The sequence below is a fragment of the Streptomyces sp. NBC_00510 genome (assembly GCA_036013505.1).
GTDB lineage: Bacteria > Actinomycetota > Actinomycetes > Streptomycetales > Streptomycetaceae > Actinacidiphila.
The window spans coordinates 5,484,015-5,910,000 of the sequence record CP107851.1 but is presented as its reverse complement, the minus strand read 5'-3'; the positions used below and the strand labels follow the sequence as shown (position 1 = coordinate 5,910,000).

The following is a 425,986-nucleotide window of genomic DNA, read 5'->3' as shown; positions in this document are numbered from 1 at the left end:
CCACGTGTTACTCACCCGTTCGCCACTGATCCACCCCGAAGGGCTTCACCGTTCGACTTGCATGTGTTAAGCACGCCGCCAGCGTTCGTCCTGAGCCAGGATCAAACTCTCCGTGAATGTCTTCACGAGAGCGGCACCATCGGGAGGAATAATCCCGACGTGCCCAGCGTCCTCGCTGTGTTTTTACAAAGGAACCTCGTCCGAGATGGACGGGGTATCAACATATCTGGCGTTGACTTTTGGCACGCTGTTGAGTTCTCAAGGAACGGAAGCTTCCTTCGAGACCGTTTCACCGGCCCCTCCGGGCTTTCCCTTCGTTGTCTCCAACCTTACCAGATCCGTTTCGCGTTTCCGCTCTTCGTTTCCGGCCCCCTATTGGAGCGGGGTTCGTCTTCCGGCTTTCGCCTTTCGACGTCTCCGACTTTATCAGACTCTTTCGCGTCCGATTACCGCCGGGGTTTTGCTTCGATGAATAGCGACACAAAAGACCACTCAGAAAGTTCTTTCTGAGAGGTGCGATGCGATCGATAGTCTTTCGAAGCGGGCTAGATATTAGCCGCTGGGCCTCGAACGTGTCCAGTTCGTGCCAACTGCTCAAATCTACCTCCCCGTGCCACCCGTGTCAACAGGTGTCTTGGGGCGAAGACGAGACTAGCAGGTCAGCAACGCCGGATGCACATCGTCGGTGTCGGCCGTCCGGGTCACGCCGCGGTGGGCAGGACGTCGCCGCGGTCGCCCCGTTCCAAGTCGCCCGTCTCGCCGGCGAGGGCCGCGCGGCGCCCGATGACGAAGACGTAGACGAGGAAGAGCAGCTCGGCGGTGACGCCGATGCCGATGCGGGCCCAGGTGGGCAGGCCGGAGGGGGTGACGAAGGCTTCGAGGGCGCCGGAGACGAAGAGGACCGCGGCGAGGCCGATGGCCATGCCGATGGCGGCCCGGCCTTCTTCGGCGAGGGCCGTACGGCGGGGGCGCGGGCCGGGGTCGATGACGGTCCAGCCGAGGCGGAGTCCTGTGCCGGCGGCGACGAAGACGGCGGTCAGTTCGAGGAGGCCGTGCGGGAGGAGCAGCCCGAGGAAGGTGTCGAGGCGGCCCGCGGAGCCCATGAGGCCGAGCCCGAGACCCAGGTTGAGCATGTTCTCGAACAGTACGTAGAGGACGGGGAGTCCGAGGAAGACGCCGAGGACCAGGCAGTAGCCGGCGGCCATGGCGTTGTTCGTCCAGACCTGGGCCGCGAAGGAGGCGGCGGGGTGGCTGGAGTAGTACGCCTCGTACTCGCCGTCGGGGCGGGTCAGGGCGCGCAGTTCTTCGGGGGCGGCGATGGCGGACTGGACCTCGGGGTGGGTGGCGACCCACCAGCCGATGAGTGCGGCGACCGCGGTGGAGACGAGCGCGGTGGGGACCCACCAGTGGCGCGAGCGGTACATCGCGGCGGGGAAGGCGCGGGTGAAGAAGAGGACCGCGTCGCGCCAGCCGGGGGTGCGGGCTCCGGTGACGGCGCTGCGGGCGCGGGCGACGAGGGTGGTGAGCCGTCCGACGAGTGCGGGGTCGGGGGCGCTGGACTGGACGAGGGAGAGATGGGTTGCGGCGCGTTGGTAGAGGGTGACGAGTTCGTCGGCTTCCTCCCCGGAGAGGCGCCGACGCCGGCGCAGCAGCGTGTCGAGCCGGTCCCACTCGTGGCGGTGGGCGGCTGCGAAGACGTCGAGGTCCATGGGCGCTGCTCCTGGCTGGCCGGGGAGGTCCCAGCTTGGCAGACGGGGCAGACTGGTCGCTCCGGGTCCGGGGTGGGCAGGAGGAGGGTTCCCGCATGAGTGAGGCGAGCGCGGCGGGCGGTGCCGGCCGGCTGGTGACGGGTGAGGCGGTCGAACTGGGGTTGCACCCGGCGAAGCTGCCGAGCCGGGCGCTGGCGGCGGCGCTGGACGGCGTCGTGTACATCGGCGGTTATCTGGTCGTGTCGATCGTGCTGATGGTGGCGACGGCGTCGATGGACGAGGCGGCGGTGGCAGCGGTGTACGTGACCTCGCTGGTGCTGGTGCTGTTCGGGGTGCCGATCGCGGTGGAGACGCTGACCCGGGGGCGGTCGCTGGGGAAGCTGGCCTGCGGGTTGCGGGTGGTGCGGGACGACGGCGGGCCGATCCGGTTCCGGCACGCGCTGGTGCGCGGGGCGGTCGGGGTGGTCGAGATCCAGATGTTCCTCGGGGTGATCGCCTGCATCGCCTCGCTGGTGTCGGCGCGCGGTCGGCGGATCGGGGACGTCTTCGCGGGGACGCTGGTGGTGCGGGAACGGATTCCGGTGCCGCGGTCGCCGCGGCCGATGCCACCCGCGCCGCCGTGGCTGGCGGGGCAGTTGGCGGGGGTGGACCTGTCGGCGGTGCCGGAGGGGCTGTGGCTGGCGGTGCGGCAGTACCTGTCGCGGATGCATCAGCTGGATCCGCAGGTGGGCTGGTCGATGGCGGAACGGCTCGCGGGGGACGTCGTGGCGTGCACGGGTGCCACGGTGCCGGAGGGGACGCCGCCGGCGGGGTTCCTGGCGGCGGTGGTGGCGGAGCGGCAGGCGCGGGACGCGCGCCGGGTCTTCGGCGCTCCGGTCGGTACTCCGGTCGGTGCTCCGGTCGACGGGGTCGCCGAGCCGGGGGGCTTCGGGGTTGCGGAGCCGGGGAAGGGCCGGGCGCCGGTGCCGCCTGCGGTGGGCTGGGTGGCGCCCGGTACGGACGGCGGGGTGCGGGGGGACGCGGTGCCGCCGGTGCGTGGGGGGCAGGCCCCGCAGGAGCCGGTGCCTCCGTCCTCGACGTCGCCCTCCTCCTCGTCCTCGTCGACGGGCTTCGCGCCTCCGGCGTGAGGGGTCGCCGCCGCGTCGGCGGGGTCAGTCCGTCGCGGGGAACCGGGACGGGGGTGACTCGAGGTCCTCGAGTTCGATGCCCGGGGCGGACAGGACGACGTCGCCGGCGATGTGGACGGTGTGCTGTTCACCGGTCTGCAGGTCGTTGACCTGGTATTCGTCCACGAGCAGGGGGGCGTTGTCGGTGGTGTGTGCTTCGCTCTTGATCAGGGCCCACGACTGGTCGAGGGTGCGGGGTGCGAGCACGGGGGGTTGGAATGCGACGAGGCGTACGCGGGTGGCCGGGGAGCCGGGCCGCAGGCGGAGCAGCCGCGCGGTGGCGACGTAGAACGCGGGTGACGCGCCGGTGAAGGCGTGGGCGGGGACGTTGCCCTCCTGAGCGTGTTCGCCGGAGGGGTCGGTACGGACCCAGGTGAGGCCGTCGAGGGCGGCGCCGCGGACCTGCCAGCTCGCGGCGTGCAGTTCCAGGCGGATGGTGCGGCCGAGTTCGTCGATGGTGAGGTCGACGGAGCCGGCGTGGCCGCCGTCGGGGTGGGTGGTCTGTGCGGTGTAGCGCCAGCCGGTGGGGCCGGTGGCGCAGTGGAAGTGTTCTTCGCCGAGGGGGGTGTGGTCGTGGGTGTCGTGGAACGAGTAGCGGCCGCGGGGCATGGTTCGACCTTACAAAGCGGGCGGGGGCCCGACGGGGCAGGCCCCCGCCGGGGGCGGGGGCCTGCGGGGTGGCTCCTGTGGTGCCGTCGGGGCCGGTGGCGCGCTGTCGTGCGGGCGGCCCGGGCGGCGTCAGTAGCGGTAGTGGTCCGGCTTGTAGGGGCCGTCGACCGGGACGCCGATGTAGGCGGCCTGCTCGGGGCGCAGGGTGGTGAGCTTGACGCCGAGGGCGTCGAGGTGGAGCCGGGCGACCTTCTCGTCGAGGTGCTTGGGCAGGACGTAGACGCCGATCGGGTACTCCTCGGGCTTGGTGAACAGCTCGATCTGGGCCAGGGTCTGGTCCGAGAAGGAGTTGGACATCACGAACGAGGGGTGGCCGGTGGCGTTGCCCAGGTTGAGCAGGCGGCCCTCGGACAGCACGATGAGGACCTTGCCGTCGGAGAAGGTCCAGGTGTGGACCTGGGGCTTGACCTCGTCCTTGACGATGCCGGGGATCTTGGCGAGGCCGGCCATGTCGATCTCGTTGTCGAAGTGGCCGATGTTGCCGACGATCGCCTGGTGCTTCATGCGCTGCATGTGCTCGGCGAGGATGATGTCGCGGTTGCCGGTGGTGGTGACGAAGATGTCGGCGGTCTCGACGACGTCCTCGAGCGTGGTGACCTGGTAGCCGTCCATCGCGGCCTGGAGGGCGTTGATGGGGTCGATCTCGGTGATGATGACGCGGGCGCCCTGGCCGCGCAGCGACTCGGCGCAGCCCTTGCCGACGTCGCCGTAGCCACAGACGACGGCGACCTTGCCGCCGATGAGGACGTCGGTGGCGCGGTTGATGCCGTCGATGAGGGAGTGGCGGCAGCCGTACTTGTTGTCGAACTTCGACTTGGTGACGGCGTCGTTGACGTTGATCGCCGGGAACAGCAGGGTGCCGTCGCGCTGCATCTCGTACAGGCGGTGGACGCCGGTGGTGGTCTCCTCGGTGACGCCGCGGATCTCGGAGGAGAGCTGGGTCCACTTCTGGGGGTTCTCGCCGAGGGTGCGGTTGAGGAGCAGCAGGATCTGCTCGTACTCCTCGCTGTCGGCGGTGGAGGGGTCGGGGGCCTGGCCGGCCTTCTCGAACTCGACGCCCTTGTGGACGAGCAGGGTGGCGTCGCCGCCGTCGTCGAGGATCATGTTCGGGCCGCCGGTGGGCGAGTCCGGCCAGGTGAGGGCCTGCTCGGTGCACCACCAGTACTCGGCGAGGGTCTCGCCCTTCCAGGCGAAGACGGGGATGCCCTGCGGGTTCTCGGGGGTGCCGTTCGGGCCGACGGCGATGGCCGCGGCGGCGTGGTCCTGCGTGGAGAAGATGTTGCAGGAGGCCCAGCGGACCTGGGCGCCGAGGGCGGCGAGGGTCTCGATGAGGACGGCGGTCTGCACGGTCATGTGCAGGGAGCCGGTGATGCGGGCGCCGGCCAGCGGCTGGGAGGCCGCGAACTCCTCGCGGATGGCCATCAGGCCGGGCATCTCGTGCTCGGCGAGGGTGATCTCCTTGCGGCCGAAGGCGGCCAGGGAGAGGTCGGCGACCTTGAAGTCGTTGGTGACGGGGGACATGCAGTCTCCTCGTGGGGTGCTTCCAGAACGGACATCGGCTTTCCGCTGCGGGGCGGGGGGAGGCATGCGGACATACGTCTCCCTCGACCGCAGCTCAGCCCGTCGGAGGCCCTCTCTCCCTCGGCCGGTCCGTGTCCGGACCGCCCGACCGCCATCAGCAGCGACGTCTGGCTAGGGACGAATCTACACCGAGTGGCCGGGCGCGTCCGGAAGGTGCGTGGAGGTCGTGTGGAGGGGGTCAGTCCGCCGTGGGGGCGGTGGGGGCGGCCGACTGCTCGCGGTAGATGTCCGGTTCGAGGTAGATGACGCGGGCGATGGGCTCGGCCTCGCGGATGCGGGCCTCGGCGGCGTCGATGGCGCGGGCGACCTCGGTGGCGGTGTCGTCGTGCTGGACGGCGATCTTGGCGGCGACGAGGAGCTCGTCGGGGCCGAGGTGGAGCGTGCGCATGTGGATCAAGCGGGTGACGGTGTCGCCGTCGACGACGGCCGCGCGGATGCGGGCGACGACCTCGGGTCCCGCGGCCTCGCCGAGGAGCAGCGACTTGGTCTCGGAGGCGAGGACGAGCGCGATGGCGACGAGGAGGACGCCGATGCAGAGGGTGCCGATGCCGTCCCAGATGCCGTCGCCGGTGAGCAGGGACAGGCCGACGCCGCCGAGGGCGAGCACGAGGCCGACGAGCGCGCCGAAGTCCTCGAGGAGGACGACGGGGAGCTCGGGGGCCTTGGCGGTGCGGATGAACTGGCTCCAGGTCTGCTTGCCGCGCACCATGTTGGATTCCTTGATGGCGGTGCGGAAGGAGAAGCCCTCGGCGACGATCGCGAAGACCAGGACGCCGATGGGCCAGTACCAGTGCTCGATCTCGTGGGGGTGCTGGACCTTCTCGTAGCCCTCGTAGAGGGCGAAGACGCCACCGATGGTGAACAGCACGATGGAGACGAGGAAGCCGTAGATGTACCGCTCACGGCCGTAGCCGAAGGGGTGTTCCTCGGTGGCCTTCTTCTGGGCCTTCTTGCCGCCGAGCAGGAGCAGCGCCTGGTTGCCCGAGTCGGCCACCGAGTGCACGCCTTCGGCGAGCATGGACGAGGAGCCGCTGAAGGCGAACGCCACGAACTTGCTCACCGCGATGGCGAGGTTGGCGCCCAATGCGGCGACGATCGCCTTGGTTCCGCCTGACGCGCTCATAGGTGCTGGTGGTCCCTTCCGTCGGCCCTGGTCTTTGCCCGGTCTTTACGGCGTTACGGCGGGACATTCTTGCAGGCCGTGCTTCGCGTGGTGCGTCAGGCCACCACGGTGGCCCGGAAGACGGTCCCCTCGCCGGTGAGTTCGACCTGTTCGCCTGCGGGAACGTAGGCGGACTGGCCGCGGCCGAGGGTGAGTTCCGGGGCCGCCGGGTCGCCGGGCGTGCGCAGGGTGGCGGTGCCTTCGGTGCAGAGCAGGATCTGGGCGGTGCGGTCGTGGGGGGTGCGGGGGGCGGCGCCGGCGGCGAGCGAGTAGCGGGAGAGCCGGAACTCGTCGATGGGGGTGCCGTAGAGCTCCTCGCCGTCGGGGGACGCCTCGGGGCGCAGGACACCGGCGTCACCCGCGTGGAAGCGGACGATGCGCAGCAGTTCGGGGATGTCGACGTGCTTGGGGGTGAGGCCGCAGCGCAGGACGTTGTCGGAGTTGGCCATGATCTCGACGCCGAGGCCGCTGAGGTAGGCGTGGGGTATGCCGGCGCCGAGGAAGAGCGCCTCGCCGGGCTGGAGTCGGACGTGGTTGAGCAGCATGGCGGCGATGACGCCGGGGTCACCGGGGTAGGCGTGGGCGATGGCCGCGTAGGCGGCGTAGGCGTCGGCGTTCGGTCCGCCCTCGGTGGCGAGCCGGCCGGCGGCTTCGGCGGCTTCGTCCACGGTGCCGGCCATGGCGTCGCGTTCGGCTCCGAGCACGGCGGTGAGGACCTCGCGGAGGGCGGCCTCCTCGGGGTGGGCGCGCAGCAGGTCGACGTACGGCTTGAGGGGGTCGACGCCGAGGCCGGAGAGGAGGGCCGCGGTCTCCTCGGGGTGGCGGAAGCCGCACAGTCCCTCGAAGGGGGTGAGCGCGACGATCATCTCCGGCTTGTGGTTGGCGTCCTTGTAGTTGCGGTGCGGGGCGTCGACGGGGACGCCGCGGGCCTCCTCGTCGGCGAAGCCGGCGGCGGCCTGGGCGAGGTCGGGATGCACCTGCAGGGAGAGGGGGGAGCCGGCGGCGAGGAGCTTGAGCAGGAACGGCAGCCGGGGGCCGAAGCGTTCGACGGCGGGGGCGCCGAGTTCACCGTCCGGGTCGGCGGTGATGACCTGGTCGAGCGGGACCGGACCGTCGCCGCGGTCGATGCGGGAGGGGGCGCCGGGGTGGGCGCCCATCCACAGTTCGGCCTGCGGCTCGCCCGTGGGGGTGGTGCCGAGCAGTTCGGGGATCGCGCTGGTGGAACCCCAGGCGTACGGGCGGATGGTGTTGGTCAGGCGGTCCATGCGGTCATGCTCTCCCGGTGGAAGTGATGGCGAGGTAAACGGAGGCGAAATCCGTGACGGCGAGGAGTTCGACGGCGGATTCCAGGTCGCCTCCCTCGGCGGGGGCGAGCTCGCTCAGCGGGGTGTCGTGGGTCGTGGCGAGCTCGCGGGCGAGCGGGGCGGAGCTCGAGGCGGCGTTGCCGGGGCGGTGCAGGAGCACGACGCGCAGGCGCAGGTCCTCGGGCTCGTCGACGCGGTCGCGGAAGAAGTCCTCGGGGTCGAGGGCGCCGGCCAGGGAGCCGGCGAGCAGCGCGCCGTGGGTGTCGAGTGCCTCGGGGAGTTCGCCGTGCAGGGCGGGGCGTCCGGCGCGGGCGGCGATGGCCGCGGCGAAGCGCCGGGCGGCGACGGAGGCGACCGGTCCCTCGCTCCACATCACCGGCAGGGATTCGGCGAGTTCGGAGGCGAGGGCCTTGGCGGGGTTGCTGTAGGTGGCGGTGGCGGGGCCGCAGCGGGCGGCGACCTCGTCGAGGCGGTCGGCGACGCGCTCGATGGTGTCGGGCGGGGCGGCGAGCAGGCCGATGCGGTCGCCGAGGGCGAGCAGCGGGGTGAGCAGCGCCCAGAAGGCGCCGAGGTCCTCGGCGGGGTCGGCGGCCTCGCCGAGGACCCCCGCGACGGACGCCGGGTCGGGCGCGGGGGCGTACGGCAGGACCATGCCCCGCACCTGCTGGATCGCCTCGGCGATGGGTGAGCCGGCGGGGACGACGGCGGCGGCGGTGCAACCGCGGCGGTAGGCCTGCTCGATGAGGTCGGCCAGTCCCGCCTCGGTGCCGGCGGGGCTGGCGATGAGCAGCAGGTCCAGGGGGCCGGCCCAGCCGGGGAGGGCCCACCGCAGGTCGTACGGGGCGGGGCCGGTGGGGTGCAGGGGCAGTACGGGCCCGCTGCCGTTGCCGAGGGCGGCCAGCAGTTCGGCGACGGCGGCGACGGCGACAGCGCCGGGGCCGGCGACCAGGACGCTGCGGGGGCGGCCGTCGGGCTTGAGTTCGCCGACGCCTGCCTCCTGGGCGAGGCGGGCGGCGGTGCGGACGCGGGCGCCGGCGGCGGCAACGCCGAGGAGGAGGCCGCGGGTGTCGGCGCGGGCGAGGGCGTCGGGGTCGTCGAGCAGCGTCTCGTCCAGCATCGGGGGTGACCTCCGGTCCGGTCCGGTTGTGTCGGGTGTCGCGGGGCGCCGTGCGGTGCGGGTGCCCGTGCCGGCGGTGCGTACGGCGCGGGCTGCCGGGCGGGCGTGCGGTGCCGGGCGGCCGGGTCGCGTTACGCGGGGCGGCGGGCCTCGTCGACGAGGAGGACGGGGATGTCGTCGCGCACGGGGTAGGCCAGGCCGCAGTCGGCGGAGGTGCAGGTGAGCTCGGTGGCCTCGACGTCCTCGCGCAGCGGCGCGTGGCAGGCGGGGCAGGCGAGGATCTCCAGGAGGCTGGCTTCGACGAGCGGCATGGGTGGCTTCTCCCGTGTGGTCGTGTCGTGGTCGTGGTTTCCGGGCGTCCGCCGTGTGCGGGCGTACGCGTCCGGACCGGCCGATTCAGCCTATCGCCGGGGGGCCGGGCCCGCGTGACCGTGTCGGGGCCCCGGTCCCCCGCCGGAGGAGGTGGTGCGGTGCGGTGCCTCCTCCGGCGGGGCGGCCGTCAGGCGCGGACGATGGAGAGGACCTCGTCGCGGACGCCGGCCATGAGCTCGGTGTCGCGCGCCTCCACGTTGAGGCGCAGCAGCGGCTCGGTGTTGGAGGGGCGGAGGTTGAACCACCAGCCGTCGCCGGTGACCGTGAGGCCGTCGAGCTCGTCGAGGCCGGTGCCCGGGCGGTCGGCGAAGGCCGCGCGGACGGCGGCGGTGCGGCCGGCCTGGTCGTCGACGGCGGTGTTGATCTCGCCGGAGGCGGCGTAGCGGTCGTACTCGGCGACGAGCCCGGACAGCGGGCCGTCCTGGCCGCCGAGGGCGGCGAGGACGTGGAGCGCGGCGAGCATGCCGGTGTCGGCGTTCCAGAAGTCGCGGAAGTAGTAGTGCGCGGAGTGCTCGCCGCCGAAGACGGCACCGGTGCGGGCCATCTCCTGCTTGATGAAGGAGTGGCCGACGCGGGTGCGGACGGGCGTCCCGCCGTGCTCCTTGACGACCTCGGGCACGGACCAGGAGGTGATCAGGTTGTGGATGACGGTGGAGCCGGGGTGCTTGGCCAGTTCGCGGGCGGCGACCAGGGCGGTGATCGCGGACGGGGAGACGGGCTCGCCGCGCTCGTCGACGACGAAGCAGCGGTCGGCGTCGCCGTCGAAGGCGATGCCGATGTCGGCGCCGGTCTCGCGCACCTTCTCCTGCAGGTCGACGATGTTCTTGGGGTCCAGGGGGTTGGCCTCGTGGTTGGGGAAGGTGCCGTCGAGCTCGAAGTACATCGGGACGAGGTCGACGGGCAGGCCGTCGAAGACGGTGGGGACGGTGTGGCCGCCCATGCCGTTGCCGGCGTCGACGACGACCTTGAGGTGCCGGATGGAGCTCAGGTCGACCAGGGTGCGCAGGTGGGCGGCGTAGTCGGCGAGCATGTCCCGCTGGGTGACCTCGCCGGGGGTGGCGTCGCTCGCCGGGAGGCCGGTTCCGGACCACTGCTCGACGAGCTCGCGGATCTCGGTGAGGCCGGTGTCCTGGCCGACGGGGGCGGCGCCGGCGCGGCACATCTTGATGCCGTTGTACTGAGCCGGGTTGTGGCTGGCGGTGAACATGGCGCCGGGCAGGCCCAGCTTGCCGCTGGCGAAGTACAGCTGGTCGGTGGAGCAGAGGCCGATCTCGGTGACCTTCGCGCCGCGCGAGGACGCGCCGCGGGCGAAGGCCCGGGACAGGCCGGGCGAGGAGGGCCGCATGTCGTGGCCCGTCACGATCGCGTCGGCACCGGTCACGGTGACGAAGGCCGCGCCGAAGAGTTCGGCGAGCGGCTCGCCCCATTGGTCGGGGACGACTCCGCGGACGTCGTACGCCTTCACGAGCTGGGAGAGGTCGGTCACCGTATGTGCTCCGCTCTGGAAACCGGTTGCCGGTGGATGGATCGTGGCAAGAGCCAACCTACCGGGCGGATCCGAACGGGCCGATGAGGAGCCCGGGTGCACGTGCGGACCGGGGGCGGGGTATGGCGGGGGGTGCCGGTTCAGGAGTCGGGCGAGCGCAGGACGCGCAGGTGCCCGCGCCGGGTGATCTCCATGGGGTCGCCGCCGCGGCCGTTGGTGCCGTTGCCCTCGCGTTCCTGGGGGCGGGCGGCTTCGCGCACGGCGTTGGCGAGCGCTTCGAGGTCGTCACCGCTGGGGCGGGTGGGGCCGGTGTCCGTGGCGAGCCGTACGACTTCCCAGCCGCGGGGGGCGGTGAGGCGCTCGGAGTGCTCCGAGCACAGGTCGTAACAGTGGGGCTCGGCGTAGGTGGCGAGCGGTCCGAGGACGGCGGTGGAGTCCGCGTAGACGTACGTCAGCGTCGCGACGGCGGGACGGCCACACGCGGTGCGCGAACAGCGACGTACAAGGCTCACGACGTTGGACGGTACCGCACTCTTGAGCGGGCCGCGACGACTCCCCAGGAGCTCACCCCGTCGTGTCGTCCGGGTTGGCCGGGAAGGTCCGACCTGGGGTCAACACACCTGACCTGCAAAGGGCCGGAAATGTACGGGTGCCCCTCCGAGGACACCGATCACCAAACGCTGCAAATGATGCCAATTGCGATCGGTAAAGCGGTCAGGGCAGGGGAATCGCGTGGGCGCCAGGGGCGAGCGACCGTACATTCTGCGACATCAACGGGGATGTCCGGTCCTCGTCCCCCGTGGTGGTGGCAGCGGTCACGGAGCCGCATAACCGGGGCTCCCGACGGCTACTCTCAGAGGTGATGGACACCCCTTCGCCCGCACCGCGCCAGCGCCACCGCGACCGACACGGCCGCGGCATGCGCGGCCCCATCGCGCCCCCGCAGGTGCCCCTGGCACGCACCCGCGCCGACGCCTTCGACGACCTGGTGCGCGACGCGGCGGACCGGCTCGAGCGGCGCTGGCCGCAGCTGGCGGAGGTGGAGTTCGCGGTGCAGGAGGTGCCCTGGCCGGTGGACGGTGCCGACGGCGCCGCGGCCGACGGCCGGTTCGACGACGGGGTGCCGCTGGGGCGGCTCCTCGGCGGGCAGAAGGGCAACCCGCACCGCATCGTGGTGTACCGGCGGCCGGTGGAGATCCGGGCCAAGAGCCGCGAGGAACGGGCCCTGCTGGTGCACGACGTGGTGGTGGAGCAGGTGGCCGAACTGCTCGGTCTGTCACCGGAGAACGTCGACCCCCGGTACGGGGAGGGCTGATCCCGGTACCGGCGCGGGCCCGCAGGCCCGCGCCGGTCGGGGATCGTCAGCGGTTGAGGATGGACAGGTCCTCTTCCGACTTCGGCACGGCGACCAGACCCCGGTCGTCCGGCATGGTCTGGATGGTGAACATCGGGACGCCGCCCTCCGGCAGGGCGAGCATCCGGGAGGCGTAGACGGGGCCGCCCGAGGCGGGTTCCACCGTGACGGCGAAGGCGCCCTTGCCCGCGGAGGGGGCGGGCGGTGACAGGACGACCGTCGTGCCGCGCTTGACCGGGACGTTCTTGGTGACGGGTTCGCCGCCCTTGGTCGAGGCGGAGGTGACGACCCGCACGGTGGCGTCGCCCTCCGGCGCGGTCAGGGCGAGCGTCGAGCCCTTGGTGCGGTTGTCGGCGGCGCTGGCGCGGTCGCCGATAGGGGCGGTGGCGGGCAGGAAGGCGGTCTCCTGGTTGGCGCCCTTGCCGCGGGTGATCCGCAGGGCGGCGACCACGGGGGCCTCGTCGGAGGGGTCGGTGGGGCTGAGGATCAGCGAGCCGGCCTCGCCCTTGGTGACGTCGCCGAGGTCGACGGCGGTGGTCATGCCGCTCTTGACGTGCACGGTCTCGTGCCCGGCGGGGGTGATCTCGCCGCCCGAGGAGGCGAGCCGCAGCTTGAGGTCGGCGTCGCTGTCGCCGGTCGCGAAGACCACCAGGCGCACATCGGAGGCGTCCCCGGGGATGCCGGGCATGACGGCCTCGGCGGCGGGGTCGGTGGAGGCGGGCAGCCAGTCGCCGCCGGCCTTGGCGTCCTCGGCCTCCACGGTGGCGCCGACCCGGCCGCTGCGGGCGCTGACGTGCAGGGTGAGGGCGTCGGACTTCTCCGTGGTGAGCGTGGAGAGCAGGACGGGGACCGTCGCGCCCGGCGGCACCGTGATGCCGTCGGTCGTGCTGGTCTTGACCTCGCCCTTGTCGCCGTACAGCGCGAGGTCGATGACGGCGGAGGTGTCGTCCGGGTTGGTCAGGTGGACGTAGTCCTGCCGGCCGGCGCCGGTGCTGACCCCGGGGAACCAGAACTCGCTGTCCGGCACGGCACAGGAGGCGCCGAGCACCGCCCGGGCCGGGCCGGCGTCGACGACCGTGGTCTGCTGCACGGTCCAGCCGGGGGCGAGCGCCCCGTCGGCGGTGCCGATGAGCGCGGGGGCGTCGGAGGCCTCGGTGACCGCGGTGACCGGCTTGCCGGCCTCCTTCAGCGGTGCGACCGGCTTGCGCTTGGCCGCGGCCTTGCCGTCCTGGTCGGCGGCGGCCAGCAGGGCGGCGGCGCCGCCCGAGCCGGCGGAGTCGCCCTTGGGCGTGAAGGCGGTGTACGTGGTCGTGGCGAAGTCCGAGTCCGACGGGGCCGGGCAGGCCAGCGTGGACCGCTCGACGGGCAGCCGCGCCGCGCTCACGGCGGGCGCCGCGTCCGGGGTGCCCGCGCCGGAGACGGTGGCGACGCCGGCGACCGCGGCCAGGGCGGCGGTGACGCCGATCAGGGAGAGGGTGCTGCGGTTCACTGCTGGTTGCCCCCGTCGCGGCGGTAGCCGTCCGTGTCGTACGCGTCCGTGTCATAGGTGCCGTAGGGGGCGTACGAGGCGTCGTAGCCCTGCTGCTGGGGCTGCTCCTCGTACCCCTGCGGCTGCTGGGACTGCTGCTCGTAGCCCCGCCGGTCGTAGCCGGGCTGCTGGGACTCCTGGCCGTAGCCGTACGGGTCGTAGACCGGCTCCTGCGGCTGGGCGGGCTGCTCGTAGCCGTAGGTGCTGGTGTACTCCGCGGCCCATTGCTCCTGGCCGTACGGGTCGTCCTGCCGGGGGCCGGCGGCGTAGGGGTCGTACTCGGCGTACTGCGCGTACTCGGCCTGCTCCTGGTGCGCAGGCCCGGCGGCCTCGGACTCCGCGGGGGCGTCGTCCGCCTCCCCCTCCCCCTCGGCCTCGGCGGCGGCGCGCAGCCGGCGGGCGCGACGGCCGTCGCCGCCGCCCTGCGCCGGGATGCCGGCGGCCGCGGCTGCGGCCACGGGCACGGCCTCCGCCTCGGGCAGGTCGTCGTCGACCTCGCGGCGCCGGCCCGGCAGGGCCATGACCACGAGCACCAGACCGAGGAAGCCCTGGACCCACACCCACACGGTGTGCGTGAACGGGTCGTCGTAGACGAGGTCGAGCCGGCCGCCGCTGCTGGGGAGCCGGAAGCCCTGGGCCCAGCCGTCGACGGTGGTGGCGGTGAGCTCCTTGCCGTCCAGGGTGGCGGTCCAGCCGGGGGCGGCGCGGTCGGCGATGCGCAGGACGCGGCCGTCGACGCCGGCCGGGACGGTGGTGTGGGCCTCGACCTTGCCGGAGGCGACGGTGACGACGGCGGGGGCGTCGGCGTCCTCACCGGAGCCGGTGCCGTCCGCGCCGCCGGAGCCGCTGTCGTCGCCGCTGCCGGAGGGCTCGACGATCGTGATGCGGGCGACGTCGTCGTCCACCCGCCACAGGGCGCTGCCGTCGGCCTGGCTGAGCCGGGACAGGCCCGGGGTGCTGTCGAGGGTGCGGCTCATCTCGCGCGGGGCGCCGCTCTGGACGAGGACGTAGCGCACGGCGTAGCCACCGAGCTGGCTGGCCTGGTCGGCGCCGGAGCCGGCCACGAGATTTCCGACGATCTTGGCGAGCCGGGCGTCGCCGCCGGCCGCGGCGGCGATCTCGGCGTCGCCGAGGCGGGCGCCGGCACCCCGGACGAGGGCGTACGAGACGTGGGCCGGCGTGCCCGAAAGGACGAGGGTGCGGGCCTGGTCGCGGGTGGTGCTCTCCTCGGCGACGAAGGCGGGTACCTGGGTCGGGTCGCGGCGCTCCAGCGGGCCGTCGGCGCCGCCGGCCATCCAGCCGACGGCGGCGGACAGCGGGGCGAGCACGGCGGCCAGGGCGACGAGCGCGGCGACGGGCTGGCGCCAGCCGAAGCCGGAGGCGGCGAGCCGTTCCTTGGCGCCCTCGGCGCCCACCGCGGCGGCGGCGAGCAGGGCGAGGCCGTACACCAGCGTGGCGGGACCGGCCCAGGCGGTGCTGTTGGCGAGGACGGCGAAGACCAGGCCGGTCAGGGCGCCCGCCCAGGCGGTGACGATGGCCGAGCGGCGCTCGCCGCGCACCAGTGCGGCCAGCGCGGCCAGGACGATGCCCGCGAGCAGGTAGCCGCCGGCGGCGCCGGGGCCGCCGGGGTTGATCAGGAGGAGGTCGGTGGCGGTGGCGGACTTCGCGCCGAACGGCAGACCGGCCTCGTCCAGGAAGCGCTTGGGGTGCGTGAGCAGCCCGATCGACCAAGGCGCGAGCACCACCACGGGGGCGCCGAGGACGGCCACGGCGCGCATGGCCAGCGGGACGAGGAGCCGGCCCTGCCCGCGCACGACGCGCGTGGCGATGGCGACGCCGGCGAGCACCAGGGTGACGAGCCAGGTGATGGGGGTGAACGCGGTGGTGATCGTCAGCAGCAGCGCGACGGCCCAGGCGGCGCGCCAGCCGGGCCGCAGTCCCCGCTCGACGGCGTCGGCGGACATCCGCAGGCCCGCCGCGGAGACGGCGGCGCGGGCCATGAGCGGCAGCAGGATGGCCAGGACGGCGGTGCCGAGCCGGCCGCCGGCGAGGGCGCCGGTGGCGGCGGGCAGGAAGGCGTACGCGACGGCGCCCCAGGCACGCAGCAGCCGGGACTCGACGAGCGGCCGCGACACGAAGTAGGCGCTGAGGCCCGCGAGCGGTACCGAGGCGACGAGGAGCACGGTCAGGGCGAGGCCGGTGCTGCCGAGCAGGGCGCTCGCCAGGGTGGCCACGATCGCCAGGTAGGGCGGCGCGGTCTCGGTGCTGCCGGCGCCCAGGGCGTGCCAGGCGCCGAGGTAGGAGCCCCACAGGTCGGAGGCGTCGGCGGGGGCGGGCAGCAGTGCGCCGCCGGACAGGGCGCCGCCGCCCAGGAGCGCGCGGCAGGCGATGAGGGAGAAGAGCAGCAGGACGGCGAAGAGCATCGGGGCGGGTTGCCGCGCGACGCGCTTCAGCAGCGCGAACTGCTCGACCTCCAGGTACTCGCCGTCGTCGTCGCCGCCGCTGGGCCCGGAGTCCAGCCCGCCGTGGCGTCCGGCGGAGGAGGCGTCGGCGGCCGCGCGGCCGGAGACGTTGCTGACGACCTGCTCGACGGTGGCCCGTACGGTCGCGCCGGGCGGCGGGAAGAGCGTCCGCAGTTCGGAGGCCGGGACGGCCGGCCGGGAGCGCCGGTGGCGGGCTCCGAGGAGGCGGCCGGGACGCAGCAGGACCGACAGCAGGCCGGTGATCTCGTCGACGGCCTGCCCGGGGACCTTGCCGACGAGGTAGGCGAGGGTGCGCAGCACCGTGCCGAGCACGATGCGCGCGAAGACGTACGGGAGGAGGGCGCCGCGGGTGTTGGCCAGCAGCGTGTAGACGGCGCCCGCCTTGTCGACGCGGTGCGGGTTGACGACGGAGCGGCCGGCGCAGTCGACGGGGCGGCGCTCGCGGGAGGCCGCCTCGGCGTGCCGCAGGACGGCGTCGGGGGCGACGAGGACGGTGTGGCCGGCGGACTGGGCGCGCCAGCAGAAGTCGACGTCGTCGCGCATGAGCGGCAGCCTGCGGTCGAACCCGCCGAGGTCCTCCCACACGTCGCGGCGCACCAGCATGCCCGCGCTGGAGACCGAGAGCACCTGGCGGACCTGGTCGTGCTGGCCCTGGTCCTGCTCGCGGCGCTCCAGGCCGGTCCAGCGGCGGCCGCTGCGGGCGATGGAGACGCCGACCTCCAGCAGCTGGCGCCGGTCGTACCAGCTGCGCAGCTTGGGGCCGATGATCGCGGCGGACGGCGAGGCGTCGGCGACCCTCAGGAGGTGGAGGAGGGCGTCCGGGGCGGGCTCGCAGTCGTCGTGCAGGAGCCACAGCCACTGCACGGGTTCGCCGTGCGGCTCCTCGGGCTCGTCGTAGGCGTCGTCGTTCCAGGTGCGGGAGACCGGGTCCCAGCTGCTGGGCCGCCCCAGGTAGGGCAGTTGCTCCGTGGTCAGGGGCTCGGCGGCGCGCACGCACTCGTCGACGGCGGCGCCGAAGCCGCTGCGCCGTGCGAGGTGCAGGACGCGGTGGTCGCCGAGGCTCTCGGCGAGCAGGCGGGCGGAGTCGTCGGCGCTGCCGGTGTCGGCGGCGATGACGTCCTGGACCGGGCGGTCCTGGGAGACCAGACCCGAGAGCGCGTTGGGCAGCCAGCGGGCACCGTCGTGGGCGACGAGCACGGCGGTGACGACGTGGCGCGGGAACTCCGGTGCCTGGGCGGCGTATTGAGTCCCGGCTGAACTGTTCACGGACATCGAGGTTCGGGCCCCGGTTCGCTGGACTTCGGACGACGCCTTGGGCGTCTCGGACGGGCCCCCACACTAACGGTTGCGGGAGCCGGCCCTTCCGGGTCCGGGGCACATATACGTACGAACCCCGATGTGCCGGGCGGGAGCCCGGGGAGGGCTCTAGACGACGCCCTTCTTCAGTCGCCGGCGCTCGCGCTCGGACAGGCCGCCCCAGATGCCGAAGCGCTCGTCGTTGGCGAGGGCGTAGTCGAGGCAGTCGGAACGGACCTCGCAGGCGAGGCAGACCTTCTTGGCCTCGCGGGTGGAGCCGCCCTTCTCGGGGAAGAAGGACTCGGGATCGGTCTGCGCGCACAGCGCGCGCTCCTGCCACCCGAGCTCTTCGTCGGCCTCTTCGGCCAGCAACAGCTGGAACAGCTCGGTCATGCGCGCCCCTCGTCTGTTTTCGCGTCCCCGTGATGTTGCCGTTACCTGCGACGGTCGAACGACACGAGTGAAATTACAAGTGTGCCGATACGGGCCAGTCAAGCCGAGATCTGCTATTGGGCCCGTTATTCACCCTGCGGAACCAAGGCCTGACAGAAAGTGTTCAAATCAGCCCAAACGTCCGCATACGTCAACCGCGGTCGACGCCCCTGAGGGGCGGCGATCACGATGCGATCACGAAAACACAACGACGTTTCACGAGGAGACGTTCCTGCGTAGCCGTGTGGTTGCGTCGGCACTTTTCCTGGGTCTTCAGCGCACAAACCTTTCGCCATGTCGAATAGCCGGATCAGGTGAAAGATTTACGACAAACCCGACATCAAGTTGACAGGCCGCCGGGGACCCGGTGTGCTAGGGCGCATGTCAGTGACCCACTCGCCTGCCCGGACCCGCCGCCTCGGCGAGTTCCGTCGTGCCGTGGAAGCTCACTGTCGCTGTTCCAGCTGTTGCCGCTGAAGGACTCTTCCCAGCCCGCACAGCCTCATGCGCATGCCTGACGCTCCTCACTTCCCGTAGGAACTCCCGCACCCATGAACAGCGACGTCTCGATCGCCGGCGACCCCCTCGCCATCCCCCACCTCCTCCCGCCCGCTCCCGCCTACCCCGTCACCGTCGCGGAATTCGCCGGGCTGGCCCGCAGGATCGCGGCCGACCGCGGCCGCTGGGCGCCGCGCGTCCGCTACGACGCCACCACCCGCTGGTACGACCGCCTGGAGACCGGACCCGGCTACGAGGTCTGGCTGCTCAGCTGGGTGCCCGGCCAGGGCAGCGGGCTGCACGACCACGGCCGGTCCTCGGGCGTGCTGACCGTCCTCGAGGGCGAACTGACCGAGCACGCCCTCGGCGGCAACGGCGGGACCCGCCGTTCACTCCTGCCGGGGCACCAGCGGGTGTTCGCCCCCGGCTACGTCCACGAGGTGGTCAACGACTCGCTGGACGGCGCGGTCAGCCTGCACGTCTACTTCCCGGGCCTGACGGAGATGACCCCGTACGCCTGCACCTCCGGGGAGCCGGCGACCGAGGGGACGTTCGCAGGCTGACGCGGCGGGCTGACAGACTGTCCGCATGCGAATCGTGGTACTGGCCGGCGGCATCGGGGGAGCCCGTTTCCTGCGCGGCCTGAAGGCGGCGGCGCCGGAGGCGGACATCACCGTCATCGGCAACACCGGCGACGACATCCACCTGTTCGGCCTCAAGGTCTGCCCCGACCTCGACACCGTCATGTACACCCTCGGTGGCGGGATCCACGAGGCACAGGGCTGGGGCCGCGCCGACGAGACGTTCACGGTCAAGGAGGAACTGGCCGCCTACGGCGTCGGGCCCGAGTGGTTCGGCCTCGGCGACCGCGACTTCGCGACCCACATCGTGCGCACCCAGATGATCGGCGCGGGCTATCCGCTCAGCGCGGTCACCGAGGCGCTGTGCGCGCGCTGGAAGCCGGGAGTGCGGCTGATCCCGATGACCGACGACCGGATCGAGACGCACGTCGTCGTCGACGACCCGGACGCGGGCCCCGGTGGCGGGCGCAAGGCGGTCCACTTCCAGGAGTACTGGGTGCGGCTGCGGGCCTCCGTCCCGGCGTACGCGGTGCTGCCGGTCGGCGCGGAGGGCGCCAAGCCCGCGCCCGGCGTGCTGGAGGCGATCGGCGAGGCGGACGTCATCCTCTTCCCGCCGTCCAACCCGGTGGTGTCGGTCGGCACGATCCTGGCCGTCCCCGGCATCCGCGAGGCCATCGCCGAGGCGGGCGTGCCGGTGGTGGGCCTCTCCCCCATCGTCGGGAACGCGCCGGTGCGGGGCATGGCCGACAAGGTGCTGGCGGCGGTCGGCGTGGAGTCCACGGCGGCGGCGGTCGCCGCGCACTACGGCTCCGGCCTCCTGGACGGCTGGCTGGTCGACACCGTCGACGCCGGGGCGGTGGACGAGGTCGAGGCCGCGGGCATCCGGTGCCGGGCCGTGCCGCTGATGATGACGGACCTGGACGCGACGGCCGCGATGGCCCGCGAGGCGCTGACGCTGGCCGGGGAGGTGCGGGCGTGATCGCCTCCTACCGCGTGTGGGCCGTCACGGGCATGCCCGAGGTCGAGCCCGGCGCCGACCTGGCCAAGCTCGTCGCGGCAAGCACGCCGGAACTGGCCGACGGCGACGTCCTCGTCGTCACCTCGAAGATCGTCAGCAAGGCCGAGGGGCGCGTGGTGCGCGCCACCGACCGCGAGGCCGCGATCGACGCCGAGACGGTGCGGCTCGTCGCACGGCGCGGGCCGACCCGGATCGTGGAGACCCGGCACGGCTTCGTCATGGCCGCGGCCGGCGTGGACGCCTCCAACACGGCCCCCGGAACGGTGCTGCTGCTGCCCGAGGACCCCGACGCCTCCGCCCGCGCCATCCGGGCGGGGCTGCGGGACGCGCTCGGCGTCAACGTCGGCGTGGTCGTCACCGACACCTTCGGGCGGCCCTGGCGCGAGGGCCTGACCGACGTGGCGATCGGCGCGGCCGGGCTGCACGTGCTGGACGACCTGCGGGGCGCCACGGACTCCCACGGCAACGAACTGGCGGTCACGGTCACGGCCTTGGCCGACGAGCTCGCCGCGGCCGGTGACCTGGTGAAGGGCAAGTCCACCGGGTCGCCCGTCGCCGTCGTCCGGGGTCTGGACCGCCTGGTGCTGCCCGCGGAGGAGGACGGCGAAGGCGGCCGCGCCCTCGTCCGGGTCGCCGCCAACGACATGTTCCGGCTGGGCACTTCGGAGGCCGTCCGCGAGGCGGTCTCCCTGCGGCGCACGATCCGGGAGTTCACCGACGAGCCCGTCGACGGGGCGGCCGTACGGCGCGCCGTGGGCCTCGCGGTCACCGCGCCGGCGCCGCACCACACGACGCCGTGGCGCTTCGTGCTGCTGGAGTCGGAACCGGCACGGGTCCGGCTGCTGGACGCCATGCGCGACGCGTGGATCGCGGACCTGCGCCGCGACGGCCGCAGCGAGGAGTCCGTCGCCAAGCGGGTGCGCCGCGGCGACGTCCTGCGCAAGGCGCCGTACCTGGTGGTGCCCTGCCTGGTCGCGGACGGGGCGCACGACTACCCGGACGCGCGGCGGTCGGCGGCGGAGCGCGAGATGTTCGTGGTCGCGATGGGCGCGGCCGTGGAGAACTTCCTGGTGGCGCTGGCCGGGGAGCAGTTGGGGTCGGCGTGGGTGTCCTCCACGATGTTCTGCCGCGACGTGGTGCGCGAGGTGCTGGACCTGCCGGAGGACTGGGACCCGATGGGTGCCGTCGCCGTCGGCCGCCCCGCCGCGCCCCCGAAGGAGCGGCCGGGGCGGAGCGCGGAGGCGTTCATCGAGGTGCGCTGAGCGCGGGGCGCAGACCGGTTCGCCGGCGGAAATGGGGCGGCCCCCTGCCCGCACGCCGTGATCTCATGTGCCCATGGCGGGTATGAGCATCACCGTGTGTCTGCCGGGGGCAGCGGCCGACCTGGTGGACGAGGCGATCGCCGACGCGATGGCACCGTTCGAGATGGACGGCACACGGGACTGGGAACTGGACATCTGGGACTCCTGGTACATCACCGGCGGCGAGGCGATGAGCGGCGGGTTCAACGTGCTGTCCGGCCATGAGCGGGATCCGAGGTTGATCCGGTCGCGCCGGTGGGACAGGAAGTCCGAAGGGCTTCCCAACGACTTCGGCTGGTGCGCGGGCGGGCCCCGTGAGCTCCTCGACTTCTCCGCGTCGCACGAGGAGGCACGCCGCCTGGCGGAGGCGGCCTGGCGGCGGTGGCACGAACTGGCGGCCGAACTCCCCCCGGCCAGCCCGTGGTTCGGAACGTACGACCGCGAGCAGGCCTCGGCGGACTACCGTGCCCAGCCGCTCGTGAAGGCCTTCGACGCCTATGTCGGGACGTTGCCGAAAGAGCGCTACCGGTACTGGTTCCTCACCTTCCTCGACCCGGTCGTCGATGTGGGGCGCACCGAGCGCGAGACGTTTGTCGGGCAACAGGTCTCCTCGTCCCTGCGCACACGCAACGTGCTCACGCTGAACGGCTGGTGGTACGAGGACGGCGGACCGGGGATCCACGGTGAGTGCAACGGCCCCGCGACCTGCCCGCGCAAGCCCGAGCTGCCGGCGGAGCAGGAGCGCGTCGACGGCTACCTGCGGGGCCTTCCCGGGGACACGCTCCTGGTCAACGTGAAGTGCCACGTGTGACACGGCGGACGCGGCGGGGAGACCCACGCGCGCCTCGCAGGCACCGTCACAGCGGCACGATGTTCCCCGGCGCCATGCGCGGGGCGCGGCGTGGGGGGCGGCGGCCGGTGAGGAGGATGATGCGGGCGGCGCGGTGGCGCTGGCCGGCGTAGGGCTCGAGGAGTTCGAGCATGGTGGCGTCGTCGCAGCGGTGGGCACCGGTGAGGGCGTAGCCGACGGTGTGCGGCAGGTGGAGGTCGCCGACCGTGATCGCGTCGGGGTCGCCGTTGCTGCGCTGCAGGGTCTCGGCCGCGGTCCAGGGGCCGATGCCGGGAACGGCCTGGAGGCGGGCGAGGGCGTCGGCGGGGGCGAGGGTGGTGGCCTGCTCCATGCGGGCGGCGGCGCGGGCGGCCCGGACCGCGGCGGCGGAGCGCTTGCCGTCGACGTTCGCGCGGTGCCACTCCCAGGAGGGGATCATGGCCCAGCCGCGGGCGTCGGGCATCACGCGCATGCGCAGTTCCTCACCGGGGCCGGGGGCGGGCTCGCCGAAGCGCCCCAGCAGGACCCGCCAGGAGCGGTAGGCCTCGTCGGAGGTGACCTTCTGCTCGAGGATCGCGGGGATGAGAGACTCCAGCACCAGGCCCGTACGGGTCAGCCGCAGGCCGGGGTTGCGGCGGTGGGCCTCGTGGACGACGCGGTGTCGGGCGGTGAAGGCGGCGGGGTCGTCGGCGTCGCCGAGCAGGCCGGGGAGGCGGTCCAGGAGCCAGTCGGCGCCGGGGCCCCAGGCCTCGGCCTCGACCTCGCCGCCGGAGGGGCGGGCGATGCGCAGGGTGCCGGGGCCCTCGGGGGTGCGCGAGGCCCGGTAGACCGCGCGGTCGGCGCCGACGCGGAACGCGGGGTCGCCGGGGCCGCGGCGCAGGGGGCCGAGCGTGAGGCCGAGGTCCAGGGGGCCGCGGGGGGTCCAGCGGCGGGTGCGGCCGGGTGTGCGGGGGCCGGGGACGCGGCCGGTCGCGGCGCGGAGGAGTCGGCTCTGCTCGGGGTGCACCCTCCGAGCGTACGGTGTGGGCCGTCCGGCTTCCGGGTTTCCGGCCGGTGGGCGGGGTGCGCCCACCGGCCGGGGCCCGCGGCGGTTACCGGCCGGCCACTGGCCGGCTACTGGTCGGAGGAGAAGCGGACCGCGCCGTCCGGGATGACCGCGCCGCACCAGATGCGCACCCCGTGCCGCAGTTCGTTGTCGGCGCCGATGTGCGCCGAGTCCCCGATGACGGAGCCGTGGACGACGGTGCGCTCGCCGATGACCGCCCCCGCGCCGATGAGGGAGTCGACGACGGTCGCGCCGGGGTGGACGACGGCGCCCGCCAGGACCAGGCTGCCGTCGAGGATCGCTCCGGAGCCGATGACGGCGCCCGTGGAGACGGCGCTGCCGCCGGTGAGCTTGGCGTCGTCGGCGACCCGGGCGCCCTCCAGGACGAGGCGTTCCCCGCAGCGGCCGGGGACGGCCGGGGAGGGCGCGTGGCCGAGGACGAGGTCGGCGGAGCCGCGGACGAAGGCGTGCGGGGTGCCGAGGTCGAGCCAGTAGGTGGAGTCGACCATGCCCTGCAGGTGGGCGCCGTCGGCCAGCAGGCCGGGGAAGGTCTCACGCTCGACGGAGACCGCGCGGCCGGTGGGGATGGAGTCGATGACGGAGCGGTCGAAGACGTAGGCACCCGCGTTGATCTGGTCGGTGACGATCTCCTCGGGCGTCTCCGGCTTCTCCAGGAACGCGGTGACGCGGCCGGTGGGGTCGGTCGGCACGAGCCCGAAGGCGCGCGGGTCCTCGACCCGGGTCAAGTGGAGGGAGACGTCGGCGCCGGAGTCGCGGTGGGTGGCGACCAGGCCGGCGATGTCGAGGCCGGTGAGGATGTCCCCGTTGAAGACGAGGACCGGGTCGCCGGGGGCGGAGTCCAGGCGGTCGGCGACGTTGCGGATGGCCCCGCCGGTGCCGAGCGGCTCGTCCTCGGTGACGTACTCCAGGCGCAGCCCGAGGGCGGACCCGTCGCCGAAGTGCGGCTCGAAGACCTCGGCGAGGTAGGAGGTCGCCAGGACGATGTGCTCGACACCCGCCGCGCGCGCCCGGGCCAGCTGGTGCGTGAGGAACGGGACACCGGCCGCGGGGACCATCGGCTTGGGCGTGTGCACCGTCAGGGGGCGCAGTCTGGTGCCCTTGCCGCCGACCAAGAGGATCGCTTCAGTCACCTGTTTTTGTCTCCGCTTCCTGGCGGGCCGAACGCATGAGCGGCCAATCTTATGCAGGGTGCGATCAGCGGCCCTGGAGCCCCGCCGCGGTGCGGCGGATGATGCCGAGATCGTCGTACAGCTCCGTTCCTGGGCATTGCGTGGCGAATCCGTCCCGGTGGCCCGAGATGACGTTCATGCGGACCCGCGTACCCTTCGGGTACTTGTTGCTCCCTCCGGACACCAGGTATGTCATGCCCTCCGGGTCACGGCCGTAAATTCCGAGTTTCCACGCGGCGAGCCGGGCGACGGCCGACAGGGCCTCGCGGGTGGGCTGCTCCTCGGAGTAGTCGCCGAGCACGGCGATGCCCATGGTGTGCTCGTTGAAACCGAGGGTGTGCGCGCCGAAGACGGCCTTGGAGACGCCGCCGCTGCGGCCTTCGTAGATGTTTCCGCACTTGTCGACGAGGAAGTTGTAGCCGATGTCGCGCCAGCCGCTGCTCTTGACGTGGTAGCGGTAGATACCGCGGATGACCGAGGGGGAGTCGGAGCACTCGTAGTCGTTGCCGGTGGCGGTGTGGTGGACGAAGATCGCGCTGACGTCGTCGGTGAGCTCCGAGTCCTCGCTGCGCAGTTGCTCGTCGGCGCCCCAGCCGAGCCGGGTGACGATGCGGGGGCGCGCGCCGGTGAAGCGCTGCCCGGTGAGCGCCTCGGTCTGGGACCGGCTGAGCGCGGGGACGAAGGGGGACTCGACCGGGGTGCCCGAGGTGTCGCTCGGGTCCGCGGCGGTGTCGGTGGTGGTGCCGTCCTGCGGGTGGCGGCCGCCGAGCGGGTAGCCCCCCTCACTGGGGCCGACGCCGTCGAGCGGGTCGCCCGCCTCGCTGGGGCCGACGCCGTCGAAGGGGTCGCCGCCGTCGTAGGGGTCTCCGCCGTCGTAGGGGCCGCCCGTGGTGCCACCGCCGTCCGGGCCACCGCCGTCCGGGCCGCCGCCCCCCGGACCGGCGGGCCCGGGGTCCAGCGCGGCGTCGGGGTCGAGGTAGCTGCCGCCCAGGCCGTCGCCGGGGCCGTCGCCGGACGCGTCACCCGGTTCGTCCCCGGGGTCGACCATCTCCAGTCGCAGTCCCTTGGGCAGGCCGGGCCGCACTCCGCGCCTGCCGGTGGGGGCCTCGGGCACGACCCGCACCTCGACCCCGTCGGAACGGCCGACCCACAGCGGGGCGGTCGCGCCGCGCACCGCGGAGGCCGAGCCTTCGGGCGAGCCGGCGTCGGGAAGGTCGTCGTTGTGCGCCTCGACGGTGCGCCAGCCGGACCAGATGCCGGTGCCGGTGGCGCGGGTCCGGACCTGGACGGTGCCCCGCAGGTCGGTGCCGACGTCGTCCCAGGTGATGCCGATCAGGGAGAACGGCCGCACGGCACGGGCGGGCAGCCCCTGGGCGAGCGGGGTGCCGATGGCACGGCCGGAGGTGGCGAGCGGGGCCAGCGGCAGGGTGTGGGTGTCGCCGGGGGGCGTGCCGGGGGCGGCCGCCCGCGCCGGCGCGTGGATGGTGGCGGTGGCACCGGAGGGGAAGGCGAGCGGCAGGGCGAGGGCAGCCATGCACGCCGCGGAGATCGACGTCGCAAGAAGTGCACGCATGGGAAGAACAGTTACATAAGCCCCCAGAACGCGCAGCCGGGATCTGACGGGCTGTCCTCTTCTGCCGGTCCATCAGAGGCACCCGGGACGCCGCCGCCTGACGTAGCCTGGGCCGCGTGACATCGACTGCCCGTACACCCGCCGACCTGCTGCGTTCCGCGCTCGCGGCGGACCCCGCCCGGCCCCTGGTCACCTTCTACGACGACGCCACCGGCGAACGCGTCGAACTGTCGGTGGCCACCTTCGGCAACTGGGTGGCCAAGACCGCCAACCTCATCCAGGACGAACTGGGCGCCCAGCCGGGTGACCGTGCGGCACTGCTGATGCCGGCGCACTGGCAGACCGCGGTATGGGTGCTCGCCTGCTTCTCCACCGGCGTGGTCGTGGTGCCGGGCGGCGACCCGGGCGAGGCCGACCTCGTGGTCTCCGGCCCGGACACCCTGGAGGAGGCCCGCGCCTGCTCCGGCGAGCGGGTCGCGCTGGCGCTGCGCCCGCTGGGCGGCCGCTTCCCGCAGCCGCCGGAGGGCTTCCTCGACTACGCGGTCGAGGTCCCCTCCCAGGGCGACCGCTTCGTCCCGTACGCGCCGGTGGACGCGGACGCGCCCGCGCTGGAGCTGCCGGGCGGGGAGGAGCTCACCGGCGCGCAGGTGGTCGAACGGGCCCGCGCGTCCGCCGCGGCCCTGGGACTGACGGCCGGGGCGCGGCTGCTCTCGGGCCGGCCGTACGGCGACTGGGACGGTCTGGCCGCCGGGCTGCTGGCACCGCTGGCGGCGGACGCCTCCGTGGTGCTCTGCCGCAACCTGGACCGGCTTCCCCCCGCCGACCTGGACAAACGCCGGGAGAGCGAGCGGGTGACCCACACGGCGTAACCCCGCACCGGCCCACCGTTCCCGAAGACCTCGGACGGAACTGAACAACTCCGCACAACCGAGGACGGGTTTGGACGGTCTCTATAGGTGACCTGATCATCAGCAGCACCTGTAAGGACGGGCCCGGACGTGACCACGCCAGCCGATTCGCCGGAAGCCGAGGACGCCCCTCCCGCCGACACCCCGACCGCCGACACCCCGCCGAGGAAGCGCCGCCGCACCTGGCTGCGCGTCCTCGCCGTCGTCGTCTCCCTGGTGCTGCTCGCGGGAGCCGGGGTCTCCTGGTACCTGTACAAGCAGCTCGACGGGAACATCCACACGGACACGGACACCGCCCACGAGCTGATGCGGGTGCAGTCCGAGCGGCCCAAGGTGCTGCCCGAGGCGACCACCGCCGAGAACATCCTGCTCCTGGGTTCGGACAACCGTGGCGACGGAAACGGCAAGTACGGCCAGGACACCGGCACCCAGCGGTCGGACACCGCGATACTGCTGCACCTGGCCGCGGACCGGAAGAGCGCGACGGCGGTCAGCCTGCCGCGCGACCTCATGGTCGACATCCCCTCCTGCCGGCGGTCCGACGGCAGCATGACCAATCCCCAGTTCGCCCAGTTCAACTGGGCGTTCGAGTTCGGCGGCGCCGCCTGCACGATCCGTACGGTGGAGAAGCTGACCGGGATCCGCGTCGACCACCACCTCGTGGTGGACTTCAACGGCTTCAAGAAGATGGTCGACGCGGTCGACGGCGTCGAGGTCTGCGTCCCGCACGCCGTGCACGACCAGGACGCGCACCTGGACCTGGAGGCCGGCCGCCAGGAGCTGCACGGCGAGCAGGCACTCGGCTACGTCCGGGCCCGCAAGGGCATCGGCGACGGCAGCGACACCCAGCGCATGGACCGCCAGCAGCAGTTCCTCGCCTCCCTGGTGCAGAAGGTCGACTCCACGGGCGTGTTGCTCAACCCCGCCAAGCTCTACCCGCTGCTGGACGCCGCGACCTCCTCGCTCACAGCGGACGAGGGTCTCGACTCGCTGGCCGAGCTGTACGAGCTGGCGCAGAGCCTGCGCAAGACGCCCACGGACCAGGTGCGTTTCCTGACCGTGCCGCGGCGTCCGTACACGGCGGACCGCAACCGTGACGAACTGGTGCAGCCCGCCGCGGACGAACTGTTCACGACCCTGCGCGAGGACGGGCAGGTGACCGTCGAGGGCGACGAGGGCACCGGCTCCGGCTCCGCCCGCCCGACGGCCGGCGGAACCTCCACCGCCTCTCCCGCCTCTCCTACACCGTCGGGGTCGGCGAGCGCCTCCCCCTCGTACCGCGGCACCACCGCCGACCGCGACGTGTGCAGCGGCAGTGGGGATTGAACAGTTTGTCCAGGTGTAGGAGAGCGGAATTTGTCAGCGACGGGCGTACACGCTGAACTGTGGGGTTAGTGTGAGCGATCCGGCCTGTTGCAGCGGCCGAGACGGAGGACTCGATCGACCGTGGACACGCAAGGCCGTAGGCAGCACGTCGACCCGGCGGATCAGTGGGTTTTCGATCCCGAGACGGGCAGCTACCAGTTGCGGCTGGACCCCCCGCAGCAGCCGGAACCCGGCGTCCCCGCACAGGGGACGGGCCGGCGGACACAGCGCGTCCAGCCGCAGGGCGGAAGCCGCGCACGGCAGGGCCGTTCCGGCGCCGAGGGCGAGGGCCGCGCCACGACGGGCGGCCGCTCCCCTGAGGGCGGCCGCGCGGCGGGCACCGGCAGGGCGGCGGGCGGCAGCCGGGCAGGCGGCACCAGGGGCGAGGGCGGCGGCCGGGCGGCCACGCGCACCAGCCGGCGCCGACCCAAGTCCCGGAAGTCCGCCAAGAGGCGGGCCCTGATCTGGACCGCCGGCACGCTCGGGGTCGTGGTCATCGCGGCGTGCGTGGGCGTCTACGCGCTGTACCAGCAGCTCAACGGCAACATCCACACGATCGACCCGGGCATCGGCTCCAAGAACGCCACGTCCACCGGACCGGTCAACATCCTGGTCATCGGCACCGACAGCCGGCAGGGCCTGAAGGGCAAGTACGGCGACGCGGCCAACGTCGGCCACGCCGACACCACGATCCTCTTCCACGTCTCCAAGGACCGCTCCAACGCGACGGCGCTGAGCATCCCCCGGGACATCATCACCGACATCCCGGACTGCCCGACGAAGCAGTCCGACGGCTCCACGAAGATCATCCCGGGTGAGAGCGAAGTCCGCTTCAACACCAGCCTGGGCCAGTACGGCCGCGACCCGGGCTGCACGATGCGCACCGTCAAGGCATTGACGGGCATCACCCCGGACCACTTCATGATGGCCAACTTCGACGCGGTGAAGGACCTGTCGACGGCGGTCGGGGGCGTCGAGGTGTGCCTGGCCAAGGACATCGACGACCCGGACTCGCACCTGAAGCTGGACAAGGGCCGGCACATCGTCGCGGGCGAGCAGGCGCTGGCCTTCGTCCGCACCCGGCACAGCGTCGGCTTCGGCGGCGACCTCAGCCGCATCCAGCTGCAGCAGCAGTTCCTCAGCTCGATGATGCGCACGATGAAGTCGGGCGACACGCTGACCAGTCCGACGAAGCTGCTCAAGCTGGCGAACACGGCGACGAAGGCGCTCACCGTCGACACCGGCATCGGCAGCGTGCCCAAGCTCAGCCAACTCGCCAAGGACCTGAGCCGGGTCGACACCAAGAACATCACCTTCGCGACGGTGCCGGTGATAGACAACCCGGCCGAGAAGGTGCACGCCACGGTGGTGCTGGACGAGACCAAGGCGCCGCAGCTGTTCACCATGGTGCGCAACGACGTCTCGCTCACCGAGGTGAAGAAGAAGCAGAAGGCGTCCGACGCGGCCAAGCTCAAGGGCCCCAAGGCCGACGCGATCAACGTGCGGGTCGAGGTGCTGAACGGCAGCGGGGTCTTCGGCGCCGCCCAGGACACCGTCAACTGGCTGCAGAACGACGAGGGCGTCAGCCGCTCCACCAACGGCGGCAACGCGCCCACCGAACTGCAGAAGACGACGCTGGAGTACGCCCCCAACCAGGCCGACCAGGCGCGCCGGCTGGCCGACATGATGGGGCTGCCGGCCTCCGCGCTCAAGCAGGGCACCGAGGACGCCGCCCCGCGCGCCAACATGACGCTCACCCTCGGCAAGGACTTCACGCAGGCGGGCACGCCGATCGCCCCGCCGACGAAGGCGCCCGAGGGCATCCAGAAGGTCGAGGCGGACGACAAGAGCGTGTGCGCCAAGTAGCCGCCCGGCACGGGCACCAGGGTCGACAGGGGTATCAGGGGTGGGAACCGGACGATGACGGACAGTCGTGTGCGCGATCTCGGCTGGGACGACAGCCTCTACGACGACCACCCGCGGGACGGGGCGCCGCAGCGGGGCACGGACGCGGCGCGGGCCCCGCACACGGACCCGGGGCGCGGCGGCGGACAGCCGGGCGGAAGGCCGGACGGACAGCCGGGCGCACGGCCGCCGCAGCGCCGCAGACGCCGGGTCGTCCGGTGGATCGCGGTCACCCTCGCGGTGCTCATACTCGGGACGGCGGGGGCCGGTTACGCGTACTACGAGCACCTCAGCCACAACCTCCGCAAGGGGAAGCGAAACAGCGGCGACAGCGACGTGGCCAAGGCGCCGACGAACGCGCTGAACATCCTGCTGCTGGGCGCCGACGGCCGTAACTCCGCGGAGAACCTCAAGCTCGGCGGCGCCAGGTACACCAAGGACGAACCGCCCCGCGCGGACGTGATCATGCTGCTGCACGTCTCCGCCGACCGCAGCAACATGTCCGTGGTGAGCATCCCGCGCGACACCCGGGTGCCGATCCCGAAGTGCACCGACCCCAAGACGGGCAAGAAGTTCGCCGCCACCACGCACGCGATCATCAACGAGAGCCTGGCGCGCGGCGGCCCCGGCTGCACGCTCGCCACCGTGCAGAACCTCACCAAGGTCTACATCGACCACTGGATGATGATCGACTTCGCGGGTGTGGTGAAGATGGCCGACGCGGTCGGCGGCGTCGAGGTCTGCGTGAAGCAGCCGGTGTGGGACCACCCGACCCCGCAGCAGCCGGGCGGCTCCGGGCTGAAGCTCAAGGCGGGCTCGCAGAAGATCACCGGCAAGAAGGCCCTGCAGTGGCTGCGCACCCGGCACGCCTTCGAGAGCGACCTCGGGCGCGCCAAAGCGCAGCACATGTACATGAACTCGATGGTGCGGGAGCTGCGCTCGCAGAACGTCTTCACCGACGGCGGGCGGCTGCGGGGCCTCGCCGAGGCCGCCACCAACGCGCTGCAGGTGTCGGAGGAGATCGGCACCCCGAAGAAGCTCTTCGACCTCGGCATGCAGCTCAAGAGCGTCCCGTCGAACCGGATCACGATGCTGACCATGCCGCCGGTCACGGACACCGAGAACGACCAGCACTACATGCCGGACCCGGTGGCCGCCCCCAAGGTGTGGTCGCGGCTCGTCCACGACCTCCCCTTCGACGACAAGGGGAAGAAGAAGGCGAAGAAGGAGCCCACCGGGCCGGCGGCGCGGCCCGCCGCGGACATCCCGGTCTCGGTCGTCAACGGCACCGCGGGCGACGCCACGGGCACTCCCGTGAACGGCAGGGCGCGCGCCCTGGCCACGGCGCTGACCCAAGGCGGGTTCGGGAAGGCGGCGGCGGCCACCGCACCGCAGCCGTCGGCGGCCACCGTGATCGAGTACCCGGCCTCCGGGGGCGCGCAGGGCCGCTCGGACGCGCTCGCCGTGGCGAAGGTGTTCAAGCTCCCCAGCGGTGTTGTGAAGGAATCCTCACATGTCGCCTCCGTCACACTCGTCGTGGGTGCGGACTGGCGGGAGGGGACGGTCTTCCAGGGTGCCGCCGACGACGACGGATCGCTGCCCACGAGCGCCGGGGCCCTGAACGGAGCGAATGATTCAGCCTGCATGGACGTGTACAGGCCATATCGCTGGGATCCCGGTTTGGGGTAATGCGCACGATCGTTTTACACAGGCGATAAGAAGCGAATGCCTTGACCCCGTCGCGGTTTATGTATCGTGACCTCCAACCATCCGCGAGCAGGGCTGTTCCGGTTCCACAGGACTTTGACAGTCGCACAGCTGAGAATCACCCACGATCCGCGCGCTGCGGCGCAACCGGTGACCGTAGTGACCAGCGCGTCATGGGAGGGCACACATGCGCCACGGCAGCATCCCCGGAGGGCGGAACGCCCCCTACGATCCTCACGAACCCGGATGGGACGACTCTCCGTACGGGAACGGTCACGGACAGCCGTACATCCCGCAGCAGCCCACCCCGCACCCGACGGTCCCGCAGCAGCCCCAGCGCGGCGGCTACCGCCCGGAGGAGCCGCAGCGCGGCGGGTACCCACCCCAGGAGCCGTACGCGCCCTACCAGCCGGCGGACTACGACGCCACGGGCTACGACACCGGGGGCTACGGCGACGACGGCCACCGGGCCGACTACGGCGCCTACGAGGACGACGGGGGCGACGGTGCGTCCACCGGCACCCTGACCGCGACGCAGGGCGACGGGGCGGACGACGACGGCCACGACGGCAGCGGCCGCCGCGGCAACCGCCGCCGCAAGAAGGGCAAGAGGCGCGCCCTGCGCTGGGTGGCGATCGTCACGTCGGTGGCGATACTCGGCTCGGCCGGCGCCGCCTACGCGTACTACCAGCACCTCAACGCGAACATCAAGAAGGACGCGCTGAACCTCGGCGACAGCCAGGCCGCCAAGAGCAAGGCCAACGCCGCCGGCCAGACCCCGCTGAACATCCTGCTGCTGGGCTCCGACAGCCGCGCGTCCAAGGCGAACCAGAAGCTCGGCGGCGCCAAGGCCGACGCCGACCGCAAGCCGCTCGCCGACGTCCAGATGCTGCTGCACGTCTCCGCGGACCGCAGCAACATGACCGTGGTCAGCATCCCTCGCGACACCCGGGTCACCATCCCCAAGTGCACCGACCCGGACGACGGGCAGGTCTATCCCGAGACCACGTCGGAGACGATCAACACGAGCCTCCAGCACGGCGGCCCCGGCTGCACCGTGGCCACCTGGGAGAAGCTCACCGACATATCCATCGACCACTTCATGATGATCGACTTCGCCGGCGTGGTGTCCATGGCCGACGCGGTCGGCGGCGTCCCGGTCTGCGTCAAGGGGAACGTCTGGGACAAGAAGTCCGGGCTCAAGCTCACCAAGGGCGACCACGTCATCAAGGGCAAGCAGGCCCTGCAGTGGCTCCGCACCCGGCACGGCTTCGAGGACGGCAGCGACATCGGCCGCACCCACGCCCAGCACATGTACATGAACGCGATGGTCCGCCAGCTGAAGTCCAGCGCGAAGCTCAACGACCCGGGCAAGCTGACGGGCCTGGCGGAGGCCGCCACCAAGGCGCTGACCGTCGACACCGGCCTCGGCACGGTCAAGAAGCTCTACGACCTGGGCAACGACCTCAAGGGCGTTCCCACCGACCGCATCACCATGACGACGATGCCCTGGGGCGCCGACCCGCAGAACCCGACCGCGCACGTCGTGCCGACCTCCGCGGCGACCAAGCTCTTCACGCTGCTCCGCAACGACCAGGCCGTGGACGGCAAGGCCGCGAAGAAGAAGAAGGCGGCCACGGCCACGGCCACCGCGAAGGCCTCGCCCAAGGGCGAGATCGCGGTGACGGTCCAGAACGGCACCGGCAGCACCTCGGTGCCCGCCACCCCCGGCCGGGCGGGCACGGTCACGGAGAAGCTGAAGACCCTGGGCTTCACCCAGGCCGAGTCCGACTCCACGCCGCAGTCGCAGTCCGGCAGCACGATCACCTACGCGAGCGACGACGAGCAGGCCGACGCCCTGGCCGTGGCGAAGGCGCTGAAGCTGCCCACGGGCGCGGTGAAGAAGTCCTCGTCCGCCGAGGGCATCACGCTGGTGATCGGCGCCGACTGGACCGCCGGGTCGACCTACCCGGCGGCCAGCAGCTCCGACACCAAGGAAGTGCTGGACAGCGCGAGCGCGCTCAACGCCTCCGACGACTCGGCGTGCATGAAGGTGAACCCCTACAACAGCTGGTAGGGGTCCACCCGCGGCATCACGCGTCGGCCGCCGCCCGCACCGCCGGGCGGCGGCTGGCGATGACCCGCCGGGCGAGCGAGCGCGGGCTGGTCAGGAAGCCGTAGCCCCACGCCATGTGCATCGTGGCGAGCGCCACCGGGATCTGCAGCCGTGCGCCGGCGGACAGGCCCCTGCCGGCCGGGAGCGAGCCCAGCGCGATGGCGGCGAGGTAGCCGCCGGGGACGACGAAGCCGAGCGGGGTGACCGCGGCGCCGACCACCACACCCGCCGCGATGGCCACGACGGCGGCCGGGGCGGCCAGGTAGCGCAGGTTGACCGAGCCCTGGTGGTAGCGGGTGACGACGCGGCGCCAGCGCCCGTAGTCCTTGTACTGCTTGGCCAGCGCGCGCACGCTGGGCCGCGGGCGGTACGAGACGCGCAGCTCGGGCGAGAACCAGATCAGGCCGCCGGCCTCGCGGATGCGGTAGTTCAGCTCCCAGTCCTGGGCGCGGATGAACTCCTCGTTGTAGCCGCCCTGCTGCTCCAGCACCTCACGGCGGAAGACCCCGAGGTAGACGGTGTCGGCGGGGGCGGCGGCGCCGCCGGTGTGGAAGGCCGCGTTGCCGACACCGATCTTCGAGGTCATGGCGGCGGCGACGGCGCGCTCCCAGTCGTTCTCGCCCTCGGCGTGCATGATGCCGCCGACGTTGGCGGCGCCGGTCTCCTCCAGCAGCCGCACCGCGGTCTCGATGTAGTCGGGCGAGAGCATGCCGTGGCCGTCGACCCGCACCACGACGGGGTGCCGGGAGGCCTTGATGGCGGCGTTCAGGGCGGCGGGGGTGCGGCCGGTGGGATTGGGCACCGTGTGGACGCGGGGGTCCTCCCGCACCAGCTCCGCCGCGATCTCGTCCGTGCGGTCGGTGGAGGGGCCGAGGGCGATGACGACCTCGAGCTCGCCCGCGTAGTCCTGTTCGAGGATGTGGCGGACGGAGTTGCGCAGGTGCCGCTCCTCGTCGAGCACCGGCATGATCACGGAGACGGCGGGCAGCACGTGGGGGGTCGCAGCGTTCACAGCCGGACACGTTACCGCGAACGGATGATACGAACACGTGCAGGCGGGCGGGCCTCATCCCGTACGACGGTATGACTCCTTAGCGTGACTCCATGACCGTCGCTCGTCGCCGTCAGCAGCCCATCGCAGCCGCCCGCCGGGCCCGGAAGCGGTCGCCCGTGCGCCGCGGGATGCGCGTCCTCGGCGCCGTCTCGCTGGGCATCCTGACCGCCAGCGGGATCGGGCACGCCGTCCTGGGGCACATGGACGACCGCCTGGCGCGGGTGGACGCCTTCGCCGGGATGAAGAACCGGCCCAACCCCACCAAGGGCACCAACTTCCTGCTGGTCGGCACCGACGTGCGCCGCGGGCTGACCGCGGCGCAGCGCACCGCGCTGCGCCTGGGCGGGGAGCCCTGCGACTGCACCGACACGATGATGCTGGCGCACCTGTCGCGGGACGGCAGGCGGGTCAGCGTGGTCGCCCTGCCGCGGGACTCGTACGCGGAGCTGCCCCGCCCCGGCAAGCTGAAGTGGGCCTGGGGGGTGGGCGGCCCTTCGCTCGCCGTCAGCACGGTCGAGAAGATGACCGGGATCAAGGTCGACCACTACGCCGAGTTCGACTTCGGCTCCTTCATGAAGACCGTCGACAGGATCGGCGGCGTCGACCTCTGCTTCGCCCAGCCGCTGCGGGACCCCCTGACCGGCCTCGACCTGCCCGCCGGAACGGTCCGCGCGGACGGCGGCACGGCGCTGCGGTACGTGCGCTCCGGCCACTTCCCCGGCAGCCCCGACCTCCCGCGGATGCAGAACCAGCAGCGGTTCCTGGCCGCCCTGGTCCGCCGGGTCACCGACATCGGGCTGCTGCAGAACCCCGTCAAGCTCGACCAGGTGGCCCGGGCCGCGCTGGGCTCGGTGCGCGCGGACCGGCAGACCAAGCCGGACGACCTGATCGCGCTCGCCACGGGGCTGCGGGGCGGCTTCGGGGCGCGCTCGGTGGAGTTCGCGTCGGTGCCGGTGGACGCCACGCCGTTCCGGGTGCAGGGGGTGGGCACGACCCTGCGCTGGGACGTGAAGGGCGCCGGGCGGATCTTCGACGCGCTGCGCGAGGACCGCCCGCTGACCGGCCCGGACGGCGGCCCCCTGGCCACGCCCAGCCCCTCGGCACCCGAGCCGGAGCAGGTCGACGTGCCGCCCAAGTCGATCCGCGTCCAGGTCAACAACGGGACGACGGTCAACGGACTGGGGGCGCGCGTGGACAAGGAACTGCGCCGCCTGGGCTTCCGCACCACCGGTGCGCCCGGCAACACCGTCCGGCACGACGCGGAGTACACGGTCATCCACTACGACCCGGGCTGGGACCGCTCCGCCAAGGCCCTGGGGACGGCCCTGCCGTACGCCGAGCTGCGAGCGGTCTCCGGGCTGGGGTCGACGCTGCGGATCACCGTGGGCGCGGACTACGACGGCGTGACCCCGGTGCGGGCCGGTGAGCCGGACCCGCCCGCGGCGCCGCCGGTGGAGCTCCCGCCCGCGCGCGGCGACCGCGTCGCGTGCGGCTGAGGTCCGGGGCCGGGGGCCGGAGCCCGTCAGTCCTCGAAGCCCTCGGCGGCGCGCTTCTCGCGCAGCTCCATGATCGCCCGGCGGCGGGCCAGCCGGTGCGTGCGGCGGATCTGCGCCTCCTGCAGACGGCGCCGGTCCCGGTCGGTCTCGGGCTCGATCTGGGGCACCGGACGCGGCGCGCCCTCGGCGTCCACGGCCACGAAGACCAGGTAGGCGCTGGCCACCTGGGTCGCCGGGCCGGACTCGTTCCAGCGTTCGGCCAGCACGCGCACGCCGACCTCCATGGAACTCCGCCCGGTCCAGTTGACCTGGGCCTGCACCTTGAGCAGGTCGCCGACCCGCACCGGCTCCAGGAAGGCCATCTCGTCCATGGCGCCGGTCACCGCGGGCCCCTCGGAGTGCCGTCCGGCGACGGCGCCCGCCGCGTCGTCCACGAGCTTCATGACCACGCCGCCGTGCACGGTGCCCAGCAGGTTCGTGTCGTGGTGGGTCATGATGTGCGCCAGCGTGATCCGCGAGGCGGACGTGGGCTTGAACGGGACAGGGTGCGGGGGTGGCTCCTCGAACATGGCTCCACCCTAAGCACTGCCGTGCCGTGCTCCTCGCCGGGCACACCTTGCCCGGCGGCGGGGGCGGGCGGATGCTGAGAAAGGGGCCGACGTCCCGAAGTCCAAGAGGTGATCCGCCATGGAGAAGACGTGGACGATCAAGCTGTCGCTGGAGGAGGACGGCAGCCGCACCGCCTGCACCGCCTCGCTCTCCGGGGACGGCGCCCCGGGCGTGGTGGGCCACGGCTATTCGCGGCGCAATCCGAACGACGAACCGGACATGCGCATAGGGGAGGACGTGGCCGCCTCCCGGGCCTGCTCCAACCTGGCACACGAACTGCTGGAACAGGCCGCCGGAATGATCGAGACCCACACCAACGCCCCGACGCACCTCACCGGCTGAGAGCGCCCGGACACAACCGGTCACCGCATCACCGCGGTCCTGTGACCTTTGCATCAGCTCTGCTTCAGAAGCGCCACGGAGGCACTGCCGGGCGGGGCGGCAGGGCACACTGCGGTACATGAACGCATGGCCCGACGGTTGGTCCGACGACAGGAACCAGCGGCAGCAGCAGGTGTCCGAGCCGCCGCTGCCCCCCGAGCTGTCCCCGCGCCGTGCGGCGGCGGCTCCCGGCAGCGTGCCGCGCCAGCAGGCGTACGGCAGCGGCGTCCCCGGTCACGCAGGCCCGCACGCGGGCCACGACGGCTACGGCGGCGGCTCGTACGGCCCGCCGTCCACCGGCGGCCGCACCTCACCGCCCGGCAGCCGCAAGCCGCGGGTGAAGACCATCCTGATCGGTCTGGTCGTCGTGGTCGCCGCCTGGTCGATCGGCACCTACTTCTGGGCGGACGGCAAGGTGCGCCGCGAGGTGGACCTCGGCACGGTCATAGACCGCCCGGAGACCGGCGAGGGCACCAACTACCTCATCGTCGGCTCCGACAGCCGTGAGGGCTTGTCCGGCGAGCAGAAGAAGCAGCTGCACACCGGCTCCGCCGAGGGCAAGCGGACCGACTCGATGATGATCCTGCACGTCGGTGACAACGGGAACTCGCTGATCTCGCTCCCCCGTGACTCCTACGTCACGATCCCCGAGTTCAAGGGTTCCGAGTCCGGCAAGACGTTCGCCTCGCGCGGCCAGAACAAGCTCAACGCCGCCTACTCGATAGACGGACCGACGCTGCTGGTGCGCACGGTCGAGTACAACACGGGCCTGCACATCGACCACTACGCGGAGATCGGCTTCGCCGGCTTCGCGGGCCTCGTCGACGCGGTCGGCGGTGTCGAGTTGGACATCCCCCGCGACATCGACGACAAGAACTCGGGCCTGCACATCAAGAAGGGCAAGCAGACCCTCAACGGCGACGAGGCCCTGGCCTTCGTCCGCCAGCGCTACCAGGAGGCCGAGGGCGACCTGGGCCGCACCAAGAACCAGCAGAAGTTCCTCGCCGCGCTCGCGGGCCAGACGGCCACGCCGAGCACGGTCCTCAACCCCTTCAAGCTCTACCCCACCATGGGCGCGGGCCTGGACACGCTGATCGTCGACAAGGACATGAGCCTGTGGGACCTGGTGTCGATGTTCTGGGCGATGAAGAGCGTCTCCGGCGGTGAGGGCATCTCGATGAACATGCCGACCTCGGGCTCCATCAGCACCAACGTGGGCAGCGCCCTCAAGTGGGACATGCCGAAGGTCAAGCAGCTCGTCTCGGAGCTGAAGAACGACGACAAGGTCACGGTCACGCCCGACTCCTGACCCCGTGGGACGGCCGAGGGGCCGGCCGGGGCGCGCACACCGCGCCCGGCCGGCCCCTCCGCTCTTCCCGCCGGCGTCCGCGGGGCTCACGGGGTGGAGGAGCCCAGGCGGTCGAGGGAGTGGTTCGCCACGTACTCGGACATGGTGTCGTTGCGCATGGCCTCCCACAGCCGCGCGGTGCCGCTCTCGTCGAGCAGCACCACCGACTGGCCCTTGATCATGTCGAGCCCGCCGACCGGGGCGTTCATGAAGACCATGTCGCCCTCGCGCACCCCGCGCATGCTCCACATCAGGTCGCGCAGGTCCCCGTCGGAGAGCCGGTCGTCGACGCTGACCACACCGGTGACCCGGTCCAGCAGCTCCTTCGCCTTCAGCGGGTTGCTCATGGAGTCCTTGGTCAGCGTCTTGGCGATCACCGCGCGCAGGAAGGCCTGCTGGCGGTGGGTGCGGTCCAGGTCACCGCGCGGCAGGTCGTAGCGCCAGCGGACATACGCCAGGGCCTCCTCGCCGTTCATGTGCTTCCCGTCCAGGTCCACGCCGCCGATGTCGTCGGTGAGGGTCTTGAAGCCGCTCCAGTCGATGACGGCGAGGTGGTCGACCTTCACGTCGGTGAGCCGCTGCACGGTGTCGATCAGCAGCGGCGGGCCGCCCCAGGAGAAGGCGGCGTTCAACTTGGCCTTGCCGTTCCCCGGGATCGTGACCCAGCTGTCACGGGGCAGCGAGACCACGTACGCGTGCTTGCGGTCGGCCGGCAGGTGCACCAGCATCATCGTGTCGCTGCGCTGGGCGCCGCGCTTCCACTCCGGCGCCTTGGCGTCCCGGCCGGTGGTCGGCAGCTCGGAGCGGGCGTCCACACCGACCAGGAGGAACGTTTCACCGCCCTTGGCGGCCGGCGGCTGCTCGCTCTCCGGCACCTTCGTCGGGAACACGTTGGGGATGCGGTCCACCTTGCCGGTGTAGTGGTCCACCGTCCACCACAGCGTCCCGGCCACCCCGAGCACCCCCACGGCCAGCAGGACCAGCGCGCCCAGCAGCACCCTCCGGGTGCGACTGCGCCTCCTGCGGGCCGGCTCCGCCGTCTTCCCCGGTGCCGCATCCCGCTCCGTTTCCGGGACCGCCGTCTCCTCGTGGCCCACCGGATCCGTCGTCGTCATGACCCACCCCCACCCTGTGCACCCGCTCCCCACGCGTGCGTAGGGGGCATTGTGGCGCCTGGGACGGTGCCGTGCCCATGCCCCGGCCTCCTTCGGTGCACGCGCCGGGGAAAGCCCGGTCACCGCCCGGGGCTATGCTCAACATCGCAATCAGGCCACGACCTGGGAGGGACCGTCCGCATGGCGCTCAAGCTCACCGTGATCGGCACCGGCTACCTCGGCGCCACGCACGCCGCGGCGATGGCCGAGCTGGGCTTCGAGGTGCTGGGCCTGGACATCGACCCCGCCAAGATCGAGACCCTCGCGGCGGGCCGCGTGCCCATGTACGAGCCGGGCCTGGAGGAACTGCTGCGCCGCCACGTCGCCGGCCTGCCGGACTCCAGCGGGCGGCTGCGCTTCACCACCTCCTGGGAGGAGGTCGCCGCCTTCGGCGACATCCACTTCGTCTGCGTGAACACCCCGCAGAAGCACGGCGAGTACGCCTGCGACATGAGCTACGTCGACAGCGCGTTCGAGCTGCTCGCCCCGCACCTGGAGCGGCCCGCACTGGTCGTCGGCAAGTCGACCGTCCCGGTCGGCAGCGCGGCACGGCTGGCGGCCCGCCTGGCCGAGCTCGCCCCCGCCGGGGACGGGGCGGAGCTGGCGTGGAACCCCGAGTTCCTGCGCGAGGGCTTCGCGGTCCAGGACACCCTCCACCCGGACCGGATCGTGGTCGGCGTCGCCTCCGGGCACGCCGAGAAGCTGCTGCGCGATGTCTACGCGGCCCCCATCGGCGAGGGCACCCCCTTCGTCGTCGCCGACTACCCGACCGCGGAACTGGTCAAGACGGCGGCCAACGCCTTCCTCGCCACCAAGATCTCCTTCATCAACGCCATGGCCGAGGTCAGCGAGGCGGCCGGCGGCGACGTGGTGAAGCTCGCCGAGGCCATCGGCCACGACGAGCGGATCGGCAACAAGTTCCTGCGCGCCGGCATCGGCTTCGGCGGCGGCTGCCTGCCCAAGGACATCCGCGCCTTCATGGCCCGCGCCGGCGAGCTCGGCGCCGACCAGGCGCTGACCTTCCTGCGCGAGGTCGACTCCATCAACATGCGCCGCCGCGGCCACATGGTCGAGCTCGCCCGCGAGGCCTGCGGCGGCAGCGGCTTCCTCGGCAAGCGGATCGCGGTGCTCGGCGCGGCCTTCAAGCCCGACTCCGACGACGTGCGGGACTCCCCCGCGCTCAACGTCGCCGGGCAGATCCACCTCCAGGGCGGCCAGGTCACCGTGTACGACCCCAAGGCCATGGACAACGCGCGGCGGCTCTTCCCGACGCTCGGGTACGCCGCGACTGCGCTGGAGGCGGTCCGCGGGGCCGACGTCGTGCTGCACCTCACGGAGTGGCGGGAGTTCCGCGAGCTCGACCCGGCGGTGCTCGGGGCGGTGGCCGGGCGCCGGCACGTCATCGACGGGCGGAACGCGCTGGAGCCGGCGGTGTGGCGTGCGGCGGGCTGGACGTTCCGGGCGATGGGCCGCCCCCACGCGTAGCCCTCCGGGGTGCGGTGTGGTGCGGTGCGGTTGCGGCCCGGGGTGCCCCTTGCGGCCCGTTGTCGTGTGCGGCTCCGTTGCGCCTGCGGCGGGCGGGGGATAAACCCCAACAGCAACCACAGCGGCGCCGCACAAAGACGCGCCGAGGGCCCGGAGCGGCATGCTCCGGGCCCTCGGCGCGTGCGCGGGGCACAGACGTCAGTGGACGTCGCCCATGAGCCGGATGACGCGCTTGCGGTACGCGATGAAGGCCGCGCCCGCGGCGAGCGCCACGAAGCCCTGGACCGCGAAGGAGGTCTCCGACAGGAAGCCGTCGCCGATGACCAGCTGGAGGATGGCCGCCACGCAGTCGCCCGCCGTCACGGCGAGGAACCACAGGCCCATCATCTGGCTGGCGTACTTGGCCGGGGCCAGCTTGGTGGTGACCGACAGGCCCACCGGGGACAGGCACAGCTCGGCGGTGGTCTGGATCAGGTAGACCACGGCCAGCCACAGCGGGGTGACCTTGGCGTCGCCCGAGGCGGCGGCCTGCGCCAGCATCATCACGACGAAGGAGGCGCCGATGCCGATGAGACCGAGGGCGAACTTCACGGTCGTGCTCGGGTTCTTCCGGCGCAGCCGCATCCACAGCGCGGCGAAGACCGGGGCCAGGGCCATCACGAACAGCGGGTTCAGCGACTGGAACCAGCTCTCGGGGAAGTCGAAGCCCCACAGCGTGGACGAGGTGTGCTCGGAGGCGAAGACCGTCAGGGTGGAACCGGACTGGTCGTAGATCATCCAGAACACGGCGGCCACGATGAAGAACCAGATGTAGCCGGTGACCTTGGTCTTCTCGTCCGAGGTGAGCTCCTGGTCACGACGGATGCGCGCGAAGTAGTACGTCGGCAGCGCCAGGCCCAGCAGGGAGAGCGGCCACAGCACCCAGTTGATCGTGAAGTGACCGGTGAAGGTGACCACGCCGTAGAAGACGACGGCGGCGACCAGCCACAGCAGGGCCTTCTTCATCAGGCCGGCGCGCTCGGCGGCGTCCAGCGGCGTGGGGACCACGCTGGAGACCGGCGCGAGGTTCCTGGTGCCGATGAGGAACTGGGCGAGGCCGAGCGCCATGCCGACACCGGCGAGGGCGAAGCCCAGGTGCCAGTTGACCTGCTGGCCGACGGTGCCGATGACCAGCGGGGCGAGGAAGGCACCGAGGTTGATGCCGATGTAGAAGATCGTGAAGCCGCCGTCGCGGCGCGGGTCGTTGCGGTCCGGGTAGAGCTGGCCGACCATCGTCGAGATGTTCGACTTCAGCAGGCCGGAGCCCACGGCGATGAAGACCAGGCCGACGAAGAACGACGCCTTCACCGGCACGGCCAGCAGGAAGTGGCCGATCATGATGATCGCGCCGCCGATGGCGACCGTACGGCGCGGGCCCCACAGGCGGTCGGCGAACCAGCCGCCCGGCATCGCCAGCAGGTACACCGTGGCGGTGTAGACGCTGTAGATCGCACCGGCGGTGGCGGCCTTCATGCCGAGGCCGCCGTCCGTGACCGAGGCCGTCAGGTAGAGGACGAGCAGCGCCCTCATGCCGTAGTAGCTGAAACGCTCCCACGTCTCGGTGAGGAAGAGAGTGGCCAGGCCGCGGGGGTGGCCGAGGAAGTTCCTGCCGCTGAATCCGGGGTTCGGCGCGGCAAGGCCCTCAGTCAGGCTGGACGCCATGGGCTTTCCTTGCTTCTCGGGACGCGCTGCGAGAGCGGTGCGCGCCCGGGTGGGGGGTGACCGGCACCGGGGCGCACGAAGGCGCACCGGGATCCACGGCCGACGCCTTCACAGGCGCGGCCCCGGCCTACAGGTCGTTGACTGAAATACTGGTGGGGACCAGTCCCGTCGCAGAAGGGTCCTTCGACGCGTGGGGCGCGCCAGAGGTCCCATGGGCTGTTACGGGCTTTTCGTTACCTTATGGCAGCGCAAGATGTGCTATATGGGATGACTTGAGATGTACCTCACAACAGTCACGGCCCGCCCGGCGTGCGGTTTCTCCGGGCGGACTACCATCAGCCCATGACCCGCGTACTGCTCGCCGAGGACGACGCATCCATCTCGGAACCGCTCGCACGCGCGCTGCGCCGCGAAGGGTACGAGGTCGAGGTGCGCGAGGACGGACCCGCGGCGCTCGAAGCCGCCCTGCTCGGCTCCTTCGATCTTCTGGTGCTCGACCTGGGGCTGCCCGGAATGGACGGGCTGGAGGTGTGCAGGAGGCTGCGCACCGAAGGCCATGGCTTCCCGGTGCTGGTGCTCACCGCCCGCGCCGACGAAGTGGACACGGTGGTCGGCCTGGACGCCGGCGCCGACGACTACGTGACCAAGCCCTTCCGGCTGGCCGAGCTGCTGGCCCGGGTGCGCGCGCTGCTGCGGCGCGGCACCGCCGAGGCCCAGCATCCCTCCACCCAGGGCGTGCGGATCGACGTCGAGTCGCACCGCGCGTGGATGGGCGACGAGGAACTGCAGCTCACCGCGAAGGAGTTCGACCTCCTACGGGTGCTGGTGCGCGACGCCGGCCGGGTGGTCACCCGGGAGCAGCTGATGCGCGAGGTCTGGGACACCACGTGGTGGTCCTCCACCAAGACCCTGGACATGCACATCTCGTGGCTGCGCAAGAAGCTCGGCGACGACGCGGCGGCCCCCCGCTACATCTCCACGGTGCGCGGTGTCGGCTTCCGGTTCGAGAAGAACTAGCACGCCCGGGGCCCTCGCGGTCTGAGACCCTTCACTCATGCGCCGCCGTCTCATCCAGTCCACGCTCGCCGTGGTGCTCGTCGTCATCGCCGTCTTCGGCGTCTCCCTCGTCCTGGTGGAGGCCCGGACGATCGAGAACAGCGCCAAGGAGAGCGTGGACTCGGAGGCGGTGCGGCTGGTCGGCATCGTCGAGAGCAGGATGATCGGCGAGGAGCGGATCAGCCGCGAGGTGCTGGCCCAGCAGATCGCCCCCGGGCGGTACGCGCTGGTGCAGATCCCGGGGGCGGACCCGATCACCATCGGCACCAGGCCCACGGGCCAGGTGATCTCCTCCCGGCAGACCGGCGAGCAGGGCGAGATCGTCACCGTCGAGGAGTCCCGCAGCAAGGTCAGCCAGGAGATCGGCCGCACCCTGCTGATCATCCTCGCGGTGGCGCTGCTGGCGGTGCTGGCCGCCGTCGTGCTCGCGGTGCGCCAGGCGCGCCGGCTCGGCAGCCCGCTGACCGACCTCGCCGAGACCGCGGAGCGCCTGGGCTCGGGCGACCCGAGACCGCGCCACCGGCGCTACGGGGTGCCGGAGCTGGACCGGGTCGCCGACGTGCTGGACCGCAGCGCCGAGCGGATCGCCCGGATGCTGACCGCCGAGCGGCGCCTGGCGGCCGACGCCTCCCACCAGCTGCGGACGCCGCTGACGGCACTGTCGATGAGGCTGGAGGAGATCATCGCCACGGCCGAGGACGAGGATGCCGTCAAGGAGGAGGCGACGATCGCACTCGGTCAGGTGGAACGGCTCACGGACGTCGTCCAGCGGCTGCTCACCAACGCGCGGGACCCGCGGACCGGCTCGGCGGTCGTCTTCGACATCGACGACGTGATCAAGCAGCAGGTGGAGGAGTGGCGCCCGGCGTACCGCAGCGCGGGCCGGGCCATCACCTCCGCGGGCAAGAAGCGGCTGCGCGCGGTCGGCACCCCCGGGGCGGTGGCCCAGGTGCTGGCGACGCTGATCGAGAACGGGCTGATGCACGGCTCGGGCACGGTCGCGATCTCCACCCGGGTCACCGGGACGCAGGTCGTGGTCGAGGTCACGGACGAGGGCCAGGGCGTGCCGCCGGAGCTGGGGGCCCGGGTCTTCGAGCGCACGGTCAGCGGGCGCAACTCCACCGGCATCGGCCTCGCGGTCGCGCGCGACCTGGCCGAGGCCGACGGCGGCCGGCTGGAGCTGCTGCAGCAGCGTCCTCCGGTCTTCGCGCTCTTCCTGGCAGGGGAGGACCGGGCCACCCGCGGGAGGGGCGCGGAGAAGCGCTAGGGCGCCTCAGCGCGCGGAGGACCGGGCGCCGTGGGTTCCGGTCCGTGCGCCGGGGGTCTCGGTCCCCTTGGCGACCAGGAACGATTCTGCTTCCTGCACCGTCTCGCGGACGGGCAGCGCCTTGAACACCCAGGAGCGGTAGGACCAGAAGCGGAACAGGGTCGCCACGCCGATGCCGATGAACTTGAAGACGTTGCTCTGCAGCGGGCTGTCCCAGCCGAAGGCGTAGGTCGCCGTGTAGAGCACCCCGTTCTCGATCACCAGGCCCACCGCGCTGAACGCCAGGAAGAGGGTCAGCTCGCGGGTACGGCCCGACTTGTCGCGGTCACGGTAGGTGAAGTAGCGGAAGCCCACGTAGTTGAAGACGATCGCGACGACGGTCGCGATGATGCTGGCCCGCACGACCTGGAGGTCGGTGACGTGCCGGACGAGGTTGAAGACCCCGATGTTGACCAGGACCCCCGCCCCGCCGACCGCCCCGAACTTGGCGATCTCGCGGGTCATCGCGGTCAGCCGGTTCCGCAGTCCTGCGCGGGTGCTGGACCCGGTCGCACCGTCCATGTGATCGTTCGGCCCCGTCTGTGTCTGGTCAGTGACCTTCATGCTATCCGGGCCCCCCGCGGGACGGCGGTCGGTGCGACATTCGTGCCCCGATATCCTGGTGACTGTGACATTCCCGGTAGTCGGCATGATCGGCGGCGGCCAGCTCGCCCGTATGACCCACGAGGCGGGCATCCCCCTCGGCATCAGGTTCAAGCTCCTCAGCGACACGCCCGTGGACTCCGCGGCCCTGGTCGCCGGGGAAGTCGTGGTGGGCGACTACCGCGACCTCGACACGTTGCGCGCGTTCGCCGCCGGCTGCGACGTGATCACCTTCGACCACGAGCACGTCCCCACCGAGCACCTGCGGGCGCTGGAGGCCGACGGCATCGCCGTCCGCCCCGGGCCCGACGCGCTGGTGCACGCCCAGGACAAGGGCGTGATGCGGGCGAAGCTCGACTCGATCGGCGTGCCCTGCCCGCGGCACCGCATCGTCTCCGACCCGGCGGACGTGACGCGCTTCGCCGAGGAGGGCGATGGATACCCCGTCGTGCTCAAGACGGTGCGCGGCGGCTACGACGGCAAGGGCGTGTGGGTCGTCCGCGACGAGGCCGGCGCCGCCGAGCCGTTCCGGGCGGGCGTGCCGGTGCTGGCCGAGGAGAAGGTCGACTTCGTACGGGAGCTGGCGGCCAACGTCGTGCGCTCCCCGCACGGGCAGGCGGTCGCCTACCCGGTGGTGGAGTCCATCCAGGTCGACGGCGTGTGCGACACGGTGATCGCGCCGGCGCCCGAGCTGCCGGAGGCCCTGTCGGCGCAGGCGCAGCAGCTCGCGCTGACCATCGCCAAGGAGCTGGGCGTGGTGGGTCACCTCGCGGTGGAGCTCTTCGAGACCCGGGACGGCCGGATCCTCGTCAACGAGCTGGCCATGCGTCCGCACAACAGCGGCCACTGGACCCAGGACGGCGCCATAACCTCGCAGTTCGCCAATCACCTGCGCGCGGTGCTGGACCTGCCGCTGGGCGATCCGCGCCCGCGCCAGCCGTGGACGGTGATGGCCAACGTGCTCGGCGGCGACTACCCCGACATGTACGCGGCGTACCTGCACTGCATGGCCCGGGACCCGCAGTTGAAGATCCACATGTACGGCAAGGACGTGAAGCCCGGCCGCAAGGTGGGCCATGTCAACACCTACGGCGACGACCTGGCCGAGGTGCGCGAACGCGCCCGGCACGCCGCCGACTACCTGCGAGGGACGATCCAAGAGTGAGCAATCCCGCTGGGCCGCTGGTCGGCATCGTGATGGGTTCCGACTCCGACTGGCCGGTCATGGAGGCCGCCGCCCAGGCGTTGGACGAGTTCGAGGTGCCGTACGAGGTCGACGTCGTCTCCGCGCACCGCATGCCGCGCGAGATGGTCGCGTACGGCGAGCAGGCCGCCGAGCGCGGCCTCAAGGCGATCATCGCGGGCGCCGGCGGCGCGGCGCACCTCCCCGGGATGCTGGCGTCGGTGACGCCGCTGCCGGTGATCGGCGTGCCCGTACCGCTGAAGTACCTGGACGGCATGGACTCGCTGCTGTCCATCGTGCAGATGCCCGCCGGTGTCCCGGTCGCCACGGTCTCGGTGGCCGGCGCGCGCAACGCGGGCCTGCTGGCGGTGCGCATGCTCGCCGCGCACGACGCCGAACTGCTGGAGCGCATGCGGCACTTCCAGGACGAGCTGAACCAGCAGGCCACCGAGAAGGGCAAGCGCCTGCGTGCCAAGGTGGAGGGGTCGGCCGGCTTCGGTTTCGGAGGGAAGAAGTAGTCCATGGACCTCCTCGCACGCGCACAGGAGCTGCTCACCGCCCACCCCGTGGTGGACGGCCACAACGACCTCCCGTGGCGGTTGCGCGAGCAGGTCCGCTACGACCTCGACCGGCGGGACATCGCCGGTGACCAGTCCGCCCACCTGCACACCGACATCCCCCGGCTGCGGGCGGGCGGCGTCGGGGCGCAGTTCTGGTCGGTGTACGTCCGCAGCGACCTCACCGGCGGCGACGCGGTCGTCGCCGTCCTGGAGCAGATCGACTGCGTGCTGCGGCTGGTCGACCGTCACCCGGACGCCCTGCGCCTCGCGGTGACCGCGGACGACATGGAGGCCGCCCGCGCCGAGGGCCGCATCGCCTCCCTGATGGGCGCCGAGGGCGGGCACAGCATCGCCAACTCCCTGGGTGTGCTGCGGATGCTGTACACGCTGGGCGTGCGCTACATGACGCTCACCCACAACGACACCATCGACTGGGCCGACTCGGCCACGGACGAGGCGCGGCACGACGGCCTGACCGCCTTCGGCGAGGAGGTCGTCCGCGAGATGAACCGCCTCGGCATGCTGGTCGACCTCTCCCACGTCTCCCCCGGCACGATGCGGGCGGCACTGCGGGTCAGCGAGGCCCCGGTGCTCTTCTCGCACTCCTCCTCGCGCGCCGTCTGCGACCACGTCCGCAACGTCCCGGACGACGTCCTGGAGCAACTGCCCCGCAACGGCGGCGTCGCGATGGCCACCTTCGTGCCGCAGTTCATCCTGCCGGCGGCCGCGGAGTGGATCGTCGGCGCGAACGAGAACATGAAGGCCCACGGTCTGCACCCGCTCGACCAGTCCACCGAGGCCCAGGCCGTCCAGGAGGCCTACGCGGCCGGCCACCCCCGGCCGGTCGCGGACATCGGCACCGTCGCCGACCACCTCGACCACATGCGCGAGGTCGCCGGTGTCGACCACCTCGGCCTCGGCGGCGACTACGACGGCGTCGTCCACCTCCCCGAGGGCCTCGGCGACGTCTCGGGCTACCCGCGGCTGTTCGCCGAACTCCTGCGCCGTGGCTGGTCCGAGGACGACCTCGCGAAGCTGGCGTGGCGCAACGCGGTCCGGGTGCTGCGCGACGCCGGGTCGGTGGCGGAGGGTCTGCGGGGCGAGCGCGGGCCGTCCAACGCCTCGATCGAGGAGCTGGACGGCCCCGCCGCGCGGTAGCCGGTGCGCGCCCCGGTCAGCGCCGCAGGCGGCTCCACGGGGTGAAGGTGAAGACCGCGCCGCCGAGGAGGAGCACGGTCCCCGCGACGAGGGCGAGGGCGTGCAGGGAGGCCCGGTCGGAGGAACCGGTGTCGGCGAGGCCGCCGGAGGTCCCGGTCGTGCCGCCCGACGTGCCGGACGACCCGCCGGAACCGCCGGTGATGCCGCCCTCCTGCCCGGTGACGTCCAGGGTCAGGGAGACTCCGGGGTCCTTGGTGGGGGTGCAGGTCGTGGTGGTGCCGAGGGCCTCGACGGTCAGCACGCCCGGGGTGAGGGTGGCCTGCCCGTCGTGGGCGGGTGTGTACCTGCCGGTGAGGTCGGGGATCTCGATGGGGTCGCCCGCCTTGATGGGGTCCTTGTTGGTGGGGCCCTCGACGGCGACCTCGCCCTGGTCCACGCCGCCGACCTCGACCTTCATGGAGGGTTTGACGGAGTCGGCCGGTATGTCGGCGGGGCTGTCCATCACGGACTCGCCGAAGTGGACGGTGAGGTCGTAGGCGCCGCCCTGCTCCTCGGCGTCGATCTGCACGGGCGAGACCGCGCTCTTGTCGCCGATCGGGGTCTTGCATGCGTAGGAGACGTCGACCTCCTTGCCGGTGTGGGAGGTTCCGCCGGTGGCGGTGCCGCTGGGCGTGGTGCTCGGCGTCGTCGTGGGGGTGGTGCTCGGCGTGGTGGTGGGGGTCGTGGTCGGGGTGGTCGTCGGGGTGCCGGTGCCGCCGCCGTCCGCGGTCACCTTGATCGTCGCGGCGACCGGGACGGTGCCGGTGGGCACGCACGTGGTGTCCGTGGAGAAGGCGTTGATGGCGTAGCCGCCGGGGGTGAGCGTCACGTCGCCGGGTGCGGTGAGCTTCAGCGTGCCCTTCATGTCGGAGAGCTTCATCTCGCTGTTCTTGGGGATCGCCGGGTTCTCGCGCGGTCCCTCGACGGCCAGGCTGCCGCTCTGGGCGCCGGCGACGGTGATCTCACCGGACGGCTTGACGCTGTTGGCGGGGAGGTCGATGAGGTCCGGGTTCTTGGAGGCGGCCTGGGTGAACTTCCAGACCACCTCGATCTCGTCGCCCACCGCGGCCGTGGCGGGCGCGCTGATGTCGGCCTTGGTGGTCCCGTTGACCTTGGGCAGGCCGGACGCCGCGGGCGGGGTGCACTCGGTGGCGTACGCGACTTCGGCGGCCGCGGCCGGGAGGGCCGCGGCGAGGACGCCCGCACCGCTGAGCATCAGGGCGAGGCCGACGGCGGTGGCGGCCCGGGATCGTCGGTGGGTCACGTGTGGTTCCTTTCGTGGCGGTGGGCGGTGCCGTCCGCACATGGAGTGCCCTCAGCGGTGCGGTGCTGCGGCTGGTGGTCGTGGCTGAACCACGGCAGGGCGGGCGCCGGGCCGGCCGGCGGGACGGGGGGCGGTCCCGCAGGTCCCGGGGCACGCGGGCGGACCCGGTTGACGACGGCCATGCAGAGCCGGAAGAGCGCGGCGGGCACGACGACGCAGAGCAGGAGCCAGAAGAGGGTCACGCCCCAGGGGCGCGGGACGTCCCAGGGCTCGGTGACCAGCACCTTGCCCTCGTGCTCCAGGGTCACGGTGTAGTCGCCGTGGGCGCCGGCCGCCAGCTCGACGGGCAGCTCGACCCGGGCCTTCCTGCCCGGCTGGACGGTGCCGCGCCAGGTGCGCTCCTCCCACTGGGGCCCGAAGAGCCCGTGGGAGGTGCCGACCCGGAAGACGGGATCCTTGGCCGGGCCCGTGCCGAGGTTGCCGACGGTGAGCACCAGGCGCCGGCCGGGCGGGGCGCCGAACCAGGTGAGCAGGCCGTTCGAGCCGTCGAGCCGGGCGCTGAGCACGGCGAGCCGGCCGTCGCCGGTGCGCTCGGGCAGCGGGGCGGTCGGGTGGCCGGCGACGACGAAGGGCGCGTCCACCACCGTGTGCTCACCGGTGACGGTGGCGACGTGGACGACGCACGGGCAGGGCTCGGGCGGCTCCGCGACCGGCATCGCGCGGCGGAAGGCGCCGTGGGCATCGGTGGTGACGGCCCGGCCGTACGCGTTGGCACAGGAGTTGGTGCCGCCGATCGCGTTCTGGCCGCAGATCAGCAGCGTGAGCAGGGTGTCCGGCCGCCAGCCGGTGCCCCGTACGGTGATGTCGCCGCCGGCGCCGGCCTGCTCGGGACTGACGGTCACGGCCGGGCCGGGAGCCGCCGCGGCGGGGGCGGGGGCGCTCAGGAGGAGCAGCGCGAGGAGGCAGAGGGCTGCCGCGGGGATCCGGTGGGTGCGCCGTCGCATGGGCCTCACGCCGTCCTGCCGCCGACGGTCGCGCCGGTGGCGCCGGTGGCGCCGGTGGCGCCGGTGGCGCCGGGGTCGTCGGGTCCGCCGCCCGCGCGGGCCGCGAGGTCGGTGCCGCCGGCCTCGTACGGCTCCTCCCCCGCCGCCGGGTCCGCCTGCGCCGCCCGGCGCCGCGCGCGGATCCGCACCAGCAGGACGGCCAGACCTCCGAGGAGGGCCAGGGCGAGGCCCACGGCCGCCCAGGGCACCGCGAGGAACGAGGCGCCGGCGGTCTCGTCGACGTCGGCGCGTACCGCGGTGACGCGCAACCGCACGCCGACCCGGTCGAACTGCGGGGCGCCCGCCCAGGGCTCGGTGAGCTCGACGCGCTGGCCGGGCAGCAGTTCCAGGGGCAGGGTGCGTGCCGGGCGGTCCAGCAGCGTGCGGCCGAACAGGCCCCGCGCGGTGACGGCGAGCCGCGGGGTGAGCGAGACGTTGCCCCGGTTCACGAGGGTGTAGCGGATGGTGGCGTGGCTGTCGCCGGTGCCGGGGAACAGCGGTCCGCCGTGGCCGACGGTGACGTGCTCCACGGACAGGGCGGCCAGGCCGGGTCCGGCGACGCGCAGGTAGACGCGGGCCCCGACGGCCCTGCGCACGCCCACCCGTACGTCGCCCGGGGCGGCGCCGACGCGGGTGTCGAGGGCGACGATCGCACCGGGGTGGTCGCCGGGCGAGGCGTCGGCGGGGACGGTGACGGTGAAGGGGATGTCGGCGCGGGTGCGGGCGGGGATGGTGATGCTGCTCCGGGCCAGCCGTACCCAGGAGCCGACGTCGGTGTTCTTCTCGTCGGCGCCCCGCACGGCGAAGCCGCCGTCGCGCGGGGTGTTGTAGGCGTCGGCGCCGTAGAGCCGGAAGGTCATCGGCTCGCCCGAGAGGTTGGAGACGGAGACCTTGTCCCGGAGCGTGGTGCCGGGGTCGGCCTCCAGGGTGAAGAAGGGCCGTTCCTGGACGGTGGGGCTGCGGTCCTTCGCCCCGGCGGCCGGAGCCGGGAAGACCGACCAGCGGCCGTTGTCCGCGGCGAGGGCGGCGGGAGCGGATGCCGCGCCGAGGCCGAGGAGACCGAGGAGGACGAAGAGGACGAGGAGGACGGTCGGGAGCGCGCCGGACGCCCTGGCTCCGGCCCTGGCTCCGGCCCTGGCTCTGGTCATGGCGGCGCTCCCTCGCGGTCCGGTGGTGGGCCGGTCGCGGCGGCCGGCCCACCCGAGCTATCTGACTGTGCGTCAGGTAAGCGTGAGGGTCAAGACTCCGGAGTAGCTTCCCGTGGCGGAGAACGCGGGCACGTCCAGCGACAGCCCCGCGTCCACGGTGAACTCGCCGCCGGTCAGGGTCCCGTCGGACGCCTGGGCCAGCGTCGCGCCCGCGCTGCCCACGGAGCCGGCGGAGCCCGCCGCACAGGTGCTGGGACTGCCGGACGCCGCGACGCACGCGGGCTGCCAGCTGAGCCGGTCGGCGCCGATGAGCGCGCCGCCGGGCCCCTTGAAGTCGGTGACCTTGCCGGTGAGCGACCAGCCCGCGCTCCCGCCGCGGAAGTCCTTGACGGTCACGGTCCGCAGTGCGCCCGTGGAGGGACCGCCCTCGCCGAAGTCGACGGGGGTCATCTCGACGGTGTCCCCGGCCTGGGTCATCGACAGGGTGCCCGCCTTCACCGAGGTGGTGAGCTTCTGACTGCCGGGCGGCGGCGGGGTGGTGTCGATGACGGTGTAGGCCACCGGCCCGGCGGCGGTCGCCGGGTCGTACCCGCCGCCCTCGAACGCGACGATGCCGGTGGTGTCGAGGTCGCCGACGGCCAGCGTCGCACTGAAGGCACCGGAGCCGTCGGCCGTGGCGGAGGTGAACTCACCGGTGGCGGTGGCACCCTGGACGCCCGCGACGGTCACGGCGGCGCCCGCGGTGAAGCCGGTGCCCGTGACCGTGACCTCCGCCCCGATCGGTCCCGAGGAGGAACCCAGCGCGATGTGGCGGCCGTTGGGCGCGGCCACGGTGATGGTCTCGGCGACGGGGGCGGGCGGGTTGAGCACGGTGCAGGGGGTGTCGGCCGAGATGCCGTAGTCGGAGTGGACGTTGTAGTCGCCCGGGGTGAGGGTGATCTGACCGGGCGCGGTGACCGTGAAGGTGCCGGTGATGGTGAAGTTCGGGAAGTCGGCACCGGCCGGGATGACCGGGTTCTCCTTGGGGCCGACGAGGGTGAGCTCCTGCGTCTGCGCGCCGCCGAGCCGCACCTTGACGGTCGGGGTGATCTGGTCCTCGGGGATGGGGAGGTTGAAGCTGCTGGTGTTGGCCATGGGGCCGTCCAGCACGTAGGTGACGGTGACCGTGTCGCCGACCTGTGGGGTCGTGTCGCTCACCGAGATGTCGGCGACGGTCGGCCCGTCGAACGGCGGGATGCCGGAGATGCCCGGCGGAATGCAGTGCACCTGGAAGGTGGAGGTCGCCGCGGCGACGGGCCCGGCAAGGAGGGTCCCGCCGCCCAGTGCGAGGGCGAACGCCCCGAGCACGGCGGCGGACCTCCGTCTCCATAAGGCGCCATTGCGAGGAAACGCGATCATTTTGCACCTCTTGATCACTTTTCTGGTACAGAGTCCCTTTCTGTACCGCCGACGGTCATTGACGTCCGGCGATCAAGAGAAGTCAATGCGAAAGCCTGACCGAATTTGACGGATCGTCAGATATGGTGCCCTGGACGGCGGGTCAGCCAGAGCACGCCGGCGGCGCCCAGGAGCAGGACGGTGCCACCGAGGGTGCCCAGGGCGACGGCACCGTCCTCGGGCCCGGTCTGCGGCAGGGACTCGCCGCCGGACCCGCCCGAACCACCGGAGGCGGAGCCGCCCTTGGACCCGGCCGCCGCGGTGACGTCGAGGGTCAGCGAGGGCCCCGGGCCGTTCCCCGGGGTGCAGGTCGTCGTCGTACCGAGGGCCTTGATGGTGAGCACCCCCGCGGTGAAGGTGACCTTGCCGCTCCCGCGCGGGACGTAGGTGCCCGACAAGTCGTTGATCTTGATCGGGGTGTTGGCGGGCACGGTCGCGGCGTTCGCGGGACCCGACACCTTGAGCGACCCGCTGTCGGCCCCGCCGAGGGTGATGAGGGCACTCGGATTCATGGCGCCCTTCCCCAGGTCGACGGGACTGGAGGAGACGCCCTTCCGGAACGACATCACGATCCTGTAGCCCGACCCCGACTTGGCGGCGGTGATGTCGATGGGCGAGACGGCGCTCTTGTCGCCGATCGGGGTCTTGCAGTCGTACTTGACGTCCACGACCTTCGCGTACGCGGCCGGGGCGCTGCCGAGGACGGCCGCCGCCGCCATGACGGCGCCGACGGTCGACACCGCGGCCGCCTTGCGCTTGGGGAGCGACACCGGATGTCTCCCTTCCCCCAGAAGTTACTGACGATCCATCAGATGTGGCGCGACAGTACGCCCGTGAGGGAGAGAGGGGAAGAGATCCGGCTCAGGCCGGGGCGGCGACCTCGGCCCAGACCGTCTTGCCCGGCCGGCCGTCGGCGTGGCGTACGACCCCCCAGTCCAGGCAGAGCCGCTGCACTATGAACATCCCGTGCCCGCCCGGCCGTCCGGCCCGGTGCGGGGTCCGCGGGGCGGGACTGCCTGAGCCGCCGTCGGCGACCTCCAGGCGCAGCGCCTTGGAGTGCCGGAACAGCCGCAGCTCCTCGGGACCGCCCGCGTGCAGGCAGGCGTTGGTGACCAGCTCGGACACCACCAGCAGGACGTCCTCGGCCGCCGCGCGGCGGTCCGCGGTCTCGGCCGGCAGCCAGCCCCAGTCGTAGAGGGCCTGGCGGGTGAAGTCGCGGGCGCTGGGCACCACGCCGGCCACGTCGGCAAGGGAAAGCCGCCGTGTCTCAGCGTCCTGGGCGCCCTGGCCGCGCGGCGGCAGTGCCGCATCGCCCGGATCCGGGTCGCGGTCGTCGGCCGTAGGGGGCCGGGTGGTGCTCATCAGCGCCTCCACTCACCGATGTCCGCCAGTGTCCGAAGTGATCCCGAGGTCTCTCCTGCCCGGGCCGCTCCGGTGAACACCTCCGGATGCGGACGAAACAGGGCGTGCCACAACGCCCCCCGTGGGGAGCCGCTGCGGAGGGTCACTCCTTGAGTGCGTCGTCCAGGGTGTCGTGGACGGTGAACACGGCCTCGGCCCCGGTGATCGCGAAGACCTTGGCCACGGCCGGCTTCATCCCGGCCAGATGGACCGCCCCGCCCGCGGCCTCGGCCTTCAGCCGGGTGCCGAGCAGGACGTTGAGTCCGGTGGAGTCGCAGAACTCCAGATGCGTGCAGTCCACCACGAGGGTGCCGAAGCCGTCCTCGATCAGTTTGTCGAGCGGCTCGCGCAGCAGGTCGGCGGTGTGGTGGTCGAGCTCACCGGCAGGTGCCACGACCGCCTTCGTGCCGTACCGCTGCACGGAAACATGCAGCCGGTCCCGTCCGGCCGTGTCGACCATCTCGCGGTCCATGCACACTCCTCCCGGACGACTCGGCGATCCGCATCTCGCACCCTACGCGCTTCCTGATCAGGGCGGTAGTCGCTCCGGCGGCGGCCCGGAGATCGACGACCGCCGGGTTGCAATATCCACGCCGAACGGGGTAGGCGTTGAGTGTGGGCTGAATTTCACGCTCCGCTTGCCCTGCCGCCGCACCGAGGAGGAGAGCATGGCATCCCGGCTCGACGCGCGCGACGCGTCGGCGACCACCGAGGCCAGCGTCCACGAGGAACACGGAACACCGGAGGGCCTGGAGGACCTCCCGGAGATCCCGCCCTTCGACGAGGTGGGTCCGGTCGACGCTCGGGCCCTGTCCAAGACGCTCTTCCAGCGGCTCGAGACGCTGGAGGAGGGCACCCCCGAGTACAGCTACGTACGCAACACCCTGGTCGAGCTCAACCTCGCCCTGGTGAAGTTCGCCGCCTCCCGGTTCCGCTCCCGCAGCGAACCCGTCGAGGACATCATCCAGGTGGGCACGATCGGGCTGATCAAGGCCATCGACCGCTTCGAGCTGAGTCGCGGGGTCGAGTTCCCCACCTTCGCCATGCCGACGATCATCGGCGAGATCAAGCGCTTCTTCCGTGACACCTCCTGGTCCGTGCGGGTCCCGCGCCGGCTCCAGGAACTGCGGCTGGACCTGGCCAAGGCCGGTGACGAGCTCGCGCAGCAGCTGGACCGCGCGCCGACCGTCGCCGAGCTGGCCGACCGGCTGCAGATCACCGAGTCCGAGGTCGTCGAGGGCATGAGCGCCAGCAACGCGTACACCGCGAGCTCGCTGGACGCCCAGCCCGAGGAGGACGACTCCGAGGGGGCGCTCGCCGACCGCATCGGCTACGAGGACCACGGTCTGGAGGGGATCGAGTACGTGGAGTCCCTCAAGCCGCTGATCGCCGAGCTCCCGGCGCGCGACCGGCAGATCCTCTCGTTGCGCTTCGTGGGCAACATGACACAGTCCGAGATCGGTGAGGAGCTGGGCATCTCCCAGATGCACGTCTCGCGGCTGCTCAGCCGCACCCTCGGGCGGCTGCGACGGGGGCTGCTCGTGGAGGAGTGACCCGCTCCCCCTCCCCGGCACGGCGCGGTGGGCCCGGTGAGAGTTCCCTCTCACCGGGCCCGGCCTGTTGTCAGCCCGGACGTCTGTCACCAGCACGGCCGCACGCACCACATGCGGCGCGGATCACGTCGCCGCGCGCACCCCGCGCCGCCACACGGCGGACACCAGCGGCACACCGGGCCGGTAGGCGAGGTGGACGTGCGACGGGGCGTCCAGCACCAGCGCGTCGGCCCGCGCGCCGGGCGCGAGCCGCCCGACGTCGTCCCGGCGCAGCGCCAGCGCCCCGCCCAGGGTCGCGGCCCGCACCGCCTCGTCCGGGGTCATCCGCATGTCCCGTACGGCGACGGCCACGCAGAAGGGCATGGAACTGGTGAAGGAGGAACCGGGGTTGCAGTCCGTGGACAGCGCGACGGTGGCGCCCGCGTCGATCAGCCGCCGCGCGTCGGGGTAGACGGCGCGGGTGGAGAACTCGGCGCCGGGCAGCAGCGTCGCGACCGTGCGGCTGTTGGCGAGCGCGTCGACGTCGGCGTCGGTGAGGTGCGTGCAGTGGTCGGCGGAGGCCGCGTCCAGCTCCACGGCGAGCTGCACGCCCGGGCCGTGGCCGAGCTGGTTGGCGTGCACCCGCGGGACCAGACCGCGGGCGGCACCGGCGGTGAGGACGGCGCGGGCCTGGTCGCCGTCGAAGGCGCCGCGCTCGCAGAAGACGTCGACCCAACGGGCGTACGGGGCGCACGCGTCGAGCATGGGGCCGGTGACCAGGTCGACGTAGCCGGCCGGGTCGTCGGCGTACTCGGGGGCGACGATGTGCGCGCCGAGGAAGGTGACCTCGTCGGCGTGGTCGCCGGCGATGCGCAGGGCGCGGGCCTCGTCGTGCGGGGTGAGGCCGTAGCCGGACTTGGTCTCGATGGTCGTGGTGCCCTGGCGCAGCGCCTCGGCGACGTAGCGGGCGACGTTGGCGTGCAGCTCCTCGTCGCTCGCGGCCCGGGTGGCGGCGACGGTGGTGCGGATGCCGCCCGCGGTGTACGCCTGGCCCGACATGCGGGCGTTGAACTCGCGGGTGCGGTCGCCGGCGAAGACCAGGTGCGAGTGGGAGTCGATGAAGCCGGGGATGACGGCCCGGCCGTCCGCGTCGTACGACTCGTCCGCGGCGGGCGCCGCCGCGGAGGGGCCGACCCAGGCCACGTGCTCGCCGTCGATGACGAGCGCCGCGTCCTCCAGCAGCCCCAGCGGGCCCTCGCCGAGCGCCGGGTCGTTGGTGACCAGGCTGCCGATGTTGGTGATGACGCTGCTGCTCATGACGGGCTTCCTTCGGCGGCGGATACGGCGGAGATCGCGGCGGCCAGGGCCGCGCCCACGTCGTGGACGAGCTGGTGCGCGCCGTCGCGGACGACGTGGCGGCCGCCGACCACCGTGTGGCGGACGTCGGCGCCGGTGGCCGCGAAGACGGCGGTCTCGGCGCCGAGCCGGGCCGGGGGGCCCGCGGTGCGCGCGCTGTCCAGCGCGATCGTGGTGAAGTCGGCGAGCGCCCCCGCCTCCAGTCGCCCGGCGTCGGCCCAGCCCAGGCCGGCGTGACCGTCCGCGGTGGCGGCGCGCAGCAGCTCGGCGGCGGTCCAGTGGCCGCGGGTGCGGGTGCGCAGCCGCTCGTCCAGCTCCATGGCCCGCGCCTCCTCGAACAGGTCGATCACGGCGTGGCTGTCGCTGCCGAGGCTGAGCGGGCTGCCCGCCTCCTGCAGCCGCCTGGCCGGGCCGATCCCGTCGGCGAGGTCCCGTTCGGTGGTGGGGCACATGCAGATCGTGGTGCCGGAGCCGCCGAGAAGCGCGATGTCCTCGTCGGTGAGGTGGGTGGCGTGCACGGCCGAGGTGCGCGGGCCGAGCACTCCGTGGTCGGCGAGGAGCCGGGTGGGGGTGACGCCGTGCGCGGCGAGGCAGGCCTCGTTCTCGGCGGGCTGTTCGGACAGGTGGACGTGGAGCGGCGCCTGGCGGTCCTCGGCCCACCGGACGACGGTGGCCAGTTGGTCGGCCGGGACCGCGCGCACCGAGTGCACGGCCGCGCCGATCCGCGCGTGGGGCCGGTCGGCGAGGGCGGACGCGCGCTCGGCCCAGCCCTCGGCGTCGCCGTCGCCGAAGCGCAGCTGGTGCGGTTCGGGGGCGGCGCCGAAGCCGGAGGAGAGGTAGACGGTGTCGAGGAGGGTGATGCGGATGCCCGCCTCCTCCGCGGCGGCGATCAGCGCCTCGCCCATGGCGTTGGGCTCGTCGTAGGGGCCGCCGCCGGGCCGGTGGTGCACGTAGTGGAACTCGCCGACGCAGGTGATGCCCGCCAGGGCCATCTCCGCGTACACGGCGCGGGCGAGGTCGAAGTAGGTGTCGGGGGTGAGCGCGGCCGCGACCCGGTACATGACCTCGCGCCAGGTCCAGAAGGTGCCGCTGCCCTGCTGCACCGTGCCGCGCAGGGCCCGGTGGAAGGCGTGGCTGTGGGCGTTGGCCAGCCCCGGCAGGGTGAGCCCGCGCAGCGTCACGGCGCCGACGGGCGGCGCGGCGGCCCCGGTGCGCAGGGCGGCGATCCGGCCGTCGGCGGCGGTGTCGACGACCACGCCCCGTTCGACGCGGCCGCCGGTCCACGCGTACTCGGCCCAGTAGCTCTGCGGCGTCAGCGACACGCCAGGCCCTCCAGTACGTCGGCGAGTGCGGTCACCCCGGCCATGCAGTCGTCCTCGGTGGCCGTCTCGGCCGGGGAGTGCGAGACCCCGGTGGGGTTCCGTACGAACAGCATGGCGGTCGGGACGGCCTCTGAGAGGATGCCGGCGTCGTGTCCCGCCCCGGTCGGCAGCACGGGCACTTCCCCCAGCAGCTTGACGAGCTCGTCGCGCAGGCCGTGCGCGAACTCCACGACCGGGGTGAAGGACTCCCGGGTGACCTCGACCCGGACGCCGTCGCGCTCGCCCCGCTCGACCGCCGCGCGCTCGATCTCGCCGACGACCTCGGCCAGGGTGGCCTCGTCGGCGGCGCGCGAGTCCAGCCAGCCGCGCACGAGGGAGGCGATGGCGTTGACGCCGTTGGGTTCGACGCCGACCTTGCCGAAGGTGGCCAGCGCGCCGGCGAGCCGGGCCTTCTTGCGGGCGGCGAGCACCGTGTTGGCGTACGTCAGCATCGGGTCGCGGCGGTCCTCCAGGCGGGTGGTGCCCGCGTGGTTGGCCTCGCCGTGGAAGTCGAACCGCCAGCGGCCGTGCGGCCAGATGGCGGAGGCGACGCCGACCGCGTGCGGGGTGTCGGCCAGGAAGCGGCCCTGCTCGACGTGGAGCTCGACGAACGCGCCGATACGGGCGAGGCGTGCGGGGTCCGGGCCGATCGCCTCGGGGTCGTGCCCGGCCCGCTCCATGGCCTGCGCCAGGGTGACTCCGTCGCCGTCGCGCAGCGCGTGGGCCTTCTCGGCGGTGAGCTGTCCCGCGGTCAGCCGGGAGCCGACGCAGGCCAGCCCGAAGCGGGCGCCCTCCTCGTCGCCGAAGTTGACGATCGCCAGCGGCTTGGCGGGCGCGGCGCCGCGGGCCCGCAGCTCGTCCAGCGCCGCGAAGGACGACACGACGCCCAGCGGCCCGTCGAAGGCACCGCCGTCCGGCACCGAGTCCAGGTGCGAGCCGGTCACCACGGCGTCCCCGGCGGCGGGATCACCCAGCCAGGCCCACTGGTTGCCGTTGCGGTCCAGCTCGTACGCCAGGCCCCGGCCCTCGGCCTGCGCCCGGAACCAGGCGCGGCAGTCGGTGTCCGCGCCGGTCCAGGCGTGGCGGCGGTAGCCGCCGGAGCCGGAGTCGCGGCCGATGGGCCGCAACTCCGCCCACATCTCGTGGAACGAGGAGGTCACGCCTCCCCGCCTTCGACGCCCTCGCCGCCCTCGCGCATGGGCACGCGCACACCGCGCTCGGCGGCGACCTCGTCGGCACGGTCGTACCCGGCGTCGACGTGCCGGATGACGCCCATGCCCGGGTCGTTGGTGAGCACGCGGCGGATCTTCTCGCCCGCCAGCTTGGTGCCGTCGGCGACGGTGACCTGGCCGGCGTGGATGGAGCGGCCGATGCCGACGCCGCCGCCGTGGTGGATGGAGACCCAGGAGGCGCCGGAGGCGACGTTGACCATGGCGTTGAGCAGCGGCCAGTCGGCGATCGCGTCGGAGCCGTCGAGCATGGCCTCGGTCTCGCGGTACGGGGAGGCGACGGAGCCCGCGTCGAGGTGGTCGCGGCCGATGACGACGGGCGCGGCCAGGGTGCCGTCGGCGACCATCTCGTTGAAGCGCTCGCCGGCCTTGTCCCGCTCGCCGTAGCCGAGCCAGCAGATGCGCGCGGGCAGGCCCTGGAAGTGGACCCGCTCACCGGCCATCTTGATCCAGCGGGCCAGCGACTCGTTCTCCGGGAAGAGCTCCAGGATCGCCTTGTCGGTCTTGGCGATGTCGGCCGGGTCGCCGGACAGCGCCGCCCAGCGGAAGGGGCCCTTGCCCTCGCAGAACAGCGGGCGGATGTAGGCCGGGACGAAGCCGGGGAAGGCGAACGCCCGGTCGTAGCCCGCGAGCTGGGCCTCGCCGCGGATGGAGTTGCCGTAGTCGAAGACCTCGGCGCCCGCGTCCATGAAGCCGACCATGGCCTCGACGTGCTGCGCCATCGCCTCGCGGGCGCGCTGGGTGAACTCGGCGGGCTTCTCGGCCGCGTACGAGGTCATGTCCTCGAAGTCGACGCCGATCGGCAGGTACGCCAGCGGGTCGTGGGCGGAGGTCTGGTCGGTGACGACGTCGATGGGCGCGTCCATGGCGAGCAGCTGCGGCACCAGCTCGGCCGCGTTGCCCAGGACGCCGATGCTGAGCGGCTTGCGCTGGTCGCGGGCCTCGGTGGCGAGGGCGAGCGCGTGCTCCAGGGAGTCGGCGCGCACGTCCAGGTAGCGGTGCTCGATGCGGCGCTCGATGGCGCGCGGGTCGCAGTCGATGCAGATGGCGACGCCGCCGTTCATGGTGACGGCGAGCGGCTGGGCGCCGCCCATGCCGCCGAGACCGGCGGTGAGGGTGATGGTGCCGGCCAGGCTGCCGCCGAACTTCTTCTCCGCGACGGCGGCGAAGGTCTCGTACGTGCCCTGCAGGATGCCCTGGGTGCCGATGTAGATCCACGAACCGGCCGTCATCTGGCCGTACATGGTCAGGCCCAGCGCCTCCAGGCGGCGGAACTCCTCCCAGGTGGCCCAGTCGCCGACGAGGTTGGAGTTGGCGATGAGCACCCGCGGCGCCCACTCGTGGGTCTGCATCACGCCGACCGGGCGGCCGGACTGGACGAGCATCGTCTCGTCCTGCTTGAGGCCCTGGAGGGTGCGCACCATCGCGTCGAAGGACCGCCAGTCACGGGCGGCCTTGCCGGTGCCGCCGTAGACCACCAGCTTCTCGGGGTGCTCGGCGACCTCGGGGTCGAGGTTGTTCTGCAGCATGCGCAGTGCGGCTTCCTGCTGCCAGCCCTGTGCGGTGAGCGCGCTGCCGCGCGGTGCGCGTACGGTCCTCGGTCCGGCGCCGGTTCCGGTCATGCCCCTGCCTCCTCGCGACTGGATTGAGTCATTCACATCCTTGCCTCCTGAATAGCACTAGTCAACCGGGTCGACGTGCCTCCGGCGCGTCCCGCGGGGACGTCTCCGGGTCACGTCCCCCACGGGCAGGTCGTACCCGCCGGGGGCCCGTCCGTCACGGGCCCGCCCCGGCGGCCTCGGCCTGACACGATGGCGGTATGACGGAGGAACCCGCGGCACGACGGGAACGGGCACTTCGCGCGGCGGTCGGGCAGGGCCTGATCGGCACCGACAGGCCGGTGGTGGGGCTGCTGGACCTGGACGGGGTCCGGGCGGCCGCCGCCGATCTGCGGGCGGCCTTCGCGACGCCCGGGGTGGAGGTCACGCACACCTTCGCGGTCAAGGCCGCGTCCCTGGTGCCGGTGCTGCGGCTGCTCTCCGAGGAGGGCATCGGCGCCGAGGTCGCCAGCCCCGGCGAACTCGCCCTGGCCAGGGCCGCGGGCGTACCCGCCGGAAGGATCGTGCTGGACTCCCCCGCCAAGACCCCGGACGAGCTGCGGGAGGCGCTGGCCCTCGGCATCGCCCTCAACGCCGACAACCCGCAGGAGCTGGCGCGCCTGGACCGGCTCGTGCCGCCCGGCACCACCGCCGCCCCGCTGGGCCTGCGGGTCAATCCCCAGGTCGGCGCGGGCAGCATCGGCGCGATGAGCACGGCCACCGCCACATCGAAGTTCGGCGTCGCCCTGCGCGACGAGGGCGCGGCGCAGTGGGTGGTCCGCGCCTACCTCGACCGTCCCTGGCTCACCCGGCTGCACACCCACACCGGTTCGCAGGGCGTGCCCCTGGAGCTGATGGCGGCCGGCGTCCGCGCGGCGTACGAGCTCGCCGAGCGGATCAACGCGGCGGCGGGGCGCCGGCAGGTCACGACGCTGGACATCGGCGGCGGCCTGCCGGTCAACTTCGCCTCCGACGAGGTCCGGCCGGGCTTCCGCGCCTACGCCGACGCGCTCCGCGCGGCCGTGCCCGGGCTCTTCGACGGGCGGTACGCGCTGGTCACCGAGTTCGGGCGGTCACTGGTGGCCAAGCAGGGGACGATCCTGGCGCGCGTGGAGTACGCCAAGACCGCCGGGGGCCGCGCGATCGCCGTGACGCACGCCGGCGCCCAGGTCGCCACGCGCACCGTCTTCGCGCCCGGCGCCTGGCCGCTGCGGGTCCTGGCGCTCGACCCGGAGGGACGCCCCAAGGACGGCGCCCCGGTCGTCCAGGACGTCGCCGGGCCGTGCTGCTTCGCGGGGGACCTGGTCGCCACGGCGCGCGAGCTGCCGCTGCTCGCGGAGGGCGACCTCGTGGCGCTGCCCGACACGGGCGCCTACTACTTCTCGACGCACTTCGCGTACAACTCGCTGCCCCGCCCCGCCGTCCACGGCTACTCCGGGCCCGGTCCGGACTTCCGCACCCTGCGGCGTGCCCAGACCCTCGAGGACCTCGTGCGGGAGAGCGGCGGCTGAGCCACGGCCGCGCGGCCGTGGCTCGTTCACCCGGACGGGTCAGCGGGCCGCCGCGGCGCGACGGCGGGCCGAGCCACCGGGGCCCGCGTCGCCGGCCACGGGTCCGGTGGCCTCGTAGCCGGGGACGGACGCCGCGGCGGGGCCGCGTCCCACGTACTCGGGCCGAACCCACAGCAACGTCTCGTGCGCCCGCTCCCAGCGCCCCAGGCGCACCGCCTTGGCCCACAGCCCCGCCCCGGCGCCCGCGAGCAGCATCCCCGCCGCGGCGGGCGCGGCCACGCCGGACGCGAGGGCCACCACGAACGCCGCGAGCAGCCACCACCGCCGGGCCCGGGTCCAGGCGCGCGCCGTGACCCGGCGGTCCTGCAGGAAGACGCCCCGGGGCGCGCGCTCGGCCGCCTCCGCGAGGGCCGTGTACCGCCGCCGGCGCACCAGGAAAGCCACCACCGCGGCGACCACGAAGAGTGCGGCGCCACCCAGCACCCCGATGCGGCGTCCGGTCAGTCCGGGCACGAAGACCCCGACACCCGCCGCCACGACCCCCAGCCACCACAGCCACCGCGCCGGCACCCGTACCAGGACCGCCACCCGCGCCAGCGCATACGCTCCGCGCACCACCGCTGTCTCCCTTCCTCCACGGCTCGTTCCGTCAGTGCTGGGGAGGGAGGTTACTCACGGAACATCAAAATTCCGTGAGAACGGCACCGCATGCGGGGCCGCGGAGGCGGTGCTACCACTGAGAGCGGGGGCCTTCGGGGCTGGAGTGGTGCGTATGAACATCGTGGTCGACCTCAATCGCTGCCAGGCCTACGCGCAGTGCGCGTTCCTCGCTCCCGAGGTCTTCGAGCTGCACGGCGAGGAGGCCCTGCTGTACGTCCCCGCCGTCCCGGAGGACCAGCAAGAGCGCGTCCACCGGGCCGCGGTGGCGTGCCCGGTGCAGGCCATCCTGGTGGGCGGGGCGGCGGGTGCCGATGTCCGGTGAACTGCGCGACGGGCGCATCGTGATCGTCGGCGCGTCCCTGGCCGGCCTGCGGGCCGCCGAGACGCTGCGCGACGAGGGTTTCGCGGGGTCGCTGACGCTGGTGGGCGACGAGCCGCACCCGCCGTACGACCGGCCGCCGCTGTCCAAGCAGGTACTGCTCGGGCGCGTGCCCGCCACGGCGACCGGGCTGCCGGCGCGCCGCCCGGTGGACGCGCAGTGGAAGCTCGGCGTCGCCGCCACGGGGGTCGACGGGATCGGCCGGCGCGTCTTCCTCGCGAACGGCGAGGAGCTGCCCTTCGACCGGTTGCTGATCGCCACCGGCACCCGCGCCCGGCCCTGGCCGAACCCGGCCGAGGCCGCCCTTGACGGTGTGTTCGCGCTGCGGACCAGCGACGACGCGGCCGGGCTCGCCGAACGGCTGGACGCCGGGCCCCGGCGGGTGCTGGTGATCGGCGCCGGTTTCACGGGCTCGGAGATCGCCTCCGCCTGCCGGGAGCGGGACATCCCCGTGACCGTGGTGGAGCGCGGCCCCGCGCCCCTGGTGGGCGCGCTCGGCGGGACGCTCGCCGCGGTCGCCGCCGAGATGCACCGCAGGCACGGGGTGGACCTCCGCTGCGGGGTACAGGTCACCTCCCTGGAGGGTGACGGTCGGCTGACCGGCGCCCGGCTCTCCGACGGGAGCACCGTCGAGGCGGACGTGGCGGTGGTCGCCCTCGGCGCGGTCCGCAACACCGAGTGGCTGGCCGAGTCCGGCCTGGCCGCCGGCCCGCGCGGCGTGACCTGCGACGCCGGCTGCCGTGCCTTCAACATGTACGGCATCGTCACCGACGACGTGTTCGTCGCCGGTGACGTGGCCCGCTTCCCGCACCCCCTGTTCGGCTACCAGCTGCTCGCCCTGGAGCACTGGGGCAACGCGGTCGCGCAGGCCGAGGTGGCGGCGCACAACATGGTCAGCGCGGGGCCGTTCCGGCGGCCGCACCTGGCCGTGCCGACCTTCTGGTCCAGCCAGTTCGGCCACAACATCAAGTCGGTGGGTGTGCCGACCTACTCCGACCAGGTCGTCGTCGCCCAGGGCTCGCTGCGCGAGGCCCGGCTGGTCGTCGTCTACGGCTACAAGGGCCGCATCACGGCGGCGGTGTCGGTGAACCGGGCCAAGTGGCTGGACTACTACCAGAACCTGATCGAGACGGCCGCGCCGTTCCCGCCCGAGCCCGGGGCCGCCGACCGGACCGCCCCGATGATCCCCCTGCCGTCCGACGTGCCCGACCCCGCGGTGCTCTCGCACGGCCCGACGGTCGCCCTCACCGGTCATCTGCCGGACCGGCGCCTGACCCTGGTGCGGCACGGCGGCTGAGGCCGCCGCCGACCGCGCCGCGGACGGGCCGTGGCAGGACGCCGCGGCCCACGACGACGAGGAGCCCCCGCGCATGGCTGCGGACACGCTTTTCCGAAGGATCACCGACTACGCCAGCCGGCCCGATCCCTACCCGCTCTACGCCGAACTCCGCGAGAGCAAGGTGGCGCCGCAGGACGACGGCAGCTACCTCGTCGGCACGTACCACGAGATCACGGCCCTGCTCCACGACCCACGCATCAGCTCCGACCGGCGCCACCGCAGCGACCCGCAGGAGGCCCGGCTGGCCGGGGAACTGGCGCCGTCCTTCATCGGCGTGGACGATCCCGAGCACGACCGGCTCCGCCGCACCGCCATGCGGCCCTTCGGCCCGCCGCACACCCCCGGCCGGGTCGACGCCATGCACGGTGAGATCGTCCGGATCGCCGACGGCCTCGTCGCCGGGCTCCGGGACAAGCAGCGCATCGACGTCGTCGACGACTTCGCCTACCCGCTCCCGGTCACCGTGATCTGCCGGCTGCTGGGCGTGCCCCAGGAGGACGAGCCGATGTTCCGCGGCTGGTCGGACGCGATCGTCGGCGGACTCGACCTCAACCCCGACGAGGACCCCACGCAGCGCACGCAGGCCGCCACCGAGGCCCGCAGGGCGATGGGGGTCTACCTGGGCGGGCTGGCCGAACAGCGGCGCGGCAAGCCCTCCGACGACCTGCTGTCGGCGTTCGTCAACGACCAGGACCCGGCCGGCGGGCTGAGCCAGATCGAGCTGATGGTGACCTCGGTGCTGCTGCTCGTCGCCGGGCACGAGACCACCGTCAACCTGATCACCAACGGCATGCTCACCCTGCTGCGCCGGCCCGACCAGCTGGACCTGCTGCGCCGCGAACCGGCCCTGATGCCGCAGGCGGTGGAGGAACTGCTGCGGTTCGAGCCGCCCGTGCAGATGCTGCCCCAGCGCACCCCGCTGGTGGACGTCGAGGTCGCGGGGGTCACCGTGCCCAAGGGGGCGCCCCTGGTCCTGGTGCTCGCCTCCGGCAGCCGCGATCCGCGGCGCTTCCGGGACCCCGACCGCTTCGACCCGCAGCGCACGGACAACCAGCACCTGGGCTTCGGCAGCGGCGTCCACAGCTGCTTCGGGGCGCCGCTCGCCCGGCTGGAGGCGCAGATCGCCCTCACCGCGCTGCTGCGCGACCTGGACGGCCTCCGGCTGGCCGAGGACCCGCCGCCGTACCGGCGAAGCCCGGTGCTGCGCGGTCCCCGCCATCTGGTCGTGGAGCACGACGGGCTGCGCGCCTGACCCGGCGTCCGACCCGCCGACTGACCCCGGGCCCGGCCCGGTCGCGGCGGGGGCCGCGGGGGCGGCTCACTCCACGAACAGGCCCTGCGCCGCGGCCTTGGCGTCGAACTCCTCCAGCCGCGCCTGCGCGTCCGGCAGCCCGTCGCACATCGCCTCCAGCAGCACCCGCCCGAGCAGCATCGGCGCGCACGCGGTGTCGAAGGCGAGCCCCGTGCCGACGGCCGCCGGGAGCAGGACGTCGGAGTGGGCGGCGACCGGCGCGAAGGCGCTGTCGGCGACGGTGACGACGGTCAGCCCGGCCGAGCGGGCGTACTCCAGGGCCTCGACCACCTCACGGGGATGCCGGGGCAGCGCGAAGCACAGCAGGGCGCTCGCCCCGGCCCGCACGGCCGCGTCGACGCGGTCGGCGAGCATGCTGCCGCCCTCGTCGAGGAGACGGACGTCGGGGTGCACCTTGGCCGCGAAGTAGCCGAAGCCGCGGGCCTGGGCGGCCGCGGCCCGCAGCCCCAGCACGGGCAGCGGCCGGGACGCGGCGAGCAGGGCGCCCGCGCGGGCGACCGGGGCGGGGTCGGCGAGCAGCGCGGCGAGGTGCCGCAGGTTCTCGATCTCGGCCTGCACGGCCTCCTGGTACTCGTTGTACCGGTCGCCGGCGGGCTGCCCCTGGGGCGCCGCGGCGGGGGCGACGTCGCGCAGGTGGCGGCGGAGCGCGGGGTAGCCGTCGAAGCCGAGCGCGACGGCGAAGCGGGTCACGGAGGGCTGGCTGACCCCGGCCAGTTCGGCGACCTCGACGCTGGACAGGAAGGGCGCGTCGGCGGCCCGCCGCACCAGGCAGTGCGCGATGCGGCGCTGGGTGGGCGTGAGCCGGTGCGCCTCGAACAGCTTCATCAGGCGCGCGGACGCGGTGTCGGTCCCGTCGGCTCCGGTGGCGTTCTCGGTGGCCATGACGCCCTCTCCGGTCGGCCATTCATGTGCCGATGACTCTGCATGATTCTATGCAGGAGGGCAAGGCGCTCCGGCTCACACGGGCGGCAGCAGCTTCTTCTGCGGCTTGCCCATCGCGTTGCGCGGCAGTTCGGTCAGGAAGCGGACCTTGCGCGGGCGCTTGTGCACCGACAGGTGACCGGCCACGAAGTCGATCAGCTCGCGCTCGCCCACCCCGTCCGCCACCACGTAGGCCACGATCTCCTGGCCGAGGTCGGTGTGCGGGACGCCCACCACGGCCGCCTCGCGCACCGCGGGGTGGTCCAGCAGGGCGTTCTCCACCTCGCCCGCGCCGATCCGGTAGCCACCGGACTTGATCAGGTCGGTGGAGGCCCGGCCGACGATACGGTGCATGCCGTCCGGCTCGATCGACGCGATGTCCCCGGTGCGGAACCAGCCGTCCTCGGTGTACGAGGCCGCGGTCGCCTCCGGCCGTCCCAGGTAGCCGTCGAAGAGGGTGGGACCGGTGAGCTGGAGCTCGCCGATCTCCGCACCCGGCTCGGCCGCGATCCGGGTGCGGATCCCCGGCAGCGGCAGCCCGACGGAGCCGGGGCGCCGCTCACCGGCCGCCCGGGTGCTGACCGTGATCAGGGTCTCCGTCATGCCGTAGCGCTCGACCGGCCGCTGCCCGGTCAGCGCCTCCAGCTCGCGGAAGACCGGTGCCGGCAGCGGCGCGCTGCCGGAGACCAGCAAGCGGGCGCCACGCAGCGCCCTGGCGGACTCCGGGTCCCCCGCGACCCGGCCCCAGACGGTCGGCACGCCGAAGTAGAGGCTGCCGCCCGCCGCCGCGTACGCCTGCGGGGTGGGGCGGCCGGTGTGGACCAGACGGCTCCCGGTGCGCAGCGCGCCGAGCACGCCGAGCACGAGACCGTGCACGTGGAACAGCGGCAGGCCGTGGACGAGGGTGTCCTCCGGCGTCCACTCCCAGGCACCGGCGAGGGCGTCGAGTCCGGCGGCGACCGCGCGGCGGGGGACCAGCACGCCCTTGGGCGCCCCGGTGGTGCCCGAGGTGTACAGGACGAGGGCCGCCGTGTCCGGGTCCGGCTCGGGGGCGTCCCAGGACCGGCGCTCGGTGAGCACGACCGGGGGCGCCTGCACGGCCCCGGAGTCGCGCAGGATGTGGTCGCGCTCGGCCGGTCCCGCGTCGGGCGGCACCGGGACGACCGGGACGCCCGCGAGGAGGCCGCCGACGACCGCCACGACCGTCTCCAGGGACGGCGCGGCGTGCACGGCGACCGCCGGGGCGCCCGCGACGCGCGCCGCGAAGGCGCCCGCGGCACCGAGCAGTTCCTCGCGCGAGCAGGTGCGTCCGTCGACGGTGACCGCGTCGGGGCGGTCGGACGGGGCGTGGTGGAGGGCGGTCAGCAGGCGCGGCGCGTGTCCGGTCACCCCACGACCCTACTGGGGCGACCTCCGGGAAGGTTCGGGGGTTTCCCCCAGTGCCACCGGGCCGACCGGTCCGTACGGTGGCGTCATGGACGCCCTTGACCCAGAGCTCAAGAAGGAATTCGCCGCCACCATCCAGGCGCGCAAGGACTTGGGGGAGGAGTACGAGTCGGCCCTCATCGACTCCTTCCTGGAGAAGATGGACCGGCGCATCGACTCCCAGGTCGAGCGGCGGGTACGCCGCGAACTGGCCGAGCACCAGACGGCGTTCGCCCGTGCCGGGCGCCGGGTCGGCCCGGAGGCGCGCGGCCATGGGGGCGGCCGTTTCGGCGCCCGCTACGGCTTCGGGGCGTTCTCCTTGATCATGGCGATCCCGCTGTCCGCCATCGCGGCCGACAAGGGCGACCTGCCCGGGCTCCTCGTCGCCTGGGTCGGCATCGTCGCCGTCAATGCCGCCCATTCACTGGGATGGCTGTTCAACGAGCGGGGCAGCGGCCACCGCCGCACGAAGGACGACGACGCCTGGGAGGACTGACGGGCCGCCGTCCCGACGGCGCCCGGCGGCCCTACGCCGTGAGCAGTGCCACGACGCGGCGGGCCGCGGTCTCGTCGCGTGCCGCGGCGAAGGGCAGCGGCCCGGCGGCCATGCGGAACGGCAGCCCGTCCGCGCCCAGCACCGTTCCGCCCGCCTCGGCGACCAGCAGGACGCCGGCGGAGTGGTCCCAGGGGTTGTCGTAGGCGTAGGTGGCCGCGTCGAGCCGCCCGAGCGCGACGTCGAGGTAGTCGCAGCCGGCGGAACCGCTCGCCCAGGGCTTGACGCCGTGCGCGGCCCCCAGCTCGTACAGCCTCCGGTGCTGGTCGGCGGTGAGGTGCGCGGGCCGGGCGCCGGCCACCAGCAGCACCTCGTCCGCGTCCTGGGCGCCGCCGGTGCCCAGCCGCAGCGGACGGCCGCCCACGTGCGCGCCCTCCCCGCGCCGGGCGGTGGCAAGGACCCCGTCGACGGGCCGGTACGTCCAGGAGGCGAGCAGCTCACCGCGCGCGGCGAGGGCGACCTGGGTGACGAACGAGGAGTCGCCGCGGACGAAGTTGGAGGTGCCGTCGACCGGGTCGACGATCCAGACGGGAGCCTCGCCCAGCAGCGCCCCGAGCAGCGCGGGGTCGGCGTGCACGGCCTCCTCGCCGATGACGGCGGAGCCCGGCAGCAGGCGGGTGAGCGTACCGGTGAGGCGTTCCTCGACCCGGCGGTCGGCGACCGTGACGAGGTCCAGCGGGCCCTTCTTCTCGTCGACGTCGCCCTCGGCGAGGCGGCCGAAGCGGGCGAGCGCCTCCTCGTCGGCCACGGTGCGTATGGACTCCTCGACGGCTGCGAACGTCTGTGCGCTGATCACGGCGGCCACTCAACCAGAAGAGCGGCCCGCGCGGGGACGCGGACCGCTCTTCCACAGATTGCGCGGGAACCGCCGCACCCCCGGTCACCCGGGGGGCGGGACGACGGCGGTCCCCGCGAGGGACGTGGGCCGGATCAGGGCCGGGCCACACGTCCTGGGGTCACCATGGAGGTCCGGGAGCCGCTCCGGAGGTCCTTGGCGCCACATCCGTGGTGTCGACCGGGCGACCGGTGTGCCGTCCGCCGACATCCACCAATGTGCCGGACCCGTGTTAAGCGCGTGCTGCGACCACGTGACGTGGGTGTACCACTTCCGCGAACCCGTGGCGGACCTGCCGGGGACGTCCCGGAGTCGTCCCGGGTGCCGCTACTTGGCCTCTTCCGCGAGGAAGGCGAGCAGGTCCTGGCGGCTGACCACGCCCGTCGGCTTGCCCTCGACCAGCACGATCGCCGCGTCGGCCGAGCCCAGCACGGCCATCAGGTCGCCGACCGGCTCGCCGGAGCCCACCTGCGGCAGCGGCGCGCTCATGTGCCGCTCCAGCGGGTCGTCCAGGGTGGCGCGCTTGGTGAACAGCGCGTCGAGCAGCTCCCGCTCCACGACGGAACCGATGACCTCGGCGGCCATGACGTCGGGGTGCCCGGCGCCCGGCTTCACGATCGGCATCTGCGAGACGCCGTACTCGCGCAGCACCTCGATGGCCTGGCCGACCGTCTCCTCGGGGTGCATGTGCACCAGCTGCGGGATGCCGCCGTCCTTGCGGTCCAGCACGTCGGAGACGCGGGCCTGGCCGGTGCCCTCCTCCAGGAAGCCGTAGTCGGCCATCCACTCGTCGTTGAAGATCTTCGAGAGGTAGCCGCGGCCGGAGTCCGGCAGCAGGACGACCACGACGTCGTCCGGGCCGAGCCGCTCGGCCACGCGGAGCGCCGCGACGACCGCCATGCCGCAGGAGCCGCCGACGAGCAGGCCCTCCTCCTTGGCCAGGCGGCGGGTCATCTGGAAGGAGTCCTTGTCCGAGACCGCGACGATCTCGTCCGCGACGGTGCGGTCGTAGGCGGTGGGCCAGAAGTCCTCACCGACGCCCTCGACGAGGTACGGCCGGCCGGAGCCGCCGCTGTAGACGGAGCCCTCCGGGTCGGCGCCGATGACCTTCACCCTGCCGTCCGAGGCGTCCTTCAGGTAGCGGCCGGTGCCGGAGATGGTGCCGCCGGTGCCGACGCCCGCCACGAAGTGCGTGATCTTCCCCTCGGTCTGCTCCCACAGCTCGGGGCCGGTGGAGTGGTAGTGCGAGGCCGGGTTGTTGGGGTTGCTGTACTGGTCGGGCTTCCAGGCGTTCGGGGTCTCGCGCACCAGCCGGTCGGAGACGTTGTAGTACGAGTCCGGGTGCTCGGGGTCCACGGCGGTGGGGCAGACCACGACCTCGGCGCCGTAGGCCCGCATAACGTTGATCTTGTCCGCGGAGACCTTGTCGGGGCAGACGAAGATGCAGTGGTAGCCCTTCTGCTGGGCCACGATCGCCAGGCCGACGCCCGTGTTGCCCGAGGTGGGCTCCACGATCGTGCCGCCGGGCTTGAGCTCGCCGCTCTTCTCCGCGGCCTCGATCATCCGCAGCGCGATGCGGTCCTTGACCGAACCGCCGGGGTTGAAGTACTCGACCTTGGCCAGGACGGTCGCCTGGATTCCTGCCGTCACGCTGTTGAGCCTCACCAGCGGGGTGTTGCCGACGAGGCTGATCATCGAGTCGTGGAACTGCACCATTGTCTCCGGGTTCTCCGTGATTGTGAGGCCAGGGTAAGCGGTTTTCCGGTGGGGGGTCGCCCACGCCGGCACCGGGGGCCGCATGCTTCACAGTTGGTGTTACGTACGCCCCGGAAGGTCCGGTTGTAGAGTCACACCGTGGCGCGATCACGACACGTCGCTGTTACGACACCGGGCTTATACAACCGGGGGGTGGGCAATGCCTGACCAGAAACACCCGGACACCACCGAAGCGGGCACGGGCAACACCGACTACGCCGCCGCCCTCAGCGGCCTGGCCGCCGTGGAGTCCGGCCTCGCCTCCGTGCGGGAACGGCTCACGGCGCTCGCCGCCGTGCGCCCGTCCCGGCCGGCCGAGCCGGTGATGCCGGGCGGGATCGCCGAGGTGATCCACGGCGAGACGGAGCAGCAGCACATGATCGAGCAGCTGCAGCGCGAGGCCCGCAAGGAGGTGCTGACCTTCGTGCGGCCGCCGTACGTCGCCGCGGCGGGCAACGTCGTGCAGAAGGAGCGGCTGACCGCCGGGGTCGAGTACCGCTCCCTGTACGAGACGACGGCCCTGGTGTACCCCGGGGCGGCCGACATGCCGGGCTTCGTCGAGCCGGGCGAACTGGCCCGGGCGGCGCCGACCGTGCCGATGAAGCTGATGATCGTCGACGCCGAGCGGGCGCTGCTGCCGCTGTCCGGCGGCCGCGACCGGTCCGTGGTCTCCTCCGCCGGCCTGCTGCTGCTCCACCCCTCGGTGCTGGTCGACGCGCTGCTGGAGCTCTTCGAGGACCGCTGGCTGCGCGGCACACCGCTGCGCATGCCCTCGCTCGGCGAGACCGAGGAGGACCCGGAGTTCCCCGGCTCCCCCGAGCTCGACGAGCAGCTGCTCTCGCTGCTGATGTCCGGGCTGCCCGACAAGGCGATCGCCTCCCAGCTGGGGATATCCCTGCGCACGCTGCAGCGCAGGATCCGGTCCCTGATGGAGTCCACCGGAACCGCCAACCGCACCCAGCTCGCCTGGTTCGTCGCACAGCAGCGGCTGACCTGAGTCCGGGCCGCCCAGCGGTTGCGGCGGGCATCGGACGGGGCAACAAATCGTTGTACGGGTCGGGCCACGAGGGTCCGCACACCCGGCGCGGGAGGTGGACGTTGTCCAGGGCAAGGGTGGCGCGGCGGATCGCGACGGCCGCCGCGTACGGAGGTGGCGGCATCGGGCTGCTGGGCGGCGCCGCGGTCGGCCTCGTGCTGACCGAGGCCGCGCTCGCCCGCAGGACCGTGGGCGGCTCCGACGCCGTCCCGCCCCGCGCGGACGGCGTCTACGGCGCCGCCTTCGCGCTGAGCACCGACGAGCGGCCGATCGTGCTGGCCCTCGTGGGCGACTCCACGGCGGCGGGGCAGGGGGTGCACCGGGCGAGCCAGACCCCCGGCGCGCTGCTGGCGTCCGGGGTGGCGGCGGTGGCGGAACGGCCGGTGCGGCTGGTCAACGTGGCCAATCCCGGCGCACAGTCCGACGACCTGGCCCGCCAGGTCGATCTTCTGCTGGGGCCCGCTCCCGGTACCGCGCCCGGTCTGTGCGTGATCATGATCGGGGCGAACGACGTGACCCGGCGGATGCCGCTGGCCGTCTCGGTGCGGATGCTGTCCGACGCGGTGCGGCGGCTGCGCGAGGCCGGCTGCGAGGTGATCGTCGGGACCTGCCCCGACCTGGGCACGATCGAGCCGGTCTACCAGCCGCTGCGCTGGATCGCGCGGCGGCTGAGCCGCCAGCTCGCGGCCGCGCAGACCATCGCGGTGGTCGGCCTCGGCGGCCGCACCGTGTCGCTGGGCGACCTGCTCGGGCCCGAGTTCGAGTCCCGCCCCCGCGAGATGTTCGGCCCGGACAACTACCACCCGTCGGCCGAGGGCTACGCGACCGCGGCCATGGCGATGCTGCCGACGCTGTGCTCCGCGGTCGGGCTGTGGCCCGAGGAGGACGAGCGCCCCGACGCCCGGCGCGGCGAGGGCTTCCTCCCGGTGGCCCAGGCCGCCGCGGAAGCCGCGGGCGAGGCCGGCACCGAGGTCACCGCGGCCGCCGGCACGGTCTCCGGCCCCCGCGGCCGCTGGGCCCTCCTCAAGCGCCGCCGCCGTCGCCGCCTCCCCGACGCGACGGAACCCGCCGCCACGGCGGCGGCCGAGGCCGCCCAGAACTAGCGCCTCCCGGCGTGGTGCGGACCCTCCGGGCGGCGGTACCCGCCGCCGCCGTCCGCGGGTCCGCTGCGCCTGCGGCGGGGCCGGTCTCCCACCCGCCCGAACCCCGGACCACGGGATCACGGACGCCGCAGGGGGTACGCGCCGTGCGGCAACCCGCCGCCGTCCGCGGGTCCGCTGCGCCCGCGGCGGGCCGTCTCCCACCCACCCGCCTGAACTTCGGGCCACCAGCCACCGGCAAGGGCACCGTCACGGAAGCCGCCCACCGCTTGCCGCAAGGGGCGGCGATACGCGCCGCACGGCAACCCCGCACCTTCGCCCGCCGCCGTCCGCGGAGCCTGCGGTGGGGCCGCTGTGCTGCGCGGAAAGCCCGGTCACAGGCGCCGCACCCGCGAGCGGCGACCAGCGGCCGGGCGCGCGCCCTCCGCTCCGGCGACCGTGACGCCCGGAACCGGCGCCTGCCGGCACCCGTGGACCGCCGGCGTCAGCCGGGCTTGCGCTGGTTGAAGCGGAGCAGGTTGCCGGAGGGGTCGCGGAAGGCGCAGTCACGGACGCCGTAGGGCTGGTCCATGGGCTCCTGGAGCACCTCGCCGCCCGCGTCGCGGATGCGCTCGAAGGTGGCGTCGACGTCACCGGTGGCGAAGATGACCCCGCGCAGCATGCCCTTGGCCAGCAGCTCGCTCATGGCCCGCTTGTCCGCGTCGGAGGCGCCCGGGTCCGCCAGGGGCGGTTCGAGCACGATCTCCACGCCCGGCTGGTCGGGCGAGCCGACCGTCACCCAGCGCATGCCCTCGAAGCCGACGTCGTTGCGGACCTCCAGGCCGAGGACGTCGCGGTAGAAGGGCAGCGCCTTGTCGTGGTCGTCGACGGCGATGAAGCACTGTGACAGCGTGATGTCCATGCGGACCACGCTAGGCCCGGGCCGCGGTCTTCGCTTCCCTGTTCCTGACCGGCCTGGTGTACCGCTTCGCGATGCACGCCGGGATCGGCGCGCCCGGCTCGTGGTCGCGGGCGCGGTAGGCGCTCGGGGTCTCGCCCACGAGTTCGGTGAAGCGCGAGCTGAAGGAGCCGAGCGAGGTGCAGCCGACCGCGAAGCAGACCTCCGTGACCGTGAGGTCGCCGCGTCGCAGCAGGGCCTTGGCGCGTTCGATCCGGCGCGTCATGAGGTAGCTGTACGGGGACTCGCCGAAGGCGGCCCGGAAGCTGCGCGAGAAGTGGCCGGGGGACATCAGCGCCGCGCGGGCCAGTGCGGTGACGTCGAGGGGCTCCGCGTAGTCGCGGTCCATCGCGTCACGGGCGCGCCGCAGCCGTACCAGGTCGTCCGGATTCACCACGTCAGCATCGCACGGGGGGCGCGTTCGCCACGAGGATGCGCCATCATGGACTAAGCAAGCGCTCAGAAAGAGGTCCGCGTCACAGCCCCCAGGCCGTGACTCCCTCCGCTACGTACAGGTAACTTCCCAGAGAGTCCCAGCCGTACCCCCGCCGCCTCGTCGAGGAGTCGCGATGCCCGAAGCCGTGATCGTCTCTGCCGCCCGCTCCCCCATCGGCCGGGCCGTCAAGGGGTCCCTGAAGGACCTGCGGCCCGACGACCTGACCGCCACGATCATCCAGGCGGCCCTCGCCAAGGTGCCGCAGCTCGACCCGCGCGAGATCGACGACCTGATGCTGGGCTGCGGCCTGCCCGGCGGCGAGCAGGGTCACAACCTGGGCCGGATCGTGGCCGTGCAGATGGGCATGGACCACCTCCCGGGCTGCACGGTCACGCGTTACTGCTCCTCCTCGCTGCAGACGACCCGGATGGCGCTGCACGCCATCAAGGCGGGCGAGGGCGACGTCTTCATCTCGGCCGGCGTCGAGACCGTGTCCCGCTTCGTCAACGGCAGCTCCGACGGCATGCCCGGCACCCACAACCCGCTCTTCGCCGAGGCCGAGGCCCGCACCGCGACCCGCGCCGCGCAGGGCGGGGGAGAGTGGCACGACCCGCGCGAGGACGGGCTGGTCCCGGACGCGTACATCGCGATGGGCCAGACCGCCGAGAACCTGGCGGCCCTCAAGGGCGTCACCCGCGCCGACCAGGACGAGTTCGGCGTCCGCTCGCAGAACCTGGCCGAGGAGGCCATCAAGAACGGCTTCTGGGAGCGCGAGATCACCCCGGTGACGCTGCCCGACGGCACGGTCGTCGCCAAGGACGACGGCCCGCGCGCCGGGGTCACCCTGGAGGCCGTGCAGGGCCTGAAGCCGGTCTTCCGCCCCGACGGCACCGTGACCGCCGGCAACTGCTGCCCGCTGAACGACGGCGCCGCGGCGCTGGTCGTCATGAGCGACACCAAGGCGCGCGAGCTCGGCATCACCCCGCTCGCCCGGGTGGTCTCCACCGGCGTCTCCGGCCTCTCCCCCGAGATCATGGGCCACGGCCCGGTCGAGGCGTCCCGCCAGGCGCTGAAGCGGGCCGGGCTGACCATCGACGACATCGACCTCGTCGAGATCAACGAGGCCTTCGCGGCGCAGGTCATCCCCTCCTACCGGGACCTGGGCGTCGACATCGACCGGCTCAACGTCAACGGCGGCGCGATCGCCGTCGGCCACCCCTTCGGCATGACGGGCGCCCGCATCACCACCACGCTGATCAACTCGCTCCAGTGGCACGACAAGCAGTTCGGCCTGGAGACCATGTGCGTCGGCGGCGGCCAGGGCATGGCCATGGTCATCGAGCGCCTGTCGTAACGGGCCCCGCCGGCCCTTCCCGGCACTCGGACGTACGTTCGAGACACAAGTCGCAATCGAACCGCCCCCTGGATGTGACCTAATCCCGGGGGCGGTCGTTTAGGCAGGTCAGAGGCGTGCCACCGGTACGGGGCGAGACTTTGGACCCTCCCATTTCGTGACGTTCCGCACTGCAGAGGCCATGGATTCCGGTGCAGAGTGGTGGTGTACAGGGGGCCAGGCTCGGGAAAGCACAGTCGGGAGTACGCCAGTGAGCGCCATGTTCCTCGTCCTGCTGACGGGCGCGGCAACCGCCGTGGCCGCCGGCTCCGCCGCGCTGTTCGCCACACGCGGCGTACGTCGTGACGTCGCGGCCCTGCGCGCGGACCTGGCCGAGGCCCGTGCCGGGCGGGCGGTCGGGGTTCCCGCCGCACGCACCACTCCGGACGCCGAGGCCATCCGCACCGCCGTCGCCGACGCGCTCGCCGACGAGCGCGAGCGCGAACTGGCCGAGGCACGCGCCTTCTGGGCCGCTCAGGAAGCCCCCCTCGGCTACGGGACGGGCGAGTCCGGCGAGGCCCTCGTGGACCCGCAGCTCGACGCCCAGCTCTTCGGCGGCCAGGGGGCCGGCCCGGTTCCGGGCGCCGCCGGCACCGACTACGAGGTGCTGCCGTACGGCCCGTTCCTGCCCCGCCAGGCCGACCTCGCGGGCCTGGAGCCCGGCGGCCCGGCGCCCTTCCGGCACCCCTCCGACCCCGACTTCGGCGTCCCGGCGCCGGTCGTGGCCAACCAGGAGCAGACCGCCGAGCGCCTGTCCGAACTCGCGGACCTGCGGATGCCGCTCGCCGACGTCCGTCCCGGCCCGCTCGGCACGCTCGACGTGTACGTCTTCGCCGACGGCACCACGCTCTGCATGACCCCGGGCGACCGGGACACCGCCGACCGCCTCTGCGACGCCCTGGACCAGGGCGAGTCCCCGATCCTGCTGGGCGGCTCCGCCGTCGCGGGCGGCTACGCGCTGACCTTCACCTACGGCGAGGAGTCCGTCTACGTGCTCGCCGACCGGGTGGTCGCCTCGCTGTAGCCGGTCCTACAGACCGCACCGCGCGGCCGTGTCCCCGATCCGGGACACGGCCGCGTCGCGTACGTGCGCCAGTTCCGGGTGCGGTTCCAGGGCGGCGGCCAGGTCGTGGGCGGCCACGGAGATCTGGTCGCCGATCACGAAGACCCCCTCGTCCGGCACCGGCAGCGGTTCCCGGCCGGGGAACTCGATCCGCTGCGCCAGGGCGGCCAGTTCACGGGCGAGTTCCAGTCCCGCCCGGGCCACCTCGCCACGGAGCCGGCTCTGCGGCAGGGAGCGGTAACGCGCCGCCAGGAGTCCGGCGGCGTCGCGGAGCGTCGTACAGTCCAGCACGGCGCGAGCCTACCGGTGCGTACACACAACCGAGTGCGTTGCACTGTTGCCAACGGTCGACGGCTCAGGCACGGTGGGGTGACCGGAACGCATACCGGAGGCGCCGATGTCACAGACCTTCTCGGAAGAGACCCACCGGAACCTGCTCTCCCACATCCCGCACTGCACCGGCCGCGAGATCGGCGAATGGCTTCGCACGGTCGACGACGGGCCCGCTTTCCTCCGCTTCGAAGAGAAAGTCAGCTGGCTCCGCAGCGAGCACGACCTGTCCTACGGACACGCCAAGGCCATCGTCCACGAATACGACCTGAGGCGGGCCGCGCGGAGGTTCGGCTGACGCGCCTCCCCTCCCGCACATGCGAACGGGCCCCGAAAGGCATCGCCTCCGGGGCCCGTTGAATGTCCCTCGCGGGTCAGCGCACTCAGTCGTCGCCGCGCAGGATCGCGATCAGCCGCAGCATCTCCAGGTAGATCCAGACCAGGGAGAGCGTGAGCCCGAAGGCCGCCAGCCAGGACTCCTTGCGCGGAGCGCCGTACTGGATGCCGTCCTCGATCTGCTTGAAGTCCAGCGACAGGAAGAACGCGCCCAGCGCGATCCCGATGATGCCGACCACGATGCCGAGCCCACCGCTGCGCAGGCCGAGGCCGTCACCGCCGCCGATCATCGCGGCGATCAGGTTGACGAACGTCAGGATGACGAAGCCGATGGCGATCGCCATGCCGATGCGGGTGTAGCGGGCGGTGACGCGGATCAGGCGGGTGCGGTACGCCACCAGCATGCCGACGAAGACCGCCATGGTCCCCAGCACGGCCTGCAGCGGGATGCCCGGCCACATGAAGTTGAGGATCTTGCTCCAGATGCCGAGGAAGACACCCTCGAAGACCGCGTAGCCGAGGATCAGCGCGGGCGAGGCCTCACGCTTGAACGACTGGATCAGGCCCAGGACCAGGGCCACGAGCGAGGCGCCGATCGCCAGGCCGTAGCTCTTCTCCGAGACCGGCAGCACGAACCACGCCACGAGCGCGCCGAGCACCACGGTGCCCAGGGTCATGGCGGTGCGCATGACGACGTCGTCCATCGTCATCCGGCCGGTCTGCACGGGGGCGCCCGGCGGGGCCTGGTACGTGGTGTCGTAGGGGTTGCTGCCCGCGTACGGGTTCGTGCCCGCGTAGGGGTTGCCGCCCGTCTGGGGGACGCCCTGCGTCTGCGGCTGACCGCCGAAGCCCGCGTAGCCCTCCCCGCGGGAGAACCCACGCCGCGAGAAGACCGGGTTGCTGCTCCTCATCTGTCACTCCTCCATGGCCGCGCGATACGGCTTCGCACCAAGAGTAATGGTATGGCAAAGCGGGTCGCCTACGCCTCAAGGAGGATCTTTTGCGGCCCGCGCACCATGCCTGCCACCACGGCTTTCCCCGTCCCAGCGGCGCCACACCGCCGGGGGAGGAACGGCGGGTGCCGGGGAGGGGCAGTCCCCTCCCCGGCACCCGCCGCAAGTGGATCCTCGCTCAGCGACGCGTCGCCAGGATCTCGCTCAGCACGTCGTGCACGTAGGTGTTGGCGTGCTTGCCGGTGAAGCGGTTCGCGAGCGGGCCGGCCGCGGTGACGGGAACGTCCACAGCGGTGTGACCGGAGGTGGTCCAGTCGATGTAGAACGACTTGTCGCTGCCGCGGATGCTGAACGGACCGTCCTCGGCGGAGATGCCGTCGCCGGACTCGTCGGCGGAGTCGGCCTCCTCCACGGCCAGGCCGCCGGTCTCGTGGTCACCGGTGACGACCAGCAGGGTGTCGGGGTGGGTCGCCACGTAGGCGCGGGCCACCGCGACGGCCTTCTCCAGCTCCTGCATGGACTGCAGGACGCGGGCGCCGTTGTTGGAGTGCGCGAACTCGTCGGTGCCCTCCTCCTCGACCATGAGGAAGAAGCCCTTCTTGTTCTTGTCCAGCGTGCTGAGGGCCTTGCTGGTCATGGTGGACAGGCCGACCACCGGGTTGTACACGTCGCCCTGGCCCTCGGGACGCTGCTGGAACATCTCCTCGTTGGCGAAGAGACCGAGGAGCTTGCCGCCCTTGGCGCGGTTGAGCTGGTCCGCGCTGGAGACGTAGGAGTAGCCGGCCTTCTGGGCCTTCTTGATCAGGTCACCCTTGGTGCCCTTGCTCGCCTCGGACGTGTCCTCGGCGGGCTTGTCCTGGAAGGCGCCGGGGCTGCCCGCGGGCAGCCACCAGTCCTCGCCACCGCCCAGGATGACGTCGGGCTTGCTGACCTCGATGTACTGGCGCGCGATCTCGTCCTGCGCCGACCGGTTGGCCGTGCTGGAGAAGAAGGCGGCCGGCGACGCGTCGGTGACCTGCGCGGTCGTGACCAGGCCGGTGGCCTTGCCGGCGGCCTTGGCCTGCTGGCCCAGGGTGGCCAGCGGGTTGCCGTCCACGTCGACGCTGATCGCGCCGTTGTAGGTCTTCTCACCGGTCGCCCACGCGGTCGCGGCCGCGGCGGAGTCGGTGACGACGGCCTTCGGGTCGTCCGGCTCGGTGGTCAGCTGACCCGAGTAGGGGAGCTTGTCCATCGCGAGCTGACCGTTCAGACCGGTCAGGTGCAGGCGCGCGGCCTGCCGGGCGGCGGCACCCATGCCGTCGCCGTTGATGAAGATGACGTTCTTCGCAGCCGGGGCCTTGCCCTTGCTTGCGGTCTGCGGGGCCGTGGCCGACGCACCCAGCGTCGGGCTGACCACCATGGTCACGACCGCGGCGGCGGCCGCAGCCGCCACGGGCGCGGCGTACCGCCGGGCCCTGCGAACACCCTCGGACACAACGACCTCCGTTGCTCACTGCTTGCCATTGCTTGGCTGTGAACTTAGGAGCCTTAGGGGGAAGGTTGACTAAGCGCAGATGTCCAGAACGCGACGGAACCTTCAGGTGACGGTAAAAGCCTAGGCCCGGACTTGTCCGTACAGGTGGCTGCGGCACCTTCGTCTGCGAACCGCCCCGCACCGCCGCTTCCGGCGCGTTCGTGCAGATCACCGCCGCCGCGGGGCCGTGTGATGCGCGCAGCGGGGAGGCCCGGGGGAAGCGCCCCGGCGCTCACGTACCGTTCGCGTACGGCAAAGGGACGGTGAAGTCGTCCTCGACCGGCGGGTCCAGTTCGTGCGCCAGCAGGCCGGTGGCGGCGAAGCACCGCACGCGCACGGCGGCCGGGCTGACGTCCAGCCGCAGGAAGCTCTTGAAGAACGGCGGGCTGTACGTCGCCGAGCCCGGGGAGAGCAGACGGGTGAGCACCCGGCGGACGGGCAGACGCAGCCGGCGCCTGCGGTCCGGCCGGCGCGGAGCACCCAGGACGCTCGCGACGAAGCGCGTCCGCCAGGTCACGCGGGCGCCGGTGGCCCGGGTGGCCGGGATGCCGAGACGCCGGGCGAGGACCGCGGAGGCCTCGTCCGGGGTCAGGTCGAACAGGCGGCGCAGGTGGAGCCGGCGGCCGTAGAGCCGGCTGTAGAAGGCGAGGGAGTCGCCGCGCATCGGGTAGCAGCGGAAGCGGTCCTCGGTGACGCCGCCGACCGCCACCCGGGGGATCGTGTGGGTGGCGTGCATGAAGGCGCCCCCGCCGCCGGAGACGACGTACTCGATCCTCCGGCCGTCCACGTCCACCGGATAGCGTTGGTAGTTGTGGATGTCCCCGCCGATCACGGCGACGAAGTTGTGCTCCGGGTCGCGGACGACCTCGTCGACCGTGCCGCCGCCCTCGATGGCGCAGGGGTGGTGCTCGCCGTCCACGTAGATCGGGGAACCGGTGACGAGGATCTTGGGGCGGGGCCCGCGGGAGACCCGGCGCAGCCATTCGCCCTGCTCCCTGTCGATGTCGCCGAGCAGCCCGGTGTCGATGCCTATGATCCGTATCGGCCCCGAGTCGATCGCCCAGTACGGGCCGGGCTGGGAGGCCGTCTGCGAGGGCGCGGAGCGCATCCGCCGGGCCTCGTCGAGCCGGGCGTCGTCCGGCACGTCGGGCCTCGCCCACAGCAGGGTGCGCCACCAGGCCCGGGTCAGCGGACGGGGGCGCGGCGCGGGCGGCAGGGCGGGGGCGCGGCAGAACACCCGCATGAAGCCGTTGAGCCCGTCGTACCAGTCGTGGTTCCCGGGGATGGCGTAGACGGGGGCGTCGTAGTCCCGGTAGGGCCGGAAGAACTTCGTGTCGTACTCGTTGGCGCTGCCGACGGGGTAGAGGACGTCGCTGCAGATCACGGCGTAGCGCGTGCCGGCGCCCGCCTTGAGCATCCCGGGGACGACGGCGTACTGCGGGTCGTCGCCCTCGCCGGTGTCGCCGAGGAGGAGGAAGGAGAAGGTGTCGGGGTCGTCCCGCTCGATCACCAGGTCCGCGCCGGACGCCCCGCGCTCCGTCTGGCCGTTGACCCAGCGCTGCCGGTCCCGGCCGGTCGGGTCGCCGAACAGCGAGGCGAGCGGGCCGTTGCGGGCCTTCCACAGGGTCACCGGGTCCAGCCACGACAGGTTGACCACCCGGGCCGGCATCAACTCCCGGTAGGCGCCGGGCTGCTGGCTCTCCCAACCGGCGCCGGCCAGGGATTCACGCGAGGAGTCGGACACGGGCGCACTGTAGCAACCGGGCCGGGCGCCGCCGGCGGCGCCCGGAGCCGCGCTCAGTCCTGCGCGTCCTGCGGGTACCAGCGCAGTTCGACCGTATTGCCGTCCGGGTCCTCGACGTAGGTCGACAGGGCGGAGCCGCGCGCGCCGAACCTCCGCACGTTGGCCTCCAGCACCGTGAACACCCCGGACGCGACGACCTCTTCCCAGTCCAGCGGTTCCACGGTGAGGCAGATGTGGTCGACGTTGGACTCGCCGCGGGGCCCGGCGACCAGGTCGATGATGGTCTCCCGGGTGACCCGCACCGACGGGAACGGGGCCTTCCCCGCGCGCCATTCGTCGACGCGCACCGGTTCCAGGCCGAGCGGTCCGGTGTAGAAGGCCAGGGACCGCTCGACGTCGGCGACGTTGAGGACCAGGTGGTCGAAGGCCTTCACGCGCAGCACGGTCATGTCTCCTCCAGATGTGGTGTGCCGTGGACGTCCTCCACGATCCGCCGGGGGGCCGCCGCCATCAAGGCATGATCGCCGTACGATCGTTGAGCGGAATTCAACGCCGAGGGGGAAGCGTGCTGGAGCGGGTGGAGATCGAGGCCTTCCTCACCCTCGCCGAGGAGCTGCACTTCGGCCGGACCGCAGAGCGCCTGGGCGTCACCACCGGGCGGGTCAGCCAGGTGGTGGGCAAGCTGGAACGCCGCATCGGCTGCCCGCTCTTCGAGCGGAACAGCCGCAGCGTCCGGATCACCCCGGTCGGCAGGCGGCTCGCCGACGATCTGCTCCCCCTCGTCACCGGGATGGAGGAGGCGCTGCGCAGGGCCGCCGACGCCGGCCGCGGCATCACCGGCGCACTGCGCGTGGCCTTCCTCGGCGAGGGCACGGCGCCCACGCTGCTGAGCGTGGTCCGGCTGTTCTCCGAGCGCCACCCCGACTGCCGGGTCGACGTGCGCGAGGTCCAGCTGGCCACCTCCCGGGCGAGCCTGCTGGACGGTTCCGTCGACGTCCTCCTCGCCTCCTTCCCCTTCGACGGGATGGCCCGCGGACCGGTGCTGCTCAGGGAGCGCCGGGTGCTCGCGGTGGCCGCGGGGCACCCGGCGGCCGGCCGGGAGTCGGTGTCGCTCGAGGTGCTCGCGGACCACCCCGTGGTGCAGTACCCGGAGGTGACCTCGGTGGCGTTCAAGCGGGACCGCACCCCGGAGCGCACCCCGTCGGGCCGTCCGGTCCCGAGGGGCCCGGCCGGCGGGTCGTTCTCCGAGATGCTCACCCTGGTGGCGCTGGGCCGGGGCGTCCTCCCCGTCGGGGAGCACGCCCGCCGCTACTACCCCCGGCCGGACCTCGCCTACGTCCCCCTCCACGACGCACCGCCCATCGAGCGCGGTCTGGTGTGGCGGCACGGCAACACCACGGCCCGGGTCCGCGCGTTCGCCCGTGCGGCGGCGGACGTCGCGGCCACCCGACCCGACCGGGCACGGGATGTCGGGTCCGGCGGGGTGCCCGACGCCTAGCGTGGGGTCGTGGAAGAGGAAGGGGACCGGGAGTGCTGGAACGTCTCAACCAGGCCCTGGAGCACATCGAGCACCATCTCGACGGGCAGGTCGACGTGGCCGCGCTGGCGCGTGTCGCGGGCACCTCGGAGTACCACCTGCGCCGGATGTTCTCCGCGCTCGCGGGCATGCCGCTCTCGGAGTACGTACGGCGCCGCCGGCTGACCGTCGCCGGCGCGGAGGTGCTCGCGGGGCCCGCGACGCTGCTGGAGGTCGCGGTGCGCTACGGGTACGGATCGGGCGAGGCCTTCGCGCGGGCGTTCCGCGCCGTGCACGGGGTCGGGCCGGGCGAGGCCCGGCGCACCGGCGCCGCGCTGGTCTCCCAGCCCCGGTTGGCCTTCCGCCTCACCGTCGAAGGGAGCAGCAGCATGCGTTACCGCGTCGTGGACAGGCCGGACTTCAGGGTCGTCGGCCTCAAGGCCCGGGTCCCCCTGGTGCACTCGGGGCCGAACCAGGCGATCGTCGACTTCGTCCGCGGGATCGACCCGCGGCTCATGGCACGTCTGGAGGAACTGTCGGACCAGGAACCGCGGGGGGTCGTCGCGGTCTGCGACGACCTGGACCCGAGCCGCGCCGAAGGCACGGAGCTCGACTACCACCAGGGGGTGATCACGACGGCGGCCGCACCCGACGGCACCACGGTCCTCCCCGTCCCCGCGGGCACCTGGGCGGTCTTCACCACCTCCGGGCCGGCGCCGCAGGCCATCCAGGAGCTGTGGCGGGACGTGTTCACCCAGTGGTTCCCCTCCAACCCGTACCGCAGCCGCCCCGGCCCCGAGATCCTGCGCGCCCGTCCGTCCGCGGACGGGACCGAGGCGGAGGCCGAACTGTGGCTCCCGGTGGAACGGGAACAGGGCTGAGAACGTGGCGGTGGTGTCACGCCGGTGAGGAAGTGAGTGCCCGGAACCGGATTTGAACCGGTACGCCCGCAAGGGGCAGCGAGGTTTAAGCTCGCCGTGTCTGCATTCCACCATCCGGGCGTGGCGGTGCGAGAGCGCAGTACGAGCCTATCCGGCGGGGCGGGTGGAACAGGGCCCAGGATTCGTCATGTTGTCTGATTTTAAGGCTGACTGACGGACCATCAGATTCGTTCCGCCCGGAGGAAAGCACAGGCCCGGGGCGGTCCGGACGGCGGACCGCACCCGCTGCATATGACGCGAAATCGCTTCCACCCGGGGGCGGGATGTCGGGGTCCCCGTCATCCCCAAGTAGGACGCGGGGGTCCGCGCGTACCTCTCGGGACTGCCTGCAGAACCACGATGTGGACGGATCCCGGCGACGTCTCCCGTCGGGACGATGGAGGGGTCCGATCGACTCCCCCCGTCCCGACAGGAGCAGCGTGCCGTCCACCACCACCGCACACCCCACCGCCACGGCCACGGCCGCCCGCGCCACCGATCTGAGCAAGGTCTACGGGGAGGGCGAGACCCGGGTCGTCGCGCTCGACGCGGTGACGGTCGAGTTCCGCGCCGGCGAGTACACCGCGATCATGGGCCCCTCGGGCTCGGGCAAGTCCACGTTGATGCACTGCATGGCGGGCCTGGACACCGTCTCGTCCGGCTCGGCGCGGATCGGCGACACCGAGCTGTCCTCGCTGAAGGACAAGCAGCTCACCAAGCTCCGCCGGGACAAGATCGGCTTCGTCTTCCAGGCGTTCAACCTGCTGCCGACGCTCACGGCCGCGGAGAACATCACGCTCCCGATGGACATCGCCGGCCGCAGGACCGACAAGCAGTGGCTGGACCGGGTCGTCGAGACGGTCGGACTGTCCGGGCGGCTGTCGCACCGGCCCTCCCAGCTGTCCGGCGGACAGCAGCAGCGGGTCGCCGTCGCCCGGGCACTGGCCAGCCGGCCCGAGATCATCTTCGCCGACGAGCCGACCGGCAACCTCGACTCCCGTTCCGGCGCGGAGATCCTCGGCTTCCTCCGCAACTCCGTGAAGGAGCTCGGCCAGACGGTCGTCATGGTCACCCACGACCCGGTCGCCGCCTCCTACGCCGACCGCGTGGTCTTCCTCGCCGACGGGCGGATCGTCGACGAGCTGCACGGCCCGACCGCGGACACGGTGCTGGAGCGCATGAAGCGCTTCGACGCCAAGGGCCGCACCAGCTGATCCGCGCCGCCGACCACGAGCCACGACCGAGAGACAAGCCCTGACATGTTCCGTACCGCCCTGCGCAATGTGCTCGCGCACAAGGCCAGACTGCTGATGACCGTGCTCGCCGTGATGCTCGGCGTCGCCTTCGTCTCCGGCACCCTGGTGTTCACCGACACCATCGGCAATGCCCTCCGCAAGGCCTCCGCGAGGAGCTACTCCGACGTCTCGGTCGCCGTCACCTACGGGGACGTCGACCATCCGCTCCCCCAGCGGCTGGTGGACGAGATCGGCCGCCTGCCCGGCGCCGGGTCCACCACCGCGACCGTCACCGGCTTCACCGCGATCGCCGGCAAGGACGGCCGGTTGGTCGGCGACGGCTGGTCCACCCGCGGCGGCAACTACGCCGGTGCGGACCGCTATCCGCTACGCGAGGGACGCGCCCCGCGGACCTCCTCCGAGATCGCGCTGGACTCCAAGACCGCGGAGCGGACGGGCTACGCCGTCGGCGACACCGTCCGGATGTCCATCGACGGCCCGGTGATGCGGCAGAAGGTGACCGGCGTCTTCTCCACCGACGACGGCAACGTCGCCGCGGGCGGCAGCCTGGTGCTCTTCGACACGGCCACGGCCCAGAAGCTCTTCGGCAAGCCGGGTACGTACGAGGAGATCGACGTCAAGGCGGCCCCGGGCACCGCGCAGGCAACGCTCAGGGCCGCGATCGAAAAGCTGCTACCGCGCCACGCCAAGGACGCCACCGCGACCACCGGGCAGCAGCTGGCGGACGACGAGGCCCGGCAGATCGCCTCCGACCTCAGCAGCTTCAACACCACCCTGCTCAGCTTCGCCGGCATCGCGCTCTTCGTCGGCATCTTCATCATCGCGAACACCTTCACCATGCTCGTCGCCCAGCGCACCAAGGAACTCGCGCTGCTGCGCGCGGTCGGCGCCAGCCGGCGGCAGGTGACGCGGTCGGTGCTGGGCGAGGCCCTCGTGGTGGGCGTGGTGGCCGGTGCCACCGGATTCCTGCTGGGCATCGGCATCGCGGCGGTGATGCGGGCGGTGCTCGGCTCGGCCGGGGCGGAACTGCCCGAGGGCGCCCTGGCCGTACAGCCCGGCACGGCCGGGGCGGCGCTCGCGGTCGGTGTGGGCGTCACCATGCTCGCCGCGTGGCTGCCGGCCCGCCGGGCCGCCAAGATCCCGCCGGTCGCGGCGATGAGCAGCGTGCACGCCCCGGCCACCGTCAAGGGCCTGCTCCTGCGCAACACGCTCGGCGCGCTGCTGTCGGCGGCCGGTGTCGTCCTGGTGCTGGCCGGCTCGGGGATGAAGGACGACGGCAACATGGTCCTGGGCGGCGGCGCCGGGCTGCTGCTGATCGGCGTCTTCGTCCTCACGCCGCTGCTGTCCCGGCCGGTGGTCGCCGCGGCCGCGCCGCTGCTGCGGCCCTTCGGGGTCACGGGCAAGCTCGCCCGGCAGAACTCGGTGCGCAACCCGCGGCGCACCGCCGCCACCGCGTCGGCCCTGATGATCGGCCTCACCCTGATCACCGCCCTCACGGTGGTGGCCATCTCGGTCAAGACCACCGTGGACGAAATGGCCGCCGCCCACCTGAAGGCCGACTACCAGATCACGATGGCCACCGGCCGGAACCTCTCCCCCGAGGTGGCCGAGCAGGTCGCCGGCACCGACGGCGTCAGCGGCTCCAGCGCGGTGCGCGACGCGCACACCGAACTGGGCGGCGAGGACGAGTGGGTCACCGGCGTCGACGCGCCGCAGATCGGGCGGCTGCTCACCCTGGACTTCACCCATGGCTCCCTGGCCGCGGTGCACGGCGACTCCATGGTCGTGGACTCCGACACCGCCGAGCGGCGCGGCTGGCACACCGGGCAGAGCCTGCCGGTGCGCTACGACGACGGCACCAAGGGGCGGTTGACTATCGGCGGCGTCTACGAGGGCGGCGACCTCATCAACGGCGTGATCGTGGACAACGCCACGGTCACCCCGCACACCCCCGAGGCAGGGGACATGCGGGTGCTGGTGCGGATGGCCGGCGGCGCCGACGAGGCCAACCAGGACGCGCTGGTGAAGGCGCTCGGCGAGAACCCGGTGATCAAGGTCCAGGACAAGGCGGCCATCTCCCGCGAGCTCAGTTCCACGATCGACCTGATGCTGAACATCCTCTACGGGCTGCTCGCGATGGCCGTGCTCGTCGCGGTGCTGGGTGTGATCAACACGCTGGCGATGTCGGTCTTCGAGCGCAAGCACGAGATCGGCATGCTGCGCGCGATCGGCCTGGACCGTGCCGCGGTCAAGCGGATGATCCGGCTGGAGTCCCTGGTGATCTCGCTGTTCGGCGCGGTGCTGGGCCTCGGGCTCGGGGTGTTCCTCGCCTGGGCCGTCGGCGGGCTGATCAAGCCCCAGCTGCCGAGCTACGCGATGACGCTGCCCTGGGACAGGATCGGGGTGTTCCTGGCGATCGCCGCCCTGGTGGGCGTCCTGGCCGCGCTGTGGCCGGCCCGGCGGGCGGCCCGGCTGAACATGCTCGAGGCCATCAAGGCCGAGTAGCGGGACGGCGGAACCGCCCGCGGGGCGGAGGCCGAGTCGGCCTCCGCCCCGCGGCGGGTCAGTCCTGCCGGCCCGGGCCCAGCCAGTCGGCCCGGGTACGGGGCATCCCGGAGCCGCCGTCCTTGGTCGGGCGGACGGCGAGCACCTGGTTGACGCCGATGCGGTTCTGCTCGAAGGAGAGCGCGGAGGCCGCCATGTACAGCCGCCAGACACGGGCGCGGCCGGCTCCGGCGAGGCGGACGGCCTCCGGCCAGTGCGCCTCCAGGTTGGCGACCCACTGCCGCAGGGTCAGGGCGTAGTGCTCGCGGATCGCCTCCACGTCCCGTACCTCGAGCCCGGCCTCCTCCAGCCGGGAGACGGTGGAGCCGACCGGGGCCAGCTCGCCGTCGGGGAAGACGTACCGGTCGATGAACTCGTCGACGTGGTAGGCCTCCTCGTCGGCCCAGGGGCGACGGCCGATCTGGTGGTTGAGCAGCCGCCCGCCGGGCCGCAGCAGCCCGTACAGCACCCCGGCGTACTGCCGGTAGCGCTCGCGGCCCACGTGCTCGGCCATGCCGATCGAGGAGATGGCGTCGTACGGCCCGTCGTCGACCGCCCGGTAGTCCTGCACGCGGATGTCGATCCGGTCGGCGAGGCCGGCGTCGGCGACCCGCTTGCGCGCGGAGGAGGCCTGCTCGGTGGAGAGCGTGACGCCGGTGGCGTGGACGCCGTAGTGCTCGGCGGCGTGCATCACCATGGAGCCCCAGCCGCAGCCGACGTCCAGCAGCCGTTGCCCGGGCTGCAGTTCCAGCTTGCGGCAGATGAGGTCCAGCTTGGCCCGCTGGGCGTCCTCCAGGGTCGCGTCGGGCCCCTCCCAGTAGGCGCACGAGTAGACCATGGACGGGCCGAGCACCAGCTCGTAGAAGTCGTTGCCGACGTCGTAGTGATGGCTGATCGCCTGCCGGTCGCGGACCGGGCTGTGCAGCACCCCGGAGCGCCGGCGGACCTCCTCCGGCGGCGGGGGCGGCGGCAGTCCGGGTCCGGCGAGGGCGAGGGCCTCCCGGCCCAGCCGGTAGGTCTCGGGATCGCGCACGAGACCGAGCAGACGGCGCGGTGACGCCCCGTCGTCCTCGGTGGGGCGATCCCAGACGAGCCCGGAGAGCCGGTCCAGCGCCTCGTACAGGTCGCCCTCGACGTCGAGTTCGCCGGCCACCCAGGCGCGGACCAGGCCGAGCTCGCCGGGCTTCCACAGCAGCCGGCGCAACGCCCGGCGGTGCCGCACGACCAGCGTCGGGGCGTCGGGCGGTCCGGTCTCGCTGCCGTCCCACGCGCGGATGCGCAGCGGGAGGGGAACGCCGAGCGCCTGCTCGGCGAGAGCGGTCAGTCGTCCGGCCGCATCGGCCATGGCGGGTACCTCCGTGCCTCCATGAAGACGGGTCCACTGGGCTGGGAAACGGATGCGGGATACACCGACATTCCCGCACTACCGCTTCTTTACCTCTACCCATCTCATGTCCTGTGCCCCGGGGCCAGGGACACGGGCACGGCGAAGGGCGCCCGCCCCACGGATGGCGGACGCCCTTCGGCCGGACTGCTACCTGCTCAGGCCTTGGCCTTGGCGGCCTCGGCGGGGACCGCCGCGGCCGGGACCGGCCTGGCGGCCTCGTAGAACTCCTCGCGCGGGTTCTCGATGGCGCCGAGCGAGACGACCTCGCGCTTGAGGAACATCGCCAGCGTCCAGTCCGCGAGGACCCGGATCTTGCGGTTGAAGGTCGGAACCGCCATGCCGTGGTAGCCACGGTGCATGTACCAGGCCAGGCGGCCCTTGAACTTCAGCTTGAGCTTGCCGAAGCGGATCAGGGCGACACCCTTGTGCAGGCCGAGGCCGGCCACCGCGCCCTTGTTGGCGTGCTTGTACTCCTTCTGCGGGAAGCCGCGCATGCCGGACACCACGTTGTCGCCGAGCACCTTGGCCTGGCGCAGCGCGTGCTGGGCGTTCGGCGGGCACCAGGCGCCGGGACCGGAGGCCAGGTCGGGGACCTGGGCGTTGTCACCGGCGGACCAGATGTAGTCGGTGCCCTGGACCTGGAGCGTCGGGGCGGTGTCCACGTGGCCGCGCGGGCCGAGCGGGAGGCCGTACCGGGCGAGCGCCGGGTTGGGCTTGACGCCCGCGGTCCACACGATGGTGGAGGCGTCGACCTCCAGGCCGTTGGCGAGCACCACGTGCTTGTCGACGCAGGAGCTCATGGAGGTGCCGAGGTAGACCTCGATGCCACGCTCGCGCAGGTGCTCCAGACCCCAGGTGCCCAGCTCCGGGCCGACCTCGGGGAGGATCTTGTCGGCGGCGTCGACGAGGATGAAGCGCATGTCCTCGCGCTTGACGTTGGTGTAGTACTTGGCCGCGTCGCGGGCCATGTCCTCGACCTCGCCGATCGTCTCGGCGCCGGCGAAGCCGCCGCCCACGAAGACGAAGGTGAGCGCCTTGCGGCGGACGTCCTCGTCGTTGGTGGAGTCGGCCTTGTCGAGCTGCTCCAGCACGTGGTTGCGCAGGCCGATGGCCTCCTCGACGCCCTTCATGCCGATGCCGTGCTCGGCGAGGCCGGGGATCGGGAAGGTGCGGGAGACGGCGCCGAGGGCGACCACCAGGTAGTCGAAGGGCAGTTCGTAGGTCTCGCCCACGAGCGGCTCGACGACCGCGACCTTGCGGTCCTGGTCGATGGTGGTGACCCGGCCGGTGAGGACCTCCGCCTTGGGGAGCACGCGGCGCAGCGGCACCACGACGTGGCGGGGGGAGATGCTGCCGGCGGCGGCCTCCGGCAGGAACGGCTGGTACGTCATGTACGAGCGCGGGTCGACGACGGTCACCGTCGCTTCCGCGTAACGCATCTTCTTGAGGATGCGCCGCGCCGCGTACAGGCCGACGTACCCTCCGCCTACTACGAGGATCCTGGGACGCTCCGTGGTGCTCATGCTTCGAGTATTCACCACGCCCCAGGGGGTACCTCGTGAGCCCCTTCACAAGGTTTGCGGTGCCCTCTGCTACACTGCGCCGCTTCGTGACCAGGGCCACAGCGCCCAGGGGGAACCCGGTGGGCGGCGCGGGCGTTGAGCGCCCCGTCCGACCAGCGGCGATCGGCATCCGGGGGCACCCCGCCACCGTCCCGCAACACCGCCGAAACACGGGCGCACCAAGGGTTTTGGAGGGTTCGCGGGGTCCCGGTCCCGGAAAGTTGGGCCGTCCGGCGGGAACTTTCATGTGAAGAAATTCACGAACTTTGTGGGGCGGGCGTGTCACGCCCGCCCCCAAGGCCCGCTCAGTTGGAAAAGGCCCTGCTCAGGCGATGCTCCAGGCGATCCCGTCGAGGATGTCGTGTTCGGAGACCACGACCTCCCGGGCACCCGTACGCTCCATGATCCGCAGCAGTACCAGGGCACCCGCGCCGATCACGTCGACCCGTCCCGGGTGCATCACCGGGATCGCGGCGCGTTCGGCGTGCGTGGCGGCCAGCAGGCGCGCGCTGATCTCCCGCACCGTCCCGACCGGGACGCGGGAGTGGTGGATGGCGGCCCAGTCGTACTCGGGCAGGTCCAGCGCGATCGCGGCGACCGTGGTGACGGACCCGGCCAGGCCGACGAGGGTGCGGGCCTCGCGCAGCGGGACGGTCCGTTCGGCGAGGTCGAGGGCGGCGTCGATGTCCCGCGTCATGGCGGCGATCTGCGCGGCGGTGGGCGGGTCGGTGACCACGCCGTCGCGGACCAGGTGACGCTCGGTCATCCGCACGCAGCCGACGTCGACCGAACGCGCGGCCGTGACGTGGCGGTCGCCGACGACGAACTCGGTGGAGCCGCCGCCGATGTCCACGACCAGGAAGGGCCGTTCCAGGTCCGTACGTCCGGCCAGCTCCGCGGTGGCGCCGGTGAAGGAGAACTCCGCCTCCTGGTCGCCGGTGATCACCTCGGGCTCCACGCCGAGGATGTCCACCACCCCGCGCACGAAGTCGTCCCGGTTGGAGGCGTCACGGGAGGCGGAGGTGGCCACGAAACGGACCTTGCGCGCCCCCAGTTCCTCGATCACGCCCGCGTACTCGCGGCAGGCCGCGAAGGTGCGCTCCAGGGCCTCGGGGGCGAGCCGGCCGGTGCGGTCCACGTCCTGGCCGAGCCGGACGATGGTCATCCGGCGGTCCAGGTCCTTGATCTCACCGGTCGCGGGGTCCGCGTCCGCGACGAGCAGGCGGATGGAGTTGGTACCGCAGTCGATGGCTGCCACCCGGGTCACCGGTCCTCGCCCTCCTCCTGCCCGGCGGCGCCGCACGGGCTCACGCACGGGCCCTTGCGCCACCACTCGGGCAGCATCGCGATCGTCTCGTCGCCCAGCGGGTTCACCCCGGGGCCGGCCGCGAGGGAGTGGCCCACCAGGACGTGCAGGCACTTCACCCGGTCCGGCATGCCGCCGGCGCTGGGGAAGCCCTGCAGGACCTCGATGGCGTCCCGGCGGGCGACGTAGTCCTCGTGCGCGGCGCGGTAGGCGGCGGCCAGCTCCTCGTCCTGCGCGAGGCGGGCCGTCATCTCCTTCATGACGCCCTCGGCCTCGAGGGTGCCGATCGCCGAGGCGGCGCGCGGGCAGGTCAGGTAGTACAGCGTCGGGAACGGCGTCCCGTCCTCCAGGCGCGGCGCCGTCTCCACCACGTCGGGGTTGCCGCAGGGGCAGCGGTGCGCGATGGCCCGCAGGCCGCGCGGCGGGCGGCCGAGCTGCTCCTTGAAGGCGGCGATGTCCGCCTCGGTGGGCGGGGCGTGCTCGGTCTGCGGCGGGGGCTTTTCCATGCCTGGGCGTGTCTCTCTCAGGGGCTTGCGTCAACGATGTGCTGCGGTGGCGGCGGCGTCCGCGTGGTCGACGCCGTCCCACAGGTTCGCGTACCAGGGGCGGCGGGCCGCGCTGTCGCTGCGGCGGGCGCCGGAGTCCTCGGGAGCCGCGGCCCCGGTGGGCTCCACCACCGTATACGCCGTCTCGCCCGGCAGTACGTAGTGCAGCCGGGCCCGGGCCTGCGCCTTGACGTACTCCGGGTCCTGCCAGCGGGCCTTCTCCTCCCGCAGCTCGTCCACCCGCTTGCGTGCCTGCTCGGCCTGCTTGCGCTGGTCGGCGATCTGCGAGCGCTGCGCCACGTACTGACGCATGGGGTAGGCGAGGGCGACGACCAGGGCGCAGACGACCAGCGCCAGCAGCGCGGCCCGGCCGGTCAGCCGGTTGCGGCCACGGGGCAGCGCGGGCCGCGGGCGGCCGGCCGCGCGATAGACGCGGGCCTGCGCCTGTGCCCCGAGGGCACGGATGCGTGTCGCGGTGGAGAAGCGATCCGGCACGTGCACCTCCGGTGGGTTCGGGTGGCCCTTGCTGGCGCACGGTGCCGCCCGCCGCGGACGCGGCGGGCGGCACCGGACGAGGTCAGCCCTTGAAGCGGGGGAACGCGGAGCGGCCGGCGTACACCGCGGCGTCGTCGAGGATCTCCTCGATGCGCAGCAGCTGGTTGTACTTGGCGACGCGCTCGCTGCGCGCGGGGGCGCCGGTCTTGATCTGGCCGCAGTTGGTGGCGACGGCGAGGTCGGCGATGGTGACGTCCTCGGTCTCGCCGGAGCGGTGCGACATCATGCACTTGTAGCCGTTGCGCTGGGCCAGCTCGACCGCGTCGAGGGTCTCGGTCAGCGAGCCGATCTGGTTGACCTTGACCAGGAGCGCGTTGGCGGTGTCGCTGTCGATGCCGCGCTGCAGACGCTCGGGGTTGGTGACGAACAGGTCGTCGCCGACCAGCTGGACCTTGTCACCGAGCTCCTCGGTGATGGTCTTCCAGCCGTCCCAGTCCTCCTCGTTCAGCGGGTCCTCGATGGAGACCAGCGGGTACGCCGCCACCAGCTCGGCGTAGTACGCGGTCATCTCGGCCGCCGACAGGGACTTGCCCTCGAAGGAGTAGCTGCCGTCCTTGTAGAACTCGGAGGCGGCCACGTCGAGCGCGAGCGCGATGTCCTGGCCGGGCTGGTAGCCGGCCTTCTTGATGGCCTCGACGATCAGGTCGAGGGCGTCGCGGTTGCTCGGCAGGTTCGGCGCGAAGCCGCCCTCGTCGCCGAGGCCGGTGGACAGGCCGCGCTCCTTCAGGACCCCCTTGAGGGTGTGGTAGACCTCGGCGCCCCAGCGCAGGGCCTCGGAGAAGGACTCCGCGCCCACGGGTGCGATCATGAACTCCTGGATGTCCACGTTGGAGTCGGCGTGCGAGCCGCCGTTCAGGATGTTCATCATCGGGACCGGCAGCACGTGGGCGTTCGGGCCGCCCAGGTAGCGGAAGAGCGGCAGGTCGGAGGCCTCGGAGGCGGCGTGGGCCACGGCCAGCGAGACGCCGAGGATGGCGTTGGCGCCCAGCGAGGACTTGTCCGGGGTGGCGTCCAGGTCGAACATCGCCTGGTCGATCAGCCGCTGCTCGGTCGCGTCGTAGCCGACCAGCTCCGGGCCGATCTGCTCGATGACGGCCAGCACGGCCTTCTCCACGCCCTTGCCCTGGTAACGGCTCTTGTCACCGTCGCGGAGCTCGAGGGCCTCGAACGCACCGGTGGACGCACCGGAGGGGACGGCTGCACGGCCCGTGCTGCCGTCGTCGAGGCCGACCTCGACCTCGACGGTGGGGTTGCCTCGCGAGTCGAGGATTTCCCGGGCTACGACGACGTCGATGGACGGCACGTGGGTCTCCTTCTGGATGTCTCTTCGTTTCGGCATGAGCCTAACCGACCCGAAAAGCCCCGGCCGGGCACGCTCGGGGGATGGACGCGCCCGTGCGCGGAACGGAGGAGAAAGTTCAGCCCGATGTCAGCCGGTGTCCGCCGGGCGGGGGTGGACTCCCGGCCCGGCGGCGCACGGGGGACTCAGCGGCCGAGGTCCAGGTACGAGCCGGGGCTGATCACGTTCGGGTCGTCGCCGATGACGTCGCGGTTCGCGTCGTACAGGCCGCGCCAGCCGCCGCCGACGTGCTGCTCCATGGCGATCTCGCAGAGCGAGTCGCCCTCCTGCACCAGGTAGCGGCTGCCGGTGGTGGTCTTGGCGCTGGTGCCGCTGTCCCGGCCGGTGTCGGCCTTCTTGGTCTCCGCGCGCGTGTCGGTGGTGAGCGGGACGACGCCCCAGGCGGCCTCCCCCTCCACGAAGTGGGCCGGCAGGCCGGCGGGGTCGCCGTTCGGGGTACCGGTCGAACCCGCGGTGTTCCCGGTGGCGGTGCCGTCGGTGGCGGTTCCGGCCTCCGGCTTGCGGTGCTTGCCGGTGCCCTTGCCCTCGCCCTTGTCGTCGGCGGAGGGGGTCGCGGAGACGCCGGGGCCCTCGGTCGCGTCGGCGTCCGGGGTGGCGGTGGTGTCCTCGTCGGTGCCCGGCGAGGTGGTGCCCGTGCTGTCGTCGCCGGAGGTGGCGCCGTCCCCGTCGGTGTCCTGGTCGCCGGAGCCGGTGGAGTCGCCCGTTCCCTGACCGTCCTGGTCCCGGCCGCCGTGCAGCAGGTCGTCGAGGGCGTCGGTGAGCCCGGAGGAGTCGGCGCAGCCGGACCACGCGTCCGGGCCGAGCTCCGCGAGCATCTTCTCGGCCACGGATATCTGCTCGTTGCGGCTGGCGAGGTCCGGACGCTCGGCGTACTGGGCGCCGCCGTACTGCTCCCAGGTCTCCTCGGTGATCTGCAGGCCGCCGAAGAACCCGTTGCCGGTGTTGGAGCTCCACAGACCGCCGCTCTCGCACATGGCGACCGCGTTCCAGGTGCTGTTGGCGTCGGCGGCGCTGGCGCCGCTCGCTGCGAAGAGGGGGAGCGTGAGGCCCGCCCCGGTCGCCGCGACCGCGACCATGGCGGTCGGGGCTTGACGCGGCTTGCGGTGTCGGCCGTTCCCGGACTTCAGCATTGCGGCATCGCCTTTCACATTCGAATACTGCGATGGCGCCCGACGGTAGTGGTCTTGGCCCATGCATCACAAGTCGGTGTCTCACGGATCACGCGAAGATCACGTTCTGACGTCCTGTCAGTCACGTTCCGGTGAGAAGGCGACCGGCAGGGTCCGCAAACCCCGCATGATCAGGCCGCCGCGCCACCTCAGGTCGGCCGGCTCGGCGGCCAGTCGCAGGTCCGGCAGCCGGGTCAGCAACGTCGCCAGGGCGGACTGCGCCTCCAGCCGCGCGAGGGGGGCGCCCAGGCAGTAGTGGATGCCGTGGCCGTACCCCAAGTGCTGGTTGTCGCGGCGCGACAGGTCCAGGGTGTCCGGGTCGGCGAAGCGCTCCGGATCGCGGTCGGCGGCCGCCAGCACGACCAGCACCGGATCGCCGGTGGCGACGGACTGCCCGCCGACCGTGAGGGGTTCGGTCGCGAACCGCCAGGTCGCCAGCTCCACCGGCCCGTCGTAGCGCAGCAGTTCCTCGACGGCGGTGGCGAGCGGCTCGCGCTCGCCGCGGGCGAGGGAGTCCTGGAGCCGCCGCCGCTGCTCCGGGTGGCGCAGCAGGGTGTAGGTGCCGTTGCCGATGAGGTTGACGGTCGTCTCGAAGCCCGCGAAGAGCAGGATGAAGGCCATCGCGGCGGCCTCGTTCTCGGTCAGGTGCTCGCCGTGGTCGCTCGCCCGGATCAGCCCGGAGATCAGGTCGTCGCCGAGCTCCGAGCGCTTGCGGTGGATCAGTTCCAGCAGGTAGGCCCGCATCTTCTTCACCGAGCGGGCCACACCCCCGCGCGGCCCGCCGCCGTGCCGGATCATCATGCCCGCCCAGTCGCGGAAGTCGTCCTGGTCCTCGGCGGGGACGCCCAGCAGGTCGCAGATGGCGTAGATCGGCAGCGGGAACGCGAACTCATGGATGAGATCCGCCTCGCCCTTGGCGGCGAAACCGTCGATCAGCCGGTCGGTGAGCTCCTGCACCCGCGGCGCGAACTCCGCCACCCGGCGCGGGGTGAAGGCCTTGGAGACCAGCCGCCGCAGCCGGGTGTGGTCGGGCGGATCGATGTTGAGCAGGTGCGTCATCAGGTCGGCGCTGCGCTCGCCCGGGATGCCCACCTTGCCCTTGGCGTGGGCGCGTTCGGAGTGGTGGACGGGGTTCTTGCTGAGCCGTACGTCGGCCAGCGCCTGCTTGGCGTCCGCGTACCGGGTGACCAGCCAGGCCTCCACCCCGCTGGGCAGGGTCGTGCGGTGCACCGGGGAGTGCTCGCGCAGCCAGGCGTACGCGGGGTACGGATCGGTCGCGAACTGCCAGGTGAACAGCTCGGGGGCGGCCGGGATGCCCGGGTCGGGGGTCACGCTCTCATGCACCCCATGACGTTAGCCGGTCGCGGCTGAGCCGGTCGGCGAGCCTGGTCGTCTCCGGGAGGCGGTAGGAGGGGGCCAGGGCGAGCACATGGCGGCAGGCGGTGTCCAGGTCGACACCGTGGCCGGTCGAGACGTAGACCGGCTTCACCCCGGCCTGGGTCCGCAGCACCCGTCCCACCGTCTCCCCCGCGTCCACCAGCGGCGCGGTCGATCCCCGGGCGTCACCGAGCGCGGCGGGGTCCCAGGTGCCGACGAAGGGCGTCTTCGCCACCCCCGCCGCCGGCAGGCCGGTGACCACGCCCAGGTGGCAGGCGAGCCCGAAGCGCCGCGGGTGCGCCAGCCCCTGGCCGTCGCAGAGCAGCAGGTCGGGCGTGACGGAGAGCTTCTCCAGCGCGTCGATCAGCACGGGCAGTTCGCGGAAGGCGAAGAGCCCGGGGACGTACGGGAACGTGGCCCGGGCGGTCGCCGTGACCTGCTCGACGGGGGCCAGCGTCGCGGTGTCGAGCACGACGACGGCGGCGGCGACGGTGTCGCCCTCGACACCGTGACCGCCGCCGTAGGCGACGTCCAGTCCGGCCACGTACCGCGGTCGCTGCGGGCCGGGCCCGCGGTGGTCCGCCAGCGGACGGAGCCGGTCCTGCAGGGCCCGGGCCTCCGCCTCGTCGCGCGGCCACGCGTGCCTTACGTCGATGCGCATGGCCGCCAGCCTAGAGCGGCCACGGCCGGGCCCGGTGGCCGCGGCTCAGTGCTCTTCCTTGCCGCCTTCCTCCTGTCCCGGACCGGAACGGGTCGGTGCGCCTCGGGGAGCGCCGCCCGGGGACCCGCCCGCGGTGCCCGCGGGACTGCGGGTGCCACCCTCGGGGCTACGGCTGCCCGCGGGGCCGCGGGTGGCGCCCTCGGGACCGGGCACGCCGTGGGAGCCCCAGTTGCCGAAACCCTTGAGGGAGTGCGGGAGGCGCCGGACGCCGTCCTGCGGCCATTCGTCCGGCTCCCGCCATTCGGTGAGCGTGTGCCGCTCACCGTCCTGGTGGCCGGGGCCGTGGTCGGCCGGGGTCTCCCGGCCGTACTCCTGGCGGGTGTGCCACGCCCCGCCACGAGGCTGCGGTTTCTGCTCGGGGGGCGGTTCCTTGCCCCGGGCCCACATCCCGATCGACACCGCGCCGACGAGGATCCCGACCAGGAAAATGCCCACTACCAGCGGCGCGATGCCGACGATGTAATCGTGCGGCACGGCCAGCTGGATCTGTTCCAGTGCTCGCATCATATGACCCATTTACCCGCTCTGTCCCAACTCACTCGGGACAGCGGGGAAGACCCGGAGCGGAGGGTCAGGCCTGCTTCTCGGCCTCCAGGATCGCGTCCCGGTAACGGCGTGCGGCGGCCCGCAAGGCGGACTCCGGGTCGATGCCGGCCTCCTGGGCGGCGAGCGCGAGCGCCAGCAGGCGCTCACCGGTGTCGGCGGCGTCCTGGCCGGGGACGGCCACGGACAGGCCCGCCTGGCGGGCCCGGGAGCCGAGCTTGGCGGCGAGGGCGAGCGCGGGCTGGCCGAGGGGGATGCCCTCGGTGACCGAGCCGCGCCGCTTCTCCTCCGCCTTGGTGCGCAGCCAGTGCTCGCGGACGTCCTCCGGCGTCTCGGCGACCTCGTCGCCGAAGACGTGCGGGTGCCGGTGGATCAGCTTCTCCACGATGGTGGCGGCGACGTCGTCGATCGAGAACGGCTCCTCCGGGTCGTCCTGGGCGATCCGCGCGTGGAAGACGACCTGCAGCAGCACGTCGCCGAGTTCCTCGCGCAGGGCCTCCCGGTCGCCCTCCTCGGCCGCCTCGGCGAGCTCGTAGACCTCCTCGATGCCGTACTTCACCAGTTCCCGGGTGGTACGGACGCTGCTCCAGGGGCACTCGCGGCGGATCCGGTCCATCACCTGCACCAGGTCGAGCAGCCGCGCGCCCGGCAGGTCGTAGGACCCGGGCAGCAGCTCCAGGTCCGGCATGCGGACCCGGCCGGAGCCGCCGAGCCGGGCGAGCTCGTCGGTGACGGCGCGGTCGCCCTCGCCGCCGGCCAGGTAGACCACGGTGCGGCCGCCCTCCGTGAGGTCGACCAGCTCCCGCCCGCTGGGCGCGGACGGCTCGACGGCGACCCCGGCCTCGCGCAGGTACGGCAGCTGCGGGTGCCCCGGGTCGGGGCAGACGACCAGGTCGGCGGCGCGCAGCAGCTCCCAGGCGGGCCAGGAGAGCAGGCCGGGGGCGACCCGGTGGGTGGTGGTCAGCAGTACCAGGCGGCCCGGGCGGGCGGAGTCATCGGAGTGGTCCACCCGACGAAACTACCTCGCCGCGCAACGGCGCCGGGGCCGGGTCCGAGGTCGGACCCGGCCCCGGTTCCGGTGCATCAGGCCTGGGCGGCGCGGCGGCTCACCTCGGTCAGCCACGGGTCCTTGGTGGCGTCCAGGTCGAGCTTGTCGGAGTTCCACTTGCCGTAGCGCGGGTTGACGTCGATGTTCAGCTTCTTCGACGTGTCGCGCAGCACCTTGATCAGCGCCGTCTGGCCCTCGGGGGTCTGCACGTCGGCGCCGTAGTGGGCGGCGACCTTCTGCATCAGCAGGTCGGTGCGGATGCTCTCGTCGATGTCGGCGGGCACCATCGCGTAGGTCTGCAGCAGCTGGGCCTCCAGCGCCGCCTTGCCGCCCGCCTGCTTCTCGGTGTCCCCGCGGGCTTCCTGGAGCTCGTTGCGGGTGACGGAGACGCCCACGTCCTGCGCCGCCTCCTCGATCACCTCGTTCTGCACCAGCCGGTGCACGACGTTGCGCTGGAGGTCGCTGCTGGCCTCGATGAGCTGGGCGGCCTGCGGGGTCTTCTCCTGCGCGGCGCGCACCGCGGCGACCTTCGCCTGGACCGTCTCCACGGTGATCTGCCGGCCGTCCACGACGGCCGCGGCACCCGCGTGCGGCGTGCCGCAGGAGGTCAGCAGTGGCGCTGCGAGCAGCACGGCTGCGGCGGCGGTGGCGGAGAGAGCAGTCCTGCGGCGGAGCATTTTTGCCTCCCGGCAAGGGATCGAGCGACGGTGCACGACCTGGCAGTGATGCAGTGATCGAGGATATTGAGCAGGGCACCGGGATATCCAGCGATCCGCACAACACAGTGCACAAACGATCCGCGGCACCTCAGGTGTCGCAGGCGACCCCGTCGCCGTCGCGGTCCAGCGCCCGGGAGTAGCCGGGGTCGCCGCGGTGCAGCGGGGCCGCGCCGGCGTCGCGGGCCGCGGCGCAGTTCGCGTACGAGGCACCCGGCGAGGGGGCGGTGCCCTCCTTCCCGTCGCCCGAACCGGAGCCGCCGCTGTCGCCGCCGTTCCCGCCGCCGGACGTCACCGGCCTGCCGGCGTCCGGCAGGGGCTCGTCGGGGCAGGTGTCCAGCACCTTCTCCATGGCGGCCTTCTCGGCCCCGGTGACCCACAGCCCGTACTTCTTCTTCACCGCCACCTGGCGGGCCACGTACGGGCAGCGGAAGGCCCTGTCCGGCGGCAGCCAGGTCGCGGCGTCGCCGTCGCCCTTCCCGCGGTTGGTCGGGCCGTCGACGGCGAGGAGGTTCAGCGGGTCGTTGGCGATCTGCTTGCGCTTGTCGCGGGACCAGTACTTGGCGCCCTTCTGCCAGGCGTCGCTGAGCGCCACGACGTGGTCGATGTCGACCGTGCTGCGGCCGCGCGTGAAGTCGATCCGCTTCCCGGTGTAGGGGTCGTCGAGGGTGCCCGAGGCGACGACGCAGTCCCCGCCCCGGTCGGCGCGGAAGGAGGTCCCGGTGAGGTCCCGGCGGAGTATGTCGTCGCGGGTGTCACAGCCGTTGTGGTCGGTGTCCACCCAGGCCGCGCCGAACTCGTCCCGCGCGTAGCCCGTCTTGGGCGCCCGGCCCTTCACCGCCAGGTCGCCGACCGCCTTGAGCGCGCCGCCCTTCGGCGCCCCGTCGCTCCCGGCCCCGCTGCCCGTGCCGCTGCCGAGGCCCTCGCCCGTGCACCCGGCCAGACCCACGCCGAGCAGCACGGCGACGGCTGCCGCTGCCGTTCCCGCCCTGGTTGTACGCACCTTGGCACTCTAGGGGGTGGGAGGTGGGGCCCGGCAGGGGGCGTACGGCGCCCGAACGGTCAGTGCACGACGGCGGTTCGGCGCAGCTCGTCCACAAGGGAGAGGAAGAGGAGGAAGTTCGGGATGTCCTTGACCTTCTTGGACGACCAGGACAGGGACTTGCCGGCCTTCTTCAGCACGAGCACGCCGTCGGCGACCCGGACGCCCTCGATCTCCTGCCAGGTGACGGCCCCGCGCCTCGGCGTCGCGACGCCGGAGCGGTTGACCGAGATGTCCCCGAAGGTCAGCGTCCGCCCCTCCGCCAGCATCCGCAGCATTCCCGGCAGCTGGAACCCGGCGACCTCCTGCTGGATGAACGGCCCCCACCGCTCCGGCTCCGCGTAGAAGTTGAGGATCTTGCGGACCGTGCCGTCCGGCTTGTGCAGCGTGTAGCGGTAACCGGTGGCGACGTGGACGCCGTTGACGTAGGACTCGGTGATCTCCTGCAGCACCGTCATCGAGTCCCAGCGGAAGGCGGCGGGGACGCCGGCGTGGTCGATCTCGACCAGCCCGAACTCGAAGAAGTGGAGGCGCCGGGCGGCGGCCTTGCGGGAGAAGTTGGGGGTGCGCAGGGCATGGTGGAGGAACCAGAGCCCGGGCAGCACGAAGCAGGCCAGCCCCACGAGGATCATGAACACGAAGTTGCACGTCATCAGGAAGCCGTGCCGTTTCGGCATGATCGTGAGGCGGTGCCGCCCGAGGCCCTCGGCCGCGGCGAGGGCGGCGATGTCGTCGGGTATCCGGTCTTCCATGGTGCGTTCCGCCGTTCTCGGGAAGGGGACGGCCCTGGCGCGGCGCGCGCCAGGGCCCGGGGATCGTAGCCGGTGGCTCAGCCGGCGAGCTTGTCGATGTCGACGGTGTCCTTGGCCGCCGGGGCGGTGATCGCGGCCGACTCGTCGAAGTCGGAGAAGAGCATCGTGCCGGGCTCCTTGCCGCCCTTGACGACCACCTTCAGCACGTACGGCTTGCCTTCGGTGGCCACGTAGGCGGTGGTCGTCTCGGCCCCGTCCTTGCTGGTGATCGGCACGGCGGGCGTGCCCGCCACGGTGGTGGGCTCGCCCTTCTTCCCGCCCAGCTCGCCGTCCGAGTCCTTCTCCACCTCGGCGAGGAACGCGTTCAGGTCGCAGGCCTCCACGAGGTCCTTGTTGTCCGGCGTGTCGGCCTTGGTCTTCATCCACCGGCCGGCGAGGAGGTCCTTCATCGCGGCGCCGTCGGAGCCCTGGGACTTCCAGAAGGCGTCGTCGCCCTTCATGTAGAGCGAGGGGCCCGCCTTGACGAGCTGGACGGTGCCGCCCTCGGCGGTGACCTCGCCCTTGCAGTCGCCGGTCCTGGTCATCGTCATGCGGAACTTCATCCGCTCGCCGTCGGAGATGCCGTCGAGGTCGACGGTCATCGCCGGGGCGGACTTCATGGCGGCCACGGCCTTCTTCTCGATGGTGGTGGCCGGCTGGTCGGCGAGGCCGGTGGACGCCGGTTCCGCCGCGCCACCGAGCGGGCCGCAGGCGGCCATCGTGAGGGCGGCGGTGCCGCAGCCGAGCGCGGTGAGCGCTCCGCGAGTGGTGGTCATGAGGGTCGTCCCCCTTGTTGGACAGCGTGTGGATGACGGTTGCGGGCCGGCGGAGCGCCCGGGCTTCGTGAACCGATGGGTCAATCACAGCATGAGCTGTGAACCGAGTCAACATAAAATCTCGATTCACATGAGTTCACGCGTGAAGGTCCGGATCTTTCGTTCACCGGTATGCTCGGGGCCACAACCGCACCCCCGCCGCGGGAAGGGAGCCAGCCAGGTGCCGGAGAACGCAAGCGAGGTGACCGCAGCCGGGATCGCACGGCTGGCCGGGGTGGGGCGGGCGGCCGTCAGCAACTGGCGCCGCAGGCACGCCGACTTCCCCAAGCCGGTGGGGGGCACCGACACCAGCCCGGCCTTCGCGCTGTCGGAGGTCGAGAGCTGGCTCCGCGCCCAGGGCAAACTCGCCGAGGTCCCGCTGCGTGAACGGGTCTGGCAGCGGGCCGAGTCCCATCCCTCGGGCACCGCGGCCGCGCTCCGGCAGGCCGGCGCCGTCTGCCTGCTGGTCCGTGAACACCCCGCCGACGGGCCCCGGATGGAGCGCGCCGAGGCCGAGGACGCCGTACGGGACCTCTTCGAGCGGCACTTCGGCGGACGGTTCGCCCTCGGTACCCCCGTCGACGCCGAACTGCTGCGCGGCGCCGCCGAGCTCGCCGCCGGGATGGGCCCGCGCCAGGCCTACGAGTTCCTGCTCGGACGCCACCTGGACGCCAACCCCCGGCAGTACACGCTGACCCCGGCCGCGCCCGCCGAGCTGATGGCCGCGCTCGCCGGTCCCGCCCGTACCGTGCTGGACCCCGCCTGCGGCACCGGCGCCCTGCTGCGTGCCGTCGAGGCCCCGCACGAGGTGTACGGCCAGGAGGCCGACCCGGACCTGGCCGCGCTGGCGGCGCTGCGGCTGGCGTTGCACGCCGACCCCGCCGCGGTGGTGCGGGTGGCCGGCGGCGACAGCCTGCGCGCCGACGCCTTCCCCGGGCTCGCCGCCGACGCGGTGCTGTGCCACCCGCCGTTCAACGAGCGCAACTGGGGCCACGAGGACCTCGCCTACGACCCCCGCTGGGAGTACGGCTTCCCGGCCCGCACCGAGTCCGAACTCGCCTGGGTGCAGCACTGCCTGGCCCGGGTCCGGGAGGGCGGGACCGTCGTGCTGCTGATGCCGCCCGCCGCCGCCTCGCGCCGCTCCGGCCGCCGGATCCGGGCCGACCTGCTGCGGCGCGGCGCCCTGCGCGCGGTGGTCGCGCTCCCGGCCGGCGCCGCGCCCCCGTACGGCATCCCGCTCCACCTGTGGGTGCTGCGCAGGCCGGGCGCCGGCACGGCGGCCTCCCCGCACCTGCTGCTGGTCGACACCGCGGGGTCGCAGGACGCCGCCCCCGGCGGCGAGAAGGTGCCCTGGCAGTCGGTGCGCGCCACCGTGCTGGACGCCTGGCACTCCTTCGACCGGCACGGCACCACGGAGGAGCGGCCCGGCGTGAGCCGCGCCCTGAAGGTCATCGACCTGCTCGACGACGACGTGGACCTGGCCCCCGCCCGCCACCTGCCGCCGCCCGCCGCGGGCGGCGGGGCGGCCGAACTCGCCGGGGTGCGCGACCGGTTGGCCGCCACCCTGCTGCGCACCTCCGAACTCACCCCCGCCCCCGCCGGGGCGGCCGAGCCCGCCCGCTGGCCGCTCACCACGGTCGGCGAACTGGCCCGTGCCGGGGCGCTGGTGCTGCGCGCGGGCGGCACCGGGAGCGCCCGCCCCGACGGCGGTCCCGCCGTGCTCACCGAGCACGACGTCCTCGGCGGTGGCGCGCCGAGCGGCAGCCTGCCCGAGGGGCCGCCCGGGGAGGAGCCGGTCCTGACGCGGGAGGGCGACGTGGTCGTCCCGGTGCTCGGCCGGGGTTCGGCCGCCCGCGTCGTCGACGCCGCCACCGCCGGGGCGGCCCTCGGCCGCAACCTCCACCTGCTGCGCCCCGACCCGGCCGCCCTGGACCCCTGGTTCCTCGCCGGCTTCCTGCGCGGCACCGCCAACAACCGCCAGGCCAGCAGCTACGCCTCCACCGCGACCCGGCTGGACGTCCGCCGGCTCCAGGTGCCGCGGCTGCCGCCGGCCGACCAGCGCCGGTACGGGGAACGCTTCCGCACCCTGGCCGCCTTCGAGGAGACCCTGCGGCTGGCGGGACAGCTGGGTGAGCAGTTGGTGCAGGGGCTCTACGACGGGCTGACCGACGGCACGGTGCGTCCCGAATAGTTACGGGATCGGGTGACAGCCCGTCGGCGACGGCGGATACTCTCGCGATACCACCCGCAGCTGTCCTCCGCACTGATGTCCAGGGAGTACGAGAGCAGTGATGAACGGCCCCGGCCCGGTCCCGCCGTACCCACCCGCTCAGTCCAAGGCCACGGCGATCACGCTCCGTGTCATCTTCCTCACGATCACCGCGATCAGCTGCGGCTTCCTGTCCGGCCTCCCGCTGCTGCACCTGGCCATCCAGCGGCGCCGGACCATGGACTGGGTGTTCTTCTGGATCTGCACCGCGGTGAGCATCGCCTCCTTCGCGACCGTCGGCACGCTGCCGGAGGAGAGCCCCTGGACCGACGTGGCGATGCTCACCGCCATCGCCCTCGTCCCCCTGGTCGGCGTCCACTACCTGGTGGCCGACCTGGCGCTGCACCGGGCGGCCGCGGTGCCCGGCTACCCGTCGTACGCCACGACCGTGCCGTACCCCCCGCCGCACCAGCAGGCGCCGCCGCAACCGCCGGTGGACTACAACCCCTACCGCACGACCCCGCCCCCGCCCGCCGCGCCGCAGGCCCCCGTGCCGCCGCAGTCGCCCGCGCCCCCGCACCCGCACCCGCCGCGGATCAACCAGGTGCGGGCCGAACTGGACGAGCTGAGCGACCTGCTGCGCAAGCAGGAGGGCGGTCAGTGAACGGACGGATCGTCGCCGGCCGTTACGAGCTGGCCACGGTCCTCGGTCAGGGCGGCATGGGCCAGGTGTGGACCGCGTACGACCGGCGGCTGGACCGGCGGGTGGCCGTGAAGCTGCTGCGCCCGGACAAGGTGGCCGGCGGCGCCGACGCCGAGGAGCTGCGCCGGCGCTTCGAGCGGGAGTGCCGGGTCACCGCCCAGGTCGACCATCCGGGGCTGGTCACCGTCCACGACGCGGGCAGCGACGCGGACGAGCTGTACTTCGTCATGCAGTACGTGGAGGGCGCCGACCTCGCCGACCACCTCGCCGAGCACGACCCCTACCCCTGGCCGTGGGCGGTCGCCGTGGCCGCGCAGTTGTGCGCCGTGCTGTCGGCGGTGCACGCGGTGCCGATCGTGCACCGCGACCTCAAGCCCCGCAACGTGATGGTGCGTCCGGACGGCACCATGGTCGTCCTCGACCTCGGCGTCGCCTCCGTGCTCGACACCGACACGACGCGGCTCACCCACACCGGCACACCCATCGGGACGCCCGCGTACATGGCGCCCGAGCAGGCGATGAGCGGCGCCGTCGGGCCCCGCACCGACTTGTACGCACTCGGGGTGCTGCTGCACGAACTGGTCAGCGGCACGGTCCCGTTCGCGGGCGCCACGGCGCTCGGCGTGCTGCACCGGCATCTGTACGAGCAGCCCGTGCCGCTGCGGCAGGTGCGCCCGGAGGTGCCGGAACCGCTGGAGGCGCTCGTGCTGCAACTGCTGGCGAAGGACCCGCAGCACCGCCCGGCCGACGCCCAGGAGACCTACCGCCGGCTGGCGCCGCTGCTGCCGGTGCCCGGCGTCGTCCACCGCTCCCTCGGGCCGATGGACCCCACCCGCCCCTTCCTCCGTCCGCTCGCGCCCTGGCCCGACCGGCCGGCCGCCCCTTCGCAGCCCACTCCCGCCCCGGGCGCGACCGGGGCCCCCGCCGGCCACGGCATCGCGGAGGCCGTCGACGAGGTGAAGCGGCTGCTCGACGCCGGACGCATCACGCAGGCGGTCGACATCCTGGGCGGCGTGCTGCCGGCCGCCGCGGAGAAGCACGGCGAGCAGTCACCGGTGGTGCGGATGCTGCGCAAGCAGTACGCGGCCACGCTGATGGAGGACGGCCAGTACCGCCGCGCCCTGCCGGAGCTGCGCCGGCTCGCGGACGAACCGGCCGCCGAGTCGGGGCCGCTGGGCCGCCAGTCGCTGCAGTACCGCTACGAGGCCGCGCAGTGCCTGGAGCAGTTGGGCGAGGCCCCGGCGGCGCTCGCCGAGTACCGGGCGCTGCTGCCCTCCTTCGAGCAGTACCGCGCCACCGACCCGGAGCTGCCGCTGGAGGTGCGGCGCCGCATCGGCCACCTGCTGCTGTCGGTGGGCGACCGCATGGCCGCCCACGACGTGCTGTCCCGCCTGCTGTACGACTCCGACCGGGTGCACGGCCCGCACCACCCCTTCTCGCTGGAGGTACGGCGGACGCTGACCTGGCTGGGGCAGGTCGGGCGTTAGCGGCTAACGGCGGGACCGGAGGCGGCGGGCCACGCGCGCCATGCGGCGCACGGTGGTGTTGCCGCGCAGCCGCTGGGCGGCGCTGAGCGGGCCGCCGCCGGGCAGCCCGAGCGAGGTGAGGCGGCGGCGCCGGAAGTAGTACTCGGTGTCCGGGCCGAGGTGGTCCCGCAGCCACGCCGCGGTCTCCTCGCGCAGCCCGGGGTGCATCCTGGGCTGCATGCAGAAGCCCACGGCCCGCACGAGCGGGGCGAGTTCCGCGGCGGCCCCGCCCTGGGCACCCGGGCCGGCGACGTCGGGCACGAGGTGGTCGACGATGGTCAGCGGGACGCGGTTGCTGTTCTGGTACGGCGTGAGCCGGTCCAGCACCAGACGGGTCCCGGCCCGCGCGATCGCGACGTCGTAGTAGGCGCTCGCGGTGAGCATCGCGGTGGAGAAGCAGCCGACGACCAGCTCCGGCCGGCAGACCTCGTACAGCGTCTCGGCCAGCAGCGGGCCGTCCAGGACGCGCAGCCGCGCGCCCTCGGCCGCCGCGGCCTCCTCCATCGCCTTGGAGTAGCCGGCCGGCGCCGTGGGGTGGGGCTTGAAGACGATCGAGCGGTGACCCGCGGCGATCGCGCCGCGCACCATGGTGACGTGGAGCTCCTCCTCCTCCTGCGGGGTGAGGATGCGCAGGGCGGCGAGGTACTGGCCGAGCAGCACCGCGGTCGGCGGGTCCTGGGCGAGGGCGGTGAGCCGGGGGTCGTCCGCCGCCTCGACGGCGATCTCCTTGAGCACGGCCCTGAAGGCGTCGTCGGGGACGAGTTCGGGCTCCGCGCCGGTCTCCGCCAGCAGCAGCGGACGCAGTCCGGGGACCAGGTCGAGGTGGAGGACCCGCTGGACGCGGTTGCCGAGGGGGCCCGGCAGCTTCTCACGGGTGGGCCCGTAGCTCATCAGGCCGTCCGCGTACACGTGGACGGCGCTCTCGGCGAAGATCGTGGCGAGCGCGCGTGCCGGGTTGACCTGGATGGACTCCACCACGAGCTCGACGGGGACGTCACCCAGGCCCCAGGAGTGCCGGAACAGCCGCTGCCAGATGGAGCTCTCGTCCTCCAACGGGGCCCACTTGGAGGGCCGGTGCGGGTGGATCACCTCGTTCCACGAGACGACCTCGTCGAAGCGGGTGACGATCCGCTGGTACCCGTGCATGTCTGAGAGCTGGACGACCGTCTCGGGGACCGGGGCGTTGTTGCTCACCAGCAGGATGCGCCGGGTCCCGGTACGGGGCCCGAAGGCGCCTGCGTCCAGGGCGGCGGCGAGGGTCGCGGCGCCGTAGAGGGTCGAGACCTCGAAGATCTGGGCCCGGTCGTGGTTCATGCTCTCCTCAGCCCGTTCGGCCGTCGGCAGGGTCATCGTCAGGCCGCCTTCCGCGCGTCGGCGCGCAGCCGCTGGAGCACGTGCGCGCGCTGGACGTCCATCTCGGCGAGGGTCCGGTCCAGCACTTCCTGCGGCATGCGGGCCAGGGCCACGGCGGACTGCCGCTTGAGCTGCCTGCCGGTCCCGGCGTCGTAGCGCCGCACGTTGGACATGTGGAAGGCGATCAGCGCGCAGTAGGTGCGGACGATCTTGGGCAGGAAGCGCTCGGCCTCGCGGTCGGCGAGCACGTCGTCGAGTATCGCGTCGTGGGCGGGTATGAAGTCCAGCTGCCGGCCGTCGCTGATCTGGGTGAGCGAGTCGCTGACCCCGCGCCGGTAGAAGACCCCGACCGGGCGGATCACCGCGAAGGACCGGGCCGTCAGGTGCAGCCGCCAGACCCACTCGCGGTCCTCCGCGGTCCGCAGGCTGGTGCTGTAGCGCATGCCGCCGTCCTCGAAGAGCCGGCGGTGGTAGATCCCGGCCCAGACGAAGGGGTAGTCGACCATGGTCGACACGTGCGAGGGCGTGATCGCGTCGCGCGGGTCGAGCACGGCGTCCCAGCGCCTGGCAGGGGGGCGGTGCACGACCCGCTCGGTGCCGGTGGTCTTGACGTGCCCGGTGCGCACGAAGTCGCAGTCCAGCCGCTCGATGCCGGCGACGAGCTCGTCGAGGTAGCCACGGGCGTACCAGTCGTCGCCGTCCAGGAAGGTCACGTACGTCCCGCCGGCCGCGTCCAGTCCGCTGTTGCGGGACTGGGCGACGCCCTTGTTCTGCTCGTGCCGGATCACCCTCATGCCCGGCAGCCGGCGCTCCCAGTGGGCCAGGATCTCCGGGGTGCCGTCCGTCGAGTGATCGTCGACGAGGATGAACTCGGTGTCCGCCCCCGCGTTGTTGGCCAGCCCGCACAACATGTCGTGCGCGTACGGCTGAATATTGCGGAAGGGGACGATTACCGAAAGTTTGGGCACCTGGGAATCCAGACGATCTCGACGCGGGCCACGGACTCCGGCCCCCCGGACGGTGCCGGAGGACAAGCGTATCGGACTAGATCCAGACGGGGCGTCGGGAATGCTTCGGCAAGGTGAACGCAAGGAATACGGACTACGAACTCCCGATTTTCCCCGTGCCGCCCGCGACGCCTCCCGACCGCCGCCTTCCCCGTTCGCATCCGCTTAGATCCTCGTTCACTTGAACGTCATATCCACTCCCTATGGTGATCTCCTCCGCCCCATGTGCCGTACGCGTGTCCATGTGCGTCGAGGTGCCCGGGCGGCGTCTGTTGATCCGCGCGGGAAACCCATGCAGTTCTCCCCAGCGGCCGTGTCATTGTTGGGAGCAGCATGGTCAAGTTCCGGGCTGGATGGCTCGAGAAAAGATTGGACAACTCCGCGGGCGCGGATATTCCGATCGCTTCGGTTTCCGTGGCCGAGTGCGTCCGGTCCTGTGCCGTCCACGGCGGCAAGCTCGCCAAGAACCTGGACTGGAAAAAGGGCCAGCTCGCCGAGGCGATCCGGGAACTGCTGGCCCGGTACGCCGCCGCGATGACCGATCCGGGTGACGCCGCCGCGCTCACCGGCGGGAAGAGCACCTGGCCGAAGTCGAACCCCGAGGTCTTCGACGCCCTGCTCGAGGTGGGCAACAAGGCCGTGGACGTGCGGGGCGCCGACGAGCTGCGGCTCGCGATGCGCATCACCGAGACGGTCCTCGGCGTCCGCAAGCAGTCCCGGGCCGGCTGGCGCCTGCGGGCGCGCCTGATGGACGCGATCGGCGACGACGCCGCCACCATCGCCGCGTACGAGCGCTTCCTGGCGCTGACCCCCAAGGACGACCTCAACGTCGCGGGCCGCATCACCAAGCTGCAGGAGAGCGGCGAGCGCCTCGCGCAGACGCTCCAGCTGCTCCAGAAGGAGTCCCCCGGCTCCCGTGAGTTCGCGGGCGTCCCGGAGACCGAGCTGTGGGCGGAGGGCCTGGCCCTCAAGGACGCCGGCGACTGGGAGCGCGCCGAGCCCCGGCTCGTGGCCGCGCTCGTCGGGATGAGCGAGCAGGACGATTCCGCCACCTCGGTGCGCGCGGCGCTGACCGACTACGTGAACCTCCGTCTGGAGCGGGACCGCGGCCGGCTGGCCGGCTCGACCCGGCTGCTCGAGCTGTACGCCGACGACCGCCGGCTGCGCGACCTGGACCCGATCCCGGACCCGGCGCTGACCGGTTCCGAGATGGTCGGCCTCAGCGACTTCCGCAACCTGATCGCGGGGAAGACGATCTGCCTGGTCGCCAACTCCCAGCGGGTGGGCTCCAGCACGATGGGTCAGGAGATCGACTCCTACGACCTCGTCGTCCGCTTCAACTCGTACCGGATCGAGGCGGCCGCCACCGGCACCAAGACCGACATCCACGCGACGATCCACCTGCACAACTTCAACTGGGACAAGAAGGTCCAGACGCGACTGGTCTTCAGCGGCAGCCACCACCAGTGGCGCAACTCGGTCCGCCGCCGTCTGGTCCCCGGGGCCCAGCGCTACGTCGGCGACCGCACGCTGCGCTGGCCGGTGCGCGAGATCGGCAGGATCGGCGAGGACGTGATGCCGTCCATCCCCACCAGCGGTTTCAACATGCTGTGGCTGCTGGACTTCCTGGACGTCAACCCGAAGATCGACCTCATCGGGTTCGACTTCTACGACAGCGGTGCCTACCGCCTGCAGGAAGCGATGAAGCTCCCGATCGCCACCGCGCACGGTTACGCGGACGAGAAGGACTGGGTCATGGCCCGCGCCCAGGACGTCACTGAAATGAGGATATCGCTCCGATGACCGCCTCTGTCCCGGTTCCGGCACCCCGGAGCGAAACGCTCACCGGCAAGCGCCGCGTCGCCTTCGCGTCGTACGTCGACGAGAACTACCTGCCCGGCTTCCTCGCCCTGCTGCGCAGCCTGGCCCTGACCAACCCCGGCCTCTGCGAGGACTTCGTCGTCCTCTACGACGACCTGCAGCCGGCCTCGGTCACCGAGATCCGCAAGCTGCACCCGCGCGTCGTCATGCGCCGTGTCGTCCCCGAGCGCTACGACGACTTCGTCAAGGGCGACCCGGAGAACTACCTGATCCGCAAGGCGTACTTCATCCTCGACGTCTTCCGGATCCGCGACTACGACACGGTCATCACGCTCGACACCGACATGGTCGTCCTCGGCGACCTGGGCGAGCTGCTGCGGATGCGGCACGGCGTCGGCGCGGTCCCGCAGTTCCTGCTGGACCAGTCGAAGCTCAACAGCGGTCTGCTGGTCATCCAGAAGGAGTACCTCACCGACGAGTTCTGCGCGCAGATCGACACCGTCGGCACCTCCGGCACGTACGAGCTCGACAAGCACGACCAGGGCATCCTCAACGCCCTGCTCGCGGGCAAGTTCGTCAAGATCGACCCGCGCTACAACTTCGTCAAGCGGCGGCTGTCCGGCGACCGTTCCCCCGACGAGGAAGACGTCGTCATCCTGCACTTCACCGGCCGTCACAAGCCGTGGAACGGCGGCGAGCACGGCTACTCGGGCGCCGAGGCCGCGTGGAAGAAGTACGACCTCACCCACGCGGACTTCGTCGAGCGCTTCCTGGCCCTGGGGGGCGAGAAGCACCCGGACCTGCTGATCCACTTCGGCCGCCACCTCGTGGCGAGCGAGGGCCGGCACGACGGCGTCCGCGAGGTCGCCGAGGCGTACCTGGCCAAGGGCCGGTACGAGGACGCGGTGGAGATCCTCGGCCGCTCCCCCATCCCCGCCGACGAGAGCCGTTCCCACGAGCTGCTCGGCCAGGCCCTGGCCGCGACCTCCCGCTATGAGGAGGCCACGGCGCACCTGCTGCTCTCCACCGCCCACGCCCCGGCCGCCGCCCGCCCCTTCGGCCGGCTGGCGAACATGGCGTGGATCCTGGGCGACAACACGGCCTCCCGCGAGTACGCCCTGGCCGGCCTCAACGCGGACGTCAGCGACCGCGCCTGCCGGATCTCGTACGAGCGCGCGGAGGCGATCGCCGCCCGCCCGGCCGAGACCGGCGCCCCCTCCGAGCAGCTGGCGCACGTGGCGTTCTACATGGAGCGCCAGGGCAACGCGGGCGACAAGATCCTGCCCGAGACGGTCCGGCTCTGCTTCGGCCCGGACACCGGTGACCGCGGCTGGCACTCCATCCACGCGCACAAGCTGTTCGACGAGGCGGCCCTGGAGCGGGTGAACTCCCGCCGCGGCCTGGTCATCGGCGGCGGCGGCCTGTTCATCCCGGACACCTCGCCGAACGGCAACAGCGCCTGGCAGTGGAACGTGCCGGACCGGCTGCTGGAGAAGATCGACGTCCCGCTGGCGGTCTTCGCGGTGGGCTACAACGCCTTCGACGGCCAGTCGTACACGCGCCGCCGTTTCGAGGAGAGCCTGCGGCTGCTGGTCTCCAAGTCGGCGTTCTTCGGTCTGCGCAACCACGGCTCGGTGGAGAAGGTCCGTGCGCTGCTCCCCGCGGAGCTGCAGGACCGGGTGCTCTTCCAGCCCTGCCCGACCACCGTCTCCCGCCAGCTGGTGCCCGGCTGGCAGGACCCGGTGGAGCGGGACGACACGGTGCTGATCAACTGCGCCTACGACCGCGCCGGGCTGCGCTTCGGCCACGACTACGACCACTTCCTCCGGGAGATGGCCACCGCGGTCCGTGCCATCGGCAAGCACGCCGAGGTGCGCTACGCCGCCCACGCGCTGGACGACGAGCGCTTCGTCTTCGACCTGAGGCGTGAGTACGGCATCTCGCTGCCGGTCGAGCCGATGTACGACTTCGACACCGACCAGCTGCGCACCGCCTTCGCGCGCACCAAGCTGGTGATCGGCATGCGCGGCCACGCGGGCATGATCCCGTTCGGCTGCGGCACGCCCATCATCAGCCTCATCTCCCACCCGAAGATGGCGTACTTCCTGTCCGACATCGAGCGCCCGGAGTGGGGCGTCTCGGTCCACGACCGGAACCTCGGCGCGATTCTCGCGGAGCGCTCCATCGGCATCCTGGACAACCTGTCGGCGACCGTCGCCGACGTCCACGGGCGCCAGGAGGCGCTGTGGAAGGTGACGCAGGACAACGTGGCGAAGCTGAAGACCGTCCTCGGCTGAGCCTCCCCGGGGAACCGGTCCTTCAGGAGGGGCGCCGTGTCAGCGACACGGCGCCCCTCCGTCATGTGCTCCGGTGCCCCCGGGGGTCAGCCCAGCCAGCGGTTGAGCCGCAGGAGCGTCCACAGCAGGCTGGCGGCGAAGGAGAGCACCACGGTCCCCGTCACGAGCAGCGTGATCATGAGGACGGCGCCCGGCCAGCCAGCGTCGGCGGAGACGAGGTGCGGGGCGAGCGCCCGCAGGAACATCAGGTGCACCAGGTAGGCGCCGAAGGCCGCACCGCCGAGCCGGGACACCAGCGGGCGCAAGCGCTCCGGGATGCTGATCCGGTTGAGGGCCATCACCAGCGCGCCCCCCAGGAACGGCACGGCGAGGCCCGCGTAGGGCGAGGGGTAGTGCACCCAGTGCTCGTACGCGACCACCGCCGCCCACGCGCAGACCCCTGCCGCCAGCCACCTCAGCCGCCGGCGGCGGCCGGTGGTGGCCGCGAGCGGCAGCGCGAGCAGCGCGGACCCGGCGGCGGCGTACGCGACCTGGTACGGGGACAGGTTCCACTCGAAGTCGGGCAGGTTCACGTGGAGGACCTTGCCGAGGTCGCCCATGAAGGTCGGCGCGACGGCCAGCAGGACGAGCAGCACGCCCAGGCCCCAGGGCCGCTTCCCCGCCTTGATCAGCGCGGCGAGCGAGAGCAGCAGGATCACCGGCACGTAGGCGTACAGGTACCAGAGGTGGTACGCGGGCTGGATCGAGCCGAACAGCGACTCGAAGGCCAGCCGCTGCGTGGGACGGGAGTTGGTGTCCCGGATCCAGTCCCAGGCGAGGTACGCGGCGGTCCACACGCCCATCGGCACCACGATGCGGGTCAGCCGTCCGCGGACCTGCGTGCCGTCCCGGGGGGTCGCGCCGACCAGCACGACCCAGCCGGCGATCGCGAAGAACAGCGGCACCGCGCACCGGGTCAGCCCGTCCGAGACGAGCCCGGTCCAGTAGACGGGCCGGCCGCCGGAGGGCTCGCGGCCCACGGCGTTGAGGAGCTGGCCGGCGGCGTGGCAGACGATGACACCGATGGAGCACAGGACGCGCAGCAGGTCGATGTCGTATCTGTGCTCACGCGGCCGGGCGGCGGGCGCGGTGGGCGCCTCGCCCGTCCCGGTCGCGTGACCGGTGGTGAGGGCGGGGGCGGCGGTGGTCGTCTGGGCGGAGATCGGCGGTCACTCCCGGGTGCGCTCGCGGAGCTCGGCCAGGGTCCGGTCGAGCTCCAGGATCGGATGGTTGCGGAGTACACGGGCACCGTAGGCGAGGGCGTCCGCGGTCCGGCCCGCGCCGGCCAGTTTCCTGACGTGCGCGAGGTGGGCGGCGGGGGTCCGGTCCGTCATCGCGGGCACGGTGGGCAGCGGATCACCGGGCGGGGCGGCCGGGCCGTCCGTGCCCGTCAGCCCCAACGCGAGGTCCATCCGCTCTCCGAACCGGGTGATGTCGAACAGTTCCTGGACCTCCGTGTACCCCGTTTCCTCGACTTCGTCGCCGAGCACGTCGGCGATCGCCGCGAGGGCCGATTCCGGCGTGTACTCGGGGAAACCGCGGTAGCCGCGCACGCCGGAGAGGATCTCGTGCGTGCCGATGCCGTGGTGGCTGACGACCCGCAGGCGCTGCTGCACGGCCTCGACGGCGGCGAGCGGCATGGGGTCGTCCTCGCTGGACAGGAAGAGCACGTCCGACTCGGCCAGCTCCTCGCGGATTCGCCGGCGCGGCAGGGCACCTCGCCAGTCGACGTGGGAGGACAGGAGCGTACGGTCCGACATCGCGCCCATGCGGTGGCCCAGCCAGCTGAAGCGCCAGGGCAGGCCCAGGAGCGCGGCGCGCTCGGCCACCCGTGAGAAGAGGTCGGCGCCCTTGCGGTCCTGCACGGTGCCGACCATGACGATGCGGGGCTCGGCGGACACCTCCGGGCGGGCACGGCGCACCCCGGGGTCGCGGGGGACGGTGTTGTAGACCACCACGGGGTCCACGGCGCCCTGCTTGCGGTAGTAGTCCGCCTGCGCCCGGGACACGCACAGCAGCCGCAGCCGCGGCAGCAGCTCCAGCAGTCCCTGGTGGCGCTCGGCGTGCTCGACGGCCTCCTTCTCGAAGATGTACTGCGTCACGTGGACGTAGACGGACACCTCCGTGCCGCTGTCGAGCAGCGCGCGGACCACCCGGTTGCCGAGCCAGTGCCGCCAGAAGAAGCCGAAGCTGTTGATCATGACCCGCTCGGCGCCCTTGAGGGCGTTCAGTATCTCGCCGACGTTGGCGAACGCCCCTATGTCGAGGTAGCGCACGTCGACCGGGCCGCGCGAGACCAGGTCCTGGGTGTAGGTCAGGACGGGCAGCGCCACTCCCGTGACGTAGCCGAAATCGGTGCCGAGGACGGCGAGGGAGCGCGGGCGCCACATGCGGGTCCTGATGTCCGCCAGCGCCCGGTCGGCGACGCTCTCCCGGCGGGGGGCGGGGATCGGCGCACCGCCCGCGCGCGCCTCCCGGGGCGCCACGGGCACGGCCTCCACCACGGCGCTCAGGACGCGCCCGGCCGAGTCGTCACCCAGGTAGAGGAAGTGCTCCACCGGCTCACCCGTGGGGTTGCCCGCGAAGACGCCGTCCACCTTCAGCCGCGTCGCGACCTGCAGGACCTCCTCGACGGAGGCGGTGTTCCGCACCAGGGGGTGCTTGACCGCGGGCAGCAGCCGGTTCTGCTCCCCGGGCATGTGGTGGACGAGCGCCACGCCGGCGCGCAGCACGGCCGGCCAGACGGGCTCGCGGGCGGCGACCACGAGGTCGTAGCCGGACAGCCGTCCGGGTTCCGGCAGCTCGGCGTACTCGTCGACCTCACCGTGGGAGCGCAGCGCCTCGGCAACGTCCGCCAGTCCGTCCAGGACCAGCATCCGCAAGGCCGATCCGGGGGCGCCGGCCCGGCGGCCCGCCTTCACGGTGTGCGCGACACGCAGCAGCTGGGGGTCGTCGCTCAACCCGGGGGCACCGGTGACCACGGCGGGGATGTCGTGCGCCCAGGTGCGGTGGACCAGGGCGCGGCGGGTGGCGGGACCGTGCACACAGACGGTGGACAGTCCGCTGTTCCCCCAGGCCAGCGCGGGCTCGCGGCGGGCCGCGGCCAGGTCGCGGTACCGGAAGTCCAGCGGGCGGTCCTGCACGAGGACGACGGGCAGACGGCCGCTCAGGGCGCGGACCACCTGGGCGCCGCCCGGCGTCCGGTCGTCCAGCAGCACGATCCGGTCGACGCCGCCCTCCTCCGCGAACCGCCGCATGCGCTCACCGGTCTCGTACGGCAGGTCGGCGGCTCCCACCGGCTCCCCGGCGCGGAACAGCCGGTGCGGCGGCGTGCCGCCGTCGGTGTCCGCCCATCCGGCCCGGCCGGCGCCCTCCGACAGGACGATGGTGACGAGGTGCTCCCCGGAGGAGTCGGCGCCGCGCAGCGCGGCGGCGAGGCCGGCGGCCGCGGGGGCCTCGGCGAAGACGGCGATGTGCATGGATCCATTCCGGTTGATGTCCGATATCACCTGCCCGGGCAGACTATGGGACACCGTGGGAGCCGGGGGGTGCGAACCGGATGAACATCGGCCACCTCGGGATGGCGTCCAGGTGAATCCGATGTGGAGGCGCGGTCGCGTCGCAGGTCACCGGGGGTGTCGTGGATCATGCACGACTCGTCCCGGCGGTGTCCGCCGCCCGGATGTAGTCGCCGACCAGTGCGCCGAGCAGGGCACCGGCGAGGAGGTCGTCCCGAAGGTGGTCGGCGGTGTAGAGCCGGGCGTGCACCACCTGGACCTGCATCCAGCGGTACTCGGCGGCGCGCCGCGGGGCCAGGGCGGTGAGGACGGCGACCGCCGCGGAGGAGAGGGCCGCGGGCGCCGCCGGGTAGGCGCAGGCGCAATCGGCGGCCGGGGTGGGCTTACGGGCCGGGCCCAAGGCGGGATCGAGGGCGGAGGGACGGGACCGCCGGTAGTGCCCGGCGAGCCGGCCGCTGATCGTGCCGGCCAGCTCCAGCGCCGCGTCCAGGCGGGCCCGGGCGGCCTCGCCCTCGGCGCGGGGCATCAGTTCGCGCCGGTCGTCCAGGTACAGGCGCCAGATGTCCCGCTCCCCGTGGACGGCGAGCCACGCGGCGGCCGTCCGGCCGGCGGCGGTGCGCGTACGGGCGAGACGGCGGACCTGCCCGAGTCCGGCGGCGCGTACGGCTTCGGCGGGCGGATCGGGCACCTGGTCCGCCGCCCAGCGGACGAACGCCGGGTCGTCGCGGGCGGTGCCATGCCCCGACCGCCACCGGGCGTAGAGCGCGTCGGCGGCCCGCTGCTGCGCGTCGAGCCGCGTGGTCCAGCCGCGCAGTTCGGCGTCCGGGAACAGCGGGGGCGGCGGGTCCTGCTCGATCCGCCGCACCGCGCCGCCCGCCCCGGGGTCCGCGGGGGCGGTGACGTGGGTGCCGATCAGGCCGAGGACCGCCGCGGCCACGGCGGCCACGGCGACGGCCGGGTACCGGCGGCCCGTACGGGGGGCCCGGGGGCGGGCGGGCGCCCTGCGGTGGGCCGTGCTCACCACGCGGGTCCGGCCGGGACGGGGACCCGGGCCGCCGGTTCGGCGCGCGCGGGGGCGTGGAAGCAGTGCCGCACCAGGCGGCGCACGTCGTTGCCGGGCAGGCCCGGGACGAGCAGGGCCTGTCCCACCACGTACTTGCTGAGCGGCAGCGGCCGTACCCCCAGGCCCATCAGCAGCCGGTCGGCGGTGCCCGGACGGGGACCGCCCTTGGTCTCGACGAGGACGAAGCCGTGGTTCAGCGCCGCCGTCGCCCGGCCGCGGTGGCAGGTGAGCCGGCCGTCGAAGGTGACCCGGCTACCGGCCGCCAGGTCGGCCAGGGCCGCGCGGACGTAGCGGATCTCCCCGGCGGGGGACAGCAGCCCGGAGCGGACCGGGACCCCGGCGGCGCCGAGCACCTCGTCGACGAAGGCGGCCGCCCCGGCGCCGATGAGGCCGTACTCCCGGGCGGCCAGGGTGCGGGCGTGCTTGACCGTGGCGCCGCGGCCGTCCTTGGTCTTGACCTCGACGCGGCACAGCCCGTCCTCGACGTAGAGCCGGGTGCGGACCTTCCAACGGCGCCTGCGCCCCTGCACATGCGCGTACCAGGCGCCGAGCCCGGCGGTGTCGAAGTACGTGCTGCGGTACCCGGTGGTGCGGCGGCCGCCGACGTCCAGCACGTGGTGCGTCGGCGCCAGGGCGGCGACCAGGCAGCGCGCGGACAGGGCCGGCAGCAGGTACTTGCGGTCGACCCGGTGCTGCAGTGCCGCGGCGGCGTCGACCTCGGCGAGGGTCGCCCCGCGCAGCCGGGCCAGTCCGAGCGCCTCGGCGAAGCCCTCCGGGCCGGTCACACGAGCCTGCTCTCGAGCAGGCTGTCCTGGCCGCCCCGTCCGGCGGCCGGCCCCGCAGCGTCGTCCGGCAGCCCCCAGCCCAGGGGCGAGTCGCCGCGGTAGCGGACCGAGACCCGGGTCGTCTCGCGCACGAAGTCGACCTCGTCCACGAGCACCGCCAGCGGTTCCTGGCCGAACCGCAGCACGACCTCCCGGTGGATCGCCGCGGGGTCCGCGTACAGGCGGTCCAGGGTGAGGCGCACCACCCGGGTCGGCCGGTGGGCGTGCGGGTCGTCGACGACCAGGACGGCCGCGAGCAGCAGCACGTCCAGCGCCACGACGAACCAGATCTCGCGCTGCGGCAGGCCCCCGCACAGGGCGATCACCAGCGCCGTGAAGGTGTACGCGACATCCCGGGCGGTGAAGGCGGTGCTGCGCAGCCGGACCAGGGAGAGCATCCCGAACAGCCCGAAGCCCACCCCGGCCGGGAACGAGCCCGCGCCCATCGCGCTCATCGCCGCGAACAGGCCGACGTTGAGGGCCGTCAGCACCAGCGGCATCTGCGGGGCCGGGCAGCCGCGCCGGTAGAGCAGGCCCACCAGCGCCATGAGGGACAGGACGTCCAGTCCCCCGCGGGCGAGCAGGTCCCAGGGTCCGTGCGTCATGCGCGGCGCCGGGCGGGCGGGTGTGGTCCGGGCACGTGTTCCTCCGGGGGCTGGGTGGTGAGCCCGGGTCCCGGGGATCCGTCCATGGAAAGGGGGATGGGACGGCGGATCCCCGGGCCCGGGAGTCATCGGCGCGCGGGACGGACACCCCGGCGTGGGCGGGCGCCCCGGCGCCGTCCATCCACGCCGGACAATCCGTCCAGCGATGCCGGACGCTAGCCCCGCGCCCCGCACCGGGCAAGCCGCCCTCCGGCACCTCCGGACGCCGGACCGGGAGGGAAACACCAGGCGGGACGAGGGGACCCGGCGTCACTCACGCGTTCCGGCCATCGGACAATGACACCCGAAGGGGTGAGGGAAAGCCCGCTCCGATGACGCCGGACGAACCCCCCACCACATCAGGGCGAATCACGGGTGAACGGGCATACCGCCGCGGCCACCGGGCCGCCCGCCGGACCGAGACCGTTCCGATACCGCCAGGACCCGGGGAGTTGGGCGACCGTTCGGTTCCACGACACCCCTGTGCCCGATCATCACGCGGTGTCGAATGAAACAGCCGTGCGACTGCCGTTGCAGCGCAGTTCCGCTTCCCCCGGACACTCCGCCGACGCGCGGGAACACCGCTACGACATCGACCTGATGCGGTTGCTGTGCTCCGCCACCGTCATGCTGGGGCACGTGGGCTCCCAGTTCATCCGCTCCACCGGGAACGACGCGTCGCACGGGGCCGCGACGTACTGGGCGGGGCACGTGGCCGAGGCGGTCAACCCCTTCGCGGTGCCCATGTACTTCGCCATCGCCGGATGGGCGGTGCTGGTCGGCGCCCCGCCGCGGGACAGCGCCCGGATGTGGCAGAGGATCGTCCGCAACACCGTCCCGCTCTTCGCGTGGACGGCGGTCTACCTGGTGTGGGCCTGGCTGCGGGACCGCAACGAGCGGCCCATGACCGAGCTCGCGAGGGACTCGCTCCTCGGCTCCGTGCAGCCCGCCTACCACCTGTGGTTCATGTACAACTACATCCCGATCATCGTGCTGCTCGCCTTCGCGATGCTGATCAAGGACGGCAAGCGGCCCTGGGGGCTGGGGGCGGCGCTGCTGGGCATCGCGGTCCTGCCGAGCGTCATCGCCCTGGTCTCGGACCTGACCCACACCGACCTGCCCCCCGTGGCCTGGGGCTTCGGCACCTACTCCCTGGTGTACGCGGTCGGCGGCGCCATGCTCTTCGCCCTGCCGGCCGGCGCCGTCCCGTGGCGCCGGTGGCTGGCCGTGCTGCTGCCGCTCACCATGGCCGCGTGCCTCTGGTACAACACGCGGGTCCACTACGTGATCCCCAACGCCCACCTGTTCGTGGCCGCGATGAGCGTCTGCGTCCTGCTGCTGGTCAGCCGGATCCGCGTCCCGGAGCGTTTCCGGCCGCGCCTGAAGCACCTGGCCGGCGCGGCGCTGGGCGCGTACATGGTGCACGTGCTCTTCGTCGAGGAACTCGTCCACCGCGTGGTCTCGCCGGACCTGAGCGGACCGGTGGCCGCGGTGCTGCTGGTCGGGCTGGTCCTGGCGGTCATGGTGCTGTCGTTCTCCACCAGCCTGCTGTGGGGCCGGCTGAACCTGCGGCGCCTGCTGGGCTGAGCCGCGGGAAGCCTCCGGGGCGACAGGGCCCCGTCCGCGCATCTCGACCTCGCGCGGACGGGGCCCTTTCGCGTCCCCCGAGGCTTCAGTTGTCCAGGACCGCGGTCAGCAACTCCGCCGTCCACGCGAGCAGTTCCCGGCCGACCACCGGCTTGCCGCCGATCCGCGCCGTGGTGGGGCGCGGCACCAGGATCTGCTTGGCCGCCTGCTTCACGACCGTGCGGGGGTAGAGGCGGTTCAGCCGCAGCTCCTGCGACTCGCGCAACTCGACCGGCGAGAAGCGCACGTTGTTGCCCTGCAGGGTGATGTCGCAGACCCCCAGACGGCGGGCCAGCAGCCGCAGCCCGGCGACCAGCAGCAGGTTCTCCACCGGCTCCGGGAGCTTGCCGTAGCGGTCGGTGAGCTCCTCGCGGACGGCCTTGATGTCCTCCTCGGAGTTCACCGCGGCGATCGACCGGTACGCCTGCAGACGCAGCCGCTCGCCGGGCGCGTAGTCATGCGGGACGTGCGCGTCGACCGGCAGCTCGACCTTCACCTCCAGCGGGGCCTCCTCGACCTCTCCGCCGCCCGCCTCCAGGCCGGCCCGGTAGTCGGCGACGGCCTCGCCGACCATGCGGATGTACAGGTCGAAGCCGACGCCCGCGATGTGCCCGGACTGCTCGCCGCCGAGCAGGTTGCCCGCGCCGCGGATCTCCAGGTCCTTCATGGCCACGTACATGCCGGCGCCCATCTCGGTGTGCTGGGCGATCGTCGCCAGCCGCTCGTGGGCGGTCTCGGTGAGCGGCTTCTCCGGCGGGTACAGGAAGTAGGCGTAACCGCGCTCGCGGCTGCGGCCGACCCGGCCCCGCAGCTGGTGCAGCTGGGAGAGGCCGAAGTTGTCGCCCCGCTCGACGATGAGGGTGTTGGCGTTGGAGATGTCGATGCCCGACTCGACGATCGTCGTGGAGACCAGCACGTCGAACTTCTTCTCCCAGAAGTCCACCACGACCTGCTCCAGCGCCGACTCGCCCATCTGCCCGTGCGCGGTGGCGATCCGCGCCTCGGGGACCAGGTCGCGCAGCCGCGCGGCGGCCTTGTCGATGCTCTCCACCCGGTTGTGGATGTAGAAGGCCTGGCCCTCGCGCAGCAGTTCGCGGCGGACCGCGGCGGCGATCTGCTTCTCCTCGTACGGGCCGACGAAGGTCAGCACCGGGTGCCGCTCCTCCGGCGGGGTGGTGATCGTCGACATCTCGCGGATGCCCGTGACCGCCATCTCCAGGGTGCGCGGGATGGGCGTGGCGGACATGGTCAGCACGTCGACGTTGGCGCGGAGCTTCTTCAGCTGCTCCTTGTGCTCCACGCCGAAGCGCTGCTCCTCGTCGACGATGACCAGGCCCAGGTCCTTGAACTTGGTCTCCGACGAGAACAGGCGGTGGGTGCCGATGACGACGTCCACGGACCCCTCGCGCAGGCCCTCCAGGACCGCCTTGGCCTCGCTGTCGCTCTGGAAGCGGGACAGCGCCTTCACCACGACCGGGAACTGCGAGTAGCGCTCGGAGAAGGTGCCGAAGTGCTGCTGCACCAGCAGCGTGGTGGGCACCAGGACGGCGACCTGCTTGCCGTCCTGCACCGCCTTGAAGGCCGCCCGCACCGCGATCTCGGTCTTGCCGTAGCCGACGTCGCCGCAGATCAGCCGGTCCATCGGGACCGACTTCTCCATGTCCTCCTTGACCTCGGCGATCGTGGTGAGCTGGTCCGGGGTCTCCGCGTACGGGAACGCGTCCTCCAGCTCCCGCTGCCAGGGGGTGTCCGGCGCGAAGGTGTGGCCGGGCGCCGCCATGCGGGCGGAGTACAGCCGGATCAGGTCCGCGGCGATCTCCTTGACCGCCTTCTTGGCGCGCGCCTTGGTCTTCGTCCAGTCCGCGCCGCCGAGGCGGTGCAGCGAGGGCGCCTCGCCGCCGACGTACTTGGTGATCTGCTCCAGCTGGTCGGTCGGCACGAACAGCCGGTCCCCCGGCTGGCCCTTCTTCGCCGGGGCGTACTCGACCACCAGGTACTCACGGGTGGCGCCCTGGACGGTGCGCTGCACCATCTCCACGTAGCGGCCGACGCCGTGCTGCTCGTGCACGATGAAGTCGCCCGCCTGCAGCGTCAACGGGTCGATGGTCTTGCGGCGCCGGGACGGCATGCGGCCCATGTCCTTGGTGGAGGACTTCTGGCCGGACAGGTCGGTCTCGGTGAGCACCGCGATCTTCAGGGCGGGGTCGACGAAGCCGCTCTCCAGCGAGCCGCAGGCCACATGGACCACGGAGGGCTCGACCGGCCCGTCGAGACCCGTGTCGAGGCGCGCGGCGATGCCCTCGTTGCCCAGCACCTCCACGATGCGGGCGGCGGGACCGTGGCCCTCGGTGACGTAGACCGCGCGCCAGCCTTCGGCGAGCCAGCCCTTGGTGTCGGCCAGCGCCCGGGCGGTGTCGCCCCGGTAGACCTCGGGGGCGTGCATGCCGAGCTTGAGGGTGTCCGCGTCCAGCTCGTCATCGGCCGCGAACGGGCTCACCGACCACCAGGGGACGCCCAGCTCACGGGCCCGGTCGCGCACGTCGGCGATGCTCCACAGCGAGGCCGCGCCCAGGTCGATCGGCGCCTCGCCGCCCCCTGCGGAGGCCGCCCAGGAGGCCTCCAGGAACTCCCGGCTGGTCGCCACGAGGTCGGCGGCCCGGGTACGGACCCGCTCCGGGTCGCAGACCACGGTCATCGACCCGGCCGGCAGCACGTCCAGCAGCAGCTCCATGTCGTCCACCAGCACCGGGGCGAGGGACTCCATGCCCTCCACGGCGATGCCCTGGGCGATCTTGTCCAGCAGTTCGCGCAGCTGCGGGTGCTCCTCGGCCAGCTCGGCGGCGCGCGCCCGCACCTCGTCGGTGAGCAGCAGCTCCCGGCAGGGCGGCGCCCACAGGCCGTGCTCGGCGACCTCCAGCGAGCGCTGGTCGGCCACCTTGAAGTAGCGGATCTCCTCGACGTCGTCGCCCCAGAACTCCACCCGGAGCGGATGCTCCTCGGTGGGCGGGAAGACGTCCAGGATCCCGCCGCGCACGGCGAACTCGCCGCGCTTCTCCACCAGCTCCACCCGGGCGTACGCGGCGGCCGCCAAGGCGTCCACGACGTCGTTCAGATCGGCGGTCGTCCCGGTGCGCAGGGCCACCGGGACCAGATCGCCCAGGCCCTTGACCTGCGGCTGCAGCACGGAGCGGATCGGCGCGACCACGACGCGTACCGGGCCGGCGGTCGGGTCGTCCTTGCTGGGGTGCGCCAGCCGGCGCAGCACGGCCAGGCGGCGGCCCACGGTGTCCGAGCGGGGCGACAGCCGCTCGTGCGGCAGCGTCTCCCAGGCCGGGTACTCCACGACGGAGTCCTCGGGCAGCAGCGACTGCAGGGCCGCGACCAGGTCCTCGGCCTCGCGGCCGGTCGCCGTCACCGCCAGCAGGGTGCGGCCGGCGCGGGCCGCGAGCGCGGCCAGGGCCAGCGGGCGGGCGGCGGGCGGACCCACCAGGTCGACGTGCGGGCGGTTGCCGTCCGCGGCACCGCGGACCGCCTCCGCGAGCGCGGGGTCGTCCACGACGACGTCGAGCAGACCGTTCAGGCTCATGTGGCTTTCCGTCCCAGAGGCAGACAGGCGGGGCAACGCGAACAGCCCGACGCGTCGAACGAGCCGGGGTGTCCCAGCGTACGACGCTCCGCGGACACCCGGCGCCGCAACCTGTGCGGGGTCGTTTGCGCGCGGCCCCCCGGGGTGGCCGTGGGGGGTGCTCCCACCCGGGGCGGTCAGTGCGAGTCTTCGCGCCTGCGGGTGGCCGCGCCGGGCTGCCCGGTGGTCGTGTGCGGGTCGTTCGCGCCTGCGGCGGGCATCCCCCACCGCAACAAACGCGGCGCCGCACACGACGGCGGCCCCGGGCACGCAAGGCGCGTACCCGGGGCCGCAGCGCGCTCCGCGCGCTACTCCGTCGCGATCGCGCCCAGCACGTTCATCCGCCCCGCCCGGAACGCGGGCACCAGCGCCGCGGCGAGTCCGACGAAGGCCGAGCCGATGAAGACGGTGATGATCGTCGGCCAGGGGATCTCCAGGATCCCGAGCCCCTGGAGCGCCAGCAGCTGCTGGGCCGAGGCGCCCCAGCCCATGCCGAGGCCGAGGCCGAGCACCGCGCCGAAGAGGGCGATGACGATCGACTCCAGGCGGATCATGCGCCGCAGCTGCCGCCGCGACATGCCGATCGCCCGCATGAGGCCGATCTCCCGGGTGCGCTCCACCACCGACAGGGCCAGGGTGTTCACGACGCCCAGGATCGCGACGATGATCGCCAGGGCCAGCAGGCCGTAGATCAGGTTGAGCAGCTGGCCGATCTGGTCCTTGAGCAGCTGCTTGTAGTCGGCCTGGTTGCGGACCTGGACCTGCGGGAAGTCGTGCAGCGCCTTCTTGAGCCCGGCGTACGCCGCGTCCTGCTGCCCGTCCTTGGCGGCGGCGAACATGATGTCGTTGATCGGCATCCGGTCGGCCGGCACGTAGCGCGCCGCGGTCGTGATGTTGGTGTACATCGCGCCCTGGTCGAAGACGGTGTCCGCGGAGGTGATGGCGGCGACCGTCAGCGTGGCGGTCTCGCCGTGCGCGAAGCGGACGGCGAGCTCGTCCCCGAGCTTGACCTTGTGCTTGTCGGCGAAGTTCTCGCCGACCGACATCGCGTTGGCGCCGTAGGCGGCCGACAGCTCGCCGGCGACCGTCTTGACCTGGAGGTCCTGGGCGTACGTCGGGTCCGCGGCGGACAGGGAGGTGTCGGACACCGACCCGTCGGGGGCGGTGAGCTTGACGTCGAGGGACTTGTAGTCGGTGACGTGGGCGAGGTGCGGCGCGGCCTTGATGGCCTGCTCGATCTGCGGGGTGATCGGCTGGCCGCTGTCGGAGGCGATGATGAAGTCCGCGCCCACCGACTTGTCGAGCTGGTCGGTCGCCGAGGCCACCATGGAGGAGCCGACCACCGACAGGCCGGCGACGAGCGCGAGGCCGATCATGAGGGCGGCGGCGGTGGCGCCGGTGCGCCGGGGGTTGCGCAGCGCGTTGCGCTCGGCGAGGCGGCCGACCGGGCCGAAGACCCGCAGGACGCCCGCGCTGATCACCCGGACGACGACGCCGGCGAGCAGCGGCCCGACGACCACGAAGCCGACCAGGGTGAGCAGGATGCCGAGGCCGAGGAACATCGAGCCGTCCGCGGCCTTGGTGGCCTGCACGGCGGCGACGAGGGCGGCGGCGCCCGCGAGGGTGAGGACGACGCCGATCGAGGCGCGCACCCTGCCGGCGCGGGCGTCGGCGGGGGTGCCGGCGTCGCGCAGCGCGGCCATCGGGGAGACCTTGCCGGCCCGCCGGGCGGGCAGGTAGGCGGCGAGGACGGTCACCACGACGCCGAGGACCAGCCCGATGACCGGGGTGGAGGCCTTGATCGTCAGGGAGGAGGTGTCGAGGTTCATGCCCGCGCTGCCCATGAGGTTCATGAGCAGGACGGCGAGCCCGACGCCGCCGCCGATGCCGAGCACGGAGCCCACCACGCCGAGCAGCAGCGCCTCGACCAGCACCGAGCGGTTGACCTGGCGGCGGCTGGCGCCGATGGCCCGCATCAGGCCGATCTCCCGGGTGCGCTGGGCGACCAGCATCGAGAAGGTGTTGACGATGAGGAAGACGCCGACGAGGACGGCGATCCCGGCGAAGCCGAGCATCGCGTACTTGATGACGTCGAGGAAGCCGGCGATGTCGTTCTGGTTCTCGGCGGTCCACTCGGCCTGGGTCTGCACCTTGTAGCCGGCGGTGGAGCCGAGGGCGGCGGTGACGTTCTTCTTCAGCTGCTCGTCACTGACCCCGGGCTTCGCGGTCAGCCCGACGCTGCTGAAGACGTCCTTGGCGCCGAGCAGCTTGGTCTGGGTGGTGGCGGTGTCGAAGTAGAAGATCGCCGCACCGGGGTTGGTGACCTTGAAGGTGGCGATGCCGCTGATCCGGGCCCGGAACTCGCCGGGGATGGCGATCACGCGCAGTTCGTCGCCCAGTTCGAGGTGCTTCTTGTCGGCGGTGTCGGCGTCGACCATCACCTCGGTGGGGCCGCGCGGGGCGTGGCCGGAGGTGACGTCGACCGAACGCAGCTCGGTGGAGTCCCAGTTGGTGCCGATGGTGGGAGCACCGGAGGTCGGGCCGAGGTTCTCCCCGGCGGCGTCGGTGACGGTCAGGGTCTGGCTGTTGGCCTCGCCCGACGCGGACTTGACGCCGTCGACCTCCTTCAGCCGCGCGACGGTGGCGGCGGGCACGGTGGCCGCCTTGGCGGTCATCTGCATCTCGTCGTTGCCGGGCGCGCCCTTGGGCGTGACCGTGACGTCCGAGGCGGTGGCGGCGAAGAGCTTGTCGAAGGTGGACGTCATGGTGTCGGTGAAGACGAGCGTGCCGCAGACGAAGCCCACCGACAGGAGGACGGCGATGGCGGACAGCGCCATGCGTCCCTTGTGCGCGACGAAGTTGCGCATCGAGGTCTTGACGACGGTCACGACGTCCTCCCGCGGGCGTCGAAGTCCTTCATGCGCTCCAGGACGGAGTCGGCGGTCGGGTCGCGCATCTCGTCGACGATCCGCCCGTCGGCGAGGTAGAGGACGCGGTCGGCGTACGAGGCGGCGACCGGGTCGTGCGTCACCATGACGATGGTCTGGCCGAGTTCGTCGACCGAGCGGCGCAGGAAGCCGAGGATCTCGGCGCCGGCGCGCGAGTCGAGGTTGCCGGTCGGCTCGTCACCGAAGATGATCTCCGGCCGGGCCGCGAGGGCACGGGCCACGGCGACGCGCTGCTGCTGACCGCCGGAGAGCTGGCCGGGCCGGTGCTTGAGGCGGCCGGCCAGGCCTACAGTCTCCACGACCCGCTGCAGCCACTGGGGGTCGGCCTTGCGGCCGGCGATGTCCATGGGCAGCGTGATGTTCTCGGCCGCGTTCAGGGTCGGCAGCAGGTTGAAGGCCTGGAAGATGAAGCCGATCTTGTCCCGCCGCAGCTGGGTGAGCTTCTTGTCCTTCAGCTTGGTGATCTCGGTCTCACCGACCCAGATCCGGCCGTCGGTCACGGTGTCGAGACCGGCGAGGCAGTGCATCAGGGTCGACTTGCCGGAGCCGGAGGGCCCCATGATCGCGGTGAAGCGGCCGCGGTCGATGTCGACGTCGACCGCGTCCAGGGCCACGACCCGGGTCTCGCCCGAGCCGTACGCCTTGGTGACCTGACGGGCCCGGGCGGCCACGGCCGTACGTTCTCCGCTGCCCCCGGACTTGGGAATCGATACTGCCGTTGTCACGTGGATGCTCCTGTTCGAGTGGTGCGCCGCCGTTTCCGGGCGTGCTGCGTCGCGTACCAAGACTGGCTTCGGGGAGGGGGCCGGAACGATGGTGCGGGTCTCCGTATCGGCCCGGGGGTTACCCCCACCAGAAGGCTAGGGAGCCCAGGAGGGCTCCCTCGTCCTCCGCCGGTACGAACCGGGGGTAGGAGAAAGTTCGGTGGGACCCCTAGGGGGACTGCACCTTTCGGCGGACCCGGCTCGGGGTCGAGCCTGCACCCTCCGGTCGCGGGAGGTTCAAGCCCCGCCGTCCGGCCTGCGGGAACCCCCTGTGCGCACGGGGGGCCGGCATGAAATCGTGTGTCGTACACACAACCAGGGGGTCCCGTGGAGCGCACCGAGCAGACCGCGACCGCAGCCGCCACCGCTTCCGGGAAGGCGCCGCAGCGGCGCGGCCCGGTGGTCGCCGCGCTGATGATGGCCATGGCGCTGGCGGCGATGGACTCCACGATCATCTCCACCGCGGTGCCGCAGATCGTCGGCGAGCTGGGCGGCTTCTCCGTCTTCTCCTGGCTCTTCTCCGGCTACCTGCTCGCGGTCACGGTGACCCTCCCGGTCTACGGCAAGCTCGCCGACACCTTCGGCCGCAAGCCCGTGCTGCTGACCGGCATCGGGATCTTCCTGCTCGGTTCCGTGCTGTGCGCCGGGGCGTGGAACATGGCCGGACTGATCGCCTTCCGCATCGTGCAGGGGCTCGGCGGCGGCGCCATCCAGGGGACCGTGCAGACGATCGCCGGCGACCTGTACCCGCTGAGGGAGCGCGGCCGCATCCAGGCGGCGATCTCCACGGTCTGGGCGGTCTCCGCCGTCCTCGGGCCGCTGTGCGGCGGGCTGTTCGCCGGGTACGCCAGCTGGCGCTGGATCTTCCTGATCAACCTGCCCGTCGGGGCGGTCGCGCTCCTGCTCATCTCCCGTCATCTGCGCGAGCGGGTCGGCGAGCGAACCCGGCACCGCGTCGACTGGCCCGGCGCGCTGCTGCTCTTCCTCTCCGGCGGGCTGCTGATCACCGGCCTCGTCCAGGGCGGGCCCGCCCGGTGGTGGCTGCTCGGCGGCAGCCTCGTCCTGGGCGCCCTCACCGTGTGGGCCGAGCGCCGGGCCGCCGAGCCGATCATCCCCGGCTGGGTCTGGCGGCGCCGGGTGATCGTCGCCGTCAACCTGGCCCTGGGCATGCTCGGCGTCCTCATGGTGGCGCCGACGGTCTTCCTCCCCACGTACGCCCAGACCGTGCTCGGGCTCGGGCCGATCGCGGCGGGCTTCGTGCTGTCGGTGATGACGCTCAGCTGGCCGCTGTCCGCCGCCCTCAGCAACCGCGTCTACCTGCGCATCGGCTTCCGCAACACCGCCGCCCTGGGCATGGCGGCCGCCACCGTCGTGCTCGTCGTCCTGGTGCTGCTCCCGTACGCCGGCCCCGCCTGGCAGCCCACCCTGGTGATGCTGCTGCTCGGTGCCGCCCTCGGGCTCTTCCAGCTCCCCCTGATCGTCGGCGTGCAGTCCACCGTCCCGTGGAGCGAACGGGCCACCGCCACCTCGTCGATCCTCTTCTGCCGCCAGGTCGGCCAGAGCGTCGGCGCGGCCGTCTTCGGCGCCGTCGCCAACGCCACCCTCGCCTCCCGCCTGCACGGCTCCGGCACCGACCTCGACTCCATCGCCGGCGCCGCGCACATCGACGACCACGTGCGCCGCGCCGTCGCGGCGGCGGTCAACCACGTCTACGCCGGCGCGGCCGTCGCGGCGGTCCTGTCCCTGGCCGCCGTCCTCCTGGTGGCCCCCCGCCGCTTCCCGGTCCTGGAGGAGGACCCGGCGGTACGGTGAGCCCATGGAGGCGAAGACCTACGCGCGCATGCGGGTCATCGCCGACGAGTTGAGGGAGCGCGAGGACACCTGGGCGGTGGAGATCGGCGAGGGCGTCATCACGTTGACGATGTCGCCCGTCAACCGGCATGAGCCGATCGCCCTGCGGCTGCGGCGGCACAGCGGGGAGCTCCCCGCCTACGACGGTTCCTGATCGTCCCCGGGTGAGGGGGAGGGCACGTCGGGGGAGGCGGGGCCCGGTTCCTCCTCGGCGTCGGGGGTCTCGCGGCCGGTGAGGGCGGCGAGGCTGCCGCGGACGTGGGCGAGGTGCTCGCGGATCTCCTCCCGGCGGACCTCGTGCTCGCGCAGTTCTCGTTCGGCGGCGAGACGGATGCGCTCCTCCCGCACCCGGGCCTGGGCGAGGAGTTCCGCGGCGGTGGCGTCGGCCTCCTCCTGGCGGCGCCGCGCGGCCTCCTCCGTCTCCGCCAGGGCCCGGCGGGCGTCGTCCACCATGGCCTCGGCGTAGGAGGTGAGTTCGGCGAGGCGCGAATCGACCCCGGCCTCGCCCTCCGCGAGTTCGTGCTCCTGGGTGTCGAAGCGCTCGCGGTGCTCCTTCTCCAGTTCGGCGAGCGCCTGTTCGCCCTCCCGCCGCGCGGCGTCGAGCTCCCGGGCGACCTCGTCCCGCAGCAGGCCGGTCTCCTCGCGGGCGTCGCCGAGCACGCGCCCGGCGTCGGCGCGGGCCTGCTCCAGCACCTGCTCGGCCTGCTCGTCGGCGGTGCCGCGGCGGGCGTGGGCGGCCGCGCGGGCCTCGTCCATGAGCGTGCGGCGGGCGGCCGCGGCCGCGTCGTGCGCGTGCCGGGCCTCCTCCTCGGCCTGCTCACGTACGGAGGTGGCCTCCTCCTCGACCAGCCGCAGCAGGTCCAGCGCGCCCTTCCCGAGGGATTCGTACGTGGGCGGCGAGAGCGTGGAGACCGCCTCGCGCAGCGCGGCGCACTCCGCGGTCATCTCGTTGGCCAGGACGGTGAGCCGCGCGGCACGCTCCCAGGCAGCGTCGCGGTCCTCGGACAGCTCCTCCAGGAAGCGGTCGACCTGTTCGGTGCGGTACCCGCGGCCACGGACGGTGGCGAAGCCGTGGCCGCCGCGGGGGTGTGCCGTGCTCATACCCCTATTCTCGGGGATTTGCCGGATTTACCCATAACGCGACACTCCGACCGGCCCGCAGACCGGCCGGAGCGACGCCGTACGGGGACCTAGAGCATCCCGTCCCACATCTGCTCGATCAGCACCGGCCACCAGTGCTCGGGCGACGCCACCGCCGCCGGGTCGAGCGCGGCCAGCTGGTTCTGGAAGTCGACCGTCCAGCGGCCCGCCTGCTCGGGTGTCAGGCCCAGCCGCCAGCGCCACATCTTCCCGAGCAGTGCCAGGCAGCGGACGAACTCCGGGAGGCTGGAGTTGACGAACTGCGGCACGGGAGCCGCACCGCCCGGCCCGGCCTCCAGCGGCACCGCGACGATGTGCGCCGTGCCGTACTGCACGCACAGCTGGCGGCCGAAGTCATTGCCCATCACCAGGTACGAGCCCGCGTCGGGGGCCGGCTGCACGCCGCGCTCGGCCGCCAGCTCCGCCAGGGTCGGCACCGGCCGCCCCGGCTGGGCCTGGGCCCAGAAGAACGGCCCGAAGTCCACCGGCAGCCCGGACCAGGTGAGCGTCTGCGCGACGAGGTCCGGCACGCCCTGGCGGGCGACCGCCCGCTGGTCGAAGCGGAACACGCCCTGCGGCCCGAAGGACTGCGCCAGTTCCTGCCCGATCGCGTCCAGCGGGATCGGGGGGACCCGCTGGACCTGGTGCGGCTCGGGCAGCGGCACCCGGTGCGGGTGCGCGTGCGCCGGGGCACTGGCCACCTGGTGCAGCTCGCCGAGGTGCGTCAGCAGGTGCTGCACGCCCGCGCGACGGCTCGCGTGGTCCTTGCCGTAGGGGGCGGTACTGCTGATCCGCACCTGGGGCCAGGTCTCGCGGATCATCCGGGCGCAGTAGCCGCCCGGCAGGTCGCACGACTCCAGCTCCGTGTGCAGCTCCAGCACCGCCTGCGGCGGCACGCCGAGGGCGCGCAGCTCGTGCAGGATCTGCCACTCCGGGTGCGGCGTGCCGGGTGCGGAGCGGCGCATCAGCTGCTGTTCCGAGCCGTCCTGCGCGCGGTAGCGGAGCACGGCCAGGTAGCCGGGGCCGACCGTGGGCACCCCGGTGGGCGGCTGTGGCTGGGCCTGCTGGGGGTAGCCGTACGCCGGGGGCTGCGGCGGCGCCGCGACGGGACCGGGCGGCGGAGGGGGCGGGGGCGGTGCCGACGCACCGGCGGGGCCGTCAGGACGGGACAGCATCGTCGCGGCCTGGTGCACGTCCCCGGCCGCCGGCTGCGGCGGTGCGGGCGGACCGGGCCGGTCGTTCGCGGGGAGCTGCTGCACCAGCTGCGTGGGCACGTACCCGGCGGCAGGGGTGCCGGGCACGCCCGGACCGGGCGGCGGCGCAGGCGGACCGGGCGGACCGGCCTTCGAGGTCTCGGCGGCGGACACGTCGGCGGCGCCGCGGCCGGGACCGGGCGGCGGCGGGGGCGGGGGAGGCGGGCCGTCCGGGCGGGACAGCATCGTCGCGGCGTGGTGCACGTCCCCGGGAGCGGGCCTGGCGGGGGTGGACGGCGCGGGCGGCGGCGGGGGCGGGCCCTGCTGGGCCACCGGCGGCGGGGGCGGCGGGGCCACGGCCGGACCGCCGAACGGGGAGGGCGGGGGCCCCGGCGGCGGGGGCGTGGACGAGCCGCCCGGGTAACCGTAGGCGCCGGGCCCGGGAGCCGGTGGGGGCGGCGGAGGCGGGGGCGGTGTGCCGCCTCCGGCGCCGGGGTAGCCGTAACCGCCCTGTGCCTGGGGCCGCGGCAGCGGCGTCCCGGCCTCCGCCACACCGGGCAGCCGCTCGGTGCTGGCGTCGGCGCTCGTCATCGGCGGCGGGGTGTGGGCGTCGTCCGAGTCGCTGATCGGCGGCGCGTAGACGGTCGCCGGCGGCGGCACGGACGCCCCCGCGCCCTGGCTGTCGTTGGCGTCCCGCCACGCCGCGGGCGGCGGGGTGGGCGCGCCGCCGTACGGCATCGGCATCGGCGGGGTCGGGGTCGGGACGTACGGCTGGGTGGGCGTGGCGGGACCGGGCGTGGTGACCGGGGCCGGGGCGCGCGGCGGTGTGGGGACGGTGTCGCCCAGGGCGCCGTCCGGAACGTCACGACGGTCGGGGATGCCGAGCCGGTCGGCCGCGTCCTGCAGCCACTGCGGCGGGCTCAGCAGGAAGGACGTCGCCTCCAGGTCGATCCGCCGGGGCCGCTCCGGCACGGCGTCCGCGACCGCGCCGGCCGCGGCGCCGTAGATCTCCTCCCAGCGGCGGATGATCTCGCCCACGGGCAGCGCGGGCCAGAGCGTGGCGTCGCCGCTGTCCCGGGCGATGACGATGCGGGTCTCCCCGTCGTCCGAGGTCGGACCGCCGTCCCTCGGCTCGGACCAGACCACGAAGCCCCGGTCGAACTCCCGCACCTGCACCTCACGCGCGAGGTAGGCCGGGACGTCGGCGTTGATCCACCGCTCGGCGCGTTCCTGCGCCTCCGCGAACGTGACCATGTGCTGCCTCACCCCTCCACCGGGACGGCGCGGGCGAAGCCGCCGTCCACCATCAGGTTCGCCACCGTCTCCAGCTCCGGCGGGTCGCCGGCGAGCGCGGCCAGGAAGGCGTCGAAGTCCTCGCCGCAGGGCAGCAGCAGCCCGGTGACCCGCTCCTCGGTGGAGCCGAAGGCGCCGTCGGCGTCCCGCACGTCGTCGTACGGGCACAGCCACATGGAACCCAGGTCGGCGCCGCGCGCCTTCACGGCGAGCACACCGCCCTGGACGTAGGAAATCGCCAGGTAGTCCTTGGTGAGGTGGTCCCGCAGGCACTTGTTGACGTAGCCGAGGTCGTTGGCCGCCGCCTCGTCCCGCACGGTGAAGAAGGGCTGGTCGACGAGGAGTCCCAGCATGGGCAGCAGGGCGACGCCGCGCGGTGCGCTGCCGCCCGCCGCCTTGAGGAAGGTGCGGTACGCGCCGGGCAGCCGGTAGCCGAGCTCCTCCTCGACGTCCCGGACCTGCTGCTCGGTGACGGCGACCCCGTCCTTGCGCACGCCGAAGTGGACCGGCCGGGTCTCCTGGAGCGGCCGGGTGCCGCGCTTGTCGTGGTCGGCGGAGGCGGTGGTGGCCAGGCCCCCGTGGTGCCGCAGCAACGACTTGACCTCGGCGGGGATCAGCTCCAGACGGCGGCTGCCGGCGACGTGGTGCCAGCTCCACCCGTGCGGCGTGGCGACGGGGGACAGGCTGCCCCACAGCTCGTGACCGGCGGCGTGCTGCGCGGCGTTGGCCGACACGTAGTCGGTCAGCCGGAGTTCGTCGATGCCGAAGCCGTCCGGCGGTTCGGCGATCTCGGCCGCCGCGCGGGCGTACGCCGAGAAGTCGGGGAAGCCGCGCTCGTCCACGCGTACGCCCTGCGGGTGGCGGGCGCGCCGTACCGGGTCCGGGAAGTGCACGATCTGACCGGCGTAAGCCGCGTTCGGTGGCGCGGCCCGATACCCGGGCCGACCTGTCGTCATTGCCGATGCCCCCATGCTGGATCCGGTGTTGGGCACAGCCTATGGGGTGTGGCAAGAGGCGCTTGAGCTGGTTCCGGTCACGGGTGTACGGCGGCCGCGGCGAGTTTCCCGTGCTGGGCGCGCGCGACGGCGAGGGGCGGTCCCCCGGGGTCTCCGGACGGCTTGACCGTGACGTAGGTGGCCGTGCTGCCCCCGGTGCGCACGACGGTGACGGTGGCGGTGCCCCTCGTGGCGTCGGCGGTGTCGGTCATCACGTAGGCGACCGCCTCGTCGCCCACCGCGGGGGCCCGCACGGGACGGACGGCGAAGTGCCGGGTGCGCCCCTCCCCGTCCGTCGTCCCGAAGGAACGGCACTGCCTCAGGGCGGCGGTGATGCCGCCGACGACCTCGCCCGCCTCGCCGGGCCGGTGGGCGGCGAGCAGCAGCAGGTCCAGCCCGCCGTCACCGCCGAGCGCCCCGCGCGTGGTGACGGCGGCCGTCACCTGGGCCGTGCGCGGCCGGGCGGGCCGGCTGCTCACGGGGTCGGACAGGGGTCGGCACCCGGGCCGGTCCGCGGTCAGCGACTCCTCGGGACCCGGCACGCCGCCCGCGCCGCCCGTCACCACGTAGCCGGGCACATCGGCGGAGGTGATCAACGCCGCCTCCAACCGGGCCGCGGTGAGCGTGCGTTGTGCCCCTCCCGTGGAGGCCGTGGTCGAATCCCGGCCGTTCTCCGTGGGCTTGGCCCCGCTCCCGTCCGACCCGGCGCTACTATCCGTACAACCACTGGCCAACGCAAGGAGCACCACTGCGGCAGCACACCGGACGACGATACGCATCTCCCCACAGTGCCGTGACATCCGGCACAAAGTAAACCTCTCACCTCACAACCGACTTCCGTAACGCCTTGTCCGTTTGGCAGTCTTACGCACATAGGGGGACGTCCTCGACGCGAGGACGGATCGGAGGGCCGTACGAAGATGCTGACGAGAGACGCCGCGGATCCGCGGCTCAACTGGGGAGCCGACGAAGCGCCCGCGCCACCGGCGCTGCGCCACCGGCGCGACGGGATCCTGCCGGCGGTCGCCGCCGCGCTGTCCGTCAGGGACGAGGTCCTCACCTGCACCGGCGTGAAGGCGGACCAGCCGCCCCCGCTCCACCCGCTCGTCCAGGACGTCCTCGACGCCCTCCCCGTCGCGCAGCGTGAGCGCTTCACCGGGCGATGTCCCGAGCCGGTGCTGCTGTCCCGCCACCTCACCACCGTCGACGGCGCCCGCAGCAAGCGCGCCGCGCGCAAGCCGCTCACGAACGGCGAGGCCCGCAAGGCCCTCAAGGGCGCCAAGCTCACCGCCCGCCGCATACGCGAGGACGGCGACCCCGCCCACGGCACCTACGCCCCGCCCTGCCGCTCCTGCGAGGCACTGCTCGCGCACTTCGGCGTCCGCGCCTTCGACCCGGGAGCCGACGCCGAATGAACTCGACCCGCTTCCCCGTCGGCGTCGACGTGGCCCTGCACGCCGCCGGCTGGCAGCCCGGCCGCTGGGACATCCGCCAGGCCGAGGTCTGGGCCGACACGCTCCGCGCCTACGTCTCCCCCGGCGGCCACCGCCACAGCGTCTTCCCCGCCGCCGTCGAAGCCTGGGCCGAGTTCGGCGGCCTCACCGTGCCGGCCGTCACCTCCCCCGGCCGCCACGTCGCACCCAGCACGGTCCGCGTCGACCCGCTCCACGGGCTGCACCTCGCGCGCACCCTCGGCGACCTCGGCAGCGCGCTCGACACGGAGGTCGCCCCGCTCGGGGAGGAGTCCGCGGGCCACGGGCAGCTCGCGATCGACGCCGAGGGACGCGTCTACTGCCTCGACCACACCGGCGACTACTATCTGGGCCCGACCATCGACGCGGCCCTGGGCGCCCTCACGACGGGCTCCCGCCCCCACCGCCTCACGACCTGACGGCGCCCGCCCTGTCCTTGCCGTTGGGGGTGCCCCTTGCGGCCTGTGGTTGTGTGCGGCGCCGTTGTGGTTGCGGTTGGGGGTTTCCCCGCCGCCCTCCCGATTGCCCGGCGCGGTCAGTGACCGCCTCGCTGCGTACGTTGGGGGTCGGTGCCGCGCCGGGGTACACCCCCAGCCTTCGGCCGGGGGGACCCCCACCTCGGCGCTCGCGGCGCTGCCCTACGTCATTCGGCGCCCCGTGCTCCGCTCGTCTCCCCCAGCCTTCGGCTGGGGGGACCCCCATGGGCACACCCCGCCACACCCCCTCCAGTCGTATAGGCGGCTGACGTCCGGACGGGGTTCAGAGAGCGGTCCGGGGTGGCCGCAGGTGCCCTACTCACCCCCCACCGGCCGTCATGCGCCCACACATCGGGAGGGGGTGTGGCGGGGTGCGCCCGGAAGCGACGAGCGGTGGACCCGGGCGCCGAACGATGTCGGGGTAAACCGCGAGCGCTGTGGGGGTCCCCCCGGCCGAAGGCTGGGGGAGTGCGCCGGCGCGGCCCCGACCCAGGCACACGGTGCGAGACCCGCACTGACCGCGCCGGGCAATCGGGAGGGCGGTGGGGGATGCCCGCCGCAGGCGCAAACAACCCGCACACAACCCACCGGGCAGCCCGACGCAGCCGCCCGCAGGCGCAACCAACCCGCACACGACAACCGGCCGCAACCACAACCCCGGGCACTCGCTACGCGGGAAGCATGGCGGAGACGCGGAACCCACCCTCGTGGGTCGTGCCGGCGGCGAACCCCCCGCCGAGCGCCGTGACGCGCTCCTTCATGCCGACCAGCCCGTTGCCCCCGCTGGGCAGCACCAGCGCGGGCGCTCCGTCGGAGGGCCCGTTCTGCACCAGGACCGCGACCTCCGCCTCGCGGTAGGCGAGGCGGATGCGGGCCCACGCGCCGGGCGCGTGCTTGTGGACGTTGGTGAGCGCCTCCTGCACGACGCGGTAGACCGTGGCCTCGACCCGCGCCGCCAGCGGACGCTCCTCCCCCTCCACCGTGAGCTCGACGTCCATCCCGGTGGCCCGCGACTCGTCGAGCAGCCGCCTGAGCTCGGCCAGGCACGGCCCCTGCTCGTCCTCCGTCTCGGCATCCCCGGCCGCGGCCGGAACCGGGGCGGGCGCAATCGTTTCCGCAGCGGCCACGACACGGACCGCCGCACCCGCCGACGCCGCCCGTGCCGCCGTCACCGGCTCCGCCCGCAGGACGCCCAGCATCTCGCGCAGTTCGTTGAGCGCCTGCCGTCCCATGTCCCCGAGGAGCTGCGCGCTGGCCGAGGCCTTCTCGGGGTCCTTGACGGCGATCGCCTGCAGCGCGGCCGCGTGCACGACCATGAGGCTCACCCGGTGTGCGACCACGTCGTGCATCTCGCGCGCGATGCGGGTGCGCTCCTCCATACGGGCACGCTCCGCGGAGCTCGTGGCCGTCTCGGCCAGCAGGGACAGCTCCCGCTCCAGGCCGTCCGCCCGTTCCCGCAGGCTCTCCACGAGCCGGCGACGTGCGCCGACGTACAGGCCCAGCAGCACCGGCGGCGCGGTGACGCCGACCGCCGCGAGCACGGAGGTGAGGACGACCACGGCCAGCGGCGCGTGGTACGCCGCGCCGCCGAGGTCACCGTGCATCTCCAGGAAGGTGACGATCAGCATGCCGAGCATGGTCATCCCCGACAGCACCGCGATGATCCGCCGCGGTACGTCGGAGGCGGCCAGGGTGTAGAGGCCCACGATGCTCAGCAGGATGCCCATCTGGGCCGGCGTGACGGCGATGGAGACCAGGACGACCAGGACCGGCCAGCGCCTGCGGAGCACCAGCACCGAGCCGACCAGCAGGCCGAACAGACCCGTGACGACCGGCGAGACCCCGGACTTCTCGGCGAAGGCCGCGCCTTCCAGGAGGCATTCCACGGCCGAGACGAAGGCCAGGGACACGTCGAGCACCATGCTGCGCCGCCTGGGCCACCACCACGGCCCGGCGACCACCCGGCTTCGTCCGCCGGCCCCGTCCGGTACGTACTCCCCCGTCGTACTCATACGGACCAGCCTAGACGCGACGGTGTCCGCCTGGCGGTCAGCCCCGGTCCGGGGGGCGGCCCCGACCTATCCTTGTGCCGTCGGACAGCGCGGTCCGGACAATGCCGCCGACCATTCCACTGCACGAGGAGCCGCACCTGTGAGCAGCGCCGACAACACCACCGGCAGCGCCCCCCTCCGCGCGGACATCCGCCGCCTGGGGGACCTCCTCGGCGGGACGCTCGTCCGGCAGGAGGGCCCGGAGCTCCTCGACCTCGTCGAGAGGGTGCGGGCGCTGACCCGCAGCGACGGCGAGGCCGCCGCCGCCCTGCTCGGCGAGACCGATCTGGAGACCGCGGCCAAGCTGGTACGGGCGTTCTCCACCTACTTCCACCTCGCCAACGTCACCGAGCAGGTGCACCGGGGCCGTGAGCTGCGTTCCCGCAGGGCGGCCGACGGCGGGCTGCTGGCCCGTACGGCCGACCTGCTCAAGGACGCCGACCCGGAGCACCTGCGCCAGACGGTCCGCAACCTCAACGTGCGTCCGGTCTTCACCGCCCACCCGACCGAGGCGGCCCGCCGCAGCGTGCTGAACAAGCTGCGGGTGATCGCCGCGCTGCTGGACGAGTCCGGTGAGGCGGGCGGGGACCGCCGCCGCAGCGACCTGCGTCTGGCGGAGAACATCGACCTGCTCTGGCAGACCGACGAACTGCGCGTCGTGCGCCCCGAGCCCGCCGACGAGGCGCGCAACGCCATCTACTACCTGGACGAGCTGCACGCGGGCGCGGTCGGCGACGTGCTGGAGGACCTGGCGGTCGAGCTGGAGCGGGTCGGTGTGCCGCTGCCCGCGGAGACCCGCCCGCTGACCTTCGGCACCTGGATCGGCGGCGACCGGGACGGCAACCCCAACGTCACCCCGCAGGTCACCTGGGACGTGCTGATCCTGCAGCACGAGCACGGCATCACCGACGCCCTGGAGCTGGTCGACGACCTGCGGGCGGCGCTGTCCAACTCGATCCGCAACTCGGGCGCCTCGCCCGAGCTGCTGGCCGACCTGGAGCAGGACCTGCAGCGCCTCCCGGAGATCAGCCCCCGCTACAAGCGGCTGAACGCGGAGGAGCCCTACCGCCTCAAGGCCACCTGCATCCGGCAGAAGCTGCTCAACACCCGGGAGCGGCTGGCCGGCGGCACGCCGCACGTGCCCGGCCGCGACTACCTCGGCACCGGCGGCCTCCTGGCCGACCTGCGTCTGGTGCAGGACTCGCTGCGCGCCAACCGCGGTGAGCTGATCGCGGACGGCCGTCTGGACCGCACCATCCGCACGCTGGCCGCCTTCGGCCTGCAGCTGGCCACGATGGACGTCCGCGAGCACGCCGACGCCCACCACCACGCCCTCGGCCAGCTCTTCGACCGGCTCGGCGAGGAGTCCTGGCGGTACGCGGACATGCCGCGGGACTACCGGCGCAGGCTGCTCGCCAAGGAGTTGCGCTCGCGGCGGCCGCTGGCGCCGTCCCCGGCGCCGCTCGACGCGGCGGGGGCGAAGACGCTGGGCGTCTTCGACACCGTGCGGGAGTCCTTCGAGCGGTTCGGGCCGGAGGTGATCGAGTCGTACATCATCTCGATGTGCCTGGGCTCCGACGACGTCTTCGCGGCGGCGGTGCTGGCCCGCGAGGCCGGGCTGATCGACCTGCACGCGGGGATCGCCAAGATCGGGATCGTGCCGCTGCTGGAGACCACCGACGAGCTGAAGGTCGCCGACAGGCTGCTCGACGAGATGCTCTCCGACCCCTCGTACCGCAAGCTCGTCTCGCTCCGCGGCGACGTGCAGGAGGTCATGCTCGGCTACAGCGACAGCTCCAAGTTCGGCGGCATCACCACCTCGCAGTGGGAGATCCACCGGGCGCAGCGGAGCCTGCGCGACGTGGCGCACCGCCACGGCGTGCGGCTGCGGCTCTTCCACGGCCGCGGCGGCACCGTCGGCCGGGGCGGCGGCCCGACGCACGACGCGATCCTGGCGCAGCCGTGGGGCACGCTGGAGGGCGAGATCAAGGTGACCGAGCAGGGCGAGGTCATCTCCGACAAGTACCTGATCCCGTCCCTGGCGAGGGAGAACCTGGAGCTGACGGTCGCGGCCACGCTGCAGGCCTCGGCGCTGCACACCGCGCCCCGCCAGTCCGAGGAGGCGCTGTCCCGCTGGGACGCGGCCATGGACGTGGTCTCCGACGCCGCGCACTCCGCCTACCGGCGGCTGGTGGAGGACCCGGACCTGCCCGCGTACTTCTTCGCCTCCACCCCCGTGGACCAGCTGGCCGAGCTGCACCTGGGCTCGCGCCCCTCGCGCCGCCCGGACAGCGGGGCGGGCCTGGACGGGCTGCGGGCCATCCCGTGGGTGTTCGGCTGGACGCAGTCGCGGCAGATCGTGCCGGGCTGGTTCGGCGTCGGCTCGGGCCTGAAGGCCGCCCGCGAGGCGGGCCGGGAGACGGACATCGCCGAGGCGTACGAGCAGTGGCACTTCTTCCGGAACTTCCTGTCCAACGTCGAGATGACGCTGGCCAAGACGGACCTGCGGATCGCCGAGCACTACGTCGGCACCCTGGTGCCCGGCGAACTCAAGCACGTCTTCGACGTCATCAAGGCCGAGCACGAGCTGACGGTCGCCGAGGTGCTGCGGATCACCGGTGAGGCGAAGCTGCTGGACGCGCAGCCGGTGCTCCAGCAGACCTTCCGGATCCGGGACGCCTACCTCGACCCGATCTCCTACCTCCAGGTGGCGCTGCTGCACCGGCAGCGCGAGGCCGCCGCCCGCGGCGAGGAGCCCGACCCGCTGCTCGCCCGCGCGCTGCTGCTGACGGTGAACGGCGTGGCGGCCGGCCTGCGCAACACCGGCTGACCACCCACCGCAGGACAGGACGAAGGGCGGTGCCTCCCCGCGGGGAGGCACCGCCCTTCGTCCTGTGCGTGCGGAGCGGGGCGCGGCGTCAGTTCTTGCGGTGGCCGATCAGCCGCGGCCGGGGTTCGAGCCCGGACAGGCCGTTCCAGGAGAGGTTCACCAGGTGCGCGGCGACCTCCGCCTTCTTGGGCTTCTGGGCGTCCAGCCACCACTGCCCGGTGAGCGCCACCATCCCGACCAGCGCCTGCGCGTAGAGCGGGGCGAGCTTGGCGTCGAAGCCGCGCTGCTTGAACTCCATGCCCAGGATGTCCTCCACCTGGGTGGCGATGTCGCTGATCAGTGAGGCGAAGGTGCCGGTGGACTGGGCGACGGGCGAGTCCCGCACGAGGATCCGGAAGCCGTCGGTGTACTGCTCGATGTAGTCCAGCAGCGCGAAGGCCGCCTGTTCCAGCAGTTCGCGCGGATGGCCACCGGTGAGGGCACCGGTGACCATGTCGAGCAGGCACCGCATCTCGCGGTCCACGACGACGGCGTAGAGGCCCTCCTTGCCGCCGAAGTGCTCGTACACGACGGGCTTGGAGACGCCCGCCTTGTGCGCGATCTCCTCGACGGAGGTGCCCTCGAAACCGCGTTCGGCGAAGAGCGTGCGCCCCACGTCGAGGAGTTGCTCGCGGCGCTCCTTGCCCGTCATGCGGACCCGCCGGGTACGCCGCGACGGCGTACCCTCGCTGCCCCTGCTGCTGCTTCTGCCGTCGCTCACCCGTCAATCATGCCGCTTCGCTGACGCTCTCCTTACGGCGGGCGGCGATCCGGTCAGCGGTCGGCCACCGTACGTCACTGGCCCACCCGAGCAGTTCGAACCAGCGGATGATGCGGGCGCTGGAGTCGATCTGGCCGCGAAGCACGCCGTGCCGGGCGGAGGTGGGGTCGGCGTGGTGGAGGTTGTGCCAGGACTCGCCGCAGGACAGCACGGCCAGCCACCAGACGTTGCCGGACTTGTCGCGGGAGCGGAAGGGCCGCTTGCCGACCGCGTGGCAGATCGAGTTGATCGACCAGGTGACGTGGTGCAGCAGGGCCACACGGACCAGGGAGCCCCAGAAGAAGGCGGTGGCGGCGCCGGTCCACGACATCGTCGCCAGGCCGCCGATCAGCGGCGGGAGCAGCAGCGAGACGGACGTCCAGAGCCAGAAGTCACGGCTGATCCGGCGGATCGCCGGGTCCTTGATCAGATCGGGGGCGTACTTGTGCTGGGGGGTCTGCTCCTCGTCGAACAACCAGCCCATGTGGGCCCACCACAGGCCCTTCATCAGGGCGGGGACGGTCTCGCCGTAGCGCCAGGGGCTGTGCGGGTCGCCGTCGGCGTCGGAGAACCTGTGGTGCTTGCGGTGGTCGGCGACCCACCGCACGACCGGTCCCTCGACGGCCATCGACCCGGCGATGGCCAGGGCGATCTTCAGCGGGCGGTTGGCCTTGAAGGAGCCGTGGGTGAAGTGGCGGTGGAAGCCGATGGTGATGCCGTGACAGCCGAGGTAGTACATCCCCACCATCAGGCCGAGGTCGAGCCAGCTCAGGCCCCATCCCCACGCGAGCGGGATCGCCGCGACGAGGGCGAGGAAGGGGATGCCGATGAAGAGTCCGAGGGTGATCTGCTCGAGTGACTGCTTCTTGTCACCACCGAGCGTGGCGCGGGGAAGCGGGGCCCCGGAGCCGGCCCCGGGTTCCGGGGACTCGGTGATCACGTCGGTCTGTGTGGTCATGGTGGTCCCTCAATGAAGGTCGGGGGCTACGCCACCGTAACTTACGGCTTCGTAAGTATGGCAGGGCTAAGTAAAGGCCGAACAGAGCACGCGTGTCGGCGGGAATACGGCTCTTGGCACATGTACCCATGTTTGGCGAGGGGAAGTACCGATCTTTCTCGTCGCATTGGAGGCGGTCGGTGCGGCATAGTGGTGGAGGCCAGACGGGCACCCTGACCGGATGTCCTGTTCGGCCGGGGTTTCCTTCCGCTGTGGTGTAACGGCAGCACTGAGGGTTTTGGTCCCTTAAGTCCGGGTTCGAATCCTGGCAGCGGAGCACTGACCGAGGGGTCGCGGCAACCGTCGCGACCCTTCCGCGTTCACCGCCCGAAACGCCCCGGTATCCTTCGGGTGACCTTCACCCGACGTCGAGGAGTCCGTTCCGTGAGCGCCCACCGCCCGGCCGCCGTCATCGTCCTTGCCGCGGGTGAGGGCACCCGTATGAAGTCGGCGACCCCCAAAGTCCTGCACACGATCAGCGGCCGCTCCCTGGTCGGACACGTCGTGGCCGCGGCCCGCGCCCTGGAGCCCGAGCACCTGCTGGTCGTGGTCGGCCACGCCCGCGAGCAGGTGACCGCCCACCTGGCCGGGACCGACGCCGCGGTCCGCACCGCCGTGCAGTACGAGCAGAACGGCACCGGCCACGCGGTCCGGGCGGGCCTGGCGGAACTCCCGGAGCTGACCGGCACGGTGGTCATCACCGCCGGCGACACCCCGCTGCTCACCCCGGACACCCTGCGCGCGCTGGTCGAGGCCCACGCCGCCGACGGCAACGCCGTCACCGTGCTGACCGCCGAGGTCCCCGACCCGACCGGCTACGGCCGCATCGTGCGCGACGCCGACGGCTCGGTGCTGGCGATCGTCGAGCAGAAGGACGCCACCGACGAGCAGCGGGCCATCCCCGAGATCAACTCCGGGGTGTTCGCCTTCGACGCGGCGCTGCTGACCGACGCGCTGGCCAAGGTGACCACCGACAACGCCCAGGGCGAGGAGTACCTCACCGACACCCTCGGCATCCTGCGCGAGGCCGGCCACCGCGTCGGCGCCTCGGTCGCCGAGGACCACCGCGAGATCGCCGGCATCAACAACCGCGTGCAGCTCGCCGAGGCCCGCCGCATCCTCAACGACCGCCTGCTGCACAGGGCGATGCTGGAGGGCGCGACGATCATGGACCCGGCGTCGACCTGGCTGGACGTCACGGTGGAGTTCGAGCCCGACACCCTGGTGCTGCCGAACACCCAGCTGTACGGCGCGACCCGGCTCGCCTCCGGCGCCCAGGTCGGCCCCAACTGCACGCTGACCGACACCCTGGTCGGACCAGGCGCCACGGTGAGCAACACCGTGGCCGTCAGCGCGGAGATCGGCGAGGCCGCCTCGGTCGGCCCGTACGCCTACCTGCGCCCGGGCGCCAAACTCGGCCCCAAGGCGAAGGCCGGCACCTACGTCGAGATGAAGAACGCCACCCTCGGCGAGGGCACCAAGGTGCCGCACCTGTCCTACGTCGGTGACGCGACGATCGGCGATTACACGAACATCGGCGCCGCCAGCGTCTTCGTCAACTACGACGGGCAGGCCAAGCACCACACCACGATCGGCTCCCACTGCCGCACCGGCTCCGACAACATGTTCGTGGCCCCCGTCACAGTCGGGGACGGCGCCTACACCGCCGCGGGCTCCGTGATCACCAAGGACGTGCCGGCCGGTTCGCTCGCCGTCGCGCGCGGCCAGCAGCGCAACATCGAGGGCTGGGTGGCCAGGAAGCGGCCCGGCAGTGCGGCGGCCCACGCCGCCGAACAGGCCCAGCAGGCCGCGCCGGAGGCCTGACCGGCGGGGGAGCGCGTGCGGGGTGGCCTTCCCCACGTGCGCGGTCGCGCCACGCAGCGCGTACCGTGTGAGGTGCACACAATTCCGCCAGCTCCCTCACCGAGGGCGAAGCTGCGTTGAACACCAAGGAGACGGTGCAGTGACCGGGATCAAGACGACCGGTGAGAAGAAGCTGATGCTCTTCTCCGGCCGCGCACACCCCGAGCTCGCGGAGGAGGTGGCACGTGAGCTGGGCGTCAACCTTGTGCCGACGAAGGCCTTCGACTTCGCGAACGGTGAGATCTACGTCCGCTTCGAGGAGTCGGCCCGCGGCTCGGACGCTTTCGTCATCCAGAGCCACACCGCTCCCATCAACAAGTGGATCATGGAGCAGCTGATCATGATCGACGCGCTGAAGCGGGCCTCCGCCAAGCGCATCACCGTGGTCGTGCCGTTCTACGGTTACGCCCGCCAGGACAAGAAGCACCGCGGCCGCGAGCCGATCTCGGCCCGCCTCGTGGCCGACCTGATGAAGACCGCGGGCGCCGACCGGATCCTCACGGTCGACCTGCACACCGACCAGATCCAGGGCTTCTTCGACGGCCCGGTCGACCACCTGTTCGCGCTGCCCATACTGGCGGACTACGTGGGCGCCAAGGTCGACCGCTCGAAGCTGACCGTCGTCTCCCCCGACGCCGGCCGGGTGCGCGTGGCCGACCGCTGGTGCGACCGCCTGGGCGCGCCGCTGGCCATCGTCCACAAGCGGCGCGACCCGGACGTCGCCAACCAGGTCACCGTGCACGAGGTGGTCGGTGACGTGCGCGGCCGCATCTGCGTCCTGGTGGACGACATGATCGACACCGGTGGCACCATCTGCGCCGCGGCGGACGCCCTGTTCGCCAACGGCGCGGAGGACGTCATCGTGACCGCCACCCACGGCGTCCTGTCCGGCCCGGCCGCGGACCGGCTGAAGAACTCCAAGGTGAGCGAGTTCGTCTTCACCGACACCCTGCCGACGCCGGGTGAACTGGACCTGGACAAGATCACGGTGCTGTCGATCGCGCCGACGATCGCCAACGCGGTCCGCGAGGTCTTCGAGGACGGCTCCGTGACGAGCCTCTTCGAGGACGCGCACTGATCACCGTCTGATCGATTTCCGGGGCGGCCTCCCCGCCGGGTAGACTCTGCGAGTTGCTCGGCGAGGGAGGCCGTTCCCGTTTCGACGGCGGACTCCGTTATCGACGCGCTCCTCGTAAGTGGAACGGCCCGTCGTGGGCTGGGCGACCGACCGAAGTCCCGTCGTCATCACGAGGAGTGTGATCCCCATGTCCGAGGTGAAGATCTCCGCGCAGCTGCGCACCGAGTTCGGCAAGGGCGCCGCCCGCCGCATCCGCCGCTCGCACCAGGTCCCCGGTGTCATCTACGGCCACGGCCAGGACCCCAAGCACGTCGCCCTGCCGGGCCACGACCTGCTGCTCGCCCTGCGCACCCCGAACGTCCTGATCAGCCTGGACATCGAGGGTGACGGCACCGAGCTGGTCATCCCCAAGGCCGTGCAGCGCGACCCGCTGAAGGGCTTCCTGGAGCACGTCGACCTCCTCTCGGTCAAGCGCGGCGAGAAGGTCACCGTCGAGATCGTGGTCAGCACCGAGGGCGAGCTCGCCCCCGGCGGCAACCTGCTGGAGCACGTGCTCAACGCGCTGCCGGTCGAGGCCGAGGCGACCCACATCCCCGACGGCGTCACCGTCTCCGTCGAGGGCCTGGAGGCCGGTACCTCCATCCTCGCCAAGGACATCCCGCTCCCCCAGGGCACCACCCTGGCCGTCGACGAGGACACCGTCGTCCTGCAGGTCGTCGCCGCCCAGGCCGAGGCTCCCGCCGAGGGCGAGGGTGAGGGCGCCGAGGGTGAGGGCGCCGAGGCCGCTGCCGAGTAAGTACGGCAGCACCCGCAGTTCCCCGGCCGCCGTCCCGCTCCGCAAGGAGCGGGACGGCGGTCCTGTTGAATGGACGACATGAGCATGAGCGCAGCGGAAAGCGCCCCCGAGGGGCCCTGGCTGGTGGCCGGTCTGGGCAACCCCGGACCGGAGTACGCCGGCAACCGGCACAACATCGGCTTCATGGTCGCCGACCTGCTCGCCGACCGGATCGGCGGGCGCTTCAAGACCCACAAGAGCCGGTCCCAGGTCGTCGAGGGGCGCATCGGCGGCCGCCGTGTCGTACTGGCCAAGCCGATGACGTACATGAACCTCTCCGGAGGCCCGGTGACGGCGCTGCGCGACTTCTACAAGGTGCCGCTCGGCAACCTCGTCGCGGTCCACGACGAGTTGGACATCGACTACGCCACCCTGCGTCTGAAGAAGGGCGGCGGCGACAACGGCCACAACGGCCTGAAGTCGATCACCAAGTCCCTCGGCCCCGACTACCTGCGGGTCCGCTGCGGCATCGGCCGCCCCCCGGGGCGGATGCAGGTCGCGGACTTCGTCCTGAAGGACTTCTCCTCCACCGAGCGCAAGGAGCTCGAGTGGTTCGTGGACCGGGCGGCCGACGCGGTCGAGTCGCTCGTCTGCGAGGGGCTGGAGAGGGCGCAGGGCACCTACAACGGTTGACCATCGAAAGGTTGACCGAGTGCCATGCAATGGCCAAGGATCGCCCGCATGGTCAAACGGAGTCTCGCCCGCCGCACCGCCGAGAGCGCCTGGGGGCTGCTGCTGGTCGGCCGCATCGTGCTGCTGAGCGCGCTGGTCCTGCTCATGCTGGCGGCCGGGGTGTGGACCTCGTGGAAGACCGCCCAGCACGTCATGCTCACCAAGGGCCGCGAGCAGGGCACGATGACGGTCTCCACCTGCGCCGCCGACACCTGCACCGGCCCCTTCGTGCCGGAGGGTCTCGGTTCACTCCGCGGGAAGGTGACGATCGACAAGGCGGTCACCCACCGCACCGGCGAGCGGATACCGGTCGCGGTCAAGCCCGGCACCGACGACGTGGTGCGCACCGGACTCGCCGGTGTGCTGCACGCCTGGGTCCCGCTGGGCGGCGCCCTGCTCCTCGCCTCCCTGGTCCTGGCCGGGGGGCTGCGCTGGCCCCGCACCGCCTGGACCGCCGCCCTGGCCGGCGCCGCACTCCTGGGAGCGGCCTTCCTCACGCTGTGACGGCTGTGCCGCCCGGAGGCGCCGGGCCCCGCGGAGGGGCGGCGCCGCCGGGGTGTCACACGGCGTCGACGGGCTCCAGGAACTCCAGACGGTTGCCGAACGGGTCGTCGGTGTGGAAACGGCGATGGCCCGGCAGGTCACCGTCCCAGACGACCGCGGCCCCGCGGGACTCCAGCCGGTCCGCGTAGGCCCCGATGCCGCTCACGCGTAAGCCCGGATGGGCCTTGCGGGCGGGGCGGAAGTCCTCCTCCACGCCGATGTGCAGCTCGACCGGGCCCGCGGCGAACCAGCAGCCGCCACGGGCGGCGAGCACCGGCGGCTTGGGGACCTCGCTCATCCCCAGGACCCCCGCGTAGAAGGCGCGCAGGATCTCCTCGGAGCCGGGCGGGGCGGCGAGCTGGACGTGGTCGAGGGCGGTGATCATCGGGATCACCCCGCTTTCCGTGCGACGGCGAAGATCCGCCGGAAGGGGAAGACGGTGCCGTGCGGCCCCGCCGGGTAGGCCTTGCGCAGCAGGTCGCGGTACTGGCCGAGGAACTCCCCGGTGGCCTCCGGGTCGTCCTCGAGGGCGGTCAGTACCGGGCGCAGCGCCGTTCCCTTCGTCCATTCGAGCACCGCGTCCTCGCCCTGCAGGAGCTGTACGTACGTGGTCTCCCAGACGTCGACGTCCACCTCGACGTCGGGGATCTCGATGAGGCGCTCCAGGTAGCCGGGGGGCTGGAGGATGTGGACGTAGCGGCGGCCGTGGCCCTCGCCGAGGCGGTCGCGCCAGGCCGGGGAGTCGCAGAGGTCGCCGAGCAGCGCGTGACTGGGCGAGGTGAAGTTGCCGGGGACCTGGAAGGCGAGGACGCCGCCGGGAGCGAGGTGCTCGACCCAGAGGGGGAACCGCTCGGCGTGGCCCTCGACCCACTGGAGGGCGGCGTTGGAGACGATCAGGTCGTAGGTGCCGTCGGGGACCCAGTGGCCGGCGTCGGCGGGGCGGAAGGTGAGGCTGCCGCCCCCGGCGGTGGGGCCCTCGTAGGCCCGGGCGGCCTCCAGCATCTCGGCGGAGCTGTCGAGACCGGTGATCCGGGCATCGGGCCAGCGCTGCGCGAGCAGGGCGGTCACGTTGCCGGGGCCGCAGCCGACGTCCGCGATCCGCGGGCTCGCGCCGGGCAGCTCCGGTATCCGGGCCAGCAGGTCGTGGAAGGGGCGGGTGCGGTGGGTGGAGTGGCGGAGATACTGCTGGGGATCCCAGGCTGCTGCGGGCATGTTTCGAACTCCCTGGCGAGAGATGGATCTCTTCCTGCCGCCGACCTTGCCCACAAGGTTCCAGAGCTAATCTCTTGATGTCAAGAGACTTCATGTCGACACAACCCTTACACTGATCTCCATGGAGGACGAGGTCGATCGGCTGGTCGCTGCGTGGCGCAGGGAGCGCCCTGACCTCGACGTCGAACCGCTCGAGGTGCTCAGCCGGGTCAGCCGGCTGGCGAGGCATCTGGACCGGGCCCGTCGGCTGGCGTTCTCCGAGCACGGTCTGGAGCCCTGGGAGTTCGACGTGCTGACCTCCCTGCGCCGCGCGGGCGCGCCCTACCAGCTCTCCCCCGGACAGCTGCTGACCCAGACGCTGGTCACCTCGGGGACGATGACCAACCGGATCGACCGGCTCACCACGAAGGGGCTCGTGGAGCGGCTGCCCGACCCCTCGGACCGGCGCGGCGTCCTCGTACGGCTCACCCCGGAGGGGCGGGACCGGGCGGACCAGGCCCTGGCGGGCCTGCTGGCCCAGGAGCGGGCCATCCTCGGCGAGCTCTCCGGCCGCCAGCGGGGGGAACTCGCGAACCTGCTCCGACAGTTGACCGCGCCCTTCGACAACGTCCCCGGTTGACGCTGATTACCCGGCGTAACCGCCAGGGAATGATCACAAACGGCCACGCTCCGCCACCGGTTGCGCACACAAAGTGGCGCACTTAGCGTGATGTCCGTGAACGCCGCTTAAAGGCTCAAATGGCCACTTTTGCGGCTGCCGGCGCACCACATTCCGACAACGTCAAGTGGAAGGCAGTCGGGGCGCGTCCGGCTTCCATTTCCCTGGACCCCGCCGGGTCCCGCTCCACCTTGGAGATGCAGATGACTCTGCACACCCGCGCAAGCAAGATAGCCGCAACCGCGGTGACCGGCGCCTTGGCCGGCACCCTCGCCATCGGCACCATGGGCACCGCCTTCGCCACCGACGGCCGGCCTGCCGCCGGGGTGCCTGCCGCTCCTGGACCGGACGGCCAAAGTGAACTCGTTTCCCCTTCGGAGCGCCTCCGGGACCTGTCCCGTGAAGTAGCGGTGAAGTCCGCACGCTCCCCCAACGCGGCCCTGTTCCAGGGCCGCGTCGTCGCCCGTACGGGTCTGCGCGTCCGCAGCGGACCGGGCGTCCAATTCGCCAGCGTCGGCGTCATCCCCTTCAACGCCCTGGTGGCCATCGTCTGCAAGTCCGTGGGCAGCCCCATCAGCGGCAACCCCCGCTGGTACCAGCTCAGCGGCAACCTCTGGGCCTGGTCCTCGGCCCGCTTCGTCGCCAACGTCGGCCCCGCGCCCGGCTGGTGCAGCGGCACCGGTGGGGTTGGCGGCGTCGGCGGGGTCGGCGGGGTCGGCGGCGTCGGTGGTATCGGCGGCGTCGGTGGTATCGGCGGCGTCGGCGGAGTCGGCGGAGTCGGCGGAGTCGGCGGAGTCGGCGGCATCGGCGTCCCCGGCTTCGTCGGTGGTATCGGCGGCATCGGCATCTGCCGCAACAACGGGCGCGGCGGCCGCGAGCACGGCCGCGGCGACGAGCGCTTCAACGGCGTGGACGACCCGTTCCGCGAGGACAGCCGCGCCGAGGAACCCCTGGACAGCGTCGCCCTCGCCAAGCGCAGCGACGGCCCCGGCGGTCGCGGCGGCCCCGGCTTCGTAGGCGGTGTCGGCGGAGTCGGCGGTATCGGCGGAGTCGGCGGAGTCGGCGGTGTTGGCGGAGTCGGCGGTGTTGGCGGAGTCGGTGGAGTCGGCGGCATCAGTGGCGTCGGCGGTCCGGGCTTCGTCGGCGGCCCCGGTGGTATCGGTGGTATCGGCGGAGTCGGTGGCGTTGGCGGAGTCGGCGGTATCGGCGGAGTCGGTGGCGTCGGCGGTATCGGTGGCGTCGGCGGGCCGGGCTTCGTCGGCGGAGTCGGCGGAGTCGGTGGAGTCGGTGGAGTCGGCGGTCCGGGCTTCGTCGGCGGAGTCGGCGGAGTCGGCGGAGTCGGCGGTATCGGCGGTATCGCCGGTCCCGGCTTCGTGGGCGGCCCCGGCTTCAACGGTGGCTTCAACTGCCGTGACAACGGCCGGGGCGGCAACCGTGGTGACAACGGCCGCGGGGACAACGGCCGCGGCGACAACCGCGGCGACAACGGCCGCGGCGGTAACGGTCGGGGCGACAACGGCCGGGGCGACAACCGCGGCGACAACAACCGCGACCCCTTCGACGACGCGGGTGACAACAACCGTGGCGACAACAACGGCCGCGACCCGTTCGACGGCCTCAATGACCGCGGTCAGGAGAACGGTCACCGCGACCGTGCCAACGACCGTGACACCAGCCGCTCGACGCCGACCACCGGCGTCGGCGGTGACCGCCCGGCGCCGACCACCGGCGTCGGCGGTGACCGCCCGGCGCCGACCACCGGCGTCGGCGGTGAATGACCGCGGGTATCCGCGGTGACCCGGCGGGTCGCTCTCCCCGGTCACGGGGAGGGCGATCCGCCGCGCTCCATGCCGTCAGACGTGCTGCACCGGGGCCGCGGAACCCACCCGGCCGCCCTCTCCGTCGGCCGGTGGCACCCCGGCCCGCCGGGCCAGCGCCACGGCGGCCAGCGTCGAATGCACGCCCAGCTTGCCCAGCACGTTCTGCATGTGGGTGCGGACGGTGTGCGGCGACAGGTACAGCCGCTCGGCGACCGCCTTGCGGCCCAGGCCGGCCACCATGCAGCGCAGCACCTCCTGCTCGCGCGGGGTGAGCGACTCCACCAGCCGCTCGCTCTCCGTCCGGTGCCGGCGCGCGGCGGTCAACTCCCGCAGCACGCCGGTGAGCAGGGCGGGCGGCAGATGCGTCTCGTCCCGCAGGACGCCGCGCATCACGGCCAGCAGCCGGGACAGCGAGCAGTCCTTGGCGACCCAGCCGGAGGCGCCGGCCTGCAGGGCCCGGGCGGCTCGGCGCGCGTCGTCCCGCTCGGCGAGCACGACCGTCCGGGTGGCGGGGTGTTCGGACCGTACGCGTTCCACCAGGGCGATGCCGTCGAGTCCGGTCTGGGCGCCGCCGTCGGCGGCGCCGAGCGGGGCGGCCCTGGGCGCGCCCATCACCCGGACCCCCACGGCGGACGTCGTCCCCAGGTCGGCGTCGACCAGCAGCACGTCGTAGCGGCGGCCGTCGGAGGCCGCGCGTTCCAGGCAGCGCTGGGCAGCCGCCCCGCTCCCGGCGGCCGAGACGTCGACATCGGGCTCGGCCGCGAGGGCGGCCGCGAGCGATTCGGCGAAGATGCGGTGGTCGTCGACGACGAGAACGCGGATTCGTCCCACGGGCCCCACTCCCGGCATTCGGCACTTCCCCCCACGGACGAGGTCGATGTGCACGGAGGCCCGGCACCTGGAGCGGACGCCGCACGCCGCCGGGCTAGCAGCCGTCCCCAACCAGGTGCCGAACCCTTGTGTCTCGCCCCCTGATGCCGCCGGCCCCCACCGGCGCTGCCAAAAAGCGTAGGGGCAGGAGCAGACAAAGGCGCCCGAATGGAAAAACTTGCGGGACGGAGTTCCCCCGGGACGTGCCGAACCGTGGCCCACGGTGCGGTTTTCCACAGCGGTGGACGGAGAAAGGCGTGCCGAGCCGCGGCAGCGCCGGTGGGGGCGTCCGGCACCGCCGATCACCCGTTGCTCGCGTCGATGCGCGGCACGGACGCGGACCGTGAACTCCCCGTCGTCGTCCACGCGGTGCCCGACCACCCGCCGGGCGTGACGGACTTCCTGCCGGCCAGGCGTCCCACGGCAGGGAGCCGGCCCTGAGGCCCGGGCCGGCTCCCTCCCTCCGCAACGGGTCAGACCAGCCGGCGGGCCCCCGCGGACGGCACCGCGGTGAAGACCCGCGGCTCGCGGTGGCCGGCCGTGGCGAAGGCCCCGACGATCGCCTCGGCGGTCTTCTCCGCGGCGGACTCCTCCACCAGCACGATCGCCGAACCGCCGAAGCCGCCGCCGGTCATGCGCGCGCCGAGGGCGCCCGCCTCCACACCGGCCGACACCACCAGGTCGAGTTCCGGGCAGGAGACCTTGAAGTCGTCGCGCAGCGAGGCGTGGCCCTCGGTCAGCACCGGCCCGATGGCACGGGCGTCGCCCGTCTCCAGCAGTTCGACGACCCGCTCGACCCGGCGGTCCTCGGTGACCACGTGCCGTACCAGCGGCCGCAGTTCGGGGTCCTCGACGCGGGCGAGGGCCTCGTCGAGCCCGTCGTACGGGATGTCCCGCAGCGCGTCCACGCCGAGCAGCGCCGCCGCCTCCTCGCAGCCCGCCCGTCGCTTGCCGTACTCGCCCTCGCTGTGGGCGTGGGTGACCCGGGTGTCGACGACGAGCAGCCGCAGGCCCTGGGAGGCCATGTCGAAGGGGATCTGGCGCTGCGACAGGTCACGGGTGTCGAGCCACAGGGCGTTCCCCTCGGTGCAGCACGCCGAGGCGGTCTGGTCCATGATCCCGGTGGGGGCGCCCACGTAGACGTTCTCCGCGCGCTGGCAGAGCCGGGCGATCCGCCACCGCTCCAGGCCCAGGCCGTAGAGGTCGCCCAGGGCGACGGCGGTGACGACCTCGAGGGCGGCCGAGGACGACAGGCCGGCGCCGGTCGGGACGGTGCTCTCGAAGTGGATGTCGGCGCCGGTGATCTCGTGCCCGGCGTCGCGCAGCGCCCAGATGACGCCCGCGGGGTAGTCGGCCCAGCCGGCACCGCCGCCGGGCGCGAGTTCGTCGACGTGCAGTTCGACGACGCCGGCGGGGACGTCCGGCGAGCCGCTGTGCAGCCGCAGCCGGCCGTCGGCGCGGCGGGCGACCGCGGCGACGGTGGTGTGCGGCAGCGCGAACGGCATCACGAAGCCGTCGTTGTAGTCGGTGTGCTCGCCGATCAGGTTCACCCGGCCGGGGGCGGCCCAGACCCCTTCGGGGCCGGTGCCGTACGTGGCGCGGAAGCCGTCCTCGCTCACTTGGCGCCCTCCCGGTCCCGCAGGTCCTGCGCGAAGGTCCAGGCGTCGCGGACGATCTCGGCGAGGTCGGTGCGCGAGGGACGCCAGCCCAGGCGCTCCATGGCCCGCTCGGCGGAGGCCACCAGGACGGCCGGGTCGCCGCCGCGGCGCGGGGCGACGACCTCGGGGACGGGGTGACCGGTGACCTGGCGGACGGTCTCGATGACCTCGCGCACGGAGAAGCCGTTGCCGTTGCCGAGGTTGCAGATCAGGTGCTCGCCGAAGGCGGGCGCGTCGACGGCGAGCAGATGCGCCTCGGCCAGGTCGGCGACGTGGATGTAGTCGCGGACGCAGGTGCCGTCGGGGGTCGGGTAGTCGTCGCCGTAGACCGAGATCGCCTCCCGGCGTCCCTGGGCGACCTGCAGCACGAGCGGGATGAGGTGCGACTCGGGGTCGTGGCGCTCGCCGGACACCCCGTAGGCGCCCGCGACGTTGAAGTAGCGCAGGGAGACCGCCGCCAGGCCGTGGGCGACGGCCTCGCTGGTGATCATGTGGTCGACGGCGAGCTTGGACGCGCCGTACGGGCTGGTCGGCAGCGTCGGGTCGTCCTCGGTGATCGGGACGGACTTCGGCTCGCCGTAGGTGGCGGCGGTGGAGGAGAAGACCAGCCGCCGGACCCCGGCGTCACGCATCGCCGTGAGCAGGTCCAGCGTGCCCACGACGTTGTTGCGCCAGTACTTCTCGGGGTGGACGACGGACTCGCCGACCTGGGAGCTGGCGGCGAAGTGCAGCACGGCGTCGTAGGTGGCGTCGAGCACCTTCGCCGCGTCCTGGACGCGCCCCTCGACGAAGTCGGCGCCCTCGGGGACGCCGTCCCGGAAGCCGGTGGACAGGTCGTCCAGGACGGTGACCCGGTGCCCCGCCTCCAGCAGATGGGCCGCCACGACGCTGCCGACGTAACCGGCGCCTCCGGTGACCAGAACCTTCTTCGTGCGAGGGTCGCTCACAGGGTCACAGCCTTTCTCGGGTTCGACTCGGGGCCACGGTAGCGGCGCCGGATGAACACGCGCCGGTAGGGGGCGGGGTGACGATCATGGGTGCGCCGCTCACGGGGAGGCGACCTCCCTCAGGCGGCTCGCGGCGGTCTCCGGCGGCACGTCGTTGATGAAGACGCTCATGCCGGACTCGGAGCCCGCGAGGTACTTGAGCTTCCCCTCGGTGCGGCGGATCGTGAACAGCTCCAGGTGGAGCGCGAACTCCTCGCGCTGCGCACTGCTGAACGGCGCCTGGTGCCAGCCGGAGATGTACGGGGTGGGCGGCGCCCCCTCGGGACCGAACAGCCGGTCGAAACGGCGGAGCAGTTCCAGGTAGAGCCCGGGGAACTCGGCGCGGGCCGCCTCGTCCAGGGCCGTGAGGTCCGGCACCCTGCGGCGGGGGTAGAGGTGCACCTCGTACGGCCAGTGCGCGGAGTACGGCACGAACGCCGTCCAGTGCTCGCCATCCAGGACGACACGGCTGCCGTCCTCGCGCTCGCGCGCCACGAGGTCGTCGAAGAGGTTGCGGCCGCCGGTGGCCTCGCGGTGCCGCTCCAGCGAACGCAGCATCAGCTCGGTGCGCGGGGTGGCGTACGGGTAGCCGTAGATCTGGCCGTGCGGGTGGCCGAGGGTGACGCCGATCTCCTCGCCGCGGTTCTCGAAGCAGTAGACCTGCTCGACGCCGGGCAGCCGGGAGAGTTCGGCCGTGCGGTCGGTCCAGGCGTCGAGGACCAGCCGCGCCTGCTCGGGGGTGAGGTCGGCGAAGGACTTGTCGTGCCGGTCGGTGAAGCAGACGACCTCACAACGGCCATGTTTTCCGCTGAGCGAGGGAAAGCGGTTCTCGAAGACGGCCACGTCGTAGTGGTCTTCCGGGATCTCGCTCAACCGGCCGTCCCGGGACGGGCACAGCGGGCACTCGTCCGCGGGCGGGTGGTAGGTGCGGGCCTGGCGGTGGGAGGCGATGGCGACGAAGTCACCGAGCAGCGGGTCGTGGCGGATCTCCGAAGCGCTGGTCACCGGGTCCAGCGGGCGGCGGTCGACGGCGTCGCGGGGCTCGTCGTCGCGCAGGTCGTAGTAGATCAGCTCGCGCCCGTCGGCGAGCCGGGTCGATGTCTTCTTCACCCTGCGGGCTCCTCACACCACACCAACAAACAGAACCAAACACAATGAACCACAACGCAACAGCAACGTCAACGGAGACCCCGTTGCGGGGAGTGATCACACCATGCAGAACCTGGCAGAAGGGCTACGGCTCCCCACGAACGCGCTCGACTACTCGATCCTCGCGATCTACTTCGCCGTCGTCCTCGGCATCGGTTTCGCCGCCCGCCGCGCCGTCCGGACCAGCCTCGACTTCTTCCTGTCCGGCCGGTCGCTGCCCGCCTGGGTCACGGGTCTGGCGTTCATCGCCGCCAACCTGGGCGCCACCGAGATCCTGGGGATGGCCGCCAACGGCGCACAGTACGGGGCGTACACGGTGCACTGGTACTGGATCGGCGCCATTCCGGCCATGGTCTTCCTCGGCCTGGTGATGATGCCGTTCTACTACGGCTCCAAGGTCCGCTCCGTGCCGGAGTTCCTGCTGCACCGCTTCGGGCCGGCCTCGCACCTGCTCAGCTCGATCATCTTCGCGGTGTCCGCACTGCTGATCGCGGGGGTCAACCTCTACGCGATGGCGATCGTGCTGGAGGCGCTGATCGGCTGGCCGCAGTGGGTGGCGATCGTCGTCTCCGGCTTCTTCGTGCTCTTCTACATCACCCTCGGCGGCCTGTCCTCGGCCATCTACAACGAGGTGCTGCAGTTCTTCGTGATCCTCGCGGCGCTGATCCCGCTCACCGTCGTCGGCCTGAAGCGGGTCGGCGGCTGGTCCGGACTGACGGACTCGCTCACCGACTCCCACGGCGCCGCGTTCCTCAGCGCCTGGGACGACACCGGCATCGGCTCGCCGAACCCGCTGGGGGCGAACTGGCTGACCATCGTGCTGGGCCTCGGTTTCGTCCTCAGCTTCGGCTACTGGACGACCAACTTCGCCGAGGTGCAGCGCGCCCTGTCCGCGAAGAACCTCTCGGCCGCCCAGCGCACCCCGCTCATCGCCGCGTACCCCAAGATCTTCATCCCGCTGATCGTGGTCCTGCCGGGACTGATCGCGCTCGTCATGGAGCCGGGCATCGGCAAGCCGGGCAGCGGGCTCCAGTACAACGACGCGATCCCGGTGCTCATGCGCGACCTGCTGCCCAACGGCGTCCTCGGCATCGCGATCACCGGGCTGCTCGCCGCCTTCATGGCCGGCATGGCGGCCAACGTCTCGTCCTTCAACACCGTCTTCACGTACGACATCTGGGGCGCCTACGTACGGCGCGACCGGCCCGACCGGTACTACGTCACCACCGGCCGCGTGGTGACCGCGATCGGCGTGCTGATCGGCATGGGCACGGCCTTCATCGCCTCGTCCTTCAGCAACATCATGAACTACCTGCAGACGCTGTTCTCGTTCTTCAACGTGCCGCTGTTCTGCGTCTTCATCCTCGGCATGTTCTGGAAGCGCTCCACCGCGGCGGCCGGCTTCTGGGGGCTGCTGAGCGGCACGGTCGCCGCGATGATCAACTACTTCGGGTTCTACAAGGGCGGCCTGATCTCGATCCCCAGCGACCAGGGCGCCAACTTCGTCTCCGCCATCGCCGCCTTCGTCGTCGGCGGGGTGGTGATGGTCCTCGTCTCGTGGTTCACCAAGCCCAAGCCCGTCGAATCACTGGCCGGACTCGTCTACGGGACCACCTCCCCCGGCATGGCAGAGCCGCCCGCCAAGGGCGACGACGCCTGGTACCGCAGGCCCGCACTGCTCGGCTGGGGCGCCGTCCTCCTGGCCGTGCTGTGCTACATCCCCTTCTCCCTGTGAGGTGACGCGTCGTGAGCGAGTACGGCAACGAGCCGGATTTCCAGCACCGCATCGAGGATCTGGAGCAGAAGTCGGCCTCGGCGGCACGCCTGTTCGACGTGCGCCGTGTCATCGGCGGCCTCTTCGTGGTCTACGGGGTGATCGTGACCATCGCCGGGATCACCGCGTCCGACGCGGACATCGCCAAGGCCCAGGGCATCAACATCAACCTCTGGACCGGGATCGGCATGCTGGTGCTGGGACTGCTCTTCCTCCTGTGGATGAAGCTCAGTCCCCCTCCTCCCACGCCCGCAGCGGAGGAGACGCCTGAGCCGGGATCGCACCGCCCGGGAGATGGTGACTGACCCGGTCCAGCAGCCCCGTGCGGGCCGCCAGGGCGGCGGCCTCCAGCCGGGAGCCCACCCCCAGCTTCATCAGCACCCGCTGCACGTGCGTACGGGCGGTGCTCGGCGCGATCCGCATGCCCGCAGCGATCAGCCGGGTGTCCTCGCCCTCCGCGACCCGCAGCAGCACCTCGACCTCGCGCGGGGTGAGCATCTGCAGCAGTCTGGTGCCCTCGTCGTCCGGCTCGGCCACCGGGTTGAGCAGCTCGGCGAACGCGCCCTGCAGCAGCGCGGGCGCCACGGCCACCTCGCCGGCACGCGCCTTGGCCATCGCCCGCTCGACGCCCTCGATCCGCTCGTCGTGCCGTACGTAGCCGGACGCGCCGGCGGCGAACGCGGCGGCTATCCCGCGCGGGTTGGGCACCGGCCCCAGGACCAGCACCGCGACCCCCGGCCGCTCCCGCTTGATGCGGACGACCGCGTCGAAGGCGCCCGGCTCGGCCGGCGCCGCCGTCCCGATCAGGCACACCTCGGGCGACCGGCTCAGTACGAGCTCCGCCGCGCCCGACGCGGGCGCGGCCGCCGCGAGCACCCGGTGCCCGCGCAGCTTCAGCGCCGAGGCGAGCGCCTCGGCCAGCAGACGATGGTCGTCGACGACGACGAGCCGTACGCCCATGGGCGTCCCCCTCATCCCCCCATGGACTGGTGCGGGCCTGCCCACCGAGTCCAAGCCGGTCCCCCTTCACATGCCGCGGCGAAGCCCCTCCGGCATACCGCCTGTGCCCCCGCGGCGGCCCCGGGCCATGCCCGGGAAGGTACACGCTTGTTCGACGCTTTGCGCCCCCTACTCGGCAGAAGCCTCCCTAAATCCGCATTATCTCCAAACATGGCCGACTTGCGACCGGGTGTGCTTGTTTGAGGGCCCCGCGCGCCGTCGCCCTCCCCCCTGGCCCGGTCAGCCGAAGGCGGCGATGGACCGGTCCGTCAGGTTGGCGGAGGCGGAGATGTGGTCGGAGGTCAGGAAGAAGTGGTCCTCGTACAGCCACCAGCCCGAATCGCTGTCCAGGAAGTCGTTCTCCAGGTCCTTGCCGCTCTCCGGCAGTTCCATGAAGACGGTGAACCCGCGGGTCGCGGGATCGAGCCGCAGCAGGCGGCCCGGCTTGTCGTAGGTGTTCTTCTGGTACGCGACGACCTTGCCGCCGCTGACGCCGACGATCTTGAGCTCGCGCTCCTGGTCGGGCTTGGCGAGCCACTTGGGCTTGCCGGTGGTGAGGTCGAGCGCGGCGATCTCGTTCGTCTGGGAGTAGGAGGTGCCGCTGCCCGAGTGGGTCTTGGTGGGCAGGTAGATGGTCGTGCCGTCGACGGCGACGTTGGTGCACCGGTTGTCCTCGCAGTGGATCCGGTACGTGGCGTCCGCGCCGCCCGCGCCGAGCGAGATGCGGCTCTTCATCTTGCCGCCGTCCAGGTACACGATGTCGGTCATCGACAGGCTGCCCGCCGACAGCCCCACGACCACCGGGTCCGTGGAGATGACGCTGTACACCTCACTGCCGCTCGGCACCTGCCAGGACCACTTCTTGGCGCCGCCCTCACCCAGGCCCTGCACGTACTCGTCACCGCCGAAGCCGCCGCACTCGACGACCGCGACCAGCGCGCTGCCGCCGTGGTAGCCCTTGTCGGCGCACTCCGAACCGGCCTTGGGCGTCCACAGCACGGCCCCGGTGCTGATCTTGTACGCGACCGAACCGCCGATCCAGGAGACGGCCGCCGTGTCGCCCGTGAGCGCGATCTGCGAGTAGCTGTGCGAGGTCCGGCCGTCCGGGTCGGGCAGCTTCTTCGCCCACAGCTTCTTGCCGTGGGCGATGTCGACGGCGATCACGCTGTCGCAGTCCGTGCCGTACTGCAGCACCAGGCGGTCGCCGGCCGCCGACTCCGGGCCCGGGCAGGACTCCCCCTCCAGCGGGATCGACCAGTTCTCCTTGCCGCTGTCGAGGTCGAAGGAACGCAGCGCGTCCGGCATCGTCTTCACGACGGCGTTGCCGGTGAACCAGGCTTCCGCCACCGGGGCGGTGATCTCGGACTTGGACGGCCGCACCGCCTTCTTGTCCCACAACGCGCGGGCCTTCAGCGGGCCGTCGCCGGCCGGACGGCTGCTGCCGCCGCCCTTCGCCGGGGTGTCCGAGGGCCCGTCGTCGTCGCCCGCGGCCAGGAAGACTCCCGTGCCGACGACCAGGACGGCCGCGATCGCCGCCGCCACGATCGCGGCCACCTTGCCGTTGCCGCGCTTCGGCGGCTGCGGGTACTGCGGGTACGGCTGGTAGCCGTACCCGGGGAGGGGCTGGGTCGGCGCCTGGGCGTACGGGTTGGGGCCGTACGGGCCCGGCGGCGGGGGCGGGGGCGGCGGCTGCTGTCCCTGAGGGTGGGTCGGCGGCTGGGCGTAGGGGTTGGGCTGCTGCGGCGGGTAACCGTACTGAGGCGGCTGCGGCCCGAATCCGGGCTGGTTGCCGGGGGGAGGCGGCGGCTGCGACATCGGAGGGCACCTTTCGGGCACAGGTGTGCGGAGGCGGACGGTGACCCTCTTTGTACCACCGGTGACGCACCGTTCCGCCCCCGCGCCGAAGGACCGTTACGGCACTGCTACACCTCGTCCGCCAGCTCCAGCCAGCGCATCTCCAGTTCCTCGCGCTCGGCGGCCAGCGACCGCAGCTCCATGTCGAGTTCGGCCACCTTCTCGAAGTCGGTGGCGTTCTCGGCGATGGCGGCGTGCAGCTTCGACTCCCTCTCGCCGATCTTGTCCAGCTGCCGCTCGATGCGCTGCAGTTCCTTCTTGGCCGCGCGGCTGTCACCGCCGCCCTTCGGCTTGGCCGGGGCGGGCGCGGGGGTGGCGGCCTCGACGGCCGCGCGGCGTCGCTCCAGGTACTCGTCGATGCCGCGCGGCAGCATGCGCAGCGTCGCGTCGCCGAGCAGGGCGAAGGTGCGGTCGGTGGTCCGCTCCAGGAAGTACCGGTCGTGGGAGATGACCACCATCGAACCGGGCCAGCCGTCGAGCAGGTCCTCCAGCTGGGTCAGGGTCTCGATGTCCAGGTCGTTGGTGGGCTCGTCGAGGAAGAGCACGTTGGGCTCGTCCATCAGCAGCCGCAGCAACTGCAGCCGGCGCCGCTCGCCACCGGACAGGTCACCGACCGGGGTCCACTGCTTCTCCTTGGTGAACCCGAACTTCTCGCAGAGCTGACCCGCCGTCAGCTCCCGCCCCTTGCCGAGGTCGACACGGCCGCGCACCGACTCCACCGCCTGCAGCACCCGCAGCGACGGCTCGAGTTCGGCGACCTCCTGCGACAGGTAGGCCAGCCGTACGGTCTTGCCGACCACCACCTTGCCGGCCACGGGCTGCTGCTCGCCCTCGCTGACGGCGGCGTCCGCGAGCGCCCGCAGCAGGGACGTCTTGCCCGCGCCGTTGACACCGACCAGGCCGACCCGGTCGCCGGGGCCCAGCTGCCAGGTCAGGTGCTTCAGCAGCACCTTGGGCCCGGCCTGCACGGTCACGTTCTCCAGGTCGAAGACCGTCCTGCCCAGCCGGGTCGTCGCGAACTTCATCAGCTCGGCGTTGTCACGCGGCGGCGGCACGTCGGCGATCAGCTCGTTGGCCGCCTCGATGCGGAAGCGCGGCTTGCTGGTGCGGGCGGGGGCACCGCGGCGCAGCCAGGCCAGCTCCTTGCGCATCAGGTTCTGCCGCTTGACCTCCTCGGTCGCGGCGATCCGCTCACGCTCGGCGCGGGCGAAGACGTAGTCGCTGTAACCGCCCTCGTACTCGTGGACGTCACCGCGCTGCACGTCCCACATGCGGGTGCAGACCTGGTCCAGGAACCAGCGGTCGTGGGTCACGCACACCAGGGCCGAGCGCCGTGCCCGCAGATGACCGGCCAGCCAGGAGATGCCCTCGACGTCGAGGTGGTTGGTGGGCTCGTCGAGCACGACCAGGTCCTGCTCGGCGATCAGCAGCTTCGCCAGCGCGATCCGGCGGCGTTCACCACCGGAGAGCGGCCCGATCACCGTGTCCAGCCCCTGCGGGAAGCCGGGCAGGTCCAGCCCGCCGAAGAGGCCGGTGAGCACGTCCCGGATCTTCGCGTCGCCCGCCCACTCGTGGTCCGCGCGGTCACCGACCACCTCGTGCCGGACGGTGGCCTGCGGGTCCAGGCTGTCGTGCTGCGTCAGCACGCCCAGCCGCAGGTCCGAGGTGTGCGTCACCCGCCCGGTGTCCGGCCCCTCCAGCTTCGCCAGCATCCGGATCAGGGTCGTCTTCCCGTCGCCGTTGCGGCCGACGACGCCGATGCGGTCGCCCTCCGATACGCCGAGCGAGATCCCGTCCAGCAGGGTGCGCGTTCCGTACACCTTGCTGACGGACTCGACGTTGACCAGGTTGACGGCCATGGGACTCCTGTCACTACGAAAGAACGACCTCCCAGGGTAGTGCGGCCCCCTCACCCCTCGGGTACGGCGACCGCCCCCCGGACACCCGTGCGGGTGGGCCCGCCCACCACAGGTGAATCGCCAACCGTACACAGCCGCAGGTCTGTACAGTTTTCCCATGGATATGTATCCGCTCGTGGAAGCGCGCAACCAGCTCGGGCAGCTCGTCGGCCGAGTCCGGCACGGGCATGAACACATCCTGATCAGCGAGTACGGGAAACCCGCCGCCGCGCTCATCCCGATAAGCGAACTCGAGGAACTGCAGCGGCTGCGTGATGCGGCGGACGCTGCCGAGGCGGCAGCCCGCGAATCGGCTCCCACCGGCCCCGCGATGACGCATGACGAGTTCATGGCCCGGTTGGAGGACGAGGACCGTCAGGCCGACGCCTCGTGACCCACACCGTCGTCTGGCAGCACCAGGCCATGGCCGAGTTCCGCCGCCTGCGCCTCCTCGACCCGGTGGGTGCGAAGGCGTGCGCGGCTGCCGTCCGGGATTTGGCCGGAGAACCGCACCCCCGGACGGCGCGCGCCCTGGGAGGTTCGGGGTACTGGCGGCTGTCCGTCGGCGACTGGCGTGTTCTGTACCGGCCCGACGCCGAGACCGTCACCGTGCTCGTCCTCAAGGTCGGCCGGGTGGGCTGACGCCCGGCTCAGCCCTGACGCGGCCCGCCCTTTCGACCAGGGCCCAGCCGGCGACGGCCATGAGGACGGCGGCCGGGGCCGTGACGCGGAAGGCGATCAGGGTGGCCGAGTGGCCGTCGAGGAGGCCGCCGAAGCCGACGGCGGACAGGCCGAGGACGCCCAGCAGCGCGAGGGCGACGCCGAACGCGGCACCGGGGCCGGAGAGCGGGCCCGGCGCCTGGGCGGGGCGCGGGGCCGGGGGGCGTTCGGCGCGGCGGAAGACGGCGACCAGGGCGGCGGTGAGGGCGGTCGCGGCCGCCACGCGCAGCGGCACCTGGGCCCACCAGGCGGCGGTGGCCGGGGCGGGCAGCGTGCGGCCCAGGGAGATCAGCGCGCCGTACACGGCGAGCATGGCCGTGAGGTGCCAGAGGAAGGCCGTCATCGCGATGCCGTTCGCGGCGACCACGCCGCGCCACACACGCGGGCGCGCCAGCAGGCGCGCGGCGGGGCGCCGCAGCAGTTCGACCGCGCCGACCAGCCACACGCCGTGGCAGAGCAGGGCGAGCGTGGGCGGCGCCATGTTCGAGATCCGCTCGCCGGGCATGCCCACCATGGACAGCGGGTACGGCCCGAGCGCCACCAGCGCGACCGCCCCCGCCAGCCCGCAGACGGCCGGCACCGCGGGGAGGCGCAGCCGGCCGTCCGCCCGCAGGAAGCCCAGCTGGTGCACAGCGAGCCAGACGAAGGCGAAGTTCAGGAACGGCACGTAGGGCACGTCGAGGGCGAAGCGCAGCACGTCCACCACGACCGCGCCGGCCGACAGCGCGGCGAAGGCGCCCCAGCCGTACCGCTCGTGCAGTCGCAGCAACGGCGGGGTGAAGGCCACCATGCCGAGGTAGATCCCGATGAACCACAGCGGCTGCGCCACCAGTCGCGCCGCCACGTCCGGCACGGGGAGCAGCAGCGCGCCCGCGGCCCACACCGCGACGAACAGCATCGTCGGCCCCAGCAGCCGGCGCAGCCGGGCCCGCAGGAAGGCCGCGTACCCGCCGCCGGAGCGTGCGACGGAGCGATAGGAGAGCGCATGCGAGAAGCCGCCGACGAAGAAGAACACCGGCATGATCTGCAGCACCCAGGTCAGCGGTTGCAGCGCCGGGCGCACCGCCAGCAGGTTGCCGACCTCGACGCCCCCGTCGGCCCCGGTGGTCACCGCCGCCATCAGCCAGTGCCCCAGCACGACCGTGGCCAGCGACGCCACCCGCAGGAAGTCGACGTAACGGTCCCGTGCCGCGGGCGTGGCCGCGGCGATCTCTCCGGCTGTCATCCCCATGACGGCACGATCCCGCGCCGGGGCGCCGCTCCGTCAGGCCCGCCCTACTCAACTCGCCCCGGAAGACGGTGAGTACGGGTACTCAGAGCAGGGTCGCACCCTGCGCGGGGCCGGTGGTGACCCGTACCGCGCGGCAGGTGCCGGAGGCGGCGAGGGCGCCGGCGACGGCCTGCGCGGACTCGGCGTCCTTGGCGAGGAAGGCGGTGGTGGGCCCGGAGCCGGAGACCAGGGTGGCCAGGGCGCCGGCCTCGGCGCCCGCGGCGAGGGTCGCGGCCAGCGAGGGGCGCAAGGAGAGCGCGGCCGGCTGGAGGTCGTTCGCCAGGGAGGCGGCGAGGGCCACGGCGTCACCGGTGCGCAGCGCGTCGAGCAGGGCCGGGGACGCCTCCGGCTCCGGCACGGCCACGTCGCCGCGCAGCCGGTCGCACTCGCGGTAGACCTCGGGCGTGGACAGGCCGCCGTCGGCGACGGCGAAGACCCAGTGGAAGGTGCCGCCGGTCTCCAGCGGCTCCAGCAGCTCGCCGCGGCCCCGGCCGAGGGCGGCGCCGCCCACCAGGCTGAACGGGACGTCGCTGCCGAGCCCGGCGCAGATCGCGAGCAGTTCCTCGCGGCTCGCGCCGGTGCCCCACAGCGTGTCGCAGGCGACCAGGGCGCCCGCCGCGTCGGCGCTGCCGCCGGCCATGCCGCCCGCGACGGGGATGTCCTTGGCGATGTGGATGTGGACGCGCGGCTCCAGCCCGTGCCGCGCCGCGAGCGCGATCGCGGCGCGGGCGGCGAGGTTGCTCGCGTCGGCCGGGACCTGGTCGGCGTCCGGTCCGGCGACCGTGATCCGCAGCTCTTCGGCGGGAGCGACGGTGACCTCGTCGTACAGGCCGACGGCGAGGAAGACGTTGGCCAGGTCGTGGAAGCCGTCGGGGCGCGGTCCGCCCACCGCGAGCTGGACGTTGACCTTGGCGGGGACGCGGACGGTCACGGACGCGGGTCGGCGGGTCACTTGCGCGGTTCTCCTCGGAGCGTGAGCGTGGGGCACTCGATGCGGGGCCTTCGGTGCGTGGGGCACGGCGGCGCCCCCATTGTGCCCTCTGTCACCGCAGTGAGCGGCCGCCACCGCCGTGCTCGGCGATCGCCGCGAACTGCTCCACGGTCAGCGCCTCCCCGCGCGCCTGCGGCGACACCCCCGCGGCCACCAGCGCCTCCTCGGCGGCGGCGGCCGAGCCCGCCCAGCCGGCCAGCGCGGCCCGCAGCGTCTTGCGGCGCTGCGCGAAGGCGGCGTCCACGACCGCGAAGACCTGCTCGCGGGTGGCGGTGGTGGCGAGCGGCTCCTTGCGGCGGACCAGCGAGACCAGCCCGGAGTCCACGTTCGGGGCGGGCCAGAAGACGTTGCGGCCGATGGCCCCGGCCCGCTTCACCTCGGCGTACCAGGCGGCCTTCACCGAGGGCACCCCGTACACCTTGGAGCCGGGCCCTGCGGCCAGCCGGTCGGCGACCTCGGACTGCACCATGACCAGGGAGCGCTCGATGCTCGGGAAGGTCGCGAGCATGTGCAGCAGCACCGGGACGGCCACGTTGTACGGCAGGTTGGCCACCAGCGCCGTGGGCGGCGGACCGGGCAGCTCCTCGACGCGCAGCGCGTCGCGGTGCACGAGCGCGAAGCGGCCGGCCCGGCCCGGCAGGCGGGCGGCGACGGTCGAGGGGAGGGCCTCGGCCAGCACGTCGTCGATCTCCACGGCGGTGACGTGCTCGGCCACCTCCAGCAGCGCCAGCGTGAGCGAGCCGAGCCCCGGGCCGACCTCGACGACCACGTCGTCGGGCCGGACGTCCGCGGTGCGCACGATGCGGCGCACCGTGTTCGCGTCGATGACGAAGTTCTGGCCGCGCTGCTTGGTGGGGCGGACGCCCAGCGCGGCGGCCAGCTCACGGATGTCGGCGGGGCCGAGCAGGGCGTCGTCGGCGGGACCGGAGTGGTCGGTGGTGCTCACCGCTCAAGGGTATCCGGGCCCGGCGGGACCTCCGGCGGGCCAGGGCCCGTCGTCAAGGTCCTGCCTGCCCCGCGGTGTCCGGCACGGCACTCCCCCAGCCTTCGGCCCGGGGGAGTTGTCGAATCGTCCGAGTAGCCCACTACGAGGACGACTCTCCGCCTTGCGATGCACCGCACCGGGGGCACCTCCCAGCGCAAGCTGGGGGAACCGCGGGGCCGCCCTCCGGGCGGCCGGCACCACTTTGACGACGGGCCCTAGGAGTAGAGCTTGCGGCCGCACACCGGCCAGGGGCTGGCACCGCGCTGGATGTACAGGCGCTTGGCGCGGTACGTCTGCTCCTTGGCGGAGGCGTCCTGGGGGCGGCCGTGGCCGCCCAGGTTGCGCCAGGTGCGCTGGTCGAACTGGTAGAGGCCGCCGTAGGTGCCGGAGGCGTCCACCGCGTTCGGCCGGCCGCCCGCCTCGCACCGGCCGAGGGCCTTCCAGTTGAGGTGGTCGGCGCCCTCGACGCTGTCGGGGAGCCGCTTGGTGCCGACGCGCACGACCTGCCGCACGGGCTCGCGCAGCACCTCCTCGGCGATGCGCCGCGGCTTGCGCCGGACCCCGTCGACCGTGCGGTACGCGTATGTGACGCGGCGCAGCCCGTTCCTGCCCCGGGTGTCGACGGCGGTGGTGCCCTCGAACAGCGAGGGGTCCTCCGTCCGCTCGACGGGGAAGGGCACCGGCTCCTCGTGGACCTCGTCGTGCCCCCGGATGCGCCGGACGGAGATCGTCTGGCCCTCGCGCGGGAAGCTGCCGGGGTCGGCGGAGGTGGTGTCGAGGCCGTGCAGGGCGATGCCGGCGTCACGCAGCGCCTCGCCGACGGTGGCGGCGTTGGTGCGGACCGGCCGATCGTGGCCGTCGACGAGGAAGGTCATCTGGCGTTCGGTGCGGACGTCCAGCTCCAGCCCGTGCCGCCCGATCGCCTCGCCGCGGGAGGCGGACAGGTACGCGCCGTCCGCGCGCACGCCCAGCTGGCGCAGGGCGCCGTCCACGGTGCCGGCCGTGGTCCAGATCCGCCGGGGCCGGCCGTCGAGGGTCAGCGCGACCGGGCGGCCGTAGCGGACGGCGACGGTGTCGCCGTCCTGCAGCGCCGCGTCGGGGTCGGGGGCGACGATGTCGTGGTCGCCGACCTCGATGCCCTGGCGCTGCAGCAGTTCCTCCACGCTCCCGGCGAAGGTGTGCAGGGTGCGCGGCCGGCCGTCCACGCTGAGCTGCACGGCCTTGCCGCCGGCGAGGTAGGCGGTGCTGCCGCCCGCCAGGCAGGCGACGACCAGGGCCTGGGGCAGCAGCCTGCTCAGCGCGTCCGGGCGCCGCGCGGCGCGCCTGCGCCGGGCGGCCGCGCGTCCGGGGCGCGGCTCGACGTCCTCGTCGACGGGGGCCGTGCCCGGTGTCCTGCGGTAGGGGCCGTCCGCGTAGGACCGCGTTCCGGCCCGCGTCGTGCCCGCCTTGCTCATGTTGCTCACGGCGTACCTCCGGCCCGGTCCGATCGGACCGAACCGGGACCATAGCGGAGGATTCGTCACTCTCCAAAGCCCGACGGTCACGCCGTGTCGCCGGACGAAGGGACCGCGACACCCTGCGTGACCGTGGTCGGCGCGCCCTGCGCCGCCCCCGGAGGCCCTCGGCGCGGCCGCCGGGCGTCCGGAATCGGACAACCGTGTTACGCCGACCGCGCGAACCGCGCGACGTGGTGTCAGTAGCCGAAGGCCCGGGCCGTGTTGGCCCCGACGGCCGCGGCGAGCTCGTCCTCCGCGGCGCCCCGGGCGGCGGCCATGGCCCGCACGGTGACCGGGATCAGGTACGGGGCGTTGGGGCGGCCGCGGTGCGGTACGGGGGTGAGGAAGGGCGCGTCGGTCTCGACCAGGAGGAGCTCGGCGGGGGCGACGGCGACCGCGTCGCGCAGGTCCTGGGCGGACTTGTAGGTGACATTGCCGGCGAAGGACATGTAGTAGCCCTTGTCGGCGCAGAGCTTGGCCATCTCCGCGTCGCCGGAGTAGCAGTGGAAGACGACGGTGCCGGGCGCCCCCTCCTCGTCGAGGATGCGCAGCACGTCGGCGTGGGCCTCGCGGTCATGGATGACCAGGGCCTTGCCGTGCCGTTTGGCGATGTCGATGTGGCGGCGGAAGGAGTACTGCTGGGCCTCGACGCCGTCGGGCCCGGTGCGGAAGTAGTCCAGCCCGGTCTCGCCGACGCCGCGCACCTGGGGCAGCGCGGCGAGGGCGTCGATCTCCGCCAGGGCGGCGTCCAGCGCGGGCGGCCCGCCCGCCTGCCGCGCCCCCTGCCGGCTCCAGCCGTCGGGGTCCCCGTGGACGATCCTGGGGGCCTCGTTGGGGTGCAGGGCGACCGCCGCCCACACCTGCTCGTACGCCCCGGCGGTGCGTGCCGCCCAGTGGGAGCCGTCGACGTCGCAGCCGACCTGGACCACGGTCGTCACGCCGACGGACGCCGCCTTCGCCAGCGCCTCCTCGACGCCGCCCTCCTGCATGTCGAGGTGGGTGTGCGAGTCCGCCACCGGGACCGCGAGCGGTTCGGGGAGGGGAGGGGCGGCGGACGCGTCCTTCTTCGGGCGCCGGCTCTGGCTCTGGTTCTGCTCGGGCATGCCCCAGATCCTAGGCGGGGGGCCGCGGCGGCTACCGGGCGTCCCTCCTGCGGTGCAGCAGGTTGCGGGGCGACCAGTGCCGTGCGCGGCGCTCGGCGTCCTCCACGGCGGGCGAGGCCGGCACCCGGCGCATGTCGGAGGCCGCCGGCAGGGGGCCGGCGGCCGCGGTGGCCGACCACGACCCGGCGACATCGGAGACCTGTCCGGCCCGCATGATGCGGACCTTGTGGCTCTCGCACTCCACGCACGTCGGCCGGGTCAGCGGGGACGGCACACGCTTGCCGTCCGCCATGTACCAGACGACCTCGCGACCCTGTGCGTCGACGTGGTGCTCGATCTCGTACGCCTGCTCCCATCCGCGTCCGCAGCTGATGCAGACGAAGGCGTACGCCTCACGAACCGTGCCATCGGTTCCGATGGTCTCGCTCATGGCAGCTCCTGTTGCCCTCCGGACGAGGCGTCCGGAGCGGGACTTCCCTCCATCAGCGAACGCCCGGGAAGGCGCCGGCGATAGCGGGGGTGCCCTTTCTTGAGCCAGTTTTGGGGAGTATGTGACACGGGGCCGAGCAGGCGGCCCAGGTTTTTCCCTCTCCTACGATAGGACTTTGCACCGCGCCGCGTTTAGCCGGTTGTGGGCTGGTTCGCGGCGTGCTTCGCGGACACCACGGCGTCGAAGACCTCCCGCTTGGGCAGCCCCGCCTCCGTCGCCACGGCCGCGATCGCCTCCTTGCGCCGCTCCCCCGCCTCCTCACGGACCCGGACCCGGCGCACCAGCTCGGCGGCGTCCAGTTCCTGCGGCCCGGTCTCCGGGGCGCCCTCGACGACGATCGTGATCTCCCCGCGCACCCCCTCGGCGGCCCAGGCCGCCAGTTCCTCCAGGGGACCGCGCCGCACCTCCTCGTAGGTCTTGGTCAGCTCGCGGCAGACGGCGGCCCGGCGCCCGGCGCCGAAAGCCTCGGCCATCGCCGCGAGGGTCTCGGCGAGGCGGTGCGGGGCCTCGAAGTACACCAGGGTGCGCCGCTCCCCCGCGGCCTCGCCCAGCCGGGCCCGCCGCTCGCCGGCCTTGCGGGGCGGGAAGCCCTCGAAGCAGAAGCGGTCCACGGGCAGGCCGCTGAGGGCGAGCGCGGTCAGCACGGCGGACGGTCCGGGGACGGCCGTCACCCGGATGTCGCGCTCGACGGCCGCCGCGACCAGCCGGTAGCCGGGGTCGGAGACCGAGGGCATCCCGGCGTCGGTGACGAGCAGCACCCGGGCGCCCTCCTCCAGCGCCGAGACCAGCTCCGGGGTGCGGGCCGTCTCGTTGCCCTCGAAGTAGGACACGACCCGGGCGGTGGTGGTCACGCCCAGGGACTGGGTGAGCCGGCGCAGCCGCCGGGTGTCCTCGGCGGCGATCACGTCGGCCCCGGCCAGCTCCGCGGAGAGCCGGGGCGGGGCGTCGGCGACGTCACCGATGGGGGTCCCTGCGAGCACGAGTACGCCTGCGGCCGGTCCTGCGGAGCTAGTCACCGCCCCAGTCTCCCACCCGCCGCACACCCGGCCGGGCCTGCCGCGGCACGGCGGCGTACCCCCGGTTGGCCCGGTCCTCAGCACATACACATGCGGCTTCCCTACGATGGCCCGGTGACGAGTGACACCGCGACGCATGCGCACCGGGTCGAGGACGCCCCCAAGGCCGCGGAGGAGCAGAGCCCCTGGCAGCGGCAGCTGCGCCGCTTCGGCTACGTGGACCGCCCGCGCCCCGACGTGCGCGAGCGCCTGGTCCCGCCGTTCCCCGAGCCGGGGACACGGGCGTGGGCGGCGCTCGGCGTGGGCCCGGCGACGGCGCGCCGGCTGGCCCGCTGGACGGGCTGGGGCGGGCCGCTGCTCGTGGCGTTCTTCGCGGGCCTGCTGCGGTTCTGGAACCTGGGCAGCCCGCACGCGGTGATATTCGACGAGACGTACTACGCGAAGGACGCCTGGTCGCTCCTGCAGTACGGCTACGAGGGCAGCTGGCCGGACAAGGCCAACGACCTGATCCTCGCCACCCCGCCCTCCATCCCGCTCTCCGACGCCCCCTCGTACGTGGTGCACCCGCCGGTCGGCAAGTGGGTGATCGCCTCCGGTGAGTGGATCTTCGGGCTGAACCCCTTCGGCTGGCGCTTCGCGATGGCGGTGCTCGGGACGCTGTCGGTGCTGATGCTCTGCCGGATCGGCCGCCGGTTGTTCCGCTCGACCGCGCTGGGCTGCCTCGCGGGCGGCCTGATGGCGGTCGACGGCCTGCACTTCGTGATGAGCCGCGTCGCCCTGCTCGACCTCGTCGTCATGTTCTTCGTGCTGGCCGCCTTCGGCTGCCTGCTGATCGACCGGGACCGCGCACGGGCCCGGCTCGCCGCCGCCCTGCCCGAGGGCCGCCCGGACGACCGCGTCGCCTCCTTCACGTGGCTGGGCGTCCGCCCGTGGCGGATCGCGGCCGGGCTCTGCCTGGGCCTGGCCATCGGCACCAAGTGGAACGGCCTGTACGTGCTGGCGCTGTTCGGCGTCCTCACCGTGCTGTGGGACGCCGGCGCCCGCCGCGTGGCGGGTGCCCGCTACCCCCGGCTGACGGCGTTCTGGCTGGACGGGCTGTGGGCGGGCCTGTCCATGGTCGGCGTCGCCGTCGTCACCTACCTGCTGTCCTGGCTCGGCTGGTTCACCACCGACAAGGGCTACGACCGTGACTGGGCCAAGGGCGACGGCGGTTTCCCCTCCCGGTCCTGGGCGGCGCTGCGCAGCCTGTGGCACTACGAAGCGCAGGTGTACGACTTCCACGTCAACCTGCACTCCCCGCACACCTACCAGTCCAACCCGTGGAGCTGGCTGGTCCTGGGCCGCCCGGTGTCGTACTTCTACGAGTCCCCCAAGCTCGGCGAGGACGGCTGCACCGCGGCCGGCGGCTGCGCCCGCGAGGTGCTCGCCATCGGCACCCCGCTGCTGTGGTGGGCCGGGTGCTTCGCCCTGCTGTACGTCCTGTACCGCTGGATCTTCCGCCGCGACTGGCGCGCCGGCGCGATCGCCTGCGGCATCGCGGCCGGGTACCTCCCGTGGTTCCTCTACCAGGACCGGACGATCTTCCTCTTCTACGCGGTCGTCTTCGTGCCCTTCCTCTGCCTCGCGGTCGCGATGATGCTCGGCGCGATCCTCGGACCCCCCGGCGCGAGCGAACGCCGCCGCATGTGGGGCGCGGTCGGCGCGGGCACGCTGGTGCTGCTGATCGTCTGGAACTTCATCTACTTCTTCCCGCTCTACACCGGGCAGACGATCCCCATGGACGCCTGGCGCGACCGGATGTGGCTGGACACCTGGATCTGACCCGCCCGGCCGCGGGGCCGCTGACCTGCTCGGTGACCGTTTGCAGGGGGACGACCACGGACCTAGCGTGAATCCCGAGGGAATGTCACGTATGTCCGCCCCCGATCGCAACGTGCCCGGTCAGGCGTCGGCGCTCGACAGCGTCGGCGCGGCTCTGGCGGTGGTCGACGCGGAGGGGGTCCTCGTCCGCTGGACCGAGGTCGCGCAGAGGCTGCTGGGGTACGCGGCGGCGGACGTCCTGGGCAGACCGGCCTCGATGCTGCTGGGCGGCCCGGAGGGCGGGCCGCGGGGGTTCACGTGGGAGTGGGCCGGTCCGGTCGCGTTGCGGCACCGCAACGGCGGGCGGCTGGACGTGGACCTGCGGGTGACCGGGTTGCCGGGGGCCTCGGGCACGACGGACTGGCTGGTCGCGACGGCCGGGGTGCCTGCGTCCGTGCTGGAGTCGGCCGCGGAGCTGTGCCCCTTCCCGATGGCGATCTGGGACAGCGACCTGCGCACCGCGTGGCTGAACGACGCCCTGGCCGAGGCGTTCGGCCTCTCCCGGGAGGAGCGCCTGGGCCGGCACCTGGACGAATCACCGCTCTACGCGAACACCGAGCAGGTCGAGGCCCTGTTGCGCGAGGTCCTGGAGAGCGGCGTCCCGGTGATCGACCGGGAGCTGAGCCAGCTGGACCGGCTGCGGCACCGCGCGTACGCGCTCTCCGTCTTCCGCATCGAGGACGTCCGCCACGGCCGGGCCGGAGTCTGCTCGGTCAACGTGGACGTCACCGAGAGCCGGCGGGCCAGGGACCGCATGACCGTGCTCGGCCGCGCGGCGACCAGCATCGGGACCAACCTGGACGTCCTGCAGACCGCGCAGGACCTCGCCGACCTGCTGGTGCCGCTGCTCGCCGACTACGCGACGATCGACCTCGCGGAATCGGTGCGGCTCGGTGACGCCCCGCTCACCCGGCTCGGCCCGCTGGAGGACGGCAACGTCCCCGTCTTCCACCGGGCGGGGATCGCCTCGGTCCACCACGACTTCCGGGAATCGCTCTACGCACGCGGCAGCCCCGTCTTCGTCCCCCCGCACTCGCCGTTCATCGAGGTGCTGAGCTCCGGCCGGACGTACATGGAGGCGGAGCTGGACACCGAGCCCGGCACGTGGCTGGAGGAGGACCCGCGGCGACTGGAGCGGGTCCTCGACCTCGGGATGCACAGCCTGCTGATCCTGCCGGTCGTCGCGCGGGACGAGATCCTCGGTGTCGCCGTGCTCGTCCGCAGCGAGAACCCCACGCCGTTCGACGAGAACGACCGGACGCTCGCGGAGGAGCTGGTCAGCCGGGCCGCCCTCAGCCTGGACAACGCCCGCCGCTACACGCGCGAGCACACCATGGCCCTGACGCTGCAGCGCAGCCTGCTCCCCCGCAAGCCGAGCGCCGGGTTCTCCCTGGAGACGATCTGGCGCTACCTCCCGGCGGACACACAGGACGGGGTGGGCGGCGACTGGTTCGACGTGATCCGGCTGTCCGGTGCCCGGGTGGCCCTGGTCGTCGGGGACGTCGTGGGGCACGGGCTCAACGCCGCCGCGGCCATGGGGCGGATCCGCACGGCGGTGAGCACCCTCGCCGGCCTGGACCTGCCCCCCGACCGGCTGCTGTCCGCGCTGGACGACCTCGTCGTCCGGCTGGGTTTCGAGGACTCCGACGAGCCCTCGCCCGCTGCCGGCATCCTCGGCGCCACCTGCCTGTACGCGGTCTACGACCCCACCGACGAGCGCCTGACCATCGCCCGGGCCGGGCATCCCCCGCCGGTGATCATCACCCCGGACGGCACGGCGGGCTTCCCGGAGATCCCCGCCGGCGCGCCGCTGGGCGTGGGACTGCGGTCCTTCCCGTCGGTCGACCTGGAGCTGCCCGCGGGGAGCGTGATCGCCCTGTACACCGACGGGCTCGTGGAGACCAGGGACGGTGACATCGACGACGGCCTGGAGCGCCTGCGGACCGCGCTCAGCCGGCCGCCGGGCACATCGCTGGAGGACCTGTGCACCGCGGTGGTCGACCTGCTGCCCAAGCGCGGACAGGACGACGACGTCGCCCTGCTGCTCGCCAAGACCTGCCGGCTGAGCCCCGACCGGGTGTTCAGCGTGGAGATGCCCGCCGATCCGGCCGCGGTCGGACGGGTGCGGGCCGAGGCGGCCCGGCAGCTGTCCGCCTGGGGGCTGGACCGGCTGCGGGCGGCCGCCGAGCAGATCGTCGCGGAGTTGCTGGCCAACGCCGTCCTGCACGGGGCGGGACCCGTACGGCTGCGGCTCATCCGGCACATGAAGCTGGCCTGCGAGGTCTTCGACGCCGGTCCGGGCCCGCCGCTGCCGCGCCGTCCCGACCCCACCGACGAGGGCGGCCGGGGCATGGTGATCGTCGCGGAGCTGTGCACGCGGTGGGGTGTCCGCAGGACCGCGGAAGGCAAGATCGTCTGGGCGGAGCTGGCCCTCACCGACGAGGAACGGCTGCCCCCCGGGCCGGAACGGTGACCCCGCCGCGCGACGGCCCCGACCGGCGGACTTTCCCGATCGATGGGAAGCGCGTGCCGAAGCTGTGACCCGGTCGACGGCCTCAGGCCCCTCTCCGTCCCGTAGAGTGCGCTTGCATTGCCTCAATTTTGAACATGTTCAGGGGGACCACGGGGAGGGTCGGTGCCATGCGCCGAGGTGTGAAGCTGGGGATCGTCGCCACGCTGACCGCGGGACTGGTGGGGACCGCGGGGTACGGGGCGTACAACATCTACAACGGGCTGGCCGGGGGCGGCGGTTTCTCCAAGGAGGCCGCCCCGGTGGAGACCGGGCCGCCGACCGCGGCGGAGGTGAAGAAGACCGCCGCGGACTTCCTGGCCGCGTGGGCCAAGGGGGACACCACCGCGGCGGGGGCCCTCACCAACGACGCGGCGGAGGCCTCCACGGACCTGTCCGCGTACCGGAAGCAGGCGCACGTCGCCCGCGTACGGCTGACGCCGGGCGCGGCCCAGGGGGCCGTGGTGCCGTTCAAGGTCGTGGCCTCGCTCTCCTACCAGGGCAAGTCCTCCACGTGGACGTACTCCTCGGCCCTCACCGTCTTCCGCGGCGAGACCACCCATCGCCCCCTGGTCGACTGGCAACCCGCGGTGCTGCACCCCAAACTGACGGCAGGTCAGTCGCTGGAGACCGGTGAGGCCGCCTCGCCGCCGGTGGTCGTCGTCGACCGCAACGGCAAGGAGCTGGACGCCGACGACTACCCGTCCCTGGCCTCGGTGCTGCCCCAGCTCCGCGAGCGCTACGGGGCCAAGCTCTCCGGCGGCAAGGCGGGCATCGAGACCTGGGTGAACGGCGCCGACGGCCCCGGGCAGACGCTGCACGTGATCACCAAGGGCACGGCCGCGAAGCTCCCCACCACCTTGGACGCCACGCTCCAGAAGGCCGCCGAGCAGGCGGTCAAGCGCAGCAGCCAGTCCTCGGTCGCGGCGGTCAGGACCGGCACGGGCGAGATCCTCGCCTTCGCCAACAACCCGGCGAGCGACAACAACAACGCCTTCAACGCGCAGGTCGCCCCCGGCTCCACCTTCAAGGTCGTCACCGCGACCGCCCTGCTGGAGAAGGGCGTGTCCCCGGGCACCCCGGCGCCGTGCCCGGCGACCGCGAACTTCGACAACGGCAAGATGTTCCACAACGTGGAGAGCTCCTCCGACCCGTCGGCCACCTTCCAGCGGGACTTCGCGATCTCCTGCAACACCGGCTTCATCAAGCTCGCCGGCCACCTCGACCAGTCCTCGGTCCCCTCGGTCGCCCAGCGCTACTACGGCTTCGGCCGGACCTGGAACGTCGGCGTCCCGGCCTGGGACGGCCGAGTCCCCGGCGGCCCGGGCGACGAGATGACGGAGGAGATGATCGGCCAGGGCCAGATACAGATGAGCCCGCTCAACATGGCCTCCGTCGCCGCCACCGTGCAGAACGGGGTGTTCCGCCAGCCCCGGCTGGTGGCCGCCGACCTGATCGAGGGTCCCCTCGCGAAGGCGGGCAGCGCCCTCCCGTCCGGCGTGCGGAGCAACCTCAAGTCGATGATGCGGCTGACCGCGTCGAGCGGCACCGCCGCCGGCGCGATGCGCGGGGTCTACGGCGACGTCGGCGCCAAGACCGGCTCCGCGGAGGTCGGCGGCCAGGAACAGCCCAATGGGTGGTTCCTCGCCTACCGCGGTGACGTCGCCGCCGCCGGGATGGTCCTGGAGGGCGGGCACGGCGGCGACTCCGCCGGGCCGATCGTGGCCTCGGTGCTGAAGGCCGCCTCGTGACCCGCCCGCAAATGGCTTGGCACCCCGGCCCCGCCGAGCGCTAGCGTGCCGGCCATGTCGACATCAGCTGCAGCCCATCCCCGGTTCGCGGAGGCACTCACCGCGCTGGGGCTCCAGGTACCCGTGCGCGCCTTCCCGGACGCGACCCGCACCGCGGCGCAGGCCGCCGCGGCGATCGGCTGCGAGCTCGGCCAGATCGTCAAGTCCCTGATCTTCGCGGCGGACGGCGTCCCGGTGCTGGTGCTGATGGACGGCGCGTCCCGGGTCGACGTGGAGCGGGTCCGCGCCGAACTCGGCGCGAGCGAGGTACGCCGGGCCGACGCGGACCTGGTGCGCGAGACCACGGGGTACGCCATCGGCGGCGTACCCCCCTTCGGTCACCGGACCCGCACCACCGTCCTCGCCGACCGGGGGCTGCTGGCGCACGGCACCGTGTGGGCGGCCGCCGGCACCCCGCACACCGTCTTCCCCATGGCACCCGCCGAACTGGTCGGGCACGCCGGGGCGACCCTCGCCGACGTCCGCGAACGCACCGCGTGACGCCCCTGATAGCGACGGCCGTCCTGCTCGCGGCGGTCACCCACGCGGCGTGGAACGCCATCGCCCACGGCATCAAGGACCAGCTCGTCGCGTTCACCCTCGTCGGGGGCGGCGGAGCGATCTGCGGCGCGGCGATCGCCGGGTTCGCCCCGCTGCCCGCGGGGGACGCCTGGCCCTACCTGATCGTGTCGGTGGGGATCCACATGGCGTACATGTACCTGCTGATGAAGTCCTTCACGCTGGGGGACTTCGGGCAGGTGTACCCCATCGCGCGCGGTGTCGCCCCCATGGTCGTGACACTGCTGGCGGCGGTCTTCGTGGGCGAGGTGCCGGACGCCCTGCAGACAGCGGGCGTCCTCGTCGCCTCCGCCGGGCTCGGCGGGGCCGCCCTGTGGGGCATGCGCGGCCGCGGCAAGGACTGGCCGGCGGTGGGCGCGGCCGTGGGCACCGGCCTGACCATCGCGGCGTACACCGTGGTCGACGGGGTCGGCGTCCGCGCGTCCGGCACCGCCCTGGGCTACGTCGCCTGGCTCCTGCTCATCCAGGGCGTCCTGCTCGTGTGCTGCGCCCTCGCGGTGCGCCGCGCCGCGCTCCCCGCGCAACTGCGCCCGGTCGCCGCCCGCGGGCTGCTCGGCGGGGCGCTGTCCATGTCCGCGTACGGCCTCGTCCTGTGGGCCCAGACGCGGGGCGCCCTCGCGCCGATCGCCGCCCTCCGGGAGACCTCCATCATCGCGGGGGCGGTCATCGGGGCGGTCTTCTTCAAGGAGCGGGTGGGGCGCCCGCGCATCGTCGCGGCGCTCGTGGTTGTGGCCGGGATCGGGCTCATGCTTCACGTGTGACCGCGCGTTCGTCTGCGGCCCGGTGGTTGTGTGCGGGTCCGTTGCGCCTGCGGCGGGCGGTTCTCCCGCCCTCCCGCCCGATTGCCCGGCGCGGTCAGTGACCGCCTCGCTGCGTACGTGTGGGGTCGGTGCCGCGCCGGCGCACTCCCCCAGCCTTCGGCCGAAGGACCCCCACAGCGCTCGCGGTTTGGCCCAACATCGTTCGGCGCCCGGGTCCGCCGCTCGTCTCCCCCAGCCTTCGGCCGGGGGGACCCCCATGGGCGCACCCCGCCACACCCCCTCCAGTGTGTTGGGGCGACTGACGGCCAGTGGGGGTCAGTGGGGCACTTGCGGCGACCCCGGACCGCGTTCTGAACCCCCTCCGGCCGTTGGTCGCCGGCGATAGGGAGGGGGCGGGGTCGTTGGGGGCACCCCCGGCCGAAGGCTGGGGGAGGGTGGGCGTTCTGGACGCTGACGTGTATTTGTTGTGCGGCACGGGCGGCACAACAAGTGCCGCCCGCCATGCACATAAATATGCGGTCCAGAATGCCCAGCCCCGCAGGCCCCGACCCCGGCTCACCATGCACGCGCGCAGGCCCGCACCAACCGGCCGCGGCCACGACCCCGGGCGTCAGTCCAACGCCGCGCGGAAGCCGGACCCGTTGACGAGGATGCCCCCGTCGACGGGGAGCGTGAGGCCCGTGATCCAGGACGCGTCCTGGGAGGCGAGGAACGCGACGGCCGCCGCGATGTCGTCGGGCTCGCCGACCCGCCCGAGGGGGTACACCCCGGCGAGGCGGTCGAGGGCCTCGTCGCGCCCCGCCCACGCGGGCGTCCGCACCGTGCCGGGGGCGACGAGGTTGACCCGGACGCCGCGCGGGGCGGCGTGCACGGCCAGCGTGCGGGTCAGCGAGGCGAGGCCCGCCTTGGCGGCGCTGTAGGCGTGGTTGCCGAAGTTCATGTGCCCGTTGACGGAGCCGATGCTGACGATCGCCCCGCGCCCGCCCGCCTCCGCCAGCAGCGGAAGCGCCGCGCGGGCGCAGCGCATGGCCCCGGTGAGGGTGACCTCAAGGTCCTCGTACCACTCCGCGTCGGGGATGTCCTCGAACCGCGGCGGGTCCACGTGGCAGGCGTAGGCGTTGTTGACGAGCACGTCGAGCCGCCCGAAGCGTTCGGCGGCGTACGCCATGGCGGCGTCCACCGCGGCCTGGTCGACGACGTCGCACGCCACCGCCGCGGCCCGGCCGCCGGTCTCCTTGCCGAGGGCCTCCGCCGTCGCGGCGGCACGCTCCCCGTCCAGGTCGGCCAGCAGGACGTCCGCGCCCTCGGACATCAGGCGCCGGGCGGTCGCCGCGCCGATGCCCTGGGCACCTCCGGTGACGACGGCAACGTGTCCCTCGAACCTGCGCATGGAGTCATCCCCCGCCGGCGAGCGATGTTGAGAGGCGCTGCCCTCTCGCCTCCTTACTCGCGCGTAGCGTAACGTGCCTGCACACCAAAGGGGAGCGGAAAGGCACACCATGGCGCTGGACGCGGACGTCATCGTCGTCGGAGCGGGGCTGGCGGGCCTGGTCGCGACGGCCGAGCTGGCCGACGCGGGCCGCAAGGTCCTCCTGCTCGACCAGGAGCCGGAGAGCAACCTCGGCGGCCAGGCGTTCTGGTCCTTCGGCGGGCTGTTCCTCGTCGACTCCCCCGAGCAGCGCCGGATGCGGATCAAGGACAGCCGCGAACTCGCCCTGCAGGACTGGATGGGGACCGCCGGCTTCGACCGTGCCGAGGACCACTGGCCGCGCAAGTGGGCCGAGGCGTACGTGGACTTCGCCGCCGGCGAGAAGCGGTCCTGGCTGCACGCGCAGGGGATACGGTTCTTCCCGGTGGTCGGCTGGGCGGAGCGCGGGGGCTACCTCGCCACCGGGCACGGCAACTCGGTGCCCCGCTTCCACATCACCTGGGGCACCGGGCCGGGCGTCGTGGCGCCGTTCGTCCGCCGGGTGCGGGAGGCGGTGGCCAAGGGCCTGGTGGAGCTGCGTTTCCGGCACCGCGTGACGGCGCTGACGACGACGGGCGACACGGTGGACGGCGTGGCGGGCGAGGTCCTGGTGGACAGCGACGCCGAGCGCGGCCAGGCGAGTTCGCGGGAGATCCGCGCGGAGTTCCAGCTCAGGGCGCAGGCGGTGGTCGTCACCTCGGGCGGCATCGGCGGCAACCACGACCTGGTGCGCAAGGCCTGGCCGGAGCGGCTGGGCACGCCACCGCGCAAGCTGCTGTCGGGCGTTCCGGCGCACGTGGACGGCCTGATGCTGGGGATCGCCGAGGCGGCCGGGGCGCACCTGATCAACGGCGACCGGATGTGGCACTACACCGAGGGCATCGAGAACTGGAACCCGATCTGGGCCAGGCACGGCATCCGCATCCTGCCGGGGCCGTCCTCCCTGTGGCTGGACGCGACCGGCAAGCGCCTGCCGGTGCCGCTCTTCCCGGGCTTCGACACACTGGGGACGCTGGAGCACATCATGCGCTCCGGGCACGAGTACACGTGGTTCGTCCTCACCCAGAAGATCATCGAGAAGGAGTTCGCGCTGTCGGGCTCCGAGCAGAACCCGGACCTGACCGGCAAGAGCGTGCGTGACGTGCTCAAGCGCGCGCTGCCGGGAGCCCCGGGCCCGGTCGAGGCGTTCAAGGAGCACGGCGTCGACTTCGTCGTCGAGGACGACCTGGCGGCGCTGGTGCGCGGCATGAATGCGATCACCAAGGACGACCTGATCGACGAGACCGCGCTGCGCCGCGAGATCGAGGCCCGCGACCGCGAGATCACCAACACCTTCACCAAGGACCTGCAGGTCACCGCGATCCGCGGGGCCCGCAACTACATCGGCGACAAGCTGATCCGCACCGCGGCGCCGCACCGGCTGCTGGACCCGAAGGCGGGCCCGCTGATCGCCGTGCGGCTGAACATCCTGACCCGCAAGTCGCTCGGCGGGATGGCGACCGACCTGGACGCGCGGGTGCTGCGCGCCGACGGCGAGCCGCTGCCCGGGCTGTACTCGGCGGGTGAGGCGGCCGGCTTCGGCGGCGGCGGGGTGCACGGCTACCGCTCGCTGGAGGGGACCTTCCTCGGCGGCTGCATCTTCTCCGGCCGTACGGCGGGCCGCGCGGCGGCGAAGGCGACCGCCTGACCGCTTCCCGGGACACCCCTTCGCGCTGCCGCGCCGTGCCGACCCCGGTCCGGACCGGTCGCGGGCGGGAGGCACCATGGGAGGAGCAACAACGGCGGCGCATGGTGGGAGCACGGGCTGTGGTGGACGTCCACGGGGCAGTGACGGAAGGCTTCGAGCCGGTCCGGGAGGCCTTCGTCCGGAACTTCGAGGAGCGGGGCGAGCGCGGCGCGGCCGTGGCGCTGTACCGGGACGGCCGCAAGGTCGTGGACCTGTGGGCGGGCTCCGCCGACGGGGACGGGGGCGCGCCCTGGGCGCAGGACACCGCGCAGGTGGTGCGCTCGGCGACGAAGGGCGTGGCCGCGGCGTGCCTGCTCCTGCTGCACCAACGGGGCCAGCTGGACCTGGACGCGCCCGTCGGCACGTACTGGCCCGAGTTCAAGACCGCCGGCAAGGAGCGGGTCACGTTCCGCGACGCCCTGGCGCACCGGGCCGGTGTGCCGGCGCTGGACACCCCGCTGAGCCCGGGCCAGGCGCAGGACGGCAGCAGCGGACCGCGGGCGCTCGCGGCCCAGGCCCCGTTCTGGGCGCCGGGGACGGACCACGGCTACCACGCGCAGACCTACAGCTGGCTGATCGGCGAGCTGGTGCAGCGGGCGAGCGGCGGCCGGTCCATAGGGCGCTACGTGGCGGAGGAGATCGCCCGCCCGCTCGGCCTGGACCTGTGGGTCGGGCTGCCCGCGGGCGAGGAGCGCCGCGTCGGGCGGATCGCCGCCGTGGAGACCCCGCCGCCGCCGGCCGCGGCCGGGCTGCGGGCGCGACCCAAGCGGAACGTGACCGAGGCGTACGAGGACCCGTCGTCGCTGACCCGGCGCGCGTTCGGCGCGATCGATCCGCTGCCGGACGAGAACGACCCCGCGTACCACGCGGCGCAGCTGCCGGCCTCCGGCGGGATCGCCACCGCGCGCTCGCTGGCCCGCTTCTACGCCGCGCTGATCGGGGAGGTCGAGGGCCCCGGGGCGCGGCTCTTCGCCCCGGCGACGCTCACCTCGGCACGCACCCCGGAGTCGGAGGGCCCGGACCGCGTGCTGGTGGTGAACACCCGCTTCGGCCTGGGCTTCATGCTGCACGGCCCGGCCGCCCCGCTCCTGTCCCCCGGCTCCTTCGGCCACCCCGGCCGCGGCGGGTCGCTGGGCTTCGCGGACCCCGGCGAGGGCGTGGCCTTCGGATACGTCACCAACGGCATGCAGAAGAACGTCACCGCCGATCCCCGTGCCCAGGCACTGGTCCGCGCGGTGCGGGAGTGCCTGGGCTGACGCGGACCGGAAAAGTTGCCCGGGCTCCGGGAGCCGCGAACGATGGATGAGTGAGCGACGCCGCATACCTCCGGTTTCCGCATGTTCACGGCGAGCGGCTCTGTTTCGTCGCCGAGGACGACATCTGGGTCGCGCCCCTGGACGAGGGGCGCGCGTGGCGGGTGACGGCCGACCGGATCCGGGTCGGGCATCCGCGCTTCTCGCCCGACGGCTCCGTGATCGCCTTCAACAGCTGGCGTTCCCTCGACCCCGAGGTGTACGTCGCGCCGGTCGAGGGCGGCCCGGCCCGCCGGCTGACCTACTGGGGCAGCACCGACACGCGCGTGCGCTCCTGGGCGCCGGACGGCCGGATCCTGGCGGTCTCGTCGCACGGCGAGCCGTTCTCGCACTACACGTGGGCCTACGCGATCCCCGACGAGGGCGGCCCGGGCAGCCGTCTGCCCTGGGGCCCGGTGTCGGACATCGCCGTGGACGACAGCGCCGAGGGCGAGCACCGGACGCTGCTGCTGACGGCGACCGCGCCGCACGAACCGGCCTCGTGGAAGCGGTACCGGGGCGGGGCGACGGGGCGGCTGTGGCTGCAGTGCCGGCGGCTGGTGCCGGAGGTCGACGGCCACCTGGAGTCGCCGATGTTCGTGGCGGGGCGCATCGCCTTCCTCTCCGACCACGAGGGCGTCGGCAACCTGTACTCCTGCCTGCCGGACGGCACGGACCTGCGGCGGCACACCGACCACGCCGACTTCTACGCCCGCAGCGCCGCGACCGACGGCACGCGCGTGGTCTACCAGTGCGCGGGTGAGGTGTGGCTGGTCGACGACCTCGGCCCGGAATCGGTGCCGCGCCGCGTCGCGGTCGACCTCGGCGGCCCGCGCGCCGGCCGGCGTCCGTACCAGGTCCCGGCCTCGGCGTACCTGGACGGGCTGGCCGTGGACCGCACCGGCCGCGCCAGCGCGGTGTGCGTGCGCGGCAGCCTGTACTGGCTCACCCACCGCGACGGGCCCGCGCGCACCATCTCCGACGTGCCCGGGTCGCGGGTCCGGCTGCCGGTCATGCTGGGCGACACCGGGCGGATCGCCTTCGTCACCGACGCCGAGGGCGAGGACGCCATCGAGATCGCCGCGCTGCCGGGCCGCCCCGCGGCGCTGGCCGCGGCCGACATCGCCGACGCCGACGACGCCGTCGCGCAGGCGTTGCGGGCCACGGAGGAGGCGGCGGAGGAGGAGGAAACGGCGGAGGACGCGGCGTCCGCCGAGGGGCAGACGCTGCCGCGGCCCCCGTGCCGCAGCGGCGGCACACGGCTGGCGTGCGGGCTGCTCGGCCGCGTCCACGAACTGGTGCCCTCGCCCGACGGCCAGATCCTCGCCGTCGCCTCCCACGACGGGCGGCTGCTCATGGTCGACGCGGAGTCGGGCGTCGTGGCCGAGCTCGTCCGCTCCACCAACGGACCCGTCCGTGACCTGGCCTTCTCCCCGGACTCCAACTGGATCGCCTGGTCCCACCCGGTCATCGGCCGTTCGCTGCGGAAGATCCGGATCGCCCGGCTCAGCCCCGATCCGGAGACCGGCAAGCACACCCTCATCGACGTCACCAACGGCCGTTTCGAGGACGAGCAGCCGGTCTTCACCCGTGACGGGCGCTACCTGGCCTTCCTGTCCTGGCGCGGCTTCGACCCGGTGTACGACGTGCACACCGGCGACCTGTCCTTCCCGCTGGGCTGCCGCCCGCACCTGGTACCGCTGCACTCGGCGACGCCCTCGCCCTTCGCGCTGCCCGTGGAGGGCCGCCCGCCGGGGGGCGGGCTGGACCCGACCGGCTTCGCCGAGGGGCCGCTGGCGGTGGAGGCGGCCGGGCTGCCGATGCGGGTGACGCCCTTCCCTGTGCCCGCCTCCAAGTACAGCTCGCTGGAGGCGGTCCGGGGCGGGCTGACCTGGCTGCGCTGGCCGATCTCCGGCGCGCTCGGCGAGACCTTCGTCAATCCGACCGACCCCTCCGCGCGCCCCACGCTGGAGTACTTCGGCCTGGCCAAGTCCAAGCGCGTCGAGCTGGTGCGGCACATGGACTGGTACCGGGTCAGCGGCGACGGGACGCAGCTGGTGGTCTTCGACGAGGGCGACCTGACGGTGGTCCCGGCGTACGAGCCGGGTGACCTGGACTCCACCGTCTACATCGACATGCGCCGGATCCTGCACGAGGCGAACCCGCCCGCCGAGTGGCGGCAGGCGTTCGACGAGGCCGGGCGGATCATCCGCGACTACTTCTGGGCGCCGGACATGTGCGGCATCGACTGGCCGGCGATCCTCGACCAGTACCGTCCGCTGGTCGAACGGGTCGCCACCCCGGACGAGTTCGCCGACCTGCAGCGCGAGGTCCTGGGCGAACTGGGCACCTCGCACGCGTACGTGGCGCCCGCCCGCCGCAGCGAGGGGCCGCCGCACTACCAGCGGCCGATCGGGCTGCTCGGGGTCAACTTCGTCCACACCAAGGACGGCCGGTGGGTGCTCGCACGCATCCTGCCCGGCGAGTCCTCGGACTCCAAGGCCCGTTCGCCGCTGGCCGGCACCGGCGTCCTGGAGGGCGCGACGCTCACCCACGTCGACGGCCGTGCCGTCGACCCGGTCGCCGGACCCGGTCCGCTGCTGTCGGCCGCGGGCGGCACCACGGTGGAGCTGACCTTCACCCCGCCCGACGGCGGACATCCGCGCCGGGTCGCGGTGGTGCCGCTGGTGGACGAACGGCCGCTGCGCTACCAGGACTGGGTGGCCAAACGACGCGCGGTCGTCCGGGCGTTGAGCGAGGGCAGGTGCGGCTACCTGCACATCCCCGACCTGGGGGGCTCGGGCTGGGCGCAGTTCAACCGCGACCTGCGCATCGAGATCGTGCATCCGGCGCTCATCGTCGACGTGCGCGGCAACGCCGGCGGCAACATCAGCGACCTGGTGGTGGAGAGCCTGACCCGCAAGATCCTCGGCTGGGACCACACCCGGCACGCGCAGCCGGTGAGTTACGCGGGCAACGCCCCGCGCGGGCCGATCGTGGCGTTGGCGGACGAGGCGACGGCCTCCGACGGCGACATGATCACCGCCACGTTCCGGCTGCTGGGCATCGGCCCGGTGGTGGGCCACCGCACCTGGGGCGGCGTGGTCGGCATGACCGGCCGGCACCGGCTGGGCGACGGCACGGTGATCACGGTGCCGATGAACGCCGCCTGGTTCGAGGCCTACGGCTGGTCGGTGGAGAACTACGGCGTGGAGCCGGACATCCCGATCATCCGCACCCCGCTGGACTGGGCGGAGGGCCGCCGCACCGACCTGGAGGTCGCCGTGCAGACGGCACTTGACCTGCTGGAGAAGCACCCGGCCTCCACACCGCCCGATCTGTCCGACCGCCCGGACCGGCGTCGGCCCCCGCTCCCGCCGCGTCCCTGAGCCCCTCCCCATCAGGGACGATGGAAGGGGCGCGCCCTGAACGGGCGCACCCCTCCACGCTCACGCCTGGACCACGCGGGTCAGCTGTCCCGGTCCTGCCGCTCGTCGATCTCCTCCAGCGAACGCTGGCGGTCGCCCTTGGGCATCGACTGCGGGGACGTCCTGGACGGCTGGCCGTGGCCGGGCTCGCGGTGCTGCTGCTTGCCCTGCTGGCGCATCGGCTCGCCTGCCGGGCCCTGAGCGCGCTCGCGGGTCTGGCCGATGCGCTCCTGGGCCTGGGGCTGAGCCTGCGGGCGGTTCTGCTGCCCGGCCTTGTTTCGCGTGGGGTCGTTCTTGCCCATGATCACTCCTTCGTGATGTATGGAATGGGCCTCGACCAGGCTGACACGGCCGGACACAGTACGCACTTCGGACGAACGCGTTCCGTGAACAGCGCTGGTCAGACGGGCCTTTCCGACCGGGCCCGCTCGTCGGCCGCGCCGCCGCGGCCGACGAGTCCGTGCCGGATGCCGCCCGCGGCGGCGATCCTCGGCTCCAGGCGGCGCATTTCGCGCCGCCCCAGGGCACCCCCGATCAGGCCCGGCAAGTACCCGCGCACGGACTGCATTCCGCGCAGCCACCACTGGGCGTAGACGTGCGGCGAGCGGCGGGCGATCCCGTCCGCGATGCGCCCGACCGCCGGCTCCAGCGGGTAGGTGCGGTTGGCCGGCCAGGGCAGCCGTGCGCGGGCCTCGCGCATCACGTCGTCCTCGTCGGCGCCCCGCACCATGTCGGTGTCGGTCCAGCTCAGGTACCCCACACCGACCTTGACGCCCTTGACGCCGACTTCCGCGCGCAGGCAGTGCGCGAAGGACTCCACCCCCGCCTTGCTCGCGCAGTACGCGGTCATCAGCGGCGCCGGGGTGATCGCGGCGAGCGAGGCGATCTGCAGCAGGTAGCCGCGCGAGGCGAGCAGGGCGGGCAGGAAGGCCCGGGCGGTGACCACGCTGCCCAGCAGGTTGACCTGGATGACGCGTTCGAAGTCGGCGGGGTCCACGTCCAGGAACGGACCGCCGGTCGCCACACCGGCGTTGGCGACCACGACGTCGACGCGTCCGTAGCGCTCCACGACCTCCCCGGCCACGCGGGCCATGGCCTCCCGGTCGGTGACGTCGGCCGTCCAGTACCCGGTGTCGGGGCCGATCTCCGCGGCGACGCGCTTGAGTTCATCCGGCTCCAGCCCCACCAGCGCCAACCGGGCGCCGCGCGCGGCGAGTTCGCGGGCCAGCAGCGCCCCCACCCCACGGGCGGCGCCGGTCACCACCGCGACCTGCCCGTTCAGCGACCTGCTCATGCCGTCTCCTCCTTGACCTGGGCCCCGGGCCGCAGGTGGTCCTCGACGAGGGTGCGTACGACGCCCGCCACCGCGGCCGGTGCCTCCAGCGGCGTCATGTGGCCGAGGCCCGGCAGTTCGGTGAGCCCGGCGAACCGGGAGAGCCGGGCGGCCATGCCGTGCGCGTGCGCCGGCGGGGTGAGCTTGTCGGCGCCGCCCACGAGCACGGCGGTGGGCGCGCGCAGCGCGGAGACGCCCGCGTCCAGGTCGAGCCCGGCCAGTACCCGGCCCCACGCCGCGCGCTGCCGGCGCCCGCAGGCGTGCACGATGCGGGCGGTGGCGGCCACCAGCTCCTTGCTCGACGCCGCGCCGAGGATCCCGTACTTGAGCGCGGCCCGGGTCACCGCGGACTGCGGGCCGAGCGGCGCCGAACTGACCAGCAGGAAGCGGTGGAAGGCGTCGCGCACCCGCTTGCTGCGCACCCGCGGGGGCAGCACCGCCGCCTCGGCGAGCAGCCGCCCGCTGCCGGTGCTGGCCAGCAGCACCGCGGCCGTGCGGGTCTGCACGGCGGCGCGGTCGCCGGCCGCCATCGCGGTCATCCCGCCCATGGAGTGGCCGACCAGCACCACCTTCTCGTCGCCCTCGACGACGGCCTCCAGGACCGCGGTGAGGTCGTCGGCGAGCGCGCCGGTGCCGTAGCCGCCGCGGCGCGGGGTCCCGCTGGCGCCGTGGCCGCGCTGGTCGTACGCCACGACCCGGTACTCCCCGGCGAGTTCGTGGATGAGCGGGGCCCAGAAGAGGGTCCTGCAGGTCCAGCCGTGGATCAGCACCACGGTGGGCGCGGTGCCGGTCTCGGGGCCGTACTCCTCCACGTGGATCGAGGTGCCGTCCGCGGACCGCACGGAGTGCGTGCGACGGGCGGCCGGGAGGTCGAAGACGGACGCGGTCACGAGGCCACCTCCACGCGCTCCGGGCGCTCCCCGGGGGCACCGGCGGGCACGATCTCGTACTCCTGGAGTTCCAGCCGGCGCGTGGCGCGCCGGAACTCCGCGGTCGTCCCGGGCCAGACGGTGGTGTTGCGGCCCTGGTCGTCCAGGTACCAGCTGACGCAGCCCCCGGTGTTCCAGACCGTGCGCGCCATGCGGCGCTGCAGTTCCTCGTTCCAGGACCGCACGGCCTCCGGGCGCGCGTCGAGCGCGGCGGCGCCGGTGGTGTCCAGGGCGCGCAGGTACGCGGCGACGTAGTTCAGCGAGGACTCGATCATCAGGATCATCGAGCTGTTCCCGAGGCCCGTGTTGGGTCCGATGACGAACAGCAGGTTGGGGAAACCGTCGACGGTGCAGCCGCGCAGCGCGGCCATGCCGTCCTTCCAGTGCTCGGTCAGCGAGCGGCCGTCGGCGCCGAACACCCGCTCGCCGATGGGCATGTCGGTGACGTGGAAGCCGGTGCCGAAGACGATGGCGTCGGCCTCGCGCTCGGTGCCGTCGGCCATGACGAGGGTCGAGCCGCGCACCTCCTTCAGCGCGGAGGCGACGACCTCGGTGTTGGGCCGCGCGAGCGCCGGGTAGTAGTCGTTGGACAGCAGGATGCGCTTGCAGCCGATCCGGTAGTCGGGGGTCAGCTTGGCGCGCAGCGCCGGGTCCTTGACGGCCTTGCGCAGGTGCGAGGCCGCCATGGCCTGGGCGCCGCGCATCATCGCCGGGCGCTTGGTGAACGCGCCGACCTGGAACTCGCGGATCAGCCAGAGCAGTCCGCGCCGCGCCCTGGCGGTGGCCGGCACCTTGCCGTGCAGCCACTGCTCGGCCCGGCTGATCCCGCGGTCCATGCGCGGCATCACCCACGGGGGCGTCCGCTGCACCACGGTCAGGCGCTCCACCTCGGGCTGGATCGCGGGCACGATCTGGATCGCCGAGGCCCCGGTGCCGACCATGGCGACCCGCTTGCCCTTGAGGTCGAAGTCGTGGTCCCACTGCGAGGAGTGGAAGACCTTCCCCGGGAAGGCGTCGAGACCGGGGACGTCCGGCAGCTTGGGGTCGGACAGCGGCCCGGTGGCCGAGACCATGACGTCGGCGGTGAGTTCGCCGCGGGAGGTGGTGATGCGCCAGTGCCGGGCGCCGGCCTCCCAGCGGGCCTCGGTGACCTCCGTGCCGAGGCGCAGGTGCGGGCGGAGGCCGAAGGTGTCCGCGACCCTTTCCAGGTAGGCCCGGATGTGCGGCTGGCCGGAGAAGGTGCGCGGCCACTGCGGGTTGGGCGCGAAGGAGAACGAGTACAGGTGCGAGGGCACGTCGCAGGCGCACCCCGGGTAGCTGTTGTCCCGCCACGTCCCGCCGACGGAGTCCCGACGCTCCAGGACGACGAAGTCGGTGATCCCCTCGCGTCGCAGCCGTACGGCGGCACCGAGCCCGCCGAACCCCGATCCGATCACCGCAACCCGCACGTGTTCGCTGTGTCCGGCCATACCGCCGCCTCTCGGTGCCGCCCCTGCCGAATCGCGCCAGTGTTCACTGGCACGGTCCGGAGCGTAGACCAGAAGGCGTTACCAGCGGTAGAGGGCGGGCCGCGCGATGTGACGTGCACACCGCATAGGCTGATCGGCGTGACGACGCACGAGCGCGAGTACCGGATGGACGAGTTGGCCGAAGCGGCCGGTGTCCCGGTGCGTACCGTCCGCTTCTACCGGGAGCGCAAGCTGCTCCCGGCGCCGCGCCGCGAGGGCCGGATCACCTGGTACAACGACCACCACCTGGCCCGGCTGCGGACCATCACGGCCCTGCTGGAGCGGGGCCACACCCTCGGCGGCATCGCCGAGCTGATGGACGCCTGGGAGAGCGGCCGCCGCGACGTCGGCGAACTGCTCGGCCTGGACCCGGGACTGCCCACCCGCTGGTCCGAGGAGGAGCCGCTGCGGCTCACCCCGGAGGGCCTCGCCGACCACTACGGCGACCAGGCCACCGCGGAGAACCTGGCCACCGCCCTGGACATCGGCTACCTCGCCGTGGACGGCGACGACGTCGTCCACGTCAGCCGCCGGCTGCTGGAGGCCTCGGCCGCACTGGTCCGGGAGGGCGTCCCGCTCGCCGAGGTGCTCGCCGCGGGCCGCGCCATGCGGGGCCGCATGGACCTGCTCGCCGAGCTCTTCGTCGAGCTGGCCCGCACCTACGTCCTGCCGGACGCGGAGGCCGACCTGCAGTCCGGCGACACCACCCGGCTGAGCGAGGCGATCGCCCGGCTGCGCCCCCTGGTCCAGGCCGTCGTCGAGGCGGAGCTCGCCCTGGCGATCGACCGCAGGCTGCGCGAGGAGCTCAAGCGGTAGCGGACGCCGACGCATAGCCCGTACGGGCGTGTGACCGGGCGGCACCGGCGGGCCCGCGCGAGGGTGGAGCCATGGCCGTCACCGTCCCCACCGCCGGCCGGCCGCCCGCCCTGAGCCGCCGCCAGACCAACGTCGTCTTCGTGACGATCGTGCTCGGCCTGCTGCTGGCGGCCCTGGACCAGACGATCGTCTCCACCGCGCTCCCGACGATCGTCGCGGACCTCGGCGGCGCCGGGCACATGGCCTGGGTGGTCACGGCCTACCTGCTGGCGGAGACCGTCTCCACCGTGCTGGTCGGCAAGTTCGGCGACCTGTTCGGCCGCAAGGTCGTCTTCCAGGTCAGCGCGGTCGTCTTCGTCGCCGGCTCGGTCTTCGCGGGCGCCGCCACCAGCATGCTCATGCTGATCGCCGCCCGCGCCGTCCAAGGGATCGGCGGCGGCGGGCTCATGGTCACGGCGATGGCCCTGATCGCCGACGTCATCCCGCTGCGCGAGCGCGGCAAGTACCAGGGCGCGCTGGGCGCGGTCTTCGGGGTCACGACGGTCGTCGGCCCGACCCTGGGCGGTCTGTTCACCGACCACGCCACCTGGCGCTGGTGCTTCTACGTCAACGTCCCCGTCGCGATCGTGATGGTCGTGATGGCCGCCCGTACCGTCCCCGTCGTCCGGGCCGCCGTCCGCCCCGTCGTCGACTACGCGGGCATCGCGCTGGTCGCCCTGGGCGCCTCGGGACTGGTGCTCGCCCTGGAGTGGGGCGGCAGCCAGTACGCCTGGGACTCCGCCGTCGTGGTCGGGCTGTTCGCCTCCTCGGCCGTACTGCTGACCGCGTTCGTCCTGGTCGAACTGCGCGCGAGGGAGCCGATGCTCCCCATGCACCTGTTCCGCAACCCGGTCTTCGTCGTGTGCTCGCTGCTCAGCTTCATCGTCGGCTTCGCGCTGCTGGGCGCGCTCACCTACCTGCCGACCTACCTCCAGTTCGTCGACGGGGTCTCCGCCACCGAGTCCGGGGTCCGCACCCTCCCGCTCGTCGCCGGACTGCTCGGCACGTCCGTGGCCTCCGGCACCGTCATCGGCCGCACCGGGCGCTACAAGGCCTTCCCCATCGCGGGCACCGCCGTCATGGCGCTCGGCCTGTACCTGATGTCCACCATGGACCGGGCCACCGGGCCGTGGCTGGAATCCCTGTACATGCTCGTCTTCGGCCTCGGCATCGGCCTGGCCATGCAGGTCCTGACGATCGCCGTCCAGAACACCGTCGCGTACGCGGAACTGGGCACCGCCACCTCCGGGGTGACCTTCTTCCGCACCCTCGGCAGCGCCTTCGGCACCGCTGTCTTCGGCACCCTGTACGGCAACCGGCTCGGCCCCGCCCTCTCCGCCGCCCTCGCCGAGGTGCCCGGCGTCCCGGCCGCCGCGGCGCAGGACCCGCAGGCCCTGCGGGCCCTCCCGCCCGACCGGGCCGCCCCGATCGTCGACGCCTACGCCGACACCATCCAGCACGTCTTCCTGTGGGTCGCCCCGGTGGCCCTGGCCGGTTTCGTCATCGCCTGGTTCCTCAAGGAGGTGCCGCTGCGCGACAGCGCCCGTGCCGGCGCCTCGGACATGGGCGAGGGCTTCTCCGCCCCCGACTCCCCCGACGCCGTCGTCCAGCTGGAGCGGGCGGTCGCGGGCGTCATGCGCCGCGAACACGCCGCGGAGCCCGCCGTCGCCCTCCGCATCCTGGACGACTCCGGCTCCCCGCTCACCCCGGGCGAGGCCTGGGCGCTCGGGCAGATCCACTGGCGCGACCGCTTCCAGGGCGGCGCCTCCCTGGACGCCATCGCCCGCGCCCACCACATGCCCGGCGAGGTCCTCGAACCCGCCTTCGCCAAGGTGGCCCGCGGCGGCTGGGCCCGCGTGGACGGCGACGTCCTCACGCTCACCGCGGCCGGCCGCGCCCAGCTCGACCTCCTCGCCGCGGCCTGGCGCCGCTGGCTGGACTCCCGACTCGACGACTGGACGATCGCCGACCCCGCCGACCGTGCCCTGATGGACCGCGCCGTCGACAGCCTCGCCCGCAAACTCCTGGAGGAGAGCGAGGCCGACCGCCACCCCGCGCCCGTGTAGGGGCCGGTCCGTGGGGCGAAGGAGTCGCCGCGCATCCGTAGGGTGGTCGTATGACGCTCGATCTCGATGCCTATCTCGCCCGCATCGGCTGGGCCGGGGAACGCCGCCCCACGGCGGAGGTGCTGCGGTCCGTGCACCGCGCCCACATGCTGGGCATCCCGTTCGAGAACCTCGACCCCGTCCTGGGCCGGGCGCCCTCGCTCGCGCTGCCCGACCTGGAGGCCAAGCTCGTCCACGGCCGGCGCGGCGGCTACTGCTACGAGCACAACACCCTTTTCGCCGCCGCGCTCACCGCCCTCGGGTTCCGGGTCACGCTGCTCACCGCACGCGTGCTGGTGGGGGCGAAGCCGGGGGACGTCCGCCCCCGTACGCACATGCTCATGCTCGCCGAGGTGCCCGGCGAGCCGGTGCCGTACGTGAGCGACGTCGGCTTCGGCAGCATCGGCGCCCTGCTGGAGCCGTTGCCGCTGGTGGCGGACGTGGAGCTGCACGACGCGCCGCGCCGCCACCGGCTGGTCCACGCGCCGCACGACGGGCCGCTGGAACTGTGGAAGCTCCAGGCGTACCCGCCCGGCGCCGGTGACGACGGCTGGGAGGACCAGTACGCCTTCACGGTGGAGCCCTTCCAGGCCCCCGACTACGAGGTCATCAACTGGCACGTGGCGACCAACCCGCGCTCCCCCTTCTCCCGCGGCGTCTACGCCCAGCGCACCACCGGCGAGGCGCACCTGTCCCTGACCGGACGCCGCCTGACGGAGACGACGGCCGACGGCACCCGCAAGGAACGGCAACTGGCGGACGCGGACGAGGTGCTGCGGGTCCTGGCGGACGACTTCGCCGTACGGCTCCCGGAGGGGACGCGGCTGCCGGAGTGACCGGGCGCTGCGACGCGTCCTTCCCCTCGGCGCGATGACAGCCGGCCCGCCGATTCCCCGCGTCAGGTGAATTTCACCGGTTCCCGGCGTGCCGCCGGCCGCCGCGTGCCTAGCGTGGCGCTGCGGGACGACGCCAGGGGAGCCGGACGGGGGTGGCCGCGTGACGGTCGAGGACAAGCGCTCGGTGAGCATGAGGATCTTCGGGGACCTGCTCAAGGCGCTGCGCGAGGGCCAGGGGCTCACCCTGGACGCGGTGGCGGCGCACACGGGCTACTCGAAGTCGCAGACCGTCAAGATCGAGTGCGGTGAGCGCATCGCCAGCACGGCGTTCATCGATAGGGCCGAGCAACTGCTGGGCTCACCCGGGGTGCTGAAGGCGGTGGCACCCCATCTGTCCCGGGAGAAGCTGCCCGTGGGGTACGGGGAGTACGCGGACGAGGAGGCCCGGGCGCTGAGCCTGGGCGCCTACGACTCCCACGTCGTCAACGGCCTGCTGCAGACCGAGGCCTACATGCGCGCGGTCTTCGGGGCCCGCTGTCCGGCCCTGGAGGAGGACGAGGCCGAGCGCTGGACCGAGGACCGGCTGGCCCGCCAGGCGCTGTTCACGCGCAAGCCGGTGTGCATGCTCTCCTTCGTCCTGGAGGAGTGGGTCCTGCGCCGCCCGACGGGCGGACCGGCCGTGATGGGGGAGCAGTTGCGGCACCTCGTCGAGGTGGGGCGGCGGCGCAACGTCCAGATCCAGGTGATGCCGGCGCGCTACGGGACCCACGCCGGCCTCGACGGCCCCTTCACCCTGCTGGAGAACCCCGAACGCCAACTGCTCGCCTACGCCGAGGGCCAGGCCGGGGGCCTGCTCACCGATGACCGGAAAAGGGCCGGTCTGCTCCACCAGCGCTATGGCATGATCCGGGCGCAGGCCCTCACGCCGGAGGACTCTGCCAAGGTGATCGAGCAGATTGCGGGTGAACTGTGAGCGCTCTCGTGTGGTTCACGTCCCGTCACAGCGGCAGTGACGGCGGTCAGTGCGTCGAGGTGGCGGTCGGCCCGGCCGCCGTCCACGTACGGGACTCCAAGGACAGGTCCGGCCCGGTTCTGGCCTTCGAGCCGGACGCGTGGACCGCGTTCGTGGCCTTCGCCGGCCAATTGTCCGAGCCCCAAGGATAGTTACCAACCGGTAATCCGAACGCCAGTTTCCGCTCACCCGCACCAGCGAACGTACGGTGCATGACAACCCTCAAAACCCTCACCTGGAGACGCGGCGCCGTCGTCGCGGCGATCATCGCCGCCGGGGTGTCCGGCATCGCGCTCCCCGCCGACGCGCACGCCGCCGAGCCCACCGGCGTCCCGGTGGCGGCGGCCACCACGGCCTCCGCCACCGCCGCCTCGGTCGACCACGAGACCTGGCTGCGGGACGTGCGCCCGGTGATCGACCAGGCGCACACCTACGTCCAGGACCGCACGGCCGCCCGCAAGCCCGGCGAGAAGCTGGCGATCGTGCTGGACATCGACAACACCGCGCTGGAGACCTACTTCGACTGGTGGTTCCCGCCGGCCGTGGCACCGACGCGTGACCTCGCCCGGTACGCGGACTCCCGTGGCGTGGACGTCTTCTTCGTCACCGCCCGGCCGGACTTCATCTACCCGGCCACGCATTACAACCTCGACCGCGAGGGCTACCCGGTCGCCGGGCTCTACGGCCGTTCGATCCCGGACCTCTTCGACGAGGTCGGCGCTTACAAGACGGCGCAGCGCGTCGCCATCGAGAAGCGCGGCTACACGATCGTCGCGAACATCGGCAACAACACCACCGACCTGGTGGGCGGCCACGCCGAGCGCACCTTCAAGCTCCCCGACTACGACGGCCTCCTGGACTGACACCGTCCGTGACCGGGCCGCGCCCGGGGGACGATCGTTCCCCGGGCGTTCACCATGCCCTCATGCGCGGGCTTCGTACGCGCTCGACCTGCGGCTTAGCGTCACGAGGTCCTGTTCGTCCGATGTAGACGAGGTGTAAATGTCCCTCCGGCACGCAATCGCAGCCCTGGCCGTCGTACCCGCGCTCGTGGTCCCCACCGCCGCCCAGGCGGCCACGGCCCACCACGGCCACGGCCACTCCCCCAAGGCCTCCTTCGACCTGCAGGCCCACCGCGGTGGCATCGGCATGACCACCGAGGAGTCCCTGGAGGGCTTCGGCAAGGCCCTGCGCCTCGGGGTGAGCACCCTGGAGCTGGACACCCACGTCACCAAGGACCAGAAGGTCGTGGTCAACCACGACCGCCAGATCAGCGCCCAGAAGTGCAAGGACACCGGCCCCGTGACGGCGGGCGACCCGATGTACCCGTACGTCGGCAAGTACATCAAGGACCTGACGCTGGCCCAGATCAAGACGATGGACTGCGGTTACCAGCAGCTGCCCGGCTTCCCCGAGCAGGAGCAGGTCAAGGGCCACCGCATGGTGGAGCTCAAGGACGTCCTGGGCCTGGTCAAGAGCTACAAGGCCAAGAAGGTCAAGCTCAACATCGAGACCAAGGTGGAGGCCGGCGCCCCCGAGCAGACCGCGCCGCGCGAACTGTTCGTGCGCCGGGTCTTCGAGGAGATCCACCGCTCGGGCATCGAGAAGCAGGTCACCATCCAGTCCTTCGACTGGGGCGCCCTGAACGAGATGCACAAGCTCGCGCCGAAGTACCCGCTGGTGGCGCTCACCAACTACGACTTCCTCCAGGTCGGCAAGCCCGGCGCCTCCCCGTGGCTCGGCGGCATCGACGCCGACGACTACGACGGCGACTTCGTCAAGGCCGCCGCCGCCATACCGGGCGTCAAGGCGCTCTCCCCGGTCTACGGCATGCCGCAGAACGGCACCATCGCCGACCCGAACTTCAGGTTCTACGTCACCGAGAAGATGGTGGACGACGCCCACAAGCGCGGCCTGAAGGTCATCCCGTGGACCTGTGACGACAACCCGACCATCGAGGCCCTGATGGACATGGGCATCGACGGCATCATCACCGACTACCCCAACCACGTCCGGCAGATCATGGCCGACCGCGGCATGCGCCTGCCCAAGGCGTACCCCGCCCCGCGCCACTGACGAGGCGCCCCGCACGCGCGGACGCCCCCTGGACCGGCTGCCGGTTCCGGGGGCGTCCGCGCGTGCGTTCACATGGTCGAGGCGGCGGGTTCCCCGGCCGGGCTGGCCAGGTGCTCCTCGGGGTGGACGCACTTGTACAGGCACTGGGTGCGGGACATCGCGAAGACGCCGTAACTGAGCACCGCGAACCCCGCCAGCGCGGGCAGCAGCCAGAAGCCGGTGCGCGGCTGCTCGCCGTAGAGCGTGACCCCCAGGCAGAAGCCGACGACGGCGTCGCCGAGCGTCAGGGCGGGCTGGGAGGCGATCAGCGGTCCCCCCTGCATCGCGGTCCCCAGCAGGAACAAGGAGAACCCGCCGGCCGCGGCGAAGGCGTAGGTCTGCCAGGACAGCAGCCAGGCCCCGACCCCCTGGTGCTCCAGGACGTCCATGGACGACTTGATCAGCGCGGCCGTGAGGGCGTTGCCGACCGCCGCCGCCCCACCGAGGCAGGCGGCACGCATCAGGCCGGTGGGCCGCCGCAGCCCGGCGAGCACCAGCACGGCGCCGAGCCCGCCGACGATCAGCAGCGTGGGCACCCACCAGATGCCCGGCACCTGGTCCCGCCCCCCGCTGGGTGCCATCGAGAAGAGGAACAGCGCCAGGCCCCCGGCGATGCACGCCACACTGACCCACGCCTTGTGGGACAGCTCCACGTGGAAGACCATGCCGCCGATCACCAGGGCCAGCGGCAGTTCCAGGATGAACACCGGCTGGACCGCGGCGAGCGAACCGGTGCCCAGCGCCAGGGCCTGGAAGATCGCGGCGAGGATGACGCCGAGGATGCCGGCGAGCCAGACCGGGGTGCGCAGCAGGTCCTTCATCAGGCCCAGGCGCAGGGATTTCGAGGCGGGGACGGTGAGCACCGCGCGCCTCTGCAGGACCGTCCCGAAGGCGTTGCTGCAGGCCGCGAGGACGGCGAAGAGGATGGAGATCATGACAACGGCACCACTCCCGCGTGCTCGGCCGCGGTCGTCCTCGTCCGGCTCGGCGCCGGACGAGGCTCGATGGGTTCGATGGCTTCGATGATTTCGGTGGTTTCGTCCGGTTTTCCGCGTAAAGGGAAAGTCTAACGTCGAACGTATGCGGAGGCCCGCCGCGGTCCGGCGGTCACCGTGCGGCCGTCACAGCGCGGCCCGGTCGCCGGTGTCCACCGGCTCCGTGGCGCGCGCCCCGCGCAGCGCGTCGGAGCGCACCTCGTCGGCGGTCAGTACGTAGCCCGTCGTGGAGTCGGTGGTGGAGCGGGCGAAGACCACCCCGTAGACACGTCCGGAGGTGTCCAGCAGCGGGCCGCCGGAGTTGCCGGGGCGCACCACGGACCGGACCTGGTAGATGTCGCGGGTGACCGTACCGTCGCCGTAGATGTCCTGGCCGGTGGCGCGGATGCGGCCGGCCACCGTCGCGGCGCGCAGGTCGAGGCCGCCGTCCTGCGGGTAGCCCGCCACGACCGCGCCGTCACCGCTCACGGCGTCGTCGGTGAAGCTCAGCGCGGGCGCGTCCAGCCCCGGGACGTCCAGGACAGCGACGTCCTTGCCGGGGTCGAAGAGCACCACGGTGGCCCGGTAGGCCCGCCCGAGGCCGCCGACCTGCACCGCGGGTTCGTCCACCCCGGCCACCACGTGGGCGTTGGTCATGACGTGCTCGTCGGCGAAGACGAAACCGGTGCCCTCCTGGCCCTGGCGGCGGCCGTCCACGGAGGCGACGCCCTCGATCTTGACGGTGCTGCGCGCGGCCGCGCCGGCCGCGGCGGTGGTGACGTTGTCCCCGGAGGGCGCGGGCACCCCGTTGACGGGCTCGGACTCGAAGGGGTTGAACACCTGCGGGAACCCGGCCTCGGCCAGTGCGCTGGTCGCCCTGCTGAACCAGGTGGGTGCCTGCCGGGGCATGGTGTCCTGGACCGCGCCGAGCACCTCGGACCCGCGGATCGACTGCGCCAGCACGCTGGAGGAGGACGTCACCAGCACGCTCGCGGCCACCCAGGCGACCAGCAGCACGGCCACGGCGTTCGCCACCGCGCCGCCCACCCCGTCGAGCCAGCGCAGCGGGCCCCAGTCCAGACCCGTCCGCACCTTCCAGGCGACCCCGGAGGCGAGGGCGTGCCCGCCGGCCGCGGGCACCAGGACGGTCAGCAGCGCGACCAGCGTCGCCCGTGGCGTGCCCGACTCGACGTACTGCAGCACGTACGGCAGCAGCCACACGCCGACCACCGCACCGCCGAGGAAGCCCGCGAGCGAGATGCAGCCCGCGACCAGTCCGCGCCGGAAGCCGGCGACTGCGTAGGCGACGGTCAGCACCAGCAGCAGGAGGTCGAGCAGGTTCAACCGAGGGGCCTTTCGACGAAACCCTATGGACCAGTGAAAACGCACATTAACTGACCATAGGTTCCCTTTTGCGGTGCACCGCACGCAGATTCCGTCACATCCGCCCCGGGCTCCCCGGATCACCGTGGAATCGCATGGGAAAGGCCCGGCACGGCTTCCGTGTGCAACCACGGACGCCGGCACCGGGCCCTCCGTCGCACCGCACCCCGTCCCCACGGGTCGGCGCGTGCGGGACCTTCCCACCGCTCAGGGGCGGCCCCGCAGCTCATCCCCCCTACATGTGGACGACCGGGGCGGCCTCAGCATTCCCGTCCTGAGCAGGAATTCCTCGCCGGTACAGCAGGAAGCTGATCACCAGGCCGGCGGCGAAGAAGGCCGCGGCCCACCAGTAGGCCGTCGCGTAGCCCTCCAGCGCGGCCTGCGCCTTCACCAGCGGATCGGTGCGGTGGGCCAGGGCGTAGTCGGTGGCGGCACCGGTGGCCAGGGTGTTCAGCAGCGCGGTGCCGATCGAGCCGCCGACCTGCTGCATGGCGTTGACGGCGGCGGAGGCGACGCCCGCGTCCTCGGTGCCGACACCGGTGGTGGCCAGGTTCATCGCGGGCGGGAAGATCAGGCCCATGCCCAGGCCGATCACCAGCAGCGGCGGCAGCACGTCGGCCGCGTAGCCGCTGTCCAGGCCGAGCCCGGTCAGCCAGGCCAGGCCCGCCGCCGCGAGGCCGAAACCGGCCGGCACCACGGGCTTCGGGCCCACCCGGGGCACCAGCACGGTGGTGGCGACCTGGGCGCCGACCATCAGGGCGCCGACCAGCGGGAGGAAGGCCAGGCCCGTCCTGACCGAGGAGTAGCCGAGGGTGAGCCGCAGGTAGTAGGTGAGGAAGAGGAAGACCGCGAACATGCCGGCGCTGGAGACCAGCGAGGCGGCGAAGGAGGCGCCCCGGTTGCGGTCCAGCAGCACGCGCAGCGGCAGCAGCGGGTGCCGCGCCCGGGTCTGCCACCTGACGAAGGCGGCCAGCAGCAGCGCTCCCACGGCCAGGTAGCCCCACACCTGCGGCGAGCTCCAGTCGTGGCTCTCGGCGTTGGAGAAGCCGAAGACGACGGCGAACAGCCCGGCGGAGACCAGCACGGTGCCGGGCAGGTCGATCGTCGCGCCGGGACGGCGGCTCGCCCGCCGCAGCAGGGCCGCGCCGCCGAGGAAGGCGGCCAGTGCGAAGGCCAGGTTGACGTAGAGGGTCCAGCGCCAGTTCAGGTACTCGGTCAGCACCCCGCCGAGCAGCAGGCCGACGGCCGCCCCGGAGCCGGCGATGGCGCCGTAGATGCCGAAGGCGCGGGCGCGTTCCCTGGCGTCGGTGAAGGTCGTGGTGAGCAGCGAGAGCGCGGCGGGCGCGAGGAGCGCTCCGAAGGCTCCCTGCAGGGCCCGGGCGGTCACCAGCATCTCGAAGCTGCCGGCGGCGCCGCCGAGCGCGGAGGCCCCGGCGAAGCCCGCGACGCCGATGAGGAAGGCGGTCTTGCGGCCGAAGAGGTCCGCGATCCGGCCGCCGAGCAGCAGCAGGCTGCCGAAGGCGAGGGCGTAGGCGGTGACGATCCACTGCCGGTTGCCGTCGGTGAAGCCCAGGTCGGCCTGGGCGGAGGGGAGGGCGATGTTCACGATGGTCGCGTCGAGCACGACCATCAGCTGCGCGATGCCGATGACGGCGAGGACCCACCAGCGCTGCGCCCCCGGGGCGTCGGGCGCCTTCGTCTCGGCCCCCACGGGGGGCGCGCCGGTGCCAGCCTTCGGGTCGGCGGTGCTCTGGGACATGCGGGACGCGCTCCAGTCGGTCACGGGGAGGGCAGGGAGGAGTCGGGACGCCGGGAACCCGACGAGATACGAAACCGTTTCGTACACGTCGAGACTAGGGCCCGTCTTATCGAAACGCAAGTGTTTCGATCGCAGGGGCGCAACCGGCTGCCTAGAGTGGGAGCCGAGGACCGAGGAGGTGCGGCCGTGGCCGAGCAGCACACGGGAGATCGCCCCGAGAGGGCGATCCTGGAACGGATCAGCGCGATGGTCTCCGACGAGAGGACCCTGCGCGAGCTCCTCAGCGAGGGACGGGTGGACAGCGGGACCGAGCAGGCCCGGCTCGACGAGCTGGAGCGCGAGCTCGACCAGTGCTGGGACCTGCTCCGCCAGCGCCGCGCCAAGACCGAGGCGGGCGGGGACCCGGGCGAGGCGAAGGTGCGCCCCTCGCACACCGTGGAGGGCTACCAGTCGTGAAGAGCGACGCGAAGGTGACGGACACCCCCGGCGCGCGCCGCTACGAGGCGCACGTCGGCGGCAGGCTGGCGGGCTTCGCCACGTACATCCGCACCCCCGAGATGATCGCCTTCCTGCACACCGAGGTGGACCCGGAGTTCGAGGGCCGGGGCGTGGGCTCCGCGCTCGCCCGCCACGCGCTGGACGAGGCGCGGGAGCACGGCCAGAGTGTGCTGGCGGCCTGCCCGTTCATCGCGGGCTGGATCGCGCACCACCCCGAGTACGAGGACCTGGAGTACCGGCCGCGCAGCACGGTCAGCGACTGACGCCTGCGGCGCGGCTGCGGTTTGGTTTTTCCCCGCCCGCCCTCCCCTGGGCCCCGGCCGGTCAGTGACCGCCTCGCATCGTGCGCCTGGGTCGGTGGCGCGCCGGCGCACTCCCCCGGCCAAAGCCTGGGGGAGGGGAGGGCGGGCGGGGGACAGCCCGCCGCAGGCGCAACGCACCCGCACACGACAACCGGCCGGAACGGGCGTCAGCGCCCGCGCCCCGGCCCGATGCCGAGCGCCGGCAGCACCACCGCGTCGATGTAGCGGTGCATGAAGGCGGCGTCGACCTCCACGTCCTCCAGCAGGCGGCGGGTGATCACGGCGCCGAGCATCATGTGCGGCATGAACTCGGCCGCGGGGACGGCGGCGTCGATCTCCCCCCGGTCGGCGGCCCGCCCCAGCAGCTGCCGCACCCCGGTGAGCTCGGGCTCGATCAGGTGCTGGCGCATCGCCTCGGCGAGGTCGGGGTTGGTGGCGGAGGCGTGGGCCAGGCCCCGGATCAGCGGGGTGTCCACGTCCGAGCCGTCGCCGATGCGGTCGGCGAGCTCGTGCAGGTCGCCGGGGAGCGAACCGGTATCCACGTTCTCCACGTGCACCGGCTTGGTGCACCTGAGCGCGGTCACGACCAGCTCCGGCTTGCTCTTCCACTGCCGGTAGAGGGTGGCCTTGCTGGACCGGGTGCGGGTGGCGACCGCGTCCATCGTCAGCGCGTCGTACCCGACCTCGCGCAGCAGGTCGATCACCGCGCCGTACAGCTCCTGCTCCCGCTCGGGCGTCAGCCGCGTGCGGCGCGCCGGTGCGCTCGCGTCGGTCGTCATGTTCCGTGCTCCGTCTCTCGTCCCCTGCGAAACGGTTTCGTATCCCAACGACAATATGGCACCGCCCACCGAAACCGAAACGTTTCGATGGGCGGTGCACACGGTCCGGCTCCGGGCCGGCGCAGGGCCGGCTCGCGGGCCGGCGCCGCGCGGCGTCAGGCCAGCGAGGCCGTGAGCGTGATCTCCGTGCCCGCGAGCGCCTTGCTCACCGGGCAGTTCGCCTTGGCGTCCTCGGCCGCCTTGACGAACTCCGCCTCGTCGATCCCGGGCACCTCGGCCTCGACGGTCAGGTGGATGCCGGTGATCCCGGTGCCCGGCTTGAAGGTGACGTCGGCCTGCGTGCGCAGCCGGGTCGGCGGGGTGCCCGCCTTGCCCAGGCCGGCCGACAGGGCCATCGAGAAGCAGCTGGAGTGGGCGGCGGCGATGAGCTCCTCGGGGCTGGTCTTCCCGCCCGGCTCCTGGGAACGGGCTACCCAGGTCACCGGGTACTCCCCGATGCCGGAGGAGTCGAGGGTCACGACCCCGCTGCCCTCCGTCAGACTGCCGTCCCAGACGGTGTGCGCGACCCGCGTGGTGGAGTGCGGCGTGGTGGACATGGTGGATCCTCCCAAGTACGGCGTACGGCTGCGGCGGGTCCAAGTCTTCACCACCGCGCGCCGCTTCGCGAAGCGATCTCCCCCGCCGTGACGGTCGTGTTGCACCCTGTCAAACGGGCCGTCACCCACAAGGGTGGCTGTAGGCAGGGATTTCACCGACCCGCCCCCCGTCGCCGTGCCGCCGCCCTACGTTCGGGACCTGGGACGCGGACGTCAAGGAGTGAGCCTGGTGGTCGAATCCGTGCGGGTACCCATCCTCGCTTCGTGGGAACGCTGTCAGACCGCCGGCCTCGACCCCGAACGGCTCGAGGTCCCGTACACCGACGACGTCGACCCCGCCGGGGCACTGGTCCGGGCCGCCGGTCCGGTCCTCGACCGGCTCGCCGGCACGCTCTCCGGCACCCGTACCGCCGTCCTGCTCACCGACGACCGGGGGCTGGTGATCGACCGCCGGGCCGCCGAGCCGCCGCTGCTGCCCGCCCTGGACCGGGTCCGGCTCGCCCCGGGCTTCAGCTACCACGAACTCGACGCCGGGACCAACGGCATCGGCACCGCCCTGGCCGCCCGGCACCCCGTCCGCGTCTCCGGCGAGGAGCACTTCTCCGCCGCCCTGCGCGGCTTCACCTGTTTCGGCGTGCCCGTCCGCCACCCCCTCAGCGGCCGGGTGGAGGGCGTGCTCGACCTCACCAGCCTGTACGGCGACGCGCACCCCCTCATGGCCGAACTCGCCCGCGGCTGCGCCCTCGCCATCGAGCAGCGGCTCCTGGAGGAGTGCGGCGAACGCGAACGCGCCCTGCTGCACGGCTACCTGACCGCCGAGCACCGCGACGCCACGGCCGCCCCCCCGCGGCTCGACGGCGTGGGGCACATCCCCGGCGTCGGCCCCCCGGCCGGGCTCACCGACGGGGACGAGTCGGCGCTCGCCGAGACCGCGGCCGGGCTGATCGCCACCGGACGGCGGGAGGCGCTCGAACTCCCCCTCTCCCACGGCCGCACGGCCCACCTGCTGTGCCGGCCCCTCGCGGGCGGCGCCGTCGTGGAGGTCAGCGTGCCCGGGGACGCCGGCTCGCGCGGCGACGCCCCCGGCGGGGCCGCACGCCGCCCGCTGCTGGTCGGCGAGCCGGGGGTCGGCCGCCTGGCCGTCGCCGCGCGCCGCCGCCTGGAACTGCTCAGCGACGCCGCCCTGCGGATCGGCACCACCCTCGACGTCGCCCGCACCGCCCGCGAGATTGTCGAGGCCGCCGTGCCCCGGTTCGCCGACCACGCGACCGTCGACCTGTACTGCCCCGTCCTGAACGGCACGGCCCCCGGTGACCCCGGAGCGGAGCTGCGCCGGGTGGCGGCGGACGGCACGGCCCGCGGCCACGGCCCGTACGCCAGAGGCGAACCGATTCACCTCCTCCCGGACAGCCCCCAGGCCAGAGCGCTGTACGGCGGCTCCGCGGTCCGCGACACCTCCCCGGGCCCGGACGGCGAGCCGTGCGCCGTCATCGCCGTCCCCCTGCGCGCCCGCGACACCCTGCTGGGCGTCGCCACCTTCCAACGCGCCGCGCGGACCGAACCGTTCGCCGAGGACGACCTCACCCTCGCCCGCGACCTCGCCGCCCGCGCCGCCATCTGCATCGACAACGCGCGGCTCTTCACCCGCGAGCACCACCTCGCCCTCGAACTCCAGCGCAGCCTGCTGCCCCGCGGCGTACCGGAGCAGCACGCCGTGGACGTCGCCCACCGCTACCTCCCTGCGGCGCGCGGCCGGGTCGGCGGCGACTGGTTCGACGTCATCCCGCTCTCCGGCGCGCGGGTGGCCCTGGTCGTCGGTGACGTCGTCGGGCACGGGATCCACGCCGCCGCCGCCATGGGCCGGCTGCGCACCGCCGTGCACAACTTCTCCGCCCTCGACCTGCCCCCGGACGAGCTGCTGGGCCGCCTGGACGACCTCGTCGTCCGCCTCGACGACGAGAGCGGCACCGGTCCCGGCCTCGCCGGCGCGACCTGCCTCTACGCGGTCTACGACCCGGTCGCACGGCGCTGCCAGCTGGCCCGGGCCGGTCATCCGCCGCCCGTACTGCTCGCCCCGGACGGCGAGGTGCGCTTCCCCGACCTGCCCGCCGGACCGCCCCTGGGCCTGGGCGGACTGCCCTTCGAGGCCGCCGAGTTCGCGGTCCCCGAGGGCAGCGGCCTCGTCCTGTACACCGACGGCCTCATCGAGGGCCGCCACCTCGACCCGGACACCGGGATGCGCCGGCTCGGCCGCGCCCTCACCGCCGTCCCGCGGGACTGCCCGCCGGAGGAGGTCTGCGCGGCGCTCGAGGCCGCGCTGCGCCCCGCCCCCTCCGCCGACGACGTCGTCCTGCTCGTCGCCCGCACCCGGTCCCTGGACGAGCGCCAGGTCGCCTGCTGGGACGTGCCCGACGACCCCGCGGCCGTCTCCGCGCTCCGCTCCGCGATCACCCGCCGGCTGCGGGCCTGGGGTCTCGACGAACTCACCTTCACCACCGAGCTGATCGCCAGCGAGCTGATCACCAACGCCATCCGCCACGGCGCGGGCCCCGTGCAGGCCAGGCTGCTGCGCGACCGGGCGCTGGTCTTCGAGGTCGCCGACGCCAGCGGCACCTCCCCCCGGCTGCGCCGCGCGGCCACCACCGACGAGGGCGGCCGCGGGATCTTCCTCGTCGCCCAGCTCTGCCGCCGCTGGGGCACCCGCTACACCGAACGGGGCAAGGTCATCTGGACGGAGCAGCAACTGCCCGCGTGAAGCGGGCCCGTCAGCGGCACAACATGCAGAGAATTCTCTGCAGAGATTCCTCTGCAACACTAGGCTGCCCGCGTGACCGACGAACCCGAACACGCCCCGCCGCCCCAACCCACCCGGTCCACCCGGCGACTCGACGCCCGGAGCCTGCGCGGGCTGGCCCATCCGCTCCGCATGGGCATCCTGGAAGTGCTCAACCTGCACGGCCCCGCGACCGCCACCGGCCTGTCCCGCCGGCTCGGCGAGAACACCGGGACCGTCAGCTGGCATCTGCGGCACCTGGCCGAACACGGCTACATCGAGGAGGAGACCGGCCGTGGCACCAAGCGCGAACGCTGGTGGCGCGCGGTCTCCGACGCGCACCTGCTGAACCCCGCCGAGTTCCACGGCGACCCCGGCACGCAGGACGCGCTCGCGGTCTACCTGCGCCAGCTGGCCCAGCAGTTCCTCACGCGCACCCTGACCTACCTCGACGGCGACTGGGACGCCGCATGGCGGCAGGCCGCCACCCTCTCCGACTGGCGGAACCTGCGCCTGGCCCCCGACGAACTCGCCCGGCTCAACCGGGACCTGATGGAGGTCGTCGCCCGGCACACCCCCGCCCCCGGCACCGAGCCGTCCCCCGGGGCGCTGCCGGTGATCGTCCAGGTCCAGTCCTTCCCGCGCGAGGACGACGCACGATGAGCGACCGCCGGCACGGAGGGCTGCTGCGGCACCATCACGACTTCCGGCTGCTGTGGTGCGGCGAGACCACCGGCAGGCTCGGCGCGTCGGTCACCGCGGTCGCCCTGCCGCTGGCCGCCGTGTCCACACTGCACGCCGGCACCTTCGAGGTCGGTCTGCTGAGCGCCTGCGCCTGGCTCCCCTGGCTCGTCATCGGCCTCCCGGCCGGCGTCCTCGTCGACCGCCTCCGCCGCAGACCGGTCATGCTGGCCGCCGCGGGGGCCTCGCTCGCGCTGTTCGCCGCCGTCCCGGTGGCCGCACGGCTGGGGGCGCTCACCATGGGACTGCTCCTGGTGGTCACCCTCCTGACCGGAACGGCCGCGGTGTTCTTCCAGACGGCCTACAGTGCCTACCTGCCCACCCTGCTCGCACCCGAGGACCAGGCCGAGGGCAACGCCAAACTGCAGGGCAGCGCCGCCGCGGCGCAGATCGCCGGCCGGGGCGCGGGCGGCCTCTTCGCCCAACTGGCCGGTGCGGTCGACGCGTTGTACGTGAACGCCGCGACCTTCCTGGTCTCCCTGCTCTGCCTGTCCGGGATCAGGCACCGCGAGCCCCGCCCCGCCCCCGCCGCCCCCGGCGCGCGCCGCACGAGGATGACCGGCGACATCGCCGCCGGGCTGCGCCTGGTCGCCGGAGACCCGTGGCTGCGGACGCTGACGCTGTTCGGTGCCGCCTCCAACCTCGCCCTGATGGCCTACCAGTCGATCCAGGTTCCGTTCCTGGTGCGTCACGTCGGCCTGAGCCCGGGCGCGGTCGGCGCGCTGGTCGCCGCCGCGAGCGCGGGCGGCGTCGCCGGGGCACTGCTCGTCCACCGGGTCGCGGCGCGGACCGGCACCGCCCGCGCCACGCTCCTGTTCGAGGCCGGGCTGGCCGTGCCCGCCCTGCTCATCCCGCTCACGACACGCGGAGCCGGGGTCCTGCTGTACGCGGCCGGGGGCTTCTGCGTCTCCGCGGGCGTGGTCGCGGGCAACGTCCTCAAGGCGGGCTTCCAGCAACGCCGCTGCCCGCCCCACCTCCTGGGGCGGATCACCGCCGGCACCACGTTCCTGAACTACGGCACGCTTCCCGTCGGCGCGCTGCTGGGCGGCACGCTCGGCACCGTCCTCGGCCTGCCCGCCGCCCTGTGGATCAGCACGGCGGGGGTGCCGCTGGCCGGCCTGGTGCTGCTGCTGTCCCCGCTCCGCACCGCCAGGGACCTGCCGACGGACCCGCTCCCCACCGGCGGCACCGCCCCCGCCAGGGCCGGCGCGGCCGGGTGAGGCCGTACGGGTGAAGCGGCGGGACACGCTGGTTCCGGCTGTGCGCGGACGCGGTGTTGCCTACGGTGGAACCATGACCACGGCGGCAGACAGCAGCACGAACGCGAGCACGGACACCTACGACGTCATCGTCATCGGCGCGGGCCCCACCGGGGAGAACCTCGCCGACCGCACCAGGCAGGCCGGACTGACCACCGTGGTGGTCGAGGCGGAACTGGTCGGCGGCGAGTGCTCCTACTGGGCGTGCATCCCCAGCAAGGCGCTGCTGCGCCCGCAGGCGGCCCTGGACGCCGCGCGGGCGGTCGCGGGGGCACGGGAGGCGGCCGGCGGGCGGCTCGACGCCGCCGCGGTGCTGGCCCGGCGCGACTGGTGGACCGGGAACTGGAAGGACGACGGGGCGGTGGGCTGGCTGGACTCGGCCGGCATCGACCTCGTCCGGGGGCGTGGCCGGCTCGACGGCCCGCGCCGGGTCGTGGTCGACACCCCGGACGGCGGCGAGCGCGTCCTGGTCGCCCGGCACGCCGTGGCGGTCTGCACCGGTACCCGCGCGCAACTGCCCGACCTGCCCGGCATCGCCGACGACCACGTGTGGACCAGCCGCGACGCCACCAGTTCCCCCGAGGTGCCGGGGCGGCTCGTGGTGGTCGGCGGAGGCGTCGTCTGCGTCGAGATGGCGACCGCCTGGCGGTCGCTCGGCTCCGAGGTGACCGTGCTGGTCCGCGGCTCCGGGCTGCTGCCCCGCTGGGAGCCGTTCGTGGGCGAGCTCGTCGCGGACGGGATGCGCGCCGCCGGGGTGGACATCCGCACCGGCGTGTCGGTCACCGAACTGCGGAGGGCCTCGGAGTCCGGGCCGATCACCCTGGCGCTCTCCGACGGGTCGGAACTCGTCACCGACGAGGTCCTGTTCGCCACCGGCCGCGTCCCGCACACCGATGCCCTGGGCCTGGAGACGGTCGGCCTCACCCCCGGATCGTGGCTGGAGGTCGACGACACCTGCCTGGTCAAGGGCGTCGAGGGCGTCTGGCTGTACTGCGCGGGCGACACCAACCACCGCGCCCTCCTCACCCACCAGGGCAAGTACCAGGGCCGTATCTCCGGCGCCGCCATCGCCGCCCGCGCCAAGGGGGAACCCCTGGACACCGTCCCCTGGGGCCGGCACGCGGCCACCGCCGACAACGTCGCCGTCCCCCAGGTCGTCTTCACCGAGCCCGAGGCCGCCGCCGTCGGCATCACCGCCGAGCAGGCCGAGCGGGAGGGCCGCCGCGTCAAGGTGGTGGACTACGACATCGGCAACGTCTCCGGAGCCGGGCTGTACGCAGACGGGTACAAGGGCAAGGCGCGTGCCGTCGTCGACCTGGACCGGGGTCACCTCGTCGGCGTCACCTTCGTCGGCCCGTCGGTCGGCGAACTGCTGCACTCCGCCACCATCGCCGTCGCCGGCGAGGTGCCGCTGGAACGGCTGTGGCACGCCGTACCGGCCTTCCCCACGATGAGCGAGGTGTGGCTGCGGCTGCTGGAGACCTACCGGGACGCGCCGGACGGCGAAGGCTGACGGAGACGGCGGCCCCGGGCGCCTGCCGATAGGATCGCGCCCTGCTCGTCGAGTCCAGGTCGAGGGGACAGTTGAGGTGGGGATTTTCCGGCGCGGGCCGAAGCGTGACCAGCGGGACGCACCCCGCGACCCCGAGTACGCCTTCTTCTCGGTGGACGAGGGTGCGCGCTTCCGCGCGATCGTGCGCGAGTCGTTCGCCGAACTCGGGCTGGAGGTCACGGTCTTCGCCGACATGGTGACCGACGACTCCGGCCGTCGCTTCGGGCTCGGCAACCTCGCCGCGCTGTGCCACAACGACCGGCGCGGCCCGCGCGTGTGGCCGCTGCTGGCGCGGGAGCACATCGGTGCGGTGCTGCGCACCCTCGACGGGCCCTCGCCGCTGGAGACCCTGCCCGCCGAGGAGATCCGCGAACGGCTCTACCCGCGTCTGGTCACCCCCGACGCGGTCGACCCGGAGACCTTCCGCTACGCCCGGGTCGCCGCGCCCGGGCTGCTGGAGGTACTCGCCCTGGACCTCCCGGAGAGCGTGATGACGCTCGCCGACCACGCCCTGGTCCCGCTCGGCGACGCCCGTGAGCTGCGCGGCCGCGCCCTGCTCAACCTGCGCGACCTGCCGGTGGAACGGCACGAGGTGGTCCGGCACGCCGACGTGCGCTTCGACGTCCTCGTGGGCGACTCCTTCTTCACCGCCGCCCGGGTGCTGGTCCTGGACGAGCTGGTGGAACGGGTCACCGGGGAGCCGCTGACCGCCGACGGGGCACTGGTGGCCATGCCGTTCCGGCACCAGCTGGCCTTCCACGCCATCCGTGACAGCGGCGTCATCCCGGCGCTCAACGGCATGGCGGGTTTCGCGGCGGCGGGTCACGAGGACGCGGTGGGCCCCATCAGCCCGTACGTCTACTGGTGGCGGGACGGCGTGCTGACCCAGCTCAGCCGGAAGGACGGCGACGGGCTGCTGATCACCGTCGGCGAGGAGTTCCAGGACGTCCTCGAACGCCTCGTGCCCGACCAGGCGGGCGAGGAGAGATGAACGACGGCCGGGCGGGCGGGACGACCGTCAGACCGCTGATAGGCGTGGGCCCCGAGGGGCCCGCGCCCGACTACGCCGAACTGTTCCCCGAGAAGCCGCACGGCACGGGCGATGGCCCCGGCGACCCGCAGGGGTCGCCGCCGCGGGTACCGCACCCGGCGGGCGGGCGCCGCGGGGCGCGCCGCGGGGCGGCCCGCTCCCGGCGGCGCTTGCGGGCCGTCGTCACGGTGGCCGGGGCGGTCGCCGGCGTCGGCGTCCTGGCCCTGCTCGGGCACCTCGTCACCGGTCCGGGCGAGGCCGACCGCGCGCTGCCCGATCCGAGCACCTCGCCGCCGCGGCTCGCGCTGCCCAGCCTGCCGGACTCCGACGGCACCACGCAGCCCTCGCGCGGCGCCTCGGCCCCGTCGGCACGTACGGGCACGGGCGACGCCTCCCCGGCAGCCTCCGGTTCCGCGTCCGGCACCCTGCCACGGGCCTCCGCCACGGGCACCGCGACCGCCACCACCCCGGGCGGGACCACCGGCACCGCGACCGCCGGTTCCGGCGCGGTGCTCAAGCCCGGCTCGCGCGGTCCCGAGGTCGTGGCGCTGCAGCAGCGGCTCGCCCAGGTCCAGCTCTACGACGGTCCGGCCGACGGCAAGTACGACGGCGGCGTCAAGTACGCCGTCCAGCGGTACCAGACGGGCTACGGCGTCACGGGCGACACCTCCGGGTTCTACGGCCCCGCCACGCGCCGTTCGCTGGAGTCGGTCACCACGGCGCCCTGAGGCCGCAGCGGGTTCGGCAGCGGCAGGTAGCGGGCGGCGGCGCCGTCCGCGCCGGTCCAGCGCAGCAGCAGGTTGGTCTTCGCGGGGACGTACGGGGCGGCGAGCAGCTCCCGGACGGGCGCCGGGTCCCCCTGCCCCGCCGCCCACTCCACGAGGAACGCCCGGGCCCGCGCCCACAGCACCGGCGTGAGCGCCGGGTGGCGTTCGGCGACCGCGCCCGCGATCTCCAGCAGGTTGTTGGTGACGAGGCAGTAGACCAGGCGTTCCCAGCCGTGGGCGGCGTCCACGCCGGGGCCGGGCGCGTCCGGACGTGCGTGGCGGCCGAGCAGCTCCCGGTGCCGCTCCTCGACCAGCTTGACGCCCTCGTGGTCACGGAAGAGCGCCTGGCCGGGCACGCCGTCGGCGTCCACGGCGACGAGCACGTTCTGCAGGTGGCACTCCAGCACCGCCCCGTGCCGGAGGTACGTGTGCAGCACAGGCGGCACGACCTGCCGCAGGTACGCCTCCCACCAGGCCAGTGCGCCGTCCGCGGTCAGGCCCGGCGCGGCGAGCGGGCTGCCCTCGTACCCCTCGGCGACGGCCGCCGCGAGCAGCGGGGTCAGCCCGGGGCGCAGGTGCTCCCCGAAGCCGTCGCGGACGAGCACGGCCAGCCCCTCGAAGGCGTCCCGGCCGCCCAGGCCGGCGGTCCGGTAGCCGCGGTCGGACAGGACGTCCGCCTCCGGGACCGCGCGCAGCACCTCGTCCACCGGCCCGAGCCAGCGCAGGTCGTGCCGCCACAGCCGGCGGATGTCGTTGGTGATCCGCACGTCGAGGCTGAACTTCAGGAAGAGGTCGGCGTCCGGCAGGTACACCGTCCGCAGGGACGCCGTCGGCACGGCCGGTACGGCGGTGTGCCCCAGGCGCAGCAGGCGCCCGTCCCGGAACGCGGGGAGGTCGCCCAGCAGGGCCAGCTGCCAGGGGTGCGCGGGCAGCACCCGGTAGCCCTCGGGGACGTCCGGGTACAGCCGGTCGAGCATCGAGGTGTCGCCCTCACCGGCCAGCAGGTCCGCGCGGACCGCGAGCAGCGTGAGCGGGAAGCTCGTGTGCGCCTCCGGCGCGTAGGGCAGCCAGCTCTCCGGCGGGCCGCCGCCGCGGGTCTTGGGGGCGGGGTGGTGGCGGTGACCGGCCACCAGGGCCTGCTCGGAGCGCAGGTACGGATCGGCGGGCGGCGGCGCGTGCTCACGGGCCTCCAGCAGGGCGGCGAGCACGTCGCGGCTGTCGCCGATCTCGGCGGGCAGCCCGGCACCCGCGACACCGGTGCGCGCGGTGAGCTCCGCGGCGGCGACGTCGACCAGCGCCTCCAGCGGGAGCGGCCGCCAGCCGTCCCCGGCGCGCAGCTCGGGCCCGGCGGGATGGCGCCCGGCCCGCACCCGCAGCAGCCGGCCGGTCGCGGGCAGCCGGTGGACCGGACGGCCCCCGTCCTCGCCCGCGGCCTCGGCGAGCTCGCGCAGCAGGCAGTTCAGCAGGGCCGTCGCGGAGAGCGCCTCGGCGCGGTCCCAGGCGTCACCCACGACGGCTCGTTCCCGCTGGTCGGTGCGCTGGTCGATGCACGGTCGGCCGCCTCCTGCGTAGGGTAGGGACCCATCATGTACCCGCACTCGGCGGCTGCGACGCGGCGCCCCCTGGAGACGGCGTTCGCCACCGAGCTGGCGACGCTCCGCCCCGACCTGCACGACGCTTACACCGCCGCGCTCCCCGGTGCCCGCGCCGCCGTCCTCGGCCGCCTGTGGCGGGCCCTGCTCCTGGAACCCCTGCCGGGCATCGCCTCGCGCGGCCCCGACCGCGTGCTGTTCCACGACGGCCGGGTGCTCACCGGGCCGCGGCGGCTGCCGCACGACCTGGGGTCGCCGAAGGACGAGCCCGCCCTGCTGCTGGACGGCCGGCCCCACGACCACCCGGCCGCCCTGGTGGAGGCCCTCGAACTGCCGGGATCGGGCCTGCTGCGCGACGAACTCGACGACAGCGTCGCCTCGTTGGCCCTGTCCCGGGCGGGCGCCGCGGGCATGGCGGGCCACGGCGGCTGGCCGCCGACGCTCGCCTCCTTCGAGCAGGGCGTCGTCGACGGCCATCCCTACCACCCGTGCTGCCGCAGCCGTCCCGGCTTCTCCGTGGCCGAGCAACTGGCCTACGGGCCCGAGCACCGGCCCGTCGTCGCCCTCGACCTCGTCTCCGTCCCGGCCGCCGGCTCCCTGGTCACGGGCGCCTGGCCGGACCGGTTCCGCGACGGCGACCGGCTCCTGCTGCCCGTCCACCCCTGGCAGACCCGGCACATCCTGCCCGCCCTGGGGCTGCGCCCGTACGCCGAGGCCGCGGTCCCCACCCGGCCGCTGATGTCGGTGCGCACCCTCGCCCCGCTCGACGGCGGGCCGCATCTGAAGACGGCGCTGAGCATGCGGATGACCTCGGCCGTCCGCGACATCTCGGCCCGCTCGGTGACCGACAGCGAGCAGCTGTCCGCGCTGCTGGACGAGCTGACCCGGCGGCTCGGCGGCGGCGCGCTGCGCGTCACCCGCAACCTCGCGGCGGCCGCCGCCGTCGTGGGCGGTGAGGCCAGCCCCGACCTCGCGGCGCTGCTGCGGGAGTCCCCGTCCGGTTTCGCCGACCCGGCGGCCGGAGAGAGCGTGCTGCCCGTCGCCGCGCTCACCGGGCGGCCCGCCGACGGCGGGCCGCCCCTGCTCCGCTCGCTGCTCACGGCCGCGGGACCGGGCGCCCCGCAGGACGGCACAGCCTGGCTGACCGCCTTCGCCCGGCTCGCGCTGCCGGCCGTGCTGCGGCTGCTGTCCCAGGGCGTCGCCCTGGAGGCGCACGGGCAGAACCTCCTGGTCGTCCTCGACCGGCACGCCCGGCCGCTGCGGCTGGTCTACCGCGACCTGGCCGACGTCCGGATCAGCCCGGCCCGCCTCGCCCGGTACGGCGTCACCGTGCCCCCGCTCGGCCGCGGCCTGAGCGACGACCCCGCGGTCCTGCACGCCAAGCTCTACGGCTCCCTGGTCGCCACCACGTTCGGCAGCCTCGTCTCCGCGCTCGGTGAGGCCCATCGCCCCACCGAGGCACGGCTGTGGGCCGCGGTGCGCACCGAGACCGCCCGCGCCTTCGACGCCCTTCCCGCCACGGCGGACACCCGCACCGACCGCGCGGCCCTGCTGTCCGGCCCCGAACTCCCCGTCAAGGCGCTCACCTTGATGCGGCTGGAGACCTCCGCGAGCGGCGACCACTGGACCGGCCTGCCCAATCCCCTCCTCTGACCGCCGGATCCGAGGGCGCGATCCGGGGGCCGGAGCTGGGAATCGGGCCGGAGTCAGGCCCTGGGCCGGAGGGACCCGTCGTCCAGGAGCCATTCGCGGTGCACGGCGCCGAGCGGGACGCGCTGCTCCATGAGCGGGGTGCCGAAGACGCCCAGGCGCAGTTGCAGCGCCGCGGTGAGGTCGACACCGCCGTACAGCCTCCAGGCCAGGGCCGCGGAGCCGGTGCTGCCCCGGGACGCGGCTCCGGCCGTGGCCTCGCCGCGCAGGTAGGGCGCGAGGTCGGCGGTGACGCCCACGGCCCCGTACAGGCCGACGCTCGCCTCGGCGCCGACCGTGGCCTTGACCCGGCCGGTGGCGGTCAGCGCGGCGCGGACCGGGGTGCTCGTCATGTCGGCCGCGGTGACCGGCCGCCAGCCCGCGGTCCGCTCGTAGTCGCCGCCGAGCCGGAAGCCGCCCTTGAGGTCCTGCCGTACGTCGACGCTCACCGTGCCGTCCGCCTCGACCTGGAGGTAGCAGGTCAGGTCGAGGTTGACGACCACCGGGACCGGCCCGACCTGGATGACCGGGTCCGCGTGCAGCCTGGCGAAGGGCACCCGCAGCGGCCGGCCGCCGTCCGCGGACGCGGTTGCGCGGCCACGCACCTCCCAGCCGGAGGTCCACCGTCCCGACAGGCCGAGGAACGCGGCGTCGGGCGAGAGCGCCGGACCGCCGTCGTAGGAGAACTCGACCTCAGGAGCGACCTCTACGTACCCGGACACCCGCAGGCCCGCTGCGGGCACCCCGGCCTCCGCGCCGACGTCCACGCGCAGGCTGCCCAGGGGCAACCGGGCACCGCCCGGGCCGGTCGTACGGCCGCCCGCCGTGGCCCGGGAGACCTCGACGTCCGCCACCAGGGGCTCGACGTCCACCTCCGCGGGGTCGACCGGCACGGTGCCCTCGGCCTTGTCCTGGCCGAGCAGGGCGCTCATCGTGGCGGGCGCCGTCTCGACCCGGGTCCGTGTGCCGTCGTCCTCCAGGACGCGGGTGACCTCGGCCAGCAGCCCGTCGGGGGCGCCCGGGGCAGGACCGCTGGCGATCACGTCGCCGGCCCGCGGCGCCTCGGCGGCGGAGATGACGGCCCGCCGGGTCGTGCCGTCGTACGAGGCGACCTTGAGCGCCGCCCGCCGGGCGCGCCCGTCGCCGCCGGCCCGGGCGACGGCGGTCGAGGTGTTCGTGGGCGCCGCCTTGACGGCGAGGTCATGGGACGGCGCGGCCTGGACGCCGGCCGCGGCCCGCGCGGTGGCGGACGGCGGTGCGGCCTGGGCGGGGGTGGCGGCCGGGGGGTCGGCGGCGGCCGAACACCCGGCGAGCAGGAGGGAGACGGCCGCGGCGGCGGCTAAGCGGACGTGCCTGGAGGCGGATGCGCGCATGGAGGGTCCTCGGAGCGTGTGGTGGGGGGTACGCACGGCAGAGAGGGCGACCCGCGACTTACCAGCGGGTAACAACCGCCCCGAGCATCCCATGCGGCCCGGGCGCCCCGCGGCGGATCCACCCCCGGCCCGGCCATGACCTCGGTCACACGGCACGCTCCCCGCCCCGGCCGCGGCCGTTGTCGGTCCCGCCCCCTACGGTGGCCGCCATGTCCGAACCGTCCGACGCCCCGCAGTCCTTCACGACGCTGTGGACCAACGACCTCTGCCGCCACCTGACGCGGGGCGGCTACGCCGGACGCCCGCTCCGCGTCCTGTTCGGCGGTCCGCACCAGTCCCTGCCCAGCTTCCGGCTCGCGGGCGTACGGCCCGGCGACCGCGTCTTCCCGCTGCGCGTGCACCGGACCAGGCTCCATGTGCTGGGCCGCCTGGAGGTGGCGCGGATCGTCCCGTACGAGGAGGCCGCGGACGAGCTGGCGAAGCTGCCCGACTGGTCGCCGCTGGAGGGCGGTTGCGTGTCCGAGGTGCTGGTCGGCCCGCCCGGCACCCCGCTCGACTTCGGCACCACCGTCCCCGGCGAGCTGCTGGAACGGCTCACCTACCGCTCGCGCCGCGCCGAACGCCGGCTGCGGTTCGTCGAGGACGGCCGTCTGATGCGGTCGGTCGGCCTCCAGGGCGTCTACCGGCTCGCACCCGGGTCGGCCGCCGAACTCGACCGCCTCGTGGACGCGGCCGCCGCACCCGCCGCCGGCCCCGCCGTCTGCCTGGCCGAGGTGACCGTCAGCCCCGGATGACGCCCGCCGCCCGCGCCGCCGCCAGCCACTGCGGGAACTCCTCCATCAGCGCCGCGTACAGCTCGGCGTCCGACGCCGCCGCGGGCTCCTCCCCGGCGGCGTGGAAACCGGCGTTGTCCACCACCCGCTTGGCGGGCACCGGGAGTTCGTCCAGCTTGCGCAGGAAGTCGAAGTCCTTGCCCGCCGGGTCCCCGAAGCCGACGAACTGCCAGAAGAGCGGCAACCCGGCCGCGGAGCAGAGCAGCCGCTCGGCGGCCGTGCGTGAGGAAGGGCCGCCGTCCGTCTGGAAGATGACGAACGCGGGCTGCGTCGCGCCGGACGCCCGGTAGTGGTCGATCACCGCCTGCATCGCCAGGTGGTAGTTGGTGCGGCCCATGTGGCCGTAGCTGTCGTGGAGCGCATTGATCCGCCCCTCGTAGCCGTCGAGGCCGATCTCGGCGACGCCGTCCACCTCGGTGGAGAAGAAGACCACCGGCACGACCCCGTCGTCGTCGAGGTTCGCCGCGAGCCCCAGGGCCTGCTCGGCCAGCCGCTGCACCGTGCCGTCCCGGTAGTGCCGCCGCATGCTGCCGGACCGGTCCAGCACCAGGTACACCGCGGCCCGTTCCCCCGCGACCCCGGCCTTCTCCAGCGACACCCGGGCACCCTTGTACAGGCTCACCAGCCCGGGCGCCGCCGCCTGCACCTTCTCCAGACTGATGGCCATCGTGCCCCGCCCCCTCACGCTCGCGCTCGCGCTTCCGCCCCGATCGTGCCACCTCCACCCGCCCGGGGTCACCGGTCAGGTGACGCTCCACAGCCGCCGGTAGAAGGCGGTCCGTTCCGGGTCGGGGGCGATGCCGTACGCGTCCAGGAGCGCGTCCTCCCAGCCGGGGCCGTAGTTCCACTCGGTGCTCCAGGTGGCGACGGCCAGATCGGCCCAGCGGTCGGCCACCCCGAGGGCGCCCATGTCGACGTGGCCCGACCAGGTGCCGTCGTCCCCCAGCAGCGTGTTGGGCGCGCAGGGGTCGCCGTGGCACACCACGAGCCGCTCGACGGGCGGCGCCGGCGGCAGGTCCCCCGGCACGTCCCTGCCCGACCGCCGGGCGCGTTCCAAGCGGGTGCCGACGGACCAGTCGTACGGGCAGCGGTCCACGGGCAGCCGCTCGTGCAACGCGCGCAGCCCGGCGCCCAGCGCGCGCACCGCGGTGGCGGGATCCGCCGTCCAGCGCGGGCTGACGGCACTCTCCCCGGGCAGCCCGCGCGTCACCAGCCAGGCCCCGTCCCCGTCCGCCCCGTGCTCCAGGACGGGCGGCACGGGCGTGAAACGGCCCGCCCACTCCAGGCGCTCCGCCTCGGCCCGCAGATCCAGCCCCGAGCCCGCCGGCGCCCACTTGGCGAACCGCCGGTCCTCCCCCGCCCCCAGCCGGAACGTCACCCCGCCCGCCTCGTTCCGCCACACGGGCAGCGGCGTCCGCTCCCCCGCCAGCGCCCCGATCGGCGCGGGCACCTCCACCTCGCCGTCCGGCGGCCCCGAAATCCTCACCGCCGCATGCTCCCCCCGAACCCCGCCGAAGGCCAGCCCATTTCCCGCGGCCGGGCATCCGGCAGGAGTGCCCTACGCGGCCCTGCGCGTGGTCGTGGGTCTCGACGAGGTGGCCAGTGCCGCCAGGCAGGCGGCCACCACCGGCACCGCGATGAGCAAGGCGGCCAGCAGCCCCCAGGGGACCACGATGAGCACGTGCTCGGTGATCCGGGGCGCGGTGCCCTCGTCGAGCTGCCGTTGGTGGAAGGCCAGCATGATGCGCCGGTCGACCAGGCGGAGGCCGATGGCCGGGACGATCCCGGTCACGGCGCCCAGCACCACGCCTGTGGCGGCCACGACGGCGCATTGGAAGGCGCTGAGCAGTCGGCGGATCCCGGGCGGCGCGCCGACCGCGGCGAGCGTGGCCAGGTCGGTCTCGGCGTCGGCGCGTGACAGGCCGGTCGCGGTTCCGGCGGCGCCGAGTGTGATGACCGCGGCGAAGATCCCCAGCGCCAGCGGCACGACGTCGGCCGGGTCGTCGGGGCCCTCCTCCAGATGGAACCGGACGTCGGCTCCGGTGTCGTCGAGGGCCTGCTGCGTCGTCTGCCGCTGCGTGTCGGTCGGCGGGTGCGTGGTGGTGAAGTAGGCGCCGAACGGCACCGTCCCGACGTGCGCCGACCTGGCCGCCGCCCGGGGTACGACCACGTCCACGCCGTAGTTGCGCGGGCTGCCGGGAACCTGGTGGACGGGGAATTCGACGACCCTGCCCGGCGGCTCCTTCCCCCGTGCTTCGGCGGCGTTCGCCGCCAGGTCGTCGGTGACCAGCCGGACGGCGACCCGGCCGTGGGCGTCGACGTTGCGGCGGTCGAGGGAGACGGCCCGCCCGTGCGCCAGGGCCGCCACCGCCCCGGGGTCGTCGACGCCGAGCACCGTCAGCAGTTTCGCGTCGCCGACCAGGACACCGCTGGGAGTCGTCATGCCCACCCGGTTGAACGTGCAGCGCCAGTCATAGGCCAGCGCCCTGAGCTGGGCACGGGGCAGGGAGGACAACGGGTTCGACGGGCCCATGTCGTACAGCGGGCACTCCTTGGCGGGAGGCCTCAGGACGTCCACGTGACCGCACATCCCGTCCTCGTCGCAGCCGGCACGGCCGGTGAACAACTGGTCCACGTCCGCCTCGACGCCGACGGGCAGGTGCCGGGCGACGGCGCTCCTGGCAGCCGGGGCGTCGCGGCCGCGGTCCTCGTCCACCGTCACCGAGACGGCTCCGGTGGGCAGCCATGCCTCGTACTCCGCGCGCTTCTGGGCGGCCGTGCTGCCGGTGTAGGCCGCGACGGTCACGGTGCCGGCGACGGCGGCGAGCACGGCCGCGACGGCGGGGGCGGTGCGCGCGCGATTGCGTGCGGCGTCCCGCAGCGCCAGGCGCGGCGACAGGCCCCACCGGCGCCCGAGCCGGCCGGCGACGCCCATGAACGTCGGGGTCATCGCGACGACGCCGGTCTCGGCGATGACACTGCCCACCGCGACGACGACCTTCCACTCGGTCTTCATCGCCCCGAACAGCGCGATCGCGGTCCCGAGCAGGAACGCGGCCAGTCCCGCGACGAGGAGCCGCCTTCCGGAGCGCCGTACCCCCTTGCGACCGGTGAGCGCGGCCAGGACCGGCTGCCGCGCCGCCGCGGCGGCGGGCACGGCCGCGGCCACCAGACCCGCGAGCACGGCCAGGAGCGCGATGCCGAGCAGGTCGAGCGGGCGCAGGTCGAGACCTCCGAACCGCGCGCCGCCCCACTCCTCCAGCACGGGGCGCAGGGCCGCGGCCAGGCCGAGACCGAGGACGCTTCCCCCCGCGGCCGCGACTACCCCGGCGACCAGACCGCCGCCGAGGACGACGGCCCTGATGTCCCTGGCCTCGCCGCCGCCCGCGCCGACGAGACCGAACTGCCGGCGTGAACGCTGGGCGCCGACGGCGAACGCGGCCCCGGTGAGCAGGCAGACCTCCGCGAGCGCCAGGGCGACGGCGGTCGCCGCCTGGGTGGCCCGCGGGGACACCGGCCGGGGCCTGGGCAGCTCCGGGTGCTCCCGGTACAGCGGCACGTCGGCGCGGGCCGGCGGATGCAGGGTGACGTCCCGCGAGAGCACCGTCACGCCCCGGGTGTTCGCCTCCTTCACCATGGCCCAGCCGTACCCGCCGGGCACCGCCACCAGGAGGGTCTCGGTCGGCGGTTCGAGCGGCGGCGTGCCGGCCGCCGCGAGCATCCGGCCGTAGGGCGCGAGCAGCGTTCCGGGCAGGGCGTTGACCTCGTCCGCGGTCAGGTCCCCGGGACGTTCGTAGGCGCCGACGATGCGGTAGGGGCGGGTGAGGTCCCGCACGGTGAGCCGTGAACCCACCCGCAGGCCGCTCACCTCCAGCAAGTGGGCGGTCACCGCGACCTCGTCGGGGCGGACCGGGTAGCGGCCCCGCTTGAGCGTGATGATGCCGCGGGTCATCGGGTCGGCGGTCCTGAGCTCGAGGACGTCCGCGTTCAACGTGCCGTGTCCCGTCCGCACCTTGGCGACGCCGGTGATCTCTTCGAGCGTCCGGGCGTGCGCCGGCACGGCCCGCGCGAGGACGGGCGCGGCGACGGCCGGGGACGGTGCGCCGGTCGGCTCGTCGGCCGCGCCGCCCGTCACCCCCTCGACGGGCGTGCGGTCCACAGCGACGTCGTCGGGGTCGGGCCCTTGGAGGACGGGGCCGAAGCGCGGGTAGCGGAGTTCGGCGTCCGCCTGGCCGAGGGTGCGGTCCAGTTGCTGCTCCGGCGAGAGCTGCGAGCTGCGCAGCGTCACGTCGGCGGCGGACGCCCCCAAGACGGGCACTGCGAGCATGACGACGACGAGCAGGGTGCGGCCCGGGGTCCGCCGGGCGTCCCGGCCGGCGATCCGCAGCGCCGCCCGCCAGGCGTGGACTCGGGCGGTCACCGGCCTGCCGTCCCCTCCGTGAGCAGCTCCTCCGCGTGCGTCCTCCTGGTCTCGTCGACGACGGTGCCGTCCCGCAGGAAGACCATCCGGTCCGCCCAGGCGGCGAGCCGCGGCTCGTGGGTCACCAGCACGCCGGCCGCTCCGGCGTCGCACCTCCTGCGGAGCAGGGCGAGCACGCAGTCGCCCGTCTCCGAGTCCAGCGCGCCCGTCGGCTCGTCGGCGAGCAGCAGACGGCGCTCCCCGACGAGCGCCCGGGCGATGGCGACGCGCTGCTGCTGGCCGCCGGACATCTCGTCCGGGAAGCGGTCCGCCAGGTGCTCCAGCCCGACGTCGCGCAGGGCGGCGACGGCCTCCTTGCGCGCCCGGCGCACCGGGACGCCGTCCAGTTCGCGGGGGAGGGCGATGTTCTCGGCGGCCGTGAGAGCGGGGATGAGGTTGTAGTCCTGGAAGACGTAGCCGATACGGCGTCGGCGCAGTGCCGCGAGCTCCCTGGGGCCCGCGGTGGTGAGCTCGGTGTCCTCCACCGTCACACTGCCGGACGTCGGTGCGTCCAGACCGCCCGCGATCGCGAGCAGGGTGGACTTGCCGGAGCCGGACGGTCCCATGACGGCGACGAGTTCGCCCGCGTGGACGTCGAGGTCGACTCCGCGCAGGGCGTGCACCTCGGTGGCTCCGCTGCCGTGCGTCCGTGTCAGGTCGCGTATGCGCAGGAGGGGTTGGGTGGCGAGCAGGGACAAGGCGGTCCTCTTCGAAGGGCGTACGGGTGCCTCGGTAGGCCGTGGGGGGGCACATCCGGGGCGCGGTGGTCGGCGGCGGGGCTAGGGACGCGATGCGCGGCGGCGGCCGCCCCGGGGGGTGCCGTCGTCCGCGGCCTCCCGCCCGGGATCCGCCTCCGCCTGCCGGGCCCGGGCGGCCGCCGCCACCCTGACCAGCCGCGCCTCGCAGTGGTCGAGCCAGCGCGCCTCGGCCTCGATCTGGAAGATGAGCTGCTCCAGGACGAGCGCCCAGGCCACTTCCTCCGGCCGGTCCGACGGCGGCTCCGGGGTCCGGGCCTTGAGCCGGGTGTAGTCCTGCATCGCCCGCAGGGTGTGGTGCCTCTGCAGCTGGATGACGTCCCGGACGTCGACCCCCGGCGCGCTCACCGCCATGGCGAGTTTGATCGCGAGTTCGTCGCGGGGCGGGTTGCTGCGGTCGACGGGGCTGCGGTACCAGGAGCCGAGCTCCGCGTGTCCCGCCTCGGTGATGCGGTAGAGCGCGTGGCCCGAGCCGTCCTCACCGTCCTGCGCGACCAGCCCGTCGCGCTCCAGCCGGTTCAGGGTCGTGTAGACCTGGCCGACGTTGAGGGACCAGGTCGCACCGGTGCGACTCTCGAACTCGGCGCGCAGCCGGGCCCCGTAGCGAGGCCCGTGCTCCAGCAGGGCGAGCAGCCCGTGACGGATCGACATACCGAGTATATATACCAAGTATGTCGGCCCCGCCAACACTCGCCGCGAGCGCCTGGCCCTGCGAAGGCGCGCTCCATGAACGCCCGTTCGGAACCCTCGGCTCGGGCTCCTCGCCGCCGGGGAGCACACGGCCCGCGAAGACACCTGCGCCGATGCAGGCGTATTCGCTGGCGGAGGCAGCGCATCATCGGGTAAGCAAGGAGCGGCGGCCCGGAATCGAGGGTCCGCCGGCGCGCCCTGGGCGCGCCGCAGCAGCAGCATGCGAAGGACGAACACCGTGGCATCTGGCGTCGTGAAGTGGTTCAACGCGGAGAAGGGCTTCGGCTTCATCGAACAGGACGGGGGAGGGCCGGACGTGTTCGCCCACTACTCGAACATCGCCGGCAACGGCTACCGCGAGCTCGCGGAGGGTGAGCACGTCACCTTCGACGTGACGCAGGGGCAGAAGGGCCCGCAGGCGGAGAACATCGTCCGCGGCTGACGGGCTCCCGCCCCGCGCACTGAGTCACGCCGCCCGCGGTGGTGCTGACGTCAGGCGCGGCGGCCCGGCAGACCGCGCGCGGTCTGCCGGGCCGTGTCCCGCGGCCGGGCGCCGCTGGTCGAGCGGGAAACCCCCACGCTGTCCGCGGCCCGAACGCCGAGATCCCGACCCGACGGTGACCGTCGGATCGGGATCTCGTGTGTTGTGGACCTGAGGGGATTCGAACCCCTGACCCCCTCGATGCGAACGAGGTGCGCTACCGGACTGCGCCACAGGCCCTTGCAACGAGGAAAACTCTAGCATCCCGGCGGGGGTGCTCCGCGCCCCCGGGCGCCGGGACGTCACTCGTTGGCGGCGCGGGGGCGGTCGCGGTCGGCGTGCTGGTCGAACAGGGGGGTGCGGGAGCGGTCGCGGGAGCGGCGCGGGGTGACCGGGGCGGTGGAGAAGGTCGGCCGCGGGGCCGGGACTTCCCAGGTGTCCTCGGTGGGGACGCGCTGCTGGTCGACCCACTCGGCATGGTCGGTCTGCTCCACGAGGGCGCGCCGGTCGGCCGTCGCGGGCTCCTCGGCGGGCGGTGCGGGCTCGACCACGTCGTGCGCCTCGAGGGGGGCGGGCTCGCGGGTCGTACGGGCCTCACGCAGCCGCTTGGCGGCGTCGGCGGCGCGGCGCTGGTCGAGCTTGACCACGAAGCGGCGGCGTTCCTGGGCGCGCAGGTAGGCGATGTAGAACGTGAGCAGCACGGCGGGCGCGGCCGGGGCCCAGAGGAAGGCGACGCCGCCGACGGCGGCGACGATCATGCACGCGGTGAAGCCCAGGAAGAGCAGCGTGATGGTGCGGCGGCGGGCGGCGAGCACCTTGGCCCGCGGATTGGGCTTCTTGGACTTCCCGGGCTTCGCCTGACCGCCCAGCTTCGCCTGCTTCCCCGACGCGCCCGCCTGCCCGCTCTGCCGGGACTTCGGCTTCACTTCCGTCGCGGGCACGGCAAGGGCCCGGACGTCGACCGCGGGCTCCGCCTCGGCCTCCGATTCCGGGTCCTCCGTCTTGGCGTACCTGCGCTCCAGTGCCGCACGTCCGGACAACAGCCGGATGGCGGTGCTGAAGCGTTCCGTCGGGCGCGCTTCGTTGAGCTCGTCCTGCCTACGGAGCCACATCGGCACCAAGTAGGCAGCCCAGGCCCCGACGATGACTGCGTAGATGAGGCCGCTGCTGCTCACGCATCACACGGTAGGGGGGTTCGCGACAGGGCATACGCAATTTGGCGCGGTGTGTCGCACGATCTGGCTGATACTCCGAAATTTTTTTCTGATTGCGTTCAAGTCGGAGTCGGATCTGGGGCTATTTTCGAACAGATATTTTATTTGTGAGCCGTGCCAGGTCGGGCCTGGTGCCAGCGGTGGAGCATTCCCTCCGGCACCTCCTCCGCCGTCAACGCGAAGACCAGATGGTCACGCCAGGCTCCGTCGATATGGAGATAGCGGGGGCGCAGTCCTTCCTCGCGGAAGCCGAGTTTCTCCACCACCCGCCGGCTCGGCATGTTCTCCGGCCGGATGCAGACCTCGACGCGGTGCAGTCCCACCGCCCGGAAGCAGTGGTCGACGGCGAGCGCGACCGCGGTGGGCATGACCCCGCGGCCGGCCACGGCCTCGTCGACCCAGTAGCCGACGTGGGCGCTGCACATGGAGCCCCAGGTGATGCCGGCGACGGTGAGCTGTCCGGCGAGCCGTCCCTGGTACTCGATGACGAACGGCATCATGCGGCCCGCGGCGGCCTCGTGGCGCAGATGGCGGACCATCTGCCGGTAGGTGGGCCGCTGGGTGAGGTGGCCGGGGGGCGCCGGGGGCACGGTGGCCTCCCATGGGCGCAGCCATTCGCGGTTGCGCCGGTTCACCTCGCGCCAGGCCCGCTGGTCGCGCATCCTTATCGGGCGGAGGAGGACGTCCCCGTCCGCCAGCTCGGCCGGCCAGGACCCGTTCAGCTCGGTCTCCCAGACGTAGGGTGGTCGCCGCCGTGGATCTGCTCGACGGCATGGACGAGGATCGGGGCCAGGACGGCCAGGCCGTCCTTGACGCCACCGGTCGACCCGGGGAGGTTCACCACCAGGGTGCGCCCGGCGACACCGCAGACGCCACGGGACAGGGCGGCGGTGGGCACCTTCTCGCGGCCCGCGGCCCGGATGGCCTCGGCGACGCCGGGGACCTCGTAGTCCAGGACGGCGCGGGTGACCTCCGGGGTGCGGTCGGTGGGCGAGATGCCGGTGCCGCCGGTGGTGACGACGACGTCGTACCCCCCGGCCACGGCTTCCCGCAGGGCGCTGCCGACCGGCTCGCCGTCCGGGACGACGCGCGGGCCGTCGACCGTGAAGCCCATGTCCCGCAGCGCGGCGACGATCAGCGGGCCGCCCCGGTCCTCGTAGACCCCGGCGGCCGCGCGGTTGGACGCGGTGATCGCGAGCGCCCTCATCGGCTGCGGCTCCAGTCCCCGGACTTGCCGCCGGTCTTCTCCTCGACCCGTACGTCCGTGATGACCGCGGCCTTGTCGACGGCCTTGACCATGTCGACGACCGTGAGCGCGGCGACGCTCACCGCCGTGAGGGCCTCCATCTCGACGCCCGTGCGGTCGGTCGTCCTCACGGTGGCCGTGATGTCCACGGAGGAGTCGCCCACGACCAGGTCGACCTTCACCCCGGAGACCGCCAGCGGGTGGCAGAGCGGGATGAGGTCGGGGGTGCGCTTGGCGCCCATGATCCCGGCGATGCGCGCGGTGGCGAGGGCGTCGCCCTTGGGCACCCCCTCGCCGCGCAGCAGCTCGATGACGCGAGGCGACACCAGGACCCGGCCGGTGGCGCGGGCGGTACGCGCGGTGACGTCCTTCTCCGAGACGTCGACCATGCGGGCCGCCCCCGCCTCGTCGATGTGCGTCAGATGCTGCTGTTCTGTCATCGGTACGGCACTCCCACTGCTCGCCGCGTGCTCGCGTGGGCAGTAACGGTACCCGCTCAGTCGAGCAGCACGACCTCGACCTCCGAGCCCGCCGCGACCTCCGTCGTGTCCTCGGGCACCACGATCAGCGCGTTCGCGTGGGCGAGCGCCTTGACCAGGTGCGATCCGGCCCCGCCCACAGGGGTGACCCGGCCGGTGGAGGGGTGGTAGCGGCCGCGCAGGAACTGCCGCCGTCCCTTGGGCGAGGAGGTCAGTCCGCCCTCGCAGACGGCCTGCACGGTCGTCCGGAAGACCGGCTCCACGCCCATGAGCGTGCGGATCGCGGGCCGGACGAACAGCTCGAAGGAGACGTAGGCGCTGACCGGGTTGCCGGGCAGGGCGAGCAGCGGGGTGCGCTCGGGCTCCGGCGGCGCGGCGTCCACGTCCCCACCGCCGCCCTCCGCCTCGCTGCGCGCGCCGACGTCGATGAAGCCGAAGCCCTGCGGCTTGCCGGGCTGCATCGCCAGCTTGCGGAACTCGATCTCCTCGCCGAGGGCCTCCTTCACCACGTCGTACGCGCCGACGCTGACGCCTCCGCTGGTGACCACGAGGTCCGCCCGGATCAGCTGGTCCTCGACGGTGGCCCGGAAGGTCTCGGCGTCGTCCGCGACCGCGCCCACCCGGTAGGACTGGGCGCCGGCCTCGCGGGCGGCGGCCGTGAGCATGTAGCTGTTGGAGTCGTGGATACGGCCCGGGCCCAGCTCCTCGCCGGGCGGGACCAGCTCACTGCCGGTGGAGACCACGACCACCCGCGGCCGGGGCCGCACCCGTACGGTGGCCCGGCCGACGGCGGCGAGCAGGGCGATCTGCGGCGGGCCCAGCACCGTGCCGGCGCTCAGCGCCAGCTCACCCGCGGCGACGTCGCTGCCCCGGGCACGGACGTGGTCGCCCGGCCCCACCGGCCGGTAGACCCTGACCTCGCCGCCCACGGCGTCGGGGCTCCGGCTCGCGGCCGGCATGCCGAGGACCGGGGCACCGCCGGTGCCGCCGTCGGTCCACTCGACGGGGACGACGGCCTCGGCACCGGGGGGCAGCGGGGCGCCGGTCATGATCCGGGCGGTCTGCCCGGGCCCCACGGTGGGCAGTTCGCCGCTGCCGGCCGCCACGTCACCGATGACGGTGAGCACGGCCGGATGGGATGCGTCGGCGCCCTGGGTGTCGGTGGTGCGGACCGCGTAGCCGTCCATCGAGCTGTTCGCGAAGGGCGGCAACGCGACCGGCACCATCACGTCCTCGACGAGGACGCACCCCTGCGCGTCGAGGAGTTGCAGCTCGATGGGTTCCAGCGGCTTCAGCTGCCGCAGGATGTTGTCGAGGTGCTCCGAGACGGACCAGACGCGGTCGGCCGTGCCACTGCTCAAGCTTGCATCTCCTCGCTGACATACGTGCGCAGCCAGGACCGGAAGTCCGGGCCCAGGTCATCACGTTCGCATGCCAGTCGGACAATCGCACGCAGGTAGTCGCCACGGTCTCCGGTGTCGTAGCGCCGGCCGGTGAAGATGACACCGTGCACGGGGCCGTCCGGGCCGTCCTGCTGGGCCAGTTCGCGCAGCGCGTCGGTCAGCTGGATCTCGCCGCCGCGGCCCGGCTGGGTCTTGCCGAGCACCGCGAAGACCGACGGGTCCAGCACGTAGCGCCCGATGACGGCGTAGGCGGAGGGGGCCTCGCCCGGCGCGGGCTTCTCGACGAGGTCGGTCACGCGGACCACGTCGTCGTCGGCGGTGGGGACTATGGCGGCGGAGCCGTAGAGGTGGATCTGGCTCGGGTCGACCTCCATCAGCGCGACGACGCTGCCGCCGTACTGCTCCTGCACCTCGATCATGCGGCCGAGCAGCGGGTCGCGGGGGTCGATCAGGTCGTCGCCGAGCAGCACCGCGAAGGGCTGGTCGCCGACGTGCGGCTCGGCGCAGAGCACGGCGTGGCCGAGGCCGCGCGGGTCACCCTGGCGGACGTAGTGCATGGTGGCGAGGTCGCTGGACTCCTGGACCCTCGCCAGGCGGGCCTCGTCGCCCTTGGCGGTCAGCGCCGACTCGAGCTCGTAGTTGCGGTCGAAGTGGTCCTCGAGCGGCCGCTTGTTCCGGCCTGTGATCATGAGGACGTCGGAGAGGTTCGCTGCGACGGCCTCCTCCACGACGTACTGGATGGCGGGCTTGTCGACCACCGGCAGCATTTCCTTGGGAGTCGCCTTCGTGGCGGGCAGGAAACGGGTGCCGAGGCCGGCGGCGGGGATCACAGCCTTGCTGATCCGGGTACGTGCGTGCGTCATGAGGCAACGATAACCGCTGTATATGAGGTGAAGATGAAGTTCCGGTTGCTTGATGGGGATAGGCGGCGGTTGCGCGTCAAATGAGTGACAAAAACGTTAGCAAGAGGGAGTTGCGGGAGCACCTCCTCCAGGTGAGGCGCAGGTTGACGGCTCATGACCGCGCGGTGGCCGAGCGGGCGATCGCGCAACACGCCCTGGATCTGCACGAATTGTCCGGTGCCCGGACGGTGGCGGCCTACGTGTCGATGGGCGGCGAGCCCGGCACCCGCGCGCTGCTCGACGTGCTGCGCGAGCGTGGGGAGCGGGTGCTGCTGCCGGTCCTGCTCCCGGACAACGACCTGGACTGGGCCCCGTACGAGGGCTCCGGCGGCCTGGTGCGGACCGCCCGCGGCCTGTACGAGCCCACCGGCCCCCGGCTCGGCCCGGCAGCGGTGACCGGGGCGGACGCGGTCCTGCTCCCGGGACTGGCCGTCGACGGCCGGGGCCTGCGGCTGGGCCGCGGCGGGGGCTCGTACGACCGGGTCCTGGCCCGGCTGGACACGGCGGGGGTGACGCCCGCTCTGGTGGTGCTGCTGTACGCGCACGAGGTGCTGGACCGGGTGCCCGACGAGCCGCACGACCGGCCGGTCGACGCGGTGGTCACCCCGGAGGGCGTACGGCGCTTCGGGGACGGTTGAGGGGGGCGGGCCCGCGGCCCGCCCCCCTCGTGCTTGTCGTCCGCACGCCGCCCGTGCGGGCTACGGGGTCAGCGCGAGGGTGTCCTCCGTGGCCCCGTCGACCGGCTGCTTGGTGAAGACCCACGGCAGCAGCTCGCCCTTGGCCCACTTGGTGGTCTGGTCGGTGTAGTGCGAGCTGTAGGCGTGGCCCGAGGCTCCGGTCAGGTTGATCCACCGGGACTTGTCGAAGTCGTCGAGCGAGACCACCATCCGCATCGACGGCACCCAGACGACCTCGTAGCCGCCGGCCGCGTTCCAGCCGGTCGCGTTGACCGCGGCCTCACCGCCGCCGAGCTGCCACGGGCCGCGGTTGAGCAGCCACCGGACGACCGCGGGACCGCCGGTGCCCAGGGTCTGGTTGCGCAGGTCCAGCGTGTGGAGGCGGCCCCAGCTCCAGGTGTCGATGTTCTTGCCGAGCTTCGCGGTCAGCTCGTAGCGGGCGTCCTTCATGGCCTGGGCGAGCAGCTCGTCGCGGGTGGTGCGGGTCCGGCCGCTGTCCTTGTCGTAGAAGGCCGTGGGGGAGGTCGTCCACCACGGGTTGTCCTCGTCGTCCACGATCGAGCGCACGACCTCGAACCAGCGGTCGCCGCCGTCCGGCTGCGCCTGGTCCGCGGCGCGCCGGCCGCACTCGCGCACCAGCTTGGACGTGCCGTCGAGGTCGTCGACCGGGCCGGAGCGGTCGGCGGCCGGGACGGTCAGGCACTGGCCCTCGGGGCGCAGCTCCTTGGGCAGCTTGTTGCCGAAGGCCAGCTTGAGGACGTTGCGCCAGACGGCGTTGAAGTAGGCCGCGGGGGCGGAGTCGGAGTCCTGGTTGTAGTCCCAGCCCTCCAGCAGCTTCTGGGCGTTGCGGACGTAGTCGTCCTTGTCGTCCTTGATGTCGATCTTCAGCAGGTACGGCACCAGGAGCTTGGCGATCTCGCTGCTGTTGTCGCCCTGCATCTCCTGCATGTCGTCCATGGAGACCAGGCCGCCGTCCTTGATCTTGGACTGGACCAGGTCGTTGATCCGCTGGCTGCGGGTGCCGTAGCCCCAGTCCTTGGTGAGCAGGTAGGGGTACTCGTCCTGGTCGACCACGGCCTGGTTGGCGGTGACGATGTAGCCGCGCTCCGGGTCGTGCTCGTACGGCATCGCGGAGAAGGGGATCCACTTCTTCCACTGGTACCGCGGGTCCCAGCCGGGGGCCGGGTAGGTCCCGTCGTAGCCGGCGGCGCGGACCGGGATCCGGCCGGGGGCCTGGTAGCCGATGTGGCCCTTGGCGCCCTTGTTGTCGGCGTAGATCAGGTTCTGGGACGGGACGGCGAAGTCGCGGGCGGCGGCCCGGAACTGGTCCCAGTCGGTCGCGGTGTCGAGCTCGAAGACGGCGTCCATGGTGTTGGACGGGTCCAGCGCCGTCCAGCGCAGGGAGACCGCGTAGCCCTCGCCGCGGTCGGGCGCGGAGTTCGGCACCGGTGCGCGGTTGCCGACGGTCCGCAGCTCGGCGCTGCGGTCGGAGATCACCGGGCCGTTCCTGGTGCTGCGCACCGTGATCGTGCGGTCGTCACCGCCGGCGACCTTGATGGTCTCCTTGCGGGTCGTGAAGGACTCCTGCTTGCCGTCGTAGAGGTACGTGTCGGCGGTGACCTTCTCCAGGTAGAGGTCGGTCACGTCGGCACCGAGGTTGGTCATGCCCCAGGCGATCGACTGGTTGTGGCCGATGATCACACCGGGCATGCCGGAGAACGTGTAGCCGGCCACGTCGAAGGGGCAGGCCTTACCGACGCTGTTGCAGTGCAGGCCCATCTGGTACCAGAGCGAGGGCATCTGCGGGGCCAGGTGCGGATCGTTGGCCAGCAGCGGCTTGCCGGTGGTGGTGTGGGCGCCGGAGACCACCCAGGAGTTGGAGCCGATGCCGTTGCCGTTGGGGCCCAGCAGCGCGGGGATCTGGTCGAGGGTGTCGGAGAGCGAGGCCAGCTGGGACGTGACGTTCTGCGTCGCGTCGGAGGTGGAGGCGGCGTCGGTGCCGGTGCCATCGCCCGAACCCGTGCCGTTGCCGGTGCCGGTGCCGGTTTCCGTACCGGTTCCGGAGTTCGCGCCCGATTCCGTGGTGGTTCCTGGCGGTTCGTACTCGTCCGTGAGGTCGTTGACCTTCCCACCCTCGACGATCGGGTGGTTCCGGTCGTACGGGTAGTCGGGGTAGAGCTGTTCGATCTGCTTGCGGCTCAGCCGGCTCGACAGCAGCGAGCGGTCGATCTCGTCCTGCATGTTGCCGCGCAGGTCCCAGGCCATCGCCTTGAGCCAGGCGACCGAGTCGACCGGGGTCCACTTCTGCGGCACGTAGTCGTTGCTGAACTCCAGCGCCGCGTACTCGACCGACAGGTCGGCGCCGGAGTGGCCGTCCAAGTAGGCGTTGACCCCGTCGGAGTACGCCTGGAGGTACGTCTTCGTGGTGGCCGACAGCTTCTTGTCGTACTCCTGCTGCGCGACCCGGCGCCAGCCGAGCGTGCGCAGGAAGGCGTCGGTCTCGACCTGGCCGCTGCCGAACATCTCCGACAGCCGGCCGGCGGTCAGGTGCCGGCGCACGTCCATCTCGTAGAAGCGGTCCTGGGCCTGGACGTAGCCCTGGGCGCGGAACAGGTCCTCGGCGGTGTCGGCGTAGATCTGCGGGATGCCGTTGCCGTCCCGCTTCACTTGGACGGCGCCGGTCAGGCCCTTGAGCTGCAGGGTTCCGGTGGTCTGCGGGAGGGAGGCGCGGACGGTCGCGACACTCCAGTACGACCCGTAGACGATGCCCGCCACGAGCACGAGCACGACCCCGATCACGATGAGGCGCGTGCGGCGGGACTTCTTCTTGGCGGGCATCGATGTCCTTCGAACGGCAGGGTGGACCGATTGCTAGGGGCCACCTTAGGCGTACCGGCCCGTAGCTCCCCAGGCGGTGTCCTTACCTGTGGACGGAGATCGCCACAACGCCAAGCACAGGTAAAATATTAGGTAAGGCAATGAACTTCGTTGGAAGGACCGGCTCCTGACTGTCGACCGCCTCAATGAACTCCTGCTGGTGTGCGCCCTCGTGCTGCTCATAGCGGTGGTCGCCGTGCGCCTCTCCTCGCGCAGCGGCCTGCCCAGCCTGCTCCTCTATCTGGGCATTGGGGTCGCAATAGGACAGGACGGACTGGGAGTCGCCTTCGACAACGCCGAATTGACGCAAGTGTTGGGATATGCCGCACTTGTGGTGATTCTGGCCGAGGGTGGTCTCGGCACCCAGTGGCGGGAGATCAAACCGGCGGTCCCGGCGGCGGCGGTCCTGGCGACCTTCGGCATCGCGGTCAGCGTCGGCATCACGGCCTCGGCGGGGCACTACCTCGTCGGGTTGGACTGGCGGCATGCGCTCCTGATCGGCGCGGTCGTCTCGTCCACCGACGCGGCGGCCGTCTTCTCGGTGCTGCGCAGGGTGCCGCTGCCGAGCCGGGTGACCGGTGTGCTCGAGGCCGAGTCCGGTTTCAACGACGCCCCGGTGGTCATCTTGGTGGTCGCCTTCTCCGAGCACTGGCCGGTGCACAACTGGGGGCTGCTGCTGGGCGAGATCGCCCTGGAACTGGCGATCGGCGCCGCGGTCGGCCTGGCCGTCGGCATGCTCGGCGCGTTCGCGATGCGCCACGTCGCGCTGCCCGCCTCCGGCCTCTACCCGATCGCGGTCCTGGCGATCGCCGTCCTCGCCTACGCGGGCGGGGCGCTCGCGCACGGCTCGGGCTTCCTCGCCGTGTACGTCGCCTCCGTCGTGCTGGGCAACGCCAAGCTCCCGCACCGCCCGGCCACCCGGGGCTTCGCGGAGGGGCTGGCCTGGCTGGCGCAGATCGGCCTGTTCGTGCTGCTGGGCCTGCTGGTGACCCCGCACGAACTCGGCGACGACATCGTGCCGGCGCTGGTGGTCGGCCTGGTCCTGACGGTGGTGGCGCGGCCGGTGTCGGTGACGGCGAGCCTGCTGCCGTTCCGCACGCCCTTCCGCGACCAGGTGCTGCTGTCCTGGGCTGGGCTGCGCGGGGCGGTGCCCATCGTCCTGGCGACGATCCCGATGGTGGCGGGCGTCCGGCAGAGCGAGCGCATCTTCAACATCGTCTTCGTCCTGGTGATCGTCTACACCCTCGTGCAGGGTCCGACCCTGCCGTGGGTCGCCCGCAGGCTCCGGCTCGGGGACCCGGGGGCCGCGGAGGACCTGGGGATCGAATCGGCGCCCCTGGAGCGGCTGCGCGGACACCTGCTGTCGGTGCGGATCCCGGAGCACTCGCGCATGCACGGCGTGGAGGTCAGCGAACTGCGGCTGCCCCCGGGCGCGGCGGTCACCCTGGTCGTCCGCGAGGACAGGAGCTTCGTCCCGCTGCCGACGACGGTGCTGCGGCATGGTGACGAACTTCTCGTCGTCGCCACCGACCCGGTGCGGGACAAGGCGGAGGCCCGGCTGCGGGCGGTGGGACGCGGCGGCAAGCTGGCCGGATGGCTGGAATCGGGCGGTGGGGCCGGCCGTTAACATGGCTGTCGACAGTCACCACCAACTCTGCCTGACGCAGAGCTGGCGCGACCGCCCGGCGGCCGGAGAGACCCGGTATCTACCTCGGTCATGCGCGAGAGGACAGCTCTCGGCGCACAGGAACGCGACCAGGCGTCCAGGGTGCGCTACCAGGCGGCGGAAAGGCCCGGCCGTGGCATCCACGGTCACTCGTACGTCCCGTTCGTCCCGATCGTCCCGTCCTTCGGGTTCCTCCCATCCGTCGGGCTCTTCCCGTCCTTCCCGTACCGCGGCGCGCCCGGGATACGGGCAGCTGCTGCGCACGCCGGGTGCGTGGGCCTTCCTGCTGCCCGGGTTCGCCGCGCGCCAGCCCTTCGCGATGCTCACCATCGGCATCGTGCTGCTGGTGCAGCACACCACCGGCTCCTACGGCACCGCCGGTGCCGTCTCGGCCGTCACCGGCGTCGCCATGGCGCTGTTCGCCCCGCTGAGCGGCAAGTTCTCCGACCGCTTCGGCCAGGGCGCCGTGCTGCTGCCCGGGGTGCTCGTCCACGCGGCGTCCGGGACGCTGCTCGCCGTGCTCGCGCTGGCGCACGCGCCGCTGTGGGCGCTGCTGGCGGTGGCGGTGCCCACCGGCGCCTCGGTGCCGCAGGTCGGGCCCATGGTGCGGGCCCGCTGGGCGGCCACGCTGCCGGCCGGGTCGCCGCTGCTGCAGACGGCGACGGCCTTCGAGTCGGTCACGGACGAGTTCACCTTCGTCATCGGGCCGGTGCTGGCCACGGCGCTGGCCACCGGGGTGCACCCGGCGGCCGGGCTGCTGTCCGAGGCCGTGCTGACGCTGGCCGGCGGACTGCTCTTCGCCGCGCAGCGGCGGACCGCGCCCGCACCGTCCCGGTCCGTCCCCGGGGCCCGGAAGCGGGAGGCCTCGGCGCTGACCGTGCCCGGTGTGCGGGTGCTGGCCGTGGCCTTCCTCGGGATCGGCGCCGTCTTCGGCGGCATGCAGGTCTCCATGACGGCTTTCACCGAGGAGATCGGGCGGCCCGGCATCAACGGCCTGCTCTACGGGACGTTCGCGGCCGGCAACATGCTCGCGGGCATCGCGTGCGGCGCCGTCGCCTGGAAGTCCGGACCCAAGCGGCGCATGGTGGCCGGCTACACGGCGCTGACCCTGGCCACCTCGATGCTGTGGGCGGCGCACGCCGTGCCGCTGCTGGGCGGGCTCGGGCTGCTGGTCGGGCTCACCATCGCCCCGGCCCTGATCACCGGCTACACCCTGGTCGACGCGCTGGTGCCGGCGGGGATCCGTACGGAGGCCTTCACCTGGCTGACCGGCGCGGTGGCGCTGGGCCAGGCGGCGGCTGCCACCGCCGCCGGACGGCTGGCCGACGGGCTCGGGGCGAGCGCCGGGTTCACCGTGCCGCTGGTGGGCACCGGCCTGGCACTCGTCACGCTGCTCGTGCTGCGTGACCGGCTCGCGCCGAGGCAGTCCGAAGTGGTCGCGGCACGCGGCGCCGGAACCGGCCACGGCAGTGGCATCGGTCACCGAGACCCGGTCACGGTGGACTGAGGCCGCGGAATGCTGCACTATTGACCGTCGTTAGCACTCAATGAGTCAGAGTGCCAGGAGGAGCAAGTGCCGACGTACCAGTACCAGTGCACCGCCTGCGGCGAGGGCCTCGAGGCGGTGCAGAAGTTCACCGACGACCCGCTGACCGAGTGCCCGGCTTGCAACGGTCGGCTGCGCAAGGTCTTCTCCGCGGTCGGCGTCGTCTTCAAGGGATCCGGCTTCTACCGGACCGACAGCCGCGGATCGTCGTCCAGCAGCACGCCGGCCGCCAAGAGCAGCGGCTCGGAGTCGAAGTCCTCTTCGGACTCCAAGAGCAGCGGCTCGGCCGGCTCCACCGGCTCTTCCAGCGGCTCCACCAGCTCGGCGAGCACCTCGGCCGCCTGAGCGGAGTCCACGGCACCCTCGCCTGGTGAAGGCCCCCGTCGCGGGCGACGGGGGCCTTCGGCGTGCCCGCACGAGCGCTTTCGTGCTGCAGCGCCGAGGCCTCCGGTCGCAGACTGGAGACATGCTGAGTGGTTGGGTCGTCGACCGGCCCGGGCCCATGGTCACGGAGCCGCTGGTACGCGTCGGACGCCCCAAGCCGGTGCCCGGGCCGCGTGAACTGCTGCTGCGCGTGGAGGCATGCGGCGTGTGCCGCACCGACCTGCACCTGGCGGAGGGGGACCTGCCGCCGCACCGCCGGGAGACCGTCCCCGGACACGAGGTGGTGGGGCGGGTCATCGGCACCGGCGAGTCGGCCGGCCGCTTCGCCGAGGGCGACCGGGTGGGTGTCGCCTGGCTCCGCGGCACGTGCGGGAACTGCGCCTACTGCCTGACCGGCCGCGAGAACCTGTGCCCGTACTCGCTCTACACCGGCTGGGACGCCGACGGCGGCTTCGCCGACTTCACCACCGTGCCCGAGGACTACGCCTACGCGCTGCCCGAGGACGCCGACGGCCGTGACGCCGTGCACCTGGCGCCCCTGTTGTGCGCGGGCATCATCGGCTACCGCGCCCTGCGCCGCAGCGACCTGCCCGCCGGCGGGCGGCTGGGCATCTACGGCTTCGGCGCGTCCGCGCACATCGCCGCCCAGGTCGCGCTGGCCGAGGGGGCGACCGTGCACGTACTGACCCGCTCGGAGCGGGCGCGGGAGCTCGCGCTGGAGCTCGGTGCCGCTTCCGCGGGGGCGGCGGCGGACCGGCCGCCGGAGCCGTTGGACGCGGCCATCCTCTTCGCCCCGGTCGGCGACCTGGTGCCGACCGCCCTGGAGGCCCTGGACCGGGGCGGCACGCTGGCGATCGCGGGCATCCACCTCAGCGACATCCCGGCACTGAACTACCAGCGCCATCTGTTCCAGGAACGCAGTCTGCGCAGCATCACCTCCAACACACGACAGGACGGACAGGAGTTCCTGGCCCTGGCCGCCAGGATCGGGATCCGGGTGACCGCCACCCCCTATCCCCTGGACCACGCGGACCGGGCGCTGTCCGACCTGGCCGCCGACCGCGTCAACGGTGCGGCGGTCCTGGTGCCGGGCTGAGACGTGGGCCGGCCCGTAGGCAGCGCCGTGGGCAGCGCCGAACGGGATGAGTGGGGGACGGGACGGGACGGGGTGGGGACGGAGCCGAGCGACAGCGAGAAGGAGGCACCGCCATGGACACCACCCACGGACCGGTCGTGGTCGGCACGGACGGCTCGCCCCGCGCCACCGCTGCGGTGATGTGGGCCGCCGGTGAGGCCGTGCTGCGCGATCGCCCGCTGCACATCCTGCACGCGGCCGGCATCGAGACCCGTTCCGGCAGGAACCTGTCCCCCGAGACCGCACAGCTGGTCCTCGACGGCGGCCGCGCCCTGCTGGACGAAGCGGCGGCTTCGGCCACCGGCCGCTATCCGGACCTGGCGGTCTCCACCTCACTCGGCAAGGGCAAGCCCGCCAACAGTCTGCTGGACCAGTCCCTGGTGGAGGGCCTGACCGTCGTCGGCTGCCGTGGACGCGGTGGCTTCCACGCACTGCTGCTGGGCTCGGTCGGGCTGCGGGTGGCGACCCAGGCGCGCGGGCCCGTGGTCGTCGTGCGGGGCAGCGAGCAGCCGTCCACCGGTGTCGTCCTGGTCGGGATCCGGGACTACACCGATCTGGCCACCGTGCGCTTCGCCGCCGACGAGGCCCGGCTACGGAAGGCCACCCTGCGCCTCCTGACCGCGTGGAGCCTGCTCGGGGCCGTGGGCGAGATGGTGCCGGGGCTGGACGACGCCACCTCGGTCGGTGACCGGGAGGCAGCGGCGGAGCAGCATGTCGCCGACACGATCCGCGAGGAGTATCCGGACCTCACCGTGACCGTGGACCTGGTCAAGGCCTCCTCCGCGAGCGGTGCCCTGGTGGATGCCTCGGCCCATGCCGATCTGCTCGTCGCGGGTGCCCGGCGGCATCAGCGCTCCAGCGGCCGGCTGGCCCATGTGACCCACGCCGTGCTGCACCACGCACACTGTCCCGTGGCCGTCTTCCACCACGCCTGACCCCGATCCCCCCGCGAGGCGAAGACCCTCGGCGCGCTACACGGTGCGTATGAGGCTGCCCGTGATGTGGGTGGGGACGATGCGTATCCACAGATCGTCCTCACCCCCGGACCACGGGCCGGGGTGGGCCTCCAGGACGCGAGCGTCCTCAGGATCGACGACGTGCTCGGCGACCCCGAGGACGAGCACGCTCCATCCCGCGCTGAGGCAGGCGTCGAGCTGATCGACCTCGAAGGCGACCTCGCTGCCCCGGGCGAGGGACGGGGGTGCGCCCGCGGCCGTGCGGTAGACGATGGCCCCGTCGACGACCGCGTAGTTCACCGGGACGACCGCGGGGTGGCCGCCGGTGGTGAGCGCGATCCTGCCGACGTCATGGCCGGACAGCCGGGTCCAGCACTCGTGCGACAGCAGTTCCTCCATCACCGGTGGGCCGGCGGCCTCGGTCTCCCCGGGGACGTGCTCGGCGTCGCCCCCCAGGAGGTGGCTGGCGGTGGTCCGCAGCGCCCCCGCGAGCCGGAGCAGGGCGTTGGTCCCGATGGTGTGATGGCACTGCTCCTCCACGTACCGCACGTAGCTCGGCGTCATGCCGGCCTTGGCGGCCACTTCCTCGCGGCTGAGCCCCAGTTGTTCCCGCCGCTGCGCGACGCGACGGCTGACGTCCCCCGGATGGGCTCTCGACCTCTCGGACGGGCCGTCGCGCAATGACTGCCTGGGCACGTCGACCACCTCCCGCTCTCGGGCTCGGACGCTTCGGTTCGTTACCAGCAAGCACACCACCGCGGGCGCCGCGCCGCCAGACCCGCCCGACCCATCCCCTCGAACGGGTGACCGAGTTATCCACAACCGGTCGGTACTCCACAGGCCGCCGGGGGGCCGCGCCGCGATGCGTCATGGTGGTCCTGCCAGGCCGGATGCGCCGGTGGACGAGGGCCCGATGACGGGGGTGGTCGAGATGGTGGACAGCGGTGGATGCGCGCTGTGGACGGACGGCGGTGACGTGCCGGTGCCGCCGGCGGGCGCGGGAGCGGGCGCGCCCGCCCCGTGCGTGGTTCCGTTGTTCGCACCGATCAGGGCGGGTGGCGGGCGGCACCGGTTGCGGCGTGCGCTGCGCCGACGGCGGCGGATGGTGGCCGCGGGCCTGGCGATGACCGCGGCCGCGCTGGCCGCCGCGGCGCCCCGTACGGATCCGCAGGACGGCCGGGCCGGGCGGGAGGGCCCCGCTCCGGCGCCCGCCGCGGCGGCACGGGACACGGTGCGGGCGCCGGTGCGCATCGCGGACGCGGCGGCGGCCGGGCTGGTGCGGCCCGGTGACCGGGTGGACATCCTCGCCGCCGCGCGCGTGGTGGCCCGCGGGGCGCCCGTGGTGGCCGTGCCCTCCCCCGCCGACGGCACCCCAGGTGGCGGGACGACCGGCGTGGACGGGGGCGGGTTCGGGGGCGGTGCGCTCATCGTGCTGTCGGTCCCGCGCCGGACGGCGGCCGCGCTGTCCGGCGCCGCGGCCACCTCGCCCCTGGCGGTGGCGCTGCGCTAGCCGCACTCCGTGAGAAAGGCAACCGGCGGGGAGGCCCGCGGCGCCACCCCTTACCCTCGGAGGCCGAACCGCTCACCCACCTCCGTCACCGCCGGCCCCCACGCCGGCGGCGCCCGGCGGACACCACCAGGCCCCACGGGTCCCCCGGGCCGAACTGCACGGTCGTTCTTCGAAAGGAAATCGTCCCTTGAAGGGCTTCAAAGCCTTCCTGCTGCGTGGCAACGTCGTCGAGCTCGCTGTGGCGGTCGTCGTCGGCGCCGCGTTCAGCAAGATCGTCGACGCGTTCGTGAAGGGCCTCATCAATCCGGTGATCGGTGCCATCGGCACCAAGAACCTCGACGGCTACACCCTCTGCATCGAGCCGCCCTGCACCGTCGTCAACGGCGAGCTCACGAAGGGCGTGGGCCTCCTCTGGGGCGCGGTCGCCGGCGCGGCGCTGACGTTCCTCATCACGGCCGCGGTCGTGTACTTCCTGCTGATCCTGCCGATGAACAAGCTCAACGAGCGGCGCAAGGAGGGCAAGGAAACGGCGGTGGCCGGCCCGACGGAGCTGGAGCTGCTGACCGAGATACGCGACCTGCTCGCCCGCCAGCAGCAGGGCCACGGCGGTGCTCCCGGCATCCCCTCCCCCTACGGCCACAGCGGTACCAACCGGACGCATCCGTAGCGGCCGTCCGCCTCAGATGTGGTGCGGGGGCTTCTCGTCGAGGAAGCGCGCGAGATCTCCCGCACCACCCTGGCCGGGGCGCTCGCCCCACCCGGTGTCGGTGTCGTCGGACGACTGCCGGTCCAGCGGGTCGTCGAAGACCAGCGCCGGCACGTGCTCGCGCGGCGCTTGCGGGGCCGGGGCGGGCCCCGTAGCGGGGTCGGAGGTGCTGCTCATGCCGTCCAGGGTACGGGGCCGTCCACACGCCCAGCCGCAACGAAGGCCCGGCCGTACGCACGCGGGCGACGCACGACCGGGCCGGCCGGGGAAAGGGTCGAGCCCCGGTACAGGGGGGTGGCACCGGGGCTCGAGTCTGTGGTGGCGCGGGCGCCTGCTGCGGCGCCCGCCTGACGTCAGGCCGCCTCGATGGACAGCCCGGTTGCGCGCGCCATGCGCTTGAGGTCCGCCAGCGCGTGCTTCTCGATCTGCCGGATCCGCTCACGCGTCAGCCCGTGCTGCTTGCCGACCTCCGTCAGCGTGCGCTCGCGGCCGTCCACGATCCCGTACCGCGCCCGGATGATGGACGCCGTCCGGTCGTCGAGCCGGTCGATCAGATCCTCCAGTTCCTCACGCCGCAGCATGACGAGTACGGAGTCCTCCGGCGAGGCCGCCGACGTGTCCTCGACGAGATCGCCGAACTGGGTCTCGCCCTCGTCATCCACCGACATGTTCAGGCTCACGGGGTCGCGCGCCCAGTCCAGGACGTCGGAGATCCGTTCCGGGGTGGAGCCGAGCTCGGCCGCGATCTCCGCGGGCTCCGGGTCGCGCCCGTGCTCGCGGTTGAACTCGCGCTGCACCCGGCGCACCCGCCCCAGCTCCTCCACCAGGTGGACGGGGAGCCGGATGGTGCGCGACTGGTCCGCGATGGACCGGGTGATCGCCTGACGGATCCACCACGTCGCGTACGTGGAGAACTTGAAGCCCTTGGTGTAGTCGAACTTCTCGACGGCGCGTACCAGGCCTGCGTTGCCCTCCTGGATGAGGTCGAGCAGCGGCAGGCCGCTGCGCGGATAGCGTCGCGCGACGGCGACGACCAGGCGCAGGTTGGAACGGATGAAGACGTCCTTGGCCCGCGCACCCGCGGCGGCTATCGTCTCCAGTTCCTCTCGGCCGGCGTCCGCTCCCTGACCCAGCTCCTCGCCCGCGAGGAGCTGCTCGGCGTAGACGCCGGCCTCGATCGCCCTGGAAAGCTCGACTTCCTGCGCGGCGTCGAGCAGCGGCGTGCGCGCGATCTCGTCGAGGTACATGCCGACGAGGTCGCGGTCGGCCATCTCGCCGTGGCCTGCGCGAGCGCTGCTTTTCCCGCCGGTGGTGCTGCGGGCGACGGCACGGGTTGCCATGCGTGCTCCCTTGCGAAGGTTCGGTCGGGTGTCGGATCGAGTGAGCTGCCCCTCCAGCAGCTTCACGCGTGCCTTTCGGCTGCCCACTCGAAAAGAGATAACGACTGGAATCCGGACACAATTCCCAAGCGCCGCCCCGTTTTTTACGATCTTGCAGTACCCTGTCCGGCCACAGCCGGAGGTGGATCATTGCCCGAGTCCGTCGAAGTGCAGGTCAGGCCGGGTGGGGAAGAGGACCTGCAGGCCCTCACCGACCTCTACAACCACTACGTCCGTGAGACACCGGTCACATTCGACCTGGAGCCTTTCTCCCCGGCACAGCGCCGCCCTTGGCTGCTCTCCCACCCGGAAGACGGACCGCACCGCCTTTTGGTTGCCCACGGGACGGAACAGGACGGCACGAACGGCCTGCTCGGATACGCCACGAGCAGCCCGTTCCGCCCGAAGGCCGCGTACTCCACCTCCGTGGAGACCTCCGTGTACTGCGCCCCGGAGGCCGGGGGCCGCGGCGTCGGCACCCTGCTCTACACGGCGCTCTTCGAGGCCCTGCGGGGCGAGGACCTGCACCGCGCGTACGCCGGGATCGCACAGCCCAACGAGGCGTCCGTCCGCCTGCACACCCGTTTCGGCTTCCGCCCGCTGGGCGTCTACCGCGAGGTCGGCCGGAAGTTCGGCCGCTACTGGGACGTCGCCTGGTACGAGAAGGACCTGACCTGAACCGGCGCGCGCTCAGCGCAGCCAGGGAAGGTCCACCGCTCCGTTCTGCGGCTGCAGCCCCTCGGCGATGACCCGGCAGATCTCGCCGAGCTGGCGCACCTGCTCCTCCGAGAGCCGGTCGAAGATCGCCCCGCGCACCGCCTCCACATGGCCGGGAGCGGCCGCGGCGAGCGCGGCGAAGCCCTCGTCGGTGAGGACCGCGAGCTGGCCCCGCCGGTCGGAGGGGCAGTTCTCGCGACGGACCCAGCCGTTCTCCTCCAGGCGGGAGATGGCATGGGAGAGCCGGCTGCGCGTAATCTTCGAGCGTTCGGCCAGCTCCGTCATGCGCATCCGGCGGTCGGGGGTCTCCGAGAGCCACACCAGCAGCGAGTAGTACGCGTGGGGCATCCGCGCGTCGCGCTGGAGCTGCCGGTCGAGTGCGTCCGAGATCAACTGGGTGGACGCCATGTACGCGCGCCAGGCGCGCTGCTCCTCCTCGCTCAACCAGCGGGGTTCGGGGGCTCTCGTCGTCATCCTCCCACTCTACGAATTCGACCTTGAACTTTCAAGCAATCGCCGGTACGTTCCCCTTGCCAGCTTGAAACTTCAAGGAACTCTTCAGGCGAGGGAGCCGTATGACGACCCCGACCGCACCGGACGCAGCCCCCGCCCCATCGCGCGCGGCCATCCGCACCCGGGTGCGGATCCCCCTGCGCTTCCCCGACGGCTGGACGACCCCGGCCGACGTCTTCACCTTCACCGGCCTCGCCGACGGCAAGGAGCACATCGCGCTCGGCCTCGGCCCTCACGAGGGCGCGACGTCGCCGCTGGTCCGCCCGCACTCCGAGTGCCTGACGGGCGACGTCTTCGGCTCGGCGCGCTGCGACTGCGGCCCCCAGCTGCGCGAGGCCGTGCAACGCATCGCCGAGACCGGCGGCTACCTGCTCTACCTGCGCCAGGAAGGCCGCGGCATCGGCCTGTACGCCAAGCTCGACGCGTACGCCCTCCAGGACGAGGGCCTGGACACCTACGCCGCCAACCGCGCCCTCGGACGCCTGGACGACGAGCGCGACTACACCGCCGCCGCCCAGATGCTCGGCGCCCTCGGCGTCGACGCCGTCCGCCTGCTCAGCAACAACCCCGACAAGGCGGCGCAGCTGTCCGCGCTGGGCGTCACGATCGCCGAGCGGGTGCCGACCGGGGTCCACCTGTCCGAGGACAACGTGCGCTACCTGCGCGCCAAGGCCGAGCACACCCACCACACCCTCGACCTCCCGGCCTGAGGAGGCCCCATGCGCATGCCCGCCCTCTACCTCTCGCACGGCGCCCCGCCGCTCGCCGACGACCCGGTGTGGCCCGGCGAACTGGCCGCCTGGTCCGCCGGGCTCCCCCGCCCCACGGCGGTCCTCATGGTCTCCGCGCACTGGGAGGAGGCCCCGCTCGCCCTGGGCGCCACCACCACGGTCCCGCTCGTGTACGACTTCGGGGGCTTCCCCCGCCACTACTACGAGGTGCGGTACGCGGCCCCGGGCGCGCCCGCGCTGGCCGGCTCCGTGCGCAAGCTGCTGCGCGGCGCGGGCACTCCCGTCCAGGACGTCCCGGACCGGGGCCTGGACCACGGGGCGTACGTCCCGCTCGTGGAGATGTACCCGGACGCCGACGTCCCCGTGCTGCAGGTCTCGATGCCCACGCTCGACCCGCAGGAGCTCATGGACATCGGGCGCAGACTCGCCCCGCTGCGCGACGAGGGCGTGCTGATCGTCGGCAGCGGCTTCTTCACCCACAACCTGGCCGCGCTGCGGCACGCCGGCGGAGTGCCGGGCTGGTCGGCGGAGTTCGACGACTGGGGGCACCGCGCGCTGGACGGGCAGGACGTGGACGCCCTGCTGGACTTCGAGCACAAGTCCCCCGCCGGGCGGCTCGCCCACCCCAGGACCGAGCACTTCGCGCCGCTCTTCGTCACGATGGGCGCGGCCGAGGACGACCTCGGCACCCAGCGCAGCGTCATCGACGGCTTCTGGATGGGCCTGGCCAAACGGTCCGTGCAGTTCGGCCGGTAGTCTCCGCAACGCGAAGGGCCCCGCTTCCTCCCATGAAGCGGGGCCCTTCGCCGTACTCGCCGTCTCCGGCGTGCCGTCGTCGTCGACGCGTCCGTCAGTGGGCGATCACCGGGACGGCGACCTCCTCGGCACCCTCGGCGTCCTTGGTGCCGGACGCCGCCACCACACCGCCGCCACCGCTGGTGGTGATGAAGGTGAAGGCGATGATCGCGGACAGGGCCAGGATGCCGACCGCCCACCAGATGGCGGTGGAGTAGCCGTGCACGGCCGCGGCGTTGACGAAGCCCTGCTTGCCGAGCGTACGGGCCTCGGCAGCGTGTGCGGCGACCCACGTGGTGGTGGCGCTGGCCGCGATGGTGTTCAGCAGCGCCGTGCCGATGGCACCACCGACCTGCTGCGAGGTGTTGACCATGGCGGAGGCGACACCCGCGTCACGCGGCTCGACACCGTGCGTGGCCAGGCTCATGGCCGGCATGAAGGCCGTACCCATGCCGAGGCCGAGCAGGATCTCGGCCGGCAGGACCAGGCCCGCGTACGAGCTGTCGACCGACAGCTGGGTCAGCAGCAGCATGCCCAGACCCGCGACCAGGAAGCCCGGGGTCATCAGCAGGCGCGGACGGACGCGGGTCATCAGACGCGCGCCGATCTGCGTGGAACCGGCGATCATGCCCGCGATCATCGGGAGGAAGGCGAAGCCGGTCTTCAGCGCGGAGTAGCCCTGGACGACCTGCAGGTAGTAGGTGAGGAAGAGGAACAGGCCGAACATCGCGATGATGGCCAGGCCCAGCGAGAGGTAGACACCACCGCGGTTGCGGTCGGTCACCACGCGCAGCGGCAGCAGCGGGGCCTTCACACGGGCCTCGACGACCACGAACGCGACCAGCAGCACGACCGAGGCCACGAACAGGCCGATCGTGGTGCCCTCGCTCCAGCCGTGGGTCTCGGCGCGGGTGAAGCCGTAGACCAGGGAGACCAGACCGGTGGTGGCCAGCACGACGCCGGGGATGTCCAGGCCGCTGCTGTTGCGGCTGCCGGCGGGCTCGTGGACGAAGCGCATGGCACCGAACGCGGCGACGGCGGCGAAGGGGATGTTGACGAAGAACGTCCAGCGCCAGTCCAGGTACTCGGTGAGCACACCACCGAGGATCAGACCGACGGCACCGCCACCACCGGCGATGGCACCGTAGATGCCGAACGCCTTGGCGCGCTCCTTGGCCTCGGTGAACATCACCGCGAGGAGCGACAGCGCGGCCGGCGCGAGCAGCGCGCCGAAGGCACCCTGCAGCGCGCGGGCGCCGAAGAGCACCCCCTCGTTGGCTGCGGCGCCGCCGATCGCGGAGGCCGCGGCGAAGCCGATCAGGCCGGTGACGAAGGTGCGGCGGCGGCCCCACAGGTCGGCGATGCGTCCGCCGAAGAGCAGCAGGCCGCCGAAGACCAGCGCGTAGGCCGTGATGACCCACTGCTTGTTGGCGTCGGAGATGCCCAGGTCGGTCTGGGCGGAGGGGAGGGCGATGTTCACGATGGTGCCGTCGAGGACGACCATCAGCTGGGCTATCGCGATGAAGGCCAGCGCCTTCCAGCGCTGGGCGTGTGCCAAATCAGGCATGGATGAACTCACTAACGGTACGAAGAGGTGACGACATTGAAGACGAAGAGGACATACAGTCGTAACGGAAATGTTGTGGGCGAGTGAATTACGCGGGGGCGCCCGTTCGGCAGGCGGAGCTCAGCGACATTGCCGAAGGTCCTCGAAAGTGGCGGAGTCACCCGGGAGTTCGGAGCGCGCCGGCGCCTCCAGGCCGTCCACGAACAACTGCAGATGACGGCGGATGAAGCGCTCCATGCTGCCGCAGTGCTTACCGGGCAGCGGCCGCGTCAGCTGGCTGACGGCCACCATCACGTCGCCGACGTCGATGTCGGCGCGGAGCCGTCCGGACCGCCGCCCGGCGGCCATCAGCTCCTCGATCGCGCGCTCCAAGCGTATGCGGCTCTCCTCGAGCCGCGGGTCCCCCTTGCCGAATCCGGTGGAGAGCATCGGGCACAGCGCGCCCACGCGCTCGTCGGCCGCCTCGTGCACGAAGCGGCGCAGCGCGTCGAAGGCGTCCGGCTCCTGCGCCAGTGCCTCCTCGGCCCGCTGGGTGATCCTGTCCGTCACCGACAGGGCCACCTGGAGCGCGAGCTCCTGGCGGTCGGCGAAGTGCCGGTAGACGGTGGCGTTGCCCACACCTGCCCGCTTGGCTATCTCGTCGAGCGGGGCGTCGGTACCGTGCTCGAGGAGCACCTCGCGGGCGGCGACGATGATCCGCTCGCGGTTGCGCGTGGCATCCGCGCGGAGCTTCGTGGCGACGACTGCCATGACGGGCACTCCTCTCTGTCTCTCGGTGGCGCTCGGTTCCGGGGAGCGAGTCCCCGTTTGTGCGACGTAGGTGTAAACGGGGAGCCGTTCCCCGGATATTTCAGGGCCGCTTGTGAGCTGAGTCACAATCAACGCGGCTGGCTCCGGCAGCGCTCGAGGGGCCTCCCGGACCGGCCCCGCACGCACGGGAAGGGCCCCGGACGCTACCGCGCGCCCAGGGCCCTTCCGCTTCTGCCGATGCCTGCTCCGCTTACTCCACGACGAGCTCGACCGGGATGTTGCCCCGGGTCGCCTTGGAGTAGGGGCAGACCTGGTGGGCCTGCTCGATCAGGGTGCGGCCGGTCTCGTTCTCCAGCTCCGACGGCAGCTCGGCGCGGAGCACGACCGCCAGACCGAAGCTCGTGTCGTCCTTGCCGATGGTCACCTCGGCGGTCACGGAGATCTCGCTGGTGTCCACCTTCGCCTGCCGCCCGACCAGGGCGAGGGCGCTGGCGAAGCACGCGGCGTAACCGGCGGCGAAGAGCTGCTCGGGGTTGGTGCCCTGTCCGTTGCCGCCGAGCGCCGGCGGCATGGCCAGCGCCAGGTCGAGCTGGCCGTCGGAGCTGACGGCGCGCCCGTCGCGGCCGTTGGCGGTGGCGACAGCGGTGTACAGCGCGTCCATGGAACGTCCTCTTTCGATCGGTTGCGATCCCGTTGACGACAAGTAGAGCACACAATTGAGTTGCACACAACTAAAACGTGGACGGTCGGGCTACCCTGGACCCATGACCGCCACCGCGCCCGCCCGTGCCGGGGACCACCTCCGGCTCGAGAACCAGATCTGCTTCTCCCTGCACGCCGCCTCGCGCGCCTTCGGCGGCGTCTACCGCGTCGTGCTCAAGGACCTCGGCCTCACCTACCCCCAGTACCTGGTGATGCTCGTGCTCTGGGAACACCGCGCCCTGCCGGTCAAGAAGATCGGCGAGCACCTGCGCCTCGACTCCGGCACCCTCTCCCCCCTCCTCAAGCGCCTCGAGGCCACCGGCCTCGTACGCCGCGAGCGCTCCACCGACGACGAGCGCTCCGTCACCGTCCACCTCACCGACGCCGGCACCGCGCTGCACGCCAAGGCCCTCCAGATCCCGCGCCGCATCTCCGCCGCCACCGGCCTCGGCCTGGAGGAGATCAACGACCTCCGCGCCCGCGTCGACCGCCTCACCGCCGCCCTCACCGCCGCCGACCTCGACGACGGCCCGCCCTGCGGCTGACGCCCCTCGCGCAGCGCCACACACCCCCGGCACCCGGCGCAATCGCCGGCACACCCCTGACCCTCATCCGCTAGGCTGTCCCACGCCTCCGCCTCAGTAGCTCAGGGGATAGAGCACCGCTCTCCTAAAGCGGGTGTCGCAGGTTCGAATCCTGCCTGGGGCACAAGGGAAAAGGCTCCGGACCGATCAAGGTCCGGGGCCTTTGACATCCACTTTCGACATCAACGGCAGCGGTCGACGGCAGCCATCGCGCTGGTCTGCCGCCTCCGGATGTGGTCTCTCCGCCTGCCGTGTCGGGCCCCATAACCGCTTGCGGCCGAGCGCTACTGACGTGACACGATGCCGGTCCGGCGTGGTCGACAAGGGGGTGCAGACGTGACCGAAGACGAGGCTGTCAGGCAGCTGAAGATGCTCGCGCGGTCGCGTGCGTTCGAACGGCCCGTAGGCTCTGATCGGCTCATTGCAGCGGCTCTCGACGCCCTCCTGGCCGACGTGGAAACGCCGTCGCTGCCACTGCTCGCCGGACTCGGGCGGCGCGAGGAACCCGAAGCGTCCGAGCTGTTCGATCAGGTGATGGAAGAGCTCGGATTCGTCTTCGAACCACAGGCGGATCCGACTGCGACCAAGCTGGCCTTGGCCTATTGGCTGGCCGAGCAAATCGCCGACGGGTCACTCGACCCCGCGACCGGCGCGGACATGATCTGGACCGAGGCAGCCATGGAACTCCGGTATCCACCCGTGTTGGAGCCCGTCGTCACGTGCGCCATCCAGCTCGACGACTGGAACGAGGACTGGACGATCTCCCGGGACGAGATCACCAGCAACGTCGTCCGCGCGGTTCACGAGCTGCTCCAGAAGCGTTCATCGTCAGCTCCAAGGGGCTGAGCTTGCACGGCAAGGAGACCCCGAACTGCGCCCGAAGAGGTCGCAGAGCGCATGTCCGGAGTCTTCGCGGTCCGACTCCTGGACGCTCTGGACGGTTCCGGCCCACAGGTGTGCAGCCACGACCGCAAGCGCCTGGCCTCACCTCAGTGAAGATCAATCACGGCCGGAGAATGAGCCGACGAGACGGCACCCATGGCGTACAAGCCCGTTGCCCTGAGGCCAAGTTCATCGACTAACGGCGCGCAACGAAGGCATGTCACCGTCCTCGGCGTCGCACCCACCAAGGTCGACGCCTCTGATTCATCCTGACCGACGCACGTCCCCCAGCGCCATGGACAGCCCAACGGCTCCAACTGTCAGCCGAGTCAGGACACAGACGATCACCCGGGGGCGCGGTAAGACTTTCTCCACCTCATCAAGACGCTCCCTCCGCGCAGAGCGCGGCAGCCCGCGGCCCGACGGCGAAGGGCTGGCTGAGGGGGAAACGCGCTGCGGCCGGGGCCGGTCAGGCAGGCCACCGGCCAAACCCGTTGCGCCGACGTCAGAAGCTGTTGTCCATCCGGTCTTGAGGGATGCGGTTCGAACGGGAGTCTCGGTCCGAAACGCGCGGCAAGGAAACCTGATGCGGGGCGCCGACGTCGAAGTTCGGAACACGAGAGCCTCACCACCTGCACGATCTCACTTCCGTGCTGAGCGATGGCAAGGTCACTCGGCAAAGAGGAGGCACTCCGCTTCTTTGCCGCATCTACTGAGGGGGACACGCATGAGCTGGACCGGGCGATCCGCTGGCTTGTTGGTGGCGACGGCCATGGTGATGTCAGTAGCCGCGTGCACGGCAGACAGCGATAGCGGTGGGGAGGAATCGGCTTCCTGCGTCAATCAGTACACCTACCAGGACCGATCGTATCGGGACGTGGCGAACGTGAAATTCACACTCGGGAAGAAGCTCGGCGCCGCCACCAAACCACCCTGCGAAGACACCGGCGGCCAGGACAAGGGCGAGGAGCCCGTTACGACGGATACTGCCTACGAAGTGGACGGCATCTCTCCCAAGGTCGCCATCGCCATTGGGGACACACCGAAGACAGCGACGTTCTTCGCCGTTTACTCCGGCTCAGAGCTCCCGCCCGAGGTACAGAAACTGATCGACGGCTCCTGATCTGAAACGCGGGGCTCGGTGTGGTTCCGAAACCGACGCCGCACCGAACCCCGCGCAGGTCACCGGCCCCTTCCCGAACCAGTCCCGTGTCCGAGCGGCGCAACCCCACCAGCCCACCGCGGCGCAGTGCGCGATGCAGATACATGGCAGGGAGGGGGAGTTCGGCTTCCGGAGCCCTGACGCGTCATCCTTCGCCGAGTGGCTGTGGCAACGCAACGGCCGTCGCAGCGCCCTGGGGTGGGCAGGAGAGATCGAGCACGAGGCGCAAGTCGAGGCGGCGCTCACCCTCGCCAGATGAGGAACTCGTGCGCTATCGCGACCAGGGCACGTGCTGCGGCACTGGGCGTGCGCCCGGACGGGGCGGCCAGGGAAAACGGCCAGTCCAGGTTGGCGTCGTCGATGGTCAGCGTGGCGACGTCCTCCGCCTTGGCGAGGGCGGGCCGTGGCAGTAGCGCCACGCCCAGGCCGTTGCGGACGTAGGCGACACCGGTGGGGAGGTCGGTGATCTCGAGGGCGACGCGGCGGGTCACGGAGGCGGCGGCGAAGGCCTGATCGGCAACGGTCCGGATGCCGTAGCTCACGGGGAAGTCGACGAAGTCCAGGCCGGCCAGTTCGGTGATCGGCACGGTGCGGCGTTCCGCGAGCGGATGGTCGGCCGGCACGACGAGGTCGAGCACCGAGGTGACGAGGTCGGTCAGCGTGATGCCGGTCGGGTGCGGTCCGGGCAGGGAGACGAAGGCGAGGTCGAGCCGCCGTTCGAGGAGGGCGTCGATCAGACCCTGGGAGCCGGATGCGGCGGCGCTGGTCTGCAGGAGCACGCCGGGATGGCGCCGGTGGAATTCACCGAGAAGCGCGGGAAGGTCGATGAGGCCCACCGTGGTCATCGTGCCCAGCCGCAGGGTGCCGCGCAGTCCTCCGCGGACCTCGGCCACCGCGTCCACCGCTTCCCGGGCGGCGTTGAGAGCGGCATGGGCGCGCGGGAGCAGGGCGGCACCGGCATCGGTGAGCAGCACGCGTTTGGAGGTGCGTTCCAGCAGCGGCGTGCCGAGTTCTCGCTCGAGGTTCTTGATCGTGGTCGAGACCGCGGACTGGACGACGTGCAGCCGTGCGGCGGCACGGGTGAAGTTCGCTTCCTCGGCGACGGTGACGAAGTGCTCGAGTTGGCGCAGTTCCACACTCCCAATATCCCACAGAGAGCCCCCGGGTATCTCTGAGCGAGATGGCTGCGGTCTCCGACTTTCGTTGGACAGCGACCATCGCGTCCGGCGACTCTGTTCATCAGAGGAACTGCTCGAAATAGGAGACGGCTCACCACGGGAGGTTTGGAGATGACTTACAAGACGCCACCGACATATCTGGGCAGCGGTGACCCGGTGCGGCAGCGCAAGGATTATTACCCTCCTTGGCTGGACAATCTCGCCGATGACGTGACGCTGGAGGCCGGGGTCTTCAACGGGACCGTCCACGGAGCCAAGGACGTTCTCGCGATACTTTCCTACGCGCGCACTCTGTACGAATTCCAGGACTTCATCTACATCGGTAAGTACGGAGAGAACGGCTTCGTCGAGGACTACGCGGCAACGGTGGACGGTAGGCCCATCGCCAATATCGCCGTCGTCTACATGAACGACGAGGGGAAGACGCAGCATCTTGTGATGAACCACCGTCCGCTGCCGATGCTCCGGTACTTCTCCCGGAAGCTGGGCGAGCACTTCGCCGGGACGGAGTACGCGAAGTACTGCGCCGACCCGCCGGATGCCGAGCGCGACTGAACCCGCCCGCACCATGGAGAATGAACACCGTCCGCTGTTCACCGTGCACGACGGACTGATCGCCGAGGCTCGGCTGTACGCGGACACCGCGAAGGGGCGTGAATCGATCGACGGCCTGCGGGTGTACCCGTCGAGGCCTGCCCGATTCATCGGGCAGGCTCCGGCAGGCGAGAAATTTACCGGGACACGATATGCCCGGTAATTCCTGCCCCCGTCAAGCGATGCCACCCTCGACCGAAGGAGAATCCCATGCCACGATCCATGTGCGCGCTCGTAGCCGGAAAGGTCGGCGAGCCGACCGATGTCCTGCGGCTGGAATCCCGGCCTGTTCCCACGCCTGGAGCCGGTCAGGCGTTGATCCGCGTGAAGGCGACTCCGATTCACGCCAGCGATCTGCACGTGCTGCGTGGCCGCTACGGTTTCTCACCCGAGTTTCCCACTGTCGGGGGTCACATGGAATGCGTGGGCCGTATTGAGGCCCTGGGCCCGGATGCCGCGGGGCTGAAAATCGGCGAGCGCGTGGTGACCGTTGCGGTCCCGGCGGTACCCGGGCCCCCCGTGGCCGGCACTTGGCAGGAATACCTTGTCGCCGATACGCGAAGGCTCCTGCCGGTCCCCGACCGGCTGAGCGACTCCGAGGCCTGTCAACTCGCCGTCAACCCCTTGACCGCGCTGCTCCTGGTGACCCGCGAACTCGACGTACGGCCGGGGGAATGGTTGTTGCAGACGGCCGCGGGCTCCACCGTCGGCCGGCTCGTCATTCAGCTGGCAAGGCATCTGGGCATGCGCACGATCAATGTCGTGCGGCGGCGCGATGCGGTTGAGGAGATCAAGGCGCTCGGCGGCGACGAGGTCATCTGCACGGAGGACGAGGACCTGGTGCGCCGGGTGGCCGAGATCGCGGGGCCGGATGGCGTGCGCAAGGCCATCGACTGTGTCGCGGGCCATGTGGGTGCCCAGGTGTCCCAGGCATTGGCTCCCGGAGGAGAGGTCGTGGTCTACGGCGCGCTCTCCACCCATCGGCAGACCGACCCGGCAGCGCTGACGATCCCGCTGTCGGCGCGTTCGGTCATCTACGAGACCAAAGCGGTCCGCGGCTTCTGGCTGAACCGCTGGTTCGGCAGTGCCTCACCTGAGGATGCGCTGCGCGCGCTGTCCCAGGTTCGCGACCTCGTCGCTGATGACGTGCTGAGCATCCCCGAAGGCCGGCCGTTCCCCCTTGAGCGTTTCGCTGAAGCGATCTCGCTCGCCGAAACACCCGCACGTGGTGCCAAACCGCTGTTCGTCTTCGAAGACGGCCGGGCCCAGCACGACGGGTAGGACGCCTTTGACCACGACTGGCCGGCGGCTCCTGACGGTGGAGGATGACGGCAACAGAGCGGCACGTGTGAGGACTTCGGCCGGAGCGGGCGGCCTGTCCCCGGCCCTGGTTCTGCCTGGGCCAAAAGGGAAAGGCCCCGGGCCTACCGGCCGGGGGTCGGGCCAGTGCCTCGTAGTACGTTTCCGCCGTGACAGCGTGGATCATGTTCGCTTGCGGGTGCCTCAGCGTGGTTGCGGGGGCGCTCACCCTGAAGGGCCGGCGCGCGGCGCAGTACCGGGATCCGCGCAAGGCGGGATGGGGTGGCGTGGCCATGGGCGGCGGGTTCGCGCTGGACGGGGGGTCGCGGTTGGCGGGCTGGTCCAGCGGGGTGCAGTGGGCCGTGAGCATCGTGGCACTCGGGCTCGTCCTGCTCGGCGCCGCCCTGCAAGTGCACGGCATAACGGACCTGAAGGCCCGTCCTCACGACAGCGAGGCCTGGCGGCAACGGCATCCTCGCTGATCGGGCGACGGCCACCCCGCGCCGGATGCGGCCCGTCAGCGGCGCACATACGCTGTAGGGGACGCTCCTCTCTTTGTCGAGGTGACACATTGTGCCGCTCTACATCGCGCTGTTGAGCTGGACCGACCAGGGGATCCGCGCCTACGCCGACACGGCCGACCGGGCCGATGCCTTCGGCGACGCCCTGCGGGGTGCCGGGGGGCGGCTCGTGGACATCTACTGGACCGTCGGGCCCTACGACCTCGTGGCGATTCTCGAGGCGCCCGACGACGAGACCGCCGCCGCGGCGCTGCTGCGGCTCGGCGCGATCGGCAACATCCGCAGCACGACCCTGCGGGCCTTCGGGCGGGATGAGGTCGAGGGCATCATCGCCAAGGCCTCCGCCTGAGGAACGAGGGCCTCGCCGCAGCGACTTCGGTTAGCGTGCCCGTATGAGCACGGCACGTCTGCGGCAACGGGTGGAAGCCGACTTCCCGGCCCCCGGGGCGGCTGCCGGTGTGCTCGCGCTCCTGGAGGGGTTCGTGGACGAACTCCGCGCCGGAGCCCGGGACGACGGCTGGGAGGACTGGGCGGAGCGCGTCCAGGCAGCGGTCGTACTGCTCGCCCGGGGCAGCGTCGGCCGACTGGGGGACGCGATGTCCTCCGGGCTCGTCGACTGGCGCGATCTGCTCGTGGCCTCAGAACTGGCCGACGGGGACTGGCCCGCGCGGCTCGACCTCGAGTTGGGACCGCGGCGGCCCGGGTGAGTGGGGTCAGCGGCCGTCGGCGGCCTGCTCGAAGAAGGAACCGCGCCTCAGCCGCTCGTAGGAGGGTTCCGCCCGCGCCATCCACGCGTCCACGTCGGCGGCCATGGACGGGAACCGCTCCTTGAGGGGTGCGGCCAGGGCGGCGACCTCCTCCCAGGAGTCGGCGAGATACGTCTCGTTCTCCAGGCCGATCGCCACGGCCGCGCAGAACGGATCGTCGGACCGCAGCCACCGCTTCGCCACCTGGACGATGCGGGCCACGTGCTCCGCGTCGATGATCCACGACATGGAGAGGAGCTGTTCGGAGACGTAGCCGGGGACGACGCTGGGGGCCCGGTGGTCGACGAGGAAGTCCATGACCTGCTCGACGTCCATGGATCAGCCCCTTGGCTCGGCCGGTTCCCTTGACCGGCGGGGTCACATGCTAGATGTGGCGGCCGGGGCCGGGCGGGAACTTTTCCTCGGGGGCCTGAGTCCGTAACCCCCGGGAGGGGTTGCGTGTGGAGGGTGGCAAGGGACGGGGACGGCGGCTCGGGGTGTCCCTGGGCGGTGCCGGGCTCGCGGCGGTGGCCGCAAGTGTCCTGTACTGGCAGGCCGTTCCGGGGGCGCCGGAGGTCGATCGCGGGCTGGAGCGGGCGGTGCTGCCCGTGGTGGACCGTTATCTGACGACGGACCCGGCGGGCCCGCTCGGCGAGACCGAACTGCGTGGGGAGGACGGTTCCGTGCCGCACGGCTTCTGCACCGAGCGGGTGATCGAGATCCGCCGTGCCGGTGGCGGGCTGCGGGTGGGTCTGGCGGCCTGGTGCGGGCACTACGTACGGAAGGGCGACGGCGTGACCGCGCTGGACGGGGTCGTCACCCTGGGCGTGGTGACGGTGTCGCCGGCCTCGGCGCCCGCCCGGGTGGGCGACGCCGCGTGGGAGCCGGACGGGGATGCCACCGGTTGGACCCGGGCGAACTTCTCCGCCGGGGGTGCCGCCGAGGCCCGACGCCTCATGTCCGACGGCGGGTCGCAGCTGACCGACCCCGAGGCGGAAGCGCGGGCGGCGTTCGGGCTGCCGGGCTGATCGGGCCGGTTGTCAGTGGCGTCTGCTCCACTGGTCGTGGTGGTACCAGGACACGGCAGGGGGGTGCGCGATGGGCGTGCGGTACGACTCCTTCCACACCACCGACCGCGGCACGGCGATCGACTGGGCGGTCGGGCCGGACCGGCGCGGGTATCCCTGGTGGCGGCTCGACGAGGCCGGGGCCGACTGGTTCGAGATGAAGGGCCTAGATCCTGTCGTCGTGCTCGGGCAACTGGTCGCCTACGCGCGGGGAGCCGGGTTCGAGGGCGGGGACGACGGACCGAGCCGGTGTGGCCCGAGCCGGCGCAGTGGCACGCGGAGCCGGGGCTGTTGATCGAGGAGATACCGGGGGCCTGGCGGGACACGCTCGCGGCCGTCGGCGACGAGGCCCTGCCGGGGATCGCCGCGCGCTGGGAGGGCATCGAGGAGGTCCGCTTCGGGGACCGCCGGGAGGCCGAGGAGTGCGCGCGGCTGTTCGTCGAACTGGCCCGGAGGGCGCCGGCGGCGGGCCACACGCTGTACTGCGTCGCCTGCCTCTGACCGGCTCCCGGAAGGGGGTGTGCGGATAGGGCGATTCCTCGCTTTCCGCTCCGCGGTGCGGTCCGCCTGACTTCGGGCGGCCTGAGGGTGTTGACCTGCGTTGCGGATCATCACAAGATGGCCGCGTACGGCTCTCTGCCAAGCTCGCCGGCCGGGCCGTCCTCGACCGCTTCGCCCGTCGGTACGGGCAGGCCGGTGTGCGGTCCGGCGCGTCCGGAATCCTGGAAGGTCACGCGTACATGCAGAGCTACGCCTCGGCGCAATTGGCATCACCTGGCACTTACTTCCAGACGGCGGCGTTCTGCTGCCTCGTGGCGATCGTGCTCATACGGGCGGGCCGCGTGTGGCGCCGCGCGGCGCGGGGCCTGCTCGCCCCCGACGAGCCGGTGCGCGTGGAATCCGCTCCGGCTGCGCCCGGTCAGGCGTCCTCGCCGGCGCGGGGCGACCGGACCGTGGGGCGGGTCTACCTCTGCTTCGGCTGGTTCCTGGTGCTGGGAACGGTCGTCAACCTGGTCAACGGCGTCCGCTCGGTGTGGGGCTGAGGATCCGTCGGGCCGGCCCGGTCAGCGGCGGCGGCCTCCCTCCGGGGTCTCCGAGCGGACCGGCGGAGCCGTGACCTCGGGGGCGCCGGTGAGCCGGGCGCAGTAGGCGGGAACGGCGGCGGCGTCGCCGGCCGCACGTTCCAGCCGGGCCAGGGTCGAGGCGTTGACGCTCTTGTGGTGCTCGGCGGCCTTGACGTACGTCTGGCACAGTCCCTTCAGCCCGGCGTCCGTAGGCGCGGCGAGCGGGGGCACCGAGGCGTGCGGGCCGCGTGACGGGACGGGCGGGGTCGTGAGCGGGGCCGTGGGCGCGGCGGTGGTGCCGCGCGGGGACGCGGTGCGCGTGCCGCCGCCCAGGCCCGCGGGAGCGGAGGACGGCGCGGGCGACACCGGCCGGGGTCCGGCCGTGACCGGGTGGAAGGGGCCGGGGAGCGAGCCGGTCTGCGCGGCCACGGCCACTCCGCCGAGGGCGAAGGCCGCCGCGAGCCCGCCGAGCGCCGCCCTGGTGCGCCGGGCGGACCGGCCGCGGCGGGCCCGCCTCCGGCCGTGCCCATCGCTCGTGGCGGATCGGGCCTCCCGGAAGGCCGCCAGCACGGCGCGCTCGCGTTCGGGGTCGCCCGGCAGCGGTGCCGCGGCGGCCGTGAGCAGGCGTGCGAGGGCGTCCGCAGGGTCGTCGCCGGCCGCGCTGCGGTCCGCGTCGAGGAGGCGCTCGGCCAGGGCCGCGTCCATCCGGTCGTCGTGTGCTCGGCTGTTCCTCATCCGTCAGTCCGTCACTTCTCCATGGCGCCGTCGAGGCGCTCCGCGAGGCGTTTCAGGCCCCGGTGGGCGGCGGTCCGCACCGCTCCCGGGCGCTTGCCGAGGACCTTGGCCGCGGCGGGGGCGTTGAGCCCGACCACGACCCGCAGCAGCACGGCCTCGGCCTGGTCCTGGGGCAGGGTCGCGATCAGTTCGAGCGCGCGCCGCGTGGACAGGTTCTCCAGGGCGGTGCCTCCGGCGTCCTCGAGGGTCGAGGGTTCGGCGGTGCGTTCCTCCAGGGGCGCGGTGCGCGGCCGGGCCCTGGTCCGGCGGAGGTGGTCAAGGGCCCGGTGCCGGGCGATGGTGGCGGCCCAGCCCCGGAAGGCCTGGCCGCCGCCGCGGAAGCCTCGCAGGTCCCGTACGACGTCGTGCCAGGTCTCGGAGGCCACGTCCTCGGCGTCGTCGCCGACCAGGCCGTGCAGGTAGCCCAGGAGCATCGGATGGACCTCCCGGTAGAGGGCGCCGAACGCGGTCTCGTCGCCGGCGCGGGCGCGCTGGACCGCGTCGCCCAGTTCCTCCTCGCCCATCCGGCCGCGCCGGCGGACCTCCGCCTTGCCCACTGCGTCCTCTTCGTGCTCGTCGACCCCGTGCCGCTGCCTGCCGCGCCGCGGCGCGGCGGGCGTCACCCCTCGGCCCGGCCCGCCACGGAGAGGCAGAAGAGGCGCAGGCTGTCCACCGGCCCGTTCTCGTAGCGCTTGACGGCCTTGCCCAGCGGGTTCCACACCCTTCCGTCGGGCGTCCGGATTCCGAACGGCTGGCCGAATGTATCCCGCTGTTCCTCGTCGAAGTCCACCCAGGTCGCTCCTGCGGTGCGGACCAGCACCTCGCCCGTGTAGGCGCCGAAGCCGCGGAGCGTGGGGGTGACGGCCTCGAGGGGCGGCTGCTCGCCGCGGATCGCCTCGATGACGCGGTCGACCAGGCCGAGGCTGGCCGGGGAGTAGTCGAGCCTGACACGGGAGCCCTCCCTGGCCATGGACACGACATCCGCGGCGAGACGAGGACCCAGAACCGTCGCCGGTGGATTGCTCACGCCCTGCTTCATCGTGCCCCTTCGCTCCGTCGTCCCCGTCCGCGTGTGACGCGTGTGGCTACTGAGTGGGGCGCGCCGCGCCGCGAAAGCGTTACACCGGGCGGCGGAGGCGACGGCGCCCCGTGGCGCGGACGCGCTTAGGCTGCGGGCATGGCGAACGCGACCGTACGCGAGTGGTACGAGGAAGAGGGCTGGGGCGTGCTGGACTGCCCCGAGACGCCCGGGGGGTGCTTCGCCCACTACAGCGACATCGAGATGAACGGCTTCCGCACCCTGTCCGCCGGCCAGTCGGTGGCCCTGGAGTGGGAGGCGCCCGGATTCGCGCAGGACGGCTACGACTACCGCGCCCTGCGCGTCGTCCCGAAGGGCTGACCGGGCCCGCGGGTCAGCCCACGTCCCACAGGAAGCGGTGGGTGTGGATGCCGAAGTACGGGAAGGTGTCCACCCCCGCGACTCCTTCGACGGCCCTGACGACGTCGTTGACGAAGTCCAGCAGGTCGGACGGGCCCGGGCAGACGACCTCGGCGAAGAGGGCGTAGGGCCCGGCGGTGAGGACCGCGTAGACGACCTCGTCCCGGGCGGCGAGCGTGTCCGCGACCGCACGCGGGTCGCCGTCCACGCGGACGCCGAGCAGCGCCATCGCCTGCCCGCCCATGGCCATGGGGTCGGTGACGCCCACGACCTGCACGACCTTGCCGTCGATGAGCCGCTGCAGTCGCTGGCGGGCGGCGGAAGGGGAGAGCCCGACCTTCGGGCCGAGGTCCGCGTAGGGGATGCGGCCGTCGGTCTGGAGTTCGCGGAGGATGGCGCGGTCGATGTCGTCCACGTGGTTCAGCCTGCCAGTTCGGCCAGCGCACCGGCGAAGAGGGCGGTGTGGGTGTCGACGTCGGCCTCGGTGGTGGCCGGGCACATCAGGGCCATGTTGTGGAACGGCGTCATGAGGATGCCGCGGTTGGCCAGCCACAGGTGCAGGAAGTCCTCCAGATCAGGGTCGGAGACGGCCGCCGACTCGGTACCGTCGCGCGGCGCGGGCGCGGCGAAGCGGTATTCCGTACGGGCGCCGAGGCGGCTGACGGACCAGGGCAGGCCGTGCGCGGCGACGGCGTCGGCGACGCCCCGCTCGAAGCGGGCGGCGAGGGCGGACATGCCGGTGAAGGCCTCGTCGGTGAGGACGTGTTCGAGGGTGGCGCGCATGGCGGCGACGGACAGGGCGTTGCCTGCGAGGGTGCCGCCGACGCCGCCCATGTCGACCAGGTCGAGGTCGCCGCGGGACAGGAGACGGTCGGCGAGGTCGGCGGAGAGGCCGTAGGCACCGGCCGGTACGCCGCCGGCGATGGCCTTGCCGATGGTCAGGATGTCGGGGTCGAGGTTCCAGGCGGCGGTGGCGCCGCCCGGCCCCGCGGAGAAGGTGTGGGTCTCGTCGTTGATCAGCAGGACGCCGTGCCGACGGGTGATCTCGCGGACGCCCTCCAGGTAGCCGGGCTCGGGCAGCACGATCCCGATGTTGGTGAGGGCGGGCTCCATCAGGACGGCGGCCACGTCCCCGTGGGCGAGCTCCCGTTCCAGGCCCTCCAGGTCGTTGAACTCCGCGACGCGGCTGGTCAGCGTGACGTCGCAGGGCGCTCCGACGTTGCCGGGGCGGCTCGCCCCGCCGCGGCCGCCGGGGCCGGTGACGATCAGGGACTCGTCGACGCTGCCGTGGTAGCAGTAGCTGTTGAAGAGGATCTTCTGCCGTCCGGTGACGGCCCGGGCGAGCCGGATCGCCCAGCGGTTGGCGTCGGTGGCCGTCAGCGAGTACGACCAGCGGGGCAGCCCGAAGCGGCGGGCCAGTTCGGCGCCGACCCACTCGGCGTCCTCGGTGGGCAGCATCGCCGTGGCGCCGCCCTGCTCGCGGTAGCGGCTCTCGATCGCCGCGGCGACGGGCTCCGGGGAGTGCCCGGCCATGGCGCCGGTGTCGCCGAGGCAGAAGTCGACGTACTCGTGGCCGTCGATGTCGGTCACACGGGCGCCGCGGGCACCGGCGAGGTAGCGGGGGAAGGCTCCCGCGTTCTTGTTCATCCAGGTCATCGGCACCCGGCCGAAGAGGTGGTCGGCCGCCTCGTACGCGGCCCGTGACTTCGGGTTGCGGGCGGCGGCCTCGGCGGTCTCCCGGGCGAGCAGTTCCTTCAGGCGGGTGCGGTCGACGGACATGGGGCCTCCTCGGCGACGGACGGCTCCGACCCTACGCGTGATTCCATCGCTGATCCATCCCCATACACGTGATTCGATCGTGCGAGCTATCGAATCCCCATCCGATGGCCAGTGCGAGGGCCATACAGACCTGCCGGGCGGAGCCGGCGGCCCGGCCGACGATCCGTCACGGCCGCAGCGGGTGCGCCCGCCGGGGACCGGTGCCAGGGTGGCTGGTGTCGGTCGGTGGACGGACGGCAGGGAAAGGCGGCGATGGCCATGGCGGGACACCCGCACGCCATGCTGGTCCACAAGGTGTACGCGGCGCTGACCCGGGGCGACATGGACGCGCTGGCCCGGCTGCTGGCCGGGGACGCGGCCCACCACTCGCCCGGCGACCATCCGCTCGCCGGTCACTACAAGGGCCGGGACGAGATCATCGGCTACTACCGCAGGCTCGCCGAGGAGACCGACGGCAGCATGCGGGTCCAGTTGCGGCAGGTGCTCGTCGACGGCCGGGGCCACGCGATGTCCCTCCACCACCTCACGGCCGAGCGCGGGGGCGGATACCTCGACCAGCCGGGCGGCATCGTGTTCCGGATCGTCGGCGACCGGATCACGGACCTGGACGAGTGCGTGGGCGACCTCGACGCCGCCAACCGCTTCTGGTCCTGAGCGGGCAGGCGCCCCGGGGCCCGGCCTCACGCCGTGACGGGGAAGACCTGCACGCCGTTGCCCACCATCGACCGCAGCGGCTCCAGCTCTCCGGGCGCGGTGGCGGCCCGCAGGCCCGGGAACCGTGAAGACAGCGCGGGCAGCGCGATCTCCGCCTCCAGGCGGACCGGCGCGGTGCCCAGGCAGTGGTGCGGCCCGTACCCGAAGGCGAGGTGGCGGCCGGCGGGGCGGGTGACGTCGAAGCGGCCGGCGTCGGGGCCGTGCCGCTCCGGATCGCGTCCGGCCGCGGCGTAGGAGGCGAGGAAGGCGTCGCTCCCGGGGGATGACGGTGTCCCCGACCGGGATGTCCTCGACGCTCGACGCGCGCGACCGGGCCGAGGGCGCGCAGGGCCGCGTTCTCCCCGTGCCGGTCACGGCCGAGCGGGTCAAGGCGCGGCGGCGCGGGCCGAGTTGTCATGGACGGCATCGTGGCGTGCGCCCGCGAGAAGGCGGAACCCCGCGCCACACCACCCCCCACTCCCCCACCCTCCCCTTCCCCGATACCCCTAGGGGGTATAGTTTGGTGGTGGGTGGACGGCACGGTGCCCGACGCCGTACACCGGAACACGCACAGAACGCACGAGGAGAACCCATGTCTGTCAGCTACAGCGTCTCCGGGATGAGCTGCGGTCACTGCGAGTCCGCGGTCAGCAAGGAGGTCTCGACCCTCCCCGGTGTGACCGGCATCACGGTGGACGCCAAGACCGGCCTGCTCACCATCGACTCCGACGCGCCCCTGGAGGAGGAGGCCGTCCGCGCGGCCGTCGACGAGGCGGGCTACGAACTGGTCGGGCCGGCATGACCCTCCCGGATCAGCAGCAGGCCACCCCGCGGATCGCCGCGCAGGCCGCCCCTGCGGGCGTCACCGAGCTCGAACTCGCGATCGGCGGGATGACCTGCGCCTCGTGCGCGGCCCGGATCGAGAAGAAGCTCAACCGGATGGACGGCGTCACGGCCACCGTCAACTACGCCACCGAGAAGGCCAAGGTGGCGTTCGGGGACGGGATCGGCGTCGGCGACGTGATCGCCATCGTCGAGGCCACCGGTTACACCGCCGCGGTCCCCGCCCCGCCGGTCACCGACGCGTCGCGGGAGGAGCCGGAGTCCGCGCCCGGCGAGCTCACGGCGCTGCGGCAGCGGCTGCTGACCGCCGTCGTGCTCGCCGTGCCCGTCATCGCGATGACCATGGTCCCGGCCCTGCAGTTCCGCAACTGGCAGTGGCTGTCGCTCACCCTGGCCGCGCCGGTCGTGGCGTACGCGGCATGGCCCTTCCACCGTGCGGCGTGGACCAACCTGCGGCACGGCGCCACCACCATGGACACGCTGATCTCCATGGGCACGCTGGCCTCCTTCGGCTGGTCGGTGTGGGCGCTCTTCTTCGGCGACGCGGGCGTGCCGGGCCTGACGCACCCCTTCGAGCTGACCGTCGCCCAGGGGCACGGCTCCGCCAACCTGTACCTGGAGGTCGCCTCCGGCGTCACCGCCTTCATCCTGGCCGGGCGCTACTTCGAGGCCCGTTCCAAGCGCCGGGCGGGCGCCGCGCTGCGCGCCCTGATGGAACTGGGCGCCAAGGACGTCGGCGTGCTGCGCGGCGGGCGCGAGGTACGCGTCCCCACGGCCGAACTGGCCGTCGGCGACCTGTTCGTGGTGCGGCCGGGCGAGAAGGTGGCCACCGACGGCGTCGTACGGGAGGGCACCTCGGCGGTCGACGCCTCGATGCTCACCGGCGAGTCCGTACCGGTCGAGGTGGGGCCGGGCCGGGCCGTCACCGGAGCCACGGTGAACGCGGGCGGCCGGCTGGTCGTGGAGGCCACCCGGGTCGGCGCCGACACCCAACTGGCCCGTATGGCCCGCCTGGTGGAGGACGCCCAGAACGGCAAGGCGGCGGCGCAGCGCCTCGCCGACCGGATCTCCGCGGTGTTCGTCCCCGTCGTCATCGGGCTCGCGCTCGCGACCCTCGGCTTCTGGCTCGGCAACGGCTCGGGCCCGACCGCCGCCTTCACCGCGGCCGTCGCCGTGCTGATCATCGCCTGCCCGTGCGCGCTCGGACTGGCCACGCCCACGGCGCTGATGGTCGGCACCGGACGGGGCGCGCAGCTCGGCATCCTCATCAAGGGGCCCGAGGTCCTGGAGACCACCCGGCGGGTCGACACCATCGTGCTGGACAAGACCGGCACGGTCACCACCGGCGCCATGACGCTGGCCGGCGTCCACCTGGCCGAGGGCGAGCGGGAAGACGCGGTGCTGCGCCTGGCCGGCGCCCTGGAGCACGCCGCCGAGCACCCCATCGCCCGCGCGGTCGCCCGGGCGGCGGAAGAGCGCACCGGCCCGCTGCCCGGCGTCACGGACTTCCGCGCGCTCCCCGGACTCGGCGTCCAGGGCACCGTCGACGGCCACGAGGTCACGGTGGGCCGCCAGGAACTGCCCGAGCCGCTCCCGGCGGGGCTCGCCCGCGCGAAGGCGGAGGCCGAGGCCCGCGGCAGCACGGTGGTCACGGCCGCCTGGGACGGCCGGGCCCGCGCCGTGCTCGTCGTCGCCGACGCCGTGAAGCCGACCAGCGCCGACGCCGTCCGCATGCTGCGCGGACTGGGCCTCACCCCGGTGCTGCTCACCGGCGACCACGAGGCGGTGGCCCGGGCCGTCGCCGCCGAGGTCGGCATCGACGCCGCCGATGTGATCGCGGACGTCATGCCGGAGGACAAGGTCGCCGTCGTGGCCCGGCTCCAGCGGGAGGGCAGGTCCGTCGCCATGGTCGGCGACGGGATCAACGACGCCGCCGCGCTGGCCCGCGCCGACCTCGGACTCGCCATGGGCACGGGCACGGACGCCGCCATCGAGGCGAGCGACCTGACCCTGGTCCGGGGCGACCTGCGGGTGGCCGCGGACGCCATCCGGCTGTCCCGGCGCACCCTGGGCACGATCAGGGGCAACCTCTTCTGGGCCTTCGGCTACAACGTGGCGGCCCTGCCGCTCGCCGCCGCCGGGCTGCTCAACCCGATGATCGCGGGCGCCGCGATGGCCTTCTCCTCGGTCTTCGTGGTCGGCAACTCGCTGCGCCTGCGCGGGTTCCAGCCGCTCGCGCGCTGACCCCCACGGGCCGCCCCCGGGCCGTGGGGGCGGCCGCCGGCCGTGGGGCGGTCACTCGCCGTCGGCGTCCAGCAAGGCGGCGATGACGGCGTCCATGTCCAGGTGGCGCAGTTCCTGCCCGGGCGGCACGGCCTCGTACACCCGGGCCAGGAAGCTCCGCAGACCGGAGGTGCGCACCTCCACGAGGGCGGTGCCCTCGTCGGTGCGGAACTCGATCGCGGTGTGCTCCGGCCCGTTCGGCCGGATGTGCACGTCGCCCTCCCCGGCGGGCTCGTACAGGCCCGTCGTGAGCAGCCCGCGGGCGAAGACCCAGGTCACCTCGGCGCCGTCGAGGGAGACCTCCGCGGGGAAGGTGATCCGGGCGGCGAGCGGGTCGTCGCGGCGGTAGCGCAGGGTCGCGGTGATCTCCCGGCCCCGGGGCCCCGAGCGCGGGGTGCGCAGACGGGCCCTGACGATGTGGTCGATGTCGGTCAGCATGGCCTTCCTCGGCAGGCGGGCGGTGCGCTCCGGATGCGTTCCGGTCCACCGGGAGAGCGCGGACGGCCGCTGTCCTTACGCGACTTCCGGCTCCGATTGTGTGATGTACGTCACAGATGGCCGGAGTCGCTGTCGGTGGGCCGTGCCACGATGAGCCATGGACGCACGACGGACGGTGGGAGCGGACGAGCGGCGGCGCCGCATGGCGGTGCGGCACCGGCTGACGCCGGAACGGCGGGCCGCGACCCCCGAGGAGGTCACCGAATCGCTGGTGGCGCTGCACGGCACGGACCCGGCGACGGTCTACGTGTCGGCCGCGGCCAGGATGCGCGAGCCCGGCGCCGCGGCCCTGGACCGGGCGCTGTACGAGGACCGGAGCCTGACCCGGCTGCTCGCGATGCGGCGGACGATGTTCGTGGTCACCACCGCCTCGGCGCCGGTGGTGCTCTCCGCGGCGGCCCTGGCGATCGCCGCGCAGGAGCGGCGGAAACTGCTCAAGCACCTGGCCGACGGCGGCGGCTGGGACGAGCGGTGGCTGGCCGAGCTGGAGGAGTCCGTGCTCGCCGCCCTGACCGGACGCGGCGAGGCGACGGCCGCGCAGCTCGCCTCCGACGTGCCCCGGCTGCGCGAACAGGTCGTGGTGGCACGCGGCAAGCCGTACGAGGCCACCCAGGCGGTGTCGACACGCGTCCTGCGGGTGCTGGCGGCGGAGGGCCGCATCGTCCGCAGACGGCCGGTGGGCGGCTGGACGAGCAGTCAGTACCGCTGGGCCCCGGGCACGGTGGCCCAGGCGCCTCCCACCCCGCAGGCACGCGTCGAGCTGGTGCGCCGCTGGCTGGCCGCGTACGGGCCGGGCACGGAGGCCGACCTGAAGTGGTGGACGGGCTGGACGCTGACCGAGGTCCGCAAGGCCCTGGCGGCGCTCGGCACGGAAGAGGTCCTGCTCGACGGGGAGACCGGCCACGTGCTGCCGGGCGACGGCGGCCCGGTCCCGCCGACGCCACCGTGGGCGGCGCTGCTGCCCGCGCTGGACCCGACGCCGATGGGCTGGCAGCGGCGCGACTGGTACCTGCCGCAGGACGAACGGGAGCGGGCGGCGCTCTTCGACCGCTCGGGCAACATCGGCCCGACCGTGTGGTGGAACGGGCAGGTCGTCGGCGGCTGGGCGCAGCGCGCCGACGGCGAGGTCGTCCACCGGCTCTTCACCGACCCGGGCCGCGAGGCCGTCGCCGCGATCGAGGCCGAGGCCGCGCGGCTGCGGGGGTGGCTGGACGGCGTCCGCGTCACGCCCCGCTTCCGCACCCCGCTGGAGCGCGAGTTGTCGGCCCAGGCCGCCTCGGCGTCCCAGGCGGCTTCACCGGCCTCGACGGCTTCACCGGCCTGAAACACCGTCACCACGGGTATGCCGCTCATGACGCCCGGTGACCGGCCGGGCGCGGACCGGGCGGAGGTGGACCGATGGAACAGGTGGCCGTGTTCTGCGGCAACTGCGACTGCGGCTGTCCCACGCTGTACGTGGACGAGACGGCGCCGGCCGACCAGCGGGTCGTGCTGACCGACGACTTCGGGCAGCGGGTGCGGATGAGCGCCGAGCAGTTCCGCTCGCTGGTCGAGGAGGCGAAGGCGGGCCGGCTGGACCACGTGTAGTGGTCCGGCCGGCCCGTCCTCCCGATCGCCCGCGCACCGCGGGCGGGGCCGACCCGGGTCAGGCGACCCGGGTCAGCTTCGAGCCGAAGGAGGGCTCGACGAGGGCCGACTCCAGCACGACCGGGACCCGGATCGTGCTGTCGCCCTTGCCGACGACGAGTTCACCGACCTGGTCACCTGCCTGCGCCGCGTGCGGCAGACCCCCCTTGCCGGTCTCCACCGAGATGTCGACCTTGAGGCCCGTCCAGCCGATCGCGGTGACGTCCTTCCCGGCCACCACCGGGGTACGGCCGCCGAGGCCGTCGTCGACGTAGCCGACGACGTCGCCCTTCTTGATGATCGCGGCCGAGGCGAGCGCGTCCCGCGTGCCGTCGATCAGGGTGCGGCTGCGGCTGAGGACCGTGTCGATGATCGGCGCCTTCTGCTGGTCGAGCATCGCGCCGACGATCAGCTGCTTGGTGCCGCCGATCGTGCGGTAGGCGGCGAAGAGCAGGTTGCCGCCGGCCTTGGTGCTGGTGCCGGTCTTGATGCCGACGATGTCGTGGTAGCCGGCCAGCTGGTTGTAGTTCTTCTGGTCGGCGCCGTTGATGTCCGTGTACTGGATCTTGGTGGCGATCTCCGCGAAGACCTCGTCCTGCATCGCCGCATGCCCCAGTTTGACCTGGTCGCTCGCGGTGCTGACGGTGGTCGCCTCCAGGCCGCTCGGGTCGGTGTACGTCGTGTCGTCCATCCCGAGTTCCTTGGCGGCGGCGTTCATCTTCTTCACGAACGCCTCCTCCGACCCCGCGTCCCAACGGGCCAGCAGGCGGGCGATGTTGTTGGCCGAGGGCAGCATGACGGCTTCCAGCGCCTCGTACTCGCTGAGCTTCTGCCCGGCGGTGACGGGGACGACGGACTCCGACTCCTGCATGCCGCTGTGGTACTGGTCCTCGGCCTTCTGGTCGACCTCGACGGTCTCGCCCTTGCCGCCCTTCTTGATCGGGTGGTCGCGCAGGATGACGTAGGTCGTCATCACCTTGGCGACGCTCGCGATCGGCGTCGGCACCTGCTCGCCGAACTCGCCCATACGGCCGAGGCCCTCGGCCTCGACGACGGCCTGGCCCTCGCTGGGCCACGGGAGCGCGAGTTCGTCGCCCCTGAAGGTGTACGAGGTCTCGGCGGTCAGGTCCAGTTCCGGCTCGGGCAGCGGGCGCAGCGCCTGCGCCACGCAGAAGGCCACGATCAGCAGCAGGACCAGCGGGGTCCAGATCTTGATCCGCCGCACGGTCGTGCGCAGCGGCGTCTGCGGCGGCGGCGGCGTGTTCGTCAGTTCCGCCAGCAGCCGCAACGGCTCGTCGGGGTCGGGCGGCAGCGGCATCTGCTTCGTCCGCGAACCGCCGCCGGGCTCCGTGGTCCGCGCGGTCTCCACGGGCGCCGGGGCCTGCGGGACCACGGCCGGGCGGTCGTCGGTCCGCAGCGGGACAAACGTTCCGCTCGGCCGGGAGGGCGCCTTGACGGGCGCGGACGCGGAGGGCGCGCGCAGGGTCAGGGTGCGGTCCCTGACCGGCGTGCCGCCGCCCTCGGTGCGGGGCGCGCGCAGCGTGAGCGTGCCCTCCCCGGCCCTGGGGCCGTCGTGTCCGCCCCCGGACGCCTCGCGCGCCCCGGGTCCGCCCTTGACGTCTCCGGGGCCCTGTGAGGGGCCCTCACCGCCGTCGTCCCCGCGGTCGTCCGACGGGGTGGCGTCCCGGGACTCCCCGGGAGCGTCCTCCGTGGAGTCGTCCGGGGTCTCCTCGCCCGCGTCGCCGACGCCGTCGTCCCCGGACTCCGCTTCGTCGTCCGCCCCGGTCCGCTCGTCCGTCCCCGCGGAAGGCTCCTCGCCGCGGCCGGTCTCCCCGGCGGCGGAAGGTTCCTCCACCTCGGCGCCGGAGTCCGCGGACTCCTCGGAGTCCTCCGGCTCCCCGGCGTCCTGGGGGTCCACGGCGTCCACCGCGTCCTCGGGCTCCCCCACGGGCGTCCCGCCGGCGGAGGGTTCCGCGGCGCCGTCCCCGGAGGCCTCGTCCTCGGTGCCGTCCTCCGCGGTGCGGTCCTGCGGGCCGTCCTCGGTGCCGGCTTCGGCCTCCGCCTCGTCCCCTGCCCCGTCCTCGTCCCCGTCCGTACCGGATTCCTCCGCGCCCGCCTCCTCGGCGACTGCGTCGTCGGTACGGGATTCCGCGTCGTCCCCCGCGCCGTCGGCCGGAGGGGCGTCCTCCGCGTCCGGCGTAGCGTCCTGCGGATCGCCGTCCACGTCCGCTCCGTCATCCGGCGTAGCCGAAGCACTCCGATCCGGCTCCGGCACGCCCTCCGCTTCGGGCGGCTCCGGCGCGAACTCCGGGTCCCCGGTGGCCGGTTCAGATGCGCCCCGGGGCGCTCCCACGACCCCGCGGAAGACCGACAGCCTCGGATCCACCGCCCCGCCTCCGGTCGCCTCCCCCGACAACTCCTGCTGCTCCGCCCTGCCGGGGGACTCGCCCGCCACCGGACCTCCTCCACACTTCGCGCGGTGCGCCGCCGCGGCGCCCCGCTCACCCTTACACCAGTTTCCAGGCCCCTGCCGTGAAGCCGCCGTGGGACCCGCCGTGGGACGCCGACGGCCCCCCGCGAGCCACCGCCGCCCTCGGTGCTAGACGAGAACGACATATGAGTCGGTTCCCGCACGAACGGGCTAGGCGCTCTCGACAGGCCGGTGTGAGAGGCGTCACCCTGTCATTCATCCACGCGGGGAGGCATGGATGGGCAGGAGCCGCAGAACACTTCCGGAGGAGCTACTGCTTCTCGCCTTGGACCCGGCCACGGGTACCACGGCGCAGCCGCAGTCGCTCGACCTCGGTCTTGCAGGGGCACAGCTAGTGGAGCTGGCCCTCGCAGGACGGATAGCCCCTGACGGGGATCGTATCGCCGTGGTGCACCCACGGCCGACAGGAGATCCGACCCTGGACTCCGCGCTCGAACTGCTGCGCCGTCGTGGCAGCCCCGTGCGCGCCGTCCACTGGATCGGCGGGCCCCGCCTGGGGCTGCGCCAGACGTATCTCACGCATCTGGAACGGTGCGGCATGGTGCACGCCGTGCCGGGGCAGATGTGCGGGGTGCTGCCGACCACGCGCTATCAGGCGACCGACAGCGAGGTCAGCCGGGAGATCAGGGCCCGGCTGGACAGTGCGATCCGCACCGGGGTGCCACCGGACCCGCGGACCGCCGCACTCGCCGCGATCGCCCATGCCGTGGGGCTCGGCAAGCACCTGTACCCGGGCAACGAAGGCCGGTCGTCCCGATCGCGGCTCCGTGACCTGATCAGGTACGACCCCATGGGCGGCCTCGTCGCGCACGCCGTGATGGACGTGCAGAACGGTGCCGCCGCGCAGCCGAAGCGCGCCCCCGCCCAGGGGCGTCCGGCGGCGGCCAGGGCGACGGGCCACGGCATGGTCCGCGCCGGCGTCCGCTGACCCGGGGTGTCCGGCGGCAGGGCCCGGACACCGTGACGACCGCGATCCCACCGCAACCGCCGCGCGCGGGGCGGCGACCGGCACCGGCCGGCCGCCGCCCCGCGCGCTGCCGTTTGTCCGCTCTTTCGACGAGCGCAGCATATGACCAATTCCCAGCGGTGGGATGACCGATAGTGGCACTCTGCTGACCAGCAGTACATATCTGCAGAGAACACGGACCAGTCCGGAATCCGGAGGTGCACATCCCGTGGCCGCCAACGTCAATCCCACCGTCAGGCGACGCCGACTCGGCTCGGAACTGCGCAAGCTGCGCGAGCAGAAGGGGATGACCGCGGAGGAGGTCGCCGCCCGGCTGCTGGTCTCCCAGTCGAAGATCAGCAGGCTGGAGAACGGGCGCCGGAGCATCAGCCAGCGCGACGTGCGCGACCTGTGCAGCGTGTACGGGGTCGAGGACAGCCGCCTCGTCGACTCCCTGATGAACATGGCGCGCGAGTCCCGGCAGCAGGGCTGGTGGCACGCCTTCGGCGACGTCCCCTACAGCGTCTACATCGGCCTGGAGACCGAGGCCGAGTCCCTGCGCGTCTACGACTCCCTGGTGGTGCCGGGGCTGCTGCAGACCCGCAACTACGCCTCGGCCGTCATCGAGGGGACGCTCCCCGAGGCCACGCCCGAGCAGATCGAGAAGCGGATCGAGATCCGGCTGCGGCGCCAGGAGCGCGTCACCGACCCGGACTCGCCGCTGCGCTTCTGGGTGGTGATGGACGAGTCCGCGCTGCGCCGTATCGTCGGCACCAAGGACGTGATGCGCGAACAGTTGGAGTACCTGGCCCAGATGAGCACCCAGGCGCACGTCACGGTCCAGGTCCTGCCGTACGACGCCGGGGCCCACCCCGGCATGTCCGGCAACTTCGCGATCCTGGAGTTCGCCGACGCCACCGACTCCAGCGTCGTCTACATCGAGGGCGTCACGAGCGACCTGTACCTGGAGAAGCCGACGGACGTACACGGCTACAGCGTGATGTACGAGCACCTGCGGGCCCAGGCGCTCAGCGCGGAGCAGAGTCGGCAGTTCATCGCGGACGCCGCGAAGGAGTACGCACGCTGACCCTCCGGCGGGAATCCCGCAGAGTACACCTGCGCCCCGTGAGGCGGAAGACCTCCTGGAATATGCCACCCGTTGGAGGTAATAGCCGCTGTGGGCAGTGATGTTGGCGAGTAGCTTCGATCACGTCAGAGCTGCACAAAAAGAAAGCTCGGAGCGATCATGGCTATTCAGCTCGGAAACACCAGGGCGTGGACCAAGTCCACCCGTTCCCAGGGAAATGGCGCCTGCGTCGAGGTGGCCTCCCGTACGACATCGGCCGTCGACGTCCGCGACTCCAAGGACCCCGACGGCCCGACGCTCGCCTTCTCCCCCGAGGCCTGGGCGGCGTTCGTCGCGGACGTCGGCCACGGGACGTACGACCTCGACTGAGCACCGCCGCAGTACCCGTACGGGCCCTCTCGACCGGCACGCCGTCCTGGCCGAGGGGGCTCACTGCCACCCCGGCGCCCTACCCCCGCAACCGGTCGACGTAGGTGTCGGTCCCGGGCACCGTGGGGACGAAGGGCGCGACGAGTTCGACCCGGCCCAGACCCGTGCCGGCCACCTCGGTGTCCAGCCCCGTGAAGTGCTCCTCCCACACCTCGCGCGGGTCCCGCTGCAGGAACCACAGCAGGGTGAGCCGGGTGCCGACGCCCTCGACCTGCTTCACGTACGACATCCGCTCCAGCGGCAGCGGTGTGGGACGGAAGACGGCCACCATCGCGGAGGGCGAGCCGGCCAGCCGCCGCGGCAGGTGGCGGTCGCGCAGCAGGCCGAACAGCGCGTCGCACTCCTGCGGGGTGTCGGTGTCGACCACCTCGACGACCAGCCCCGCGTAGGGGTGGTCGAGCGCGTGGAAGTCCCGGGGACCGGCCGGCCCGTCGCGGTAGACGGTGACGGCGTGGTCCTGGAAGGCGGTGAAGACGTGGGTGCGGTCGTGGTGGACGCGGGCGTCGCGGTTGAGGCGCCGGTTGATGGCGACGGTCCACTTCATGTGGTCCGCGTAGCGCCCGGCCGTGATCCAGTACACGGTGATGTAGCAGCCCTCGGTGACGGGCCGGGCCACCGCGGACTTCTCCGGGTAACGCAGTAACTGCAGGTCCCGGGTGGCCACCCAGCGGCGCCCGGCGTACATCCAGGGCATGGCCATGGCGCCGGCGATGAAGTGGTCGTCCTCGTACCAGCGGTTGTAGGCGTACTCGTGGCCGGGGTGCGGCTCGACCATGGTGATGAGCGCGTGGCCGAGGCCCGGGCCGTACGGGCCGACGGAGGCCAGTTCGGCGTAGACCTCGCTGCGGGTGTCTTCTTCGGTCATGCATACGGTGTAGCTGACCAAGTGTCAGATATGGAAGCCCGTGGCGGCGCCCGACCTATCTGTGTACGGTCCGCGAAATCGCCCGCCCACAGCGAAGGAGCCCGTCATGCGTGCCGCCGTCCCCGGCCTCGCCACCCGCGCCACCTCCGTCGGCGGCTCGCCGGTACGGGAGATCCTCGCGCTGACCGCACGCCCGGAGGTGATCTCCTTCGCCGGCGGGCTGCCCGCCCCCGAGCTCTTCGACGCCGCGGCGATACGCGCAGCGTACGACCGCGTCCTCGCCGAGGCGCCCGAGCGGGTGCTGCAGTACTCCACCACCGAGGGGGACCCGGCGCTGCGCACGGCGGTCGCTGGCCGGCTCAGCCGGGCGGGACTGCCCACCGGCTCCGACGACCTGCTCGTCACCGGCGGCTCCCAGCAGGCCCTCACCCTGATCTCCACCGCCCTGCTGGAACCCGGGGACGTCGTCCTCGTGGAGGACCCGGGCTACCTGGCGGCGCTGCAGTGCTTCGCCTTCGCGGGCGCCCGCGTGGTGCCCGTCCCCTCCGACGCGGACGGCATCGACCCGATGTCCCTGGAGCTGGCCGTGGTCCGGGAGAAGGCCAAGCTGCTCTACCTGGTGCCCACCTTCCAGAACCCCACGGGCCGCACGACGACCGCCGAGCGCCGGCAGGCGGTCGCCCTGATCGCCGAACGGCACGGGCTGTGGATCGCGGAGGACGACCCCTACGGCGAACTGCGCTACGACGGCGAGGCGGAGCCGTGGATCGCCTCCCACGAGGCGGCCGCCGACCGCACGGTCCTGCTCGGCAGCCTGTCCAAGATCATGGCCCCCGGGATGCGGCTCGGCTGGCTGCGCGCCCCGGCCGCCCTGCACCGGGCGTGCGTGGTCGCCAAGCAGTCCGCCGACCTGCACACCTCGACCGTGGACCAGGCCGCCGCCGCCCGCTACCTCGCCGACTCCGACCTGGACGCCCATCTGACCCGGGTCCGCGCCGCCTACCGGGAGCGGCGGGACGCCCTGCTGGCCGGACTGCCCGGCGCGCTGCCCGAGGGCAGCTCGTGGAACCGGCCCGAGGGCGGCATGTTCGTCTGGGCCCGGCTGCCCGCCGGTTACGACGCCTCCGAGCTGCTGCCCCAGGTGGTGGCCCACGACGTGGCCTACGTGCCGGGGGCACCCTTCTACGCGGGCGTGCCCGACCGTGCGGCGCTGCGGCTGTCCTTCGTGACGCACACCCCGGACGAGATCGGGGAGGGGCTGCGCAGGCTCGCCAAGGCCCTGGCCATCGCGGGCGGGTGAGCCTATCCTGACGGTCCGTCAGTTCATCCGTCCGGGTGGAGGTGGTGGGCCGTGCTGCTGCGCGACAAGACCGTGGTGGTGTCCGGGGTCGGAGCCGGCCTCGGACAGCGCGTCGCCCAGGCCGTCGTCCGCGACGGCGGGAACGCGGTGCTCGGCGCCCGCACCGAGGCGCACCTGGCCAAGGCGGCCGACGAGATCGACCCCGGGGGCGCCCACGTCGCCTGGCGCTCCACCGACATCAAGGACGCCGCGCAGTGTGAGGCGCTGGCCGCCCTCGCGCAGGAGCGCTTCGGCGGGATCGACGCGGTCGTCCACGTCGCCGCCATGGACGGCTACTTCGGCGGTCTGGCCGACGCCGACTTCGAGAGCTGGAAGACGGTGCTGGACGTCAACCTGCTCGGCACGCTGCGGATGACCCGGGCCTGCCTGCCCGGCCTGCGCGGGCGCGGCGGCGGCTCGGTGGTCTTCATCGGCACCCAGTCCGCCGTGGCCGCGCCGTCCCAGGTGCGCCAGGCGGCGTACGCGTCCTCCAAGGGCGCGCTGACCTCGGCGATGTACTCGCTCGCCCGCGAACTCGGCCCGGAGCGGATCCGGGTCAACACCGTGCTGCCGGGCTGGATGTGGGGCCCGCCGGTCCAGGCCTACGTCGGCTTCACCGCGCACACCGAGGGCGTGCCGGAGGACGAGGTGCTGCACCGGCTCGCGGACCGGATGGCGCTGCCGGAGCTGGCCACGGACGGCGACGTGGCCGAGGCCGCGGTCTTCCTCGCCTCCGACCGGGCGCGCGCGATCACCGGGCAGTCGCTGCTGGTGAACGCGGGCGAACTGATGCGCTGACAGGGACGGTCGGAGCCCGGGCGGGCTCCGGTCGACGTGCGGTCGTTCCGGCGAAGTACCCGCTCATCGTGGGGCGCCGAGCAGGTTCACAACAACGTGAAGTAAGGTCAAGAACAAGTAAAATCGTTCTACTCGCTGATCGGTGTTCATGTCCTTGAACGCCGATGGTCTTGACCAGCCCCTTTCCAGGCGGTTCAATCTGGGGCGCCGCCCCGCGACGGACGTACCGGCGAAGTGCGCTCCCGTTCACAAGGCGGACCCCTGGAAGGGGCAACAACGCATGAACAGTCTCGACTGGGCCGTACTCGTCGGCTACTTCGGCGTGATGGTCGCCATCGGCCTGTGGTCCCACAAACGCGTCGACGACGTCAGCGACTTCTTCACCGCGGGCGGTCGCATGCCCTGGTGGCTGTCCGGCATCTCGCACCACATGTCCGGCTACAGCGCGGTCATGTTCACCGGGTACGCCGGCATCGCTTACACCTACGGCGTCACCTCGTACGTCACCTGGTCCTTCCCCATCGCCATCGGCATCGCCATCGGCGCCAACCTCTTCGCGCCCCGGCTCAACCGGCTGCGCTCGCGGCTGCACGTGGCCTCGCCGCTGGAGTACCTGAAGACCCGCTACAACGTCCCGACCCAGCAGGCCCTCGCCGTCTCCGGCGTGCTGCTCAAGATCGTGGACGTGGGCGCCAAGTGGGCGGCGATCGCCACCCTCCTGTCGGTCTTCACCGGTGTCTCCCTCAACCAGGGCATCCTCATCACCGGCGCCGTCACGGCCGTCTACTGCACCGTCGGCGGCCTGTGGGCGGACGCCCTCACCGAGCTGGGCCAGTTCGTCATCCAGCTGCTGGCCGGCCTCGCCATGCTGGTCGCCGTGCTGGGCGAGATCGGCGGGATCAGCGGGCTGTGGACGGTCTGGGACAAGCTGCCGGACAACCACACCGCCCCGACCGCCGGGCCGTACACCCTGACCTTCCTGCTGGCGTACCTGTTCATCAAGACGTTCGAGTACAACGGCGGCATGTGGAACCAGGCCCAGCGCTACATGGCCACGAGCAACGCCCGCGAGGCCACGCGCTCCGCGCGGCTGTCGTCCGTGCTGTGGTTCGTCTGGCCGCTGATCCTGTTCTTCCCGATGTGGGTCGCCCCGCTGCTGGTGAAGGCGCAAAAGCCGGACGCCTCCGACTCGTACGCCCTGCTGACCGAGCAACTGCTGCCGCACGGCCTGCTGGGCCTGGTCGTCGTCGGCTTCTTCTCGCACACCATGGCCATGTGCTCCTCCGACGCCAACGCCATCGCCGCCGTCTTCACCCGGGACATCGCCCCGGTGCTGTCCAAGGCGGCGCGCGGCTGGAACGCACGGGCCGGACTGCTCGCGGCGCGGCTCACCACCGTGGCCTTCCTCGCCCTGTCGATGGCGGTGGCCACCCAGGTCAACTCGCCGACCTTCAAGGACATCATCACGGTCGTCATCAAGTGGGTGGCCGGCCTGATGGGCCCGATCGCGATCCCGTTCATGCTCGGCCTGCTGCGGACGTTCCGCAAGTCCGGCCCGACGGCGGCGCTGGTCTCCTGGGCGGCGGGCCTGTTCGCCTTCTGGCTCACCAACTACGGCCTGGACGGGGTGCAGCTGCAGATCCAGATCGTGACGCCGCTCGCGGTCAGCCTCGTGCTGTACGTGCTCATCGGCTTCGTCAAGCCGGAGGACACCCCGGAGCGCGACGCGGTCCTGGCGCGGATCAACTCCGACGGGGACGGGGACGACGTGGCCGCCGCGACCCTGCCCGAGGAGCCCGCGAAGGCCTGACGGCCGGTGTCCCGGGGCGGCCCTTCACCCGCCCCGGGACCCGCCCCGGCGCCCGTGCGTCGGCGGCTCGATTCGCCTCCGGAGCGCTCAAGACGGCGCCCTCACAGGACGTCGGCGAGCTCCTGCAGCAGCCGTCGCTTCGCCCGCGCCCCCACCAGGGACTTCACCGGCTCCCCCGACCGGAAGACCATCAGGGTCGGCATCGACAGGACGCCGTACGCCGACGTCACCCGCGGGTTGTGGTCCACGTCGAGCTGGACGACCTTCAGCCGGCCCGCCTCCTCGCGGGCGACCTCCGCCAGGACCGGGGCGATCTGGCGGCAGGGCGGGCACCAGTCGGCGGTGAACTCCACCAGCACCGGCTCCTCGGCCCCGAGCACCTCCTCGGCGAACGTCGCGTCGGTCACCTCGGTCAGGCCCTCGATGTGCGTCGTCATCGCGTACTCCCCTCGTTTGCCTCGCAGCTGAACTCACAGCGCGGTTCGGAGGTGCCCCCGGCCGAGGCCAGCTCCGCGCGGACGAGCTGCGAGCCGAGTCGCTCGCGGAGCTCCCCCAGGCGGTCGATGCACTCGTCGAGCTCGGCCAGCTTGCGCCGGTAGACGTCGATCGAGGCGGCGCAGGAGTCACCCTCCGGGTGGCCGGCCCGCAGGCAGTCCACGAACGGCCGGGTGTCCTCCAGTTCGAAGCCGAAGGCGCGCAGCGTCTGGATCTGCCGGAGCAGTCGCAGGTCCTGCTCGTCGTAGGCCCGGTAGCCGTTGCCCGTGCGCCGGGCCCGCAGCAGGCCGAGCGATTCGTAGTGGCGCAGGGCGCGGGTGGTGGTCCCGGCCCGTTCGGCGAGTTCTCCGATCCGCATGCCCCCGACGGTAGACCTTGACGCCGACGTCAAGGCCAGCCCGGATATTCCCCGTCGGGGCCCGGCGGCCCGGTGATCCTCCCGACACCGCCGACTGACGTACGCCGCACCTATCCTCGGAGGATGACCCACACTCCGCCCACCACCAACAGCATGCGCCGTGCCCTCAAGCGTGCCCGTGACGGCGTCGCGCTCGACACCGCGGAGGCCGCGGTGCTGCTCCAGGCGCGGGGGGCGGACCTCGCCGCCCTGACGGAGAGCGCGGCCCGGGTGCGGGACGCGGGCCTGGAGGCGGCGGGACGACCCGGGATCATCACCTACTCCAAGAGCGTCTTCATCCCGCTCACCCGCCTGTGCCGGGACAAATGCCACTACTGCACCTTCGTGACCGTCCCCGGCAAGCTGCGGCGGGCCGGGCACGGGATGTTCATGTCCCCGGACGAAGTGCTGGAGATCGCCCGGCGCGGTGCCGAACTGGGGTGCAAGGAAGCCCTGATCACCCTCGGGGACAAGCCGGAGGAGCGGTGGCCCGAGGCGCGGGAGTGGCTGGACGCCCACGGCTACGACGACACCATCGCGTACGTGCGGGCGATGTCCATCCGGATCCTGGAGGAGACGGGGCTGCTGCCGCACCTCAACCCCGGTGTCATGAGCTGGACGGACTTCCAGCGGCTGAAGCCGGTCGCGCCCTCGATGGGCATGATGCTGGAGACGACGGCGACCCGGCTGTGGAGCGAGCCCGGCGGCCCGCACTACGGCTCCCCCGACAAGGAACCGGCCGTACGGCTGCGGGTGCTGGAGGACGCGGGGCGCAGCTCCGTGCCGTTCACCAGCGGGCTGCTCATCGGCATCGGGGAGACGTACGAGGAGCGTGCCGAGTCGCTGTTCGCGCTGCGCCGCGTCGCCCGGTCGTACCACGGCATCCAGGAACTGATCATCCAGAACTTCCGCGCCAAGCCGGACACCGCGATGCGCGGCATGCCGGACGCGGAACTGGACGACCTGGTGGCCACGGTGGCGGTCGCCCGGCACATCATGGGGCCGTCGGCCTGCCTCCAGGCGCCGCCGAACCTGGTGGACGCGGAGTACGCCCGGCTGATCGGGGCCGGCATCGACGACTGGGGCGGGGTCTCGCCGCTGACCCCGGACCACGTCAACCCCGAGCGGCCCTGGCCGCAGATCGAGGAACTGGCGGCACGCTCGGCGGAGGTGGGCTTCAGCTTGCGCGAACGGCTCTGCGTCTACCCGGAGTTCGTCCGGCGCGGCGAGCCGTGGCTGGACCCGCGGCTGCTGCCGCACGTCGCCGCGCTGGCCGACCCGGCCACAGGTCTGGCGCGCGAGGACGCCGAGGTCACCGGCCGTCCGTGGCAGGAGCCGGAGGAGGTCTTCACCGCCGCGGGCCGCACCGACCTGCACCGCACCATCGACACCGAGGGACGCAGCGGTGACCGCCGGGACGACTTCGACGAGGTCTACGGGGACTGGGAGGCGCTGCGCGAACAGGCCGCCCCCGGCCTGGTCCCGGACCGCATCGAGGCCGATGTGCGCACCGCGCTGTCCGTGGCCGCTGACGACCCCACGAAGCTGACCGACGCCGAGGCGCTCGCGCTGCTGCACGCCGACGGGGCGGCGCTGGACGCGCTGTGCCGGATCGCCGACGACGTCCGCCGCGACGCGGTGGGCGACGAGGTCACCTACGTCGTCACACGGAACATCAACTTCACCAACGTCTGCTACACCGGCTGCCGGTTCTGCGCCTTCGCCCAGCGCCGCACCGACGCCGACGCCTACACCCTGTCCCTGTCCCAGGTCGCCGACCGGGCGGAACAGGCCTGGCAGCTCGGCGCCACCGAAGTCTGCATGCAAGGCGGCATCCACCCCGACCTGCCCGGCACCGCCTACTTCGACATCGCACGGGCGGTGAAGGAACGCGTACCCGGCATGCACGTGCACGCCTTCTCCCCCATGGAGGTCGTCAACGGCGCCACCCGCACCGGCCTGTCCCTCCGCGAATGGCTGACCGCCGCCAAGGAAGCCGGCCTGGACTCCGTCCCCGGCACCGCCGCCGAGATCCTCGACGACGAGGTCCGCTGGGTCCTGACCAAGGGCAAACTGCCCGCCGCCACCTGGGTCGAGGTCATCACGACCGCACACAAGCTGGGCCTGCCCTCCTCCTCCACCATGATGTACGGCCACGTCGACCAGCCCCACCACTGGCTCGCCCACCTGCGGCTGCTCGCCCGGATCCAGCAGGAGACCGGCGGCTTCACCGAGTTCGTGACGCTGCCGTTCATCCACACCAACGCGCCCGTCTACCTGGCCGGCATCGCCCGCCCGGGCCCCACCCTGCGCGACAACCGCGCGGTCACCGCCATGGCCCGCCTCCTGCTCCATCCCCACATCCGCAACATCCAGACCAGCTGGGTCAAGCTCGGCACCGAGGGCGCCGCCGAGATGCTGCGCTCCGGCGCCAACGACCTCGGCGGCACCCTGATGGAGGAGACCATCTCCCGCATGGCGGGCTCCGGTTACGGTTCCTACCGCTCCATCCGCGACCTGGTCGCCATCGCCGACGCCGCCGGCCGCCCGGCCCGGCAGCGCACCACGACCTACGGCGAGGTACCCGCCGAGCGCATCGCCGCAGGTCTGGCCTCCGACGGCCACCTGCCCGAACTGCTGCCCGTCCTCGAGGACTGAGCCGGGGCGCGGCCCCCGGCCGCGCCCCTCGGCAACCTGTGCAAAAGAGTCCGAGCAACTCTCCAAAAGCGTCACACAGGCTGCGCACCTCCTTCGGGAGGTGTCGTTAGCGTTGCTGGCCGTCCCGCCCTGCACGGTGAACGTGCGCGCGGACCTGCCGCCGACGTCCCCCGGCGGCGTCGTCAGCAGAGAAAGACTCGGACATGGACTACTGCTCCTCTTGCCGTCGGCATCTCAACGGGGCTCTCGTGTGTCCGGGGTGCGGCGCGTACGCACCCGACATCGCACCGCCCATGTGGCAGGGCCCGGACCCGACCGCCGAATGGGAGAGGCTCCGCGACACGGACTCCCCGGACGACCCCGACGGAACCGAACAGGACGACGCCGACCCGTCGCTGCAGGGTCGGGCGGCCCGGCGACGGCAGCTGGAACGCTGGAAGAAGAACCGGCGGCGTGCCGCGGCGGCCACGGCCGTGGCGCTCGTCGGCGGCGGCCTCACCGTCGCGGCGCTGCCGCACGGCGGCTCCAAGGGCCGGGCCGACACGGCGGCGGCCGCGGAGACCCTGGTCCCGGCCACCGCCCGCACCCTGCCGCTCTCCTCCATCCCCGCGCAGCCGGGCGGCGACGCCACGCACCGCCCCGGTCAGCGCGCACACCCCGCCACCACCGCGCCGCGCGGCGACGCACCCCACGCCGCACCGTCCGCCACGGGCACCACCGCGCCGGCGCACACCGCCCCGCAGGGCGACACCGGTCCCCGGGTCGGCACGGTCACGGCCGTCCCCGCGCCCGCGGACACCGCCCCGCACACCACCGCGCCCTCGTCCGCCCCCCACTCCCCCGCGGACGTCCCGGCCACACCCCCCACGACGACGGCGGCCCCCACGCCGCCGGCAACGAAGTCACCGATGCAGCTGTGCCTCCTGGTCCTCTGCGTCGGCTGACCGGAAAGGAACCTCACGTGTCAAGCAGCCACGCAGACCACGACCGCCGCCGCGTCCACGCCTGGCGGTTGTGGGGAGTCGGAGCCGCGACCGCGGTGCTCGCCGGCCTGCTGGCCAAGGCGGGCATCCTGGTCGCGCAGAGATTCCTGCTGCTGCCGCTCTTCGCCCCCCAGGGCTACGGGCTGTGGCGCGACGCCGCCGCCACCGCCTACGTCCTCGGGGCGGCGCTCGTCGCGCTCGCCGCGACGCTCCTGCTGCGCGTCCTCCTCACGACGACGCCCCGCGCCATGCTGTTCTTCGGCTGGATCATGGCCGGACTGACCCTCTTCGCCGTGGTGATCCCGCTGGCCCTGCACCGCTCCAACGAGATGCTCGCCACCTGCGTGGTGAACCTCTTCATCGGGCTGATCGTCACCTCCCTGCTCGCGGGCGCGGCCCGCTGGGCACTGACCCGCGGCATCCAGGCCCCCCGGCCCGCGTGGCAGGGCCGCAACTGGTAACCCGCGGGCCCCGGCCCCTCGAAGGCCCCCGTTGCCACGGCAGCGGGGGCCTTCGTCGATGCGTGACCGACCACATTCCGTTCGTGACCGGAAGCCGACCGATCTGGGTCGATTACAGTGCTTGGTCAGGTCGAGCAGAGAGGCGTTGGTCATGGTCGGGGCCATATGGGGGCGTGCCGAGCAGCAGGACTTCCGCAGCCGGGTGCGCGGTTGTCTGCTCGGTGGTGCGATCGGCGACGCCCTCGGCGCCGGCGTCGGGTTCGACTCCCTGGCCGCCCTGCGGAAGGCGCACGGCAAGGACGGGGTCACCGACTACGTCCCGGCGTACGGGCGGCGGGGGGCCGTCACCGACGGCACCCAGATGACGCTGTTCACCGCCGAGGGCCTGATACGCGCCCAGGTGCGCCGCGACGCCGGGGCCTGGCACCCGCCCACCGACGTTCACCGGGCCCACCTGCGCTGGGCGGCCACCCAGAACGACTGGGGGCCCGACGAGCGCCGCGAGGACGCCGGCTGGCTGGCCCGCGAGGAGTGGCTGTACGCGCGCCGCGGCCCCGGGAGGGCCTGCCTGACCGGACTCGGCGACGAGCGGATGGGCACCCTCGACAACCCCAAGAACCCGGACGCCAAGGGCTGCGGTGCGGTCGTACGGTCCGCGCCCTTCGGCCTGCTGGTCGGCTGGGAGCCGCAGCTGGTGTTCCAGCTCGCCGTCGAGTGCGCCGCGCAGACGCACGGCCATCCCACCGGTGTCCTGGCCGCCGGGGCCTTCTCCGTCATCGTCCACGGACTGGCCCGCGGCGAGGCCCTGGACGGCGCCGTCCAGCACACGCTGGCCCTGATCGCGGCGCGCCCCGGGCACGAGGAGACCTCCGTGGCACTGCAGGCCGCTCTCGGCGCCGTACGCCAGGGGCTGCCCGGCGCGGAGCGGGTGGAGTCCCTGGGCGCGGGCCGGACCGCCGAGGAGGCGCTCGCCATCGGCGTCTACTGCGCCCTGGTCGCCGAGGACGTCCGGCACGGACTGCTGCTCGCGGTCAACCACTCCGGGGACAGCGACTCCACCGGTTCGATCTGCGGCAACCTGCTGGGCGTGCAGCACGGCGAGACCGCCCTGCCCCCGGCGTGGACCGCGGAACTGGAGGGCCGGGGCACCATCCTCCAGCTCGCCGACGACTTCGCCATGGAGATGACGCAGGGCCCCGCGCTGCACGGTCCCGGCGGCGCTTCCGCGGCGTGGCTGGAGCGCTACCCCGGCACCTGAGGGCAGCCCGGAGCGGCAGCGGGCGCAGGCCGAGGTCAGAGGTACTGCGCGTAGTCGTCGAGCGTGCGCAGCACGTCCGCCGTTCCCGCGGACGGCAGTTGCAGCACGACCTCCTCCAGGCCCTGGTCCCGGTAGTACGCCAGCTTGCCCGGGTCGGGGCGCACCGCGTACGGCACGACCTGGAGCGCCTTGGCGTCCCGGCCGGCGTCCTCCCACACCCGGCGCAGCCGCGGCACGCTCTCCGCCAGCCCGCCCCCGCCGATCGGCATCCAGCCGTCGGCGTACGCGGCGATGTGCGCGAACAGCGTGGGGCCCCCGGCGCCGCCGCACAGGATGCGGGGCCGCCCGCCCGACGCGGGCTTGGGCCAGGCGTGACTGGCCGCGACCCGGCAGGACCCGCCCTCGTACGCGGTCGGTTCCGGCGCCCACAGGGCATGCATGAGGGCCATCCGCTCCCGCACCAGTTCCCGGCGGCGCGGCCAGTCGACCCCGTGGTCGGCGGCCTCCTCCACGTTCCAGCCGAAGCCGACGCCGAGGGTGAACCGGCCGCCGGAGAGGAAGTCCAGGCTGGCGACCTGTTTGGCCAGCACGATCGGATCGTGCTGCGCGACCAGCGTGATCCCGGTGCCGAGCCGCAGCCGGTGGGTGACGGCCGCGGCGGCGGACAGGCCCACGAAGGGGTCGAGCGTGCGGCCGTACTCCGGCGGCAGCGGGCCGCCCATCGGCGCGGGGGTGCGGCGGCTGACCGGGATGTGCGTGTGCTCCGGGAGGTAGAGGCCGTCGAAGCCGCGCTCCTCCAGTTCCCGGGCGAGCCGGACGGCGGGGACGGAGTGGTCGGTCAGGAAGATCGTCGTGGCGATCCGCATGGCGTCGTCGCACCTCCCGTGCTGTGGGCCAACGTTATGCCCGTGCCGCGCGGCGCGGACACCCGCGACACGGTGTCCCGCCACGGGGCGGCCCCGGGGTCACACGCCCGTGGGGACCGTGCGGGTGTCCCGTCCGGAACGCAGGACCCGGCCGGGGACGGCCCCGGTGATCCCGTCGTCGCGGATCGTCTCGACGCCGCCCACCCGCACGCTGACCACGCCCCGGGCCCTGGAGTCCAGGCGCGGGCTGTCGCCCGGCAGGTCGTGCACGAGGGTGGCGGTGCCCGCGTCGATCCGCTCGGGGTCGAACAGCACCAGGTCGGCGTGGTACCCCTCGGCGACCCGGCCGCGCCCGCGGAGCCCGAACAGCCGCGCGGGGTCGTCGGTGAGCATCCGCACCGCCTTCTCCAGCGGGACCAGGCGGCGGCCGCGCAGGCAGTCGCCGAGGAACCGGGTGGTGTACGGCGCCCCGCACATGCGGTCCAGGTGGGCACCCGCGTCGGAGCCGCCGAGCAGCACGTCCTCGTGCTCCCAGGTGTTCCGGCGCAGCTCCCAGCTGTCCGGGTCGTTGTCGGTGGGCATGGGCCACAGCACCGTCCGCAACTCGTCGGCCGCGCAGATCTCGACGAGGGTGCGGAAGGGGTCCTGGCCCCGTTCGGCGGCGATGTCCCGTACGACCCGGCCGCTGACGCCGGCCCGCCGGTTCTCCTCGGAGTACGTGTCCCCGATGACGTACCGCCCGAAGTCGGCGAGCCGGCGGAAGACACCCGCCTCGGGGCTGCCGGCACGGCGGAGCATCCCCGCGCGGACCTCGGGGTCGCGGAGCCGGGCGATGCGTTCGGGGACGGGCAGCGAGAGGATCTCGCCCCAGCCGGGGATGAGGTTGAGGGCGCAGAAGGTGCCGAGCGACATGTTCATCGGGGTCAGGATGGGCATCGTCAGCGCGACGACGCGGCCCCCGGCCTTGCGGGCCCGCTCGGAGGCCTGCAGCTGGCGGGGCACACGGTCCGGGACGGCGGCGTCGACGGTCAGCACGTTCCAGTTGAGCGGGCGGCCCGCGGCCACGGTCATGTCGACGAAGAGGTCGATCTCGTCGTCGGAGAAGGTGTCCAGGCAACCGGCGACGATCGCCTCGATCTGCGTGCCCTCGTGCTCCCCGACGGCCCGGGAGAGCGCGAGCAGTTCCGCGGGACGGGCGTGCCGCGAGGCCACCGGGCGGCCGTCGCCGTCGGAGTGGGTGGCGGACTGGGTCGTCGACAGGCCCCAGCCACCGGCCTCCATGGACTCGTGGAAGAGCCGCAGCATGCGGTCGAGCTGGTCCGGTGAGGGCTGCCCGCCGACGGCGTCGGGCCCCATGACGTAGCGGCGCAGCGCGCAGTGGCCCACCATGAAGCCGGCGTTGACGGCGATCCGGCCCTCCAGGGCGTCCAGGTAGTCGCCGAAGCCGTGCCAGTTCCAGTCGACCCCGGACTCCAGGGCCTTCAGCGACATGCCCTCGACCTTGGACATCATCCGGCGGGTGTAGTCGGCGTCCCGCGGCTTGAGCGGCGCCAGGGTGAAACCGCAGTTGCCGCCGGCGACGGTGGTGACCCCGTGGTTCATGGAGGGGGTCGCGAAGGGGTCCCAGAACAGCTGGGCGTCGTAGTGGGTGTGCGGGTCGACGAAGCCCGGGGTGAGGACCAGCCCGGACGCGTCCTCGGTGGTCCGTGCGGGCTCCTCGCTCCGGCCGGGCGGCGTGACCGCGACGACGCGGCCGTCCCGCAGGCCGACGTCGGCCGTGCGGGCCGGGGCACCGGTGCCGTCGACGAGCGTCGCGCCGCGGATCAGGTGGTCGAGCATGCGTGGTCCCTCCTCCTGCTGGGGCCGCGGGCGGGCGGCCCGCCGCGCGGGTGTGGCCCCCGGCCGTCCCCGGGCGCGGCGGGCCGCCGCCGCGGTGCCGGTCCGGACGGGGGCCGGGCGGCGGTCCGGGAAGGCGCCGCCCTGTCGGTGGCCCGCGGCGTCACGCCGCCCGGCGGAAGCGGGTGGTCCGGTGCACCGGGTCCGTGTCGATCTTGGGGATGACGTGCTCCCCCACCAGCTTGATCGTGCGCATCGTGTCCTCGAAGGGGACGCCCACCGGCAGCCCGAACGACAGCTGGTCGGCCCCCGCGGACTCCCAGCGCTTGCACTGCTTGAGCGCGTCGTCGGGGTCGCCGCAGATCATCAGCTCCTCGTCGAGGAGCATCTCGATGAGCTCCTCGGTGTACGTCGGCAGCAACTCGGGCCACTGCGGGATGTACTCCGGGCGCGGGAAGGTGTCGTGGTAGCGGAAGACCAGCGACTGCAGGTAGTTGAGGTTGCTGCTCGCGGCGACGCGGATCGCTTCCTTGCGGGTCTCGGCGACGATCGCGGTGGTCGTCACCATGACGTTGTCGTTGACGAAGTCCCCGATGGGCTCGGCGTCGCGCACCGCGGTCTTGTACTGCTCCAGCACCCACTCCATGTCGGAGACCTTCTGGACGCTGAAGCCCAGCACGCCCAGGCCCTTGCGGGCGGCCATGGCGTAGGAGGGCGGCGAGCCCGCGGCGTACCACATCGCCGGGTGCGACGTCCCGTACGGCTTGGGGAACACCTTGCGGGGCGGCAGGGACCAGTGCTTGCCCTGGAAGCCCGGGTACTCCTCGTTGAGCCACATCTTCGGGAACTCGCCGACGGTCTCCTCCCAGATCTCCTTGGTGGCGTTCATGTCCGTGACGCCGGGGAGGAAGCCGAGGATCTCGTGGCTGCCGGCGCCGCGCCCGGTGCCGAACTCGAAGCGCCCGTCGGAGAGGTGGTCGAGCATGGCGACCTTCTCCGCGACCTTCACCGGGTGGTTGACCTGCGGGAGGGGGTTGAAGATGCCCGACCCGAGGTGGATCCGCTGCGTGGCGTGGGTGAGGTAGCCGATGTAGACGTCGTTGGCGGACAGGTGCGAGTACTCCTCGAGGAAGTGGTGCTCGCTGAACCAGGCGTACTTGAAGCCCGACCGGTCCGCCTGGACGACGTACTCGGTCTCCTCCATCAGCGCGTGGTGCTCGGCCTGCGGGTCGACCTCCGAGCGGAACTTGGGCACATATCCCTGTACGAAGATCCCGAATTCCAAGGGGTTCACCGTCCCTAGCTTTTCTGACGGATCGTCAGATTCCCGCTCCGACTCTTCCACCGGCGACGGGGGAGGTCAATACCCGATCGCCGTCAGAAGAGCGAGACCCCGGCCAGCCAGCCGCCGTCGATGACGAACGGCTGCCCGGTGATGTACGAGGAGTCGTCACCGGTCAGGAAGAGCGCGAGCCGCGCGACCTCCTCCGGGCGCCCGATCCGCGCGAGCGGCACGAGCTTGCCGTACAGCTGGTCCAGGGCCTCCGCGGGCACGGTCTCCCCGGGGTTGGACATGGGCGTGTCGATCGCACCCGGGCACATCGCGTTGACCCGGATGCCCTTGGGCGCCAGCTCCACGGCGGCCACCCGCGTCATGCCGACGACGGCCGCCTTGGTCGCGGCGTACGAGGTCACCCCGGCCATGCCGGCCAGCGCCACGTAGGAGGCGGTGTTCACGATGGTGCCGCCGCCGGCCGCCGCGAGCAGCGGGGCCACGGTGCGCATCCCCAGGAAGGCGCCGACCTGGTTGACCAGGACGACCTCCTGGAACTCCGCGAGCGGGGTGTCGACGAGCTCGTTGAAGCGCAGGATGCCGGCGTTGTTGACCAGCCCGTCCAGCCGGCCGAAGGCCTCGGTCGCGACGTCCAGGGCCGCGGCCCAGTCCGCCTCGCTCGTCACGTCCAGGTGGACGTAGCGCGCCCGGTCCGCACCGATCCCCTCCGCCACGGCGGCGCCCCGCTCGTCCAGCACGTCCCCGAGGACGACTCGCGCCCCCTCCGCCGCGAAGAGCAGCGCCTCCTGCTCGCCCTGCCCGCGCGCCGCGCCGGTGATCAGCACGACCCGGTCGTCCAGCTTGCCCATGTCCGTCACTCCCTACGCGTCGAGGTGCGGCGCCACGCCGTCGGCGAACGCCTCCATCTGGTCGAGCAGTTCCGCCGCGCCCCGGGCGCGGAACCTCACCTGGATCTGGTCCACCCCCATCGCGCCGTACTCCCGCAGCGACTCGGCCAGCGCCTGCGGCTTCCCGGTCAGCGTGCGCCGCCCCACCGGCCATCCCGGCTCGCCGACGTACAGCGGCTCCGCGATCACCCCGACGGTGATCGGCGTCCCGCCGCGCAACTCCCGCAGCCGGGCGATCTGCCCGGGCATGGCCTTCCGGGAGTCCCCCTGGGGCAGCCAGCCGTCGCCCTTGAGCGCCGCGCGCCGCACCGCCGCGGGCGACGACCCCCCGACCCACACCGGGACCGGGCGCTGCACCGGCCACGGCTTCTGCTCCCCCGCCGCGAAGTGCGCCCGCACCGCGTCGATCGCCTCGTCCAGCAGCGGCCCGCGCCGCTCGAAGTCCACCCCGAGGGCCTCGAACTCCTCCCGGACGTGCCCGGCCCCGACCCCCAGGATCAGCCGGCCGCCGGAGAGGTGGTCCAGCGTCGCGTACTGCTTGGCGGTCAGCAGCGGATGCCGCAGTCCGATCACCGCGACGTGGCTCAGCAGCCGCACCCGCGTCGTCACCGCCGCCAGGAAGGCGAGCGTGGCGACCGGGTCGTACCAGGTGGGGCTCATCGCGGGGGCGAGCCGGGGCGGGATGGCCACGTGGTCGCAGCACCCGATGTACGCGAAGCCGAGCCGGTCCGCCGCCCGCGCGACGTCCACCAGGTCGCCCGGCGGCGCCGCGGCCTCCCACGGCTCCGCGTAGAGGGTGCTGAGCGATTGCACCGGCAACTGCATGCCGTACGCGGTCTTGGTCATGCCGCCATGGTCGGACCTGACGGTCCGTCAGACAAGGGGTCGGACCGGGCCGAAGGAGGTCAGCGCGCGGCGAAACCGCCGCAGGGCGCGCCGATGCCGGACACCGGCAGCCGCGGGCCGTCGACGTCCTCCCGGATGCCGGGCCCACCGGGCGGCCGCGCACCGTGTGCGGCGCGGCCGCCGGCAGCAGGCGGACTTCCTCAGCCGGCGGTCCCGCCCTGCCCGGGCCACAAACCGTCCGGGGTCAGCCCCAGCAGCTCGATCGCGTTGCCGCGCACGATCCGCTCGACGACGTCCGCGGCGAGGTGGCCCATCTGGGCCTCGCCGACCTCACGGGACTTGGGCCAGGTCGAGTCGGAGTGCGGGTAGTCGGTCTCGTACAGGACGTTGCCGACACCGATCGCGTCGATGTTGCGCAGGCCCACCGCGTCGTCGAAGAAGCACCCGTATATGTGCTCCCGGAACAGCTCCGAGGGCGGCCGCAGCACCTTGTCGGCCACGCCGCCCCAGCCCCGGTTCTCCTCCCAGACGACGTCGGCACGCTCCAGGATGTACGGGATCCAGCCGATCTGGCCCTCCGCATACATGATCCGCAAGGAGGGGAAGCGGTCGAAGATCCCCGACATCAGCCAGTCGACCATGGAGAAGCAGCAGTTGGCGAAGGTGATCGTGGAGCCGACCGCGGGCGGCGCGTCGGCGGAGGTGGACGGCATGCGCGAGGAGGAGCCGATGTGCATCGCGATGACGGTGCCGGTCTCGTCGCAGGCGCGCAGGAAGGGGTCCCACGCGTCGGTGTGGACGGACGGCAGCCCCAGGTGCGGCGGGATCTCGGAGAAGCAGACGGCCCGCACCCCGCGCTCGGCGTTGCGGCGCACCTCCGCGGCGGCCAGCTCCGCGTCCCACAACGGGATGAGGGTGAGCGGGATCAGCCGGCCCCCGGCCTGCGGGCCGCACCACTCCTCGACCATCCAGTCGTTGTAGGCGCGCACGCACAGCAACCCCAGTTCCCGGTCCTTCGCCTCGGTGAACGTCTGGCCGCAGAACCGCGGGAAGGTGGGGAAGCAGAGGGCGGACTGCACGTGGTTGACGTCCATGTCCGCCAGCCGCTCGGGGACGCTGTAGGAGCCGGGGCGCATCTGCTCGTAGGTGATGGCCTCCAGCCGCACCTCGTCCCTGCTGTACCCGACGGCGGTGTCCAGCCGGGTCAGGGGGCGTCGCAGGTCCTCGTAGACCCACCAGTCGGCGACGGGACCCTCGTCGCCGGGCTCGCCCATGCGCGGGGCGAACCTGCCACCGACGAAGGTCATCGACTTCAGGGGCGCGCGCACGATGCGCGGCGCGCTGTCCCGGTGCGCCGACGGGAGCCGGTCCCGCCAGACGCCGGGGGGCTCGACCGTGTGGTCGTCCACCGAAATGATCCTCGGGAAGGTCTCCATGGGCCCACGGTAGCGCGAATCTGACGGGGCGTCAGCAAGTGTGAGGGCGGCCCGTCCCCGTGTGCGGCGCCGCGGTGGTTGCTGTTGCGGTTTCTCCCCCGCCCTCCCGCCCGATTGCCCGGCGCGGTTGGTGCGGGCCTCGCGCGGTTCGTGGTGGGCCGGGGTCGGGGCCTCCGGGGCTGGGCATTCTGGACCGCATATTTATGTGCATGACGGGCGGCACTTGTTGTGCCGTCCGTGCCGCACAACAAATACACGTCAGCGTCCAGAACGCCCACCCTCCCCCAGCCTTCGGCCGGGGGTGCCCCCAACTCCCCCGCCCCCTCCGTATCGCCGGGCGACCAAAGGCCGGTGGGGGTCAGTAGAGCACTTGCGGCAACCCCGGACCGCTTTCTGACCCCCACCGGCCGTCATGCGCCCACACGACCGGAGGGGGTGTGGCGGGGTGCGCCCATCGGGGTCCCCCCGGCCGAAGGCTGGGGGAGACGAGCAGCGAACCCGGTACGCAACGATGTGGACGTAAACCGCGAGCGCTGTGGGGGTCCCCCCGGCCGAAGGCTGGGGGAGGGCGGGAGGGCGGGGGATGCCCGCCGCAGGCGCAACGCACCCGCACACAAACACCCGGCCGCAACGGGACCCGCGGTCACGCCACCCCGCCACCCGGCGCAAGCAGAAGCATGCGCCACACCGCGTCCTCCAACCCGTGCACGGAGGCGATCCACCCCAGGCTGTCCTCCGGGGTCCCCCGGCCCGCCGCGACCGCCAGCTCACCCACCGCGTCCGCGAGGTCGCCGTGCCGCAGCGCGGGCTCCATGCGGCCCCCGCCCAGCCCGTCGGCGACGTAACGCTCGTAGCCGGGCGCCGTGCGCAGGACGCCGACCGGACGCCACTGCTCCGCCAGCCGGTCGGCCGGCTCGCCGCCCACCCGGCGCCCGTCGGCCTCCAGGACCTGCGTGCGCGAGCGGTCCACCGAGAGCGCGGTCCACGCGTCGGCGCCGGTGAGCACCATCGCGGGGCGGCAGCGGTCGACGGCCTCCGCGACCGTCCCCGCCCCGTCCGGGCCGCCGCCGACCAGCGGCACCGCCGCCATCCCGGCGTACAGGCAGCCGTAGAACGCCCCGGCGAGGTCCGCGCCCTGCGGATAGGCGAGCAGCACCCGGCTGCCCGGCGGCACCAGCCGTCCCAGCCGCGCGGCGACCGCGCGGGCACGGCGGTCCAGCGCGGCGAAGTCGCAGTCGTACGGTGCGTACGGTCGCCCCTCCGGATGCCGGACGGCCCGGCGGCGCAACGCGGGACCGGGCAACCGGTACACCGACGGCGCCGGCGCACCGCCGCTGCGGCTCCGCGGTCCGCTCACGGCCTGCGGCACACAACGCGAGCACATGGGCGGCTCTCCACCTCCCCGGACGGAACACCCGTCAGACCGACGGCATATGCCCGCACTTCACATGAAACTGGACCGAACATTCCCCGCTACTCCCTGGAACGCCCCTCCCGAAAGCCACCCATAGGTGACCGCGTACAGGTTGAGGCGGCAAACTGGCACAAGCGGCGGAACCGATCGGGATGGTCCCGCCGTCCGTGAAGACTGTTCCGGCTCGTGATGAACGATCGATATACGCGCTCGTCGCGAAGGTACGGCGGCACCTGGGGGCAGGCATGGCAAGCGGTAAGGACCAAGGCGGAGCGCTGCGCTTCGCGGTCCTCGGCCCGGTGCGGGCCTGGCGCGGCACGGAGCCGATCTCCGCCGGGTCGCCACAGCAGAAGGCACTGCTCGGCGCGCTGCTGCTGCGCGGCGGCCGCACGGCCACCGCACAGGAACTGCTGGACGCCGTCTGGGGCGAGGACCCACCGCCCACCGCGCTCGCGGCGCTGCGCAGTTACGCCTTCCGCCTCCGCAAGGCCCTCGGCGCCGACGCCCTGGCCACCGTCGACGGCGGCTACGTGCTGCACCCGGGCGACGGCTTCGACCTGTTCCTCGCCGAACGGCACCAGGCCGCGGCCGAGAAGGCCCGCACGGCGGGCGACCTGGCCACCGCCCGCGAGGAACTGCGCGGCGCGCTGGCCCTCTTCGACGGCGAGCCCCTGGCCGGGCTCCCCGGCCCGTACGCCGAGACCCAGCGCACCCGCCTGCTGGAATGGCGGCTGCAGCTCACCGAGACCTGCCTCGACCTGGACCTGCAGGCCGGCTGCCACGCCGAGGTCGTCTCCGAACTCACCGTCCTGTCCGCGGAGCACCCGCTGCGCGAACGCCCGCGTGCCCTGCTGATGCTCGCCCTGTACCGCAGCGGGCGGCAGGCCGAGGCGCTGGGCGTCTACGCCGACACCCGCCGTCTCCTCGACGACGAGCTGGGCGTCGACCCGGGCGCGGAGCTCGCCGAGCTGCACCAGCGCGTGCTGGAGGCCGACCCGTCGCTGCTGCCGCCGCCCGTCCCGCAGGCCGAGGCCGTCGCGGAGCCGGTGCGTCCGGCCCAGCTGCCCGCCACCGTCGCCGACTTCACGGGCCGCGTCGCCTTCGTCCGCGAGCTCGGCGAGCGCCTGGCCGCGTCCTCGGCGGAGGGCGGCGTCATGTCGGTCTCCGCCGTCGCCGGCATCGGCGGAGTCGGCAAGACGACCCTCGCCGTCCACGTCGCCCACGCCGTCGCGGGCACCTTCCCCGACGGCCAGCTCTACGTCGACCTCCAGGGCACCGCCGCGCGGCCCGCCGAACCCGAGACGGTGCTCGCCTCCTTCCTGCGCTCCCTCGGTGTCACCGACTCCGCGATACCCGAGTCCCTCGCCGACCGCGCGGCGCTCTACCGCTCCACCCTCGCGGGCCGCCGGATCCTGGCCCTGCTGGACAACGCCCACGACGCCGCCCAGGTCCGTCATCTCCTGCCGGGCACGCCCGGCTGCGCCGCGCTGATCACCAGCCGGGTCCGCATGGTCGACCTGGCCGGGGCCCACCTGGTCGACCTCGACGTCATGAGCCCGGAAGAGGCCCTGCTGCTCTTCACCCGCATCGTCGGGGAGGAACGCGTCGCCGCCGAACGCCAGGCCGCCCTCGACGTCGTCGCCGCCTGCGGCTTCCTGCCGCTCGCCATCCGCATCGCCGCCTCCCGCCTGGCCACCCGCCGCACCTGGACGGTCTCCTTCCTCGCCCGCAAGCTCAGCGACGAACGGCGCCGCCTGGACGAACTCAAGGCCGGCGACCTCGCCGTCAAGGCCACCTTCGAACTCGGCTACGGCCAGCTCACCGCGCAGCAGGCCCGTGCCTTCCGCCTGCTGGCCCTCGCCGACGGCCCGGACATCTCGTTGGAGGCGGCGGCGGCCGTCCTCGACCTGGACGTCTACGACGCCGAGGAACTGCTCGAGACGCTGGTCGACATCAGCCTGATCGAGTCCGCCGCACCCGCCCGCTACCGCTACCACGACCTGGTCCGCCTGTACGCCCGCGACTGCGCCGAGCGCCACGAAGGGGACGACGCCCGCTGCGCGGCGGTGTCCCGGCTGCTGGACTTCTACCTCGCGTCGGCGATGTGCGCCTACGAGCTGGAGAACCCCGGCGACCGCCTGCTCGCGCACCTGGCCCCCGTGGGCCGCGCCGGAATGCCCTTCGGCTCCCGCGAGGAGGGCCTGGACTGGCTGTTCACCGAGGCGCCCAGTCTCCTCGCCGCCGTCCGGCAGGCTGCCGCCGGCGGTTGCGAGGGCCCGATGCGGCGGGCCGTCGACCTGCTGCTCGTGAGCCAGGACCTGATGGAGTCCGGGATCTACGCGCGCCAATACGAGCACGCGACGCGCTCCCTCGTCGCGACGGCCGACGCCTGCGGCGAGCCGCTCGTGGAGGGCCGGGCCCGCGTGCTGCTGGGCCAGCAGTACGTCCTGGCCGGACGACTGGAGGAGGCCGACCGGGAGGCCGAACGCAGCCTCGCGCTCGGGCGTGCCGTCGACGACCCTCTGACCAGCAGTTACGCCCCCAACCTGCGCGGGATGGTCGCCCTCGCGTCGCGGCGCTTCCAGGACTGCGCTGACCATCATTCCCAGGCCCTGGAGGCCTTCGTGGCCGACGGCAACCGCCATGGCGGCGCCGCCGCGCTGAGCAACCTGTCACGCGCCCAGATCGAACTCGGGGACGTCTCTGCCGCCGTGGCCTCGGCGGGGCAGGCCCTGTCGATCTACCGCGAGCTGCGGGCCGGGTTCCGTCTCGGCAACGGCCTGTACGCGTTCGCCATCGCGCTGACGGCGGCCGGTCGCCGCGAGGAGGCCCTGGCGTCGCTCTCCGAGGCGCTCCCCGTCTTCAGAGCGGCGCGACAGCAGTTCTGGGAGGCCATGTGCCTCTTCCGTATGGCGGAGGTGCATCTGTCCTCCGGTGCCCACCGTCAATCGGCCTCGCTGGCCGAGCAGTCGCTGAACGCGCTGCGCGATCTGGGGGGCGAGCTCTATCACGCAAAGGTGCTCACCGTCCTCGGGCGCGCGCTCGCCGAGGTGGGCCAGGTGGACCGTGCCCGCGCCTGCTGGCGGGACGCCCTGGCGTCCTTCGTCGCGCTGGGCTCCCCCGACGCCGCCGAGGTCCGGCTCCTGCTCCACGGTCCCGCCGCCCCGGCGATCGCCGTATAGCGGTTCCGCACCACGCAACACCGCTGATACAGGACATCAACAGTTCCGTTTATCGGTTGATTATCGAGGCCTGCCACGATTCCATCACTGCAAGAGCTGCCCGCCTGGTAGCGCACGGGGGTCGTTGCCAGGCGGGCTTCGTATCGGCCCAGTCCCACCACAAGGGGAGGCACCATGAGCGAGACGGCACCCGAGTCCGGCTCCACCGTCGAGGAAGAGCCGGAAGTCGTCGAGACCGAGGAGATCGAGGAGCCCAAGGTCAAGGGCGACGACACCACGGTCAAGCCTGACAACTGGCACTCGCCCTGACCGGTGCCTGATCGGCGGACGGCCGGCCCGAGGGGGCACGGGGGACAGCACCACCACGGGGGAAGCAGCGCGGCCTGAGGGCGCACCAGGGGGGAGCGCCTCAAGGAGCGGGGGACGGCACAAGGGATCCATGGACCGACTGCGGCGCGGAGGGGGCGCCGCAGTCGGTCTTTGTCATGCCCCGGATCGCGCCGAAGTCCACCGGCCGGGCTCCTCGCCGCCGCGCTCCCGGCCGCCGCCGCGGACGGCGCGGACAACCGGCACCAGACGATCGTCTCGCCCGACGACTTCCGCACCCCCTGACACCCGGCGCGCTCCTCATCGTCCCCGTCCCCGCAACTGCGTCTTGAGCACCTTCCCGCTCGCGTTGCGCGGCAGTTCCGCCAGGAACGCGACCTCGCGCGGGACCTTGTAGTTGGCCATCTCCCGCCGGGACCAGGCGATCAGGTCGTCCGCGGTGACCACGGCCCCGTCCCGCCGCACGACGTACGCGCGGCCGACCTCGCCGAGCCGCGGGTCGGGGACGCCCACCACCGCCGCCTCCACCACGTCCGGGTGGCGGGCGAGCGCCTGCTCGATCTCCGCGGGGTAGGCGTTGAACCCGCCGACGATGAACATGTCCTTGATGCGGTCGGTGATGCGCAGGTTGCCGTCGGCGTCCATCACGCCCACGTCCCCCGTGTGCAGCCAGCCGTCCGCGTCGACGGCCTCGGCCGTGGCCCCCGGGTCCTCCCAGTAGCCGGACATGACGTGGTAGCCGCGCACCAGGACCTCGCCGGGGCGGCCCGGCCCCTCGGAGAGCACCCGCACCTCCGTGTCGGGGATGGCCCGCCCGGAGGTCGCGGCCACCACCTCCGCGGGGTCGCCGCGCCGGCACATCGTCACGGTGCCGCTCGCCTCCGTCAGCCCGTAGGCGGTCAGCACCGTGGCGATCTTCAGCTCGCTGCGCAGCCGTTCCACCAGTTGCAGCGGGATCACGGACGCGCCCGTCACGACCAGCCGCAGCGAGCTCAGGTCGTGCTGGGCCCGTTCGGGGTGGTCGAGGACCGACTGGTGGAGGGTGGGCGGCCCCGGCAGCACGGTGACGCGTTCGGCGGCGATGTTGGCCAGGACGGTGCCCACGTCGAACACCGGCTGCGGGATCATCGTCGCGCCGCGCATCAGGCACGCGATGATCCCGGCCTTGTAGCCGAAGGTGTGGAAGAACGGGTTGACGATCAGGTAGCGGTCGCCCTCCTCCAGCCCGGCCAGGTCCGCCCAGACGTCGTAGACGCGCAGGGTCTGGGCGTGGGTGACCACCGCGCCCTTGGGGTGGCCGGTCGTCCCGGAGGTGAAGGTGATGTCCGAGGGCGCCGAGCCGTCGATCGCGTCGGAACGGGCCCGTACCGCCGCACCGGTGACGGGGTCGCCCGCGGCCAGGAAGTCCTTCCAGCGCCGGTAGCCGTGGCCTTCCGGCGCCGCGTCGGAGAGGACGACGACCTGTTCCAGGTCCGGCAGCGGATGCTCCTGCGTCGCGCGCCGCAGCGAGGCGACGTAGGAGGTGCCGAGGAAGGTGCCCGTGACGAAGAGCAGCCGGGCGCGGGTGCGGCGCAGCACGTAGGCCGCCTCCGCGCCCTTGGAGCGGGTGTTGAGCGGGACGAGCACCCCGCCGGCGGTGACCGAGCCCAGGGCGGCGGTGATCCAGTCGAGCGTGTTGGGCGCCCAGACGGCGACCCGGTCCCCCGGGGCGATCCCGGAGGCGACGGCCGCCGCGGCGGCGCGCTCGACCCGGGCACCGAGCTCCGCGTACGTGACGCGTGTCCGGCCGTCCACGACCGCCTCGCGCTCCCCCCAGCGCCGCGCGGCCTCCCGCACGAGCCGTGCAACGCTGCCCCACTCCAGGTCACCGCGCATGCGCCGAGCACCTCCCCATAAGCTGACTATCCGTCAGATTAGCGATAGCCTGACGGAATGTCAGCATTGAAGGACGCCACCGCGATCGTCGGCATAGGCGCGACTCCCTTCGCCAAGCACCTCCCCGAGTCGGAGAAGGCCCTCGCCTGCCGCGCCATCCTGGCGGCGCTCGACGACGCCGGGATCGAGCCGCGCGAGGTCGACGGCCTCGCGTCGTACACGATGGAGGAGACCGACGAGGTCGAGCTGGCGAAGGCCGTCGGCCTCGGCGACCTCACCTTCTTCTCCAAGGCCGGCTTCGGCGGCGGTGGTTCCTGCGCCACCGTCGCCCACCTCGCCGCCGCCGTCGCCACCGGGCAGGCCACCGTGGGCGTCGCCTGGCGGTCCCGCAAGCGCGGCAGCGGCCCGCGCCCGTGGACGAACACCACCGTCCAACTGCCCACCCCCGCCCAGTGGACCCGGCCCTTCGGCCTGCTGCGGCCCGCCGACGAGATCGGCATGCTGACCCGCCGCTACCTGCACGAGTACGGCGCCACCCGCGACCACCTCTTCAACGTCGCCCTGGCCTGCCGCAACCGCGCCAACCAGAACCCGGCCGCGATCATGTACGAACGCCCGCTGACCCGCGAGATGTACATGACCTCGCGCTGGATCAGCGAGCCGCTCTGCCTCTACGACAACTGCCTGGAGACCGACGGCGCCCTGGCCTGCGTCGTGGTCTCCGCCGACCGCGCCCGCGACGGCCGGCAGCGGCCCGTCTACGTCCACTCCGTCGCCCAGGGCCTGCCGGCCCAGCACCACGGCATGGTCAACTACTGGACCGACGACCCCCTGACGGGCCCCGCCTGGACCGCCGCCCGCCACCTGTGGAAGCACGCCGACCTCACCCCGCAGGACATCGACGTCGCCCAGATCTACGACGCGTTCACCGCCCTGGTCCCGCTCTCCCTGGAGGGCTACGGCTTCTGCGCCCGCGGGGAGGGGGGCGCCTTCACCGAGGGCGGCGCCCTGGAGATCGGCGGCCGGCTGCCGCTGAACACCTCCGGGGGCGGGCTGAGCGAGGCGTACGTCCACGGCTTCAACCTCATCACCGAGGGCGTGCGGCAGTTGCGCGGCACCTCCACCGCCCAGGTGCCCGGCGCGCGGACCTGCCTGGTCACGGCGGGCGAGGGCGTCCCGACCTCCGCCCTGATCCTGAGGAGCTGACATGCTGAGCCCCGTCACCGACGACGACGGCGCCCCCTTCTGGGAGTACGCCCGGGCCGGCGAACTGCGCGTCCAGGCCTGCGCGGACTGCGGACGGCTGCGCTTCCCGCCGCGCCCGTGCTGCCCGTACTGCCACTCCTTCGCCTGCGAGTGGCGGCCGGTGAGCGGCCGCGGACGCGTCTGGTCGTACGTCGTCCCCCATCCCCCGCTGCTGTCCGGCTACGCCGAGCAGGCCCCGTACAACGTGGTCCTCGTCGAACTCGCCGAGGACCCCCGGATCCGGCTGGTGGGCAACCTGGTCACGGCACCGGACGCCCGGCTGGACTCCTTCGACCCCGCCCGCATCCGCATCGGCGCCCCCGTGAAGGCGGTCTTCCATGACGGCATCCCCCGCTGGCTTGCGCTGTGAGACCAAGGACGGCGTCGCCGTCGTCACCCTCGACCGGCCGGAACGGCACAACGCGATCGACCTCGCCACGGCCGCGGGGCTGAGCGCGCTCTGGCGGGAGTTCCGCGCCGGCGACGAGGTCCGCGCCGTCGTCCTCACCGGAGCCGGCGACCGCGCCTTCTGCACCGGCCTGGACCGCGCGGTGCAGGTCCCGCAGCCGCCCTCGCCGTACGCCGTCGACGACCCACTGCTGACGGTCGGGCCCAAGGCCAACGACCTGTGGAAGCCGGTCATCGCCGCCGTCAACGGCATGGCCTGCGGCGGCGCCTTCTACCTGCTCGGCGAGTGCGAGTTCGTCATCGCCGCCGAGCACGCCACCTTCTTCGACCCGCACACCAGCTACGGCATGGTCAGCGCGTACGAGGCCATCGCCATGGCGCAGCGCATGCCCTACGGCGAGGTGATGCGCATGGCCCTGATGGGCACCGCGGAGCGGATCGGCGCCCGGCGGGCCCACGAGACCGGGCTGGTCTCGGAGGTCGTGCCCGGCCCGCTGCTGCTCGACGCGGCCCTGCGCGCGGCGGCGGTCCTGGCGGCCCACCCCACCGAGGCCGTGCAGGGCACCGTCCGCGCCGTCTGGTCGGCCCACGAGGCCGCGCGGGCCCAGGCCTTCGCGCACGCGCCGCACCTCATCGCCCTCGGCAACCTCCCGCCCGAGCACCAGGCCCGGCTGTTCGCGCACCGCACCCGGGAGCACCGCGTGCGGTGACGGTGTCCCGGGCCCGGGACCGGTTCGGCGGACGGCCGGTGACCTCGCGGTGCGGCCGGCCGTCGTCGCGCGGAGGGTGGAGCCCTCGTCACGGTGACGGCGGCCTTCCTGCCGCTTCCCGGGGTCGCCGCGGACCGTCGGAGGCGTCCGGGCGGGCCTCCTCGGGCGGCACGTGCCGCCCGACGTCGCGTCCCCGTGGCCGCCCTTGCTCCGGGACCCCGTCGGCGACACCGTCACGTCGGCGGGCACGGGGGCGGGTCGTGGCGCGCGGTGGAACCCGCGTCGACGCCGTGGCCGGAACACGGTGAACGAAGGTCACCCTGCCGCCGCTCGCGTGGCGCCCCGGCCCCCCGCCGCGTAAGTTGGCCGGCGGCGGCCGTCGTCAGCCCCTTCCGTGTGTGGCACGACGGCCGTCAGCCGGGTACGTCACGCGCGCCGGGTGGCCGCCTCGGTGCCCTTCACGGCGTTGAGGGCGTACACGCAGCGGTCCTTGCTGCTCGCGTAGACCACGCCTTCCGAGACGACCGGCGAACCGGTGATCTCCCCGCCGGTCTCCAGCTTCCAGCGCAACTGGCCGCCGCTCGCGTCGACCGTGTAGAGGCAGTGGTCCTTCGAGCCGAAGTGCACCCGCCCGTCGGCCACCACCGGGGAGCCGACGATCTCGCCCTGCGCGGCGAAGCGCCACTTCGGGGTGCCGGAGACCGCGTCGAGCGTGTACAGCGCGCCGCCCGCGCCCAGCATCACCGAGCCGCCCGCGACGAGCACCGGCTCCACGCTCTGCCGCTGCTCCGTCGCGACCCGCCAGCGGTCGCGCCCGTCCGCCGGGTCCAGGGCGTACACGGTGCCCAGGTAGTCGGCGACGTAGACGCCGCCGCCCGTGACACCCGGTCCCGGCACGTAGGCGGGCGGCGCGAACATCACCGCGGGGGCGTCGAAGCGCCACCGCTCGGCGCCGCTGCGGGCGTCCAGCGCCAGCACGCGGTTCCCCACGGTCACGTAGACCGCGCGGTCGGCGACGACCGGACGGGTCGGCATGGCGCCGCCCTCCCCGGTCGGGTACGACCAGTGCTCCGCGCCGCTCGTCGCGTCCAGGGCGTGCAGCCGGCCGCCGCCGTGGAAGTACACGACCCCGTCCACCACGCTCGGGCCCGACTCGGGCGTCTCGAACTCCGTCTGCGCCCCGCCGCGTTCCCAGCGCAGCCGTCCGGCCGCGGCGTCCCAGACCTGCACGCCGCCACCGCGGGTGCCGGTGACCACGGTCCCGGCGTCCGCGCGGAGCGAGTAGATCCAGCCGTCCACACCGGTGCGCCAGTGCTCGGAGCCGTCCGCGGCGTCCAGCGCGTACAGGCTCGGCCCGTCGGAGCCGTGGATCCGGCCGCCCGAGACCGCCATCGTCCACGCCACGTCACGGGTCTTGAACTGCCGCCGTCCGGTGGCCACGTCCAGCGCGTGCACCTCGAAGGAGGTCACGTAGAGCCGTCCCGAGGACACGACCGGCGTGCCCCACACGTCGTTCGACATGCGGAACCGCCACGGCCGCCATTCACCCGGCGGCACCGCCGGTGCCTGCGGGGCGCCCTGGGGCGAGCCCTGGGCGTTGCCCTGGCCGGGCACCGCCGCCGGCGGGCCCCCGGCCGCGCCGCCACGGCCGGCCCAGCCGAGCCCGTCCCCGGCGGTGGCCGCGGCCTGGTTCTTGCGCTCGGCGAGCCGCATCCCGGGCCCTATCGGTGCCGAACCGGCGAGCTGCACCGGTCCGCCCGGGCCCTCGGCGGCGGCCGGAGGGCGCGCCACGGGGGGCGCGGGAGGCTGTGCGGGCATCGGGGGCACCGGGGCACCCGCACCGCGGCCACCGGCCGCTCCGGCGCCCGCGCCACCGCCGGGGGCGCCCGGCCCCGCGCCGGGGCGCCCGCCACTGCGCCGTTCCTCTATCAGGCCCACCGCCGCGGGCGGCAGCCACGCGGAGGCCGTACCGGTGTCGTCACCCGCGGACGAGAACAGATGCGGCGCCAACTGCGCCTGCAGGTCCGCCGGACTCGGCCGGCGGTCCGCCTCCATGCGCATGCACGCCTCGATGAGCGGCCTCAGGTCCCCGGGCAGACCCGCCAGGTCCGGGCCCTCCCGGAGCAGCATGAAGACCGTCTCCACGGGGTTCGCCCCGTGGAAGGGCGCGTGCCCGGTCGCGGCGAACACCAGCGTCGAGCCCAGCGAGAACACGTCGCTGGAGCCGGTGACGCTGCGCGAGTCCTTGGCCTGCTCGGGCGACATGTACGCGGGCGTGCCGACGGCGACGTTCGTCATCGTCAGCCGCGTGTTGGACACCCCGCTCGCGATGCCGAAGTCGATCACCCGCGGGCCGTCCTCCACGACGAGCACGTTGGAGGGCTTCAGGTCCCGGTGGACCAGCCCCGCACCGTGGATCGACTGCAGCGCCTCCGCGACCCCGGCCGCCAGCCACCGCACGGCCTGCACGGGCAGCGGCCCGGACTCGTTGACGATCTCCTCGAGCGAGGGCGCCGGCACGAAGGCCGTCGCCAGCCAGGGCACGGCGGCCCTGGGATCGGCGTCGACGACCGCCGCCGTGTAGAAGCCGCTGACCGCGCGGGCCGCCTCCACCTCACGGGCGAAGCGCACGCGGAACAACTGGTCCTCGGCGAGCTCCGCCCGTACGGTCTTGATCGCCACGCGCCGGCCGGACGCCGAGCGGGCGAGATAGACCAGGCCCATACCGCCGGCGCCCAGCCTGCCCAGCACCTCGAAAGGGCCGATCCGTCTCGGATCGTGCTGCGTCAGCTGCTGCACCACTGCCCTGCCACCTCCCCGTGGGTTCCCCCCATCCCGGGGTCCGTCCCTGATTCTTCCTGGGATGAGTATCAGTTGCGAACCCGGGGCGGTGTCGACACGCGATTACCTTTGATTCGGTTGCGGATCCGCGCGCGTTCAGGACGGCTTCTCACCGACCGTGGTACCGGGATCGATCAGGGCGAAATGGGCACCCTGGTCGTCGCTCGCCAGGAGGAAACGGCCGAAAGGCGAATCCATCGGACCCATCGTGACCCGGCCCCCGAGCCGCGCGACCGCCTCCGCGGCGCGGTCGGCGTCGGAGACGGCGAAGTAGACGACGAAGTGGGCGGGCAGTTCCTGCGGGAAGCCCTCCCCCATCCGGAAGCGGCCGAGGACCGCCTTGTCGGGGGTGACCTCCTCGCCCTCGGGGACGAAGATCCGGAAGTCGATGGCCTCGTCCTCGATCCGCTTGCTGCCGAAACCGAAGACCTCCTCGTAGAAGGGGTCGGTCCGCTCGGTCTCGCGCGTGTAGACCTCGGTCCAGATGTAGGAGCCCGGGACGCCGGTCACCTCGAAGCCGCCGTGCGTGCCGGCCTGCCACACCCCGAACACCGCGCCGCCCGGGTCGGCCGCCATGAGCATCGTGCCGAAGGGCCCAACGGGCATGGGCTCCATGATGAGTTGACCGCCCGAGTCACGGATCCTGCCCGCGGTGGCCCGGATGTCGGAGGAGGCGAGGTAGAGGTTCCACACCGTCGGCATCCGGCCGTCCGGCTTGGGGGAGAGTGCCGCGACGTTCTTCCCGTCCGGGCCGTACGCCTGGGTGTACTGGCCGTACTGCTCCTCCCCCTGCCCGAAGGTCCAGCCGAGCAGTCCGCCGTAGAAGCGCTTGCCGGCCTCCAGGTCGTTGAGCATGGCGTCGGCCCAGCAGGGGGTGCCGTCGGGGTGCGCGGCCATCTCGTCCTCGATTCGTCCGGTGATGCGGCTGGCGATCCCGATTCACGTGGGGATTCGCGTGGATCGACGGAGTGTCTGACTTGACACGTTATCGGCGGATCCCCCGCCGCGCCCGAGGAGAAATCGAACACATGGCCTTCCCCATTTGCAGGCACCGAATCGCGCGCTGATCACCAGCCCGTAAACTGACGGCATGACAGGACAAGTTCGCACCGTCGACGGCCGTGTGGCAGGGCGCCGGGGACAGGCGACGCGGCAGAAGCTGCTCGACTGCCTCGGCGAAATGCTCAGCACGTCGCCGTACCGGGACGTCAAGGTCATCGACGTCGCCCGGATGGCGGGTACCTCCCCCGCAACGTTCTACCAATACTTCCCCGACGTCGAGGGCGCCGTCCTCGAGCTCGCCGAGGAGATGGCCAAGGAGGGGGCCGCGCTGACGGACCTCGTCGCCGGCCGCTCCTGGGCCGGCAAGTCCGGCGCCACGGCGGCGGAGGAACTGGTCGAGGGCTTCCTCTCCTTCTGGCGCAAGCACGACGCCATCCTGCGCGTCGTCGACCTGGGCGCGGCCGAAGGGGACAAGCGGTTCTACAAGATCCGCATGAAGATCCTCAACCCCCTCACCAACTCCCTTTCCGACTCGATCAAGGAGCTCCAGGGCAAGGGCCGCGTCGACAAGGATGTCAGCCCGGCAGCCGTCGCCGGATCCCTCGTGGCCATGCTCGCCGCGGTCGCCGCGCACCAGAAGGGCTTCCAGAGCTGGGGCGTCAAACAGGCCGAGCTGAAGCCGAACCTCTCGCTGCTGGTGCACCTCGGTGTGACGGGCAAGAAGCCGACGCGGTGACGCCGCGGCGCTGACGCCCGCCTCCGGCGGCATTGTTGATCTACGTTCACGTCGAAGTCCTGCCTGCAACGACGCGGGCGCCGACCGGTCCTCGGGGGAGGTTGCCGGCCCTGGCGCCCGCGTTGTCCTTTCCGGGGGCTCCGCCCTACGGCTCTACGGCTCCACGGCCCTGCCGCCGCCCGGCTCCCTGGGGACGAGCCGGAACAACCGGATCCGTCGCTCCACGCGCCGCGCGTAGGTCGCGTACGGCGGCCAGAACTCCAGCAGCGCCGCCCACACCGCCTCGCGCTCCCCGCCCGTCAGCAACTCCGCCCGGACCGCGATGTCCCGGCCGCGCCAGCTGACCTCCGCGTCGGGGTGCTTCAGCAGGTTCCCCGTCCACGCCGGGTGTTCCGTGCGCCCGAAGTTGCTGCCGACCAGCACGAAGGTCCCGCCCTCCTCGGGCATGCAGGCCAGCGGGGTGCGCCGGGGCAGCCCGCTGCGCGCGCCGGTGGCGGTGAGCACCAAACCGGGCAGCATCCGCGCGCTGAGCAGCACCCTGCCGCGGGTCGCCCGGTGCACGAACCGGTCCACCGCCGGGACGACATGCGGCCCGACCCTGGCGAACGCCCGGGTCGACGACACCTTCTGCACGGCGGTCCGCAGCACGCTCATGCCGCCGCCCTCCCCTTGGTCGTGGTAGCGGGCGTGGGTGTGAAGAGGCCCGCCCGCTCGGCCGCGTGGGCCCGCAGCGCGTGCACGGGGCCGAAGAGCAGCTCGTCGGAGGCGGCCCGCTTCACGTACAGGTGCGCGTGGTGCTCCCACGTGAAGCCGATGCCGCCGTGCAACTGGACCGCCTGGCCCGCGGTGGCGCGCAGCGCCTCCAGGCCCTGGGCGAGCGCGAGCGGCGCCGCCACCGCGGCGTCCGGCGCCTGCTCCGGGGGGCTCCCGACGGCCCAGGCGGCGTAGTAGGCGGCCGAGCGGGCGGCCTGGACCTGGACGTACAGGTCGGCGAGACGGTGCTTGACGGCCTGGAAGGAGCCCACGGGCCGCCCGAACTGCTCCCTGACCCCGACGTACTCCAAGGTCCCCGCGAGCGCCTGGGAGGCCGCCCCGACGGCTTCCGCGGCCAGTGCGGCGGCGGCCAGGACACCCGTACGGGCGAGCGCGGGGCGCGGATCGCCCGCCTCCTCCCCGCCCAGAGGCTCGGCGGGGACGTCGCGCAGCTCGACGCGGGCCTGCGGGCGGGTCTCGTCCAGGGCGGTCAGCCGCCTGCGGACCAGGCCCGGAGCGTCGCCGGGGACGAGGAAGAGCCGGATCCGGCTGCGGGCGTAGCCACCCGTATGGGCGGCCACCAGCAGCAGCCCGGCGCCGGGGCCCCCGAGCACCTGGTCCGCCTGCCCGTACAGCCGCCAGACCCCGTCCGCCCTGCGCGCCTGTACGCCCCCCGCGCGCCCGCCGCCCGCCCAGTCACCGGTGTTTGGGCCGGTGAGGCCGAGGGCGACCAGGGGTGCGGCAAGGGCCGCGGGCTCCCCGGAGGCGAGGCGCGGGAGCAGGGCGCGGCGCTGGACGTCGGTGCCGAGCGCCTCGACGAGGGGGGCGGTGAGCACGGTCGTGCCCAGCAGCGGTGAGGGCAGCAGCGCCCGGCCGGTCTCCTCGCAGGCCAGCACCAGTTCCGCCAGGCCGCAGCCGGCGCCCCCGTACGCGGCGGGCAGGGCGAGCCCGGGCAGCCCCAGCGACCGCGCCAGCAGCCGCCACAGGGCGCCGTCGCGGCCCTCGGGGGTGCGGGCGGCGGACTTCACCTCGTCCGGTCCGCAGCGTTTGCGGAGCAGTTCGCGCAGGGTGCGGCGGATCTCTTCCTGCTCCTCGGTGAAGGCGACGTCCACGGCGAGCTCTCCTCCCACCTCGGGGATCCGGCGGCGTCCGGAAACCCCGAATCTGATGTACCGTCAGATTCATGGCTCAGGGTCAGGGTACTCGCAACGGCCGTGAAGTCGCCGTCCTCGGCATCGCGTTGTCCGACTGCGGCAGGGTCGACGACGCCACCCCCTACACGCTCCACGCCCAGGCGGCGCGCCGCGCGCTCGCCGACAGCGGGCTGCCACGGTCGTCCGTCGACGGCTTCGCCTCGGCCGGGCTCGGCACGCTCGCGCCGGTCGAGGTCGCCGAGTACCTCGGACTGCGGCCGCGCTGGGTCGATTCGACCTCCGTCGGGGGCGCGACCTGGGAGGTCATGGCCGCGCACGCCGCCGACGCGATCGCCGCCGGGCACGCCGACGTCGTGCTCCTGGTCTACGGCTCCACCGCCCGTGCCGACCTCAAGGCCGGGCGGCGCACCGCCAACCTGTCCTTCGGGGCGCGCGGGCCCCTGCAGTTCGCGGCCCCGTACGGGCACACGCTGATCGCCAAGTACGCGATGGCCGCCCGCCGCCACATGCACCGGTACGGCACCACAGCCGAGCAGCTCGCCACCGTCGCCGTCCGGGCCCGGGCGAACGCGGCCCGCAACCCCGACGCGATGTACCGCACGCCGATCACCGTCGACGACGTCCTGTCCGGGCCGATGATCGCCGACCCGTTCACCAAACTGCACTGCTGCATCCGCTCCGACGGCGGCTGCGCGGTGCTCCTGGCCGCCGCGGAGTACGCGCGGGACGCGGCGCCGCCGCCGGTGTGGGTGCTCGGCTCCGGCACCGCCGTCTCGCACGCAACGATGTCGGAGTGGGACGACTTCACGGTCTCCCCCGCCGCGGTCTCGGGGCAGCTGGCCTTCTCCCGCGCGGGCGTCACCCCTGACGAGATGGACCTCGCCGAGATCTACGACGCCTTCACCTACATGACCCTGGTCACGCTGGAGGACCTCGGCTTCTGCGCCAAGGGCGAGGGCGGGCCCTTCGTCGTCGCGTCGCCCCTGCCGGTCAACACCGACGGCGGCGGGCTGTCCGCCTGCCATCCCGGCATGCGGGGGCTGTTCCTGCTCGTCGAGGCGGTACGGCAGCTGCGGGGGGAGGCGGGCGAGCGCCAGGTGCGCAGGCCCGGTGGGGCGCTGCCGGAGCTGGCCGTGGCCTCGGGGACGGGCGGCTGGTTCTGCTCCTCGGGGACGGTGGTGCTGGGGCGGGACTGAGGGTCACGGGCCCTTGCCCCGCCGCCCCTCCGCCCCGCCGGGGCTCCACCGCCCCCTTCGGGCGTCAGCCGGTGACGGCGACCGGGGCGTCCCAGTCGCTGCGGTCCACGGTGATGGTGTAACCGCCGCGGGTCTCCTTGCTGTTGACCATGTACTGGTGGCCGCGGCGGTGGCCGGTCCACAGCGACGTGGAGAACGGCCAGTCCGTGGTCGTGGTCTTGTGCTCGTCCCACAGCGCGTACCAGAGGACGTCCGGCAGGTCGGTGCGGTTGGCCGCCGTGGCGACGGCCTTCGCGCTGGAGCTGCGGAAGCCGTAGAAGCCGGCCCAGTAGCCCTTGGCGTGCACGGCCTTGTCCCACGCCCGGACGTACGCGAGCACCGCGTTGTTGCACGAGGTGTTGGTGACGTCGTACGACTCCATGTCCAGGTACACCGGGCTGCCGGCCTTCATCCCCAGCGCTGACGCCTTGGCCACCGCGTCCGCGCCGTCCGTCGCGCCCAGCGAGGTCGCGGTGGAGGCGGTCAGCTTCTCCGGGTTGCGGCTGGTCTGGCACGGCGGCTGCGCGCCCACGTAGAGCGGGATCAGCTTCCAGCCCGTGGCGCTGACCGACTTGACCCAGGACGCGGTCAGGTTCGGCTGCGCGCACCCCCGGTTCTTGCCGCCGACGTACACCGCCGCCGCACCGTAGAACCCGTTGTGCCACGCCTTCATCGCCGACGCGGAGGGCGCCGTGCAGGTGTCGAACGCCCGCCCCGTGTAGACCTTCGGCGCCGGGCGCGACACCGTGGTCGCCATCGAGGCACCCGCCGCGACACCACCGCCCACGAGCACCGCGGCCGCCGCCACCGCCCAGGCGATGTAGCGACGCTTCTTCGACATCCGGTGACCGGACATCCCCACCCCATTCACGACACGGGACGCACCGCACCGGGTGCGCCTGGCAGGACTGCTGAAGCCCCCGGCACGGCGCGCGCGTCCGGCACGGCGTGCGACACGCGTGCGGAGCGCGGATGCACCGGCGTACGGGTCCACGGCGCGCGAGGGGCGGATCGCACCCTAGCCAACCCGCACACCGTGATCGGGAAAGCACTTGTCCCGATCAGCACAAGATTCCCCCAAGGCACGGCAAATCTCCGCCCGGTCGCCGGGGTCAGGGGCGTGGATCGGTCGCCAGGCGGCTGTGCAGGTGGACGTCCCGAAGCGCGCCGGACAGGTCGACGACCGCCTCGCGCAGGACCCCTTCGAGGACGTAACCGCAGCGCCGCGCGACACCGCAGGAGGGCTCGTTGCCGACGGCGTGGCCCAGCTCCAGCCGGTGCAGGCCGAGATCGCGGAAGGCCCACCGGGTGACCGCCTCCAAGGCCCGGGAGGCGACGCCGCGCCCACGGGCCTCGGGGAGCATCCAGTAGCTGACGCGTGCGCCGCGCATGGCGTGGTCGATCATCCCTATCCCGGCCTGGCCGAGCACCACACCGGCCTCGGTGACCGCGAACGACGCGAGGTCGCCGGCCCCCCAGCCGTCGCGCCGGCGCCGCAGGAACGCCCGCACCCCGGCTTCGTCGGGCTCGGGGGCGTGCGCCGTGTTCCAGCGGCGGAAGTCCGGGTCCGCGAGGCCGCGCAGTGCCGCGTCGAGGTCGCCGGACGTCTCCTCCCAGGGCCTGAGCAGCAGTCCGTACGCTTCCAACTCCACCGGCCTCAGCACGCCCTCATTCAAGCAAAGGAGGCGGTGACCGCCCGGGCCGGACGGAAGACGGGGATCGCGATCTCCCCGCCCGCGGCCGCGGGGCGGAAGCAGACGCGGAGGTCCATCCCGACGCGCAGCGCGTCGTGGGCGCAGCCGACGACCTCCGTCATCATGCGCGGTCCCTCGGCGAGGTCGACGACGGCGGCGACGTAGGGGACCCGTCCGGCGAACGGCTGGAGGTCGTTGGCGTGCACCACGGACCAGGTGTAGAGGGTGGCGTGGCCCGCAGCCTGCTCCCAGACGACCTCCTCGCTCCAGCAGTGGGGGCAGAACTCCCGGGGGTAGTGGTGGGCGGCGCCGCAGCCCGCGGCCAGGCACCGGCGGATCAGCAGCCGGCCCTCGGCGGCGGCGCTCCAGTAGGTGCGCGTGAAGGCGTCGGGCTCGGGCAGACCGGTCACAGGAAGAGCTCCCAGACGCTGTCGAGGGACCATGTCTGCCAGCCCATGGCGAAGAGGAGGACGACGGAGGCGAGGATCATCATGGCGTTCTGCCCCTGCTCCGCCCAGTCGTGGATCATGAGGACGAGATAGAGCAGGTTGAGGACGATGCCGCCGGCCAGCGCGACCGGTGTCAGCAGCCCGGCGGTGAGACCGAGCCCGACGGCCAGTTCGGCGTAGACGACGACGTAGGCCATCACCTTGGGGCGGGGCGCGACGACCGCGGTGAATCCGCCCTGGACGAAGGTCCAGCGGTGCTTCGCGGCGACGTCGGCGGCCCAGGCGATGCCGGTGCCCCGCTCGAACCAGCCCTTCTTGTCCTTGTGCCGCCAGCTCTCCAGCCACCACAGGCCGAGGCCGATGCGCAGGACGGCGAGCCATTCGGCGCCGGTCAGCCAGATCGTCTGCATCGTGTGCCTCCCCGGGACAAGGGATCTGACGAACTGTCAGTTGACCGGATGCGGTCGCACCTCCGCAAGGTGGCGGGGCGAAAGCGCGCTACCTTCCGGAGTGACCCTCACCCTGCAGGCACGGGAGCAGCCATGACCGACACCTCGGCATCCGCCGGCACCTCCGCATCCGCCGCCACCCCCCTACCGAACACGGCGGCGCCGGACGCCATCGTCGTCGGCGCCGGTCCCGGCGGTCTCGCCGTCGCGGCGTCGCTGCGGCACCGGGGCGTGCGCACCCTGGTCGTCGAGCGGTCGGACGCGGTGGGCGCATCCTGGCGCGGCCATTACGACCGGCTGCGGCTGCACACGACCAGACGCCTGTCCGCGCTCCCGGGCCTCGGGATACCCCGGTCGTACGGCCGCTGGGTGGGTCGCGACGACGTCGTCCGCTACCTGGAGCAGTACGCCGAGTTCCACGGCCTGGACGTCGCCACCGGCATAGAGGTGGGGCGGATCGAGCCCGCCGGGGACCCGGCGGCGGGCTGGGTGCTCCCGGCCACCGGCGGGCGCCGGCTGACCGCGCGCAGCGTCGTCGTCGCCACCGGCTACAACCACTCGCCGCACCTTCCGGACTGGCCCGGGCGCGGCACCTTCGACGGAGAGCTGCTGCACGCCTCCCGCTACCGCAACGGCCGGCCCTACGAGGGCCGGGACGTCCTGGTCGTGGGCGTGGGCAACACCGGCGCCGAGATCGCCGTCGACCTCGCCGACTCCGGCGCGGCCCGCGTCCGGCTGGCGGTGCGGACGCCCCCGCACATCATGCGCCGCTCCACCGCCGGGTGGCCCGCGCAGCGCACCGGGATCATGGTCCGCCGCCTCCCCACGAAGCTGGTCGACAAGATCGCGCCCTACGTGGAGCGCGTCTCCGTACCGGACCTGTCGGCGTACGGGCTGCCCCGCCCGGACAACGGGCTCTACTCGCGGGTGCGGGAGGGCTCCATCCCCGTCCAGGACGTCGGCATCATCGACGCCGTCCGGTCGGGGAAGGTGGAGCCCGTCGCCGCCGTCGAGGGCTTCGACGGGCGCGAGGTGCTGCTCGCCGACGGCACGCGGATCGCCCCGGACGCGGTGGTCGCGGCCACCGGCTACCGGCGCGGCCTGGAACCGCTCGTCGGTCATCTCGACGTCCTGGACGAGCGGGGCCGGCCCGTGCGGCACGGCGGCCGCAGTCCGAAGAACGCTCCCGGTCTGTACTTCACCGGCTTCACCAATCCCATCAGCGGCATGTTCCGCGAAATGGCCATCGACGCGCGCCGGATCGCCAAAGCCGTGGCGCGGCGGTAGCGAACGCGCGCGGTGGGCATCGAGGGGGTACGGACGAGCACCCGCGACGCCACACGCACCGCCTCCGTACCACCCCTGCGCACCCCCGCACTGCCCCCGTACCACTCCCGCTCCACCCCGGTCCGGCGGACCGGCCGGCCCTCTCCCCTTCGGCCGGCCGGACCGCCTTCCCGCGGGGCGCACAGGTTTCTCGCATCCTCCCCGTTCCTGACGGATCGTCAGTTCAGTAATCTGACATTGCGTCAGTTCTCTGGACCTTCGAGCGGGACGGGCGAGACACATGCTTGGATCGACCTTCAGCACACGCGGCACCGATCCCGCGGCGGACGCCGGCGGCCCGGGCCACGGCACGGACGACGTGGACGTCAGCGGGCGCCCGCTGCACGCCTGCGTGCCCGACCTCGACCGCTTCTTCCGGCCCGAGTCCCTGGCCGTGGTGGGCGCCTCGGACGCCGAGGGCCGCCCCAACACCGGCATCACCCGGCAACTCGTCACCTGGGCCGAGCGGGTCGGCGCCCGGCTCCACCCGGTCAATCCCGGCCGCGGCACCGTGTTCGGCCTGCCCTGCCACGCATCCGTCGCGGATCTCCCCGAGCCGGTCGACCTCGCCGTCCTGCTCGTCGCCGACCCCCTCCCCGTCCTCGAACAGCTCACCGGGGCCAAGGCACGGTTCGCGGTCGTCTTCGCCTCCGGCTTCGCCGAGACCGGGGAGGCGGGCACCGCCGCCCAGGAGCGGCTCGGCCGGGCCGTCGCGGGCAGCGGACTGCGACTGCTGGGGCCGAACACCAACCTCAACGCCTTCCAGGCGTTCCGTGAGGACCTCCCCGGGCCGGCGATCGCCCTGATCACCCAGTCCGGCCACCAGGGCCGTCCGGTCTACGCCCTGCAGGAGCTCGGCATCCGGCTCAGCCACTGGGCACCGACCGGCAACGAGGCCGACCTGGAGACCGCCGACTTCCTCTCCTACTTCGCCGGGCGGCCCGAGGTCGGCGCGATCGCGGTCTACGCCGAAGGCCTCAAGGACGGGCGCTCGTTCGCCCTCGCCGCCGACCGCGCGGCCCGTAACAAGGTGCCGGTGGTCATGGTCAAGGTGGGCCGTACCGAGACGGGCACCCGCGCCGCCGCCACCCACACCGGCAAGCTCACCGGATCCGACGCGGTCGCCGACGCCGCCTTCCGCCAGTTCGGCGTGATCCGCGTCGACGCCCTGGACGAACTCCAGGACACCGCCGCCCTGCTGGCCCGGGCCCGGCCGCCGGCCGCCGAGGGCGTGGTCGTCTACTCGATCTCCGGCGGCACCGGGGCGCACTTCGCGGACCTGGCCACCACCGCCGGGCTGCCGCTGCCCACCCTCCCGGAGCCGAAGCAGGCCGAACTCCACCAGTGGATACCGGAGTACCTGAACGTCTCCAACCCCGTGGACAGCGGGGGCCATCCCGTCGGGGACTGGCGCGGTCGGAAGATCATCGACGCGATCCTCGCCGATCCCGCGGTCGGCGTGCTCGTCTGCCCGATCACCGGCCCCTTCCCTCCGATGAGCGACCGGCTGGCCCGGGACCTCGCCGAGGCCGCCGAGGCCACCGACAAACTGGTGTGCGTGATCTGGGGCTCCCCCGTGGGCACCGAGGAGGCCTACCGGACCACCCTGCTCGGCTCCTCCCGGCTCGCCACCTTCCGCACCTTCGGCAACTGCGTGACCGCCGTACGGGCGTGGCTGGACCACCACCGCTTCGCCGCCGGCTACCGCTCCCCCTTCGACGACGCGCCGCGCACGCCCTCCTCCTCCGCACGGAAGGCGCGCGCCCTGCTGCACCCCGGCCGCCGGCTGAGCGAGCACGCCGCCAAGCAGCTGCTCCGGGCGTACGGAATCCGCGTCCCGCGCGAGCAACTGGTCACCAGCGCCGCCGGTGCCGTCCGGGCGGCGGCCCAGGTCGGCTACCCCGTGGTGATGAAGGCGTCCGCCGACCGGCTCGCGCACAAGACCGAACTCGGCCTGGTCAAGATCGGCCTCACTTCCGCCAGCCAGGTCCGCGACGCCTACCGCGAACTCGCCGACATCGCCCGCTGCGAGGACCTGGACCTCGACGGCGTCCTCGTCTGCCAGATGGTGGAGCGAGGCGTGGAGATGGTCGTCGGCATGAGCCACGACCCGCTCTTCGGGCCCACCGTCACCGCGGGCCTCGGCGGGGTCCTCGTCGAGGTCCTGCGGGACACCGCCGTCCGCGTACCGCCCTTCGACGCCGGGACCGCGCGGGACATGCTGCGGGAACTGCGCGGCGCCCGCCTGCTCGACGGCGTGCGCGGGGCGCCACCCGCCGACGCGGACGCGCTCGTCGACGTCATCCTCCGCGTGCAGCGCATGGCCCTGGAACTCGGCGACGGCCTCGCCGAACTCGACATCAATCCGCTGATGGTGCTGCCGCGCGGGCAGGGCGCCTGCGCCCTCGACGCACTGGCCGTCTGCCGTCAGGAGAACACACATGACTGACTCCCCCCGTGGAGTGGTCACGGAGCGTGATGGCTCCGTGGAATCCGTTGTACTCCACGTCACCGACAACGGGGTCTCCCGGCTCACCCTCAACCGCCCCCAGGCGATGAACGCCATCACCCCTGACCTGCGCGAACGCCTCATCGAGAAATTTCTGGAGGCCTCCGCGGACCCGGCCGTGCGGGCCGTCGTCCTGACCGGCGCCGGCCGCCGGGCCTTCTGCGCGGGGGCCGACCTGCGCGGCGGTCCGGCCGCCGCGGACCGGGTCGCGGGCGACGTGGCCCGGACGATCCGGTCCGGGGCCCAGCGCCTCATCGCCGCCGTCCTCGACTGCGAGAAACCCGTGGTCGCCGCCGTGAACGGCACGGCCGCCGGTCTCGGTGCCCATCTCGCCCTCGCCTGCGACCTCGTCCTGGCCGCCGACACGGCGAAGTTCATCGAGGTCTTCGTCCGCCGCGGTCTCGTCCCCGACGGCGGGGGCGCCTACCTCCTCCCCCGCCTGATCGGCCCGCACCGCGCGAAGGAACTCCTCCTCCTCGGCGACGACCTCCCCGCCGCCGCCGCCGAACGCCTCGGGCTGGTCAACCGCGTCGTCCCCGGCGAGGAACTCGACTCGGCCGCCGACGCCCTCGCCCAGCGACTCGCCTCCGGCCCCACCCGCGCCCTGGCCCTGACCAAACAACTCGTCAACGCGTCCCTGGACTCCGACCGCGCGACGGCCTTCGCCGCCGAGGCGGCCGCGCAGGAGCAGAACATGACCACCGCCGACGCCCAGGAGGGACTGCGCGCCTTCATCGAACGCCGCCCACCGGACTTCCGTGGCCGGTGACACCGCGAAGGCTCACTCCCCGGGCGCCCCGGCCCCGGGCGGGGGCCGGTACTCCTCCAGCAGTCCGGTGCCGTACGCCAGCAAAGCGCCCGCGAAGACGAGCCCGACCACCGCGATCGCCACGACGGAGATCTGGAACGCGACCTGCCGCTGCCGCGCCCACCCGGTCCTGCCCTCCGGGTCCCGGCGCCCCGCGTAGAACGAGGTGACCGGCACCGGCGCCGCACCGGCACCCGCGAGGCACAGCCACGTGAGCGGGTACGGACCGCCGAGCCACACCACCGGCACCGCGAGGACGGCGGCCGTCGCGGCCTCCGCCGCCAGCAGGCAGAGCCAACGGGGGCGCCCCGTGCGCGCCGCGAGCCGGAGTCCCAGGACCGTCGCCGGCAGGGCGTGCAGGAGCGAGGCGGCCACTGCGAAGGCCCACAGGGGGACCAGGGCCAGCGGCAGCACGCAAAGGGCGAGCGGTTCCTCGAAGGCACCGTCCGAGGACTTCAGGGACGGAAGGACGACCATACGGACCGTTGCCGCGATCACCCCCACCGCGCAGTACGTCGTGACCGCCGCCGCGCGTCCGGCATCGCCCCACGGGTCGACCGCGGGCCGCGCCGGGGACCCCCACCCCGTACCCCATCCCATGGCCGGCACGGTACGCCCGATCCTCGTCCGGCTGCCGTGCGGGCCTTCACTTCTGACGATCCGTCAGTTTCAATGGGAGGCGTGATGGGACAAGCAGGCATGGCGGTCGCCGTCGTGCGCTACCTCCGGTCGGCCGGGGCGGTGACGACGTCCGGGCGGGTGGACCCGCTGCCGCCGCCCGAACTGCGGGCCGTGCGGCCGGACGAGCGCGCCCCGGTGGACCAGGCCGAATTCCGGAAGGTGCTGGGGAACTTCGCGAGCGGCGTGACGGTGATCGCGGCGCCCGGGGACGACGCGGAGGGCGGACCCGCCGGGTTCGCCTGCCAGTCGTTCGCGTCGCTGTCGCTCGATCCGCCGCTGGTCGTCTTCATGGTGGCGCGCACATCCACCAGCTGGCCGCGCATCGCGCGGGCCGGGGTGTTCTGCGTGAACGTGCTCGGCGCGGGCCAGCAGGAGCTGTGCCGCTCCTTCGCCGTGAGCGGCGGGGACAAGTTCGCGGGCGTGGAGTGGGATCCGGCGCCGGTGACGGGCTCGCCCCGGCTGCGCGGCGTGGCCGCGTGGATCGACTGCGCGATCCACGCCGTGCACACCGGCGGCGACCACCTCGTCGTCATCGGCCGGGTCCGGGATCTGGGCCACGGTGCGGAAGACGACGGGCCGCTGCTCTTCCACCGCGGCAGCTTCGGCCGGCTCGCGCCCTGACCGCGGCCGCCGTACGCGCCTCAGCCCGTGAACTCCGGCGCCTGGTGGGGCGCCCACCAACTGGTCAGCGCCCAGATCCCGAGGGCGGCCACGGCCGCCGCCACCAGGGCCGCGAGCCCGGGGCGGCGCGACCCGCGCAGCGTGAGCAGCCAGAAGGCGAGCGGCACCAGGGCACCGCCCGCGGCGATGAGCGGAAGGTCCACGTAGAGGACGCTCAAATCCCGGCGCTGTCCCTCGAAGCCGCCCTCGACGTTGACCCTGGCGAGCGGCGCCCATGCCAGCAGCGCGGACGCCGCACCCAGGCCCGCCACAAGGAGGCCGGTGAGGCCCTTGGCCGCTTCCCTCACGCACAGGACGGACGCCCCGGCGCCGCACGCGGTTCCCGTACCGCCACCAGGGCAGCCGCGGGACCCGGCGGCGCCGGGGCCGGCCGGCTACGCCGCGAGCGGGAGCGCCCCGGCGCCCGGGGTCGCCCGCCGCCGGATCACCAGCGCCATGAGCGCCGCCACCGCGCACAGCGCCCCGGAGGAGTACCAGACCACGTCGTAGGAGCCGAAGGTGTCGCGCGCCGCGCCACCGAGGAACGCCACCAGGGCGGCGCCCAACTGGTGGGAGGCGAGTACCCAGCCGAAGACGATGGCGCTGTCGGCGCCGTAGAACTCACGGCACAGGGCGATGGTCGGCGGCACGGTGGCGACCCAGTCCAGGCCGTAGAAGACGATGAACAGCACCATGGGCGGGTGGACGGCGTCGTTCAGGAGCACCGGCAGGAACATCAGCGACAGTCCGCGCAGCCCGTAGTAGGTGGCCAGCAGCCGCCGCGGGCTGAAGCGGTCGGTGAACCAGCCGGAGGCCACCGTGCCCGCGATGTCGAAGATGCCGATCACGGCGAGCAGTGAGGCGGCGGCCGTCACCGGCATCCCGTGGTCGTGGGCCGCGGGCACGAAGTGCGTCTTGACCAGGCCGTTCGTCGAGGCGCCGCAGATCGCGAAGGTCCCCGCCAGCAGCCAGAACGGGCCGCCGCGGGCTGCGTTGAACAGCGCCTTGACCGCCCGCTTGGCCGCCCCCGTCACCGGCGGCGGCTTCGGCACGAACTCCGCGGCACCGTACGGGGCCAGGCCCACGTCGGCGGGGTGGTCCCGCAGCAGCAGGTAGACCAAGGGCGCGACGACGACCGCGGCGCCCGCCACGGTGAGGGCCGCGGCGCGCCAGCCCGCGTGCTCGATGATGACGGAGAGCAGGGGGAGGAAGATCAGCTGTCCCGCCGCGCCGGCCGCCGTCAGGATGCCCGTGACCAGGCCGCGCCGGTCCTCGAACCAGCGGTTGGTGACGGTGGTCGCGAAGGCCAGGGCCATGGAGCCGCTGCCCAGCCCGACGAGCACGCCCCACAGGAGCACGAGCTGCCAGCTCGCGGTCATGAAGACGGTCAGGCTCGCACCCGTCGCGATGGTGACGAGCGCGGCCGCGACGACCCGGCGGATGCCGAAGCGGTCCATGAGCGCGGCGGCGAACGGCGCCGTCACGCCGTAGAGCGCGAGGTTGACCGAGACGGCCAGGCCGATCATGCCCCGCGACCACCCGAACTCGCCGTGCAGCGGCTCGATCAGCAGTCCGGGCAGGGAGGCGAAGCCGGCGGCGCCGATGAGCGTGACGAAGGCGGCGGCCGCCACCGACCACGCGCGGTGGATCCGGGGCGTGCGGAACGGCCGGGGAACGTCGGGGCCCCTGTCGGCCAGGGGCTGCACGGGAAGCTCGGGAGTCTGCGTCACCAGGTCAGCATCCGGCATCGTCTTTCACGAAACGAGTGGCCGGATGGCCATGTTGTGCAAGGATCGGGCCATGGCCGAATCCATGGAGACGCCTTCTCCGACCGCCGCGCCGCGCACACCGGTGCGCCACCGGGTCGTCGTCCTGGTGCAGCACGGTGTGATCCCCTTCGAAGTGGGCATCCCGCACCGCATCTTCGGCGGCGCGAGGGACTCCGACGGGGTCGATCTGTACGAGGTGGTGACGTGCTCCCCGCACGGTCCCGGGCCGGTGCGCGCCGAGGCCGACTTCGAGATCCACGTCGCCCACGGCCCCGAGGTCCTGGAGACGGCCGACACCGTCATCGTCCCCGCCGCCCATGAGCGCTCCGTCGCGCACACCGAGGGCAGGCTGCCCGCGGAGATGGCGGCGGCTTTCGCCCGCATCCGCCCCGGCGCCCGGCTCGTCTCCATCTGCACCGGCTCGTACTTCCTCGCCGCGGCCGGCCACCTGGACGGTCTGCGCGCCACCACGCACTGGTCGAGCACGGACCACTTCCAAAGGCTCTTCCCCCAGGTGCGGGTCGAGCCGGACGTCCTGTACGTGGACAACGGCGCCATCCTCACCTCCGCGGGCGTCGCCTCGGGCATCGACCTGTGCCTGCACCTCGTACGCCGTGACCACGGCACCGCCGTGGCCAACGCCAGCGCGCGCCGTACGGTCGTGCCGCCGCACCGGGAGGGCGGACAGGCCCAGTACATCCAACGGCCCGTCCCCGAGCCCCAGCAGGCCACCACGGCCGCGGCGCGCTCCTGGGCGCTGGACCGGCTCGACCAGCCGCTGACGCTGCGCGAGCTGGCCGAGCGCGAGGCGATGAGCGTGCGCACCTTCACCCGCCGCTTCCGGGAGGAGGTGGGCACCAGCCCCGGGCAGTGGCTGACACAGCAGCGCGTCGAGCGCGCCCGGCACCTGCTGGAGTCCAGCGACCTGTCGGTCGACCAGGTCGCCTCGCAGGCCGGGTTCGGCACGGCGGCCTCCATGCGGCAGCACCTGCAGGCCGTCCTCGGCGTCTCGCCCAGCGCCTACCGGCGCACCTTCCGGGCGACGGCGGCGTTCTGACCCGCCTCAGAAGGTCAGCACGCCCCGCGCCACGCGGCCGCCCCGGGCGTCCTCCGCCGCCTTGGCGAAGTCCTCCACCGGGTAGGTGCGGGTGACGAGTTCGTCCAGCAGGAGCCGGCCCTGCCGGTAGAGGTCGGCGTAGAGCGCGATGTCGCGCTGCGGCCGTGCCGAGCCGTAGCGGCAGCCCAGGATGGACTTGTCGAGGTACATGGAGGACACCAGGAAGGACGCCTCGGCGTCGGCCGGTGGCACGCCCAGCAGGACGGCCTGGCCGTGGCGGTCCAGGAGGTCGACGGCCTGGCGGATGAGCCCGACGTGGCCGACGCACTCGAAGACGTGGTCGGCGCCGGTGGGCAGCAGCGCGCGAGCCGCCTCCGCCGAGTCCACGAACTCGGTGGCGCCGAACAGCCTCGCGGGTTCCTCCTTCGCCGGGTTGGTGTCGACGGCGACGATCCGGGAGGCGCCCGCGATGCGCGCGCCCTGCAGCACGTTCAGGCCGATGCCACCGGTGCCGATGACCACGACCGTGTCGCCGCGGTCGACCCGGGCGCGGTTGAGGGCGGCGCCGACCCCGGTCAGCACCCCGCAGCCGATGAGCGCGGCCGAGGTGAGGGGGATGTCCGCGGGGAGGGGGACGGCCTGGACGGCCTTGACGACGGTCAGTTCGGCGAAGGCCGAGTTGGAGGCGAAGTTGAACAGCGGCTCGCCCTGACGGCTGAAGGGCCTGCCGGGACGGCCGATGGCCTTGCGGCACATCGTCGGGCGGCCCCGGTCGCAGTCCGGGCAGGTGCCGCAGTTGGCGAGGGTGGACAGGGCCACGCGGTCGCCCGGCGAGACGTGCGAGACGCCGGCGCCGGTCGCCTCGACGACGCCCGCCCCCTCGTGGCCGAGCACGACCGGTACGGGGAAGGGGATGACCCCGTCGACGACGGACAGGTCGCTGTGGCACAGCCCGGCCGCGTGGATGCGGACCAGCACCTCGCCCGGGCCCGGGTCCCGGACCTCCAGGTCGTCGACGACCGCGGGCTCCGTCCCGTCGAAGATCACGCCTCTCATCACCACACCACCGCCTGGAGCTCGCTGTACGCGTGCAGTCCGAAGGAGCCGCCGTCGCGGCCGATCCCGCTGTGCTTGAAGCCGCCGAAGGGCGTCTCGGGGTGACGCTGCACGGTGTTGATGCCGACGTTGCCGCTGCGCAGGCGGGCGGCCAGGGCCCAGGCGCGCGCGGTGTCGCTGCCGAAGACGTAGTCGTACAGGCCGTACGGGGTGCCGTTGGCGATCTCGACGGCCTCGTCCTCGGTGTCGTACGGGAGGGCGGCGACGACCGGGCCGAAGATCTCCTCGCGGGCGACCGTCATGGCGGGCGTGACGTCCGCGAGGAGCGTGGGGGCCGCGTAGTAGCCGGGTTTGAGGTCGGGGCGCGCGCCGCCGGTGACGACGCGGGCGCCCTGCTCGCGGGCGCCGGCGATGTACGCCTCGACGCGGTCGCGGTGCGCGGCGGTGATCAGCGGGCCGACGACGGTGGAGTTATCCACAGGGTCCCCGACGGTCAGCGAACGGGCGTACTGTTCAAGGGCGGTGATCACCTGCTCGTACCGCCCGCGGGGGACGAGCACACGGGTCGGTGCCGTGCAGATCTGACCTGAATGGAATGCCCATGTTGAACCGACAGCAGATACCGCTGATCTGAGGACGCCCGGTGCGGCGTCCTCGAGGATGATCGCCGCGCCCTTGCCGCCCAGTTCCATCAGGGTCCGCTTCATCGACGCGCCCGCGACGCGGGCGATCGCCTGCCCGACCGCCGTCGAGCCGGTGAAGCTGATCATGTCGACGCCGGGGTGCGCGACCAGTGCCTCACCGGCCGCGGCGCCCGAGCCGGTGATGACATTGAACACCCCGTCGGGCAGGCCCGCCTCCCGCATGATCCCGCCGAGCAGCAGGCAGGTCAGCGGGTCCTGGGGCGCGGGCTTGGCGACGACGGTGTTGCCCATGGCCAGGGCGGGGGCGACCTTGCCGGCCAGGTTGACCAGGGGGAAGTTGTAGGAGGTGATGCAGGCGACGACGCCCACCGGACGCCGTACCGCCGCCGCGTTGACCAGCCCGCCGGGGGCGAGCGGCGAGGCCTTCACGGGCTGCGGCGCGAAGGGGATCGTGTCCGGTTCCAGCGCGCCCCGCGCGTAGCGCCGGAAGCGGTCCACCGCCGTGGGAATCTGCATGCTCGACGCGACACGGATCGTCGCTCCCGTCTCCTGCTGGAGCAGCGGTACGAGATCCGCCGACCGCGAGGCGAGGACGTCCGCGATCCGCTCCAGGATCGCGGCGCGCTCCGCCGGGCTCGTACGGGACCAGCCCTCGTACGCGTCCCGGGCTGCGCGCACCGCGGCGTCCACGTCCGCCGGGCCCGCTTCGGGGGCGTGCCCGACGGTCGCCTCCGTGGCCGGATTGACAACTGGATAGTGCGCTCCGGCCGGTTCGTGCCACCGGCCGCCGATCCAATGGCCGTACGTCCCGTCGCTGTTCATCCGCGAGGCTCCTTCGGGAGGCCGAGCACCCGCTCGGCGATGATCGTGCGCTGGATCTCGTCCGAGCCGCCGTAGATGGTGTCGGCGCGGCTGAAGAGGAACATGCGCTGGGCCTGATCGAGTTCGTAGGGCCGCTCCGGCTCCCACGGCGCTGGGCCGGTCGCGGCGGGGGCGCCGCGGACGGCGACGGCCAGTTCGCCGAGCCGCTGGTGCCAGCCGCCCCACAGCAGCTTGGCGACGCTCGGGGCGGCCGGGTCGGCGGTGCCCAGCGTGCGCAGGGCGTTCCAGCGCATGGTGCGCAACTCGGCCCACTGGCGCACCAGCCGGTCCCGCAGCACGGGGTCGGTCACCGCCCCGGTGGCGACGGCGCGGTCGACGACCTGCCGCAGTTCGCGTTCGAAGCCGATCTGCTGCACGAGGGTGGAGACCCCGCGCTCGAAGCCCAGGAGGGACATGGCGACCTGCCAGCCGTTGCCCTCCCCGCCGACGACGTGGGCGGCATCGGCGCGGGCCCCTTCGAAGAAGACCTCGTTGAACTCGGCCGTCCCGGTGAGCTGGCGGATGGGGCGGACCTCGACGCTGCCGGGCTGGTCCATGGGGACCAGCAGGAAGCTCAGTCCGTGGTGCCGGCGCGAGTCGGGTTCGGTGCGGGCCAGGACGAAGCACCAGTCGGCGTCTTGGGCGAGGGAGGTCCAGATCTTCTGGCCGGTCACGCGGTAGCAGGGACCGTCGGCGTCGTGGTCCGAGGCGGCCGCGGTGCGGACGCCGGCGAGGTCGGAGCCCGCCCCGGGCTCGCTGTACCCCTGGCACCACAGTTCCTCGCCGCGGGCGACCGGCGGCAGGAAGCGGTCGCGCTGGTCGGGCGTGCCGTGCGCCTCCAGGGTGGGTGCCAGCAGGTTCTCGCCGATGTGCCCGGACCGGGCGGGCGCCTCGGCGCGGGCGTACTCCTCGCCCCAGGCGACCTGCTGGGGCAGGGTGGCACGCCGGTTGCCGTAGTCGCCGCGCCAGCCGAGGCCGATCCAGCCGGCGGCGCCGAGTTCCCGCTCCCACTCCCTGCCGGGTGCGCGGTCCGGGTGCGCCGTCAGCCACTCCCGGGCCTCTGCGCGGAAGGCCTCCGTCTCCGGGCCGAAGGTGAAGTCCATGGTCCGCCCTCTCCTCGGTGCGGGGCCGTCACTGCCCTCGGGAGGCGGCCGCGGCGGCGCGCATGGCCTCGACCTGGGCGAGCATCGGCATGGGGTCGGTGCCGACGGAGCCGGGCAGCGCGGCGGCGATGCGCTGCGGTGTCCATCCCCCGCCGTCCGCGTAGGCGGCGCGCAGTTCGCGGGGCTGCGCCCAGACCGCGATCTTGGGTCCGGCGACCGTGTAGACCTGTCCGGTGATGTCGCGGGCGTGGTCGCTGAGCAGGAAGGCGACCATGGCGGCGACGTCCTCGGGCTCGCCGATCTCGGCGAGCTCCATGGGCACGTTGACGGACATGCGGGTGCGTGCCACGGGGGCTACGCAGTTGGCGGTCACGCCGTAGCGGTGCAGTCCGAGTGCGGCGCTGCGCACCAGCGAGATGATCCCGCCCTTCGCCGCGGAGTAGTTGGCCTGGGAGACGCTGCCCTGGTGGTTGCCGCTGGTGAAGCCGACGAGGGTGCCCGAGCCCTGCCGTCGCATCACGGCCGAGGCGGCGCGGAAGACGGTGAAGGTGCCCTTCAGATGGGTGGCGAGGACCGGGTCCCACTCGTCCTCGCCCATGTTGAAGAGCATGCGTTCGCGCAGGATCCCGGCGACGCAGACGACTCCGTCGACGCGGCCGTAGGTCTGCACGGCCGTGGTGACGATCCGTTCGCCGCCCGCCATCGACGAGACGTCGTCGGTCACCGCGGTGGCCTCGCCGCCGGCCGCCTCGATCTCCTTGACGACGGCGGCCGCGACCTCACCTGTCGGTCCGCTGCCGTCGACCGCGACACCGTAGTCGTTGACGACGACCTTGGCGCCCTCGGCCGCGCACGTGAGGGCGACGGCCCGCCCGATGCCACGCCCGGCCCCGGTGACCGCGACGACCTTTCCGTTCAGGAAGTTGCCCACGTCCGGTCCCGCCCCTTCTCAGAGTTTCTGACGGACCGTTAGATTTTAGGAGCACGGACGCACCCCAGCACAAGCCCTGAGACCGGGAGGCAGCGATGGCGTTCCCCGCCGAGTTCCACGACATCGCCAAGCGCGTCAACAACTGGGGCCGCTGGGGTGAGGACGACGAGATCGGCACCCTCAACCTGGTCACCGACGAGGTCGTCCGCGCGGCGGCCGGCACCGTGCGCAGCGGACGCCGTGTGCCGCTCGCGCTGCCCCTGCAGCAGGACGGGGTGCAGACGGGAATGATCCCGGGCCGGGTCAACCCCCTGCGCACCATGGTGATGCTCAACCACGAGATGTTCGGCCCGGGCACGGTCGCCACCAGCGACGACATCGTCACCATGGGGCTGCAGGCGGCGACCCACTGGGACGCGCTGACCCATGTCTCGCACTCGGGACGGATCTACAACGGCCGCCCGGCCGACTCCATCACCGCCCACGGCGGCGCCGCCTTCAGCGGCATAGAGAAGATCACGACGCTGCTCTCCCGCGGCGTCCTGCTCGACGTGGCCCGCGCCCGCGGCACCGACCGGCTGCCCGGCGACCACGCGGTGACCCCCGACGACCTCGACGCGGCCGAGGAACTGGCCCGGACCACCGTCCGCGCCGGGGACGTCGTGCTGGTCCGCACCGGTCAGATGCGCGTGTACCTGGCGGGCGACAAGCACGCCTACGCCTTCCCGTCACCGGGGATGTCGGTGCGCACCCCCGAGTGGTTCCACGCCCGCGACGTCGCGGCGGTCGCCAACGACACGCTGACCTTCGAGATCTTCCCGCCGGAGATCGAGGACCTGTGGCTCGCCGTGCACGCCCTGGACTTGGTGGAGATGGGCATGCCCCAGGGCCAGAACTGGAATCTCGAGGCGCTGTCGGAGGCCTGCGCCGAGGAGGGGCGGTACGTGTTCCTGCTGGACGCCACCCCACAGCCCTTCGTGGGCGGGGTCGGCAGTCCGGTCGCGCCGGTGGCGGTGCTCTGAGGGAGGTCCGTACGGTCAGAAGGCGGGGCGGCGGATCAGGCCGCCCATGGACTGCGCGGGGACGATCGCGGGGCGCTCGCTGCGGTCGATCTCGCACCAGATCTGCTTGCCGGCACCTTCACGCTGCCAGCCCCAGCGGTCCGCGAGGCCGTCCACGAGTTCCAGTCCCCGGCCGCCGGTCTCGTCGTTGTCGGCGTGCCGCGGCCGTGGCGGCGCGTCGCTGGTGTCGGCCACCTCGACGCGCACGGTCTCCTGTTCGCCGCTCTGCGCGGCGCCGGAGGAGCGGAAGAGCATCCGCAGCACGGCGGGACAGCCGGTGTGCACGACGGCGTTGGTGACCAGTTCGGAGATGAGCAGGATCAGCGTCTCGGCGACCGGCTCGTCGGCTCCTATGCCGGAGCCCGCGAGACGCGAGCGGGCCCACCGGCGGGCCCGGCCCACCTCCGCGGGGTCGGGGCCGACCTCAAGCTGAACCTGGAGCACCTGCACCGCTCACACCATCCGAACCGGCGGACACGTCGCCTCGCGCCTCGGCAGGGTCACCGTACGTGACCTCTTCGCAACCCAGCATGATTGACCCGCAGTGACCGCAACAAGCGCTTCGGGCATATTCCAGCGCAAGGGGGCACGAGTGCTGCATACTGTGCGGGGCTCATTACGGGGCGAAATCGAACAGACCGGTACAGGCAGCCCGCCGGGCACCGAGACCCCGCCACTGCCACATCCGTCGCGTTTCGCCACCACACGCACCCGATGGAGCGTACCCGAGGCAGGCTCCGACTCCACGGCGTGACGAGTCACACCTCGGACACAACCCGATATCGACGCTCGGGGACTCCTTATCCGTGACGAATCAGCCATAACTGCCTAAATCCGGCAAAGAGTCTCGTCGAGGAGTCTCCCCGCGAGCTGCTCCTCACACTCCGCCACGGAACGGCCCCGGCTCCGCAGGATCCACGACCGCTTGATGTGGAGATGCACCTCCGCCTCCCAGGTGAAACCCATCCCGCCGAACACCTGCAGGCAGTCGCGGGCGTTGCGGACGGCCGCCTCGTCCGCCAGCAGCCGTGCGGCCGCCGTCTCGCCCGGATCACCGGAGACCGCCGCGGCACGCACCGCCGTACGTGCCATCTCGACCCGGACCAGCATCTCGGCGCACAGGTGCTTGACCGCCTGGAAGGAGCCGATGGGCCGCCCGAACTGCTCCCGGGTCGCGGCGTACCGCACGGCGAGTTCCAAGGTGCGCGCCGCGCTGCCGGTCTGCTGCGCGGAGGTCAGCAGTTCGCCGGCTCCACCGTCGCCGGCCGGTTCGCCGCCCACCACCCGGTGCAGGGGGGTGAGCGGGTCCACCGAACGCACCGTCTCGGCCTTGTCGAAGGAGCCCAGCACATGGTCGGACGCCTCCAGCCATTCGGCCAGCTCACCGTCGACCGCGGTGACCACCGTGGTGCCCTCTGCCGCCCCCGGCACCCGTCCGGCCGCCAGGTGCGTCGTCACCAGCGGCCCCGGCAGCAGCACCCGTCCGGCCTCCTCGAAGACGAGCACGGCTTCCGGGAGGCCGAGGCCGAGCCCGCCCCGGTCCTCCGGCAGCCGCAGTGCGAAGAACCCCGCCTCCCCCAGCGCCCTCCACATCTCACGGTCGAGGGGCGCCGGGGTCCCCTCGGCCGCCCCGGCGGCGTCCTCCCGCAGGCGCTCCGCCGGGTAGAGCCGCGCCAGCAGTCCACGGGTCCCGTCGGCGAGCGCCCGTTGGTCCTCGGTGAGGCGGAAGTCCACGGCCGCTCACGCCCCCTTCGGCAGGCCGAGGATCCGCTCGGCGACGATGTTCCGCTGGATCTGCGACGTGCCCGCCGCGATGGTGTACGAGAGCGAGGAGAGCCGGTCCGCCGTCCACGGGCGGTCCGCGTCCAGCGCCCCGGACGGGCCGAGGAGCTCGGCGGCGGTGTCGTAGAGCTCCTGGCGCGCGTGCGAGTAGCGCAGTTTGAGGACCGAGCCCCCGACGCCCGGGGCGCCGGCGCTGACGTTCCACTGGACCAGCCGCCACAGGACACCGAACTCCGCCGCCAGGCGGCCCAGCCGGCGCCGCAGCACGGGGTCGTCCCAGGCTCCCGTCTCCCGGGCGGTCCGGGCCAGTTCGCGCAGGGTCCGCCGGCACGCGACGACCTCGCCGGCGAAAGCGGTGCCGCGCTCGAAGGAGAGGGTCACCATCGTGACCCGCCAGCCGTCGTTCTCCGCGCCGACCCGGTTGGCGACCGGCACCCGCACCTCGTCCAGGAAGACCTCGGCGAACTCCGTCGTCCCGGCGAGGGTCCGCAGCGGCCGCACCGTCACGCCCGACACGTCCATCGGCATCGCCAGCCAGCTGATGCCGCGGTGCCGCGGTGCGTCGGGATCGGTGCGCACCAGCAGTTCGCACCAGTCGGCGACCTCGGCGTGCGAGGTCCAGATCTTCGAACCGGTGACCACGTAGGCGTCGCCGTCGCGCACCGCCCGCGTCCGCAGGGACGCCAGGTCCGAGCCCGCCCCCGGCTCGCTGAACCCCTGGCACCACACCTCGTCCCCGCGCAGCACCGGAGGCAGCCAGCGTTCACGCTGGCCGGCCGTCCCCTCGGCGGCGATGGTGGGCCCGGCGTGCAGCAGACCGACGAAGTTCGCGCCGACGTAGGGCGCCCCGGCCAGCTCGGTCTCCTCCAGGAAGATCAGCCGCCGGGTCGGATCGGCGTTCCAGTGGACGTCGGCGTACCCCGCCTCGTGCAGGCGCCGCTGCCAGCCGGTGTCGTACGCCCGCCGGGCGGGCCAGTCGGCGGGGTCCGGCACGGGCGGCAGCGTGGGCAGCGTCCGGGCGAGCCAGGCGCGCAGCTCGCCCCGGTACGCCTGCTCCGCCTCGGTGTACGTCAGGTCCACCGGTCCGGCTCCAGCCCCAGCATGCGGATGGCGTTGCCGCGCATGAGCTTGTACACCGTCTCGTCGTCGAGGCCCTTCACATGGTCGAGGGCGACCTCCTTGGTGTGCGGGAAGGTCGAGTCGACGTGCGGGTAGTCGGTCTCGAAGGTCGCGTTGTCGCGGCCGACGACGTCGATCGAGGCGACGCCGTGCTTGTCGCGGAAGAAGCAGCAGAAGATCTGCCGGTAGTAGTAGGTGGAGGGCGGCTCGGGGATCACGTCGCGCACGCCGCCCCACGCGCGGTGCTCCTCCCAGACGTCGTCGGCCCGCTCCAGGGCGTAGGGGATCCAGCCCATCTGCCCCTCGCTGTAGGCGAGCTTGAGCCGGGGGTGGCGCACCAGCACCCCGCTGAAGAGGAAGTCCATCATCGAGGCCATCGCGTTGTTGAAGGAGAGCGAGGCCTGCACGGCGGGCGGCGCGTCCGGGGAGGCGGCCGGCATCTGCGAGGACGAGCCGATGTGCATGTTCACCACCGTCCCGGTCTCCTCGCAGACGGCGAAGAAGGGGTCCCAGTACCCCGAGTGGATGCTGGGCAGCCCGAGGTGGGTCGGGATCTCGCTGAAGGTGACGGCCCGCACCCCGCGGGCCGCGTTGCGGCGGATCTCGGCGACGGCCAGGCCGACGTCCCACAGCGGGATCAGGCAGAGCGGGATCAGCCGGCCGCCGCTGTCCCCGCACCACTCCTCGACCATCCAGTCGTTGTAGGCGCGGACGCAGGCGAGGGCGACCTCCTTGTCCTTGGCCTCGGCGAAGGTCTGGCCGCAGAAGCGCGGGAAGGTGGGGAAGCAGAGCGAACCCTCGACGTGGTTGAGGTCCATGTCCGCGAGCCGGGCCTTGGGGTCCCAGCAGCCACGCCGCATCTCCTCGCGGGTGATGCCCTCCAGGGTCATCTCGTCCCGGTCGAAGCCGACGGCTGCGATGTTCCTCTTGTAGGGGAACTTCAGGTCCTCGTAGATCCACCAGTCGGTCGGCGGGCCGTCCGGGTCCATCGTGATCTGGTACTTCCCGCCGACGTAGGCGAGCTCCCCGATCCCGGCGGTCAGCGGCTGGGGCCCGCGGTCCCGGTACTTCGCCGGCAGCCAGGTCTCGAAGAGGTGTGCGGGTTCGATCACGTGGTCGTCGACGCTGATGATCCGGGGCAGTTCCATCGCTCCCCGCCCTTTCCTTGAATCTGATGGACCGTCAGATTCACAGTACGCCCGCCGCCCCGGAGCGTCCATCGGCGACGCGCGGACCCTGGACCGCGCCCGGCCGGGCGCCTACGCTCCGGGCGACTGGATCTGACGCGACGTCAGATCACTGATCGGGAGGAGAAGAGATGCGAAGCCTGGGCGACTCGCCGACCCTCTGGGCGCTCATCGCGGGGCGGGCCGCCCTGACCCCCGACGCCCCGGCGCTGCTCGACGCCGACGACCGCCGGCTGACCTTCGGGCAGCTGCACGACCGCGCCGAACGGGTCGCCGCCGGGCTGCAGGCCCGCGGCATCCGGCCCGGCACCGCGGTGGCCTGGCAGCTGCCGACCCGGATCGAGACCGTGGTCCTGTCGGCGGCCCTCGCCCGGCTGGGTACCGTGCAGACCCCGGTCATGCCCTTCTACCGCGACCGCGAGGTCGGCCACATCCTGCGCCAGACCGGCCCCGCCCTCTTCGCCGTCCCCGGCGTATGGCGCGGCTTCGACCACACCGCGATGGCGCGCCGCCTCGGCGCGCACGACGTCCTGGAGGCCTACGACTGCCTGCCGGAGGGCGACCCGGACTCCCTCCCCGCCCCGCCCTCCGACGGCACGCAGGTCCGCTGGATCTACTGGACCTCCGGCACCACCTCCGAGCCCAAGGGCGTGCTGCACACCGACCGCAGCCTCATCGCCGGCGGCTCCTGCCTCGCCCTCGCCCTGGAGCTCGGCCCGGACGACGTCGGCTCCGTCGCCTTCCCGTACGCACACATCGGCGGCCCCGACTACCTGGTCATGCTGCTCCTGTGCGGCTTCCCGGCCCTGCTGCTGGAGCACTTCTCGCTCCCAGGGTCCCTGGAGGCCTACCGCAGGCACGGGGTCACCATGGCGGGCGGCAGCACCGCCTTCTACTCCCTCTTCCTCACCGAGCAGCGCAAGCAGCCCGCGGGGAGCAGGATCATCCCCACCCTGCGCCTGCTGTCCGGCGGCGGCGCCCCCAAGCCGCCCGAGCTCTACCACGAGGTGGTCCGCGACCTCGGCTGCGCACTCGCGCACGGTTACGGCATGACCGAGGCCCCCATGATCACCATGGGCTCGCCGCGCGACCCCGTCGACCGGCTCGCCACCACCGAGGGCCGCCCGCCCGCCTCCATGGAGATACGCATCGCCGACGACGGCGAGGTGCTGCTGCGCGGTGAGGCCGTCTGCCAGGGGTACACCGACCCGGAACTGACCAAGCAGGCCTTCGACGCCGACGGCTTCCTGCGTACCGGGGACGTCGGCAGGCTCACCCCGGACGGCTACCTGGTCCTCACCGGGCGCCTCAAGGACATCATCATCCGTAAGGGTGAGAACGTCTCAGCCAAGGAGATCGAGGAACTCCTCTACGCCCACCCCGGGATCGCCGACGCCGCCGTGATCGGCCTGCCCGACCCCGAGCGCGGGGAACGTGTCTGCGCCGTCGTCGAGCAGCCGCCGGACGCCGGACCGCTCACCCTCGCCGAGGTCACGGCCTTCCTCCGCGAGGCGGGCCTGGCCGTCCACAAACTGCCCGAACAGCTCGAGGTGGTGGACGTGCTGCCCCGGAACGAGACCCTGCGCAAGGTCCTCAAGTACAAGCTCAGGGAGCGCTTTACGAAAGCGTGAGGCACGTCCGGCGCAAAGCCGCGTACCCTCCTCCGCAAGAGTTCCAAAGGGGAAGGTTCACGGTGGGCACACAGGACGGCCAGGACCGGGTGCGGGACGGCCTGGACGAAGGTCCCGGCACAGGTCCGGAAAGCGGCCCGCAGGACGGCCCGCAGGATCCCCTCGAACTGCTCCGGCTGGGAGACGCCGCCCTGGACGCGGGCGAACTCACCCAGGCCCGGCTCCACTTCGAGACCGCCGAGCGGCTGCTCGACGCGGACCCCGCGGCCCCCGACGCCCGGCGCGCCGCGGCGCTGCGCGGCCGGGCCGTGTCCCACCTGCTGGCGGGCGAGGTGCGGTACGCCTCCCACCTGCTGGAGGAGGGCATCACCCGGCTCGAACGGCAGACCGTGTCGGACGGCGCCCGGCCCGACCCCGACGCCTTGCTGATGCTGCACATCGCGGCCATCGGGCCGTACACCGACCTGGGCGCCTACGCCCGGGCCGCCCACGCCGCCGAGCAGGCGCTCAACCTCGCCCCCGGGGCCGGCGATCCGGCCCTGGTCGCCCAGATGCACCGCAGCATCGCCCGCACCCTGATCGTCGCGGGACGTACCGGCGAGGCCGAGGCCTCCCTGGCGAAGGCGCAGGAGCTGTTCCAGCGGCTGGAGCTGCACACGGACCTGGCCCACTGCCACTGGATGCGCGGCTACGTCCACTCCCAGGACGGCGACCTGGAGCAGGCCGAGCGCGAGCTGCGCACCGCCCGCGACATGCTGTCCGCTGGCCGGTCCGTGCTGTTCACGGTGCAGGTCGAGGTGGAGCTCGCCGACGTGCTCCGGCGGCGCGGCAAGCCCGCCGAGGCCGAGGAGCTGCTGACCCGGCTGCTGGACGAGCTGGGCCCGTGGCGCGGCGCCGTCCACGCCGGCGGGGCGCACCGGCTGCTCGGGCTGCTGGCGGAGGAGCGCGGTGACCCGGAGGCCGCGGAGGAGCACTACGTGTCCGCCCTGGCGCTGCTGGAACGCGCGGGAGCCGCCGGGGACCTGGCGGACATCTGCCGGCTGCTGGGCGACCTGCTGCGCCGGTCCGGCCGGGTGGAGGCCGCGCTGGACGCCTACCGGACGGGCCTGGGCCACCGCGCGGCGATCGGCACCACCACGCTGGGCCCGGCTCCGGCCGACTCCTGACCCGGTCCGGCCTCGCCGCCGTGCCGGCTCAGGGCTTGCGGACCGTGTTCACGTAGCCGGTGCCGCCCGCGGCGAGGCCGTCGACCGTCTTCTCCACCTCCGTCAGGGACTGGGCCTTCCTGGCGTTGTGGTAGAACCAGTCGACCTTCATGTCCCAGGTGCGCTTCCCCGCGAACGGCAGGTCCACGAACCACGCGTTGAAGTTCACGGACATGTTCTGGGTCGGGTAGTACTTGCCCTCGGTCCGGAACAGCTCGTGCCCGTCGAGGCTGTAGGTCACCACGCCGTGCGCGGCCGTGGTGACCAGCGTGTGCCACCCCTTGAGGCTGGACGTCGTGGCCCGGGTGACCCGGTCCCCCTCCCTCGCGCTGCGCCAGGTCGTCGTGTCGAGCCTCGGGCCGGGGGCGCCCCAGCCCCCGTTCGGCTGGTACTCGTTGTCGAGCTCGCTGTACTCGGCGTGGTGGTGGGGCGAGATCATGTAGAAGGTCTCGTTGATGTGGTCGCCGTTGCGGCCGCTCGCCGGTTCGTCCGTGAAGTGGATCCGGGCGGCGAAGGTCCCGGTCAGGAATTCCGTGCCGGTGGTGTGCACCTCGGCCTGGGTGGTGCCGCGCTTCGTCCCGTCGGTGGCGGCGCGCAGCTGCAGGACCTGGCCGCCCAGCGCGTCCTCGTCCGCGGGGAAGCTGACGCCTCCCGCCGACCACGTGTCGTGGATGCCGGGGCCGCCCCCGCTGGTGCGGACCAGCCAGCCGTGGGCACGCAGCGCCGGGTCCCGGGGGCCGCTGTACCGGAAGTCGTCGAAGACGATCCCGGAGGGCGGTGCGGGCCGTGCCGCGGCTGCGGCCGGTCCCTGGGGGGACGTGGTGACGTCACCGCCGGGCTCGTCGCCCCAGACGTGCCTGCCGTCCAGGTAGCCGGTCACCAGCTTCGACGCCTGGAAGGTGTCGTGGGCGGGGCTGAACGACCGGTCGTCGCGCTGGTCCACCTTCCCGCCGGGCCGGTACAGCTGCACCCCGATGGCCCCGCTCTTCGCGCCGGGGGCCAGGGTGCCCGCGGCCTTCGTGAAGGTGATCTCGAGGTAGTGGTCGGCGGCCGGGGCCGGACGGTCCATGGCGACGGTCCTCCCGTCGACGTTCGGGCAGCCCACCGAGGCCTGGACGCAGTTGAACGCGTACGGGGAGCCGCCGTCCTGCGTGAACCAGTACCGGACCGCCACGTCGGCCAGACGCACCGGGTGGTCAGAGGTGTTGACGACCTCCAGCCACGGCCGGGCCGTGGCGGCGGACGCCGGCGTGCCCGCCTTGTAGCGGACGGTGAGCTCCGGGGGCGGCCGTTGTGCCTCGCGCCACACGGGGTACAGCGCCGTGACGCCCGCGCCGACGGCGACCGCCAGCAGCAGGTACCCGGCCGCCCTCCACACCGGGTGGCGCCGCTTCCCGCGCCCCGAGGGTACGAGCCGGTCGGACCGGACGGAGGGGCGGACGGAGGGACGGGCAGAACCCACGGAAGCTCCTAGCGCGGTGGAGGGGCGATGCCGAGGGCACGCCATGCGGTCGGCGGGATCCGGTCGGACCGGCGGCGGAACGCAGGCGCCGCCTACGAGGCCGCGTCGCGCACGGGCACGACGGCGCCGACCGCCGGCGGGGCCGTCTCGGTGTGCGCGGACGGGTCCCACGGGTCCCCGGCCGTCTCCCGGCGCTGGCGCGGGAGGTGGGGCTGCGGATGGGGCTGGAAGGCGATGTCGTCGTGGGCACCGCCGACCTCGATCCGGGCCCGGGTGCCCCAGTTGGTGCGCCGCAGCGTCGCCAGGGACCACAGCCGCAGCGGCAGCAGCAACCCGATGTTGAGCAGGGCGTACAGCGGGGCGGCGAGGAACGTCAGCACCCGGTCGACGATCCTGACCTGCGCGGCGCCGCGCAGGTAGTGGACGGACCGGACCCAGGCCATGACGCACATGTAGGCGAGGTAGCCGGCCAGCAGCGTCCAGCCCTGCGGGTGCATCAGGACCGCGACGAGCGCCGCGAGCAGCCCCGCGGTGAAGGCGACCCAGGTGACCAGCTCGACGAGGTTCAGCCACCAGTACATGCGGTGCAGCCGGAACTTGGCGAGGAGCAGGAAGCCCTCACGGATGAACGACTTGCCCCAGCGGATCTGCTGGCGCACGTAGTGGCCGAGGCGCTCGGGGACGTCGGTGTAGCCGACGGCCGACGGCTGGATCAGGGAGAGCCCCTCGGTGAGGCAGTAGTACGTCAGGCGCCGGTCGTCTCCGAAGGTCGCCGGACGGCCGAGGAACCGCTGGTCGAGGAAGTCGCCGAGGTGCTTGCGGACGACCCACCCGCGGTACATGGCCAGCGACCCGCAGGCGCAGAGCACCGAGCCGAGGCGGGAGTAGGCGACCCGCTCGCCGAGGAAGGCGTTGACGTAGCGCATGTCGATGAGGCGGGTCAGGAGGTTGGTGCCGCGGTTGTGGGCGAGCACCAGCCCGGTGACGCACTGGACCCGGCGCTTGGCGAAGGGCCGGGCGAGCTCCGCGACGGCGTGCCGGTCGAGCAGCGTGTCGGAGTCGATGCACAGGTACACGTCCGCGAGCGGCTCCTGCCGGAAGCCCGCGGCGAGGCCGTGGCGCTTGCCGCGGTTGTCGGGGAAGCGGACGAAGTCCAGGCGGACCCCCGCGCGCTGGAACTGCGGGCGCATCTCCTCGACCAGGGCTCGCGCCGAGTGGTCCTGGGAGCAGTCGTCGACCAGGGTGAGGGAGTGCGGCAGCAGGGTCTGCGCGAGGACCGACTCCAGGCAGCCGCGCAGCATCGCCGGGGCCTCGTTGTAGACCGTGATCACGCCGTGGATGCGCAGCCGGGTCACCGGCTTGTCGAACGCGAGCTCAGGACGGCGGCGCCGGCGGATGGAGAGCAGCAGTTTGACGGCGAGGAGGGAACCGACGGCCACTCCGTACCAGTGCACATGACGCAAGGACCACGAGAGGTGGTCCCAAGAACCCGCGAGATCGAGCATGGGCAGTGGAGACCTCCGTACGAACGCCCCCACCCGCCGGACAGAACCTTGAACACGTGTTCTGCGCACGAAGGTAACCCGGGCGGAGGTCCGGCGAAAGGTGCATCCTCCGCAGATTTCGCCCGACAGGCCACAATCAGGCCTCCACAGGCCCCTCATGGACGAAGCGGACACAGGATGTGAGAGTGCTCACACGGCACTTGACGGGCCCGCGCCGCTGGGCGGCGCCGAAGGACGGCCTAGGCCGACAGCGGCCGGGCCGCGTCGTCGGTGGCGGCCTCGAGATCGGGGAAGACCTCGAAGAGCCGGCGCACACCGAGCGCGGCCAGCACCCGGTTGACGTGCGCGACACCGTCGGAGGGGCTGTTACGCGGGAGGATCAGCCGCAGTTGCCCGGCGCAGGACCGCATCAGCCGCCGGGCGGCGATCAGCACACCCACACCGCTGGAGTCGCAGAAGTGGACCCCGGCCAGGTCCAGCACCACACTGTGGCGCCCGTCGGCCACCGCGTCGTGCACGTGCTGACGCACCACCGGCGCGGTCACGAGATCCATTTCCCCCGAAACGGTCAGGACCACCCAACCGTCCCGTTCGTCCTGCACCACCTGCAATGCCACTGTCTGGCCCTTCTCCTGGCAGCGGTCGTACAGACCCTATGCCCCGACTGAGCCGCTTCCCCGCAATCTTCCGGTCACACCCGGATAACGCATTACCAGAATCGATCAGTTATGGCAGAAGCTTGCCTCAAGGCGTCGTACGTGGCAGCAATCGGCGGATACATTCGATCCGAGGCAGTGCGACCGTAGTAGGACGACGGTGACAAAGGGGGAGACGCGATGGCGGCATCCGCACCACCCCGCTGGGACCGCAAGATGCAACAGCGGCTCGCTCGCGGGGAGGAGGCCGCGCTCGGCGAGCTGTACGACCGCTACGCCTCCCTCGTGCACAGCCTCGCCCACCGCGTCATGGACGACGAGGAGGCCGCCGCCCAGATCACCCGTGAGGTCTTCGGCTACATCTGGGAGAACCCGGACGCCTACGACCCCAAGCAGGGTTCGCTGCGCTCCTGGGTCGCCGGCCTCACCCAGCGCCAGGCCGTCCACCGGCTGCGCCAGTCGGAGACCCGCGGCGCCGGCACCCCGGAGCAGGTCGAGGCCAGGGTCCGCGAGGCATCGACGGCCGCCCGCGCCGACTACATCGTGACCTCCATGCCCGAACCCCTGCGCCTGGCCCTCGACCTCGCCTACCGCCGCCGCATGGACTACCGCGAGGCCGCCGCCGACCTCGGGGTCACCGAGGACGAGGCGCGCCGCCGCCTCCGGCTCGGGCTGCAACTGCTGTCCACCGCCGCGCAGGACTCCTCGCCCCAGGGAAGGTCCCTGTGAACGGACCGGCCGAGAACGGCGAGACTCCTCCGCCCGGGACCAACCTGCCCCGTGTGCCGATGCCCCGCGGCGCCGCCGAGGACGGCCCGCTGCCCGAGGCCGTGCCTGCCGCGCCCCCGTCCTCGCCGGACGCGCCCGCGCGCGACGCGGCGAAGACGGCGCCCGAGCCGGAGCGAGAACAGGCGAAGGAGCCCGTGCGGCCCGGACCCCCGGAGTACGACCACCGGGTGCTGCGCTCCCTGCTGGGCGCATGGGCACTGTCGGCCTGCTCCCGTGACGAGGCCGGCGCCGTCGAGGTCCACCTCACCGGCTGCGCGCCCTGCGCCGAGGAGGCGGTGCGGCTGCGCCGCGCGGTGGGCCTGCTGCACCAGGAGGAGTCCCTCGACCTCGATCCGCTGCTGCGCGCCCGCGTCCTGGAGGGCTGCCTGGGCCGCCGCCCGGCCCGTATCCCCGTCCCCGGGTGGGCCGCGCCGTACGACGCCGAGACCGCGCGCCTCGACGCGCTCCTCGCCGACCTCGGCGAACCCGAGTGGGACATGCCCGTCAAGCTGGTCTGGGCGGGCGGGTCGCGCGAGCTGACGCTCTGCGGCGTCCTCGCCCATCTCGGGTCGGTGGACGGGGTCGTGGCCACCGCGCTCGGCCTCGACGACCCGCTCGGCCCCGGCGCGCCGCGCACACGCCTGGAGCGCACCGAACTCGCCGGGGAGCGCTGCCGTCGCCACACGCACGCCTTCGTCCGCAACAAGTGGCGCACCCAGACCCGGGACATCGTGCGGACGCTGTCCTTCGCCGGCTCCGCGACCGGCGGGCTGCCCGTGGACTTCACCGACGCCGTCGTGCCGATGCGCGACGCCCTGATCGACCGCGCCTTCGAGTGCTGGATCCACGCCGAGGACATCGCGCAGGCCCTGGACTACCCCGAGTACGGGCCGCCGGCGGCGCCGCACCTCAACCGCATGATCGACCTCGCGGCCCGGATGCTGCCCACCGCCCTGGCCGCGCTCCGCCAGGCGGGGCGCGCCGAGTCCGCCGCCCGTCTCGTACGGGCCGGTGCGCCGGGCCGTACCCTCGACCTCCACGTCGAGGGCTCCGGCGGCGGCCACTGGTACATCTCCCTGGACTCGCCCGGCGCGATCGGCACCCCGGAGACGGTGGTCGCCGAGATCGCCGTCGACCAGCTCGACTTCTGCCAGCTGGCCGCGGGCCACATCGCGCCCAGCCGCGTCGCCGCCGGGCGCGACGGGGACCACGCGGCGATCCGGGACGTCCTGCACGCCACGGCATCGTTGTCACGCCTCTAGGCCGTGTCGCCTGGGGGCCCGCGACCGGGGGCCGCACGGAACCTGCGGGGCGGCGGCTACCCCTTGCTCACCGCCGTCAGCACCTCCGGCAGGCGGCCCAGCAGGCGGGGCGCCGCCGTGCGGACCCCCAGCACCGCGAACCCGGCCCCGTAGAGGCAGCCCAGCGGCAGGACGAGCCACAGCGCGCCGTGCCGTCCCGAGACGTGGAGCCAGATCAGTACGCCGAGCACGGGAAGCGTGATCACCGCGCCCGTCACCGCGCCCCCGACGAGGCTGAGCCAGGCCAGGCTCCCCTGGCCCGGCGCGGCGGCGCTGCCGAAGCGGTTCTCCTGCGGCATGGAGTAGGGGAAGCGCACACTCGCCCAGGCGCCGGTGGCGATCAACGCCCCCAGCAGCGCGAAGGAGAGCCCGAGCGTCTCGGCCGCCGCGTCGGCCCGCCCCAGCAGGAAGGCCGCGCCGATGGTCACGACGGCCACGTACGGGACGCCCACCACCGCGATCGCCAGGGCCCGCCCGCGCAGTTCCGCGTACGCGTCCGTGCGGGAGGAGACGGTCGCGGCGACCGTCCAGAAGGCGGAGCCGTCCATGCCGAACTGGTTGTACATCTGCAGCCCGAGCAGTGCGGCCGCCCAGCAGGCGGTGTAGACGCTGCCGTGCTGGACCGCCGAGACGAGCGGCAGCAGCAGCCCCAGGGCCAGGGCGGTGGCCCAGGCGGCCTTGGTCCGCGGATCGCGCCAGGCGTAGCGGAACTGGCGCTCCATGACGGTGCCGGTGCGCCCCTCGGGGAGCAGCCTGAACCGGGTCTCCCGGACCTTCGACGGGCCCGCCTGCACGGTGGAGGCGTCCGGCCGGGTCATGAGCCGGTCCAGACTGCGGTACCACCACACGAGCACCAGCCCCAGCACGGCCCCGGCCCAGGCGAGTTCGCCGACCGCGAGCCCGTACGCGCCCTCCCCCGCCGACCGCACCGCGTCCAGCGCCGACGCCGGCGGCAGCCAGCGCAGCACCGAGGTGAGGGCGCCGATCCGCTCCAGGCCGTGTCCGGAGGTGAGCGCGTTGGCGCCCAGGCTGACCAACTGGGCGCCCACCGCGACCAGCAGGCCGCTGAGCACCGCCAGGTCGCGTCCCTTGCGGCTGGTCAGCAACCGGGTGTTGGCCGCGGCGACGGCCCGCGACAGGGCCACGCACAGCAGCACGGTGAGCGGCACGGCGATCACCGCCGCCACCGCCGAGGCGGCGCCCGCCACGACGGACACCGCCGCGCCGACCACCACCAGGAACGTGAGCAGCGGCCCGACGCCGACCAGCGAGGACACCAGGAGCGCCCGGATCAGCGGCCGCGGCCGCAGCGGCAGCATCGCCAGCCGGGTCGGGTCGAGGGTGTCGTCACCGCCGAAGACGAACAACGGCATGGCGGCCCAGCCGACCGCGAGCACGACCGCGACGCCGATGGCCGCCGAGGGCGCGTAGTCGTTCCCGCGCAGGGCGACCAGCCCCACGCCCAGGCCCAGCGCGTAGAGCAGGGACACCAGGCTGCCGATGATCCAGCCGACCCGGCGTCCCGTCGACTGCCGCAACCCGTTGCGGAGGACCGACAGCTTGAGCCGTACGAAGGTGCCCGTCACGACCGGCTCGCCCCGGCCGGCCCGTCCCCGCCGTCCGCGCCGCCCCCGCCGTGCCCGCCCTGCCCGGCACCCCGCGCCGCCGGAGCGTTCACCCCGCCGAGCCAGTCCAGGTCCTGCCCAGGGCCGCGGTCCCGGGCGCCCACCAGGGTCAGGAAGGCGTCCTGCAGCGTCGGCGCCTGCCCGCGCACCTCGGCGAGCGGGCCCTGGGCCACGATCCGGCCGGCGGCCATCACCGCGACCCAGTCGCACAGGCTCTCCACCAGCTCCATGACGTGCGAGGAGAAGACGACGGTCGCCCCGGAGCCGGTGTAGCGCTCCAGCACCCCGCGGATGACCTGGGCGGAGACGGGGTCGACCCCCTCGAAGGGCTCGTCCAGGAAGAGCACTTCGGGATTGTGCAGCAGTGCCGCGGCCAGGCCGATCTTCTTGCGCATGCCCGTCGAGTAGTCCACGACGAGCTTGTTGGCGGCCCCGGCCAGGTCGAGGACGTCGAGCAGCTGGGCGGCCCGGCGGTCGGTCTCCGCGCCCGGGATGCCGCGCAGCCGGCCCGTGTACGCCAGCAGTTCGCGGCCGGTGAGCCGCTCGAAGAGCCGCAGCCCCTCGGGCAGGACGCCGATGCGGGACTTCACGGCGACCGGGTCGCGCCAGACGTCGGCGCCGCCGACCTCGATGAGGCCGTCGTCGGGCCGCAGCAGCCCCGTCACCATCGACAGGGTCGTGGTCTTGCCCGCCCCGTTGGGTCCGACGATCCCCACGAAGTGCCCGGCGGGCAGGGTCAGATCGATCCCGGCGACGGCGATCTGCTGCCCGAAGCGTTTCCACAGTCCATGGACGCGTACGGCGGGCGCGACGGATGCATTCGGCATCCGCTCAGCCTATGCCGACGGGGGTGGGGCCCGGCTAGCGTCCGCAGGCGTAGGCGAGGGGGGAGATCAGTTCCTCGGTGTCCGGCAGCCACCGGTTGAGGGCCGTGGGCCGGCGCACCCACTGGACGACGCCGCCCGTGCCGAGCCGCGTGGGCGGGGCCGGGACCCAGTCGCCGTCGCCGCGCACCACCAGGTCGAGCGAGGAGGGCGCCCAGCCGAGCCGGCGCAGGAGGTCCGGCGCCTTCGCACCGGCTCCGGGCAGTACGAAGAAGATCATCCGGCGGGACGGGGTCCCGAGCACCGGGCCGAGCGGCAGTTCCATGCGCTCCATGCGGGCCAGCGCGAGGCAACCGGCGTCCTCCGGGACGTCGATGGCGTCGAAGGTGCGTCCGGTGGGGAGCAGGACCGATGCGTGGGGCTGCCGCAGCCACATCCTGCGTACCGTGGCTCCGCTCCCGCTCGCCTCACCGACCCAGCCCGGCCCGGTCGGGTGCGCCCCGGGCGCCGGGCAGACGGTGTCGCCGCAGGAACAGCGCGGGGTGCGCGGGCCGCCGCGGCCGGCGGGGGCTGCGTCCTCGACGAGCCAGGCACCGGGCAGCACGTCCCAGTGCCGCTCCTCCGCGTACCCGACGGCGGCTTCGAGGAGTTGGCCGGCGATCCGCGGCGGGGCTGCGATGGTGTGTTCCACGGTGTCTTCCACGACCTTCACAACTGCGCTGCCCAGCGCGGGTTACGGGCGGTGACGTCCCGGCCTCGCGGCTCATGGCGGGCGCACGGGAGCACTGGTGGGGGCGCGCGGTAGGGGGAGGTCCGACATCCGGGTAGTCACCCTTGGGTGTGTAGGCATGCATCCCACCGCAAATTATGTCCTTTGCGGCGAATTTGAGTGGCGCGTACCGGGAAGGGATCTTCGGGAAGGGATCTTGAGGTCCCGAAAGCGGCAGCTGTGAGGGGGAGCCCATGGCCGCACGACCGCTCGTCGCACGCCAGCCGAACGAACGGCTGCAGGCACTGATCCAGGAGGCAGGCTGCTCCAACGCCGGATTGGCCCGCCGGGTCAACATGTGCGGCGCGGAGCACGGCCTCGACCTGCGTTACGACAAGACCTCCGTGGCCCGCTGGCTACGCGGCCAGCAACCGCGGGGCAGGGCACCGGCGATCATCGCCGAGGCCATCGGCCGGAAGCTGGGCCGCACCGTCACCATCGACGAGATCGGCATGGCCAACGGCAAGAACCTGGCCACCGGTGTCGGCCTGCACTTCTCGCCCACCGTGCTCGGCGCGATCGAGCAGGTCTGCGAGCTGTGGCGGAGCGACGTCGGCCGCCGGGACTTCCTCACCGGCTCCACCGTGGCGGCCTCGGCCCTGGTCGAGCCCAGCCGGGACTGGCTGATCACCCGGGCCGACGCCCAGGTCGCCCGCGCCGGCGGGCAGCGTGTCGGCATGTCCGACGTCGAGGCGGTGCGGGCGACCACCCGGGCGCTGAACGAACTCGACCACCGCTTCGGCAGCGGTCATGTGCGCCCCGTGGTGGTGCACTACCTCAACAGCGTGGTCTCCGGGCTCCTCGCCGGCTCCTACCGGGAGGCGACGGGCCGTCAGCTCTTCTCGGCCGTCGCCCGGCTGACCGAACTCGCCGGCTACATGGCCGTCGACACCGGCCAACCCGGCCTGGCGCAGCGCTACTACATCCAGGCGCTGCGGCTGGCCCAGGCGGCGGGGGACCGCGCGTACGGGGGCTACGTCCTCGCCGCGGGGATGAGCCACCTCGCCGCGCAGCTCGGCACCCCGCGCGAGATCGCCCAACTCGCCCGCGCCGCCCAGGAGGGCGCCCGCGGTCAGGTCACCGCCACCGCGCAGGCCATGTTCTACGCGGCGGAGGCGCGCGGCCACGCGCTGATGGGTGACGCACGGGCCTGCGGCGCGGTCGCGGGGCAGGCCGTGGAGGCGCTGGAGCACTCCGAACCGGGCGACGACCCCGACTGGATCCGGCACTTCGGACCGGCCTACCTCGCCGACGAGCTCGCCCACTGCCACCGCGACCTCAACCAGGCGCCGCAGGCGGTCCGCCGCGCCGAGGAGGCGCTGGCCGGGCACGCCCCGGACAAGGCCCGCCGCCGCGCGATCGGCCTGCTCCTGCTCGCCCAGGCCCAGGTCCAGCAGCGGGAGGTCGAGCAGGCCTGCCACACCGGCGCCCAGGCCGTCGAGCTGCTCGCCACGCTGCGCACCACCCGCGGCGCGGAGTACCTCGACGACCTCCGCCTGCGCCTGCAGCCGTATGCGGCGGAGAGCGCCGTCCGGGAGTTCGACGCCCGCCTGGAGGAGGAGGAACTGGCGGCGTGACGGCACGGGGGCGGGGGGCGTCGCGCGCCCCCGTCCCCCGAATCGTTACAGGAACGACATCAACCCACCGGTAGGGGCACCCTGTTCTGCGACGGGGCGGCCCCCCGGATCCCGCCGGACCCACCGCGGCATGGTGACGTCCGAAGCAGACCCGGTAGCGTGAGCCGACGATTCCGTAGCGACGGTGAAGGCAGAGGTACCGGTGATGCACGGCGGACGCGGTGACGAGGCGTATCCGGAGGTGCACGAGGGCGTGGTGCTGCCCTCGGACGGGGGCATACCCGGCCCGGGAGCGACCGCGGCGTGGGGTTCCGGCCCCGCGGCCGGGCAGCCGTGGGGCGAGCAGCCCCAGGCGTACGGCCCTCCGCATCAGTCCCTCCCGGACACCGACGCGACACAGCTCTTCCCGCCGTACCCGCAGGCCCGGCCGCCCATGCCGGCCCACGAGCCGCAGCAGCCCCCGGCGCCCCAGTTCCAGCCCGGTCCTGTGGCGGACGCCACACAGGTGCTGCCGCCCTACCCGATGCCCGGAGCCGCCCCGTACGGCGTACGCCCGGGCACCCCGCCCGACGCGGACGCGACCCAGCACCTGCCGCGCTTCGACGACGCGCCGGCCCCGCAGCAGGCCCCCGGCTACGGCTATCCGCACGACCCCCAGGGTCACCAGGGTCACGACGGGTTGCTCCCGGCACAGCAGCCCCACGACGACTTCGGGCACCTTTACCGCCAGGACAGCCCGCCCCCGCAGCAGCCCGGCTACGCGGCGTCCCCGGACTACGCACAGCCCGCCTACGGTCAGCAGCCCGCCTACGCGCCGCAGCCGTCCTACGACTACGACCGGCCCGCCCCGGCCCGTCGCAAGCTCACCCCGGCCGCACTGATCGGCATCGTCGTCGGCGGCTGCGCCGTCGCCGGTCTCCTTGCTGGCGCCCTGATGAGCGGCGGGGACGACGACCCCGCCGCGGCCCAGTCCCCGTCGGCCTCGTCGAGCGCCTCGTCCCCGGCCTCCTCCGGGGGAGGCGACGAGGGCGCGGCGGAGGAGCAGGCCAAGGGACTCGAGGCCCTGCTCAAGACGAGCGGCAGCAACCGGACCTCCGTGATCAACGCGGTCGCCGGCATCAAGGGCTGCCGGAACCTGGACGGGGCGGCCGCCGACCTGCGGGCGGCCGCGCAGCAGCGCAACGACCTGATGACGCAACTGAAGTCGCTGCCGGTGGACCAGCTCCCCAACCACCAGGACCTCACCGACGCCCTCAACAAGGCGTGGACGGCCTCCGCGGCCGCCGACAACCACTACGCGGCCTGGGCCGACCAGCTCAAGGCCGGCAAGAAGCTCTGCCGTCACGGCCAGGCGCGCCCGACCGGCCAGTACGCGGCGGGCAACACCCAGAGCGGTACCGCCACACAGGCCAAATCGCGCGCGGCGGCCCTGTGGAACCCCATCGCGAAGAAGTACGGGCTGACGCAGCACCAGGGCGGTCAGCTCTGAGACGACGGACCCCCGGGAACGGATCCCGGCCCCGGGGGACATGAAGCGCCGGCGGCCGTGGCCGTCGGCGCTTCCGCTCCCGCCGTGGAACCCCCGGCGCGTCAGCCCGGGGCGTTCTCCAGCGTCTTCGTCACGTCCACGAAGCCCTTGCGCGCGGCGACCAGTCGGCCCTTCTCGACCTTCTGGAAGGTGATCCGGCCGTTGACCAGGCGCGGCTGGTCGATGATGGAGGCCGTGTCCTGCTCTCGCCAGCCGAGCGGGGGCGTGAGGCCGTCGGTGGAGACGTCGTGCGCCTCGTCCAGCGCCTGCTTCAGCGACGGGGCCGTGACCGCCTGGTCCTTGCCCATCTTCTCGATGACCTCGGCGAGGGCCGTGTAGGCGATCCACGTGGTCTGCACGCCCGGGTCGTTCGGGTCGATGGTGTTGTCGCCGAAGGCGTACCTCTTGATCGTGTTCCGCATCAGCGCCCAGCGCGAGTCGGACGCCGGCGGGTACCAGCCGGTGACGAAGGCACCCTCCAGCGGGCTGTTGCTGCCGCCGGTGCTGTCCAGGGTGGACTGCTGGACGCTGCCGAGGACGGAGGCGATCCGCGCCTTGGGGCCGTCGTCCAGGCCGGTGACCGGGTCGGTGGTGGTCGTCCGGCGGAAGGCGTCGAAGAAGGTGGCGGTCTTGTCGCCGAGCGCGGCGCTCACGCAGTCGCCGGGCTTGTTGCTGCCGATCGCCCGCCGGGAGATCCCGTTGTAGTCGGTGGCGTCCTCGGGGGCGCGCAGGTCGGTGGCGCTGGTGCGGCCCTCGTCGCGCAGGCCGGCGTCGAGGAAGCGTGCGAAGAGGTCGCCCGCGGCGGTGTCGGGGCGTATGAGGCTCACCTTGTCGCACTTGCCCGCCAGTTGACGGCCGGCCCCGGCCATCAGCGCGGGCAGGCCGCCGTTGACGGGGTAGGAGAGCGGGCTCTCGAACTCGTCCTGGGTGATGCCGTAGCCGCCGAGGTACGGGATGCCCTCGGCCTCCAGCGTGGAGGTGAAGGCGGCGCCGAACTGGCTGTAGGAGCCGACGACGGCGACCGCGCCCTCGTCGGCGGCGCGCTGGGCACAGTCCCCGACGCCGAGAGCGCTGTTGTGGTCGTTGCAGGTGATGACCTTCAGCTCCCGGCCGGCGATGCCGCCGCGGGCGTTGACGTACTTGGCGAAGGCCTTGGCCATGCCGGGCATGCCCGGCATGTTGGTCGCGCTGGTGTTCTCCGGAGCCCACGTCATGACGACGACCGGGCCCGTGGTGCCACCCGTCCCCCCCGGGAGCGTGCCGCATCCCGCCAGCAGGGCGACGCCGGCCATCGCGGATGCGAACGGAACGGCTCTGCGCGTACGCCAATCACTCATGGAATGGGAAGATTCCGCGTTTGTCGCAACGCCAGGGTGAACGCAAGGGAACGGAGGGTCACCATCGGGTGAACAGAGTGTGTGGGTCCCGGAGCACGTACGATCGTGCACTGTGCAGAGTACGGAGAAGTCTTCCCGCCGCGGCACCCGCTCCTCCACGATGGGGGGCATGCCGCTCAACGACATGCCCTGGTGGCGCTGGCGCACGAACGTGCGCTCCGCGCTGCACATGATCAGCGACCCGGAGTTCCAGCGCGAGGTCTGGCTCACCGGGCAACCGGGCTACGGCGACGTGACCGACGCCGTCTACCGCCTGGTCGAGGACACCTGGCTCGACAACTGGTCCGCGGAGAAGTACGTGGGCACCGTCTTCCGGGACTCCCAGGAGGCGGCCCTGGTCGACGTGGCCGTGCTGCGGGTGCTGAAGATACTGCACCAGGTGGGCGCCGACGCCCCCGTCTCCGCCTACCTGGAGCACCACGCGTGGCCCGAGGCCGTGCGGGCCGCCCGCGAGGCGCACGTACGGATGGCCACCGGGGACGGCGAGGACCCGGACACGCCGCCGCGGTCACTGGACATCCTCAAGATCTACACACGCACGGCCTGAGCCGTCCGCGCGGCGGCACGCGAGCGGGGTGCCACCTGCGACGACACCCGGGGCGCCCGGCTGGCGGACGCCTTGGAACGGCGGGGCGACTTTGTGCGACCCTAGCCCCGTGAACGCCGCCGACGATTCGCCGCCGCAGTCCCAGCAGTACATCCTCACCCTGTCGTGCCCCGACAAGGCGGGGATCGTGCACGCCGTGTCGAGCTACCTCTTCATGACCGGGTGCAACATCGAGGACAGCCAGCAGTTCGGCGACCACGACACGGGGCTGTTCTTCATGCGGGTGCACTTCTCCGCGGGCCACCCGGTCACCGCCGACAAGCTGCGGGCCAGCTTCGCGGCCGTCGCCGACGCCTACGCCATGGACTGGCAGATCACGCCCTCCGCCGAGCGGATGCGCATCATCCTCATGGTCAGCAAGTTCGGGCACTGCCTGAACGACCTGCTCTTCCGCACCAGCATCGGAGCGCTGCCGGTGGAGATCGCCGCCGTGGTCTCCAACCACACCGACTTCGCGGAGCTGGCGGGCTCCTACGACGTCCCCTTCCACCACATCCCGGTGACGAAGGAGAACAAGGCCGAGGCCGAGGCGGAACTGCTCTCCCTGGTGGAGAAGGAGAACGTCCAACTGGTCGTCCTCGCCCGCTACATGCAGGTCCTGTCCGACCACCTCTGCAAGGAGCTGGCCGGCCGCATCATCAACATCCACCACTCCTTCCTGCCCAGCTTCAAGGGCGCCCGGCCCTACCACCAGGCCCACGCCCGCGGGGTGAAGCTGATCGGTGCGACGGCGCACTACGTCACCGCCGACCTCGACGAGGGCCCGATCATCGAGCAGGAGGTCGAGCGGGTGGGCCACGGGGTCAACCCGGAGCAGCTGGTCGCCATCGGCCGCGACGTGGAGTGCCAGGCCCTGGCACGCGCCGTGAAGTGGCACAGCGAGCACCGCGTCCTGCTCAACGGCCGCCGCACGGTCGTCTTCGCCTGACACCCGGCCGGCGGCCCCGGAGCGGGCCCGGGCGCCGGACCGGGCGGGCCTCAGGCCTGGCAGACGGGCACGCCGGCGACGTCCGCCAGGAAGGTCTCGACCGCCGCGTACCAGGCCTCGGGCTGGTCCCAGGGGACGAGGTGCCCGGCGTCGGGGATCTCCGCGTACGAGCCCCGGGGCAATACCCGCACCATCTCCTGGGCCTCGGCACGGCCCAGCTCGCCGTCCCAGCCGCGCACGACGAGGGCGGGGCAGGACACCTGGGCCAGTTCGTCCCAGTGGGCGTCGTGGATCCAGGACTCCCGGGAGCGCAGCATGTGGCGCCGTTCGAACACCGGGCGCCAGCCGTCGGCGTGCTCCTCCATCACCTCGGCGAAGAACTCCCCGCGGGCCGGGCGGGAGCCCTCCAGCCAGGGATCCTCCTCGCCGAACCACCGGCGCACCGCGTCGGGACCGGAGAAGGGCAGCGGCCAGGCCCTGAACCAGTCCTCCCAGCAGCGCTGGCTCGCCTCCCCGAGGGCCACCGCGCGCATGTCGCACAGGACCACGGCCCGCACCAGCGACGGCCGGCGCGCGGCGAGCTGCCAGGCGGTGAGGGCGCCCATCGAGTGCCCGACGACGGTGACCGGGGCGAGCCCCAGCTGCTCGACGACGGCGGCGGCGTCGGCCACGTAGGCGTCACGGGTGTAGGGCCCCTCGGGCTTGGCACTGCGCCCGTGGCCGCGCTGGTCCAGGGCCACCACTCGGTGGCGGGCGGCGAGCCGGCGGGCGGTGCCGGCCCACTGCGAGGCCCGTCCCATCAGGCCGTGCAGCAGCAGCACGGCGGGCCGCGGCGCCTCCTCGGACCTGGAGGCGGGCCCAAAGGCGGACCCCGCCCCGGGCCCGGAAACGGGGGCGGACCCGTCGGCGTACTCCCACGTCGTGAGCGGGAGGCCGCCCGCTCCGGTGACTTCGACGCGCCTGGCCATGTGCCGCACCCCCTGGTACGTGACGTTCAGACCCCCACGCTATCGAAATCCTGTTCGATATGCGTCTTCACACGCGCAACACCGCTCTTTCGAGTGACAACGCTCAAGGATTGCCGGCGCGCGCCGAGGGGAGGACTTCAGCGGGACGCGGCCCGGCGGGGAAGACGGGCAGCGGGGAGCCACCCGGACAGCTCGGGGATCCGGGTGGGCTCCACGGGGGCCCAGGGGAGGGAACGGGGGGACGGGGGAGGAAGGGACTCCGGCGCATGGGGAGGCGCCGGGGTCCCTCGAACAACGGCCCCGGCACCGGCGGCGCCCACGACCCGGCCGGAATCCGGCCGGCGCGTGACGCGACTACCGCTTGGCGACGAACACGTGCGAGGCGGTCTCCGTGCTCAGCTCCGCGGCCTCGCCACCGCTGCCGACCAGCACACCGCCCGCCGACGGGGTCACCGACACCACCGCGCCCGGCTGCACGCCGGCCCGCCGCAGCGTGTACATCAACTGCGCGTCCGTCTGGATCGGCTCGCCGATCCGCCGCACGACCACGCTCGCGCCGGCCACGCCCGTCTCCAGGTCGGTCAGGCTGACCATGCCCTCGTCCAGGAACGGGTCCGCGCCGTCCTTCTCGCCCAGCTCCTCCAGGCCCGGGATCGGGTTGCCGTACGGCGACTCCGTCGGGTGCCGCAGCAGCTCGAGGACGCGGCGCTCGACCGCCTCGCTCATCACGTGCTCCCAGCGGCACGCCTCGGCGTGCACGTGCTCCCACTCCAGGCCGATGACGTCGACGAGCAGGCACTCGGCCAGCCGGTGCTTGCGCATCACGCGCGTCGCGATCCGCCGGCCCTCGGAGGTCAGCTCCAGATGCCGGTCGCCCGCGACGTGCACCAGTCCGTCCCGCTCCATGCGCGCGACGGTCTGACTGACCGTCGGTCCGCTCTGGTCGAGCCGTTCGGCGATTCGGGCGCGCATGGGGACGACACCCTCCTCCTCAAGCTCAAGGATGGTGCGGAGATACATCTCCGTCGTGTCGATCAGTCCGGACATGCGCGCCCCTCGGTGGCTCGTACGTGGCCCTGCACCCAATTCTGACGCATGCGACCGACAACCGGAGCCCTGTGGTTGACAGGCGGACGCCGCGGCACCACGGTTCTCGGCATGACCGATCTGGCCGCCACATATTTCGATGCCGCCATCGCACTGCTGAGGCGCGTGAGGGACGAGGAGTCCGCGGGGATCGAGACGGCCGCGGCCGCGCTCGCGGACACCGTGGCGGCCGGGGGACGGGTGTTCGCCTACGGCGCCGGGCACTCCTCGCTCCCCGCGCAGGACGTCGTCTACCGCGCGGGCGGCCTCGCCCTGGTGAACCTGCTCGCCGTGCCCGGAGCGGTCGGCGTGGACGTCGTCCCGGCCACGCTCGGCAGCGCGCTCGAACAGGTCGGCGGTCTGGCCCGGGTCGTGCTGCGCAGCTCTCCCGCGCGGGCGGGCGACCTCCTGGTGGTCATCTCCCTCTCCGGCCGCAACCCGCTCCCCGTGGAGATGGCGCAGGAGGCCAAGGCGCTCGGGATGAAGGTGATCGGCGTCACATCGGTGGCGTACGCCAAGGAGACGCACTCACGGCACGCGAGCGGCACCTTCCTGAAGGACCACTGCGACGTCGTGATCGACAGCAAGATCGCGCCGGGCGACGCGGAGCTGTCCGTGCCGGGGATCCCGGCGCCGTTCGGTCCGGCCTCCACCGTGGTGACCAGCGCGCTGATGCAGGCCGTCGTGGCCACGGCCGCGGCGGACCTGGCCGGGCGCGGCGTCACCCCGCCCATGCTCCGCTCGGGCAACGTCGACGGGGGCCACGAGTGGAACGCGAAGGTCTTCGAGGAGTACGCGGACCGGATCTTCTACCGCCACTGAGCCCACGGTCAGGCCCGCGGCGGCAGGTCGAGCGGCGGCAGGTCGAGGGAGGCCGCCACCCGCAGCGCGACGTCCTCGGCGAAGGCGGCGTCCGCCCGGTCGAAGGGACGGCGGCCCGTGCCGCGCAGGAAGGTGAGCACGCCGAGCGTGCGGCCGCGGCTGCGGAGCACGGCGCACAGTCCGTGGACGGTGCCGTCGGGCCAGCGCCGGGCGGCGGCCCAGCCCGCGACCTGGGCCCGTGAGGCCGGCTCGGCGGCCGCGGCCCCGAAGCCGGCGCGCACGGAGCCGGTACGGGCGACCGCCTGCAGGGCCGGGTGCCCCTCCCCGTACCGCACCGGGATGCCGCCGGACACCGGCAGGCAGGGCCCCGCGCCGCCGGGGGGCGTGGCGGCGACCCGGACGAGCCGGGCCCCGTCGGGCGCCAGCACGTCGAGCAGCGCGTGCTCGGCGAACCCGGCGAGGGCGAAGTCCACGTAAGCGGTGGCCGCCTCCATGGGGTCCTCGCACTCGGCGACGGCCAGCGCGGCCCGGTGCAGCTGGTTGCTGCGGAAGCGCAGCCGCGCCGCCTCCTGCTCGGCGAGCTTGGCCTCGGTGACGTCGTGGAAGAGCCAGCCGACGCCGAGCGGCACCGGCTCCTCCCCCAGCGGCGAACCGAGCCGCACGAAGCCGCTGCGCCAGCAGCAGCGCGTGCCGCCCTCCTCCCGCAGGCCCACCCACAGCTCGCTGGCCACGGGGGGCGCGCCCTCGGCGAGCACGTGCTGCAGGGCGCTCTCCAGCTCCTCCACGCCCTGGTCGAGGAAGTCGCCCAGCGGCCGCCCGAGCGGCGCGTCCCGGCTGGTGCGCAGCGCGCGGGCGGCGTACGCGTTGACCACGACGGGGCGCAGGTCGGCGTCGACGAGGACGACCCCGGTCGAGGCGTCGTCGAAGAGCGCCTCGCTGAGGGCTATCGAGCGCTCCAGGTCGATCTGGGCGTGCACCTCGGAGAAGGCGCAGTAGACCCCGGCGGGGCGCCCGTCGGAGCCGTGCACGGCGGCGGCCTGGGTCCGCACCAGCACCCGGTGGCCGTCCTTGGTCAGCAGCGCGAACTCGTGGACCTGGCGGCCGTCCGCGGCCATGGCGCCCAGCAGCCGCTCGCGCACCTCCTCTGCGTCGGCGGTGCGCGCGGCCCAGCCGGCGAAACCGCGCCGGCCGACGGCGTCCTCGGCCGTCCAGCCCAGGATGCGGGCGGCCTCCGCGTTCCAGTGCGTGATCACTCCGTCGCGGTCCAGGGCACAGAGGCCTGCCTCCATGCCGTCCAGGAGCGCGGCGAGCAGTTGCGGCGTCGCATCGAATGACTGCACGTCTGGACATTCAACCCCTGTGTGACCGACGACACAGGAACTTCACGAAATTCGGTGGCCGGCGGTGCCGTGGTCCACGGGGCGGAAAAAAACCGCTTGTCGTCCGCCGGAGCCTTTCCTAAGGTGGCGGACACACACGAAGGGAGGTGGTCCGGAGAATGAGTTCCCATCGGACGCGTGAGGTGGCTGCGGGCTGACGCCTGCGCTCCTCGCCTGCGCGCGATGTGCGTAGCGGGCCAAATCCATCGCAGTCACCCGACCCGCGGGCTCGTCGGATTCGTCCGGCCGATGCCCGGACGGCCCGCCGTCCGGGGAGCAGCCCGCGGGTCGCCTGCGTCTGCGGGCGGTGACCGGTCCCGCCCCTCGGCGGCGCACGGCCCTCAGGGCGACAGCCGCCGCACCGTCCAGCCGTCCTCGGCGGCGGTGTACACCAGCCGGTCGTGCAGCCGGTTCTCCCGTCCCTGCCAGAACTCCACGCTGCGCGCGACCACCCGGAAGCCTCCCCAGTCCGGCGGCACGGGCACGTCGCCGCCCTCGGGGTAGCGGGCCGCCAGCTCCTCGTAGCGGTGCTCCAGCTCCTCCCGCGAGCCCACCACCGAGGACTGCTCGCTCGCCCAGGCGCCGATCCGCGAGCCGTGCGGACGGGTGCGGAAGTACGCCTCGGTCTCCTCGCGCGAGACACGCTCGACGGCGCCCGCCACGATCACCTGGCGGGCGATCGGGTGCCAGGGGAAGAGCAGCGAGGCGTGCGGCCGCTCGGTGAGCTCCCGGCCCTTCCTCGACCCGTAGTTGGTGAAGAAGACGAAGCCGCGGTGGTCGTAGCTCTTCAGCAGGACCGTGCGCGAGCTGGGCAGTCCGTCGGCCCCAGCGGTGGAGACCACCATGGCGTTGGGCTCGTCGACGCGGGCGTTGACGGCGTCGGCGAACCAGCGCGCGAACTGCGTGTACGGGTCGCCGGCCAGTTCGTCCTCGGTCAGTCCGTGGGCGCGGTACTGCTTGCGCATGGCGGCGGGGTCGTGGTGGCTGTGCTGCACCCGCACATCTTGCAGCACGGCGGCGGCACCGTGTGCCGGACGGTGCGCCGGAACCCGCGCGGGACCTGCGCCGGAGCACCCGCCGGAACATGTGCCGGACCTCACGCTTCACGTCACCTGCGGGAGGGGACAGACTTACAGGCCGGGTATCTGTGCCCTCTCGACATCGGGGGATATCGTGCGGGGCACCCAGTGCCAACCCCCATGCACCACCCCTGCACCATCCCGCGTGCCACAAGCACCACCGGATCGTCGACCGCATCAAGAGGAGCCGCCTGATGTCCGACTTCGTACCCGGCCTCGAGGGAGTCGTCGCCTTCGAGACGGAGATCGCCGAACCCGACAAGGAAGGCGGCGCCCTGCGCTACCGCGGAGTGGACATCGAGGACCTGGTGGGCCACGTCTCCTTCGGGAACGTGTGGGGCCTGCTGGTCGACGGTGCCTTCAACCCCGGCCTCCCGCCCGCCGAGCCCTTCCCGATCCCCGTCCACTCCGGTGACATCCGCGTGGACGTCCAGTCGGCGCTGGCCATGCTCGCGCCGGTGTGGGGTCTGAAGCCGCTGCTGGACATCGACGCCGAGCAGGCCCGCGAGGACCTGGCGCGCGCGGCCGTGATGGCGCTGTCGTACGTGGCGCAGTCGGCGCGCGGCCAGGGGCTGCCGATGGTGCCGCAGAGCGAGATCGACAAGGCGGAGACGGTCGTCGAGCGCTTCATGATCCGCTGGCGCGGCGAGCCGGACCCCAAGCACGTCAAGGCCGTGGACGCCTACTGGACCTCCGCCGCCGAGCACGGCATGAACGCGTCCACCTTCACCGCGCGGGTGATCGCCTCCACCGGTGCCGACGTGGCCGCCGCGCTGTCCGGCGCGGTGGGCGCCATGTCGGGCCCGCTGCACGGCGGCGCGCCCTCGCGCGTGCTGGGCATGATCGAGGAGATCGAGCGGACCGGCGACGCCGAGGCGTACGTCAAGCAGGCCCTGGACAAGGGCGAGCGCCTGATGGGCTTCGGCCACCGCGTCTACCGCGCCGAGGACCCGCGGGCGCGGGTGCTGCGCCGTACGGCCAGGGAGCTGGGCGCCCCCCGCTTCGAGATCGCGGAGGCGCTGGAGAAGGCGGCCCTGGAGGAGCTGCACTCCCGTCGCCCGGACCGCGTCCTGGCGACCAACGTGGAGTTCTGGGCGGCGATCATCCTGGACTTCGCCGAGGTCCCGGCCCACATGTTCACGTCGATGTTCAGCTGCGCCCGCACCGCCGGCTGGTCCGCGCACATCCTGGAGCAGAAGCGCACCGGCCGCCTGGTGCGCCCCTCGGCCCGCTACGTCGGCCCGGGCTCCCGGGACCCGCGCGAGGTCGAGGGCTACGCGGACATCGCACGCTAGTCCGGTGCGGTGCACCCTGGGGGGATGAGGCTGTTCGTGGCCGTCGTGCCCCCCAGGTCCGCCCTCGCCGAACTGGGGGGCGCCGTGGACGCGCTCCGCGCCCTGCCGGGCGCGGACGGGCTGCGCTGGACGGAGCGTGCCGGATGGCACGTGACGCTGGCGTTCCTCGGCGAGGTGGACGAGGCCCTGCTGCCTGGCCTGGCCGAACGCCTGGACCGGGCGGCGCGACGCCATCCGCACTGCCGGATCGCGCTGACCGGCGGGGGCCGCTTCGGCGACCGCACGCTCTGGGCCGGACTGGACGGGGACGACCTGGGACGTACGGCGGCCGCGGCGCAGGCGGCCGCCCGGCGGGCGGGCGTCCACCACGAGGACGAGCACGGCCGCTTCCACGCCCACCTGACGCTGGCCCGGCAGCGCGCCGGGCGCACCAGGGTGGGCCTGAGGCCCTTCACGGACGCCCTCGCGCAGTTCGCGGGCACCCCGTGGACGGCGGCGGCGATCTCCCTGGTGCGGAGCCATCTGCCCACACCCGGGGTGCCGGGGGCGCAACCCCGCTACGAGACGGTGCGGACCTGCCCGCTGGGGCACTGAGGCCGCCCCGTTAACCTCGATGTGTGGACCCGAAGACCCGTACCCGAGTAATGACCGCCGCCCTCGCCCTGCTGGTGGTCGTGGTGATCGTCGGCACCGTCGTGCGCGGCTAGACGACCGGAGGGGAGGGGCCGGCCCGTCTCGGCCGGCCCGTCTCGGCCGGCCCGTCTCGGCCGGCCCGTCTCGGCCGGCCCGTCTCAGGCGCCGGCGTAGACCCTCTCGACGAATTCCGCCACCTGTTCGTCGGTGAGGTGGCGGGCCAGGTCGGCCTCGGTGATGATGCCGATCAGCTTCTTGTCCTCGACCACCGGGAGCCGCTTGATGCGGTGCGACTCCATCTCGGTCAGGACGTCGGAGACGTCGGCGTCCGCGTCGATCCAACGGGGGGTGCCCTCGCACAGGTCGCCGCAGGTCACCTTGGACGGGTCGCGCCCCGCGGCGATGCACTTGGTGACGATGTCCCGGTCGGTGATGATGCCGCACATCCGGTCGTTCACGTCGTGGACCGGCAGCGCGCCGACGTTGAGCTCGCGCATGAGCTGCGCCGCCCGGTCGAGAGTCTCGGTCGCCGGTATCGCACGGGCGCCGGGATGCATGATCTCTTTGGCTGTGGTCATACCCTCATCGTGCGCCCGACCGGGTGAATCTGCGACCGGGCGCACGACGGGGCGGACCACCGCGGACGCCTACCAGGCGAAGGCCTCCGGGGACGGGCCCGGGCCCGGGAAGATCTCGTCCAGCTCGGCGAGCAGCTCCGCGGGCAGCTCCAGTTCGACCGCGCGCAGCGCGGAGTCCAGCTGCTCGCGGGTGCGCGGGCCGACGATCGGGCCGGTGATCCCGGGGCGGCCCAGCAGCCAGGCCAGGGCGACGTCACCGGGCTGCAGGCCGGCCTTGTCGACCGCGTCCTCGTACGCCTGGACCTGCTCGCGCAGGGCGCTGTCCTTCAGCGAGTCGGCGCTGCGGCCGGAGGTGGAGCGGGAGCCGCCGCCCTCGCGCTCCTTGCGCAGCGCGCCGCCCAGCAGGCCGCCGTGGAGCGGCGACCAGGGGATGACGCCCAGGCCGTACTCCTGCGCGGCCGGGATGACCTCCATCTCGGCGCGGCGCTCGGCGAGGTTGTACAGGCACTGCTCGCTGACCAGGCCGAGCGAATGGCGCCGCGCGGCGGCCTCGTTGGCCTTGGCGATGCCCCAGCCGGGGAAGTTGGACGATCCGGCGTAGAGCACCTTGCCCTGCTGCACCAGGACGTCGATCGCCTGCCAGACCTCCTCCCACGGCGTCGCGCGGTCGATGTGGTGGAACTGGTAGACGTCGATGTGGTCCGTGCCCAGGCGCTTCAGGCTCGCCTCGGCGGCACGGCGGATGTTGAGCGCGGAGAGCTTGTCGTCGTTCGGCCAGGGGGCGCCGTCGGCGCCCATGTTGCCGTAGACCTTGGTCGCCAGGACGGTCCTGTCACGGCGGCCGCCGCCCTTGGCGAACCAGCTGCCGATGATCTCCTCGGTGCGGCCCTTGTTCTCGCCCCAGCCGTAGACGTTGGCCGTGTCGAAGAAGTTGACGCCCGCGTCGTGCGCGGCGTCCATGATCGCGTGGCTGTCGGCCTCGTCCGTCTGCGGGCCGAAGTTCATCGTTCCCAGTACGAGCCGGCTGACCTTGAGTCCGGTGCGTCCGAGCTGTGTGTACTCCATGGGGACCAGCCAAGCTCTTGGAGTGCGCTCGAATCAAGCGGAGTTGAGGGGGTGTCGGTACGGCGCCCCCAGGCCCCACGCCTGGTGCGCGGCGTCGGCGAACGCGGCCGCCAGCCGGTGCTCCCCGGAGGCGTTGGGGTGGGTGCCGTCGTAGGTGTCCCGGGTGATGTCGTAGCCGGCCGGGCGGGAGGCCAGCAGCAGCGGCGAACCCGCGGTGCCCAGGTCGGCGACGGTCTTGGCCAGGCGGGTGTTGAACTCCTCGCACTGTGCGCCGAATCCGGGGTCCTGGTCGCAGCGCGAGTTGGGTATGACGGGCAGCAGCACCGCGGCGACACGGGGGTTGGCCGCCCGTGCCCGTCCGACGAACAGCCGCACGTTGGCCTCGGTCTGCTCGGGGTTGGTGTAGAAGCCGAGGTCGATCAGCCCCAGCGAGACCAGCAGCACGTCGGGACGGTGCTCCCGCACGGCGCCCTCGATGAGCGGCGCCATGTGCAGCCACCCCTCGCCCCAGCCGGCCAGGTGGCGGCGCGCGGAGACGGGGAAGGCGGGGTCGGCGTAGCGCTGCGAGACGGCCGCGTCGGCACCGGGGTCGTGCAGCGCGGTCCGCGGGCCGACGATCTCGAAGTCCTCGCCCTCCGTCCCCAGCGACCGCAGGTGCTGCCACATGCGGTAGCGCCAGGTGTGCTCCCCCGCGCTGCCGATCGTCATGGAGTCGCCGACGAACATCCACGCCGTGCGGCGTCCGGGCGTGCGGCGGGGCCCGTCGCCGGGGCCGGGGGGTGCACTGGACATGGAGGGGATCTTAGAGCCCGCCAGCTCCCCGGCAGGGCCCTGACCTCGGGTCCGGCGGTGTTAGCACCGTCACTGCCGCAGGGCCGGGAAAGCCGTGCGGCCACTGCGATTGGCCCAGCGGACAAGCCATCGAATGGCCCTGCTGAGCGGGCCGTTCCGCTCCTAGGGTGACGGGCATGACGCACTCGGTGGACTTCTACTTCGACCCCATCTGCCCCTTCGCCTGGATCACCTCCCGCTGGATCCTGGAGGTGGAGGGGGAACGCGAACTGCGCCTGCGCTTCCGGGTGATGAGCCTGTCCGTGCTCAACGAGGGCCGCGAAGGCCTGCCCGAGCGCTACGAGCGGCTGCTGAGCACCGGCTGGGGCCCGGTACGGGTGTGCGTCGCCGCCGCACGGCACCACGGGGAGCACGTGCTGCGCGAGCTGTACACGGCGCTCGGCACCCGGCTGCACGTGCAGGACCGCCCGGCCTCCGACGAGGTGCTGCGCGAGGCGCTGGCGGAGGCGGGCCTGCCGCCGGAGCTGGCGGAGGCCGCGGGCGGCACCGCGTACGACGAGGAACTGCGCAGGAGCCACCACGAGGGCATGGACCCGGTCGGGGAGGAGGTCGGCACGCCCACCCTGCACATCGACGGGGCCGCCTTCTTCGGCCCCGTCCTCACCTCGATCCCGCGCGGCGAGGAGGCGGCGCGGCTCTTCGACGGGGTCCGGGCGCTTGCCGGCCACCCCACCTTCTTCGAACTGAAGCGCAGCCGCACCGGCGGCCTCGACTTCGCCTGAGCCGTCCACCTGGCAGGCTTGGCGCATGCGCCCACTGCTCGCCGCGGCCGCGGCCTCCGTCCTCGTCATGGGTCCCCTCGTCGGCAGCGCGGCCGCCGACGACGGGGAGTCCGCGGCCTTCACGATGTCGGACCCGCGGATCACCGAGTCGAGCGGCCTGGTCGCCAGCCGCCTCCACAAGGGCGTCTACTGGACGCACAACGACAGCGACGACGGCCCGTACGTCTACGCCGTCGACTCCGCGACGGGCAAGACGGTCGCCACCGTCACCCTGCGCGGCGTGGGCAGCCCGCGCGACGTCGAGGCGATCTCGATGGGCCCGGACGGGGCCCTGTACGTCGGCGACATCGGCGACAACCTCGACGGCTCCTGGCCGCACGTGTGGATCTACCGCTTCCCGGAGCCGGAACGGCTGACGGACCGGACGGTGACCGCGACGCAGTACACCGTCAAGTACGACGGCGGCCCGCGCAACGCCGAGGCGATGATGGTCGACCCCACGTCAGGGCGGGTGTACATCGCGAGCAAGAACGAGGACGGCGGCGGCCTCTACGAGGGCCCGGAGAAGCTCTCCGCGAGCGGCACCAACGTCTTCCGGCGCGTCGCGGCCATCCCGCTGTGGATCACCGACGGCGCCTTCTCCCCGGACGGCAGCCGGCTGGTGCTGCGCGGCTACTTCGGCGCCCTGATGTACCGCTGGGCCGACGGCACGGCGCGCCGGATCGACCAAATGCACGTGCCGCTGCAGCGGCAGGGCGAGTCCGTCGCCTTCACCCCGGACGGCCGGGCCCTGATGTACGGCAGCGAGGGCACGGACAGCGAGGTCTGGCGCGTGCCGCTGAGCGGGGACGACCTGCCCGACGCGGCCCGCCGTGCCGCCTCCTCCTCCCCCGGGCCGTCGGGGAGTTCCTCGGCGGCCGCCGCCGGTTCCGGCGCGGACGAGGCGGGTTCGACACGGCAGTTCGCGCTGGGCGCCGTCACCCTGGCCGCGGTCGCCGCGTTGCTGGTGGGGGTGCGCCGGTTGCTGCGCCGGGAGCGCTGAGGCGCCCCGGGAACGCGGACGGGCGGGGCGATCGCCCCGCCCGCCGGCGGTGGTGGCCCCGTGGGGCCCGGGTTCAGAGCCGCTCGACGACGAAGTCGACGCAGGCGGTCAGGGCCTCGACGTCCGCCGGCTCCACGGCCGGGAACATCGCGACGCGCAGCTGGTTGCGGCCCAGCTTGCGGTACGGCTCGGTGTCGACGACGCCGTTGGCGCGCAGCACCTTGGCGATCACCGCCGCGTCGACCTCGTCGTTGAAGTCGATCGTGCCGACGACCTGGGAGCGCTTGGCCGGGTCGGTGACGAACGGGGTGGCGTACTTGGAGTCCTCGGCCCAGGTGTACAGACGCGAGGAGGAGTCGGCGGTGCGCGCGACGGCCCAGTCCAGGCCGCCCTGGCCGTTGATCCACTCCAGCTGGTCGTTCAGCAGGAACAGGGTGGCGAGCGCGGGGGTGTTGTACGTCTGGTTCTTGCCCGAGTTGTCGATCGCGGTCGGCAGGTCGAAGAAGGCCGGGATGTGGCGGCCGGACGCGGCGATCCGCGCGGCGCGCTCCAGCGCGGCCGGGGAGAACGCGGCGATCCACAGCCCGCCGTCGGCGGCGAAGGACTTCTGCGGGGCGAAGTAGTAGACGTCGGTCTCGGCGATGTCGACCGGCAGGCCGCCCGCGCCGGAGGTGGCGTCGACCAGGACGAGGGCGCCCTCGTCGGCGCCGGCCACGCGCCGCAGCGGCATCGCGACACCGGTGGAGGTCTCGTTGTGGGTGAAGGCGTAGACGTCCACGCCGGCCTCGGCGGCCGCCTCGGGGTGCGTGCCCGGATCGGCGGAGATCACGGTCGGCTCGTCCAGCCACGGCGCCAGCTTGGCCGCCTTGGCGAACTTGGAGGAGAACTCGCCGAAGCTGAGGTGCTGCGACTTGCGCTCGATGAGCCCGTGGGTGGCGATGTCCCAGAAGGCGGTGGAGCCGCCGTTGCCGAGCACCACCTCGTAGCCCTCAGGAAGCGAGAAGAGCTCACGGATGCCGTCCCGGACCCGGCCGACCAGGTCCTTCACCGGCGCCTGCCGGTGAGAGGTGCCCATCAGCGAGGTGCCGGTCGCGGCCAGGGCGCTGAGCGCCTCGGGCCGCACCTTGGAGGGGCCCGAACCGAATCGTCCGTCGGCGGGCTTGATGTCAGCGGGAATCTGGATCTCGGCCACGTCTCGCAGCGTAGTGCGTGACGACCCGGTTACGGGCTCCGGTCCATCCGGTGAGACATGCGGCGCGGTGGGGCAGGCTGAGGGGCATGGCGGACGATCTGCGGCACGGACTGCGCCGCGAGCTGGAGCGGGCGGTGCGGGGCGAGGTCTCCTTCGACCCGCAGAGCAGGGCGCTGACCACGATGGACGCGTCCAACTACCGGCGCGTCCCGGTGGCCGTGGTCGCGCCGCGCGACGCCGACGACGTGGCCGCGGCGCTCGCCGTGTGCCGGGCGCACGGGGTGCCGGTGGTGCCGCGCGGCGGCGGCACGTCGATCGCCGGGCAGGCGACGGGCACCGGGGTCGTCCTCGACTTCACCCGGCACATGCACCGGATCGTGTCACTCAGCCCCGAGGCGTTGACGGCCCGTGTGCAGCCGGGAGTGGTTTTGGACGACCTGCGGCGCGCCGCCGCCGCGCACGGGCTGACCTTCGGCCCCGATCCGTCCACGCACAGCCGCTGCACCCTTGGCGGCATGATCGGCAACAACGCGTGCGGCCCGCACTCCGTCGCCTGGGGCACCACCGCCGACAACGTCCGGGCCCTGGAGTGCCTCACCTACGGCGGCGAGCCGCTGCGCACCGCCGAGCCGCTCCGCGCCGACCTGCGGGAACTGGTGGACGGCCATCTCGCCCTGCTGCGCACCGGCTACCCGCAGCAGCTCCCCCGCCGCATCTCCGGCTACGCCCTCGACGCCCTGCTCCCCGAACGCGGCCGGGACCTGGCCCGGGCCCTGACCGGCAGCGAGGGCACGCTCGCCGTCATCACGGAGGCCGAGGTCCGGCTGGTGCCCGCGCCCCCGGTGCGCGTCCTGGTCGTCCTCGGCTACCCGGACGAAGGCGCCGCCGCCGACGCCGCGAACGGCCTGCTGCCGTTCGGCCCGCTGACGGTGGAGGGCATGGCCGCCGACCTGGTGGGCGGGGAGGCCGCCGGGCTGCTGCCGCGGGGCGGCGCGTGGCTCTTCGTCGAGATGCCCGGCACCGGCGAGGCGGAGGCGCTGCGGCGGCTCGCCGACGCGGGCGACTCGGTCGTCGTGACCGACCCCGTCGCGCAGCGCACGCTGTGGCGGATCCGCGAGGAGGCAGCCGGCACCGCCACCCGGATGCCGGACGGGACGGAGGCCTGGCCGGGCTGGGAGGACTGCGCCGTGCCGCCCGCACGGCTCGGCGCCTACCTGCGCGACTTCCGCGCGCTGCTGCGCGGGCACGGACTGCGCGGGGCGCCGTACGGGCACTTCGGCGACGGCTGCATCCATGTGCGCATCGACTTCGACCTGCTCGACGCGGCGGGTGTGGCCCGCTTCCGCCGCTTCTCCGAGGACGTCGCGCAGCTCGTCGTCGCGCACGGCGGCTCGCTGTCCGGGGAGCACGGCGACGGGCAGGCCCGCGCCGAGCTGCTGCCCAGGATGTACGGGGACGAACTGGTCGCACTCTTCGGCCGGTTCAAGGACGCGCTGGACCCGGCGGGCGGCCTCAACCCCGGCATGCTGGTGCGGCCCGAACCGCTCGACGCCCATCTGCGCTTCGCCGTCCTGCCGCGCCGGCCGGTCGACGTCGCCTTCGGCTACCCCCACGACGGCGGGGACTTCTCGGCGGCGGTGCGCCGCTGCGTCGGCGTCGCCAAGTGCCGTGACACGGACGGGGGTCCGGCGTCGGGCGTCATGTGCCCCTCGTACCGGGCGACGCGCGAGGAGCGGCACTCCACCCGAGGCCGGGCCCGGCTGCTGCACGAGATGCTCGCCGGCGAGATCGTCACCGGCGGCTGGCGCTCGCCCGAGGTCCTGGACGCCCTGGACCTCTGCCTGTCCTGCAAGGGCTGCCGCTCGGACTGCCCGGTCGGCGTCGACATGGCCACCTACAAGGCGGAGTTCCTCCACCACCACTACCGGCGGCGGCCGCGGCCCGCCTCGCACTACCTGATGGGCGGGCTGCCGACGTGGCTGCGCGCGGCGACCCCGCTCGCCGGGACCGTGAACGCCCTGGCACGGGTACGGCCGCTGGCCGCCCTGGCCAAGCGGACGGCGGGCGTCGCGCCCGAGCGGGAACTGCCGCCGCTGGCCGAGGAGTCCTTCGTGCGCTGGTGGCGGCGGCAGGAACCCGCGCCGGAGGCGGGAGGGACCGTGGTGCTGTGGCCGGACACCTTCACCGACCGCTTCTCCCCCGAGGTCGGTCGCGCCGCCGTACACGTCCTACGGGCGGCCGGATTGCGCGTCGTGCTGCCACCGGGACGCGTCTGCTGCGGCCTGACCTGGGTCTCGACCGGCCGCCTCGACCGGGCCCGGCAGGTGATGCGCCGCACGGTCCGGCGGATGGCTCCCGTGGTGGCCGCCGGTCATCCCGTCGTCGTCCTGGAGCCGAGCTGCGCGGCGGCGCTCCGCACCGATCTGCCCGAACTCCTGGGCACCGACGAGGCGGCGGCCCTGGCCGGTTCCGTACGCACCTTCGCGCAGGTGCTGGAGGAGCGGGCCCCCGGCTGGACGCCGCCCCGCCTCGACCGGGCGGTCACCGGCCAGACCCACTGCCACCAGCACGCCGTCCTGGGCGACGCCGCCGAGCGCCGGCTGCGCTCCCGCGCGGGCCTCACCGGCGCCCTGGCCTCCGGCTGCTGCGGCCTGGCCGGGAACTTCGGCTTCGAGCGTGGCCATTACGAGGTCTCCGTCGCCTGCGCCGAGGAGCGTCTGCTGCCCGCCGTCCGCGCCGCCCGCCCCGGCACGGCCGTCCTGGCGGACGGCTTCTCCTGCCGCACCCAGCTCGCCCAGCTCGGCGGGGTGCGCGCCCGGCACCTCGCGGAGCTGCTGGCGGACGGGCTGTGAGGCGGGCGGGCTGTAAGGCGGGCGGGCTGTGAGGCGGGCGGGCTGTAAGGCGGGCGGGCTGTGACGCGACGGGCCGCGGGAAGGGTGGGACCTCAGAACTCCGCGGTGTCCAGCTCCAGTCCGAAGGGCTCGGGCAGCCGCAGCGGCGTGCCGAAGGGGTGCGGGCCGTCCACCACCCGGTAGCCGAGCTCCCCCGGCTCCGCGTACAGGGTGCAGCTGCGCTCCTGCCGGTCGACGAGGAGGTACAGCGGGGCGCCGTACTCGGCGTAGCGGCGGCGTTTGACGATCCGGTCGGTGTCGCCGTTGGACTCGGAGGTGACTTCCACCACCAGCAAGGTCTGGTGGGGGACGAGAGCGTCGGCTTCCGCCAGGTCTTCCGGCACGACGGCCAGGTCCGGCACGTACCAGTTGCCACTGCCGGGAAGGTCCAGGTTCCCCGAGCCCGAGAGGCAGCCCATCTTCTTCACGACGGGGTCGATCTGCCGACGGATCATGGCTGCGGCCTTCTCATGCCCCCACGTAGGTGGCACCACTTGCTGGATGACCCCCTCGACGATCTGCACCCGGTCCCCCCCGTGGTGCCGGATCGCGTACTTGAGCGCGGTTTCCGGGTCGTCCGGCGCGTACGAACCGGCGGCCGCCCGAGGCGCCCAGTGGGGCTGTGAGCTCATCGGTCCTCCAGGGGCTCCGCACACGCGACTGACGACAGCTCCGATTCTCACGCAGCCGCCGCCCGTCCGGGGCGCCCCGATCGCACATTCACTCGAAACGATGAAGCGCCTCCGGTCGCCGGCACCAGGGTCACGGCACCAGCACGAGCCTCCCCCGCACGCCCCCCTCCGCGAGGCGCGCGTGGGCCTTCGCGGCCTCCTCCAGCGGGTAGGTGTCGGCCACCCGCGTGGTGAGCACGCCCCGGTCCAGCAGGGCCACGAGTTCCGCGAGGCGCCCGCCGTCCGGCTGGACCTGCACGGCGGCGACCCGGATGCCGCGCACGGCGGCGGGCACCGCGTCGGGCCGGACGGTGACGTAGCCGCCGCCGTCCGGTACGGCCGCGAGGACGGGGGCGCCGAGCGCCGCCGCGTCGAGGGCGGCGTCGACCCGGACGCCGTCCAGGGACGACACGGCCTCGTCGGCGCCCAGTTCCCGCAGCAGCGGGAGGTCGGCGGGGCGGGCCAGTGCGACGACGTGCAGCCCCGCGTGGCGGGCCAGCTGGACGGCGTAGCCCCCGACCGCGCCCGCGGCGCCGGTGACCAGCACGCGGTCGCCGGGGCGGGCGGCCAGCAGGCCGAGCGCCTGGTCGGCGGTGAGGGCGTTGGTCGGGAGGGTGGCGGCGTGGACGGGGTCGACGGACGAGGGGGCCGCGGCGAGGGCGTCCGCGCCCAGCACGACGTACTCGGCGTGCGCCTTGGTCCGCTGCCCGAACCCGCCCACCGCACCCACGACGGCCGTGCCCGGCACGGGGACGGAGACCCCGGCGCCGACCGCGTCCACGGTCCCCGCGACGTCCCAGCCCAGCCCGAGGAAGCTGCCGGGCACCAGTGCCCCGGCCCCGAGCAGACCGGCCCGTACGGCGAGGTCGGCGGGGTTGACCCCGGCCGCGGCCACCCGCACCCGGACCTCGCCCGGGCCCGGCTCGGGCAGCGGCACCTCGGCGACCTCCAGCACCTCGGGCCCGCCGAATTCCCTGATCACGACAGCACGCATGGCAGAAGCTCCCTGTTCCTGAGGATGTGCGGCGACTGGTCCCGCCGTCATCACAAACCTAGGGAGAGTTACTCTCTCCGGCTAAGTACGTACCTGGAAGTGCGTACCGAACCGAGGAGTCCGGAGGGGAGCCCCCATGGCGACGACCACCGCGTCCCAGCGGCGCGAGGAGGCCCGCGCGGCCTACAACGCGTTCATGAAGGGCTGCCCGACGAACCAGTTGCTCATCCGGATCAGCGACAAGTGGGCCGGCCTGCTCATGGCCGCGCTCAAGGACGGCCCGCAGCGTTACAGCGACCTGGGCCGCCGCATCGCGGGCGTCAGCCAGAAGATGCTCACGCAGACGCTGCGTACCCTGGAGCGGGACGGACTGGTCGAGCGGACCGTCACGCCGTCCGTGCCCGTGCGGGTGGACTACGCGCTGACGCCGCTGGGCGAGAGCCTGGCCGTGCTGTTCTCCGCCGTGAAGGACTGGGCGGAGGAGCACATCGAGGAGGTCGTCGAGGCCCGCGAGCGCTACGACGCCGGAGCGGGCACGTCCTGAGGCGGCCCGGGGCCGCCCCGGTTTCACCGATCCCCTGTGCCGTTCATCCGTTTTCGGGCATTCCGTAGAGCCGTTACCGGCCGTTTCGGCCTACTTCCGGCAGCGGGGGGACATCATGCCCGGTGGAGAGCGCGGTGCGCTCGGTCAGCTGGTGAGAGCGCTCAGCCTGGGGACGCTGGTGACCGTCTACGTCGCCAGCCTGCTGATCACCTACCGCCGGCTGCACACGAAACCCGTGCTGCAGGACGTCATCGGCGCCCCGGACTGGACCCGCGCCGTCCTGGTCATGGGACTGGTGATCGGCGGCGGGCTGGGCACGGCCGCGGCGATCGTCGACGACCGCCGCGAACTGCCCTCGTGGTTCCTGACCGCGGTGGGCGTGGTGGCCGCGCTGGCGTGGAGCCTGTGGGCCTCGTCGAGCCTGGGCGAGGACTACGTGCACATGCTCTTCGCGGCCACCGCCCCGGTGACCGGCCTGCTGGTGTGGGCCGAGCTGATGCGGCAGTTCCGCAACCGGCGCCGACCCGCCGTCGCCTGACCGCGCCCGCCGCCCGGGCCGGTCCCCGGGACCGCCTGACCGCTCGCCCGGGCCGTGGCCGCGCTCAGGCGGCCACCGACTCCGACTCCCGCGGCACGAACTCGATCAGCTTGTGGTCCTTGCCGCGGTGCAGGTCGATCTTGAGCCGCAGTCCGCCGAGCCGGGCCAGGACGAGTCCGACGCAGGCCGCCGCCACCGCGGCGACCAGGCCGCCGGCCAGGAAGCCGGTCCGGGCCCCGAAGACGTCGGTGATCCAGCCGACGAGCGGGCCGCCCAGCGGTGTGCCGCCCACGAAGACCATCATGAACAGGCTCATGACGCGGCCCCGCATGGCGGGGTCGGTCGCGAGCTGGACGCTGGCGTTGGCGGTGGTGTTGAAGGTCAGGCCGAAGATGCCGATCGGCAGCATGAGCGCCAGGAAGATCCAGTACGTCGGCGCCAGTGCCGCCACGACCTCCAGCAGGCCGAACCCGAGCGCCGCGCCGACCAGCAGCCGCAGCCGGGTGCTGCCGCGCCGGGCCGCCAGCAGCGCGCCGACGACGGAGCCGACCGCGAGCACCGAGTTGAACAGGCCGTACATCCCGGCGTCGCCGTGGAAGACGTGGTCGGCGAAGGCGGTGAGCCAGATCGGGAAGTTGTACGCGAAGGTGCCGATGAAGCCGACCAGCACGATGGGCCAGATCAGCTCGGGCCGTCCGGCGACGTAGCGCAGGCCCTCGCGCAGCTGGCCCTTGCCGCGCGGCGCGGTGGGCACCTCGTAGAGCTCGGAACGGCGCATGAGCAGCAGTCCGGCGAGCGGCGCCAGGAAGGACAGGCCGTTGAAGAGGAAGGCCCAGCCGCTGCCGACCGCGGTGATCAGCGCGCCCGCGACGGCGGGACCGATGAGGCGGGCGCTCTGGAAGTTGGCGGAGTTCAGGGAGACCGCGTTGCGGACGTCGGCCGGGCCGACCATCTCGACGACGAACGCCTGCCGGCTGGGGTTGTCGACGACGGTGACCATGCCGAGCCCGAAGGCGATGGCGTACACGTGCCAGACCTGGACGGCTCCGCTGAGGGTCAGCGCGGCCAGGGCGAGGCCCAGCAGGCCCATGGCGGCCTGGGTGGCCAGCAGGGTGCGGCGCTTGGGGTAGCGGTCGGCGATGACGCCGCCGTAGAGCCCGAAGAGCAGCATGGGCAGGAACTGCAGCGCGGTCGTGATGCCGACGGCGAAGGAGGACCCGGTGAGGCTCAGCACCAGCCAGTCCTGCGCGATGCGCGACATCCAGGTGCCGGTGTTGGAGACGATCGCCCCACCGGCGAAGAGCCGGTAGTTGCGGTTGCGGAGCGAGCTGAACATGCCGCCGGGCGCCGGCGGCGCGGCGGGGCGGCCGGTGCCGGGGGTCCCGGACGGTCCGGCGGCCCCCGCGGCGGCGTCGGCGCCCGCCGGGGTGGGCAGATCGGCCGGGTCGGCGGTACCGCCCGGTCCGGTCCCCTCAGGGATGTTCGGTTCGGGTGCGGCGTCTGATGCGGCTGCCGAACTCAATCCGGTCTCGCCTCCTCGTCATCGGGTCCTTGTGTCGGCGTGAGCGAGCTTCTCCAGGACGGGCGCCGCCTCCCGGAGCACGGCGCGTTCCTCCTCCGTGAGGGTGGCCATGAGTTCGGCCAGGAACGCGTTGCGCCGGGCCCGGCTCTCCTCGAGCATCGCCTCCGCCTGCTCGGTCTGCCGGACGACGACCTGGCGCCGGTCGTCCGGATGCGGGTCCCGGTGCACCAGGCCCTTGGACTCGAGCATGGCGACGATCCTCGTCATGGACGGCGGCTGCACGTGCTCCTTGCGGGCCAGCTCCCCGGGGGTGGCGGATCCGCAGCGCGCGAGGGTGCCCAGCACGGACATCTCCGTCGGGCTCAGCGACTCGTCGACCCGGTGGTGGCGCAGTCGGCGGGAGAGCCGCATCACGGCACCGCGCAGCGTGTTCACCGCTGAGCGGTCGTCCTCGGACAGTTCGGTCACGTTCGTTAGATTAGCTCATTACCTATGCTAAGTAAAATTGCCGCAGCCGTGCCGCGTCCAAACACATTCGTCAAGGAAGTCACCCATCCGGGTGAGTTGCGCCCCGAAAACGACGCATGCCCCGAGGGGCCCGCCGGACCCTTGGGCCATGGCTTCGAGAGTGCTCAGCATGCGCATAGACGGGGACCTGCTGGACCGTCTCCAGGCTCACGCCGCGAAACGCGGGATGAGCGTCCAGGACTACATCGTCCGGACGCTCATCCGCGATGACTTCGACGAGAGGCTCAAGGCCTCCGTCGACGAGACCGAGCAGTTCTACACGGCCGGTTACGTCAGGCCGAGCGCCGGCATCAGGTAGTAGAAGGCGAAGACCGCCGACACCGCGTAGAGCGCGGACGGCACCTCACGGCCGCGCCCCGCCACCAGCCGCAGCACGCAGAAGGTGATGAACCCGATGCCGATGCCGTTGGTGATCGAGTAGGTGAACGGCATGAGCAGCATCGTCAGGAACGCCGGGATGGAGATCGTGTAGTCGCTCCAGTCGATCTCCCGGATGCTGCCCGCCATGATCAGGAAGCCCACCGCGACGAGCGCGGGGGTGGCCGCCTGGGCCGGGACCATCGTGGCCAGCGGCGCGAAGAACAGCGCGACGACGAAGAGCAGACCGGTGGCGATCGAGGCGAGGCCGGTGCGCGCGCCCTCGCCGGCGCCCGCGGTGGACTCCGCGTAGCAGGTGTTGGCCGAGCAGGAGGTGAAGCCGCCTGCCGCGGTCGCGATGCCGTCGACCATCAGGACCGGGCTCATCCCGGGCAGGTCGCCCTTGGAGTCCAGCAGGTGCGCCTCGTCGCTGACGCCGAGGATGGTGCCCATCGCGTCGAAGAAGCAGCTCAGCAGCACGGTGAAGACGAAGAGGATGCCGGTGAGCACACCGACCTCCTGGAAGCCGCCGAACAGGCTCACCTTGCCGATCAGCCCGAAGTCTGGGCTCGCGACCGGATTGCCGGGCCACTGCGGGACGGTCAGGCCCCAGGCGGCGTCCTTGACGTTCGCCACCGCGTCGACGACGAGCGCGAGAACGGTCATCGCGACGATGCTGATCAGGATGGCTCCGGGCACCTTGCGGATGATCAGCCCGAGGGTCAGCAGCACGCCGAGGATGAAGATCAGCACCGGCCAGCCGGTCAGGTGGCCGCCCGCCCCCAGCTGCAGCGGGACGGTGGTGTGCGCGGCGTCCGGGATGCGGGTCACGAAGCCGGAGTCGACCAGGCCGATCAGCACGATGAACAGGCCGATGCCGATGGCGATCGCCTTGCGCAGGCCGAGCGGCACCGCGCTCATCACCCGCTCCCGCAGGCCCGTGGCGACCAGCACCATGATCGCGAGACCGGCGAGGACCACCATGCCCATCGCGTCCGGCCAGCTCATCTTCGGGGCGAGCTGGAGCGCGACGATGCTGTTCACGCCCAGACCCGCCGCCAGCGCGATCGGCACGTTGCCGATGACGCCCATGAGCAGGGTGGTGAAGGCGGCGGTCACGACGGTGGCGGTGACCAGCTGGCCGCCGTCGAGGTGGTGGCCGTACTTGTCCACGCCCGAGCTGAGGATGATCGGGTTCAGGACGATGATGTAGGCCATCGCGAAGAAGGTGGCCAGACCTCCGCGGATCTCCCGGGGGACCGAGGACCCCCGCTCGGTGATCCGGAAGAACCGGTCGAGCGCGCCGTGGGCGGCCGCCGGGGGCGGGGTCGGGGAACTGGGCACGACCTTGGCGGTGGTCGACGGGGACATGCGGGTCCTTGCGTGGGGGGCGGGAGCTTTTAGAGGTTCCTACGACTGAAACCGGTCAGTCTCAGACCGTTTCAGTATGAACATATGAGCGTCCCAAACGCTATCTCCGCGCGTAGACCCCCCGGGGCCACTGGGTACGCTGTGCGGTATGAGCAGCAGCAGCCACAGCAAGGGGACGACCGGGTTGCGCGAGGCGCCGGCACCTCTGGAGGCGAACGACGTCGCGACCGTCACCGTCGGGACGGTCATCTGGTTCGCGCTCTTCCTCGTCCAGCTCCCCTTCTACGGCTGGTACGCCGACCACGGCCACGCCTGGTGGATCTGGACCTGCCTGGCCGGCGGCGGCCTCGGACTCATCGGCCTCTGGTACGTGCGCGCCCGCCGGGACGCCATCCGGCGGTCCCGCGCCGCGGAGGACGCCGCACAGGACTGAGCCGAGGCCCGCGGGTTCCGCGGCCCCCGGATCCGCGGCCCCCGACCCCCGGCCCCGGGTCCGTGCCCCGGCGGCTACGCCCCCGGTCGTACGGCGCCCCGGAGATGTCCCCGAGAGCGACGGCTCGCCGCGCCGTCGGCGCCGCCCCCCACGTACCGTCGAAGCCATGACGGAACGCACGCAGCGGGAGGCGGCCGGGGTGCGACCGGCGACGCCCGGCGGACTGACCGCTGTCCAGGTGGCGGAGCGGATCGCGCGGGGCGAGGTCAACGACGTCCCGGTGCGTTCCTCGCGTTCCTTGGCCGAGATCGTCAGCGCGAACGTGTTCACCCGCTTCAACGCGATCATCGGCGTGCTGTTCCTGATCATCCTGGTGGTCGGCCCGATCCAGGACGGCCTCTTCGGCTTCGTCATCATCGCGAACACCGGCATCGGCATCTTCCAGGAGTGGCGCGCCAAGAAGACCCTGGACGGACTCGCCGTGATCGGCGAGGCGAAACCCACCGTGCGCCGCGACGGGGTCGCCACCCAGGTCTCCACCTCCGGGATCGTCCTCGGCGACCTCATCGAACTCGGGCCGGGGGACAAGGTGGTGGTCGACGGCGAGGTGGCCGAGGCCGACAGCCTGGAGGTCGACGAGTCGCTGCTCACCGGCGAGGCCGACCCCGTCGTCAAGCGCCCCGGCGACCCCGTGATGTCCGGCAGCTTCGTCGTCGCGGGCGGCGGGTCCTTCACCGCGACCAAGGTCGGCCGGGAGGCCTACGCGGCGCAACTCGCCGAGGAGGCCAGCCGCTTCACCCTCGTCCACTCCGAACTGCGCAGCGGCATCAGCCAGATCCTCAAGTACGTCACGTGGATGATGGTCCCCACGGCGATCGGCCTGATCGTCAGCCAGCTCGTCCTGGAGGGCGACGACTGGCGCGAGGCGGTCCGCCGCATGGTGGGCGGCATCGTCCCGATGGTGCCCGAGGGGCTGGTCCTGCTCACCTCGGTGGCCTTCGCGATCGGCGTGATCCGGCTGGGCCGCAAGCAGTGCCTCGTCCAGGAGCTGCCCGCGATCGAGGGGCTGGCCCGGGTGGACGTGGTGTGCCTGGACAAGACCGGCACCCTCACCGAGGGCGGGATGGACGTCGCGGAGCTGCGGATGCTGGACGGTGTCCCCGAGGCGTACATCCGGCAGGTGCTCGGCGCGGTCAGTTCCGCCGACCCGCGCCCCAACCCCACCCTGGCCGCCGTCGCCGCGGCCTTCCCCGCCCCGGACGGCGGCTGGCACGTCACCGACGCGCTGCCCTTCTCCTCCGCCCGCAAGTACAGCGGCGCGGCCTTCACCGAGCCCGGCGGGGAGCGCAGCGCCTGGCTGCTCGGCGCCCCCGACGTACTGCTCCCCGCGGGCGACCGGGCGCTCGGCGCGATCGACGGCCTCAACGCCCAGGGCCTGCGGGTGCTGCTGCTCGCCCGGACGGGGAAGGAGCTGGGCGACCCGGCGGTGGGCGCCTCGGCCACCCCGGCAGCGCTGGTCGTCCTGGAGCAGCGGCTGCGCCCCGACGCCGCCGACACCCTGCGCTACTTCGCCGAGCAGGACGTGCACGCCAAGGTCATCTCCGGCGACAACGCGGTCTCCGTCGGCGCCGTCGCCGGGAAGCTGGGGCTGGCGGGGGCCGAGCGGACGGTCGACGCCCGCAGGCTGCCGGCCGAACGCACGCAGATGGCGGCCGAGCTCGACCGGGGCACGGTCTTCGGCCGGGTCACCCCGCAGCAGAAGCGGGAGATGGTGGGCGCGCTCCAGTCCGGCGGCCACAACGTGGCGATGACCGGGGACGGCGTCAACGACGTCCTCGCCCTCAAGGACGCCGACATCGGCGTCGCCATGGGCTCCGGCTCCGAGGCGACCCGGGCGGTCGCGCAGATCGTGCTGCTCGACAACAGCTTCTCGGCGCTCCCGTCGGTCGTGGCCGAGGGCCGCCGGGTCATCGGCAACATCACCCGCGTCGCGACCCTCTTCCTCACCAAGACCGTCTACTCGGTGCTGCTCGCCCTGCTGGTGATCATCTGGCACGCGCCCTACCCGTTCCTCCCCCGGCACCTGACGCTGCTGTCCACGCTGACCATCGGCGTCCCCGCCTTCTTCCTCGCCCTGGCCCCCAACAAGGAGCGGGCCAAGCCGCTCTTCGTGCGCCGGGTCATGCGCTACTCCCTGCCCGCCGGGGTGATCGCGGGCGTCGCCACCTTCGTGACGTACATGCTCGCCCGCCACCACTACCGCGGCGCCGGCGCGCTGGAGGCGGAGACCAGCGCCGCGACGCTGACCCTCTTCCTGGTCGCGATGTGGGTGCTGGCGCTCGTCGCGCGTCCCTACACCTGGTGGCGGATCGCCCTGGTCCTCACCATGGGCGCGGGTTTCCTGGTCGTCCTGGTCACCCCGTGGCTGCAGGAGTTCTTCGCGCTCCGGCTGGTCGGCACGCAGGGCCCCTGGACGGCCGTCGCCGTGGCGGTGGCGGCCTCGGCGCTGCTGGAGCTGGTCTGGCGCCGCGTCCGCCGCCTGGACGACGACGCCCCGCCGGAACGACACCGGGCGCCGGGCCCCCGCTGAGGGGGGCCCGGCGCCCGGTGGGTGGTGCGGGTGGGGTTACTTCACGTCGACGAAGTCGGCCGTGGAGACGGACGCGCCGCTGAGCGAAGTGGTGACGAAGTTGTAGCGCCAGTAGCCGTCCACGGACGCCTTGACGGTGGTCTTCAGGGCACCGGTGCTGCTGGACTTGACGGTCTTGACCGTCTTGTACGCGGTGGTGCCCTTCTTGCGGAACTGCAGCTGCACGGACTGGCCCGTGTAGCCGGCGTACTTGTGGGTCTCCCAGTTGGCCCGGGTGAGCTTGCCGGTGACGGTGATGGTCTTGCCCTTCTTCACCGGCTCCGGCGTGGCGTTGACCGTCACCACGGTGTTGCGCTTGATCTTCGCGGTGCCGGCGATCTCCTTCTCGACGTAGTCGCCGTCCTTGCCCCCGACCAAGGCGTACACCTTCCAGGAACCGGCGAGCGCGTTCTTGTACAGGTCCGCCTGGGGGTCGATGGTGATGCTGACCTTGCAGGTGGAGGTGGTGGCGTTGACCACGGTGCAGGCGGCGTAGTCCGTGGCCGGGAAAAGGCCGCCGTCGATGCCGTCGTCGGTGAACGACGCGCCGTGCCAGAGGAACGCGGCGCCGCCGTCGATGCCCGCCGGGTCGGTGGCGGTCACCGCGACGGAGACCGTCTTCTTGCCGCCCGTCCCGAGGACGATGTCCTTGCCGCCGTTCACGACGACCTTGGTGATCTTGGTGTCACCCACGGAGTCGGCCGCTCCCGCCTTGGCGGCGAAGGTCGACAGGGCGGTGACCGCCGGCTTGTCGGAGGCCTGCGCGGCCGGGACTGCCAGCGAAGCGAGGGCCAGGGCGCCGGAAACAGCGGCCACGGTGGCGCGAATACGCATGCTTGAGAATCCCCCAGATGAAGAGGACGCCCGTCGAACTCCCCCGGACGTGGCGTCTCGAATGGTGAGAGGAAGAGCGTACGCGCGAACAGTCATCCAGCGGAAACGCTTTCGACATATCTCCCTGTGTGACGACGGACACTCGGTCCGTCGCCGCTCAGTCGAACCAGCGGTCTCGGGCCAGCTCCTCCGTGCGGGTCGGGTCCTCCAGCAGCGCGGCCACCTCGAAGCGGCGCTGCCAGGCGCCGGCCGCCCACGACAGGCCGGCGGCGACGCCCTCCAGCGTGGCGGCGTGCAGCGTGCCGTCGACCCACCGCCAGTCCAGCTCGACGGTGCTGCCGTCGGCCGCCCTGACCAGCAGTTCCTCGTGCTCGACGTACGACAGGGGGGCGCCCGGAAGCAGCTCGCGGACCGCGTCCGCGACGTCGTGCGGCTCGCCCTCGGAGACGACCGGGGCGTCGAGGGCCTCGCTGAGCCGGCGCACCTGGAACAGCTCGGCCAGCGCCGCCGCGTGGACCGGCGGCACCGGGAGCAGGGGCAGTCCTGCGGTGAGCGGGAGCAGGTCGGGCGCGTCCGCGACGAGGGCGTCCCCGGCGTCGACCACGCGCGGCTCGTGGCCGTCGACGACGGCCCGCAGCTCGTCGGGGAGGGTGACCTGCTCGGGTTCGAGGGTGCCCAGTTCGGAGTAGAGCCGGTGCAGCTGGGCCGGGGTGACCGTGGAGTCCGGGTCGGCGAGCCGGGCGAGCAGCTCGGCGGCGCCGCCCGGCTCGTCCAGCAGGGCCGTGACGGACGTGCGCACGCCCAGGGCGCGCAGCACCTGGTCGTCCACGGCCCCGGCCTCGGCGTCCTCGTACAGCCCATCGAGCAGCGGGTCGCCACCGGCCGCGCGCAGGCCGACCGGGCGGCGGCCGTCGAGGACCGGGTGGTCGCGCAGCCACCAGGCGGTGTAGGGCCGCACGGACTCCGTGGTGCCGTCCGGCAGCAGGACCCGCACCGGCTGGGTGACCGCGTCGCGCAGCGGCGGCACGGAGAGCATGGCCAGCGCCTGCGGCCAGGCGTCGTCGGCGACGAGGTCGAGGTCGCGCACGGCGACGATCTCGGTGGCGACCGGCGGCACGTCGGTGTCCGGCAGCTGGTCGAGGACGTCCTCGCACCACACGTCGACCGCGTCGAGCAGCCCGGCGTCGTCCGGCTCGGCCCAGTCGCTCTCGCGCGGCTCCAGCTCGTCCGGGTCGAGCACCACGTCGGTGGCCCGGACCAGGGCGAAGGTGGCGAGCACGCCGACCGCGGTCAGCGGCTGCTCGCCCCAGCGGGCGGCCAGGTCCTCGTCGACGGACCCGAGCTCCCCCTCCCGGATGACCTGCTCGAAGGCGCTGCCCGGCAGCACCAGTTCACCGGCGGGGGCGAGCTCGCCCTCGTCGTCGGTGAGGGCGAGGGCGGCCAGCCACGGCTCGTCGCCGGGGGCGAGGTTCGCGGCCCGGACCAGGCCCAGCACGACCTCGGCCAGTTCCTCCGCGTCCAGCGCGGGCGCGTCCTCGTCCCAGGCCTCGTCGGCGTCCAGGGACGCGGCCACCGCCGCGCGCACCTGAGGGGTGGTGAGGACGGCGCGCGGGGTCGCCGGGGTGGCCCCGAGCTTCTCCAGCAGCGGGTGCGCGGCCGCCGGGTCGGCGACCTTCAGGCCCAGCCGGGCCAGCTCGGAGGCGGCGGGCAGCCCGGTGCTGACCGGGGCGGACTCCTCGGCGTAGACGCTGTCCATCTCGGGGAGCGGGAGCAGCACCTGGCGCGGTCCGACGACCGTACGCCGGTCGGCCAGCGGCACGGGCAGCCCGCTCAGCCGGTCCGGGTCGGTGCCGGCCAGCGAGTCGTACAGGCGGTGCCACCAGTCCGCGGGGCGCTCCACCCCGGCGAGCCGGTCGATCGCGTCGCCCAGCGGCAGCCGGGCCACCCCGAGGACGCGCAGTTCGGGGCGGCGCTCCAGCCCGGGGGGCAGCAGCGTCGGGAAGACCTCCGCCAGCACGCGGACGGTCTCCGCGCCGGTGCCCTCGACGACCTCGGCCTCCACCGGGCGCAGCGCGGGCGGCAGTTCGTCCTCCCCGTCCGTGCCCGTGACGTCGGCGGCGCGCGGCAGGAAGGCGGTGCGCGGCAGCCGCTCCTGCACGTGGCGGCGCAGTTGGGCGTCCAGCTCGCCCTTGCCGAGCGGGCCGGGCACCAGGTCCACGATGCCCGCGGTCACCGGCCGCCAGTCCGCCAGCAGCCGTACGTAGAGCTCGGCCGCCCGCGCGACCAGGAAGTCGGTGAGGGCGCCGGGCGCGGCGTGGCGCCGGCTCGGGTCCAGCGGCAGCGAGGCGATGAGCAGCGCGGGCAGCCCCAGCGGCTCGTCCGTCGGCGTCGGGGCGTGCACGAAGGGCGCCGTCCGCGGCCGCTCGGGCGTGCCGTCCTGGCCCACCGGGACGGCCCAGGTCACCGACCACACCGGGCGCAGCCGCTCCTCGACCGGGCGGTCGGTCAGCAGCGCCGCCTCCAGCGGGCCCGCGTCGCTCACGGTGCGCCAGCGGGTGGTGCCGCCGGCGCTGTCCACGACGACGGTCAGGCCGTCCTCCTGACGCCGGGCCAGGGTCCGTACGCCCTCCGGCGTCTCCACGACCACCTCGGTCAGGCCGGGCAGGGACAGCAGCAGCGCGTCGTCGATCGCGGCGAGCAGGCTCGCCGCGAGGTCCGCGGCGGCGCCGTCGCGCAGCGGCAGCACGACGCACGTGTCGTAGCCGTCCGGGGCGGTGCCCTCGGCGGGCAGCGGCAGCCGCAGCAGCGGTACGTGGCCGTCCCGGCGGCGCAGTTCGTCGGTGAGCCCCGGGGAGTGCCCACCGGTCTCCCGCGCGAGGTCGCGGGCCTCGGCCAGCGACCAGCGGACGCCGCCGCTGCGGCTGAGGATCGCGGGCTCGTCGCTGACCGCGAGCACCGCGGAGAATCCGACGCCGAAGCGGCCGACGGCCAGGTCGCCCTCCTCGCGCTTGGAGCTGGCGCGCAGCGTCGACAGGGACTCCACGCCCGCGGCGTCCAGGTGGGCCCCGGTGTTCGCGGCGGCGAGCACCCCCTCGCGCAGGGTCAGCCGCAGGCGGCCGGTCACCCCGGCGCGGGTCGCCGCGTCGGCGGCGTTCTGGGCCAGCTCGACGACGAGACGGTCGCGGTAGCCGCCGAGCGCGAGGTCCTCCTCCGCGTTGGCGTCCTCCCGGAACCGGGCGGGCGACGCGGCCCACGCGTCCAGCACGGCCCGCCGCAGCCGTGCGGTCCCGAACGGATCTGCGCCCCGGTCCATCGCGGTCCCGCTCACGTCGTCTTCTCCCTCACGCGGTGTCGCATGCCCTGCCCTGTGCGAGTGACGCTACCGCGTGGGCTGTCGCCCGGTCGTCCCGCACGCGCCCGCACCCGGGGACGCCGCCCCGCGCGGGTCGGGCCGGGGCGTGGAAGGCGCGCACACCGCTCGCGAGCCTCGAATACCCGGCGGCCCAAGGTGCCCCGCGCGATCCGGCGCCCCCGCGGTGGGGGTTCGGCCACGTTGCCGGCTCCGCCGGCGGCCGACGACCGGGGCGGGGTTGCGCGGGCTGCCGTCCGGGCACTCCGGTCGAAGGGCGGTGGGTCACCGGTGACGGCTGCCGTTCGCGGCCGGGGAACTCGGCCACGATCGCCGGCTCCGCCGGCGGCCGACGCACGGCGCCGGGTTCGCCGGGCGTGCCTAGGGGCCATGTGGGCTGCGCCCAGGCCCAGGCTGGGACAGGGCGTGGGGGACTGCTCGTCGTCCGGGGCCGGGCCGGGCCTGGGTTGGCCCGACCGGGATGGCACCCTCGCCCGCGCACAGCGGCCGCGGTGGAGAGAAACCCGACCCGAGCCAGGCCGGGCGCAGGGGCACCCCACCTGGCCCTGAGGCGCACCGTCCGCGGACGGCAGCCGTCAACTGGGGCCCGGTTCCTCAACCGGAGTGCCTGGGGGGCGGCAGCCCGCGCGACCCGGGCGCGGGCGTCGGCGCCGGCGGAGCCGGCAGCGTGGCCGGGTTACCCAACCGAGACGACCGGCGCAGAGCGGCCCCGGTGGGGGCAAGCGACTCAGCCCCGGGCCCCCACCCGGGGCGGGCCTGGGGGCACCCCACCTGACCGCGAACAGCAGCCGTCACCGATGACCCACCCCTCGACCTGGGCGGCAGCCCGCGCGACCCGGGCGCGGGCGTCGGCGCCGGCCGTGGCCGGGTTACCCAGCCGGGACGACCGGCGCACAGCGGCCCCGGTGGAGAGACCCCCCACCGGGGTCCCGGGCCGGGCCGGGCGTGGGCGGAGCCCACGTGGACGCCCGAGGCACGCCCAGCGCAACCTGGTCCCGGCGGCGGGCCGCCGGCGGAGCCGTCGACCGGGGCCGGGTTACCCGGCCGGGATGGCGGCCTTACCGGCGCCTCACCGGCGCCTCACCGGCCCCGAGGCGCGCCGGGCCGGGCGTGGGCCGCGGCGGAGCCGTCAGCTGTGGCCAAGTTCCTCGGCCGGGGTGGTGTCCTCGACGGAGCCCTGGCGGTCGGGGTGGAGGGGGAGCGGCTCGATCGCGGTCTCGTCGAGGACGGGCGGCGCGGGCCGGGGCGTCTTCGGCATGACCGCGGCCTCGGAGTGCGCGCCGCACCCGTAGGCGAGGGAGACGACGCGCCCGTCGGCTGGGGAGAACTCGTTCGCGCAGACGCCGAAGGCCTGCCGCAGGGAGCCCGCGATCGGGACGAGGAAGCCGCAGGAGACGCACTGGGCGGGGGCGGCCTGGGCCATCGGGGCCTTGGGGCCGTACTCGTCCTCCCAGCGGTCCGCGGCGACGTGCAGCCCGTAGCGGGACAGCACGCGCGGCCGGGCCATGCCGATCTCCTCCGCGACCGCGGCGATCGTGCCGACCGTGGGCGCCATCGGCAGGGTCGCCGGGGGGCCGCCGGAGACGTCCGCGTCCTCGGCCTCGACGAGCTCGGCCATCTCCTCGGAGACCGGCGAGTTCGGCGGCGGGACGTCCTCCCCGGAGAAGCCGGTCTCCAGGCGCAGGTCCTCCGCCTCGGTGGGCAGCAGGTCGCCGGGGCCGAGGTCGCCGGGGCGCAGGCGCTCGCTCCACGGCACCCATTCGGGCGCGAGGACGGCCTCGGGCCCGGGCACGAGGACCGTCTCGTCCAAGGTGATGGCCTTGGCGCGGGAGGCGCGGGTGAGCGTGACCGCCCAGCGCCAGCCGCGGTACGAGGCCTCGCGGCAGTCGAACAGGTGCGTCACGACGCGGTCGCCCTCGGCGACCGCCCCGAGGTGCTCGCCGACCGCTTTCTCGCCGAAGGCCTCGACGGCGGCTTCGAGGGCGAGGTCGACCGCCTCGGCGCACAGGCGGTCAGGGGTACGGCTTCGCATCGCAGCACTCACAAGAATCGATTCTCTCCTACGCCGTCTTACGCGTGCGCCGCCGAGGGTCGGGCGGGGCGGTGGCGGAGCGGACCGGAGGACCGCTTCAAACGCTGCCTGCCCGTACGTCCACGGGCGCACCTGATGACTCCATTCTGCGCGATCGCACGCTATCGGTGCGCGCCCCGTTCGGAAAGCCGCCCGGTAGGGCAGACTGGCGAGCGTGGCACGCACAGTGACGTCCGGCCCGGGACCGGTTCGCAGGGCGGGGAACGCCGTCGCGCGCGCCACGCAGCGTACGTCGTCCGCCGTGGTGCGGCGCGTCCGGCGTCACACGCACTCGGGCGGGGCGGGCGAGTCGGGTCTGGCGAAGCTGATCGAGCTGCACGCGGTGAACTCGGCCGGCGACATGCTGATCACCGTCGCGCTCGCCAGCACGATCTTCTTCTCCGTGCCGACCGGTGAGGCGCGCGGCCGCGTGGCGCTCTACCTGCTGGTCACGATGGCCCCGTTCGCGCTGCTGGCCCCGGTGATCGGGCCGCTGCTGGACCGCATCCCGCACGGCCGGCGCGCCGCGATGGCGATGTCGATGCTGGCCCGGGCGATCCTGGCCTGGACGATGGCCGGGGTGGTGGCGACCGCCGGACTGGAGCTGTATCCGGCCGCCTTGGGCGTGCTCGTGGCGTCGAAGGCGTACGGCGTGGTGCGCAGCGCGGTGATGCCACGGCTGCTGCCGGCCCGTACGACGCTGGTGAAGGCGAACTCCCGGGTGAGCCTGACGGGCCTGCTGGCCACCGCCGTGGCGGCGCCGATCGGCGGGCTGCTCCACCTGATCGGGCCGGGCGTGCCGCTGTACGGGGCGTTCGTCGTCTTCGTCTGCGGGACGCTGCTCTCCTTCTCCCTCCCGCACAAGGTGGACTCCGCCAAGGGGGAGGCGCGCGCCGAGCTGACCTCGGGTGAGGAGGTCGAGCACCGCCGCCTGGGCCGGCAGTGGCGGGAGAAGCGGCCGGGGCTGCGGAGCGTCGGCGGTCCGGTGCTGCACGCCCTGCAGGCCAACGCCGCGCTGCGGGCGCTGTCCGGATTCCTGACCCTCTTCCTCGCGTTCCTGCTGCGCGAGCATCCGCTGGGCGGCCTGTCGGGGCCGGTGTCGCTGGGCCTGGTCGCCGTGGCGGCGGGCACCGGCAACGCCTTCGGCACCGCGCTGGGCTCCTGGCTGCGCGACCGCGGACCGGAGCGGATCATCATCAGCGCGCTGGCCGCCGCCCTGGCGGCGACGTGCGTGGCGGCGGCCTGGTACGGCGTGCTGACCATCGCCGTCGTCGCGGCCGCGGCGGGCATCGCGCAGGCGCTGGGCAAGCTCTCGCTGGACGCCCTGATCCAGCGCGACGTGCCGGAGGAGGTGCGCACCTCGGCGTTCGCCCGCTCGGAGACCGCCCTCCAGCTGGCGTGGGTGATCGGCGGCGCCATCGGCATCGTCCTGCCGCTCAACGGCACGCTCGGGATGGCGGTGGGGGCGGCCCTGGTGGCGCTCGGCGTCATCTTCTCGGTCCGCGGCCTGATGACGGGTGCCCGGGGACGGGCGACACGTCCGCGCACCGTGTGAGCGGGGGTGGCCCGGGGACACGAGCGGGCCCCCCGCGTAGCGGGAGCGCGACCGCCCGGTAGCCTCACCTTCATGAGCAATCGCCGCCGTGCCGCCGCCCTCGGTGCCGTGTCCCTCGGGCTGATCGCCCTCTCCGCCTGCGAGAAGCCGACCCCCCTGGCGACCGTCACCGTCGGCGACAGGACCGTGACCACCGAGGCCACCAGCAAGTGCTACCTCGACGGGAAGAAGCTTTCGGAGCAGGTCTTCCTGGCCTGCCTGCAGGGCAAGCCCGAGAAGACCATCACGGTCCGGCCCGGTGACAAGGTGCGGATCGGCGTCGACCCCGCGATCGCCGAGAAGGGCTGGGTCGTGGCCGCCGGCACCTCCGGCAAGTCGGGGCTGCTGAAGGACACCACCTACCGCTCCTTCGACGCCGAGACCCTGCTCTCCGACGCGCAGACCGGTGCCGCGGCCAGCGAGGTGACCCTCAACATCATCGAGACCGCCGGCGCCCAGGACTACCTCGGCGTCTGGCAGTTCAAGCTGAAGTCGGCGGGCTGAAACCGTCCGCTGACGTCATGACGCCCCGCCTCCTCGTCGTCACCGCCGTCCCGGCGGAACGCGACGCGGTCGTCCGCGGACTCGGCGGCACGGCAGCCGAGCAGCCCGTACCGGGTGGCCGCGTGTTGCTGCGCACCGCCCTCGCGGACGTGCTGGCCGCGGGCGTCGGCCCCGCCGCCGCGGCGGCGGGCACGGCGGCGGCGCTCACCGCGGCGCGGTACGGGCTCGTCGTCTCGGCCGGGATCGCCGGCGGCTTCCAGCCCCTCGCACCGGTCGGCTCGGTGGTCGTCGCCGACGCGATCGTCGCCGCCGACCTGGGCGCGGAGGGCCCGGAGGGCTTCCTCCCGGTCGCCGAGCTGGGCTTCGGCACCTCCGAGCACCGTCCGCCGGGACCGCTGTCCCGCCGGGTCGCCGACGTGCTCGGCGCGGCGTACGGGCCGGTCCTGACGGTGTCGACGGTGACCGGGACGGCCGGGCGGAGCGCAGAGCTGACGCGCCGTCATCCGGGGGCGCCGGCCGAGGCCATGGAGGGTTTCGGCGTCGCGGAGGCGGCCGCGGCGCACGGGCTGCCCGTCCTGGAGATCCGTACGGTGTCCAATCCGGTGGGCCCGCGCGACCGCGCGGCGTGGCGGATCGGGGAGGCGCTCGACGCGCTCGCCGACGCCTTCGCCCGGCTCGGGAAGCAACCCGCCGTACTCGACGTTGGAGATCGGACATGAGCCAAGAGCGCGCACTGCGGATCGCCTACTCCCCGTGCCCCAACGACACCTTCGTCTTCCACGCCTGGGCGCACGGTCTGGTCCCGGGCGCACCGGCGATCGACGTGACCTTCGCGGACATCGACGTCACCAACGGGATGGCCGAGCGCGGCGAGTTCGACGTCCTGAAGGTCTCGTACGCGGTGCTCCCCTACGTGCTCGACGAGTACGCGCTGCTGCCCTGCGGCGGCGCGCTGGGCCGCGGCTGCGGCCCGCTCGTCCTGACCAGGGACGAGGGCACCGGCAAGGGCGCCGACCTGAGCGGGCGCACGGTGGCGGTGCCGAGCGAGCGCTCGACGGCGTACCTGCTCTTCCGGCTGTGGGCGGCCGCCGAAGTGCCGGGCGGCGTCGGGGAGATCGTCGTCCTGCCGTTCCACGAGATCATGCCGGCGGTGCGGGACGGCCGGGTGGACGCGGGGCTCGTCATCCACGAGGCGCGCTTCACCTACCAGGACTACGGGCTGCACAAACTCGCGGACATGGGCGAGCACTGGGAGCAGACCACCACGCTGCCCATCCCGCTCGGCGCGATCATCGCCAAGCGCTCCCTGGGCGAGGAGCGTCTGCGCGAACTGGCGGCCGCGGCCCGCACCTCCGTCCACATGGCCTGGGACGAGCCCGAGGCCTCACGCGGCTACGTCATGGAGCACGCGCAGGAGATGGACCCGAAGGTGGCGGACCAGCACATCGGGCTGTACGTGAACGAGTTCACCTCGGCGCTCGGCGAGGAGGGCTACGCGGCGGTCCGCGGGCTGCTCACCCGGGCCGCGGCCGAGGGACTGGTGCCGCCCCTCGGTCCGCACGCGCTCGAGTCGTGAGCCCGCGCCCGGGCGGGGGGTCAGACGTCCAACTGGTCGGCGACGACGCGCAGGACGGACGCGATCTTGTGGCCGTGGGCCTTGTCCGGGTAACGGCCGCGCTGCAGCGAGCGCGCGACGTCCTCCAGCAGCGTGGTGAGGTCCTGGACGATGGGCAGCAGTTCGTCGGGCTTGCGTCGCTGCGCGGCCGCCACGGACGGCGCCGGCTCCAACAGGGTCACCGACAGGGCCTGGTCACCGCGCTGTCCGGCGACCACCCCGAACTCGACTCGTTGCCCCGGCTTCAGCGTGGCCACGCCGTCCGGCAGGACGGAGGAGTGCACGAAGACGTCGCCGCCGTCGTCGCGGGAGAGGAAGCCGAAGCCCTTCTCGCTGTTGAACCACTTGACCTTGCCGGTAGGCACGTCCGACCTCGTCCTCGCTGTAGACAGAAAAAAGCTCTTGGATAGCAAGACAGCGGGCCCCTTGGCAGACCCGCTGCCCATAAGGCTAATGGCCCAGGGGCGTGTGACAAGACTCCGTGGTCTTCCTGCCCCGGCCACCGTCCGGCCGGTGCGCTGCGACTTCCCCGGGCGATCTACCCTGGTCCGGTGACCACCGAAACCCGGAAACCCGGCGATCTCCTCGTGCGCGCCGGCGCCGCCGTCTTCGTCGTTGGCGCGCTCGGCACTCTGGCCACCGTGGCCCCGCTCTTCCTGGGATCCGACCCGCTGCCGACCGCCGCCTACCTGGTGTCGATGCTCATGGGCGTCGGCTTCGCGCTGGCCCTGGCCGGGCTGCTGCGCTCCGCGCGGGCGCAGAGCCGTCAGGCGACGGCGTCGGGGTCCGGGGCGTAGGAGGCGAACCAGGCGGGGAACTCCGTCAGGTCGGCCAGTACGACGTCCGCCCCCGCGGCGCGCAGTTCGTCCGCCGTGACCGGGCCCGTCGCCACCGCCACGGACAGCGCGCCGGCCGTGCGGGCCCCGACGACGTCCCCCACGTGGTCCCCGACGTAGACCGCCGCCCCGTACTCGGTCAGCGCCTCGGCCTTCGCCTCGGCCCACAGCCAGCCGCGCACCTCGTCGACCTCCAGGCCCAGGTGCGTGAGGTGCAGCTTGGCGTTCGGCTCGTGCTTCGCGGTGACCACGACGGCCCGCCCGCCCGCCGCGTGCACGGCGGCGACGGCCTCGCGCGCCCCGGGCATGGCCGGGGTCGGGGCGACGGCGAACTCGGGGTACAGCGCCCGGTAGCGGTCGGCGACCGCGGGGATGTCCTCCGCGGGGAACCAGTGCGCCAGCTCCCAGTCGAGCGGCGGTCCGAGGCGGGTGACGGCGAGCGCGGCGTCGACGAAGACGCCGGTCTCCTCGGCGAGGCGCTCGTACGTGGCCTTGATGCCGGGCCGTGAGTCGATCAGGGTCATGTCGAGGTCGAAACCGACCGTTATCGGGGACGTCGGCTGGGAAGCGGGCATGGCAGCCACTCTAACGAGGCCGCCGGCCGGCCCTGCTCCCCCGCCAGAGCAGGAAGGCGGCGGAGGCGACGGCCGCGATCCGCACGACCGTGGGCAGCGCGTCGGCGATGGCGGAGTCCAGGCCGCCCTCGGGGATCGGCTCGCCCCACCGTCCGGCGAAGCGGCCCCAGATCCAGATCAGCGCGGCCGCGGCGGTCAGCCCCGGCAGGCCCAGCGCCGCGAACCGGGACGCGCGGCGGGACAGCCGGCGCGAGCCGTACGCCACGGCCCACCCGGCGAGGAGGGCGATCCAGGAGCCGAGGACGGCGCCGGTCAGCAGCAGGAGCGCGGCGACGGACTCCAGGAGACCGGCCCGCCACCGCCGCCGCCCACGGCGCTCGGCCGGGGCGGCGTCCGGCTCGGCCGCGGCCTCGGGGTCCTCCTTAACGGCGTCCGGGGCGGCCTCAGGCTCCTCCTCGGGGGTCAGCGGGATGAGCAGGCCTCCGGTCATGCCGGGCAGCCCGGCGAGTTCGTCACCGGGCAGGAACGTCCGCGAGGGCGACGGCAACGGCGACTGGGTCCGCTGGTCGGGCAGCCGCCACCACTGCGGTTCCGCCGGTGCGGGCTCCACCGGGGTGCGGGGCGCGGGCACCGCGGCGGCGGCCTCCCCCTGCACCACCGCGTCCGGGGCGCCCAGCCGGCCCAGGATCCGCCGCACCACGGCGGGGTTGTCGCTGCCGTGCCGCTCCCGGTCGATGTCCTTGCGCAGGCGTGCCACGAGGTCCCGCCGCCGGTCGGCCGGGAGGGCGGTCTGTGCCAGGTCCCCCACCTTGCTGAGGTAGTCCAGTACCAGCCGGTCGCTCTCCTCCGCACCCATGCTCCGACGCTACCGCCCCCCGGGCCGCCCCCGGGCATGGTTGAGGGTCGGCCGCTCGCCGGAGGCCGGGGGCACCCCCAGCGGTAGCTGGGGGAGGGCTGGCGCAACCCCACGACGGCGCCGCACCTGTGCGGCACCGCGGGTTGCTCCGGCGTCTGCACGCCGGTGGTGGGGGGTGTGCCAACCCTCCCCCAGCCTGCGGCCGGGGGGACCCCCATGCTGGGGGCACCTCCCAGCGGTAGCTGGGGGAGGAACGACCTCCCACGACCCCCGGCACGGCACGGTGCCGTGCGCCCACGGGTCTCAGGCGGACCCGCCAGGGCTAATGTGGGGGAGATGAGCACTGACGGCCCCGCGGCGGCGCCGCGTACGCTCGCGGAGGATCTGCGCGCCCGCGGCGACGACGCGCTGTCCGCACTGCTCCGGGCGCGCCCGGACCTGCTGAACCCGGTCCCGAACGACCTCTCGCAGCTGGCGACCCGCGCCGGCACCCGTGCCTCCGTCGTCCGCGCCCTCGAACGCCTGGACCGGTTCACGCTGCAGACCGCCGAGGCCCTGGCCGTCGCGCCGGACGGCGCCGGACACGACGCGCTCGCCGCGCTGATGGGCCCGGAGTCGGCGGAGGCGCTGCCCGGCGCGGTGGCGACGCTGCGGGCGCAGGCACTGCTGTGGGGCGGGGACGACCGGCTGCGCCTGGTGCGCACCGCGCGCGACATCCTGGCCCCGGCCGCGGGGACCCCGTCCCCGACCGGCCTCGGGCCGACCGTGGCCGAGGCGACCTCCGGCATGTCCCCGACGCGGTTGCAGCAGATCCTCACGGTGGCCGGGCTGCCGCCCACGCACGACCCGGTGAGCGCGGCGGGGGAGTTGACCTCGCTGTTCGCCGACCGCGTGCGGATGGCGGCACTGCTCGACGGCGCGCCCCCGGAGGCCGGGGCGGTGCTGCGCAGGCTGGCGTGGGGCCCGCCGTACGGGGAGGTGGCGGACGTGACGGTGCCGCCGCCCCCGGTGGCCTGGCTGCTGGAGCGCGGGCTGCTGCTGCCGGCCGGGGCGCGCAACGTCGTGCTCCCCCGCGAGGTGGCCCTGCATCTGCGCGGCGGCAGGGCGCACCGCGCCCCGGAGCCGGTCGCGCCGGCCGTGGAGCCGAAGCAGCACGATCCACAGGCTGTGGACAGGACCGCCGCGGGTCAGGCCTTCACAGCGGTCCGTACGGTCGAGGAGCTGCTGAAGCAGTGGGAGACCGGCGGTCCGTCGGTGCTGCGTGCGGGCGGGCTGAGCGTGCGGGACCTGAAGCGGGTGGCCACGGCGCTGGACGTGCCGGATCCGCTGGCCGCGTTCTGGGTGGAGGTGGCGTACGCCGCGGGCCTGGTCGCCGCGGACGGGGAGCTGGACGAGGCGTACGCGCCGACCCCCGCGGCCGACGGGTGGCTGACGCTGCCCGCCGAGGACCGCTGGGCGGCCCTGGTCACGGCGTGGCTGGCCGCCACCCGCGTACCGGGTGTCGTCGGCACGCGGGACGTGAAGGGCCGCGCGCTGGCGGCGCTCGGCCCCGACCTGGACCGTTCACTCGCCCCTGAGGTGCGCCGCCGGACGCTGGAGCTGCTGGCCGCGCTCCCCGAGGGCGCCTCGGCGGACCAGGACGCGCTGCTGGCCCGGCTGCGCTGGGAGCGCCCGCTGCGGGGCGGCGCCGCGATGGACCCGCTCCGCGCCGACCTGGTGCGCTGGACGGTGACGGAGGCGGAAATGCTGGGGGTCACCGGCCGTGGCGCGCTGGCGGCGCACGGCCGCGCGCTGCTGCGGCGTTCCGGGGACGCGGCGGCCCTGCTGCTCGGGCCGCTGCTGCCGGAGCCGCTGGACCACGTGCTGCTCCAGGCCGATCTGACGGCGGTCGCGCCGGGCCCTCTGCAGCCGCACCTCGCCGAGACCCTGCACGTCCTGGCGGACGTGGAGTCCAAGGGCGGCGCGACCGTCTTCCGCTTCACCCAGGAGTCGGTGCGCCGGGCGCTGGACGCCGGCCGCACCGCCGCCGACCTGCACGCCTTCCTCTCCGCGCACTCGCGCACGCCCGTGCCGCAGCCGCTGAGCTACCTCGTGGACGACGTCGCCCGCCGGCACGGCCGGTTGCGCGTGGGCGCGGCCTCGGCGTACGTGCGCTGCGACGACGACGCGCTGCTCAGCGAGCTGCTGGCCGACCGCCGGGCGGCCGGCCTCGGGCTGCGCCGCCTCGCGCCGACGGTGCTCGCGGCGCAGAGCGATCCGGCGACGCTGCTGGAGCGGCTGCGCGCGCTGGGCCACGCGCCGGCGGCCGAGTCCGCCGAGGGCGATGTGCTGATCACCCGCGCGGACGCCCGGCGCACCCCGCCGCGCAGCGCGCCGGTACCCGTGGTGGACGGGCCGCCGACCCCGGACGGGACACTGCTCGGGGCGGCCGTCAAGGCGATCCGGGCCGGTGACCGGGCCTCGACCGCGGTCCGCAGGGAGCCCGCGGAGCGCCCGGGCGGCCACGGCGACGGCCGGCTGCCGCGCACGGCGGCGGCCGAGACGCTGGCGACGATGCAGGCGGCGGTGCTGACCGGCGAGTCGGTGTGGATCGGCTACGTCAACGCGGAGGGCGCGGCGAGCCAGCGCGTGATCGGCCCGATGCGGGTGGAGGGCGGGTTCGTCACCGCGTACGACCACACCGCCGACGAGGTCCGCACCTTCGCGCTGCACCGGATAACCGGTGTCGCCGAGCTCGCCGACGACCTGGCGTGACCCTGTCGCGGGGCGGGCACGGGGTGCCGGCCGGGGCGGGGCGCGGTATCGATCCGGAGGACCGGGACGTTTCCCCTCGGGGATGGGGGACCATGGATAGTTCAGCCCGGCCCCCTTCCCGGTCCCGGCCCGCCCATTCGCGGAGGTTTGCGTGTCCTGCCTGATCGTCCAGAGCGACAAGACCCTGCTGCTGGAGGTCGACCACGAGCTCGCCGACGAGTGCCGGCGTGCCATCGCCCCCTTCGCCGAACTGGAGCGGGCGCCCGAGCACATCCACACCTACCGGATCACCCCGCTGGGGCTGTGGAACGCCCGCGCCGCCGGGCACGACGCGGAGCAGGTCGTGGACGCGCTCGTGCAGTACTCCCGCTACCCGGTGCCGCACGCGCTGCTGGTGGACGTCGCCGAGACGATGGCCCGCTACGGCCGGCTGACGCTGAGCAAGCACCCGGCGCACGGCCTGGTGCTGACCTCCACGGACCGTCCGGTGCTGGAGGAGATCCTCCGCTCGAAGAAGATCACGCCGCTGGTGGGCGCCCGGCTCGGCCCCGACACGGTGGTCGTCCACCCCTCCGAGCGCGGCCAGATCAAGCAGGTGCTGCTCAAGCTGGGCTGGCCGGCGGAGGACCTGGCCGGTTACGTGGACGGCGAGGCGCACCCGATCGAGCTGGACCAGGACGGCTGGAAGCTCCGCCCCTACCAGGAGCAGGCGGTGGAGGGCTTCTGGCACGGCGGCTCGGGCGTGGTCGTGCTGCCCTGCGGCGCCGGCAAGACGCTGGTGGGCGCGGGCGCGATGGCGCAGGCGAAGGCGACGACGCTGATCCTGGTGACGAACACGGTCTCGGCCCGGCAGTGGAAGCACGAGCTGGTGAAGCGGACCTCGCTGACCGAGGACGAGATCGGCGAGTACAGCGGCACCCGCAAGGAGATCCGTCCGGTCACCATCGCCACGTACCAGGTGCTGACGACCAAGCGGAAGGGCGTCTACGCGCACCTGGAGCTCTTCGACTCCCGTGACTGGGGCCTGATCGTCTACGACGAGGTGCACCTGCTCCCGGCGCCGGTCTTCAAGTTCACCGCGGACCTCCAGGCCCGCCGCCGGCTCGGCCTGACGGCGACGCTGGTGCGCGAGGACGGCCGTGAGTCGGACGTCTTCTCGCTGATCGGTCCCAAGCGCTTCGACGCGCCGTGGAAGGAGATCGAGGCGCAGGGCTACATCGCGCCCGCCGACTGCGTGGAGGTGCGGGTCAACCTGACCGACTCCGAGCGGCTGGCGTACGCGACCGCCGAGCCGGAGGAGAAGTACCGCTACTGCGCGACGACCGCGACCAAGCGCAAGGTCGCCGAGGCGCTGGTCGCCAAGCACCGCGGACAGCAGACGCTGGTGATCGGCCAGTACATCGACCAGCTCGACGAGCTGGGCGAGCACCTCGGGGCGCCGGTGATCAAGGGCGAGACGACGAACGCGCAGCGCGAGAAGCTCTTCGACGCCTTCCGGCAGGGGGAGATCTCGGTGCTCGTGGTCTCCAAGGTGGCCAACTTCTCGATCGACCTGCCGGAGGCGACGGTCGCCATCCAGGTCTCGGGCACCTTCGGTTCCCGTCAGGAGGAGGCGCAGCGCCTCGGCCGGGTGCTGCGGCCGAAGGCGGACGGTCACGAGGCCCGCTTCTACTCCGTGGTCGCCCGCGACACCATCGACCAGGACTTCGCCGCGCACCGCCAGCGGTTCCTGGCCGAGCAGGGGTACGCGTACCGCATCGTCGACGCGGACGAGCTGCTCTGACCCGTCTGCGGGCCGTGCCGGGAGGCCCGCCGCGTCAGTCGCGCGCGGCGGAGCCGTCCTGGCCCAGCACCACGACGCGGACCGCCGTGGCGACGTAGACCCGGACCGCCCGCAGGGCGTCCCCGACGGGGTGGACCGGATGCCGGTGCCCGGGGTCCTCGGCGATGGCGGTGCTGCCGCGGACGCGGGAGACCACTGGTCGTGCCATGCCCCCAATGTACGCATACGTGACGCTTTGGGCAGAGGTTCCGGCTACCGGTGGGGGGAAAAACGGTTAGCACCTGCCGTCGCCGAGGCGTAAGATCCTGCGTCTTGCCGCCCGCCCCCTTGAGGGACGGCGCCACCGGCCGGACGGAAACCGGTCGGCCCGAGTCGTGATCCGTATCAGGACAGCGCCCCGCCCCGCGCCCCCGTGCGCGCCGGTCAGGGGCCGGCTGAGCCATGCCCTACGTGCCGCCGGAGGCAACCCGTGCCAGGGGAACAGTCCCTCACCACCGACAATCCGCTCGACCGCGAACGCTCCCACCTCGCCTCGTCCCGTTCCGCCCTGCGCGCGATGCGCGCCGACGTCGAGGCCCTCGACATCCGGGACGTGACCGCCAACTGGGTGAACGCGGAAGTGCTGCAGTCGGAGATCACCGCCCGCATCAAGGCGCTCGCGGACCTCGCCCACACCCCGCTGTTCTTCGGCCGTCTCGACTACGCGGACGGCGCCGAAGCCGGTCACCGCTTCTACATCGGCCGCCGCCACGTGCACGACGCGGACGGCGACCCCATGGTCGTCGACTGGCGCGCGCCGGTCTCCCAGCCCTTCTACCGGGCCTCCCGCACCGACCCGCAGGACGTCGCGCTGCGTCGCCGCTTCGGCTACACCGGCGGGGAGCTGACCGCGTACGAGGACGAGCACCTCACCGACCCGGACGAGGCGCAGACCTCCAGCAAGCTGCTCCAGCAGGAGATCGAGCGGCCGCGCGTCGGCCCGATGCGCGACATCGTCGCCACCATCCAGCCCGAGCAGGACGAGATCGTCCGCGCCGGGGTCGGCGGCACGGTCTGCGTGCAGGGGGCGCCCGGCACCGGGAAGACCGCCGTCGGCCTGCACCGGGTGGCGTACCTGCTCTACGCGCACCGCGAACGGCTGGCCCGCACCGGCACCCTCGTCATCGGCCCCAACGCGTCCTTCCTGCACTACATCGAGCAGGTGCTGCCCGCCCTGGGCGAGCTGAGCGTCAAGCAGGCCACCGTCGACGACCTGGTCGCCCACGTCCCGGTCAAGGGCACCGACTCGGCGGCCGCCGCCGGCGTCAAGGGCGACGCGCGCATGGCCGAGGTGCTGCGGCGCGCGGTCCGCTCCGGCATCCGGATGCCCACCGAGCCGGTGGTCGTGGTGCGCGGCTCGCGCCGCTGGCGCGTCCCGGCGTACGAACTGGAGGAGCTGGTCCGCGAGCTGATGGAGCGTGACATCCGCTACGGCGCCGCCCGCGAGGCGCTGCCGCAGCGGATCGCGCACGCCGTGCTGGTCCGGATGGAGGCGGCCGGGGAGGCCCCCGACGACCGGGTGCAGGACGCGGTCGCGCGCAACGCGGCGGTCAAGGCGGCCGTGAAGGAGGCGTGGCCGCCGGTGGACCCGGCGAAGACGGTGCTGCGGCTGCTGTCCGACCCGGAGTTCCTGGCCGCGTGCGCGGAGGGCGTGCTGACCGAGGAGGAGCAGAAGGAGATCCTCTGGGAGAAGCCCGCCCGCTCGGCCGCCTCCGCCAAGTGGTCGGCCGCCGACGCCGTGCTGGTCGACGAGGCCCACGACCTGGTGCACCGCACGGCCTCGCTCGGCCACGTCGTGCTGGACGAGGCCCAGGACCTCTCCCCCATGCAGTACCGGGCGGTGGGCCGCCGCTGCTCCACCGGCTCCGCGACCGTGCTGGGCGACCTCGCCCAGGGCACCACCCCGTGGGCGACGGGGACCTGGGAGGAGGCGCTGGAGCACCTCGGGAAGCCGGGTTCGCGGGTCGAGGAGCTGACCCAGGGCTTCCGCGTCCCGCTGGAGGTCATCGCCTACGCTTCCCGGCTGCTGCCCGAGATCGCACCCGGCCTGAAGGAGGCGACCTCCGTCCGGGAGAACCCGGGCGCCTTCTCGGTGACCGAGGTCCCGGCGGGCGGGCTGACCCCGGCCGTGCTCGCAGCCTGCCGGCAGGCCCTGGACCGCGAGGGGTCCATCGGCCTGATCGCCGCCGACGCGCGCGTGCCCGCACTGGCCGAGGCGTTGGCGGCGGCCGGCCTGCCGTACCTGTCACCCGGTGCGGAGACCACGCCCGAGGTCCGCCTCACGCTCGTCCCTGCCTCCCTGGCCAAGGGTCTGGAGTACGACTACGTCGTGCTGGACGAGCCCGCCGCGGTCGTCGACGGCGAGCCCGACGAGCGCACCGGCCTGCGCCGCCTGTACGTCTCGCTGACCCGCGCCGTCTCCGGCCTCGCGGTCCTCCACGCGGCGCCCCTCCCGCAGGCGCTCCGCGCGGCGTGACCCTAGGCCGTGTCGTCGGTGACGGCCGCGAGCAGTGCCGCGCGCAGATGGCCGTCCGCCTCCGCCAGGAGCCGGGCGGCCGTCGGGGCGTCCACGCCGCCGAGGACGACGAGGACGGCGTTCTTGACCTCGCCGCCGGCGGCGGTGAGGGCGGCCTCGATCTCGTCGTCGGGCGCGCCGGTGGCCAGGGCCACGATCCGCCGGGACCGGGCGCGCAGCTTGTCGTTGGAGGCGCGCACGTCGACCATCAGGTTCCCGTAGGTCTTGCCCAGCCTGATCATCGTGATCGTCGACAGCATGTTGAGGACGAGTTTCTGCGCCGTGCCCGCCTTCAGCCGGGTGGAGCCGGTGAGGAACTCCGGGCCGGTGAGGACCTCGATGCCGTGGTCGGCCGCGGCGGCCAGCGCGGAGCCCGGGTTGCAGGACAGTCCGACGGTCAGGGCGCCGAGGGCGCGGGCGTGCTCCACGGCGCCGACGGCGTACGGGGTGCGGCCGGAGGCGGAGACGCCGACCACGGTGTCGTCCGGGCCGATCCCGAGGGCGTCCAGGTCGGCGGCGGCCAGTTCCCCGCTGTCCTCGGCGCCCTCGACCGCGTCCACGATCGCCGTGGGCCCGCCCGCGATGAGCCCGCTGACCTGGCCCGGCGCGGTGTTGAAGGTCGGCGGGCACTCGCTGGCGTCGAGCACGCCGAGCCGTCCCGCGGTGCCCGCGCCCGCGTAGACCAGGCGGCCGCCGCGGGCCATGCGCGCGGCGATGCCGTCGACGGCGGCGGCGATGACGGGCAGTTGCTCCGCGACGGCGGCCGGCACGGTGCCGTCCTCGGCGTTCATCAGCCGGGCGATGTCGAGCGTCGGGAGCCGGTCGACCTCGGCGAGCTCGGCTCGGAAGGCCTCGGTTCCGAGGTGGTCCAGCTCGCGACGGAGCTCGGCGTGCGTCATTGCGGGTGGTTCCTTCGCGGGCTGTGGCGGTGGGCGAGGGCTTCGTACGAGGCGGACAGGGCCGGGGCCGCGGTGTCGTACGTGCGCTGGGCGACCCCGACGAACAGGCAGTCCACCACCAGCAGCTGGCTGGTGCGGCTGGCCATGGCGGCCGGGCGCAGTTCGCTCTCCCGGCCGCTGGAGGTGAGCAGCACGTGGTCGGCGTACTGGGTGACGGTGCCGTCCACCCGGCCGGTCACGGCGATGGTGGTGGCGCCCCGGTCGAAGGCGGCGCGCAGCGGCTCGACCACGTCGTGGGTGTGGCCGGAGTGCGTGATGGCCACGGCGACGTCGCCCTGGCGCAGCTGGACCGCGTTGGTGAGGGTGAGGTGCGGGTCCCCCAGGGCGTGCGCGACCAGGCCGATCCGCAGCAGCTTCTGCACCAGGTCCTGGGCGACCAGGCTGGACGCCCCGATCCCGTAGACGTCGATGCGGCGGGCGGCGGCCAGCGCGGCCACGGCCGCCTCCAGCTGGGCCACGTCCAGCTGGGCGGCGGTGTCGGCCAGGCACCGCTGCTCGTCCAGCGCGAGTTTGGTGACCACGTCGGCCAGCGGGTCGTCCACCGCGATGTCCGGGGTGACGGCGGGCGGTGCCCCCGCCTCCACGCGGGCGGCCAGTGCGGCCAGCGCGAGCCGCAGGTCCCGGTAGCCGGGGTAGCCCAGCACGCGCGCGGTGCGCACCACGGTGGCCTCGCTCGTCCCCGTACGGGCCGCGAGCGCCGTCACGGTCAGCCGGGAGCAGCCCGCCGGGTCCGCGGCCACGGCCTCCGCGACCCGCTGCATCGACCGGGTCATGGACGGGGCCATGGTCCTGACCTTGGCGGCCAGCCCACCGGTGTTGAAGGTTTCCTTCATCTTCTCGGCCACGGACGAAAGCTATTTTCACCTCCTGACGACGTCAAGGACGCCTGCGCGGCGGTTGGTCCACAATGGGGGCCATGGATCCTGACGCACCCGGTTCCTCCGCCGGCCTGGAGGCGGCCCTGCACAGCGCCCGCGCGCTCGTCCTCGCCGACCTGACCGCGACCGGCGTCGCCGACGCACACATCGTCTCGCTCGTCGAGGACGCCGTCTCCCAGCGCCGCTGGTGGGTGGAGCAGTGGCCCGACGGCGCCGCGTTCGTCGCGGGGCTGGTCGCCCAGGACGTCAAGGACGCCCTGCTCGAACGCATGGGCCGCTGGCCGCTCTGCCCTCGCTGCACCGACCCGCACGCCCTCGACGTGGAGCCCGAACTCGGGCCCGACCCGCACTGGGTGTGCGAGTCGCTCGGCGAGGCCGTCGCCCCCGTGGGCGGCCTGTCCGCGACCCTCGGCGGGCCCCGCTGACGTGACCGTCTACATCGACCCGCCGACCTGGCCGGGCCACGGCCGCATGTGGTCCCACATGGTGAGCGACACCTCGTACGAGGAGCTCCACGCCTTCGCCGCCGCCATCGGCGCCCCCCGCCGCGCCTTCGACGCCGACCACTACGACGTCCCCAGCGAGCGCTACGCCTCGGCCGTCGCCGCGGGCGCCGTCGAGGTCGGCAGCAAGGAACTGCTGCGCCGGCTCACCGCGGCCGGCCTGCGCCGCCCCAAGGGGCGCGCGAGCTAGCTCCGCGTCTCGCGTCTTTGGGCGGATGAGGAGTGTCACGAGGGCCGTCGTGCCGCCGCTGTGCGACCCTCGCGGGAACGCTCTGGAGGTGACGTGGTGGACTGGTTGACCTCCCTGCCGGCGATGGCGCTGATCGTGGGCTGGCTCGCTCTCGCCCTGCTGGTCGCGGCCGTGGCACGGGTCGGCGTCCGGGCGCTCGTACCGGCGGCGGAACAGGACCGGGTGCCGCAGATCGCCATGCCCCTGATGCCGACGCTCGGTGCCGCCTTCGCGATCTTCGCGGCACTCTCGCTGGCCAGTGAGGCCGGCTACCTGCGCGCGGCAGAGGCCCTCGTGAGCGACGAGGCGGCCGCGGCCTCCCGCCTGGCCTGGGCGGCGACGACTCCGCAGGTCCGGTCGGAGCCGATCCACGCGGCATTGCTGGACTACCTGCGAACCACGCGCGACGGGGAATGGGAGGGCGCGGCGGCGGCGTCCGGGGATGACCGGGCCACCGCTCACGCGATCGCACAGCTGGAGCGGACCGTGCGCTCCGAGGCGGCCAGGCCCGAGCTGGGAACCCCGACCGGCACGGAGCTGCTGGTGTCCCTGGACAGCGTCACCAATAGCCGTCGCGCCCGCATCGCGGCCGCCTCGCGCGACGTCCCCGCCCTCTACATCGTCACGCTCGTGGCGAGCGGACTGGCCTTGATCGTGAACGCCGGCGCCCTGGTCTTCCGCAGCAGCCTGCGAACGTCACTGCTGATCGTGGGCGTGGCGAGTGTGGTCGGACTGAGCCTGGCGCTGCTCTTCGCCCTCAGCGCGCCCTGGAGCGGGCCGTTCATCGTGAGCGGGCATCCGCTCGACGTCATCATCAGGGACCTGCGGTCCGGCTTCTTCGTCGCCGGGCCGTAGGCGGCGGGCGGGCGCGCTCCGCCGCCTACGGCCCGGCGGCTCAGAGCGGATCCCCCTCCAACCGCCCGGCGGGGAGCCTGCGCCCGCACATCGCCAGGGCCAGGTCCTCGCCGGTGCCCCGCAGTTCCGGGCCGGAACCGTACGACCAGTCCAGGTCGGTGGCCCGCAGCAGCCGGCCCGCGACGGCGACGCCGAAGTGCGCGTGCCCACCGCCCGCGGTGAGGTCGTCGAGGAGGATGCCGAGGGTCTCCCCCGGGACGCGGCGCCCCGTGCCGAGCGGCACGGTGATGTCCAGCCCGTGGATCACCACATGGTTGAGCGCGCCGTGGGCACCGCCGCCCGGTGGCTGCCACCGCCCCATCACCTCGGAGCGCAGACAGCCGACCAGTTCCCCGGTGGGCAGTGCGCCGTCCCGCTCGGCGACGGCGTCGGACAGCCGGGTGAAGTCGAAGCCGTGCTCGGCGAGGAGCGCCATGAACGCCTCCTGCGAGTAGCGCGCCGCCATCGTCATGTGCGCCACGACCTCGCGCACCCGCCAGCCCTCGCAGAGCGAGGGGGTGTCCCACCAGGCGGCGGGGGCCCCGTCGAGCAGGTCGGCCAGGTCCCGGAACCCGGCCGCGACGGCGGCCTGCACCTCGGTGTCGTCGGTCATCGCTGTCGTACCCCTTCGTCGCGTGCCGCGGGCGGCTCCCCGCACGGACAAGGACCGCCCGCGCGCACCGGAGTCATCGGTGGGCGCCGCAGTCATCGACGGGCGTCGTCCACGTCGCCGGGGGCGAGCAGTTCCAGCTCGGTGGTGAGGTTGCGCCGGGCGGTGGCCTCCCAGCGCCCGTACGCCTCCGGGGTGCGGAACAGCCGGGGCAGCCGCAGGAGTTGGCGCAAGACGTCGGCGCGGCCGGCGCGGAAGGCGTCGTCGGGGACGAAGCCGTACTCCTCGCGGACGGCGGCCGCGTACTCGGCGTAGGCGGTGGGGTCGCCGGCGAGGACGGCCAGGTCGGCGTCGCTGAGGACCTCGCCGTCCCGGTCGCCCTCGGCGGGGTGGTGGGTGACGGTGAGCCGGACCAGGCGGGCGACCTCGGCGGTGACCGCGTCGGGGACCCCGGCCTCGGGGAGCGCGCGTTCGGCGAGCCGGGCGCTGCGCTCCTCGTTCTCCGAGCGGTCGGGCCGGTAGACGGCGTCGTGGAACCAGGCGGCGAGCAGCACGGCGTCCGGGTCCTCGGCGTGCCCGGCGAGGGCCTCGACGTGGTCGAGGACGGCGGTGAGGTGGGTGGTGGTGTGGTAGCGGCGGTGCGGCTCGGCCCAGCGGGCGATCAGGTCCTTGCCGTACGGCACCGGGTCGACGGACTCCGTCTGGCAGCGGCGCAGCAGGTCGCACCAGCGGGCGAGGAGGGCGGAGCCGGTTTCGGGTGCGGTGTCAGCCATGAAGGTCATTGTGCGGTACGGGGGGTCGCGGGCACGTGCGGGCATGTGACACCCTAGAGATATGTCTAGACCAATTTTCGAAGTGATCGCGCTCGACGCCGACGACGCCCTCGCGGCCCGGACGGGCGGCGCGGACCGCCTCGAACTGGTCACGGACATGGCCGCGGATGGCCTGACGCCGTCCCGGGAGACCTTCGCCGCCGTCCGGGCCGCGGTGGACATCCCGGTCCGGGTGATGCTGCGGGCCCGCGCCGACTTCGCCGTGGGCGGCACCCGCGGGACGGACGCGCTGTGCGCCGCCGCGGCGGCGCTGCGCGGCGAGGGCGCCGACGAGTTCGTGCTCGGGTTCCTCGACGCGTCGGGCGCGCCGGACCTGGCCGCCGTGCGCCTGCTGGTCGACGCGATCGGTTCCGGTGCCCGCTGGACCTTCCACCGTGCCATCGACCACTCCGCCGACCGGGAGGCCGTGCGCTCGGCGGTGCGCGGGCTGCCCGGGCTGGACACCTTCCTCACGGCGGGCTCCGCGCGCGGGGTGGACGCCGGGCTCGGCCATCTGCTGGCGGAGGCGGGCCGTCCCGGCGACCCCCAGCTCATGGTGGGCGGCGGGCTCCGCGCGGAGCACCTGCCGCGGCTCCTCGCGGGCGGCATCGACGCCTTCCACGTCGGGGGCGCGGTCCGCCCCGGCGGCTGGGCCGGGCCGGTCGACGCGGAGGCGGTGCGCACCTGGCGCGATCTGCTCGACGCACCGGTCGCCGTCCCGTGACCGGGCGGCAGCCGGAAACGCCCGAGGGCGGTACCCCGCGTGGGGTACCGCCCTCGGTCTTCTGCCGTGGTGCGGAGTCCTGATCCCGGAGGATCAGAAGTCCATGTCACCGCCGGGCATGCCGCCGCCGGCCGGCGCGGCGGCCTTCTCCGGCTTGTCGGCGATGACGGCCTCGGTGGTGAGGAAGAGCGCGGCGATGGAGGCCGCGTTCTGCAGGGCGGAGCGCGTGACCTTGGCGGGGTCGATGATGCCCTCACCGATCAGGTCGACGTACTCGCCTGTGGCGGCGTTGAGGCCGTGGCCCGGGGTCAGGTTGCGCACCTTCTCCACCACGACGCCACCCTCGAGGCCGGCGTTGACGGCGATCTGCTTCAGCGGGGCCTCCAGGGCCAGCTTCACGATCGACGCGCCGGTGGCCTCGTCGCCGTCGAGCTCGAGCTTCTCGAAGACGTTGGACGCCTGGAGCAGGGCCACGCCACCACCGGCGACGATGCCCTCCTCGACGGCGGCCTTGGCGTTGCGCACCGCGTCCTCGATGCGGTGCTTGCGCTCCTTGAGCTCGACCTCGGTGGCGGCACCGGCCTTGATGACGGCCACGCCGCCGGCCAGCTTCGCCAGACGCTCCTGGAGCTTCTCGCGGTCGTAGTCCGAGTCGCTGTTCTCGATCTCGGCACGGATCTGGTTGACGCGGCCCTGGATCTGGTCCTGGTCGCCGGCGCCGTCCACGATCGTGGTCTCGTCCTTGGTGACGACGACCTTGCGGGCGCGGCCGAGCAGGTCGAGACCGGCGTTCTCCAGCTTGAGGCCGACCTCCTCGGAGATGACGGTGCCACCGGTGAGGATGGCGATGTCACCGAGCATGGCCTTGCGGCGGTCGCCGAAGCCCGGGGCCTTGACCGCGACGGACTTGAAGGTGCCGCGGATCTTGTTGACGACCAGGGTCGACAGGGCCTCGCCGTCGACGTCCTCGGCGATGATCAGCAGCGGCTTGCCCGACTGCATGACCTTCTCCAGCAGCGGGAGCAGGTCCTTGACCGAGGAGATCTTGGAGTTGACGATCAGGATGTACGGGTCGTCGAAGGACGTCTCCATACGCTCCAGGTCGGTGGCGAAGTACGCCGAGATGTAGCCCTTGTCGAAGCGCATACCCTCGGTGAGCTCCAGCTCCAGACCGAAGGTCTGGGACTCCTCGACGGTGATGACGCCTTCCTTGCCGACCTTGTCCATCGCCTCGGCGATGAGCTCGCCGATCTGCGGGTCGGCGGCGGAGATGGAGGCGGTGGAGGCGATCTGCTCCTTGGTCTCCACGTCCTTCGCCTGCTCCAGCAGGGCGGCGGAGACGGCCTCGACGGCCTTCTCGATGCCGCGCTTGAGCGCCATCGGGTTGGCGCCGGCGGCGACGTTGCGCAGGCCCTCGCGGACCAGCGCCTGGGCGAGGACGGTCGCGGTCGTCGTGCCGTCACCGGCGACGTCGTCCGTCTTCTTCGCGACCTCCTTGACCAGCTCGGCGCCGATCTTCTCGTACGGGTCCTCGAGCTCGATCTCCTTGGCGATGGACACACCATCGTTGGTGATCGTGGGGGCGCCCCACTTCTTCTCGAGGACGACGTTGCGGCCCTTGGGGCCAAGGGTGACCTTGACGGCGTCGGCGAGCTGGTTCATCCCGCGCTCGAGACCGCGCCGTGCCTCCTCGTCGAACGCGATGATCTTGGCCATGTGAAGTGGTCCTCCCGGACTTGGGGTCCCCCCGCGGCACAGGGCTGCGGGGAAGGATTACTCCAGGACCGTGCCGGCGCCCGCGACGGACGGCCTGCCCTCCCGCCGGTTCCTTTACGGCGGTGGAGCGGGCCTCACCCACTCGGTCCTTTGTCACTCTCAACGTCAGAGTGCTAACGCCAATGATTAGCACTCGCCCCAGGAGAGTGCAAGCCGCTCGGCCGGGACCGTGGACAACCCGCAGGTCGGCTCTGCGGCCGCCCCGGACAGCACGAAGGCCCGCCCCCGTGTGGGGGGCGGGCCTCGACGCGTACGTTTGAGCGGCCGTACGCGAAAGTGCTCCGTGGCCGATGCGCGGCGCGTCAGCCGGCTGCGAGACGGACCATGTCCGCCTGCGGCCCCTTCTGGCCCTGCGAGATCTCGAACTCGACCCGCTGACCTTCCTCGAGGGTGCGGTAGCCGTCCATCTGGATCGCGCTGTAGTGCACGAAGACGTCCGCACCACCGTCGACCGCGATGAAGCCGTAGCCCTTCTCCGCGTTGAACCACTTGACGGTGCCCTGAGCCATTCCTAACTCCCCTATTGCTGGCCCTTCGCAGACCCGCACCTCGCGGACCCGGGTCAGACCTCACCCCCTACAGCCAAGGGGGCGTGCGCCGGAACGCGTCGACCGCGGCTGAATGTATCTGCCCGGACGCTGTCTGCAACAGGTCAATCGGACGAGAATTCCGGGCACAGAGAATCGGAAGAAGAGCCTGATCGGCGAATAATCCGGGGCAACTCGGACCGGACATAAGCGGCCAACGCGACAAACGCGACGTGAATTTGGCGATAAATCGTCGACAAGGCCACCCCGGAGAAGAGGGGTTGCGCAGAGCGTTGCAGGGAGTTGCGAGCCGTCGGAGGCAACTGTACAGGCCTTCAACTACCGCTCGGCACACAGGGGTGCCGGGTCGTCCCCGGCACCCCTGTCGCCCGCGGGCCGTGCGGCTCAGCAGCCTCCGGCGACCGCCGGGATGATCGAGACGGACGCGCCCTCGCCCACCGTGGTCTGCAGACCCTCGGAGAAGCGGACGTCGTCGTCGTTGACGTAGACGTTCACGAAACGGCGCAGCTTGCCCGTGTCGTCCAGGACCCGCGCGGAGATGCCGGGGTGGCTCTGCTCCAGCGAGTCGATGACCTCGGACAGGGTGCCGCCCTCGGCGGGGACCTCGGCACGGCCGCCGGTGTAGGTGCGGAGGATGGTCGGGATGCGGACGGTAGCGCTCATGATGCTGGGTTCACCTTCAGTCTGGGTCGGCCGGTGCGGTCGGGGTCAGCCGGCCAGGCCGGCGGCGCGGAACGCGTCGAGGCTCGGGCGGATGGTGGCCGTGGGGCGGGAGGTCGGGGCGACGGCGTCCAGCGTCTTGAGGCCGTCGCCGGTGTTGAGGACGACGGTCTCACCGGCCGGGTCGAGCTGCCCGTTCTCGATGAGCTTGCGCAGCACGCCGACCGTCACGCCGCCGGCCGTCTCGGCGAAGATCCCCTCGGTCCGGGCGAGCAGCTTGATGGCGTCCACCACCTGCTCGTCGGTGACGTCCTCGACGGCGCCGCCCGTGCGGCGGGCGATGTCCAGCACGTACGGGCCGTCGGCCGGGTTGCCGATGGCGAGCGACTTGGCGATCGTGTTCGGCTTCTGCGGGCGCACCACGTCGTGGCCGGCCTTGAAGGCGGTCGAGACCGGGGAGCAGCCCGCGGCCTGCGCGCCGTAGATGCGGTAGGGCTTCTCCTCCACCAGGCCGAGCTTGATCAGCTCCCGCAGCCCCTTGTCGATCTTCGTCAGCTGCGAGCCCGAGGCGATCGGGATGACGATGTTGTCCGGCAGGCGCCAGCCCAGCTGCTCGCAGATCTCGTACGCGAGCGTCTTGGAGCCCTCGCCGTAGTACGGGCGCAGGTTGACGTTGACGAAGCCCCAGCCCTCGCCGATCGGGTCGCCGATCAGCTCGCTGCAGAAGCGGTTGACGTCGTCGTAGGTGCCCTCGATGCCGACCAGCTCGCCGCCGTAGACCGCGGCCATGACGACCTTGCCCTCCTCCAGGTCGTGCGGGATGAACACGCACGAGCGGAAGCCGGCCCGGGCGGCCGCGGCGCCCACGGCGCCGGCCAGGTTGCCGGTGGAGGAGCAGGACAGGGTGGTGAGGCCGAAGGTGCGGGCGGCCTCCAGGGCGATGGCGACGACCCGGTCCTTGAAGGAGTGGGTCGGGTTGCCGGAGTCGTCCTTGATGTGCAGGCCGCCGGTGACGCCCAGTTCGCGGGCGAGGTTGTCGGCCTTGACCAGCTTGGTGAAGCCCGGGTTGAGGTTGGGCTTGGAGGCCACGTCCGCGGGGACGGGCAGCAGCGGCGCGTAGCGCCAGATGTTGTCCGGCCCGGACTCGATCCGCTTGCGGAGGGTCTCGGGGTCGCCGCCCGGGAGGTCGTACGCCACTTCGAGCGGCCCGAAACAGACCTCGCAGGCGAAGATGGGTTCCAGCGGGAAGCGCTCACCGCACTCGCGGCAGGAGAGCGCGGACGCGGGGCCGAAGGCGGAATCGGTGGACGCGGGTGCAACGGTCTGCGCAGCCATGTCAGGCGAGGCCCTTTCTCCTCATCTTCCTCACGGCGCATTTCGCCGCGAGACGGAATTGGCACCTTCCCCACCTGGACCTCGCGGTCGGCGGGAGGGTTGCCGGGGCTTCAACGGGCCGTTCCCTCTGCCCCTCTGGATGAGCGGTATGGCGCCGGGCGCAGGGCCCGGGCATTTGTCTGACGGGGCGCGATCACCGCGGACATACGATGGTCATGCCTCGTGTTCAAGACTGTAACCGACGACCTCGAACCTGGTCATGGGCCGTCCGTCCTGCGAGACGGGCAGAAACGGAGCAACCCGGTGCTCGACGAGGTGGCCGGCTGGCTGCAACGGCGGTCCTGGACCGCCGACCACAGGCCGCTGCCGCAACTGCTCGCCGCCAAGCGCGCCGCGGGCGCGCGCGGCACGGTCAGCGTCGTGCTGCCCGCCCTCGACGAGGAGGCCACGGTCGGGGCGATCGTCGGGACGATCCGCCGCGAGCTGATGAGCGAGGCGGTGCCGCTGGTCGACGAACTCGTCGTGCTGGACTCCGGGTCGACCGACCGCACGGCCGAGGTCGCCGCGGCCGCGGGCGCGGTCGTCGTCCACCGGGACGAGGTGCTCCCGCGGCTGCCCGCCCTGCCCGGCAAGGGCGAGGTCCTGTGGCGCTCGCTGCTCGTGACGCGCGGGGAGATCGTCTGCTTCGTCGACTCCGACCTGCGCGAGTTCGACGCGCGGTTCGTGTCGGGGATCGTCGGGCCGCTGCTCACGGACCCGGACGTGCAGCTGGTCAAGGCGATGTACGACCGGCCCCTGGAGACCGGCGGCACGGTGGTCCCGGCCGGCGGGGGCCGGGTGACGGAGCTGGTCGCGCGGCCGCTGCTCAACCTGCACTGGCCGCAGCTGGCGGGGTTCGTCCAGCCGCTGGGCGGCGAGTACGCGGCGCGCCGCTCGCTGCTGGAGCGGCTGCCGTTCCCCGTCGGGTACGGGGTCGAGCTCGGGCTGCTGGTGGACGCGCTCAACACGGTCGGGCTCGACGCGCTGGCCCAGGTCGACGTGGGGGTCCGGCACCACCGGCACCAGGACGGCCAGGCGCTGGGCCGCATGGCCGCGGCGATCTACCGGACGGCGCAGATCCGCTTGGCCCGGGGCCATCTCGTGCGGCCCGTCCTCACACAGTTCGACCGGTCCCCGGACGGCGGTTTCGAGCCCCGCGTCCACGAGGTCGCGACGGAAGAGCGCCCCCCGATGCGGACGGTCCCCGAATACGCCCACCGCGCGGTGGCGTAGGCCTCCGGCCCGGTAGCGGGCAGTCGTCCCGCTGGGCGGGACGGGTGGGCGCACCCCACCCACCGGGGTGCACACGCCGACGCAACCCGCGGTACCGCACAGGTGCGGCGCCGTGGCCAGGTTGTGCCCACCCTCCCCCAGCTCCGCTGGGGGTGCCCCCACGCCTGGCGGCGGACCGCCTGCCCACAACCTGGCTGGAACCCCCGGCTGGGCTAGCTCGTACGTTTGCGGTCGGGGATGCGTGGCTAGGCTGGCCGCATGGTCGCATCGCATGCCGCGCGCGTACTGGTCGCGTCCAACCGCGGCCCCGTGTCGTACAGCCTCCGCGAGGACGGCACGCTCACCGCCCGCCGCGGCGGCGGCGGACTCGTGTCGGGCCTGAGCGCGATCGGGCCGGACGCGGACGCCGTCTGGGTCTGCGCGGCGCTCGGCGAGGGGGACCGGGCCGCCGTCCTGCGCAGTTCCGGGGGTACGGGCCGGCTGTCCACCGCCGACACCGGCGGCCAGCACGTACGGATGCTGGACATCCCGGCGGACACCTTCGCGTCGGCCTACAACGGCATCGCGAACTCGGTGCTGTGGTTCGTCCACCACATGCTGTTCCAGACCCCGCTGGAGCCCGTCTTCGACGAGGACTTCCGCGAGCAGTGGGCGGCGTACGTGGCGTACAACGCCGCCTTCGCCGACGCGCTCGCCGACGAGGCGGGCCAGGGCGCGGCCGTCCTGGTGCAGGACTACCACCTGGCGCTGGTGCCGCAGCTGCTCCGCTCGCGCCGCCCCGACCTGCGCATCGGGCACTTCTCGCACACCCCGTGGGCCCCGCCGGACTACTTCCGCGTGCTGCCCGACGACGTCGCCGCCGAGGTGCTGAGCGGCATCCTCGGCGCCGACCGGGCCGGCTTCCTGACCCGCCGCTGGGCGGACGCCTTCGCCGCGTGCTGCGCCGACGTGCTGGGCGCCTCCGTCATCCGTGACGAGGGCAGCCTCACGATCACGTACAAGGGCCGCACCACGCGGATCGGGGTGCACGGCCTCGGCGCGGACGCCGACTTCCTGCGGGAGCGGGCGCACCGGCCGGACGTCGACGAGCGCCTGGCGTCGCTGCAGGAGGCCGTGGGCGGTCCGGACCGCAAGGTCATCGTGCGCGTGGACCGCACCGAGCTGTCGAAGAACATCATCCGCGGCCTCCTCGCGTACGCGCAGCTGCTGCGCGACCACCCCGAATGGCAGGGGCGCGTGGTGCACATCGCCTTCGCCTACCCCTCCCGTCACGACCTGGCCGTCTACCGGGAGTACACGGACGAGGTCTCCGACTTGGCCGAGGAGATCAACGAGGAGTTCGCCACGCCGGGCTGGCAGCCGGTGGTCCTGCACGTCAAGGACGACTTCGCGCGCTCCCTGGCCGCCTACCGCCTGGCGGACGTCGCGCTGGTCAACCCGATCCGCGACGGCATGAACCTGGTGGCCAAGGAGATCCCGGTCGTCTCGGAGGACGGCGTGGCGCTGGTGCTCTCCCGCGAGGCGGGGGCGTACGAGGAGCTGGCCGACGACGCGTTCGTGGTCAACCCGTACGACATCCGGGCCACCGCCAACGCCCTCCACCAGGCGCTGTCCGTGTCGCACGGCGAGCGGGCCGAGGCCACCAAGCGACTCGCGGCGGCCTCGACGGCGCTCCCCCCGCAGCAGTGGTTCCTGGACCAGCTGCGGGCGCTGGGCTAGGAAGGTGAGGGCGCCCGCCGGCTGATCCCCAGCCGGATGCGTCCGGCGGTCGTGCCCAGGGCGAGGTAGGTCTCCACCTGCGGCAGCGGTGCGCGGCGGGCGAGCGGGTCCAGCCCCACGACGAGCGCGACCGGTCCGCCGCCCGCGACGAAGGCGGCCCACCGGTCCCCGGCCGCGACCTCCAGCAGCGGGCCGCCGTCCGCGCCGCGCACCGTCGCCCGCCCGGGACGGGGGACGGTGATCCGCTCGCCGAGCTCCGGCAGCCGCCGCCCGGGCTCGGCCAGCCCGAGGAACACGGCGAGTTCCTCCGTCCCGCTCCCGTGCGGATGGGCCAGCAGCAGGAACGCCACCGGCCCGAAGGCCGTGTCGTCCAGCCAGGTCCACGAGGCGGGCCTCACCGCAGCACCACCCACACCTGCTTGCCGTCGGGGGTCGGCCATACGCCCCACCGGTGCGCCGCCGCCGCGATCAGGTGCAGGCCGCGCCCGCGTTCGGCCGCCCAGTCCGGCGGCCCGGGGGCCGGGACCGGCAGGACGGGGGAGCGGTCGCTGACCGTGGCCCGCACGCCCTCCGCGGCCAGGTCGTCCAGGGTCAGCTCGCACTCCGGGGAGCCCGCGTGCCGGTGCACGTTGGCGAGTATCTCCGTGACGCACAGCGCGGCGGCGGGCGCCAGGTCCTCGCGCCCCCAGGCGCGGAGCTGTTCGCGTACGGCCCGGCGGACCTCGGCGATGCGGGCGGGCTCGGCGACGACGCGCATCGCCGCCGCGGGTGGAGATTCCTGCGTCATGGGTCCAACGGTTCCGTGCCGTGGCTAGCCTGACCAGGGCGGACCTGACCCCGGATCAGTTGTGTCGGGACCGGTCCGCGGCTGTGTACGGCGTGTGTACCGGGGAGGTGGTCCCGTGTCCGCGAAGGGCGAGGGCTCGGCCAGCATGCGGATGTTCGGTTCCGTGGCGCGGTCCCTGCGGGAGGCGCGTGGGGTGTCGACCGACGAACTGGCCGCGCACGTCGGCTATTCGAAGTCGCTGGTGGTCAAGATCGAGCGCGGCGAGCGGATGCCGCCTCCGGCGTTCGTGGAGAGGGCGGGAACCCTGCTGGGCGACGGCGGCGGGGTGCTGCGGTCCGCGGCGCGCCATCTCGAACGGGCTGAGTTCCCCTCCTGGTTCGAGGAGTACGCGGAGCTGGAGCGGGCGGTGGTGAGCCTCTACACCTACGACACGCAGGTCATCAACGGCCTGCTGCAGACCGAGGAGTACGCCCGCGTCGTGCTCGGCGCCTACTGCCCGACGCTGGAGACGGAGGAGGTCGAGCGCCGGGTGCGGGCCCGGCTGGCCCGGCAGGCACTGCTGACCCGCGCCCCGGCGCCGCAGCTCGCCTTCGTCATCGAGGAGTGGGTGCTGCGCCGCCCGGTCGGCGGACGGGCGGTGCACCGGCGCCAGTTGGAGCGGCTGGTGGAGGCCGCGGCGCTGCGTCATGTGACGGTCCAGGTGATGCCGCTCTCGCACGAGGCCCACGCGGGCTTCGACGGCCCCATGTCGCTGCTGGAGACCCACGATCTGCGGCTGCTCGCCTATCTCGAAGTCCAGGGCCGCAGCGTGCTGGTGGACGGCCGGGACGAGGTCAGCAAACTCCACCAGCGCTATGCGATGATCCGCTCACAGGCCCTCAGCGTGGGGGACTCCGCCAGAGTGATCGAGCAGATTGCGGGGGAGCTATGACGTCCCAACTCGCCTGGTACAAGAGCAGTTACAGCGGCAGCGAGGGCGGCCAGTGCGTCGAGGTGGCCCATGCCCCGGGCGCCGTACACGTGCGGGACTCCAAGGACCCCGCCGGGCCCGCGCTGGCCTTCACCGGCGAAGCGTGGACGGCGTTCGTCGCCTTCGTCGCCGACAGCACCGGGACACCGGTAGAGTAATCGGCCGATCACCCTTCGTGCCCAGCGCATGAAGCGGCCCCCAGTGGTGCGCCAACACCGGCCGGGGGCCTACACCTACGAGGCCTGATCCGTCGAGGAGCCCCGCAAATGATCCGCCATGCTATCCCGCCGACCCGTTTCTTCTCCCAGACGCCGAACGACCTCATCCGCCATCCGCGCCTGAACGGCACCGCCGTACGGCTGTTGCAGTGGGCGCTCTCCCTGCCGGAGGGGTCCCGGGAGACCCTGCAGTCCATCGGCGAGAAGATGCCCGAGGGGCGCATCGCCCTGCGCCGGGCCCGGCAGCAGCTGGAGGCCGAGGGCTATGTGCACACCCGCCGCACACAGAGCCGCGAGACCGGCCGCTGGACCACCCAGGTGCTCGTCTCCAACGTGCCCCTGCGCGACCCCGCGGAGATCGAGGCGGCCTTCGCGGCTCCGGGTGGCAGCATCCCGACCGCCGGTGCGCCGTCCGTACGGGCCGTCGGCGCATCCCCCAAGGGGGAGAACAGGGAGAAGGAGAACACCTCCCACCCCGGGCCCCCCGCCGACGCGCCGCTGGTCGCCCGCGCGGCGGCCGCGCTGCACCGCCTCGGGCGGCGGGAGGCCAGGCTCGCCCTGGGCGTCGCCGAGGCGGCCCGGCTGGCCCCGCTCGCCGCCCGCTGGCTGGCACACGGCGCGAGCGAGCTGGAGCTGGGCACCGCCCTGTCCTGCGGACTGCCGCCCGCCGTGCACTCCCCCGCCGGCTTCATCGCCCGGCGCCTGCGCGACAAGCTCCCCGCACCGCGCCCCGCCCGCGACCCCGCCGCCCCGGCGGCCCCGCTCCCCGAATGCCCCGGCTGCGGCGACCCGCTGCCCCCCGGCCGGACCGGCCCCTGCCCGCCCTGCGCCACCGCCGCCCCCGCATCCGACGCCCCCGCATCCGACGCCCCGTCGGGTGCTCCGCGCGGCGCCTCGCTGGTCCGCGCGGGCATCGTGCGGCAGCGGCCACGCGTGGAACCGCGGGCGGTCGCCGGCGCCATCTGAGGCCCGTTCCGGCGTGCTGACCGAGCGTCGTACCGCCGCTCCGTCAGATCGCGCCCCGGGCACCGTTCATCCTCTTTGGTCACCCAAAGTGCGGAACACCTCGCACAAGGTGACGATGAGCGCAATCGCTTCGACCCGGAGCGAGCTCCTTCCGTCATCTTCGAAGGCAGAGAGATGAACATACGAGCGAAGAAGACCATGTCCGGTCGACCCCGTCGTAAGGTGCTTTGGGGCGTCGCCGGAGCCATGACGGTCGCCGCAGCGGTCGTCACGACCACCGCATTCGCCGGTCCCACGAACGCCTCCGCCACCGCGCGCACCGCCGCGGTCGCCGACGACGCCGCCTCGAACCCCGTCCAGGGCGGCGGCAACCGGGACAACTTCGGGCGGCTGAGGACCGCCGAGTTCCTGGGTGTCTCCGCCGTCGTGGCCGACATGTCCACCGTTACGGTCTCGGCACGCTGCCCCTCGCGCACCGAGGTCACCGGCGGCGGATTCGTCCTCAGCAGCAGCGACCTGCACGTACTGACGAGCCAGCGGTCCGGCAATGGGTGGTCCGTGACCGTCCGAAAGGTCAACGGAACCCCGTCGACCAACTTCAGCCCCACCGCCCGCGCCGTCGTGGAGTGCGCAGCGATCGTCCGCGACAACAACAACTGGTGACCCGACCCCCTACATGTGCCACCGCCCCGGCCCCCGTCGCACAGGAACGGGGGACCGGGGCGGGCCGTGCGCGACCGGGCGCGACCGGGCGTCAGGAGCGCTTGCCCGCCGACTCCGCCACGGAGAGGACCGCGACGCCGAGGACGAGCAGGAGGACGCACACGTAGATCTCGTAACCGTCCAGGAAGCCGATCCGGTGGGTCAGCGCCCACAGGCGGAACCAGCCGCCGGTGAGCTCGTAGGCGATGCCGCCGATGCCCTGGGAGAGCAGCACGAAGCTGAGGAAACCGAGGAAACCCTTCATGCCACGAGGCTAGGGAGCGCGCGCCCGCGCGGGCTGTCGGCGAAAGTCGCCGATCGCGCGGGGGCTGTCGTCCGAAAGTCTCGACTTGGGGCGCGGGGGTGGTGCCGGCGCCCCGGGACCGTACATTCGGGAACATGCGACGCGTACGGAAGGGCATCGTCGCCGACATCGCGGTCTTCCTCGGTGCGGCGGCCTTCTCCGTGCTGTCCGTGGACGGGGTGGGTGCCCCGGTCGGGGCCGTCGAGCAGGCGGTCAGCGCGGCCGCGTGCGCGGCGCTCTTCCTGCGGCGGCGGTGGCCGGTGCAGCTGGCGGTGGTGCTGCTGGTGACCGGGTGGTTCGCGCACCTGGTCGGCGGCCCGACCGCGGTGGCGGTCTTCACCGTGGCGGCGCACCGGCCGCTGCGCACGACGGCCTGGGTGGCGGCCCTGGCGTTCGCTCCGCTGCCGCTCTTCATGGCGCGGGGGCCCGACCCGGACCTGCCGGAGACCGGCTCGGCGACGACCTTCTTCGTGATCATGGCGGGCTCGATCGGCTGGGGGCTCTACGTGCGCTCCCGGCGCCAGTTGCTGGCCTCGTACGCCGAGCGCGGACGGCGGCAGGCGCGCGAGGAGATCGCCCGGGAGATGCACGACGTGCTGGCGCACCGGCTGTCGCTGCTGAGCGTCCACGCGGGAGCGCTGGAGTTCCACCCGGGGGCGTCCCCCGCGGAGATCGAGCGGGCCGCCGGGGTGATCCGGGAGAGCGCGCACCAGGCGCTGGACGACCTGCGCGGCATCATCGGCGTCCTGCGCGAGCCGGACGGTTCCGGTACGGCGGACGGCGCGGGCGGACGGCCGCAGCCCACGCTGGCGGACCTGCCGCGGCTGGTCGAGGAGTCCCGGGACGCCGGGATGCGGATCGTGCTGGAGGCGGACGACGACGCGGTGTCGGCGGCGCCCGCCGCCTCGGGGCGCACGGCGTACCGGATCGTGCAGGAAGCGCTGACCAACGCACGCAAGCACGCCCCCGGCACGGAGGTGACCGTGCGGCTCGCCGGCGGTCCGGCGCGGGGGCTGACCGTCGAGGTCAGCAACCCGGTGCCGGCCGCGGCGGCCGTGGTGCCGGCCATCCCCGGCGCCGGGCAGGGGCTGATCGGGCTGACGGAGCGGGCCTCGCTCGCCGGGGGCGACCTGGAGCACGGCCGGGCCGGCGGGGACTTCCGGCTGCGCGCCTGGCTACCGTGGGCGGCGTGACGATGGTGCGGCTGCTGCTGGTGGACGACGACCCGCTGGTGCGGGCCGGGCTGCGGATGATGCTGGGCGGGGCGCCGGACGTCGAGGTCGTCGCCGAGGCGGCGGACGGCGGCGAGGTGGCGGCCCTGGTCCAGGAGCACTCCCCCGACGTGGTGCTGATGGACATCCGCATGCCCGTCGTGGACGGCCTCGCGGCCACCGAGGCGCTGCGGGCGCGGCCGGGCGCGCCCGAGGTGATCGTGCTGACCACCTTCAACACCGACGAGCACGTGCTGCGGGCGCTGCGCGCGGGCGCGGCGGGCTTCGTCCTGAAGGACACGGCGCCGCGCGAGATCGTCGAGGCGGTACGGAAGGTGGCGGCCGGCGAACCGGTGCTGTCCCCGGCGGTGACACGGCAGTTGATCGCTCAGGTCGCCGACTCCGGCGCCGGAGGAAGGGGTGCGCGGGCCACCGCACGGCGCAGGCTCGCGTCGCTGGGCGAGCGGGAGCACGAGGTGGCCCTCGCCATCGGGGAGGGCCGGTCCAACGCGGACATCGCGGCCGGGCTCCACATGAGCGTGCCGACGGTGAAGACCCACGTCTCCCGCATCCTCGGCAAGCTCGGCCTGAACAACCGGGTCCAGATCGCCCTCCTCGTCCACGACGCGGACGCCGCGGGCCGGGGCTGACCGGGCGGAGGCCGCCGGGCTGTTTAGGGTGCGGTCATCAGTACGCGCGCACCCGCGCACCCGCGCACCCGCACGGCCCGGCAGAGAGCGAGAGCCACCCCATGACCACCGGCACCCCCAGGACCGTCCTGATCACCGGCACCTCCTCAGGCATCGGCCTGGCCACCGCCGTGGCCGCCGCCCGTGCCGACTGGAACGTCGTCGCGACCATGCGCGACCCCGGGAAGGCGAACGCCCTCCGCAAGGCCGCGGCCGGGGCGGGGGTCGCCGAACACGTCCACGTGAAGCGGCTGGACGTGACCGACGCCCGGCTGGTCGCCGCGGTGGTGGAGGACGTCGTCGTCGAGTTCGGCGGCCTGGACGCGGTGGTCAACAACGCCGGCGCCGGGCACGTCGGCACGATCGAGCTGGAGACGGTCGCGGACGTCCGCGCCACGATGGAGGTCAACTTCTTCGGCGTCGTCGAGGTCACCAAGGCCGCGATGCCGCACCTGCGAGCCTCCGGCGGGCGGCTGGTCACCGTCACCAGCGTGGGCGGCGTCGTGGGGCAGCCCTTCAACGAGGCCTACTGCGCGGCGAAGTTCGCGGTCGAGGGCTACATGGAGGCGCTCGCGCCCGTGGCGGCCGCGGTCGGGGTCACCGTGAGCGTCGTGGAACCGGGCGCGGTCGGCAGCGAGTTCGTCGCCAACCTCGGCATCGACATCCCCGCGTACGCGGCGGCCGCGGGCCCCTACCGGCCCGCGTTCACCCACTACCTCGACCGGACCACGCAGGCGTTCACGGCCGCCCAGACCATCGACGAGGCCGCGGCGCCGATCGTCGAGGTGCTCGGCGCCGAGCGGCCGCCCTTCCGCGTCCAGACCTCCCCGCGGGCCCGGGAGTTCACGGGCGTGAAGCTCGCGGACCTCGACGGGTCCGCAGTTCAGTCGCTGACCGGCGGCTGGCTCTCGGCCCCGTCCTGACCGTCCCGCTCCTCCAGGGCGTCCGCGAGGGCGTCGACCAGCGCCACGACGCCCTCCGGGCCGTCCACGACGAGGTCCGCCCGGGCGGCCAGCTCGGCCACCTCCGCGCTGCCGCTGCACACCAGCACACCGGGCAGGCCGTCGGCGCGCCGCTTCTCCACGGCCCCGAAGGCGGCCAGGTCGCCCAGGTCGTCACCGGCGTACAGCACGGGACCGGCGCCGACCTCCCGCAGGTAGTCGTTGAGGGCCACGCCCTTGTCCATCCCGGGCGGCCGCAGCTCCAGCACCATCCGGCCCGGCTCCACGATCAGCCCGTGCCGGTCGGCCAGATCGCGCAGCGGTCCGCTCAAAGCCTCGAACGCGGCCTGCGGATCCTCCGTGCGGCGCGTGTGGACGGCCACCGCGCGGCCCTTGTCCTCCACCCACGTGCCGTGCCACGCCCCGATCGCGTCCAGCACGCCCGGCAGTTCCGCGCGCACCGCGTTGACCCCGGGGTGCGCGCCGGGCGCCTTGACCTCGCCGGAACGGGCGTCCCAGCGCTCGGCGCCGTAGTGGCCCAGCACGACCATGTGCTCCAGGGCCGGCACGCCGGCGAAGCCCCCGTACCGCACGGCCACGCCCGCGGGGCGGCCCGTCACGACCACGACGGACCCGATCCGCGGCGCCAGCCGGGCCAGTGCGGCGGCCGCGCGGGGATGCGCCCGCGCGGCGTCCGGATCCGGCACGATCGGCGCCAGCGTCCCGTCGAAGTCCAGGGCCAGCACGGCCCTGCGGGGCTCCGCGAGCAGTGCGGCCAGGCCGTCCTTGCCCTCGGGCGTCGTGGGTACCGGCAGTTCGTCCCTGCGGCTGCGGCTCATGCCCCCGACCATACCGACCCCTGCGGGGGGCATGCCCGGCGTACGGAAGCATCCCGCCTCCGGCGGTATTCTCCGCCCCCCACGGCGTGCGGCACCCTCCGGGCGGGGACCCCGCCGTCGCCGCCCGCGGGTCCGCGACGCGCGGCGCCCTCCGGGCGGGGACCCCGCCGTCGCCGCCCGCGGGTCCGCGGCGCCTGCGGCGGGCGGTCTCCCACCCACCCGCCCATACCCCGGACAACCAGTCACCGGCAGAGGCATCCATCGCACCGCCGCGAAGAGGGGACCCGCACAGCGCGGACCGACGGTGCCCCCGCGGGTCCGCGGCGCCTGCGCCGAGCGGTATCCCACCCACCCGAACCCCGGACAACCGGTCACCCGCAGGGCACCCGCTCCTCCCCCACGACGGCGGGACCCCGCACGGCGAGAGCCGGCGGTGCCCGCTGCGCCTGCGCCGAGCGGTATCCCACCCACCCGAACCCCGGACAACCGGTCACCGGCAGGGACGCCCATCACACCGCCGCCAGGAGGGGACCCCGCGGGGGGCGGGCGTCAGCGGGTGGTGCGGTGGGTGTCGCGGGTGCGGCGGAGGCGGTTGACCGTGACGGGGTCGTGCGCGAGGGCGCGGGGGTCGTCGAGGAGGGCGTTGAGGAGCTGGTAGTAGCGCGTGGGGGAGATGCCGAGGCGTTCGCGGACGGCACGTTCCTTCGCGCCGGGTCCGGCCCACGTGCGGCGGGCGATGTCGAGGACGGCGCGGTCCTGCTCCGTCAGCCCGTCCTCGGGGGCGTCCGCCCCGGTCTCGTCCCGTTCCATCCGACAACCATATCCGCGCCCCGTCGCCCCTGTTCCGCGTCGCGCGCCTCCACCTCGGCGATCGCGCTCAGGGTTCGCCTCCGGCCGGCCGATGCGCCGGGTGTTCCTCCGATCACACGGCGTCCCCATCCCGACCCCCCTCATGAGGTCTACACCACTCGGGGTTCGCGCCCGCAACCCCGCCTGGCGCCCGTTCGCACGCGGCACGCGATCTCTTTCGACGAGTGGACTAGACCTTTTGCCGGATCCCGCGCGACACTGTCACCCGTGAGACACGTCATCGCCCTCGATGTGGGCGGCACCGGCATGAAGGCCGCTCTGGTCGCGGCGGACGGCACGCTGCTGCACGAGGCACGCCGCCCGACCGGCCGGGAGCGCGGCCCGGGTGCCGTGGTCGACTCCGTGCTCGACTTCGCCGCGGACCTTCGTACCTACGGCGAAAGCGCTTACGGCGAGCCCGCCGCCGCGGCCGGGGTCGCCGTGCCCGGGCTGGTCGACGAGCGGGCCGGCATCGCGGTCTACTCCGCGAACCTCGGCTGGCGCGACGCGCCCCTGCGCGACCTGCTCACCCGCCGCCTCGACGGCACCCCCGTCGCCCTCGGCCACGACGTGCGCGCCGGCGGCCTCGCTGAGGGCCGGCTGGGCGCGGGGCGGGGCGCCGAGCGCTTCCTGTTCGTGGCGCTGGGCACCGGCATCGCCGGGGCGATCGGCATCGAGGGCCGTGTCGAGGCCACCGAGCTCGGGCACGTCGTCGTCCGCCCCGGCGGCCCGGTCTGCGGCTGCGGCCAGCGGGGCTGCCTGGAGACGGCGGCCTCCGCCGCCGCCGTGGCCCGCGCCTGGCAGGCCGCGGGCGGGAGCCCGGACGCCGGGGCCGCCGGCTGCGCCGCCGCCGTCGAGGCGGGCGACCCCCGCGCGGCGGCCGTGTGGGACGAGGTCGTCGCCGCCCTCGCCGACGGCCTGGTCACCGGGATCACCCTGATGACCCCGGGAACGCTGATCGTCGGCGGCGGGCTCGCCGAGGCCGGCGACACCCTCTTCGCACCGCTGCGGGCCGCCGTCGAGCGGCGGCTGACCTTCCAGCAACTCCCCCTCATCGTGCCGGCGGCCCTCGGGGACACCGCCGGATGCCTGGGCGCAGGGCTGCTCGCCTGGGATCTTCTCTCCGTGGAGGTGACCGCTTGACTGCGGCAACTAGCGTGCTGACCGGTGCCCGTGTGGTGCTGCCGGACGGCGTGGTCGAAGACGGCCGGCTGACCGTCGAGGGCCGCTCGATCGTCGCGAACGACCCGCTCCAGGCGTCCACCCGCGACCTGGCCGGACACTGGATCGTCCCCGGCTTCGTCGACATCCACGTGCACGGCGGCGGCGGCGCGTCCTTCTCCTCCGGTGACGCCGAGGCCGTCCTCACCGGCGTCGGGACCCACCGGCGGCACGGCACCACCACCCTGCTCGCCTCGACGGTCACCGGGGACCTGGACGACCTGTCCCGGCAGGCCGCTCTGCTGTCCGAACTGGTCGAGCAGGGCGACCTGGCCGGCATCCACTTCGAGGGGCCGTTCATCTCCCCGCACCGGCGCGGCGCGCACAAGCCCTCGCTGCTGCGCGACCCGCACCCCTCGGACGTCCGCAAGCTGCTCGACGCCGCCCGCGGCACCGCGCGCATGGTGACCCTCGCCCCCGAACTGCCCGGCGGGCTCGACTCGGTGCGGCTGCTGGCCGAACACGGCGTCATCGCCGCCGTCGGCCACACCGACGCCGCGTACGAGGCCACCCTGCAGGCCGTCGAGGCGGGCGCGACCGTGGCGACGCACCTGTTCAACGCCATGCCCGCGCTACTGCACCGCGCACCCGGCCCGATCGCCGCGCTGCTGGAGGACGAGCGGGTCACCGTCGAGCTCATCAACGACGGCGTCCACCTGCACCCGGCCGTCCTGGAGATGGCGTTCCGCAGCGCCGGGGCCGACCGGGTCGCCTTCATCACCGACGCCATGGACGCGGCCGGCTTCGGCGACGGCCGCTACCTGCTGGGCCCGATGGAGGTCGACGTCGTCGACGGCGTCGCCCGGCTCGTCGAGGGCGGCTCCATCGCGGGTTCCACGCTGACCCTGGACACCGCGTTCAAGCGGGCGGTGACCGTGGACGGGCTGCCCGTCGGCGACGCCGTGCGCGCGCTGAGCGCCAACCCGGCGCGGCTGCTGGGCGCGTACGACCGGATCGGCTCCCTGGAGCCGGGGAAGGACGCCGACCTGGTGGTCCTGGACGCGTCGTTCGACCTCGTGGGCGTGATGCGGAAGGGCAGCTGGGTCGTCGAGCCCTGACGGACCCCGGGCGGCGGGGTCTGTGCCTCCGGGCGTTCCTTTGGCATGATCCCTTCCCATCGCACACGCTGTTCGAAGGGATCATGCGGTGATCGTCACCGTCACGCTGAACGCCGCCATCGACGTGACCTACCGCGTCCCCCGGCTGCGGCCGCACACCACCCACCGGGTGTCGGAGGCCGCGGAACGTCCCGGCGGCAAAGGGCTGAACGTCGCCCGCGTCCTCGCCGCGCTCGGCCACGAGGCCGTCGCGACCGGCTTCGCGGGCGGCGCGTCCGGTGACCGGCTGCGTGCCTACCTGACGGGGATCGACGGCGTCACGGACGCCCTCGTGCCCACCTCCGGCAGCACCCGGCGGACGGTGGGCGTCGTGGACGAGTCGGGCGGCGACACCACGATGTTCAACGAGCCCGGCCCGACGATCACTTCGCAGGAGTGGGCGGCCTTCCTCGGTACGTACCGCAAGTTCCTGGACGGCGGCGCGGCGCGCGCCGTGGCGCTGTGCGGCAGCCTGCCGCCCGGACTGCCGGTCGGCTGCTACGCCGAACTCGTGCGGGACGCGCGCGCCGCGGGCGTCCCGGTGCTGCTGGACACCAGCGGCGAGCCGCTGCGGCGCGGCCTGGCCGCCCGGCCCGATCTGGTCAAGCCCAACGCCGCCGAACTGACCGGGCTCACCGGCGCGACGGAGCCCATGCGCGCCGCACGCGACGCCCGCCGCCGCGGCGCCCGCGCCGTCGCCGCCTCGCTCGGCCCCGACGGGATGCTCGCCCTCGCCGAGGACGGCACCGTGTGGACCGCCCGGCCCCCGGCGCCCGTCCCCGGCAATCCCGCCGGCGCCGGCGACTCCGCCGTCGCCGCCCTGCTCTCCGGGCTCGTCGAGGGCCTCGACTGGCCGCGCCGCCTCGCCCGCGCCGTCGCCCTCTCGGCGGCCACCGTGGCGGCACCCGTCGCGGGCGAGTTCGACCGCGGGGTGTACGAGGACCTGCTGGGACGGATCACCGTGATCCGGGAGGGCGACTCACGGCAGTAGCCCGCCGGTCACGGCGGGCCACTGCCGGTTCAGCTGCCCCAGCCCTCGGGCGACTGGCCCTTGTCCAGGAGCGCCACCTGGTCGAGGTTGAAGTGGCAGGCGTCGCCCTGACCGCAGGTGAGGGCGATCGTGTTGCTCCCCTGCTTCAGGTCGAGGGTGACGTAGGAGCGGTACCACGCGTTCCAGTCGCCCTCCTTGCCGTAGTTCTTCAGATCCGGCTTGTAGCTCTGGGGCGTCCCGTTGACCACGGTCGTGGCGCTGGCCGAGTCCTTCTCCGCGTTGGCGTAGCGGATCCAGAAGTCGTACGAGCCGTCCTTCGGCACGTCGACCGTCCAGGTCACCGACGCGCCCACCGCGTTCATGTTCTCGACGTACTTGCCGCCCGCCGCCAGGGTGCCCTTGTACTGGGAACCGACCCGGGCGCCGCCCGCCTTGGCCAGCGAGGCCGCGTCGACGACACCGGGCTCGGTCGCGCTCGCCGAGGCCGAGGGCTCGCCGGAGTTGTTGTCCTTGCCGGCGTCGCTGCTCGCGGTCGGCGTGGAGCCGGCGCCCGTCTGCGGGGTGTCGTCGTCACCGCCCGCCATGGCGACGCCGATGCCGATCGCGACGGCGGCGACCACGGCGACGGCGCCGATCAGCAGGCTCTTGCTGTTGGGGCCGCCGGGACGCGGGGACGCGGCGCGCCGGCTGCCGCCGCCGGCCGGTCCTGACGGGCCTGCGGGGCCCTGGGGGAACTGCTGGGTCGCCTGGGCCTGCTGGGGCTGCGGCTGACCGTAGGAGGGCGCCTGCTGGCCGTACGCGGGCTGCTGCTGCGGGTAGCCGTAGCCGCCCTGCTGCGGCGGCTGCTGCTGCTGGCGCCGCTCACCGACCCGCTGCACCTGGTTGTACGAGGTGCGGGGCACACCGGGCTGGGCAGCAGCCGCCTGACCCGGCTCTTCGCCGTCCTGGCGGTACAGGTACGCGAAGGGGTCGTCACTCCCGGGCTCGGGGGCACCGTTGTTGCCGGCCGTCATCCGCTCTTCACCTTCCACTGCCTGTCACTTGCACAGCACCTATCAGTACCGGGCCATCCGGCAATAGGCGTACGCTCCCGCGATGGCCGAATGTTCATGATCGATTCATCCGCGGCCGTCACGGGCGGACACACCTCTGACCACGGCACCCTACCTGGAACCGGTGATGGACCGCTCAACCGTCCGAAGCCCCGGGTTGTGCACATACGGTGGAGACGTGATCGACAGCACAGCCGCGTGGACGGGGTGGCGGGAGGCCACGGAGCGGGCCCTTTACGGCCCGGGAGGCTTCTTCCGCCGGGAGCGCCCGGCCGCCCATTTCCGCACCTCGGTGCATGCCTCGCCGCTGTTCGCGGGGGCCGTAGCCCGGCTCCTGGAGCGCGTCGACGCGGACCTCGGGCACCCCGGCGAGCTGGCCCTGGTGGACGTCGGCGCGGGCGCCGGGGAACTGCTCACGGGGGTGCTCGATGTGGTTCCCGCCACGTTGCGCGCCCGCCTGCGGCCGCACGCGGTGGAGAAGGCCCCGCGACCGGACGGCCTGGACGCCCGGGTGACCTGGTCCGACGAGCTCCCGCCGGGCCTGCGGGGCCTGCTCTTCGCCAACGAGTGGCTGGACAACGTGCCGGTCGCGGTGGCGGAGACCGACGCGCACGGTGTGCCCCGCCACGTCCTCGTCCGCGCCTCGGACGGCGCCGAGCGCCTCGGCGACGCGGTGGCCGGGGAGGACGCCGCCTGGCTGCGCCGCTGGTGGCCGGTCGAGGGCGCGGAGGCCGGGACCCGGGCGGAGATCGGCCGCCGGCGGGATTCCGCCTGGGCGGCCGCGGTGGCCTCCCTGGAGGCCGGGCTCGCCGTCGCGGTCGACTACGGCCACGTGGCCGGGGCCCGCCCGCCGTACGGGACGCTCACCGCGTTCCGGGCGGGCCGCGAGGTCTCACCGCCGGTGCCCGACGGCTCCTGCGACATCACGGCGCACGTGGCGATGGACGCCTGCGCGGGCCCCGGGGCGGTCCTGCGCACCCAGCGCGAGGCCCTGGGCGCCCTGGGGGTCACCGGGGCCCGGCCGCCGCTCTCCCTGGCCTCCTCCGACCCCGCCGGCTACGTGCGCGCCCTGGCCCGCGCGGGTCAGGCGGCCGAGCTCACCGACCCGTCCGGCCTCGGTGGCTTCCTCTGGCTGGAGCAGCCCGTGCCGGCGGCAGGGGAAGCTCCGGGGGGCACGCCCCGGGACGCGTAAAGGGATGGGAAACTGGGGCCATGACGGAGACCACGATCGGCATCGGCGGCGCCGCCGAAGGCACCGACATGGTGCTGAACATCGGCCCGCAGCACCCCTCGACGCACGGGGTGCTGCGCCTGCGCCTGAGCCTGGACGGCGAGCGGATCGGCTCGGCCGAACCGGTCATCGGGTACATGCACCGCGGCGCCGAGAAGCTCTTCGAGGCCCGGGACTACCGCCAGATCATCATGCTGGCCAACCGGCACGACTGGCTCTCCGCCTTCTCCAACGAACTCGGTGTCGTGCTCGCCGTGGAGCGCATGCTCGGCATGGAGGTGCCCGAGCGCGCGGTGTGGACCCGCACGCTGCTCGCCGAGCTGAACCGGGTGCTCAACCACCTGATGTTCCTCGGCTCCTACCCCCTCGAGCTGGGCGGGATCACCCCGATCTTCCACGCGTTCCGCGAGCGCGAGGACCTGCAGGCGGTCATGGAGGAGGTCTCCGGCGGCCGCATGCACTACATGTTCAACCGCGTCGGCGGCCTCAAGGAGGACCTCCCGAGCGGCTGGCACGGCCGGGTCCGCGCCGCCGTCGCCGCCGTGCGCTCCCGCATGGGGACCTTCGACGACCTGGTCCTCGGCAACGAGATCTTCCGCGGCCGCACCCGCGGCGTCGGCGTCCTCCCCGCGCGCGACGTGCACGCGTACGGGGTGAGCGGGCCGATCGCCCGCGCCTCGGGCGTCGACTTCGACCTGCGCCGGGACGAGCCGTACCTGGCCTACGGGGAGCTGGCGGACACCCTGAAGGTCCCCACCCGCACCGAGGGCGACTGCCTGTCCCGCTTCGAGGTGCTGCTGGAGCAGACCCACATCGCCCTGGACCTCGCCGACGCGTGCCTGGACCGGCTGGCCGAGCTGCCCCCGGGACCCGTCAACCAGCGGCTGCCGAAGGTGCTCAAGGCCCCCGAGGGCCACACGTACGCCTGGACCGAGAACCCGCTCGGGCTCAACGGCTACTACCTGGTGTCCAAGGGCGAGAAGACGCCGTACCGGCTGAAGCTGCGCTCGGCGTCCTACAACAACATCCAGGCGCTCGCCGTACTGCTGCCGGGCACGCTGATCGCCGACATGGTGGCGATCCTGGGCTCGATGTTCTTCGTCGTCGGCGACATCGACAAGTGACCGGCGGGGCGCCCACGGGCGGCCCGCCGGACGTCAGGCGGCCGGACGTCAGGAGGACTGGGCGCGCAGCTCGCTGAGGTCCAGCTGCTCGGTCTCGTCGTGCACGGTCAGGTCGATGACCTCGGCCTGCTCGGCCACGGCCTCGTCCCCGACGACGTCGGCGAGGTCCGCTCCCGCGGGCGCCGCCTCGCCGGCCGGTTCCAGTTCCTGGGGGCGGGCCTTCTCGTTCTTCGTGCCGAAGAAGTCGAAGCCGCCCTGGGCGCGGCTGGCCTGCCGGTTGGGCTTGGCGTACGGCAGCACGGCCGCGGCGACCGCCGGGACGAGCTTGGGCTGGCGCACCGGCAGCGCCGGGGTGTTCCCGCTGCCGCTGGTGGTGGCGTCGGCGGGACGCTCACGGACGGCCGGGTCCAGCGCGTGCCTGCCCTGCGGCTCGTCGGTGTCGGCGAGGTCGCGGCGGCGCGCCTCCTCGACGGTGAGCGCGGCCTGCTGGCGGGCGCCGTTGCGCGACAGGTCCCGCAGCGCGGAGGCGGCCCGCAGGTACGCGGCCGGGCTGACCGGTGAGGTGTAGGGCACGGGCAGCGCGGAGCCGATCGCCTTCTTGGCGACGCGGCCGTCCTCCAGGGCGCGGGCCCGCTCGGACTCGGCGGTGGCGTAGCGGCGCAGCAGGTCCGCGTGCTCCGTACGGAGCCGGGCCAGTTCGGCGCGCTTGCCGCGCAGCTTGTTCTCCAGCTTGCCGCGCAGCTCGCGGGAGTCCTCGAGGTCCACCTCGAGCTCCGCGATCCGCTCGTCGGCACGCCACTCGTCGCGCACACGCGCGGTCTTGAGGTCGGCGACCTGCTTGCCGGCGGCACGGTCCCAGCTGCGCAGCAGGAAGGCACCGCCACCGGCGACACCGGCCGCCGCGACGACGAACACACGGAGCAGCACCGGATCACCGATCACCAGCGCGCCGACGGCGAGGGCCGCGGCGGAGCCGGCGACCGTCACGGGCGGGAGCAGCCGGTGCAGCGGCTGGGAATGGCGGTGTCGTCCACGGGGCATGGAAGGGAACTTAGCGTGCCCGTGCGTCGTGTGGGGCCGCGGCATCCGATTTCTCACCGAACACACAACGACAAATACGGAGGGCGCTCGCACGTACACCAAACGTCACGCGAACGCCCTCCCGCCACCATTTAGTCGATCTTGTCCGTCCGGGCCCGTCCGCCGGCGCCGGGGCCTCAGCCCTTCAGCAGGCCCTTCGACTTCAGGTAGTCGGCGGCCACGTCCTCGGGCTTCTTGCGCTCCGCGTCCACCTGCTTGTTCAGCTCGGTGAGGTCGGCCGTGGTCAGCACCTGGGTGAGCTTGTCCAGGGCCGCGGCGACGTCCGCCCCGCCGGCCTCCTTCGCGTTGACGACGGGCAGCACGTTGTCGGCGTTCTGCAGGCCCTTGTCGTCCTCCAGCAGCACCAGGCCGAACTGGTCGAGGGTGGCGTCCGTGGTCGTGGTGAGCACCAGCTGGTCGGTGCCGTCCTTGACGGCCTGCTTGGCCTGGACGGTGCCGACGCCCTTGGTGTCGACCGACGTGACGTCTATGCCGTAGGTCTTCTTCAGGCCGGGCGAGCAGAAGGGGCGGATGGAGCACTCCTCGCCCGCGGCGAGCTTGACCTTGATCTTCGACTTCCCGAGGTCGGAGAGGGTCTTGAGGTTGTTCTTCTCCGCGAAGTCCTTGGTGACCGCGAACGCGTTCTGGTCGACCGCCTCACCGGCCGGCAGCACCTTCAGCCCGCGCGGGCCGGCGAGTTCGGTGAGCGCCGTGACGGTGGCGTCGACGTCGGAGGAGGCCACGGGCGCGGCGTCCTTGCCGTTCGCCTTCGCGTTGAGGAATTCCGCGAGCGTGGCCGCGTACTCGGGGACGACGTCTATCTGGCCCTTCTCCAGGGCGGGTTCGTACAGCTCGCGGTTGTCGACCGTCTTGATCGTGGTCTTGTAGCCGGTGTCGGTCAGCAACTGCGCGTACAGCTGCGCGAGGACCGTGCTCTCGGTGAACCCGGCCGAGCCGACGGTCAGGGAACCCTTGCCGCCGCCTGCCGACGAACTGCCCCCTCCCCCGCTCTTCTCCAGGCTGTCGCCGCCGCAGGCCGCCAGGCCGGCGGAGAGGACCGCCACGGCGGCCACGGCGGTGGCGGTGCGAAGGGCCTTGCTCATGAGAACTCCATCTGATGTGTGGGACGGGCAGGTCTTCGGGCGGGTCGGGACTTCCGCGTGGGGGACACCAGGCGCTGCAGCAACAGGAAGACTCCCTCCACGAGCAGGGCGAACGCGGCCACGAGCACCGCGCCCGCGACGACCTTCGGGGTGTCGTACTGGGCGAAGCCCGCGGTGATGATGCGGCCGAGGCCGCCCTCACCGGGAATCGCGGCGAGCGTGGCGGTGGCGACGACCTGGACGGCGGCCGAGCGCACCCCGCTCATGACGAAGGGCGCCGCGAGCGGCAGCTCCACCCGGGCCAGCAACTGGCCGCCGGTCATCCCCATGCCGCGGGCGGCCTCCACCGCGTCCCGGTCGACCTGGCGCATGCCGACGTAGGTGTTGGTGAGCAGCGGCGGGACGGCGAACAGCACCAGCGCGATGATGGTGGGCCAGTAGCGCGCCGAGTTCGTCGCGACGATGAGCAGCACCAGGATGGCGAAGGTGGGCACCGCCCGCCCGACGTTGGAGAGGTTCACGGCGAGCGCGCCGCCCTTGCCGAGGTGCCCGAGGAGGACCGCGACCGGCAGGGCCACGAGGCAGGCGATGGCCAACGACACGGAGGTCAGCACGAGGTGCTCGCCGAGCCGCTGCAGCGCCCCGTCGGTGCCGGTCCAGTTGGCGCCCGTGGTCAGCCAGTCCCACGCGCCGGGGATCGTCCCCATCAGCCCACCGCCTTCGCGGCCCTGGTCCACGGCGTGAGCAGCCGCTGCACCCCGAGCAGCAGCAGATCGGCGACGAGGGCGAACACCACGCAGATCACGGACGCGGTGAGGACCTCAGCCTTGAAGAAGCTGTACATGCCGTCCTTGATGAGGTTGCCGAGACCCCCGTATCCGACGATCGCGCCGACCGTGGTGAGGGAGACCGTGGCGACCGTGGCGATGCGCACGCCCGCCATCACCGCGGGCAGCGCCAGCGGCAGCTCGACCTCCCACAGCAGGCGTATCGGCCCGTACCCCATGCCGCGCGCGGCCTCCCGGGCGTCCTCGGGCACAGCGTCCAGCCCGGCCAGGAAGTTCCTGACGAGGATGGTGAGCGAGTACAGCGTCAGGCCGGTGACGACCACCGACGCGGAGATCCCGAACACCGGCACCAGCAGCGAGAAGAGGGCCAGCGACGGAATCGTGTAGAGCACCGTCGTCACCCCCAGCACCGGCGCCGCGGCCGCCCGCCAGCGCCGGGCGAGCAGGGCCAGCGGCAGCGCGAGCAGCACGCCCGCCGCCACCGACGCCACGGTGATCCACAGATGTTGCACACCCGCGTCCAGCAACTCCTGGCTGCGCGTGCGCACGAACTCACCGCAGATCCAGTCGTTCGCCGCCAGGCAGTCCTGTCCGGCCATGCGATGCCACCTCCCCCGCCCGCTTCAGATCATGCAGGTGAGCGTAAACCCGCCCGCCGACATTCCCGGCGTCCCGCCACATCCTCGCAACACCCCCTTCACAACCATCGCCGAGCGTGTACCAAGCTGGGGGGTGAGCCGCACCGCCCGGCGCCGACGAGAGGTCCCGATGATCCGCTTCGAGAACGTCACCAAGCGCTACCCCGACGGCACCACCGCCGTCGACGACCTGTCCTTCGAAGTGCGCGAGGGCGAACTCGTGACCCTCGTCGGGCCGTCCGGCTGCGGCAAGACCACGACGATGAAGATGGTCAACCGGCTCATCGAGCCCACCGCCGGCCGGATCCTGCTGGACGGCGAGGACATCGCCCGCACCGACCCGGTACGGCTGCGCCGCCGCATCGGCTACGTCATCCAGAACGTCGGGCTGTTCCCCCACAAGACCGTGCTGGAGAACACCGAGACCGTGCCGCACCTGCTCGGCTGGACCCGCGCCAAGCGCCGGGCGCGCGCCGCCGAGCTGCTGGAACTGGTCGGCCTGGACCCGTCCGTGCACGGCTCCCGCTACCCCGAGCAGCTCTCCGGCGGGCAGCGGCAACGGGTCGGTGTGGCGCGGGCACTGGCGGCCGACCCGCCGCTGCTGCTGATGGACGAGCCCTTCGGCGCCGTCGACCCGGTGGTGCGCGAGCGGCTGCAGTCGGAGTTCCTGCGGCTGCAGGAACAGGTGCGCAAGACCGTGCTGTTCGTCACCCACGACATCGAGGAGGCGGTCCGGCTCGGCGACCGCATGGCGGTCTTCGGCCCCGGCCGGATCGAGCAGTACGACACCCCCGCGACCGTGCTCGGCTCCCCCGCCACCCCGTACGTGGCCGACTTCGTCGGCTCCGACCGCGGTCTGAAGCGGCTGTCCGTCACGCCGGTCGAGACCGCCGACCTGGAGCACCCGCCCGTCGTGCGCGCCGGCTCCCCCGCCGCGGAGGCCGCCGCCGTCCTGGCGAAGCAGGGCGACCCCTACGCCGTCGTCCTCGACGACGACGGCGGGCTGCGCGGCTACGTCGCCGCGGGCACCCTCACCTCGGGCACCGTGGCCGACCACACCCGCCGCCTGGAGGCCTGGGTCCCGGTGGGCGCCCCCCTCAAGCGGGCCTTCAGCGCGATGCTCCAGCACGACGCGGGCTGGGTAGCCGTCGTGGACGGCGACCGCTTCGCCGGGGTGCTGACCCCGGCGACGCTCCACACCGCGCTGCGCCGTTCGGTCAACGAGGACGGCGACGACGGCGAGGACGCGGGGCGGACGGTGGCGGCCGGGACCGGGCCGGGTGACAATCGCCGGGCCGAACCGGACGCCGATGCCTCCTGATGCGGAGCGTTCCATGACCACCCCGCGGGACCTGATCATCACCGCCCTGGAACGGGCCGCCGAACGCGCCGTGGAGCCCGGCGACCTCTCCCTCGCCCTCGCCGCGGCCGAGGCCGTCGACCTCCTCGCCGCGGGGGCCGTCGCCCTGGACGGCGACCGCCTGGTGCCGGGCGGGCACCCGGAGATCGCCGACCCTCTGCTGGAGGAGGCCGCCGCCGCGCTGGTGCGCCGGG

Annotated in this window: 387 protein-coding genes, 4 tRNA genes, 1 rRNA gene, 2 pseudogenes and 1 riboswitch (2 of these 395 only partly in view); of the genes and pseudogenes, 184 read left to right on the top strand and 210 right to left on the bottom strand. The window is 73.1% G+C overall.

Going from position 1 to position 425,986, the window contains the following annotated elements:
- Together OG937_26730 and OG937_26725 are read right to left on the bottom strand one after the other, a co-directional pair.
- Positions 1-117: ribosomal RNA gene (locus tag OG937_26730) — 16S ribosomal RNA — on the bottom strand (it extends 1,402 nt beyond the left edge of the window).
- Positions 118-701: 584 nt separating this feature from the next.
- Positions 702-1,709 carry a stage II sporulation protein M gene (locus OG937_26725; protein WUD75032.1) on the bottom strand — a complete coding sequence of 336 codons (1,008 nt, stop codon included), beginning with the start codon at positions 1,707-1,709 and terminating at the stop codon, positions 702-704.
- Between the two features lie 95 nt (positions 1,710-1,804).
- On the opposite strand from OG937_26725, the gene OG937_26720 reads away from it, so the two are divergent.
- Complete coding sequence (locus OG937_26720; GenBank protein ID WUD75031.1) at positions 1,805-2,836, top strand: RDD family protein; 1,032 nt, start codon at positions 1,805-1,807, stop codon at positions 2,834-2,836.
- A gap of 24 nt (positions 2,837-2,860) precedes the next feature.
- Here OG937_26720 and OG937_26715 read toward each other — a convergent pair whose 3' ends face one another.
- The 8 genes from OG937_26715 to OG937_26680 all read right to left on the bottom strand — a co-directional run bounded on the left by OG937_26715 (position 2,861) and on the right by OG937_26680 (position 11,126).
- Complete coding sequence (locus OG937_26715; GenBank protein WUD75030.1) at positions 2,861-3,484, bottom strand: hypothetical protein; 624 nt, start codon at positions 3,482-3,484, stop codon at positions 2,861-2,863.
- A gap of 129 nt (positions 3,485-3,613) precedes the next feature.
- Positions 3,614-5,065 (bottom strand): adenosylhomocysteinase, encoded by a 1,452-nt coding sequence (gene ahcY / locus OG937_26710; GenBank protein ID WUD75029.1) that lies wholly within the window; start codon positions 5,063-5,065, stop codon positions 3,614-3,616.
- Positions 5,066-5,303: 238 nt separating this feature from the next.
- Complete coding sequence (locus OG937_26705) at positions 5,304-6,248, bottom strand: cation diffusion facilitator family transporter (protein ID WUD75028.1); 945 nt, start codon at positions 6,246-6,248, stop codon at positions 5,304-5,306.
- A gap of 95 nt (positions 6,249-6,343) precedes the next feature.
- Entirely contained in the window at positions 6,344-7,552 is a 1,209-nt protein-coding gene (manA, locus tag OG937_26700; GenBank protein WUD75027.1) for a mannose-6-phosphate isomerase, class I, read from the bottom strand.
- Between the two features lie 4 nt (positions 7,553-7,556).
- Positions 7,557-8,708, bottom strand: coding sequence for a mannose-6-phosphate isomerase (locus OG937_26695; GenBank protein ID WUD75026.1), 1,152 nt, complete (start codon positions 8,706-8,708; stop codon positions 7,557-7,559).
- 131 nt (positions 8,709-8,839) lie between these two features.
- Positions 8,840-9,019 carry a Trm112 family protein gene (locus tag OG937_26690; protein WUD75025.1) on the bottom strand — a complete coding sequence of 60 codons (180 nt, stop codon included), beginning with the start codon at positions 9,017-9,019 and terminating at the stop codon, positions 8,840-8,842.
- Positions 9,020-9,207: 188 nt separating this feature from the next.
- Positions 9,208-10,566, bottom strand: a complete 1,359-nt coding sequence (locus tag OG937_26685) for a phosphomannomutase/phosphoglucomutase (GenBank protein ID WUD75024.1) — start codon at positions 10,564-10,566, stop codon at positions 9,208-9,210.
- Between the two features lie 140 nt (positions 10,567-10,706).
- On the bottom strand, positions 10,707-11,126 hold the full coding sequence (locus OG937_26680; protein WUD78897.1) for a DUF3499 domain-containing protein: 420 nt from the start codon (positions 11,124-11,126) through the stop codon (positions 10,707-10,709).
- Between the two features lie 302 nt (positions 11,127-11,428).
- Here OG937_26680 and OG937_26675 point away from each other — a divergent pair, with 302 nt between their 5' ends.
- Complete coding sequence (locus tag OG937_26675) at positions 11,429-11,881, top strand: metallopeptidase family protein (protein ID WUD75023.1); 453 nt, start codon at positions 11,429-11,431, stop codon at positions 11,879-11,881.
- Positions 11,882-11,927: 46 nt separating this feature from the next.
- Here the strand turns inward: OG937_26675 and OG937_26670 are convergent, their stop codons facing one another.
- The 3 genes from OG937_26670 to OG937_26660 all read right to left on the bottom strand — a co-directional run bounded on the left by OG937_26670 (position 11,928) and on the right by OG937_26660 (position 17,620).
- Positions 11,928-13,409 (bottom strand): DUF5719 family protein, encoded by a 1,482-nt coding sequence (locus OG937_26670; GenBank protein WUD75022.1) that lies wholly within the window; start codon positions 13,407-13,409, stop codon positions 11,928-11,930.
- Complete coding sequence (locus tag OG937_26665; protein ID WUD75021.1) at positions 13,406-17,203, bottom strand: glycosyltransferase; 3,798 nt, start codon at positions 17,201-17,203, stop codon at positions 13,406-13,408. Before OG937_26665 ends, OG937_26670 begins: the two co-directional genes overlap by 4 nt.
- A 153-nt stretch (positions 17,204-17,356) precedes the next feature.
- Complete coding sequence (locus OG937_26660) at positions 17,357-17,620, bottom strand: WhiB family transcriptional regulator (GenBank protein WUD75020.1); 264 nt, start codon at positions 17,618-17,620, stop codon at positions 17,357-17,359.
- 590 nt (positions 17,621-18,210) lie between these two features.
- Between OG937_26660 and OG937_26655 the strand changes: the two genes are divergently transcribed.
- From OG937_26655 to OG937_26640, 4 genes are all read left to right on the top strand, one after another.
- Positions 18,211-18,720, top strand: coding sequence for a cysteine dioxygenase (locus tag OG937_26655; protein WUD75019.1), 510 nt, complete (start codon positions 18,211-18,213; stop codon positions 18,718-18,720).
- A gap of 25 nt (positions 18,721-18,745) precedes the next feature.
- Complete coding sequence (gene cofD, locus OG937_26650) at positions 18,746-19,717, top strand: 2-phospho-L-lactate transferase (protein WUD75018.1); 972 nt, start codon at positions 18,746-18,748, stop codon at positions 19,715-19,717.
- Positions 19,714-21,018 carry a coenzyme F420-0:L-glutamate ligase gene (locus OG937_26645; protein WUD75017.1) on the top strand — a complete coding sequence of 435 codons (1,305 nt, stop codon included), beginning with the start codon at positions 19,714-19,716 and terminating at the stop codon, positions 21,016-21,018. Before cofD ends, OG937_26645 begins: the two co-directional genes overlap by 4 nt.
- Positions 21,019-21,100: 82 nt before the next feature.
- Positions 21,101-21,868, top strand: coding sequence for a hypothetical protein (locus OG937_26640; protein ID WUD75016.1), 768 nt, complete (start codon positions 21,101-21,103; stop codon positions 21,866-21,868).
- A gap of 46 nt (positions 21,869-21,914) precedes the next feature.
- Here OG937_26640 and OG937_26635 read toward each other — a convergent pair whose 3' ends face one another.
- From OG937_26635 to OG937_26625, 3 genes are all read right to left on the bottom strand, one after another.
- A complete protein-coding gene (locus OG937_26635) occupies positions 21,915-22,793 on the bottom strand; it encodes a DNA-3-methyladenine glycosylase 2 family protein (protein WUD78896.1) in 879 nt (292 codons plus the stop codon).
- A gap of 206 nt (positions 22,794-22,999) precedes the next feature.
- Entirely contained in the window at positions 23,000-24,082 is a 1,083-nt protein-coding gene (locus tag OG937_26630) for an NDP-sugar synthase (GenBank protein ID WUD75015.1), read from the bottom strand.
- Positions 24,083-24,146: 64 nt separating this feature from the next.
- Positions 24,147-25,694: a peptidoglycan recognition protein gene (locus OG937_26625; protein ID WUD75014.1), complete on the bottom strand. Its 1,548-nt coding sequence runs from the start codon at positions 25,692-25,694 to the stop codon at positions 24,147-24,149.
- 116 nt (positions 25,695-25,810) lie between these two features.
- Here OG937_26625 and OG937_26620 point away from each other — a divergent pair, with 116 nt between their 5' ends.
- The 5 genes from OG937_26620 (at position 25,811) to OG937_26600 (ending at position 33,656) form a co-directional block, all read left to right on the top strand.
- Entirely contained in the window at positions 25,811-26,563 is a 753-nt protein-coding gene (locus tag OG937_26620) for a TIGR03089 family protein (GenBank protein ID WUD75013.1), read from the top strand.
- Between the two features lie 129 nt (positions 26,564-26,692).
- Positions 26,693-27,928, top strand: a complete 1,236-nt coding sequence (locus OG937_26615; GenBank protein WUD75012.1) for an LCP family protein — start codon at positions 26,693-26,695, stop codon at positions 27,926-27,928.
- A gap of 120 nt (positions 27,929-28,048) precedes the next feature.
- On the top strand, positions 28,049-29,833 hold the full coding sequence (locus OG937_26610; GenBank protein ID WUD75011.1) for an LCP family protein: 1,785 nt from the start codon (positions 28,049-28,051) through the stop codon (positions 29,831-29,833).
- A gap of 54 nt (positions 29,834-29,887) precedes the next feature.
- Positions 29,888-31,561, top strand: coding sequence for an LCP family protein (locus OG937_26605; protein WUD75010.1), 1,674 nt, complete (start codon positions 29,888-29,890; stop codon positions 31,559-31,561).
- A 205-nt stretch (positions 31,562-31,766) separates the two neighbouring features.
- Positions 31,767-33,656 (top strand): LCP family protein, encoded by a 1,890-nt coding sequence (locus OG937_26600; GenBank protein ID WUD75009.1) that lies wholly within the window; start codon positions 31,767-31,769, stop codon positions 33,654-33,656.
- A gap of 16 nt (positions 33,657-33,672) precedes the next feature.
- On the opposite strand, the gene OG937_26595 is transcribed toward OG937_26600, so the two are convergent.
- Entirely contained in the window at positions 33,673-34,707 is a 1,035-nt protein-coding gene (locus tag OG937_26595; GenBank protein WUD75008.1) for a glycosyltransferase family 2 protein, read from the bottom strand.
- Between the two features lie 92 nt (positions 34,708-34,799).
- On the opposite strand from OG937_26595, the gene OG937_26590 reads away from it, so the two are divergent.
- Complete coding sequence (locus OG937_26590; protein WUD75007.1) at positions 34,800-36,245, top strand: LCP family protein; 1,446 nt, start codon at positions 34,800-34,802, stop codon at positions 36,243-36,245.
- Between the two features lie 26 nt (positions 36,246-36,271).
- On the opposite strand, the gene OG937_26585 is transcribed toward OG937_26590, so the two are convergent.
- Positions 36,272-36,814: an acyl-CoA thioesterase gene (locus tag OG937_26585; protein ID WUD75006.1), complete on the bottom strand. Its 543-nt coding sequence runs from the start codon at positions 36,812-36,814 to the stop codon at positions 36,272-36,274.
- Between the two features lie 118 nt (positions 36,815-36,932).
- On the opposite strand from OG937_26585, the gene OG937_26580 reads away from it, so the two are divergent.
- A complete protein-coding gene (locus tag OG937_26580; protein ID WUD75005.1) occupies positions 36,933-37,196 on the top strand; it encodes a DUF1876 domain-containing protein in 264 nt (87 codons plus the stop codon).
- Between the two features lie 118 nt (positions 37,197-37,314).
- Positions 37,315-38,544, top strand: coding sequence for an LCP family protein (locus OG937_26575; GenBank protein WUD75004.1), 1,230 nt, complete (start codon positions 37,315-37,317; stop codon positions 38,542-38,544).
- Positions 38,545-38,630: 86 nt separating this feature from the next.
- Here the strand turns inward: OG937_26575 and OG937_26570 are convergent, their stop codons facing one another.
- Positions 38,631-39,698: an LCP family protein gene (locus OG937_26570; protein ID WUD75003.1), complete on the bottom strand. Its 1,068-nt coding sequence runs from the start codon at positions 39,696-39,698 to the stop codon at positions 38,631-38,633.
- A gap of 180 nt (positions 39,699-39,878) precedes the next feature.
- Between OG937_26570 and OG937_26565 the strand changes: the two genes are divergently transcribed.
- Positions 39,879-41,222 (top strand): UDP-glucose/GDP-mannose dehydrogenase family protein, encoded by a 1,344-nt coding sequence (locus OG937_26565; protein ID WUD75002.1) that lies wholly within the window; start codon positions 39,879-39,881, stop codon positions 41,220-41,222.
- A gap of 198 nt (positions 41,223-41,420) precedes the next feature.
- Here the strand turns inward: OG937_26565 and OG937_26560 are convergent, their stop codons facing one another.
- Positions 41,421-42,923 (bottom strand): oligopeptide:H+ symporter, encoded by a 1,503-nt coding sequence (locus tag OG937_26560; GenBank protein ID WUD75001.1) that lies wholly within the window; start codon positions 42,921-42,923, stop codon positions 41,421-41,423.
- 342 nt (positions 42,924-43,265) lie between these two features.
- Here OG937_26560 and OG937_26555 point away from each other — a divergent pair, with 342 nt between their 5' ends.
- Positions 43,266-43,940, top strand: a complete 675-nt coding sequence (locus OG937_26555; GenBank protein ID WUD75000.1) for a response regulator transcription factor — start codon at positions 43,266-43,268, stop codon at positions 43,938-43,940.
- Positions 43,941-43,977: 37 nt separating this feature from the next.
- Positions 43,978-45,246, top strand: coding sequence for an ATP-binding protein (locus OG937_26550; protein ID WUD74999.1), 1,269 nt, complete (start codon positions 43,978-43,980; stop codon positions 45,244-45,246).
- Positions 45,247-45,252: 6 nt separating this feature from the next.
- Here the strand turns inward: OG937_26550 and OG937_26545 are convergent, their stop codons facing one another.
- Complete coding sequence (locus OG937_26545) at positions 45,253-45,750, bottom strand: GtrA family protein (GenBank protein WUD78895.1); 498 nt, start codon at positions 45,748-45,750, stop codon at positions 45,253-45,255.
- Positions 45,751-45,913: 163 nt separating this feature from the next.
- Between OG937_26545 and OG937_26540 the strand changes: the two genes are divergently transcribed.
- The 3 genes from OG937_26540 to OG937_26530 are packed head-to-tail and all read left to right on the top strand — an operon-like array spanning position 45,914 to position 48,789.
- The gene (locus OG937_26540; protein ID WUD74998.1) at positions 45,914-47,053 is read left to right on the top strand and encodes a 5-(carboxyamino)imidazole ribonucleotide synthase; all 1,140 of its coding nucleotides are present in this window, start codon (positions 45,914-45,916) and stop codon (positions 47,051-47,053) included.
- A gap of 32 nt (positions 47,054-47,085) precedes the next feature.
- Positions 47,086-47,589 (top strand): 5-(carboxyamino)imidazole ribonucleotide mutase, encoded by a 504-nt coding sequence (gene purE / locus OG937_26535; protein ID WUD78894.1) that lies wholly within the window; start codon positions 47,086-47,088, stop codon positions 47,587-47,589.
- A 3-nt stretch (positions 47,590-47,592) separates the two neighbouring features.
- Positions 47,593-48,789 (top strand): dipeptidase, encoded by a 1,197-nt coding sequence (locus OG937_26530; GenBank protein WUD74997.1) that lies wholly within the window; start codon positions 47,593-47,595, stop codon positions 48,787-48,789.
- A gap of 16 nt (positions 48,790-48,805) precedes the next feature.
- Here the strand turns inward: OG937_26530 and OG937_26525 are convergent, their stop codons facing one another.
- From OG937_26525 to OG937_26495, 7 genes are all read right to left on the bottom strand, one after another.
- Positions 48,806-50,044: a hypothetical protein gene (locus OG937_26525; GenBank protein ID WUD78893.1), complete on the bottom strand. Its 1,239-nt coding sequence runs from the start codon at positions 50,042-50,044 to the stop codon at positions 48,806-48,808.
- 44 nt (positions 50,045-50,088) lie between these two features.
- Positions 50,089-51,096, bottom strand: coding sequence for a hypothetical protein (locus tag OG937_26520; protein WUD74996.1), 1,008 nt, complete (start codon positions 51,094-51,096; stop codon positions 50,089-50,091).
- A 5-nt stretch (positions 51,097-51,101) separates the two neighbouring features.
- Positions 51,102-52,283, bottom strand: coding sequence for a DUF916 domain-containing protein (locus OG937_26515; GenBank protein WUD74995.1), 1,182 nt, complete (start codon positions 52,281-52,283; stop codon positions 51,102-51,104).
- Between the two features lie 72 nt (positions 52,284-52,355).
- Complete coding sequence (locus OG937_26510) at positions 52,356-53,681, bottom strand: WxL domain-containing protein (protein WUD74994.1); 1,326 nt, start codon at positions 53,679-53,681, stop codon at positions 52,356-52,358.
- A 116-nt stretch (positions 53,682-53,797) separates the two neighbouring features.
- Positions 53,798-54,439 (bottom strand): LPXTG cell wall anchor domain-containing protein, encoded by a 642-nt coding sequence (locus tag OG937_26505; protein WUD78892.1) that lies wholly within the window; start codon positions 54,437-54,439, stop codon positions 53,798-53,800.
- Positions 54,440-54,581: 142 nt separating this feature from the next.
- The gene (locus tag OG937_26500) at positions 54,582-55,082 is read right to left on the bottom strand and encodes an ATP-binding protein (GenBank protein WUD74993.1); all 501 of its coding nucleotides are present in this window, start codon (positions 55,080-55,082) and stop codon (positions 54,582-54,584) included.
- A 142-nt stretch (positions 55,083-55,224) separates the two neighbouring features.
- Positions 55,225-55,593, bottom strand: coding sequence for an STAS domain-containing protein (locus OG937_26495; protein ID WUD74992.1), 369 nt, complete (start codon positions 55,591-55,593; stop codon positions 55,225-55,227).
- Positions 55,594-55,789: 196 nt separating this feature from the next.
- Here OG937_26495 and OG937_26490 point away from each other — a divergent pair, with 196 nt between their 5' ends.
- Positions 55,790-56,674: an RNA polymerase sigma factor SigF gene (locus OG937_26490; GenBank protein ID WUD74991.1), complete on the top strand. Its 885-nt coding sequence runs from the start codon at positions 55,790-55,792 to the stop codon at positions 56,672-56,674.
- 123 nt (positions 56,675-56,797) lie between these two features.
- Here OG937_26490 and hutI read toward each other — a convergent pair whose 3' ends face one another.
- From hutI to OG937_26470, 4 genes are read right to left on the bottom strand one after another with little or no spacing between them, the layout of a single operon-like run.
- The gene (gene hutI, locus OG937_26485) at positions 56,798-57,970 is read right to left on the bottom strand and encodes an imidazolonepropionase (protein ID WUD74990.1); all 1,173 of its coding nucleotides are present in this window, start codon (positions 57,968-57,970) and stop codon (positions 56,798-56,800) included.
- Entirely contained in the window at positions 57,967-59,325 is a 1,359-nt protein-coding gene (locus OG937_26480) for a formimidoylglutamate deiminase (protein ID WUD78891.1), read from the bottom strand. Before OG937_26480 ends, hutI begins: the two co-directional genes overlap by 4 nt.
- Positions 59,322-60,530, bottom strand: coding sequence for an allantoate amidohydrolase (locus tag OG937_26475; protein ID WUD74989.1), 1,209 nt, complete (start codon positions 60,528-60,530; stop codon positions 59,322-59,324). Before OG937_26475 ends, OG937_26480 begins: the two co-directional genes overlap by 4 nt.
- Positions 60,527-62,221, bottom strand: a complete 1,695-nt coding sequence (locus tag OG937_26470; GenBank protein ID WUD74988.1) for a urocanate hydratase — start codon at positions 62,219-62,221, stop codon at positions 60,527-60,529. The genes OG937_26475 and OG937_26470 overlap by 4 nt, the downstream gene beginning before the upstream one ends.
- 197 nt (positions 62,222-62,418) lie before the next feature.
- Here OG937_26470 and OG937_26465 point away from each other — a divergent pair, with 197 nt between their 5' ends.
- Complete coding sequence (locus OG937_26465) at positions 62,419-63,708, top strand: diaminopimelate decarboxylase (protein ID WUD74987.1); 1,290 nt, start codon at positions 62,419-62,421, stop codon at positions 63,706-63,708.
- A gap of 39 nt (positions 63,709-63,747) precedes the next feature.
- Here the strand turns inward: OG937_26465 and OG937_26460 are convergent, their stop codons facing one another.
- The gene (locus tag OG937_26460; GenBank protein WUD74986.1) at positions 63,748-64,326 is read right to left on the bottom strand and encodes a hypothetical protein; all 579 of its coding nucleotides are present in this window, start codon (positions 64,324-64,326) and stop codon (positions 63,748-63,750) included.
- Between the two features lie 154 nt (positions 64,327-64,480).
- Here OG937_26460 and OG937_26455 point away from each other — a divergent pair, with 154 nt between their 5' ends.
- The 3 genes from OG937_26455 to OG937_26445 all read left to right on the top strand — a co-directional run bounded on the left by OG937_26455 (position 64,481) and on the right by OG937_26445 (position 67,338).
- Positions 64,481-64,690 (top strand): ferredoxin, encoded by a 210-nt coding sequence (locus OG937_26455; protein ID WUD74985.1) that lies wholly within the window; start codon positions 64,481-64,483, stop codon positions 64,688-64,690.
- Positions 64,680-66,044, top strand: coding sequence for an FAD-dependent oxidoreductase (locus tag OG937_26450; GenBank protein ID WUD74984.1), 1,365 nt, complete (start codon positions 64,680-64,682; stop codon positions 66,042-66,044). The genes OG937_26455 and OG937_26450 overlap by 11 nt, the downstream gene beginning before the upstream one ends.
- A gap of 73 nt (positions 66,045-66,117) precedes the next feature.
- Positions 66,118-67,338: a cytochrome P450 gene (locus OG937_26445; GenBank protein ID WUD74983.1), complete on the top strand. Its 1,221-nt coding sequence runs from the start codon at positions 66,118-66,120 to the stop codon at positions 67,336-67,338.
- A gap of 66 nt (positions 67,339-67,404) precedes the next feature.
- On the opposite strand, the gene OG937_26440 is transcribed toward OG937_26445, so the two are convergent.
- Together OG937_26440 and OG937_26435 are read right to left on the bottom strand one after the other, a co-directional pair.
- A complete protein-coding gene (locus tag OG937_26440; GenBank protein ID WUD74982.1) occupies positions 67,405-68,280 on the bottom strand; it encodes a MurR/RpiR family transcriptional regulator in 876 nt (291 codons plus the stop codon).
- A 75-nt stretch (positions 68,281-68,355) separates the two neighbouring features.
- A complete protein-coding gene (locus tag OG937_26435) occupies positions 68,356-69,708 on the bottom strand; it encodes an acyl-CoA synthetase (protein WUD74981.1) in 1,353 nt (450 codons plus the stop codon).
- 85 nt (positions 69,709-69,793) lie between these two features.
- Here OG937_26435 and OG937_26430 point away from each other — a divergent pair, with 85 nt between their 5' ends.
- Entirely contained in the window at positions 69,794-70,240 is a 447-nt protein-coding gene (locus tag OG937_26430; protein ID WUD74980.1) for a hypothetical protein, read from the top strand.
- A gap of 31 nt (positions 70,241-70,271) precedes the next feature.
- On the opposite strand, the gene OG937_26425 is transcribed toward OG937_26430, so the two are convergent.
- Entirely contained in the window at positions 70,272-71,093 is an 822-nt protein-coding gene (locus OG937_26425; protein WUD74979.1) for an inositol monophosphatase, read from the bottom strand.
- A 366-nt stretch (positions 71,094-71,459) separates the two neighbouring features.
- The gene (locus tag OG937_26420; protein WUD78890.1) at positions 71,460-72,845 is read right to left on the bottom strand and encodes a cystathionine beta-synthase; all 1,386 of its coding nucleotides are present in this window, start codon (positions 72,843-72,845) and stop codon (positions 71,460-71,462) included.
- Positions 72,846-73,047: 202 nt separating this feature from the next.
- Between OG937_26420 and OG937_26415 the strand changes: the two genes are divergently transcribed.
- Together OG937_26415 and OG937_26410 are read left to right on the top strand one after the other, a co-directional pair.
- Complete coding sequence (locus OG937_26415; GenBank protein ID WUD74978.1) at positions 73,048-73,884, top strand: helix-turn-helix transcriptional regulator; 837 nt, start codon at positions 73,048-73,050, stop codon at positions 73,882-73,884.
- A gap of 116 nt (positions 73,885-74,000) precedes the next feature.
- Positions 74,001-75,026: an SGNH/GDSL hydrolase family protein gene (locus OG937_26410; protein WUD78889.1), complete on the top strand. Its 1,026-nt coding sequence runs from the start codon at positions 74,001-74,003 to the stop codon at positions 75,024-75,026.
- 481 nt (positions 75,027-75,507) lie between these two features.
- On the opposite strand, the gene OG937_26405 is transcribed toward OG937_26410, so the two are convergent.
- Together OG937_26405 and OG937_26400 are read right to left on the bottom strand one after the other, a co-directional pair.
- On the bottom strand, positions 75,508-75,924 hold the full coding sequence (locus OG937_26405) for a VOC family protein (protein ID WUD74977.1): 417 nt from the start codon (positions 75,922-75,924) through the stop codon (positions 75,508-75,510).
- 10 nt (positions 75,925-75,934) lie between these two features.
- Complete coding sequence (locus tag OG937_26400) at positions 75,935-76,354, bottom strand: helix-turn-helix transcriptional regulator (GenBank protein ID WUD74976.1); 420 nt, start codon at positions 76,352-76,354, stop codon at positions 75,935-75,937.
- A gap of 175 nt (positions 76,355-76,529) precedes the next feature.
- Here OG937_26400 and OG937_26395 point away from each other — a divergent pair, with 175 nt between their 5' ends.
- Both OG937_26395 and OG937_26390 read left to right on the top strand, forming a co-directional pair.
- Positions 76,530-77,750: an acetyl-CoA C-acetyltransferase gene (locus OG937_26395; GenBank protein ID WUD74975.1), complete on the top strand. Its 1,221-nt coding sequence runs from the start codon at positions 76,530-76,532 to the stop codon at positions 77,748-77,750.
- 250 nt (positions 77,751-78,000) lie between these two features.
- Positions 78,001-78,813 carry a hypothetical protein gene (locus OG937_26390; GenBank protein ID WUD74974.1) on the top strand — a complete coding sequence of 271 codons (813 nt, stop codon included), beginning with the start codon at positions 78,001-78,003 and terminating at the stop codon, positions 78,811-78,813.
- A 6-nt stretch (positions 78,814-78,819) separates the two neighbouring features.
- On the opposite strand, the gene OG937_26385 is transcribed toward OG937_26390, so the two are convergent.
- Complete coding sequence (locus OG937_26385) at positions 78,820-79,143, bottom strand: hypothetical protein (protein WUD74973.1); 324 nt, start codon at positions 79,141-79,143, stop codon at positions 78,820-78,822.
- A gap of 106 nt (positions 79,144-79,249) precedes the next feature.
- Between OG937_26385 and OG937_26380 the strand changes: the two genes are divergently transcribed.
- Positions 79,250-79,480, top strand: coding sequence for a DUF4287 domain-containing protein (locus OG937_26380; protein WUD74972.1), 231 nt, complete (start codon positions 79,250-79,252; stop codon positions 79,478-79,480).
- A gap of 85 nt (positions 79,481-79,565) precedes the next feature.
- Here OG937_26380 and OG937_26375 read toward each other — a convergent pair whose 3' ends face one another.
- The 4 genes from OG937_26375 to OG937_26360 all read right to left on the bottom strand — a co-directional run bounded on the left by OG937_26375 (position 79,566) and on the right by OG937_26360 (position 84,177).
- The gene (locus OG937_26375; GenBank protein WUD74971.1) at positions 79,566-80,429 is read right to left on the bottom strand and encodes a Bax inhibitor-1/YccA family protein; all 864 of its coding nucleotides are present in this window, start codon (positions 80,427-80,429) and stop codon (positions 79,566-79,568) included.
- Positions 80,430-80,649: 220 nt separating this feature from the next.
- Positions 80,650-81,945: an alkaline phosphatase gene (locus OG937_26370; GenBank protein ID WUD74970.1), complete on the bottom strand. Its 1,296-nt coding sequence runs from the start codon at positions 81,943-81,945 to the stop codon at positions 80,650-80,652.
- A 271-nt stretch (positions 81,946-82,216) separates the two neighbouring features.
- A complete protein-coding gene (locus OG937_26365) occupies positions 82,217-83,728 on the bottom strand; it encodes a metallophosphoesterase (protein ID WUD74969.1) in 1,512 nt (503 codons plus the stop codon).
- A gap of 53 nt (positions 83,729-83,781) precedes the next feature.
- Positions 83,782-84,177 (bottom strand): VOC family protein, encoded by a 396-nt coding sequence (locus OG937_26360; protein ID WUD74968.1) that lies wholly within the window; start codon positions 84,175-84,177, stop codon positions 83,782-83,784.
- 116 nt (positions 84,178-84,293) lie between these two features.
- Here OG937_26360 and OG937_26355 point away from each other — a divergent pair, with 116 nt between their 5' ends.
- Positions 84,294-85,226 (top strand): LysR family transcriptional regulator, encoded by a 933-nt coding sequence (locus OG937_26355; GenBank protein WUD74967.1) that lies wholly within the window; start codon positions 84,294-84,296, stop codon positions 85,224-85,226.
- Positions 85,227-85,258: 32 nt separating this feature from the next.
- Positions 85,259-86,125, top strand: a complete 867-nt coding sequence (locus OG937_26350) for an AraC family transcriptional regulator (protein WUD74966.1) — start codon at positions 85,259-85,261, stop codon at positions 86,123-86,125.
- Between the two features lie 37 nt (positions 86,126-86,162).
- On the opposite strand, the gene OG937_26345 is transcribed toward OG937_26350, so the two are convergent.
- Positions 86,163-86,245: transfer RNA gene (locus OG937_26345), tRNA-Leu, on the bottom strand.
- A gap of 359 nt (positions 86,246-86,604) precedes the next feature.
- Between OG937_26345 and OG937_26340 the strand changes: the two genes are divergently transcribed.
- Together OG937_26340 and OG937_26335 are read left to right on the top strand one after the other, a co-directional pair.
- Complete coding sequence (locus OG937_26340) at positions 86,605-87,378, top strand: ABC transporter ATP-binding protein (GenBank protein WUD74965.1); 774 nt, start codon at positions 86,605-86,607, stop codon at positions 87,376-87,378.
- A 45-nt stretch (positions 87,379-87,423) separates the two neighbouring features.
- Positions 87,424-89,925: an FtsX-like permease family protein gene (locus OG937_26335; protein WUD74964.1), complete on the top strand. Its 2,502-nt coding sequence runs from the start codon at positions 87,424-87,426 to the stop codon at positions 89,923-89,925.
- A 58-nt stretch (positions 89,926-89,983) separates the two neighbouring features.
- Here the strand turns inward: OG937_26335 and OG937_26330 are convergent, their stop codons facing one another.
- The 16 genes and pseudogenes from OG937_26330 to OG937_26255 all read right to left on the bottom strand — a co-directional run bounded on the left by OG937_26330 (position 89,984) and on the right by OG937_26255 (position 104,862).
- Positions 89,984-91,309, bottom strand: a complete 1,326-nt coding sequence (locus OG937_26330; protein WUD74963.1) for a cyclopropane-fatty-acyl-phospholipid synthase family protein — start codon at positions 91,307-91,309, stop codon at positions 89,984-89,986.
- A 197-nt stretch (positions 91,310-91,506) separates the two neighbouring features.
- Positions 91,507-92,874 (bottom strand): NAD(P)/FAD-dependent oxidoreductase, encoded by a 1,368-nt coding sequence (locus tag OG937_26325; protein WUD74962.1) that lies wholly within the window; start codon positions 92,872-92,874, stop codon positions 91,507-91,509.
- A gap of 364 nt (positions 92,875-93,238) precedes the next feature.
- Positions 93,239-94,180 (bottom strand): Ppx/GppA family phosphatase, encoded by a 942-nt coding sequence (locus tag OG937_26320; GenBank protein ID WUD74961.1) that lies wholly within the window; start codon positions 94,178-94,180, stop codon positions 93,239-93,241.
- Positions 94,177-94,725, bottom strand: coding sequence for a DUF501 domain-containing protein (locus OG937_26315; protein ID WUD74960.1), 549 nt, complete (start codon positions 94,723-94,725; stop codon positions 94,177-94,179). The genes OG937_26320 and OG937_26315 overlap by 4 nt, the downstream gene beginning before the upstream one ends.
- Positions 94,726-94,755: 30 nt before the next feature.
- Complete coding sequence (locus OG937_26310) at positions 94,756-95,259, bottom strand: septum formation initiator family protein (protein ID WUD74959.1); 504 nt, start codon at positions 95,257-95,259, stop codon at positions 94,756-94,758.
- Positions 95,260-95,341: 82 nt separating this feature from the next.
- Positions 95,342-96,622, bottom strand: a complete 1,281-nt coding sequence (gene eno, locus OG937_26305; GenBank protein ID WUD74958.1) for a phosphopyruvate hydratase — start codon at positions 96,620-96,622, stop codon at positions 95,342-95,344.
- A 182-nt stretch (positions 96,623-96,804) separates the two neighbouring features.
- The gene (locus OG937_26300) at positions 96,805-97,809 is read right to left on the bottom strand and encodes a transglycosylase family protein (protein WUD74957.1); all 1,005 of its coding nucleotides are present in this window, start codon (positions 97,807-97,809) and stop codon (positions 96,805-96,807) included.
- Between the two features lie 117 nt (positions 97,810-97,926).
- On the bottom strand, positions 97,927-99,192 hold the full coding sequence (locus OG937_26295) for a cytochrome P450 (GenBank protein WUD74956.1): 1,266 nt from the start codon (positions 99,190-99,192) through the stop codon (positions 97,927-97,929).
- Complete coding sequence (locus OG937_26290) at positions 99,185-99,886, bottom strand: endonuclease V (GenBank protein WUD74955.1); 702 nt, start codon at positions 99,884-99,886, stop codon at positions 99,185-99,187. Before OG937_26290 ends, OG937_26295 begins: the two co-directional genes overlap by 8 nt.
- A gap of 45 nt (positions 99,887-99,931) precedes the next feature.
- A complete protein-coding gene (locus tag OG937_26285) occupies positions 99,932-100,453 on the bottom strand; it encodes a DUF6479 family protein (GenBank protein WUD74954.1) in 522 nt (173 codons plus the stop codon).
- 64 nt (positions 100,454-100,517) lie between these two features.
- Positions 100,518-101,498, bottom strand: a complete 981-nt coding sequence (locus OG937_26280) for a nucleoside triphosphate pyrophosphohydrolase (GenBank protein WUD74953.1) — start codon at positions 101,496-101,498, stop codon at positions 100,518-100,520.
- Positions 101,499-101,572: 74 nt separating this feature from the next.
- Positions 101,573-102,214 (bottom strand): SurA N-terminal domain-containing protein, encoded by a 642-nt coding sequence (locus OG937_26275; protein ID WUD74952.1) that lies wholly within the window; start codon positions 102,212-102,214, stop codon positions 101,573-101,575.
- A gap of 130 nt (positions 102,215-102,344) precedes the next feature.
- On the bottom strand, positions 102,345-102,548 hold the full coding sequence (locus OG937_26270; protein ID WUD78888.1) for an excalibur calcium-binding domain-containing protein: 204 nt from the start codon (positions 102,546-102,548) through the stop codon (positions 102,345-102,347).
- 15 nt (positions 102,549-102,563) lie between these two features.
- Positions 102,564-103,256: pseudogene (locus tag OG937_26265) on the bottom strand (HNH endonuclease family protein).
- Positions 103,257-103,315: 59 nt separating this feature from the next.
- Positions 103,316-104,047 carry a hypothetical protein gene (locus OG937_26260; GenBank protein ID WUD74951.1) on the bottom strand — a complete coding sequence of 244 codons (732 nt, stop codon included), beginning with the start codon at positions 104,045-104,047 and terminating at the stop codon, positions 103,316-103,318.
- A gap of 77 nt (positions 104,048-104,124) precedes the next feature.
- On the bottom strand, positions 104,125-104,862 hold the full coding sequence (locus OG937_26255) for a hypothetical protein (GenBank protein WUD74950.1): 738 nt from the start codon (positions 104,860-104,862) through the stop codon (positions 104,125-104,127).
- A 220-nt stretch (positions 104,863-105,082) separates the two neighbouring features.
- On the opposite strand from OG937_26255, the gene OG937_26250 reads away from it, so the two are divergent.
- From OG937_26250 to OG937_26240, 3 genes are all read left to right on the top strand, one after another.
- A complete protein-coding gene (locus tag OG937_26250) occupies positions 105,083-107,092 on the top strand; it encodes an N-6 DNA methylase (protein ID WUD74949.1) in 2,010 nt (669 codons plus the stop codon).
- 100 nt (positions 107,093-107,192) lie between these two features.
- Positions 107,193-107,774, top strand: a complete 582-nt coding sequence (locus OG937_26245) for a hypothetical protein (GenBank protein ID WUD74948.1) — start codon at positions 107,193-107,195, stop codon at positions 107,772-107,774.
- Positions 107,771-109,300, top strand: a complete 1,530-nt coding sequence (locus OG937_26240; GenBank protein WUD74947.1) for a serine/threonine protein kinase — start codon at positions 107,771-107,773, stop codon at positions 109,298-109,300. The genes OG937_26245 and OG937_26240 overlap by 4 nt, the downstream gene beginning before the upstream one ends.
- Before the next feature lie 3 nt (positions 109,301-109,303).
- On the opposite strand, the gene OG937_26235 is transcribed toward OG937_26240, so the two are convergent.
- Together OG937_26235 and OG937_26230 are read right to left on the bottom strand one after the other, a co-directional pair.
- Complete coding sequence (locus OG937_26235; protein WUD74946.1) at positions 109,304-110,689, bottom strand: alpha-2,8-polysialyltransferase family protein; 1,386 nt, start codon at positions 110,687-110,689, stop codon at positions 109,304-109,306.
- A gap of 2 nt (positions 110,690-110,691) precedes the next feature.
- Positions 110,692-111,660, bottom strand: a complete 969-nt coding sequence (locus OG937_26230) for a glycosyltransferase (protein ID WUD74945.1) — start codon at positions 111,658-111,660, stop codon at positions 110,692-110,694.
- Positions 111,661-112,113: 453 nt separating this feature from the next.
- On the opposite strand from OG937_26230, the gene OG937_26225 reads away from it, so the two are divergent.
- Together OG937_26225 and OG937_26220 are read left to right on the top strand one after the other, a co-directional pair.
- The gene (locus OG937_26225) at positions 112,114-113,502 is read left to right on the top strand and encodes a glycosyltransferase family 29 protein (protein ID WUD74944.1); all 1,389 of its coding nucleotides are present in this window, start codon (positions 112,114-112,116) and stop codon (positions 113,500-113,502) included.
- Entirely contained in the window at positions 113,499-115,817 is a 2,319-nt protein-coding gene (locus OG937_26220; protein ID WUD74943.1) for a polysaccharide pyruvyl transferase family protein, read from the top strand. Before OG937_26225 ends, OG937_26220 begins: the two co-directional genes overlap by 4 nt.
- A gap of 86 nt (positions 115,818-115,903) precedes the next feature.
- Here the strand turns inward: OG937_26220 and OG937_26215 are convergent, their stop codons facing one another.
- The 5 genes from OG937_26215 to OG937_26195 all read right to left on the bottom strand — a co-directional run bounded on the left by OG937_26215 (position 115,904) and on the right by OG937_26195 (position 121,866).
- Positions 115,904-116,908 carry an acyltransferase gene (locus tag OG937_26215; GenBank protein WUD78887.1) on the bottom strand — a complete coding sequence of 335 codons (1,005 nt, stop codon included), beginning with the start codon at positions 116,906-116,908 and terminating at the stop codon, positions 115,904-115,906.
- Positions 116,909-117,025: 117 nt separating this feature from the next.
- Positions 117,026-119,335 (bottom strand): glycosyltransferase, encoded by a 2,310-nt coding sequence (locus OG937_26210; GenBank protein WUD74942.1) that lies wholly within the window; start codon positions 119,333-119,335, stop codon positions 117,026-117,028.
- A 166-nt stretch (positions 119,336-119,501) separates the two neighbouring features.
- Positions 119,502-120,395: a hypothetical protein gene (locus OG937_26205; GenBank protein ID WUD74941.1), complete on the bottom strand. Its 894-nt coding sequence runs from the start codon at positions 120,393-120,395 to the stop codon at positions 119,502-119,504.
- Positions 120,392-121,222: a polyphosphate polymerase domain-containing protein gene (locus tag OG937_26200; protein ID WUD74940.1), complete on the bottom strand. Its 831-nt coding sequence runs from the start codon at positions 121,220-121,222 to the stop codon at positions 120,392-120,394. Before OG937_26200 ends, OG937_26205 begins: the two co-directional genes overlap by 4 nt.
- Positions 121,219-121,866 (bottom strand): DUF4956 domain-containing protein, encoded by a 648-nt coding sequence (locus tag OG937_26195; GenBank protein ID WUD74939.1) that lies wholly within the window; start codon positions 121,864-121,866, stop codon positions 121,219-121,221. The genes OG937_26200 and OG937_26195 overlap by 4 nt, the downstream gene beginning before the upstream one ends.
- Before the next feature lie 540 nt (positions 121,867-122,406).
- On the opposite strand from OG937_26195, the gene OG937_26190 reads away from it, so the two are divergent.
- Positions 122,407-123,492, top strand: coding sequence for an acyltransferase (locus OG937_26190; protein WUD74938.1), 1,086 nt, complete (start codon positions 122,407-122,409; stop codon positions 123,490-123,492).
- 85 nt (positions 123,493-123,577) lie between these two features.
- Here OG937_26190 and mfd read toward each other — a convergent pair whose 3' ends face one another.
- The 3 genes from mfd to OG937_26175 all read right to left on the bottom strand — a co-directional run bounded on the left by mfd (position 123,578) and on the right by OG937_26175 (position 130,829).
- Positions 123,578-127,117, bottom strand: coding sequence for a transcription-repair coupling factor (gene mfd, locus OG937_26185; protein ID WUD74937.1), 3,540 nt, complete (start codon positions 127,115-127,117; stop codon positions 123,578-123,580).
- Positions 127,118-127,464: 347 nt separating this feature from the next.
- The gene (locus OG937_26180) at positions 127,465-130,044 is read right to left on the bottom strand and encodes an ABC transporter permease (protein WUD74936.1); all 2,580 of its coding nucleotides are present in this window, start codon (positions 130,042-130,044) and stop codon (positions 127,465-127,467) included.
- Entirely contained in the window at positions 130,041-130,829 is a 789-nt protein-coding gene (locus OG937_26175; GenBank protein ID WUD74935.1) for an ABC transporter ATP-binding protein, read from the bottom strand. Before OG937_26175 ends, OG937_26180 begins: the two co-directional genes overlap by 4 nt.
- A gap of 366 nt (positions 130,830-131,195) precedes the next feature.
- Here OG937_26175 and OG937_26170 point away from each other — a divergent pair, with 366 nt between their 5' ends.
- Together OG937_26170 and OG937_26165 are read left to right on the top strand one after the other, a co-directional pair.
- Entirely contained in the window at positions 131,196-132,680 is a 1,485-nt protein-coding gene (locus OG937_26170; GenBank protein WUD74934.1) for an MFS transporter, read from the top strand.
- A gap of 4 nt (positions 132,681-132,684) precedes the next feature.
- Positions 132,685-132,873 (top strand): hypothetical protein, encoded by a 189-nt coding sequence (locus OG937_26165; GenBank protein WUD74933.1) that lies wholly within the window; start codon positions 132,685-132,687, stop codon positions 132,871-132,873.
- On the opposite strand, the gene OG937_26160 is transcribed toward OG937_26165, so the two are convergent.
- From OG937_26160 to OG937_26145, 4 genes are all read right to left on the bottom strand, one after another.
- Positions 132,858-133,820, bottom strand: a complete 963-nt coding sequence (locus OG937_26160) for a DivIVA domain-containing protein (protein ID WUD74932.1) — start codon at positions 133,818-133,820, stop codon at positions 132,858-132,860. The two genes, OG937_26165 and OG937_26160, sit on opposite strands and share 16 nt — an antisense overlap.
- Positions 133,821-133,909: 89 nt before the next feature.
- Positions 133,910-136,306 (bottom strand): SUKH-4 family immunity protein, encoded by a 2,397-nt coding sequence (locus tag OG937_26155; GenBank protein ID WUD74931.1) that lies wholly within the window; start codon positions 136,304-136,306, stop codon positions 133,910-133,912.
- Positions 136,307-136,314: 8 nt separating this feature from the next.
- Positions 136,315-137,301: an SMI1/KNR4 family protein gene (locus tag OG937_26150; protein WUD74930.1), complete on the bottom strand. Its 987-nt coding sequence runs from the start codon at positions 137,299-137,301 to the stop codon at positions 136,315-136,317.
- 77 nt (positions 137,302-137,378) lie between these two features.
- Positions 137,379-137,936 carry a hypothetical protein gene (locus OG937_26145; GenBank protein ID WUD74929.1) on the bottom strand — a complete coding sequence of 186 codons (558 nt, stop codon included), beginning with the start codon at positions 137,934-137,936 and terminating at the stop codon, positions 137,379-137,381.
- Positions 137,937-138,260: 324 nt separating this feature from the next.
- Here OG937_26145 and OG937_26140 point away from each other — a divergent pair, with 324 nt between their 5' ends.
- On the top strand, positions 138,261-138,755 hold the full coding sequence (locus tag OG937_26140; GenBank protein ID WUD74928.1) for a YwqJ-related putative deaminase: 495 nt from the start codon (positions 138,261-138,263) through the stop codon (positions 138,753-138,755).
- Positions 138,752-139,231 carry an SUKH-3 domain-containing protein gene (locus tag OG937_26135; protein WUD74927.1) on the top strand — a complete coding sequence of 160 codons (480 nt, stop codon included), beginning with the start codon at positions 138,752-138,754 and terminating at the stop codon, positions 139,229-139,231. The genes OG937_26140 and OG937_26135 overlap by 4 nt, the downstream gene beginning before the upstream one ends.
- 725 nt (positions 139,232-139,956) lie before the next feature.
- On the opposite strand, the gene OG937_26130 is transcribed toward OG937_26135, so the two are convergent.
- On the bottom strand, positions 139,957-141,300 hold the full coding sequence (locus tag OG937_26130; protein ID WUD74926.1) for a histidine kinase: 1,344 nt from the start codon (positions 141,298-141,300) through the stop codon (positions 139,957-139,959).
- 139 nt (positions 141,301-141,439) lie between these two features.
- Here OG937_26130 and ppc point away from each other — a divergent pair, with 139 nt between their 5' ends.
- Complete coding sequence (gene ppc, locus OG937_26125) at positions 141,440-144,169, top strand: phosphoenolpyruvate carboxylase (protein ID WUD74925.1); 2,730 nt, start codon at positions 141,440-141,442, stop codon at positions 144,167-144,169.
- 88 nt (positions 144,170-144,257) lie between these two features.
- Here the strand turns inward: ppc and OG937_26120 are convergent, their stop codons facing one another.
- A complete protein-coding gene (locus OG937_26120; protein WUD74924.1) occupies positions 144,258-144,929 on the bottom strand; it encodes a TetR/AcrR family transcriptional regulator in 672 nt (223 codons plus the stop codon).
- A 7-nt stretch (positions 144,930-144,936) separates the two neighbouring features.
- Positions 144,937-145,926, bottom strand: coding sequence for an acyl-CoA desaturase (locus OG937_26115; GenBank protein WUD74923.1), 990 nt, complete (start codon positions 145,924-145,926; stop codon positions 144,937-144,939).
- A gap of 245 nt (positions 145,927-146,171) precedes the next feature.
- Between OG937_26115 and OG937_26110 the strand changes: the two genes are divergently transcribed.
- The 6 genes from OG937_26110 to OG937_26085 all read left to right on the top strand — a co-directional run bounded on the left by OG937_26110 (position 146,172) and on the right by OG937_26085 (position 150,917).
- Positions 146,172-146,242: transfer RNA gene (locus tag OG937_26110), tRNA-Gln, on the top strand.
- A gap of 107 nt (positions 146,243-146,349) precedes the next feature.
- The gene (gene glmU / locus OG937_26105) at positions 146,350-147,789 is read left to right on the top strand and encodes a bifunctional UDP-N-acetylglucosamine diphosphorylase/glucosamine-1-phosphate N-acetyltransferase GlmU (GenBank protein ID WUD74922.1); all 1,440 of its coding nucleotides are present in this window, start codon (positions 146,350-146,352) and stop codon (positions 147,787-147,789) included.
- 139 nt (positions 147,790-147,928) lie between these two features.
- Positions 147,929-148,906, top strand: a complete 978-nt coding sequence (locus OG937_26100; GenBank protein WUD74921.1) for a ribose-phosphate diphosphokinase — start codon at positions 147,929-147,931, stop codon at positions 148,904-148,906.
- Between the two features lie 187 nt (positions 148,907-149,093).
- Positions 149,094-149,702: a 50S ribosomal protein L25/general stress protein Ctc gene (locus tag OG937_26095; GenBank protein WUD74920.1), complete on the top strand. Its 609-nt coding sequence runs from the start codon at positions 149,094-149,096 to the stop codon at positions 149,700-149,702.
- A gap of 69 nt (positions 149,703-149,771) precedes the next feature.
- Positions 149,772-150,374 carry an aminoacyl-tRNA hydrolase gene (pth, locus tag OG937_26090; GenBank protein WUD74919.1) on the top strand — a complete coding sequence of 201 codons (603 nt, stop codon included), beginning with the start codon at positions 149,772-149,774 and terminating at the stop codon, positions 150,372-150,374.
- Positions 150,375-150,422: 48 nt separating this feature from the next.
- Entirely contained in the window at positions 150,423-150,917 is a 495-nt protein-coding gene (locus tag OG937_26085; protein ID WUD74918.1) for a hypothetical protein, read from the top strand.
- Between the two features lie 55 nt (positions 150,918-150,972).
- Here the strand turns inward: OG937_26085 and OG937_26080 are convergent, their stop codons facing one another.
- Together OG937_26080 and OG937_26075 are read right to left on the bottom strand one after the other, a co-directional pair.
- Positions 150,973-151,341: a glyoxalase gene (locus OG937_26080; GenBank protein WUD74917.1), complete on the bottom strand. Its 369-nt coding sequence runs from the start codon at positions 151,339-151,341 to the stop codon at positions 150,973-150,975.
- A 5-nt stretch (positions 151,342-151,346) separates the two neighbouring features.
- Positions 151,347-152,168 (bottom strand): trans-aconitate 2-methyltransferase, encoded by an 822-nt coding sequence (locus OG937_26075; GenBank protein WUD74916.1) that lies wholly within the window; start codon positions 152,166-152,168, stop codon positions 151,347-151,349.
- Positions 152,169-152,289: 121 nt separating this feature from the next.
- Between OG937_26075 and OG937_26070 the strand changes: the two genes are divergently transcribed.
- Together OG937_26070 and OG937_26065 are read left to right on the top strand one after the other, a co-directional pair.
- On the top strand, positions 152,290-152,787 hold the full coding sequence (locus OG937_26070; GenBank protein ID WUD74915.1) for a MarR family transcriptional regulator: 498 nt from the start codon (positions 152,290-152,292) through the stop codon (positions 152,785-152,787).
- 242 nt (positions 152,788-153,029) lie between these two features.
- The gene (locus OG937_26065; GenBank protein WUD74914.1) at positions 153,030-154,604 is read left to right on the top strand and encodes an SH3 domain-containing protein; all 1,575 of its coding nucleotides are present in this window, start codon (positions 153,030-153,032) and stop codon (positions 154,602-154,604) included.
- A 75-nt stretch (positions 154,605-154,679) separates the two neighbouring features.
- Here the strand turns inward: OG937_26065 and OG937_26060 are convergent, their stop codons facing one another.
- The 4 genes from OG937_26060 to galT form a co-directional block, all read right to left on the bottom strand.
- Positions 154,680-155,477 carry a response regulator transcription factor gene (locus OG937_26060; GenBank protein WUD74913.1) on the bottom strand — a complete coding sequence of 266 codons (798 nt, stop codon included), beginning with the start codon at positions 155,475-155,477 and terminating at the stop codon, positions 154,680-154,682.
- A gap of 512 nt (positions 155,478-155,989) precedes the next feature.
- Positions 155,990-157,135 carry a galactokinase gene (gene galK, locus OG937_26055; GenBank protein ID WUD74912.1) on the bottom strand — a complete coding sequence of 382 codons (1,146 nt, stop codon included), beginning with the start codon at positions 157,133-157,135 and terminating at the stop codon, positions 155,990-155,992.
- Entirely contained in the window at positions 157,132-158,121 is a 990-nt protein-coding gene (galE, locus tag OG937_26050) for a UDP-glucose 4-epimerase GalE (GenBank protein ID WUD74911.1), read from the bottom strand. Before galE ends, galK begins: the two co-directional genes overlap by 4 nt.
- A 99-nt stretch (positions 158,122-158,220) precedes the next feature.
- Entirely contained in the window at positions 158,221-159,270 is a 1,050-nt protein-coding gene (gene galT, locus OG937_26045; protein WUD74910.1) for a galactose-1-phosphate uridylyltransferase, read from the bottom strand.
- Positions 159,271-159,373: 103 nt separating this feature from the next.
- Between galT and OG937_26040 the strand changes: the two genes are divergently transcribed.
- Together OG937_26040 and OG937_26035 are read left to right on the top strand one after the other, a co-directional pair.
- The gene (locus OG937_26040) at positions 159,374-161,044 is read left to right on the top strand and encodes a sodium:solute symporter family protein (protein ID WUD74909.1); all 1,671 of its coding nucleotides are present in this window, start codon (positions 159,374-159,376) and stop codon (positions 161,042-161,044) included.
- 11 nt (positions 161,045-161,055) lie between these two features.
- Positions 161,056-161,388, top strand: coding sequence for a hypothetical protein (locus tag OG937_26035; protein ID WUD74908.1), 333 nt, complete (start codon positions 161,056-161,058; stop codon positions 161,386-161,388).
- Here the strand turns inward: OG937_26035 and OG937_26030 are convergent.
- The 3 genes from OG937_26030 to OG937_26020 form a co-directional block, all read right to left on the bottom strand.
- A complete protein-coding gene (locus OG937_26030; protein ID WUD78886.1) occupies positions 161,312-162,043 on the bottom strand; it encodes a LuxR C-terminal-related transcriptional regulator in 732 nt (243 codons plus the stop codon). The genes OG937_26035 and OG937_26030 overlap by 77 nt on opposite strands.
- 279 nt (positions 162,044-162,322) lie before the next feature.
- Positions 162,323-163,897, bottom strand: coding sequence for a PQQ-binding-like beta-propeller repeat protein (locus tag OG937_26025; GenBank protein ID WUD74907.1), 1,575 nt, complete (start codon positions 163,895-163,897; stop codon positions 162,323-162,325).
- A 107-nt stretch (positions 163,898-164,004) separates the two neighbouring features.
- Entirely contained in the window at positions 164,005-165,795 is a 1,791-nt protein-coding gene (locus OG937_26020; GenBank protein ID WUD74906.1) for an ABC-F family ATP-binding cassette domain-containing protein, read from the bottom strand.
- 157 nt (positions 165,796-165,952) lie between these two features.
- On the opposite strand from OG937_26020, the gene OG937_26015 reads away from it, so the two are divergent.
- Together OG937_26015 and OG937_26010 are read left to right on the top strand one after the other, a co-directional pair.
- Positions 165,953-166,228 (top strand): type II toxin-antitoxin system Phd/YefM family antitoxin, encoded by a 276-nt coding sequence (locus OG937_26015; protein ID WUD74905.1) that lies wholly within the window; start codon positions 165,953-165,955, stop codon positions 166,226-166,228.
- Entirely contained in the window at positions 166,225-166,476 is a 252-nt protein-coding gene (locus OG937_26010) for a type II toxin-antitoxin system RelE/ParE family toxin (GenBank protein ID WUD74904.1), read from the top strand. Before OG937_26015 ends, OG937_26010 begins: the two co-directional genes overlap by 4 nt.
- On the opposite strand, the gene OG937_26005 is transcribed toward OG937_26010, so the two are convergent.
- The 7 genes from OG937_26005 to rsmI form a co-directional block, all read right to left on the bottom strand.
- Entirely contained in the window at positions 166,454-167,785 is a 1,332-nt protein-coding gene (locus OG937_26005) for an acyltransferase (protein WUD74903.1), read from the bottom strand. The two genes, OG937_26010 and OG937_26005, sit on opposite strands and share 23 nt — an antisense overlap.
- A gap of 82 nt (positions 167,786-167,867) precedes the next feature.
- A complete protein-coding gene (locus tag OG937_26000) occupies positions 167,868-168,776 on the bottom strand; it encodes a 4-(cytidine 5'-diphospho)-2-C-methyl-D-erythritol kinase (GenBank protein WUD74902.1) in 909 nt (302 codons plus the stop codon).
- Positions 168,777-168,867: 91 nt separating this feature from the next.
- Positions 168,868-169,761: a 16S rRNA (adenine(1518)-N(6)/adenine(1519)-N(6))-dimethyltransferase RsmA gene (rsmA, locus tag OG937_25995; GenBank protein ID WUD74901.1), complete on the bottom strand. Its 894-nt coding sequence runs from the start codon at positions 169,759-169,761 to the stop codon at positions 168,868-168,870.
- A gap of 254 nt (positions 169,762-170,015) precedes the next feature.
- Positions 170,016-171,254, bottom strand: coding sequence for a ubiquitin-like domain-containing protein (locus OG937_25990; GenBank protein ID WUD78885.1), 1,239 nt, complete (start codon positions 171,252-171,254; stop codon positions 170,016-170,018).
- A 239-nt stretch (positions 171,255-171,493) separates the two neighbouring features.
- Complete coding sequence (locus OG937_25985) at positions 171,494-172,399, bottom strand: TatD family hydrolase (GenBank protein WUD74900.1); 906 nt, start codon at positions 172,397-172,399, stop codon at positions 171,494-171,496.
- A 31-nt stretch (positions 172,400-172,430) separates the two neighbouring features.
- On the bottom strand, positions 172,431-172,829 hold the full coding sequence (locus OG937_25980; protein ID WUD74899.1) for a hypothetical protein: 399 nt from the start codon (positions 172,827-172,829) through the stop codon (positions 172,431-172,433).
- 191 nt (positions 172,830-173,020) lie between these two features.
- Complete coding sequence (gene rsmI / locus OG937_25975) at positions 173,021-173,905, bottom strand: 16S rRNA (cytidine(1402)-2'-O)-methyltransferase (GenBank protein ID WUD74898.1); 885 nt, start codon at positions 173,903-173,905, stop codon at positions 173,021-173,023.
- 114 nt (positions 173,906-174,019) lie between these two features.
- Here rsmI and OG937_25970 point away from each other — a divergent pair, with 114 nt between their 5' ends.
- The 5 genes from OG937_25970 (at position 174,020) to OG937_25950 (ending at position 181,404) form a co-directional block, all read left to right on the top strand.
- Positions 174,020-175,726 carry a phospholipid carrier-dependent glycosyltransferase gene (locus OG937_25970; protein WUD74897.1) on the top strand — a complete coding sequence of 569 codons (1,707 nt, stop codon included), beginning with the start codon at positions 174,020-174,022 and terminating at the stop codon, positions 175,724-175,726.
- A 91-nt stretch (positions 175,727-175,817) separates the two neighbouring features.
- Entirely contained in the window at positions 175,818-178,238 is a 2,421-nt protein-coding gene (locus tag OG937_25965) for a SpoIIE family protein phosphatase (GenBank protein ID WUD74896.1), read from the top strand.
- Positions 178,239-178,405: 167 nt separating this feature from the next.
- The gene (locus OG937_25960; protein ID WUD74895.1) at positions 178,406-180,025 is read left to right on the top strand and encodes a penicillin-binding transpeptidase domain-containing protein; all 1,620 of its coding nucleotides are present in this window, start codon (positions 178,406-178,408) and stop codon (positions 180,023-180,025) included.
- 54 nt (positions 180,026-180,079) lie between these two features.
- Positions 180,080-180,565 (top strand): YbaK/EbsC family protein, encoded by a 486-nt coding sequence (locus tag OG937_25955; protein WUD74894.1) that lies wholly within the window; start codon positions 180,080-180,082, stop codon positions 180,563-180,565.
- Positions 180,562-181,404 carry a DMT family transporter gene (locus OG937_25950; protein ID WUD74893.1) on the top strand — a complete coding sequence of 281 codons (843 nt, stop codon included), beginning with the start codon at positions 180,562-180,564 and terminating at the stop codon, positions 181,402-181,404. The genes OG937_25955 and OG937_25950 overlap by 4 nt, the downstream gene beginning before the upstream one ends.
- 610 nt (positions 181,405-182,014) lie before the next feature.
- Here the strand turns inward: OG937_25950 and OG937_25945 are convergent.
- On the bottom strand, positions 182,015-182,794 hold the full coding sequence (locus OG937_25945) for an SDR family oxidoreductase (GenBank protein WUD74892.1): 780 nt from the start codon (positions 182,792-182,794) through the stop codon (positions 182,015-182,017).
- A 109-nt stretch (positions 182,795-182,903) separates the two neighbouring features.
- On the opposite strand from OG937_25945, the gene OG937_25940 reads away from it, so the two are divergent.
- From OG937_25940 to OG937_25930, 3 genes are all read left to right on the top strand, one after another.
- Positions 182,904-184,559, top strand: a complete 1,656-nt coding sequence (locus tag OG937_25940) for an FAD-binding dehydrogenase (protein ID WUD74891.1) — start codon at positions 182,904-182,906, stop codon at positions 184,557-184,559.
- Between the two features lie 101 nt (positions 184,560-184,660).
- Positions 184,661-185,854, top strand: a complete 1,194-nt coding sequence (locus OG937_25935; GenBank protein ID WUD74890.1) for a beta-lactamase family protein — start codon at positions 184,661-184,663, stop codon at positions 185,852-185,854.
- 50 nt (positions 185,855-185,904) lie between these two features.
- On the top strand, positions 185,905-189,279 hold the full coding sequence (locus OG937_25930; GenBank protein WUD74889.1) for a S41 family peptidase: 3,375 nt from the start codon (positions 185,905-185,907) through the stop codon (positions 189,277-189,279).
- An 80-nt stretch (positions 189,280-189,359) separates the two neighbouring features.
- On the opposite strand, the gene OG937_25925 is transcribed toward OG937_25930, so the two are convergent.
- From OG937_25925 to OG937_25910, 4 genes are all read right to left on the bottom strand, one after another.
- Positions 189,360-189,620, bottom strand: a complete 261-nt coding sequence (locus OG937_25925; GenBank protein WUD74888.1) for a hypothetical protein — start codon at positions 189,618-189,620, stop codon at positions 189,360-189,362.
- A gap of 98 nt (positions 189,621-189,718) precedes the next feature.
- A complete protein-coding gene (locus tag OG937_25920; protein WUD74887.1) occupies positions 189,719-190,612 on the bottom strand; it encodes an SDR family oxidoreductase in 894 nt (297 codons plus the stop codon).
- Positions 190,609-191,541 (bottom strand): alpha/beta hydrolase, encoded by a 933-nt coding sequence (locus OG937_25915; protein WUD74886.1) that lies wholly within the window; start codon positions 191,539-191,541, stop codon positions 190,609-190,611. The genes OG937_25920 and OG937_25915 overlap by 4 nt, the downstream gene beginning before the upstream one ends.
- On the bottom strand, positions 191,538-193,049 hold the full coding sequence (locus OG937_25910) for an NAD(P)/FAD-dependent oxidoreductase (GenBank protein ID WUD74885.1): 1,512 nt from the start codon (positions 193,047-193,049) through the stop codon (positions 191,538-191,540). Before OG937_25910 ends, OG937_25915 begins: the two co-directional genes overlap by 4 nt.
- A 165-nt stretch (positions 193,050-193,214) precedes the next feature.
- Here OG937_25910 and OG937_25905 point away from each other — a divergent pair, with 165 nt between their 5' ends.
- From OG937_25905 to OG937_25875, 7 genes are all read left to right on the top strand, one after another.
- Positions 193,215-193,904, top strand: a complete 690-nt coding sequence (locus tag OG937_25905) for a MerR family transcriptional regulator (GenBank protein ID WUD78884.1) — start codon at positions 193,215-193,217, stop codon at positions 193,902-193,904.
- Positions 193,905-193,975: 71 nt separating this feature from the next.
- Positions 193,976-196,009: an MFS transporter gene (locus OG937_25900; protein ID WUD74884.1), complete on the top strand. Its 2,034-nt coding sequence runs from the start codon at positions 193,976-193,978 to the stop codon at positions 196,007-196,009.
- Positions 196,010-196,059: 50 nt separating this feature from the next.
- On the top strand, positions 196,060-196,884 hold the full coding sequence (locus OG937_25895; GenBank protein WUD74883.1) for an arylamine N-acetyltransferase: 825 nt from the start codon (positions 196,060-196,062) through the stop codon (positions 196,882-196,884).
- Positions 196,885-197,044: 160 nt separating this feature from the next.
- Positions 197,045-197,857, top strand: coding sequence for a helix-turn-helix transcriptional regulator (locus OG937_25890; protein ID WUD74882.1), 813 nt, complete (start codon positions 197,045-197,047; stop codon positions 197,855-197,857).
- Positions 197,854-198,048 (top strand): DUF397 domain-containing protein, encoded by a 195-nt coding sequence (locus OG937_25885; protein ID WUD74881.1) that lies wholly within the window; start codon positions 197,854-197,856, stop codon positions 198,046-198,048. The genes OG937_25890 and OG937_25885 overlap by 4 nt, the downstream gene beginning before the upstream one ends.
- A 60-nt stretch (positions 198,049-198,108) precedes the next feature.
- Positions 198,109-198,759, top strand: coding sequence for a hydrolase (locus OG937_25880; protein WUD74880.1), 651 nt, complete (start codon positions 198,109-198,111; stop codon positions 198,757-198,759).
- Between the two features lie 139 nt (positions 198,760-198,898).
- Positions 198,899-199,972, top strand: a complete 1,074-nt coding sequence (locus OG937_25875) for a glycerophosphodiester phosphodiesterase family protein (protein ID WUD74879.1) — start codon at positions 198,899-198,901, stop codon at positions 199,970-199,972.
- A 68-nt stretch (positions 199,973-200,040) separates the two neighbouring features.
- On the opposite strand, the gene OG937_25870 is transcribed toward OG937_25875, so the two are convergent.
- The 3 genes from OG937_25870 to OG937_25860 all read right to left on the bottom strand — a co-directional run bounded on the left by OG937_25870 (position 200,041) and on the right by OG937_25860 (position 204,127).
- Positions 200,041-200,946 (bottom strand): DMT family transporter, encoded by a 906-nt coding sequence (locus OG937_25870; protein ID WUD74878.1) that lies wholly within the window; start codon positions 200,944-200,946, stop codon positions 200,041-200,043.
- 186 nt (positions 200,947-201,132) lie between these two features.
- The gene (locus OG937_25865; GenBank protein ID WUD74877.1) at positions 201,133-202,329 is read right to left on the bottom strand and encodes a MarP family serine protease; all 1,197 of its coding nucleotides are present in this window, start codon (positions 202,327-202,329) and stop codon (positions 201,133-201,135) included.
- A 274-nt stretch (positions 202,330-202,603) separates the two neighbouring features.
- Positions 202,604-204,127 (bottom strand): MFS transporter, encoded by a 1,524-nt coding sequence (locus OG937_25860; protein ID WUD74876.1) that lies wholly within the window; start codon positions 204,125-204,127, stop codon positions 202,604-202,606.
- Between the two features lie 186 nt (positions 204,128-204,313).
- On the opposite strand from OG937_25860, the gene OG937_25855 reads away from it, so the two are divergent.
- Both OG937_25855 and OG937_25850 read left to right on the top strand, forming a co-directional pair.
- Positions 204,314-204,583 carry a DUF2630 family protein gene (locus OG937_25855; protein ID WUD74875.1) on the top strand — a complete coding sequence of 90 codons (270 nt, stop codon included), beginning with the start codon at positions 204,314-204,316 and terminating at the stop codon, positions 204,581-204,583.
- Positions 204,580-204,888 (top strand): N-acetyltransferase, encoded by a 309-nt coding sequence (locus OG937_25850; GenBank protein ID WUD74874.1) that lies wholly within the window; start codon positions 204,580-204,582, stop codon positions 204,886-204,888. Before OG937_25855 ends, OG937_25850 begins: the two co-directional genes overlap by 4 nt.
- A gap of 206 nt (positions 204,889-205,094) precedes the next feature.
- On the opposite strand, the gene OG937_25845 is transcribed toward OG937_25850, so the two are convergent.
- Positions 205,095-205,706 carry a TetR/AcrR family transcriptional regulator gene (locus OG937_25845; protein ID WUD74873.1) on the bottom strand — a complete coding sequence of 204 codons (612 nt, stop codon included), beginning with the start codon at positions 205,704-205,706 and terminating at the stop codon, positions 205,095-205,097.
- 155 nt (positions 205,707-205,861) lie between these two features.
- The gene (locus OG937_25840) at positions 205,862-206,302 is read right to left on the bottom strand and encodes an OsmC family protein (protein WUD74872.1); all 441 of its coding nucleotides are present in this window, start codon (positions 206,300-206,302) and stop codon (positions 205,862-205,864) included.
- 229 nt (positions 206,303-206,531) lie between these two features.
- Between OG937_25840 and OG937_25835 the strand changes: the two genes are divergently transcribed.
- From OG937_25835 to OG937_25810, 6 genes are all read left to right on the top strand, one after another.
- Entirely contained in the window at positions 206,532-209,057 is a 2,526-nt protein-coding gene (locus OG937_25835; GenBank protein WUD74871.1) for a SpoIIE family protein phosphatase, read from the top strand.
- A 72-nt stretch (positions 209,058-209,129) separates the two neighbouring features.
- On the top strand, positions 209,130-209,738 hold the full coding sequence (locus OG937_25830) for a helix-turn-helix domain-containing protein (protein ID WUD74870.1): 609 nt from the start codon (positions 209,130-209,132) through the stop codon (positions 209,736-209,738).
- Positions 209,735-211,036: an MFS transporter gene (locus OG937_25825; GenBank protein WUD74869.1), complete on the top strand. Its 1,302-nt coding sequence runs from the start codon at positions 209,735-209,737 to the stop codon at positions 211,034-211,036. The genes OG937_25830 and OG937_25825 overlap by 4 nt, the downstream gene beginning before the upstream one ends.
- A 73-nt stretch (positions 211,037-211,109) precedes the next feature.
- Entirely contained in the window at positions 211,110-212,588 is a 1,479-nt protein-coding gene (locus tag OG937_25820) for an NAD(P)/FAD-dependent oxidoreductase (protein ID WUD74868.1), read from the top strand.
- A gap of 76 nt (positions 212,589-212,664) precedes the next feature.
- Positions 212,665-213,618 carry a hypothetical protein gene (locus OG937_25815; GenBank protein WUD74867.1) on the top strand — a complete coding sequence of 318 codons (954 nt, stop codon included), beginning with the start codon at positions 212,665-212,667 and terminating at the stop codon, positions 213,616-213,618.
- Positions 213,615-214,385 carry a peptidoglycan-binding protein gene (locus OG937_25810; protein ID WUD74866.1) on the top strand — a complete coding sequence of 257 codons (771 nt, stop codon included), beginning with the start codon at positions 213,615-213,617 and terminating at the stop codon, positions 214,383-214,385. Before OG937_25815 ends, OG937_25810 begins: the two co-directional genes overlap by 4 nt.
- Here OG937_25810 and OG937_25805 read toward each other — a convergent pair.
- The gene (locus OG937_25805; protein ID WUD74865.1) at positions 214,334-215,935 is read right to left on the bottom strand and encodes an IucA/IucC family siderophore biosynthesis protein; all 1,602 of its coding nucleotides are present in this window, start codon (positions 215,933-215,935) and stop codon (positions 214,334-214,336) included. The two genes, OG937_25810 and OG937_25805, sit on opposite strands and share 52 nt — an antisense overlap.
- Before the next feature lie 75 nt (positions 215,936-216,010).
- Between OG937_25805 and OG937_25800 the strand changes: the two genes are divergently transcribed.
- Complete coding sequence (locus OG937_25800; GenBank protein ID WUD74864.1) at positions 216,011-217,669, top strand: IucA/IucC family siderophore biosynthesis protein; 1,659 nt, start codon at positions 216,011-216,013, stop codon at positions 217,667-217,669.
- Between the two features lie 53 nt (positions 217,670-217,722).
- Here the strand turns inward: OG937_25800 and OG937_25795 are convergent, their stop codons facing one another.
- Positions 217,723-219,078: a hypothetical protein gene (locus OG937_25795; GenBank protein WUD74863.1), complete on the bottom strand. Its 1,356-nt coding sequence runs from the start codon at positions 219,076-219,078 to the stop codon at positions 217,723-217,725.
- Positions 219,079-219,287: 209 nt separating this feature from the next.
- On the opposite strand from OG937_25795, the gene OG937_25790 reads away from it, so the two are divergent.
- On the top strand, positions 219,288-219,872 hold the full coding sequence (locus tag OG937_25790) for a hypothetical protein (GenBank protein WUD74862.1): 585 nt from the start codon (positions 219,288-219,290) through the stop codon (positions 219,870-219,872).
- On the opposite strand, the gene OG937_25785 is transcribed toward OG937_25790, so the two are convergent.
- From OG937_25785 to OG937_25765, 5 genes are all read right to left on the bottom strand, one after another.
- Positions 219,859-220,578: a VWA domain-containing protein gene (locus OG937_25785; GenBank protein ID WUD74861.1), complete on the bottom strand. Its 720-nt coding sequence runs from the start codon at positions 220,576-220,578 to the stop codon at positions 219,859-219,861. The two genes, OG937_25790 and OG937_25785, sit on opposite strands and share 14 nt — an antisense overlap.
- Positions 220,579-220,653: 75 nt before the next feature.
- On the bottom strand, positions 220,654-221,397 hold the full coding sequence (locus tag OG937_25780; protein WUD74860.1) for an aminoglycoside 3'-phosphotransferase: 744 nt from the start codon (positions 221,395-221,397) through the stop codon (positions 220,654-220,656).
- A 72-nt stretch (positions 221,398-221,469) separates the two neighbouring features.
- Positions 221,470-224,331, bottom strand: coding sequence for an ABC transporter permease (locus OG937_25775; protein ID WUD74859.1), 2,862 nt, complete (start codon positions 224,329-224,331; stop codon positions 221,470-221,472).
- The gene (locus OG937_25770) at positions 224,328-225,062 is read right to left on the bottom strand and encodes an ABC transporter ATP-binding protein (GenBank protein WUD78883.1); all 735 of its coding nucleotides are present in this window, start codon (positions 225,060-225,062) and stop codon (positions 224,328-224,330) included. Before OG937_25770 ends, OG937_25775 begins: the two co-directional genes overlap by 4 nt.
- Before the next feature lie 87 nt (positions 225,063-225,149).
- On the bottom strand, positions 225,150-225,776 hold the full coding sequence (locus OG937_25765) for a PadR family transcriptional regulator (GenBank protein ID WUD74858.1): 627 nt from the start codon (positions 225,774-225,776) through the stop codon (positions 225,150-225,152).
- A gap of 277 nt (positions 225,777-226,053) precedes the next feature.
- Here OG937_25765 and OG937_25760 point away from each other — a divergent pair, with 277 nt between their 5' ends.
- On the top strand, positions 226,054-226,257 hold the full coding sequence (locus OG937_25760) for a cold shock domain-containing protein (protein ID WUD74857.1): 204 nt from the start codon (positions 226,054-226,056) through the stop codon (positions 226,255-226,257).
- Between the two features lie 205 nt (positions 226,258-226,462).
- On the opposite strand, the gene OG937_25755 is transcribed toward OG937_25760, so the two are convergent.
- From OG937_25755 to OG937_25725, 7 genes are all read right to left on the bottom strand, one after another.
- Positions 226,463-226,536, bottom strand: a tRNA-Ala gene (locus OG937_25755).
- Positions 226,537-226,598: 62 nt separating this feature from the next.
- Positions 226,599-227,471: a hypothetical protein gene (locus OG937_25750; protein WUD74856.1), complete on the bottom strand. Its 873-nt coding sequence runs from the start codon at positions 227,469-227,471 to the stop codon at positions 226,599-226,601.
- 140 nt (positions 227,472-227,611) lie between these two features.
- The gene (locus tag OG937_25745; protein ID WUD78882.1) at positions 227,612-228,232 is read right to left on the bottom strand and encodes a GNAT family N-acetyltransferase; all 621 of its coding nucleotides are present in this window, start codon (positions 228,230-228,232) and stop codon (positions 227,612-227,614) included.
- The gene (locus OG937_25740; protein WUD74855.1) at positions 228,229-228,717 is read right to left on the bottom strand and encodes a MogA/MoaB family molybdenum cofactor biosynthesis protein; all 489 of its coding nucleotides are present in this window, start codon (positions 228,715-228,717) and stop codon (positions 228,229-228,231) included. Before OG937_25740 ends, OG937_25745 begins: the two co-directional genes overlap by 4 nt.
- Complete coding sequence (moaC, locus tag OG937_25735) at positions 228,714-229,196, bottom strand: cyclic pyranopterin monophosphate synthase MoaC (protein WUD74854.1); 483 nt, start codon at positions 229,194-229,196, stop codon at positions 228,714-228,716. Before moaC ends, OG937_25740 begins: the two co-directional genes overlap by 4 nt.
- 56 nt (positions 229,197-229,252) lie before the next feature.
- Positions 229,253-230,596: a molybdopterin molybdotransferase MoeA gene (locus OG937_25730; GenBank protein WUD74853.1), complete on the bottom strand. Its 1,344-nt coding sequence runs from the start codon at positions 230,594-230,596 to the stop codon at positions 229,253-229,255.
- Positions 230,593-231,501 carry a UTP--glucose-1-phosphate uridylyltransferase gene (locus tag OG937_25725; GenBank protein WUD74852.1) on the bottom strand — a complete coding sequence of 303 codons (909 nt, stop codon included), beginning with the start codon at positions 231,499-231,501 and terminating at the stop codon, positions 230,593-230,595. Before OG937_25725 ends, OG937_25730 begins: the two co-directional genes overlap by 4 nt.
- Positions 231,502-231,581: 80 nt before the next feature.
- Between OG937_25725 and OG937_25720 the strand changes: the two genes are divergently transcribed.
- On the top strand, positions 231,582-232,178 hold the full coding sequence (locus tag OG937_25720) for a 5-formyltetrahydrofolate cyclo-ligase (protein ID WUD74851.1): 597 nt from the start codon (positions 231,582-231,584) through the stop codon (positions 232,176-232,178).
- Positions 232,179-232,238: 60 nt separating this feature from the next.
- On the opposite strand, the gene OG937_25715 is transcribed toward OG937_25720, so the two are convergent.
- Positions 232,239-235,055 (bottom strand): penicillin acylase family protein, encoded by a 2,817-nt coding sequence (locus OG937_25715; GenBank protein WUD74850.1) that lies wholly within the window; start codon positions 235,053-235,055, stop codon positions 232,239-232,241.
- 166 nt (positions 235,056-235,221) lie between these two features.
- On the opposite strand from OG937_25715, the gene OG937_25710 reads away from it, so the two are divergent.
- The 5 genes from OG937_25710 (at position 235,222) to OG937_25690 (ending at position 240,760) form a co-directional block, all read left to right on the top strand.
- Entirely contained in the window at positions 235,222-236,721 is a 1,500-nt protein-coding gene (locus tag OG937_25710; GenBank protein WUD78881.1) for a potassium/proton antiporter, read from the top strand.
- Positions 236,722-237,013: 292 nt separating this feature from the next.
- Positions 237,014-238,267 (top strand): MFS transporter, encoded by a 1,254-nt coding sequence (locus tag OG937_25705; GenBank protein WUD78880.1) that lies wholly within the window; start codon positions 237,014-237,016, stop codon positions 238,265-238,267.
- Positions 238,268-238,333: 66 nt separating this feature from the next.
- A complete protein-coding gene (locus OG937_25700; protein WUD74849.1) occupies positions 238,334-238,651 on the top strand; it encodes an FmdB family transcriptional regulator in 318 nt (105 codons plus the stop codon).
- 121 nt (positions 238,652-238,772) lie between these two features.
- Positions 238,773-239,786 carry a zinc-dependent alcohol dehydrogenase family protein gene (locus OG937_25695; protein ID WUD74848.1) on the top strand — a complete coding sequence of 338 codons (1,014 nt, stop codon included), beginning with the start codon at positions 238,773-238,775 and terminating at the stop codon, positions 239,784-239,786.
- A 113-nt stretch (positions 239,787-239,899) separates the two neighbouring features.
- Entirely contained in the window at positions 239,900-240,760 is an 861-nt protein-coding gene (locus OG937_25690; protein ID WUD74847.1) for a universal stress protein, read from the top strand.
- 36 nt (positions 240,761-240,796) lie between these two features.
- Here OG937_25690 and OG937_25685 read toward each other — a convergent pair whose 3' ends face one another.
- Entirely contained in the window at positions 240,797-241,477 is a 681-nt protein-coding gene (locus tag OG937_25685; protein WUD74846.1) for a pyridoxamine 5'-phosphate oxidase family protein, read from the bottom strand.
- Between the two features lie 217 nt (positions 241,478-241,694).
- Here OG937_25685 and OG937_25680 point away from each other — a divergent pair, with 217 nt between their 5' ends.
- Together OG937_25680 and mscL are read left to right on the top strand one after the other, a co-directional pair.
- Positions 241,695-242,291 carry a hypothetical protein gene (locus OG937_25680; protein WUD74845.1) on the top strand — a complete coding sequence of 199 codons (597 nt, stop codon included), beginning with the start codon at positions 241,695-241,697 and terminating at the stop codon, positions 242,289-242,291.
- A gap of 187 nt (positions 242,292-242,478) precedes the next feature.
- Positions 242,479-242,958, top strand: a complete 480-nt coding sequence (mscL, locus tag OG937_25675) for a large conductance mechanosensitive channel protein MscL (protein WUD74844.1) — start codon at positions 242,479-242,481, stop codon at positions 242,956-242,958.
- A 12-nt stretch (positions 242,959-242,970) separates the two neighbouring features.
- On the opposite strand, the gene OG937_25670 is transcribed toward mscL, so the two are convergent.
- The gene (locus tag OG937_25670) at positions 242,971-243,174 is read right to left on the bottom strand and encodes a hypothetical protein (GenBank protein ID WUD74843.1); all 204 of its coding nucleotides are present in this window, start codon (positions 243,172-243,174) and stop codon (positions 242,971-242,973) included.
- A 176-nt stretch (positions 243,175-243,350) separates the two neighbouring features.
- On the bottom strand, positions 243,351-244,337 hold the full coding sequence (locus OG937_25665; protein ID WUD74842.1) for a sigma-70 family RNA polymerase sigma factor: 987 nt from the start codon (positions 244,335-244,337) through the stop codon (positions 243,351-243,353).
- Between the two features lie 189 nt (positions 244,338-244,526).
- Here OG937_25665 and OG937_25660 point away from each other — a divergent pair, with 189 nt between their 5' ends.
- A complete protein-coding gene (locus tag OG937_25660; protein ID WUD74841.1) occupies positions 244,527-245,054 on the top strand; it encodes a GNAT family N-acetyltransferase in 528 nt (175 codons plus the stop codon).
- Positions 245,055-245,066: 12 nt separating this feature from the next.
- On the opposite strand, the gene OG937_25655 is transcribed toward OG937_25660, so the two are convergent.
- Positions 245,067-245,567, bottom strand: a complete 501-nt coding sequence (locus OG937_25655) for a MarR family transcriptional regulator (protein WUD74840.1) — start codon at positions 245,565-245,567, stop codon at positions 245,067-245,069.
- A 101-nt stretch (positions 245,568-245,668) separates the two neighbouring features.
- Between OG937_25655 and OG937_25650 the strand changes: the two genes are divergently transcribed.
- Positions 245,669-246,316: a GTP cyclohydrolase II gene (locus tag OG937_25650; protein WUD74839.1), complete on the top strand. Its 648-nt coding sequence runs from the start codon at positions 245,669-245,671 to the stop codon at positions 246,314-246,316.
- 9 nt (positions 246,317-246,325) lie between these two features.
- Positions 246,326-247,093, top strand: coding sequence for a dioxygenase (locus tag OG937_25645; GenBank protein WUD74838.1), 768 nt, complete (start codon positions 246,326-246,328; stop codon positions 247,091-247,093).
- A 94-nt stretch (positions 247,094-247,187) separates the two neighbouring features.
- Here the strand turns inward: OG937_25645 and OG937_25640 are convergent, their stop codons facing one another.
- The 3 genes from OG937_25640 to OG937_25630 all read right to left on the bottom strand — a co-directional run bounded on the left by OG937_25640 (position 247,188) and on the right by OG937_25630 (position 250,110).
- Entirely contained in the window at positions 247,188-248,699 is a 1,512-nt protein-coding gene (locus OG937_25640) for an MFS transporter (protein WUD74837.1), read from the bottom strand.
- Between the two features lie 120 nt (positions 248,700-248,819).
- Entirely contained in the window at positions 248,820-249,449 is a 630-nt protein-coding gene (locus tag OG937_25635; protein ID WUD74836.1) for a TetR/AcrR family transcriptional regulator, read from the bottom strand.
- A 250-nt stretch (positions 249,450-249,699) separates the two neighbouring features.
- Entirely contained in the window at positions 249,700-250,110 is a 411-nt protein-coding gene (locus OG937_25630) for an organic hydroperoxide resistance protein (protein ID WUD74835.1), read from the bottom strand.
- A gap of 103 nt (positions 250,111-250,213) precedes the next feature.
- Here OG937_25630 and OG937_25625 point away from each other — a divergent pair, with 103 nt between their 5' ends.
- From OG937_25625 to OG937_25610, 4 genes are all read left to right on the top strand, one after another.
- Positions 250,214-250,696, top strand: a complete 483-nt coding sequence (locus OG937_25625; GenBank protein WUD74834.1) for a MarR family transcriptional regulator — start codon at positions 250,214-250,216, stop codon at positions 250,694-250,696.
- Positions 250,697-250,786: 90 nt separating this feature from the next.
- Positions 250,787-250,859, top strand: a tRNA-Arg gene (locus OG937_25620).
- Between the two features lie 212 nt (positions 250,860-251,071).
- Complete coding sequence (locus OG937_25615; protein WUD74833.1) at positions 251,072-251,581, top strand: hypothetical protein; 510 nt, start codon at positions 251,072-251,074, stop codon at positions 251,579-251,581.
- 763 nt (positions 251,582-252,344) lie between these two features.
- The gene (locus tag OG937_25610; GenBank protein WUD74832.1) at positions 252,345-252,740 is read left to right on the top strand and encodes a DUF6281 family protein; all 396 of its coding nucleotides are present in this window, start codon (positions 252,345-252,347) and stop codon (positions 252,738-252,740) included.
- Between the two features lie 281 nt (positions 252,741-253,021).
- Here OG937_25610 and OG937_25605 read toward each other — a convergent pair whose 3' ends face one another.
- Positions 253,022-253,915 carry a LysR family transcriptional regulator gene (locus tag OG937_25605; GenBank protein WUD74831.1) on the bottom strand — a complete coding sequence of 298 codons (894 nt, stop codon included), beginning with the start codon at positions 253,913-253,915 and terminating at the stop codon, positions 253,022-253,024.
- Positions 253,916-254,068: 153 nt separating this feature from the next.
- Here OG937_25605 and OG937_25600 point away from each other — a divergent pair, with 153 nt between their 5' ends.
- The 5 genes from OG937_25600 to OG937_25580 all read left to right on the top strand — a co-directional run bounded on the left by OG937_25600 (position 254,069) and on the right by OG937_25580 (position 257,078).
- A complete protein-coding gene (locus OG937_25600; GenBank protein ID WUD74830.1) occupies positions 254,069-254,512 on the top strand; it encodes a hypothetical protein in 444 nt (147 codons plus the stop codon).
- Positions 254,513-254,761: 249 nt separating this feature from the next.
- Positions 254,762-255,832 carry a zinc-dependent alcohol dehydrogenase family protein gene (locus OG937_25595; GenBank protein WUD74829.1) on the top strand — a complete coding sequence of 357 codons (1,071 nt, stop codon included), beginning with the start codon at positions 254,762-254,764 and terminating at the stop codon, positions 255,830-255,832.
- 188 nt (positions 255,833-256,020) lie between these two features.
- Complete coding sequence (locus OG937_25590) at positions 256,021-256,332, top strand: hypothetical protein (GenBank protein WUD74828.1); 312 nt, start codon at positions 256,021-256,023, stop codon at positions 256,330-256,332.
- 91 nt (positions 256,333-256,423) lie between these two features.
- The gene (locus OG937_25585; GenBank protein WUD74827.1) at positions 256,424-256,720 is read left to right on the top strand and encodes a GYD domain-containing protein; all 297 of its coding nucleotides are present in this window, start codon (positions 256,424-256,426) and stop codon (positions 256,718-256,720) included.
- Between the two features lie 43 nt (positions 256,721-256,763).
- Positions 256,764-257,078: a hypothetical protein gene (locus tag OG937_25580; GenBank protein ID WUD74826.1), complete on the top strand. Its 315-nt coding sequence runs from the start codon at positions 256,764-256,766 to the stop codon at positions 257,076-257,078.
- A gap of 6 nt (positions 257,079-257,084) precedes the next feature.
- On the opposite strand, the gene OG937_25575 is transcribed toward OG937_25580, so the two are convergent.
- The gene (locus OG937_25575) at positions 257,085-257,453 is read right to left on the bottom strand and encodes a hypothetical protein (protein WUD74825.1); all 369 of its coding nucleotides are present in this window, start codon (positions 257,451-257,453) and stop codon (positions 257,085-257,087) included.
- Between the two features lie 125 nt (positions 257,454-257,578).
- Between OG937_25575 and OG937_25570 the strand changes: the two genes are divergently transcribed.
- The 4 genes from OG937_25570 (at position 257,579) to OG937_25555 (ending at position 259,227) form a co-directional block, all read left to right on the top strand.
- Positions 257,579-258,145, top strand: coding sequence for a hypothetical protein (locus OG937_25570; protein ID WUD74824.1), 567 nt, complete (start codon positions 257,579-257,581; stop codon positions 258,143-258,145).
- A 70-nt stretch (positions 258,146-258,215) separates the two neighbouring features.
- Positions 258,216-258,479 (top strand): hypothetical protein, encoded by a 264-nt coding sequence (locus OG937_25565; protein ID WUD74823.1) that lies wholly within the window; start codon positions 258,216-258,218, stop codon positions 258,477-258,479.
- Entirely contained in the window at positions 258,476-258,685 is a 210-nt protein-coding gene (locus OG937_25560) for a hypothetical protein (protein ID WUD74822.1), read from the top strand. The genes OG937_25565 and OG937_25560 overlap by 4 nt, the downstream gene beginning before the upstream one ends.
- Positions 258,686-258,924: 239 nt before the next feature.
- On the top strand, positions 258,925-259,227 hold the full coding sequence (locus OG937_25555; protein WUD74821.1) for a hypothetical protein: 303 nt from the start codon (positions 258,925-258,927) through the stop codon (positions 259,225-259,227).
- Positions 259,228-259,248: 21 nt separating this feature from the next.
- Here the strand turns inward: OG937_25555 and OG937_25550 are convergent, their stop codons facing one another.
- The 3 genes from OG937_25550 to OG937_25540 form a co-directional block, all read right to left on the bottom strand.
- The gene (locus tag OG937_25550) at positions 259,249-259,983 is read right to left on the bottom strand and encodes a hypothetical protein (protein WUD74820.1); all 735 of its coding nucleotides are present in this window, start codon (positions 259,981-259,983) and stop codon (positions 259,249-259,251) included.
- Positions 259,984-259,994: 11 nt separating this feature from the next.
- Positions 259,995-260,579 (bottom strand): RNA polymerase sigma factor, encoded by a 585-nt coding sequence (locus OG937_25545; protein WUD74819.1) that lies wholly within the window; start codon positions 260,577-260,579, stop codon positions 259,995-259,997.
- Positions 260,580-260,641: 62 nt separating this feature from the next.
- A complete protein-coding gene (locus tag OG937_25540) occupies positions 260,642-261,049 on the bottom strand; it encodes a hypothetical protein (GenBank protein WUD74818.1) in 408 nt (135 codons plus the stop codon).
- Between the two features lie 150 nt (positions 261,050-261,199).
- Here OG937_25540 and OG937_25535 point away from each other — a divergent pair, with 150 nt between their 5' ends.
- Positions 261,200-261,421, top strand: coding sequence for a cold shock domain-containing protein (locus OG937_25535; protein ID WUD74817.1), 222 nt, complete (start codon positions 261,200-261,202; stop codon positions 261,419-261,421).
- 13 nt (positions 261,422-261,434) lie between these two features.
- Here the strand turns inward: OG937_25535 and OG937_25530 are convergent, their stop codons facing one another.
- Positions 261,435-261,875 carry an Lrp/AsnC family transcriptional regulator gene (locus tag OG937_25530; protein ID WUD74816.1) on the bottom strand — a complete coding sequence of 147 codons (441 nt, stop codon included), beginning with the start codon at positions 261,873-261,875 and terminating at the stop codon, positions 261,435-261,437.
- Between the two features lie 5 nt (positions 261,876-261,880).
- Positions 261,881-263,239 carry a transaminase gene (locus OG937_25525; protein ID WUD74815.1) on the bottom strand — a complete coding sequence of 453 codons (1,359 nt, stop codon included), beginning with the start codon at positions 263,237-263,239 and terminating at the stop codon, positions 261,881-261,883.
- A gap of 258 nt (positions 263,240-263,497) precedes the next feature.
- Between OG937_25525 and OG937_25520 the strand changes: the two genes are divergently transcribed.
- From OG937_25520 to OG937_25510, 3 genes are all read left to right on the top strand, one after another.
- Positions 263,498-263,893 carry a nuclear transport factor 2 family protein gene (locus OG937_25520; GenBank protein WUD78879.1) on the top strand — a complete coding sequence of 132 codons (396 nt, stop codon included), beginning with the start codon at positions 263,498-263,500 and terminating at the stop codon, positions 263,891-263,893.
- Between the two features lie 631 nt (positions 263,894-264,524).
- Positions 264,525-264,734 (top strand): heavy-metal-associated domain-containing protein, encoded by a 210-nt coding sequence (locus OG937_25515; protein WUD74814.1) that lies wholly within the window; start codon positions 264,525-264,527, stop codon positions 264,732-264,734.
- Positions 264,731-267,019: a heavy metal translocating P-type ATPase gene (locus tag OG937_25510; protein ID WUD74813.1), complete on the top strand. Its 2,289-nt coding sequence runs from the start codon at positions 264,731-264,733 to the stop codon at positions 267,017-267,019. Before OG937_25515 ends, OG937_25510 begins: the two co-directional genes overlap by 4 nt.
- Positions 267,020-267,070: 51 nt before the next feature.
- Here the strand turns inward: OG937_25510 and OG937_25505 are convergent, their stop codons facing one another.
- Positions 267,071-267,496 carry an SsgA family sporulation/cell division regulator gene (locus OG937_25505; protein WUD74812.1) on the bottom strand — a complete coding sequence of 142 codons (426 nt, stop codon included), beginning with the start codon at positions 267,494-267,496 and terminating at the stop codon, positions 267,071-267,073.
- Between the two features lie 157 nt (positions 267,497-267,653).
- Between OG937_25505 and OG937_25500 the strand changes: the two genes are divergently transcribed.
- On the top strand, positions 267,654-268,880 hold the full coding sequence (locus OG937_25500; protein WUD74811.1) for a winged helix DNA-binding domain-containing protein: 1,227 nt from the start codon (positions 267,654-267,656) through the stop codon (positions 268,878-268,880).
- A gap of 74 nt (positions 268,881-268,954) precedes the next feature.
- Positions 268,955-269,143, top strand: coding sequence for a hypothetical protein (locus OG937_25495; GenBank protein WUD74810.1), 189 nt, complete (start codon positions 268,955-268,957; stop codon positions 269,141-269,143).
- A gap of 58 nt (positions 269,144-269,201) precedes the next feature.
- Here OG937_25495 and OG937_25490 read toward each other — a convergent pair whose 3' ends face one another.
- Entirely contained in the window at positions 269,202-271,406 is a 2,205-nt protein-coding gene (locus OG937_25490; protein WUD74809.1) for a D-alanyl-D-alanine carboxypeptidase, read from the bottom strand.
- A gap of 484 nt (positions 271,407-271,890) precedes the next feature.
- Between OG937_25490 and OG937_25485 the strand changes: the two genes are divergently transcribed.
- The 3 genes from OG937_25485 to OG937_25475 all read left to right on the top strand — a co-directional run bounded on the left by OG937_25485 (position 271,891) and on the right by OG937_25475 (position 274,075).
- A complete protein-coding gene (locus OG937_25485; protein WUD74808.1) occupies positions 271,891-272,601 on the top strand; it encodes a GPP34 family phosphoprotein in 711 nt (236 codons plus the stop codon).
- Positions 272,602-272,848: 247 nt separating this feature from the next.
- Complete coding sequence (locus OG937_25480) at positions 272,849-273,706, top strand: helix-turn-helix transcriptional regulator (GenBank protein ID WUD74807.1); 858 nt, start codon at positions 272,849-272,851, stop codon at positions 273,704-273,706.
- 159 nt (positions 273,707-273,865) lie between these two features.
- A complete protein-coding gene (locus OG937_25475) occupies positions 273,866-274,075 on the top strand; it encodes a DUF397 domain-containing protein (protein ID WUD74806.1) in 210 nt (69 codons plus the stop codon).
- A gap of 79 nt (positions 274,076-274,154) precedes the next feature.
- Here OG937_25475 and OG937_25470 read toward each other — a convergent pair whose 3' ends face one another.
- Positions 274,155-275,000: a hypothetical protein gene (locus OG937_25470; GenBank protein WUD74805.1), complete on the bottom strand. Its 846-nt coding sequence runs from the start codon at positions 274,998-275,000 to the stop codon at positions 274,155-274,157.
- A gap of 106 nt (positions 275,001-275,106) precedes the next feature.
- Here OG937_25470 and OG937_25465 point away from each other — a divergent pair, with 106 nt between their 5' ends.
- The 3 genes from OG937_25465 to OG937_25455 all read left to right on the top strand — a co-directional run bounded on the left by OG937_25465 (position 275,107) and on the right by OG937_25455 (position 278,947).
- Positions 275,107-276,300 (top strand): PLP-dependent aminotransferase family protein, encoded by a 1,194-nt coding sequence (locus OG937_25465; GenBank protein WUD74804.1) that lies wholly within the window; start codon positions 275,107-275,109, stop codon positions 276,298-276,300.
- A 51-nt stretch (positions 276,301-276,351) separates the two neighbouring features.
- On the top strand, positions 276,352-277,137 hold the full coding sequence (locus OG937_25460; protein ID WUD74803.1) for an SDR family oxidoreductase: 786 nt from the start codon (positions 276,352-276,354) through the stop codon (positions 277,135-277,137).
- 280 nt (positions 277,138-277,417) lie between these two features.
- Positions 277,418-278,947, top strand: coding sequence for a Na+:solute symporter (locus OG937_25455; protein ID WUD74802.1), 1,530 nt, complete (start codon positions 277,418-277,420; stop codon positions 278,945-278,947).
- A gap of 101 nt (positions 278,948-279,048) precedes the next feature.
- Here OG937_25455 and trxA read toward each other — a convergent pair whose 3' ends face one another.
- Both trxA and OG937_25445 read right to left on the bottom strand, forming a co-directional pair.
- Positions 279,049-279,363, bottom strand: a complete 315-nt coding sequence (trxA, locus tag OG937_25450; GenBank protein ID WUD78878.1) for a thioredoxin — start codon at positions 279,361-279,363, stop codon at positions 279,049-279,051.
- A gap of 17 nt (positions 279,364-279,380) precedes the next feature.
- Positions 279,381-279,800, bottom strand: coding sequence for a MerR family transcriptional regulator (locus tag OG937_25445; protein WUD74801.1), 420 nt, complete (start codon positions 279,798-279,800; stop codon positions 279,381-279,383).
- Between the two features lie 123 nt (positions 279,801-279,923).
- Between OG937_25445 and OG937_25440 the strand changes: the two genes are divergently transcribed.
- The 4 genes from OG937_25440 (at position 279,924) to OG937_25425 (ending at position 285,199) form a co-directional block, all read left to right on the top strand.
- Positions 279,924-282,497: a bifunctional FO biosynthesis protein CofGH gene (locus OG937_25440; GenBank protein ID WUD74800.1), complete on the top strand. Its 2,574-nt coding sequence runs from the start codon at positions 279,924-279,926 to the stop codon at positions 282,495-282,497.
- A gap of 293 nt (positions 282,498-282,790) precedes the next feature.
- Positions 282,791-283,441 carry a hypothetical protein gene (locus OG937_25435; GenBank protein ID WUD74799.1) on the top strand — a complete coding sequence of 217 codons (651 nt, stop codon included), beginning with the start codon at positions 282,791-282,793 and terminating at the stop codon, positions 283,439-283,441.
- Between the two features lie 17 nt (positions 283,442-283,458).
- Positions 283,459-283,941: a hypothetical protein gene (locus OG937_25430; GenBank protein WUD74798.1), complete on the top strand. Its 483-nt coding sequence runs from the start codon at positions 283,459-283,461 to the stop codon at positions 283,939-283,941.
- A gap of 151 nt (positions 283,942-284,092) precedes the next feature.
- On the top strand, positions 284,093-285,199 hold the full coding sequence (locus tag OG937_25425; GenBank protein WUD74797.1) for an ADP-ribosylglycohydrolase family protein: 1,107 nt from the start codon (positions 284,093-284,095) through the stop codon (positions 285,197-285,199).
- Between the two features lie 35 nt (positions 285,200-285,234).
- Here OG937_25425 and OG937_25420 read toward each other — a convergent pair whose 3' ends face one another.
- From OG937_25420 to OG937_25390, 7 genes are all read right to left on the bottom strand, one after another.
- A complete protein-coding gene (locus OG937_25420; protein ID WUD74796.1) occupies positions 285,235-286,065 on the bottom strand; it encodes a TIGR03619 family F420-dependent LLM class oxidoreductase in 831 nt (276 codons plus the stop codon).
- A 99-nt stretch (positions 286,066-286,164) separates the two neighbouring features.
- Positions 286,165-287,904, bottom strand: a complete 1,740-nt coding sequence (locus OG937_25415; GenBank protein WUD74795.1) for an amidohydrolase family protein — start codon at positions 287,902-287,904, stop codon at positions 286,165-286,167.
- Positions 287,905-288,064: 160 nt separating this feature from the next.
- Positions 288,065-289,186 carry an LLM class flavin-dependent oxidoreductase gene (locus OG937_25410; protein ID WUD78877.1) on the bottom strand — a complete coding sequence of 374 codons (1,122 nt, stop codon included), beginning with the start codon at positions 289,184-289,186 and terminating at the stop codon, positions 288,065-288,067.
- Positions 289,187-289,278: 92 nt separating this feature from the next.
- Positions 289,279-290,043: a glucose 1-dehydrogenase gene (locus OG937_25405; protein WUD74794.1), complete on the bottom strand. Its 765-nt coding sequence runs from the start codon at positions 290,041-290,043 to the stop codon at positions 289,279-289,281.
- Positions 290,044-290,055: 12 nt separating this feature from the next.
- On the bottom strand, positions 290,056-290,928 hold the full coding sequence (locus OG937_25400; GenBank protein WUD74793.1) for a TIGR03619 family F420-dependent LLM class oxidoreductase: 873 nt from the start codon (positions 290,926-290,928) through the stop codon (positions 290,056-290,058).
- 200 nt (positions 290,929-291,128) lie between these two features.
- Positions 291,129-292,364 (bottom strand): amidohydrolase, encoded by a 1,236-nt coding sequence (locus OG937_25395; protein WUD74792.1) that lies wholly within the window; start codon positions 292,362-292,364, stop codon positions 291,129-291,131.
- 643 nt (positions 292,365-293,007) lie between these two features.
- The gene (locus OG937_25390) at positions 293,008-293,721 is read right to left on the bottom strand and encodes an AMP-binding protein (protein ID WUD74791.1); all 714 of its coding nucleotides are present in this window, start codon (positions 293,719-293,721) and stop codon (positions 293,008-293,010) included.
- 302 nt (positions 293,722-294,023) lie between these two features.
- Here OG937_25390 and OG937_25385 point away from each other — a divergent pair, with 302 nt between their 5' ends.
- Together OG937_25385 and OG937_25380 are read left to right on the top strand one after the other, a co-directional pair.
- On the top strand, positions 294,024-296,960 hold the full coding sequence (locus OG937_25385; protein ID WUD74790.1) for an NB-ARC domain-containing protein: 2,937 nt from the start codon (positions 294,024-294,026) through the stop codon (positions 296,958-296,960).
- 174 nt (positions 296,961-297,134) lie between these two features.
- Positions 297,135-297,269, top strand: coding sequence for a hypothetical protein (locus tag OG937_25380; GenBank protein ID WUD74789.1), 135 nt, complete (start codon positions 297,135-297,137; stop codon positions 297,267-297,269).
- Between the two features lie 318 nt (positions 297,270-297,587).
- Here the strand turns inward: OG937_25380 and OG937_25375 are convergent, their stop codons facing one another.
- Complete coding sequence (locus tag OG937_25375; protein WUD74788.1) at positions 297,588-299,162, bottom strand: FadD3 family acyl-CoA ligase; 1,575 nt, start codon at positions 299,160-299,162, stop codon at positions 297,588-297,590.
- A 57-nt stretch (positions 299,163-299,219) separates the two neighbouring features.
- Here OG937_25375 and OG937_25370 point away from each other — a divergent pair, with 57 nt between their 5' ends.
- From OG937_25370 to OG937_25360, 3 genes are read left to right on the top strand one after another with little or no spacing between them, the layout of a single operon-like run.
- On the top strand, positions 299,220-300,368 hold the full coding sequence (locus OG937_25370) for a lipid-transfer protein (protein ID WUD74787.1): 1,149 nt from the start codon (positions 299,220-299,222) through the stop codon (positions 300,366-300,368).
- A 1-nt stretch (position 300,369) separates the two neighbouring features.
- On the top strand, positions 300,370-300,777 hold the full coding sequence (locus OG937_25365) for a Zn-ribbon domain-containing OB-fold protein (GenBank protein WUD74786.1): 408 nt from the start codon (positions 300,370-300,372) through the stop codon (positions 300,775-300,777).
- A complete protein-coding gene (locus OG937_25360; protein ID WUD74785.1) occupies positions 300,746-301,525 on the top strand; it encodes an enoyl-CoA hydratase/isomerase family protein in 780 nt (259 codons plus the stop codon). The genes OG937_25365 and OG937_25360 overlap by 32 nt, the downstream gene beginning before the upstream one ends.
- 426 nt (positions 301,526-301,951) lie before the next feature.
- On the opposite strand, the gene OG937_25355 is transcribed toward OG937_25360, so the two are convergent.
- The gene (locus tag OG937_25355; protein WUD74784.1) at positions 301,952-304,327 is read right to left on the bottom strand and encodes a serine/threonine-protein kinase; all 2,376 of its coding nucleotides are present in this window, start codon (positions 304,325-304,327) and stop codon (positions 301,952-301,954) included.
- A gap of 135 nt (positions 304,328-304,462) precedes the next feature.
- Positions 304,463-305,263: a VOC family protein gene (locus OG937_25350; GenBank protein WUD74783.1), complete on the bottom strand. Its 801-nt coding sequence runs from the start codon at positions 305,261-305,263 to the stop codon at positions 304,463-304,465.
- A gap of 193 nt (positions 305,264-305,456) precedes the next feature.
- Between OG937_25350 and OG937_25345 the strand changes: the two genes are divergently transcribed.
- Positions 305,457-306,104: a TetR/AcrR family transcriptional regulator gene (locus tag OG937_25345; GenBank protein WUD74782.1), complete on the top strand. Its 648-nt coding sequence runs from the start codon at positions 305,457-305,459 to the stop codon at positions 306,102-306,104.
- 153 nt (positions 306,105-306,257) lie between these two features.
- On the opposite strand, the gene OG937_25340 is transcribed toward OG937_25345, so the two are convergent.
- Both OG937_25340 and OG937_25335 read right to left on the bottom strand, forming a co-directional pair.
- Positions 306,258-306,758, bottom strand: coding sequence for a nitroreductase/quinone reductase family protein (locus tag OG937_25340; protein ID WUD74781.1), 501 nt, complete (start codon positions 306,756-306,758; stop codon positions 306,258-306,260).
- Positions 306,755-307,969 (bottom strand): acyl-CoA/acyl-ACP dehydrogenase, encoded by a 1,215-nt coding sequence (locus OG937_25335; GenBank protein ID WUD74780.1) that lies wholly within the window; start codon positions 307,967-307,969, stop codon positions 306,755-306,757. Before OG937_25335 ends, OG937_25340 begins: the two co-directional genes overlap by 4 nt.
- Positions 307,970-308,040: 71 nt before the next feature.
- Here OG937_25335 and OG937_25330 point away from each other — a divergent pair, with 71 nt between their 5' ends.
- Positions 308,041-309,207: an acetyl-CoA acetyltransferase gene (locus OG937_25330; protein ID WUD74779.1), complete on the top strand. Its 1,167-nt coding sequence runs from the start codon at positions 308,041-308,043 to the stop codon at positions 309,205-309,207.
- Positions 309,208-309,271: 64 nt separating this feature from the next.
- Here OG937_25330 and OG937_25325 read toward each other — a convergent pair whose 3' ends face one another.
- From OG937_25325 to OG937_25310, 4 genes are all read right to left on the bottom strand, one after another.
- Complete coding sequence (locus tag OG937_25325; protein WUD74778.1) at positions 309,272-310,102, bottom strand: DUF1906 domain-containing protein; 831 nt, start codon at positions 310,100-310,102, stop codon at positions 309,272-309,274.
- Between the two features lie 256 nt (positions 310,103-310,358).
- The gene (locus tag OG937_25320) at positions 310,359-310,910 is read right to left on the bottom strand and encodes a GNAT family N-acetyltransferase (protein WUD74777.1); all 552 of its coding nucleotides are present in this window, start codon (positions 310,908-310,910) and stop codon (positions 310,359-310,361) included.
- 8 nt (positions 310,911-310,918) lie between these two features.
- Positions 310,919-311,350 (bottom strand): OB-fold domain-containing protein, encoded by a 432-nt coding sequence (locus OG937_25315; protein WUD74776.1) that lies wholly within the window; start codon positions 311,348-311,350, stop codon positions 310,919-310,921.
- Entirely contained in the window at positions 311,347-311,799 is a 453-nt protein-coding gene (locus OG937_25310) for a DoxX family protein (GenBank protein ID WUD74775.1), read from the bottom strand. Before OG937_25310 ends, OG937_25315 begins: the two co-directional genes overlap by 4 nt.
- Positions 311,800-311,931: 132 nt before the next feature.
- Here OG937_25310 and OG937_25305 point away from each other — a divergent pair, with 132 nt between their 5' ends.
- The 3 genes from OG937_25305 to OG937_25295 all read left to right on the top strand — a co-directional run bounded on the left by OG937_25305 (position 311,932) and on the right by OG937_25295 (position 316,442).
- Complete coding sequence (locus tag OG937_25305) at positions 311,932-313,125, top strand: NAD(P)/FAD-dependent oxidoreductase (GenBank protein WUD74774.1); 1,194 nt, start codon at positions 311,932-311,934, stop codon at positions 313,123-313,125.
- A gap of 280 nt (positions 313,126-313,405) precedes the next feature.
- A complete protein-coding gene (locus OG937_25300) occupies positions 313,406-315,613 on the top strand; it encodes an acetate--CoA ligase family protein (GenBank protein ID WUD74773.1) in 2,208 nt (735 codons plus the stop codon).
- A complete protein-coding gene (locus OG937_25295) occupies positions 315,606-316,442 on the top strand; it encodes an enoyl-CoA hydratase (GenBank protein ID WUD74772.1) in 837 nt (278 codons plus the stop codon). The genes OG937_25300 and OG937_25295 overlap by 8 nt, the downstream gene beginning before the upstream one ends.
- 12 nt (positions 316,443-316,454) lie before the next feature.
- On the opposite strand, the gene OG937_25290 is transcribed toward OG937_25295, so the two are convergent.
- Complete coding sequence (locus tag OG937_25290) at positions 316,455-317,081, bottom strand: hypothetical protein (protein ID WUD74771.1); 627 nt, start codon at positions 317,079-317,081, stop codon at positions 316,455-316,457.
- A gap of 84 nt (positions 317,082-317,165) precedes the next feature.
- On the opposite strand from OG937_25290, the gene OG937_25285 reads away from it, so the two are divergent.
- A complete protein-coding gene (locus OG937_25285; protein WUD74770.1) occupies positions 317,166-317,783 on the top strand; it encodes a flavin reductase family protein in 618 nt (205 codons plus the stop codon).
- Between the two features lie 20 nt (positions 317,784-317,803).
- Here OG937_25285 and OG937_25280 read toward each other — a convergent pair whose 3' ends face one another.
- A complete protein-coding gene (locus OG937_25280) occupies positions 317,804-318,130 on the bottom strand; it encodes a hypothetical protein (protein ID WUD74769.1) in 327 nt (108 codons plus the stop codon).
- An 87-nt stretch (positions 318,131-318,217) separates the two neighbouring features.
- Positions 318,218-319,552, bottom strand: a complete 1,335-nt coding sequence (locus tag OG937_25275) for an MFS transporter (protein ID WUD74768.1) — start codon at positions 319,550-319,552, stop codon at positions 318,218-318,220.
- Positions 319,553-319,622: 70 nt separating this feature from the next.
- Between OG937_25275 and OG937_25270 the strand changes: the two genes are divergently transcribed.
- Positions 319,623-320,648 carry a helix-turn-helix domain-containing protein gene (locus OG937_25270; GenBank protein ID WUD74767.1) on the top strand — a complete coding sequence of 342 codons (1,026 nt, stop codon included), beginning with the start codon at positions 319,623-319,625 and terminating at the stop codon, positions 320,646-320,648.
- A gap of 6 nt (positions 320,649-320,654) precedes the next feature.
- Here OG937_25270 and OG937_25265 read toward each other — a convergent pair whose 3' ends face one another.
- From OG937_25265 to OG937_25250, 4 genes are read right to left on the bottom strand one after another with little or no spacing between them, the layout of a single operon-like run.
- Entirely contained in the window at positions 320,655-321,704 is a 1,050-nt protein-coding gene (locus tag OG937_25265; protein ID WUD74766.1) for a Zn-dependent alcohol dehydrogenase, read from the bottom strand.
- Entirely contained in the window at positions 321,704-323,170 is a 1,467-nt protein-coding gene (locus OG937_25260; protein ID WUD74765.1) for an aldehyde dehydrogenase family protein, read from the bottom strand. The genes OG937_25265 and OG937_25260 overlap by 1 nt, the downstream gene beginning before the upstream one ends.
- A complete protein-coding gene (locus OG937_25255; protein ID WUD74764.1) occupies positions 323,167-324,312 on the bottom strand; it encodes an acyl-CoA dehydrogenase family protein in 1,146 nt (381 codons plus the stop codon). The genes OG937_25260 and OG937_25255 overlap by 4 nt, the downstream gene beginning before the upstream one ends.
- Positions 324,313-324,340: 28 nt before the next feature.
- Complete coding sequence (locus OG937_25250; GenBank protein WUD74763.1) at positions 324,341-325,243, bottom strand: SDR family oxidoreductase; 903 nt, start codon at positions 325,241-325,243, stop codon at positions 324,341-324,343.
- 95 nt (positions 325,244-325,338) lie between these two features.
- Between OG937_25250 and OG937_25245 the strand changes: the two genes are divergently transcribed.
- Positions 325,339-326,265, top strand: a complete 927-nt coding sequence (locus tag OG937_25245) for a cyclase family protein (protein ID WUD74762.1) — start codon at positions 325,339-325,341, stop codon at positions 326,263-326,265.
- 15 nt (positions 326,266-326,280) lie between these two features.
- Here the strand turns inward: OG937_25245 and OG937_25240 are convergent, their stop codons facing one another.
- From OG937_25240 to OG937_25225, 4 genes are all read right to left on the bottom strand, one after another.
- On the bottom strand, positions 326,281-326,754 hold the full coding sequence (locus OG937_25240; protein ID WUD74761.1) for an ATP-binding protein: 474 nt from the start codon (positions 326,752-326,754) through the stop codon (positions 326,281-326,283).
- A 378-nt stretch (positions 326,755-327,132) separates the two neighbouring features.
- On the bottom strand, positions 327,133-328,038 hold the full coding sequence (locus OG937_25235) for an acyl-CoA/acyl-ACP dehydrogenase (protein ID WUD74760.1): 906 nt from the start codon (positions 328,036-328,038) through the stop codon (positions 327,133-327,135).
- Positions 328,039-328,044: 6 nt separating this feature from the next.
- On the bottom strand, positions 328,045-329,166 hold the full coding sequence (locus OG937_25230) for an acyl-CoA dehydrogenase family protein (protein ID WUD74759.1): 1,122 nt from the start codon (positions 329,164-329,166) through the stop codon (positions 328,045-328,047).
- Positions 329,157-330,353, bottom strand: coding sequence for an amidohydrolase (locus OG937_25225; protein WUD74758.1), 1,197 nt, complete (start codon positions 330,351-330,353; stop codon positions 329,157-329,159). Before OG937_25225 ends, OG937_25230 begins: the two co-directional genes overlap by 10 nt.
- A gap of 170 nt (positions 330,354-330,523) precedes the next feature.
- Between OG937_25225 and OG937_25220 the strand changes: the two genes are divergently transcribed.
- Together OG937_25220 and OG937_25215 are read left to right on the top strand one after the other, a co-directional pair.
- On the top strand, positions 330,524-332,023 hold the full coding sequence (locus tag OG937_25220) for an AMP-binding protein (GenBank protein ID WUD74757.1): 1,500 nt from the start codon (positions 330,524-330,526) through the stop codon (positions 332,021-332,023).
- A gap of 62 nt (positions 332,024-332,085) precedes the next feature.
- Positions 332,086-333,189 (top strand): tetratricopeptide repeat protein, encoded by a 1,104-nt coding sequence (locus tag OG937_25215; GenBank protein ID WUD74756.1) that lies wholly within the window; start codon positions 332,086-332,088, stop codon positions 333,187-333,189.
- A 28-nt stretch (positions 333,190-333,217) separates the two neighbouring features.
- Here the strand turns inward: OG937_25215 and OG937_25210 are convergent, their stop codons facing one another.
- The 3 genes from OG937_25210 to OG937_25200 form a co-directional block, all read right to left on the bottom strand.
- Positions 333,218-334,690, bottom strand: coding sequence for a hydrolase (locus OG937_25210; GenBank protein WUD74755.1), 1,473 nt, complete (start codon positions 334,688-334,690; stop codon positions 333,218-333,220).
- A 92-nt stretch (positions 334,691-334,782) separates the two neighbouring features.
- Complete coding sequence (locus tag OG937_25205) at positions 334,783-336,195, bottom strand: glycosyltransferase family 2 protein (protein WUD74754.1); 1,413 nt, start codon at positions 336,193-336,195, stop codon at positions 334,783-334,785.
- 239 nt (positions 336,196-336,434) lie between these two features.
- Entirely contained in the window at positions 336,435-336,812 is a 378-nt protein-coding gene (locus OG937_25200; GenBank protein WUD74753.1) for an STAS domain-containing protein, read from the bottom strand.
- Positions 336,813-337,031: 219 nt separating this feature from the next.
- Here OG937_25200 and OG937_25195 point away from each other — a divergent pair, with 219 nt between their 5' ends.
- Positions 337,032-337,580 (top strand): sigma-70 family RNA polymerase sigma factor, encoded by a 549-nt coding sequence (locus tag OG937_25195; GenBank protein ID WUD74752.1) that lies wholly within the window; start codon positions 337,032-337,034, stop codon positions 337,578-337,580.
- The gene (locus OG937_25190; GenBank protein WUD74751.1) at positions 337,577-338,881 is read left to right on the top strand and encodes an MDMPI N domain containing protein; all 1,305 of its coding nucleotides are present in this window, start codon (positions 337,577-337,579) and stop codon (positions 338,879-338,881) included. The genes OG937_25195 and OG937_25190 overlap by 4 nt, the downstream gene beginning before the upstream one ends.
- 56 nt (positions 338,882-338,937) lie before the next feature.
- Here OG937_25190 and OG937_25185 read toward each other — a convergent pair whose 3' ends face one another.
- The 3 genes from OG937_25185 to OG937_25175 are packed head-to-tail and all read right to left on the bottom strand — an operon-like array spanning position 338,938 to position 342,081.
- Positions 338,938-340,506: a transporter gene (locus OG937_25185; GenBank protein WUD74750.1), complete on the bottom strand. Its 1,569-nt coding sequence runs from the start codon at positions 340,504-340,506 to the stop codon at positions 338,938-338,940.
- On the bottom strand, positions 340,503-341,372 hold the full coding sequence (locus tag OG937_25180) for an ABC transporter ATP-binding protein (GenBank protein ID WUD74749.1): 870 nt from the start codon (positions 341,370-341,372) through the stop codon (positions 340,503-340,505). Before OG937_25180 ends, OG937_25185 begins: the two co-directional genes overlap by 4 nt.
- A gap of 34 nt (positions 341,373-341,406) precedes the next feature.
- Positions 341,407-342,081: a bifunctional DNA primase/polymerase gene (locus OG937_25175; protein ID WUD74748.1), complete on the bottom strand. Its 675-nt coding sequence runs from the start codon at positions 342,079-342,081 to the stop codon at positions 341,407-341,409.
- Between the two features lie 251 nt (positions 342,082-342,332).
- Here OG937_25175 and OG937_25170 point away from each other — a divergent pair, with 251 nt between their 5' ends.
- Both OG937_25170 and OG937_25165 read left to right on the top strand, forming a co-directional pair.
- A complete protein-coding gene (locus OG937_25170) occupies positions 342,333-343,715 on the top strand; it encodes a transcriptional regulator (GenBank protein WUD74747.1) in 1,383 nt (460 codons plus the stop codon).
- Between the two features lie 184 nt (positions 343,716-343,899).
- Positions 343,900-345,204 (top strand): hypothetical protein, encoded by a 1,305-nt coding sequence (locus tag OG937_25165; GenBank protein ID WUD74746.1) that lies wholly within the window; start codon positions 343,900-343,902, stop codon positions 345,202-345,204.
- Positions 345,205-345,305: 101 nt separating this feature from the next.
- On the opposite strand, the gene OG937_25160 is transcribed toward OG937_25165, so the two are convergent.
- Positions 345,306-346,580, bottom strand: a complete 1,275-nt coding sequence (locus OG937_25160) for an ABC transporter substrate-binding protein (GenBank protein ID WUD74745.1) — start codon at positions 346,578-346,580, stop codon at positions 345,306-345,308.
- Between the two features lie 160 nt (positions 346,581-346,740).
- On the opposite strand from OG937_25160, the gene OG937_25155 reads away from it, so the two are divergent.
- Both OG937_25155 and purU read left to right on the top strand, forming a co-directional pair.
- Complete coding sequence (locus OG937_25155) at positions 346,741-347,187, top strand: hypothetical protein (protein ID WUD78876.1); 447 nt, start codon at positions 346,741-346,743, stop codon at positions 347,185-347,187.
- A gap of 109 nt (positions 347,188-347,296) precedes the next feature.
- Positions 347,297-348,175: a formyltetrahydrofolate deformylase gene (purU, locus tag OG937_25150; protein WUD74744.1), complete on the top strand. Its 879-nt coding sequence runs from the start codon at positions 347,297-347,299 to the stop codon at positions 348,173-348,175.
- 50 nt (positions 348,176-348,225) lie between these two features.
- Here purU and OG937_25145 read toward each other — a convergent pair whose 3' ends face one another.
- A complete protein-coding gene (locus tag OG937_25145; protein WUD74743.1) occupies positions 348,226-349,143 on the bottom strand; it encodes an alpha/beta hydrolase in 918 nt (305 codons plus the stop codon).
- 354 nt (positions 349,144-349,497) lie between these two features.
- On the bottom strand, positions 349,498-350,190 hold the full coding sequence (locus OG937_25140) for a metal-dependent transcriptional regulator (protein WUD74742.1): 693 nt from the start codon (positions 350,188-350,190) through the stop codon (positions 349,498-349,500).
- A 111-nt stretch (positions 350,191-350,301) separates the two neighbouring features.
- Between OG937_25140 and OG937_25135 the strand changes: the two genes are divergently transcribed.
- Positions 350,302-351,051: an SIS domain-containing protein gene (locus OG937_25135; protein WUD74741.1), complete on the top strand. Its 750-nt coding sequence runs from the start codon at positions 350,302-350,304 to the stop codon at positions 351,049-351,051.
- Between the two features lie 8 nt (positions 351,052-351,059).
- Here the strand turns inward: OG937_25135 and OG937_25130 are convergent, their stop codons facing one another.
- On the bottom strand, positions 351,060-352,391 hold the full coding sequence (locus tag OG937_25130) for a PAS domain-containing protein (GenBank protein ID WUD74740.1): 1,332 nt from the start codon (positions 352,389-352,391) through the stop codon (positions 351,060-351,062).
- A gap of 380 nt (positions 352,392-352,771) precedes the next feature.
- Entirely contained in the window at positions 352,772-353,395 is a 624-nt protein-coding gene (gene pdxH / locus OG937_25125) for a pyridoxamine 5'-phosphate oxidase (protein ID WUD78875.1), read from the bottom strand.
- Positions 353,396-353,703: 308 nt separating this feature from the next.
- Here pdxH and OG937_25120 point away from each other — a divergent pair, with 308 nt between their 5' ends.
- Positions 353,704-354,804 carry a citrate synthase 2 gene (locus tag OG937_25120; GenBank protein ID WUD74739.1) on the top strand — a complete coding sequence of 367 codons (1,101 nt, stop codon included), beginning with the start codon at positions 353,704-353,706 and terminating at the stop codon, positions 354,802-354,804.
- A 24-nt stretch (positions 354,805-354,828) separates the two neighbouring features.
- A complete protein-coding gene (thpR, locus tag OG937_25115; protein ID WUD74738.1) occupies positions 354,829-355,398 on the top strand; it encodes an RNA 2',3'-cyclic phosphodiesterase in 570 nt (189 codons plus the stop codon).
- Between the two features lie 197 nt (positions 355,399-355,595).
- Here the strand turns inward: thpR and OG937_25110 are convergent, their stop codons facing one another.
- From OG937_25110 to OG937_25100, 3 genes are all read right to left on the bottom strand, one after another.
- Complete coding sequence (locus OG937_25110; protein WUD74737.1) at positions 355,596-356,015, bottom strand: CBS domain-containing protein; 420 nt, start codon at positions 356,013-356,015, stop codon at positions 355,596-355,598.
- Positions 356,016-356,084: 69 nt separating this feature from the next.
- Complete coding sequence (locus OG937_25105; protein ID WUD74736.1) at positions 356,085-357,080, bottom strand: aldo/keto reductase; 996 nt, start codon at positions 357,078-357,080, stop codon at positions 356,085-356,087.
- Between the two features lie 33 nt (positions 357,081-357,113).
- Positions 357,114-357,806 carry a GDSL-type esterase/lipase family protein gene (locus OG937_25100; GenBank protein WUD78874.1) on the bottom strand — a complete coding sequence of 231 codons (693 nt, stop codon included), beginning with the start codon at positions 357,804-357,806 and terminating at the stop codon, positions 357,114-357,116.
- A 242-nt stretch (positions 357,807-358,048) separates the two neighbouring features.
- Between OG937_25100 and OG937_25095 the strand changes: the two genes are divergently transcribed.
- Together OG937_25095 and OG937_25090 are read left to right on the top strand one after the other, a co-directional pair.
- Positions 358,049-358,654, top strand: a complete 606-nt coding sequence (locus tag OG937_25095; protein WUD74735.1) for a DsbA family protein — start codon at positions 358,049-358,051, stop codon at positions 358,652-358,654.
- Between the two features lie 25 nt (positions 358,655-358,679).
- Positions 358,680-359,696 (top strand): hypothetical protein, encoded by a 1,017-nt coding sequence (locus OG937_25090; GenBank protein ID WUD74734.1) that lies wholly within the window; start codon positions 358,680-358,682, stop codon positions 359,694-359,696.
- Between the two features lie 73 nt (positions 359,697-359,769).
- Here the strand turns inward: OG937_25090 and serC are convergent, their stop codons facing one another.
- Positions 359,770-360,888 carry a phosphoserine transaminase gene (gene serC, locus OG937_25085; GenBank protein ID WUD74733.1) on the bottom strand — a complete coding sequence of 373 codons (1,119 nt, stop codon included), beginning with the start codon at positions 360,886-360,888 and terminating at the stop codon, positions 359,770-359,772.
- An 86-nt stretch (positions 360,889-360,974) separates the two neighbouring features.
- Here serC and OG937_25080 point away from each other — a divergent pair, with 86 nt between their 5' ends.
- The gene (locus tag OG937_25080; GenBank protein ID WUD74732.1) at positions 360,975-363,740 is read left to right on the top strand and encodes an FAD-binding oxidoreductase; all 2,766 of its coding nucleotides are present in this window, start codon (positions 360,975-360,977) and stop codon (positions 363,738-363,740) included.
- A 92-nt stretch (positions 363,741-363,832) separates the two neighbouring features.
- Here OG937_25080 and OG937_25075 read toward each other — a convergent pair whose 3' ends face one another.
- Together OG937_25075 and OG937_25070 are read right to left on the bottom strand one after the other, a co-directional pair.
- Positions 363,833-364,411, bottom strand: coding sequence for a Uma2 family endonuclease (locus OG937_25075; protein ID WUD74731.1), 579 nt, complete (start codon positions 364,409-364,411; stop codon positions 363,833-363,835).
- A 130-nt stretch (positions 364,412-364,541) separates the two neighbouring features.
- Positions 364,542-365,444: an NADP-dependent oxidoreductase gene (locus OG937_25070; protein WUD74730.1), complete on the bottom strand. Its 903-nt coding sequence runs from the start codon at positions 365,442-365,444 to the stop codon at positions 364,542-364,544.
- Between the two features lie 136 nt (positions 365,445-365,580).
- Here OG937_25070 and OG937_25065 point away from each other — a divergent pair, with 136 nt between their 5' ends.
- Both OG937_25065 and OG937_25060 read left to right on the top strand, forming a co-directional pair.
- The gene (locus OG937_25065; GenBank protein WUD74729.1) at positions 365,581-365,988 is read left to right on the top strand and encodes a helix-turn-helix transcriptional regulator; all 408 of its coding nucleotides are present in this window, start codon (positions 365,581-365,583) and stop codon (positions 365,986-365,988) included.
- Between the two features lie 115 nt (positions 365,989-366,103).
- Positions 366,104-366,526 (top strand): hypothetical protein, encoded by a 423-nt coding sequence (locus OG937_25060; GenBank protein ID WUD74728.1) that lies wholly within the window; start codon positions 366,104-366,106, stop codon positions 366,524-366,526.
- 64 nt (positions 366,527-366,590) lie between these two features.
- Here OG937_25060 and OG937_25055 read toward each other — a convergent pair whose 3' ends face one another.
- Together OG937_25055 and OG937_25050 are read right to left on the bottom strand one after the other, a co-directional pair.
- The gene (locus OG937_25055) at positions 366,591-367,862 is read right to left on the bottom strand and encodes an MFS transporter (GenBank protein WUD78873.1); all 1,272 of its coding nucleotides are present in this window, start codon (positions 367,860-367,862) and stop codon (positions 366,591-366,593) included.
- Positions 367,863-368,066: 204 nt separating this feature from the next.
- Complete coding sequence (locus OG937_25050; protein ID WUD74727.1) at positions 368,067-368,516, bottom strand: MarR family transcriptional regulator; 450 nt, start codon at positions 368,514-368,516, stop codon at positions 368,067-368,069.
- Between the two features lie 148 nt (positions 368,517-368,664).
- Between OG937_25050 and OG937_25045 the strand changes: the two genes are divergently transcribed.
- The gene (locus OG937_25045; protein ID WUD74726.1) at positions 368,665-368,874 is read left to right on the top strand and encodes a BrnA antitoxin family protein; all 210 of its coding nucleotides are present in this window, start codon (positions 368,665-368,667) and stop codon (positions 368,872-368,874) included.
- Here the strand turns inward: OG937_25045 and OG937_25040 are convergent.
- Entirely contained in the window at positions 368,844-370,304 is a 1,461-nt protein-coding gene (locus OG937_25040; protein WUD74725.1) for an NCS2 family permease, read from the bottom strand. The genes OG937_25045 and OG937_25040 overlap by 31 nt on opposite strands.
- Before the next feature lie 148 nt (positions 370,305-370,452).
- Between OG937_25040 and OG937_25035 the strand changes: the two genes are divergently transcribed.
- Both OG937_25035 and OG937_25030 read left to right on the top strand, forming a co-directional pair.
- Positions 370,453-370,737 (top strand): DUF2530 domain-containing protein, encoded by a 285-nt coding sequence (locus tag OG937_25035; GenBank protein WUD74724.1) that lies wholly within the window; start codon positions 370,453-370,455, stop codon positions 370,735-370,737.
- 166 nt (positions 370,738-370,903) lie between these two features.
- Positions 370,904-373,327, top strand: a complete 2,424-nt coding sequence (locus tag OG937_25030; GenBank protein ID WUD74723.1) for a cation-translocating P-type ATPase — start codon at positions 370,904-370,906, stop codon at positions 373,325-373,327.
- A gap of 36 nt (positions 373,328-373,363) precedes the next feature.
- Here the strand turns inward: OG937_25030 and OG937_25025 are convergent, their stop codons facing one another.
- The 3 genes from OG937_25025 to OG937_25015 all read right to left on the bottom strand — a co-directional run bounded on the left by OG937_25025 (position 373,364) and on the right by OG937_25015 (position 379,602).
- The gene (locus OG937_25025; GenBank protein WUD74722.1) at positions 373,364-374,200 is read right to left on the bottom strand and encodes a calcium-binding protein; all 837 of its coding nucleotides are present in this window, start codon (positions 374,198-374,200) and stop codon (positions 373,364-373,366) included.
- Positions 374,201-374,357: 157 nt separating this feature from the next.
- The gene (locus tag OG937_25020; GenBank protein ID WUD78872.1) at positions 374,358-377,513 is read right to left on the bottom strand and encodes a molecular chaperone Hsp90; all 3,156 of its coding nucleotides are present in this window, start codon (positions 377,511-377,513) and stop codon (positions 374,358-374,360) included.
- Positions 377,514-378,699: 1,186 nt separating this feature from the next.
- Positions 378,700-379,602, bottom strand: a complete 903-nt coding sequence (locus OG937_25015) for a DUF3027 domain-containing protein (GenBank protein WUD74721.1) — start codon at positions 379,600-379,602, stop codon at positions 378,700-378,702.
- Positions 379,603-379,816: 214 nt separating this feature from the next.
- Between OG937_25015 and OG937_25010 the strand changes: the two genes are divergently transcribed.
- The 4 genes from OG937_25010 to OG937_24995 all read left to right on the top strand — a co-directional run bounded on the left by OG937_25010 (position 379,817) and on the right by OG937_24995 (position 383,315).
- The gene (locus tag OG937_25010; GenBank protein WUD74720.1) at positions 379,817-381,196 is read left to right on the top strand and encodes an MFS transporter; all 1,380 of its coding nucleotides are present in this window, start codon (positions 379,817-379,819) and stop codon (positions 381,194-381,196) included.
- A 72-nt stretch (positions 381,197-381,268) separates the two neighbouring features.
- Complete coding sequence (locus OG937_25005) at positions 381,269-381,739, top strand: hypothetical protein (protein WUD74719.1); 471 nt, start codon at positions 381,269-381,271, stop codon at positions 381,737-381,739.
- A 17-nt stretch (positions 381,740-381,756) separates the two neighbouring features.
- Positions 381,757-382,458 carry a futalosine hydrolase gene (locus OG937_25000; protein ID WUD74718.1) on the top strand — a complete coding sequence of 234 codons (702 nt, stop codon included), beginning with the start codon at positions 381,757-381,759 and terminating at the stop codon, positions 382,456-382,458.
- Positions 382,455-383,315: a 1,4-dihydroxy-6-naphthoate synthase gene (locus tag OG937_24995; protein WUD74717.1), complete on the top strand. Its 861-nt coding sequence runs from the start codon at positions 382,455-382,457 to the stop codon at positions 383,313-383,315. Before OG937_25000 ends, OG937_24995 begins: the two co-directional genes overlap by 4 nt.
- A gap of 209 nt (positions 383,316-383,524) precedes the next feature.
- Here the strand turns inward: OG937_24995 and OG937_24990 are convergent.
- Positions 383,525-383,719: pseudogene (locus OG937_24990) on the bottom strand (cold-shock protein).
- Between the two features lie 186 nt (positions 383,720-383,905).
- On the opposite strand from OG937_24990, the gene OG937_24985 reads away from it, so the two are divergent.
- Complete coding sequence (locus OG937_24985) at positions 383,906-384,151, top strand: hypothetical protein (protein WUD74716.1); 246 nt, start codon at positions 383,906-383,908, stop codon at positions 384,149-384,151.
- Here OG937_24985 and OG937_24980 read toward each other — a convergent pair.
- Positions 384,121-384,765: a haloacid dehalogenase-like hydrolase gene (locus tag OG937_24980; GenBank protein ID WUD74715.1), complete on the bottom strand. Its 645-nt coding sequence runs from the start codon at positions 384,763-384,765 to the stop codon at positions 384,121-384,123. The genes OG937_24985 and OG937_24980 overlap by 31 nt on opposite strands.
- 10 nt (positions 384,766-384,775) lie before the next feature.
- On the bottom strand, positions 384,776-385,621 hold the full coding sequence (locus tag OG937_24975; protein ID WUD74714.1) for a hypothetical protein: 846 nt from the start codon (positions 385,619-385,621) through the stop codon (positions 384,776-384,778).
- A 336-nt stretch (positions 385,622-385,957) separates the two neighbouring features.
- Between OG937_24975 and OG937_24970 the strand changes: the two genes are divergently transcribed.
- A complete protein-coding gene (locus tag OG937_24970) occupies positions 385,958-388,375 on the top strand; it encodes a helicase C-terminal domain-containing protein (GenBank protein WUD74713.1) in 2,418 nt (805 codons plus the stop codon).
- A 151-nt stretch (positions 388,376-388,526) separates the two neighbouring features.
- Positions 388,527-390,158, top strand: coding sequence for a DEAD/DEAH box helicase (locus OG937_24965; protein ID WUD74712.1), 1,632 nt, complete (start codon positions 388,527-388,529; stop codon positions 390,156-390,158).
- A gap of 34 nt (positions 390,159-390,192) precedes the next feature.
- Here OG937_24965 and OG937_24960 read toward each other — a convergent pair whose 3' ends face one another.
- Positions 390,193-390,366: a hypothetical protein gene (locus tag OG937_24960; protein WUD74711.1), complete on the bottom strand. Its 174-nt coding sequence runs from the start codon at positions 390,364-390,366 to the stop codon at positions 390,193-390,195.
- A gap of 261 nt (positions 390,367-390,627) precedes the next feature.
- Here OG937_24960 and OG937_24955 point away from each other — a divergent pair, with 261 nt between their 5' ends.
- Positions 390,628-392,673, top strand: coding sequence for an AAA family ATPase (locus OG937_24955; GenBank protein ID WUD74710.1), 2,046 nt, complete (start codon positions 390,628-390,630; stop codon positions 392,671-392,673).
- A gap of 2 nt (positions 392,674-392,675) precedes the next feature.
- Here OG937_24955 and murQ read toward each other — a convergent pair whose 3' ends face one another.
- Entirely contained in the window at positions 392,676-393,611 is a 936-nt protein-coding gene (murQ, locus tag OG937_24950) for an N-acetylmuramic acid 6-phosphate etherase (GenBank protein ID WUD74709.1), read from the bottom strand.
- Positions 393,608-394,504 carry a MurR/RpiR family transcriptional regulator gene (locus OG937_24945; protein WUD78871.1) on the bottom strand — a complete coding sequence of 299 codons (897 nt, stop codon included), beginning with the start codon at positions 394,502-394,504 and terminating at the stop codon, positions 393,608-393,610. The genes murQ and OG937_24945 overlap by 4 nt, the downstream gene beginning before the upstream one ends.
- 83 nt (positions 394,505-394,587) lie before the next feature.
- On the opposite strand from OG937_24945, the gene OG937_24940 reads away from it, so the two are divergent.
- The 3 genes from OG937_24940 (at position 394,588) to OG937_24930 (ending at position 396,136) form a co-directional block, all read left to right on the top strand.
- Positions 394,588-394,974 carry a hypothetical protein gene (locus OG937_24940; protein ID WUD74708.1) on the top strand — a complete coding sequence of 129 codons (387 nt, stop codon included), beginning with the start codon at positions 394,588-394,590 and terminating at the stop codon, positions 394,972-394,974.
- A gap of 1 nt (position 394,975) precedes the next feature.
- On the top strand, positions 394,976-395,242 hold the full coding sequence (locus tag OG937_24935) for a DUF4031 domain-containing protein (protein WUD74707.1): 267 nt from the start codon (positions 394,976-394,978) through the stop codon (positions 395,240-395,242).
- 96 nt (positions 395,243-395,338) lie between these two features.
- Positions 395,339-396,136: a hypothetical protein gene (locus tag OG937_24930; protein WUD74706.1), complete on the top strand. Its 798-nt coding sequence runs from the start codon at positions 395,339-395,341 to the stop codon at positions 396,134-396,136.
- Between the two features lie 40 nt (positions 396,137-396,176).
- On the opposite strand, the gene OG937_24925 is transcribed toward OG937_24930, so the two are convergent.
- Together OG937_24925 and OG937_24920 are read right to left on the bottom strand one after the other, a co-directional pair.
- Positions 396,177-396,788 (bottom strand): maleylpyruvate isomerase family mycothiol-dependent enzyme, encoded by a 612-nt coding sequence (locus tag OG937_24925; GenBank protein WUD74705.1) that lies wholly within the window; start codon positions 396,786-396,788, stop codon positions 396,177-396,179.
- Positions 396,789-396,880: 92 nt separating this feature from the next.
- Positions 396,881-397,567, bottom strand: coding sequence for a hypothetical protein (locus tag OG937_24920; protein ID WUD78870.1), 687 nt, complete (start codon positions 397,565-397,567; stop codon positions 396,881-396,883).
- 52 nt (positions 397,568-397,619) lie between these two features.
- Here OG937_24920 and OG937_24915 point away from each other — a divergent pair, with 52 nt between their 5' ends.
- Positions 397,620-398,321 (top strand): copper homeostasis protein CutC, encoded by a 702-nt coding sequence (locus OG937_24915; protein ID WUD74704.1) that lies wholly within the window; start codon positions 397,620-397,622, stop codon positions 398,319-398,321.
- A gap of 93 nt (positions 398,322-398,414) precedes the next feature.
- Here OG937_24915 and groL read toward each other — a convergent pair whose 3' ends face one another.
- The 4 genes from groL to thrC form a co-directional block, all read right to left on the bottom strand.
- Complete coding sequence (gene groL, locus OG937_24910) at positions 398,415-400,037, bottom strand: chaperonin GroEL (protein ID WUD74703.1); 1,623 nt, start codon at positions 400,035-400,037, stop codon at positions 398,415-398,417.
- A 362-nt stretch (positions 400,038-400,399) separates the two neighbouring features.
- A complete protein-coding gene (locus tag OG937_24905) occupies positions 400,400-400,606 on the bottom strand; it encodes a cold-shock protein (protein ID WUD74702.1) in 207 nt (68 codons plus the stop codon).
- A 423-nt stretch (positions 400,607-401,029) separates the two neighbouring features.
- Positions 401,030-401,308, bottom strand: coding sequence for a MoaD/ThiS family protein (locus OG937_24900; GenBank protein WUD74701.1), 279 nt, complete (start codon positions 401,306-401,308; stop codon positions 401,030-401,032).
- Positions 401,309-401,353: 45 nt separating this feature from the next.
- Positions 401,354-402,640: a threonine synthase gene (gene thrC / locus OG937_24895; GenBank protein WUD74700.1), complete on the bottom strand. Its 1,287-nt coding sequence runs from the start codon at positions 402,638-402,640 to the stop codon at positions 401,354-401,356.
- A gap of 18 nt (positions 402,641-402,658) precedes the next feature.
- Positions 402,659-402,786, bottom strand: a riboswitch (SAM riboswitch).
- 157 nt (positions 402,787-402,943) lie between these two features.
- Here thrC and OG937_24890 point away from each other — a divergent pair.
- Together OG937_24890 and OG937_24885 are read left to right on the top strand one after the other, a co-directional pair.
- Positions 402,944-403,912: a glucosyl-3-phosphoglycerate synthase gene (locus OG937_24890; protein WUD74699.1), complete on the top strand. Its 969-nt coding sequence runs from the start codon at positions 402,944-402,946 to the stop codon at positions 403,910-403,912.
- Between the two features lie 258 nt (positions 403,913-404,170).
- Complete coding sequence (locus OG937_24885; protein ID WUD74698.1) at positions 404,171-405,631, top strand: trehalose-6-phosphate synthase; 1,461 nt, start codon at positions 404,171-404,173, stop codon at positions 405,629-405,631.
- Here the strand turns inward: OG937_24885 and OG937_24880 are convergent.
- Together OG937_24880 and OG937_24875 are read right to left on the bottom strand one after the other, a co-directional pair.
- Positions 405,628-406,029, bottom strand: coding sequence for a hypothetical protein (locus tag OG937_24880; protein ID WUD74697.1), 402 nt, complete (start codon positions 406,027-406,029; stop codon positions 405,628-405,630). The genes OG937_24885 and OG937_24880 overlap by 4 nt on opposite strands.
- Positions 406,026-406,418, bottom strand: a complete 393-nt coding sequence (locus tag OG937_24875; GenBank protein WUD74696.1) for an ATP-binding protein — start codon at positions 406,416-406,418, stop codon at positions 406,026-406,028. The genes OG937_24880 and OG937_24875 overlap by 4 nt, the downstream gene beginning before the upstream one ends.
- 115 nt (positions 406,419-406,533) lie before the next feature.
- Here OG937_24875 and OG937_24870 point away from each other — a divergent pair, with 115 nt between their 5' ends.
- The 4 genes from OG937_24870 to OG937_24855 all read left to right on the top strand — a co-directional run bounded on the left by OG937_24870 (position 406,534) and on the right by OG937_24855 (position 409,235).
- Positions 406,534-407,349 carry a helix-turn-helix transcriptional regulator gene (locus OG937_24870; GenBank protein WUD74695.1) on the top strand — a complete coding sequence of 272 codons (816 nt, stop codon included), beginning with the start codon at positions 406,534-406,536 and terminating at the stop codon, positions 407,347-407,349.
- Positions 407,346-407,546 carry a DUF397 domain-containing protein gene (locus tag OG937_24865; GenBank protein ID WUD74694.1) on the top strand — a complete coding sequence of 67 codons (201 nt, stop codon included), beginning with the start codon at positions 407,346-407,348 and terminating at the stop codon, positions 407,544-407,546. The genes OG937_24870 and OG937_24865 overlap by 4 nt, the downstream gene beginning before the upstream one ends.
- Before the next feature lie 108 nt (positions 407,547-407,654).
- Entirely contained in the window at positions 407,655-408,572 is a 918-nt protein-coding gene (locus OG937_24860) for a hypothetical protein (GenBank protein ID WUD74693.1), read from the top strand.
- Positions 408,573-408,818: 246 nt separating this feature from the next.
- Positions 408,819-409,235: a hypothetical protein gene (locus tag OG937_24855; GenBank protein WUD74692.1), complete on the top strand. Its 417-nt coding sequence runs from the start codon at positions 408,819-408,821 to the stop codon at positions 409,233-409,235.
- A 91-nt stretch (positions 409,236-409,326) separates the two neighbouring features.
- Here the strand turns inward: OG937_24855 and OG937_24850 are convergent, their stop codons facing one another.
- Positions 409,327-409,539, bottom strand: coding sequence for a hypothetical protein (locus tag OG937_24850; GenBank protein ID WUD74691.1), 213 nt, complete (start codon positions 409,537-409,539; stop codon positions 409,327-409,329).
- A gap of 134 nt (positions 409,540-409,673) precedes the next feature.
- Here OG937_24850 and OG937_24845 point away from each other — a divergent pair, with 134 nt between their 5' ends.
- The 3 genes from OG937_24845 to OG937_24835 all read left to right on the top strand — a co-directional run bounded on the left by OG937_24845 (position 409,674) and on the right by OG937_24835 (position 412,401).
- Positions 409,674-410,771 (top strand): histidine kinase, encoded by a 1,098-nt coding sequence (locus tag OG937_24845; protein WUD74690.1) that lies wholly within the window; start codon positions 409,674-409,676, stop codon positions 410,769-410,771.
- A gap of 2 nt (positions 410,772-410,773) precedes the next feature.
- Positions 410,774-411,439, top strand: a complete 666-nt coding sequence (locus tag OG937_24840) for a response regulator transcription factor (GenBank protein ID WUD78869.1) — start codon at positions 410,774-410,776, stop codon at positions 411,437-411,439.
- Between the two features lie 101 nt (positions 411,440-411,540).
- Positions 411,541-412,401 carry an SDR family NAD(P)-dependent oxidoreductase gene (locus tag OG937_24835; GenBank protein WUD74689.1) on the top strand — a complete coding sequence of 287 codons (861 nt, stop codon included), beginning with the start codon at positions 411,541-411,543 and terminating at the stop codon, positions 412,399-412,401.
- On the opposite strand, the gene otsB is transcribed toward OG937_24835, so the two are convergent.
- Complete coding sequence (otsB, locus tag OG937_24830; GenBank protein ID WUD74688.1) at positions 412,362-413,258, bottom strand: trehalose-phosphatase; 897 nt, start codon at positions 413,256-413,258, stop codon at positions 412,362-412,364. The genes OG937_24835 and otsB overlap by 40 nt on opposite strands.
- Positions 413,259-413,807: 549 nt before the next feature.
- A complete protein-coding gene (locus tag OG937_24825) occupies positions 413,808-414,068 on the bottom strand; it encodes a DUF3263 domain-containing protein (GenBank protein ID WUD74687.1) in 261 nt (86 codons plus the stop codon).
- A 267-nt stretch (positions 414,069-414,335) separates the two neighbouring features.
- Between OG937_24825 and OG937_24820 the strand changes: the two genes are divergently transcribed.
- The 3 genes from OG937_24820 (at position 414,336) to OG937_24810 (ending at position 417,416) form a co-directional block, all read left to right on the top strand.
- Entirely contained in the window at positions 414,336-415,250 is a 915-nt protein-coding gene (locus OG937_24820) for an ROK family protein (GenBank protein ID WUD74686.1), read from the top strand.
- Positions 415,247-416,386, top strand: coding sequence for an N-acetylglucosamine-6-phosphate deacetylase (nagA, locus tag OG937_24815; GenBank protein WUD74685.1), 1,140 nt, complete (start codon positions 415,247-415,249; stop codon positions 416,384-416,386). Before OG937_24820 ends, nagA begins: the two co-directional genes overlap by 4 nt.
- A gap of 88 nt (positions 416,387-416,474) precedes the next feature.
- Complete coding sequence (locus tag OG937_24810) at positions 416,475-417,416, top strand: 1-phosphofructokinase family hexose kinase (GenBank protein ID WUD74684.1); 942 nt, start codon at positions 416,475-416,477, stop codon at positions 417,414-417,416.
- A gap of 29 nt (positions 417,417-417,445) precedes the next feature.
- Here OG937_24810 and OG937_24805 read toward each other — a convergent pair whose 3' ends face one another.
- The gene (locus tag OG937_24805; protein WUD74683.1) at positions 417,446-418,429 is read right to left on the bottom strand and encodes a carbohydrate-binding protein; all 984 of its coding nucleotides are present in this window, start codon (positions 418,427-418,429) and stop codon (positions 417,446-417,448) included.
- Between the two features lie 217 nt (positions 418,430-418,646).
- Here OG937_24805 and OG937_24800 point away from each other — a divergent pair, with 217 nt between their 5' ends.
- Together OG937_24800 and OG937_24795 are read left to right on the top strand one after the other, a co-directional pair.
- Complete coding sequence (locus OG937_24800; protein ID WUD74682.1) at positions 418,647-419,660, top strand: SAM-dependent methyltransferase; 1,014 nt, start codon at positions 418,647-418,649, stop codon at positions 419,658-419,660.
- Between the two features lie 20 nt (positions 419,661-419,680).
- Complete coding sequence (locus OG937_24795; protein ID WUD74681.1) at positions 419,681-420,823, top strand: NADH-quinone oxidoreductase subunit D; 1,143 nt, start codon at positions 419,681-419,683, stop codon at positions 420,821-420,823.
- Positions 420,824-420,871: 48 nt separating this feature from the next.
- Here OG937_24795 and OG937_24790 read toward each other — a convergent pair whose 3' ends face one another.
- The 4 genes from OG937_24790 to OG937_24775 form a co-directional block, all read right to left on the bottom strand.
- Entirely contained in the window at positions 420,872-421,864 is a 993-nt protein-coding gene (locus tag OG937_24790; protein ID WUD74680.1) for a hypothetical protein, read from the bottom strand.
- A gap of 176 nt (positions 421,865-422,040) precedes the next feature.
- Positions 422,041-423,006, bottom strand: a complete 966-nt coding sequence (locus OG937_24785; GenBank protein WUD74679.1) for an ABC transporter substrate-binding protein — start codon at positions 423,004-423,006, stop codon at positions 422,041-422,043.
- A complete protein-coding gene (locus OG937_24780; protein ID WUD74678.1) occupies positions 423,003-423,713 on the bottom strand; it encodes an ABC transporter permease in 711 nt (236 codons plus the stop codon). Before OG937_24780 ends, OG937_24785 begins: the two co-directional genes overlap by 4 nt.
- Positions 423,713-424,393 (bottom strand): ABC transporter permease, encoded by a 681-nt coding sequence (locus OG937_24775; protein ID WUD74677.1) that lies wholly within the window; start codon positions 424,391-424,393, stop codon positions 423,713-423,715. The genes OG937_24780 and OG937_24775 overlap by 1 nt, the downstream gene beginning before the upstream one ends.
- 169 nt (positions 424,394-424,562) lie before the next feature.
- Between OG937_24775 and OG937_24770 the strand changes: the two genes are divergently transcribed.
- Complete coding sequence (locus OG937_24770) at positions 424,563-425,753, top strand: betaine/proline/choline family ABC transporter ATP-binding protein (GenBank protein ID WUD78868.1); 1,191 nt, start codon at positions 424,563-424,565, stop codon at positions 425,751-425,753.
- A 13-nt stretch (positions 425,754-425,766) separates the two neighbouring features.
- Positions 425,767-425,986 carry the 5' portion of a GPP34 family phosphoprotein gene (locus OG937_24765; GenBank protein WUD74676.1) on the top strand. It continues 395 nt past the right edge of the window, so the window shows 220 of its 615 coding nt (coding positions 1-220); the start codon lies at positions 425,767-425,769; its stop codon lies beyond the right edge, outside the window.

Bases quoted from the DNA above. Each gene is read 5' to 3' on its own strand.
- OG937_26725 (WUD75032.1), bottom strand. From the start codon at position 1,709: ATGGACCTCGACGTCTTCGCAGCCGCCCACCGCCACGAGTGGGACCGG.
- OG937_26720 (WUD75031.1), top strand. From the start codon at position 1,805: ATGAGTGAGGCGAGCGCGGCGGGCGGTGCCGGCCGGCTGGTGACGGGT.
- OG937_26715 (WUD75030.1), bottom strand. From the start codon at position 3,484: ATGCCCCGCGGCCGCTACTCGTTCCACGACACCCACGACCACACCCCC.
- ahcY (WUD75029.1), bottom strand. From the start codon at position 5,065: ATGTCCCCCGTCACCAACGACTTCAAGGTCGCCGACCTCTCCCTGGCC.
- OG937_26705 (WUD75028.1), bottom strand. From the start codon at position 6,248: ATGAGCGCGTCAGGCGGAACCAAGGCGATCGTCGCCGCATTGGGCGCC.
- manA (WUD75027.1), bottom strand. From the start codon at position 7,552: ATGGACCGCCTGACCAACACCATCCGCCCGTACGCCTGGGGTTCCACC.
- OG937_26695 (WUD75026.1), bottom strand. From the start codon at position 8,708: ATGCTGGACGAGACGCTGCTCGACGACCCCGACGCCCTCGCCCGCGCC.
- OG937_26690 (WUD75025.1), bottom strand. From the start codon at position 9,019: ATGCCGCTCGTCGAAGCCAGCCTCCTGGAGATCCTCGCCTGCCCCGCC.
- OG937_26675 (WUD75023.1), top strand. From the start codon at position 11,429: ATGGACACCCCTTCGCCCGCACCGCGCCAGCGCCACCGCGACCGACAC.
- OG937_26665 (WUD75021.1), bottom strand. From the start codon at position 17,203: ATGTCCGTGAACAGTTCAGCCGGGACTCAATACGCCGCCCAGGCACCG.
- OG937_26660 (WUD75020.1), bottom strand. From the start codon at position 17,620: ATGACCGAGCTGTTCCAGCTGTTGCTGGCCGAAGAGGCCGACGAAGAG.
- OG937_26655 (WUD75019.1), top strand. From the start codon at position 18,211: ATGAACAGCGACGTCTCGATCGCCGGCGACCCCCTCGCCATCCCCCAC.
- cofD (WUD75018.1), top strand. From the start codon at position 18,746: ATGCGAATCGTGGTACTGGCCGGCGGCATCGGGGGAGCCCGTTTCCTG.
- OG937_26640 (WUD75016.1), top strand. From the start codon at position 21,101: ATGAGCATCACCGTGTGTCTGCCGGGGGCAGCGGCCGACCTGGTGGAC.
- OG937_26625 (WUD75014.1), bottom strand. From the start codon at position 25,694: ATGCGTGCACTTCTTGCGACGTCGATCTCCGCGGCGTGCATGGCTGCC.
- OG937_26605 (WUD75010.1), top strand. From the start codon at position 29,888: ATGACGGACAGTCGTGTGCGCGATCTCGGCTGGGACGACAGCCTCTAC.
- OG937_26600 (WUD75009.1), top strand. From the start codon at position 31,767: ATGCGCCACGGCAGCATCCCCGGAGGGCGGAACGCCCCCTACGATCCT.
- OG937_26590 (WUD75007.1), top strand. From the start codon at position 34,800: ATGACCGTCGCTCGTCGCCGTCAGCAGCCCATCGCAGCCGCCCGCCGG.
- OG937_26585 (WUD75006.1), bottom strand. From the start codon at position 36,814: ATGTTCGAGGAGCCACCCCCGCACCCTGTCCCGTTCAAGCCCACGTCC.
- OG937_26580 (WUD75005.1), top strand. From the start codon at position 36,933: ATGGAGAAGACGTGGACGATCAAGCTGTCGCTGGAGGAGGACGGCAGC.
- OG937_26575 (WUD75004.1), top strand. From the start codon at position 37,315: ATGAACGCATGGCCCGACGGTTGGTCCGACGACAGGAACCAGCGGCAG.
- OG937_26570 (WUD75003.1), bottom strand. From the start codon at position 39,698: ATGACGACGACGGATCCGGTGGGCCACGAGGAGACGGCGGTCCCGGAA.
- OG937_26565 (WUD75002.1), top strand. From the start codon at position 39,879: ATGGCGCTCAAGCTCACCGTGATCGGCACCGGCTACCTCGGCGCCACG.
- OG937_26560 (WUD75001.1), bottom strand. From the start codon at position 42,923: ATGGCGTCCAGCCTGACTGAGGGCCTTGCCGCGCCGAACCCCGGATTC.
- OG937_26555 (WUD75000.1), top strand. From the start codon at position 43,266: ATGACCCGCGTACTGCTCGCCGAGGACGACGCATCCATCTCGGAACCG.
- OG937_26550 (WUD74999.1), top strand. From the start codon at position 43,978: ATGCGCCGCCGTCTCATCCAGTCCACGCTCGCCGTGGTGCTCGTCGTC.
- OG937_26545 (WUD78895.1), bottom strand. From the start codon at position 45,750: ATGACCCGCGAGATCGCCAAGTTCGGGGCGGTCGGCGGGGCGGGGGTC.
- purE (WUD78894.1), top strand. From the start codon at position 47,086: ATGGGTTCCGACTCCGACTGGCCGGTCATGGAGGCCGCCGCCCAGGCG.
- OG937_26530 (WUD74997.1), top strand. From the start codon at position 47,593: ATGGACCTCCTCGCACGCGCACAGGAGCTGCTCACCGCCCACCCCGTG.
- OG937_26525 (WUD78893.1), bottom strand. From the start codon at position 50,044: ATGCTCAGCGGTGCGGGCGTCCTCGCCGCGGCCCTCCCGGCCGCGGCC.
- OG937_26520 (WUD74996.1), bottom strand. From the start codon at position 51,096: ATGCGACGGCGCACCCACCGGATCCCCGCGGCAGCCCTCTGCCTCCTC.
- OG937_26515 (WUD74995.1), bottom strand. From the start codon at position 52,283: ATGACCAGAGCCAGGGCCGGAGCCAGGGCCGGAGCCAGGGCGTCCGGC.
- OG937_26510 (WUD74994.1), bottom strand. From the start codon at position 53,681: ATGATCGCGTTTCCTCGCAATGGCGCCTTATGGAGACGGAGGTCCGCC.
- OG937_26505 (WUD78892.1), bottom strand. From the start codon at position 54,439: ATGGCGGCGGCGGCCGTCCTCGGCAGCGCCCCGGCCGCGTACGCGAAG.
- OG937_26500 (WUD74993.1), bottom strand. From the start codon at position 55,082: ATGAGCACCACCCGGCCCCCTACGGCCGACGACCGCGACCCGGATCCG.
- OG937_26495 (WUD74992.1), bottom strand. From the start codon at position 55,593: ATGGACCGCGAGATGGTCGACACGGCCGGACGGGACCGGCTGCATGTT.
- OG937_26490 (WUD74991.1), top strand. From the start codon at position 55,790: ATGGCATCCCGGCTCGACGCGCGCGACGCGTCGGCGACCACCGAGGCC.
- hutI (WUD74990.1), bottom strand. From the start codon at position 57,970: ATGAGCAGCAGCGTCATCACCAACATCGGCAGCCTGGTCACCAACGAC.
- OG937_26470 (WUD74988.1), bottom strand. From the start codon at position 62,221: ATGACCGGAACCGGCGCCGGACCGAGGACCGTACGCGCACCGCGCGGC.
- OG937_26465 (WUD74987.1), top strand. From the start codon at position 62,419: ATGACGGAGGAACCCGCGGCACGACGGGAACGGGCACTTCGCGCGGCG.
- OG937_26455 (WUD74985.1), top strand. From the start codon at position 64,481: ATGAACATCGTGGTCGACCTCAATCGCTGCCAGGCCTACGCGCAGTGC.
- OG937_26450 (WUD74984.1), top strand. From the start codon at position 64,680: ATGTCCGGTGAACTGCGCGACGGGCGCATCGTGATCGTCGGCGCGTCC.
- OG937_26445 (WUD74983.1), top strand. From the start codon at position 66,118: ATGGCTGCGGACACGCTTTTCCGAAGGATCACCGACTACGCCAGCCGG.
- OG937_26440 (WUD74982.1), bottom strand. From the start codon at position 68,280: ATGGCCACCGAGAACGCCACCGGAGCCGACGGGACCGACACCGCGTCC.
- OG937_26430 (WUD74980.1), top strand. From the start codon at position 69,794: ATGGACGCCCTTGACCCAGAGCTCAAGAAGGAATTCGCCGCCACCATC.
- OG937_26415 (WUD74978.1), top strand. From the start codon at position 73,048: ATGCCTGACCAGAAACACCCGGACACCACCGAAGCGGGCACGGGCAAC.
- OG937_26405 (WUD74977.1), bottom strand. From the start codon at position 75,924: ATGGACATCACGCTGTCACAGTGCTTCATCGCCGTCGACGACCACGAC.
- OG937_26395 (WUD74975.1), top strand. From the start codon at position 76,530: ATGCCCGAAGCCGTGATCGTCTCTGCCGCCCGCTCCCCCATCGGCCGG.
- OG937_26380 (WUD74972.1), top strand. From the start codon at position 79,250: ATGTCACAGACCTTCTCGGAAGAGACCCACCGGAACCTGCTCTCCCAC.
- OG937_26375 (WUD74971.1), bottom strand. From the start codon at position 80,429: ATGAGGAGCAGCAACCCGGTCTTCTCGCGGCGTGGGTTCTCCCGCGGG.
- OG937_26360 (WUD74968.1), bottom strand. From the start codon at position 84,177: ATGACCGTGCTGCGCGTGAAGGCCTTCGACCACCTGGTCCTCAACGTC.
- OG937_26335 (WUD74964.1), top strand. From the start codon at position 87,424: ATGTTCCGTACCGCCCTGCGCAATGTGCTCGCGCACAAGGCCAGACTG.
- OG937_26330 (WUD74963.1), bottom strand. From the start codon at position 91,309: ATGGCCGATGCGGCCGGACGACTGACCGCTCTCGCCGAGCAGGCGCTC.
- OG937_26325 (WUD74962.1), bottom strand. From the start codon at position 92,874: ATGAGCACCACGGAGCGTCCCAGGATCCTCGTAGTAGGCGGAGGGTAC.
- OG937_26315 (WUD74960.1), bottom strand. From the start codon at position 94,725: ATGGAAAAGCCCCCGCCGCAGACCGAGCACGCCCCGCCCACCGAGGCG.
- OG937_26300 (WUD74957.1), bottom strand. From the start codon at position 97,809: ATGCTGAAGTCCGGGAACGGCCGACACCGCAAGCCGCGTCAAGCCCCG.
- OG937_26290 (WUD74955.1), bottom strand. From the start codon at position 99,886: ATGCGCATCGACGTAAGGCACGCGTGGCCGCGCGACGAGGCGGAGGCC.
- OG937_26285 (WUD74954.1), bottom strand. From the start codon at position 100,453: ATGATGCGAGCACTGGAACAGATCCAGCTGGCCGTGCCGCACGATTAC.
- OG937_26275 (WUD74952.1), bottom strand. From the start codon at position 102,214: ATGCTCCGCCGCAGGACTGCTCTCTCCGCCACCGCCGCCGCAGCCGTG.
- OG937_26260 (WUD74951.1), bottom strand. From the start codon at position 104,047: ATGGAAGACCGGATACCCGACGACATCGCCGCCCTCGCCGCGGCCGAG.
- OG937_26255 (WUD74950.1), bottom strand. From the start codon at position 104,862: ATGACCACCACTCGCGGAGCGCTCACCGCGCTCGGCTGCGGCACCGCC.
- OG937_26245 (WUD74948.1), top strand. From the start codon at position 107,193: ATGAACGGCCCCGGCCCGGTCCCGCCGTACCCACCCGCTCAGTCCAAG.
- OG937_26235 (WUD74946.1), bottom strand. From the start codon at position 110,689: ATGACCCTGCCGACGGCCGAACGGGCTGAGGAGAGCATGAACCACGAC.
- OG937_26220 (WUD74943.1), top strand. From the start codon at position 113,499: ATGACCGCCTCTGTCCCGGTTCCGGCACCCCGGAGCGAAACGCTCACC.
- OG937_26210 (WUD74942.1), bottom strand. From the start codon at position 119,335: ATGCACATCGCCGTCTTCGCCGAGGCCCCCGCGGCCGCCGGCCTCGCC.
- OG937_26195 (WUD74939.1), bottom strand. From the start codon at position 121,866: ATGACGCACGGACCCTGGGACCTGCTCGCCCGCGGGGGACTGGACGTC.
- mfd (WUD74937.1), bottom strand. From the start codon at position 127,117: ATGAGCCTGAACGGTCTGCTCGACGTCGTCGTGGACGACCCCGCGCTC.
- OG937_26165 (WUD74933.1), top strand. From the start codon at position 132,685: ATGGAGGCGAAGACCTACGCGCGCATGCGGGTCATCGCCGACGAGTTG.
- OG937_26160 (WUD74932.1), bottom strand. From the start codon at position 133,820: ATGAGCACGGCACACCCCCGCGGCGGCCACGGCTTCGCCACCGTCCGT.
- OG937_26155 (WUD74931.1), bottom strand. From the start codon at position 136,306: ATGGTCACGTTCGCGGAGGCGCAGGAACGCGCCGAGCGGTGGATCAAC.
- OG937_26150 (WUD74930.1), bottom strand. From the start codon at position 137,301: ATGACGACAGGTCGGCCCGGGTATCGGGCCGCGCCACCGAACGCGGCT.
- OG937_26140 (WUD74928.1), top strand. From the start codon at position 138,261: ATGCTGACGAGAGACGCCGCGGATCCGCGGCTCAACTGGGGAGCCGAC.
- OG937_26135 (WUD74927.1), top strand. From the start codon at position 138,752: ATGAACTCGACCCGCTTCCCCGTCGGCGTCGACGTGGCCCTGCACGCC.
- OG937_26130 (WUD74926.1), bottom strand. From the start codon at position 141,300: ATGAGTACGACGGGGGAGTACGTACCGGACGGGGCCGGCGGACGAAGC.
- OG937_26115 (WUD74923.1), bottom strand. From the start codon at position 145,926: ATGACCACACAGACCGACGTGATCACCGAGTCCCCGGAACCCGGGGCC.
- OG937_26095 (WUD74920.1), top strand. From the start codon at position 149,094: ATGTCCGAGGTGAAGATCTCCGCGCAGCTGCGCACCGAGTTCGGCAAG.
- pth (WUD74919.1), top strand. From the start codon at position 149,772: ATGGACGACATGAGCATGAGCGCAGCGGAAAGCGCCCCCGAGGGGCCC.
- OG937_26085 (WUD74918.1), top strand. From the start codon at position 150,423: ATGGTCAAACGGAGTCTCGCCCGCCGCACCGCCGAGAGCGCCTGGGGG.
- OG937_26080 (WUD74917.1), bottom strand. From the start codon at position 151,341: ATGATCACCGCCCTCGACCACGTCCAGCTCGCCGCCCCGCCCGGCTCC.
- OG937_26075 (WUD74916.1), bottom strand. From the start codon at position 152,168: ATGCCCGCAGCAGCCTGGGATCCCCAGCAGTATCTCCGCCACTCCACC.
- OG937_26070 (WUD74915.1), top strand. From the start codon at position 152,290: ATGGAGGACGAGGTCGATCGGCTGGTCGCTGCGTGGCGCAGGGAGCGC.
- OG937_26065 (WUD74914.1), top strand. From the start codon at position 153,030: ATGACTCTGCACACCCGCGCAAGCAAGATAGCCGCAACCGCGGTGACC.
- OG937_26040 (WUD74909.1), top strand. From the start codon at position 159,374: ATGCAGAACCTGGCAGAAGGGCTACGGCTCCCCACGAACGCGCTCGAC.
- OG937_26030 (WUD78886.1), bottom strand. From the start codon at position 162,043: ATGGGCGTACGGCTCGTCGTCGTCGACGACCATCGTCTGCTGGCCGAG.
- OG937_26025 (WUD74907.1), bottom strand. From the start codon at position 163,897: ATGTCGCAGCCGCCGCCTCCCCCCGGCAACCAGCCCGGATTCGGGCCG.
- OG937_26020 (WUD74906.1), bottom strand. From the start codon at position 165,795: ATGGCCGTCAACCTGGTCAACGTCGAGTCCGTCAGCAAGGTGTACGGA.
- OG937_26015 (WUD74905.1), top strand. From the start codon at position 165,953: ATGGATATGTATCCGCTCGTGGAAGCGCGCAACCAGCTCGGGCAGCTC.
- OG937_26005 (WUD74903.1), bottom strand. From the start codon at position 167,785: ATGGGGATGACAGCCGGAGAGATCGCCGCGGCCACGCCCGCGGCACGG.
- OG937_25990 (WUD78885.1), bottom strand. From the start codon at position 171,254: ATGAGCAAGGCGGGCACGACGCGGGCCGGAACGCGGTCCTACGCGGAC.
- OG937_25985 (WUD74900.1), bottom strand. From the start codon at position 172,399: ATGCCCGAGCAGAACCAGAGCCAGAGCCGGCGCCCGAAGAAGGACGCG.
- OG937_25980 (WUD74899.1), bottom strand. From the start codon at position 172,829: ATGAGCGAGACCATCGGAACCGATGGCACGGTTCGTGAGGCGTACGCC.
- OG937_25965 (WUD74896.1), top strand. From the start codon at position 175,818: ATGTCCGCCCCCGATCGCAACGTGCCCGGTCAGGCGTCGGCGCTCGAC.
- OG937_25960 (WUD74895.1), top strand. From the start codon at position 178,406: ATGCGCCGAGGTGTGAAGCTGGGGATCGTCGCCACGCTGACCGCGGGA.
- OG937_25955 (WUD74894.1), top strand. From the start codon at position 180,080: ATGTCGACATCAGCTGCAGCCCATCCCCGGTTCGCGGAGGCACTCACC.
- OG937_25945 (WUD74892.1), bottom strand. From the start codon at position 182,794: ATGCGCAGGTTCGAGGGACACGTTGCCGTCGTCACCGGAGGTGCCCAG.
- OG937_25940 (WUD74891.1), top strand. From the start codon at position 182,904: ATGGCGCTGGACGCGGACGTCATCGTCGTCGGAGCGGGGCTGGCGGGC.
- OG937_25935 (WUD74890.1), top strand. From the start codon at position 184,661: ATGGTGGGAGCACGGGCTGTGGTGGACGTCCACGGGGCAGTGACGGAA.
- OG937_25925 (WUD74888.1), bottom strand. From the start codon at position 189,620: ATGGGCAAGAACGACCCCACGCGAAACAAGGCCGGGCAGCAGAACCGC.
- OG937_25920 (WUD74887.1), bottom strand. From the start codon at position 190,612: ATGAGCAGGTCGCTGAACGGGCAGGTCGCGGTGGTGACCGGCGCCGCC.
- OG937_25910 (WUD74885.1), bottom strand. From the start codon at position 193,049: ATGGCCGGACACAGCGAACACGTGCGGGTTGCGGTGATCGGATCGGGG.
- OG937_25905 (WUD78884.1), top strand. From the start codon at position 193,215: ATGGACGAGTTGGCCGAAGCGGCCGGTGTCCCGGTGCGTACCGTCCGC.
- OG937_25900 (WUD74884.1), top strand. From the start codon at position 193,976: ATGGCCGTCACCGTCCCCACCGCCGGCCGGCCGCCCGCCCTGAGCCGC.
- OG937_25895 (WUD74883.1), top strand. From the start codon at position 196,060: ATGACGCTCGATCTCGATGCCTATCTCGCCCGCATCGGCTGGGCCGGG.
- OG937_25880 (WUD74880.1), top strand. From the start codon at position 198,109: ATGACAACCCTCAAAACCCTCACCTGGAGACGCGGCGCCGTCGTCGCG.
- OG937_25875 (WUD74879.1), top strand. From the start codon at position 198,899: ATGTCCCTCCGGCACGCAATCGCAGCCCTGGCCGTCGTACCCGCGCTC.
- OG937_25870 (WUD74878.1), bottom strand. From the start codon at position 200,946: ATGATCTCCATCCTCTTCGCCGTCCTCGCGGCCTGCAGCAACGCCTTC.
- OG937_25860 (WUD74876.1), bottom strand. From the start codon at position 204,127: ATGTCCCAGAGCACCGCCGACCCGAAGGCTGGCACCGGCGCGCCCCCC.
- OG937_25845 (WUD74873.1), bottom strand. From the start codon at position 205,706: ATGACGACCGACGCGAGCGCACCGGCGCGCCGCACGCGGCTGACGCCC.
- OG937_25840 (WUD74872.1), bottom strand. From the start codon at position 206,302: ATGTCCACCACGCCGCACTCCACCACGCGGGTCGCGCACACCGTCTGG.
- OG937_25825 (WUD74869.1), top strand. From the start codon at position 209,735: ATGAGCGACCGCCGGCACGGAGGGCTGCTGCGGCACCATCACGACTTC.
- OG937_25820 (WUD74868.1), top strand. From the start codon at position 211,110: ATGACCACGGCGGCAGACAGCAGCACGAACGCGAGCACGGACACCTAC.
- OG937_25810 (WUD74866.1), top strand. From the start codon at position 213,615: ATGAACGACGGCCGGGCGGGCGGGACGACCGTCAGACCGCTGATAGGC.
- OG937_25800 (WUD74864.1), top strand. From the start codon at position 216,011: ATGTACCCGCACTCGGCGGCTGCGACGCGGCGCCCCCTGGAGACGGCG.
- OG937_25795 (WUD74863.1), bottom strand. From the start codon at position 219,078: ATGCGCGCATCCGCCTCCAGGCACGTCCGCTTAGCCGCCGCCGCGGCC.
- OG937_25790 (WUD74862.1), top strand. From the start codon at position 219,288: ATGTCCGAACCGTCCGACGCCCCGCAGTCCTTCACGACGCTGTGGACC.
- OG937_25785 (WUD74861.1), bottom strand. From the start codon at position 220,578: ATGGCCATCAGTCTGGAGAAGGTGCAGGCGGCGGCGCCCGGGCTGGTG.
- OG937_25765 (WUD74858.1), bottom strand. From the start codon at position 225,776: ATGTCGATCCGTCACGGGCTGCTCGCCCTGCTGGAGCACGGGCCTCGC.
- OG937_25740 (WUD74855.1), bottom strand. From the start codon at position 228,717: ATGAGGGCGCTCGCGATCACCGCGTCCAACCGCGCGGCCGCCGGGGTC.
- moaC (WUD74854.1), bottom strand. From the start codon at position 229,196: ATGACAGAACAGCAGCATCTGACGCACATCGACGAGGCGGGGGCGGCC.
- OG937_25725 (WUD74852.1), bottom strand. From the start codon at position 231,501: ATGACGCACGCACGTACCCGGATCAGCAAGGCTGTGATCCCCGCCGCC.
- OG937_25720 (WUD74851.1), top strand. From the start codon at position 231,582: ATGAGTGACAAAAACGTTAGCAAGAGGGAGTTGCGGGAGCACCTCCTC.
- OG937_25715 (WUD74850.1), bottom strand. From the start codon at position 235,055: ATGCCCGCCAAGAAGAAGTCCCGCCGCACGCGCCTCATCGTGATCGGG.
- OG937_25695 (WUD74848.1), top strand. From the start codon at position 238,773: ATGCTGAGTGGTTGGGTCGTCGACCGGCCCGGGCCCATGGTCACGGAG.
- OG937_25690 (WUD74847.1), top strand. From the start codon at position 239,900: ATGGACACCACCCACGGACCGGTCGTGGTCGGCACGGACGGCTCGCCC.
- OG937_25680 (WUD74845.1), top strand. From the start codon at position 241,695: ATGACGGGGGTGGTCGAGATGGTGGACAGCGGTGGATGCGCGCTGTGG.
- OG937_25670 (WUD74843.1), bottom strand. From the start codon at position 243,174: ATGAGCAGCACCTCCGACCCCGCTACGGGGCCCGCCCCGGCCCCGCAA.
- OG937_25665 (WUD74842.1), bottom strand. From the start codon at position 244,337: ATGGCAACCCGTGCCGTCGCCCGCAGCACCACCGGCGGGAAAAGCAGC.
- OG937_25655 (WUD74840.1), bottom strand. From the start codon at position 245,567: ATGACGACGAGAGCCCCCGAACCCCGCTGGTTGAGCGAGGAGGAGCAG.
- OG937_25650 (WUD74839.1), top strand. From the start codon at position 245,669: ATGACGACCCCGACCGCACCGGACGCAGCCCCCGCCCCATCGCGCGCG.
- OG937_25645 (WUD74838.1), top strand. From the start codon at position 246,326: ATGCGCATGCCCGCCCTCTACCTCTCGCACGGCGCCCCGCCGCTCGCC.
- OG937_25640 (WUD74837.1), bottom strand. From the start codon at position 248,699: ATGCCTGATTTGGCACACGCCCAGCGCTGGAAGGCGCTGGCCTTCATC.
- OG937_25635 (WUD74836.1), bottom strand. From the start codon at position 249,449: ATGGCAGTCGTCGCCACGAAGCTCCGCGCGGATGCCACGCGCAACCGC.
- OG937_25630 (WUD74835.1), bottom strand. From the start codon at position 250,110: ATGGACGCGCTGTACACCGCTGTCGCCACCGCCAACGGCCGCGACGGG.
- OG937_25625 (WUD74834.1), top strand. From the start codon at position 250,214: ATGACCGCCACCGCGCCCGCCCGTGCCGGGGACCACCTCCGGCTCGAG.
- OG937_25610 (WUD74832.1), top strand. From the start codon at position 252,345: ATGAGCTGGACCGGGCGATCCGCTGGCTTGTTGGTGGCGACGGCCATG.
- OG937_25600 (WUD74830.1), top strand. From the start codon at position 254,069: ATGACTTACAAGACGCCACCGACATATCTGGGCAGCGGTGACCCGGTG.
- OG937_25595 (WUD74829.1), top strand. From the start codon at position 254,762: ATGCCACGATCCATGTGCGCGCTCGTAGCCGGAAAGGTCGGCGAGCCG.
- OG937_25580 (WUD74826.1), top strand. From the start codon at position 256,764: ATGAGCACGGCACGTCTGCGGCAACGGGTGGAAGCCGACTTCCCGGCC.
- OG937_25575 (WUD74825.1), bottom strand. From the start codon at position 257,453: ATGGACGTCGAGCAGGTCATGGACTTCCTCGTCGACCACCGGGCCCCC.
- OG937_25565 (WUD74823.1), top strand. From the start codon at position 258,216: ATGGGCGTGCGGTACGACTCCTTCCACACCACCGACCGCGGCACGGCG.
- OG937_25555 (WUD74821.1), top strand. From the start codon at position 258,925: ATGCAGAGCTACGCCTCGGCGCAATTGGCATCACCTGGCACTTACTTC.
- OG937_25550 (WUD74820.1), bottom strand. From the start codon at position 259,983: ATGAGGAACAGCCGAGCACACGACGACCGGATGGACGCGGCCCTGGCC.
- OG937_25535 (WUD74817.1), top strand. From the start codon at position 261,200: ATGGCGAACGCGACCGTACGCGAGTGGTACGAGGAAGAGGGCTGGGGC.
- OG937_25525 (WUD74815.1), bottom strand. From the start codon at position 263,239: ATGTCCGTCGACCGCACCCGCCTGAAGGAACTGCTCGCCCGGGAGACC.
- OG937_25520 (WUD78879.1), top strand. From the start codon at position 263,498: ATGGCGGGACACCCGCACGCCATGCTGGTCCACAAGGTGTACGCGGCG.
- OG937_25515 (WUD74814.1), top strand. From the start codon at position 264,525: ATGTCTGTCAGCTACAGCGTCTCCGGGATGAGCTGCGGTCACTGCGAG.
- OG937_25510 (WUD74813.1), top strand. From the start codon at position 264,731: ATGACCCTCCCGGATCAGCAGCAGGCCACCCCGCGGATCGCCGCGCAG.
- OG937_25505 (WUD74812.1), bottom strand. From the start codon at position 267,496: ATGCTGACCGACATCGACCACATCGTCAGGGCCCGTCTGCGCACCCCG.
- OG937_25500 (WUD74811.1), top strand. From the start codon at position 267,654: ATGGACGCACGACGGACGGTGGGAGCGGACGAGCGGCGGCGCCGCATG.
- OG937_25495 (WUD74810.1), top strand. From the start codon at position 268,955: ATGGAACAGGTGGCCGTGTTCTGCGGCAACTGCGACTGCGGCTGTCCC.
- OG937_25485 (WUD74808.1), top strand. From the start codon at position 271,891: ATGGGCAGGAGCCGCAGAACACTTCCGGAGGAGCTACTGCTTCTCGCC.
- OG937_25475 (WUD74806.1), top strand. From the start codon at position 273,866: ATGGCTATTCAGCTCGGAAACACCAGGGCGTGGACCAAGTCCACCCGT.
- OG937_25470 (WUD74805.1), bottom strand. From the start codon at position 275,000: ATGACCGAAGAAGACACCCGCAGCGAGGTCTACGCCGAACTGGCCTCC.
- OG937_25465 (WUD74804.1), top strand. From the start codon at position 275,107: ATGCGTGCCGCCGTCCCCGGCCTCGCCACCCGCGCCACCTCCGTCGGC.
- OG937_25455 (WUD74802.1), top strand. From the start codon at position 277,418: ATGAACAGTCTCGACTGGGCCGTACTCGTCGGCTACTTCGGCGTGATG.
- OG937_25445 (WUD74801.1), bottom strand. From the start codon at position 279,800: ATGCGGATCGGAGAACTCGCCGAACGGGCCGGGACCACCACCCGCGCC.
- OG937_25440 (WUD74800.1), top strand. From the start codon at position 279,924: ATGACCCACACTCCGCCCACCACCAACAGCATGCGCCGTGCCCTCAAG.
- OG937_25435 (WUD74799.1), top strand. From the start codon at position 282,791: ATGTGGCAGGGCCCGGACCCGACCGCCGAATGGGAGAGGCTCCGCGAC.
- OG937_25425 (WUD74797.1), top strand. From the start codon at position 284,093: ATGGTCGGGGCCATATGGGGGCGTGCCGAGCAGCAGGACTTCCGCAGC.
- OG937_25420 (WUD74796.1), bottom strand. From the start codon at position 286,065: ATGCGGATCGCCACGACGATCTTCCTGACCGACCACTCCGTCCCCGCC.
- OG937_25415 (WUD74795.1), bottom strand. From the start codon at position 287,904: ATGCTCGACCACCTGATCCGCGGCGCGACGCTCGTCGACGGCACCGGT.
- OG937_25405 (WUD74794.1), bottom strand. From the start codon at position 290,043: ATGGGCAAGCTGGACGACCGGGTCGTGCTGATCACCGGCGCGGCGCGC.
- OG937_25400 (WUD74793.1), bottom strand. From the start codon at position 290,928: ATGACCAAGACCGCGTACGGCATGCAGTTGCCGGTGCAATCGCTCAGC.
- OG937_25395 (WUD74792.1), bottom strand. From the start codon at position 292,364: ATGGAGACCTTCCCGAGGATCATTTCGGTGGACGACCACACGGTCGAG.
- OG937_25385 (WUD74790.1), top strand. From the start codon at position 294,024: ATGGCAAGCGGTAAGGACCAAGGCGGAGCGCTGCGCTTCGCGGTCCTC.
- OG937_25380 (WUD74789.1), top strand. From the start codon at position 297,135: ATGAGCGAGACGGCACCCGAGTCCGGCTCCACCGTCGAGGAAGAGCCG.
- OG937_25375 (WUD74788.1), bottom strand. From the start codon at position 299,162: ATGCGCGGTGACCTGGAGTGGGGCAGCGTTGCACGGCTCGTGCGGGAG.
- OG937_25370 (WUD74787.1), top strand. From the start codon at position 299,220: ATGTCAGCATTGAAGGACGCCACCGCGATCGTCGGCATAGGCGCGACT.
- OG937_25365 (WUD74786.1), top strand. From the start codon at position 300,370: ATGCTGAGCCCCGTCACCGACGACGACGGCGCCCCCTTCTGGGAGTAC.
- OG937_25360 (WUD74785.1), top strand. From the start codon at position 300,746: ATGACGGCATCCCCCGCTGGCTTGCGCTGTGAGACCAAGGACGGCGTC.
- OG937_25350 (WUD74783.1), bottom strand. From the start codon at position 305,263: ATGGCCGCGCACCCCGACGGCACCCCCTGCTGGGCCGACGCCATGCTC.
- OG937_25345 (WUD74782.1), top strand. From the start codon at position 305,457: ATGACAGGACAAGTTCGCACCGTCGACGGCCGTGTGGCAGGGCGCCGG.
- OG937_25340 (WUD74781.1), bottom strand. From the start codon at position 306,758: ATGAGCGTGCTGCGGACCGCCGTGCAGAAGGTGTCGTCGACCCGGGCG.
- OG937_25330 (WUD74779.1), top strand. From the start codon at position 308,041: ATGGCTCAGGGTCAGGGTACTCGCAACGGCCGTGAAGTCGCCGTCCTC.
- OG937_25325 (WUD74778.1), bottom strand. From the start codon at position 310,102: ATGTCCGGTCACCGGATGTCGAAGAAGCGTCGCTACATCGCCTGGGCG.
- OG937_25310 (WUD74775.1), bottom strand. From the start codon at position 311,799: ATGCAGACGATCTGGCTGACCGGCGCCGAATGGCTCGCCGTCCTGCGC.
- OG937_25305 (WUD74774.1), top strand. From the start codon at position 311,932: ATGACCGACACCTCGGCATCCGCCGGCACCTCCGCATCCGCCGCCACC.
- OG937_25300 (WUD74773.1), top strand. From the start codon at position 313,406: ATGCTTGGATCGACCTTCAGCACACGCGGCACCGATCCCGCGGCGGAC.
- OG937_25295 (WUD74772.1), top strand. From the start codon at position 315,606: ATGACTGACTCCCCCCGTGGAGTGGTCACGGAGCGTGATGGCTCCGTG.
- OG937_25290 (WUD74771.1), bottom strand. From the start codon at position 317,081: ATGGGATGGGGTACGGGGTGGGGGTCCCCGGCGCGGCCCGCGGTCGAC.
- OG937_25285 (WUD74770.1), top strand. From the start codon at position 317,166: ATGGGACAAGCAGGCATGGCGGTCGCCGTCGTGCGCTACCTCCGGTCG.
- OG937_25270 (WUD74767.1), top strand. From the start codon at position 319,623: ATGGCCGAATCCATGGAGACGCCTTCTCCGACCGCCGCGCCGCGCACA.
- OG937_25265 (WUD74766.1), bottom strand. From the start codon at position 321,704: ATGAGAGGCGTGATCTTCGACGGGACGGAGCCCGCGGTCGTCGACGAC.
- OG937_25260 (WUD74765.1), bottom strand. From the start codon at position 323,170: ATGAACAGCGACGGGACGTACGGCCATTGGATCGGCGGCCGGTGGCAC.
- OG937_25255 (WUD74764.1), bottom strand. From the start codon at position 324,312: ATGGACTTCACCTTCGGCCCGGAGACGGAGGCCTTCCGCGCAGAGGCC.
- OG937_25245 (WUD74762.1), top strand. From the start codon at position 325,339: ATGGCGTTCCCCGCCGAGTTCCACGACATCGCCAAGCGCGTCAACAAC.
- OG937_25225 (WUD74758.1), bottom strand. From the start codon at position 330,353: ATGGAACTGCCCCGGATCATCAGCGTCGACGACCACGTGATCGAACCC.
- OG937_25220 (WUD74757.1), top strand. From the start codon at position 330,524: ATGCGAAGCCTGGGCGACTCGCCGACCCTCTGGGCGCTCATCGCGGGG.
- OG937_25205 (WUD74754.1), bottom strand. From the start codon at position 336,195: ATGCTCGATCTCGCGGGTTCTTGGGACCACCTCTCGTGGTCCTTGCGT.
- OG937_25195 (WUD74752.1), top strand. From the start codon at position 337,032: ATGGCGGCATCCGCACCACCCCGCTGGGACCGCAAGATGCAACAGCGG.
- OG937_25180 (WUD74749.1), bottom strand. From the start codon at position 341,372: ATGCCGAATGCATCCGTCGCGCCCGCCGTACGCGTCCATGGACTGTGG.
- OG937_25170 (WUD74747.1), top strand. From the start codon at position 342,333: ATGGCCGCACGACCGCTCGTCGCACGCCAGCCGAACGAACGGCTGCAG.
- OG937_25160 (WUD74745.1), bottom strand. From the start codon at position 346,580: ATGAGTGATTGGCGTACGCGCAGAGCCGTTCCGTTCGCATCCGCGATG.
- OG937_25155 (WUD78876.1), top strand. From the start codon at position 346,741: ATGGGGGGCATGCCGCTCAACGACATGCCCTGGTGGCGCTGGCGCACG.
- OG937_25145 (WUD74743.1), bottom strand. From the start codon at position 349,143: ATGGCCAGGCGCGTCGAAGTCACCGGAGCGGGCGGCCTCCCGCTCACG.
- OG937_25140 (WUD74742.1), bottom strand. From the start codon at position 350,190: ATGTCCGGACTGATCGACACGACGGAGATGTATCTCCGCACCATCCTT.
- OG937_25135 (WUD74741.1), top strand. From the start codon at position 350,302: ATGACCGATCTGGCCGCCACATATTTCGATGCCGCCATCGCACTGCTG.
- pdxH (WUD78875.1), bottom strand. From the start codon at position 353,395: ATGCGCAAGCAGTACCGCGCCCACGGACTGACCGAGGACGAACTGGCC.
- OG937_25120 (WUD74739.1), top strand. From the start codon at position 353,704: ATGTCCGACTTCGTACCCGGCCTCGAGGGAGTCGTCGCCTTCGAGACG.
- thpR (WUD74738.1), top strand. From the start codon at position 354,829: ATGAGGCTGTTCGTGGCCGTCGTGCCCCCCAGGTCCGCCCTCGCCGAA.
- OG937_25110 (WUD74737.1), bottom strand. From the start codon at position 356,015: ATGACCACAGCCAAAGAGATCATGCATCCCGGCGCCCGTGCGATACCG.
- OG937_25105 (WUD74736.1), bottom strand. From the start codon at position 357,080: ATGGAGTACACACAGCTCGGACGCACCGGACTCAAGGTCAGCCGGCTC.
- OG937_25100 (WUD78874.1), bottom strand. From the start codon at position 357,806: ATGTTCGTCGGCGACTCCATGACGATCGGCAGCGCGGGGGAGCACACC.
- OG937_25095 (WUD74735.1), top strand. From the start codon at position 358,049: ATGACGCACTCGGTGGACTTCTACTTCGACCCCATCTGCCCCTTCGCC.
- OG937_25090 (WUD74734.1), top strand. From the start codon at position 358,680: ATGCGCCCACTGCTCGCCGCGGCCGCGGCCTCCGTCCTCGTCATGGGT.
- OG937_25080 (WUD74732.1), top strand. From the start codon at position 360,975: ATGGCGGACGATCTGCGGCACGGACTGCGCCGCGAGCTGGAGCGGGCG.
- OG937_25075 (WUD74731.1), bottom strand. From the start codon at position 364,411: ATGAGCTCACAGCCCCACTGGGCGCCTCGGGCGGCCGCCGGTTCGTAC.
- OG937_25070 (WUD74730.1), bottom strand. From the start codon at position 365,444: ATGCGTGCTGTCGTGATCAGGGAATTCGGCGGGCCCGAGGTGCTGGAG.
- OG937_25065 (WUD74729.1), top strand. From the start codon at position 365,581: ATGGCGACGACCACCGCGTCCCAGCGGCGCGAGGAGGCCCGCGCGGCC.
- OG937_25060 (WUD74728.1), top strand. From the start codon at position 366,104: ATGCCCGGTGGAGAGCGCGGTGCGCTCGGTCAGCTGGTGAGAGCGCTC.
- OG937_25055 (WUD78873.1), bottom strand. From the start codon at position 367,862: ATGTTCAGCTCGCTCCGCAACCGCAACTACCGGCTCTTCGCCGGTGGG.
- OG937_25045 (WUD74726.1), top strand. From the start codon at position 368,665: ATGGCTTCGAGAGTGCTCAGCATGCGCATAGACGGGGACCTGCTGGAC.
- OG937_25040 (WUD74725.1), bottom strand. From the start codon at position 370,304: ATGTCCCCGTCGACCACCGCCAAGGTCGTGCCCAGTTCCCCGACCCCG.
- OG937_25035 (WUD74724.1), top strand. From the start codon at position 370,453: ATGAGCAGCAGCAGCCACAGCAAGGGGACGACCGGGTTGCGCGAGGCG.
- OG937_25030 (WUD74723.1), top strand. From the start codon at position 370,904: ATGACGGAACGCACGCAGCGGGAGGCGGCCGGGGTGCGACCGGCGACG.
- OG937_25025 (WUD74722.1), bottom strand. From the start codon at position 374,200: ATGCGTATTCGCGCCACCGTGGCCGCTGTTTCCGGCGCCCTGGCCCTC.
- OG937_25020 (WUD78872.1), bottom strand. From the start codon at position 377,513: ATGGACCGGGGCGCAGATCCGTTCGGGACCGCACGGCTGCGGCGGGCC.
- OG937_25015 (WUD74721.1), bottom strand. From the start codon at position 379,602: ATGCGAAGCCGTACCCCTGACCGCCTGTGCGCCGAGGCGGTCGACCTC.
- OG937_25005 (WUD74719.1), top strand. From the start codon at position 381,269: ATGAGCAATCGCCGCCGTGCCGCCGCCCTCGGTGCCGTGTCCCTCGGG.
- OG937_25000 (WUD74718.1), top strand. From the start codon at position 381,757: ATGACGCCCCGCCTCCTCGTCGTCACCGCCGTCCCGGCGGAACGCGAC.
- OG937_24995 (WUD74717.1), top strand. From the start codon at position 382,455: ATGAGCCAAGAGCGCGCACTGCGGATCGCCTACTCCCCGTGCCCCAAC.
- OG937_24980 (WUD74715.1), bottom strand. From the start codon at position 384,765: ATGCCCGCTTCCCAGCCGACGTCCCCGATAACGGTCGGTTTCGACCTC.
- OG937_24975 (WUD74714.1), bottom strand. From the start codon at position 385,621: ATGGGTGCGGAGGAGAGCGACCGGCTGGTACTGGACTACCTCAGCAAG.
- OG937_24970 (WUD74713.1), top strand. From the start codon at position 385,958: ATGAGCACTGACGGCCCCGCGGCGGCGCCGCGTACGCTCGCGGAGGAT.
- OG937_24960 (WUD74711.1), bottom strand. From the start codon at position 390,366: ATGGCACGACCAGTGGTCTCCCGCGTCCGCGGCAGCACCGCCATCGCC.
- murQ (WUD74709.1), bottom strand. From the start codon at position 393,611: ATGACGCACGCCGAGCTCCGTCGCGAGCTGGACCACCTCGGAACCGAG.
- OG937_24945 (WUD78871.1), bottom strand. From the start codon at position 394,504: ATGAAGGAAACCTTCAACACCGGTGGGCTGGCCGCCAAGGTCAGGACC.
- OG937_24940 (WUD74708.1), top strand. From the start codon at position 394,588: ATGGATCCTGACGCACCCGGTTCCTCCGCCGGCCTGGAGGCGGCCCTG.
- OG937_24925 (WUD74705.1), bottom strand. From the start codon at position 396,788: ATGACCGACGACACCGAGGTGCAGGCCGCCGTCGCGGCCGGGTTCCGG.
- OG937_24920 (WUD78870.1), bottom strand. From the start codon at position 397,567: ATGACCTTCATGGCTGACACCGCACCCGAAACCGGCTCCGCCCTCCTC.
- OG937_24915 (WUD74704.1), top strand. From the start codon at position 397,620: ATGTCTAGACCAATTTTCGAAGTGATCGCGCTCGACGCCGACGACGCC.
- groL (WUD74703.1), bottom strand. From the start codon at position 400,037: ATGGCCAAGATCATCGCGTTCGACGAGGAGGCACGGCGCGGTCTCGAG.
- OG937_24905 (WUD74702.1), bottom strand. From the start codon at position 400,606: ATGGCTCAGGGCACCGTCAAGTGGTTCAACGCGGAGAAGGGCTACGGC.
- OG937_24900 (WUD74701.1), bottom strand. From the start codon at position 401,308: ATGAGCGCTACCGTCCGCATCCCGACCATCCTCCGCACCTACACCGGC.
- thrC (WUD74700.1), bottom strand. From the start codon at position 402,640: ATGGCTGCGCAGACCGTTGCACCCGCGTCCACCGATTCCGCCTTCGGC.
- OG937_24885 (WUD74698.1), top strand. From the start codon at position 404,171: ATGGTCGCATCGCATGCCGCGCGCGTACTGGTCGCGTCCAACCGCGGC.
- OG937_24875 (WUD74696.1), bottom strand. From the start codon at position 406,418: ATGACGCAGGAATCTCCACCCGCGGCGGCGATGCGCGTCGTCGCCGAG.
- OG937_24865 (WUD74694.1), top strand. From the start codon at position 407,346: ATGACGTCCCAACTCGCCTGGTACAAGAGCAGTTACAGCGGCAGCGAG.
- OG937_24860 (WUD74693.1), top strand. From the start codon at position 407,655: ATGATCCGCCATGCTATCCCGCCGACCCGTTTCTTCTCCCAGACGCCG.
- OG937_24855 (WUD74692.1), top strand. From the start codon at position 408,819: ATGACGGTCGCCGCAGCGGTCGTCACGACCACCGCATTCGCCGGTCCC.
- OG937_24850 (WUD74691.1), bottom strand. From the start codon at position 409,539: ATGAAGGGTTTCCTCGGTTTCCTCAGCTTCGTGCTGCTCTCCCAGGGC.
- OG937_24845 (WUD74690.1), top strand. From the start codon at position 409,674: ATGCGACGCGTACGGAAGGGCATCGTCGCCGACATCGCGGTCTTCCTC.
- OG937_24840 (WUD78869.1), top strand. From the start codon at position 410,774: ATGGTGCGGCTGCTGCTGGTGGACGACGACCCGCTGGTGCGGGCCGGG.
- OG937_24835 (WUD74689.1), top strand. From the start codon at position 411,541: ATGACCACCGGCACCCCCAGGACCGTCCTGATCACCGGCACCTCCTCA.
- otsB (WUD74688.1), bottom strand. From the start codon at position 413,258: ATGAGCCGCAGCCGCAGGGACGAACTGCCGGTACCCACGACGCCCGAG.
- OG937_24825 (WUD74687.1), bottom strand. From the start codon at position 414,068: ATGGAACGGGACGAGACCGGGGCGGACGCCCCCGAGGACGGGCTGACG.
- OG937_24805 (WUD74683.1), bottom strand. From the start codon at position 418,429: ATGACGGCCGGCAACAACGGTGCCCCCGAGCCCGGGAGTGACGACCCC.
- OG937_24795 (WUD74681.1), top strand. From the start codon at position 419,681: ATGACGGAGACCACGATCGGCATCGGCGGCGCCGCCGAAGGCACCGAC.
- OG937_24790 (WUD74680.1), bottom strand. From the start codon at position 421,864: ATGCCCCGTGGACGACACCGCCATTCCCAGCCGCTGCACCGGCTGCTC.
- OG937_24785 (WUD74679.1), bottom strand. From the start codon at position 423,006: ATGAGCAAGGCCCTTCGCACCGCCACCGCCGTGGCCGCCGTGGCGGTC.
- OG937_24780 (WUD74678.1), bottom strand. From the start codon at position 423,713: ATGGGGACGATCCCCGGCGCGTGGGACTGGCTGACCACGGGCGCCAAC.
- OG937_24775 (WUD74677.1), bottom strand. From the start codon at position 424,393: ATGGCCGGACAGGACTGCCTGGCGGCGAACGACTGGATCTGCGGTGAG.
- OG937_24770 (WUD78868.1), top strand. From the start codon at position 424,563: ATGATCCGCTTCGAGAACGTCACCAAGCGCTACCCCGACGGCACCACC.